Here is a 461,373-nt window from a genome sequence, read left to right on the forward strand (position 1 = left end):
CAGCGTAAGCGTGGTCGCAAATATCAGCCCGCCAAGGATCACCATACCAATTGCCGCTCGGCTCTCTGCCCCGGCACCCGTAGCAATAACCAAAGGCACCGCACCGAAAACGGTGGATATAGTCGTCATGAGCACAGGGCGGAAGCGCAAAGAAGCGCCTGCCAGTATGGCCTCTTTTACCGCATAGCCTTCGTCTCGCAGTTGGTTGGCAAACTCCACAATCAATATGCCATTTTTCGACATCAGCCCCAGCAGCATGACGATTCCAATCTGGCTGTAGATATTCAGGCTGATACCGCTCCACCACAATGCCATTAACGCTCCCGTTACTGCCAATGGCACCGGGAGCATGATGATCAGTGGATGAATCCAGCTCTCAAACTGGGCCGCCAGCACCAGAAACACAATAATGAAGGCCAGACCAAAAGTGACATAGATAGCGGAGGAGGATTCCTGAAACTCCCGGCTCAGCCCCTGGTAACTCAACCGCGCCTCAGGCGGCAAAGTGTCCACCGCCAGTGTATTCAGATAGGTCAGCGCCGAGCCAAGATCGTAACCATCCGCCAGCGAACCACTGATGACCACCGCCGGCAGCCGATCGATGCGGCGAAGATCGGGGTTTGCCCCCTTCTCGGCAATCGACACCAATGCCTGCAGTGGAATCAGATCACCACCCTCTCTGGGGCGTAAAAATATCTGACCAAGATCCGAGGGTGTGGCGCGGCTGGCGTCATCAGCCTGCATGATGACATCGTACTCGCGACCACGCTCCAGATAGGTGGTCACCTTTCGTGATGCCAGCATGGTTTGCAGCGTAAGGCCCACATCCTGAACGGTGATATCCAGATCTGCTGCACGCTCACGATCAATGGCTACACTGAGTTCGGGCCGAGTCAGTTCAAAGTCCGTTTGCAGGTTCAGTAGATTGGGGTTGTCTTTCGCTCGCTCTACCAGCTCATCACTCCAGGCCTGCACGGAGTCATAATCCGGCCCGGCAACCACAAACTCCACTGGCTGGCTGAAACCACGCTGCCCCAGCCCTGGAGGATTGATCGCCACCATGCGAATGCCGGAAATATCAGCAAATTTGTCTCGTATCTCGCTGGTTACCTGCTGCTGTTTGATGTCCCGCTCATCCCAAGGGGCCAGCCCCATAATAATGAAGGCGCTGTCTTCTCGGTCACGAAAACCGACAATGGACAGCATGCGACTGGCAGAGCCATCCTCAAGATACGGCATGAGCTTTTCTTCCGCCTGTTTTACGTAGTGATCGGTGTACTGCACCGTAGCTCCACGAGGGGCGTTGGCGGGCATAATAATAGTGCCTCTGTCCTCAATAGGAGCCAGCTCTTGCGGCAGTTTCGGGTATATCACCACCGCCACAACCAGCCCAACCAGGCCAATACCCAGAACCAGGCCAGCTTGATTGAGTGAAAACCGCAGTAACCGTTCATAACCATGGGTGAGTCCGTTCAGCACTTTTTCGATGACGGCCCAAAATCCATGCCCTTCCTCACTTTCCGGGCTGCGTTTTAGCCACTTCGAACAAAGCATGGGTGCGAGGGTAAGTGCCACCAGACTGGACACCACAACCGCCGCCGCAAGAGTAAAACCAAACTCCGCAAACAGCCGGCCTATGTTGCCACCCATAAACGAGATGGGCACAAACACCGCCACCAGGGTAAGGGTGGTAGCAATAACCGCAAAGGCTACCTGCCTGGCACCTCGATAGGCGGCCAGCAATGGCGGCTCGCCCTTGTCAATTCGGCGCTGGATGTTTTCCAGCATCACAATGGCGTCGTCTACCACCAACCCGATGGCGAGAATAACCGCCAGCAAGGTCAGTACGTTGATGGAAAAGCCCAGAAAGCCCAAGCCGATGAAGGCGCCAATGACCGCTACAGGAATGGTTACTGCGGGAATCAACGTAGCGCGCCAGGAACGCAGGAACAGGAAGATCACCAGAATAACCAGAGAGACCGCAATCGCCAGGGTGATCATTACCTCGCGAATAGAGGCACGAATAAATATGGATTCGTCATAGCTTTCAGTGATGCTTATTTCCGGCGGCAGGGTTTCCCGGATTTTATCCAGCTCCCCCCGGACAGCATCGGATACTGCTACGGTATTAGCCTTGGACTGCCGGATAACGCCCATACCAATGGCCGTTTGGCCGTTGGCCCGCAAGCGCCCGATATCCGATTCCACACCCATCACTACATTGGCGACTTCCCCAAGACGCAGCAGCTGATTACCATCCCGGCGAACCACCAGCTCGCGGAATTCTTCAACGGTTGCCAAGCGGCCTTCTGCTCGCACGGTAAAGTTACGGGTGGAGGAATCTACCGAGCCTGCAGGTAGCTCTACGTTGTTGGCGCGCAAGGCTCGCTCCACTTCGGCCACGGTAATATCCCGCGCTGCCAGGCGTTCCCGATCGAGCCAAACGCGAATGGCGTAGCGGCGTTCACCTCCAATGCGCACATCGGCAACGCCATCCACAACCGCCAGCCTGTCTGCAAGAACCCGGTCGGCGTAGTCACTCATTTGTGCGGAATCCCAGATATCGCTGCGCAGGGTCACCCACATCATTGGGCGGGCATCGGAATCCGCTTTGCGCACCACCGGCGGATCGGCTTCATCCGGCAACTGGTTGTTAACGCGCGAAATTGCATCGCGAATATCGTTAGCCGCAATGTCCACATCCCGGCTCGCAGAAAACTCGATACTGGTATAAGACCTGCCCTGACGAGTCGATGACTGGATAGAGCGGATGCCTTCTATGCCACTGATAGCTCCTTCCACTATCTGGGTGATCTGGGTATCAACCACCTCAGCGGCCGCACCCGTGTAACTGGTGGACACAGACACCACGGGTGGATCTATGTCGGGATACTCGCGCACCGGCAGTCCGAATAAAGCGGCCAGCCCAAACACCACAATCAGCAGGCTTAATACCGTGGCGAACACCGGGCGTTTTATGGAAACATCTGAAAGAATCACGGATCAGGACTCCACAGACTGGATAAACCGGTTGCTTGGAATCGCATTTTCATCATCTAGCACTCGAATGCGATCACCGCTGCTAAGCCGATCCTGGCCAGTCACCACCACCAGGTCTTCCACTGTTAACCCTTGGGCAATCTCGACGCGACCTGGCATGCGTGATCCCAAAGTAACTGACACCCGCCGGGCAACACCGTCTTCTGCCACAAATACATACTGCTCAGAGCCACGAACCATAACCGCCTGCTCGGGAATCACCAGAGCCTGCCGTTCACGTAATGTAAGGCTCACAGACATAAACTGACCCGGGCGCAGCCGCCCGTCGGCATTATCGATAAGAGCACGAACCGGTAATGAGCGGCTTAATTCATCAATGCGGCTGCCCAATTCAACCAGCTCTCCACTGAACACCTGCTCAGGGTAGGCAGGAGAGCGGCCCTGAACCTTCTGGCCTGGGTGTATCTGGCCAAGAAAACGCTCCGGAATGGAGAAGTTCAGTTCCATAGAGGAGGTGGAATCCAATGTGGTGATCGTGGTTCCTGCGGTGATGTAGGCACCGATGCTGATATTGCTCAATCCTGCCGCACCGGAAAACGGCGCTTCAATGCGGTGATTTTCCAGCCTGACTTTGGCAGCGGTGCGCTGGGCTTCAGACACCTCTACCGCCGTTCTCAGTTCGTCTACGAGGGATTGGGATATGCTATTCCTGTCGCGCAGGCTTCTGGCTCGCTCATATTGGCGTCGTGCATCCGCCAGTTGCGCTTCGATAACACCCAAATCTGCCCTGGCCTGCCGGTCATCAAGTCGCAATAACAGATCACCCTGCTTTACCTGACGGCCGGATTTCAGGTTGATCTCCACCACGCGACCGCTGGTTTCTGTGGTGAGCTTAACGGCACTCAGGGCTTTCAGGCTGCCAACGGCCCTCACCTCATCCCGCACTCTATCGGTTACCGGCAATACCGTATTTACCGCGCTGGCGGGCCGCTCAGAGGTATCTTTTGCCTGAGACGATTCATCCATACCCCGATAAACAAACGCCGCACCAATTGCCAATACAACCAGCAGCAAAGCTATCAGCCATTGTTTCAACATAAATTTTTCCAGCAGACAGACCGGCCTTCGCCGGGTGTTATTTTTTCTGTATCACAAGCACCAGTTCACCGACATCACCCCCCATTTGCTCATGGTGGTCAGGTTAATCAATGTATCGGGTGTTACCGGACCTGTCCTTGACCACGCCGCGGGCACTTAGTTCACTATAAAAATGTCTTCAGGAGCGAGCCTGGGCCCGCGTTCTGCATAGTCCGTTAGTGCAGGGCCAGAGCAGCCCCCTAACATCAACAATACCGCTATAAACACGAGTATAGAGTGCTGGCCAGCTTTGGGTAACACAGAACACAGGTTTTGCAATTTTTTTACACTATTCAGCAAAACACTCCAAATGCCTTGTTATTCAGGCTCTCTGATCAGAATTCACGCGTTACTTCTTGATACCTGAATACGCCCGAGGAGACTTCTTCGATCAGCAGGTTGCGTGTGTCAAATTCATGGACTGTCTTTACTGACACCGCCATAGGCGCTTTTCGTCAATGGATTCCTCCGCACTATGCCGTAAAACTGCAGGCAACCTGGCGGTGAACAACCCCCCCCCGCCTGAAGATTTCCAGACCCGTACAGAGGATTGATTATGCCGGTATACAAGGCACCCCTGCGTGACATGAAGTTTCTGCTAAACGAAGTGTTTGATTACCCGAAACACTATGCATCGTTGGCGAGCGGAGAAAACGCAACTCCCGATATCGTGGACGCTATCCTCACCGAATGCGGTCGCTTTTGCGAAGAACAGCTAAGCCCCCTTTACCAGCCCGGTGATGAAGAAGGTTGTACGCTGAAAGATGGCGAGGTAACCACTCCCAAAGGCTATAAAGAAGCCTATAACCAGTATGTGATAGGTGGCTGGCAAGGGCTTTCTGCGCCGGAAGAATTTGGCGGCCAGGGCCTGCCTGCCTCCATGGGCCTTTTGAAGCAGGAAATGATGGGCACCGCGAACTGGTCGTTTTCCATGTACCCGGGCCTGTCCATGGGTGCCATGAACACCATCTTTTTGCATGGCACTGACGAGCAGAAGGATACCTATTTGATGCCCATGACCGAGGGCCGCTGGGCCGGCACCATGTGCCTCACCGAGCCCCAGTGTGGCACTGATCTGGGCCAGGTAAAAACCAAGGCCGAGCCACAGGCAGACGGCAGCTACAGGATTACCGGTACCAAGATTTTTATCTCCTCAGGTGACCACGACCTCACTGAAAACATTATTCACATTGTACTGGCCCGCCTGCCAGGTGCGCCCAAAGGCACCCGGGGCATCAGTCTGTTTATTGTGCCGAAGTTTGTGCCTGCGGCAGACGGCGGTGTCGGTGAGCGCAACGCAGTAGTGTGCGGCAGCCTGGAAAAGAAAATGGGCATCAAGGCCTCTGCCACCTGTGTGATGAACTTTGATGAGGCAATCGGCTACCTGATCGGCCCAGAAAACGAAGGCCTGGAGTGCATGTTCACCTTTATGAACACAGCGCGTATCGGCACCGCCATTCAAGGTGTTGGCCCGGCTGAACTGTCCTACCAGTGGGCACTGGATTACGCCAAAGAGCGCCGCTCCATGCGTGCACTTTCCGGTAAAAAAGACCCGGACTATGTCGCCGACAGCCTGATTCACCACGCCGATGTGCGCCGTATGCTGCTCACCCAGAAAGCCATTGCCGAAGGTGGCCGCGCCATGCTGTATGACGCCGCGCGCCTGGCAGACCATATGGTTGAAGGCCATTCCGCAGGGGATGAAAAGAAAGCCGCCAGGTACGATGACAAACTGGGCTTCTTGACCCCGATTCTGAAAGGATTCCTTACGGAACTGGGTAACGAGGCGGCTAACCTTGGCATGCAAGTGTTTGGTGGCCACGGCTACATTCGCGAACACGGCATGGAACAGATTGCCCGGGATACCCGGATCGCCACGCTGTATGAAGGCACCACCGGCATTCAGGCGCTGGATCTGCTGGGCCGCAAGGTATTGCTGACCACCAAGGGCGGAGCAGTACGGGATTTCACCGCCCGCATCGCCAACTTTGCCCGTAAGCACCTGACCGATAGCCGTGTACGGCCCTATGCTGTGGAACTGCTGAAACTCACCGCCCAGTGGAACCTGCTCACCATGCGGATCATGTTTGCTGCCCGTAAGGATCGCGATGTGGTCAGTTCGGCTTCCTACGATTTTCTGATGTACAGCGGTTACGTCACCATGGCGTATATGTGGGCACGCCAGGCGGTCGCAGCAGCGGATCGCCTGGATAAAGGGGGTAACGATTCAGAGGCTTTCTACAATGCCAAGCTGGCCACCGCCGAGTTCTATTTTGAACGGTTGCTACCCAGGGCCCAAACCCATGCCACAAGCATGCTTAGCCCAAGCCGAAACCTGATGCAGATCGATCCGGAGAACATGGCGTTTATCGGCTAAGCCCGGATAAAGAGCCACAATTGGCTATCCCCGGGGCACCACAGTAACCTGTAGTCTTCTTGAATCCGGGATTAAAGGAGACTGTGGTGACAACCGATCGTTTTCAAAAGGGCATGGACAAACTCAAGGAGCTGACGGTACCCGATGCCAACAGCCCCACCGGCCACATGGAAGTTGGTGAGAGCTTCAAGGATATAGCGCCGGACTTGACCCGGCTGGTGGTGGAGTTCGCATTTGGGGATATCTACGCACGCCCGGGCCTGGACAACAAACAGAAGGTGCTGACCACCATCTCGGCGTTGGTGGCCCAAGGCACGCCCCAGATTGGCATGCATGTGGTAACCGGTCTGAACGTGGGTTTAACCCCTGATGAAATCGCCGGCTGCCTTGTGCACCTGATCCCCTACGTGGGTTTTCCAAGAGTACTCACCGCTATGAAGGTGGCTCAGGAAGTCTTTGCGGAGCAGGGAGTGGCAATTACAACCAGGCCAGAATCAGATTAATTGCAGTCATCAAAGAGCCATTCAGGCTGTTTACTGCAAGCTTTTGAAAGACTGGAAGACGGGGGAGACAGCTCCCCCAGCAACGGACAGCAATTGCGTATCAGGTTTAAAGACCGTACTTGGTCTCTATAGCCTCGTACATGCCATTACTCCTGATCTCCTTGAGGCCTTCCTGCAGTTTTTGCATGATCTCTTCAGAAGTATCCAGGTTCATAGCCAGATACAATTCAGTGTCATTAAATGAAAAGATCGGCTCAAGGCCTTCCACATCTTGCTGAGAAGCGAAGTATGGCCCTGCCAGCCGGTCAGCAATCCACAAGTCTACCTGGCCGAGTTCAAGGCGTTTGGGGTTGATGTCATCGCTCTCCATAGCAGACACCTTGTAACCGCGATCCAGCAAATACGTGGTCATGACATCATTGCGATATCCCGCATAAACCATGCCTTTGGTATCTTCCAGTTTATCAATTTTCAGATCAGTTCCACTGGCCGCGAAGATTGTCCAAAGGTTTTTGGTCAGCGGACCTACCCATTTAAACAGGTGTTCCCGCTCCTCAGTGAACGTTGTACAGAAAACTCCATGATTCGACTTATTCAGGGCTCGGTTGTAGCCATAATCCCAATTACGTAATTTGATAACGTAATCCAAGTCGGTATTTTGCAGTATGGCTTTCACCATTTCAGTGCAAATACCATCGATACTATTTGCATTGTGCTCAAAAGCGCGCCCGGAGGAACTCATGTTATAGGGCGGGAAGTTCTCCGTATAGAGATACAACTTATCCGATGCATAACCCAGCCCCGACGCCATGCTCCCTAAAAATGCCACTACTAGTGCTAAGTGACGAACACCCTTACGCTCAGATACTCTCATTTTATCTCCCATAATCTTGACCCATCCACCACCTTGCAAAGGGCTCAAACGAGCACTGGAAACCCGAGTCTGGGTAGCGTACCGCAATGATTATTACTATTTTAGAAGTAAAATGTGTGTTTTCGTAAACCCCATGGCAGTTAAAGGTAACCACAGACACCAGTCTTCTTTAGGAAAAGACTTCAGCGATCGGCGTTTCCGTTTATAAGTGCGCTTTTATATAAAGCAGAAATCGGCAGGAAGTCGTGTGCAAAAAAGGTCCCTGTGGCTCTGCCGCCCCGGATTATAAAGAACGGGGCAACAGAGCCAAGGTTTTTCAGATTACTGCGGCAGCACCATGGATTCTGGTTTCGGTGTATCGTCTGTGCTTGGCGGTAACAGTGGGTACCGGACTTCCGGAATTTTGCCAGTCAGGGTTTTCAGGAAGGCTGTGATGGACTTTACTTCGTCATCATTCAGTTCCGTTCCCAACTGGGCCGTACCCATAACAGCAACGGCCTCTTCCAGGCTCCAGACTGCACCGGAATGGAAATAGGGCGCGGTCAGCTCTATGTTCCGCAAAGGCGATGCGCGGAATACATATTCATCCGAGGCTGTCTCAGTCACCGCAAAACGGCCTTTATCGCCCTCAGGTAATATCTCGGCCCCGGGTTTGGTCACTAATCCGAACGGGTAGTATTCCTGGCCGCCCAGGTTAATGCCGGCATGGCAGGCCACACAGCCTTTATCCATAAACAGCGCCAAACCTTCCTGTTCCTGCTCGTTCAAGGCTGTTTTGTCACCCCGCAGGAACTTGTCAAAATCGGCATCTGGTGTGATCAGCGTTGCTTCATAGGCCTCGATCGCAATCGCCATGTTGTTGAAGGTTACCGGATTATCTTCACCGGGAAAGGCTTGAGTAAACTTTTCCACATACGCTGGCATGCTGGACAATGTCGCCTCAACGCGCGCCGGTGTACTGCTCATCTCAACACCAGCCTGAACCGGCCCCTTGGCCTGCTCCGCCAGGTCCGCTGCCCGGCCATCCCAGAACTGGGCTGCGTTAAAGACAGCATTAAAGACCGTAGGCGAGTTACGCGGCCCTTTTTGCCAACCGTGGCCAATAGAAACGGGAAGGTAATCGTGCCCACCCATGCCTACGTTGTGGCAAGTATTGCAACTGATCAGGTGACTTGCGGACAGGCGTGGTTCGAAAAACAGCATTTTACCAAGCTCGACTTTCGCTTCCGTCAGCTCGTTGCCGTCAATCACCGGTGGGTACTGGGGTATCGCCGAAAACATGTCCCGCGCACGTTCCTGCAAGTCTGCCGCCATGGCTGCTCCTGCGGTAAGGCCGAGGCTGACGGCGATAGCAAGCTTCAGTGTTTGCCGTTTCATTTTGTGCTCTCTCATCAACAGGATTTACTGCTATCAAGCTAGCACAAGGTTAATTTTTGTAAATAAAAGGAAAGCTACCGGCATAATTACCGGTAGCAAAATTGACGACCATCAAATTCTGAAATCAACAGGGGCAAGGGCTCAGAATGAGACCATAGCGGACAGCCACAAACGCCTACCCTCTTCGACGGTTCCACCCGCTGCCATGCCCCGGTTGATATAAACGTATTCAGATGCCCAGTCTGTTACCTGATTACCGTTTCCGTCGAGGTAGCTGTAACTACCGCCGGACAGAAAGTCTTTATCAAACAGGTTATAGATTGTGGCGGTAAGCTTCACGTTCTCGCTGGCCTGGTAGGCACCGCCGAAGTGAAATAGCGCATACTCGCTCAGATCGCCGAGTTGTTGGTCAACCGCCCGCTCTTCGGCAGTGAAGTTTTCCGATCTCTTCAGGTAACGGGTACGCTCGCCCCGGTATTCCCCAGACAACCACAGGTCCAGCTGAGGTGCCACCTGCCAGTTCAGGCGGGCATGCAGCACATGCTTCGGTGTGTTGGTCAGGGGTGCACCTTTGTTCACACCACTTTTTTGTTCCGTATCTGTGTAAGTATAGCTGTTGCGGAGGCTCCAGTTCGGCGCAAATTGCCAATTGGAGGCCAGTTCAACACCACGGGTCTCGGCCTTGCCAATATTATCCAGCTGATCGTAAACACCGTCTGGAATTAACGGATCGCCACTGATGGTGACCGGGTTGCCTGTGTCAATCTTGTCACTGAAACGAGTATAGAAAACGGTCGCATTGGCTTTAAAGCCGTCCAGGTTGTCAAAGTAGGCACCCACTTCATAGTTGGTGCTTTCTTCGGGTTCCAGATCCGGGGTTCCGATGGTTAAGGTTTCGCCCTGACGAGTCACGCCGTTAATGCCATTATACAAATCGTTGATATCCGGCGTTTTGTAGCCTTGGCTGGCACCGCCTTTCAGAGTCCAGTTAGCATTGGTATTCCAGACGAGATAGGCACGCGGAGTGAAGTGCCCCGAGAACGCATTGTGATCTTCGTAACGACCGCCAAGCGTCAATGTGAGGTTGTCCTGCAAGTACCATTCATCCTCGGCAAAAACAGCCCAGGAGTCTTGTTTGAACGTGGTATCAGACAAGCCATCCGTAAGGCGTGTATCCCGGTACTGGCCACCCACAGTGATGATGTGGCTGTCCAGTACGGCCGCAACCAGCTTGCTATCGAATACAGTATCTTTGGATTCCAACTCTCGGTCGGCACCACCAACCAGGTTCTGGAAGGGCGCATCATAAGGCGTGCCTATGGTTCCTGGCAGGGTACGCCCTTCGGTTTCCGTGACGTTATAAGTCAGGTCATTGCTCCAGGTACCAAAGCCCAACTCGCTGGACTGCCCTATTGCCACCTGATCCCGATTGAACCTCAGTTCATCGGAATAACCATTAGCGGCACCTGGGTCATCTGTACAACCAGCCCGGTTTTTCCCATCCAGAGTACCCAACTGGCAGGAATCGTTGTTATAAACCTGCCGGCCCTGCTCAGCGTCCAGATAAAATTCGTGTCCCTGTGCCGGCACCAGGGTCAATCGTGCACCAAGGTTATGATTGCGGCCATCCACCGGCGCCACGCCACGTTTCGGCGCTTCGGAACCGTCGGCAAAATCAAGATCGGATGCTTCCCTGTCAAACACGCTTCCGCGCACAGCCAGTCCAAGCAGGCTTTCGACTAATGGGCCGCTGGTGTAAAAACTGGCCTTGCCATTCCCGCCAAAATCACGATTTTCCTGAAAAGTACGCTCCAGGGTTACTGAGCCAACCCACTCGTCAGATACTTTTTTTGTAATGATGTTAACCACACCACCGATGGCGTCAGAGCCATAAAGCGTGGACATGGGCCCGCGGATCACTTCTATACGGTCAATGGCGGATAGCGGTGGGATAAAACTGGTCGACGTATCACCAAAACCATTAGGGGTAACATTGCCCGGCGGGTTCTGGCGCCTCCCATCAATCAGAATCAACGTGTATTCACTGGGTAAGCCACGGATACTGATGTTCAGACCGCCAGTCTTGCCGGTGCTTTGGCGAACGTCCAGACCTTCGACTGTACCCAGTGCTTCGCCCAGATTGGAAAACTGATTTTTCTGTAAATCTTGCTGGCTAAGTACGCTGATGCTGGCGGGCGCATCCGTCACTTTCTGTTCAAAACCAGAGGCAGTGACCACCAGTTCATCCAGCTCGGTGGGTTGCGCCTGTGCAGCCGCGTTGAAAACAAGCGCGCTGCAAGCCGCGCCCGTGGCTATCCGGTAAAACAACATATCATCCTTCCTTTTGAGCTATCTCAGAAAGGTTCGAATGATATTACTTCTTGTTTGTGAATGGTAATGATTCTTATTTAAAATTACACTCAATTGCGTCTTTTTCCATGGCGCCGCAAAACCGTTCCCCGATCGCCCACCGCATACACCACACCACTGCGGGTAGCACACACCACTCTCAAACCGGCATCACTGCCACTGGGTTCCGTTAGCCATTGGTCCCCGTCGAGGCGCAGAACACAGCCTCGGGTACCCACGGCAAAGGCACCTGCGGCCTCGGAGCCGGATATCGACAGAATATCTTCCCGCAGGCGGGTAGCCATTTGCTGCCAACGCTGGCCATTAAAGTGGGCCAAGGTGCCTGATAGCCCAACGGCGTAGATATTGCTCAAGCTGTCGCCCCAGATTCCATAAAGGAAGTTCTCGGTGCCCACATTGAACTCACTCCACTCTTTGCCGTTGTATCTCAGCACCAGTCCAAAATCGCCGGGGGCCAGCATATGTTCGTCATCCATGGCCCAGAGGCAGTATAGCGCTGACTGGGTGCCACTGGGCATGCGCTGCCAGCGCAAACCGTCAAAATGCAAAATCAGGCCTTCGTCCCCTACGGCATACAGGGATTCGGGGCTGCTGCCCCACATGTCCATGATGGTGAGATCAAGATTCAAGTCGTAATGCAGAGCCCATTGCTGGCCATCAAAGCGGAATATGCGGCCTTCCTGGCCAGCGGCAAAGAGCCCGGCACCGGTATCCCACAGGCAGTGCACCGTAAGGTCACTGGGTGGTGGCAGAAGCTCCCAGTTGTCACCCTGCAAGCGCATTACCGTGCCAGCCTCACCGCATGCGTAGCAGGTGCCATCCAAACCTTCGGTGAAGCCCCAAAGCTGGTTTTTGGTCGGTACATCCATGGCTTCCCAGGGGCTGGCGGCTGCAGCTGCAGGTGGCGGTGCCAGTGCCTGGGTGAAATCTTCTGCAGCGGTCATGATGGTTCCAAAATCGCCGACCGCCAGTGCTTCACCGGTAGACAACACGATAATATCCATCAAGTCGTGATGGCTATTGCTCTCCAGCTTGTCGAGGCGTAAGTCCTTGAGGTAGTACAAGTGGCCTTGGTCACCCACAATCAGCACGCCGCCTTTATAGGCTTTAAGCGATCTCAGGCGCGGCATGGGTTCGTCAAATGTCAGGGCCTGGAACCGGTTGTTCTGGTAGCGCACCAGTTCGCCGCGGAAACCACCTTGATCGACGAAATAACGACCGCCACCCAACAGTACGCTGCCATCATCCATTACCAATAAAGCATGAAACCCGGAACCCAATGGACAATCCAGTTTTTTCCACAGGCCGTCGCTGTCCCGGCGCAGCACAGTGCCTTCTGCACCGGCTGCGTATACGGTGTTGTCTGGTGCGCAGGCAACCGCTCTCAAATTCACCTGGGTAGGGCTTTGCTCCCGCTGCCACTTGGCCCCGTCAAAGTGCAGAACCATGCCGTCATCGCCTACCGCCCAGGCTTGCCCCTGTTCGTTACCATCAATGGCAAACAAGGGTGTGTTTTCCTCGCAGGCGGCAAAACGCCCGTTTGTTTCATCAATCACACCGCCCCGCAATAACTGCCATTGATCGCCATCGTAGTGCAGCAGAGCGCCCATCCAGCCAACGGCAAAGAGGTTGTTTGCAGATGCGCCCCAAATGCCATGTAAGGGCAGCCGTGTGGGCAGCGTCATCTGCTGCCATTGCGCTTCCCCTGCCTCGGCTTTGCCGGTATAGCGCAACACCATGCCTTCGTCACCCACAACAAACAGTTCGCCATTGCCTGTCCAGCCAGACCAAAGCACGTCGCCATCACCGGCACCCACTTCCGGCACCCGGCGCCAGGGTGCGCGACCGGGGGCTGTGGAGTTGTCCGTTCCTAGCATCTGGCGGAAAAATCGACGGCGTTCAGGCGCGCGAGTGTCTGTCATGGCAATACTCTCAAATTAAGGGTGTCTGCCCGGCGATGGGGCTGTCGCAACACTAACCTGGTATTCAACTCTGCGGTGAAGAATCGTTAGAGTTGCCCAGCAAGGATTCAAGCTGTTGGCGCAGTGCATTCCTCTGTTCCTCAGGCACAGATTCCAGCGCCTGTTCCAGCTCGTCACTTTCCAGACCAGCCTGTGCAAGTCCATGCAGGGAGTGTTTGGCTGCGTCCGCAAAACGAGCCTGAGCGTGAGCCACACAGGCAGTGACAACTGGAGCAAACGCCTGTGCTTCAGGGCCTTCTGGTTCCGAGACGACGATTGGGACGCCAGTATCAGAGCCGCTGGACAACGCCAGCGACAGGGGGATTTGCGCCAGGGAAGTCACATCCGCAGACGCCAAAGCTTCAGCCAGATGGCTTCGGGGGAAAACGTGAAAGTGGCCGCTACAGTGGGGGCAGCTGACACCCGCCATATTTTCCACTACACCAAGCATCGGAAGCCCCCGCTCCTGGCAAAACCGCACCGCCTTGAGGCTATCCATCAGCGCCACTTCCTGGGGCGTAGTGGCCAGCAACGCTGCAACATCATGACCTTCCAGCATATCCGAAAGGGTAATCAGTTCGTTGCCCGTTCCCGGTGGCATGTCGATCACCAGAAAATCCAGCGGGCCCCAATCGAATGATCCGATCAGGTGGTGCATGAAGTCGTGCTTGTAGGCATCCCGCCAGACAATGGGCGTGTCGTCGGTTTCCATCATGAAGGCCAGGGAGCCAACCTTCACCGGGTGTGCCAGTCCGGCATGCTCAAAGTCTTTTGGTGGCAAGCCTTTTTTGCTCAAGCGCACCCGCTCGCCCACAAATCCGAAAAAACGGCTCTGATTCGGGCCGTGAATGTCGGCATCCGCCACCCCTACCCGGTAGCCCTGAGCCGCCAGTCCGGCCGCTACGTTGGCCGACACCGTACTTTTGCCCACGCCGCCCTTGTTGGCCATCACCATGATGATCTGGCCAATCTGGGCCAGCCGGGACTCAATCAGCCGTTTTTCATGCTGGCCTTTATCCAGCCGGCACTGTTCTTCCTCAGGGCAAAACTGGCAGGCATGGCCGCGAGCGCAATCCTCCGGCACCAGAGCCAGAGGATCACGACCGGGAAAATGGGAAACCGACATCAAGGGCTCCTTAGTTCGGGGCGTTGCCGTCCAGACGGGTGTCCAGAAGTATCCAGGTATGAGTTACGCGCTTGTTGCCATCGCGTTCATTGTCACTACCTTGCCATATAGCGAATCCCATGGGCACAGTTTCACGATCAAAATTCACTTCGTGCTCACCATCAGACTCAAAGGGTCGTGACATCACCACCTGCCACTCCCTTTTCTCGGGAACGTCACTGGTAAAGTAGGCACTGCCACCATGAACACTCTGTTGCGGCAGGCTGGTGGTGCTGCCATAACCCCCTGCTACAAGATTCTCCACCTGGGGTTCACCGGCGCGCCAATACCAGATATTCACCGGGTTCTCATGGCCAGACCCCATCATGTAGGAGGTATCTGCATCGTTCAGTGCGAACTGTACCGCCACGCCATCACCGAATTTATCCACAGTAGTCGCACGGTCTTCAGTGGGATCTTTCCAGTGCATGCGTATGTAAAGCCGCTCATCGGAACGGGCTACCTGAAAATAAATATGCTTGCCCCGGGTTGAGCCTTCTTCAAACCGCAAACCAACAGACTGATGCACCGGGGGCGCTGGCAGCAAATTGGTTCGATATTTTGGCAAACGATCCCAGATCAGATCATCCGGATCGTTTTGGGTGCGCAAATAAATGCCATCAGGAATGCGCGATACTTTCACTGTATCCCAGGCTTTCACTTCGCTCACGTTAGGGTTTCTGTCGCTGTGATCGGCCAGTGCGTTGGTGCTTGCCGCCATACAAGCCGCCAAGGTGACCAAACCCGTAAACCGGCTAATACGGTTTACCAAAGGGCCATTTGCAATATGTTTCAATGTCATGGCGTGGTTCCTCATGCTATTCGGTTGGGTTCAGTCCCACATGGGTTGGCTGCTGGCTTCGGTGCCGGTCTTTCTTGCCCCCTCTTCGGGGCATGGCCCTACCTGATGTTCCAGAGCCCGCTGTTGGGCAAGCGTCCAATCCGGGAGTACCTTCACCAAATGTGCCAGATTGGCATCCAGACCGTGCTGATCTTCCTGAGCGTATTTGGCGCGAATGGCTTGTAATAGCGGCCTGAGATAGCGAACCAGGAAATCCCTTTGAGCCCGCCGGTAAGGCGATGCATCCCGCTGGTTTTCCAGGGCCTGAGCCTCTAGGTGGCAAAGCAGTGCACAGAACTCCAGCATCGCTAAAAGGTGATCAGGCTGGTCTTTATGACCTTCATCATCCACGGCGGCGGTCAGCCCGAAGTGTGTATAGAACGCTTGAACATTCAACAGATAGGCACCAGGGGTTAGCCCCCCAACCAGGCTGTTGTAGGCACTGGCCACCAATGGCACCCTCGGTTTGCCTCGCTTGCCATGAACAAACGTAGCCATGTAGCCCACTTGCAAAGCCTCTGCATCAGGGCTTGCATCAAACTGTGGCCAGGGCTCACCCCCCAGTGTTTGCCAAGCTTCGCTGAGCGCCCCTTGCAGGCGCCCATCGGCGAGGACTTCCCAGGTTTCTTCCATGGGGTAACCCAATGCCACAGCCGCAAGGCGATAAACTGCTCCACGAGCCTCGGCAGTTTCAAACTCATGCTGCCGGGTCGTTGGCGCTGCTAATTGCGTCATTACCTTTCTCCCGGCCTCAGCTCAGTTTGAACATTTCAGCGTGTTTGTAGCCGATCAGAATATCCATAAGTTCGCTGCCTTCGCCATCGGCCTTCGCCTGACGGGCTTCCTGAAGCGTATCCAGAACCTCGCCGGTACGGGGGCCAAACAGGCTTTCAAGATAGGAAAGCGGTATCCGGGATTCATCCAGCTGCTCGCCGTTTTCGCCAAACTTGGGTGGCGACAGGGGCGGCACATAGAATACGTTGGGTTCAGTGCCCCACTCTGCGTGCAATGGCAAGGCCACTTTGTATTTCTCCACCAGCTTGTGAATCGGGCCATCTTCATCGTCGCGATAGCCTATCCAGCGAATTCGACCCACACACTGCTGGGCGCAGGCGGTGGGCAAGCCCTTTTCAATCCGTGGGTAGCAGAAAATGCACTTCTCGGATTTGGAAATCTCCTCGTTGAAGTAGATCTTCTTGTACGGACAGGCGTTTACGCAGTAGCGATAGCCCCGGCAGCGTTCCTGATCCACCAGTACAATGCCGTCTTCCTGGCGCTTGTAGATGGCGTTGCGGGTACAAGCCGCCAGGCACGCCGGGTTGGCGCAGTGGTTACACAGGCGCGGCAGGTAGAAGTAGTAACTGTTGGGGTAGTCACCCTCACCCTCATCTTCGTCCCAGTTAGCACCCCAGGTGGGCTTCACATTGGGTCGCAACCAGGGGTCGGTGCCTGTCATCAGGGCGTCTTCGTAGTTGTATTCCCAGGGAATACCGTAATCTTCCTGGCTGGGCTGGCGCCCAAGACGCAAGGCACCGTCGGCATCAAAACCACCGCCCATGTTTTCGTAATCCCTTGGGTAACCTTTACCCGGCTGGGACTCCACGTTGTTCCAGTACATGAACTCACGGCCGTTGCGGTTGGTCCACATGAGTTTGCAGGCTGCGGAACAGGTGTGGCAGCCAATGCACTTGTTCAGATCCAGGACCATGCTGAGTTGGCGTTTAACAGTCATGATTATCTCCTCTTAAACGGCACGTGGGTCGGTGATATCTTCAGCCTTGGCCAGTTCTATGTCGTAACTGGTTTCATGGATATGCTGGTTAGCATTCCATTTGGCATAAATAAACTGCAGGTGACCCCAGCCGCCCGCCAACTCCAGCGGTTGTAAAAATACAGCGTGGGAAACGTTCATATTTCTGCGCTGAATATACTGGTGTGGCTCCCAGCCGTGCTCCATCATGATCGAGTCTACCGGGATGCTCGGATAGAACTTGGCTTGAGCGAAAAAGTCGCCGTTCGCGTTAAATAACCGCACTGTGTCGCCGTCCTTGATGCCTTTTTTCTCAGCCAGCTGCGGGTTGATGTAGATATTCGGTTCACCGCGCTGCAACCGCAGCAGGTACTTGTTGCTGCGCCAGTTGGAGTGGATCGCCCAGCGGGAGTGTGGTGAATAGAATTTCAGTGGGTAGTTGGATGCCTCCGGCCCTGCATACAAACGTGCAGTGGGTACAGTGGATTTCAGTTTCTTGAACCAAGGGTGATCACAGTAGAAAGTGATACGACCGGTCAGGGTTTCGTAGGGCTTTTTGCCATCGGTTTGCGCAGTGAACGGGTTATACCCCTCATCCGGCTTCAATGGCTGATTCAAGCCCGCGTGTTCGTTCATCACGATGAAACCTTTCTCGGCGGCTTCTTCAAGCGTGACACCACCGAATTCCGGGGAATCCTCAATGATGTGCTTGAGCACATCGTAATCCGTGTTCAGGGTGCCCTGGCGGGTAAAGTCGTCGTGAATAGTGTGCAAATCACGGGTTACGTCACCATCCTGAATCGGCCCTATGCCGCGGGCAATGGCTCTCTCCTGGATCTTCTTGGTAAGCAGCGCCATGATTTCCCAATCCGGCTTGGACTCACCCACTGGCTCAACCGAGCGGGTAAATACGTTGGCAAACCGGTGGTACCCCTGGGTACGGATATCCCAGGCTTCATAGTGGCTGGCCGCAGGCAACACGTAATCGGCCCATTCAGCAGTAGAATCCATGCGCACGTTAATGTTCACGTACAGCTCTTCTGCCTGGCGCAGATGCTCTTCGCGGTACTTTTTACTCATTTTGTTGCGACGGAAGGTGTTATCCGCGATGGAAATCATGCCCTTGATTTCGCCGTGGTACGGCATCCAGCCCTTTTCCATGGACTCGTTCATCATTTCTTCCATCTCATCAAGATCGAAGCCCACGCGTTTTTTCAGCTTTTTATTGTCAAAGTGATTGCGAGCGCCTTCCATCATGCCGCCACGCAAGAATTCACCTAGGCCACCCGGCTCCAGACGAGCTGATTTTTTACCTTCAAAACCGGCAAGCTCGCTCCACCTTGGGTGATTCCAGACAACCCAGGATGTGTCCAGACCACCGGTACGGCCACCATGCCCGGTCAAAGCCAGTGTCAACGCATACCCCCAACAGGTGTACAAACAGTTGGAGTAGCTTGAAGTGATGTAGCCCAGCATAACGATGGCTTTCTTTGCCTTGGCCAGATGACGGGCTTCCTGACGCACAATGTCCGGATGAATGCCGGTATGCTGTTGGGTTTTTTCCGGCGTGTACTTTGCTGCTTCCTGCTTTACCTGCTCAAAAACTGTGGTGACTTTGAGGCCTTGCTCTACCGTAAAAGTACCTTCAAGAGCCGGGTCCACATCACCAAGCTTCAGGGTTTTATCGCCATCCCCCATGGAGCCTTTGGCTTTTACAGCTTTGTTAGTGTTCAGATCCCAATGGTAGAACACCTCATCTGATCCACCTTCCACCATGTCGGATTCACGCAACAGATTTCCGTTGTCCCTGCGCACCAGCATGGGGAGGTCGGTCTGCTCTTTCATGAACGTTGGTTTGAACAGGTTTTCTTCAATAATCACATTCACAAATGACATGGCGAGAAACGGATCCGAACCCTGCTTTATAGGCATCCACAAATCGGTATGGATGGCACTTGGGTTGTAATCCGGTGCCGTACTGGTGATGCGTGCGCCATTGTATTTCGCTTCCCAGATGTAATGAGCATCAGGAATACGGGTGGCGTTGGGATTAATCATGCCCAGCATGATGTAATCGGCATCAAACCAGGCATCAGAGGTGAAGCTTTCCAGCGGGTTGCCATAGGCCAGGTGAGCACCGGTTAACAGATCCCCTACCACGGTAAAGCCGTCAAGCTGGATGCCACCTACCAAAGCCGCAAAGCGTGCGGGGCCAGACTGACGCACCATGGTCTGGTTGCCAGAACCCTGGTGCGTTTTCAGCTTGCCGGGGCCATGCTTGACAAAAATGTCGATGATTTTGTCGGCCACTTCTTCCGTAGCCTGATCCCAGGAGATTCGCTGCCATTTGCCTTCGCCACGTTCGCCTGTGCGCTTCAATGGATAGCGTAAGCGGTCTGCCTCGTACATGGAGGTGGAGTGAATGGCGCCTTTCTGACAGCCACGGGGATTGGCATCGGGAATGTTCTCATGAACCTGTGGGTATTTTGCGATCTGCTCTTCGCGGATCACTATGCCGTCTTTGACATACACGTTCCAGGCACAGTTACCCATGCAGTTAATGCAGTGGGCGGCGTGTCCAACACTGTCCCATGCCCACTCATTCCGGTAAAGATCTTCCCAGTCGCGATAGGGATACTCTGTGGCCAAGGTGTCTTCGATCGGTTGTAACCGGTTCAATGCCCAAACGTTTCCACTGAGCATAACGCCAGTACCCGTTGCGCCCAAACCTTTGAGGAAATCGCGGCGCTTCAGCTTCCACATTCCCATGACTCTCTCCTCATCGACAATTGCCACCTGTCGCCGATCCAGGTCGACCACAGTTTATTTATGACCTGTTGTACTCTCTTCATCGGCCAACTCTTTTAAAATTAGCATAGGCTAGTTTCACTTGAGTGCCGTAAAACACCTATAGACCCATGTCTCTAAACAAATCTTGATACACGTCAAAGGTGAGCATGCGTGTTTTCAGCACATCCTTGCAAAAAGGCGCGACCTGACGCTTACTTTTACAAATATGCAAGCCTGTGAAACGGTTCAGACACTGGAGGTAAGTATGAAAATTGTATTGAGAAGACCCGCGCTGATTGGCCTTATACTTGGCATCTTTGCTGTTCCTGCATTAGCAGCTGATGCTGAAGCGGGAGCAAAAAAAATTGCCACCTGTGTTGCCTGTCACGGTACTGATGGTAAATCCACTGCCCCAATCTATCCCCACCTTGCTGGCCAGGCACCAGAATATTTAGAGATGGCGCTGAAAGCCTATCGTGCTGGCGAACGCAATGGCGGAATGTCGGCAGTAATGACGCCTCAGGCAACAAACCTGACTGATGAAGATATTGCGGATATGTCTGCTTACTACAGCAAGCAATAAATACAGGGTTTAAAGAGTTTTAAAACCAGAAATGCCGAGTTATAAGCTTACGCTATAACCCGGCATTTTGTTTCGTCATGAACGAATAAATCATTCATTCAACGATTTTTTCAGTTGAAGGCGGTTCCTGACTCCTTCCCAAGCGCTTTCAATATTTTCGCCAGTGGGCAAAATCCTGTAAAGGCGGCCTGCAACATATTTACACCCACGAACGCAGTAAACCAAAGCCAGTAAACAGAATGCAATTGGGACAAAGCCACACTGAGGAGAACGAAAATCCCCGCAATGGCAAACACAAGACGCTCAATCGACATAGTCACTACCTCTAAATTGATTTTTCCCAGGGTACCATTCCTGAAACAGCCAAAATCAGCTACTGATCAGGCTGCTATACTGTTCCACTGAAGCAACCTTACAAAATGTTATAACCTTATGCCTAATGAACATACCATCGCACATTGTCCCTGTGAGAGCCAGAGTTCCTACGCAGATTGTTGTCTGCGATACCACCAGGGCGCAATTGCACCAACTCCTGAAGCATTGATGCGTTCCCGCTTTACTGCATTTTTTCTCAAACTTCCGGATTACCTTCGCGCCAGCTGGCATGTCAGCAGCAGACCCGCAACACTGGATCTGAATGACTCACCAGATTGGGCATCACTTCGAATTTTGGATAGCAAAGAAACAGGCGATACAGGCCAAGTGCACTTCCAAGCCATTTATCGTATGGAATCTGGTTGGGGTTACTTGCAGGAAAATTCAGAGTTTGTGCGAGAAGATGGGCGTTGGTACTACCTGAAAGGCCAACCGGAGGAAGGTATTCTGAAACCCGGTCGCAATGAACCCTGCCCCTGTGGAAGCGGCAGGAAGTTCAAAGCGTGCTGTCTATAAGGAGACTGTCATCAGCCTCCTGTTTAATCAGGCTATTTTCAAAACCGGCTTGATGGTAATGCCACTTGCCGAGTCTTCAAACGCCTGGTTAATCTGCTCAAAGTCATAAAATTTGACCAGCTTATCGAACGGAAACTCCCCCGCTTTGTAGTACGCGATAAGCTGCGGAATAAATACACGGGGGATAGAATCGCCTTCAATAACGCCGATCATACTCTTGCCTTCGGCCATAAGATCGTTGTGAATATCAAGACTCATCTCAGGTGTAATACCAACAATTGCAACTGTGCCCAACGGCCTCAAGGCGTTCAGTGACTGTTTGACAACCGGGGGTACCCCTGTGGTTTCAACGGCATAATGACTGCCGCTACCTGTGAGTTTTTTGACTTCCGCTACGACATCCACATCTTTGCCGTTGAAGGCGTGGGTCGCGCCAAGTTCTTTCGCCAGAGCAAGCCGACTGTCATGCACATCAACGGCGATGATGTGCTGACAACCAACAATTCTGGCAGCCATAACCGCACTAAGTCCTACAGCGCCAGCACCATAAACCACAATAGTGGAACCAAATTCAGGCTTGAGACGATTGAGTACCGTGCCTGCCCCGGTCTGGATACCACACCCCAGCGGCCCCAACAGAGCAAGATCAACATCTGGATCTACTTTCACCACATTCCTGGACTTGGCAATGGAGTAGGTGGCAAATGATGATTGCCCAAAAAATGTCGCCAGCGACTGTTCGCCCTGAGCCAGCCGACGACTACCATCGTCCATGGCACCGCCAAAGTTCAGATCGTTGAAAGTATCGCAAACGGTTGGGTGGCCGGTCAGGCAATGCCCGCAATTACCGCAGTGGGCAAACGACAGCACCACATGATCACCGGTTTTAAGATCAGACACTCCCGCACCAACAGCGTCTACAACGCCAGAGCCCTCATGGCCGAGTACGATCGGGAATGGCGCGATGCCAAGATCCCGCGCCACAACATCCGTATGGCAGACACCCGCTGCAACAATCCGAACCCGTATTTCGTCAAAATCCGGATCTGCAAGTTGCACAGACTCCAGTTTGAATGGCTTACCCTGGCTATGGGTTACCGCTGCTTTAATGTCCATCAATATACCCTCTTCAATTACCTAACCCGGAAGTTTCCTGTCGAATCCCCGACCTCTTCAATTTTTGAGCGTAATCAGAACGGATACTGCCTCGGAGACCTCTGCACACTCACCCACTGCGCTGTGGAAAACTCTTCAATGGCCCAGCCACCATTGAAACGGCCCAACCCAGAGTTTTTCTCACCGCCAAACGGCATGTGCGCTTCATCATTTACCGGCATATCGTTAACGTGAGTCATTCCAGCCCTGATTTTTTGGGCAAATCTCAGTCCTCTGTCCAAATCACCGGAGAATACGGCGCTGGAAAGGCCAAATTCCGTACCATTGGCCAGTTCCAGGGCGTGCTTTTCATCCCGGGCTTTCTGGATTCCTACAAGCGGGCCGAAGATTTCGTTACGGCTGATTTCCATATCAGGGGTAACCTCACCAAACACATGGGGCGGCACCATCTGTCCTTGAATCTCGCCGTCCAGGAGCACTTTGGCCCCCTGCTCTTTGGCTTTGGCAATTTTCTGCTGCAAACCTTCAAGCTGGGATTTATTGATTATGGGGCCGATGGCAGTTTCTATCGCCGAGGGATCGCCAACGTTCAGCTTGCGAACATGGGCGACAAAACTTTCCACAAAGCGGTCGTAAACCTTCGAATCGACAATGATCCGGTTGATGGCCATGCAAATCTGGCCCTGATGCAGAAACTTTCCAAATACCGCCGCCTTCACAGCCTGCTCTATATCCGCATCATCAAGTACGACAAACGGGCTATTGCCTCCCAACTCCAGGGCGACCTTTTTGAGGTAACGACCGCCAGTGGCGATCTTGCCGATATTCTTGCCGACCGGTGTTGAGCCAGTAAACGAAATCATGGAGGGGATGGAATGCGCTACGAAATCATCACCGATAGCTGATCCCGGGCCAATCACCACACTCAGAACACCTGCTGGCAGACCCGCTTCCTCAAAAATGCGAGCCAGCAGTAAACCACCAGTAATCGGCGTATCGCTCGCTGGCTTTATAACGACCGCATTCCCCAGTGCAATTGCGGGTGCGACAGAACGTTGAGACAGGTGCAGCGGGAAGTTCCAGGGGCTGATCACACCAACAACACCCAGCGGCTTACGATAAACAAAATTTTCTTTCCCCGGAACATCGCTGCTCATGGTGGCGCCCTGGGCGCGGGCGGGCATACTTGCCGCTTCCAGAGTTATCCCCCTGGCGCTGCCCCATTCGATGTTGGCTTTTAACCGTGTGCTGCCAGACTCCCGAATCAGCCAGTCAATAATTTCCTCTTTACGCTCGTCGAAAATCGACACTACACGCAGCAGCAGAGCTGCTCGCTCCGCCGGCGGTGTGTCCGCCCAGGCTATCTGCGCCTCTGCGGCTTTCTGGTAGGTCGTATCCAGATCTTCGGCGGTGGCCGAGCGGATGGAAAGCAGCGTCTCGCCGGAGTAGGGGTTTATAACAGAACGGGATTCTTCGCCGCGGCCTTCTTGCCACTCCCCTGCCAATAGCTGCAAATGAAGATTCTGATAGCACTCAGACATAAGCTCAACCTCGCTGTCTATTCCAAGCATGAGCTACCAGTGTAACTATTTATCGGAATCTTACGACTGAGCTAGTGGTATCTACTGTGGATATACGTTCACTTCCCGATGCAAAACGACCCGAAAATTTTCCCTAGCAGTTCATCTGGCGTAATCTGCCCGGTAATTTCCCCCAGCGCATCCTGAGCTGCGCGTAAATCTTCAGCCAGCAGTTCACCAGCGCCATAACCTTCCAACTGGGCCTGACCTTGCTCGAAAAAATCCTTTGCTCGCTGCAGCGCATCCAGATGCCTGCGACGAGCCAGAAAACCACCCTCGGTAGTGCTGGCAAAACCCATGCATTGTTTGAGGTGGTCCCTGAGTATGTCCAGGCCTTCTGTGGACTTGGCTGCCAAACAAATCACCGGTGTGTCTTCGTCAGATTGCTCTGAAAGCCCCACACTTTCTCCGCTCAGATCTACCTTGTTACGGATCACGGTTACCGGAGCCGAGGCGGGTAGCTGATCGATAAAATCCGGCCAGATTTCATGGGGTGTGGTTTTATCCGTGGTGGTGGCATCTACCATGAGCAGAATGCGGTCGGCCTGGCGGATTTCCTCCCAGGCTCGGGCAATGCCGATCTGTTCCACTTCATCCGGGCTGTCTCGCAGACCCGCAGTATCAATGATGTGCAGGGGCATACCATCAATATGAATATGTTCCCTCAGAACATCCCGGGTGGTGCCTTCAATGGCGGTTACTATAGCTGCTTCCCGGCCGGCCAGAGCATTCAGCAAGCTGGACTTACCCGCATTGGGGCGACCGGCAATCACCACTTTCATACCGTCCCTCAGAATCGTACCCTGCTGGGCTTCCGTCAGAATACCTTCAAGTTGATCCAGTAACGCCTGCAGATCGGTTGCAACCTTGCCATCGGCCAGGAAATCGATTTCCTCTTCCGGGAAATCGATGGCGGCTTCCACATAAATCCGTAAGTAAGTGACCGCCTCCACCAGAGTTTCAATACGCCGCGAAAATACACCCTGCATGGATCGCACGGCACAGCGCGCGGCCTGCTCAGAACTACTTTCAATCAGATCGGCAATGGCTTCGGCCTGAGCAAGGTCCAACTTGTCGTTAAGAAATGCGCGCTCGGAGAACTCACCGGGGCGCGCCAACCTGGCGCCTAGTCTGCAAACTTCCCGCAACAGCAGATCCAGAATGATGGTGCCGCCATGCCCCTGCAACTCAAAGACATCTTCGCCGGTAAAGGAATGGGGGTTGGGAAAAAACAGGCCAATGCCTTCATCAATCAGCTCATTGTTCTGATCCAGAAAGGCCCCGTAATGAGCGTATCTGGGCTTTGGCACATAGCCAAGCATTGCGCTGGCAATCTTCTTTGCCTGTGGGCCAGATACTCGAACGATTCCTACACCCGCCTGGCCTGGTGCTGTGGCTATAGCCGCGATAGTGTCGGGAGTGTGGGAGATGCTAGCGCTCTGATTCATGAATCATGCCTCTTACACAACAGTTTTGTGCATTCCTGAAACAACAAAGGCCCCGTTACGGAGCCTTTGTCGAACATTCAAACGGTCACAGTATCAATGCTTTTTAGTGGCCATTTCTGCTTCGATCTTGCGGGTAATGTACCACTGCTGGCTGATCGACAGAATGTTGTTCACCAACCAGTAGAGTACCAGACCCGCCGGGAACCAGAGGAAGAAGATGGTAAAGACTACCGGCATCAGCTTCATGATTTTCGCCTGCATGGGATCGGGAGGCGTCGGGTTCAGGCTCATTTGCAGCATCATGCTGGCGCCCATCAAGATCGGCAGAATGAAGTAAGGGTCCATTACCGAGAGGTCGTGAATCCACAACATAAACGGTGCATGGCGCAACTGTACGCTTTCAAACAGTACCCAGTACAAAGAGATGAACACGGGCATCTGAACCAGAATTGGCAGGCAGCCGCCCAACGGATTAATTTTTTCTTTCTTGTACAGCGCCATCATTTCCTGAGACATGCGCTGGCGATCATCACCGTACAGCTCTTTCAGACGGGTAAGCTGGGGTGCCACAGCACGCATGCGGCCCATGGAGCGGTAGCTGGTTGCAGACAATTTGAAAAATACGGCTTTAACCAGAACCGTCAGCAGAATTATGGAAACGCCCCAGTTGCCCACCAAGCCATGGAACCATTCCATGATGATGAACAATGGCAGAGAGATAAAGAACAGCCAGCCGAAATCCACGGTGCGGTCAAGGCTGGGTGCAACTGCTTCAAGGCGATCAATAATTTTCGGGCCAACATAGGCGCTGGCACCAACTTCCGTGGTTTCTCCCGACGCCACGGTTGTTGCCGGGTAAACAAAACCCATCACATGCAAGGTACCACGACGAGTGGTCTGGAACTGTGCGGGTTGATCCCGCTCGGGTACCCAGGCAGCCAGGAAGTAATGCTGCAGGAACGCCATCCAGCCATTAGTAACCGTTTCGTTGATCCGATTTTTTTCCAGATCCCCAAAATCAAACTTTTCATAAGGATCTTCAGGTGAGCTGGTTACCAAACCAAGAAACGCCTTTATACCCATGCTGGGTCCGGAGGTAGGGTCAGGCGACTGGTCGCGAACAATCTTGCCGGTAAAGTTACCCTGCCAGCTTTCATCGGATTGGTTATCAATCAGATAACGAACGCCAATTTCATAGTTATCACGTTTGAACTGGTAGCGTTTGGTGATGCGAACGCCATTATCCATGGTGTGCACGAGATCAACCGTCAGCTCATCTTCACCATCTGCCAGCTCAAAGCTTGTGGCGTTGGTAGTGAATACGGGAGCCTGTCCGTTTTTCGCACTATCAGGGCCATTTTGGCCAATCAATCCACTTTCGAGCACGTAAAAGCGGTTTTCTGTGTTATTCAGAAGCGTGAGTGGCTCGTCACCATCCAGTGTCTTTTTATATTCAAGAAGTGAGCTTTTGACGAGGTTACCGCTGACGCGATCAATAACCAGATCCAGTACGTCTGTGCGAACCTTTATGTATTGGTTATTTACATCGACACTCGTATTAGCGGCACTGGACACCGTCTGACCAGTTTCTGGCGTGGTGAATTCTTCATCTGCTGAATTTCTGCTAGTCGTGGACTGAGATGTTTCACCTGGCAGAACCATGGCATCCGAGTCAGAAGAGGGGATACCTGTCTGCGTGCGTCCAGACTCTGCTACCTGCTCAGTGGGAACTGGCTGGTGATAATCTTCATTCCAGGCAAGCACCATCAGATAACTGACAATAGCCAGGCCGGCAAATAATACGATGCGTTGAATATCCATAGAGTTACTGTCTGGTCTGGGTTGTTATTGGGGAATGGTTAGCCTGAGTGCAGCAAGAAGATGTGTCTTCAGGCGCAGAGCTCTCGGTGCCTGGTACCGGATCATATCCGCCTTCGGCCCAGGGATGGCATCTCAGCAGGCGTTTTACAGAAAGGTAGAGACCTTTCAGTGATCCATGGTGAGAAACGGCTTCCAAAGCGTATTGTGAACAGGTTGGATAATGGCGGCAGTGGCTGGCCATTAGCGGGCTGATCGCATATTGGTAAAAACGGATGGGCAAAAGAAGCAACTTGCGCATTAACCTGTTCCCTCACCTGCAGAAGGAGATTCTGCTGGCCGAGATGGCGATAGCTGGTGGTATTTCTTCGTTAGTCGTTGCCAGAGACCGTTCAAAGATGCACGCACTGTGTGGTTATCCAGATCTGCAAGCCCTTGACGCCCCAGAACGATAATATCCATTCCGGGAAGATCAGGCTGAAGACGGAAGGTTTCCCGCACCTGGCGTTTGATCCGGTTTCGTTGAACGGACAACTTCAGATTTTTTTTTGCGAACACAAGACCGATCCTGGCATATCCGAGGTTATTCGGAGTAGCCAGGATCAGAAAATTCCTGTGCGGAACCTTCAGCTGTACGTCGTCGAAGACTTTGCCGTAATCAGCAGGCCGTAACAGGCGATGTGATTTCGGGAAATTCAAAGCCTTCATAAGGCGAACGACAGATTACGCAGACAGACGTGCACGGCCTTTGGCACGACGACGGGAAATTACCTTGCGGCCGTTGGCAGTTGCCATACGGGCACGGAATCCGTGAACGCGCTTACGCTTCAGTACGCTTGGTTGAAACGTTCTTTTCATGGTGACGATCTCACAATTCGTGTATTGGACATTCAGAAATGGCTGAAAAATTAATAGCCAAAACAGGAGCGGCATTCTATGCAAATTACACGGCGGGTTCAATGTTTATTGATAGGGGGTTATGCAGATAGGTCTTTCTCCAGCTGGTAACTATGTCAGGTTGGCTGACAGTTCGAAGCTTCTGCGACGAATAATAGTAGTTATAGGTCTTTTTTATATTCTTTAAAGAATTCTATTATTACTGTTATTACGCAGACCGTTTTCTGTGGAAAAGCGAATTTTATCCTGACAAATCAGAGGTATGAGAGCTTTATAATGTTGCGTACAAGTGCGGTTAAGCCCTGTGGATGAGGGCATGATGGATTGTGGAGAACTCGTTGCGAGGCAAACGTGGAGAGTTATCCACCGGAAGACAGGTTGGTTGCACACAGAGCTGAGAGGTAGGTATACACACAGGGCTGTGTGTAACTTATTTATCCGGTATTTCTGTACACAAGGTTGTCCATAAGTCTGTAATTTCTTGATTAAGATAGCTTTAATTTTCCACAGGGTGTTTATGGTGAGGTGTTTGCCCTTTCACTAAAAGGGCTGGCGGGTTAGAATCGTTGGTCAGCTTTCGGGATCGGGCAGCCTTTGCCCGGTTCGAGAAAATATTGGGTAATCGGGAGTTGCCTGTCGTGCCGAACAGACTGTGGCATCAGTGTCTTGAAGTACTCCGGGACGAGTTTCCCGCACAACAGTTTAATACCTGGCTCAGGCCTCTTCAGTCTGATCACCGGGAGGGACAGCTGATGCTGTTTGCTCCTAACCGGTTTGTGATGGACTGGGTTCATGAGAAGTATCTTCGTCGAATAGAGGAGGTACTGAAGGATCTGAATGGTGGCCAGGCTCCTCGTGTCGGGATGAAAGTTGGATCTGCCCCGAGAGAGAGTGAGCCGGTGGTGCGCTCGGAAGTGGAGAAACAGGATTCAGTCAAGCCGGTTCAGGAAGAATCCGGTACAAAGGTGACTGACGAGGAGCGGGGAACAGCGGTTACCTCCGGGGGCAGCCGCCGCACACAGCTTAATGAGTACACCTCTAATGGCGGGCGAAGGCCAGTTCAGGTAGAAGGCGACATTAAGCACCAGAGCTTTCTGAATGAAGGTTTTACATTCGAGACCTTTGTAGAAGGTAAGTCTAACCAACTTGCGCGCGCAGCCTCCATGCAGGTTGCTGAAAACCCCGGTGGTGCCTACAACCCGCTGTTTTTATACGGGGGTGTAGGTCTGGGTAAAACCCACCTGATGCACGCAATCGGAAATGACATTGTGCGCCGTAACCCCAATGCAAAGGTGGCTTACCTGAGGTCTGAGCGTTTTGTTGCCGATATGGTGAAGGCGCTGCAACTTAATGCTATTAATGAGTTCAAACGGTATTACCGGTCAGTGGATGCGTTGTTGATAGACGATATCCAGTTTTTTGCCCGCAAGGAGCGCTCCCAGGAGGAGTTTTTCCATACGTTTAATGCGCTACTGGAAGGTGGGCAGCAGGTAATCGTAACCTGTGACCGGTTTCCCAAAGAAATTGTGGATATGGAAGAGCGTTTGAAGTCCCGTTTTGGCTGGGGGCTTACCGTGATGGTCGAGCCACCAGAGCTGGAAACGCGGGTCGCAATTTTGATGAAAAAGGCTGAACAGACCAATGTTAAGTTGAGCAGCGAAGCCGCATTTTTTATCGCTCAGAAAATCAGGTCTAACGTAAGGGAACTTGAAGGCGCGCTGCGATTGGTGATAGCGAACGCTCACTTCACAGGCTCTGAGATTACTCCACCGTTTATAAGGGAAAGCCTGAAAGATTTGCTTGCCCTGCATGAGAAGCAAGTAAGTATTGATAACATTCAGCGTACGGTGGCCGAGTATTATAAAATCAAGGTTGCGGATCTTCATTCCAAGCGGCGGACCCGAGTAGTGACACGGCCCAGACAAGTGGCTATGTCGCTCTCTAAAGAACTGACGAATCACAGCCTGCCGGAGATCGGGGAAGCCTTCGGCGGCCGTGATCACACAACTGTGCTACATGCGTGCAAGAAAATCCTGGAGCTTCAGGAAACTGACCCAGGTATTCGTGAGGATTATCAGAACTTTATGAGGTTGCTGACAACCTGATGATTTAATCTGCGCAGACTTTTAATTAACCCGTAAGCAAATAACATTCATCCTTCCAACAAAAGAAAGCTGAGTGACATGAAACTGACGATCAGCCGTGAATCCCTGCTCATACCCTTGCAAAGCATTGCCGGTGTTGTGGAAAAAAAACAGACGATGCCGGTGCTGTCCAACGTACTTCTGGTGGCCGAAGGTAATACCCTGGTTTTAACCGGGACAAATATGGAAGTCGAGCTGGTTGGGCGGGTAACGCCTGTCCATGTTGACCAGCCAGGACAAATTACCGTACCTGCGCGCAAGCTTTCAGATATTTGCCGGGCCCTGGGAGATGAAGCACCAATTGATCTGGTGCTGGAAGGCGATCGTTTGCATGTACGGTGTGGCGCAAGTCACTTTACGCTGTCTACCCTGCCCGCCGAGCACTTTCCAAATGTTGAAGATGAACCTGAGAGCTTTCGGCTCGAACTGCCACAGAAAGAATTGAGGCGAATGTTCGATGCTACAGCTTTTGCCATGGCTCAGCAGGATGTTCGTTATTACCTGAATGGTTTGCTGTTGGAAGTGGACAAAGACCACGTTCGCACGGTTGCAACCGATGGCCACAGATTGGCGATGGCTCACGTGGCCCTGGATACAGGTTGTGCAGAGCCCCGGCAGGTGATTGTGCCGCGCAAAGGTGTATTGGAGCTTTCCCGGTTGCTTGATGACGTAGAAACACCTGTCACCCTGGTAATTGGCGATAATCACCTGCGTGCCACGGTAGGATCTTATACGTTTACTTCCAAACTGATTGAAGGCAAGTTCCCGGACTATAACCGGGTGATTCCCCGTGGCGGTGACAAGGTCGTTCTGGCTGACCGCGGCACGCTTAAAAATACCCTTCAGCGTGCAGGTATTTTGTCCCACGAGAACATCCGGGGTGTACGCTTGAACCTGGCATCGAACGAGCTTCAGGTATTTGCCAACAACCCGGACCAGGAACAGGCCGAAGACGCGTTGCCTGTGGATTACCAGGGCGAATCACTGCAGATAGGTTTTAATGTAGGCTACCTGATTGACGTAATGAACGCGCTGGAAGAAGAGCAGGTGAAAATTACACTTTCAAACCCTAACAGCAGCGCACTGATTGAATCGCAGAACGATAACCGCTGTCTTTATGTGGTTATGCCGATGAGGCTATAGGAGAGAATTGATGGGCACCGTAAAGAATGGAATCAAAGGCGTTTTCAGAATTGGGCAAACACTTTCTGTGCTCGGCCGAACCGGTGTCAAATGGGTCGGGGGTGATCGCCCCCCTGCCCCACGTTTGCTGCGCCAGACATTTGAGTCACTTGGTGCGACTTACATCAAGCTTGGCCAGTTCATTGCCAGTTCACCAACCTTCTTCCCGAAGGAATATGTTGAAGAGTTTCAGTACTGCCTTGATCGAACGCCGAATCTGCCATTTAGTGTGATAAAGGGGATTATCGCCGAAGAACTTGACCGCCCTATTGATGAGGTGTTCGCTGAAATTGATCCGGTTGCTTTGGCTTCTGCATCCATTGCGCAGGTGCACGCTGCACGCCTGATCACCGGCGAGGATGTTGTAATCAAGGTTCAGAAGCCAGGTGTTGAAACCATTTTGCTGACGGATCTGAATTTTCTCTATCTCTCCGCACGAATTCTCGAAACTCTGGCACCAAAGCTTTCCTGGACATCCCTTTCAGGAATCGTTGAGGAAATTCAGCGCACCATGATGGAAGAATGTGACTTCATTAAAGAGGCCAATAACCTGAAGGTGTTCCGAAAATTTCTCCATGACACCCATAATGAAGATGCAACCGTTCCTGAAGTTTACGAACATGCAAGCACCCGCAGGATTCTGACCATGGAACGCTTCCACGGTGTTCCTTTAACCGATCTGGAAAGCATCCGGGGTTACGCAAAAGATCCGGAGCGAACGCTGATCACGGCAATGAATACCTGGTTTGCCAGTTTGACTCAATGCGAGTTTTTCCACGCCGACGTACATGCGGGCAACTTGATGGTGTTGAAAGACGGGCGTGTCGGCTTTATCGATTTTGGTATCGTCGGTCGCATCCGTCCGGACACCTGGGAAGCTGTCAGTGATTTTATATCTGCAGTGATGGTGGGGAATTTTGAAGGCATGGCAGACGCTATGATCCGTATCGGTATTACCGACCACACCGTTAAGGTAGACGATCTTGCCGCGGATTTGCGTAAGCTTTATCAACAAATGGACAAAATGGTGCCGGATCATGTGCCCTATCAGGCGGATCAAGCTGAAGATGATGTCAATAATATCCTGATGGATATGGTTAAGGTTGGTGAGAGCCACGGGCTTCATTTTCCAAGAGAGTTTGCGCTGTTGCTTAAGCAGTTCCTGTATTTCGACAGGTACGTGCACATACTCGCACCTGAAATGGATGTGTTTATGGATGACCGCCTGAACATGCTCCACTAGGGCGGGTCGGCTTCCTTATCCCGGTTTTGTACACCAAGGCAGTCACTCACCCCGATACGTGAGTAGTTGCCTTTTTCGTGGATATACTCCACTCCTCTTGCTGCCGCGACGAGCCTTGCTTCCTATGGCGCTGGTAAAACTTCATACCGAGTTTTTTCGCAACCTTTCCTCTGCCGAGCCTGTTTCATTCTCCCCGTCATTTAATTTGCTTTATGGAGCCAACGGCAGTGGGAAAACCAGTGTGCTTGAGGCAATCGCTTATCTTGGGCTTGGTAGATCCTTCCGCGTAAACAGACATCAAGCTGTAGTCAAGCACGGCCAACAACGGTTCACGGTGTTCGGTGGTTTGGACCGTGGCTTCGAAAGTCTGGATGCTGGTGGTGAAGCCGCGCTTGCTCATCGTGTTGGTATTTCAAGGGACATAGCCCAAAAGCAAACAACCCTGAGAGTGGATGGGGAGAGTGTACGTAGCTTGTCCGCTCTTGCCATGCATTTACCGGTATCCGTTATTGATCCCGGGGTATTTGATATTGTCGCGGGTGGGCCTGGAAAGCGTCGCCAGTTTCTGGATTGGGCAGTGTTCCACGTGGAACCTTCGTTTGCATCAAGCTGGCAACAGTGCCAGCGAGTCACATCGCAGCGGAATCAAACGTTAAGAAATGGTAGACTAGACGAATCCATGCTGCGCATTTGGGACGCACAGTACGCGGCACTGAGCGAACGTATAAGCAAAGCTAGAAAGTCTGCTTTTGAGCAATTCAAGAGCGCCTTTGACAGCCTGGTCCAGGAAGTGAATGTAAATTGGACAGAAGGGCTTAAACTTGAGTTTTATCCCGGGTGGGATGTCAGTCAGTCTCTGTCAGATGTACTTGTTCGACACAGGGAGCAGGAAATCCGCATGGGACACACCTTGTATGGGCCCAACCGAGCGGATATTCGCATTAGATTTCACGGGCGCCCAGTGGCGGAAACATTTTCCCGGGGGCAGCAAAAGACACTCGTGATTCTGATGAAAATTGCCCAGAGCATGGTTTTAAACGACCTTGGGAAGCAGGTCAGCTTTCTGCTCGATGATATCAACGCCGAGTTGGACGAGAATCATAGAAGCATGTTGGCTTGTAAATTACAGGAATTGCGTTGCCAGGTATTTATTACATCCATAGAGCACCCTGATCCGGAGTCTCTATGGCAGGGGAGCCAGATACCTGATTATCGAATGTTCCACGTGGAACATGGCACATTGAAGGAAGAATAAAACCGGCCTATCAGTTCTTTTTGCTGCACAAACAGGCGGCTTAAGAAACGCGCCGGCCCTTACGCTTCAGGAGTTAGCTAATGAGTGAATCGAACTACAGTTCCGCCAATATCAAAGTTCTGAAGGGACTGGATGCAGTGAGAAAACGGCCAGGGATGTACATTGGCGATACGGATGATGGCACTGGCCTGCATCATATGGTGTTTGAACTGGTGGATAACTCCATCGATGAAGCTTTGGCCGGGCATTGCTCTGAAATAGGCATCATCATTCATCCGGACGAGTCGGTGAGCGTTCAGGACAATGGCCGGGGTATTCCTGTGGATATCCATGAGGAAGAAGGCGTGTCGGCGGCTGAAGTTATCATGACGGTACTTCATGCGGGGGGTAAGTTTGATGATAACTCCTACAAGGTTTCCGGAGGCTTGCACGGTGTTGGTGTTTCAGTTGTAAACGCACTGTCCTCTACCCTCACCCTGACTATTCGTCGTGAAGGCAAGGTCTATGAGCAGGTTTATTCCCACGGTGTTCCTAATGCACCCTTGACGGCTGTGGGCGATACAGATGCGTCGGGTACCCGGGTACACTTTATTCCTTCTCCGGAAACCTTCTCTACTATCGAGTTCCACTACGACATACTGGCCAAGCGCATCAGAGAGTTGGCTTTTCTGAACAGCGGCGTTCGTATTCGGCTCACGGATGAGCGCAGTGGCAAAGAAGAAATCTTTGAGTATGAGGGTGGTCTGCGGGCATTTGTTGAGCATCTCAACACCAACAAAACGCCCATTAACCGGGTGTTCCATTTTACCCGTGAGCGTGAAGACGGCATTGTTGTTGAAGTTGCCATGCAATGGAATGATGCCTTCCAGGAAAATATTTATTGCTTCACAAACAATATTCCCCAGCGCGACGGCGGTACTCACCTGGCTGGTTTTCGTGCTGCCCTAACCCGCTCATTGAACAACTATATTGAGCTGGAGGGCTTGGGTAAGCGCGCAAAAGTAAACACCTCCGGGGACGATGCTCGTGAAGGCTTGACCGCGATTATCAGTGTGAAAGTGCCTGATCCGAAATTTTCTTCGCAGACCAAAGACAAATTGGTGTCTTCGGAAGTAAAAACCGCCGTTGAGCAGGAGCTTTACCAAAGCTTTGCGGAGTACCTGCAGGAGCAACCTAACGAAGCCAAGCTAATCGTTAACAAGATGATTGAAGCAGCCCGGGCACGGGAAGCGGCGCGGAAAGCTCGGGACATGACCCGACGCAAAGGCGCTCTGGATATCGCAGGCCTGCCAGGAAAGCTGGCAGACTGTCAGGAAAAAGACCCTGCCCTGTCTGAACTGTTCATAGTGGAGGGTGACTCGGCGGGCGGCAGTGCCAAACAGGGCCGGGATCGCAAAACCCAAGCTATTCTGCCTTTGAAGGGTAAAATCCTGAATGTGGAGAAAGCCCGCTTCGACAAGATGCTGTCTTCCGCTGAAGTTGGAACGCTGATCACGGCTTTGGGTTGTGGTATTGGTCGGGAAGAGTTCAACCCGGACAAGCTCCGTTACCATTCCATCATCATCATGACGGACGCCGACGTGGACGGTTCCCACATCCGCACGCTGCTGTTGACCTTCCTGTTCCGCCAGATGCGCGAGATCATAGAACGTGGTCATGTATTCATTGCTATGCCGCCACTTTACAAGGTCAAGCGTGGTAAGCAGGAGCAGTACCTTAAGGATGAGAAGGCGATGGAAGCCTACCTGACACAAACCTCCCTGGAAGGTGCGCAACTGTACGTGAACCCGGAAGCACCACCAATCAAGGACTCTGCTTTAGAGACCATGGTGAAGGATTACCAGGCCGTTATGGCGATGATTGAGCGTCTGTCCCGTGCCTACCCAGCAAAGGTGCTGGAACAGATGCTCCATAACGACACCCTGAAAGCAGAGCATCTGAAGGATGAGACTACAGTTGCCGCTTGGGCGAGTCGCTTGGGTGACGGGTTGGACATAGATACTCGTACCGGCACGAAGTATACCTTCTCTGTTAGTAAAGACGCAGAGCGCGGGCTTTACTTGCCTAAGGTCACCCTCCATGTTCACGGTATACCGACAGAATACGTGTTCAGCCACGACTTCTTCGATTCGCCGTCTTACGGTGCAATTGCGCGACTTGGTGAGACTCTGAATGGGCTTGTCGAGGAAGGTGCATACATCCAGCGTGGTGAGCGGAAGCAGGCCGTATTGTCGTTTGAGGGCGCTTTAAACTGGTTGATGAAGGAGGCCCAGCGTGGCCTTAACATCCAGCGCTACAAAGGCTTGGGCGAGATGAACCCGGAACAGCTTTGGGAAACCACTATGGACCCAGAAAGCCGTCGCATGATGAAAGTGAAAATTGAAGATGCCATTGCGGCAGACCAGATCTTTACAACTCTCATGGGTGATGATGTAGAGCCACGCCGTGACTTTATCCAGGCTCACGCTCTGGAAGTTCATAACCTCGACATCTAGCAGGCCTTAATCCGGCAACAAAAAAAGCGGCCAGAATTTTATCCTGGCCGCTTTTTTTGTTTGAAAGCAATATCTTGTTGTTTGCCGGTTATTTTCGGGGCGCTGTACCAGACGAACGGGCTTTTTCCTTTTCTGCGAGATGCGGCGCCATAACTTCTTCCAGCGTGTAGCCTGTCAAGCGACGAATGGTTCTCCACAGGTAATAGAAAATCAGCATCATCATAACCATAGAGGGAATCGCGATCATCGGATAACTTACCAGAGTCATCCTTCCCAGCTCTTCATTAAAAGCCTGGGTACCGGAGGGGCTTACAACAATCCACCGTGCCAGAACGTAGTTCATGATGGAAGAAAACAAAAAGGTGCCAGCAAAGAAGTAGCTAGCCTTCAGCAAACGCCCTTCAAATTCTTCTACCCGGTCTTTTTCTTCCAGTGTTTTCTGAATTTTTTCCACGTCAAGCACATTGGGGTTGTAAAGCAGTGTGCGTACCAAAGGGTATTTGGTTCGAGTAGATGCAAGCACCGCTAAGCCAATAATCGCTGGAATGGCTGCTTCCTTTACCGCCAGCCAGCCCGCATCCAGCTCCAGCAAGCCGATGCCGCCCGTCAGCCCAACGCTGATCAGGCCCAGCAACGCGATGAAGTTCTTCTTGTTGTAGCGAATCAGCTCAAACAGCCCCCACCCCAGCGGGAATGCCAAGCCGATAATCAGGGCGTTAACACTGCCGAGATGCTGATCACCACTGAATTTCATGAGAATGACGGATGGAATGATAATGCTGACCAGAAGGTCTACCCATGGTCTGGGTTTGTGGTCGGGCACGGCTGTGGTGTTTGGTGCGGTCATGGCTCTGCCTGGTTAGTGAAAGGGCTTGAGGCAGTATACGACGAACCCCATAAAAAAACCGAACCCGGAGGTTCGGTTTGATCTACAAAAGCCACTGGACGGGATGTATCAGGCGCCAGCTTCCTTCAGGCACTCTTCTACAATCGCCAGTCCTTCTTCGAGGATATTATCCTCAATGGTTACCGGCATCAGGAAGCGCAGCGTATTTCCAAACATACCGCAGCTGAGAAGGATGAGCCCCTTCTCTTTGGCTTTTTTGGTAATCTCCCCCGCCAGATCAGGACGTGGTTTGCGGCTTTCCTTGCTTTCTACCAATTCGAATGCCGCCATGGGGCCCAGGCCGCGAACGTTATCCACATGGGTAAACTGTTCCTGCCACTGGGTGAAGCGCTGATTCAGCTTTTCGCCCAAGCTGATGCTTTTACCAAGAATATCCTCTTCCTTGAATACCTCGAATACCGCAAGGGCAGCCGCACAAGCAGTCGGGCTACCTGTATAGGTGCCGCCCAGCGAGTTGGGCCCAGACGAGTCCATAACTTTGTCAGTACCAACAATTGCTGAGATTGGCATACCATCCGCCATACTCTTGGCCATGGTAATAATGTCGGCTTCGACACCGCTGTGCTCAAGGGCAAACATCTTACCGGTACGGCCAAAGCCACTCTGAACTTCGTCCACAATCAGCAGAATGCCGTTATCGTCGCAGATCTTACGCAGTGCTTTCAGAAAGCTGGTTGGCGCGGCGTAAAAACCGCCTTCGCCCAGTACCGGTTCGAGCACAATAGCTGCCGTCTGGTTTGCGGGTGAATCGGCTTTCATGGTCATTTCCAAGCCACGCAGAGCGTCTTCTTCGGTCACGCCGTGATAGGGCACAGGATAAGGTGCGCGGTATACGCTGCCCGGCATGGGGCCGAAGTCTGTCTGGTAAGGCGCTGCCTTGCCATTCATCGCCATGGTCATGAAGGTCCGGCCGTGATAACCGCCATTGAAACAGATGACGTTGGTGCGGCCAGTAGCTGCGCGGGCAATCTTGAGGGCGTTTTCGAGAGCTTCCGCGCCCGAGTTCGCCAGCATCACCTTGGCGTGGCCTTTTACCGGTGTTACTTCGCTCAGTTTCTGTGCCAGGCGCACATAGCCCTCATAGGGCATGACTGTCTGGCAGGTGTGCATCAACTTGTCCAGCTGGGCTTTGACTGCCTCAACCACTTTCGGGTGCCGGTGACCGATGTTAAGGACACCAATACCACCGGCAAAGTCGATCATGCGGTTGCCGTCGGCGTCCCATAGTTCAGCGTTGGTTGCGTGGTCGGCAAACTGCTCGTTAGGGCTCGCCGCACCCGCTGCAACATAGCGTTCTTTGAGGGCCTGCAATTCTTTATTGCTCACTTTGCCATTCTCCCTGTGTCTCTGATTTAAACAATCTCATTTACTAGTGTAGGGAGTAGTCGGGCATGACACAAACCGGGGGAGATGAATATCTGGCTTATGCTGGTTGCTCCCGGAACTGCAAGTCAGCCAAACGTCGATAAAGCTCATTGTGCTTGATGAGTTCTTCATGGCTACCGACAGCCAACAGGCGCCCCTGATCCAGCACGGCAATACGGTCAGCATTGCGCACGGTGGCTAGCCTATGGGCGATCACCAGTGTGGTTCTACCAGATGTGAGTGATGGCATGGCTTGTTGAATCAAGCTCTCACTCTCCGCATCCAGTGCACTGGTGGCTTCATCCAGTAACAATATGGGCGCATCAGCCAGCAACGCACGGGCAATCGCAAGCCGTTGCTTCTGGCCACCTGAGAGCCCTAGACCGCCATCACCAAGCTGTGTGTTGTAGCCGTCTGGCAGTGTCTCGATGAACTCATGGGCATGGGCAATGCGCGCAGCTTTTTCAACATCTCTCAGGCTGGCATTCGGGCGTGCGTAGCGGATGTTGTCGGCCACGGTGCCATGGAACAACGCGGGATTCTGGGGTACTAGTGAAAAGCATGCCCGGAGCGCTTCAAGTGAAACCGTTGTGCTGTCTGTGCCGTCAATATGAATTGTACCGCTGTCGGGCTGATAGAAATGCAGCAGCACATCAAAGAGTGTGGACTTTCCTGCCCCCGAGGGGCCAACCAGAGCCGGGTGTTCGCTCCGGCCAGGGTAACTGAAGTTAAGGCCATTGATAGTAATTTCGCCGGTCACAACTCCCGGGAATTCATCTGCCTGTTCTGTTGGCCGCTCAAATGCCGCTTTCGTCTGAAGCAGCTCAAAAAGCCGCGCGGCGGAACCAGCCGCCCGTTGCAGCTCACCGATAACCTCGCTGATAGCACCTGCGGCTACACCCACCAGCAAACTGTAAAACAGAAACGCTGCCAGCTCTCCCGGGGTAATGCGGCCATGAATAACATCCAGACCGCCAATCCAGATCACTATACCCACTGCCCCCATCACCAGGGAAATGGCGAGGGTGGTTAACCAGGCTCGCTGTTTTATTCGGGCCCGGGCTATCTCGAAGGCTCTTTCGGACACGTCTGAAAAAAAGCGTCGGTCGTAGGGTTGGTGATTGAAGGCCTGAACGGTTTTGATTTGGGTAAGGTTTTCACCCACATAACTGCCCACATCTGCCACCCTGTCCTGGCTGAGCCGAGACAACTGCCGAACCCGTCTGCCAAAAAACAGGATGGGTGCAATAACAAGCGGGAAACCCAGCAAAATGATCCCGGCGAGTTTGGCATTGGTGATGAATAGGAGAATCAGACCACCTACCAACATCAGCGCATTACGCAGGGCAATGGAGACGGTTGAGCCGATCACCGATTGCAGAACAGTTGTGTCGGCGGTAAAACGTGACTGTATTTCCAATGCGCGGTTTTGCTCGAAAAAACCCGGGTGCAGATCAATCAAATGATTGAACACTTGCTTGCGGATATCAGCCACCACGCGCTCGCCAATCCAGGACACTAAGTAAAAGCGCGAGAAGGAACCAAAGGCCAGCCCCAAGACCAGTATGAAGAACAGGCCTACGGCTCGAGCGAGATTCTCCGGAGATTGTGTTGCCAGACCCTGATCTACCAGAATCCTGAGCCCCTGCCCCAACCCGAGTGTGATGCCGGCGGTGATGACCAGCGCCATCAGCGCACCGGCGACGGCTTTGCGATAGGGAATAATAAAGCCGATGATCAGTTTCAGGGCTTGCCGGTGACGAGTGTTGATGGTGTGCCTCCTGAGTTTGGCTGCGGTAAACTTAGCCAGCTATACGGTTATGCTTAAAGTAAAGACTTATCATACAGTCAGACAAGAGCATGTGGGCAGGTACCTCCGGCCAGAACCGTCAAAAGCCAGGGATGGCTTTTGTCGAGCGTACAGGGAAGTATTTACAGCGTGTTCTGGCCGGAGGTACCTGCTCGCATGCTCGTAAACTCCGTCTTATCCGATAACTCCTTATTTGATAATCCCGTCCAAAAAAAGGATCCCGAGTGAGAGCCTACGCAGACAGTGATTACCCCGCCAACCATAAACCGAACTGGAAAGTGATTGCCGGGCTTTGGCCCTATCTCACCGAGTTCCGTGGACGAGTGGCCCTGTCGATCAGTTTTTTGGTATTGGCAAAGCTGGCCACAGTCGCAACCCCGGTGGCGCTGAAATACATCGTCGACTACCTCGACCAAGGCCGGGAAGGCGAGCTGCTGCTGTGGATTCCCGTTGTGCTGGTGGTGGCCTATGGCACCTTGCGGTTTGGCAGCACCTTGTTCGGCGAGCTGCGAGACGCCGTGTTTGCACGAGTGGCCGAGCGCGCCATGCGACGGGTATCGCTGCGGGTATTCCGTCATCTCCACGAACGGGAACTGGCATTCCATCTGGATCGCAAAACCGGTGGGCTGGCCCGGGATATCGAGCGCGGCACCACCGGTATCAGCTTTCTGCTGCGCTTTACCCTGTTCAATATAGTGCCCACCTTGCTGGAAATCCTGATGGTGGCAGGCATTTTGTTCGTAGCGTTTAACGCCAGCTATGTGCTGGCCATCCTCATATCAGTGGTGGTGTATGTGGTGTTCTCCATCAAAGTCACCGAATGGCGCACCAAGTTCGTGCGTGAGGCAAACGCCCGGGATAACCAATCCAACTCCCGCGCCATCGACAGCCTGCTCAACTACGAAACCGTTAAGTACTTCAATAACGAAACCTTTGAAGCCGACCTGTACGACGAGAATCTTGAAGGCTGGGAGAAAGCACGCCTGAAGAACCGCCTGTCCCTGGCGGCACTCAACTCCGGTCAGGCACTGATTATTGGTTTGGCCATGATTACCATGATGCTGATGGCCGTGAGGGAAGTTGCCAGTGGCGCTATAACCCTCGGTGATTTCACCATGATCAACGCCTACCTGCTGCAACTGTTTATCCCCCTGAATGCTCTGGGCTTTGTGTACCGGGAAATTCGTCAGTCTTTGGTGAATGTGGAGCGGTTGTTTGGTTTGCTTGGAGAGGCGCCGGCGATTAAAGATGCGCCTGAGGCTCCTGCGTTAACTGTGGATAAAGGCGAGATAGGCTTTCATAACGTACATTTCGCTTATCGAGCAGATCGCCCGATTCTGCAGGATGTGGATTTCACCATACCAGCTGGGCATACCTTGGCCGTTGTGGGTGCCAGCGGTGCCGGTAAATCCACCCTCGCCCGCCTGCTGTTCCGGTTTTTTGATGTGAATAAAGGCAGCATCACTATTGATGGCCAAGATATTCGTGAGGTCAGCCAGAACAGCCTACGCTCTGTGATCGGAGTGGTACCGCAAGACACAGTGCTGTTTAACGACACCCTGTATCGCAATCTCGCCTACGGCCGCCCCGAAGCCACAGAGGCGGAAGTGCATCATGCAGCACAACAAGCACACCTCGATGACTTCATCCGCAGCCTGCCAGAAGGTTACGACACCAAAGTTGGCGAACGCGGCCTGAAACTCTCCGGCGGTGAAAAACAGCGGGTAGCCATCGCCCGTGTGTTGCTCAAAAACCCGCCGTTGCTGATCCTGGATGAAGCGACTTCTTCCCTGGATTCCATATCCGAGCAGGCAATACTGGAAGCGTTGAATGAAGTCAGCCGCCAGCGTACTACTTTGGTTATCGCCCACCGCTTATCCACAGTGCGCGATGCCGACAAGATTCTGGTAATGGATCAGGGCAGGATTGTGGAAAGCGGCAGTCACAATGAGTTGCTGGCGCAGAATGGTTATTACGCCAGATTGTGGCTGCAGCAACAGCACAGCGATGAAGAAGAGGAACGCGTTTGAGGAAACGGCTCTGTATGTAGAGCGCAGCATTGTGGTCTATGGTTGGTTTAAGCTGTTCGATGGATTGTTTGCAGGGAATGACTATGCCACCACGTTTGCGATATCCCGGAGTTTACATCGAGGAAACAGGCTCGGGAGCGAAAGCCATAGTGGGTGTGCCCACTTCGATAACGCTCTTCATTGGCATGGCTCGCGAAGGCGATCTCAACCGCCCCACCCTTATTCGTGGAGTTGATGAGTTTGAGCAGGCCTTCGGCGGCGATGTTACTTATGGCGAGATGGCGCTGCAGGTTAAACAGTTTTTCCTCAATGGGGGTACCGAGGCGGTTGTCGTGCGCATTGAGGGCGACGATGGGGGCACGCCTGAACTTGCCGACTACGAAAACGCATTCAGCTCGGTTGAATCTGAAGTTGATACCTTCAACTTATTGGCTTTACCCCGGGGTTTTGAGCAGACGGATGACCAACGGCAACGCCTGTGGGGCTCAGCCAGCGTGTTTTGTCAGCGTCAACGGGCATTCCTGATTATAGATCCCCGGAGCGACCGGCAAACGGCGGCTGAGGTTGCTGCAGGAATGGCAGGGGTGCGAACAGGTGTGGTTATTGATCATGCGGGCATCTACTGGCCACGTATTCTGTCGGCCTACAGTGCTCTGCCGATTGATCCGTCCGGAACCCTGGCCGGTATTATGTCGCGTACCGATGCCAAGCGCGGCGTCTGGAAGCCTCCGGCAGGGCGGAATGCGTCCCTTCTGGGTGTTACTGGTCTGGAGCATCAGGTTACAAACACTGAGCATCGCACCCTGAATCCCCAAGGCGTTAATGCACTGCGGCAGTTTGCCGGCGGCGCGATGGTATGGGGTGCGCGTACCCTGGCCGGCTTTGAATACTCGGGTGAGCATGAATACAAATACATCGCTGTCCGCCGCACAGCGCTGTACATTGAGGAAAGCCTTTTCCGGGGACTGGAATTTGCAGCGGCTGAGCCAAATGACGAACGCTTGTGGGCACAAATTCGGTCAGTCGCCGGCAGCTTCATGCACAACCTTTTCCGACAGGGTACATTTCAGGGCGCAAAGGCCTCTGATGCCTGCTTTATACGCTGCGATTCCACCACGACCACTCAGAACGATATCGATATGGGGCGCGTTAATCTGGTGGTAGGCTTTTCCCCAATGCGCCCGGCAGAGTTTGTTGTTCTGAAGATTCGGCAGGACTGTCGCCTCCCTTCAATCAAGAAGTCGATCCAGACGCCAACACCGAACCTAACCCGGAAGCGCGTACGACCCTCTGGCCGACGCCGTCACTGAACACACTGGCATCACCAGTGATCAGGCTGAACCAGTTCTTTGCACGGGTAATGCCGGTGTACACCAACTCTCGGGTGAGCACAGGGCTAAGGCGATCCGGCAACACCAGGCTGGTGTGATTGAACTCTGAGCCCTGGGATTTATGCACCGTCATGGCGTACACGGTTTCCAGTTGTTGCAGCCGGCTGGGTGATATCCAGCGAATATCGCCGCTGCCGTCACTGGTGGGAAAGGCCACACGCAACAGGGGTTTTGGTTGTTCGCCGTTGGCTTGTGCGTCAGGACCTGGGGGCAAACTGAAGGTAATGCCCACATCGCCGTTCATCAGGCCCAGGTTGTAATCGTTGCCTGTAATCAGCACGGGCCGTCCCGCGTACCAGCCTTCGGTTCGCCGGATTAACTTCTGCTCGAGCAGGTGCTGGGCAATCAGTTCGTTCAGGCCTTCCACACCCCAAGGGCCGCGGCGCAGGGCGCAGAGCACCTGAAAATCACTGAAGGCCTCTAATACGGATCTGGCCAGCTCGTCCCACTGTTCTGTGGTGCTGGTGGCGTCCAGGTTGTGGCTCTGCATCAGCGACAAGTAGTGACGATAGCCTACCGGGGGCGGGAGTGGCTTACCTGCGCTATTCAATCGCCCCTCCCCGCTGTTCTGAAATGCCTCCGGGCTGCCACTGACCGCATGACGGCAGATCAACGCCTGAGTGTCTTCCAGCGAGGGCTTACTGGTACGGCCATTCAGCCACACTACATCCTCAAAACCGGCGCTGCGAGCCTGCTGAAGCATGCTGTCGTTCAGGGTGTTGGTGTTGACCGCTTCGGCCAGTTGGCGAATGCCGCTGCCTTCGGCAAAGCGGTAGCTTTTGCGCAACATGGCTACGGCCTGATCCAGTGGCTGGCCTTCGGGGTTCTGCAGGTGTTCGGGTATGTCTGTGTTGGTTATGGCTTTCAGCCACTGCACTGTTTCCGGCAGATAGTGCCCGTCTGGCGCACGTTGGCAAAGTTCACCCAGCACGGCACCGGCGTCTACCGAGGCCAGCTGGTCTTTGTCGCCCAGCAGAATCAGTTGGGCGTTGGCGGGCAGGGCGTCGAATACCGACGCCATCATGTCGAGATCCACCATAGAGGCTTCATCGATCACCAGAATATCCACCAGCAGCGGGTTGTCGCGGTTATGGCGGAACTTGCGGGTGTCCGGGCGGCTACCCAGCAATCTGTGCAGGGTGGTTACCCTGGTGGGGATGTCTGCCAGAGACACCTGCCCCGGGAGCTGTGCCAAAGGCAAGCGGCTGACCGCCCCGCCGATGGATTCGTTCAATCGGGCTGCGGCTTTGCCTGTGGGGGCTGCGAGGCGGATGCGGTATTTGCGTCCATCGCGCTCGGTGGATTTGCCCGCGACAGACTGAAGGGCGGCCAACAGATTCACCACGGTGGTGGTTTTGCCGGTGCCGGGGCCACCGGTAATCACCGCGAAACGGTTGCGGGCGGCCAGGGCGCAGGCGAGCTTTTGGTAATCCACAGCGGAACTTGCAGAACCCTGTGGTTTAAACAGTACGTTCAGAGCATTGCTAAGTGTTTTTGCAGAAGTCGATGTTGGGTCAGCCAGGGGAGACGATTGCTCCAGTCGCTGTAGAATGCCGGCGGCAATTTGTTGCTCGTACCGCCAGAACCGGCGCAGGTAAAGCCGGGTTCCGCTCAATACCAATGGAGTAGTATGTGAGCCATCACTTACCGCAAGAGCCTTATCCAGAGCCGCCAGGAATTGCTGAGTGGATACGCGAGCCAGAATATTTCCGGGGCTATTAAGGATGACACCAGCGTTTTCCTGCTCTGCCGATGAACTTGGCAGAACGCCTCCGGTTTGTGAGGAAGGGGCACCCTTGGGCTCCTCCGGTGGCAGCGAAAGCGTGTTATCCGCATCGGCCAGCAGGGTGGCCAGATCCACACACACATGGCCCCGACCGACCTGGTGAGACGTTAGTGCCGCGAGTAGAAGAACCAGCGGCTGCGGTGCTTCGCCCTGCTCTTCTGACAGATCCTGAATCAGCCGTGCAAAGCGCACATCCAGCGGGCGAATCCAGCCGGCCTGTTGCCAGCTATCCAGGAGCGACAAAACAGTTTCGGTCTGATCCAAGGTCAGGCCCGAGTCTTGGCTGGGAGACGCAGACGGTGTTTTATCCATATCAATGGCACTATCCATATCAGCAGCCTTGTCTAGCTCACCAGAGCCGTCCAGATCAAAGGCAAACTGGTTGTCGGTATTCCGTGTTTTACTCATGCCGCCACCTCCCCGGGGGCTGCCTTGCCATCGAACATGGCATCCAGTTGTTCAATCAATTCTCTGGGTGGTTTGTCGGTAAACGCCCCTGCTCCCGGCGCGTTCACGCCGCGCAAAAACAGGTACACCGCGCCGCCTATGTGCTGGTCGTAGTCGTAATCCGGCAGGCGGGCTTTCAATAGACGGTGTAGGGCCAGCAGATAGAGGATGTACTGCAGATCGTAGCGCTTCTCCAGAATCGCCTCGCCCATGGCCTGATCTGTGTAGGCGCTGTCGTTCTCGCCAAGGTAGTTGGATTTGTAGTCCAGCACGTAATACTGCCCGTTGTGTTCGAAGATCAGATCGATAAAACCCTTCAGCATGCCGTTGAAGCGTCCGCTGTCTACCCGTGGCCGGTCTGCCCCATTGAGGGTGTGTTGTGTCACCAGATTGTCCATGGCTCGGGTGCTCACGTTGCGGCTTTCAAACCAGAACTCCAGTTCCGGCCGCAGGGTGCTCAGGCTCGCCAGGCTGACGCTTTCACCGCCGTTACGGTTCAGCGGCAGCGGCTGGCGGATGAGCGCCAGTATCCAGTGTTCCAGCGTATCGACCCAGTCACTCCAGCCCCGGGTGCTGCAACGGCGGGTGAGCTGCTCACGCAAGTGTTCGGGGTTATCCACAACCTGTTGCAGGCCTTGCTGTACGCACCATTCCAATAGATCGTGCAGAAAGGTGCCTGGCCCCGCGCCTTTGGGGAAATTGTGCAGGCTGTGGCTGAGGGGAATCGGTGTGTCTTCGTCTTCCGGGTTGTGGGCGCCTTCTTCCAGCAGGTTCTGGGTTTCGGCGTCTTCCACTTCCCCGGTGAAGGCTATACCGGTACCGGAAAGCCCGGTGTATTCCAGAGAGGAGTAACTGGCAATCCACCAGTCTTCCCGGGCTTCCCGGCTGGAAGCCAGTGCTGGCCCAAGAGCCTCGGGTGCCTGTGGGTTATAGAGCATGTCCTCCGGTTCCGGCAGCGGCGTGACCGAGATCTCCGGCCTGCCCTGGCCAAGAGCATCCAGACACTGACTGATGTTGTCAGCCCCGTTCCCGGAAATCAGATAACCCAGGCCGCTTTGCTGCCAGTTATCAAGAGCCGCGGCGCCCACCCAGGTGACGAACCTTGCCCGGGTCAGGGCCACGTAGATTTTGCGGATGTCTTCGCCCAAGCGTTCCTGATCAGCCTTAGCGACGTCGTCGGCACTGGGGTCGAACACGGTAATCAGTTTGTTGTCACTATCGTGATAGCTGACGAACGATTGTTTTTCGTTCTGCGCCCGGAAGGCTGTGCCAAACGGCAGGAACACCAAGGGGTATTCCAGGCCTTTGGACTTATGCACAGTAATGACTTTCACCAGGGCCGCATCGCTTTCAAGGCGCAGGGTGCGGTGCTCGTCTTCTTCATCGGCGGCGCGCAAAATCTGGGTGAAGTGGTGCACAAGTGCATGTTCGCCATCCAGTTGCAGGCTGTCTTGTTGCAGCAATTCAGCGATGTGCAGAATGTCGGTCAACCGGCGCTCGCCATCAGGCCGTTGCAGCAAGCGTCCGGGCACTTTGAAGTCCATCAGGAAGCTGCGCAGCATGGGTAGTACACCTTGGCTGTGCCACTGATGTTGATAACCGATAAACCGCTCAATTTCCCGTTCCAACGCAAGTTCGTCGGTGAGCAACTGGTTCATCGCCTGCCAGGACTGGCCCAGTGTAGGAGTCGCCAGCGCAGCCCGGATGTAAGCCAGTTGCCTGGGTTCGGCGAAGGCACGTAGCCAGGATAAGACTTCTTTCGCTTCTGCCGACGTCAGTACCGAGCCCCGGTCAGACAGGTACACACTTTTGATGCGCCGGCGGCCTAAAGCATCGCGAACGGCCGCGGCTTCATCCCGGTTGTTGACCAGCACGGCAATGTCTTGTGGGCTAACCGGTTCCAGATCCTTCGGGTTGTCCTGCAACACAAAGCCGGCTTTCCCAGCCTGCCCCAGCGTTAGTAAACGGGCAATCTCACTGGCACAAGTTTCGGCGATGTCGGTAGTGGCGGTGCCTTTTGCGATGGCTTTTGGGCTGCCGTCTTTGTGTGTATCGCCGGATTCGTGGGTCCAGAATATCAGGCTTGGTTGTGGTTCTTGGTCTATAGACCACACTCGTTTGGTGCCGTTAGCAGCAACACTCTGAAACGGCAGGGGTGAGGTATCACCCTGCCCAAACAGGAAGGCTCCGTCCTGGCTGTGTTGGTCACTGTATTCGAATACCCGGTTGACGGCAGACACCATGGTTTGTGCAGAGCGGAAGTTTTTCCCCAGGGTATAGGTGCGGTCTTGTACCCCCAGGCGGGCTTGCAGATAGGTGTAGATATCCGCACCCCGGAAGCCGTAAATGGCTTGTTTTGGGTCACCGATCATCAGCAGGCAGGTGTCCGGATGGTTCTCTTCAACCCGGTAGATGCGGTCGAAAATCCGGTACTGAACCGGGTCGGTGTCCTGAAATTCATCAATCAATGCCACCGGAAACTGGCGGCGAATGGTGGCGGCCAGTTGCTCGCCCCGGGGGCCGTGCAGCGCATCGTCGAGCCGGGTTAGCAGGTCGTCAAAGCCCATTTCCGAGCGTTTCTGTTTTTCATCTTCCAGCCGCCGGGCAATCCAATGGCTGGCGTGGCGCAGGATGTCGGATTTTGCGCTGGGTTGGTTTTGGCCGAACTCGATCAGTTCTTCAATAGCGTCGAGCGCCGGATGATGCGGAGCCGGGTCGTCACCTTTCAGGATGTTATCCAGCCCTTCGGGGGTTTGGTTCTTGAAGCCCGCCGCGGAATCCAGTTTTTCCGGTAACAAGTCATCGGAGTTGGCCCAGGCCACCAGGGTATCCCAGACTTTTAGCATGGCATTCTTGCTGCCACCGTGCAGCCGCTTGCTCTTGTTGAGATCGTTTAGCAGGTCGGTGACCTCACCCTGCCACTCGGCCCAGTCGTAGCGTTTCAGCGCGTTGGATTGGTTCTCTCTTTCGGTGACCACCTGTTCAATGGCGTTGTGAACATCCGCAGGCGGGGTGCCCAGGCTGTCCGGGTCGCCTATCAGGTTGCGCACGGCAGAGCGAAGGTCTGTTGGGGTTTTCCAGTGACTCAGGGCTTCATCCATCAGCATCGGTGGCAGCGGATAAACGAAAGTGCGCCAGTAGTCCCGGGCGACGTCATCCAGCAATTCGCTCTGGTCGGTTTCCAGCGTGAGTTTGAACAGGCTGCCACTGTCGAAGGCGTGCTCGCTCAACATGCGGTTGCAGAAGCCGTGGATGGTGGACACTGCGGCTTCGTCCATCCACTCGGCGGCGAGCAGCAGTTTTTTACGGCAATCGGGCCAGCTGGCCGGGTCCGGATAGCTCTCGTCCCGCAGCTTGTGGATAAGTGCTGTTTCCGGCGAAGGCTCAAGCTCAGCGGCGTGCTCGGAAAACACCTCGGCGGCCTGGGTGAGCCGGGTGCGGATACGGTCTCGAAGTTCTTTAGTGGCAGCTTCGGTAAAGGTCACCACCAACAGGTTCGGTGGCAGCAGATCTTGCAGTGGGCTTTGGTCTGTCTGGCCGTGGCCCAGTACCAAGCGCACATACAAAATGGCAATGGTGAAGGTTTTGCCGGTGCCGGCACTGGCTTCAATCAGGGCGCTGCCGTTCAGGGGCAGCGCTAAGGGGTCGAGATTAGGGTTTCGGTTGCTTGGTTGCTCTGTCATGCCATCTTCTCAATCTGTTCCGCCGCGGACTTGTCCTGCTCTGCTTCCCACAGGGGGACATACAGATCGTGCAGGAGCGCCTCAAATTCACCACTGGCCATCAGGGCTTCCGGGGTTTCAAAGGCACCGCGCAGATAGCCGTTGTCTCTGCCCAAAGCGGTGTTGTACACATTTTCTGCTTCTTCTATGGCGCGTTCGTGATTGCCCAGGTATTTCTTGCCGCCATAGTAACTGGTGACCCAGGCAAAACCGGCGTCGCAGTGAATGGGCAAGGCCCGGGTGGTGGCTTCCATCCAGCGTTTCAAAACTGTGTCGAAATGCTGCTGGGCCGTTTCGGGGGTCATGGCGGCGAAAGTGAACTTGCGGTCTTCTTCCTTGCCCAGAATCAGGGTTGCAAAGGGTTGGCCGCTGAGCTGCCCGGCCAGATGAACCAACCAGTCCCGAATCAGGTTGGCGTAGCGCACTTTTCTGCTGGAACCGGAGCCAGTCAGTAAACCGGAGCTGGCCACCACCAGCCGGCACAGGTCGCCATTGGCATTGCGGCGCAAGCCATCAATCAGGTCGGCGACTTCCACTGCACCGGTGGTATGTTCAAGCGCGTAGTTGAAGGCTAAAGGCTCAGTCAGCGCTTCCGGCCATTCCGCCAAGGCGCTTTGGTAGCGCCCGAACAGGTTGGGCAAGCGCCCGGACAACTCGCTGCGCAGGCGGTGTTCGGTAACACCCATACCCAGATCGCCGCGCCGAGCCATGCGGTCCAACGCAGTTTCCAGACGCTCGTGCAGGTCCTCTTCCGTGCCGGCTTTGAGCAGGCTTTGCTGAATCAGTTCGTTATCGAGGCGCCAGCGGTCCAGCCCGTTCAGGTCAAAGTTCTCGTTGTCGGTGTCTTCGTCTTCCACCTCTTCGAAGCGCACTTGCAGGCGGCGCTGGTAGAAGGTGTCGATAGGCTTTTTCAGAAAGCCGGCCAGATCGTTCAGGCTGATGGGCTCTTCCGGTGCCTGGTACGGCAAGGGGGTGTGCGCCTGTTCTTCGGCTTCAATGCCATGGGCGCTGCGCCATTCCCGCTCATAGGTGAACAGGCTTCGGCTTTGCAGTACCTCAGCCAGTGGCTTGGCGGCTTCTTCCGGGCTGTTTTCTTCCCCATTGGATTTGGGGAAATAATCCCGGCTGAACGGCTGCAACGGGTGTTGGGTAGTGAGGGCTTTCGTCACCTTTTTATCCGGCTGCCCCGCCACTGTCCACAGGCTGTCGAGATGGTCCTGAAGCTGGGCCACCAATACCGAGGGTGGCCGTTCAGAGTCATCCTTGATGCTGCGCCCTACCCAACTGATATAAAGCTGTTCGCGAGCCGATAGCATGGCTTCAAGAAACAGGTAACGGTCGTCTTCCCGGCGGGATCGGTCGCCCGGGCGGTAATCCTGCGCCATCAAATCGAAATCCACCGGTGGCCGTGAGCGAGGATAATCGCCGTCGTTCATGCCCAGCAGGCATACCTTGCGGAAGGGAATTGCCCGCATGGGCATCAATGTGGCGAAGTTCACCTTGCCAGCCAGGAAGCGCTGGTTCAGGCCGCCCTCGTCCAGGCCTTGCAGCAATACGTCCTTCACGATATTCAATGGCAAGGATTGCTCGTCCAGTCCTGCGGCCAGTGTATCTTCCAGCCACTGCTCCAGTTGCCGGCGAAAGCGGTTCAGGAGCAACAGGTCATGCCCTTCCACTTTGTGGAAAAACTGCTCCAGCATGGCCGAGAAGAGTTCTTCCCATTGTTGCGGTGTGCGTTGTTCCTGCAGCTCCTGCCATAAGGTTTCCAGGCGGTACACAAACTCACCAAGGCGCCCGGCCAGGCTGGCTTGCAGCCCGCCGATTTCGCCGTAGGGTTGAACCCCGGCCCAGGGTTCGTCGTCGCCCATGCCGTATCCCAGCAGCATGGAACGCAGGCCAGCCTGCCAGGTGTTGCGCTCCAGGCCTGCAGGCAGTTCAAGACTTTCCCGGTGAGCACCGTGCAGGCCCCAGCGAATGTTGGCGCCTTCTACCCAGCGCCGGGCTAAGGGAATTTCCTCTTCGGCAATCTCGAAGCGATCACGAACCCCGGGCACTTCCAGCAGGCTGATGATCTCACTTACCCCGAAACGGCTGCGGGGCAGTGACATGAGCGTTTCCAGGGCAATCAGTACCGGCTCGTGGTGACGCTGGCCCTGATCGGAAATGGTGAAAGGAATGTGGCGCTTGAGGCCTGACGTGTAGCGGCCAAACACTGCCTGAATATGGGGTGCATACACATTAATATCCGGCACCATCACCATCACATCCCGGGGGCGCAGTGTGGCATCTGCGTTGAACGCCGCCAAAAGCTGGTCGTGTAGAATCTCCACTTCACGTTGCGGGCTGTGGGCATCGTGGAAGGCTATGGAATGGTCGTGGGCCAGATCGAGCTGCCGCTGTTCATCCCGGATTTCCTGAAGGGGCGTCAGGTTGTAGATGTCATTCTGAAGCTGATGCAGCAGGCACGGAACCTGACCCGATCCGTGATCGGAGAAGATGTCGATCTTCTGATCCGGCGTCTGGAAACTGGCGCGGTATTCGTCGGGATTGTCGAACTCATCCAGCAGGCGAATGTAATCCCGGCCCTGCTTACCCCAGGCGGCCAGTAGCGGATTCGCGTGTTGGTGCAGCTGGTCGGGATCTTCAATCTTAGACAGAGTCTGGTGGACTTTGCCCCGCTTGCGCTCGGCTTTCAGTAGCTCGCGGTCGCTGACAATATCTGCCCAGTAAAACTGCGACGGATTGTGTACGCAGAGCACCACCTGGCTGAAACGGCTCAGCACATAGAGAGCTTCCAAAGCCTGACGCGGCAGTGAGGATACTCCGAACACCACAATGCGTTTGGGCAAGCGGCTCGGGTGAGCGGGCGCAGTGATACGCTGGCCTTCGGCCATAAACCGGGTGTGAATCTGCGAACGGCTAGTGTGGGCTTCAGCGCCCGTGTCTTCCACCAGTTTGCGCCAGAGCATCGGCTGCCAAAGCGTTTCCTTCTCAACCGGCTTTTCCTCGCCGCGAGCGGTGATCACCACATCCCGGCCCTGCTCCCAGGCGGCCAGCCAATCGGCGCGGAATACCTGATACTGGTCGAACAGATCTGCTACTTTTTCGGCCAACTGAAACGCCCGCAAATCCGGGTCACTGCCTTCCAGAAAGCGCGCCAGCGGGTTGAACACCTCATCGGTATGCACCAGTTCCGGCAGCAGCCGATAAAGCCGCCACACCAACCGGCGCTTATCGAATGGTGACTGCTCCGGCACTTCGCCATCCGGCAGCACAGCCCGGTAGGCTTGCCAGATAAATCGCGCCGGAAACAGGAAATCCATACCCGCAGCTATGCCCAAACCACCTTCGCTACCATCTTCCGAACGCTTTTCTGCCAGTGCCAGCTTTAACCACTGGGCAATACCGTTGCTCTGCACCAGAAAGGTTTCACTTTGCAGCGGCGGCAGTGGGTTCTGTTGGCAGATAAACACAACTGCCCGGCGTAGGTCTTCCAGATGGTTGGCGTGAACGGCGTGGAAGCCGGGGGTTATGGCAGAATGTTCGGGCATGCTTTTCCTTATCGGATTATCGTATCAACCATGAACAGGGCATTGTGCTGGTGCTAACTAGTAAAGGGTACCGCAACTGGTATAAGAATCAGACCAGGTGCAGTGGACAATATAATAGAAGGTAGCGACAGGTGGTGTCGTTCTAATAGGCTTTGGTTTTATGAGTAAGCATCTTCGGCCTGCCTCGGCCGATCTTGAAAACCCCCTCTACTACCTGCAAAACATGGAAACGGTAGTTGCTTGGGTGGCGAATCATCACTCAGATCTGCTGCTGGAGCCCGAGCGAGCCTGTTTGCGCGAGTTTTTTGAGTTGTCTCGCGCTGCGCGAGCATTGCTCACTCGCATGGTGATGCGCACCGGGGATTTGTTTCGCACCGATAAGCTGAATTACCCGGAGTTGGGCTGCCCGGAAGCAGAGGCACTGGATGAGCTGATTGCCGGTGACTGGCTGGATGCGGATCCCTCGTTGGCGCTGGATGACATATTCCGCCTGTTCACCTTGGCCGAGCTGCGTACGGCTTTTGCGCCAATTTTGGAGCAAGTCAGGCTTGCTAAAAACCTCTCCAAAGCCCGATTGAAAGAAGCCCTGCAGGAAACCTTTACCGATGCCCGCCCACTGACAGACTGGTTTGATGAGGCTGCTTCCCCCGTAGTCCGGGTTCGCCACATGGCGTTATTTGATCGCATCCGCCTGATGTTCTTTGGCAATCTGCGCCAGAGCTGGTCGGATTTTGTGTTGGTGGAGCTGGGGCACCATCGCTATGAGCAGGTGGCGTTCACTCCTGAGGCGCGGGCGTTCTCTCAGCGCAGTGAGGTGGACACTTATCTGGCTATGCACCACTGCCGCGAAAGCCTGGATGCTGGCGTGCCTGCTGCTGAGGTTTGGGCTGATGTTCCCTCACCCACAGACAATCCATGGTTAATCAGCCGCCGTGATCGCTTGCTGCTTGAACTGGGGCGGCAAGCCGAGCGCCAGAGTGATCAGGAACTGGCACTGCAAGCGCTAGTGGCTAGCGGTCATCGTGAGGCCAGATTAAAACAGCTGCGGTTGTTGGAACGGATGAAATGCTTTGAGGAAGCTTGGGAGATTGCTGCGCACTGGCAAAATCAGGAGCTAAGCGATGCCGAAGCTCAGGGTTTGGCCCGTATAATCAAGCGGCTGGCGAAGAAGGTGGGTGAGCCGGTGCCACCTGCGCCGGTGAATCCTGAAATCAGGGAGTTCACGCTGACTTTGCCACAAACCGGTGCCTCAGTGGAGGCGGTGGTTCGGGATCACCTTTCCACAGCGGAAACGCCGGTGTTTTATGTGGAAAATACCCTGATCAACGGGCTGTTCGGTTTGCTGTGCTGGCACACTATCTTCAAAGCCATTCCCGGTGCTTTTTTTCATCCCTTCCATACCGGCCCAGCAGACTTGGTGCGGGAAGATTTTGTGAGTCGGCGGCAAGCATTGTTTGATGAGTGTTTTGCTGCACTGAAGAATCGCAGCTATCGCCAGAAAATTCTGGATACTTACGCAGCCAAGCAGGGCATCACCAATCCTTTTGTTGTTTGGCCGGCGCTGGATGAAGAATTGCTGAATTTGGCACTGGATAGAATTCCCGCCGCAGATTTGCTGGTAATGTTTGAACGGATCTTATTGAATATTCGCGAGCATCGCAGCGGTTTCCCGGATTTAATCAGGTTTTCGACGCAAATCGGCGAAGATAAGCAAAGTTACGAGATGATCGAAGTAAAAGGCCCAGGCGATAGGTTGCAGGATCATCAAATCCGCTGGCTGCACTTCTTCGCCAGTAAGGGTATTGCTGCCAGCGTGTGCTATCTGCGCTGGCAAGACAGCGAGGCAACAACATGAGGGTGGCAGTCCGAACCCTTTGCGAGTTTGCCGCCCGTGAGGGTGATCTGGACTTTCGTTACACTCCGGCCCCCAGCGCAGAAGAGGGCGTTCTTGGCCATCAAGCCATTCAGGGTAAGCGCGGGTACGGCTATAAAAGCGAGTATTCACTTACCGGTGAGTGCCTGGGGTTAGAGCTACATGGCCGAGCCGACGTGTATAACCCCCACTCCGGCCTGCTGGAAGAAATCAAAACCCACCGTGGCGATTTATCCAGAATACGGCCCCACCAGCGGGCGTTGCACCGGGCCCAGTTAAGAGCCTACGGCGCACTGCTCTGTAAACAGGAAAACCGCAAAACCCTGAAGTTGTCGCTGGTGTATTTCAACATTGGCAACAACCGGGAAACCCCGGTGACTGAAACAGCCACCGCCAAGGAGCTTTGGCAAGAGCTTGAAATACTGTGCGGCAAGTATCGGTTATGGGCAGAGCAGGAAACCCACCATCGAGAACAGCGGGATATTCGCCTTGCCGGCCTACGTTTCCCGTTTAAACAGTTTCGTCCCCGCCAGCGTCAGCTTGCCGAAACCGTCTACAAAAACACCGTAAAAGGCGAAACCCTGCTACTGGAAGCGCCCACAGGCCTGGGTAAAACTCTAGGCACCCTGTTCCCGGCACTGATGGCCATGCCTGCTGCAAAGCATGACCGGCTGGCATACCTCACCTGCCGAAATACCGCCCGGCAACTTGCGGTGGACGCAGTAGAGCGCTTGCGAGCCGCCCAGGATGAACCACACATCTGGCCACTCCGCACACTGGAGCTGGTGGCCAAAAATGATGCTTGCGAACATCCGGACAAAGCCTGCCATGGCGATTCCTGCCCGCTGGCAAAAGGCTTTTTTGATCGGTTGCCGGATGCCCGTGCCGAGGCAGCTCAGGCGGGAACCACGCTAACCCGGGAGGCGTTGGCAAAGATCGCAGCTGGCCATGACATTTGCCCCTACTTTCTGGCTCAGGAAATGGCTCGCTGGTGCGACGTAATAATCGGTGATGTAAACCGGATGTTCGATCAGTCTGCCCTGCTCCACGGCCTCACCCGGCAGAACAATTGGAAAACCTCTGTGCTGGTGGACGAGGCCCACAATCTGGTGGATCGCGGCCGCGGCATGTATTCGGTGCAGCTGGATCAACAGCGGCTTCTTAAGGTCCGGAAAACCGCGCCCAAAGCCCTCAAGCCCCATCTCGATCGCACCGCCCGCGCCTGGCAGGGAGTTATCCGTGATCATTCCGAAAAAGGCGACACGCCGGTATTTCTCGATGAACTTCCCGCCGCACTGACTGGCAGCCTGCAAGGACTAGTATCGGGGTTGTCAGATTATCTTGCCGACAACCCGCCAGACTTGGCGTTGCAGGAAGTGCTGTTTGAATCTGTCGCCTTCATGAAGCTGGCAGACTCCTTTGGTGATCATTCCCTGTGCGAATTTCGCCGAGAAGGCCGGGGCCGGGCAAGCATCACTATCCAGAATCTGATCCCGGCAGACTTCCTGCGGGATCGCTTTCAGGCTGCCGCTTCCGTCCTACTGTTCTCAGCCACTCTAAGCCCCGGTATCTATTATCGGGATCTGCTGGGATTGCCGGAGGACAGCCGGTTCACCTCCCTGCCCAGCCCCTTCAGTTCCGATCAGTTACAGGTGCATTTCACACCAAAGATCAGCACCCGACAGGCTCACCGCGAGGCATCGGTGGAGCCAATTTGCAAACTGATCGCCTCTCAATATCGGGAGCGACCCGGGCACTATCTGGCCTTCTTCAGCAGCTTCAAATATCTGAAAGAAGTAAGCGAGGCACTGAGCAACCATGCCCCGGATGTGCCTCAGCGTTCTCAGCATTCGGGAATGAGCCCGCAGCAGCGGAGTGAATTTCTGGCGGGCTTCCAGGAAGAGTCCGGCAGCGTGGCCTTTGCGGTTCTGGGCGGTGTGTTCAGTGAGGGGATTGATCTGCCAGGCGATCAGCTGATTGGGGCGTTTGTGGCTACCTTGGGCCTGCCGCCCTTTGACCCCTGGCACGAGATCCTTAAACATCGCCTGCAGCAGCGATTCGGCGCAGGTTACGACTATACCTACCTGATTCCGGGTTTACAGAAAGTGGCTCAGGCTGCTGGCCGGGTGATTCGTACACCGGAGGATCGTGGGGTGATCTGGCTGATTGACGACCGTTTTATGCAGCCGCAGATTCGAGGGTTGTTGCCGGAGTGGTGGTTTGGAACAGAGGCCGCTGATTAAAGCGGCCCCGTTTTCGGCAGAGGTGAATCAGCCGAAATGGTAAAACGCTACTTTGTTGCCGTCGTGGTCTTTCACGTAGGCACCGTAGAACTGGTCAGCAATACGCTGCCCAGGCTCACCGTCACAGGTCGCACCCAGCTCAATGGCCTTCTTGTAGTAAGTATCAACCGCCTCTTTCGAGCCCGGCCAGAACGCCAGCATATTGCCGTTGCCAGGGTGGTTAGGCTCACCGTCGAACGGTGTGCAAACTGCTAACGAGGGGCCCTTCATGCTTTCACCAATAAACGCAATGCGGCCCATGTCCACAAGAAGCTTTGCGCCCATGTCGCCCAGAAGCTCTACGTAGAACTTCTTGGCTTTTTCCATATCGCTGACACCAATGGTGACGTATCCAATCATGCTCTATTCTCCTGTATCGCGCCTTTTCTGCGCAGTTGGTGTTAAGCCGTTAGCCTGTCTTCCCACCGGAAATTTTCTGCCCAACGCAGGGCTTCTGAAAGTGGCAAGGGCTTGCTGTAGAAAAATCCTTGGCCCAGATCGCAGCCAAGTTTGATCAGTTTGAATTCAACGTCGGCACTTTCAATGCCTTCCGCAACCAATCTCCGCTTGAAACTTTTCGACAGGCTGACGATAGCACTCACAATCATACTGTCGTCGGGATCGTTTAACATGTCCATTACGAACGAACGGTCAATTTTGATCTCTTGCGCAGGTAGCCGCCGGAAATAATCCAGAGATGAATACCCGGTTCCGAAGTCATCCAGAGAAATATCCACACCCATCTCACGGCAGGCTTTCAGATTTTCCAGGGCGGTTTCAGTATCATCCATCGCTGTGGTTTCCAGGATTTCCAGAATCAGTCGATCCCGCAATTCCATTGGGCAGTCTTCCAGTGCGCTCGCGAGATCGATCGGGAATTCTTCACTCAGAAAGTGGCAAGGGCTCAGATTAATACTCAGAGTATAGGGAAGATCCTGTTCGGCGAATACCGCAAGCTGTTTAACGGCCTCCCGCATCACAAAAACCCCCAAAGTACGGGCATACTCAGTGTACTCAATGTGCTCCAGAAAGCAGGCAGGGCTGAGAACCCCTTCTTTCGGGTGGTTCCATCGGATAAGTGCCTCAAAGCCATTCACGCAATGGTGGTGGAAGCAGATCTTGGGCTGGTAATACAGCTCCAGCTGTTGTTCGCTCAAGGCTGTATCTATCTGCTCCAGCACACGAACCCGCTCTTTGCGTGATGAATGCGAGCGAAGATCGAATATTTTGAAGCAATTCTTGCCGGATTCCTTGGCAGCGTACATAGCCTGGTCAGCATGGCGAAGGAGCAAATCAGAATCGGCGTCGTCCTCCGGATACACTGTAATACCCATGCTGCCAGAAACCTGAAGCAGGTGATGCCGGAAACTGATGGGCTGCCGGATCGCCTCCAGAAGGCGTGCATAAACCCGCTCATCTTCTACATCCCGCAGAATGGCCACAAACTCGTCACCGCCCAGTCGCGCAATAATATCGTGGTTGCGCACAGTGGCCTGAAGTTTGGCGGCTACAGATTTCAGGATGGCATCGCCCACCGCATGGCCATGTTCGTCGTTGATGGCTTTGAATCCATCCAGATCGATAAAACACACCGATACCAAGCCGTTTCTCTGGTCTGCCTCGTGCAACTCCCTCTCAAATAACTCGGTAAGCCGATGACGGTTTGGAAGGCCGGTCAGCGCGTCGTAATTGGCTGCCAGTTCGAGGTTCTTTTTATGAGTTCTTTTCTCTTCGTACAGGCGTTTGCGTTCGATCAGGTGGCCCAGGGTTTGCGACAGGGGTGCTAGTTCATCTGCAAGCTTCTGTGTATAACCCTCAGCGCGGTTGGCCAAGCCAATTAACCCCAAATGCTCCTTTCCCGAGAACACTGGAATGCCAATATAGGTATGAATGGGAGGGTGCCCGTGAGGTAGGCCGCCACGCCGGGAATCTATGGCCAAGTCATTGGAGATTATGGTTTCGCCGGTTACCAAGGGCTGCCCCAGGAGATTGTCCAAACGGTCGAAAATCATTCCGCGTCGTTCAACTTCCTGATAGAGAGCCTGGGTTTCCGGGCTCCATGCAATATTCGTGATGGCGCCAACCTTCAAATAAGGAGTGCCATTCTTTTCGTGCAGAACCTCCCCGATAAGCCCGAACTGGCTTCCCGTCAGGGAAAGAAGGTCATTGAGCATTTGCTCGAATGCCGAGCGCTCATTATCGCTGGTGAGAAAAACATTCTGGGCATGATGAATGGCCCGATTGAGGTGGGAAACAGGAACGTATTCGCTGGTATCCGACTCAACGTACAAGCGCTCCAGCTCTTCTTCTACCATGGTTGACAAAGTTCGCAGTACATCCAGGTCTTTCTCGTTAAACTGCCGAGGTTTGTCGTCGATGATGCACAGGGTACCGACTTTGTAGCCCCCAGGCTCCCGCACCGGCATGCCGGCGTAAAAGCGGATATGTGGGCTGCCCAGTACAAGAGGATTGCTGCGAAAACGCGGATCCTGGGTGGCATTTTCTACCACAAAAAGCTGATCACGCCGAATAGCATGGTCGCAAAAAGCCACAGATCGTGGTGTTTCGGTTACATCATGCAGCCCCTGTCGGGATTTGAACCACTGCCGGTCGTGATCCAGTATGGTAAACAGCGCCGTTTTGACCCGATAATGCTGGCGGGCAATGCGAGTAACCCGATCAAAACGTTCCTCCGGCGGCGTGTCGAGAAGACCAAGCCGGTTAAGTGCCGCAAGTCGTCTTTTTTCGGTTTCTGTGTCACGCATTCGGAACCCTTAATGAAGCCAGTGAACGAAATGTTAACAGATCGGTATGAAATTCCGTGTGACATTTGGTGAACCGGCTGAGTATGGACGTGCGCCTGCTTAACAGGTCAGCCTGCAACGAATATCGTATTACAAGATAATAGCAGTGGCAGGTCGCAGCGCTAGGAGGGGGCAAAAATCACTCAAACAAAAGCCCATAGCCAGAAGGCAATGGGCTTTTGCTGAGAGGTTCAGCGACGTGCTGGTTTGGCCAGCCATTCGCGGCCTTTGAGCATAACGTGCCAATATAAAGCAGGTAACTGCTTAGCCTTCAGAAACCATGCGGCTTTCGTGGCTTTGGTGCCGTCGTTTATCCAGGATGGAAAGGTGGGTTGCAGCGCTCCGTTGTAGCCAAATTCCGCTAGTACAATGCGGCCGTTTTCCACAGTCAGGGGACAAGAGCCGTAACCCAGATATGCCGCTTTCATGGGCTGATTGCGCAGACTTGCGATCAGGTTTTCGGCAACAACCGGAGCCTGTTTTCTAATGGCAGCTGCTGTTTTTGCGTTCCCCGTACCACTCACATCCCCTAACCCGAAGATGTTTGGATGGCGCTTGTGGCAGAGAGAGTCGTCTGCCAGGTCCAGCCAACCGCCCTCATTGGCAAGCGTGGAGTTTCTGATAAATTCCGGAGCGCGCTGAGGTGGTACAGCGTGCAGCATGTCAAAGCCGATATCCCGGTCTTCCGTGCTGCCGTTAGCGTCCATATGGCGGAATGTCGCTTTGCGAGCAGGACCGTTCACTGCCACCAGAGTGCTTTGGTAATTGAGCGCAATATCGTACTTCCTGATGTAGTTCTCTAGCGCTGGCACGTAATCGGGAACGCCGAAGAGCACAGCGCCGGCATTGTGGAACTCAATATCGATATTATTCAGGGCTTTGTTCCGCAGCCAAAAATCTGCAGATAAATACATGGCTTTTTGAGGTGCGCCGGCGCATTTAATGGGCATGGGTGGCTGGCTGAACAGAGCGCGGCCACTTTTCAGGTTTTGCACAGTCGCCCAGGTGTAGCTGGCCATGCCTTCCTGATAATTGGATGTGACCCCATTTGAGCCCAAGGATTCTTTCAAACCTTCAATGGCGCCCCAGTTCAATTCCAGTCCAGGCGCCAGAACAAGTGCCTGATAGCTGATTCTTGAACCATCTGCCAACACAACCTGATTGTGCTCCTGGTCTATCGTAGACACAGACTGCTTGTACCAAGAGACGAAACCGGGCATTACGGCAGCCATAGATTTCGAGGTGATTTCCGGCTTGAAGATTCCTCCGCCGACCATGGTCCAGCCCGGCTGATAATGGTGTTTTTGTGCCGGTTCAACAATAGCGATGTCCAGACTGCGGTCTCTTTTTTGAAGGCTTGATGCTACGGAAATTCCTGCGGCTCCACCTCCGACAATAACTATGGTGTGCTGTTTTTCTGCCCCTGCGTCTACAGTAGCGCTGCTCATACCTCAAAACCTCTTGTCATTATTTGTAAGTGCGGCTCTTTCTTGAGATGTGTCAAATCTTACCAAACTATAGGTTCTATGGTTATACTGATTAGTAATATAAAGCGAGTGCTTATTTAGTAGCTTTGATGAAGAGTTCCTCGCTGCCGGTGATTACCCGCGAGGGTGACTTTGTCACTGACCGTTCCAGGGTGAGAGCTTATTCTGTAGTCATACCGATTAGAAAACCGATAAACAGGAGCACATAATAATGATCAAATCACTCAAAGCATTAGTTGCAGCGGCCGTGGTTGCTGTTGCCCCCATCAGCGCTCAGGCAGGAGATCAGAAAATGGTTGAGGAAGTACTGGTGATTCTTTCAAGCGAATCCCTGCAAACTCAGGGTATGGCGATGGTGCTTTCCAACACCATGGCGCAACAGGGTGCCAAGGTAAACGTACTGTTGTGTGACAAGGCGGGCGATCTGGCCCTGAAAAGCTACGAAGCCCCGGCCCTGAAGCCGAAAGATCTGACCCCTGGCCAGATGCTGCGTGGTCTGTTGAAGCAAGGTGGCGTTGCCAACGTTTGTGCGCTGTACCTGCCTAACAGTGACCACACCAAGAACGACCTGATCGACGGTGTGGGGGTTGCCATGCCGCCAGAAATGGCCGGCCAGATGCTGAACCCGGCGATGCGCACCTTTACCTTCTAAAACCTTCCCTCAGATTGGTAAGGTGTAAAAAAGCCGGCCCCTGTTCAGTACAGGGGCCGGCTTTTTTTGGCTGTCTGGCCAGCTCCTCAGGGCTTTTCTGCTGGTTCGTCCAGATCCTCGTAGCCTGTCACCATGGGTTTGATGTGGCTGGTGAGGGTGTGCCCCATGGTGGTCATGTACACATGGGCGATGATGAACACCAGCATGGCAAAGGCAGCAGCCGTATGAACCAGCGCGACAACTTCAAGGTTGAGCGACCCCGCAAGCACTGCCGGCCAATCGTTGTAAAACAGATATAACAGGCCGGTCGCCCAAATGATGGGTGAAATCACCAGTTTGAAGAACAGGTAGGCTAGCCGTTGCAGAGGGTTGTGCTTGGCCTTGCTGGTTTTGCGATAAGGGTGTTCGGCACCGGTAAAGGTGCCAATCAGATAGTAGTGCATCACTGCAAACAGCCCGTCGCGGGTAGGTACATACTGGCGCCACTCTCCGGTGGTGATGTGCCAGAAAATGGCAAACAGCCAGAGTACGATGAGTGACCAGGCTGCAATGGTGTGCAGCCGCGTGGCATCACCAAAGCCCAGCAGTGAATAGCTGCCATGGATTTCGAAGCCGGTGATCAGCAGGCTGAAAATCAGCAACGCCTGAAACCAGTGCCAGAAGCGCTCAAACCGTTTAAAAATCATTACCCGGCTCATGATTGCTTCCTCCTTCTGAATATCACCCGTGCAAAACCGTGAAGTACAACCCCGGCCAGGGTGAGTGATACCACCAGCCAGCCGATACGGTTGAGCCAGGGGTTGCTGCTATGCCCCGGCATATAGATACCACCAATGCCCGCCAAGCGGCTTTCTGCGGCATGGCATGAGCTACAGCGTAGAGCTTGGTCGGCGGTTGGCACCATGTGGGTGATGGGCCAGTACATTCGGGTTTCTATGAAATCGAAATTGCCACTAAAGGGCAGCCCCGACTTTTCGCTGGCGAACTGCAGGGCTTTGGGCCAGTCGTAATTGCTCCAGAGCGAGGCATCATCCGCGCCAAACACGTGAGTTGCCAACAGCGTTTTGTACTCGGTGTCGAAAGGCTGCTTGCCCTGCATCAGCTTGAACGGCCAGATACGAGAGCCGGGGTCATTTGGCTCGCCATCCAGCCGGTTGATCTCCAGCGGCGGGTTATCAATATCGAACTGCTCCTCAACCATGGTGTATTCAACGGTGCCATCAAACCAGGCGTAGTAAGGCACCACATTCTCCCCGTGGCGGAAGTCGCCCTTCTCGCTCAGGTAACTCGCATGGCCATCTTCATCGTAGGTGGCAATGGGTTTGCTGTTTTCGTCGAGTTTGCCGGCAGTGGACCAGTCCCACCACATTTTGGTGGGTACACCGCCCCGGGCAAAAGCGGGCACGTGACAGGTCTGGCAAGCCACTTTGTCCACGTGATGGTTCAGTTTTTCTTTCTCATGTGGCTCAGGGCCGTGGCAGGATTCGCAGCTCGCCCGGCTAAGGTCGGTGTGGCCGGGGATATCAATGCCAAGAGTGTCTTTGGCATTCACCTGATAGCGGCTGCCCGAAACGCTGTGGCCCCAGGTTGAGTGGCAGTCGGAACAACTGAAGTCGGCGCCATCGGGAGACATGTGGACATCGAGGGAGCGATCCGGTGACACCAGGGAGGAGTCGAGGTCACCGTGTTTTACACCGTCGCCACCACCACCGTAAAAGTGGCAGCTACCGCAGTTAGCGCGGCCGGTAGCGCCTACGTTCTGGGCGATATCAGGGAGATTGGGCGGCTGAACAATCTTGCCGCTGCCTTTGGGCCACTCTCTGGGTATATAGGTTGGATCGCCGGCAAGAGTCGGGAATTTCCAGTAATCGCCGGTTGTGTCGTGGCACACCAGGCAATCCACCGCAGAATCCGCCCCTGGGGGCGGTTCATTCATATCTTTCCAGCCGTAGCCTACGTGGCAGGAGGTACACCGGGGCTCGTTGGTGACGGCCATTCCGCAAAAACTGTTGATAACCTTGTTTTTACCCAAGGTTTGCCCGGTTTCTTTGTGCTGGTAAAGCCAGGTCCAGTGGGTGGTTTCCTTGATCTGTCCTGCTGCCTCGGTGTGGCACTCCAAACAGGCTTCGGTGACCTGGCTGGCGGATTCAAATGGGCCTTTGAGGGATTTGAATTTGCTGTGGTCAGCGGTGGCGGGGCTGCGCTCAATGGCAGCCATGCCGGGGGTGCCTGCAAACATAAGCAGGGCGGCCAAAGCGCTCACCACAAGATATCTACCCGGGTGAGCCATGTTGAATTTGGCCATGACGTCCTCCATGTTGTTATAAAATTAAGGAATCGCCTGTGCCCTGCCAGTATAGCCGGTGTCAGGGCTTGTATATTTTTTCCGCATTAAGCTTCATGGACCAGGGCAGACCATCGTTCTGCCAGCCGTTTACGATTCTCATGCCGGCTTTCTTGCCCTCTTTTGAGCTACTACCCTGAAAACCGTGGTCGATGTACTTCACATTGGTGAAACCGCGCTCAAGTAGAAAATCCGCGCTGGGCTTGCCACGGCTGGAGCCGGAGCGGCACATGGTTACAATCAGGGCATCCTTGTCGAGCCCCTTGTCCTTCAATGCCTGCTCAACGCTGGCGGCAAAGTCCGGGTTGGGCTTCATGGAAAACCGGTTTTTATCCGCAAGAAATTTGCTTCGATCCGCCAGCATAAAGGGAATATTTCTGTCCACTACATCGGTGAAGCCGATAAACATGATCTCAACCGGATCCCGTACATCAACAAACAGCATCTGGTCGCCCTGGTTCTGAACCAGGTCATAGGTTTCTTGCGGGGTCAGGGACAGAGCTTCTTCCGCTGTAGCGTGAAAACTCAGCCCCAAGGTTATGAGAAGTGCAGTCAGTAACAGCCTCATGGCGTTTCTCCTGATGTCGCGATCACTAGGGTATTGGGCAGCCTTCACCATACTCCTGTCAGGTGGGAAGGCTCAACTTTTGGAATATGCTTATAACCTCCATCTTGACCGAGATCAAAATACTTGTCGGAGAAATGCTACACTTACCTCTCTGATCAGAAGGAGAACGTCCATTGTTGAACCGGCCCAGGCGGCTTAATCCGGGTTTTTTGTCCCTTCTTACCGCATTGCTGGCCCTGAGTGGATGTGCTTTGCCACCCTTGGCCGATCGCACTGAAAGCTGGTCGTTACCCAGCGCACAAACGGCAGACACCCGTCTTGGGCGGGCGATAGCCCCTCTGACACAGGCGCACCCTGAGGACAGCGGAATTGTGCTGCTTAAAGACGCCCATGATGCGTTTGCTGCCCGGGCCCTGCTCGCCGAAGGCGCAGAAAAAACTCTGGATGTGCAGTACTATATCTGGCAATACGACATCACCGGCACCATGCTGCTTGATGTGATCCACCGGGCCGCCGAACGAGGTGTGCGTGTTCGTCTTCTATTGGACGATAATGGTATTTCCGGGTTGGATGCTGCCTTGGCCGCGTTGGATACCCACCCGAATATAGAGATCCGCCTGTTCAATCCGTTTGTGATCCGCAGCCCCAAGTGGATAGGCTTCCTTACCAGCTTCTCGCGCTTGAATCACCGCATGCACAACAAATCCTTCACGGCGGATAATCAGGCCACCATCATTGGTGGGCGCAATATTGCGGATGAGTATTTTGGTGCAGGCTCGGGAGCACTGTTTGCTGACCTGGATGTGCTCGCCATTGGGCCGATAGTGAGTGAGCTTTCTGATGATTTTGACCGCTATTGGTCCAGTGCCTCCGCTTACCCTGCAGCAACCATCTTGCCGGAAGCTGTTGAGGGCGACTTGGCCAAGGTTGTGGAAACCGCCAGGGAGTGCAGTGCCAGTTCCGAGGCAAGCCAGTACGTGTGTGCGGTGGCTGACTCGGAATTTTTGAAAAACCTGCTGGATGGCAACCTCAACTTTGTGTGGTCGCCTGTCTCTATGGTAAGCGACGACCCAGCCAAAGTACTGGGGAAAAAACCAAAGAATGGATTAATGAGCCGGCAACTGGCGGAAGCCATGGGTAGCCCGGAACGCTCTATCACACTGGTTTCGCCCTACTTCATACCTACCAAGGCCGGGGTAGAAATGTTCCGCAATCTTGAACGCCAGGGTGTTCATGTGCGCGTGCTTACCAACTCCCTGGAAGCCAACGACGTTGCCATGGTGCATGCCGGGTATGCGAAATACCGTAAACCACTCCTGGAAGCAGGCGTGCAACTGTTTGAGTTGCGCAAAGTACCTGGAGAGGAGCCTGTGGAGCGTAAGCTACAAGACAACCTGATGGGTAGCTCGTCTTCCAGCCTTCATGCCAAAACCTTTGCGGTGGACGGCAAAAGGCTGTTTGTAGGTTCGTTCAACTTTGACCCCCGCTCGGTTCATATCAACACCGAGCTGGGTTTTGTTATTGAGAGCCCGGAACTGACTCAGGTGATAGAAAGCCACTTTGAAGAACAAGCCCGGATAACCGCTTATGAAGTGGTGCTGGACGATGCGGGTGATTTGCAGTGGATTGAGCGCAATGGTGAAGAGGATATCCGGTACAGCCGTGACCCGGGAACCGGGTTGATAAAGCGTATGATGGTCTCGATGTTTTCATTTTTGCCGATTGAGCATTTGTTGTAGGGGGATGGCTTTTTAAAAGCTTGCCACCCCTGTACTGCAGCATGTGCCTGAATAAACAGACCTCCGGATTTATTCCTGATCAGATGGGACCACTTGCCTGGTATAAACGGTTAATGGACTACCCAATACTCGATTCGCTTTTGCCCTTGGAGCTGTTATAACAATCACGTACGCTATTGATGCGCATCAGTGCGGCATAAAAATCTGCCGCTATACTAGTAGCAACCTAATTTTGATTGTAATAACTCACGTCTGCACCAGGGAAGATCCATGGCCGGTTCAAACTCCAAAGTTGCCAAGAAACTTTTCATCACTCTTGCTGTTATCGCTGCGATTGCCACAGTCGCTTGGCAGTTCCTGCCGGATAACGACAGGCTTCCAGAACATATTGCCTCAGGCAATGGTCGTATAGAGGCTACTCAGGTAGACATTGCGACCCGTATACCAGGCCGCTTGCAGAGCTTTTTTGTGGCAGAGGGCGACCTGATTGATGCCGGTAGTGCAGTTGCTGAAATGGACACCGACGAACTGCAGGCAACCATGGCTGCGGCTCAGGCCACCCTGAATCAGGCAATAGAGGCCCGGAAGCTGGCCGAAGCCGTGGTGGTCCAGCGTGAAAGCGAACTCCGGCTGGCCCGGGCCGAACTGGGCCGGATAGAGTCTTTGGTCGATAAAGGCCATGTCTCCCGCGAGCAGCTTGACCGTGCCCGCACCACTGCAGAAACTGCTGAAGCTGCATTGCAGGCATCGAAGGTTCAGGTAGCCTCGGCCGGTGCCGGTATTGAAGCAGCGAGAGCCAGCATTCGTAAGGTTCAAACCACCATTGACGACAGCCATCTTGTCAGCCCGATTGGCGGGCGTGTGCTTTACCGTCTGGCTGAACCGGGCGAGGTGCTGGCGGCCGGAGGCAAGGTGGCAACGGTGATCGATGTTACGGATGTGTACCTCACCATTTTTCTGCCCACCGCCCAGGCCGGTAAGGTTCGGGTTGGCTCCGAAGCCCGTATTGTCCTGGATGCGTTGCCCGATTACGTGGTGCCGGCGGAGGTGAGTTTTGTGGCGGCCGAGGCCCAGTTCACACCCAAGGCGGTGGAAACCCGCAGCGAACGTGAGAAGCTGATGTTCCGGGTCCGCATTCGCATCAATCCGGAACTTCTGAAAGCCTACCGTGATCGGGTTAAAACCGGCGTGCCTGGCGATGCCTATGTACGTGTGGATGAAAGCCAGCCCTGGCCGGAGCATCTGCAAGTGAACCTGCCCAATGGTTGATAAGCGTAACGTCGACACTACGAATTCAAAACCGGTTGCCCGGCTAGAGTCGATAAGCCACTACTATGGTAGCCGTACAGCCCTGCAAAACGTCAGCCTGGATCTTCCTGCTGGTTGCATGGTGGGCCTGATTGGTCCCGACGGAGTGGGCAAGTCTACCTTGATGGGGCTGGTAGCCGGCGCCCGCCAGTTGCAGCAGGGCAGTTTGCAGGTGCTGGGTGGCGACATGGCCGATTCGCGCTTCCGCAGCGAAGCCGCACCGCGCATTGCCTATATGCCGCAGGGCCTTGGTGGCAACCTCTATCACACCCTGACAATCGACGAGAATATCGGCTTTTTTGCGGATCTGTTTGGCCTGCGCGGTAAAGCCCGGGCCGGCCAAATTGACCGTCTGCTGACGGCCACCGGGCTGCTCGAGTTCCGTGACCGGCCTGCCGGAAAGCTGTCCGGTGGTATGAAACAGAAGCTGGGTCTGTGCTGCGCACTGATCCACAATCCGGAATTGTTGATTCTGGACGAGCCCACCACCGGGGTAGATCCGCTTGCCCGTAAACAATTCTGGGACCTGATTGACTCTATCCGCGCTCAGCAACCCATTATGAGCGTGCTGGTGGCAACCGCCTATATGGAAGAAGCCGAGCGCTTTGACTGGCTGGTTGCCATGGACGGGGCTGCCATACTGGACACTGGCTCACCCCGGGAGCTGAAGCAGAAAACCGGAACAGACACTCTCGACGAAGCCTTTATTGCCCTGCTGCCAGACGACCGCCAGGAAACCACCGGTACAGATCCGAAAACCGCAGAGCCGGCCGCAGTTTCAGCCGATGATGTCCCGGCCATAGAAGCCCACAACCTTACCTTGCGCTTCGGCAATTTTACCGCGGTGAAAGACGTCAGCTTCACCATCCCCAAGGGCGAAATTTTCGGGTTTCTGGGCTCAAACGGTTGTGGCAAAACCACCACCATGAAAATGCTGACAGGCCTGTTGACGCCTTCTGAGGGCGAGGTTTTCCTGTTTGGTGCGCCTCTGGATTCCCGCGATCTGAGCACCCGTCAGCGTGTGGGTTATATGTCCCAGTTGTTCTCACTGTACAGCGAGCTGACCGTGCGCCAGAACCTGGTACTGCACGCCAAGCTGTTTCACCTTGCGCCGGAACGTATTCAGCCCAGACTGAATGAGCTGATCGAAGAGTTTGATTTGGCCGATGTTATAGACGAGCTTGCCGGCGATCTGCCGCTGGGTGTGCGACAGCGGTTGTCATTGGCGGTGGCGGTGGTGCACTCGCCGGAGCTGTTGATTCTGGATGAGCCTACCTCGGGGGTGGATCCGGGTGCCCGCAACAATTTCTGGCAGCTGCTACTGCGATTATCCCGCGAAGACGGTGTCACCATCTTTATTTCCACACATTTTATGAATGAGGGGGAACGCTGCGATCGTATTTCTCTGATGCACGCCGGCGAAGTGTTGGCCTGCGATACCCCTGCCGCCCTGATTCAGCAGGCCGGAACAGAGAACCTGGAAGGCGCCTTCATGCAAACGCTCGAGGCCGCCGTCGATCCGTCCACAAACCAGGGTGATGGTAGGGTTCTGGGCACCGAGACCGAGAGCACCTCTGAGCCTCGTCACCGACGCTTCAGCTGGCAAAGGTTGTTGGCATACGCCCGCCGTGAAACCCGCGAACTGCTGCGTGATCCTATCCGCATGTCGTTTGCGTTTATCGGCTCAGCCTTGTTGATGATGATTCTGGGTTACGGCATCACGCTGGATGTGGAAGATCTGCCCTTTGCGGTTCTGGATCAGGACCAGAGCCCCCAAAGCCGCGACTACATAGCTGCTGTGTCCGGCTCCCGGTATTTCATTGAGCAACCCGCGCTATCCAATGTGGAAGAACTGGAACGGCGAATGCAGTCCGGCGAGCTCAGTTTGGCGCTGGCCATACCGCCGGGTTTCGGTAAGGATCTAAAACGCGGCCGGCCCGCAGATATCGCGGTTTGGGTGGACGGTGCCATGCCGTTTCGTGGCGAGACCATTCAGGGTTATATACAGGGGTTGCACTTCAGCTATCTGAAAGACCAGGCCCTTCGCACTTATGGCGCGGTACCCGCTCTGAGCCTTGTATCTATTGAATCCCGCTACCGCTATAACCAGGACTTCCGGAGCCTCGACGCCATGGTGCCGGCGGTTATCCCGATTTTGCTGGTGTTCATTCCGGCTATCCTCATGGCCTTGGGTATTGTGCGCGAGAAAGAACTGGGTTCAATCACCAATTTGTATGTAACTCCGGTGAACCGGCTGGAGTTTCTGCTGGGTAAACAGCTGCCCTACATCGGGTTCAGTATGCTGAGCTACGTCAGCCTGGTGGTACTGGCGATATTCTTGTTTGATGTACCCGTGAAGGGGGGCTTGCTGACCCTGACTCTGGGCGCCCTGCTTTTCGTGGCGGCCACAACCGGTCTGGGTCAGGTCATCTCGGCCTTCGCCTCTACTCAGGTTGCTGCGCTGGCAGCCACAGCCATCGTCACCATACTGCCCACCATACAGTTCTCGGGCATGACAGAGCCGGTGTCTTCGCTGGAGGGGGTCAGTGCTGTTATCGGTCAGTTCTGGCCGGCCACCTGGTTTTTGCAGATTAGTCGTGGTGTCTTTACCAAGGGGCTGACGCTTGCTGATCTGCAGCACGCTTTTCTGGTCCTGGGCGCGTTTATTCCGGTACTTACGCTGATGTCTGTGTTCCTACTTCGTAAACAGGGGCGTTGATGATGGAATCAATCGTCAATATCTGGAATCTGGGGATGAAAGAGCTGCGCAGCATCTGGAGCGATAAGGTGCTGCTGGTGTTTGTCGTACTGGCGTTCACCCTGATGGTTTATACCGCTGGCTCCGCCGGTTCCATGGAGCTGAACAACACACCCGTTGCCGTAGTAGATGAAGACCAGACCGCGCTGTCTGGCCATATTATCGATTCCTTGCAGCAGCCTTGGTTCCTCGAGCCCGACCACATCAGCTATGACCAGATAGATACCGTGCTGGATAGCGGGAGCCACACCTTCGCACTGGTGATTCCAGAGGGCTTTGAACGCGACATGCGCACTGGCCGTGTAACCAGCCTTCAGCTGAATATCGATGCTACACGAATGACCCAGGCCTTTATTGGTTCGCGCTACGTTGAGCAAATGGTCACCCTGGAGGTGGCCGAATTCCTGCGCAGCGATAGCGGCAGCGCCGCCTTGCCGATCAACCTGGTGGTTCATGCGAGCTTTAACCCGAATCTGGAAGGTACCTGGTTTGGTGGGGTGATGGAACTGATCACCATGATCACCATGATCAGTATTATTCTGTCGGGTGCTGCGTTGATTCGCGAGCGCGAACACGGCACGGTGGAGCACCTCATGGTGATGCCCATCCGGCCTTTTGAAATCATGGCTGCAAAAGTGTGGGCCAACGGGCTTATTGTGATGTTGGCTGCCATTTTTTCGGTAATGGTGATTATCCAGCAAGTCCTTGCGGTGCCGATACAGGGTTCCTTGCTGCTGTTTTTCTTCGGTGCGTTAATCCACCTGTTCTCCACCACCGCCATCGGCATTCTGATCGGCACTGTGGCTCGCACCATGCCCCAGTTCGGCCTGTTGCTGATACTCACCATTATCCCCCTGCAATTGCTCTCAGGCGGTATAACTCCGCGGGAAAGCATGCCAGACCTGGTGCAGAACATCATGCTGGCTGCGCCCACTACCCACTTTGTCAGCATGGCGCAAGCCATCCTTTACCGTGGCGCAGGGTTGGATGTGATATGGCCGCAAATGCTGGCGCTGGGAGGCATAGGAATTGTCTTTTTCAGTGCTGCGTTAGCGCTGTTCAGGCGGCATCTGTCAGTATAGAGGTGGGTGACCGGCGGATTGATTCGGCTGGGATTCAGAACGAAGAAGTATGGCTGGGGAAAGGCGGGAAATGGTCGGCGTGGCAGGATTCGAACCTGCGACCCCTTCGTCCCGAACGAAGTGCGCTACCAAGCTGCGCCACACGCCGACTAACCGCGGGTATTATACGGATTTACTGGTTTTTTGCCAGTCCCGGGCCTGCTAAAAAGGCATCCGCAAAGGCACTGAGATTGTCGTATATCGTAACGCTTGCGCCTGGAATCGCCCGGTCTTTCAGGCAGCGTGCCGTGTCTTTTCCATTGCCGGTTCGTACCAGCACAGGCTGGCAGTGTTCGGCAACGCCAGCTTCCAGATCCTTGCGGCTGTCGCCTACCATGATGGCACCTTTCAGGCTGTCCAGCTGCAGATGGTCACGGATTTGTTCCAGCAGGCCGGTGCGTGGCTTGCGGCAAACACAATGTTCATCCGGGTGGTGTGGGCAATAGGCGATAAAACTGACGCTGCCACCCAGGGCTTCCAGCAGTTGCGACATCTTTTCGTGCATACCATCCAGTATATCTGTGCCGTAGAAACCTCGGGCAATACCCGACTGGTTTGTGGCTATTGCAATGCGGTGGCCGGCTTTGGAAAGCCGGGCCATCGCCTCAATACTGCCGGGAATCGGGCGCCAGTCATCGATTGTGCAAATATAGCTGCCATCGTATTCGTTGATGACCCCGTCCCGGTCGAGGATGATCAGCATGGGTCAGCCAGCAGCAGGAAGCAGTGAGATATCAGCAACCCGCAAAAACAGGTTGTGCAGACGGTTCAACAGCGCAAGGCGGTTGTTCCGCACGGCCTCGTCGTCTGCCATTACCATCACTTCGCTGAAGAAGCTGTCAACCGGATCATGCAGGCTTGCCAATGACTGCAGAGCATTGGCGTAGTCGCCTTGTTCAAACAGCGGTAGTACCTTCTCAGCCTGCTGGTTTAACTGCTCTGCCAGGGTTTTCTCAGCGGCATCTTGCAGCAATTCGCTGTTAACAGCTTCGCCCACGCTATCCCCACCCTGCTTGGACAAGATGTTGGAAACCCGCTTGTTGGCGCCGGCAAGTGCCAGAGCTTCTGGCAACTGGCGGAAAGCTTCCACAGCCTTCACCCGGCGGTCGAAGTCCAGCGGGCGAGTCGGGCGGCGAGCGTGAACGGCGAGGAATACTTCGGCGCTAATGCCGCGCTCTTCGTAGTAAGCACGGAACCGATCCAACATGTAGTCCACAACATTGGATGCGGTGTTTTGTTCGGTCAGCCCAGTGAAGTTCTCTTCTGCCCATTCACAGCATGTCTGCAGATCCAGCGGCAGTTCGCGCTCAATGATGATGCGCAGAACGCCCAACGAAGCACGACGCAGAGCGAAGGGGTCACGGGTACCGGAAGGTGGCTGGCCAATTCCAAACAGCCCCACCAGAGAGTCCAGGCGATCAGCGATGGCCAGCGCACAACTGGTAAGAGTGGTGGGCAGGCTATCTTTGGCGAAGCGTGGCATGTATTGCTCGTTCATAGCCTTGGCAACATCGGCGTGCTCGCCGTCGTCTGCTGCATAGTACTGGCCCATAACGCCTTGCAGGTCGCTGAATTCCAGAACCATCTCGGTTACGAGATCGGTCTTGGCCAGCATGGCGGCGCGTTCGGCCAGAGCCGGGTCGCTACCAATGGCTTTCGCGATTTTTTGAGCCAGCGCCGCTACCCGAACAGATTTGTCGTAAATGCTGCCAAGCTTTTCCTGGAAGACAATCGGCTTGAGCCGGTCTACACGGTCTTCCAGGCGAATCTTGCGGTCGTTTTCATAGAAGAAAGCGGCATCTGAAAGGCGTGGGCGAATTACCTTTTCGTTCCCGGAAACTACCTGGGAAGGGTCTTTGCTCTCAATGTTGGCAACGGTGATAAACAGCGGCAGCATGTCGCCATTACTGTCTACTACGTGGAAATATTTCTGGTGCTCATCCATGGAGGAAATCAGGGCTTCCGCCGGAACCTCCAGGAAGCGCTTGTCGAATCGGCCCATGAGCGGCACAGGCCACTCGTTCAGGCCGGTGACTTCATCCAGAAGGTCTTCACTGATTTCTGCTTTGCCGCCTGCTTCAGCTTCGGCGAGGGCAATAACGCCAGAGCGGATCATTTCCCGACGCTTGGCGAAATCGGCGATGACATAGCCTTCCTGTTCAAGGACAACTTCGTAATCTGCTGGCGTTGGGATAATCAGTGCTTTCGGGCAATGGAAGCGGTGGCCCAGGGTTTTGTTGCTGGGTGTCAGTTCCATGATGGGCGTATCAATCACTTTGTTGCCGTACAGCATCACCAGCCAGTGAACCGGCCGCACAAACTCTGTGCGGTGAGCGCCCCAGCGCATACGCTTGGGAATGGGCAGAGATGCCAGCGACTGATCAACCAGTCCAGGCAGCAAATCTACGGTGGGCTTACCCTTGTCTACGGTGCGATAAACCAACCAGGCTCCCTTGTCTGTTTCCAGAGTGTCTAACTGATCTGGTGTTACACCCAGCGACGTTGCGAAACCGGTGAGTGCCCGTGTTGGGTTGCCAGAATCATCAAAGGCGGCTTTAACTGCCGGGCCACGCTTTTCAACGGGCTTGTCTGGTTGTGCATCGGCCAGATCACGAATACGTACAGCCATTCGGCGAGGTGTGGCAAAGGCTTCTACTTTGCCAAATGCGATACCAGCAGCTTCCAGACCTTGGGTAATACCCTGAGTGAACGCATCAGACAGTGGCTTGAGTGATTTCGAGGGCAGTTCTTCAACGCCCAGTTCGACCAGAAAATCCTGCTTTGCCATGATTATGCCTTTCCCTCTGCCTGTGGTGCCTGCTTCGCTTTTTTACCTTTCTTGCCCTTGGCCTTGTTGTCTGCGGCCTCGGCTATGGCCAGCACTTCCTCGCGCAAGGCTTCCGGAGCTAGCGGGAAGCCGAGCTTGCGGCGGCTGTCGAAGTACGCTTGAGCCACGGCGCGGGCCAGTGTGCGTACCCGCAGGATGAATCGCTGGCGCTCGGTAACGGAGATAGCGTGGCGTGCGTCCAACAGGTTGAATGTGTGTGATGCTTTCAGAACTTGCTCGTACGCCGGTAGTGCCAGGCCAGCGTCGATCAGCCGTGCACTTTCACGCTCGTGAACATCAAAGCTTTGGAACAGAAACTCAACGTCTGCGTGTTCAAAGTTGTAAGTGGACATTTCCACTTCCTGCTGGTGGAACACGTCGCCGTAAGTGACCACACCATCCGGGCCTTCTGTCCAAATCAGGTCGTAAACACTGTCTACGCCCTGCAGGTACATCGCGATACGCTCAAGACCGTAAGTGAGCTCGCCGGTAACCGGGTAGCACTCAAGGCCGCCCACTTGCTGGAAGTAAGTAAACTGGGTGACTTCCATACCGTTCAGCCAGATTTCCCAGCCCAGGCCCCAGGCACCCAGTGTGGGCGATTCCCAGTTGTCCTCTACAAAGCGGATGTCGTGTACCAATGGGTCCAGACCCAGAGCGCGCAGCGAATCAAGGTACAGTTCCTGAATGTTGTCAGGAGAAGGCTTGAGCACAACCTGAAACTGGTAATAGTGCTGCAGACGGTTGGGGTTTTCCCCGTAGCGGCCGTCGGTTGGGCGGCGGCTTGGCTGCACATACGCCGCATTCCAGGTTTCCGGCCCGATTGCGCGCAGGAAGGTGGCCGGGTGGAAAGTACCAGCACCCACTTCCATATCCAGGGGCTGAAGTACCACGCAGCCGTGCTGCGCCCAGAAATTCTGCAGAGCCAGAATCAAACCCTGAAAGGTCTTGATGTCTGGTGTGGAGCTGATTGTTGCCTTCTCTTTCACAACGTATGCCTGCTGGTTCGGTCTGTGTGTGGCCCGCTCACAAGAGGGTCATTCGGGAAAAAGGCGCATTATACGCGCGCCAACGCGGTATTTCTAAGTGGTCTTCATGATCTTGATCTTCGAACTAGAAGAACGCCAATCCTACGGCAAAGAGTTTCTCAACCTCACGCACCCGGGATTTATCCACCAGGAACAGGATGACGTGGTCGTCCGGTTGTACCCGTAGATGGTCGTGGGCAATCAGAACCTCGTTGTGCCGCACAATGGCGCCAATGGTTGCGCCTTGGGGCAGTTTGATCTCATCGAGCCTCCGGCCAACAACCTTGGACGTTCTGTGATCCCCGTGGGCAATAGCTTCGATAGCCTCAGCTGCGCCCCGGCGAAGAGAGTGAACGTTTACAACGTCGCCCCTGCGTACATGGGTGAGCAAACTGCCGATGGTGGTTTGCTGAGGAGAAATTGCCACATCAATCTCGCCGCCCTGAATCAAGTCCACATAGTCGGGGTTGTTGATCAGGGTGAATACTTTGCGGGCGCCCAGGCGCTTTGCCAGCAAGGAAGCCATAATATTGGCTTCATCATCGTTGGTCACTGCAATAAATACATCGGTATTTTCGATGTTCTCTTCAAGCAGTATGTCTTTGTCTGCGGCATTACCTTCAAGTACAACTGTTTTACGCAAGCCTTCGGAAAGCAGCACACAGCGTTCATGGTTACGCTCCAGAAGCTTCACCTGATAACGGTCTTCCAGGGTATAAGCCAGGCGCTGGCCGATGTTACCGCCGCCACAAATAAAGATCCGCTTATAGCTCTTGACCAGAGGCTGCAGCTCGCTCATAACCGAGCGTATGTGGTCGGCACCGGCGATGAAAAACACCTCGTCGCCGTCTTCGAGTACGGTATCGCCCTTGGGCATAATGGCCCGGTCTTTGCGGAAAATGGCGGCAACCCGGGTCTCGATTTTCGGCATGTGCGTACGCAAGTATGACAGCTCCCGGCCTACCAGCGGTCCGCCTTCGGTGGCGCGAATGGCTGCCAGCCGCACAAGACCTTTGGAGAACTCAAGCACCTGCAGGGCTCCGGGGTATTCAACCAACCGTGTAATGTGCTTGGTAACAAGATGTTCCGGGCTGATCATCACATCGATGGGAAAGCCACCTTCCCTCCCGAACAGCTTTTTATTGGAAAGGTAGGCGCTTGCTCTTACGCGACTGATTATCTTGGGGGTGCTGTACAAAATGGAGGCTATTTGGCAGGCGACCATGTTGGTTTCGTCGCTGTTGGTCACCGCAATCAGCATATCTGCGTCGTCTGCGTCGGCCTTTTCCAGTACCGTTGGATAGGAGGCTTCGCCCTGTACAGTCCGTATATCAAGACGATCCTGCAATTCACGGAGCCGCACAGCGTCTGTATCTATGACGGTTATATCATTGGCTTCGCTGGCCAGGTTTTCCGCCAGTGTGCCGCCCACTTGGCCTGCACCGAGGATCAGAATTTTCATGATTCAGGTTTCTCCAGCACGGCATAGAAAAAGCCGTCATGGCTCACGGGATCGGGGAGAAGCTGTCGCCCCGCGCCCATATCGCGCCCCCATTGAACCTCAGGCTCAATAAGAGCGGCGCTGCTTTGTTGTTTCAGAAACCTCTGAATTATACGGTGGTTTTCCTGGGGGAACACGGAACAGGTTGCATAGACCAGCCGCCCACCCGGTTTGAGCACAGACCACATGGCATCGAGAAGCCCTAGCTGTATACCTGCCAGTGGGACAATATCGGTTTCCCGACGCAGCAGTTTGATGTCCGGGTGGCGACGAATAACGCCACTGGCGCTGCAGGGCACATCGAGAAGGATCCGGTCAAAGGCTTCGCCGTCCCACCACTGTTCTGTGTCTGCTGCATCCGCTTGGACCAAGCTGGCTTGCAGGTCCAGTCGATCCAGATTTTCCTGAACCCGAGGCAGGCGCGCAGCGGATTCGTCTATGGCGATCACTTCGGCCAGTTCCGACTGGCTTTCCAGAATAGCGCAGGTTTTTCCGCCCGGAGCCGCACAAGCATCGAGAACCCTTTGCCCCGGTGCAAGATCCAGAAGTGTGGTGCACAGCTGCGCGGCTTCGTCCTGAACACTAACGGCGCCATCGGCAAACCAGGGCAGCTGGTCAACCTGTACTGGCCGGCCAAGTTGGATGCCATGAGATGCAAAACGCGTGGCGCTGGCTTCAATGCCGGCTTCGTTCAGCAAGGCCAGGTATTCGTCCCGGCTGAATCGCAGGGCGTTAACCCTGAGGGTCATGGGGGCTTGGGCGTTATTGGCTTCCAGTATTGCCTGCCAGTCATCAGGCCAGTTATGGCGCAGCTTTTCCACCATCCATACAGGGTGGCTGAAGCGGCTTGAATCGCTTTCCGGCTCTGGCGCACCTTCACGTTCGGCTGCTCGCAAAATTGCGTTCACCAAGCCAGTTAAGTGGGGTTTTTCGAGAGCACGGCAGGCTTCTACGGATTCGTTGAGTATGGCGTAGGTGGCCTGTTGGCTGAAGCGCAACTGAAAAAGCGCAACCAGCATCAGGTGATGAACAATGCGGTCCGGGTTCTTGAGGGGCTTTTTCAGTCGGCTATTCAGTTCACTGTCGAGGCGGTGAAACCAGCGGCAGGTGCCATAGCAAAGCGCCTGCAGAACAGGTCGCTCGTTGGGGGGGAGTTGCTGCAAGGCCGGTGGCAGGCACTGGGAAAGTGACTCGCCGTATTCCACTGCTAACAAAACATCCGCAGCTATGGCACGCAGGGGCTGATTGTATCCGCCCATATCAGTGCAGCTCCTGTCCGGGCAACAGCAGCTGTTTGCCGCCATTAATCAGGTCATTCACGCTTTGGGCGCGAGACCCTGGCAGCTGTAGTCGGGCAATGCGCAGGGCGCCTGTGCCACAGGCAATGTCGATGCCTTCACGTTCACGGCGAATGACGGTGCCGGCTGGCTTCTGGCTTTGTTCTTCAATGGCAATGGCTTCGTGAATTCGCAGGCGCTGCTGCTCAAAGTCGGTATAGGTGCCTGGCCAGGGGTTGAAGGCGCGAATCAGACGCTCAATGGCTTGAGCACTCAGCGACCAGTCGATATGGCCTTCTTCTTTGGATAACTTGTGAGCGTAACAGGCATCGTCATCGTTCTGCACTTCGCCTTGGAGTTCGCCCTTTTCCAGAAGCGCCAGCGCATCGATGATGGCCTGGCCACCCAAATCGGCCAGGCGATCATGAAGGCTGCCGCCGGTATCGTCTGCTGCGATCGGCGTTGCGGATTTCAGCAGCATGTTGCCGGTATCCAGGCCTTTGTCCATCTGCATGATGGTGATGCCTGTTTCTGCATCGCCGGCAGCAATGGCGCGTTGTATAGGTGCTGCACCACGCCAACGGGGCAAGAGAGACGCGTGAATGTTGAGGCACCCGTGTGCGGGGATGTCCAGTACGGCTTGGGGCAGAATCAGCCCATAGGCTGCAACTATCATCACATCTGGCTTGAGATCCGCCAATTCCTGTCGCGCTTCCGGGGCTTTGAAGCTTTCAGGTTGAAACACCGGGATGTCATTATCCAGGGCGACCTGTTTAACCGGGCTGGGCTGCAGCTTTCGGCCACGGCCGGCTGGGCGGTCGGGCTGGGAATATACGCCCACAATGGTGTGGTGAGTTTTCAGCAGCGCTTTCAGGGCGGTTGCTGCGAAATCCGGAGTGCCGGCAAAAACGAGTCGCACGGTGTTGGGTCTCTGTTTCGTTGAATACGAAAAGACCGGGCAGGGCCCGGTCCAGTACTTTAAATAATCCTCATGCGCCCATCAGACACTGTTCACGCACTTTGCTTTTGAAGCTTTTCCAGCTTCTTGCGAATGCGGTTGCGCTTGAGGTTGCTCAGATAGTCTACAAACAGTTTGCCGTTGAGGTGGTCCATTTCATGCTGGATGCAAACCGCCAACAGGCCGCGGGCTTCCATCTCAAAAGGCTTTCCGTCACGGTCCAGGGCGCGAATCATACAATGTTCTATCCGCTCTACGTCTTCATAAAAGCCTGGAACCGACAGGCAGCCTTCCTGCATGGCTTCAAGCTCGCCATCCAGTACTTCAACCTCCGGGTTGATAAATACCAAGGGCTCACTCTTGTCCTCGGAGAGATCCATAACGATGATCTGCTTGTGGACATTGACCTGTGTCGCTGCAAGCCCAATGCCGGGCGCATCGTACATGGTCTCGAACATGTCGTCGATGAGCTGGCGGTCGGCGTCCGTAAGCTTGTCAACCGGCTTGGCAATGGTACGCAAACGGGGATCCGGGTATTCGAGAATGTCTAGTATCATAGTGCTCGTACTTTTGGCCTGTATGACGAATGTCAGTGTTATTGGCTGACATTCTGAATGACTGGCAGTCTTGGCTGACTTTTAACGTTGTCTTTATGTAACTGTGTGAAAGCGATCTCTGAATTGGGACAGCGTAGAGCGCAAATTGTTCCTCTCACACTACTATAAGCAGCACACTGCCTCTATGGGTACATTATCCAACAATTTGCTGATTGAGTACAAACTGATCAGGTAATCGCTGAAACCCTCCATAAATGCCATAGAATTTACTGGAGGAACAAAAGATAACATCACAATTTGCGAGACTTCTTCTATAGTAAGTTGCATAACAACGTAATAAGCTGCAGAAAACTGACTGCATCCTTACCAGAATGCATAGAATCAAGGCACGCGATCAAGGACTTAGACAATGAGGAAACTGCTGTACGCTCTGGCAGCCACTATGCTGCTAATAACCTCCTGGGCTCATGCCGCACCTGAACTGCGGTCTGATCATCCTGAGCGTTACACTGTTGTGAAAGGTGACACCCTGTGGGATATCTCGGGGCGTTTTTTGAATAATCCATGGTACTGGCCGGAAATCTGGCACGTTAACCCGCAGGTTACCAACCCGCACCTGATTTACCCGGGCGACCGGCTTGCACTTGTTTATATTGATGGCAAGCCCCGTATTACCAAGGTGGCTTCCAATAACGGTGTTGTAAAGCTGTCGCCGCAGGTGCGCTCTGAGCGCATTGATACACCCATCCCGGCTATTCCACTGGATGCTATCAGCAGCTTCCTGACGGATACCCGTGTTGTAAGCCCTGAGCAAATCAATGAGGCACCATACATTCTGGAAGGCCGGGATGCCCGTATTGTACTCGGTGCCGGCGACCGTGTTTATGCCCGTGGTAAAAAGCCCGCAGACAAGGTGGGCGTATTCCGCCGCGGCAAAGAGTTTGTTGATCCGGATACCGGAGAGTTTCTTGGCCTTGAAGCCCGTAGCATTGCCCGTGGGGATATCTCTGCCGAAAACGGCGAGGTTCTGACTCTGGAGCTTACCCGCTCCAGTGAGGAAGTGCGCATTGGCGACCGCTTGCTGGTTAATGAAGATCGGCGCCTGACCACCAACTTTGTGCCCAGCTCCCCGGCAGACGATATTGAAGGCAGAATGATGTCGGTAGATGGGGGTGTTACCCAGATTGGACAGTACAACGTGGTTTCAATCAACCGTGGTGCCCGCGAAGGACTGGAAGCGGGTAACGTGATGGCCGTTCTCAAGAGTGGCAACCTGGTCCGTGACCCGGTTACCAATGAGACCATCGAACTGCCCTCCGAGCGAGCCGGCTTGCTGATGGTGTTCCAGGTGTATGAAAAAATGAGTTACGGGTTAATTCTGCAGGCCAGCCGTCCGCTGTCTGTGGGCGATAAGGTAACCAACCCCTGATTCAGTAATCGGTTAATCAGAGGCCGGGCCAGGAAGGCCCGGCTTTGTTGTTTTCAAGGATGATGCTGTGTTTTCTTCACTTTCTGCCCAGTGGCTGTTTCTTACGTGCCTGCCCAAGTTCGGCCGCTCCCGCCGACGAGCCATGCTCGCAAACATTCCCGACCTCACTGAACTGCTCGCCAAAAATGCTGCGACACTCCGGGCGCTCGGCCTGCATGCTGAAGCGGTGGCGGCTATCCTGGCATGGCAGCAACAGGACGAGACCAACGCAAGTGTAAGCGCCGTCCGGCAGATTTTGTTGGCTTGTGAACGGCATACCATCGGAATTCTGGACTGGCAGAACCCGGATTATCCGGAAGCCCTTCGGCACATTCACGATGCTCCTCTGGTGATTTATACCCGGGGGGATGCGAGCCTGTTGAACCGTGAACAGATCGGTATTATTGGCAGTCGTAATGCTACGCCAGCAGGGTTGGATCACGCTCGTTGCTTTGCGGCAGAATTAAGCGAGCGTGGATTACTGGTAACCAGCGGTCTGGCCCTGGGTGTAGACGGTGCGGCCCATGCGGGGGCACTGGACGCCGGGCACCCCACCATTGCTGTTATTGGCTGCGGCCTTGATCGCATATACCCGAATCAGCATCGACGGCTTGGTGAGCGGATTATCACCAATGGCCTGATGGTTTCAGAATACCCGCCGGGTACGCCGGCAAGGGCTGCTCATTTTCCTCAGCGCAATCGTATAATCAGCGGCCTGAGTCGCGGCATTCTTGTGGTAGAAGCAGGGCTTAAAAGTGGCTCCCTGATCACTGCCCGCCTGGCCCTTGAGCAGGGGCGCGAGGTCTTTGCGATTCCAGGGTCGATCCATAGCCCGGTGGCGCGAGGCTGCCATTACCTGATCAAACAGGGCGCTTGCTTGGTGGATCAGGTAGGCGACATTCTGGACGAGCTGGGCGCCTCCTGGTCGCAGCCCTCTGCACAGCCGGGTAACAGGACTGATGCCAGCCCGTTAGTGACTCTGGAGAGCAGGGAAATCGCGGTGTTTGAGGCATTAGGGTATGATCCACAATCAACCGATGCACTGTGTATGGCAACCGGTCTTCCGGCCGACCAGCTTGTCCAGTCTCTTCTGCTTCTCGAACTTGAAGGACTGGTGAGTTCTGCCCCCGGAGGTTTCCAGAAAATCGCCTGAACCCGGTGTGATGATTTATCCCGTTTTGGTCTGACAACATCAGCATGGCTGCGCCCAACCCTCTATTCGATCAGCAAATACAGCGTGCCTGCAGCGCAATCCTGCAAGGAGGCGTTATCGCCTACCCTACCGAGGCCGTTTGGGGTCTCGGCTGCGATCCCTGGAACCTGCAGGCGGTCACCCGCATTCTGGAACTCAAGAATCGCCCGGTGGAAAAAGGCCTGATTCTGGTGGCGGCGTCTGTGGAGCAGATCCGGTTCCTGCTGGCCCCCTTGCCTGAGAAGCTTCAGCTGGCGGCGCTTAGCTACTGGCCCGGCCCGGTGACCTGTTTGCTACCAGATGTGAACAAACAGATTCCAGAGTGGGTTCGTGGCAGTCATAGTTCCATTGCCGTGAGAGTGAGCGAGCACCCGGTGGTTAAGGCTTTGTGTGAAAGTGCCGGCATGCCTCTGGTTTCCACATCCTGTAACCCCGCCGGGGAAGAACCGGCCCGCGATGCTGAGCAGGTAGGCCATTACTTCAAAGACAAGCTTGACCAGATTGTGCCCGGAGCCCTCGGGGGTAACCGGAAACCCAGCCGAATTATTGATATTGTCAGCGGTAAACAGCTTCGTTAGGAGAATTCATGCCACAGCAACCCGATAGCAACGCGGTTAAGCAGTATCTGCTTGGTTTGCAGGAGACCATCTGTCAGCGTCTGGAAGCGCTGGAAGGCGGTGCAGAGTTTGTTCGTGATGCCTGGGATCGCCCAGAGGGCGGCGGTGGCGTTAGCCGAGTCGTCAGCGACGGCCGCGTTTTCGAAAAAGGTGGGGTCAACTTTTCCCACGTAATGGGCGCCACCATGCCGCCGTCGGCCACCGCCCATCGCCCGCATCTTGCAGGTGCCCCCTGGGAAGCTATGGGTGTGTCTCTGGTGATTCACCCGAACAATCCCTACGTGCCCACCTCCCACGCCAACGTACGGTTTTTCATCGCCACACCTGAGAACAGTGAGCCGGTTTACTGGTTTGGCGGTGGTTACGACCTGACCCCCTATTACGGTTTTGATGAGGACTGCGTGCACTGGCACAAAACCGCCAAAGACGCCTGTATGCCGTTTGGAGAAGATACGTATCGGCGCTACAAGGACTGGTGCGACGATTATTTTTATCTGAAACACCGGGACGAACCCCGCGGCGTTGGTGGCCTGTTTTTTGACGACCACAATACCGGCGATTTTGAGCAGGATTTTGGCCTGATGAAATCCGTGGGTGACAGCTATATTGAAGCCTATGAGCCTATTGTCCAGCGCCGCATGGATCAGGCTTACGGTGAGCGCGAACGGGATTTCCAGCTCTACCGGCGCGGGCGCTATGTGGAGTTCAACCTGGTGTATGACCGTGGCACCCTGTTTGGCCTGCAATCTGGCGGGCGCACAGAATCTATCCTGATGTCGCTGCCACCGTTGGTGCGCTGGGATTACAGCCGGGTGCCGGAAACAGGCAGCGAAGAAGCACGCTTGACTGAGTATTTTCTGACCGGGCGCGATTGGCTGACGGATGACATAAAATAAACGAGGTTAGCAATGAGCAATGACTTTTATGCGGTGGTGGGCCATCCGATAAGCCACAGCAAGTCCCCGCGGATCCACAGCCTGTTTGCCGAGCAAACCGGCGAGCCGGTAGAGTACACCGCAATTCAGGCGCCTCTGGATGGCTTTGCGGCGACGGTTGGCCAGTTTTTCGAGAGTGGTGGCAAGGGCCTGAACGTAACGGTTCCTTTCAAAGAGCAAGCCTGGGAACTGGCGGATAACCGGTCCGCGCGGGCAGAAAAAGCGGGTGCGGCCAATACTCTGTATCAGAACAGTGAAGGCCAACTGGTGGCCGACAACACCGATGGCCAGGGGTTGGTGCGGGATCTTACAGTCAACCATGGTGTGCAGCTCAAAAACGCCCGTATACTGATCCTGGGCGCAGGGGGTGCCGTTCGTGGTGTACTGGGCCCCCTGCTTGAGCAACAACCGACCAGTCTGACCATTGCGAATCGCACAGTGGCCAAAGCTGGGGCACTGGCTAAACTGTTTCGAGATGAGGCGGGTGCCACCAGTTTGAACGCCTGTGGTTTTGAGGCGCCAGATCAGCCGTTTGATGTGATTATCAACGGTACAAGCGCCAGCCTTCAGGGCGACCTACCGCCTCTTCGGACAAATGTGATCGCTGCCGGCACAGTTGTATACGACATGATGTATTCTTTACAGACCACCACGTTCAACCAGTGGGCTCTGGACAATGGGGCCGTTCGGGTATTGGATGGTTTGGGCATGCTGGTCGAGCAGGCCGCCGAATCCTTCCGTGTGTGGCGAGGCGTGCAACCGGACACGGCGCCGGTTGTTGAAGCACTGCGAAACGACTAAGACAACAACCCGCAAGGGCTATCCACAAAAGCAATCTACCAAGGGCTGTGTATGGACATTCTTACCCTCGTAGGGCTTGTCGCCGGCATTCTGATTGTGATTCTGGCGATGCTGGCAAACGCCTCGCTTCTTACCTTTCTCAATCTGCCGGGGTTGGCGATTGTGATTGGCGGTACCTTTGCGGTCACACTTGTAAAATTCCGCATGTCTTCGGTGATGAGCGCTTTCCGTCTGGCCATGAGAGCAGCATTTACCGATACGGTTGAGCGCCCTGCAGAGTTAATTCGCGAGTCTGGTGAGCTGGCTATGGTGGTGCGTAAAGAAGGCATCCTGGGCCTGGAAAACCATCAAACTGGCAATGAGTTCCTGCAAAAAGCCATAAACCTGTGTGTGGATGGACACCCCCCTGAGCTGGTTGAAGAGGCGCTGGCGCAGGAGTCCCAGCAGATGGCGGAGCGCTATGAAGTGGCTGAGCGGGTTTTTAGGGGTATTGGTGAATCTGCACCGGCCATAGGCATGTTGGGTACTCTGGTAGGCCTGGTACAGATGCTGAACTCGCTGGATGACCCCTCTTCCATCGGCCCGGCTATGGCGATTGCCTTGCTGACCACCCTTTACGGTGCCTTTATCGCCCAGCTGATAGCCCTGCCCCTGGCGGATAAGCTTCAGCTCAAGGCGGAAGATGAAAGCCGCAACCAGATCCTGATCATCACCTCCATACGTAACATCATGCGAGGCGAAAACCCCAGAGTTATGACTGAACTGCTCTCCTCGTTTGTAACGCCGGAACACCGCACAGGGCTGGTGCCGGAGCGGGAGGCCTGAGGTTTTGCAATCTATCCGGAAGGCCAGAAAGCCAAGGCAGACCAATCAAACGCCAGCGTGGATCGTTACCTTTGCCGATCTTGCTACGCTGCTGTTGACGTTTTTTATTCTGCTACTGTCTTTTGCGGAAATGGATATTGAAAAATACAAGGCCATGGCCAATTCCATGTCTGTGGCCTTTGGGTCTGCCAATGTGCTGGGCGATGGCATAGGCGGCTCACCTATTACCTTGGTGGAATCAGACACGGTCTCCCTGCCCGACCCCATCGATTCCGAAACCAGGGAGCCTGAATTTATTGACGAGCGCGCTCCAGAAACCGCAGACACGGTTATTTCCGGCGGCGTTATAGACCTGGCCAGTCGCATGATACAGGAGCTCGAAAATGAGGTTGCTTCCGGAGCGTTAAGTGTCAATTATGACAAAAACAAAGTGGTTATCCGTTTCTCGGAAGAAGCCACATTCCGCTCTGGCCAAGCCGCCATCAAGCCGGAGATGATCCCCATTATCGAACGAGTAGTGGACGTGCTGGCAGGCTGCACCGGCGATGTACTGGTATCTGGCTACACCGACGACCGGCCTATCTCCAGCAGCCGTTATCGATCCAACTGGGATCTTTCTGCCGCCCGTGCGGTATCTGTGGTGCATGAGTTGGTAATGAGCAAGCAGGTACCCGCTGAGCGCGTTGTTGCTGCTGGCCGAGCGGAAACCAACCCCCTGGCCGCGAACGATACGGCGGAAAACCGGGCATTGAACCGTCGCGTGGAAATAGCCATTCGCGACCCGAAGTGTGACGAATCCATATCAACCGGCGACCTGCCGGTGGAAATCTTGCCCTGAACTTAAATATACGAACATAGGAGAATGAAGATGAGCGGCCCTGATAAACCCAAGGTGCTTGATGAAGTGTGGAGCGACGAACGCGTAAAAAGCCACCTGCCAGCCCAGCCCAAAGAAGAAGGGGCTGACTACTCGGCCTTACTGAAAGCCTACCGGGCCATGAGGGCAGAGGATTTTGAACGCTTTGTGGGCTTCTTTGTGGAAGCAGGTGGTGATCTCAACGCCACTGACGAAGCGGGTGAAACCTTTCTGGATCACGTATCCCGGCACCGAAAAGGCGTAGATTACGCCCGGGCGCTGGAACGGGCTGGCGCAAGAAGTAGCGCTATGGCCGAGAGCTGAGCTTCGACCATAGCATTGAGTCTCAGAAGAGCGGAGTAGATTATTCGATATCTACTTCAATGGCCTTGGGCTCTTTCGGCTCTGCTTTTTGCAGACTGAGCGTGAGCAAACCGTCTTTGAAACTGGCTTTCACGCTGTCCTCTGCCACGTTTTCGGGCAGCGTGAAGCGCCGCACAAAGCTACCGTAGAAGCGCTCAACCCGATGCAGCTTCTTGTCTTTGGATTCTTCTTCGTGCTTGCGTTCGCCCTCAATTGACAGCACGCCATCGTGCACACTTACCTTCACATCCTTCCTGTCCATTCCCGGCAATTCTGCCTCAATGGTGAAGGCATCGTCTGTTTCCTTGATATCAACAGCAGGAGCCCAATCACTGCGGTTGAACAAATCCCTGCTTTCGCCACCGGAGCGGGATAAACCAAACATCCGGTTATAGCGACTCATCAGGTCGTCAAACTCATTGATCGGATTCCAGCGAGTAAGATTGCTCATGGTGACTTCCTCCTTTTCACACAGATACATATGAAAAAAATCAGCCTCGTTCCCGGAACTGCTCAGCAACCCGGCTATCGCCGTGGGGATATCCGCGAACTTCTGCTATTACGGAATATATGAACCCCTGATCATTTTTCAAGCCGACATAAGGTTAAATACTGACCGGTATCAAGTTTTCAGTTCAGCCAGATACTCATCCTTGAGCTTCACATAGTTGGCCGCTGTGTACGCAAAAAACGTGCGTTCTTTGTCGGTCAAGGCCCGCGCCTTCTTGCACGGCGAGCCAACATACAGATGCCCGGATTCCAGCGTTTTGCCCGGCGGCACCAAACAGCCTGCTGCCACAATCACCTCATCCTCCACCACGGCGCCATCCATAATGATGCAGCCCATGCCCACCAGCACACGGCTGCCGATGGTGCAGCCATGCAGGAGGGCTTTGTGCCCCACAGTTACATCGTCGCCAAGGGTAAGCGGATAGCCGCCCGGATTGAAGTCGCTGGCATGGGTGATGTGTAGCACGGAGCCGTCCTGAATACTGCAACGGTCGCCGATGCGAATTTTGTGCATGTCACCCCGCACCACGGTCATTGGCCAGATGGAGCAATCGACTCCGGTTTTAACATCGCCGATTACCACCGCACTGGGGTCCACCAGAGTGCGCTCTCCTAAATCTGGCGTGGTACCCTTGTGAGAACGTACATTCGTCATTACATATACTCTTTAGATGAGATTATTCCCCGAGTCTGGGTCGTCCGGATGGTGGGCCTTTCCAAAACACGCCGTAAATACATCCATGTAGGCTCGGCTCCGCCCTTTGGCGCTAACGCTCCTGCGTCGCGCCAAAGGTCCTGGGCAAGCCGTCCATGGCTTGCCCGTGAAGTGCTTTGCACTTCACCCATGGCTCCGCACGGTTTTGGAAAGGCCCACCATCCGGACTCTACTCCCGGGGTCGAACAGTCAAGCGTTGCCTGTACCACGCTACTTTACCAACTCACTGCTGAGAAGGGGATCCATGAACAATCCGTTACTGACTGATGATTTGCTGCCGAGATTTGACCATGTGAGAACCGAACACATGGAAACGGCTATCGACCAGATTCTCAGCGAAAACCGCATGAAAATCGCCAGCCTGGCCCAGAACGAAGATCCCACTTGGGACACTCTGGTTCAGCCCATGCAGTCGCTCGAGAACAGGCTGAGCAACGCCTGGTCCGTCATTTCGCATCTTAACGGTGTAATGAATAACGACGACCTGCGTAAAGTCTACAAAAACTGCCTGGAAAAGCTCACCGAGTACAGCACCGAAGTCAGCCAGAACGCAGCCCTGTGCGATGCCTTTAAAAAACTGGCAGCACGGGATGACTTCAGCGAACTGAGCGAAGCCCAGCGCAAAGCAGTAGATAATACACTGCGTGACTTCCACCTTGGTGGCGTCGACCTGCCCGACGATCAAAAAAAGCAGTATGCGGACCTCTCCCGCGAGTTGTCGGAGCTTACCAACCGCTTTAGCGACAACGTACTGGACGCTACCCAGAACTGGTTCAAGCACATTACCGATGTGGAAGAACTGGCAGGTATTCCGGAATCCGCTCTTGAAGGTGCCAAACAGGCTGCGAGTCAAAAAGAGCTGGATGGCTATGTGATTACTCTGGATTTCCCCAGCTTTTTCCCGGTTATGACCTACTGTGACAACCGCGAACTGCGTTACGAAGTCTACGAAGCCTTCGTTACCCGCGCCTCGGATGTGGGGCCGGATGCCGGAAAGTGGGACAACACCCAGGTGATGGCCGAAATCCTCAAGCGCCGCCACGCGCTGGCCAAACTGCTGGGCTTCAACAACTACGCCGAGCGTTCACTGGCCAAGAAAATGGCCCGGGATACCGACGAAGTTTTGGGCTTTCTCACTGAGCTGGCAGCCAAGTCCAAGCCGGTGGCAGAGAAAGACTATGCCGAGCTGAAAACCTTTGCCAAAAACGAGCATGGTCTGGATGATCTGAAGGCCTGGGACGTTGGCTACTACAGCGAAAAGCTTCGCCAGCAACGCTACGACATCTCCCCCGAAACCCTGCGCCCCTGGTTCCCTGTGGATAAAGTGGTGCCTGGCTTGTTCCGGGTTGCGGAGAAGCTGTTCGACATACAGATTGAAGCCAAACCAGACGTAGAAACCTGGCACGAAGACGCTACGGCCTACTGTATCAGCCGCAACGGTGAACCGATCGCCTGGTTCTACTTTGACCTGTTCGCCCGTCAGGGCAAGCGTGGTGGCGCCTGGATGGCCGATTGCCGGGTACGCTGGCGCGATCAGCGCGGTGCGCTGCAATTGCCAGTGGCCTTCCTCACCTGCAACTTCACGCCGCCGGTGAATGGCAAACCATCGTTACTCACTCACGACGAAGTCACCACCCTGTTCCACGAGTTCGGTCATGGCCTGCACCACATGCTTACTCAGGTGGAAGTCATGGATGTGTCCGGCATCAACGGCGTGGCTTGGGACGCGGTAGAACTGCCCAGCCAGTTCCTGGAAAACTGGTGCTGGAACCCCGAGTCGTTGGCCTTGATTGCCAGCCACCATGAAACCGGTGAGCCATTACCGGAAGACCTGCTGCAGAAGCTGCTGGCGGCCAAGAACTTCCAGTCTGGAATGGCCATGGTGCGGCAGTTGGAGTTCTCCCTGTTCGACTTCCGCCTCCATGCGGAGTTCACCGAAGAGGCGCCTACCAATCCGCTGCACATGCACCGCAAAGTGCGTGACGAAATTGCCGTGGTGGAAGCCCCGGAATTCAATCGCTTCCCGAACGCCTTCTCCCACATTTTTGCTGGCGGATACGCTGCTGGTTATTACAGCTACAAGTGGGCAGAAGTGCTGGCTGCAGATGCTTTCTCGCTGTTTGAGGAAAATGGCATCTTCGACCCTGAAACCGGCCGGGCGTTCTTGCAGAACATTCTGGAAAAAGGCGGGTCACAAGAGCCAATGGAGCTGTTCAAAGCCTTCCGGGGCCGCGAGCCGCAGGTGGATGCCCTGCTGAAGCAGACTGGCATCACAGACGAAGCGGCCTGATCCAATCCTCTCCGGTGGTTCTATAGCCACCGGAGACTTTAATCTGGAGTTACGTTATGGCGACCCCAAAGCGTTTTATAGCCGGTGCTGTTTGTCCCCGCTGTGCGGAGATGGACAAGATCATGATGTTCACCGATGACAACGACGAGCAGATTCGCGAGTGTGTGGCGTGCGGCTTTACCGATGCCATGTCGGACGCGGAACAGCCTGCAAATCCTGAATTGGAGACTCGGGTTAATACTCGCGGTAACGAGGATGATCATACGGTTAAGCAGGTTGTTTTCTTTAAGGCTGGGAGTGAGGACTAGGGATTAAAGATTAAGACTTGTAGCCTGCTGGTGCGGAGGTGTTCGAGGCCGCGGCGATATGTTTTTCTTCTGGGAAAAACAACTCGCTGCGCTCAGACATCTTTTTCCCGGCAGAAAAACATCTCCCCACGGCCTCTTGTTCATACTGCGCGGGTAACTCGGGTTAAAAGATAAGGGCGTTCAAATCGTTCGGTGCGGTTTGGATTTCAGATTTCAAATTCCAGGCTATGGTTTGTCATGTCCAGTGCAGGCAGCACTAAAACTCTTGCCCGGAACGCTTCCCCGCTTTCAATTTTTTCCTAGCGATATCTGTTCTGTGTGCCTAGAGGGTGCGGTGGGTCTTTTCTGGCGGAAAAAAGATGTCTGAGCGCAGCGAGTTGTTTTTTCCAGAAGAAAAGACCCACCGTGACCTCGTAGCCCCCAAAACCAGCAGGCTACGAAAAAGAAGGCCAACTCCAAAGTCAAAGAACCATAGCCGCCAACCACCCAAACCCAAGCAACGGCAGGTTGTAGTGCAAGAACGTGGGCACTACAGAATCCCAGATGTGGTTGTGCTGGCCATCTACGTTCAAACCGGCGGTGGGCCCAAGGGTTGAATCGGAGGCAGGGGAACCAGCATCACCCAGGGCGCCGGCAGTGCCGACCAGGGCAACGATGGCCAGGGAGCTGAAGCCCATTTCCAGAGCCAGAGGCACGTAGAGGGCGGCGATGATGGGGATGGTGGAGAAGGATGAGCCAATGCCCATGGTGATCATCAGGCCAACCAGCAGCATCAGCAACGCGGCCATAGGCTTGTTGTTGCCGATCATATCGACGGAACTTTGTACCAGGGTGGCGATTTCGCCGGTTTCACGCATTACTTCCGCAAAACCAGATGCCGCAATCATGATGAAGCCGATCATGGCCAGCATTTTCATACCTTCGGTAAACAGATCATCGGCTTCTTTCCACTTTACAACACCAGAAAGATTGAACAGCAGGAAGCCCGCCAGGGCACCGAGGATCATGGAGCCCAGCCATAGCTGAACCACGAAGGCAGCTACTATGGCGACAACGGCCATAACCAGTGTGCCGGAGCTGTAAGAGACATTTACGCGCTCGGTGCGGGTAATGGCTTCCAGATCGTATTCGCGATCGCCGCGGTAGCTGAAAAACACCGCAACCAAAAGGCCGCAGAGCATACCCAGCGCGGGCAGAGCCATGGCGTGCATTACGCTCAGGCCTTCAGTTTCGCCGCCGTTGGTGCTTATTTTGGCCATCAGGATATCGTTCAGGTAAATGCCGCCGAAGCCGATGGGCAGGAACATGTAAGGAGTGATCAAACCGAAGGTAAGTGCACAGGCCACGAGCCGACGGTCCATTTTCAGTTTGGCCATCACGTACAGCATGGGCGGAACCACCAGCGGGATGAATGCGATGTGGATCGGCAGGATGTTCTGGGATGACAGGGCAATCAGCACCAGCACGCCAATGATCATGAAGCGCACGCTTTTCGCTGCGGTACTGTTTTCCTGCTGGCCAACCATGGCCAGGGTTTTGTCTGCCAGTGCGTGGGCCAGACCGGATTTTCCAATGGCAACCGCAAAGGCACCGAGGGTAGCGTAGGAAAGCGCTACGGTCGCGCCGCCACCGAGGCCGTTGTTAAAGGCTTCAATGGTGGCCTCCAGAGACAAACCAGAGATCAGGCCGCCACAGACGGCACCTACGATAAGGGCAACAACAACGTGGATGCGGGCCAGGCTCAATACGAGCATGATCAGCACCGCGGCAACGACGGCATTCATGGGGAAGCTCCGAGTACACCTAGTGGGTTATCCGACCTTCTCGCGAAGGCGGGCATCATGAAAACGCGGTAATGTGCAGTAATTGGTCAGCTGAGTCAAAGGACTTGTGTAACTCTTGTCGCTCTTGAAAGCCTCAGTTCTCGTCAATGCGAGCAAAGCGTGGAACTTGCTCTCCTGCAACCTCAACGGTTTCACGGAACATGCTGAGTGGGCGCACCCAGAGGCTGTAATCGCCATACAAACAGCGATACACCACCAGTTTTTCTTCGGTTTCACTGTGCCGGGCAACATCGATTACTTCGTAATCCATGCCCTTATAGTGCCGGTAGCGGCCCGGGCGGATATCAGTTTTGTGTTCAGGCATAGTCAGTCTCTGAAGTTATTCCGTTGCACTTGGCGTGTTTCTTGGCCGAGTCAGATCCGGCCGGAACCCAGTGAGAAGCGGATATGATTGCGGGTCAGCAGGCTTTCCCAATAACGCCGCATCCAGTTCCAGGCATCATTATTGACCTGTTCAATGAAAGGGTCGAGGTTAAGTTCATAATAATCCGGCGTGCCCGCAATTTGCAGAACGGTTACGGTGATTGAATCGTCCAGTTCATTGGCGAAGGGCTCGCCTATAAGTTCGTGTACCAAAAGATTAGCCCGAGTTGCCTCTATATCCACAAGCCCGCCGTTTCGGATGGAGTGATTGTTTTCATGCATCTCTTCCATTAACCGGTGGCAAAGGTAAGCGCGAATCAAAAGGCCGTCCAAGCCGTCATAGCGCAAAAGCAGAGCCGATGGCTCGGTGAAGTAACCAATGGCGGCTTTTACAAAGGGATCAAACAGCTGGGCAGTGCCGGCTTCCCGTGCGCAGGCATCCACACACTCTATAAGCCGGGGCGCCATTTCAATGTACTCAATGGCAAATTGAAACAGGCAGGATGCAGGTTGATAGCCCTCAATGGTGACGGCCGAAGGCAATGCCGCTGCTTTTTTATGCAACTGCTTCAGAAAAGTACCCGAGCGAGCTTCCTTGCGCCGCGCGTGGTCAATGATTTCCAGAACTGCCTGTGGAGTCATTTGAGGGCATGCCAATGTCTGAACAAGTTGAGGTCGCAAGACGCCTCCTGTTACGGGCAGTGAGTAACCGGGCAATGGTGCAGCAGCTGGTTACTTCGTGTGACTACAAGGTGCCCGTCTTTTCTGACAAGTGTAGACGAGTTTTTCTGAGCTGCGATTTATGGACTGTCAGATATTGTTAATAATCGCATAGGGCTAAGTGGCCCTGAACCACCGATCGTTGCGTGTGTGTGACCAGCAAAGCCAGCCCATACTGGTTGCGCGGGCAAGCATCAGACAGATAAGTGAAAACCACAGGCCGTGATTTCCCCAGCCGGTGGTTAGCCACCACACCGGGACAAAAACCACCAAAGCAGAGAACAGCATGGTGTTCTGCATATCACGGGTGCGTGTGGCACCGATGAATACACCGTCAAACAAAAAGCCCCACACAGAAGCAAAGGGTAGAAGCCAGAGCCAGGGCAGGTATTGCCATGCGGTGGTGCGAACCTCCTCAATGCCGGTGAGCAACGCAATCAGGCTGCGGCCACCGGCAACAAACAGAATCGTCAGTAACAAAGAGCCCCAGAGAGACCAGCGTAAGGCGCAGCGGAACACCACCATAAAGCGTCGCCGGCTGCCCCTGCCCACAGCTTCGCCGATCAGAGCCTCTGCGGCATTGGCAAAGCCGTCCAGAGCATTGGATATCAGGAGCAGAAAGGTAATAAGTACTGCATTGGCCGCCAGTATGGTGTCGCCTTGGCGAGCCCCTTGAGCCGTGAAGAAGGCCAGCACCAGTAACAGCGCTATGGTTCGCACCATGATGTAGCGATTTACCTGCAAGATGGCCAGGTAGTCTGCAAGCGTTCCGAACAGCTCCCGGGTCAGCCTTTGCCCATCGGGCATGCGCTGCAACACGATAACAAAACCAATGGTGGCAGCACCGTATTCGGCAATGACCGTGGCAATAGCTACGCCACGGCTGTTCCATCCCAGCACAGTAACGAAGAACACATCCAGCACGATATTCAGGCCGTTGGCCACGATCAGCATGATCATCGGGCCGCGAGCGAACTGGGTGCCGATCAGCCAGCCTACAAGGGTGTACTGGCACAGCACTGCCGGGGCACTCCAGATTCGGATCGCGGCATATTCAGCGGCAAGCTCGGTGACCTCCGGGCTGGCATTCATCAGAACCAGCCCAATTCGGATCAGCGGTTGATGGCACAAAATCAACAGCAGGCCGATACCCACCGCCAACATGACCGAACGCAACAGAAGGGCAACCTGGCTGAAGCTGTCGCGCTTGCCCCAGGCTTGGGCGGCCAGACCGGTGGTGCCCATGCGCATAAAACCGAAAGTCCAGTACAGAATGGTGAACAGGTTTGCGCCTACCGCCACGGCGCCAAGATATTCCGGGCTTTCCAGGTGTCCAAGCACGGCTGTGTCTACCAGGCCCAGCAAAGGAACGGTGAGGTTGGTCAGCATCAATGGCCATGCCAAAGCCCATAAACGCCGGTCTGTTACCGACAGCTTGAATGTCATATTCGATCTGCTTCTTAAAAATTTGTGTTTAGTCGTTTTGGGTTTAGCAGGTTTTTAGTCTTTTTTTGATCTGTGTCTATACTCGAATGTGATGTATCCATAAGCAGGCTTTCGCTCTGAGTTTTCCTGGTGTATGCGAGCACCGGTTAAGAGCAGAGGGATTACGCAAAATCCGACAAGAATAATACTCTGTGGAGACACAGTATGCGCGTGCACGCTCAGCGGGTAGGTGCCCTTACAGGCGGTTTATTGTTTCCCGCACTGTCCATGGCGGACTGGACGGTAAACATGACCCCCGGGGTAACCGGTACCAGTAACGATATATTCAACCTTCACATGACCATTTTCTGGATCTGCGTTGCCATCGGGGCCGTGGTATTCGGAATCATGTTCTGGTCTATCTTTGCCCATCGCAAGTCCCAGGGGGCAAAACCTGCCAACTTTCATGAGAATACACTGGTTGAGGTCCTTTGGACGCTTATACCGTTGGTTATTCTCATTATCATGGCAATTCCTGCCACCGCCACCCTCATTGATATGTACGACACCACCGAATCGGACATTGATATCAAGGTGACCGGCTACCAGTGGAAGTGGCAATACGAATATATCAATGAAGATTTCGGCTACTTTTCCAACCTCACAACGCCCTCAGATCAAATCAGAAAACGGCAAACCAAGGGCGAAAACTACCTTCTGGAGGTGGATAACCCCATGGTAATTCCAGTGGGGAAGAAGGTTCGCTTCCTGCTGACTGCAAACGACGTGATTCACTCCTGGTGGGTGCCGGATTTCGGCGTAAAGAAAGATGCGATTCCCGGTTTCATCAACGAAGCATGGACCCGCGTAGACAAACCAGGCACCTATCGGGGCCAGTGCACAGAACTGTGCGGTAAGGATCACGGCTTTATGCCGGTAGTGGTCAAGGCGGTGCCCGAGGAGGAATACAATACCTGGGTTGCCGATCAGAAAGCCGCAGCCGAGAAAGAGCGTGAGTTGACCCAGAAAGACTGGACCATGGATGAGCTGATGGAGCGTGGCGAAAAGGCCTACGCAACAGCTTGCGCCGCCTGTCACCAGGTTAATGGCAATGGCGTGCCACCGGCATTCCCGGCGCTTAGAGGCAGCGCGATTGCGACGGGAGACATGGCCGCGCACATCGATGTTGTCGTTAACGGTGTGTCTGGTACAGCCATGCAGGCCTTTGGTGGGCAGCTGAATGAAGCGGATCTTGCAGCCATCATTACCTACGAGCGAAACGCCTGGGGTAACAATATGGGTGACATGGTCACGCCAAAAGAAATCTTCGATTACAAGAACCAACAGTAATCAACGCCAGATAACAGATATCACCAGCCACAAACATTGGCGGTAACGGGGGTTTTCATGAGTGCGGTTGCAGGTACCCACGCACAAGATCATCATCACGGCCCGGCTCGCGGCATCAGCCGCTGGTTGTTGACCACGAACCACAAGGATATCGGGTCCATGTACCTGATATTCAGCTTCGCCATGTTCCTGCTGGGCGGAACCATGGCCATGGTTATCCGGGCAGAGCTGTTCCAGCCCGGGCTGCAGATTGTCCAGCCGGAATTCTTCAACCAGATGACCACCATGCACGGCCTGATTATGGTCTTTGGTGCGGTTATGCCGGCGTTTGTCGGTCTGGCAAACTGGATGATACCTCTAATGATTGGCGCGCCCGATATGGCCCTGCCACGGATGAACAACTGGAGTTTCTGGTTGCTGCCCTGCGCTTTCCTGATTCTGGTTTCAACCCTGTTCATGGAAGGTGGTGCGCCAAACTTTGGCTGGACCTTCTACGCCCCACTCTCCACCACCTACGGGCCACCAAGCACCACCTTCTTTATTTTTGCCATCCACATCATGGGTGTGTCGTCGATCATGGGTGCCATCAACGTTATCGCCACGGTACTGAACATGCGGGCGCCGGGCATGACGCTGATGAAAATGCCCATGTTTGTATGGACCTGGCTGATCACCGCATTTCTGTTGATTGCCGTTATGCCGGTGCTGGCCGGCGTGGTCACCATGATGCTGATGGACATCAACTTTGGCACCAGCTTCTTCAACGCGGCCGGCGGCGGCGACCCGGTGTTGTTCCAGCACGTGTTCTGGTTCTTCGGACACCCGGAGGTTTATATAATGATTCTGCCGGCATTTGGGGCAATCTCCCAGATTATCCCGGCGTTTTCCCGCAAGCGCTTGTTCGGCTACGCCTCCATGGTTTATGCCACCGGTGCCATTGCACTCTTGTCATTCCTGGTTTGGGCTCACCACATGTTTACCGTGGGTGTGCCCGTGGCCGGCCAGTTGTTCTTCATGTACGCCACCTTGCTGATTGCCGTACCCACAGGGGTTAAGGTGTTTAACTGGGTAGCCACCATGTTCCGGGGCGCGCTTACGTTTGAGGCGCCCATGTTGTTTGCCATCGCCTTCGTGATTCTGTTTTCCATCGGCGGCTTCTCCGGCTTGATGCTGGCCATTGCTCCGGCAGACTTCCAGTACCACGATACCTACTTTGTGGTTGCCCACTTCCATTATGTGCTGGTGCCGGGTGCCATCTTCGGTATCTTCGCGTCGGCCTACTTCTGGTTGCCCAAGTGGACCGGCCATATGTATGACGAAACCCTGGCCAAAACCCACTTCTGGCTGTCCTTCGTCGGCATGAACCTGGCCTTCTTCCCGATGCACTTCCTGGGTCTTGCCGGTATGCCGCGCAGGATTCCGGATTACGCGTTGCAGTTTGCCGACTTCAACATGGTTTCGAGTATTGGGGCCTTCATGTTCGGCGCCACCCAGCTGCTCTTCCTTCTGATTGTTGTGAAGTGCGCCAGAGGCGGCGAAAAAGCACCGGCCAAGCCGTGGGAAGGTGCAGAAGGTCTGGAGTGGGAGATTCCTTCACCAGCGCCTTACCACACTTTTGCCACACCACCGGATGTGAAGTAGGAGGTTGACATCAATGGCCAATCAACCGGCAAACAAACCTGCCCCTCAACGCAGCAATACGCGGGTAGTGGGCTGGTGTATTGCTAGCGTGGCCGGAATGTTCGCTTTCGGTTTTGCCATGGTGCCGCTGTATGACGTCTTCTGTGACATCACCGGCATTAATGGCAAGACCAGCGGCCGCTACGAGTCTACTGAGCGTTCAGCGGCAGACATGACTCGTACCGTAAAGGTGCAGTTTCTGGCACAGAACGGCCCGGACATGCCATGGATATTCCGCCCAGTGGCACGCAGCGTTGAAGTACACCCAGGGGAAGCTATTACCGTGAACTTCTATGCTGAAAACCCCACTGATCGGGATATGGTTGGCCAGGCGGTACCCAGCTTGTCGCCCTCGGAGGGCACGTTGTATTTCCACAAAACCGAATGTTTCTGCTTCAACCAGCAGCCGCTGGCTGCCGGTGAGAATACAGAGATGCCTTTGGTATTCATTGTCGACCAGGACTTGCCCAGCCACATTACCAAGCTGACGCTGTCCTACACACTTTATGATCAGGGCGAGCCGCAAGCGACTGTATTAAAGACAACAAGCACAACAATAAACGATAACGGATAAGCCATCGGAGATTGCTATGGCGGATTATCAGAGCTATTACGTTCCCGAACAGAGCAAGTGGCCTATTATCGCCACGGTCGGCCTTGGGGTCATGTTGTTTGGTGCGGCCTCTATTATGGTCGCCAGCAATCAGGGCGACAGCACCGGTAGTGCCTGGATGATTTTTTGGGTAGGCGTGCTGGTCATGGTTTACATGCTGTTTGGTTGGTTTGGCAGCGTCATCAAGGAAAGTCGTTCCGGCCTTTATAGCCCTCAGATGGACCGCTCGTTCCGCTGGGGAATGAGCTGGTTTATTTTCTCGGAAGTCATGTTCTTTGCGGCATTTTTTGGTGCCCTGTTCTACGCCCGTGTGTTTGCCGTGCCCTGGCTCGGGGGTGAGGGCGACCGTGGGAGCTCCAACATGCTCTGGGAAGGCTTTCAAGCCACTTGGCCGCTGATAAACAACCCGGATCCGGAGGCGTTTCCTGCGCCAAAGTCCGTTATTGGTGCCTGGGGATTGCCTCTGGTAAATACCATTCTTCTTGTTACTTCGTCATTTACCATAACGGTCGCTCACCATGCCATCAAAGCGGACAACCGGAAAAAGCTGAAAATCTGGTTGGGGGCGACCATAGTGCTGGCGCTGGTGTTCCTGTTCTTTCAGGCGGAAGAATACATGCACGCTTATCAGGACCTTAACCTGACGCTGCAATCCGGCATATACGGCAGTACCTTTTTCATGCTTACCGGCTTCCACGGCTTTCACGTGATGCTGGGAACGCTGATGCTCATCATCATGTTTATACGCATTCAAAAAGGACACTTCACTGCGGATAACCACTTCGGGTTTGAGGCGACGTCCTGGTATTGGCACTTTGTGGACGTGGTCTGGTTGGGCCTGTTTGTGTTTGTATATGTCATATGAGGCAACCAGGGTTTGTGTTCAGGGAGTCGGGTGCAGTGTCAGGCTCCCTTGCCACAGAGACAGAAGAATAACCGCCAGCAGAAGCACGCTCAGAGTTACCCGCACCGCGAGGGAGTTCACCACCCGGTTGGTTTTGCCGCCGTCTTTGATGAGAAAGAAAAGACCACTGAAAAGGCTGATAATAACGGCAAGCATGAGAAAAATGATAAGGGCTTTGAGCATAAAAGAGTCTCTGTTTTTTGTTCTGAGTAAAGCCAGAAACACTATAGCAGACCATGACTGAGGCAAAACAAAACACTCGAAAATGGCAGCTGAACTGGCGGTTAATGGTTTTTACGGGCGCTTTTTTACCCTTGCTGGTGGGTCTCGGAATCTGGCAGCTCAACCGGGCAGAGGAAAAGCAGGTTCTGCTTGAGCAATGGCAGCAGGAAGCTCAGAACCTTGATTGGCCGGAGCAAGTCGCCAGTGGGCTTGCTAGCGGCAGGCCGGTAACGGTTACCGGGCTTTTCGGCAAGCGCAGTTGGCTTCTGGATAACCGCACCCGTGATGGTATTGCCGGTTACGAGGTTCTGACGGCTTTTTATCCGCTGCAGGGCCCTGTGGTTTTGGTCAACAGAGGTTGGATAGCCGCACCGAGAACGCGAAACACATTGCCCGACGTAGCTCCCCCCGAAGGAGTCTTCAGCTTGAGCGGACGGCTAAATCATTATCCGGAACCGCCGGTACTGTCTGCTAAAACTGCTTTCGCTGAAGGATGGCCCCGGCGGGTACAGACGCTTCCCGGGTCAACTGCGAGGGTTGAAATTCCAGAGCTGCCTGATGCTATTATCCGATTGGAGGGTAGTGAGCAACCGGGCGCTTACCGTGCTGACTGGGAACCGGACCTCATGGGCCCGCAAACCCATTACGGATATGCGACTCAATGGTTTGCGCTTGCACTGGTGCTGACTATATTGAGTGTAGTCGCGAGTTATCGAAAGACAGGAAGCAATAATGACAATGACAATGGCTAACGGGTTACCACAGCAAGACGAAACTGAAGGCCCAACCCCGGAACAGGTTCGGAGGGGGCGGCGCACGGCCATGTTGCTGTTTGCACTTGGTTTCGGGCCGATGATCCTGGCCACCATCATGTTTTATACCGGCTGGCTGAACCCCGCCGGGCATACCAATCAGGGCGTACTGATCAGCCCCACTATGCCTGTATCTGAACTCAACCTGGAAACGCTCTCAGGTGAACCTCTGGCCAATCGTTTCACCACAGGTAAAACAGATCCTCAGTGGCTGTTGGTGGTTGCCGCGGGAGACTGTGATAGTCGATGTGAAGAGCTGCTCTACCTGGCCCGACAAGTGAACATTGCACTGGGAAAGAACGCTAACCGAGTTTCAAGAGCCGCAGTGCTGGGTGGTATTACCGGTGACCTGGCAGCGCGGTGGCCTACCGAGTACCGGTTAATGGAACGCTTGCAGCCTGCGGCTGGGACAACGACATCTTGGCCTGCCGGAATCAATCCGGAAAAAGAGCCCCGTATCATGCTGATCGACCCATTCGGCAACGTGATGATGCACTACGGCCCGGAAAACTCCGGAAAGGACATGCTGAAGGATTTGAAACACCTGCTCAAACTGTCTCAGGTGGGCTAAGGCATAGCCTGGAGGAGCCAGCGTGAATCATACGATCAGCAAACGTCAGCCAAAAGCCAGCGCCATGGCAAATTGGGCGACCTTTTCAGTCATTCTTGCTGTTGTGGTGATCATGCTGGGCGCCTGGACACGGCTGGTAGATGCAGGGCTGGGCTGCCCTGACTGGCCTGGATGCTACGGCTTCCTGGCGGTACCCCAAAGCGAATCGAATATCGCCATAGCCAATGCCCGCTTTCCGGATTCGCCCGTGGATGCAGCCAAAGGCTGGCCGGAAATGATTCATCGGTACGCTGCTGGCACTTTGGGGTTGGTGGTGTTTGGCCTCGCTGCAGCCGCAGTTCGTAAACGTCGCAGTGGTGTGCCTTTCAAGCTGCCCCTGTTCATTGCCGGGTTTATCCTGCTGCAGGGTGCTTTTGGTATGTGGACGGTGACCTTGAAGCTCTGGCCGCAAGTGGTTGCACTTCATCTTCTTGGCGGCTTTACCACGCTGAGTCTGCTGACCTTGCTGGTTCTGCGCCTAAGAAAATTCGCGGCAACTCAGGGCAAAGACTTTGAGCGAACACGTGAAAAACACGTTAAACCCACCTCGAACGCCACCCGCTTGGCAAGCCTCCGTCCCTGGCTTTATGGCGGATTGTTGCTGGTTACTCTACAAATTGCCCTGGGCGCCTGGACCGCGGCCAATTATGCCGCCGTTGCCTGTACCGATCTGCCCACCTGTCAGGGTGAGTGGTGGCCAAAGGATATGGATTTCCAACACGGTTTTGATATTACCCAGCATGTGGGCCCGAATTATCTGGGCGGGCAGCTCACAGCCCATGGGCGTGTAGCCATACATGTAACCCATAGAGTCGGTGCGCTGGTGGTTCTGGGATACTTTGCTGTTTTGCTGACGTTGATCTGGCGTAGAAGCGCCAGTGGCGAGCTGCGTCGCCCGGTGCTGCTTGTTGCCGCAGCGCTGGCGGCTCAGATCACCCTCGGACTCGCCAACATTATTTTTTATATTCCCCTGCCGATTGCAGTAGCCCACAACGCCATGGGCGCCGGGCTGCTGTTGTCGGTGATATACCTGATCTGGCAGCACCATCAGCTGCCCCAAGCCCAGCTTGCAAGAGCAATACCTACAACAATAATGCATCAGGAGATGACGGCATGAGTGAGCAAGTGGACGTACTGCCGACCCGGAACAGAACCAGCCAATCCGCACGGAGCATTTCCTGGCGGGATTATCTGGAGCTGACCAAGCCCAACGTTGTGGCTTTAATGATACTGACATCCGCCATTGGCATGCTGCTGGCAACCTCCGGTTTACCCAGCCTGAGTGTGCTGATCTGGGGTAACCTCGGCATAGCTTTTCTTGCCGGTGCTGCCGCTGTGGTCAACCACGTTGTCGACCAGAAAATAGATACCGTAATGGCACGCACCCGCAAGCGCCCCGTGGCTACCGGTAAAATATCCCCGGTAGAGGCGATTGGTTTCGCCACACTGCTAGCGAGTATCGGCATGGTGGTATTGATGTGGCAGGTAAACCACCTCACCGCATGGCTCACTTTGGCATCCCTTGTCGGCTACGCCGGCGTTTATACCCTGTTCTTGAAGCGCGCTACCCCTCAAAACATCACAATCGGTGGTCTGGCTGGTGCCATGCCGCCACTGCTGGGCTGGACAGCCGTTACCGGCCAGGTAGAAGGCCACGCTCTGTTGCTCGTTCTCATCATCTTCGCCTGGACGCCCCCGCATTTCTGGGCATTGGCTATTCACCGTAAAGAAGAATACGCCAAAGCCGGCATTCCCATGCTGCCGGTCACCCACGGCAATAAATTCACGGAATTGCACATTCTGCTTTATACCCTGATGCTGCTGGCAGTCAGTCTGCTACCGTTTGTCACAGGCATGTCTGGCTGGATTTACCTCGCTGGCGCGCTCGCTCTTGGTCTACGCTTTTTGCAGTACGCCATACGCTTGCTAAAAGGAGACGACCGTCGAGTGGCCTTGAACACCTTCAAATACTCCATCACTTACCTGATGGCGCTGTTTGTGGTACTCCTTGTAGATCACTACGTATTTTTCTGATGCCGGAAAAATTTTGTGGAGAGGAGGGGGGATGCCTTTTCCGGCGGGAAAAAGATGTCTGAGCGCAGCGAGTTGTTTTTCCCAGAGGAAAAGGCATCCCCCCTCCTCCCTGGCACAATGTAAAACCGGCCAAGGCAGTCAACTGGAGCAATAATGAATCGTTCGCTAAAGGTCACGTTATTTGTACTTCTGCTGCTGGTTGTACTCGTATTTGGCCTGGTCATAGGACGGCAGGTATTTTTGGTGGACAGCGGGGAGCCAACACCAGCTCCGGATCTTGCTGAAATGAATACCTATGTTTATGACCAGCCCAGGCCATTGGCAGAGTTCACCCTAGTAAATGAAAACGGTGAAACCGTTACCCGCGAGAGCCTCCGAGGAAAGTGGACTTTTGCCTTTGTGGGCTATACCAACTGCCCGGATATCTGCCCGGCAGCCATGGCTAATCTTCGCCGCACAGACAAGCTGCTATCCAAAGAACTGCCTCAGCCGAATTACCTGTTGGTCACTGCCGATCCAGAACACGATACGCCTGAGCAACTGAAAGCCTATACCGGATTTTTCGGTGAGAACTTCCACGGGCTGACTGGTGATCTGGACACACTGCGAGAAGTGGCGAAAAGCCTGAGTGCCGTGTTTGTGCATCGAATGGTTGATGGTGAGCTACTGGTAGACCACAGCGGCCACTTTGCACTGGTGAATCCCGATGGCCAGCTGGCGGCACTGATACAGCCTCCCCATAATCCCGAACATCTTGCTGAAGCGTTTGAACGCATATATCTGTGGGCGAAAGCCAATCGTGAAAACACTCGCACCTGAGGCGGATAGGCAGCCTGTTCTTCCAAGGTCAAACTGACATAGCAGCGCGACTCGCATAGACTGCCCGGCTGAAAATGCACTTGCCGGAATCGACAGTATGTACAAACAGAACATCACAACCCCGAAAGAGCTCTTTGGCGTTCTGGCCGCTGGTGCCATTGTGCTTATGGTTGTGCACACCCTGGGCCGTTTTGTTTATACCCCGCTGCTACCCTACCTGATCGACGACGGACAGCTCACTGCGCCAGAGGGTGCAGCAATCGCTACCTGGAATTACTTTGGCTACCTGGTGGGTGCCATGCTGGCGATTCGCTGGCACCGGGTGAGCCATATCCGCATTTTACTGCCCGCGTTTCTCGTGGTGCACGTGGTAACCACAATTTTTGTTACCCAAACGGACAACCTGACAGCCATCTCCAGTGCGCGCTGGCTGAACGGCGTCGCTAACGGTGTTGTTTTTGTGCAGGCACCGGCGCTGATTCTTGAGTGGCTGGTGCTACGTAACCGCTCGACCATGAGTGGGCTGGTTTACATTGGTGTAGGGCTGGGTTTGTTGCTCTCCAGCGGGCTGGTTAGCGGTACCGCTGATTGGCTTGAAGGCGCCGCGCGCTGGTGGCCTGTCGCCTTGACCTCCATTCCTTTGGCCATCTGGGGTGCCTACCGGCTGATAAAGCTTGAAGTGCCCGACCAGGAACCTGGCAAGGATGGCAAAATTCAAACCAACACACCGCTAATAGACCGCGCCAGCATTCCCCTGTTTTTGTCATACGCCGGTGCAGGCCTGGGCTACATCCTGCCCATGACCTTCCTGCCACTGCTGGCAAAGCTGCAACTTGAAGACGATCACTGGCTGCTTGATGGTGCCTGGCTTGTTGTGGCGCTGTGCACCATCCCGGCTGCCTGGGTGTGGAACAAACTCGGAAGCAAAATGGGCGACATCCCCGCCCTGAAACTGAATTTCCTGATCCAGTTGGCAGGTGTTCTGGCAGCCGTGGTTCTGCCGGGCGCAATAGGCATACTGCTATGCGCCGCATTGGTAGGCGGCACCTTCCTCGGCACAGTACTGCTCACCCAGCGCCTCGGCCGCGCACTGCACCCACACCAGGGCCCACGACTATCCGCTGCTATGGTGGCCCTCTACGGCTTCACCCAAATGGTCGGCCCATGGTTAACCAAACAATGGCTAGACGCCGGCGGCACATTGGTATCCGCCTTCGGAATTGGTGTGGGCGCATTGGTCTTCGGATTACTGTTCGTGTACTTCGTGCCCCGCCCCGAAGCCTGGCACGCAAGAACCATCCCGCACGATTAAAAACTCGACCACAGGTCAACCCAAGCCAGCCCATGTTAGGCTCAAGGGATATTACAGGGTTCCGAAAGGTGTGGTGGTGAATTTAATTTTCAGCCGGACAAAGGTGTTTGAGCGCAGCGAGTTCTTTTCCGGCTGAAAATTAAATTCGCCACCGCGCCACCCCCAAGCTACCAGGCTAAACCCAAGTTAAACCAACCAAACCAAGGCCAGAGCAAAACCGTGCTCCCAATAGACCACATCCTCCCAGAACTAAAACAAACTCTGGAGCAAACCACCACAGCTCTATTGCAAGCACCCCCAGGTGCCGGCAAAACCACAAGGGTTCCGTTAGCGCTATTGGATGCCCCCTGGCTGCAAGGCAAAAAAATCCTGATGCTCGAGCCAAGGCGACTGGCGGCTCGTTCCGCAGCTCGATTTATGGCCTCGCAACTGGGCGAAAAACCCGGCCAAACTGTCGGCTACCGTACAAGGCTGGACACCAAAATATCTGGCGCCACACGCATAGAAGTAGTCACCGAAGGCATCCTCACCCGGTTGATCCAGAGCGACCCCATGCTGGAAGACTACGCCGCCGTACTCTTCGATGAATTCCACGAACGCTCCCTCCAGGCAGATCTCGGGCTGGCACTGGTGCGGGAAACACAAGAAGCACTACGGGAAGATCTGCGAGTACTGGTGATGTCCGCCACACTGGACACCGCCCCCATTGCCCGCCTGCTCGGCGACGTACCCGTATTAAGCAGTGAAGGGCGCGCCTTTCCTGTTGAGGTGTTCTATCGCCCGGCAGCCACCACACAGCGCAACCCGCGATTGGTTGATCAGGTGGTTGCGGTGGTTACCGAAGCTTTGGCACAACAACCAGGCTCGGTGCTGGTGTTCCTGCCGGGCGCAGGCGAGATCCGCCGGGTAGCTCAGGCCTTGGCCGGGCAGGTGGCCTCTAACGTGGCTATCGCGCCCCTGTTTGGCAACCTCAAGGCTGCCGAGCAGGATCAGGCCATTGCACCGGCGGCAGAGGGCACACGAAAGGTGGTGTTGGCCACAGCCATCGCCGAAACCAGCCTGACCATTGAAGGCGTGCGCGTTGTGGTGGATAGCGGCCAACAACGCCGGGCCGTATTCGATCCCAACAGTGGTATGACACGTCTGATTACCGGCCGAGTTTCGAAAGCCTCCGCAGAACAGCGCAAAGGCCGCGCAGGCCGGGTGGAGCCGGGTGTGTGTTACCGGTTATGGAGTAAGTCGGAACAGTTCGGGCTGGCGGAGTTTACACCGCCAGAGATTCGCGAAGCCGATCTGGCGCCCCTGGTGCTGGAGCTGGCTCAGTGGGGCGCCCGAACACCGGACAATCTCGCATGGATCGACCCACCGTCTCCCGCCCATTGGCAGCAAGCCGTGGAACTGTTGCAGTGGCTGGATGTGCTGGATGATGAAGGCGCCATTACCGAACACGGCAAGTCGGCCCGGGCATTGGGCATCCACCCCAGGCTGGCCCACATGGTCATCCTTGGGCGCTCACTTGGGCTGGGCAGGCTGGCGGCTGAGCTCGCAGCATTACTGGAAGACAGGGACTTGTTGGGCCCGGGTGCCGGTGCCGACATGCATGAGCGCATCCGTGTTCTCCGTGGGGAGCGCGGTTCTCAACGTATAGACACGCACCGCCTTCAGGCACTGCGACAGCAGGCAAAGCGTTTATTGGCATCGGAAACGAATGGCAAAAGCGACCAGGAACCCATGCCAACGGCCACAGAAGTGGGCCGCTTGTTAGCACTCGCTTACCCCGATCGAATAGGCAAGCGCCGCTCCGGAGACACACCGCGCTACCAGCTCAGCAATGGCAAAGGCGCCCTGTTGCGGGAAGACGACGGGCTGGCACGGCATGATTGGCTGGTGGCAGCAGACCTGGATGGCAAGGCAAGGGAAGCGAGGATTTATCTGGCGGCGCCGGTTGACCTACCCACTCTTGAAACTGATCTGGCAGCCCATATAAGCGAACAGGACGAGGCAGAATGGGATGATAAACGCGGCACTGTGGTCGCCCGCAGAACCCGCCGCCTGGGGGCGCTGGTACTTGCCGAAAAATCGCTGACAAAGGTCTCACCGGAGCTGATTCAGCAGGGTTTGCTGGCTGCGGTAAAGCGCAAAGGGTTGGATAGCCTGCCATGGACACCCGCAGCCAGGCAGTGGCAGGCGCGGGTTGCGTTGCTGGCCAAACACTATCCCGGCCAATGGCCGGATGTCAGTGATCAAGCCCTGGCGGACTCGCTGGAAGATTGGCTGTTGCCCTTCCTCACCGGCATCAGCCGCTGGTCTGAGCTGGCGCGGCTGGATCTGCACAACGCCCTGAACAGCCTGCTGGACTATTCACAACAACAACAACAGCTGGCGGAGCTTGCCCCAACCAGCCTGACTATTCCTGCTGGCAGCTCCGTTACTCTGGATTACACCGCCGAGAACGGCCCGGTTCTGGCGGCCAAGTTGCAGGCGCTGTTTGGCTGGACACAAACACCGCAAGTGGCTGGCGGCCAAGTGCCGGTACTGATTCACCTTTTATCACCGGCCCAGCGCCCCCTGGCGGTTACCGCAGATCTGGCCAGTTTCTGGGTGAACGTTTATCCGCAGGTGCGCAAAGATACCCGTGGTCGGTACCCCAAACACCCCTGGCCAGAAGATCCTCTAACCGCTGTTGCCCAGCAGGGCGTCAAGAAACGGCCGGGCCGATAATTACTTGATGATTTTCCGGCTGTTACTGAGGTACTGTTCGCCGGCCGTGCGCACGGTGTCCGGGTCAGCGCGTTCTGAGGCCTTGTGGACTTTCTCAAGGGTATCCTCAAGCTCGTCAATTTCATCGTCCAGCTTCTGCAGAGCGTTTTCCAGGGTGTAGGTGAGCTGGTGCACCTCGTTCATGGCCTCTGGAGTCAAATCGCCGGCCAGCACTTTTTCGAGCTTGTTGTTGTACTCGGAGAAGTTTGCAACGGCTTGTTCAAGGGTGTTTGCAGGCACGCCCTTGAAGTGGTCATCGTCGCTGGCGAGGGCAGGTACGGAGATCAGCAGGGAGGCGGCTACAGCGGTAAACTGGCGAACAATTGTCATGGTATGGCTCCGAGGTAAGTTAACGCACAATGTAATGCGAATTATTATCAGTTGCGTTGCCAAAAACCATGACCACCGTCAATTTATCTCACAAAAAACACTTGCACCCAGGCTGAAACTGCTTAAAAATTACCCACTTTAAACTTCGCGACCCCGCTCATGAATCTCGTTTCGTTCAATATTTTCCGCACCCTTGGCTTTCCGGACACGACCGTACTGAAACCGGAGCAGTATCTGAAGCACAAGGAAGCGTTGCGTCAGGCCGACTGGGTGCTTTTCCCGGAGTACTGGCAGCTCAATGCGTTGGTGCATGGTTTGAAATGCCGCGTGTTCCCCAGTGTTGCCAGCTACCGTATTGGCCACGATAAAGTGGAAATGACCCGGGCGTTTGAAGCGGTCGCGCCGGAGCACATTCCCTGGACCATCATTGAAGCCAACGGCCCCGAGGAACGCGAGCACATCTGGAGTGTCATGGCGTTGCCCTTTGTGGCCAAGTTGCCAAAGGCCAGCATGGGCGAAGGTGTATGGCTGATTGAAACCCGTGACGACTGGCACAAGTACTGTCAGCGCACTGAGGTGCTGTACGCTCAGGAATACCTGCCGCTGGATCGAGACGCGCGCATTGTGGTGGTGGGCGGCAAGGTTGTTACAGCCTACTGGCGCACACAGGCGGATCAGGGCTTTTATAACAATGTGTCCAAAGGTGGCAAGATTGATAACAGCCCTGTTCCGACCATCATGACGGATCTTGCCCTGCGGCTTGCCCGGGAGCTGGATGTAGATCACGCTGGTTTCGATATTGCCTTGGTGGAAGGCTATCCGTTTGTCCTGGAGTTCAATCGTTTATTCGGTAATCAGGGGCTGGGCCAAGGTAGCGACCTGAAGGATGCCATCCTGGAATACCTGCAAGAGCACAGCGAACCCCGGGATCCCGGTGGCTCCAACAGCCCCGAGCCATTCCACCCTGTGGCGGTTTGAGCCCGGAGCTGAAGAATTACAGGTTCTTGTAGCGGTTAATGTCGAATATGCCTGCCTGCAGGGGCTGGTGCTCCCGTTGCCAGGCCGTAATGTCGTGAAGTATCTCCCAGAACTGACGGTGGGTGCGGCGCACGCCCCAAACACCGACCACCGCTTCAAAAGCCTTGGGCTCTTCTGCCTTCAAGGCTTTCAACCTGTCTTTAAACAGCCCCAGTTGCGATGCTGGAATATCGAAGATGAAGTTGGGATAGCTGCCAATGATGCCGGGGTAAATGGTCAGCTTGTCGTTCTCCGGCTGGTAGCGTGAGTCTTCTCCTAACAGGAAAGCGACATTGCTGTGGGCACGGTCGCGGATAACCGTGTAGACCGTGCGCTTGCCTTCCTCGCTGAGAACCCGCAAAAAGGTCACTTCGGGAAGGTAGTTGATGGCAGGCAAAAACTCGGCCCGGGTAGCGGCCAGCTCTGACAGCACCTGATCTGCCTTGCGAATCCATTCTGGCTCATCCATGCGACCGCAATCGCTGCCGCCACAACGGTTGATGGGGTCGTCCCGTTCGGCGTTCAGCTCACGGAAGTTCAGCAGCAGCCGGGCGCCCAGCTCTTCGTTGAACGCCGAGGTGGCATAGGCCACCTGTGACGGAGATGTATCATCCATGTCGGCGTAGCTGTAATCCAGCTTGAACTTACCTGCGCCCTGGTACCAGTCGCGCAAAACCCGGTTGCGTTCTCCCGGTGGTATCAGTCGCAGATAATCCTGCTCGCCGCCATTACGAATCAGATCAAAGTAGAGTCGCGTCTGGGCCTGATGGGCCACATTGCCGAACACATCAAAGTTCACCACCAGTTCATAGTAGGTGCGCTCAAACAGCGGGTAGTCCATCCACCAGCTGGTGAGCGGCACCTGACCTATGAGACCGCGCTGTACAGAGGCGTTGTCATGATGGCGAAAAACCGTCAGCAGGGCATTGGTGTTGGTGCCGTCACCATCCCAGATGTGCCCCAGCGAGGGGCCTTTCGGATAGGCCTCGCGGTAGGCCGCGTTGCGCAACTGGTGGTATTGGTTGCGCTTGCCTTTGTAGCGGCTCCAGTTTTTCCCCAGGTCCAGCAGGGCGCTGTCCTGCCCTGGTAGTGCGAGCAAAGGAGTCACCTTGTTGCGATACTCGGCATCGGTAATATACAGGTCGTTTTCCGGGTCGTGATAGCTCACCCAGAAGTGGTCGCGGATGACGTCTGTGGCAATCTGGCCGCGGCATACCGGCCCGCGAATGAAGGTGCGGGTAAAGTACTCAGCGTTATCCAGCATGAACTGGTAGCGGGCTTTTGCCGGAATAGCGGCAAAGGTGGCAAATGGGTTGGCCCGGTTTTCCCGGCTGTAATCCGGTATGGATTCTACTTGCCAGTCGCCGGTTTCAAACAATTCGCGGGTGCGTTTGAACTGTTGTTCACCAAAATCGAAGGTTATGTGGCGCTTGTGCACGATACTGCCTGCCACTGGGCGCATGCGATAGTAAACAGTGCCTTCCGGGTCGTCGTTGGGGCGGCGGGTAGCGATGATCTCAATCTCAGAACCTGCTGGCGTGCGGGAACGAACTATTTCGAAGAAGCGCGTGTTGGCACCCTTGTCTTCAAAATACAGGTGGGCAAGGTAGAGATGTTCGTAGACCCAGCGGCTGATGAGTTGTTGCCGCAGGCTGCCGTTATTGAGCCAGTCTTCCCAGCGTTGGATATGACCCTGCTCTGCCTCGTCCACCTCAGTAACTAGCGGGCTGACTGCGCCGCCCTGGTTAATCCATCCGGTCAGAGTTGCGTATTCGTCGTCAGTCAGGCCGGTAACCGCCAGAGGCATGCCTTCGTATGGGTGGTCGCTGGCGTAGTCGGAAAAGTCTTCGTTACTGACACACTGGTTGGCGCGGGAAAGACCAAGTTCTATGTGCTTGGGCAGTTTGCTGTTGGGAGCAAATTCGTATTGTTTGCCCAGACGAATCATGTTCTCGAACAGGCTGCGGGTTTGGTCGCCCCGGGCCAACACCGAGTAAAAACCCTTCTCTCGCCATTGTTGTTCGGTTTGGGCGTCGATTCCCAGCCGGGTGGTTTGTTGGGTGTCGAAGCGTGCACCGTTGTAAACCGGATCTTTGTGGGCACCGCGAATGAGGCCGTCGGAGTATTCCATTTTGAGCTGGCAGGGGGCGTCAAAGCAGCTGTGACAGGCCAGGCATTTGGCTTCCACGATGGGGCGCACGTCTTCGTTGAAGCTGACGGGTTGCTGGGTGGCGGTGGGCAGGGCCTGTTTGAAAGTGGGCGGTGTGGTGTTTTCGGCGCAGCCTGTAAGAAATAGCAGGGCCAGGAGTGCTGCTGCAATGAGTTTCGGCATTGGGGGCCTGTAGTCGTCTGAGTTTTGGGAATTATAGTCGGTTGAGGTTGGGTTCGCTAAGGCGCTTTGACATGGGGGGGTGGGCCGAGCAACCGGGTGCCTTTTCTTCTGGGAAAAACAAATCGCTTCGCTCAGACATCTTTTTCCCGCTAGAAAAGGCACCCGGTTGCTCGGCCTTCGGCCATTGCGAAGGTTTTCTATGAGCTTGTTTTTTTGGGGCGGCTTTGGTCAGCTGAAAGCGTTTGTTGCCCTTGGTGTGTGGGGCTTTTGGTGGAGTTTTCGGTGGCTTGGATTATGGGTAGATATGCTCATATCGGCGGGGTGGGAAAAGCCCGAATATCGCGCTTCCTGGCCAGGGCCATTCAGGTTCTGGCATCCGCGTTCGCGCACTGTTTTTTACCCCGAGGGGGAAACACCATCCATGACCGAGTCAGCCAACGCTAACATCGCCGATTACTACACTGCCGAGACCTTTGAGCGGATCAAGGCGTTTGCGGATACCAGGGAAACACCGTTTGTGGTGATTGATACTGCCACGATTGATCGTCAGTACGACGAGCTGGTGGAAGGCTTTCCTTATGCCAATGTGTATTACGCAGTAAAAGCCAACCCGGCTCCGCAGGTTTTGACCATGTTGCGGGACAAGGGTGCGAGTTTTGATATTGCGTCGGTGTATGAGTTGGAAAAGGTGATGGGGCTGGGTGTGACCGGCGACCGGATAAGCTACGGCAACACCATCAAGAAGGCGCGGGATATTCGTACCTTCTATGAGAAGGGTGTGCGCATGTTCGCCACGGATTCCGAGGCGGATTTGCGGGTTATTGCCAAGGCAGCTCCCGGTGCGAAGGTATATGTACGCATTCTGACCGACGGCACGCAAACCGCTGACTGGCCGCTTTCCCGCAAGTTTGGTTGCGAGAGCGACATGGCCATGGATCTGCTGATTCTGGCCCGTGATTTGGGCTTGGTGCCTTACGGTGTGTCGTTCCACGTGGGTTCCCAGCAGCGGGAAATCGGTGCTTGGGACTCGGCGCTGAACAAGGTAAAGGTCATCTTTGAGCGTTTGAAAGAAGAAGACGGCATCGAATTGAAAATGATCAATATGGGCGGTGGTTTTCCGGCTAACTACATCAACCGGACCAACGAGTTGGGTGTATACGCCTCTGAAATTACTCGCTTCCTGAAGGAGGACTTTGGTGACGATCTACCTGAAATCATTATCGAGCCAGGTCGTTCGTTGATTTCCAACGCTGGTGTTTTGGTGAGCGAAGTGGTTCTGATCGCCCGCAAATCCCGTACCGCTCTGCACCGTTGGGTGTTTACCGATGTGGGTAAGTTCAATGGTCTGATCGAGACTCTGGATGAAGCGATCAAATTCCCAATCTGGACGGATAAAAAAGGTGAAGGTGAAGACTGCGTAATTGCCGGGCCAACGTGCGACAGTGCTGACATCATGTACGAGCACCACAAATACCCGTTACCACTAAACCTGGCTATCGGTGATCGTATGTACTGGCTGTCTACGGGAGCCTATACCACAACCTACAGCGCAGTAGAATTCAACGGTTTCCCTCCGCTAAAGGATTATTACATCTAAAGACTGAGGGCCTGCTTCATTGGGGGTGGGCCGCGAAGTGGGGCGCTTTACTGACGTTGGAGGTTAAGTTTTATTGCTAGTGGGGAGACTAGAACTCCGTAGGCAATCATTACCGCAATGGCGTGCTTTATATCGCCAGTCCAGTCTGAGAGTAAGCCACCCAACATGGGCACGGCGAAGGCTACTGTGTAGCCCACCAGAAAGTTACCAGCCGAGAGCCTCCCGGTTTCGCTGGAAGGTACCAAAAGCGGCGGCAATGCCACCATCATGATCAGTAGAACGCCAGCGGTGAAGCTCATAAAGGTTGCGCTGGCGATTGCCCACCATCCGGTAAATACCAACAAGCCGGTAGTTCCCAACAGGCTGAGTATCAGCATGATGAGCAGTGGGGCTTTTCTTCCTACCCAGTAGCGCGCCATTTTCAGCATCAGCAGCGATGCAATTACCTGAGCGAAGTTGTACCAGAACAGGGCTTCGGTGAGGTTGTCGAACTCCCCTCTTTGCTCCAGAAGTGCCGCCAGGTAGGCGTTTACACCGAAAAACAGGGATCCGGATACGCCTAGTAGTAAACCCAGCTTAAGCGTGAGCGGGTTTTTCCAGTCTGGCAGCCAGGCGACTTTGCGTGTGGGCTTTGCCATATCGCGTTTGGGCAGGAACAGGGCTGCGGCGACCAGTAGCGCGGGCAGCGACCATACCAGCATGGTGGCGCGCCAGCTGTTGTCGAGCAGGGGCATGATGGCTGGCAGGGTGATGCCGGCGCCGATGAATTCGCCCATCAGCATGCCGTTCATGTAGATAGCCGAGCCGAGGGCAAGGTTTTTTGGTTCCAGCCAGCGTGGCAGTAATGCCGGTAGCGCGGGCTGCATCATGGCAATGCCTACACCCATAACGGCGCTGGTGAGCATCAAGGTGATGGTGTCGGGTGCAAGGCCCCGGCCAGCGGAGCCGATGACCATAATGAGCATGGCCAGTGCCAGTGTGTTGCGCGGGCCTATGCGGGAAATGGATAGAGAGCCAGGCATGGAGCCTATGGCTAGCATAAGAATGGGCAGTGTGGTCAGGGCACCGGTTAAGGTCTGAGACAGTGCCAGTTCGTCACCGATAAACGGTGCCAGCGGTGGCGCAACCAGTATCGGGATGCGCAAGTAGACCCCGGCCAGCCAAAGTAATATCGCCACCGGCAGCAGGCTTGCTGTCGATGACGGTTTGGATGGCACAGGGTGTTCAGCTACAGACAAGGAATGTCAGTCTTCGCTGGTGTCCGGCAGGTAGGCGCCGTCTTCGTCGTGTACTTCCTGGCCGGTAACCGGCGGGTTGAACGCACAGATCAGGCGCATGTCTTCAGTGCCGCCGCGCAGGGTGTGCTGGTCGTGCTTATCGAGGGCGTAAAGCGTGCCGTCGGAGATTTCGTGGGTTTCACCGGTGGCTTTGTCGGTGATGGTGCCGTTGCCGGCTACGCAGTAAACCGCTTCCAGGTGATGCTTGTACCACAGGTTAAGCTCGGCACCCGCAGGGATGATGGTTTCGTGGAAAGAGAAGCCCATACCGTCTTTTTTCAACAACATGCGACGGCTGGTCCAGCCGGGGCCATGCACTTCGCGTTCGGTACCGATAATGTCCTTAATTCGTACAATCTTCATGAGCATTCCTCGTTTTGTGATGGAATAGCCATACAGTATAAACACTCATTTCAGGTCCGGTTCAACCGCCAGTCGTCATAAACTGCCATACACTGCTCGATGGCATCGTGGAATTTGTGCCGTTGGTTTTCATCCAGAGGTTGCTGTTTGCGGCATTTGTCGAGGGTTTTCTGAATGGTTTGGCGGCTCGTTTTATCCAGGCGTTCCAGCCAGTGATGATCCGCAGGTTGCAGGTCGAGCAGCTCTCTTCCGGCGTGGTTTCTGTGGCTTATGTGCCACCAGTGGTCCACTGCCCGCCCTAGAACGACATAGCCAAACTGGCTGTCTTGCACAGGGCCGAAGGTGGCTGTCTTCAGGCCGTCTTTAAGCAAGCCGATATTCAGAACGGGCAGCGTGAACCGGCCTCCGTACATGTAACTGCCAGCGGCGCCGATAAGGCCGCCCACCAGAGCGCCGGCGCCCAGAGATGAGCCCAGTGTCAAAGCATCCAGCCCGGCACCACTGACAGCGCCGGCACCAAAACCGGCAGTAGCCAGATAGCGCCTGCTAACGGCCCAGTGTTTACGGCTGTCTTCCGAGAACAGGTCGTGATCGCTGTGCCATTCCAGTTCGGCTTCTTGCCGCTGCACCTGTTGATGCTGGTAAAGATGTTCGATGTCTATCCGCAAGGCTTGTTCCCGCTGGCGTTGATGTTGGTACCAGCGCTGGCTGAGTTGCTCTGCAAGCGTGCTGTCGCTGGTGCCTGCCGCCTGATCCAGCGTCAGGGTGCGCTTTTCCTGAAACGACATCATATCCTGCAAGGCTTTCGCAATGACGCCAGCCGACTGGTGACGTCGCTGCTCGCGCTGGGCCGATAAGTGATGGGTCGCCTGCTCCAGCGGTTTTTCCCAGTCTGGCTCAAGCTGGCCAAAGGCGCGCAAAAGGCTGAGATGTTGCTCGAACGGGGCGCGAACCGCATCGAACTTGCGCACAACCTGGAAGAACTGCCCTAGCGCTGCCTGCCAGGTGTCGCTGTAATCGTCTGGCCCGATGCTGTTGATCAACGCCAGGCTGGGCTGACCTGTCCAGCGCAGAATGGTCATTTCCGCTTCGTGTTCGCTGCTGTATGGAACAGAGCCATCCACCACGTAGATGATTCCCGCGCCTTCAATCAGCGGTGCCAGCAGTTCGCATTCATCGGTAAAGCGGCCGTCGCCCTGATGGTGTTGCACAAAGGCGCGCACTGTTTCGCCGTGGTCTGATGCAGACACACTATGGGCTTCAAGCCATTCCAGCACCCGCCGGGGGCGCTGAAAGCCGGGTGTATCCACCAGCGTATAGAGCACTTTGCCATCCACGCTCAGCGGGTAGGCCTGGCGTTTGCGGGTTGTGCCGGGTTCCAGTGCAATGGCAATGGCATCGTTCTGCGACAAGGTTGCCACTACGCTGGATTTCCCCTTGTTGGGGTGGCCTACAACGGCAAAGGTGGGTGCGCTATTCATTCCACAAATTCCCCGTTTACATCAGCAAGGGTTCCATGAACCGGTATCTGACTGACCGATAAAAACTCCGGCCCCATTCGTTGGGCAAATCTCAGCCACTGCTGTATCTGGTGGGCATCCGGTTCCTGTTCGATGCGGGCGGCCAGCGGTGCCAGAGTAACCTGTGTATTCCGGGGCCAGAGTTGCCTCGCACTGGCCAGAAAGTCTTCCAGCTCCCCGGTGGGGGGCTCCCAACTGCGGGTAACCAGAATAACCGAGTGCAAGGAACCTTGCTCCAGCTCCCCGGCTACCTGCGCCTGTGTTTGTCGGTCCTCTTCCAGGGTTAACCTGCCCCCCGCCTTGGCAATCAGGGTCTTGCCGCTACTGAGGGCATCCGGCAGCTCCGGGTCGCCAGCGCCGGCCCAGCACAGCACAATACTGGCGTCTGGCAAGGGTTGTAGCTGCAGGTGAGTATTGGTATCGGGCAAGTCCGAGGCGTCGTTGTGTTCGTTGCCAGTATCCAGGGCTGGCGTTTCCATACGGTACATCAAGGCCCGCATGGCCGGGTGGTTGCTGAGCAAATGCCGGGCCTTGCGCCGGATCAAAGCGCCTGCCAACAAGGCAAGGATGAGCCGGGGCAGCAATGCCCAGGTAGCCCAAAGCATGGCAATGAAAGGCCACCACTGGCCCCAGCGTGCCGGGTTCAAACTGCCCACTGCGGCGCTGGCACGAAAGAATCGTGTGGCTTCCACAAGTGCAAGGTCTGGCGCCGCGGCAGGCCAAAGCCAGGCCCAGGGCGTAGCAACCGCGGCAATCAGGCTGTGATAACGGCTGGCGTCGGTTTCAAGGGTGGTGCTCCAGCCAAACGCGAGGTCCTGCAGCACGACCATTACCAGCAGGGTAACCAGACCTGTTAAAGCAAAACAGACTCCGCCAAGGTGCGCAGCCCGAGCCATGAGCACCGGTTGAAGCTTTGTAGTAACCGCCGATTCAGGCTGGTTGCGAAAACGCCGGAGCAATGGCCGCCAGGGTTGCCAGCCAACCAGAGACTGAACCGTGGTCAGCAGTGCCAGCAGCAGCTGAAAGGCTACAAAAGCCAGAATAACGGTAATGTTGATGCGCTGGCCGCCATCGTAGAACAGCAGCCCAAGCATGGCCAGCAAACCAAACAGGGCGCCTGCCGCCATAAAACCGCTATTGATCCGTTGCCAGAAGCGCAAGGTGAGTGCCGATGGGGGCGAATCTGCGCCGGGGCCGCTCAGGTGGTTGATATGGGCCAGCCAGCGTTTCGGGGAGGGTTTTACCCCTTGTTGCTCGCAGGTCAGTGCAAACTTGCGATCCCGCCGGTGCAGAAATGCCGGGGCCTGGCCCTTGTCTCTCTGGGCGCGAGCATCAAAATCCAGCAGCAATCGGAGGGGATTATCAGTCATGAACGGTTCCGGTGATGAATTCGGTCTTTGAGTCTATGGTGTTAGGATATCGGCATTACCCAGTCTGATACCAGATAACGAGTCGTTATGCCCCACCATTTGATGAATCTGCGCCACGTACCCGATGACGAGGCCGAGGAAATCCGGGATTTGTTCGAGGCCCACGAAGTGCGCTACTACGAAACCCCGCCAAGCCGCTGGGGTATCAGTATGGGTGGTTTTTGGGTACACGACACAGAGGAAGCTCAAAGGGCCAGAACCCTGTTGCAGGATTACCAGCGCCAACGCATGGAAAGCCAGCGTGAGGCTTATGAGCAACGGCGCTCGCAGGGAGAAGGTGGCGGTATCTGGTACATGCTCCGACAAAAGCCCGTGCGCACAGTGGCCGCCGTTCTGTCGATACTGGTGATTGCCGGTCTCAGCCTGCTGCCGTTTATCCGAATAGGGTGATTTTGCCAGTGTCCGGAAACCCGGACGGCCAGCAAGGCTGTCTGCATATCTATAATAAAAAACCCTGAAAGATCAGTTGGATGTGAATTTGGCACAAGATGCGCATAGCCGTTACCCGGCGCGTTCCCCATTTGCTCGCCTTGCAGATGGGGCCATATACTTCCGACAGGTGACCCGGTTGTGCCGGGTGCCAGGGCTTTCAACATGAGTACTATTGAACCCGGTGGTGCGCAGTACATGACAAAGTTGTTTGGTGACAATAATAAAAGCGGGCTAACCCGGGAGCTGATTGAAGCGATCTTCCCCATGTTTGAGGAGGCCAGCGCGGGAGCAATTGCCGTTGATAAAGAATCCCGTATTACCTGGATAAACAGCAGCTATTCCCAGCTTCTTGGCCTTAAAGATCAAGCCAGCGCTATTGGCTGCCCTGTGCGTCAGGTTATCCCTCACACCCGTATGCCCGAGGTTGTAGAAACCGGCAAGCCTCTGCTGCTGGACATCATGGAATATCAGCAACAACAACTGGTTGTCACCCGCCTCCCATACTACGACAAGACGGGCGAGATTGAAGGTGCTATAGCCTTTGTTCTCTATGATGACCTGCAACCGCTTACGCCCTTGGTGAGCAAATACCGGCGCCTGCATCAGGACCTCGCCGCCGCTCGCAAAGCATTGGCGAAAAAAGCCCGAAGTACTCGTTACAGCCTTGGTGATTTTGTGGGTGCCAGCCCCGGCGCTCTTGAAGTAAAGCGCAGGGCGAGGCTTGCGGCAGGGCGTGAGATGGCGGTGCTTTTGCTGGGCGAAACAGGTACCGGTAAAGAAGTGCTGGCACAAGCCATCCATTCTGTCTCCAGCCGTGCGGAAAAGCCGTTTGTGGGGGTGAATGTGGCCGCTATCCCCGATAATTTACTGGAAGCTGAATTCTTCGGTGTTGCCCCGGGCGCTTATACCGGCGCGGACCGGAAGTTGCGGGAAGGTAAGTTCCAGTTGGCTGACGGCGGCACCCTGTTTCTGGACGAAGTGGGGGATATGCCCTTGCCACTGCAGGCAAAGCTTCTGCGGGCGCTTCAGGAGGGCGAGGTGGAACCCCTCGGCTCTAACAAGATAATTCAGGTAGATGTTCGGGTTATCGCAGCCACCAGTCGTAACCTGGAGGCCATGATTGCAGATGGCAGCTTTCGTTCGGATTTGTACTACCGGTTGAACGTGCTGGAAATTCCCATACCACCGCTGCGGGATCGCCTTGCCGATCTTGGGCTGCTGTGTGAAACCCTGTTGTGGGAAGTCAGTGAAGGCCTGGATATGCGGGCCGAGATTACCGACGCCGGCGTAGCGGCATTGGGTAGTTATAACTGGCCCGGAAATATTCGAGAGCTGCGCAATGTGCTTGAGCGCGCCCTGACCATGAGCGAAGAGGGTGGCGTTCTGGATGCAGATGCTATTTTCAAGGTTTTGCCTCGCAACAGTGAGAGCAGAGCGGTCCGCACAGCTCCCCGCCCTGTAAAACTGCTGGCAGACATACTTGCCAAAGCTGAGGCGCAAGCGATTGAAGATGCCTTGGTTGCTAGCAGGGGTAATCGCACCAAAGCGGCCAAGCTACTGGGCATCTCCCGCTCAGTACTCTATGAAAAACTCGCCCGAATGTCCTGATATTCGGACGGTCGTCCTGAAATCCGGACGGTCTTGTACGACCAGTGTTCAATACTGTCCAAGTTCCCGGACAAGTAGACTGTCCGAAGTTTATTGTAAGTTTTTACATTATTGATAATAAAGAGAAAAATCGAACTGGCACAGTCCCTGCTGAGTCTGACATTCAGGACGTCAGAACAACACGGAAAACAAAGGCTGGCGCCAGCTACAACAACAAGAAGGACGAATACTATGACCATCAAGCAAAAGCTTTCGGGTTTGACCCTGGGTGTTACGGCCGCAGCGCTCATGACAGGCGCTATGGTAAGCAGCAATGCCCTGGCGGCGGAAAAAGTTCGCTGGCAGGTGCCTCTTGCCTTCCCGTCCCACCTTATCGGGCTGACAACGCCCGTTAAGCACCTTTCAGAAAACCTCAAAGCCATATCCGGTGGCGATATCCAGCTACGTTACTACGAGCCGAATGAGCTGGTTCCGCCCTTTGAAATCATGGATGCCGTAGGTGGTGGTAAATACCCCGCAGGCTACACCTGGGTAGGATACGACCAGGGCACTATCCCCGCCTTGCCTCTGTATTCCGGTGCCCCTTTCAACATGGAGCCACCCGCTTATCTGGCCTGGTATTACGAAGGTGACGGCCGTGCGTTGCTGGAAGAAATCTATGCCAAGCGCAACATCCACCCCATGCTGTGCAGCATCATCGGCCCTGAAGGTGCGGGCTGGTTCGCCAATCCCATTGAAGGCGTGGATGATTTTGATGGCCTGAAAATCCGCTTTGCCGGCATTGGTGGCAAAGTTCTGGAGAAACTCGGCGCATCCGTAACCATGGTTCCGGGCGGCGAAATCTATCAGGCCCTGGAGCGTAAGACGATTGACGCGACTGAGTTCTCTCAGCCGGCTATCGACAAGATGCTGGGGCTGGATCAGATCATCAAGAACTACATCATGCCTGGCTGGCACCAAACTCTGACCACCTCCCATTTGTTGGTGAACAAAGATGTTTGGGAGGATTTGGAGCCACAGAGCCGTGCGCTTATCGAAATGGGCTGTGAATCCGCCACGCTTAAAGGCTTTGCTCAAAGTGAGTGGGCCCAGCCAACAGCGCTGCGTGATTACGAGAAGGAAGGCGTAAACGCCCAGACCCTGCCAGAGCCTGTGCTGCGTGAGCTGCAAAAGGTCACCAACGAAGTGCTGGATGAAATTGCTGCCAAGGATGAAATGTTCAATCGCGTACTGACCAGTCAGCGTGATTTCATGAAGCATCACTCTATTTGGCACTCCAATGGCTACCTGCCACGGGATTTCTACAAGTACGACTGATCAACGGATGATGTATACCGCGGGTAACGACTGAATCGTTACCCGCTTCCCGCCCTGCATCCGAAAAATCCGAGGTTTTTGTGACCGATACCAATATCTCCGGAGATAAGCGCGCCCAGGCATCTGGAAAGGACTCGTTGCCAATTAATGCGATGTCCTGGCACCTCGACCGACTGGTGGTGGCTGTTGGCCGCCTCGCCTCCTGGTTATGGGTTGCTGTGCTGATCGTTATTCTGATCAACGTTTTCTCCCGCTATGTTTTGTCTCAAGGCTCCATTGCTCTTGAAGAATTGTCCTGGCACCTGTTCGGAACGGCCACCATGCTGACGCTGGGCTATGCCGTTGTGCTGGATGACCACGTACGTGTTGACGTGCTGAAAGAGAAATTCAGCCCTAAAGCCCAGGCGATTATCGAGCTTATGGGCATTGTGCTGTTAGCGCTGCCCATCATTGCGCTGATGATCAGTGCTCTGGTGCCCTACGCCTGGACAGCATGGATATACACAGAACATTCACAGGCACCCAGCGGGCTGCCCTACCGCTTTATATTCAAAAGCATGCTGCCCCTGGGGTTGGCGTTTGTGATGATTGCCCTGGTGTCCCGTGCCACACGTTGCACTACCTATCTGTTCCGTTTTCCCAGGGCTATTGAGCCTCCCTACGATGACCGGCACTCCTCCGGCCATCCTGATTCCTGAACCGCGAGGCTAACGTCATGGGTGTAGAAGCGATTCTTGTTATCGCCATGTTCGCCAGCTTTATGGTGCTCTTGCTGCTGGGTTTCCCGGTTGCCTGGTCACTGGCGGGTATAGGCTTGGTATTCGGTATTGTCGGCCACGTAATGGTCGAATATCTCGACTCTCCCCTGTGGTTTACCTGGCAGGGCACAATTGGCGTTCTGGACGCCAGGATATACGGCATAGTTGCCAACGAGTTGATGGTGGCGCTGCCCATGTTCATCTTCATGGGCATCATGCTTGATCGCTCCGGCATCGCGGAAAAGCTGATGCACAGCCTGGTGAGGGTGCTTGGAGGCTTGCGCGGCGGCTATGCCATTACAGTGGTGCTGGTTGGCGTGTTGCTTGCGGCCTCCACCGGTATTGTTGGCGCTTCGGTCGTGCTGCTGGGCATGCTGTCCCTTGGCCCCATGATGCAGGCGAACTACAACAAGTCCCTGGCTGTGGGTACGGCGTGTTCTGTTGGCACTCTGGGTATTCTGGTGCCGCCCAGCATCATGTTGGTATTGATGGCTGACCGCCTTGGCACCTCGGAGGCATCAGTAGGCAAGCTGTTTATGGGTGCTCTGATTCCCGGTGTTATGCTGGCGATGCTTTACATTCTTTACATCATCATCGCCTCCTACATCAAAAAAGACCTGGCACCCGCGCCTCCGAACCGGCGGCGCCTTGACGCCCGAGCCTGGGCTGGCGTGCTCTGGGCCGTTCTGCCGCCTATGGCCCTGATCATTTCCGTGCTTGGTTCCATTTTCTTTGGCATAGCAACAACCACAGAAGCCTCTGCGGTGGGTGCTGGCGGCGCGCTGCTCATGGCGTTCCTGAGCAGGCGCCTGGATATGGAGACCCTGAAAGACTCCCTGTACCAGACCAGTCGCACCTCAGCATTCATCTTTGGCATTTTTATCGGTGCTACTGTGTTTGCCTCGGTACTGCGTGGTTTAGGGGGAGACGAGGTTATTGAAGGCGCGATCACCGGCCTGCCATATGGCACCACAGGTGTGCTGCTGACGGTTTTGCTTATCACCTTCCTGCTCGGGTTCTTTTTGGATTGGGTTGAGATCACTTTGATTGTATTGCCCCTGGTTGCGCCCGTGCTGTTCAAAATGGGCGTGGAGCCGGTGTGGTTTGCCATCATGTTTGCCATGTGTTTGCAGACTTCCTTCCTGACACCTCCGGTTGGTTTCTCACTGTTTTACATCAAAGGCGTATGCCCGCCAGGTATCACAACACGGGATATTTATCTGGGCGTATTGCCGTTCATTCTTTTGCAGCTTCTGGCTTTGGCGCTGGTGTTCTGGTTCCAGCCGCTGGCGACCTGGCTGCCGAACGAAGTGTATGGCGGCTCCTGACGGGCCCGCTTTAATGCAGGGTTTTACTAACAAAAATTGAATAATAACGAGGGGACAAACATCATGCGTCTCGAAAACAACGTCGCACTTATTACTGGTGCAGCTCGGGGTATTGGCCGGGCGATCGCCGAACATTATGGCCGTGAAGGTGCCCGAGTAGCCGTGGCAGATCTCACTGTGGAAAGCGCTCAGGACACCGTAAATGCCATAGAGAAGGCGGGCGGCACCGCAATGGCTCTGGCCATGGACGTAACCGATGAAACCGCCGTGGACGAGGGCGTAGCTGCCATTGTGAAAGCCTGGGGTGGCCTCGACATTGCTGTGGCGAATGCTGGCATTCAGCACATAGACCCGGTACACAAACTGGCGTATGCGGACTGGCGCAGGGTGATGAATGTGCACCTTGATGGCGCATTTCTGGTAACCCGGGCGGCTTTAAAACAAATGTACGCCAACGGCGGAGGTACTATGCTGTACATGGGCTCGGTGCATTCGCTGGAAGCCTCGCCCTTGAAGGCACCTTATGTGGCAGCAAAACACGGTATGCTTGGCCTTTGTCGTGCCGTTGCCAAAGAAGGCGCGGAACACGGAGTTCGCAGTAATATTATCTGCCCGGGCTTTGTAAGAACGCCGCTGGTGGATAAACAGATACCGGAACAAGCAAAAGAGCTGGGCATTTCCGAAGAGGAAGTTATCAGTAAGGTGATGCTAAAAAACACAGTTGATGGCAAATTCACCACCCAGGAAGATGTTTCCGAAATGGCGGTGCACTTGGCGGCCTTTCCTTCAGCCGCTCTTACAGGGCAATCTATTGTTGTCAGCCACGGCTGGCACATGCAGTAAGCAACAGGAGCAACGGATGAGCGTTAATGAACAGTCCCCGATAGTCTGGTCTCCGTCGGAAAGCGATCAGGCCAATACCCGAATGGGCCGCTTCAGAACCTGGCTGGAAGAACAGGGCCATGGCCCGTTTGCGGATTACCACGCATTGCACCAGTGGTCGGTTGATGACCTTGAAAGCTTCTGGTCAAGCGTTTGGGACTATTGCGGACTTGTTAGCGCAACACCGGCGCAAAAAGTGCTGGGTAAGCAGGATATGCCGGGTGCCGAGTGGTTCCCGGGCATGAAACTGAATTTTGCGGCCAACCTGCTGCGCCATGCAGACGGCGAGCATGCTAGTAAAGAAGCTGTGGTGGCCTACTGCGAAACACGCCCCGTTCTGCGCCGCAGCTATGGCGAACTGAAAGCCGATGTAGGTGCTTTGGAAGCCTTCCTGCGCAGCAAAGGCATTCAAAAAGGCGACCGGGTTGCCGGCGTTGTCACCAACGGCTACGAAGCCCTCGCCGGTATGCTGGCAGCAACCAGCCTGGGTGCTATCTGGAGCTCGGCGTCACCGGATTTCGGTGTGGGCGCTATTCTCGACCGTTTTGGCCAGATTGAGCCTTCCGCACTTATTGTTGTGAACGGATACGGCTACGGCGGCAAGGTGTTGGGCCGCCAGGAGGAGTTTGCACAGCTGATCGCCGGCCTGCCAACCCTGAAATGCGTAGTGAGCGTTCAGCAGCTGCCGGACGCCGCGCCGATTGCTGGTGAACGGGTAACCACCTGGGATGACGCCATTGCCTTTGGTGCAGGCGAAGTGCCCTCGTATACGCCGGTCGACCCGGACCACCCGGTTTACATCCTCTATTCCTCAGGCACCACTGGCAAACCCAAGTGCATCGTACATGGCACCGCCGGCCTGCTGGTCAATCACGCCAAAGAACTCATGCTGCACGGCGATGTAGGCCCGGAAGACCGTTTCCTCTACTTCACCACCTGTGGCTGGATGATGTGGAACTGGCAAGCCTCTGCCCTGCTTACAGGTGCTGCGGTAATCACCGTAGACGGCTCCCCTGGCTACCCCAGTCTCAGCTTCCTCTGGGACACCGTAGCCGAAGAGCGTGTAACCCACTTCGGTACCAGCGCAAGATTCATTGCTGGCTGTCGCAAAGCTGAAATGGCCCCGGCTGAAACCCTCGATCTGAGCAGATTGAGAGTCGTATTCTCAACTGGCTCGCCCCTGCTTCCCGAAGACTACGACTGGGTATACAGCCAGGGCGCACCCAAAGCCTTGCTGGGCTCCATTGCTGGCGGCACCGACATCTGCGGCTGCTTCGTCGGCTCCACCCCACTGTTGCCTGTGCGCCGAGGCGAAATACAATGCCGGTTTCTGGGCGTTGATGCTGTCGCATACGGCGACGATGGCAAACCCGTAGACCAGGGCCGTGGCGAACTCGTCTGCCGTCAACCATTACCCTCCATGCCAGTCGCCTTCTGGGACGACGCAGATGGCGAACGCTATCGCGACGCCTACTTCGACACCTTCCCCGGCGTATGGGCCCACGGCGACTTCATCGAATTCACCGAACACGGCGGCGCCATCATCTACGGCCGCTCCGACGCCACCCTCAACCCCGGCGGCGTAAGAATCGGCACCGCCGAAATCTACCGCCAGGTAGAAACCGAAGCGGCCATAAAAGACAGCATCGTCGTTGGCCGACAAATCGACGGTGATGTAGAAGTGGTTTTGCTTGTAGTGCCGGCAGATGGTCAGGAAATTACCGGCGACCTGCTGAAACAACTCAAAGCCCAAATCCGCAAAGGCGCCAGCCCACGCCACGTGCCCAAGCACATAGTGCAGGTGCCAGACATCCCCTACACCCGCAGTGGCAAAAAAGTAGAGCTGGCCGTAGCCCGCCTGATCAACGGCTCTACCAAAGCCGACAACCGCGATGCCCTGGGTAACCCCGAAGCACTGGACCAGATTCGCGAGCGGCTTGCGGAAGAGAACCTTTTGCCGATTGGTTGACTGAATAGGTGAAGGGGTAAAACATCCGGGTCTCTATTTTTTGCGGTGTGACTCCGGTGCAGAGTTTTCACCCTATGGGTTGTTGGAGTTAACTGAAAAGTTTGTCGAGCGGTGGGTGTGCTTTCTCCCAAAACTGTGCGGAGCCATGGATGGCGGAGCCCAAGCGCCACATGGGTTCGGCCGAGCGTTTATGAAGCGTAGCTTCATGCGAAAGCCGAACGACCACAATCTATGATTGTGGGCCGGACCCCGCAGGGGTGCCGCAAGGAGCGTGTTTTGGGAGAAAGCACACCCATCGCGATACTCCCAAGCCAGCAAAGCCAACACCCCAAAATGTTAGAAAGTTTCGTAAATTCCCACCAAATGATCCCCCAGATACCGAAGATCAGGGGTTTTTAGTCCGTTCTTATACTAAGATCGTAACCAGACAGAACAAAAAAATGCTATCTTAGTAGGTCTATCAAAAGTTAAAAAATCAGTCATCGCAAAGGTCAGACGTCCACAAGACGCCCGACTCAGCCATGGCCGTCCTGAACCCACCTATTAGCCTGAGGACGAAAATGAAATCATCCAAAGCCAAGATTATCTACACACTGACCGATGAGGCCCCGGCCCTTGCAACTCGGTCCCTGTTACCGATTCTGGAAACCTACGCCAAGCCGGCTGGTATCGAATTTGGAACCAGCGATATCTCCCTGGCGGCTCGTATTCTGGCAGTATTCCCGGACCACCTTGAAGAAGATCAGCGCGTACCGGACGCTCTTACAGAACTGGGCGAATATACCAAAGACCCCGACGCCAACATCATCAAGCTGCCAAATATCTCTGCATCAATACCGCAGTTGCGCGCAGCGATTCAAGAGCTGAACGACCAAGGTTACAACGTACCGGAATACAAAGAGAACCCGCAGACCGACGAAGAAAAAGAGATTACAGCGCGCTACGCCAAAGTACTCGGAAGCGCGGTGAACCCGGTACTGCGTGAGGGTAACTCTGACCGTCGTGCTCCGACAGCAGTTAAAGCCTTTGCACGCAAATACCCCCACAGCATGGGAGAATGGAGCCCGGCTTCACGTACCCACGTGGCGCACATGCGCGGAGGTGATTTTTACTCCAACGAGCAGTCCATAACCCTCGATAAAGCAACCAACGCCCGCATTGTTTTCGAAAACAAAAAAGGCGAACAGACCGTCCTCAAACCTGAGCTGCCATTGCAGGAAGGCGAAGTGCTCGACGGCATGTTCATGAGCAAAAAAGCACTCTGCCAATTCTTCGAAGATGCCATTGCAGATTGTGAAAAAACCGGCGTGATGTTCTCCCTGCACGTAAAAGCCACCATGATGAAAATCTCCCACCCGATCGTGTTTGGTCACGCGGTGAAGATTTACTACAAGGAGCTTTTCGACCAGTATGGCGACCTGTTTGACGAAATTGGCGTAAACCCGAACAACGGCCTGTCGTCTGTGATTGAGAAGATCAAGCAGTTGCCTGAGTCGAAGCAGGAAGAAATACAGGAAACCCTGCACAAGACCTACGAGCACCGCCCGGAAATCGCCATGGTTGACTCCGTTAAAGGCGTGACCAACCTGCACGTACCGAGTGATGTGATTGTGGATGCCTCCATGCCGGCAATGATCCGTAACTCAGGCAAGATGTGGGCGCGCGATGGCAAATTGAAAGACACCAAGGCAGTTATGCCTGAGTCCACCTACGCCACGATTTATCAGGAAATGATCAACTTCTGCAAAACCCACGGCGCCTTTGATCCCACCACCATGGGCACCGTGCCGAACGTGGGCCTGATGGCGCAGAAGGCAGAGGAGTATGGCTCTCACGACAAGACCTTTGAAATCGAAGAAGACGGTATTGTTCGCATCCTGGCTGAAGACGGTACGGTACTGACCGAGCACAATGTAGAAGAAGGCGATATCTGGCGTGCCTGCCAAACCAAAGACCTTCCGATTCGCGATTGGGTCAAGTTGGCCGTTACCCGTGCCCGCGCCACCGGCATGCCAGCCGTGTTCTGGCTCGACGACGAGCGCCCGCACGACGCCGAACTGATCAAAAAGGTAAATACTTACCTTAAAGATCACGACACTGAAGGCCTGCATATCCGTATCGAGTCGCCGGTTCGCGCCATTCGCTGGACCATGGAGCGTCTGATCCGCGGTCTGGATACCATCTCTGTAACCGGTAACGTGCTGCGTGACTACCTCACCGACCTGTTCCCGATTCTTGAGTTGGGCACCAGTGCCAAGATGCTGTCGATTGTGCCCCTGCTGAACGGTGGCGGCCTCTACGAAACCGGTGCTGGCGGCTCTGCTCCCAAGCATGTGCAGCAGTTGTTGCAGGAAGATCACCTGCGCTGGGACTCCCTGGGCGAGTTCCTTGCCATTGCCGTGTCGCTGGATGAGCTGGGTGAGAAGCACGACAACAACCGTGCACGCTTGCTGGGCCAGACTCTCGACAAGGCCACCGAGCGCCTGCTGGAAAACAACCAGTCGCCTTCCCGTGTAACGGGTGAGCTGGACAACCGCGGCAGCCACTTCCACCTGGCTCGTTACTGGGCAGAAGAGCTGTCATCCCAGGATAGCGACAAAGAACTGAAAGAGTTCTTCGCGAAAATGTCGGCACAGCTGGAAGAAAACAAAGACAAGATCCTGGAAGAAATGAGTGTTATCCAGGGTCAGCCTGCGGATATCGGTGGTTACTACCACCCACCTGCAGAAAAGGTGCAGGCCGTGATGCAGCCGAGCGAAACCTTCAATAGTATTCTGAAGGATGCCCGCGCATCGGTTAAGTAATCCCTGAAGGTATCCGGGCACTGTGCCCGGATACCTGAGGCAAAGCCCGGAAAGCCCGTATATTGGCTCTCCGGGTTTTTTTATGTCTGCTGCAGTGGCACCAGTTTTCCACCGGTCAGTTTGGCCAGATCTGCCGGAGACAGCTCAATCTCCAGCCCGCGGCGGCCAGCGCTTACGTATACCGTCTCGAACTCTTCAGCGGAACTATCAATAAAGGTTTTCAAACGGTTTTTCTGGCCCAGTGGGCTTACACCCCCAAGTACATAGCCGGTGCGGCGCTGCGCATCCTGTGGGTCGGCCATAACGGCCTTCTTGCCACCGGCGGCCTTGGCGATCAGTTTCATACTCAACATGCCAGTAACAGGCACCACGCCAACTACCAGGGTTTTGCCGTCGACATTGGCCACCAGGGTTTTGAATATCCGTGCCGGATCAACCCCCAGTTTATCTGCTGCCTCGTTGCCATACCCTGTGCTGGCAGGATCATGCTCGTACTCGTGGATAGTATGAAAAATGCCGGCTTTGCTGGCTGCATCGATACCGGGTGTCATAAACTGGCTCCAGAAACAGTTGGTTTGCCCTCTGATCAGCTGCTTATAATAACAGTCACCACAATCAAGGCGTACCTGATGAACCCAATAGCCCGTCGTGCACTGCACAGTTGCAAGGTTCCAAAGGATTTATCTACTGTTACCCAGCGTGATACCGCAGGCGAAAAGCCGGAAGCGGTCGGTATAGACACCAGCACTGTGAACGCCATCTGGAAAAGCGTTGAAGGCCTTTATCGCACCGGTGTCCACCCGGGTATCCAGATATCAGTGCGCCACCGTGGCGAGCAGATCCTGCATCGAGCCATAGGCCATGCTAACGGCAACGGCCCCCACGATACGGCCGGCACGCCCACAATCGCCATGACCACAGACACGCCCGTTTGCTACTTTTCTGCCTCCAAGGCAGTTACCGCATTGCTGATGCATATGCTGGTTGAGCAGGGCCTGGTTAACCTGATGGACCCTGTGTCCTATTATTGCCCGGAGTTTGCACAAAACGGCAAACGGACCATCACGGTGCATCAGATCCTGTCCCACAGGGGCGGCATTCCTTCCATACCGAAAGAAACACCCATAGAAGTGCTATGGAACCAGGAAGAAATCTGGCGTTTGTTGTGTGAGTCCCGAGCTATTGCTGTAGACGGCGGCAAGGTTGCCTACCACGCGATAACCGGCGGCTATGTGCTGCAGCGAGTGCTCGAAAAGGTAACCGGCGACACCATTGAAAACTACCTGGACAAGCACATCCGTCAGCCCATGGGCATGAAGTGGTTTACCTACGGGATTGAGGCGCCGAATCTGCATGAGTTGGCTACCAACTACGCTACTGGCCCGACACCGCGTTTTCCCGTGTCCTGGATCGTAAACCGCGCACTAGGTGGTGATATATCGACGGTAGAAGAGGTGACCAATAATCCCCTGTTCCAGGAGGCAGTGATCCCGGCGGGTAACCTATGTGGCACCGCCGAAGAGATGGGTCGGTTTTTCCAGATGATGCTCAATGGCGGTACCTGGAAGGGTAAACGCATTTGCAGCGAGATCACGGTTCGCCGAGCCATTCAGCAGTTTGGCTCCTTGCAAATTGACCGCACCATGATGATCCCCATGCGCTTCAGCGCCGGCATGATGCTGGGTGGTAACCCGGTTGGTATGTGGGGACAACGAAGCCGGTACGCATTTGGCCATGTTGGCTTGATCAACAAGCTTTGCTGGGCCGACGCAGCGCGGGATATCTCCGTGAGTTTGCTGAACACAGGGTTTCCGATTGTGGGTCACCACATTCCCGCGCTCGGCAAGTTCGTTTATACCATTGCGCGGGAATTTCCTCTCCGCCCGGAGGGTGAACGCCCGGCGGTAGCCGTTTAAAGCGGCCCCTCACAGGGTTCTGAGCTGATCCTCAAGAATACCGAGTACGGATGAAAGTATGTCCCGGAAGTCTGTCAGTGTTTGTGTGCGCTGGATGACTTCTTCACGGCTTTCATCCAACTTTTCCAGCTTTGGCACCACACGTCGAATGCCTTCAGTGATCACCTCATAGGGGTAGTGGTGATCCTGAATACTGAGCTTGTTTATCTCGGACACTTCCTGGCTGAAAATACTGATGATGTCGTACAGCATGTCCTTGTGGGCAATGTTGGAGGCTTCCCAGTAAGCGTCGTCCAGTAACTCAAGCAGAGACAGGTATTCCCTGAGGGTGTCGGCAACGGATGTCTGGCTCATAAGCAATCCTGGTTAGCTGTTAAATTGGTAATGGGAACTATAGCAGCGGATTCGCCGGGATTCTCTGAGTGTGTGAACTGTTGAATGTTTACTGTATAAAATGAAACTCTATTCATTTTTGTTGCGCTTTGTCTGACAGTTGTGCAAACTGCGGTTTGATATAAAGGTTGCAACTCAATGGATGAGATACGCATGGACAAGCAAGCAAGCCCCCACAACGAATTTCCCCCCTCAACCAGGCAGGTTCGGCTCGACCATCACGACAGTGTGCGCAGCCACGTGCACCAGCAAGTCCGCACTGAAGTGGAACGGCTGGAGCGTCGTGTTGAGATTTTACGCCTGGCCAAAGCGCCCCATGTAGCCGTTATGATTTCAGCCTACGAGCGCATGATCGACCGCAAAAAAGGTTTTTTGCAGAATTGGGAGTTGGACGAGCGGCGTTATTACTGACGGCTAGAAGCACCTTCTGCCACCCAGCTTATTGCAGCTTCGTTGTTTTCCTGGTTTCCACAGTTGGCGAGATTTTTAATGGTAGCATCAGGATTCTGACTGGTTGGGTCCTTAAGTTTTGCCGGTTGGCCGTTGGAATGGAAAACCCTCAAAGTTGACATCGCATAGTCCAACTCAACCCTCAAACAGTCAGGGCTTGTATCGGTAAGGGTGACGCCATGGAGGCTCATATCCAACACAGCCTTGTCCGGACTCTTGATAAACAGTGTGTCGATTTTGTCCCGGATGAACTCCTGCCTCAACTCAATGCCCCCATAGTTTCGGCTCTGATAGTCTGCGGTAGCGAACTCTGGTTTGTTGTAGCCGTTGGTTTTGAAACTATTGGCATCAAAGCGGCTCCCGGCGAGCAGGCTGATTAGCTCTGGCTGGGCCTTAGCCTTTTCAGGGACAACGCTTCGGCTTACATACTGAATTGTTCGGTAAACCTTATCGTCGAGGTCCGTGCCTTCAGGGCCAGCGGGCTGGTATGTCCAGTCCAGTGTTGGATAAATCCACAGTTTGTCGTTGAGCGATGCCTCATCCAACACCGCGTTTTGGTCGGTAAACCGGATAAGAGCCCCGTTTGTCCGGGTGTTGTAGGTGCCTGCTTGTCCTTCGATTATACGTTGGGTGATGTATCTACGGCCTTCTTTGAAATTGTCAGCCTCGTTGAATGCTATGACCTGGTTGATCAAATCGAGCGGGTTGCGTACTTTTTCATAGCTTTTGCCGTCAGAGGAAGGTGTTGCCTGTATGAACCTATCAATGTGAGTGCGAATTTCGTTCACTGTTGCGCGGGTAATCGCATTATCGCCGCTACCGGCAGGCTGAATTCCCTGATAAAAATCCCAAAACCGGGTGTGCTTGAGGTTGTCGGGCGCCTTGTCGGTATTTTCGAGATCAAACGTTGAGAACGTCAGATCCACGTTGGTAGCAGGATTGAATGCTGTTGGCCCGGTATCCTCCATCTTGCACCCGCTCACGCCAAGCAGTGCGATGGAAATAGCGGCGAAAAAGCAGGAGTGTCTCATTTCAGAAGGCCCTGAGGTGCGAAGTCAGCCATAAACGGCTAAAGTAAATACCCGCGGGGCGTTCGGCCCCGATTCGACTGCCAACAATAAACCATAAGACAGGCACATACCCGCGCGGAGATCACATTTTGCAGCAACGGTGTAAACCGGCTACAGGCAGAACAGTGCAATGGCTGCTTGTCGTGATGTTTTTAGCAATGGCCATGGTTTCGGGCCTGGCCAGTGCTCAGGAATCTTGTCGAAATGGCCAGCTTGTTCTGGGCAGTAACACAGAAAGCGTTCGCGATTTTGGTGGCTGTATCTCTTACCTGGAGGACGCCGGCCAGCTTTATCTCTTGCCAGACATTCTTGCCATGGAGCCCGAGCGGTTTACCCGTCATGAACACGGTGTACTGAACCTGGGCTACACCGAGTCGGCTTACTGGATACGGATTGATGTGCATTCAGACGCCAGAGCAGCCAGTACAGAGTGGATTCTGGAGTTGGCACTGCCGCTGGTAGATGAAGTTGTCCTGTATCTGGTGCGCGATGGGGAATTAATCGACGAGCGCAAGGCAGGCTACCACGGCAACTGGGCAGAGCGGGATCTTGCTGTGCCTAACCCTACGTTCCGGCTTAACCTTGAGCCAGGCAGCAGCTCGTCTGTGTATCTGCGCATTATCAACACTAATACCTTTCGCCTGCCCATCAGTTTGTGGAGCCCTGATAGTTATATTGAAAAAGTATCGGTAGACGAAATTATTCGTGGCGCCTTGCTGGGTGGTTTGCTTGCCATTCTCGCGTACAACTTGTTTGTTGCGGTTTCCGTTCGTGAGCGCAGCAACATCTACTATGTTCTCTATCTGGTGTCTGCCGGGGTGTTTATCGCCACCGAGCAGGTTCATGGCATTCAGCTGCTGGACAGTCGCCCCGCATTGTTTAATAAGGAGTACCTTCATCTTCAGATCATCATGACCTGGTTCTGGGGCCTGCTGATGGCCCGGGCACTGCTTGAAACCCGTACCCGATCTCTGGATCTCGACCGGGTTCTGATCATGTGTCTGTACTCGGTAATCGTTACCTTTGTGCTGTCCCTGTTCGTGCCCTATCACATTGCCATGGAATGGATTGTTATCGGGTCGATGTTGCTCTGTCTCATCTTGTTTGTGGTCAGTTATTTGTCCTGGCGCTATTACAACCCGGCGGCGCGCTCATACTTTTTTGCCTGGACACTGGCGCTGGTTGGCTTTGGCATATACGCCCTTACGGTTATGGGCTACCTGCCACTCAATACCTTCACGGGCTATGCACCCCAAATAGGGCTTACCGGCCAGATTATTCTGTTTTCCTTTGCCCTGGCAGATCGCATCAAGCAGGTTCAGGGTGAGGCGCTGGGCTGGAGCCGGCGAGCACTATCCAATCTGCAGCGATACCAGTCGCTGTTTGATAATGCCATTGAGGGTGTTTTCCAGATGTCGGCTGAACGCCGGTTCGTAACCGCCAATCCGGCGATGGCGAACTTGATGGGTTTTGCCAGCAGCCGGGAGTTGTTGGAAAGCGATGTGGATGTGCTGGAAGCTTGCATTGCCGATGACCGGTTGCGGGAACTGGTTGTTGAGCAGCTGCAGGCAAGAGGTACGGTAAAAGGTGTGGAGGCCCGCTACCTGACCCGGTCAGGTGATGAGCGTTGGGCGATTATCTCACTCCACACAGCCTACGATGCGGACGGTGAACCTACCCACCTGGAGGGTACCTGTGTGGATTCCACAGAAAGCCACCGGCGCCAGCGTATTGAGCGTGAGCGCGAGCAAGAACGGCTAGAGAAAGAGCTGGCCCGTAACTCTGCCGAGGCCAAGAGCCAGTTCCTTGCCAACATGAGTCATGAGATCCGCACGCCACTGGCGGCTATCATCGGCTATGGCGAAACGTTGATGGATCCGGATCTTGATGAGGAGGAAAAGCGCAGCAGCGCAGAAACGGTCGTCCGCAGCGGGCGGCATTTGCTGGAGTTGGTGAATGACATTCTTGATCACTCCAAAATCGATGCGAACAAACTGGATATAGATGTGGTCTCGGTATATCTGCCCGAGCTTCTGGACGAGATTCGCGCATTTTTTGCACCGCGAGCCAGGGAAAAAGGGTTGGATTTCACCATAACCTGTGACTATCCACTGCCGGAGCAGATCCGGACGGACCCGACTCGCCTGCGCCAGATTATTATCAACTTGTGCGGAAATGCGCTTAAATTTACGGAAAAAGGGTCGATCTCCCTGTCGATTCGCTGTAATCGCGAAGCTGAAGTTCTTGTCGCCCGGGTGGTGGACACAGGCATTGGCATGAAGCCGGAGCAGATTGGCCGGCTGTTTGATCCTTTTGCACAGGGCAGTGCTGCAATTTCCCGGCAGTATGGTGGCACAGGCCTCGGCCTCAGCATTTCGCGTCGGTTGGCGGAAATGCTTGGCGGCAGTATTCGAGTCAGCAGCAGATACGGGGAAGGCAGTGAGTTTGAGTTGTCGATTCACACCGGCGCCCTGGACCAGGTGGACTTCCTGCGGAATGCATCCGAGCTGAACCTGCGCCGGCGAAGCATCCCGGCAACAGTGGCGCCACGCCTTTCGGGGCGTATACTCTGTGCCGAAGATAATGATGTGAATCGTCGGTTGGTTTCGCTGTTAGTGGATCGTACCGGCGCTGAACTGGTGCACGTAAGCAACGGTGCAGAAGCTCTGGAAATGGCCATAAATGAATTATTTGATTTGATTCTTATGGATATTCAGATGCCGGTCATGAACGGCCGTGATGCTACGGTGGCCTTGCGGGAGGCAGGGGTGAATACCCCGGTGATTGCTTTGACCGCTAATGTCATGGCTGAAGATATTGCCGATTACCGGTTGGCGGGCTGCAATGAGCATCTGGCCAAGCCCATTGACAAACAGCGTTTTTATGAGGTTCTGGCGCACTATCTGCAGGTTGAGTCCAGCGCCGCCGAAGCACCCGTGCAGCAATATCATGGCAGGGTACTGGTGGCCGAGGACAGTGCAGAAAACCAGCAGTTGGTTGAACGTATGCTGACTCGCCTGGGCCTTGAAGTCGTGTCCGTTTCGACAGGCGACGAAGCTGTACGCAAAGCTCTTTCGGGGCCTGTGCAGCTGGTACTGATGGATCGATACATGCCGGAAATGGATGGTGTGGAAGCAACCCGGCTATTGCGGCAGGCGGGTTTCCGGCGCCCGATTATTGCCTTTACTGCAGGTAATCAGCAAGAAACCGATGCACTGCGAGAGGCAGGGTGTGACGGGGTGCTTGAAAAGCCGATAGACGAGCGCCGCTTGCGAGCCCTTCTCGGGCGTTTTCTGGACCCCGAGCCGCCCGAAGACGTTGAAGAGGACGATGCCATGCGTCGTTTGGTGGCCAGGTTCCTGGCAGGGCTGGTGGAGCGTCAGGAGCGAATGAAACAAGCATTGGCAGGCCGCGACCTGAACCTGCTCGCGACCGAAGCGCATCAGATAAAAGGCACTGCTGGCACTATGGGGTTCCCGGAGATGACCCTCCAGGCCGGTATTGTAGAAGCTCTGGCAAAGGCTGCAGACCCTCAATGGAGCCAGATAGGCAGCGAGTTTGCGATGCTGGATGAGATGATCGAGCGTGAACTAACCAAGAATGAAACAGGAATGGATCAATGAGTGATCGCCAGTTACACAGTGAACAGCAGTCCCTGAGCATGATGTATGGTACCTATGCCGACATACTGTTCGTACTTTTTCCGTTTCTTGTTATTGGCATGCAGCGCCTCTGGGATGGCCGCCTCTATGAGATGCTCATGCATGCAGACCTGAGTATAGCGGCGGCCATTCTTGCCGGGCTGGCCATTGGGAGGTTTGTTCTGGGGTTGGTGACCAACCGGGATCTTGGCCGCTACAAGGAACGTATTGTATTCTTTATCGCCCTGACGCTGTTTGTAGTGCTGGGGCCAGCTATCATCCTTATACTGAGTATCATGGGTGGCACAGAGGTGCCGGGGTTTGTGGCGTTCGTGCAGCCGATACTGCTGATTATTGCAATCTCGCTTTATTCTACAGCAGTCAGTATCAGCAATATTCTGACCCGTGATGATGCCGGGGAAGGGGCTGCTACCCAAGCGGGCGGGCCTTCGGCAACTGTAGCCAGCCCCAGCCGGTCTGGGCATGCACCGCTGGATTTGCCCCGGAATACGGGTGCCGATTCGTGGTAATCATTGCTACGCAAGAAATCCTGACAACCGCACCCGAACGAAAAGGAGATTAAGATGGATAAGCTGACGGTACTGGTTGTGGAAGACGAGCCCGTGATGCGTGAGCGCCTGGTTGATATGCTCTACAAAGCCGGAGCTACGGATGTATCGGGTTGTGAAAATGCGGCTTCAGCTCGCAAGGCGTTTGGCGATGGCAAGTTCGACATCATACTCCTGGATCTCGGCTTGCCGGATGGCGATGGCCATGAACTGATGAAAGACTTCAAGCAAGTACGCGAAGGCCAGCATATTGTTCTGGTTACGGCGGATGATTCCATTGACAGCATTCAGCGGGCAATCGGCGCTGGCGCCAATGGCTATGTGGTGAAACCTTACTCCCAGGAAAAAATTCTCGACGTGGTGAATAACTATGCAGTGGTGCGTGGCAATGATGGTGTTGTCAACCAGGGCCTGAACAGGCACCACTGATCCGTTCAGACCCTGTTTATTACTTTAAGCGACCTGGCGAGCGATCCAGGAATTGTGGCGGGTAGCCAGCGCGCGAACGTAGCGGGCTTCCGCAGTGCCCAGAGTGGCCAGCACGCCGTTGAAGATCCAACCCCGCTCGTAAACTCCAAGTACCCTTTGTTCGTCATCCAGGTTAACGCGCTGGTTCAGCTTTTTGCAGATGGCATCCAGCAGCGGCAATTTTTCCGGGCGACGAATGGCACCTTGCCTATTGTTCATGGGCTGGTTTGCGGCACGCATTGTGTGTTGTCTTCTCATGGTGATCTCCTTGTCGTTGTTCGACAGCAAAAACAAAACCCCGGAGCTGAGGGCAACCGGGGTTTGGCGGAGATGCTTACCCGGTCGCTTGAAAGGCTCCCGGGAACAGACCGAAAGCCGTTAGATAATTTTTACCAATGCACGCATGTAGCTGCCTTCATGGCAGGCTGCTACGGCATTCATCAAGAGTTGTGTAGTCATTCGAATCATAATCGGCGTTTCTGGTGTATTTGAACAGATAGTGTATCCGTTAAGCCGGTGTTTGCAATAGCTCGGGAGCTACGGCTAACCCTTACAACTGCAGGCATGAAATGGGCGTTGTGCTGGTAGTGGTAAGTCCGTAGCCACTAACTCGTACAGAATCTTCGGGGCGTTTGGGGGATAATTCGTACACTAACCAATCACCCATACTGATAGATACCCAGAGGTTGAAACCCAAGAAAATGTCCGACGAATCCGGATCTGCCCGTAAAAAGTTCCGTTTCCATTTTGTCGTAGAGATCGTTTTGATCGCCGCACTCGCCTTGTACCTGGTGCTGGCAAAAGAACAGGTCGTTGGTGATGATTTAGCCTTCACCGTTATTGGTGCTGGCCTGATGGCGCTGGTTACATACTGGACGCTGTCCACCCTCAGAGGTGTCCTTGAAATAATTGTTCTCAGAACGCGCGAACTCAAGCACTAACCTATTTCCGGTTCATAGAACCTACGCCCGTATTGTGCGGGCGTAAACCCATCCTGCCTTTGCACTGCTACAATACCGCCTCGCCTTTACCCGGCCTTTCAAGAACCTTTTACCCGCTTGCCAGGAGCCCGCATGACTGACACCGTGGTTGTTATCTATTCCGGAGGCATGGACTCCTTTACCCTGCTCCATCGCGCACGCGCCCAGGGGCTGAACGTTCATGCACTATCGTTCAACTATGGCCAGCGCCATGTCCGTGAACTGGATGTTGCGCGCTCGGTGTGTACTGCCCTTGATATACCCCACAAGGTGATAGATATTCGTGCCATGAGTGAGGTTATGTCTGGCTCTGCCCTGACCTCTGGCGGCGATATACCCGAAGGCGATTACGACGAAGAAAACATGAAGGCCACGGTGGTACCTAATCGGAATATGATCCTGCTTTCACTGGCCACAGGCTACGCGGTGACAGTGAACGCCGGTGCCGTGTGGTATGGCGCTCACGGGGGGGACCACGCCATTTACCCTGACTGCCGGCCGGAGTTTGTGGAGAAAATGGATGCTGTATGCCGGGTTGCCAATTACGAGCCCGTGGGCATTGAAGCACCCTTCATGCACATGACCAAGGGCGAGATTCTGGCCGAGGGCCTGAAGCTTGGGCTTGATTACGCCCACACCTGGACCTGTTACAACGGCCGGGAAAAGGCCTGCGGGCTTTGCGGTTCTTGCGTAGAGCGACTTGAAGCTTTTGCCGGGAATGGCCTTGCAGATCCACTAGCCTACGAGGCGGGTCGCTGATGTACAAAGTAAAAGAGGCCTTTTATACCTTGCAAGGCGAGGGCGCCCAGGCCGGCCGCGCAGCCGTGTTTTGCCGCTTCAGTAAGTGCAATCTGTGGACAGGCCGGGAAAAAGACCGGGCTGCGGCCGTGTGTAATTTCTGCGATACAGATTTTGTGGGAACAGATGGCCAGAATGGTGGGGTCTTTGAAACTGCAGAAGCTTTGGCAGACCACATTCGCAGTTTGTGGCCCGATGCACCGGGAACGCCTTATGTTGTTTGTACCGGCGGCGAGCCACTGTTGCAGCTGGACGAAACGTTGATCAAGGCCTTCCATCAGGCGGGCTTTGAGGTGGGCGTGGAAACCAATGGCACTTTGCCTGCACCAGCGGGTATTGATTGGTTGTGTGTGAGCCCCAAAGCAGATGCGCCTGTGGTGATCGAAGCCTGCGATGAGCTGAAGCTGGTGTATCCTCAGGCCAAAGCCATGCCGGAAAGGTTTGTTCACCTGAAGGCCCGGCACTTTTTCCTGTCGCCAATGGCTTCTCCAGCCGCGCCTGAAGGCAGCACAGATCCGGTTAAACAGAGTAACACTCGCAAGGCCACAGATTACTGCCTGGCTAACCCCCGCTGGCGCCTGACGTTGCAAATGCACAAAATTATCGGCATCGACTGATCAGGCGGGGGTCGGTGTTTTGGTACGTAGGAGTGTGCCGGCCGGCTGCTCCTCCCTCACCCTGTAGTGGCTTGGGCTGTTGCCCGTCCAGCGTTTGAATGCCCGTGTAAAATTTGCAGCATCTGCATAGCCCAAAGCCTCTGCAATCTGGATCAGGTTCATGCTGGTGCTGGTGAGGAGCTCCCGGGCGCGGTCCAATCGAACCCGATCCACCAGGTTCTGAAAGCTGGCTTGTTCTTCCTGAAGCCTGCGCTTTAACGTACGCTCGGATACAAACAAGGTTGCAGCCACCCGCGCCAGCTTTGGTGGAAACGGATAACTGGTTTCAATCACTCGCCGTACCCGGCAGCTGAACCCTGCATCTTCGGTAAGCTGCTTCAGGGCATCTTCACACTGGGCGCGGGATGACTCCGCAAGCTGGTCATCGCTGAAGCGAATAGGCGCCGACAGTATCCGGTTCGGGATGACCAAAGCATCTTCCCGGGCGCCATAGTTTACAGGCATCACAATTGACTGCCGGAAACGGCCAAAATACGCAGGCTCAGGCCCTTTTCTGAGAATTTCGGCGCCCCCAATATCAGAGCCGGTAAGCTGCTCACCCATGAACGCGCAGCCAAACAACATAGCGTCCATAATGAACCCTTGCAGTGGTCCCGGATCGCCATCGCTGAGAATGGCGTAATGCATGGCACCGTCGTGCTCGTGGCAGCTGACACTCAGGTGTGGTGCCCTGAGGGTGAGGTAACGGGTCATCAGGTCGAGAGCGTCCTGCAAGGTGCGGCTGCTCATTACCGCCACACCCAGAGCACCGTGCAAAGGCAGTTTAAGCTCGCGAGCCAGCATAATGCCAAGGCCGGGCTCGCCGCTTTCAATGGTGGCGCGGGTGACAAACTCGCTGGCCTGCGCAAGGCTTACCCGAACGTCTGTGGATTGCAGTCGAACCGGGTCCAGTCCAACCCTGAGCAGCAGATCGCGCTCGTCCAGACCAAGGGTCTTCAACAGTTCGGCCAGTATATGCAGGTAGATCGCCGGCATACCCAGGTCCTGAGTATTGGAGGCAGAGACACGCATGGGAATCCTCGCTATCCGCTGTTTTTGTTATCTGTCATTCTGAAATCTGATTTTGATTATGGCCTTTGCAGACCTCTGTCCCCATGACTTCAATGACGCGTCCCGCGGGCGTGAAAGGTCAATGCTGGGCTATATCACCGGAATCCTTCAGGAAATTGAAGAAACAATCAGAGCTGGATGTCGGTAATCACCGGGTTGTGGTCGGAGGAGCGCCAAGGTGAGGTGGTAGTGCCCGGGAGGTTGTTCTTATAGCCAAGAGCAGGGGGCTCGTCGGCATTAATAGCCCAGGTACTGGCATGGAGGACTCGTGGCATAAGCGAAGGCGAAGCCAACGCATAATCCAATGACCCCTTCTCGCCTTTATACCTGTAGGTGTAGTGGTCGCACTGCTGTGCGTTGCAGGGGTGAAAGTGATGCACCATGCTGGTGAAGCCGGCATGCCGAAGAACCTGCAGCGGCTCTTCCTGGAAATAGCTGTTAAGGTCGCCGGTAATCAGTGTGCCGGCGAAATCACGGATCTTCGGTGGCTGCTCAAGCCATTGTACAAGTGCCCGGGCTGCTTCGGAGCGACGGTGGGCATAGCAGCCCTGGCCATCATGCCTGGTCTTGTTTTTACCAGTGGCTCCTCGGCAGGATTTTGACTTCAGATGTGGAACCACCACCTGAACGGCAAGGCCTTTTCCGTCGGACCGGAATACTTGCGCCAGTGGCGGGCGGCCTTGTCTGATGAACGGGCCAGAAGCGAGCCGCAGGGGTTGTCCTTCGGCGAGGATGCGATCATGGCGGTACAGCAAGCTGGTGCGTATCTGGTCGTTACCGTCGGCTCCGGGAGTTGCAACAAAAGACCATTCCGGGCCTAGCGCACGAGTCAGCTGTGCTATTGCGCTGGTCTCGCTATAGCCGTCGTTTTCCAGTTCTGTGATTGCCAGAATGTCCGGGTCGGGCTGACGCAGTGCTTCTACCAGCCGTTGGTGTTGGGTTTCGAGTGCAAGCGCCGTTGGCGCACCTCGGGGTGTTGGAAAACCTGCGCCTTCTCCATCACCGTTAAAATAATTTTCCAGATTCATTGCCATCACCCGGACATGCGCTGTGTCAGGCCTTGCAGGGGCTGGAGCCCTGGTGTTTACAGGCTGGAAAACCGGTGGGCGTTCCGGTTGTATTCTCCAGGCACCAAAGCGGTAATCAAGAATGCCGGAGATGTCATGGATTTTATCGCCGCTGCGCACGGTGTTCTCAGACCTGAGGCCGCCCGGGGGCCAGGGAATCGGTTCGGGTTGGCGTACACCGCGGCCATCATCCAGCAGCAGCCTCTGCTGGCGATTGCGGGCAGCAGCCGTTACGGCCTTTGGTCCGGGCGTCAGATACTCTGTAGGCACAACCTGGTCATTGGCAGCGAGCGTGAGCTCGCCGAAACGTGCCAGATTCCATGAGTCAATCACCGTTAGGGGTTGGGCAAGGCGCACGCGCATGTTTTCAAGGGATTCCAGGTCATGCGGACTTGGCAGAGATAAAACCCGCGCCTTGGGAAGGGGCGCTGGGCCGCAAGACTTTATGTTTTTTACGCTAACCAGCTCGGTCAGGCCGTGGAACTCTTTGACGGTGCCGGTTACCCGCAGGCGCTCCCCGGAGGTGCCAGTTGGCTTTCGGGTATAAACAAACAGGGCTTCAGAAGTTTCGGGGTTTCCGTCGGTTTCCGTGTCAGCCTGCTGCAGGTAAAAGCCGGAAAAACCGCCTTTCATTCGAGCGTCGAGCGTGAGTATGCCTTCAACCGTAACGCGGTGGCCAACCAGAGGAGAGGTGTCACCCCGGCCTTGAATCATGGAAATCGGCGTGGCCGACCCGCCACAAGAGGCGGCTACCAGTGCCGGAAAGGCAGGCAGCAACGCCAGAAGAAACAACAAGGCACAAACGTATCGTTTGCTGGGGCTCACGCTGATTGCTTAATGGTTAACGCAGGCCCGCGACTGCTTTCAGTGCGCGCTCACGTTTGCTGCCAAACCCGAGGTGATCCGGGTTGGTCAACTCAAGCTGCTGAACCAATGGGTCCGGATGGTGGCTGTCGAGAGTTATTCCAAGCCGAGATAAAACGTAGGGTGCCAGGGCGGCCCGGGCCTCAACTTCCAGATGGCCATTTTCCATACCATAATCCAGAGCGATAATTTTTTGCTGGGCTTCGGTCAGCCGATGGTCCGGGGAGAGTGACATGGTCACGAAGCGGTTCCAGTCATCATCCTGCTGCATGGTGTGTTTGGCTTTTTGCCGCAGGGCTACGGGCGCTGCGTGGAAGCGGCTGAGGGCGAAGTCGCGGAATTCCCGGTTGGAGTCGCACCAGGCCCGAAGGTGCCAATTGTTGCCGGTGCACACCAAGGTGTGTGGTTCGAGAATAGCTTCAACGGCTTCCGGGCGGCTCAAGGAGGAGTAGCTGGCTTTGAGTTGTCTGCCGTGGCGGGTGGCAGCCACGACCGAACGCATGGTTTCGGGTGCAATGACGCGGCTCGGGCTGTATACAACAGTACTGTCTGGCAAACCGATGTCCAAGGCTTCAAATGTACCGCTGAGACTTTGCTGGCGCGCCAGCAAATCCTGATACTCGCTCACATGTCCGCGGGTCACAACGGGTTGGTACCGGGGTGAAGGTACATATCCCTTGAGGTGACGATCATAAACAAGGTTGCCCGGGGCAAGTTCGCGCAGGTACGTGTTTATATCCTTGGATGCCTGCTGACGACCAATTCCAAAGCTGTGGCAAATGTGGTTTGTGGTCAAACGACCTTCCCACAGTGCAATGGTTTCGATGAGTCGGTAGCGAAGCAGCAAATCCCACCGGATGGGCCAGTCCGTTTTTTTCATAACCAGACGCTCATGGGTTTATTGAGAAATATCCATCGATGTTACCCCCAATGGCCGTGCGGGTCTGTTACGGCGCATTAATGTGAAACATTGTGAAATCATAGCATAGCAGCGTCAGCCGTGCTTTTTCGGCCTTTTTATCCCTTCGGGAAGTGCTTAGTAGTCACGCTTGCAAACTGCTGCTGTAATAACTGGCCAGAACTCCGGGAGTTTCCGCCATGACCCGAATGGTCACCTCTCTTTCTGCTCTTCTTTTGAGCATTGTTTTACTGGTCAGCGGAAATGCCTTTCTGATGACGTTGCTGGGCATTCGCCTGAGCATCGAATCGGTTTCGCCCGACATAATCGGTTGGGTGCTGGTGTGCTATTCCATCGGCTTTGTTCTGGGCACGCTTTATGTGCACCGTATCATTGGGCGTGTTGGTCACATCCGGGCTTTTGCCGTATTCGCAGCAATTGCGGCCGTTACGTCACTGATGTATCCGATGGCCGTCTCCATGGTGTTCTGGGCATTTCTGCGGGTGCTTTCGGGCTTCACTGTTGCCGGTGTGCTGGTGGTTATCGAAAGCTGGTTCTCCAGCCGTGCCAGCAACAGCAATCGCGGTGCGCTGTTCGCAGTTTATCAGGTTGTATTTTATCTTTCTGCTGCGGGCGGCCAGCTAATTATCAATGTGGGCGATCCCGCCAATTTCATGCCGTTTTCCATAGCTGCGATTTTGCTGACACTGGCACTGGTCCCCCTGTCTCTTACCCGTATGGAGGCACCTGTGATTGAGCAGGTTCAGCGTATCTCATTCTTCACGTTGGCCCGCGAGTCATTCACCGGTGTTACAGGCGCCCTCACCTGTGGCGTGCTGATTGGTGGTTTTTATGCATTGGGTCCGGTATACGCAACCATGGTAGGTCTCGATGTCGCGGAAACCTCAACCTTTATGGCAGGCGCCATTGTTGCGGCCATGCTTTTGGCTTGGCCTTTGGGGCGGTTGTGCGACCGCTTTGATCGTCGCCGTGTGATGTTCTGGGTGGTGTTTTTCGCGTCACTGGCCGCCGTGGCTGTCAGCTTTTCCGGCGCCGGAAACCTGAGGCTGCTCATGGCTCTGGTGGGCGTGTTCACCGGTCTCTCTGCAATGATCTACCCGATTTCTGTCGCAATAACCAACGACCGTATGGAAAGCACCCGTATTGTTGGCGCAAGTGCCACGCTGCTGCTCAGTTATGGTGTTGGCAGTGTGATTGGCCCTATTGTCATGGCTGAACTGATCAATCTGCTGGGCCCGAAAGGTCTGTTTATAGGCAATGCGGGATTTTTGCTGGTTCTCGCGATTATTACGTCCCTGCGCATTACCTTTACAGACGATGTAGCGGTAGAGGACCAGGAGCAATATGTACCAGCAATGCCGGAAACTTCGCCTGTGCTTACTGAACTCGATCCGCGAAATACAGAGTTCCATGAATCTCCCGAAGTTGAGGAGATGAACGATGAGGCGTTGCGCGAGACAGGCTGAGTGGTGAATGCTCGGCCGTGTTGCGGTTTTTGTCGAATTTGTTTTGCTTTTGCACCTTCTATTATCTAAATTGTTAGCTTACTATTGGTAGCTTTCCTGTAATGTAAGCCTTTTGGCCGGTGTTGTGCGGCTCGCGTGCCGGCCCCGGAACGGAGATGTAACTATGAAAGATCAATTCCCATTTGCTGTCGCTCGGGTAACCCGACGCTGGCGCAAGCTGTTAGACGAACGCCTGAAAGACTTGGGCGTCACCCAGGCCCGCTGGACCACCATGGTCTACCTGCAGGAGGGAGGTGAAGGCCTGACCCAGCGCGAGCTGGCCGGTTTGATGGCCATTGAAAACCCGACACTGGTGCGCCTGCTCGACAGTCTGGAACAACAGGGATTGATTGAGCGCCGGGCCTGCCCCAACGACCGCAGAGCCCGTCGACTGCATCTCACAGACCCTGGCCGCGACTTCATGGAAGTGCTCACCGATCGTGCCAACATGCTGCGAGACGAAATGCTGGAGGGTGTGGATGAAGGCGATATCGCGATTGCCTTGAAAGTATTCCATAAAATCATGGAAAACGGCGAAAAGCAGAAGTAGTCACTTGAGTGATAATACAGTTGAAGGGCTGACGGCCCGATATGGTAATGGCTGGCGCTGGCTAGCAGTCTGTACGGTAATGGTGGGTACCATCGCGACCGTATTGAGTGCGACTGTGGTGAATGTGGCGCTCCACGAAATTATGGTGGAATTCAATATCCGCCAAGGCATGGTACATTGGCTGGCCACCGGTTTTATTGCGGCCATGACCACCACCATGCTGGCTTCTTCGTGGCTGTTGGATCATTTTGGCGTGCGCAAGACCCTGGCGGTTGCCATGGCCGCGTTCACGGTGATATCAGTGGTTGGTGGTTTTGCCAGCTCACCGGAGCAACTCATTGCTGCTCGCATTGGCCAGGGCGCCATGGCTGGCCTTATGCAGCCCATGGGCATGTACCTGGTGTTCCGGATTTTTCCCCGCAATCGACGCGGTCAGGCCATGGGTATTTATGGCATGGGCGTGGTGCTGGCACCAGCACTCGGGCCGGTATTGGGCGGCTTTCTGGTTGATCAGCTGGACTGGCGCTTTGTAATGTTTGCGCCTGCCCCGGTCACATTCATCGGCGTATTTATGGCGCTGAAGTTTTTGCCTGTGCCTGCCGCCCGGCCGGCGCCCTATCGCTTTGACCTGCCCGGCCTGGTGCTTCTTGGTGCCACTATCGGGCTAGCCCTTGATGCCCTGAACCGCATGCAAAACCTGGGCAATCAGGAAGCTCGGGTCGCCCTCGAAGGGCTGGTGGCGCTGGTGCTGCTGGTTGTCTTTATTCTGCGGGAAAAGCGCATAAATCACCCCCTGGTGAATGTCAGCCTGCTGCGCAAGCCCGGCTTTCTGTATGCCAACCTGGGCGCAATGGCTCTGGGGCTTGCCTTGTTTGGCTCCACCTATCTGATTCCGTTATACGTTCAAACCGCCCTCGGCTATACAGCAACCCAGGCAGGGCTGTTGATGCTGCCGGCCGGCATTGTGTTAGGCATGACATTCCCACTGGCAGGAAAGCTGGCTGACCGTGGCGGTGATGCCCGTAAGCTGGTTATTTTCGGCATGGCAATGTTTGCGGCATCCGCCATCCTGTTTGCGGTATCTGATCTTACTCTGGCGTTTGGCTGGCTTGCCTTATGGACGGTGTTCGGGCGGATTGGAATAGGCTTCATGTTGCCATCCCTGTCTATAGGCGCACTCAACCCGCTCAAACCCGAAGAGCTTGGCGCAGGCTCCAGTACCATCAACTTTACCCGCCAGTTGGGTGGCGCCTTTGGCGTGAATATTGTGGCACTGACCATTGAATTCGGAGAGCACAGCGGCGGTATACCCACAATCAATGCGTTTCATGCGGCCTGGTGGCTGGTTGCTGTATTTGTTGCTGTTGCGGTGCTACCTGTCTGGCGCATGCGGGCTTAGTGTCTCGCTTGGGATTCTTTGTGGCAGAACCCGAGCTATCATAGATACAACAGCGGAGATGTTGCCGGCCAGCATAGCAGCTATCATAGCGTGCACTGGTTGATGGAACTCCTTGGGGAGCAGGCTGTCACGGCAGGTTAAGAAGCAGGTTATTCTGGAATGGGGTTTATGGGATTTAAAACGTATTCAGCACCGGTGTTGCTAGCGGTAACTCTGGCGTTTCAGCCTGTATTGGCAGCAAAGTCGACAAACGCACCTGAACAGTCTGCTGCAGAGCAGGCAGCAGACCGCAGCCCCCGAGTGCCCACGTTCGAGATCAAAGGGGATCTGGCGGGCCGCTTGGACGTGTTTACCACCCAGTATGAGGATACCTTTGCCGAAGTGGGTAGCCAGCTTGCAATGGGCTATCTCGAGTTGGTGAAAGCCAACCCGGGTGTTGACCCCTGGCTGCCAGGTGAAGGCACCACAATTACCCTGCCGCGCCAGTACATAATTCCGGACGCACGCCGGGAAGGCATTGTGATTAACCTGGCGGAATACCGGCTGTACTATTTTGCCGAGGACGGCGTCCAGGTTTATCCGGTGGGCGTTGGTACGGAGGAAAACCCGTCACCCCTTGCCGATGCGAAGGTCACCATGCCATTGGAGTCGCCGGCATGGTATCCCCCTGCCAGTATTCGTGCAGAGTACGAAGCCTCGGGCGACTTCCTGCCCCGCATGATTCCCCCCGGGCCTGATAACCCTTTGGGCACCCATGCACTCATGCTGAGCGAGAAGGGTTACCTGATTCATGGCACCAACAAGTTGTTTGGCGTGGGCATGGCGGTCAGCCACGGTTGTTTCCGAATGTATAACGAAGATATCTCCCGTTTTGTCTATCAGGTGAGCAAGGGGACACCGGTACAGGTGGTGAATAAACCCGTAAAAATGGGCATATCCGGCGGTGAGGTCTGGCTTGAGGTTCACCGTCCCGATGAGGACTACAGCCAGAAAGACAGGGATCGCCTGTGGCGCGAAGTGGCCCGGGAAGTGGAGGCTTTCCGCCAGAAACATCCGGGGGTTGAGGTTCAGCGCAAGGCAATAGAATTGGCAGTAGACCAAGCTGATGGTATCCCGACTATGATTGGTGAGCAGGTTTCACAAGTGGCCTCTGATAAAACCGCCAAAGACAAGCAGCGTTCCGCATCAGAAGAGCCTGAGCAGAAGCTGTATTTCTGATGCCCGCGGCGTCCGGCAGCTCCCTGGACAATAAACCTGGAGAATCCATGAATCGAGCCATACTGATCACCGGGGCCAGCTCCGGGCTTTTTAGCAAGAGTTCGACAGCCGGGATCGAATTATTATTAATGCCGGCATAGGCCGGCCAAAGTTGACCTTGCGGCACTTTCTGAGGGTTTGCGGGTCGAACTGAAGAAGGCCAGATCACCCATTGGCTTTGTGTTACGGCGGTTGTCGGTGCCGGTACTCGCCAAAGTGTTCTGAGTCATCTTCTGCATTCGGGGAGGCGATATGCAATATTACCGACCCACAGTATCAGGTCGCCAGAATCGGCTGAAAGTGTGGGCCGCGGTTTTTATGGCCGGTGCCTTGCTCTGTCTTACGTCACTGGCCCATCAAGTGTTCGCCCAGCAAAAAAGCTCGGGAACGGCACTTGTTCTGACGGTTGAGGGCGCCATTGGCCCCGCTACCATGGACTATATTGTTCGCGGCATTCGCCGGGCAGAGTCCGAAGAGGCCCGGTTGGTGATTCTCGAGATAGACACGCCCGGCGGTCTCATGGATTCCATGCGGGGCATCATTAAAGCCATTCTCAGCTCTGATGTGCCTGTGGCCACTTATGTTTCCCCCCAAGGCGCTCGGGCGGCCAGTGCCGGTACTTATATACTTTATGGCAGTCATATTGCCGCAATGGCGCCGGCCACCAACCTGGGTTCGGCAACGCCGGTTCAAATGGGCGGCTTGCCCGGCAGCCCGGAGCCTGCAGAACCATCGGCGGACCCCCGGCCTGATGACGATAACGCCAAAAGCGAAAACCCTCCTGCCCACAGCAAGCGCCGTGGCGAAACGGCCATGGAACGCAAGGTTCTGGAAGATGCTGTCAGCTACATACGAGGGCTGGCAGAGCGCCACAGTCGCAATGCCGACTGGGCAGAAGAGGCCGTGCGTGAGGCGGTGAACCTGGGTGCCAGTGAGGCACTGGAGCGCAATGTAATTGATGTGATTGCAGCAGATTTGCCCGCGCTTCTACGCCAGATTGACGGGCGCTGGGTGACCTTGGCATCTGGTGAGACAAGGTTGCAAACAGCCGGGCTGGAGCTGGTTCGTATGCAGCCAGACTGGCGCACTCGCCTGCTTTCCGTCATTACTAATCCCAACGTGGCCTATTTCCTGATGATTATCGGGTTCTACGGCATTATTTTTGAACTGGCAAACCCAGGCGCAGTGGTGCCGGGCGTGATTGGCGCCATCTGCCTGATCCTTGCCATGTTTGCTTTTCAGGTACTGTCGGTTAACTACGCCGGATTGGCGCTGGTGTTGCTTGGGCTGGCATTTATTGTGGGTGAGTCTTTCGTGCCCAGCTTTGGCATTCTCGGTGTGGGCGGCATAGTTGCGTTTGTTGCCGGCTCAGTCATTCTTATGGATGGTAGTCACCGCGCTATTTCCTTGCCGGCCATTGGTGGCACCGCAGTGGTGGCGGCAGGTTTCATATTGTGGACCGTTGCGCGGTTTGCCGGGTTACGGAAAAAACGCCCGGTGAGTGGCACCGAGCAGATAATCGGACAAAAAGCCGCTGCCCTGAACGATTTCGAGGAAAAGCATGGCGACTATCGAGGGCATGTGCGGCTCAGCGGAGAGCGTTGGAGAGCCCTCAGTGAACACCCTGTGCGCCAGGGTACAATCTTGCAGGTTACTGCCATTGAGGGTTTGACGGTCAGCGTAGAGGTGTCTGACGAGTCGAAGGCGAGGCAGGCACAGAGTAGCCAGCAGCAAAATGAGGAGGCTGTATGATTGGTGAACTGATTCCCTGGTTGGCACCCGTTGTGGTGCTGATACTGATTCTGGGTTCTGCCATCAAGATTTTGCCGGAGTACCAGCGTGGTGTGGTGTTTTTTCTGGGACGCTTTCAGGGCGTGAAAGGCCCCGGGCTCATTATTGTGATCCCGGGCATTCAGCAGCTTGTACGAGTGGATTTGCGAGTAATCACTCTGGATGTGCCCAGCCAGGACGTGATTTCCCGGGATAACGTAACTGTAAGGGTTAACGCAGTGCTGTATTTCCGGGTGGTGGATCCGGAGCGTGCGATTATCCGGGTGGAGGACTTCAATACAGCGACCAGCCAGCTATCCCAGACTACGCTTCGTTCTGTGCTGGGTAAGCACGATCTCGATGAGATGCTGTCCGAGCGTGACAAACTTAATGCGGACATTCAGGAAATTATTGATACTCAGACTGAAGAATGGGGGATCAAGGTTGCCAATGTAGAGATCAAGCATGTAGATCTTGATGAATCCATGATTCGGGCCATAGCGCGGCAAGCTGAAGCCGAACGGGAGCGGCGGGCGAAAGTGATTCATGCAGAAGGTGAGTTGCAGGCGTCGAAAAAGCTCGTAGAGGCGGCAAAGGTAATGTCAGCAGATTCAGGGGCCATGCAGTTGCGCTACATGCAAACCCTCGCCGATATGGGTAATACCAATTCGTCCACCATCGTTTTTCCGTTACCAATGGACATGATAAGGACGTTTATGGAGAAAACGCCGGCCAACAACCCACCAAAGCAGCCGGAGTCATAGAACAAGAGTGCCGGAGGGCCAGTAAGGAAGGGCTCGGGGAGCAGGGTGAGGGAAATTAAAAAGGCCGGGAATCCCGGCCTTTTTCTATCGTGCTTTCAAGCTGAAGTCTTACTTCTTGCTTGCACGCTCAAGCATACGCTTTGCACGCTCGTTTGCTTCGTCAGCAGACTTCTGGGCTGCTTTTGCAGCGGCCAGAGCGCGGTCAGCGGTCTGCTGAGCAGAACGTGCAGCGCTGGCTGCGCTGTTAGCGGTGTTCAGTGCGTTGTCTGCAGACTGTTCAGCAGCACTTGCAGTTGCATTGGCTTCGTCAAGAGCGCCTTGGTCGCTAGTTGCACAACCTGCAGTCAGAGCAGTAGCTAGTGCGATTCCGGCGATAGTCAGTTTACGCATTGTAAATCCCCTTATTGGTCGAGTTATTTCCTGTAAATCCAGAAGTCAGTATAGACCACTTCCTCAAAGCTTCGGCCCGATAGATAGGTATTCACTACCGGGGTCGTTAAACAGTGTAAAACACTCTGAGAAGAAATGTTAACTCAGTATATGTATATTTTCTTAGGATATGACAGCAACTTAATACTTACCCCGCGAGAAAGTCATCAGGGAACGATGCGTATTGGCGTGCCGTCATTAACCAACTGCCAGATTTCGTCCATTTCCTGGTTGTTAACGGCAATGCACCCGTTAGTCCAGTCCAGGCCTGCATAAGCGAATGCCATATCTTCTGCGCCATTGGGCAGACCATGGATCATAATGCTGCCTCCAGGGCTCAGACCCCAGTTTTCGGCCATTTCACGATCTGTTTTGCTGGGGTAGGAAATGTGAATGGACTTGTAAAAATCGCTGCCTGGATTGCGCCAGTCGAGCATGTACTCGCCCTCAGGTGTGCGCTGATCGCCTTCATAGAGCTTATGTCCCTCAGGGTTATCCCCAAGAGAGATGCGGTAGCTGCGCACAATTTCGTCCCCGTTCATCAAGAAAAGCCGGCGCTTCCCTTTTTTTACCAATACCTTGTTTACTACCAGAGAGTCGCGCGGAGAAGCCTCGACCAGCGGTGGCATGCGGGTATCGGCTTTGGCCAGCAGTTCGGTGCCGTAGGCAGGAATGCCTGCAGTAACAAAAAGTGCCAGAAGGCACCGGGTCAGAAAACGAGAAATAGCCATATCCCTAACTTACCAATGATTAATCTTCACACAGAGCTGTTTATAACATAACCGGTTGGCTGGATGTTAAGGGGTTTTGTTAACTTTTATGGCTATCCGTCAGACATTTTGTGACTTATCCATTTTTAAGCCAACCTTGGTAACCTGATCGGCCTCGGTAGCCCTCGCTACCAACTTGACGGGCCCCACAACTACGATATCGCCAACAACCGGGTGGCCCTTGGTGCGCTTGGCAAAGCATTCGGCCAGTGACAACTCTGGCTGCAGATCATCAAATTCGATGCCGTAAACCTGCTCGACATCACCAAGCAAGGCGTCACCGTTCAGCACGAAGTCCCCGAAAAACGCTCTTTCAGCAAGATATTTTGGTGTCTGACGACCGCTCAGTGACTTGCCAAGTTCTTTCATTACGCTGGGCGTAGCAAACATGGCCACCATGTCGCCACTGGATACTTCCAGCTCAGCCTTTGGCTGCAGACAGACCCGGTTGCGGAATACCCCGGCAACGGCAGTGTTTTCCGGAAAATGCAGTTGGCTCAGCAACCTGGGTGTTTCCCAATTTTCACCCCGTAAGGGGAACAGCATCAGTTCGTGATCGCCGGCCGCCGGTGCGTCAAGCGGCAAACGGCGAAAGGGCTCGCCGTTTGCGGGAATTTCCAAACGCAGCAGGCGTGCCAGCGGTGTAATGGTGGTGCCTTGAACCAGCAGAGAAACCAGCACAATAAAAAAGGCCGCATGAAATACCAATTGCGCTTCCGGAAGCCCGGCAATGATCGGGAACAGCGCCAGTACGATCGGCACGGCACCCCGCAACCCCACCCAGCTGATGAAGCCCAGTTCCCGGCGGTTAAAACCAAAGGGCCAGATAGTCGCCATAACGGTAATCGGCCTGATTACAAAAATCAGCGCTAAGGCCAGGACCAGGCCCGCCCCTGCCAGTGGCAACAGATCGGATGGATTAACCAGCAAACCAAGAATCAGGAACAGGCAAAGCTGTGCCAGCCATGCCAGGCCATCGTGAACCTGCAGTATCATTGGCATCATACGTACCTTGCGGTTACCAATCACAACGCCGCAGAGGTAGATGGCCAGGAATCCGCTGCCGCCGAGCAGGTTAATAACGGAGAATAATAGAATGCCCGCGGCCACTACCAGCAGTGGATAGAGTGATGGCATAAGGCGAATGCGATTGGTCAACTCGGAAATCAGAAAACCGCCAATGACACCGCCAATACCACCAATACTGAACTGCTTGAACAGGAGGATCAGTGAGTCCTGAATAGCGTGATCGCCGTCGCTGGCAATCAAGGTGACCATCATCAGCGTGAGGAAGATCGCCATGGGGTCGTTACTGCCGGATTCGATTTCCAGTGTGGCGCTAACCCGCTCATTCAGGTGCAAACCACGGCCCTGCAGTAATGAAAACACGGCGGCTGCGTCGGTGGATGAAATAATGGAGCCTACAAGCAGTGCGGTCATCCAGCTCAGATCGAAAACCAACCAGGCGACCAGTGCAGACCCAAGGGCAGTCATGGCAACGCCAACCGTCGCCAGTAGCATCGCGGGCTTCAGGCCTACGCGAAAGGTTTCCGCCCGGGTGCGCATTCCGCCATCCAGAAGGATAACCCCCAGTGCCAGGCTGGCCACAAGGAACGAGAGTTGGAAATCGTCGAATTCAATGCCGCCCGGGCCGTCTTTGCCCATCATCATGCCCACACCCAGGAATACCAACAGCACCGGCATGCCTACCCGGCTGGAAAGCGGGCTCAAAAGGATGCTGATGACAAGCATCAGAGCACCGACCAGGGTAAGCATTGGATCCATCAGAACTCCGTATGTGGGTGCCTGGCGAAAACAATGGAGGCGCCAGTATTGTGCAGGTAATCAGGCGGTTAGACGGGGCACCCACAGATGCGATGCCGCCACCCGCTCGACACTGAATTTTCAATGCCTTTCAGTATCTCTGTAAAGCACATTTGTATCAAATGCTTGGCGGGTGGTAGTCACCTTCATTTTTAAAAATCAGAAAAAGGCCTGAAGCCCGGTTTGAGCACGGCCCAAAATCAGTGCATGTATGTCATGCGTGCCTTCATAGGTGTTTACCGACTCGAGATTCACCATGTGTCGAATCACGCCATACTCATCGGAAACGCCATTGCCGCCGTGCATGTCTCGGGACTGGCGGGCAATATCCAGAGCCTTGCCGCAGTTGTTGCGTTTGATCAGAGAAATCATTTCAGGTGCCCAACTGTTGTTATCCATCAAGCGACCAACCTGCAACGCGGCTTGCAGCCCTAGTGTGATCTCGGTTTGCATGTCAGCAAGTTTTTTCTGGATTAATTGGTTGCTGGCCAAGGGGCGGCCAAACTGCTTGCGGTCCAGGGTGTACTGGCGCGCTGCATGCCAACAGAACTCGGCTGCGCCCATTGCGCCCCAGGCGATCCCGAAGCGGGCTTTGTTCAGGCAGCCAAACGGGCCTTTCAGGCCGCTGACGTTAGGCAGCAGGTTGTCTTCAGGCACGAAGGCGTTATCAAGTACGATCTCACCTGTAATAGAGGCACGGAGCGAAACCTTGCCTTCAATTTTAGGCGTGCTGAAGCCCTCGGTGCCCCGCTCTACTATAAAGCCTTTGATCTGATTGTCGTGGGCATCGGACTTTGCCCACACCACAGCAAGATCGGCAATCGGGCTGTTGGTGATCCAGATTTTTGCACCTGTGAGGCGGTAGCCACCGTCCACTTTCTTGGCGCGGGTAATCATTGCGCCGGGGTCGGAGCCGTGGTCGGGTTCGGTAAGGCCGAAACACCCAACCCACTCGCCACTGGCCAGCTTGGGCAGATATTTCTTTTTCTGTTCTTCGGTGCCATAGGCTTCAATGGGATGCATCACCAGTGAAGACTGTACGCTCATGGCTGAGCGGTAACCCGAGTCTACTCGCTCCACTTCACGGGCTATCAGCCCGTAGGCCACGTGATTAATGCCAGCGCCGCCATACTCCGGTGAAACCGTTGCACCCAGGAGCCCCAGTTCGCCCATTTCGGTCATGATTTCGCGATCAAAACGCTCTTCGCGAAACGCGGACAGAACACGAGTCTGGAGTTTCTCCTGACAATAGTCGTGGGCAGCATCACGAATCTGGCGTTCTTCTTCAGTCAGTTGCTGGTCCAGTAAAATCGGGTCGTCCCAGTTGAAGTGCGTCATGGTATGGATCTCTTGAGTTGTTTTCAGGCAGCTAAAGTATAGACATTTAAAAAAGCGCCCGTGGGCGCCGTTTTTATTGCGGAGTAAGCCAATACACAGTACATGAATATCGTCAAAATCAGTATCTTGCCAGCGTTAGCTTTCAGTTGATCCCGCAGCCAGTGCCTCAAACGTAGTGATCTCGCCCGGACGGTCGGGCTCGTAACCAGGCACACCGGCAATGCGGTCAAGCAATGCTGGTGATTTCAGAAGTTTGGTCAATTGCTCCAGGGTTGCCGAAGCCAGGCGGTCCTGTCGGTAAATCAGCATGTAGTGCTCACTCGCCAACTCAATAAAGTTCAGATTGAACTGCTCCGCCGCCGCCTGCACACCAAAACCCAGCTCCGCCATACCCGATGCCACAAAGGCCGCGATCGCCGTGTGGGTGAATTCCTGCTGGGGCGTGCGATTGATGCTCCCCTCTGCAAGCCCCTGTTGCTTCAGTAACAAATTGAAGAGGATGCGGGTGCCGGAGTGGCGGTCCCGGCTGACAAAGCTGAGCCCGGATTCGCTCAGATCTCGCAGCGTGCGGATGTCTTCATGCTCGCCTTTACGCATCATCAGGCCTTCGCGACGGGTAACAAAGCGAATAAGGCGCAGGTTATTGCCGCTCAGATGTTTCTGGTAGTGGCTGATTATTTGCCGGGCAAGCGCCGGGCAGGTTGGCAGGTGAAAGCTCGCTACATCACACTCGCCACGGTTCAGCGCAGTAAGGGCTTCTTCCGGGTTCCGGTATTGCAGGTTGATGTTTATTTTCTGGGAGAACTCCGGTAGGAGCGCAACCGAATACCCATGGCTGGCATGCAGGCGCAGAGTGGGTTGTGCACCGGCCAGCAGTTGCTGAACCTGATCATTCAACTCCGCTGCCATGCTATCGATTTGAGGCCCCAGCCGGGCTTTTACCCGGTGTTCCGCCCATAGCAGGGTTTCCCCCAACGCAGAGAGCTCGCTGCCGTGGCCTTTGCGCATAATCACCAGCGGCAAGCCCAGAATATCCGCAGCCCGGTTTAAAAGATTCCACGAATGTCGGTAAGACACCCCGGCAGCCGCTGCTGCAACCGTTAGCTTGCCGGTATCGCGGATGTTTTCCAGCAAACGAAACAGAACCGGTTCAAAGAATTCGTCGGTGTCGGTGCGAAACACCCAGGCCGGGGCAATGTCCAGTTTCTTGTTATGCATTTGTGTTCATATTCCTTAGCTGTGCGCGGAGTGCTAATTTGGCTGCAGAGAGCTTGGTTACAGTATCAGAATAAAAACAGGTAGGAACAATTATGCATATGTCAGAGAGTGCTAACCACAGCGCGCCGGTGGCGACCTTGCCCGAGGACTGGAGCCCTGACATCATTCGCCAGGAAGTCGCAGCCCTGCAACACAAGCCAGGTGCGCTTCTACCTATTCTGCATGCCATACAGAATCGCATTGGCTATGTGCCAGACGGTGCCGTGCCCATTATTGCCGAAATGCTGCAACAAAGCCGCGCCGACATTCACGGGGTTATCAGCTTTTATCACCACTTCCGCACCCGCCCCGCTGGCAGCAACCTGCTGGAAGTGTGCCGTGCGGAAGCCTGTCAGGCTCGGGGTGGCCGAGCGTTTGAGCGTCACGTTCAGGAAAAGCTGGGTGTGGACTACCATCAAACCACATCGGATAACGAGTTCACCCTGGAGCCTGTGTATTGCCTGGGGAACTGCGCCTGCGGCCCTTCTGTCCGCGTAAACAATGAAACGATCGGCCGAATGACCCCGCAGAAATTCGACCAGCTGGCAGACAAACTCACAACGTCTGTTTTGCAGCTAAAATAAAAGCAGGAGCAAATCCCATGACAATAACAGTGTACGTGCCCTGCGATACCACCGCTCTTTCTCTGGGCGCCGACCGTGTAGCGCAAGAACTAAAGCGCGCAGCCGCAGCGCAAGACCGGGAAATAAACCTGGTGCGCAATGGTTCCCGGGGGTTGTTCTGGCTGGAGCCTCTGGTGGAGGTGCAAACGGCACAGGGCCGGGTGGCTTATGGCCCGGTAGAGCCGGAGCAGGTAGAAGAGTTAGCCGTTGCAGGCTTGTTTGAAGGCAAACCAGATCATCCACTGTATTTGGGCGACATCGAACAACACCCCTACCTTGCGCAGCAACAGCGCCTGACCTTTGCCCGCATAGGCATTACCGACCCAATCTGTATTGACGATTACATTGCTCACGGCGGCTTCGCCGGTTTGGAGAAAGCCGCTGTACTGACACCCCAGAACATTGTGGATGAAGTAAAAGCCTCTGGCCTCCGTGGCCGTGGCGGCGCCGCCTTCCCCGCAGGCATTAAATGGCAAACCGTGTTGGACGAGCCACATGGCCAGCAAAAGTACGTGGTGTGTAACGCCGACGAAGGCGATTCCGGCACCTTCGCCGATCGCCTGGTGATGGAGTGCGACCCGTACATGCTGATTGAAGGCATGGCCATTGCCGGCTTGGCAGTGGGCGCTACTGTTGGTTTTATTTATCTGCGCTCGGAATACCTGCTGTCGGAAACAATGCTGAACGAAGCTATTCGCAGGGCGGAGGCTCAAGGTTATCTTGGCGAAAACGTCTGCGGTAGTGGTCGCCCCTTTCTCCTTGAAGTGCGCCTCGGTGCAGGCGCGTATATCTGTGGTGAAGAAACCTCCCTGCTGGAAAGCCTGGAAGGCAAGCGGGGGTTGGTGCGCTCCAAGCCGCCACTACCCGCCATCAAAGGGCTGTTCGGGCAACCTACAGTGGTAAACAACGTGCTCTCGCTGGCGGCCGTGCCATACATCATGGCCAACGGCGGCAAAGCCTACGCGGATTACGGTATGGGTCGCTCGCTGGGCACCCTGCCCATTCAGTTGGCGGGCAACATCAAACAGGGCGGCCTGATTGAACTGGCCTTTGGCGTGAGCTTACGCACCGTGCTGGAAGACTTCGGTGCTGGCACCTTCACTGGCCGGCCCATAAAAGCCGTGCAAGTAGGCGGCCCTTTAATGGCCTATATGCCAGAAAGCCAATGGGACACCCCCATGGATTATGAAGCCTTCGCTGCCCTCGGTGCCGGAATTGGCCACGGCGGCGTGGTGGTGTTTGATGACACTGTGGATATGGGCGAGCAAGCCCGCTTTGCCATGGAGTTCTGCGCTGTTGAATCCTGCGGTAAATGCACCCCCTGCCGGATTGGTTCAGTGCGCGGCGTGGAAGTGATTGATCGCATCCGCGCAGGTGAAAACCGGGATAGCAATCTGGAATTGTTGGAAGACCTGTGTGAAACCATGGTGGACGGTTCCCTCTGCGCCATGGGGGGCATGACCCCCTTCCCGGTACAGAGCGTTATGAAATATTTCCCAGAAGACCTGATGGCCAGCCCGCGCCAGGTGGAGGCTTGATATGTTGCACTACTACGATCCCGCTACCCAAACCTATGAGCCTGGCAAAAACGGCCTGAACCCTGATTTCGACTCCTTTTCCAGGGATCTGGGCACACCGCCCAGCCTCTCGGAAGAGCCGGTATCCATATCGGTGGATGGCCGTGAGATCACGGTTCCTGAGGGCACCTCGGTATTACGCGCAGCCGCATTGGCGGGCATCAACATCCCCAAATTGTGCGCTTCCGACAATCTGGAAGCCTTTGGCTCCTGCCGCCTGTGTGCGGTAGAGATTGAAGGCCGCCGCGGCTACCCGGCCTCCTGCACCACGCCTGTGGCCGAAGGTATGGCCGTGACCACCCAGACCGGCAAGCTGGCAAAACTGCGCCGCAATATCATGGAGCTGTACATCTCCGACCACCCGCTGGACTGCCTCACCTGCCCGGCCAACGGCAATTGCGAGCTGCAAGATGTGGCCGGCGTAGTGGGCCTTCGGGAAGTGCGTTACGGGTTTGAGGGCGAAAATCACCTGGATGCGGAAACCGACAGCTCCAACCCCTATTTCAGCTTCGACCCCAGCAAATGCATTGTCTGCTCCCGCTGTGTGCGAGCCTGCGACGAGGTGCAGGGCACCTTTGCATTGACCATTGAAGGCCGCGGCTTTGATTCCAAAGTCGTTGCCAGCCAGAACGATCCGTTTATGGATTCCGAATGCGTATCTTGTGGAGCCTGTGTTCAGGCGTGCCCCACCTCTACGCTGATGGAAAAGAGCGTCATTGAAGAGGGCCAGCCCGAGCACAGCGTGGTCACCACCTGCGCCTATTGCGGTGTGGGCTGCTCCTTCAAGGCCGAAATGAAAGGTGATCAGGTAGTGCGCATGGTTCCCTACAAAGGCGGCGAAGCCAACCACGGCCATTCCTGCGTGAAGGGCCGCTTTGCCTTTGGCTACGCCACCCATGAGGACCGTATCCGCGAACCGATGATCCGCGATTCCATCAACGACCCCTGGCAAGTCGTATCCTGGGACGAAGCCCTCGCTTTTGCAGCGAAAAAGCTCAAAGCGACCCAGGCGAAATACGGCCGTGAAAGCATCGGTGGCATCACCTCCTCACGCTGCACCAACGAAGAAACCTATCTGGTGCAGAAGCTTGTTCGTGCTGCCTTTGGCAACAACAATACAGATACCTGTGCACGGGTATGCCATTCCCCTACGGGTTATGGCCTCAAAACAACCTTGGGCGAATCCGCGGGCACCCAAACCTTCGATTCAGTGATGAAGGCCGACACCATCATGGTGATTGGTGCCAACCCGACCGATGCCCACCCGGTATTCGGTTCGCTGATGCGCAAGCGCTTGCGCCAGGGCGCCAAGCTGATTGTGATTGATCCGCGCCGAATTGATTTGATCTCCACGCCCAATGCTGAAGAAGGCCTGCACCTGCCACTGCGCCCCGGCACCAACGTGGCCATTGTGAACGCGCTGGCTCATGTGATTGTGACCGAAGGCCTGGAAGATCAGGAATTCATCAACAGCCGCTGCGACACCGAGGCTTACAACACCTGGCGCAGCTTTATTGCCGAGGAACGCAATTCCCCGGAAGCCATGGAAGCGGTCACCGGTGTAGCGGCAGATAAAGTTCGTGAAGCCGCCCGCCTCTATGCACAGGCAGGCAATGGCGCCATCTACTACGGCCTGGGTGTAACCGAACACAGCCAGGGCTCCACCATGGTGATGGGCATTGCTAACCTGGCGTTGGCCACCGGCAACATCGGCAAAGAAGGCGGTGGTGTAAACCCGCTGCGCGGGCAGAATAACGTGCAGGGCTCCTGCGACATGGGCTCCTTTCCCCACGAGCTGCCCGGCTATCAGCATGTGAACGACCAGGCCGTGCGTGAGCGCTTCGAGGCTGTTTGGGGCGTGCCCATCGACAAAGAGCCGGGGCTACGCATTCCCAATATGTTTGATGCGGCCATTGCCGGCACCTTCAAAGCGCTCTATGTGCAAGGCGAGGACATAGCCCAGTCAGACCCCAACACCCAGCATGTGGAAGCCGCCCTGAGAGCCTTGGATTGCCTGGTGGTTCAAGACATTTTCCTGAACGAAACCGCCAAGTTTGCCCACGTGCTGCTACCGGGTTCCACCTTCCTGGAAAAGAACGGCACCTTCACCAACGCCGAGCGCCGCATCAACCGCGTGCGCAAAGTGATGGAGCCCATTGCCGGTATGGAAGACTGGCAAGTGACCATGGCGCTGTCCAACGCTTTGGGTTACCCCATGCACTACAATCACCCCTCTGAAATCATGGATGAAATTGCTTCACTCACACCCACGTTTACCGGTGTGAATTACGACAAGCTGGAGCAGTTGGGTAGCATCCAGTGGCCCTGTAACGAGGAGCACCCGGAGGGCATGCCCACCATGCACACCGTGGACTTCCCCATCGGCAAGGGCCGGTTTGCCGTCACCGAATACCTGGCCACCGAGGAGCGCGCCAGCCGCCGGTTCCCGCTGTTGCTGACTACAGGGCGCATCCTGTCCCAGTACAACGTTGGCGCCCAAACCCGTCGCACCAGCAACAGCGACTGGCACGAAGAAGACGTGCTTGAACTGCACCCCAGCGATGCAGAACTGCGTGGCGTAAAAGACGGCGACTGGCTGGGCATCAGCAGCCGCGTGGGCCATACCGTGCTGCGGGCAAAGCTGAGCACCCGAATGCTGCCAGGCGTGGTTTACACTACCTTCCACCACCCCAGCAGTGGTGCCAACGTGGTCACCACCGACAACTCCGACTGGGCCACCAACTGCCCGGAATACAAGGTAACCGCGGTCCAGGTGGAAAAAGTGTCCCAACCCTCGGATTGGCAGCGCAACTTTGTGGACTTTGACCAGCGCCAGCAGGCTTTGCTACAGCCAGCTATGGAAAGCGAGGAAGGCAGCCATGCAAACGCTCTCAAATAGAACGGAATTTGCTGCCATGGATGACACACCTGTAAACGCTTCACCCCCGGTGAGTGAAGCCCGGGTGAATGTGCGCGGCGGCATTGAAGGTGCCCGGTCGCAGGATCTGGTTGCGGAAGAAGTGCCGGTGGCCATGGTTTACAACGGCGTGTCCCACGCGGTGATGATGGCCTCGCCCTGTGATCTTGAGGACTTTGCCCTGGGTTTCAGTATCAGCGAAGGCATACTGCAACGCCCGGACCAGCTGTTCAGCATCGAAATAAAACCGGGTGAAGACGGCATAGAAGTGGACATGCACATAGCCGGCGACTGCTACGCCCGTTTGCGGGAGCAACGCCGCAACATGGCTGGCCGAACCGGTTGCGGGCTCTGCGGTACAGAATCCCTGGCCCATGTGGTGAGAACCCTTGAACAAGTCGCACCACAGCCACTCCCCAGCGACAAGGCTGTGCAGGATGCGCTGAGCAATTTGAAAAAGCATCAGCCGTTACAGCTACAAACAGGAGCCACCCACGGTGCGGCTTGGTGTGACCCACAGGGCAGAATTTTGCTGGCTCGGGAAGATGTAGGCCGGCATAACGCATTGGATAAACTGATCGGCGCCCGGCTACGGGTACATGGCGGCCAAGCTTTCACAGAAGGCTTCGCACTGATTTCCAGCCGGGCAAGCTTTGAAATGGTGCAAAAAAGCGCCAGCGTGGGTATCGGCACCTTGGTGGCGGTATCCGCCCCTACAGCTTTGGCCATTCGAGAGGCCGAAAAAAGCGGCATGAAGCTTATTGGCTTTGCCCGCCCCGGCCGCCACGTGATTTATGCCCGTGGCGGGGAAGCGGCTCAGGAGAAAAAGTTGTGAGTGATCAGCAGTTAAACAACCTGATTAAAATGCTCGACCAGATAATCGCCAACAACCTGCACCATGGTGACGACGATAAAGTAAGCGACGTAGCGGCCGACCATCTGCAAAAGTTCTGGGCCAGAAGCATGAAGCAGCAAATCATCGCCCACGCCAACCAAAGCCCGAGAGAGCTGTCTGTTTTGGCAAAACTGACGGTCGACAAGTTAGAGCCCACAGTGAAGTAGCGTGAAATCGTACAGGTTTTAACCGTTTTTTACAGACTAGGGTCTTGCTTTGCATTTAAACTGTCCAGCGATGATGTCTTAAACTCACTTTTGAGCAAAGCACATGCGCGGCACATACGTTGAACTAATAGAAACCCAGGTTGATGTCGCTGACCTGGAAATCGGAATGCATGTCATCCGATTGGATAGACCTTGGGAAGATACCGACTTTCTTGTTCAGGGATTTATCATCAATGACATGGCAGAGCTTCACGCATTGCGCCGTCAATGCGAGTTCGTGGTGATTCAGGGCGTGGCTGAAAAGCATAGAGAACCAGTGGAGAAAATTACTGGCTCGAACCGGCTCAGTGGATTTTTCAAACGAAACAAAAAAACGGCGCCCGCTAAAGCCGGGCATGTTCCCCGCAGGCGTGTTTCCTATATAAATCAGGTAAGTGTGGGCCGTGAACTGCAAACGGCCACCATGCGGTTTGAAGAAGCCCAGGGCACGGCAAAATCCATCATGTCAGGCTTACGGGTTAGCCGGGCGCTGGATATCAACAACGCACGAGCGGTTGTAAACGATTGTGTTGAGAGTGTGCTGCGCAACGAGAGCGCTTTGATGCTGCTCACCAGAATCAAGAACCAGGATGAATATACCGCGGAGCACTGCATCAACGTATCCATTCTGGCTGCTGCCTTTGGCAAACACCTGGGCATGATAAGGGGTGAAATTCAGAATCTGGCGCTGTGCGGCATGTTACACGACGTTGGAAAAACCAGAATTCCGAATGAGGTACTGAACAAACCAGGCCGCCTCACGAGCGAAGAATTTGATTTAATGAAAAATCACGCAGTTCATGGGCGCACCATTCTCATGAGCACGGGGGCTGCACTGAATACCGCGGTAGATGTTGCCTTCTCCCATCACGAACGTATTGATGGTAAAGGGTATCCACGGGGTCTGCCGGCTGAAAAAATCCCATACTTTGCGAAGATCATTGCGCTGGTTGATACCTACGACGCGATAACCAGTAAGCGGGTATACCAAAAAGCACTCGCATCCATGCATGCACTGGAAATTATTCATAAAAATCGCGGCACCCAGTTTGATGCGGAACTGGCTGATGAATTCATCCAGATGATTGGCGTTTATCCGCCAGGCTCCATTGTTGAAATGATGAACGGAGAGGTGGGCATCGTGGTTGAAAGTGACCCCGACCACAAACTCAAGCCAAAAGTGCTCATGGTGCAGGACGCAAGCAAAATATTCCTGCCCTCTCCATCGGTGCTGGATTTGAAAGCGATGCCGGAAGACGGAGCCGGGGTCGTTTATCATATATCCAGAGAGGTGCCAGATGGCACTTATGGTATTGTTCTGAAGGATTACGTGAAGGAAGGCCTGATTGTCACCGCACCAGCTCTACCGGCCTTTTAAATAAAGCATTATCTGGAAATACATGACAGCTCCGGGAAAACAGCCGCAAGGGTATATCAAGACCGCATTGATCGCCGGTTTGCTTTGCGCCGGAATGTTTACAGCCATAGTCTATGGTGCATTGAGGTATCAGGCGGATGAGCAGCTTGCAGATCTGAAAGTTGCTGAGCAGGCAAGGGTCAGGCTTGCCTCCGGTTTACTCACCCAAAAGTATAACTATGCCGCAAGTGATCTGCGGACGGTTTCAGAACTGCCGGCGACCGAGGCATTCATCAAAACCCGCAACGAGCTTCAGAAAGAGCGGCTAAAACAGGTTTTTCGCGTTCTGCTTGAGCAAAAAGAATTCTACAGCCAAATCCGTTTTCTCGACAGCTCAGGTGCGGAACTGATCAGGCTGGACTATAAATCAGGTCGCAGCCTGGTGACTCCTGAAGATCAGCTTCAGACTAAAAGCACCCGCTATTACTTTACCGGCACCATGGCAAGGCCTGAAGGTGACGTGTACGTTTCCCCTCTCGACCTGAATGTTGAAAACGGAAAGGTTGAGGCTCCCTACCTCCCCATGATTCGATTTGGCGTGCCGGTTTTTGATGAGCTTGGCCAAAAGCAAGGTGCCCTTATCCTCAACATGAAAGGGCAGTCGCTTCTGGACATCTTCAGGCAGAGCATGGGTGAATCCTACCCGGCATTTTTGCTGAACAGTGATGGAGGCGTGTTATCTGGCCCCGATGAGCATAACGAGTGGGGCTTCATGTTTGGCCTTCCGTCGGCATTTAAGCGTGACTACCCGCAGGCATGGCAGCAGATGGCGCAAAACGAAAGTGGCCATGTTGAAACGCCGGCCGGCCTGTTCGTGTTTGAAACGGTTCGCCCACTTCAAGGGTTGGATTCATCAGCTGGCAGCGACGATTACTATTGGAAAGCCGTTGCGTTTTTGCCTCACAGCAGACTGCCAGTTAACGCACTTTTTGTGCACCCATGGGTTGTTGGCTTTTATCTGATTGGCGTTGTGCTGATTTTCGTGGCGGTATTCTATTTCCAGTTTTCCCGGCACAAGCGCCGTGAGCTCAGGCGTGAAAACGCTCAGCAGGCACGGCGTTTCTGGAAAATCTCCAGCGTGCTGGGCGATGGCCTGATCGTAATGGATGGCGAGGGTGTTGTTACCTATATCAACCCGGAGGCTGAGCGTATTCTGGGCTGGAGCTCTGAGGAACTCGTTACCAAACAAGGCCATGACGTATTCCACGTGCATGAGGGGGATGAGTCCACCTGTGCCATCCTGAACGTAATGAACACCCGCGAGCTCTACCGCAGCAAAGATGAGGAGTTTCGCCGTAAAGATAATGCAACCATCCCGGTGATCCTCAATGCTGCGCCCCTGACCAGCGATACCGGCGATGAAGGTGTGGTGATCTCATTCCAGGATTTTTCCGAGATCAAAAAATACCAGGAAAAAATTCAAACCCTCGCTTATCAGGATATTTTGACAGGCCTCCCTAATCGTCGGGCGCTGGACGACAGGCTGAGCCTGGCCATTGCCCTCTCAAGACGCCACTCCCGCTATCTTGGGCTGATGTTCCTGGATCTTGACCACTTCAAAGAAGTGAACGACACCCTTGGTCACGATGCCGGTGATAGTCTCTTGAAAGAAATAGGGGCAAGGCTGAAGAACAGTGTTCGAGAGACAGATACAGTGGCGCGCATGGGCGGGGATGAATTTATCGTGCTGCTGCCGGAAATCTCCTCACCGGAAAGCGCTATAACCGTGGCTGAAAAAATAATAGAAACGGTTGCAGAGCCTGTTTACTTGCCGGAAGGGGTTGGGCGGGTGAGTGTGAGTATCGGAATCGTGGTGGCTCGCGGTGCCGGTATTACCAATGAGGGCCTCATGCAAAGTGCTGATGCAGCCATGTATGAGGCAAAGCGGGCGGGCAAGAACCGGTACTTTATCCGGGAGCACTCACTCCTTGTTGATGAAGGTAAAGGCGGAAGTTACTGATAGTATTGAATTGTTGTTCACTCTTTAAGGGGGGTGAGTTAGCTGCAAATGTTTTACACATCGGCGTTCCTGTACCAGATTGAAGTTATGACACAGGTACGAAGGGACGAATGAAGTGAGAAAAAACTTACCAGTCACGGACACGGAATTTACCTTCCAAGAGCATCAAAAACTCATATCATCGACAGACCTGAGCGGTGAAATACGCCACTGCAATCAAGCGTTTGTTGAGGTGAGCGGGTTTACCCGGGAAGAGCTTGTTGGCCAGCCCCATAATATTGTGCGCCACCCGGATATGCCTCCCGAAGCCTATAAAAATCTATGGTCGCACCTGAAGGCTGGCACACCCTGGATGGGAATGGTCAAAAATCGCCGTAAAAACGGTGATTATTATTGGGTGAGTGCCTACATAACACCCGTTACTGAAAACGGCGAGGTTGTGGGTTATGAATCCGTCAGATCCTGCCCTTCCAGAGACGATATCCAACGCGCTGAAAAGCATTACGCCAGAATTCGCCAAGGCAAAACTCAAGTATCGGCTTTTAAGAAAATCTTACCGGAATCCCTGTTTTTAGCGTTTGTTATAGCTTTGGCAGTACTCTCTTTCCTTGCCGGCAAAGCGATTGTTGCACAGGCTATCCTTCTATTTGGCCTGATCGTATACACGCTTTGGATGCGCCGCTCCCGTCGCCAACTAATAAGCTCAGTCATGCAGCTCCTTGAGAAGAGCTTCACCGACGACCTTGCCGCACGCAGTTACACCGATGACGATCTTGAATCCGGGCGTATGAAGGTCGCCATAATGGCCCAAAAAGCCCATCTGGACGCCGTACTAACCCGCTTGGAAGAAACCGCAGGAGAGGTGAAAGCCGGCGCTGAGCAAGGGCTTGAGGTGACTTACGAATCCCATGAAGCACTCAGAAAACAACAGGCAGAAATCAGTAGCGTTGCGACATCGGTGCACGAGGTATCCCAGACCATAACCGAAGTGTCTTCCAATGTTCAGAGCACCGCCCATCAAGCAGAAGAATCCCGCGGGCGGGCCGACCGCGGTGCCAGTGTGATCAAAACCACCAGAGAAGCGATCGAAGCGCTACAAGCCACCGTGCACAGCATCAGCGAATCCGTGAGCCAGCTGGCCTCAGAAACACAACGAATTGCCAGCGTTGCCAGGATTATTGAAGAAATTGCCGAACAGACCAACCTTCTGGCGCTGAATGCCGCCATTGAAGCGGCAAGGGCTGGTGAATACGGCCGCGGCTTCGCGGTGGTAGCCGATGAGGTGCGGAGCCTGGCCAGGCGCACCCAGGATTCAACCCGGGAAATTCACGAAATTATTGAGGCCCTGCTGTCGAGATCGTCCATCTCGGTTAAAGCTACAGATGAAGGAAAAAAATCAGCCGACAGCGGCCTTACCCATATGCTGGAAGCAGAAACCACACTTGGCCAGATAACCGAATCGGTTGGCACCATTGCTGAAATGTCGATACAGATGGCGGCAGCCATAGAAGAGCAGGCCCAGGTGTTCGATCAGATAAACGAGCAGGTTGAACACATCGCAAGCCTGGGCACTGACAGCCTGCACAAAGGGGATGTGGCCATAAACCGGGTTCAGCGGGTGGAAGGCATAGCGGGTGAACTGCACGAGCTTGTTGTTCGCTTTAAATAAGTAGCCGTTCTAATAGTTGTACTGGTGGTTTGTATTTGTAAAACAGTTGCTTATATTGTTCGTTATCGCCAATAAAAAGAGCCTTGCCCGGCATGAGCCAATCGGTTGCCTATTACAACGCCCATGCCCAGGCGTTTCTGGATGAAACGCTGCATGTAGACATGACGGCGCTGTACGAAGCATTTTTGCCACACCTCCCGGAAAATGCCCACATACTTGATGCTGGCTGCGGCTCTGGCCGGGATTCCCGGGAATTTCTGGCCCGGGGCTATCGCGTAACCGCGTTTGATGCCTCTGAGAAACTGGCCGGGCTTGCATCCAAAGCCATCAACCACCCCGTATCCGTTCGCAGCTTTGATGAGGTTAACGAGTTTCAGGTTTATGATGGCGTCTGGGCCTGCGCAAGCTTGCTCCATCTCCCACGCCAGCAAATACCCCACGCACTCACCCGCCTTTGGCAGGCTTTAAAACCCGGTGGCCTTTTGTACCTCAGTTTTAAACAGGGTGAAGAGGAACGCGAACGCAATGGAAGACACTTTACCGATGCAACCGAAATTGAGCTTGAACGCTGGGCAAATGCTCTGCCGGGGTTGGAGAAGATAACCACCTGGCAAACAGCAGATCGCAGGCCGGGGCGGGATGAGTATTGGGTGAATGGGGTTTTTCACAAGCGTGGTCTTATCGATCCCGTCACAGATATTGATGCCAAGTTTTCGATTTAAAGTTAATGCGTATGGGAAAGTGTAGTGCCGTTGTGTCCGGTAACTATTTGTTACTAAAGACTAAGGTTGAGATACACACATAGCTTGGAACGGGATCGTTTATCAAGCAGTATTGGTTTGCCGAGAGAGTTTTGATGCCCGTGTGTCTAGGGGATGGAGAACTTTAAATCAATGTATCACGCGTTGGTTAGATCTTAGAGAGGACGTACCGGCACTCCTCCCTCGACTAAGTACGAGTAGGATAAATGAGACTATGGAACGAGTTGCAGGCAAAAAAGCGTATCCGGTACGAGAAGTTGATGCTGCACCCTATGCTGCGGCCTTGATTGAAGGTCACAGGGACTTTGGGTACAGCCTCGAAACTGCGTTGGCAGATGTTATTGATAACTCAATATCTGCTGGAGCAAAAACTATTCAGTTAATCGCCAGCACTGCAGTTGAGAAGCCTGTAATAGCCTTAGCGGACAATGGTTCTGGTATGTCTGAAACAGAACTTATAGAGGCCATGCGGCTTGGCTCAAAGAATCCCAAGGATGTTAGGGCCATCGATGATCTGGGGCGTTTCGGGCTTGGACTTAAAAGCGCTAGCTTTTCCCAGTGCCGAAGTTTGACAGTTTTGACTCGCAAAAACGGAAAAGTATCATGCGCGCGCTGGGATCTTGACCGCATATCTCGACGCAACGATTGGTCTCTTGAGCTAATTGATCATCCTGAGAGCACTGTTGGCTATGAGCTATTGAGCGAGACAGGTACGGTAGTTATCTGGGAAAAGCTTGATCGCCTGATAGATGGTTTTGGTGAAGATCGCCCTAAACGTACCAGCTACATGAACGCTGAGCTAGGAAGAGCAGAACGTCACCTTCGACTGGTTTTCCATAGGTTTCTGGAAGGGCGGAATCCAAAGCTTACTTTGTTTCTCAACGACCGGGAGCTCAAGCCTATAGATCCAATGGCTGCATCTCATCCTGCTACTCAAAAAGACCCCGAAGAAGTCCTCCAGCTTAGCAAAGGTAATGTTCGTATTCGCTGTTACACGCTGCCTCACCACAAAAAAATAACACGTGATGAGTGGGAAGAAACGGGTGGGCCAGAGGGCTATCTCAAATCTCAGGGGCTCTATATATACCGGGAAAATCGATTAATTATTGCTGGTGGGTGGCTTGGGCTGGCTCGCCAAACGGAGCTCACAAAATTGTGTCGGATAGCAGTAGACATTCCAAACACGATGGATGCTGAGTGGAAAATTGATGTCAAGAAGGCCTCTGCTCAACTGCCTCCCCTTGTAAGGGAGCGGCTTAAAAAGGTGGTAGAGCGTTTTGTTGGAACTTCAAAACGCACCTATCGCAGGCGTGGCCAAAAGTTAGTGGACGAAACCAAGCACCCCATTTGGACTCGTGTCCAACAGGATGGTGAGATTTCCTTTCGGCCTAATTTGGATCATCCAGTATTCAAGGCATATTCAGATAAGCTTCCGGAGGGCTTGCGTGACGGCTTTAAACGATGTTTGCGTCTTGTTGGTTCAGGTTTACCGGTTGAAACTTTGCACGCGGAACTGGTAGGTAACGCGGAGATGGTTGTGGCTGATGAGGCAGGTGAAGAGGATCTGAGGCAGATGGTCTACGCGACAGCTGATGCTCTTATCCGCAATGGTGTGGAAGCTGATTCTCTTTCAGACACCTTACAAAGTCATCCTTTTCTCAGGTCAAACTGGTACGTAGCCAAACAGATAATTGAAGAGTATTTACGCGAGGGAAATGCATGAGCGGCAGTAATTATGACCAGCTAATGAGTGTGGTTGAATCAGCTTTATTCAATCAGCCACGAAAAACCGAAGAGGAACTGCGGAGTTTAATTGAGGCGTTGGCGAATGCGGTCGCGCCGGAAATTGATGCTGAGGAAAGAGAGCGCCTTGCAAGAGAAGTTGAGGCAAAACAGGGCATCAAAGCCGGATTGGGGGCAGTAGTAGATGGAGATGATTTTGAGCCTTGGCTAGACGACGCAAAAGCGTCCATAGAACCTTTCTATTGGCACCGGTATCAAAAGTTACTATTACAGAATGGGTTGCCTCGAGACGTCGTCACATCAACGGATAAGGTTACCGACAAAATACTCGGCCGATTGGGGAACCCTAGGAAACAGGTAGCTTGGGACAGGCGGGGAATGGTTGTTGGCCACGTCCAGAGCGGAAAAACTGCGAACTACACCGGCCTTATTTGTAAGGCTGCAGACGCTGGGTATCGTTTGATCATAGTAATTGCAGGTATTCATAACAATTTGAGAAACCAGACCCAGGCCAGAATCGATGAAGGGTTTATTGGCAGGGATACCGGCCGAGTCCAAGAAAAGGGAAAAGGGGGCGCTCGGTACACAGTAGGCGTTGGACAATTTGACCCTAACAGAACGCCGGTAAGTCTGACGAATACTTTGAGAGACTTTAATAAGGAAACTGCGTCAACTAATACTAGTGAAATAGATTCATATAAAGTTCCTGTTGTTCTTGTTATTAAAAAAAACCACCGAACACTTGCGAACCTTCTTGATTGGCTGCGAGATAATAGCACAAGAGGTGATCGGGAGATGATTGATCAGCCCATGATTCTAATTGATGATGAGGCTGATAATGCTTCGATAAATACCGGATACAATAAAAAGTTGGTGACCAAGATTAATAGCCAAATCCGTGACTTGTTGAGTATGTTCCACCGAAGCTGCTATGTCGGATACACTGCAACTCCTTTTGCTAATATCTTCATCGATCCAGATCAAGATGACGAAATGTTCAATGAAGACCTGTTTCCCAGAGATTTCATCATCGGTCTTGATGCACCGACAAATTATTTTGGACCACGTAAACTATTTATTGATGGCATACCGGAGGAAGGCGAACCAGTCTGGCTAAGATACATAACGGATAATGAGGACATTCTTCCGGTAAAGCACAAAATTGATCATCAATTAGATAGCCTGCCTGATTCTTTGATAAAGGCTGTACGAACCTTCTTGCTAGCGCGAGTAATCAGAAATCTTCGCGGCCATGCATCTTCCCATTGTTCAATGTTAGTGAACGCCAGTCGATTTACTGATGTTCAGGGAAAGCTAAGAAATCGCATTCACGAAACACTTGAGTATGTAAAAAATGCGGCAAGAGTTAATGCCGCACGCGGAACTGCTGCTCTGGAAGACCCCGAGATTGCTGCTTTATATCATGTTTGGTTGCAAGAATACTCAGAAACTGAGTTCAGCTGGGACGTCATTCAGAAGAGTCTGTTAGAAAGTATAGCTTCTGCGAAGGTTGTTGAAGTTAACAGTAGAGCTAATGATCTTGATTATTCTGCAGCAGGAGAAAGAGGTCAGACTGTTATTGCAGTCGGAGGTTTTTCGTTATCCCGGGGACTAACATTGGAGGGATTGACAGTCACCTGGTTTCTAAGAAATACAATGATGTATGACACCCTGATGCAAATGGGTCGCTGGTTTGGCTACAGAGGTGGGTACGAGGATTTGTGTCGTGTTTGGATGCCACCAGAGGCGATCGATTGGTATGCATTCATAGCGAACGCTTCCGAAGAGCTTCACGAAGAACTGAAAATAATGGAGAAAGCAAAAGCAACGCCCAAAATGTTCGGGTTGGCAGTCAGGAGTCACCCAGCCTCTCTTCTGGTCACGGCTAGAAACAAGATGGGATCAGGGAGAAAAGTTACTACGATGGTAGGGCTCTCCAACCGGTTTATAGAAACCGCTAAGGTGAGCGTCACATCAGAGGATCTAACCGCGAACATGGCAATATCAAAATCCTTCGTCGGATATTTGATTGATGGCGAACTTGAGCATGAAGTTACCGAGTGGGGGTACCTTTGGAGAGGAGTTCGTTGGGAGAGCATTGACCAGTTTTTGGCCGGCTGGCGAAATGCGGAACAAAGTGTCACTACAGAAACTGGACCCGTCCGTAAATATATTCAGGCTCGAAGCGACGGGGAGCTCCAAAAATGGGATGTTCTGATTACATCAAAAAAATCTGGAGAGCCAGATTACTCCTTGGGTCTCCAGATTATACCTGCGGAACGAAAAGTCAGTATTAGCGACCCTAAACATGCTTATATGTCATTTAGTGGTAAAGGCATGAGGTTAGCGTCAAGAGGAATTGAAAAAGCCGGGCTTGCTCCTAGTGAGGCGCTTCAAGCGGAGGAAAGCTTTCGTTTGGCAAATAATAAAAACAAGGGTGATGTTGTGAATTATCCGGATAAAGCGTATCGCCAAATGAGAACCAAAGGGCTATTTATTCTGCATTTGGTTCAACCGAAAAAGCCTGCAGAAGATTCACAGGCGAAGTATCGTGATTTGATACCGCAAGCACCTGTAGTCGGCTGGGGTATCAGTTTGCCAGTTTCATCCCGTCCGACTGAAAAAGTAGAGTATGTTGTGAATACAGTCAGATATACCGAGTTGTTTGGGGATGAAGATGAGGATCAGGAGTCAGAATATGACGAGCCCTGATCCTTGGAGCAAACTGCCCCCGGATGAAGCCCGGCGAGTGAGTGCCACGGGGCAATTCGATTTTTTTTGGGTGACACTTGAGCTTGGTATGCCAGGCTTGATGTTGCGACTTCCGCAGTTGCCGGATCCTCTTCCCGAGCTTCCCAAATTAAAGAATCTCTCAGTTTGTTTTCGCACATCTGCTTCAGCTCCTGCTTTTGTTCTCGCTCTAAAAGAACAAAGTCAGGTAGAAATATTCGAAACGCTCTGTCGGGACGTTGTTTCTGCGTGTGAATCTGCTGACAGCATTGACCACGCCCTGAATAGGGCGATACAGCGCACCCGTCGATGGCACCATCTTCTCAGAGGTGGCAGTAGAGCTGGTTTGTCTATTGAGGAGCAGAGAGGGCTTGTGGGTGAGCTGGCGGTTCTCAGGGAACTTATAGCCGGCCTGGGTCCGGAAGCTGCTATTGACGCATGGAAAGGGCCAAGTAGAGCTACGAAGGATTTCGAATTCATCGGAACTTGCATCGAGGTGAAGACTCGTCGCGTTGCTGCCAAACCTTTTGTTTCAATCTCTTCAGCGGAGCAGTTGGCGGACGTTGAAGGCTGCCGGCTGTTTATGCGTATTGTTAATGTGGCGTCTGCAGTTACTCCTGTAGGGCAAAGCTTGCATGACCATGTAGAAATGACTGCTCAACTTTTCGCCGAAACCGTAACCGCTATCGATGATTGGGAAGTAGCTTTATATGATTATGGATATGATCCCGAAAATGACTATGGCGGGCGCCGCTGGCAATTGGGGGAAGTAAAAACTTATGAGGTAATAGACGACTTTCCGCGTATTGGTGTTCCGTTGCCACCTGGTATTGAAATGGTTAAATATGCATTGTCTATCGAAGCTTGCGCCAGATTTGAAAAAGAAATTGACCTAGTTGAAGTAATCAGGGATGGATTGAAAAATGGATGAATTATATAACTTTCACCATGAATTAATTGCCGATATACAAGGTGATGCCGATGCTTTGGGTGTGGTTACTACAGAAGCATTTTTTGAGAAAGTGGCAGAGCTTTTATCAGAGGCTGGTGAAATTGATGAAGCAAACAGGGCCTATTATGACGGAAAATATTCATTCCATCATATATTAGTCGACGGTTATGGTGGTGACCCTGGTGAAAACTCTGACGTTCTTACCCTTATATTATGTGACTTTGCGTTAAGTGATGATGTGCGAGTGGTCAATAAGGCGCATGTGGAGCGACTACGAAATAAGCTCTATAATTTTCTCTTGGCCAGTTTGAATGCTGATTTCCGGGATCGCCTGGAAGAGACCAGTGCCGGTTTTGGGTTGGCAGACCTGATTGTCACAAGGTGGAAATCAGTACAAAAAGTAAAGTTAATCATTGTGACAAATGGGAATTTTAGTGCCCGGTCAGATGCCGACAATCTTGCTGCGGTTGATGGAAAGCAGCTCACCCTTAGCGTTTGGGATCTCAAACGCTTAAAGCAGTTCATGGAGCAAGGTCAAGCTAGGGCAGACCTTGTCATTGATTTTGAGAGTGACTTTGGTGGTGGTATTCCGGTGCTGAGAGCATCCGGAGGAGAGGGGGCGTTTGAAAGCTATCTAGCAGTGATTCCGGGGGCGCAGTTGGCTGGTATTTACGAAAAATGGGGGCCGCGCCTTCTTGAGGCAAACGTCCGAAGCTTCCTGCAAGCTAGAGGTAAGGTAAACCAAGGCATTAGAAATACGATACGAGATGAGCCTAATATGTTTTTCTCGTACAACAATGGATTAAGCGCCACTGCAGATGGTGTTGATATCAAGCAAACCTCTTCGGGACTCGAAATGGTGCGCGTGGATAACCTGCAAATTGTTAACGGTGGTCAGACCACGGCCTCCTTACATGCTGCGAGAAAAACGTTTGAGGATCAGCTCAGCGATGTTCATGTACAGATGAAGCTCACTATTGTTCCTCGCTCTCAGTCTGAAAATGTTGTACCCCGAATCTCAGAATACGCGAACAGTCAGAATAAAGTTAACGCTGCAGATTTTTTTGCGAATCACCCCTTTCATATACAGGTTGAGGACTTTTCCCGCCGCATACTCGCCCCAGCCGGGGAGGATGGATATCGAGAAACAAAGTGGTTTTATGAGCGCGCTAGAGGTCAGTATGCTGATGAAAGGGGCCGTCGCACTCCAGCAGAAAGAAAGAAATATGACGCTGAGTTTCCAAGGAGCCAATTCTTCACAAAAACTGATCTTGCCAAGTATGAGAACACCTTTGAATGTATGCCACATATTGTAAGCCGTGGCGCGCAGAAAAATTTTGCCGAGTTTGCAAAGAATATTGGAAAGAATTGGGGTAAAGAAGGTGCTGTTTTTGACGAGCTATGGTTTAAACGATTAATAGCAAAAACAATCCTCTTTCGCACTATGGAAAAGCTCGTCTCCAGTGCTGATTGGTATCAGGGTGGGTACCGGGCTAATATCGTTACGTACGGTATATCGAAAGTTGTTTTTGATGCCAAGCAACATGGGCAAGTAATAGACCTTGATTTGATTTGGAAGAGCCAGCAAGTTTCACTAACTCTGAAAGCCGCACTATTGGCAGCGGGGGTAGTTGCCCAAGATGTAATAAATCATCCGCCGGAGGGAGTTCGAAATGCTAGTGAATGGGCAAAGAAGGAGGTTTGTTGGACGTGGCTGACTGAAGCAGAGGTAAATTATCCGGTGAAATTTGAGCGCGTGCTAATTTCTGCGGGCGCAGCGAGGAGTCGCGTCAAGGAGGCAAAGGCAGAGGCAAAACTTGATAGCAATGTTAATGCAGAAATAGAGGTTCACCGTCTGGGAAGTCACCTTTGGACGAAAGCTCGAGATTGGGCTCGTGAAAGAGGCATGTTGACCCCGAAAGAGCTAGGTGTGGTGGAAACCTGTGCGGCCATTCCTAGGAAAATGCCATCTGAAAAGCAATGCATTGTTGCCCTATCGGCACTGAATAAACTAAAGGATGAGGGGTTTCAAAGCTAATTTCTTCGCTACTCCCCCATGTCGCAATGGGGAGCGGTTACATGTCCGGCGCATGCTTGGTCATGCAACACGTCATTGGTTTTTTCCTTTGCTTCTTCACCAATTAGCAAAGAAGCTCATGAACAACCAAGGCAATCTTTTTAGCCAATAAAGGGGGCACGGCATTCCCGACCTGAACGTACTGCTGAGTCCGGTTTCCCTCGAAGAAATAATTATCAGGAAACGTCTGAATCCTTGCGGCTTCACGAACAGTGAGGCTGCGACATTGTGCAGGATCATAGTGAATGAAGTAGTGCCCGTCTTTTGAAATATGACTGGTAACGGTGCTTGCTACTTTGTGGCGAGATTGAACCTTGAAGCGATCTGCAAAGTGGCCACTTTTCCAGTTTTTATGAGCGGGTGCCAGCTCGTCTGGGTAGTCTGAAGATCTTGGGGATGCGCCTCCGTTGATCTCTGCATAGCAGCTAGCATAGAAGTACCTGTGCAGATCCTCCGGCATATGATTTCTCGCCTGGTGATTTGGGACGCCTCCCAGCTCTTTGTCCAAGTACCAATTTCGTAAGTCTTCAGGCATTCGTTCAAGGTTCTTTTCGGCTTGCTCTACAAATGGCAGGCCTTGGCCTGGATCTACACTAGGCCGACTGCCGGCTTCCCGTGCAAATCTTTTTGCTGCATTACGAAGCGCGGGTGTTGAGCTCGCATGGCCTTCGGCCTTTTTCAAATTATCAAGCCACGCCTTAAAATCGTTCTCAAGAACCTTGGTTTGACCACTTCTTAGAGAGGGAAGGTCATATAGGACTTGGTCGGCAGTTATTAACTTGTCGGTCTGCCACTGACAGAGGAGTTGGGCGCTGGGTACTTTCTGCTGATGGTCTTTCCTCACACCCAGAATAATGACTCGGTGGCGAGCTTGGGGGATGCCAAACTCCTCTGCACGTATAACAAAGTCTTTACCTGAGTACTTAGCACGTCCTTTGCCTATTTCCACCGCCAAGGGATAGAGATCGTACTCCACGTCACTGCCATGATTGCCAACGGCTTTGCCGGGATGCCGTAAATCTTTCTGGATCTCTTCGAAGATAGGATTTCCATTTACCTTGGATGTCAGGATGCCTTTTACGTTCTCCATTACAAAAACGTCTGGATTCACAAGGTCCAGAACCTTGAGATATTCCTGATAAAGGAAATGCCGAGCGTCGTCCTCGGGCTGATAAGACTTGTTGCCCTTGTTTCGTGCCCTCCCGACTAACGAGTAGGCTTGACAAGGTGGGCCACCAATTACAACTGTTGGCCCTTCGTGTCCTTTTAGAGCATCCTCAATTGCCGTAAAAATCTCATCGTGGTCTTCGCTACCAAGCGCCTTTGGGCCCCCCAGCGTTTCTTGCTTCGCGGCTTGGAGCTTTTCGGCGTATTGGCTGAAAGCCTCGTCCAAGTCCCCCCGGCCACCTGAACGAATGTAATCGTAATATGCCTTTGGCACTTTTTCGCCTCGGAACTGGCGAAAGAACGCTCTGAGCGTTAGTGTTTTGTGTGCGCTTGGTTCCATTTCTACAGAAGCGGCGATCTGGAATGGGAAGGCTCCGCTGCTGGTTTTCAGAGCTGAAAAACCTTCCCCCAGACCGCCCGGCCCAGCGAAAAGATCAATTATTTTGATTTGGTTTTTCATGAGAAGATCACTGAAAGTTGATGGCGCATTAGCATACCAGGCCTCTAAATGAATTCCAGGCTTTAATACCAAATGGTTGATATTGTTGATCAGAAAACACGCTCACGAATGATGTCCGGTATCCGTGGCAAAAACACAAAACCGGAGCTTGTTATCCGGCAAGCGCTACATGCAAAGGGTTTCCGGTACCGCCTCCACCGCAAGGATCTTGCAGGCAGGCCAGACATTGTGCTTCCGCGATACAGGGCCGTTATATTTGTAAACGGGTGCTTTTGGCATGGGCACAGTTGTCACTTGTTCAAGTGGCCTGCAACGCGACCAGATTTCTGGCGTGCGAAAATCGAAGCTAACCAAGCGCGTGATCGTAAAAACATCGACACACTGCTGGGCCAAGGCTGGCGAGTGTTCGTTCTATGGGAATGTTCCATAAAAGGCGCAGCTGCCAAGTCTTTTGCCCCTGTCATTGATGACCTGTCAGCATGGATTGCTGGCTCGGACGTTTTCGGTGAAACAAGCCCGGACTGGCCTTGAACCCTCAGCTGAAAGAAGCTTCGATATCAATATAGTCGGCTGCGCTTCCTTTTCTTCCTGAACCCAGCCAAGCGCTGAGAGCATCTGCCACGACATTGAAGTGGTCACATACTTTCTGCACCTCCCAGCCCCACTCATAAAAGCTTCCAACTTTGGAGCCGTGGAGGGCTTCGTCCACCAAGTACATATTATGATCGCAATATTCCCCAATCGCCGCGAAATCGGAAATGTCTTCGGGTAAAAAACTTTGTTCAATATCCCGTTCTATCCAGGCTTGGGCGACGAGCACTCGATATCGAATAACGTCTTTGGGCGTAACCGTGTCCGGGTTGGGAATCGGGATAGTGAGGCGGAGAGTTCTGTCGATGCCTTCATCAAGAACGCTCTTTGAGGTTTGAAGTTCCTTCTTCATAGTGGTGCTCCCTGAAAACAATCACTGTATTTATATACAGTATACTAGGGAGGGCGATATTTGCAATTTTGACGTTACACTCAGGTCACAAAATCGTGCGATTTTTCCTTGTTTTTCTTGGTCGCAGTTCTGTGACGCCATCTGGCTACCCATTCTTGATCAGATCAATCATGTTTGCCGGTGCAACAAAAACATCCTTTTTGCCCATCTTGTACTTTCTTAACAGCTTGAAATCGTCCGAGAGGGCTAATAAGTCCGTTCTCGCGGTCTGGTAGGCAATTCCATGGGAGTTCTGGTGGGATTTGATCGTATATTCCATTCCCGGATTATCCAGTCCGTTTTTCAGCAGTCCCAACTGCCTGTAATTCAAAACCCCGCTCAGTTTCGATTTTTCAAGCAACCTTTCGGCTTCCCTGTATTCGCTTGCCTTGTCCGCAAGGTAGCTATGCAAGTCCTTTATGGCTTTTTTTATAACCTCAAGCTGATGGATGATGAAATAGGTTGCGTCATTGCTGTCGGTTTCTGTGTGAAGGTAGGCGTACATGTATTGCGCCGGAGCCTGCTTTATTATTCTTGATATGGAAATATATTCCATCAGCCAATAGCCTTCCTTGGCCATCATCCAGTAAAAAAGTGCCCTTGCCGTCCTGCCATTGCCGTCAACAAATGGGTGGTCGTAACCAATCATGAAGTGGATAACGATGGCTCGAATGACAGGCGGTATGAAGTAGGCATCGTTTTCATTATCCATGTTTGCAAAGTTGCAAATCATCTGCAGCCGGTTTTCGAGTTCCTCGCAGGGTGGCGGGGTATGCAGTAGCTTGTCATCGTGAGAGTAAACCCTGATGTCATCGTGTTTACCCCGGAGCACACCGGCTTTTCCTGCATCTTCGTCTGATAGGGTGTCGTCCGTAACAATTCGGTGCAGTTCGAATATCATGGATTTTGTAAGCAATTCACCCTTGTATTCATGGATGAAATTCATGGCGTTATAGTTGTTGAGGATCATTTTTTCGGAATGATCTTTGGGCCTTCTTCCCGAACGTAACATTTCCTTGGCAACACGACGGGTTGTGGAGGCACCTTCCAATTGGCTTGAATTGATTGCTTCTTCAATAAGGGAATTTATAAGGTAGGTTTGCTTGGTTCGCGGGTCTGATATTTTGCTGTCAGCTTCTATTGCACCAGTGGCGTTTTCACTGATCCACAGAATATCCCGTATCACTGTATCTGGCATGCAGAACTGGAATGGTGCTCCATTTTTGTCCCTGAAAGGCAGCTCCCTTGAAATCCGGTTTCGAGCATCCCGCATCACCAGCCAGTACAATTCTGCATCATACCCTTCTGGCACGGTCAGATGTCTGAGTTTGTCCCAGTGCAGGTATCGGCCCTGGCTGTCGCATGGCCCAACAGCCCGATTGAATAGAAGCGCGATTTTGTCTGCGTCACCACTTTTGAGGATTTCGAGCAGGTTTTTTTGTGGCGGCGGTGAGGCAGGAACTTTCATCATTTTCCCCCAAGTACTAAATTCCAAAAAATTAGTATAAGCGTGGGTGCTCGCCACATCTACTAGAATTGTGAAATTTAGTACGTTGATCGAGGGGCTGGGTTGAGTCGCGGGTTTTCAGCCCATCAATGCAACTTCATCCGAGGCTGCATCGCCCTGCTAATCTTATCCATAAACCAGATTACCCCTGTTCGCAGAAAGCCGTGCAGAGCTACCTGGTGCATGCGGTAGAGCGACACATAAAACAGCCGGGCTACCTTGCCTTCAATGTACATGCTGCGGCCCGAAAGGTTGCCCATCAGGTTGCCTACGGTGGTGTAGTGGCTGAAGTTGATGAGCGAGCCGTAGTCGTTGTACACAAAGGGCACGGCATCTTTGCCTTCCAGCCGGTTGCACAGGGTTTTGAACAGGGTGTCGGCTTGTTGGTGTGCGGCCTGGGCGCGGGGCGCTACGGGCCGGTCTGAATCCGGTTGCGGGCAGGCGGCGCAGTCGCCGAAGGCGAATATGTCTGCATCCTGGGTGGTTTGCAGGGTTTGGTGCACTATCAGCTGGTTGCTACGGTTGGATTCCAGCCCGTCGAGGTTGGCCAGAAAAGCCGGGGCTTTAATGCCGGCAGCCCAGATGGTCATTTCCGAGGGCAGTTCGGTGCCGTCTTTCAGTACTACAAGGCCGGGGCGAATCTCGCTTACGGGTTGGCCATTGAGAACTTTCACATGCTGGCGGCCGAGTTCTTTGGTGGCGGCTGAAGAAAGCCGGCCGGGGAGCGCGGGCAGGATTCTGTCTGCGGCTTCTATCACGGTAATGGTTACATCCGAGGCTTGCAGGTGGTTCATGCCATATACCGGCAATTCCCGGGAGGCCATTCGCAGTTCGGCCGCCAGCTCAACACCTGTGGCGCCTGCGCCTATAATGCTGATGTTGAGCTTGTGCTCCCGGCCCTGCATGGCGTCGTGGTTTTTGCGCAGAAAGGCGTTGAGCATCAGGTTGTGGAAGCGCCGTGCCTGCTGCAGGCTGTCGAGGAACAAGCAGTTCTCCTGTGCCCCCGGTGTGCCAAAGTCGTTGGCGGTGCTGCCCACAGCCAGCACCAGGGTGTCGTATTTCAGGCGGCGTTCAGGCACAACTTCATTGCCCTCGCCGTCCACAAACGGGGCAATAATCAGCTCTTTCGCCTCACGGTTGAGGCCGTTCATGCGCCCCAGCTGGAATTCGTAGTGATGCCTGCGGGCATGAGCCCGGTAGTTTACTTCGTTGGAGTTGGCATCCAGTGAGCCAGAGGCCACTTCGTGCAAAAGAGGCTTCCACACGTGGGTTAGCCCGGCGTCTACCAGGGTTACGCGGGCTTTGCCTTTTTTGCCGAGTTTTCTGCCCAGGCTGGTAACAAGTTCGAGGCCGCCGGCACCACCGCCGACCACTACAATGTGATGAAGGTTATCCATAGCGTTCAGACCTTTAAGTAATGAGAGCCAAACGCTCTTGCGGAAAAACGCTTGGCTGTCGTCACTGGGGCAGGCTTACAGGTAGGATACGGGGCTGCGAGAAGAATTCTAGCGCGCGCCGGGCAGCTCGTACAATTGGTCTGAAGACCCATTTATCATTAGAAACACAGCAAGAGACAGGAAAATATGAAAGTAGCAGTTTACTGTGGATCCCGTTCCGGTAATGAGCCGCTATACCTTGAAAAGGCCAGGGAGCTGGGCGAGTTCTTCGGTAATAACGGTATAGATATGGTTTTTGGTGGGGGGCACGTTGGCCTGATGGGCATTGTGGCTGATGCCGTGCTGGCCAATGGCGGTAAGGTTTATGGCGTGATTCCCCAGCACTTGGTTAACCGTGAGTTGGCGCACCCTGGCCTTACCGAGCTGCATGTTGTGGATAGCATGCATGAGCGCAAGGCAAAAATGGCCGAGTTGGCCGATGGTTTTGTGGCGCTTCCCGGCGGCATTGGCACACTGGAGGAGATCTTTGAGGTGTGGACCTGGGGGCAGCTTGGTATTCACCAGAAGCCTTGCGCCCTTTATAACGTGACGGGGTTTTATGACTCCCTGCTCGAGATGGTCAAAACCATGGTCGATTCTGGATTTGTCAGGCAGAAATACCTCGATATGATTGTGTTGGCAGACACCCCGGGCGCCTTGATTGAGGGGTTCAAGAGCTATAAAGCGCCCCGGGAGAAGTGGATTCAAGCCGGTTAACGGCGTTGGAAGAATTCAAAGGCGGCTGACCCTGCCCATTAACCGGGCCCAGCCGATGGGTAACTGCCGTTCGAGGCTGGCCAGTGCTGGGTCGTGCGGGTGTATTGCCTCGATGGGCTGTTTACTGGCATACACAACAATGTTGTTGGTTTTGCTTTTGAACATGAGCAACACAGGAAAGTGTTTTCGGAGCTGGCGGAAATAAGGCCCGTCCGGGTCTGGTGTGCGGTGGTAGTTCAAGACCAGCCAGCCATTGTGGCTCAACACCCGGTTGCAGCTTTCCACAAACTGGCGTTGGGCCTGCGCCGGGCTCATACGGTCTGCGTTGTACAGGTCTGCGAGGATTAAATCCGTGCTGCTATCCGGCGCATCACTCAGGGCCGCCCGGGCATCGGCAATGGTTACTTCAATGCGCTTGCTCTCGGGTAGATCAAAGTATTCCCGAGCCACGTAGAGCACGGCTTCGCGCAGTTCAACAGCGTGAATGTGGCACTCTGAAAAAAGATGATGAAAGGCGCTGGCCATTACACCGCCGCCGAGCCCCAGTATGGTGATGTGCTGGGGAGTATTGAAGGCGACAGGCAGAAACATGGCACGATTGTACTCGTGCACGGGAAGGTGCGGGTGGCGCCGGTCGATTTTGCTTTGTTCAAACACCGAGTTGAACGTAAGTACCCGGTGTTTACGGTAGTCGATTACCAGAATGCTGCCGAGCTTGTCCCGACTGTGGTGAATAATCTGGCCTTTATTGAACATGCAGTGCTCTTTCAAAATGGAAGGGGCTGAAAGCTGGGTTATACATGAACAGGATACTGTTGATACAAGGTATTATCACAGAATAGGCTGGACTCTGGCACAATCGAGGTAGCAATTTGCTTACTAACCTCAATAACTGACAGGAGAAAACACCATGAAACTGAACGTTGAGGGGATTGAAGACGGCAAACCGGTCCCGGATACATTCGCGTTCGGCGTGTACCATCCGGAAGATCGTATGAGCTTTGGGCCCAACCGCAACCCGGGGATGTCTTGGGAAGGTGCGCCGGAAGGCACCAAAAGCTTTGTGATCATGATGTTTGATCCGGATGTGCCCAGCGTGGCAGACGATGCAAACCAGGAAGGTAAAACCATTTCGAGGGATATACCCCGGGTGGATTTTTTCCACTGGCTGCTGGTGGACATTCCCGCTCGTATCAGCAGGATTCCAGAAGGCGAAGACAGTGACGGCGTTACTCCCAAGGGCAAGGATCAGAGTTCCGGCCCCTTTGGCCTGCGCGGGGTGAATAACTTTACCCAGTTTCTGGCTGGCAATCCGGATATGGCAGGCACCTACTACGGCTACGACGGCCCCTGCCCGCCCTGGAACGATGAGCTGCTGCACCACTATCACTACGAAGTGCATGCCCTGGATGTTGAAACGCTGGGGCTTTCCGGGGAGTTTGATGGCAATGCAGTGCGCGAGGCCATGAAAGGCCACGTGTTGGCCAGTGCCCGGGTAACCGGCACCTACACCCTGAACCCGGATTTGCGCTAACTTGCCTGAACAGTAACACCGCTGTTCAAGGCTCTTGCCGGAACCACAGTGATTTGGTTCCGGCTTGTTCCTCTTTGACGTGCCCTTGCCTCTGGGGCGATAGGTGATCCCTCACACAGGGTTGGTGGCCAGAATTTTCTTCAGAAAATCTTTTGTACGGGGGTCCTTCGGGTTAGAGAAGATTTCGCTGGGTGGCCCCTGTTCCACAATGCGGCCACCGTCGATAAAGATTACCCGGTCAGCCACGTCTCTGGCGAAAGACATTTCGTGAGTGACCACCATCATGGTCTGGCGTTCTGAGGCCAGTTGCTTCATCAGCCCCAGCACTTCCTCCACCCACTCAGGGTCCAGCGAGGATGTGGGTTCATCAAACAGGATAACCTCGGCCTCGGCGGCCATGGCGCGGCCAATGCCAACCCGTTGCTGCTGACCACCAGACATGGACGCCGGGTAGGCATCTGCCTTATTTGCCAAGCCGATCTGTTCGAGGATCTGCCGCGCTCTTTGGTAAGCCTTTTCTTTGGGCCATTTATCCACCACCAGCAGGCGCTCGGCGATGTTCTGGAGTGCGGTTTTGTTGGCAAATAATGCATAGTTCTGGAATACGAAAGCGGTGTGGCGGCGCATGGCAAGGATATCCGCCCGGCTGGCGCGGTTTACGTCCACCGTGAGATTTCCCACGGTCATGGTTCCGGCGGTTGGCTGCTCCAGGAAGTTGATGCAGCGCAACAGGGTGGATTTGCCGGTTCCCGAAGGACCGATGATGACCACAATTTCGCCCTTCTCAATGGTCAGGTTGATCTCGTCAAGAACGACCGTTTTGCCAAAATGTTTGCTCAGTGATGTCAGTTTGATCATCGGTTATAGGCCTTGTTCAGGCGGGTTTCCAGATAGTTCTGAAGCTTGGAAAGCAGTTCCACCACAATCCAGTACATGATGGCGGCAACAATGAACGCCTCGAAGTACAGAAAGCTGCCGGCGGCTTCTTTCTGGGTAGCGCCCATGAGCTCGGTAACCCCCAGGGTGAAAGCGAGAGAGGTTGCCTTGATCATGTCGATGAAATAATTCATCAGGGTAGGCAAGGCCACCCGTGTGGCCTGGGGCAGCACAATCCGCCGCATCAGCTGGCCATTGGTCATGCCGATGGACAGGGCAGCTTCCGTCTGGCTGCGATCAACGCCCACGATGGCGGCGCGGATGGATTCGGCCATATAGGCCGCAAAGTGCATGGTCAGGCCCATGATGGTGGCGGTGATGCCATCAATCACTGTTAGCGCACTGAACAGTTGCGGCAACCCGTAGTAGAACAGGAACAACTGCACCAGTAGCGGTGTACCCCTGAAGAAAGAAATGAACACGATGGTTAGCTGGTTAAGCACCGGAATGCGCAGCACCCGGATAACGGCAAACAGGCAGGCAAGGATCAGTGCCAGCACCATTCCTATGCCCGCCAGTTGCAGGGTAAGCGGCAGGTACCTGAGCAGTACAGGTACCAAGCCAAGCATGTATTCGACGTTCAACACGTCCATAGGGAATCAGGCCTCGGTGTGCCCCTCAGGGCTTGGTGATGTCGGTGCCGAACCATTTCTCGGAAATGGACGCCAGGGTGCCATTATCGCGCAGGGTCGCCATGGCCTTGTTAACTTCGTCCCGCAGGGCCCGCCCGGCTTCCGTGTCGTGGAAAGGGTAAGCATTGGTGATCTGGGAAAAAGTGGGGCCTGCCAGTTCAAGGGGTAATGGCTTCTCCTTGATGATCTGGCTGGCACTGACCCGATCCATCACAAACGCATCCACACGCCCCAGGGCGGTGTCCCGCTCCAGGTTGCTTTCATAGGTTTTAATGGTGATCTGGTCTGCATAGGGTAGCTCTACCAGTAGCGCCTCGAAGTTGGAGCCCAGGTTCACCGCAACGGTTTTCCCCTTCAGGTCTTCGACACGGCGGATGTCAGTATTGCCTTTTTTGGTGACAACCTGAGCCCCGTCGTACACGTAGGGGTCGCTGAACACATAGGCTTTTTTGCGCTCATCCGTGATGGTGATCTGGTTGGCCACCGTATCGATGCGCCCGGATTGCAGCATGCCGAACAGGCCGGAGAAATTCGCGGTTTCGTACTGGATGTCACGCCCCATTTCTTCGCCCAGAGCGTTCATGATATCGACTTCAAAACCTTTGAGTTCATCCTGCTCAACAAAGGTAAACGGGAAATACTGGCCGGACATGCCGACGCGTAAGGGTTTATCCTGCGCCAGCAAAGGTGTGCTGGTGAGCAGGGAAATGGCGAGCAAGGCATGGATCAGTCGTGTTTTCATAAAGCCTCCTTAAAACGCGCATGGTACCTGAAGCATAGTCGGGGGTGAAAATTGGGCAATACCGGTTAAAGATCGGCCCAGTTGATGGCCCGGAAATCGAAGTTGCTTTCCAGAGTGGGTTTGATAATCCGGAAATACGGAGATGCATCGAAATCCCGTGGCGTGAACAAGGATGTTTGCCGGATTCGGTAATGCTCACGTATGCAGTGCTGGCAGTTCGGGTCATCTGATGGAATGGTGTCGATGGTCGGAAGTATGGGGTAGCGCAGGCGCTGGAAACCTTCTGCAATAAACGTGGAGCAAATGGTTCGCGTAGGGTCGCCGCTGCCGAGGGAGAGCAACTTGTGCCTGTGCCGTGAAGGAACCGGTGGTGTCTGGATGAGGTAGCGCGCCAGATCAAACACGTTCTTCAGGTCGTACTGGTTACCCAGCCGGCTCAGGGCGTAATCGGTAAGCATGCGAATGTTGTCGTCATTCAGCCCTACAGGTCGGCAGATCCGGGTATGGCTGTTGCGGTAGAAGGATAGGGGCAGAGGGCGAATGCCAACCTCCAGGTCTGCCTCAATCAGTGTGTGGGGCTCGCCGTCTTCTGACGTTCCCAAACCGGCATCGGGCCCCAGATAAAGAACCGCGTGAGACCAGGTGGATTGGGTCAGGTACTTTATTGCTACGCTAATGCGTGTATCACCCTCCACAAGCAAAACGTCCCCGGGCCTGAGCGCCTTTTGCATGGCCTCATAGGTTGAGGTGGCTACAGAGTGCTGCGTTACCTGTTTGGTAAGGTAGGCGGCAAGATGCTTCGCAAGCCAGTTCAGAAACATTCTTCGCTCCGGTTGTGTATATTTGGTTTTTTATCTTCAGGGTAGTTTCTCAAATTCATTTCATGCGCGCTGTAACATTCGGGCCGTGATCCTGTCACAGCTGTAGACGTATTGTTGTATACATTTCTCACAGGCTTAAACATGAAGCGAAGTAAGCTGATACTGATTCTGGCCATTGCGGCTGTGGTTGGCACTTTTATTGGCCTGGATGGCCATAAACTGCTCACCCTGGCAAACCTGCAATCCCATCAGGCGAGCCTTGACCAATGGATTGAGGCGAACCTACTGCTGGCGATTGCAGGATATACCGCTATTTATGTGGTGGTGACAGCTCTTTCTCTGCCCGGCGCAGTGATTATGACCCTCGCTGGCGGTGCTTTTTTTGGCAACCTTTATGGCCTGCTCGCGGTATCCGTAGCGTCGACTTTGGGTGCTTGCCTCGCGTTTCTTGTTGCAAGATTCCTGGTGCGCGACACTCTGCGCTCCCGCTATCGGGAAGCTGTAGCCAAGATGGATCGTGGGGTGGAAAAAGACGGCGCCTTCTATCTCGCCACCTTGCGGCTGGTGCCAGTGTTTCCGTTTTTTCTGATCAATCTGGCCATGGGCCTGACCTCGATGAAGCTGCGCACCTATGCGCTGGTAAGTTGGGTGGCGATGCTGCCGGGCACGTTTATCTATGTGAATGCGGGAACCCAGCTGGGCCAGATACAGTCCACCTCTGACATCGTTTCGGCCGATCTGCTGCTCTCCTTTGCCCTGCTGGGTGTTTTTCCGTTGATCGCCAAATTTGTGGTGGGCTTTGTTCGCCGTCGCCGTGTTTATGCTGGCTGGCAAAAGCCGGAATCCTTTGATTACAACATGCTGGTGATTGGTGGAGGGTCTGCGGGGCTGGTTACTGCCTACATTGCTGCGGCCGTAAAAGCCAAGGTGGCGCTGATTGAAAAGCACAAGCTGGGTGGTGATTGCCTGAATACAGGCTGTGTGCCTTCCAAGGCATTGATTCGCAGTGCCAAAGCGGCAGACACCCTGCGCCATGCTAATCGTTACGGGTTGGAATCTGTGCCTGTGAAGGGCTCCTTCAAGAACATTATGGGTCGGGTTAAAGATGTGATTGCCAAAATTGAGCCACACGATTCCCCCGAGCGATATCAGAAGTTGGGCGTGGACTGTATTTTCGGCGAAGCCAGTTTTATTTCCCCTTGGGAGCTGGAAATAAAGCACAACGATGGCCGCACCGAGCGCCTCACGGCACGCAGTATTGTGGTTGCAACGGGTGGTAAACCGGCTATGCCTGCAATACCCGGGCTTGAGGATATGAGCCCGCTGACCTCAGACACGCTGTGGGATCTGGAGGAGCAGCCGGAGCGGTTACTGATACTGGGAGGTGGGCCTATTGGGTCTGAGCTTGCCCATGCTTTTGTGCGTCTGGGAACCAAGGTGATTCAGGTTCAGCGTGGTGACCGCATATTGGTAAAAGAGGACGGAGATGTTTCTGCTCTGATCAAGCAGCAGTTTGAAGCAGACGGTGTTGATCTGCGCCTGAACCATGCGGCCACGAAATTCTGTATGGAAGACGGCGAGAAAGTGGCCTACTGCGATCACAACGGCAAACAGATACGCATTCCATTCGATCAGGTGCTGGTGGCCGTGGGCCGCACTGCAAACACCGCTGGCCTGAATCTGGAGCGGATTGGCGTGGAGACTCTGCCCAATGGTGCGGTGGCTGTGGAAGACGATATGAGCCTGCGCTACTCCAATGTGTTTGCTTGCGGCGATGTGGCTGGGCCTTATCAGTTTACTCACGCGGCCTCTCATCAGGCGTGGTATGCGGCAGTAAACGGTCTGTTTGGACAGTTCAAGCGCTTCAAGGTGGATTACCGGGTTATGCCCTGGGTTACCTTCACTTCGCCGGAAGTGGCTCGTGTGGGGCTCAGTGAGGCGGAGGCGAAAGAGCAAGGTGTGCCCTATGAGCTAACCCGCTACGGCCTGGATGACCTCGACCGGGCGATCACAGACGGCGAAGACTACGGCTTCATCAAAGTGCTCACGCCCCCAGGCAAGGATAAGATTCTCGGTGCGGTGGTTGTAGGTTCCCGCGCTGGTGAAATCCTCGCGGAGTTTACGCTGGCCATGAAGCACGGCCTGGGGCTGAACAAAATTCTGGGCACGATTCACCCTTATCCCACATGGAACGAATCAGCCAAGTACGCCGCCGGTGAGTGGAAGCGTGCGAATGCGCCCGAGGGCGTTCTCAAACTGTTGGAAAAATTACACGGTTGGCGGCGTGGCAAAAATCAGCGCCGGCTGCCCGACACTTCAAACGTGACGCCATAGTGTCACAGCACCAAGGAGCATCCATGCCCCTGATTGAAACAAAGCCTGCCAGGCAACGCATTCCGGCGGTAGAAGTGCTGGCACCGAGAGCCCATGACAGCTGGACGCACACCCGCAATGGTGATCCTCGGGGTTACATTGATGCGGACAAGCTGAAAGAGCTGTGGATTCACACGGGTACGGCCTGCAACCTGGCTTGCCCGTTCTGCCTGGAAGGCAGTCATCCCGGTGATGGCCGTATTCCCGGCATGAAGCTGAGCGATGTGAAGCCGTTTATTCATGAAGCTATTGATATGGGTGTGGAGCAGTTTTCTTTCACGGGTGGTGAGCCGTTCGTGATTCGCGACTTCGTGAACATTCTTGATTACGCCAGCCAGCACCGGCCCTGCTTTGTGTTGACCAATGCCACTGAACCACTGTTGAAGCGCCGGCATCAAGTGTTGCCGTTGTTGGATAATCCCTGCCCGATTCATTTCCGTGTGAGCCTGGATTTTCCTGATCGTGCCCGTCACGACAAGGATCGTGGTGAGGGAAGTTTTGATCAGGCGCTGGAGGGGATTCACTGGCTGATTGAGCAGGGTTTCAAGGTGTCTGTTGCTCGCCAGACTGATGCAGGTGAGGTGCCGGCAGAAGTAGAGGCGGCTTTCCGTGGGATTTTCCGGGAATGGAAAATTCCAGAGAATCTGGCGTTCACGGCGTTTCCTGATTTGGGTACGCCGGGTTCCGAGGATGGTAGCCCTGAGATTACTGAGGGCTGCATGGAGAAGTATCCGACGGTGGATAGTCGGGCGCATTTTATGTGTACCTATACGCGGATGCTGGTGAAGAAGGGCGATGCGGTGCGGGTTTATGCGTGCACGCTGGTGGATGATGACCCGCAGTATGATTTGGGTGGGTCGCTTGCCGAGAGTATGGATGAGCGGATTATGTTGCGGCATCACCGGTGTTTTTCTTGTTATCGCTATGGGGCTAGTTGTTCGGCGCCTGTCTGATTTTCAGGATTGGTTGGTTGGAGTTGGCGGCATGGGGGGTGACGTTTTATTTTCTTGGAAAAATAACTCGCTGCGCTCAGACATCTTTTTCCGGCGAAAATAAAACGTCACCCCCCATACCGCGGGAACACCTTGCGAGCCTCATGATTTAAAAATGTAAGTGTTTCAGGCGCTTTTTTGTCGGGGAACGAAAGAACGTGGTTCAGCCAAGGTGCTGGTGGGGTTGGGGTCAAAAAATGTGGAGCGCCAGGGATGGCGCGACCAAGCCCCCCATGGATGGGTTCACGGGCGGTTTTTTGACCCCAACCCCACCAGCACCGATACCTTCGAAGCTGGAAAACGAAAAAAAATCCCGGAATACAACGAGGAAACAAACAACAGTGAACATCACAGAAGCAGCCTTGTTTTGGGGGTTTTTGCTGGTTTATGGCGTGGTTATGTATGTGCTGTCGCCGAAGAGCAGGAACTCGGAGTCTTTTTACAAAGGCGCTGATGATCAGGGTAATCCGGTTAGTCAGTGGTCGCTTACGGCCAGTGTTTTTATCAGTTGGATTTTTGCCAAGTCGGTGACCAATGCGGCGAATCTGGGGGCGGATTACGGGGTGGTCGGGGGGCTGGCTTATGCCAGTTACTGGCTTTCGATTCCGGTAGCCGGGTATGTGATTTATCTGATACGCACGCAGACCGGCGCACGGAGTCTGCAGGATTTTCTTACGTCTCGGTTTGGGCGTTTTGCGGGGTTGGCGTTTGCGGCGGCTATTCTGATTCGGTTGTATAACGAGGTTTGGAGCAATACGGCGGTTGTGGGTGGTTACTTCGGGCTTCCGGGGGAGTTGGAGTATTACCTTGCGGCGATGGTGTTCACGGCGTTTACGCTGGCTTACAGCCTGAAGGGCGGGCTGCGTTCTTCTATTTTTACGGATGTGATTCAAACGTTCGTGTTTGTGTCTTTCCTGGGTGCGGTGCTGTTCATGATTATCCCCGCCAATGATACCTCTGCGCTCTTGAGCGAGGGTGAATTTCGGTTGAACGCGGGTTTCGATTTGCTGTTGGTGGCTCTGTTGCAGATGTTTAGCTATCCCTTCCATGACCCAGTGCTGACGGACCGTGCCTTTGTGAATAAGGAAAAAACCATGCTCAAGAGCTTTGTGGTGGCGGGTTTGTTGGGCTTTGTGGCGGTGTTTTTGTTCAGTTTGGTGGGTGTTCACGCTCGCCTTAGCGGTATTGATGCCATGGGTAATGCGCCGGTGGCTGTGGGGCAGTCGTTGGGGCTGGCGGCCTTGTTTTTCATGAGTGTGGTGATGATGACGTCTGCGGGCTCTACTCTGGATTCCACCTTTACCTCGTTGGCCAAATCTCTGGCGGTGGATTTGCCGCGGCTGGTGCAAGGGGCGAAAGACCGGCTGCCGAGCATGCGTGTGGGTGCGGTGGTAATGGTCGTGTTCGCGGTCATTGGCAACCTGCCGATGTTCGCAGGCACGGATATTCTCAAGGCCACCACCGTTTCCGGCACTATGGTGATGGGGCTGGCGCCGGTGTTTCTGTTTTATGGATTCACTCGCTGGTCACCGTGGAGCTTTCATCTCAGTTTCTGGACAGGCCTGGTGCTTGGCGTTCTATTGGCGGCGGGGCTTATTCCGGCGAGCTGGGCGATTGGGGATGGCAAGTACGCCACGCTGTTGGGCGTTAACGCTTATGGATTCCTGATCTGCACCGCTGGTTTCTTCCTGCCGCTGGCTGTGCGCCTGCTTGCGGGGAAAACTTTGGCGGCCGGAGAAGCGCGATGACAGAAGGCCGCAGTTGTCCGCTGGCGTATCGCTATCAACCTGCTTCTTTGTGCGCCGACCCTGTGCCGGTGGCCGAAGACGTTATTTATGTAATTGGCGGGCTCTACGGCAATCCGTTTGCTCTGGATGAAATTGAGAAGATGGCGCTCGCCGAAGAACGGCATGGGCGCAGCGTAAAGCTGGTGTTCAACGGCGATTTTAACTGGTTTAACGCCAGTAACGAGCTCTTCCGCGATATCAACAATCGGGTGCTGAAGCACACGGCTATTCTGGGCAACGTAGATTTTGAGCTGGCTGCTCCCAGTGCGGGTGCCGGGTGTGGTTGTGCCTACCCTGAATTTGTAGATCAGGGTGTGGTTGAGCGCTCAAATCAGATTATGTCGAGGCTGCAAAATCTCGCCGCTACACACCCCGACATTCAGCAGCGCTTAGCCGTTCTCCCAAGATATCAGTGCTTGATGCTTGGAGGACTAAAGGTTTTGGTGTTGCACGGTGATCCGGAGTCTTTGGCGGGATGGGGGTTGGCCTATGAATCCTTTGCTGCTGGGAACCAGGGCTGTCTTGACAGCTGGTTCCGGGAATCGGGCGCAGATGTGATGGTCTCTACCCATACATGTCTGCCAGTGCTTTGGTCTGGCGTTGTTCAGGGGCGGCCTTGTGCAGTGGCCAATAACGGCTCGTCGGGTATGGGTAACCTGAGTGGGGATGTGAGAGGTCTGATCACACGCATAAGCCGCACGGCACCAGCAGTTGAGTCTATCGCTGGCCTGGCTGTGGGTGGTGGGTTGCATGTGGATCTGATGCCCGTGAATTATAATGTCAGTGCGTGGATGGAGCAGTTTGATCGGCTCTGGCCGCAGGGATCGCCAGCTGAAAAATCATATCGGAAACGCATCGTTGAAGGCGCATCGCTTAGCCCTGGCGACTTGGTTTTCCCCCTGCTGTCAGAGGCCTAGTGGTGCTTGCGAACTCAGTGCTTCAGACTATTCTTAAGATAAGTATCGGTGTTTTCCGGGGTGCAAATTCCCGGTCCGACTTGAAATATATTTTGTGGTCTATATAATTTACCGCTTAATTTTAAGAGCGAACCACTTAAGTTATGACTTCTGAAGGATCGAATACCACCGCCATCACCCTTCGTACCCCCACCAAGGATGATGGCTTCAGGCTCCACCAGTTGGTAGCAGAGTGCCCTCCACTGGACGCCAATTCCATTTACTGCAACCTCCTGCAGTGCAGCGATTTTGCCGACACCGGCGTAGCTGCGGAGAAAGATGGCGATCTGGTTGGTTTTATATCCGGATATATCCCTCCCCGAAAACCCGAAACCGTTTTTGTATGGCAGGTTGCCGTTCATGAAAAGGGTCGCGGTCAAGGCTTGGCCAAGCGGATGCTGAAAGAGATTGTGGCCCGGGAAGCGTGCAAAAACGTGACCTACATGGAGACCACGATTACCGCTGATAACGAAGCCTCATGGGCATTGTTCCGTTCCTTTGCGCGAGATATGGGCGCAGAGATTGAGCACCATGAGCACTTTGAGAAAGGCATCCATTTTGGCGGCAAGCACGATTCTGAATTTCTGCTGCGCATCGGGCCGTTTACCAAGAGTCCCTGAGTGCCCGCACGTCAAAGCATCAGAGCTATCGTTTAAAAATTCTGCATTAAAATGCCGGAAGGCAATGAGGTAATACAATGGAAATTTTCAAGTCCACTGAATCCGAAGTACGCGTATACAGCCGTGCATTTCCAGTGATTTTTAACCGCGCCAAGAATGCGCATCTTTACACTGAAGACGGCAAGCAGTACCTGGATTTTCTGGCCGGTGCCGGTTCATTGAACTACGGCCATAACAACGACACGCTGAAAAAAGCGCTGCTTGAGTACATTGAGTCTGACGGTGTGAGCCAGGGCCTGGATATGTTTACTACAGCCAAGCAGGGCTTCATGGAATCCTACAAGAAGCACATTCTCGAGCCCCGTGGTCTGGACTACAAAATGCAGTTTACCGGCCCCACAGGCACTAACTGTGTGGAAGCTGCTCTGAAGCTGGCCCGTAAGGTAAAAGGCCGTACCGGCATTATTTCGTTCACCAACGGTTTCCACGGTGTAACCATGGGTGCGGTTGCTGCAACCGGTAACAAGCACCACCGTGGTGGTGTTGGCGCGCCGCTGAGCAATGTGGACTTCATGTTCTACGACGGCTACCTGGGTGAAGACGTAGACAGCCTGGCCATTATGGACAAGCTGCTGACAGATGGCTCTTCCGGTGTTGAGGTGCCAGCTGCCGTTATTGTTGAGGCTGTTCAAGGTGAAGGTGGCTTGAATGCTGCCCGTGCCGAGTGGCTGAAGGGCCTGGAAGCCCTGTGTAAGAAGCATGACATGCTGCTGATTCTGGATGATATCCAGGCAGGTAATGGTCGTACAGGTGAGTTCTTCAGCTTTGAGTTTGCTGGCATCAAGCCGGATATCGTGACCGTATCCAAGTCCCTGAGCGGCTATGGCCTGCCCATGGCGCTGGTACTGTTCAAGCCAGAGCTGGACATTTGGAGTTCCGGTGAGCACAACGGTACCTTCCGTGGTAACAACATGGCGTTTGTGACGGCCCGCGCTGCCATTGAGACCTACTGGAAAGATGACAGCTTTGCCAACGAGGTGAAGGAAAAAACCCAGGTGCTTGGCGATGCGCTGCAGGCCATTTGCGATAAGTATCCCGGTGAGTTCAAAATGAAAGGGCGTGGTTTGATGCGCGGCATCGAAGCGAAGAACGCTGAGATTACTGGCCCGGTTACCAAGCGTGCGTTTGAGCACGGCCTGATCATTGAAACCAGTGGCCCGAATGATGAAGTTATCAAATGCCTGATGCCGCTGACCACCAGCAAGGAAGACCTGAAGCTGGGTGCTGATTTGCTGGCAAAGAGTGTGGATGAAATCATGCAGGAAAGCATGAGTGAGGCGTCGTAAGACGCCTTCCATTAATCAGGACATTTACACTGCACGGTAAGCCAGGGTAGGACTATGACAAGCCAATTACATACCGTCGAGAAAATCGGCGGTACTTCAATGAGCAATTACGAAGCGGTACGCGACAACATTATTGTTGGCAGCCGCAGTAAAGACGATCTCTATCAACGTATTTTTGTGGTGTCGGCCTACGGTGGCGTAACCAATGAGTTGCTGGAGCACAAAAAAACCGGTGAGCCGGGCGTTTATGCTCTGTTTGCCGATGCCGAATCGGATTGGGCCTGGGGCGATGACCTTACCCAGTTGATCAAGTTCATCACCGATATTAATGGCGAATTGTTTGAAGATCCCATGCTCAAACAGCAGGCAGATCAGTTCATTACCGACCGTATTGAAGGGGTTCGTGGCTGCCTGATTGACCTGCAGCGTTTGTGTTCCTATGGCCAGTTTCAGCTGGAAGAACACTTGCTGACGGTGCGGGAAATGCTTGCCGGTATTGGCGAAGCTCACAGTGCGTTCAACACAGCCCTGAAGCTCCAGCAAGAAGGTATCAATGCACGTTTTGTTGACCTTACCGGCTGGCGCGATACCGAGATGTTGCCGTTGGACGAGAAGCTCAAGCAAGCGTTTGATGCAGTAGATTTAAGCCGCGAGCTGCCCATCGTGACCGGATACGCCCAGTGCAAAGAGGGTCTGATGCGTACCTTCGATCGGGGTTACAGTGAGATGACCTTCAGCCGCGTGGCAGTCATTACTGACGCCCGTGAAGCGATTATTCACAAGGAATACCACCTGAGTTCTGCAGACCCCAATATTGTGGGTGCGGATAAAGTGGTTCCATTGGGGCGCACCAACTACGACGTAGGCGACCAGCTGGCAAACCTGGGTATGGAAGCCATTCATCCCCGTGCCGGTAAAGGTCTGCGCCAAGCCGAGATCCCGCTGCGGGTGATGAATACCTTTGAGCCAGAGCACACTGGAACTCTGATTACGGGTGATTACATCAGTGAAAAGCCACAGGTTGAGATTATTGCCGGTGCAAAGGGCGTTTTCGCTATTGAGGTGTTCGACCAGGATATGCAGGGAGAGCCTGGCTCCGACCGTCGTATCCTGGATATCCTGAGCCGCTTTAAAGTGCGCTTTATGGCCAAGGATACCAACGCCAACACCATTACCCATTACGTGGGTAGCACGCTCAAGCACGTCAAGCGTGTTGTGAGTGCGTTGAAAGACGATTTCCCCAACGGTGAAATCAGTACCCGTAAAGTGGCGGTGGTTTCTGCCATTGGCAGTGATATAAAAATACCAGACATCCTTGTGCGTTCCGTCAAAGCGCTGGCAGAAGAGAAGATCAACGTATTGGCCATGCATCAGTGCATGCGCCAGGTTGATCTCCAGTTTGTAGTCGATGAAAGCAACTATGAGAAAGCGATCATGGCTTTGCACGGTGCTTTGGTTGAGCCTCACAACCATGGGTACGCTATTGTGGCAGCCTCTGAGTAATGCCTCAGAGTTCGGAGAGCCCTAGACGTCTTGGCTCTCCGAACGGCATTCAGCGTGCTGCGGGCAGTGAATCATGTGGTCGTTGACCATGCCCGTGGCCTGCATGAACGCATAAACAATGGTTGGGCCCACAAAGTTAAAGCCCGCTTTCTTCAGCGCCCGGGACATGGCTTCGGATTCCGGCGTGGTAACCGGTACCTCTTCAAAGCTGCGCCAGTTATTCTGGATGGGTGCATGCCCGACAAACGACCAGAGAAAATCTGAAAAACCCCTGCCTTCCTCCTGCAAGCTCAAAAAACCTTTGGCGTTTTTGATGATCGACTGCACTTTCAGCCTGTTTCGTACAATGCCTGGATTGGCTAATAATTCCGCCACCTTGGCATCATCGTACTGAATGATCTTCTCTGGGTTGAAGTTGTCATAAGCCGCCCGGTAGCTTTCCTGTTTGCGCAGAATGGTTATCCAGCTCAGGCCGGCCTGCTGGCCATCCAGGCAGAGCTTTTCGAACAGCGCCAGGTCTTCATACTCTGGCCTTCCCCAAACGCTGTCGTGGTAGTGCACATAAAGCGGATCGGTACCGCACCATGAGCAGCGCTCCGGAAGTGCCTGATTTGCTTGGGATGCGGGCATGGGGTGGCCTTTCAAATAGGTGTCAGGGCTGTGGCTTTGCGTGGATTTTGCGATGAAATATGGGCTCCCAGTGCGTATCCAGTGCCTGCGCCGAGCTCAGGCTGTAATCGTCAAGGGGTGGTTCCAGCAGCGTGATCCTTGGCCATGAGGCGCTTTGGTCGTTTGGGGTTTGCCTGTACACCAGTGTGCACAGAAAACCTTCAGTGTAAAAAACACAGGCTTGCCAGTGACCGTCGGGCTGATCACCGTAGAGTTCAAAGTTTTTGCGTACCTCCAGCGTTTGCAAATTGCCTGCAATGCCACGGCCAGTGGCCTTCAGCCAGGCTTCTTTCAGCGTCCAGGCCTGGAGAAAAGCCTGGGCATCATCCTCTTGAAACAGCCACTCCTGCTCCACCGGGGAGAACCAGCGCTTAACCACCTTTTGCCAACGTGGGTGTCGTTTGCTGGGTTCTATGTCTATACCCAATGCGGACCCGTATTGAGTCGCGCAGGCAGAGAGCCCATGGCTGTGGCTCAGGGAGAGGTGCCAGCCTGCCGGGCAGGCTGCGGTGGTTGGGCGCCCTTCCACCGGACAGCACAGGTCGGGCTCTATAGAGCCTGCCTTGCTTAAAGCCTGGCGGATCAACCATCGGCTGGTAAGGAACTCAGTCACGCGGTCGCCACTGAGCTGGGCGAATCGCTCGTGCTCGTGGGCTGTCAGCCAGCTCGGTGCCACCCGGGGCGCTCGCCCGGTCTGATGGCACAGTTTGATGGTGGGCTTGTGCAGAGCAGCTCCGGAATCAAGGTTGGAGTCGTTTAATGAGCCAGCCATCGCCGTCCCTCACGTATTCAAATCGATCGTGAAGACGGCTAGGGCGGCCCTGCCAGAATTCGATGCGTTCAGGCACAACACGGTAACCACCCCAGAAGCCGGGCAGTGGCACCTCGCCTTCGCTGAACTTGCGCTTCATTTCGGAGACTTTCTGTTCAAGTAGCCCTCTTGAGGTGATGGCTTTGCTCTGCTCGGAAACCCAGGCACCAATCTGGCTGCCCCTTGGGCGCGAGGCAAAGTACTTGAGGGATTCGGTTTTACTGACCTTCTCAACCTTGCCTTGAATGCGTACCTGGCGGTTAAGGCCAATCCATGGAAACAAAAGCGCCGCCTTGGGGTTCTCGCCAATTTCATGAGCCTTTCGGCTTTCATAATTGGTATAGAACACAAAACCGCGGTTATCAAAGTACTTCAGCAGCACCGTACGTAAATCAGGCGTATTGTCAGCACCTGATGTGGCCAGGGACATAGCGTTGGGCTCGAGAATACCGGCATTGCGTGCGTCTTCGAACCAGCCTTCAAATTGCTGCACCGGATCGTTGTTCAGCGCCTCGCGATCGAGGCCCTCACTTTCAAAATCGCGACGCATATCGCTGATGTCCATAAAGGCCTGCCCTCATACACTGAAGTTAAAAAAGATGTATCTAAAAGAGAATATTAATCAAGCTGAATACGAGCTTTCAGGATATAGAGTTCAGTTTCATCTGTCAGCGGTTGCTGCACAGTGGCTGACAAACAGGTGTCCACCCGACTATCCTTGTGGAAAGGTTTTCCTCGAACTTCATAGTCGCTAAGGAGATATCCGTGGCTGAAAGCCGTCAGCGCAGTCGCCTTCCCAGAAACCTGGTCATCGGCGTGCTCATACTCATCGTGTTATATAGCCTGGCCGGATTTCTGGTGCTGCCCTGGTGGTTGAAGCGTGCCTTGCCCGACCAACTGGTGCAGCAAATGGGCTGGCAGACGGATATTGGCGAGATTAACAGCAACCCGTTTGCTTTGAGCATAGAAGCTCTGAATCTGTCGGCCCAAGATAATAATAGCGAAAAGGTCGTAGGGTTTGATCGCCTGTATATCAACCTGAGTTTCTTTGAGTTGATTCGCGGCATTGTCGGATTTGAAGCGATTGAGCTGGATGAGCCATACATCCGGTTGGATTTGCTTGACGATTACAGCGTGAACTTCGCCCGTGATTTCCAGTCTGCCAGCGCACGACAAGATGGCCAGCTTGCAGAGCCCGCTGAGCCAGAGGAAAGCCAGTCGCCACCCTCTCTGTATCTGCAGCAGTTCACCATAAACGGGGGCGAGTTGTTGTTTCGGGATTTCACTCAGCCGGATATGGCCGAGTTTCGCATTAGGCCTCTGGATCTTACCCTGAGCGATCTGGCTACCTGGCAGCGGGATGATCGCAACAGCGACTATCACCTGCAGGCAGCCATAGGTGACCAGACGATTGAGTGGCAGGGCAACCTGAGTGTTACACCGCTTTATTCGAATGGGAATCTCGCCATTTCAGGGGTCGACCACAAAACCCTTGGGCACTTTCTTGCCCCTTACCTGCCCTACGGTTTGCTCGGCGGCAAAGTTACCGTGGGTTCCGATTACGAGTTGCAGACCGGGGAAAGGCTGCAACTTGTCACGACCAATGGCCGGGTGCTGGTGGAAAACCTGGCGGTTGCGCCAAATAAACAGGCTGAACAGGCCCGGCTGAGCACCGCTTCAATCGCCATCGACGATATTGGTTTTGATCTATGGGCCCGGGAAGCCCAGGTTGGAAAAGTCTCCTTGGCGCAGCCTGATGTTGCACTGGCGCGAAACAACGGCGGAGAGATTGACTGGATTGCTTCGCTTGCCGAGTTTTCCAAAGAGAGTGAGGCGGACAGCGAGCAAAAGGGCCCCGAGCCCGGCGCGCCCGCACCTGCGGAAACCCAGCAACCGTTTCGGTGGTCCCTTGCGGGCATTGATGTGTCTGAAGGCCGAGTGCTTTGGCAGGATCAACAGCCTGGATCGCCGGCAGAGCTCGTACTTGAACCACTATCGTTATCTATCGGCAGCATTAACAGTGCCATGGAAGATCAGGTGTCCTATGAGCTACAGGCTGCTCTTGGCAGTGGTGGCAAGCTTTCTGTCAGGGGCCAGTTAACACCTCAGCCTTTCACATTGGAAGCCGCCATCTCAGGCTCAGGCATTCTGCTGGCGGCCTTTGAGCCCTATTTGCAGGAGTCAGCCAATCTTGCCATTGCAGGCGGTACGCTGGGGCTGGATGGAAATCTGGATCTGGATAGCCAGCAGGAACCTTTAACCGGCACTTTCAGTGGCAATGCTGAGGTTTCCGGGTTGAATCTGCAATTGCCGGGCAGCAATGAACGCCTTGTGTCATGGCAGACGCTGCGCCTGACCCCCATTGAGTATAATGTGCACCCGGCTCGGCTGGAAATTGGCACGGTGACGCTGGCTGAGCCGGCGATTAATCTGGTGCGCAACCCGGATAACATTCATAACGTGGAACAAATCAGCCTCGATTCCAAGACCGGTGATGCTGCTGAGCCAGCTCAGCAGGAATCCACTGATGAGGCAGGTTTTATCTTCCGCATCGGCCAGCTGATGATTGAACAAGGCGCGCTCGATTACACGGATCGTACTTTGGACCCGGCGTTTACAACCTCCATCGACCGGCTCAGCGGGACGGTTTCCGGCCTTAGTAACGTGGCGCCGCAGCAGGGTAAGGTCGCCCTGAAAGGGCGAGTAGGAAGCAGTGCCAGCATTGAGTTTGACGGCACAATCGGCACCCTGGGGGCTGAAGAAACCAACAATCTCACTTTGGTGATGAAAAACCTCTCCTTGCCTGCCCTTACGCCTTATTTGGGGCGGTATCTGGGCTATAGCATCGACAGTGGCAAGCTGGAACTGGATCTTGATTATGAGATTACCGGCAGCCAGATAAAAGCCTCGAACCGGGTGGTTATGGACCGTCTTGGGCTGGGACAGGCCATTGCCAGTGAGGAAGCCATTAATGCTCCGGTGAAACTGGGTCTGGCGCTGCTGCGGGACAGCAACGGTGTTATTGAAGTGGACCTGCCCATCAGTGGCGATATGGACAGCCCGGATTTCAGAGTGGGTCAGGTGGTGATGCGCGCCTTTGTGAATTTATTGGCAAAAGCAGCCACATCGCCGTTCAGTGTGCTTGGCTCCATTGCTGAGCTTGCCGGCTTGAGTGGCGAAGAACTGGGGCAAGTGGGTTTCGAACCGGGCACTACCAAGCTGGTACCGGGGGAGGCGGAGAAGCTGGCAACTCTTGGAGAAGCCCTGCTTGATCGCCCGAATTTGCTGCTGAACATTCGCGGTGGTGTTTCACCGGATGCCGACGGGCTGGCGCTTCTGCGTGATGAAATGGCGGCAAGCCAGAGCGAAGAGTTGACCGAGGAAGCCTGGAATGAGGCCCGCGAGGCGTATCTTGCAGGCGAGCGATCACTGGCACCTGAGGCGCTGAATAATCTCGCCAGTGCCCGTGGCAGTGCGCTGATGGATATACTGCGTGATACTCACAATGTGTCGGCCAAGCAGCTCTTTATGCTCGAACCCTCCCGCGATGCGACGGTGTCGGAAGATGGCAAGGTTATTGTAGGGTTTACGCTGGATGCCCGCTAAGGCGCGTATAAATTACACAATAGTATTCAAAAGGAACACGGCGCGTGCCCAAGGCTAGCAGTCATTTTTTTGCTTACGTTTCCCGCCTGCGCTGGATCAAGCGTTGGGGATTGATGCGCAATGCCATCGAAGAAAATGTCGCAACCCATTCATGGGAAGTGGCCACCCTGGCCCATGCCTTGGCGCTGATTCGCAATCGCCACTTCGGTGGGCGTGTGAATGCCGACAAGCTTGCCGCTGCGGCGCTGTACCACGATGCCACAGAGGTTATAACCGGGGATATGCCCACGCCCGTAAAGTACCACTCCCAGGTTATGCGGGAAGCCTTTGGTGACATTGAGCATAAAGCGGAAGCGGAGCTTTTGGCATTGTTGCCGCAGGACTTGCGCGAGGACTTTGCGCCTTACCTTCAGGAGTCTCAATTACCAGATGAGGATCGTGAGCTGATCAAGGCAGCAGACCGCTTGTCGGCTTGGCTGAAGTGTCAGGCAGAAGTGCGTGCGGGTAACCGTGAATTTGAGCCGGCGGAGAAGCAGATTCGGCAAAGACTTATGCAGGAAGGCTTGCCAGAGGTGATGTACTTTATGGAGGTGTTTGCACCCAGTTATGAAGAGCCGCTGGACAACCTGCTGGGCTGAACCCAGCAGGTTGTCCGTTCCTGTGCCAGAGAATCAGGCGTTGCTGGCGCCGCCTACCAAACCACCGCGCAGACCATCCTTTTGCAGCGACTGGCGAACCACGTCTTCCGGGCTTCCGGCCAGTTCCCGGAACATACCCATAGAGCCCAATAGAGCAGACGACTCGTAGGGCACAAATACCCGCTCGCCGTCTTTTGCCATGTTTGGCAGTACCTTGATGTAGCTTTGCCCCAGCAGATAGCCGATAACCGTCTGCTTGTTTTCTTCCGACTCGCCCATGGCACTCAGTACCAGGCGTATGGATTCCTGTTCGCCCTGAGCACGCAAAATGGCAGACTGTTTGTCACCTTCGGCATTGAGAATGGCGGATTCCCGTTCACCCTGGGCCATGGCGATGGCGGCTGTTTTCTCACCCTCAGCTTCGGTAACCGTAGCCCGGCGCTTACGCTCTGCGGCCATTTGCAGGCGCATGGCCTCTTCCACTTCTTCCGGCATGCTGATGTCCTGAACTTCCACCCGCGTCAGCTTTACACCCCATTTGGAGGCAGGTTCTTCCATTTCGGCCTGAATGGCGTTGTTCACTTCAGCGCGGGATTCAAACAGTTTATCCAGCTCCATCTTGCCCACCACCGAACGCAGGGTGGTTTTTGCCAGCACTTCAACGGCCTGGCTCATGTTAGCCACTTCGTACACAGCACGGCGGGGATCAATAATCTGGTAGTAGAGCGCACCGTTGATTTTTACAGTTACGTTGTCGGTGGTCACCACCGGCTGCCCCGGGAAGTCCATGACGGTTTCCCGGCGATCGATGCGGATTTCATCGGTGGTCATGGGGTGATATTCGTCGCCCATGCGCATGTAACGAATCATGGTGATGGGGCGGGGCCGTTCGATGAACGGAATAATGATGTTTACGCCGCTTTCCAGAACGCGGTTGAACGAACCCAGGCGCTCAATCACGATGACTTCGGATTGCCGCACAATCACCAAGCCTTTGGCGATGATAAAAATACCAATAGCGACAACAATCAGGCTGATGATCAGCCCCGGTGTGATAAACGATTCCATGCTTACTGTTCCTTGTGTGTAACTGTGTTGACGATGGCAGTGGTGCCATCAAACTGTCTGAAAATAACCTCGGTTCCCTCCGGGAAATCGGTGGCGCCGGTAGTGTCGTCTCTCAGGCGGTAAAAGTCGCCGTTGATTTTGATGCCGGTGGCGCTATCAAAATCCCGCTTAAGGGTGCGATAACGCTGGCCCTGCTCCACACCGGTTCCGGTGGTTCCGTAGGCTACGCCCCTGGGCGAAAACCGCGGGCGAATCCAGCGAATCGCAATCGGTACCAGTAGGCCCGAAAATATGCCCATGCCAGCCAGTTGCCATTCGAACGACATGCCAACGTAAGCCAGTAAGGCTGTCAGAGCAGCCGCTATAGCCAGCGCCAGCAGCAGAAAGATGCCGTAAGCCAACTCGGCCAGGCCCAGTGCGAGAGCCAGAATCAGCCAGAAATGTGTAAGGCTCCATTCCATACAGAAAATCCGCAGGTTCAGGGTTAAAGAAATCCGCGAGGTGGAACTCCCGGGAGGTGGATTGTACCCAAAAGCCATGCCTGAGTCCGAGTGGCCTTGGCGTCGTGTAATGCAGAAATTAAAGGCGATATGCTGATCAGAGGCAGTTGATAGAGTATCTTCTTTAATCAGCACACCACATAACAAGAGACAAGTGCCCATGAAAGTTCTGAAAAACAAGGTAGCGGTAGTGACGGGAGCAGGGTCCGGTATCGGTCGCGCACTCGCCAAAGCACTGGCATCGCGGGGCTGCAGGCTGGCGCTCTCTGATGTTAACGAGGAGGGGCTTGCAGAAACGGCTGCGGAAATTACAGGCACGCCGGTCAGAACCTACCGTCTGGATGTGAGCGACAGAAACGCTATCTACGCCCATGCAGAGGAAGTGGCAAAGGACTTTGGCCAGGTTAATCTGATTATCAACAATGCGGGCGTGGCACTTTCTGCAACCGTGAGAGAGATGACCGACGCGGATTTTGACTGGATCATGAGTATCAACTTCTGGGGCGTGACCCACGGCACCCGAGCCTTCCTGCCTCACCTGATCGCCTCTGGTGATGGCCATGTGGTGAATATCTCCAGTGTGTTTGGGCTGATCGGAGTGCCTACCCAAAGCGCCTATAATGCGGCCAAATTTGCGGTGCGCGGTTTTACTGAATCGCTGCGCCAGGAAATGAAGCTGGAAAAACAACCCGTTGCTGTTAGTTGTGTACATCCGGGCGGCATTCGTACCAACATTGCCAACTCGGCGCGCACCAGCAAGCCAAAAAGTGCGGAAGAACTACGCAAAGGTTTTGATAAACTGGCCATGACCACGCCGGAAAAGGCCGCTGAGATCATTGTGAAAGGCATTCTCAAAAACGAATCCCGCATTCTTGTAGGAACAGATGCTTGGGGGATTGATGCCATTAATCGCCTGTTGGGTTCAGCTTACCAGCCTTTGCTAGAGCGTTTAGCCGGCAAAACGTTGTATCGCTGACCAACTCTATAACGCAAGGAATCGCCTCGCTCTATGTGTGAATTACTGGCTATGAGTGCCAATACACCCACCGATCTCTGCTTCAGCTTTACCGGGCTGACCCGCAGAGGCGGCGACACCGGCCCCCATAAGGATGGCTGGGGTGTGGCTTTTTATGAAGGCAAAGGCGTGCGGGCCTTCCATGATGTGGATGCCAGCTCAAACTCACGGCTTGCTGAGGTGGTTCAGACCCACCCTATCAAAAGCGAAGTGGCTATTTGCCACATTCGTCAGGCCAATGTGGGGGAGGTCTGCCTGGCGAACACCCATCCGTTCAAGCGTGAACTTTGGGGGCGCTACTGGGTGTTTGCCCACAATGGGCAGCTATCTGACTTCCGGCCTACCCCGGGTTTTTATGAACCGGTAGGCAACACTGATAGTGAGGCGCTATTTTGTGAAATGCTCAACCACCTGCGAAAACACTGTGATCGAAATGACTCGGCAGAGGTTATTACAAAACAGTTGGTTGAGCTCTCGAAAACGTTTGCGGGGCAAGGCGTTTTCAACCTTTTGCTGAGCAACGGCGACTGGCTGTTCACCTACTGCACCACCAAAATGGCCAGCATTACTCGCCGCGCGCCATTCGGCCCGGCAAGGTTGAAAGATGCAGATGTTATAGTGGATTTCGAGTCTGAAACCACGCCAAACGATATCGTCAGCGTTATCGTAACCGAACCACTGACCAGCGATGAGGAATGGGATGTTTATCAGCCCGGTGAGTGGCGGTTGTGGCGCAAGGGTATTGTGGATGCGAAAGGCGTAGCACTATGATTGTTAATCAATGGTTAGCGGAGAAGTCATGATTACCCGGCCTGATACGCACAGCAAATTACTGGGATACCTGCTCTGGATTTTTGGATTTCTGGGCTCCCACCGCTTCTACTACGGCAAACCCATTACCGGAACCATCTGGTTCTTTACCTTTGGTCTGTTTCTCATCGGCTGGATTATCGACTTCTTCCTCATTCCCTCCATGGACGAACAGGCCGACAACCGGTTCCGTGAAGGCGAAGTGAACTACAACCTCGGCTGGTTGCTACTCACCTTCACCGGCGTATTTGGCTTGCACAGAATGTACATGGGCAAATGGATCAGCGGCATTATTTACCTGCTGACCGGCGGCCTGTTCCTGATTGGCGTGCTTTACGACTTCTGGACCTTGAACGAGCAGATCTCCGAGCGTAATCGCGAAGCGAAGTTTAACTAGCCATGTCCTGCTCCAACTCCACCAGCCCCTCCTCCAGATAGTCCAGCATGCGCTGGAGGCTAGGTAAGGTGCGGCGGCAGCCTATCAAACCAAACTCGACCTGGTCGTTGTAGCTGGTCACGGTCATATTCAGTGCCAGGCGATCCATGGCAATCGACACAGGGTACATGCCCTCCAGCCTGGCACCGTTCCAGTAACGGGTTTCTTTTGGCCCTGGCACATTGGATATAACCACGTTGAATGTTTGCCACTTCGGGGCCATGCCGGTCAGCAAATTAAATGCTGCGGGCGCCAGGGTCAGAGCCGTGTAGTTGAGAATTTCTTCAGGCGACATGTCGGCGTAGCGTTCTTTTGCTTCTTGCATGCCCCGATTAATCTTCCTGAGCCGGTTGCCTGCGTGGCTTTCATCTGTGTGCAGGTTGGCCAGAATAACGCCTACCTGGTTGCCTTCCGTTTTCTCCTCACCAGGGGGCTGATATTTGCGCAGTGATACCGGAACCATCGCAATCAACGGCTTGTCTGGCAGTGCGTCCAGATTCATAAGGTAGGTACGCAAAGCACTGGCACACATGGCGGTAACCACATCGTTCACAGTGGCGTTGTACCCATGGCAAACGGCTTTTATGCGCTTGAGACACCAGGATTGCGCCGCGAATCGGCGGGAACCAGTAATTTTTCGATTCAGAATGCTTCGCGGAGCATGAAACATGGAATTGTAGGCTGGGTCTTTGCGGGCCTTGTTTACAGAACGCAGTAACTCCCGAGCGACTGTCGGCAAAGTCCCAAGCTGCTTGCCCGACGCTCCCAGTAAATGGCTGATACTCTGCCAGAGAGACGGGCTGCTTCTGTCCCCGCCTCGCCCTTGCCGCACAGACATATCCCAAACGGGTGGCATGTTGCGTTTTGATGGGTCCGTAGACAACATTCTCTGAGTCATTCGCATGGCGGAAATACCATCCACAAGGGAATGGTGCACTTTCACGTAAACCGCAAACTGCCTGTCTCCAAGCCCCTCAATAAGGTGGAACTCCCATAAGGGTCGCTCTCGATCCATCAAGTGCGAATGCTCGGCAGAAACAAAGGCAAGCAACTCACGGATGCGGCCGGGTGTCGGCAAGGCTTCAAAGCGGAAATGGTGCTCCAGATCCAGATAATCATCGTGCACCCACACAGGTTGTGCTAAACGACTGTCCAGGCGCTGGTTGAAAGGTGGCGTTACTTGTGTGTCTTTTCGAAGTTGCTCAGCAAGCCGTGCTACGTAATCATCAGGCGCATCGTCAGGAAAGGAAAAAATCTGCAGACCGCCTACGTGCATGGGTTGTTGGCGCTTTTCCAGCCAGAGAAAGAGCTGATCTGTAGGGCTGAGCGGCTTCACGGGCGACGTCCTCTTTATGATTATTTTTATGATCCTGCTTTATTGATAGAGGATAGCAGCATCGTACTAGCTTGTACGCCGCAGCATCTGCATGGGTACCCGGTAACGCACACCCCGGGACTTGCCCGTACCGTCCACAGTGCAGGTTTTGCGGTTAACTCTCGTAATCTCGCCCTGAAATTCCTGTAAACCATGGTTAAAAGCTACGGCCTCGCCAACTTTCCAGGCCGCCTTCTGTTTATTGGTATCAGGCATATCGAAAGACTGCTGAGGCAGATCAATGCCCTGCTGTTCCGCGCGCATTGCTAATACTTCTCGCACGGCACCTGCTTCTCCATTCTCATGCAGACCATCCAGAATGTTATAGAAGTGCCGGTTGTGAACCGAGCCAGGAAACCTGTGGCCTGCACTGTGTTGCAGCAAATGTGCGAACTCGTGGCAGCAGGTGTGTGCCAGCAGGTTAAGCGTGTTCAGCTCGCCGTCGAAATATCCGCGCCTGTGGATCTCGCGGCTGGAGAGCCAACCACTCGCCGTGGCGGGATGGTGCTTGGCCTGAATCATGCGAAGGCCGTAAGTGATTTGGTGCTGTTTTCGCTGGGGGGCAAAGCGGTGATACGTGGCCTGACCTGAGCCCACGCGGCATACCAACTTACTACCGGGTACGCGGTCTGTGACCCAGGCGGCAGCCGGCTGCCAGAGAACCTGTTCGGTAATATTGCACATCAGCTCGCCTAGCTGACGGGCCGGGATTTTAGAGTTGCTCATGGCAATTGATGGGATTCACGCTTTAGGCTTTGGTTGTTCGAACCTGGTGAGAATAACCTTCGAATGGCATGTTTGCTATGGCTCGTACGTTCAATGTTGTTTAGAGTCTCTCCACATTTTGTGTAGTGGTAGTTTCAGGAGGCACCTTGCCCCATGAATGCCGAACAGCTAAAACAACTTGAAGACGACCTCTGGTCTGCCGGAACAGGAAGATCTTGCCCGAAAGATCAAGCAGGCCATGGAGGCCATTGAGGAGTATAAGCCCGAACTGGATGGTATTCTGTCAAAGGATGAATGTTTTACGCTCACCCCCACCTTGGTGGTCAAACTGATGGTGGAAATCGAACCGCGCCACGGCATGTTATACGACCCGGCCTCGGGTTTGAATCGACAACTTAGAGAAAACCAACTCTTCCCCCCGCTTGAACCCACAATACTAATCAGACAAGCTGTCGCCAGATATCAACAAGTGGTGACTGTTTGTCTGATTCCGGCTCTGCCCGACCCTCCCGGGTACAACTCCAAACCCTGTTCCGCCAGCACGGCGGCCAGGTACCGGTTCTCCGGGCGGGCATTCAGTGAAGGCATTGAGCAGGTAACGGTCGACGGCATCACACTGCAGGTCTACAACCCGGAGAAAACCCTGGCGGACTGCTTCAAGTTCCGCAATCGCATCGGTATGGATGTGGTGCTGGAAGCACTGGAGCTCTACCGCACCCGCAAAACCTTCCGGCCGGGCATACTGATGGAATACGCAAGAATCTGCAGGGTTGCTAATGTGATGGCACCCTATGTGGAAGCCAAGTTGTAAATAGAGTCAGGTTCTTAATGGAATAAACAAACGTGAAAGGAGATCACGATGGCCAAAGATATCGCCGCATCTGTTCGTCAGAAACTGCTGAATAAATCCCGGGAAGAGAAACGTCCTTTTCAGGAGCTGCTTCAGTATTACGCCATGGAGCGGTTTTTATATCGGCTGAGCCAGACCAGCAATGAGCCTGAGGCGATTCTGGCTCAGGTGGCTGAAATTATTGCTACTGAGGTGGCGAAGGATGCCCCTGGGGAAATCTGGAACCCACCCGGTCCATGGAGTCGGCAGGCCGATGGCTAGTTTTATTTCGGAAGACAACATTGAGCAGGCGCTGTTGCAGCGACTGCAGCATGTACACGGTTTCAATGTGCTGGATTGCTATACCGCAAAGCCAGAAGATTTCAGAGCTGTTGGATGAGAGCGTGGTGGTAGACAACGCCGAGGCGTTTAACATCAAGGAGAACCGTGCTGAATACGAAATCGTCCAGAAAGGCCAGGGCTGGGATCTGAGCAAGATTAACTACGACAAGCTCCGTGAGGATTTCAAAAAAGCGGAGTACAAGCACATTGAGATCGCTGAGTTGCGTGCTTTTATCGAAAACAAACTGCAGCAGCTTCTTGAGCAGAATCATACCCGCACGGATTTTGCCCAGCGGTTACAGGAGATCATCGACAAGTACAATTCCGGGAGTTCGTCCGCCGATGCCTTTTATGAAGACCTGGTGAAGTACGTAGGTAATCTGAAAGAAGAATCTGAGCGCCACATTCGTGAGGGGCTCAGCGAGAATGAGCTGGAGATCTACGATCTTTTGAAAAAAGACAGGCTCACCAAGGAGAAGTGTGACAATGTTTTTGAGTTGGTGGTGGAGTTTGCAGCCAATGGTAGGAAGTAGGTAGCGTAGCGGCGGACAACCTGTTCAAGTCACCACCCACAACAAAAAAATCACAAAAAAATCGTTAGATACCGGGTGATATCGATCCAGCAATTTTATCAAATTCCTCTTCTGGAAAGCTGAAAATAAGGATGGAATCGGGGTGCTCCTCATTGACCAAATAGCCGGTCAGATAATTACGGTACTTCGCAGAGAACCCTTTGAACCCTGAGGAAAAGCTGAGCGAGTTTGTTTCAACGGTCTCTGATTCCGAGTCGGATCTGAGTTTGCTCAGGAAATCAGAGGTTGAAGGAATTTCCCTGGGTACGGGCTCGACTCGGATGAATCCGATGAACTTCCCGTTACGAAAGAGGCTTGTTTCGTTGCTGTCGATGCGCAAAGTATCAAATAAGGATGATTGCACTGACACCGCGTACTCTTGGCTGGGTGACAATGATATTGATTTGGTAGATGCGCAGCCAGAAAGAGCAAAAATGAGTATCGCTATTCCAATGAACTTCATTGGCTTTATGTGTCCTTATCTTATCTCAGTGAAGTTTCCAGTGGGCCTCTGAATTGTAGCCCACGAGTCATCTTGCAGGTAAGGCTGAGTTTAACCGAGCCTCGAACAAAAGGTTCTCCTGCGGCACGGATCACTCTGATTGCCCATTTTCGGATACCATTTGCCGGCGCGAGCAGGTCTTTGGGGTTTGGCACAGCATCTATCCAACGACTGCATTCATCGCTCTCGGTAATCAGCTGCGCAATAAGCTCTAATGTCTCTGGCGTTATGCTGCCGGTGTGAAATCGGCTTGCGATGCGCTCATTGTAAAACGCAGTGATGATCGCCTGAACGGCCGCAACTTCTTCCTCAGTTAAATTAATGTTGCTCACTATCAAATTCCTTTTGATAGATTGAATGGCGAAAGAGGGGTCTTGACCCCTCTTTTTGACATCAAAGCGTAAATTACGCCTCGATCGGCGAACGCCAGTCGTCTGCACCGGAAGTGCCGGCAACAGTGTGCTCCCAGGTTACCTTGCGGTAGGACAGGGATACGGTTACCAATTGGGTGAAGTCAGCGCTGGCTGCGTCCTGGCAGTGGGGCATGGTGCAGTTGATGTCGATAATGGTGGCATCTTCCAGGATGGTAGAGAAGAAGTGCTCCTGCTTACCTTCAACCGACGTGCGGTACCACTTCAGCTCAACCTTTGGCAGCATTTCGCCGGAGGCCAGAGCGTTGTACATCAGCGGTGTGGACTTGTTCAGTGCAGATGTAAATTTGAACGGCTTGTGTACACGCTGACCAGAAGGCTGGCCAGACTGGGGATCGGTAGGAACGGTAACAACGTGGCTGAATTCCTGAACCAGCACTTCGTCTTCATGACCTTCAACGTAGATGTTGCCTACGGAATCAGAAGTGAATGCTCCAGCGGTGATGTTGCCCTGGGTTTTACCTTCGATACTGATATAACAAGGAGTTGGCATAGTCTGCTCCATGACGTTTTAATGAGTGAATGTCCTTGGGTGCTCCCTGGACGCCTGGATATAAACAAAGCTCGTGCCAAGTTGATAAATCTGATTTAAAACAGAAGGTAAGCGTTTTTTTGCAAAGCCGTTTTTTGCGCTGAGCAAGCTTATGCTCAGCATCTGAGCGAGAAATTGCTGCCTGAGCCAATAATTGCCCGGGCAGGGTGGCGTGTCTATTTCCGGTCTGTAATCCTCCGCCTCGCAAGGCTCTGGTAGAATTTGCGTCGTTATGAAGTTCGTTTTCCTGACTGATCTGATTCGCACCCGGAGGCTTGGCCATTAACATTCAATCACTGCAGAACCGAGTCAATCTGTTGTGTTGATGCGGCGCTGGCTAAGCAGCCTGGTTAACCGGGCGGTGCTTCTCGTTGTGATTGTTGTCGTTCTGACAGCGCTTCTGATTGCGCTTGCGGGCGCTCTGCTTAGCCGGCTGGAGCTTGAGCAGCAGGCGGTCACCCAGGTCGAAACCATTGCACAGCTGGTTGCGGGAGAGCTGGATGACAAGCTATCCCAGCGTTTGAACGCGCTGAGCCACGTTGCCGAGAGCCTCACCATGAGTGAGGCGGCTTTCGAGATGCGCGCAAAGATCCTGATGCGTCGCCAAACGGCATTGCAGCACCTGTTTGATGGTCTTTATCTGATTGATGCGAAAGGCAAAGTGATTGCGGAGAATCCTGAGGCTCTGAATATGATCGGGACGGATGTCAGCAATCGTTCGTACTTCCGCCTGTCTTCCGAACAGCTTACCCCTCTTACCAGTGAGCCTTACCGCTCGCACTATCAAGACAGAGCCGCTGTGATGGTGGCTGCCCCGGTATTCGATCATCGGAAGCGTTTTATTGGCATGTTGGGGGGGGCAATTGCGCTTGCGGGTGAACATCTAATTGAAGAATTTTCTGATATCCGCATTGGTAAAACCGGCTATCTGGCCATCGTAACCCGTGACGGAATGGTTCTGGCCAATGGCCGTACTGGCGAGGTTATGCAGTCGATAAGCGATCCCAATCCGCTGTTGAAAGATGCGATGGACGGATTTGAAGGCACCGCCAGGACCCGCAGCTCTGAGGATGAAAATATTATCCTGTCGGTTCAGCAAATGTCTGAGGTGCCCTGGTTTGTGGCCGCTGTTTGGCCTGCTAGCGAAGCCTACGCGCCTGCTACCCGAATCAAGGATGCATTTCTCTGGATTTTGTTGGTGGTGATGCTGCTGTTTGTTCCGGTGGCCATGTGGCGCTTTCGTCGCCTGATGGCACCTTTGGTTGAGCTTGGACAGCAGGTGCGTGAACGCCATCTGGGAGTGCGAAACACCCCGGTGGGGGTGACCGGTAGTTCGGAAATAAGCCAGGTAGCCGACATATTCAATATGGTTATGGATGAGCGAGATGATGTTCTTAGCTCTCTTGCCGAGCGGGAAGCGTTTTTCAGATCGCTCACCCGGGGTGCCCCTATCGGCATTGTGCAGGCCGATGTACTTGGCCGCATCGAATTCGTGAACCCCGTGTTTGAAAACATTATCGGGCTGAAACAGGCTGAGCTTTCAAACACTCATTTATTCGATTGGGTCTCTGATGATGACCGCGAGATGGTTATTCAAGATTGGAGGCAAGCACTTGATAAGCAAGAAATATTCCGCGGTCGCTACCAATTGCAGGGGCCGAATGCCGGCACGCCGGTTTGGTGCCAGGTAATGGCGGCGATCCTTGAAACCCCTGAAAAGGTTATGGGAACCGTCACGGTGGTAAGGGACATTACTCACGAACTGGAAGTAGAAGAAGCCCTGCGCGATGAACAGCTGAGAGCGGAGAGCATACTGGGAGTTATGCAGGACGGCGTCCTGATGGTGGATACCTGTGGTGTTATCCGATACGCGAACCAGGCCGCGGCGCACTTTTTAGGTGCCGATGGGGAGTATGTTGGCAAAAATGTATTTGAGCTGGTGGGTATCGACCATGAGAATCAGGCCCTCAGCCATGAGTGGTTTCTTGATCGGGATGACCTGGACAGCCTATACGTTACCCTGCGCAATATCAGTGGCGATCTGTTTGATGTAAACCTCAGCATGATCCACATCCGCCAAGGGCGGCAGAACGAGCGGCTGGTATTTGTGCTTCGGGATGATGCCGAGCGCAGGCGCAAGGAAGAGCGGCTGTCCTGGGAGGCAAGCCACGACAGCTTGACGCAACTGCTAAACCGTCGCGCTTTTACCGCATCGCTCACTAAGTGCCTCAGCGATATGCCTGCTCAGGATGCCCGCTCTGTACTGATGCTCATTGATCTTGATCACTTCAAGCCAGTGAACGACGAAGGTGGGCACCTGCTTGGCGATGATTTACTGCGCCGTCTTTCCGAGTTGTTCAAGGATTCGGTACGCCAGACAGATACGGTTGCCCGCTTGGGCGGCGATGAGTTTGGAATTATTCTGCCGGCATGTGGGGTGGACAGAGCCAATACTCTGGCTGAGTACATTCGCGCGGGTGTCGAAGCGCTCGAAATAGAACACGAGGGCCGGATGTTCGGGGTGACGGCCAGTATTGGCGTGACGGAATTGCACCCTACCGACCGCGAGCCTGAAGATGTGGTGGCTCGTGCCGATGAGGGCGCTTATGCTGCCAAATCACAAGGCCGTAACCGGGTTGTTGTGATACCTGCGCCGGAGCAGTAACAAGGCCTCGTTATGCCCACCAGTGTGCGGCCAGGCTGGCTTGCCAAATCAGACGCAAAGCCAGAGTGGTGAGAACCAGATTGAGCGCTTTGCTGAACCATTGATTGTTAAGTGAGTTCAGGAGGCGCAAACCTAGCCAGGTACCGGCAAAGCCACAGGCAATCATGGCCAGAATAAAGGGCAGCCAGTGTGCAAATACAAACCCCGTTATGCCAAAAACCAGAGCCTTGGGAGCGTGCTGCAGAACCATTGCAGTAGCAAATGTGGCGACGGTACGAAACCGGTCCGCATGAATCTGCTTGATAAATGCAGCGACCAGAGGGCCGGTAGCACCCACAAATAAGCTGATAAAACTGGTTACTGTGGCAGCAACAAACACGCCAATCGGGCCGAGTGCGCCTTTTGGCAAGGCCGGGCCCCAGCACAAGTAGAGTACAAAGAAGGCTATGGCCAGTTGCCATAAATAGGCTGGCAGGCTCACCAGAAACCAGGCTCCAACCACCGCACCTGCAATAACGCCAGGGACGAATGCAGCAATGGTTTTCCAGTCAATATGCTTCCAGGTCAGGGCCGCCCGACCACCGTTGGAGCCCAGCTGAATCATTCCATGAACAGGAATAATGGCCGCTGCAGGCATCCACGTGGCCATGAGAATCAGCAGAAGTACACCTCCACCAGCGCCCACGCTGGCGGTGATCATTGAGGTAACCACAGAGCTGGCCAGCAGGAAAAGCGCCACCGACAGGCTAAGGCTCTCGGGGAGCATTGTTATTTCCACGCGCAAAACTCCTCGGATTCAAGCGTTGGTGTTCGGCACAAGGCTTCAGTTGCCAGCTGCACATCGGCCACATAATACAGGGACGCCAATCCCAGCCTGTCACGACCGAGATTGTGAAACACCATGCCAAAGGCGATGTCGCCGGCGGTAAAGCGTTCGTGGTTGGCTGCAAAGTACTTGGCGGGCTTTGCCAGTATTTCATTATCAAGCAGTGCCTGCACTCGGCCAGCACCGCCGTGGTAGGCCTGAATCAGCAAGAGTACAAATAGCTCGTTACGTTTATCCTCGGGCAAGTGGCCGAAGCGTTCATCAAAGGCTGGCTCCAGATTACGGGCATTCTGTTGCATCAGGCGCAGGGCGCAATCAATTTGTGCGAGTCTGTGCCAATAGTTCTGTGGTTTTATTTCGCAGTCTTTCAGTGCAGCAGGTGAAAGCTGGAGAATGCCTTTGGCATTTGCCCGGGAGTGCGCTCTTGCCTGCCCGCCGCTTTCAATCAGGATTTGCCCAGCCAGGTATTTCGGCAAAACTGCAGGCAATGTATAGCGCTTTTGCTCGCTCCGGTGTTGCACTATGTACATGAGTGCATCGTGCAGGGAACCCGGCTGTTCTCGGGTTGCGAATGACAGGTCGTCCCATGCGCCCCAAACCCGGTCTTGTCCCCTGGCGCCGAGGTAACGGCCAACGGCGAGTTCCAGATTCACATGAGGCTGGTCGCAGGCCAAGGCAAACGGGTAGCCATTTGTGTTCGCATCACCCGCAATCCATTCATCGGCTTGACCCTTTGCGTGGAGCGCCTGGCGAGTTTCGTTCAGGCGCTTTTGAGTGGCGGCACTGGTCGTACCATTGCTGATCCAGCCCAAAAACTGCCCTCGCATATCAAACAGAATGTGACGTTCCGGGCTTGAGCAATAGCCGGACTCCTTCAGTACCCAGCGGCGGATGGTAAGAATGTTTGTGTACACGCCCTGGCTGACCCAATAAGGCGAATTTCTCACAATGGTTGTCCAGCCGGCAGGCTCAGCCATGTTGTTGTCCGCCTGTGTCTCTTCAGCCTTTGCTGGCGTATGCGCCAGTGTGGTCAGGGTGAAAAACAGAACAAGCTGACGTAAGCTTGCGAATCTTGAATTCATAAGCAATGTGTCCGTGGCACTTCGGGCACCACAATAACAAATGGGCGCCACTATGAAGCAATCTGAGTATCTGCGTTATGACGCCACCGCACTGGCTGACCTCATCCGCCGCGGTGAGGTGACCTCCCGTGAAGTATGCGAGGCCGCGGTGGAACGGGCAACCACTGTGAACGGTTCCCTGAACGCTATTTGCTTTCCTCAGTTTTCTGAAGCCCTGGCGCAGGAGTTCTCTAAGCAGGGTACCTTTGCCGGTGTGCCACTGTTGCTTAAGGACCTGGCACAGGAACAGGCTGGCCGGCCTTGTGCCTATGGCAGCCGTGGTTTCCAGAACTACATTGCGCCACAGGATTCGGAGTTTGTGCGCCGCGCTCGTGAAGGTGGACTGTTGTTTTTGGGGCGGACAGCAACGCCGGAGTTCGGCCTCAAGGCCGTCACCGAGTCCGAGCTGTGGGGGCCATCCCGCAACCCCTGGAACACCCAACTTACCCCCGGGGGCTCCAGTGGTGGTTCCGGTGCCGCTGCCGCATCGGGCATAGTGCCCATGGCTGGCGCCAACGATGGCGGTGGTTCTATTCGCATTCCTGCTGCTTATAACGGGCTGTTCGGGCTAAAACCTTCCCGCGGCCGAATCTCCAGCGGACCCATGATGGGTGAGGCATGGACCGGAGCTTCCTCAGACCATGTGGTTACCCGCACGGTGCGCGACAGTGCTGCCATGTTAGACGTGCTCAGCGGCCCGGCCTCCGGAGATCCATTTGTTGTTCCCTCTCCCAACGAGGCTTATGCGGGGTTGATGCAAAAGTCCCCCGGTCGCCTGAAAATTGGAGTGTTCACAGCATCACCCTACGGCACCGAGGTAGCTCCTGAGTGCGTTACAGCTGTTGAAGAAACGGCGCGAATCCTGGAAAACCTGGGGCACACCGTTGAGTACGCCCGGCCGGAGTTTGATGGCATGGCGCTGGCGCGCTGTTACCTCGGCCTCTATTTCGGTGAGGTGTCCGCCATGATGGCGAAAGCCAAGGGGCAGCTTGGCGCAGCGGACAGTGATTTTGAACTGGATACGCGGCTGATGGGTATGTTGGGGGACACCATGCCGTTGTCAGACTACGTGCTTCGCCGCCAGCAGTGGAATGAGTTTGCCCGGGCGCTGGGCGCGTTTTTCGCGGGTTACGATATGTACCTCTGCCCTACCACCGGCCAGTTACCGGCCCGCATTGGCGAGCTGGATACACCGGCGCACCTGAAGCTGGCAGCAAAGCTGATGCTGGCCCTAAAGGCCGGAAAACTGCTGCACCGTAGTGGCCAGGTTGATCAGATTGCGATGGAAAGCCTGGCCCGTACACCATTTACGCAACTTGCCAACCTGACGGGAACACCGGCCATGTCAGTGCCCATGCACTGGACGGCCGAGGGGCTGCCGGTTGGAGTGCACCTTGGGGCACCCCATGGCGGAGAGGGTGTACTGCTGCAGTTGGCGGCCCAGCTTGAAGAGGCTGCACCATGGTTTGGCCATTACGAGCGGCTTGAAAAAGCTTTTCCGGCAACAGGCTTGTGATCTGCTGATCGAAACCCCACGTTTATCTTTCCATACGTATCAGGCTATGCTGTGTATCAGGAAGACGATCTTCCTGATACACCCTGATGGCATCGAGGAGGCGAGCGTATTATGAACCAACCGATGGCAATCGAAGAACTGGTATCAGTAGCACAGGCAGAAGCCATGGGGGAGCTGGATGCTCCGATGATGGCGATTGTTCTGGCCAGCGAGCAAAGCTATGACTTGCCCATCAACTCACTTGAAACCGATGCCGACAAGGCACGCTGGGGATTGATTCTCCGCGCTGCCCGCGAGCATGTTGAAGCGGATGCCGTGGCGGTTCTGTACCCCGCCTGGACAACCATTCGTGAAAAAAAGAAAGATACAGAAGAAGATGATGGCCTTGAATCCTCATCAAATGACCGCCCCGAGGAGGAGCCAAACGAGCCCATAGACACTTTGTTTGTGCAACTACATACCCGGGATCATGTGTACTGGCGTGGATTTGAACAAATCCGGGACCCCAAGCACCAGCGCATCATCGGCTTTCGCCGGATCAAGGCGCTGTCTACGGACTACCGGCGTGATGAAGAGCCATCGATCGCCTCCTGGCTCAGCACGCTGTTCGACCCCCTGCCAGAACATGGTGAGGATATGGATGTTGATCTTGAGCTGTCTGGAGTTATGGATGAACCGGAAGTCAGTGCTGCGCTATACCCAAGACAGTTGCGGGCGCTGCACTAACTGACCATTCTGAAACCCTGAATTGAAAAGCCGGGCCAAACGCCCGGCTTTCAGGACCCGCGACCATGCAAAATCACGCCGAGTGGCTATCCGATGCCATCGCCCGTATTGATGCGGATTTCAACCGATCATCAGACACCCACCTGATCAAACTGGATCTGCCCGGGTTGCAGAACGTCGATGTCTACCTCAAGGACGAATCGACCCACCCCACGGGCAGTCTCAAACATCGGTTGGCGCGCTCGCTCTTTCTGTTCGGGCTCTGTAACGGCTGGATCACGCAGAACACCCCCATTATCGAAGCCTCCAGCGGTTCCACGGCGGTGTCTGAGGCGTATTTTGCCAAGCTCCTGGGGTTGCGCTTCATAGCTGTGATGCCCAGAACCACATCGGCTCAAAAAATCGCCAAAATCGAATTTTATGGTGGTGAGTGCCATCTGGTTGATAACGGCAGTGAGATTTACACCGAATCGCAGCGGCTGGCCCGTGAGCTGGGCGGACACTATATGGATCAGTTCACATACGCTGAGAGGGCGACGGACTGGCGGGGTAACAACAATATTGCTGAAAGCATTTTCCAGCAGTTACAGCGGGAGCCACACCCTGTTCCCCGCTGGATTGTGGTCAGCGCCGGCACGGGCGGCACCTCCTCAACCATCGGGCGTTATATCCGCTACGGCGGACACCTCGCTCAAGGTTGCGAATTGTGCGTGGCCGACCCTGAAAACTCGGTGTTCTATGAGGCTTTCGCCAGCGGCCGATTGGATATTACCGGCCAGTGCGGCTCACGCATTGAGGGCATAGGCCGCCCAAGGGTAGAGCCCTCTTTCAACCCTGCGGTCATCGACCGCATGGTGCGCGTGCCTGATGCCGCCAGTTTTGCTGCGCTGCGCTATCTCGAGCGTCATCTGGGGCGGCGTTGTGGCGGCTCTACGGGCACCAATCTGATTGCTACGCTAAGCCTGGTCAGCGAAATGCAAAAAGCCGGTGAGAAAGGTTCAGTCGTCACACTTCTGTGTGACGGCGGCCATCGTTATATCGACACTTATTTTAACCCCACCTGGGTGGCCAGCCAGGGTTTGGATTTAACGAAATGGGAGGCGGCTCTGGATAACTTTGATCGTAGCGGCCTGTTCGAACCGGGTCTTGCCAGCAAGTCCGTACGCTGATTCCGCACGCTGCCCAACTGTGCGGGCTCTCGTGGTGATTTGTGGGTTCGGGTTTGGCCGGTGAATAGGCTATAATCGCCCGCTTTAATCCTGCACCCACAAGGCGCTGACCGTGATTGTATTTAACCAGGTACAGAAGTCGTATCAGGTGGACGGCCGGGCGATCCCCGCGCTGCACCCAACTGATATGACCATTGAAAATGGCGAGGTATTCGGGATTGTCGGGCATTCCGGGGCGGGGAAATCTACGCTGGTGCGCCTGATCAACCTTCTGGAGCCGCCCACAGGTGGCGATATTCTGATTGATGAGGAGAATATCACCCACTACAGCGCTGCCGAATTGCGCGCTTTTCGCCGCAAAGTCGGAATGATTTTCCAGCACTTCAACCTGCTTTCCTCAAAAACCGTATCGGACAATATTGCCTTCCCCATGAAGCTGGCGGGTATCTATTCCAAAGCGGAAATCCGCGATCGAGTGCAGGAATTGCTGGATCGTGTTGGGCTGACTGACCACGCCACCAAATATCCATCGCAATTATCGGGCGGGCAGAAACAGCGGGTAGGAATTGCCCGGGCGTTGGCTTGCAGGCCGACTATTCTTCTGTGCGACGAAGCCACCAGCGCTCTGGACCCTCAAACGACGCAGTCGGTGCTTCGTTTGCTTTCCGAGATTAATAAAGAGCTTGGCCTCACGATAGTGCTTATTACCCACGAAATGGACGTTGTGCGCAGAGTGTGTGACCGGGTTGCGGTGATGGACGCTGGCCGTGTGGTGGAAATGGGGCCGGTAAGTGAGGTCTTCTTGCACCCGAAGCATCCCACCACCCGGGACTTTGTATTTGAAAGTGAAAGCATCGACAGTCAGGAACGGCAGGAAGACCTGCAAAAGGCCAGTGGTCGTATTTTGCGGTTGACCTTCAAGGGCGAATCCACCTACCAACCGCTGTTGGGAAGCGTGGCCCGAGCGTCAGGCGTGGATTTCAGCATACTCTCGGGCCGTATTGATCACATCAAAGACACCCCTTACGGCCAGCTTACGCTTTCGCTGGTAGGCGGTGATCTGGAGGTGGCAATGACTGCCCTCAAAGCGGCCGATGTACATGTGGAGGTGCTGCGCTGATGGAAGCCTTACTGAGTAATGTGGATTGGCCAGAGATCGGCATAGCGAGCTGGGACACGCTGGTAATGGTCGGCATGTCGCTGCTGTTCAGTGTGCTGGCGGGCCTGCCCATTGGTGTGTTGCTATTCCTGACAGGTAAGCGCCAGCTACTGGAACAGCCGCTGGCATACGGCGTATTGTCATTCGTGGTCAACGTACTGCGATCGGTTCCGTTCATTATCTTGTTGATTGTAATGATCCCGTTCACCGTGATGTTGATTGGCACTTCATTGGGCGTGGCGGGTGCCATTCCGCCGCTGGTTGCCGGCGGTGCACCCTTCTTCGCTAGACTGGTGGAAACCTCGCTGCGAGAAGTCGACCGTGGCATCATCGAAGCCACTCAGGCCATGGGCGCCAACGTGCGGCAGATCATTTTCGGCGCCTTGCTGCCGGAAGCCCTGCCGGGCATCATCGCAGGTATTACGGTTACCGCCATTACGCTGGTGTCCTATGCGGCTATGTCTGGCGTTATTGGCGGCGGCGGTCTGGGTGATCTGGCCATTCGTTTTGGCTATCAGCGGTTTCAGACGGATGTGATGGTGATTACTGTGGCGCTTCTGGTGATCTTCGTACAAGTGTTGCAGATGGCCGGTGACCGCCTGGTTTTGTATTTCAGCCGTAAGTAGTCTGGGTTCCGAGTAAGCCTGCGACTGCACCGATTTCACAGTAAATATCAGTAAACAGGAGAGTATTTAATGAATTTCAAAAAAGCCCTGGTAGCACTGGCTGCCGCATCTGTTTTTTCTGCAGCGGTCTCCGCTGAGAAATTGTCTGTAGCCGCAACCCCCGTACCCCATGCTGAACTGCTGGAGTTTGTGAAACCACAGCTGGCAGAACAGGGCGTGGAGCTGGATGTAAAAGTATTTACCGACTATATCCAGCCAAACGTACAGGTAGACCAGAAGCGCATGGACGCCAACTTCTTCCAGCACCAGCCGTACCTGGATGAATTCAATGACGGGCGTGGCACAAGCCTGGTGACTGTTACAGGTGTTCACGTTGAACCGTTTGGCGCTTATTCAAACAAGATCCAGTCTCTGGATGAGCTGAAAAATGGCGCCACCATTGCCATTCCGAACGACCCGACCAATGGTGGCCGCGCTCTGCTGCTGCTGCAAAAAGCCGGGCTGATCACTCTGAAAGAAGGCAGCAAGATCACCGCAACTCCGCGGGATATTGCCGACAATCCCAAGAAGATTGACTTCAAAGAGCTGGAAGCCGCAACACTACCAAGGATTCTTGGCCAGGTGGACGTTGCCCTCATCAACACCAACTACGCCCTGGAGGCTGGCCTGAACCCGTCTGAGGATGCCCTGATCATTGAAGGTTCCGAGTCTCCGTATGTGAACATTCTGGTAGCGCGTCCTGATAACAAAGACAGCGACGCCATGCAGAAGCTGGCAAAGGCTCTGAAGTCTGATGAAGTTCGCGATTTCATCAAGGAAAAGTATGAAGGAGCTGTTGTTCCGGCGTTCTGATCAAAGCCTGATCACGACCCGAAAAAATGGCATAAAAAAGCCGGGCAGTGAAAACTGCCCGGCTTTTTGCATTCAGTACCTTCTACAATCAGTCGTCGGAGTGGGTGATTAATCACCACTCCAGTTAGCTGAGGGGTCAGGCGTCATCCGCAGATAGGACTTCACCTTCTTGTAGCCCTTCGGGAAGCGCTTCGCGATCTCATCCTCATCCTGAAGTGACGGCACAATAACAACGTCTCCGCCGCGTTCCCAGTTGCCCGGAGTGGCGACTTTGTGGTCGTCAGTCAGTTGCAGTGAATCAATTACCCGCAGAACCTCATTGAAGTTGCGGCCGGTGCTGGCTGGGTAGGTGATGATCAGACGAACTTTTTTGTTCGGATCAATCACGAACAGCGAGCGCACGGTCAGTGTGCTGTCGGCATTGGGGTGAATCATGTCGTACAGCTCGGCAACTTTACCATCATGGTCTGCAATAATCGGGAAGTTCACCGCGCAGCCTTGGGTTTCGTTGATGTCCTTGATCCATTCGTGGTGGGAATCAACCGGGTCAACGCTCAGCGCAATGGCTTTAACGTTGCGTTGTTCGAACTCGTCTTTAAGCTTTGCAGTGAGACCCAGTTCTGTGGTGCACACAGGCGTAAAGTCTGCAGGGTGAGAAAACAGCACACCCCAGCTATCACCTAGCCAATTGTGGAAGGAAACTTTGCCTTCACTGGAATCCTGTTCAAAATCCGGCGCAGTATCGCCTAGACGTAAACTCATATTTGCTCTCCTTCGGTGTCACTTGTTAGTGGCTTTATTCGAGCTTCCGATGGCCATGCGACCACCGGAACTATCTTTTAAGTGTATACGAGTATCATTGGTTGGGGATGAGCTGATTGCAAGGGCCACTTGATTCACCTCATCCCACATCGGGTGTCTGCTGGTTTTTTCAGGTCAGAATCCTGCCGCAGTCTTTCGTTCAAAATGCTCTTTCGTCAGTTTGAATACAACGGGGCTGAGTAACAACAGGGCAATCAGGTTGGGCAGAGCCATCATGGCGTTCAGGGTGTCTGCCACCAGCCATACCAAGCCGAGATTCACGGTGGCACCAAGGGGAATAGCAAGGATCCAGGCTACACGGTAAGGCACGATGGCCTTGACCCCGAACAGGAACTCAACGCTACGCTCGCCGTAGAACGACCAGCCCAGCAAGGTGGTAAAGGCGAAAATCGCCAGAGCCAGCGCCACCACGTAATCACCCACACCGGGAAGCGCATGGGCGAACGCCATAGAAGTGAGCTCTGCGCCAGACTCGCCAGAGGTCCAGGTGCCTGAGGTGATGATAACCAACCCGGTGATGGTGCAAATGATGATAGTGTCGATAAAGGTGCCCAGCATGGCTACCATACCCTGATTGATAGGGTTTTTGGTTTGCGCTGCAGCGTGAGCAATGGGCGCGGAGCCCAGGCCAGCTTCGTTGGAAAAGATACCGCGAGCGACACCAAAGCGTATGGCAGCCCAAACAGCAGCGCCGGCAAAGCCCCCTTCTGCAGCAATGGGGCTAAAGGCGTGTTCGAAGATCAGCGCAAATGCAGCAGGAACTTCAGAAATATTGATAGCCAGGACAACCAGGCCAGCAGTCAGGTAAGACAATGCCATCAGGGGAACCAAAGCGCTGGCTACCTGACCAATACGGCGGATGCCGCCAATCAGTACCAAGCCCACCAGAACCATCAAAATAATGCCGGAGATCCAGTGGGGAAGGCCGAAGGTGGCTTCCATTACATCTGCAACCGAGTTGGCTTGTACGGTATTGCCAATGCCAAACCCGGCAATGGCGGCAAAAATGGCAAAGAGTACGCCCAGCCAGGCCCATTTTTTGCCAAGACCATTGCGAATGTAATACATGGGGCCACCAACGTGAACGCCCCGCTCATCCACTTCACGAAAGCGCACGGCAAGCACGGCTTCGGAATACTTGGTGGCCATGCCTACCAGTGCGGTTAACCACATCCAGAAAAGCGCGCCCGGCCCGCCCAGAAAAATAGCGGTGGCGACACCGGCAATGTTGCCTGTGCCGACGGTGGCTGCAAGGGCTGTCATCAGAGCCTGGAATGGCGGGATTTCACCATCAGATTCCGCATCCTTTGAGCTGCGCCCCGTCCACATCAGGCGTATGCCGGTGCCTAGCTTGAGTACGGGCATGAGTTTAAGGCCAAGACTCAAGAACAGGCCAACGCCAAGGATCATGATCAACATGGGCGGCCCCCAGACCAGCCCGTTGATTGCACCTACTATATTTTCAAAGGCTTCCATGGGGTTCCCCTTATGCATGCCAAGTTTTTAGTATTGTGTTTTTACTCGCATGGAGTATAAGTGGTTGAGTTTAGTCGGATATCGGCATGTGTAAACCGGCGGGCGCGGAAAATTGAGGAATGAACGTCTATTGCCTATGTTTACAGTGGAGTACAGGGTATACAGTAGAGTATCGGTTCAGGCACCACTTTTGCTGCAGGGTCATTCAATGATGCGAGGAGTTCGCCATGTGTGCGCTTAGAGTTTCCAATGTTATGTCTAACCATATTGAACCCATCCGATGCGGAACGCCGCTTACCGCAGTGGTCAAGGCGCTGCTGGAGAATCACATAACCGGGCTACCTGTAGTTGATGCAGAGCGACGAGTGCTGGGCTTTGTATCGGAACAGGACTGCATCCATGCGCTGCTGGTCAGCAATTATCATTGTGAAGGCGATCCAATAGTAGACGATGTCATGTTCCGTGAACCTCTGGCAATTCCCCCAAGCATGGCGATAGTTGATCTTGCCCAGAAGCTTGGCTCTGGCAAACCGAAAGTGTACCCCGTTGTGGAAAATGGAAAGCTTATAGGGATCGTAACGCGTACAGCGGTGCTCGCGGAGCTGGCCCGTATTGGCTGTGGACTCGAGCTTTCAAAGCACACAACCGCAGACGACTAACCGCAAGGTTAGTCGTAGACAGCTACAATATGTACGGTTTTGTTGCCCAGTACAGGTGAGTTGTAAAAAAAAGATAGCTTACGGCGAATCTCAAGTTGCGTTGGACTATGCTTTCGTTCTTAACATTGCGCTTTTATGGACAGGTGCACGCATGTTGAACCGCCTGAAAACGGACTTCCAATTATCAATCATCACGCTGCTTGGGACCGTCGCCTTTCTTGGTATCACCCCGTTTGTAGTACTCAGGATTGCCCAGGGTAATGTTGTCGCCGGGATAGTGGATGTTCTTATCCTGGCCTGTATTGGCGGCGGCATGCTCTATGCCTGGGTAACCGGGGACACTCGGCGCGTAGGCTTTGTGATGGCTTGGGTTGTGTGTTTTGGAGCCGTTGCCGCTGGAGCTGTTGGGCAAGCCGATTTTTTCTGGCTATACCCCTGCCTGATGGTTGCGTTTTTCCTGGTCAGTTCCCGTGTTGCCGTTTTGGTGAGCCTGTCAGCCATTGTGACTGCAATGGTAATCCGTAGTGACGGTTTGCAGTCGGCTGAGCACCTATGGTCGTTTTTTTCCACAACGATCATGACCTGTATCTGCGCGTTTGTGTTCGCCTTTCGAAATGAACAGCATCGTAAAAGTCTCGAATTGCTGGCCACGGTTGATCCTTTAACAGGAGTGAAAAATCGGCGCTCTATGGATGAAGGGCTGGCGATAGCGCTGGCTGATGCCAAGCGCACAAGCCGGTCCTACGGGTTGATCATGATCGATCTTGATCACTTTAAAAAAATAAATGATAAGCACGGGCACAGTGTTGGTGACGAGGTATTGCTGGACTTGGTTGCTTTGGTTCAGAAGCGTATACGCAGCACGGATCAGCTTTACCGTTATGGCGGGGAGGAGTTTGTTCTATTGCTCTCTGACGTGAATGCAAGGGGTGTAGAAATGATGGTGAATGACCTGCAACGAATTATTCGCCAACAACTGATGTGCCGTGAGACCAGGGTAACCGCGTCGTTTGGTGTTGCTCTACTCAGGCACAATGAAAGCGCGGCGGATTGGTTGCAGCGAGCGGATGCCGCGCTTTACCTGGCCAAGGAAGCCGGGAGGGACCAAGTGGTGTTTTCGGATAATGAGCCTGTGCCTCTTGCGGCGGCGCTTGTTGGCAGCCCTGAGTTGGCTACCTAGCATCTGCATTTGTGGGCCGGTAGCGAAACAGCCTCCACCCAAGCAATACACTGGCGCACGCCAGACCTAACGTGAGCCCTACCCAGAAACCTGCAGCCCCCATTGCCGGCGCCAGCAGGTCCGTAAAGGTGAGTGCATACCCCACCGGTAAACCCACACCCCAGAATGAGAACAGCATGATCAGAAAGGGAATGCTCGTATCTTTATAGCCCCTCAGGGCGCTGATGCAGGTAACCTGAATCACATCTGCCACCTGAAAAATAGCCGCAAACATCAACAGTCGCACGGTCACCGCCTGAACCTCTGCATCACTGGTGTATAGAGCAGAAACACCCCGTGAGAACACAAACAGCAAAGTGGCAAACACCAGGGCCGTCGTGGCGGCCAGAATCAGTGAGCTGCGGGAAATCAGCCGGGCTGTATCCGGTGCGCCGGCGCCAATCAGAAAACTGACTCGTAGCGTAAGAGCCATGCCAATGCTCAACGGCAGCATGAACAGCAAAGAGACAACGTTCAGAGCAACCTGATGCCCTGCTACGACTACCGGGCCCAACGGCGCAAGAAACAGTGCGATTACCGAGAACATACTGACTTCTACAAAAATGGTGAATCCGATAGGGATACCAATGCTCAAAATATAGCGAATCAGCGCGGCATTGGGCTTTGCCCAGTCTGCAATCAGATGAAACTTTTTGAATATCTTGCTGCGGCTCAGGAAGACCAACAACGCAATGGCTGCAATACCATTGGAGATAGAGGTGGCCCAGCCACAGCCAACGCCGCCCATGGCGGGCAGCCCGAGCTTGCCGTAAATGAGAACATAGTTGAGAGGCAGGTTGATCAGCGTGCTCAGCAGTGAGAACGCCATTATCACGCGGGTGTGTCCCAGACCATCGGTGAGCCCTCGAAGCGCAGCCATTAACAGAAGCGCTGGGACGCCCCAGACAAACGCATCCAGGTAGCCCTGGGTAATGCGCGCGGTATTGGCCTCAAGCTTCAGCCCTTGCAGAATCGGGTGCACATTGGTGAGCAGCAGAATCATGATGATGGCCCCCACCCCGGCAATGTAAATGCCCTGCCAGGTCGCCGGCATTATCTTTGCCGGAGTGCGCGCGCCGTTGTAACCGGAAATAATGGGCTGAAGCGCTCCGAGCATGCCCATAAACAACAGGAACAAAGGTGCCCAGAGGCTGCTGCCTATGCCCACGCCAGCAAGATCTTCCGCGCTGGCATGGCCCGCCATGACTGTGTCGATAACGCCGTTGGCCATCTGGGCTAACTGGGCAATCAAAATAGGCCCGCCGAGTATTGCCAGAGTTTTCCACTCTGCCAGAGTTCGCGAGATCAGGGATTTGCGAACTGCAACGGGCAATGGCTGGTCGGCTTCATCCATAGGGTGTCGATCCGAAAGGCTGGTGTTGTCAGGCCTGTGTGGCTGAATTGCGGGCGAAATATACTACCTGATCGGTGAGGCCCTGCGTTATAGGGAATTGTCACGCAAAGGCGCTGAAAGTCACTTTAAAACCCGTTAAAGTACACCTCCAATTTTTACGAGTGGCAGTCAATATGGGACTCCTGGTTTTTGTAACGGTCCTCTGGGCTTTTTCCTTCAGCTTGATTGGCGAGTTTCTGGCTGGCCAGGTCGACAGCGATTTTGCAGTGCTTAGCCGTGTGTTGCTGGCAACGCTCATCTTTTTGCCCTTTACACGGTGGCGCGGCGTGCCCGGTGGGCTCCGGTTGGGTATTCTGGCAACCGGCATGTTGCAGTTTGGTATCACCTACCTGTGCCTGTATCGCTCCTTCAGTTACCTGACAGTGCCGGAAGTTCTGCTCTTCACCATATTTACACCGCTCTATGTCACCCTGCTTGATGATGCACTGTTCCGGCGTTTCTCCCCGGTAGCGCTTGTGGCGGCAGCCATCGCAACCTTTGGTGCTGGCATTATTCGTTATGACGGGCTGAGCGAAGACTTCATCACCGGCTTTTTGCTGCTGCAGGTTGCGAACTTTACCTTTGCCGCAGGCCAGGTCGGCTACAAGCACGTGATGCGGCGCTTTCCGGTGGATATTCCGGCGTACCGCACCTTCGGCTACTTCTTCATGGGCGCACTGATTATTGCCTTGCCCTCTTTCATGATCTTCGGCAATGCCGAGCGCCTACCGACAACCGCGCTGCAATGGGGCATTTTGACGTGGTTGGGGCTTGCCGCGTCCGGCCTAGGCCTGTTCCTGTGGAACCGTGGCGCCTGCAAAGTGGATGCAGGCACGCTGGCTATCATGAACAACGTGCTTGTGCCCGCCGGGCTGGTGGTAAATCTTGTCATCTGGAACCGTGATGCCGACCTGCTGAAGCTCGCACTGGGCGGCGGGATTATCGCGTTTTCGCTCTGGGTAAACGCTCGCCTCCATCCCCGTGCGCGCCTTGTGGGGGCTGCATAATGCGCACAAATCTCCCCGTAACCCAGCATGAAGTGACAATGCGCAAGGGTGGCCGGCTCATTACCACCACCAATCTCAAAGGTGTTATCACCTACTGCAACGAAGAGTTTGCAGAGATCAGTGGCTTTTCCGAGGCCGAACTGATTGGCCAGGCACATAACATTATTCGCCACCCGGATATGCCGCCGGCTGTATTTGAAGGCATGTGGCGATACCTGAAAGCGGGCAAAGCCTGGATGGGGTTGGTTAAAAACCGAACAAAGAACGGTGACTTCTACTGGGTGAGCGCCTACGTGACCCCAATTCGGGAAAGTGGTCAAGTGACGGGCTATGAGTCGGTTCGGGTAGAGCCCGTCCGGGAGGACGTAGCAAGGGCTGAAAAGCTCTATTCACGAATTGCTGCCGGCAAACCCATTCGGCACAAGGTGAGCCGGGTTCTGTCTACACTGAAAACTGCCTGGCCCCTCATATTATCGCTGGGGTTAAGCGTTGTTGCTCTCGGATTTGAGAAAACCTGGATGGCCGTCGGGCTGATTGTTGCAGGGCATTTGTTGGCTGTAATCTTGTTCCAGAAAAGCCTGACTGGCCGGTTGAGGAAACTTCTGGAGCTTCGCCCGGATGCATTTAACGACTCGGTTGTTGCTCGTACCTACAGTGGTGAGGCAGGCACCTTCTCACAGCTGGCAATGTTGCTGATAAGCGAAGAAGCCCGGGTTCGCACTGCGCTTGCCAGAATAGAAGATCAAGCTGAGTTGCTTTATGAGCAGGCCCGAGCTTCCCATGGGTATATCAGTGATGGCGCCGTAGCCATTGGGCGCCAGCGCACCGAAACAGATCAAACAGCCTCAGCCATCACAGAAATGACAGCTTCCATTCAGGAAGTGACAAGCTCCATGCTGGGCAACGCCAGTGAGGCTGAAGAAGCGGATCGCCTTGCCGTTATTGGCAGTGAGCGAAGCTCGGAAGCTCTGGTGGCCATTCAGCAGCTGGTTACCAGTGTGAACGGGATTGGCCAGGCCATCAGCAGGTTGGGCGAATCCACGAAAAGCATCGGTGAAGCCACCAGCCTGATTTCAGACATTGCGGATCAGACTAACTTGTTGGCTCTGAATGCGGCCATTGAAGCGGCCCGTGCCGGTGAACAGGGCCGTGGTTTTGCGGTTGTTGCCGATGAGGTTCGATCACTGGCCCAGCGTACTCGTGAGTCCACAGTGCGTATCCAGGAGGTGATTGATGATTTTCGCCTGCAGGTGGATTCCGCAGTGCAGGCCACCCAGGATGGTGAAGCGGTTGCCGGCCAGGGGCTGGAAAAGGTACGGGAAGCCGAAAACTCGCTGCGGGATATTGTTACCTCCATAGGAAACATTTCTGACAGTTTTATCAGTATGTCGGCAGCGTTTGAAGAGCAGAATCAGGTGTCTGAGGAAATCAATCGTCAGATCATCAATATTGCCGAGCTGGCGGACCATAGTGAAGAAGAAGCCGCCTCGGCCAAAAAGAGCAGTGATAGCCTGAGCACTATGTCTCATGGGCTGAAAGATCTGGTTTCACGGTTTCTCCATAAAACCGATTAAGTTATCCTGCAAGGCATCCGGAGCCAATCTTTTTGCTGGCTCTGGTAACCATGTGCCACTGCTGGCAGAATCCTCCCGCTATCGCTTTGGGGGCTGCCTGAGGCGCTTCTAAAACTTCTAAAATTCCGCTTGCTCAGCCAAAAGCACAGGAACTAAACATGTCCCAGTCTAACCCGGCTTCCGTTAACGATTCCGGAGTCTCACGTGGCCTATGGTCTTCTCGTTTTGCCTTTATCCTTGCTGCAACCGGATCTGCAGTTGGCCTTGGAAACGTTTGGAAGTTTCCTTACATCGTAGGTGAGAACGGGGGCGGTGCCTTTGTACTGGTTTACCTGCTGTGTATTGCCATCATTGGTGTGCCGATCATGATGGCCGAAATCTACATAGGCCGCAGCGGCCGCCATAACCCGATAGGTAGTATGCGGTTGGTTGCCGAGCGCAACCTCAGCTCACCTGCCTGGCGTATCTCAGCCGTTATCGGCATGATCGCCGCATTTGCCATCCTTTCTTTTTATTCTGTTATTGGTGGCTGGGCTGCCTCTTATGTTGGCCATGCGGCATTGGGGGATTTTAACGGTGGCAATTCTGAGTCTATTGGCAAGCTGTTCAGTGATCTGTTGGCGAGCCCCAAGCAGCTGTTAGCCTGGCATACCCTTTTTATGGCGTTGGTCATTCTGGTGGTGTCTCAAGGCCTTAAGAACGGCCTGGAGCGCGCGGTCAGCATACTGATGCCGGCGCTGTTCGTACTGCTGTTGATAACCGTTGGCTACGCGACCACCACCGGGCACTTCGGTGAGGCTGTCAGCTTTCTGTTTACACCAGATTTTAAAGCCCTGACAGTTAACGGCGTGCTGATTGCTTTGGGCCATGCATTCTTCACACTCAGTCTGGGTATGGCTATTATGATGGCTTACGGCTCCTACCTTGGGCGCGACGTGGCTGTTGGGCGTACCGCTGTCACTATCGGTTTGATGGATACGGCAGTAGCACTGCTCGCCGGCCTCGCCATTTTCCCGATTGTATTTGCCAACGGCCTTGAGGCTGGTGCTGGCCCGGGCCTGATATTCCAGACCCTGCCGCTGGCATTTGGCAGCATGCCTATGGGCGATTTGTTTGGCACCCTGTTCTTCGTATTGCTGTTGTTTGCAGCGTGGACATCGGGAATTTCCCTGCTGGAGCCTGTTGTTGAGTGGGTAGAAGAGAACACCAACATGGAGCGCTCGGGCAGTGCTATTTTTGTTGGTGTGCTGTGCTGGCTGCTGGGTATCGCGTCTGTGTTGTCGTTGAACGTTTGGGCAGACTTTGCACCCCTTGATATGTTTGCTCGCTTTGAAGGCGCCACCATCTTCGACTTGCTCGACTTCTTTACCGCCAACATTCTGTTGCCGCTTTCGGGCCTGTTGACCGCCATCTTTGTAGGCTGGTTCGTGGCAAAAGAGTCGCTGCAGGCCGATCTGGAAATGAGCGATGGTACGTTCGCCCTGTGGCTGAACTTTCTGCGCTTCATCACTCCGGTGGCGGTTGTAATCGTGTTTGCTTACAACCTGGTGTAACCCACCGGGTATTGAAAAGCCCGGCAGGCCGTTTGCGGTCTCCGGGCTTTTTTGGTTGGCGTTCAGTCTTCGTCGTCCTCCATTGTGGCCTTCAGTGCGTTCAAGTGAGGCCTGACGGCTTCAATGTCTGCGGCCGGTACATTGTCAGCAGCTTTTGTCATGTTAAGGGCTGCGCCCATCATTGCACGCATTTGGGCTTTCATTTCAGGGCTCATGTTCGGGTCGTTTTCCATTTCTGCCATAGCTTCAGCCATCTCCGACCCTACGTTAGCGTTTTTCATTTCAATCGCCATCAGTGCACCGAAAACCCGGTCTCCGACAGTTGCCCAGGATTGAAGGTTTTTGAAGCCATGCTTTTTAACCAAGCTTTCGAACTTGTCAAAGGCAGGGGAGCCTTTCATCTCCTCGACACCCGCCGAAAAAAGCCGCGACATGTCAGGCATTGAGTCCATGTCTTCGCTAGCTGGATCCGGCCAACCCTCTGTGTCTCCATATTGATCCTGTAGCGCCTGAGCGTCCTGCATGGATGCAATAAACGCACGGATTTTTGCGTCGGACAGGTTCTCTGCCTGTGCAGTAAAAGCCAGTAGTAATACCAGCAGTGCCAGCATGTACTGGCTGATTGTTTGACCCTTGAACATAGAACGCTCCTTATTCATGAAGGTAAACTGTATCTCTCCACCTTTCGTATTGGATGGGTAAACAGCCCAAGTTAAAGCTTTCAAGTTAAGAGTAGACCATTCCTTTTATCGTGGCGATGCTCCGGTGGCGGGAGCGCGCTTGAGGTAAATAGCGGGATCAGCTGTGGTTAGAGAGTGAACTTTTAGCGCGATGGTCACTCCATAAAGAGAAGCGCTGAAACAGGGCAGGGCCGTCATTAGTTTTATAATCATATATCCCGGGAGATGAGTTATGAGCCAAAAAATGCTCGCAATGGTTGCAGCGCTGTTTATTGCGGCAATAAGTGGTGCCTTCTATACAGTTGCTGTAACGGCTGCGGAAACCAATGAATATGCGCCGTCAGACCCTGGTTTGGAGATCGCTACTTTTGCAGGGGGTTGTTTTTGGTGTGTGGAGGCGGGCTACGAGAAGATTCCCGGCGTAGTTGAGGCGGTGTCAGGCTATGCAGGCGGAGAAGAGCCTAACCCAACCTATCAGCAGGTTGCAGGTGGAAAGACCGGCCACACCGAAGCGGTGCAGGTTTATTACGACCCAAAAGAAATTACTTACGAAGGCTTGCTGCAAGGGCTATGGCGGATGATGGACCCAACAGATGCCAACGGCCAGTTTGTGGATCGTGGGCAACAGTACCGCCCGGCGATTTTTTACCACAACCCGGAGCAGAAGCAGGCCGCCGAAGCCGCAAAAAAGGAGCTGCAGGCCTCCGGCATTTATGAAAAGCCGGTGGTAATTGAAATTACACCGCTACAAACTTTCTATCCGGCGGAGGAGTATCATCAGGATTACTACAAGACGAATCCGGTGCGCTACAAATTCTATACCTACAATTCCGGCCGCTATCAGTTTATTGAGAGCGTTTATGGTGACGACTATGAGCTGGATTTCAGCCAGTTCAAGCCCAGTGATAATACACAGAGTGCGGCTGGCACCAGCGCCAGTAACAAAAAAGGCTTTGACCCGGATGCCTTCGTAAAACCGGATGCTGAAACCCTGAAACAGCGTCTGACCAGCACTCAGTATGACATTACCCAGAATGACGGCACCGAGCGCGCGTTCAGTAATCCCTATTGGGATAACAAAAAGCCAGGAATATACGTGGATGTGGTGTCAGGTGAACCGCTGTTTTCTTCCCGCGACAAGTACAAGTCCGGCACTGGTTGGCCAAGTTTTACCCGCCCGCTGAGTTCGGACATGATTGTAGAAAGGGAAGACAACGGGTTTTTCATGAAGCGCACGGAAATTCGCAGCCGCTTTGCCGATTCGCACCTGGGACATGTGTTCAACGATGGCCCAGCCCCCACCGGGTTGCGCTACTGCATGAATTCAGCGGCGCTGAAGTTTATACCGCTGGAGGAAATGGCAGCAGCCGGCTATGGCGACTGGATTTCTGAAGTGAAGGCGTCGCAATAAGGTCGGAGCTCGTCAGAGGCAGCTCACAGCCATAAATTGCCAATAGGTGTTTGCACGCCGAAGTGATGTTGTATCTGGGCCTGCAGAAGCTCCGCAGTAGCAATGGCATCAACCAGAGCGTTATGGGCAGCATAGTGAGGCAGCCCATAACGTTTTCTGCTGTCTGCCAGACGTATGGATATTGGCTTTTCTCCCACCAAACGTTTAAAGAAAGACGGCTGGCGGTCTGGGTGCAGGTGTGCCTCTATGGCCATGGTGTCAATCAGAGGAAAGCGAATGCCTTCATTCAGCCGGTATTGCAATGCCACATTCAGGAAAGGCCGTTCGATGTGCCTGAAGTGCACCACCGGAATACGGCCGTTCAGGCTGGCAAAGACCTCCTCGAGTATGTCTGACAGGTCTGGCGCATCGCTGATATCGGCGTGGGTGATGCCATGGAAGGTGACTGATGTTTGGTGCAGCGGCAGTCTCGGGCGCACGATCCAGTGTTTTGCCTGGTTGAGCAGAATGGCGTCGAGTGTAAACGGCACCAACCCGATGCTGACGATTGAATGAGCATCTGCCTCCAAGCCCGTGGTCTCAAAGTCCAGCGCCACCATGGCAACCTCGGAGATCGGCGTGTCTTCTGAAACGCAGCCGGCTTCGTAAAAAGCTTTCAGCACCGGTGCCTGGGCACTTTTCGACAGCGCCTGATATTGCTCTGGCCAGGGCAGGTTTTTGGTGGCATCCGGCAGAGAATCGTTCTCAGACATGGCGTGTCGCCTGCGAGTTGTACCGGAACCTCAGGAACTTCTGGGCATTGCTCACAACCTGGAACGCGTCCTTGAGGTGGCTGCGCTCAAATGGCGACAAGTCTTCCGGCCGCACGTTGTTGTCTGGCTCACCGCCAGCCTCAAGGGTCAGAGCCTGGTGGCGGATCCGTACAATAGAGATGAATTCCAGTGCGTCTCTCAGGTTGCTCAGATCATCCTCCATAATCAGCTTTGTTTTGCCGATGCCTTTCAAACGTTCGAAGGAGTTCTGTGCACGGGAACCGCAAGCCAAAGCGTGAATGCGGATCAGATCGGAGAGCGGTGCTGTACCCCGACGCTTCAGGTTAAAGGTTTTCTGGTGTTTACCGTCTTCTTCAAGCACAAAGGTGCGGAAGAAACCCAAAGGAGGTGTTCGGTTGAGGGCGTTGCGTGCCATCAGGGAAAGGAAAAGCTGGCTGTTACTGGCTTTTTCACTGATCAGGGCTTTGAGCTCTTCCGCAAACTCCGTGCGGCCGTAGATGCCGTCCAGATCAAAGAAGATATTACTGTTCAGCAGGGCTTCTGCCTTGGGGTTTTCAATCCAGTCGGTAAAGTAACTGCGCCAAACCTTTAGTGGCTGACGCCATTTCGGGTTGGTGGCCATGATGTCACCGGTGCAGTAGGTGTAGCCACACTCGGCAAGGCCGTCAGATACAAACTTCGCCAGCTCAAGAAAGTATGCATCGTGTTCTTCCGGCACAAAGCTGTCGCTCAGGATCATGGCGTTGTCCTGGTCTGTTACTACCAGTTGCTCGTCCCGGGCCATGGAGCCCAAAGCCATGAAACAGTAGGGAACAGGCGGTGGCCCCAGCTTTTCTTCACCCAGTTCCAGCAGGCGCTGGGTAAAGCTGCGGCCAATACCGGCCATAGCACTGCCAATCATGTGAGAGTTGGCGTCTTCATTCACCATGCGCACAAAACTGTCCCGTACATCCCGGCTGATCTTTTTCAGGGCCTTTACATCTTGCTGATGGAAAATATTGCTCACCAGATACAGGCTGCTCTGGCTTTCGTATCGCACAATGTCGGCAAGGGCGATCACGCCCCGAACTTCATCACCGTCTATGACGGGCAGATGATGCACGTTGTTGTGTAGCATGGTGAGCATGGCTTCAAACACATAGCTACTGGCTCGAATGGTAATCAGACCTGTGGTCATAATTTCGCTGATTGGTGTTTCGGAAGGAAGCGCTTCTGTGACCGCCCGGGTGCGCAGATCCCGGTCGGTGATAATACCCACCAAGCGCTCCCTGTCGCAGGTGGCGCCGCACTCTTCGTCCATCAGCAACAGCGCCGACACGCCCTGATCTGTCATGATTCGCGCGGCTTCCTGCAGCCTCACTGTGGTAGGGGCAGAGACGGTTTCCCGGGAAATCAGGCGGTTAACGCGGGAAGTCATCAGCGCATTGGACTTTTCCCGGCGTGAGACGGCCGAGCGCAAGCGGCTGCGGTCTTCTATCTCCACAAAGTCTGCAAAGTTCTCATCGTTTTCGAACAGGTGGTGAAAGATTTCCTTTGGTACGCAATAGAGCAGGCTGTCTTCCAGTGCCCGCGCCGGAAACCTTACTTGTCCCCGCATCAGCAAGCCAAACTGGCCAAAAATCTCGCCTTCACTTATGCGGTTATAAAGCTCGCCGGAGCGCCGGAAAATTTCTACGGCGCCACTGCGCACGTAATACATGCGGGTACTGATTTGCCCGGTTTCCGTAATCTGGGTGCCTGCCCGCACATAGCTGATTTCAATGTTGGTGGTGAGCTCGTTAACCAGTTCCTCTGGCATCTCATCAAACGGGGCGTGCTGAATAAGATGGTTGCGAATGTCGATCAGTTCAGCCTGCATGCTGTCTCCCGAGTGGAATTTGGTAGCTCGTGGACAAAACTATAGCAGAAGCCGCCGGTAGAGCGATGGCGCTTGGCCTCAAAACCTGAAGCGATGCCACCCCGCTTCGCTATGACAGTGGGGTTTTACTAAGTGTTTGTCCTTAGAGTGCCTCCCAAAGCCGTATCAATTTGACAAGGGTCAAACCAAAGCGGTTCAGATTGCCTACAGTTAGCTTACTATCTTCGAGGTAATTTTTTAAGCCATTGATATTATGGAGAGTTTTATGAAGCATCAGCGCAAACTATACTTGGCTATCGCTTTGATCAGCAGTGGCATGGCGGCTGCATCGGCTTCCGCTAAAACCGTGGAAGTGCCCGATCTGGACATCGACACCTACGGTTGGGTGAATATGGCAGTTATGTACGGAGATACGGGCAATGGTTCCGAAACCTACATAGTGGACAACAAGTACGCTTCCAGCCGGTTTGGTGCAAAGATTAGTAAGGAAGTTGAGAACCTGGGTGTAAGGGTCGGTACCCATCTTGAGTTTGAATACCAGCACAACGATTCAAGCAAAGTCACGCCGGACAACCGCTCAATAAGCGGTGAGCTTGAAGAGCGCCACATTAACCTGTTTGTTGCGGGTGATTTTGGACAGGTTTCTATTGGCCAGGGCTCTGGCGCTGCTGACGGGAATACCGAAATTGACTTGTCTGGCACCAAGGTGGCGGCTTTCTCTAACCTTGGGCTCATGGGTGGTTCATTGCCGTTTGTGGCAAAAGATGGCTCTGGCAATGACGTAAAACTCATTCAGGCCCTGCATAACCAGGACTTCGAACAGCGGTACGACCGTGTGCGTTATGACAGCCCCCGGATGGGTCCTGTAACGGTTTCGGTGAGTCAGGGCTATAAGAATAAAAAGGGTACGTCAGGAAGTGATGACGTCAGTGAACTGGCAGCGAAAGTAACCCTGCCATTGGCGGGTAAGCTGGTTGCCGGCATTGGTTACTCGCGTAAAGATGTCGGTGGCGCCGCAGACAAGGTCGAGGTTTATGGCGGGTCCGCTTCCTGGTTGCACACCAGTGGTTTCAACCTGACTGGCGTTTACTCCATGCAGGACGACAAAGCGCGCACCTCCTCAGACTTCTATATGGTGAAAACCGGCTACAAAACCGGCAATCATTCGGTTGCCATTCACCACGCTGTAGGTGAAGACCGCACTGAGTACACGCCTGCGCCTGTGACCGACAGCGAAGCCAAAGCTTATGGCATCAGCTATGTTTATACGCCGGCGAAGTGGCTGGATGTGTACGCGTCGTTCAACAACTACCAGTTGAGTGCAAAAGAGCGTAGCTACGATGACGTCAACATTGCCATGACCGGTGCACGCGTCAAGTTCTGACCCGTCATTACCGAATAAGCTCTCTCCAACCTTTGCCCCGCTCGCGGGGCTTTTTGCTTTTCGGCAGGCTAGCCAGTTAGCATGCATGCCTGATCCCCGGAGATAAAATTACATGCATACATTGGTTCTTGGCGGTATCCGTTCCGGTAAAACCGCGCTTGCAGAGAGGCTGGCTTTCGATACAGGCCGCTCAGTGGTGTATCTGGCCACGGCCACCGCCGGGGACGACGAAATGCGTGCGCGTATCCAACACCACCAGCAACAACGCCCGGCTGGGTGGGGGCTCGAGGAAGAGCCTCTGGCCCTTGCTCGGGTGCTTGCTCGCAGGGCAACAAGCGGGCAGCCGCCTTGTATGCTGATCGATTGCATGAGCCTGTGGCTGAGTAATCTTTTGCACGCAGGGGAAGAGACCTTTGCCCGGGAGCGAGAAGCGTTTTTAGATCAGGTAAGGCTTTATCCCGGCGAGTTGGTGATCGTGAGCAACGAGGTTGGGCTGGGCACGATAGGGATGGACCCGCTCACCCGCCGCTTTGCGGATGAGTTGGGCTGGCTGAACCAGGCTTTGGCGGCAGTGAGCGACAAGGTGGTAATGAGCGTTGCCGGGCTGCCTATGGTGTTGAAGCCTTGAGTGTTCCGTGGGCCACCAGGCACTGAAACCGCCCGTGGGATGAAGTGTTTACCTGTATTCTGCTTCGGCAGGCGTAGGGTGTGGCCAGCCCGGAGAAAGCATGCTCCAGTGGAATGTTCATAACTTCTGCAACGATCATCCTGATCACGCCGCCGTGGCAAACAATGAGTAGGTTCTGACCTGCAAGCTCTTGTTGCCAGTGGTGCCAGCTCTCAATAACCCGGTGGTTAAAATCCCCGGTTGGTTCGCCCCCCGGTGGTGTATTGGCAGCCGGGTTGGCCCAGAACTCATTGAGCCGTTCGCCATCGCTGGCCATCACTTCCTCAGCGGTGCGCCCCTCCCACTCGCCAAAGTTTATTTCCCGCAAGCGTTCATCCGTGTGCAGGGGGATTTCGAAACGATCTGCCAGTTCCCGGGCAAAATGCACGCAGCGCAGCATGGGCGAGGACACTATCGCGTGCCAGTGGTCGGTTTCGCTGATTGCATCCCGCATTTGTTGCCAGCCGGTTTCGCTCAGCGGGTCGTCTTTGCTGCCGCGATACATAGGCCCGCCTTCCGGCTCGCCGTGGCGTATAAGATCAAACACGGTTGTGCTATCAGACATGGTGCTGCCCTCAACTGATTACTGTTCTCTATTGCTAATGCCTGCATCTTCAAAACTGGCCATCTTATTGTGTAGTTCACAAGCAATTCTAAGCAACGGAATGGCCGCTGCTGCACCGCTACCCTCGCCGAGACGCATGCCCAGATCAAGCAAAGGCTCTGCTTCCAACTCGGCCAGAATGGCCTGATGTCCTGGTTCTGCCGAGCGGTGGGCGAACAGCAGCCAGGGGCGGATGTCGGGTTGTTGGCTTACCGCAATCAACGCAGCAACTGAGGCAATATAGCCGTCTACCAAAACCGGGATGGATCGTGCTGCACAGCCGGCAAAGGCGCCTGCCAAGGCCGCAATCTCAAAGCCTCCAAAGGCCTTGAGTACGGCAACTGCATCCTGGCCGTCATCGTCATTGTCATGGCGCTGAATCGCCAGGATGATGACTTCTGCTTTGTGGCGCACGCCCGCAGCATCCAGACCGGTGCCGGGGCCGGTCAGTTTCATGGGGTTCTTGCTCATGAGCGAACTGGCGATAGCGGTTGCAGACGTTGTGTTGCCGATACCCATTTCGCCGCCGATAAACAACTGGCTGCCTTTGTCGGCTGCCCGCTGAGCTGCCGCATCACCGTGACTCAGGGCGGCGCAAAGCTGCTCCGTTGTCATGGCGTCGGTTTCGGCAAAGTTACGGGTACAGGGGGCAATGCGAGCATCTACAATGCCGGGCAAGCCGATAGCAACATCTGCAACCGTGCCCAGGTTAACAACCTCCAGCTCCGCCTCCAGAGATTTGGCCAGCACGCTGATGGCTGCGCCGCCCGTGGCGAAGTTAGCTATCATTTGGGCAGTGACTGCCTGGGGGTAGGCTGAAATGCCTTCTTCGCAAATGCCATGATCACCTACAAATACGCTGATCTGGATACGATCAATTGCGGGAGACTCTGTGCCCTGAAGCCCAGCCAGCTGAACGGCAACGTTTTCAAGCCGACCCAAAGAGCCGGCGGGCTTGGTCAGCACACTTTGGCGCTGGGCGGCCCGCTCAAAAAAGTGCGCGTCGGGTTGCTGGGGAGGGTTGGTCCAACTGCTGGGGAACGACATTTCACTTACCTTCAGACATCGAAAAGCCGTAACGCAAGCTGCGGTTACGGTGATCAGGGCTTGAGTTCAATAGAGTATGGAGCGAGATCATACTCCGACTGAATGGAATGAGGTAGGCTTGACGGCTTCATGTTCACACTGCCCGGGAACACCAGTGTTTCTATTTGCCCCTTTTATCGTATGTGTATTTGCCCTCGCCCTTGACTGCCTGATTGGCGAGCCGCGTCGCTGGCATCCGGTTGTCGGATTTGGGAACTTGGCTACTGCTGTGGAAAAGAAGTTGAATATGGCACCCGACAATCCCACGCGAAGCCTGTTGGCGGGCCTGTTTTCAGTATGCTTGCTGGTGGCGCCCATTTTGGGCGTCACCTTATGGGTTTCTACGGCTCTTGGTGGTGCCTTGCTGGTGCTGGCCCAAGCGCTAGCCCTTTGGCTGGCCATTTCACTGCGCGGGTTGGCAGAGCACGGCAGGGCCGTCGCTGAGCCGTTGCGGACAGGTGACCTTGAAAAAGCGCGTAATCAGGTAAGCCGAGTTGTAAGTCGCAAGGCCAGCGCCCTGAGCGAGCAGGGTGTGGCGGCTGCTGCAACCGAGTCCATGCTGGAGAATGGAGCCGATGCTGTGTTTGCCAGTTTGTTCTGGTTTCTGGTTGCCGGTATTCCGGGTGTGATCATGCACCGAATGGTAAACACCCTCGACGCCATGTGGGGTTATCGTAACCCGCGGTTTCAGTATTTTGGCCGGGTTGCGGCACGTCTGGATGACATCATGGGCTGGGTGCCTGCCCGCCTGACGGCCTTTACCTACATGGTGCTAGGCAATCGCAAACTGGCCTGGTGGTGCTGGCACAATCAGGCGCCACAATGGGATAGCCCCAATGCCGGGCCGGTTATGGCTACGGGGGCAGGTGCACTGAATGTTCGGCTTGGCGGGCCCTCACCCTATCCTTCCGGTGTTAAACATCGTCCGGTTCTGGGTGGTGCTCAGGATGCGAGCTATGCCAGTGTGGAGGCGGCGATTACACTGGTGCAGCGGGGTGTCTGGCTCTGGCTTGGAGCGGTTCTGATGGCTACAGTACTTATATTTCTGGTGGCGTACTCATCATGATGCTGGAACACGGCGGGCGCTTGAACAAAGCGGCAGAACTCTGGGGTATTCCCCGCTCGGAATGGCTGGATTTGTCCACCGGTATAAACCCGATTGGCTGGCCGGTACCTGAGATACCGCCGGAGGTTTGGCAACGGTTGCCGGAAGCCGATGATGGGCTTGAAGAGGTTATTCGCAGGTGGTCAGGAGTGCCCCCGGAAGCCGACTGTGTACCCGTGCCGGGCAGCCAGGCGGCAATTATGGCGCTACCGCGATTACGCAAACCCTGCCGTGTGGGTGTACCTGTACCGGGTTATCTCGAGCATGGACATAGCTGGCGTGAGGCCGGCCATACGGTTATTCCTGTTGGGCCGGAGCAAACCGGCGGCGGGGCTTCAGGCTACGATGATCGTTGGCTGGACCAATTGGATGTGCTGGTCTGGATCAACCCCAATAACCCCACCGGAGAAATCATCCCGCCGTCCACCCTGTTGCGCTGGCATCGGCAGCTGCAAAAACGGGGCGGGTGGCTGGTTGTTGATGAGGCGTTTATGGATGCTACGCCGGCATTCAGTTTGGCGTTCCGTGTCGGTTTACCAGGTTTGATTATTCTGCGTTCGCTGGGGAAGTTTTTTGGTTTGGCGGGCGTGCGGGCTGGAGTGGTGCTTTCGGATTCGGCAGTCGCAGAATCTTTAAAGAGGGTGCTCGGCCCCTGGTCACTTAGTGGGCCGGCTCGCTTTGTGATGCAGCGGGCGCTCAACGATACTGCATGGCAATGGCAAGCCCGCACTCGTCTGCAGCTTAGTGCTGCCAGATTGCGTGACCTATTGCTGTCAGCTGGGCTAACACTTGTGGGTGGTAGTGCGTTGTTCCAAACGGTGCGTGTTGAGTGTTCACAATCACTTGCGGAACGACTGGCCGCCCAGGCTGTGTTGGTGAGAGCCTTTACACAACCGGGAATGTTGAGGTTTGGTTTGGCAAACAGTGAAAGCGAGTGGGGCAGGCTCGAAACAGCGTTGGCCTGGAAGGCTTGTGATTAGTCATTGACCAAACATTAACGCGTTGTTAGCCTTGCTGTGCGTTTGTAGGTGCTGTTGTTACGCAATCATCAACGAAACAACAGTGAAACGGGAAGCCGGTTAAAGTCCGGCACTGCCCCCGCAACGGTAAGTGAGTGATCGGCGAAGAAAGATGCCACTGTGCAATAGCATGGGAAGGTTTGCGCCGATCATCATAAGCTCACAAGTCCGGAGACCGGCCTGCCAAACACACCGAACGCTGCGGAGGGCAGTTGCGGTGGGTAAACACCGGCCTGTCTTACGGAATTTTCCCACCCTTTGTTATGCCCCAGTCTGTTATTACCGGGCTTTTGCTTCCCTTTGCAGCACCAAATAACTAGCCATGCGGGTGCGCGTGGTGTGTCTGCGAGTGTATGTGATGAAAGTCTCCCGATCGATTACCGGTGCTCTGGTACTCCCTTTTGCATTCAGCCCCCTCTCGATAGCCGTGGCCCAAGACGCCAACGCGCCGAAGCTGGACCCCATTGTTGTTACCGCGACGCTTGGGCCAAAAACTGTTGGTGAAAGCCTTGCTTCCGTTACTGTCATTGATGAGGAAGAAGTTCGCTCCAAGGCACCCGCTGATTTTTCCGACCTTTTGCGTGGGCAACCAGGCATTAACGTGACCGGGAATGGCTCTTTCGGTAAAACAACCAGTGTTTATACCCGTGGCATCCAGAACGCAGGAACGGTATTTCTTGTGGACGGTGTAAAGCTGCGCTCCGCAACCAGCGGTGGCGCTTCCTGGCAGTACTTTCCCACCGACCTTATTGAGCGTGTTGAGATTGTGAGGGGGCCTCGCAGTTCACTTTACGGTGCAGATGCCATGGGAGGCGTAGTGCAGGCCTTTACATTGGACCCAAAGCACGGCAACAGGGGTTGGGTAGAGGCCGGAGCGGGCAACTTCGATACCCAAAAAGTGAGCGCCGGAGCTTCAGGTTCAGTGGGTAATACACGGTTCAGCTTGAGTGGGCTGCACAAGGAAACCGATGGTACGGCCATCATCGAAGATGGCGATGACAAAGGTTTCCGTAATACCGCAGGGCTTGGGCGGATTGTGCATGCTCTGGACAACGGCGGCGAGGCGAGCGTTATGTTGTTGCAGTCCGAAGGAAACACGGAGTACGAGGGCGGCAATATTGACTATATGATCCGCACCTTGGGTTTTGGCCTGATGACACCCTTGAATGACAACTGGAAAACGGCGATCCAGTTTTCGGAATCGAGAGACGAATCGGATACCTTTACCAGCTTTAGTGACACCACATATAACTCGCGACTGCGACAGGCCCGATGGGAAAACACATTTACCTACAATGTCCACGAACTGGTTGTGGGTAGTGAGCTGCAGCAGGATGAAGTTAGCAGCACCCAGGACTATACCGAGACCAGCCGCACTAATACCGCTGTGTTCAGCCAGTTACGGCTGAATTTTGGGCCGGTTGATGCTCAGATGAGCCTGCGTGGTGATGATAACGAGGCCTACGGAACCAATGAAACGGGCGGTGTAGCATTGGGCTATCGATTCGACCAGTCGCACCGTGTTCGTGCCAGCTATGGCACGGCTTTCAGGGCTCCCACGTTTAATGATCTATACTGGCCACTGGCATTCAATTACCAGGGTAACCCGGATCTGGAACCCGAGAAGTCAAAAAACTATGAACTGGGCGCCAGCGGGTCATACGCGAGATGGTTCTGGGACCTGGCGGCCTATCAGATGGACGTTGATAACCTGATTGGTTCCGGTCAGATTGGCACCGTTGATACCCGCGTCAATATTGATAAAGCGCGAATTCAGGGTGCGGAAGCCTCCGCCGGTTATGAGTACAATGGCTGGCGTACTGCTGTTGCCCTGACTTACCTGATTCCCGAAGATCGGAAAACTGGCAATCAGCTAAGGCGCATCACTCGTCGCACTGCCCGAATGGATCTGGACAAGGCTATCAGTAACTTTACATTTGGTGGCTCCGTGGTTGCAGAAGGCGATCGTTACGACGATGCGGCGAATACCAATCGGTTGGCTGGTTTTGCAACGCTGGACTTGCGTGCAGGCTGGAATTTTGCGCCTGACTGGAATGCCCGCCTGACATTGGTAAATGCGCTGGATAAAGAGTACTCAACAGCCGAACGCTTTGACGGTGTCAAGTACATCGCTTCAGGTCGCACAGGCATGCTTACCGTGCGGTACGATCTCCGCTGAGCGAGAGTGAATCAATGAGCTATTGGCCGGTTAAAGCTCTGCTATGCGCGCTTCTGACTCTGCCTGTAATGGCATTGGCAGAGGTGTGTGCTGAAGATCGACAGGGCACACAAGTATGCTTGCCTGAACCGGCCAAGCGCATAGCCACCCTGTCGCCAGGTGCTACGGAGTTGATGTTTGCGGCAGGCGCTGGCGAAAAGGTCGTAGCCGTTGTAAATCACAGCGACTACCCGCCCGCCGCACTGAAGATTCCTCTGGTTGGCAACCATACCCGAATCGACCTTGAAGCCCTGCTGGCCCTTGAGCCGGATCTGGTCATTACCTGGGTAACCGGTAACCCGCCCGCACAGGTGGAGATGCTGCACGAACTAGGTTTGACCACATTTGCCATCGAGCCGCGTACCTTTGAGGAGGTTTCCAGCGTCATAGAACGGTTGTCCGCTCTGGCGGGAACGGAAGCAGAAGGCTATGCAGAAGCGGAACGGTTTCGCACAGGCATCGCGGAGATTGCACAGAAATACCGCAGTGCGGAACCAATTCCGGTGTTCTATCAGGTATGGGAAACGCCGCTGATGACAATCAGCAACGACCATCTGATTGGCAAGGTGCTGCAGCTTTGTGGGGGCGTTAATGTCTTTGGTGATTTTCCACGACTGGTACCCAGGATCAGCGCAGAGGTAGTGCTGCAGGCAGATCCCCATGTCATCTTGACTGGCAGCGTGGAAGGCACAAACGATGATGAGCTCGATCACTGGAAAAGCTATTCCGGTATGACGGCAGTTTCCCGGGGGAATCTGTTCTTTATTCCCGCCTCTCCTATCTCCCGGCCCACTCCAAGGCTCCTTCAAGCCAGCGAGGCAGTGTGTCAAAAGCTGGATATAGTCCGTGAGCAGTAGTGCTACGATCAGGCAAGCCTATACGGGCTCGGGTTCGGTGATTCGTTCGCTGCTTGTCCTGTGCATCGTCGCTTTGCTGGCGGTGTTGCTGGCCTTGGCCTTGGGCAGTGTGACCATCTCTCCTGCTGACCTTCTCGCGGTTATCCAGGGTGAAGGCAATGCGCTGCACCGCACGCTTTTGTGGGAACTGCGCTTGCCGCGAACGCTTGCGGCATTTGCCACCGGCGGTCTGCTGGCCGTTGCCGGCGCGCTCATGCAGGTATTACTCCGCAACCCGTTGGCGGATCCCTATGTACTTGGGCTGTCCGGCGGTGCCGCAGTGGGGGCGCTTCTGGCCATGTTGACAGGTATGGGAACCCTGCTGATATCCGGCTCAGCGTTCGCCGGGGCAATGCTGGCCACTGTGCTGGTATTCGGCCTGGCCCATGGCACTGGCAGCTGGACCCCCTCGCGCCTTTTGCTGACAGGCGTAGTGGTTGCGGCAGGCTGGGGCGCGGTGATCACGCTTATGCTGGCCATAACCCCCTCTTACAAGCTCCCCGGCATGCTGTACTGGTTGATGGGGGATGTTTCCTATGCCCGCACACCCTGGCCACCGTTGATCGTTCTGGCGTTATCCATTGTGGTGGTTCTGCCCCTTGCCCGTAATTTGAATGTGTTGGCACGAGGCCCAATGCAGGCGGCGGCACTTGGCGTATCCGTTCGGCCTCTGGAGTGGACCATTTACATCCTCGCCAGTCTGCTGACGGCAACGGCGGTCACAACCGCCGGCAGCATCGGTTTTGTTGGCTTGATTGTGCCCCACATGCTCCGCCTGGTGCTGGGCAATGACCAGCGGATTATCCTGCCAGCCTGTGCTCTGGCAGGCGGCACACTATTGGTGCTGGCGGACACCTTGGCGCGCACAGTTATAGCGCCCGAACAATTGCCCGTGGGCGTGATTACTGCCTTGCTGGGCGTACCTACCTTCCTGTACCTGCTGCACAGGAGTCGCTGATGAGTACGTTGCGTACCCGTGATTTAGTCATCAATGTACCAGGAAGGCCTGACGGTTATGCGCTAGATATGGATATTGAACCTGGCCAGACTTGGGGTGTCCTTGGCCCCAACGGTGCCGGCAAAACCACCTTGCTGCACACACTCGCGGGTTTACTTCCTGCACGCAGCGGTCGGGTACTGTTAAATGAGTCATCGCTAGCTGGCTTGAAGCGCCGTGAGATTGCCCGTCATATCGGGTTGGTGTTCCAAGAGCGGCAAGACAGTTTCCCGGCGACCGTTATGGAAACTGCCCTGATAGGACGGCACCCCTGGTTATCCCCTTGGGAAAGCGAGCAAGGTGACGACCAGGCAAGGGCGCAGCAAGCCTTGGCTTTGCTGGATGTTGATCACCTGTCCTGTCGCTTGCTGAACACCTTGTCGGGTGGAGAGCGCCAGCGCGTGGCTATCGCCACCTTGATGACCCAAAACCCCAATGTGTGGCTGCTCGATGAGCCCACCAATCATCTGGACCTGCACCATCAGGTCAGGGTGATGCACTTGCTTCGGAATCAGGCACGTGACGGGAAAACCATTTTTATGTGCCTGCACGATCTGAATCTCGCTGCACGCTGGTGTAGCCATGTCCTGTTGCTATATACCAACGGCGACGCATGTTGGGGGCCAGCTGACGCCATGCTTGAGTCATCGGCGCTTGAGCAACTGTATAACCAGAAGTTGATGACTGTAGAAGCTGACGGTGCCCCCATATTTGTACCAGTGTCCTCCTGATTCACGTTATGAGAAGGGTAAGCCAATGAGTAAAGCCGTACCGGCCGTGATGATTACCGCTCCCGCCTCTGGGCAGGGGAAATCCATGGTGACAGCTGCGCTGGCGCGTTTGCACCGGAACGCCGGGCGTGAGGTACGAGTGTTCAAGCACGGCCCAGATTACCTGGACCCCATGGTGCTGGAAGTCGCATCAGGAAATCCTGTTTACCAGCTTCACCCCTGGATGACCGGCGAAGACGAGTGCCGGTGGCGGTTGGCGGAAGCTGCGAAAACCGCAGACCTTATTCTGATCGAAGGCGCTATGGGGTTATTTGATGGCGATCCATCCAGTGCAGATCTGGCCAAACTCATGGGTATTCCGGCGCTGCCGGTGATTGATGCGGGTGGCATGGCGCAGACTTTTGGTGCGGTTGCCTCGGGGCTTGCCAGGTTTGATCCGGAGCTCGCCGTATACCAGGTGATTGCGAACAAAATCGGTAGTCCTCGCCATGGCGATATGCTGCGGGAAGGCTTGCCCAAGGGCATCAGCCTGCTGGGAGCCATCCCCAGAAACGACGCAATGAATATTCCCGACCGGCATATGGGCCTGGTACAGCCAGCAGAACTGAGCACCCTTGATCAGCAGTTGGACAGCGCTGCCGAAGTACTCAAAGCCGCGGGGCTCAATGAGTTGCCGAAAGCGGTCCCTGTTGCTGCTGTTGAGCCTGTCAGGCCTCAAGCGTTACTGACAGGTGTCCGCATTGCCATTGCCCGGGATATTGCCTTCAGCTTTATCTACCGCGCCAACACCGAACTGCTACTGGCTATGGGAGCCGAGTTGCACTATTTCTCGCCCCTGACGGACTCAGAGTTGCCCACGGCAGACGCCTTGTGGCTCCCCGGTGGTTATCCGGACCTACACGGCAACACTCTCGGTAATAATCTGCCGATGCGCGAAGCCATCAAAGCCTTCTACGATGCTGGAAAACCAATACTTGCGGAATGCGGTGGCTTGATTGGTTGTATGGAAGAATTTTCCGATAAAGCGGGCGCTGTACACGCTCTGTTCGGGCTCTTACCCGGCCAAGCTGCCATTGCCAAGCGCCTTCAAGGCATAGGCATGCACAGTTTGAATACAAAGGAGGGTGAACTGCGCGGACATACGTTTCACCGCTTCACGCTGAACACCTCTTGGCAGCCTGTCGCCTATACCCGAAAACAAGCTGGCACAGGGAGTGAAGCCGTGTTCAGCAGCAAAGGTTTGGTTGCCAGTCTGTTTTACAGCTATTTCCCGTCAGCGCCCGAAGTCGTTGCCGCCATCTTCAAAGGCCAGCCGCTGACTTATCTCGATGACAAGGAGACTACCCATGCGTGAACGCGCAAAAGACCCCGAACGCCACGCCAAACGCATGGCCGCCAAACAGAAAATCATGCAGGCACGCATTGCCAAGGCCCAGAAGGAGCAAGGCATATTGCTGGTGCTGACAGGCCCAGGCAAAGGCAAAAGCAGCTCCGGTTTTGGCATGGTGGCCCGCGCCCTTGGCCACGACATGAAGGTTGGCATCGTGCAGTTCATCAAAGGTGCCTTTAGTACCGGCGAAGAAGCCTTTTTTCGGAATTTGCCGAACGTGGATTACCACGTGATGGGTGAAGGCTATACCTGGGACACTCAAAACCGCGAACAGGATGTTGCATCGGCTAATGCCGCATGGGATATAGTTGCCGGCATGCTGAAAGACGACAGTTACGATCTGATTTTGCTGGATGAGCTCAATATCGCATTGAAGTACGACTACCTGGATCTGGATCGTGTTCTGGACGATCTCCAGGCGCGTCCGGAGATGCAGCATGTGGTTGTTACTGGTAGAAGTGCCCCGAAAGAGCTAATCGATATCGCTGATACGGTGACAGAAATGGGCGTTGTGAAGCATGCCTTTGAGGATCAGGGCATCAAGGCTCAGAAGGGTGTTGAGCTTTAAGCCATGACCACCCTCATGATCCAGGGCACCACCTCCGACGCGGGAAAAACCACCGTTGTCGCAGCTTTGTGCCGCTGGCTGGCTCGGCAGGGCGTGTCAGTGGCACCGTTCAAGCCGCAAAATATGGCGTTGAACAGCGCGGTCACTATAGATGGCGGTGAAATTGGCCGTTCAACAGCCCTGCAGGCACTGGCCTGTGGACTTGAGCCCCACAGCGATATGAACCCGGTGCTGCTGAAGCCGCAAAGCGACTGTGGCGCCCAGGTGATTTTGCGTGGGCAAGTGCACGGCAATATGGATGCGCTGGATTATCACACCTACAAAGCCGAGGCCAAGGAGGCGGTAATGGCCGCCTGGCGCTCACTCAGTGAGCGTTACGATGTGATCATTGCAGAAGGCGCCGGTAGCCCGGCGGAGATCAACTTGCGAGCCAACGACATCGCCAACATGGGCTTTGCAGAGGCGGCAGATTGCCCGGTGCTGCTAGTGGGTGATATCGACCGTGGCGGCGTGTTTGCCCAGATTGTAGGCACGCTGGAGCTGATTTCTGCCAGCGAACAGCAGCGTACCAAAGGCTTTATCATTAATCGTTTTCGCGGTGATATCGGTTTGCTGGAGCCGGGCCTGGACTGGTTGACCGAGCGCACTGGCAAACCGGTCATCGGCGTGTTGCCCTATCTCCACGGCCTGATTGTGGATTCTGAAGACAGCATAGGCACATCCGGCACCAACGAAGCCGGAGCGCTCAATGTGATTGTGCCAGTATTACCGCGCATCAGTAACCACAACGATTTCGATCCCCTGCGCTTGCACCCGGGGGTAAATCTGCAGTTCATCGGGCCGGATCAGCCCATCCCTCCGGCGGATTTGATCATCCTTCCCGGCAGCAAAAGTACCCGTACGGATCTGGACTTTCTGCACGGCCAGGGCTGGGCGCATGCCATCCGGAAACATCTGCGCTACGGCGGCAAGGTGTTCGGTATCTGTGGCGGTTTCCAGATGCTGGGTAATCAGGTGGCTGACCCAGATGGGCTCGAAGGCGACCCGGGCAAAACGGATGGCTTGAGCTTGCTGGAAATGACCACCCGCATGGTGGCCGGTAAACAACTGAGAAACGTGCAGGGCGTGCTAAACCTGACGGTAACGGATGGTACGCAAGCAGACGTCGGTTTCAGGGGATACGAAATGCACAACGGCGTGAGTGAGGGATCGGCTCTGGCGCGCCCACTAGGCCGTATAGATGGCAGTAACGAAGGTGCGATGAGCACCGACGGCCAGATCGCCGGAACCTATGTGCATGGAATATTTGACGAGCCCGCCGCCTGTGACGCACTGCTACAATGGGCCGGGCTGAATCAATCGGGCGCTGCGGTGGATTATCAGCAGCATCGCATGACACAGCTTGACCGACTGGCAGATCAGATAGACCAGCATCTCGATACCGCCTGGTTGGGCGAGCTGCTGAACCTGAACACGATAACGGTCAACCCGGAGGACGCCAGGCACAATGAGTAGTTCAGATAACAGCTTCAGCGATAGCGAGCGCGCCGGGCTCTACCGCGCCATTTACGAACGCCGCGATGTACGCTCACAATTTTTACCAGACCCGATTCCAACACCCGTGCTGGCAAGGCTCCTGAAGGCTGCACACCACGCGCCATCCGTGGGCTTTATGCAGCCCTGGGACTTTATACTCATCGACAGTCTGGAAGTTCGCGAGCAGGTATTGGCCAGCTTCAATGAAGAAAACGCTAAAGCCGCAGATAATTACACCGGTGACCGCCAGCAAACCTATCGCAGTCTGAAACTGCAGGGTATTACTGAAAGCCCGCTGAACCTGTGTATCACCTGTAATCGCAGCCGGGGTGGCGCCCACGTGCTTGGGCGTAACTCGATTGTTGAAATGGATCTGTTCAGCACCTGCCTTGCAGTACAAAATCTGTGGCTGGCGGCGCGGGCAGAAGGCATTGGTGTGGGTTGGGTCAGTATTATCGACCAAACCAAACTGGCCGGTATTCTGAACCTTCCGGAAGACGTGTACCCGCTGGCTTATTTGTGTCTGGGCTATGTCAGCGAGTTTTTGGATCAGCCCGAACTGGAAGCCAAAGGCTGGCGCTCGCGCTTGCCACTGGATGACCTGGTACACAGCAATAGCTGGGGTGTCGAATTGGCCGATGACGACTTGTTGGCGCAAATAAAGCGCTGAGCAAACGCTCCTGTTCACTATCCCTGACAGTCTACCTACACTCAAACGACGGCATATTATGGGTTTTTCAAAGATTCACGAACGTGCCATTGCGCGGAAAGGCGGCGTCGAAGAGCTGAACGCCCTGCTGCCAAAATCGCCGCCAGCCACGGCGCTGGAGGCGCGAACGGACGACCGCTACCTCTCGGAAATAACCCGGTGCGTGTTCAAGGCCGGCTTTGTGTGGCGAGTGATAGACAACAAATGGCCGGGTTTTGAAGAGGCGTTCCACGGGTTTGTGCCCGCCTACTGGCAACAGGTGCCGCCGGAGGTTTTGGAGGCGCTGGCCCAGGATGAGCGTATTGTGAGAAATATGCAGAAGATCCGTACCGTACCAGAAAACGCCCGTATGATTATGGATGCGGCACGAGAACACGGCAGCTTTGGAGCCTTTCTGCAGCAGTGGCCATCGGAAGAGCAGGTGGGATTGTTGCTGTGGCTAAAGCGCAATGGCTCCCGCTTGGGCGGCAACAGTGCACAGTACTTTTTGCGCATGGTTGGCTGGGATGGTTTTATCCTGTCCCGTGATGTTGTTAGCGGCCTGCGCCACGCGAACCTTCTGGACGCTTCGCCAACGAGCAAGAAAGGGTTGCAGCAAGCGCAGGCGGCGTTTACCCGGTGGCATCAGGAAACCGGTCTGCCCTACAGCCATTTGTCGCGCATACTGTCGTATTCCATGGATTAAGGGAGTGGCCAGACGGGGCACTAGAGTCCAAGCAAAAGTACCAACTCACAAAGCACCACACTGGCCCCCAGTGCATCACCGGTATAGCCGCCCAACTGCCGCTGCAGATACCAGCCCCAAAGCAGAGCCACGGTAATAACTGCGATGAGTGCTGCTAGCCACAGCCCCGGCAACCACAGGCTGAAAACCAGTGCGACCAGTGCAGTAAACACGCAGCTGACCAACAAACGGTTGCGTGAGAAGCCTTCAGCCACCGGTTTACTTTTACTTGTATCCCGGTCGCTTACATAGGGCAGAAATCCCATTATCAGCAAGGGCGTTAGTCTGCTGATTGCAGGCGTGAGCAGCAACGCCAGCCAGATACTTTGGGCGTCCATTAGCAGCGCAGCTTTCAGGCCCAGAGCCATCACCAAAGCCACGGTACCGTAAGTGCCGATTCGGCTGTCTTTCATGATCTCGAGGCGCTTCTCAACGGTATAGCCACCACCCAAAGCATCCACGCTGTCGGCCAGGCCGTCTTCATGGAAGGCGCCCGTAATAAACAGGTGGAAGCACAGCACCAGCAGCACAGACACCGGCGGGCCCCAAGCCAGGCTAAGAAGGCCGAACAGCCCAGCATAGAGTGTGCCTAGCAGCAGACCTGCCAGTGGAAAATACATGCTGCACTGGTTCATCAGTTTCTGGGAATAGTCGATGCGTACAAGCATGGGAATGCGGGTGAGAAAGCCGATGGCTAACCAGAAGGCCTGCCATTCATTGGAAAGCAGATTTTTTTTGATGGGCATGTGCGACTCGGTTCAGCAGAGGGTGTTCCCTCGAGCAGTGAAATGCCGGCTATCGGGAGTTTCGGGAAGGTACCATGGATCCGGATATTTTTCCTGATGTGAGGCCCTCCCCGGCCGGTAGGCCAAGGAGGTTTGTTTTATTGCTGCGATTGTTTAAGCGGCGCTTAAAGCTGCTTTGTGCAGTAGTAGAAATCTACACAGTCGTATTCGTCAGAGTTCATGCGCTCTTCAGCACCCTCTGCTGTGGCCGCAGGTGGCACAATAACGCGTTCACCTGGCTGCCAGCCTTCGGGTGTTGCTACGCCATGCTCATCACTGGTCTGCAGAGCATCCAGTAGACGCAGAAACTCCGGAATGGAGCGGCCGTTGCTCATGGGGTAGTACACCATCGCCCGCAGCACACCATTCGGGTCGATCATGAAGGTTGCACGTACCGCTGAGGTGTCTGCAGCACCCGGATGAATCATGCCGTAAGCGCGGGCAACATCCATTTTAAGGTCGGCGATGATCGGGAAGGGTATCTCGACGCCAAACTTCTCCTTGATGTTACGCATCCACGCAATGTGTGAGTGGTGGCTGTCGATAGACAGGCCCAGCAGTTCACAGTTGCGCTTGTTGAATTCCGGCGCCATCTTGGCGAAGGCCATGAATTCAGTGGTACAAACCGGTGTAAAGTCAGCCGGGTGCGAGAACAATACCAGCCACTTACCTTTGTAGCTGTCCAGAGTTCTCACGCCGTCTGTAGTGGGGGCATTGAAGTCGGGAGCGCGCTCGTTCAAGCGTGGCAGGCCGTATACAGGGTTATCAGATTGTTCCATGGTAAGACTCCTCGGTCGTTGGTGTTGTATCCACTATAGCCCAATGATGGATTTATGGAATAAGGATATTCCAATGGGTGCTATAGAAGGTTTTTATCAACCGCCCTTGAGCCGCTGATTGGAGATAGCCCTGCATGATCCTGTGAACTACACTTTTGAAATGATGCGAATTCGCGGTTAGTAAATGAGTGATTCATGACAGGACAGTCTGACCAGCACCTCTGGCGCACTAATACGGACCCGTCGCTTCGCAGACTGGTTTCGGCTATTCCCGATGTGCTCAGCACTTATTGGCTTAGTGCCGATGGTGAGTCTCACCGGTTTTTGTTTATCAGCGAACGTGTGCTGGATGTTTTTGGTATTGCTCCGGAGGTACTGCGGGAAAATGCGGATGCGTTGTTTTCTGCGCTACATCCAGAGGATATAACCGGTGTTAAGGCGAGCATCGCAGAGTCTGCTGCGGCCCTCACCCCATGGAACCATCAGGCCCGCGTGAAAGTGCAAGCCGGGCACTACGAATGGTTTGAGGTTCACTCAACGCCCGAGCGCCTGGCGGATGGCAGCACCATCTGGTTTGGCCAGTTCCATAATATTCAACACTACAAAGAGCTCGAGCATTCACTGAGGGCCCGCGAGGCGGAGTCGGCTTTTCAGGCTGATTTTCAGAAGCTGATATCCAGGTTGTCGAGCCGGTTCATTAATCATGGCTTTGGCACCATTGATCAGTGCATTAATGAGCTGCTGAGAGCCATCGGTAGTTTTTTCGAGGTAGACCGGGCCTACCTGTACGAGTTTTCGCAGGAGTACCGTGTTATGGAGAACACCCACGAATGGTGCTCTTCCGGTGTGCAGCCTCTCATCGATGGTCAGCGTAATGTGCCAACTGACGACTTTGAATGGTGGCAATGCAAGATCGACGGGATGGTCAGTGGCAACCAGGCTGTTTTTGTTGAGGAGATTGAGCAGATACCACCTGGGCCCGAGCGTACCATGCTGAAAGAACAGGGTGTCTGTTCAATGTTCTGTGTGCCGGTTCGGGTCGGGGGCGTGGTTGCCGGTTTTTTTGGCGTGGACTCCATGCGCAAACGTGTTTGGCGCGAGGATCAGGCAGATCTCCTGATTATTGTATCCGGTTTGCTCTCCGGGGCACTTGAGCGCAACCGGCTTGAGAATGAGCTGCTGAATCAATCTATCCGTGACCCCCTGACAGCTCTGCATAACCGTCGATATCTGATACCGAGGCTGAATGAAATGTTAAGCCGCTCCATTCGTTACGGAGAGCACTTCACGCTGGCCATGTTCGATCTGGACCGATTCAAGCGTATTAATGATTCTACGGGCCACCTGGGTGGGGATGTTTGTTTGCGTATGTTTGCCGAGATTCTTCTGGAGCAAACCCGGGAGGCGGATGTAGTAGCGCGATTTGGTGGCGAGGAATTTGTGGTTGCGTTCAGTGGCATAAGCCCTGCGGATGTGCGCCGCTCGGTGAGCCGTATTATCCTTGCAGTGCGCAACCACGACTTTGTTTTTGAGGGCGAAACGGTACCGCTGACGGTGAGCGCGGGTGTTGCTGGCATCGGTGATCTGGCAGCGGCGCCCTCTTCGCCTGACCCGATTATCGGGCTGGCAGACGACAGGCTGTACGCCGCCAAGCAGGCAGGTCGCGACTGCTTTGTTGATGCATCAGGGGTATCGCGTCTATAAGAAAAGAGAATTTCACCTTATATTCCGTTTTGGTATATCCTTAGAATCATAATCTGAGATTCCACCCTAGCGGAGGTGAATGCTGTGAGTAATCCGATCGTTCAACATTTTTTTGATGAGCCCACCAATACCTTCAGCTATGTGGTGCGTGACCCCGCTAGCCAAGCCTGCGCCATTGTTGATTCTGTGCTGGATTTTGACTACGCCTCAGGCACCACCGATGTGCGCTCTGCCGACGAGATTATTGAATACGTGCGCTCAAATGACTTGACGGTTGAGTGGATTCTGGAAACCCACGTTCATGCAGACCACCTGTCTGCTGCGCCTTATCTGCACGAAAAGCTCGGTGGGAAAACCGGTATTGGCGTCCATATACGGGATGTTCAGGAAATTTTTGGCAAGGCTTTCAATGCCGGTACAGAGTTTGCCCGTGATGGCAGCCAGTTTGACCGCCTTTTTCGGGAAGGTGACACCTTTACCATTGGCGGCCTCGAATGCCGCGTAATGCACACTCCGGGCCACACGCCCGCTTGCCTGACCTACGTAATCGGCGATGCAGCCTTTGTGGGTGATACTCTGTTCATGCCGGACTATGGAACCGCGCGCTGTGATTTCCCGGGCGGCGATGCCCGTGTACTTTACCAGTCCATCCGCAAGGTGCTGTCTCTGCCTGCACAAACCCGTATTTTCCTGTGCCACGACTACAAGGCCCCAGGCCGGGATGAGTATGTACACCAGACAACCGTGGCAGAGCAGCGTGAGGCTAATATTCATGTGCACGATGGGGTCAGCGAAGATGAGTTCGTAAAAATGCGCACCGAGCGCGACGCAACCCTCGATATGCCACGGCTGATTTTGCCCTCTGTGCAGGTGAATATGCGGGCTGGGGAAATGCCGCCGGCAGAAGATAATGGCCAGGTGTACCTCAAAATCCCGGTCAATTTATTCTGAGCGCCGGATGAACCTTAAACGCTATTTGCCCATTCTTCAGTGGGCGCCTGATTACGATCGCAGCCAAGCCACCAGCGATATGGTGGCTGCTGTTATCGTAACCGTAATGCTGATTCCCCAGTCCCTGGCTTATGCCCTGCTGGCCGGTTTGCCTGCGCACATAGGCTTGTATGCCAGTATTCTGCCCTTGGCGCTCTATGCTATCTTTGGCACAAGCCGCACGCTTTCAGTGGGCCCCGTGGCAGTGGTCTCCCTGATGACCGCTGCGGCACTGGCACCTCTGGCAGAAGCCGGAAGCCCGGAGTATGTTGCCGGCGCCGTCCTGCTGGCAGTTATCTCGGGGCTTATGCTGACCCTGATGGGCATGCTGAGATTAGGGTTTCTCGCCAATTTTCTCAGCCATCCGGTAATCTCCGGTTTTATTTCTGCCTCCGGCATTGTAATAGCGGCCAGTCAGCTCAAACACATTTTTGGCGTACAGGCATCTGGCCAGAACCTTCTTACAATTGGACAGTCACTGATTCAGTCGATAGGGGACGCCAATCTGCCGACTGTGTTGATTGGTACCGGCGCTCTGCTGTTTTTGATGTTCGCCCGGAGCCAGTTGAAACCCCTTCTGATTCGTGCAGGCGTGAACGCTCGTTCCGCCGATATCCTTACGAAAACAGCACCGATTCTTGCGGTGCTGGTCACTACGCTGGTTGCCTGGCAGCTCAGGCTCGATACTCAAGGCGTTCGGTTGGTCGGAGTGGTTCCTTCGGGGCTTCCGGATCTGACGATGCCGTCGATGGATTGGGGGCTCTGGCAGCAGTTGGCGCTTAGTGCATTGTTGATCAGCATAGTGGGTTTTGTGGAATCGGTTTCCGTGGGTCAGACATTGGCGGCCAAGCGACGCCAGCGGATCGACCCAGATCAGGAGCTGATTGGCCTGGGAGCCGCTAACCTTGGCGCAGGCTTTTCCGGAGGCATGCCTGTTACGGGTGGTTTCTCCCGCTCTGTTGTCAATTTTGATGCAGGCGCTGAAACGCCGGCGGCCGGCGCCTACGCCGCCGCCGGTATTGCCCTTGCAACCCTGTTCTTGACGCCCGCGATTGCATACTTGCCACAGGCCACGCTTGCCGCGACCATTATTGTGGCCGTTTTTACGCTGATCGATTTGCCGGCACTGAAGCGTACCTGGCGCTATTCCAAAGCCGATTTCGGAGCCATGCTAGCAACCATCCTGCTTACTCTTGCCCATAGTGTCGAGGCAGGGATCACTGCAGGAGTCGTGCTGTCTATGGGGCTATTTCTTTACCGAACCAGTCGCCCCCACAGCGCCGTTGTTGGCCGGGTTCCAGGTACGGAGCATTTTCGGAATGTACTCCGGCATGATGTGGAGCTGTGCCCGGCGGTTACATTTTTGCGGGTGGATGAGAGCCTGTATTTTGCCAACGCCCGTTTTCTGGAAGAAACGGTGATGGCCTTGGCTACTCGCAAGCCGGAACTGAAAGACCTGGTGCTGGTGTGCCCGGCGGTCAACCACATAGACGCTTCTGCATTGGAAAGCCTGGAGGCGATAAATGAGCGCCTTAAGGATGCAGGAGTGCGCTTCCACCTTTCTGAAGTGAAAGGGCCGGTAATGGATCGCCTGAAGGGCACAGAGCTGCTCTCCCATCTGGGTGGTCAGATATACCTCAGTACCTTCGAGGCTTGGCAGACCCTGACCAATAACTGCGTTAAATCTGCGGCCTGATCATCCGGATTGGTGGCTGCAGGGTTGTTATAGCCGTTACTATTAGGCATCTTCCGAGTTTTGCAGGCGTGTTTTATTATGGGGATGACTGACAACCTGTTACCAGCCTGGCAGTGGTTTGTGGCGCTGGCTTTGTTTCTGCTGATACTGGTACAGGCAGCTCGAACAGTGCGCTGGGGGAAACTGCGCACCGATAATGCGTTGCAGCACTCGTTTTTTGGCGCAGCTGTTGTGTTGGGTTTCATCTGGCAATTGCGTGCCGGCATTTACCCGGGCCTTGCCATTCACATATTTGGAATTACTGCTGTTACCTTGATGTTGGGCTGGGGATTAGCGGTATTTTCTGGGCTGATGGCCTTGGTGCTTACAGTAATGACCGGCCGTGAGCCGATCACTATGTTTGCTGTAAACGGGCTGGTAACTGTGATGGTTCCGGCTCTTGTTACTCACGGCATAATGCTTTGGGAAAGGCACCGGGATTTCAGCAACTTCTTCGCTTATATTTTCTTTTGCGGTTTTTTTGGGGCAGGTATTTCAGTCGCTGTGGCGGGGCTGTTGATGTGCTTGATGCTCTGGCTTAGTGGGGCTTATGAGTTCTCAGAACTGGTGCACGACTACTTGCGATACCTTCCGCTCTTTATGCTGCCGGAGGGCTTTGTGAACGGCGTCTGTGTGACAGGCATGATGGTGTTTCACCCAGAGCGGCTGACCACCTTGGATCAGCGACGATACCGGTAGAGGTTCTTGTTACCAGCCTGAATCGCTGGTGCGAGCAGGTCCGGAAGGGTCGGAATGGTTTTCACGCCACTGGCGAACCCATTCCGGCACACAGTTGGCCTGCATAGGTCGGCTAACACCGTAACCTTGCATGTATTCGCAGCCTAAATCCCTCAAGGCGCGGGCGTGTTCCATGCTTTCAACCCCTTCCGCCAGAATAGGGTGGTTAAACCTTTGCCCCATAAAAATGACACTTTCAACGATTGCCCGGTCGCTTGAGTCTTTTAGCATATTGATCACGAAACTCTTTTCAATTTTCACCAGATCAATGGGTAAGGTGCTGATATAAGAGAGCGAAGAAAAACCTGTGCCGAAATCATCCAGCGCAGCACGGAACCCCAATGCCTGGCAGCGGGCAAGCACATCGCTGGCTCGTTTTATGTCCTCAAGCGAAGTCGACTCCAGTACTTCCAGGGTTATTTGTCCCGGCTTGATCGCAGGGTGACTGTTCAAAAAGCTTTCGAGATAAAGTGCAAAACTCCGGTCCATCAGGTGTCGAGGGCTGATGTTTATGCTGACAGATAAATCCTCGCCTGCAGCGTGCCAAAGCCCCATTTGATAAACAGCTTCTTCAAGCACCCATTGCCCCAGGGGTACCTCCAGGTGGCTGCCTTCCAATGAGGGCAGGAATGTGTCTGGGTAGAGCAGCCCTTTGTGGGGATGGTTCCAGCGGATAAGTGCTTCAAATCCAATAACTTTGCAATCTTCTATGCGCACCTGAGGCTGGAAGTAGAGCTCAAACTCCCTGTTATCCAACGCACGGGAAAGCTCTATAAGTTGTGCGCGCTTCTGTCTTCGATGTTCGTTCAGTTCCGGATCAAAAACGTGCAGCAGATTTCGCCCTTTATCCTTGGCCATATACACAGCTTGGTCTGCATGGCGAATCAGTCCCTCAGCGTCTGCACTGTCGGAAGGGTAGCGGGTTATGCCGAGGCTGGCGGATACTGTCACAGAGCCTAGATCGTTACCAAGATCAATCGGCTCGGTGATGGTAGAGAGTATCCGGTCGTAGATAGCTTCGTGGTTTTCACTTTGCAGAATAAGGCCAAATTCATCGCCGCCAATTCGGGCCACTGTGTCGCCACTGCGGAGACGCTGGGCAAAGCGGCCGGCAAGAACGCGCAGGATTTTGTCTCCCGCATCCGTTCCAAAGTTAGCGTTAATAGCTTGGAAACCATCAAGATCAACGTAGCCCACCGAAAGGCTTGTTTCGTGTGTATCTGCGTGTATTTGTGCCTGGTGCAAGCGCTCTTTCAGCAGTTGCAGGTTGGGTAAACCCGTCAGATGATCGTAGTTGGCGGCTCGCTCTATATCTTTGGCGTGGTTTTTCAGTTCCGTAATATCTGTGAAATTTGCCACATGGTAATAGCTGCCAGGCTCCTCCAGGTGAATGCGACTTATTGTTTGCAACTCCACATACTCTTCACCATTTTTACGGCGGTTCCAGATTTCACCTCGCCAGAATCCTTTCTCCTCAATGGTTTTCCACATAGAGCGGTAATAGGCCGGGGAGTGGCGGCCAGAACTGAGGATGGATGGATTAAGACCCAAAACGTCGGACCGACTGTACCCGGTAATGCGAGAGAACGATGGGTTTACATCGATAATGCGGTTATTCTGATCGGTAATAATGATGGCTTCGTGACTGCGATCAAACACACTAGCCGCTATAAGCAGGCCGCGCTCACTGTGTTTGTGGTCTGAAATATTGTTCATTATGACAATGAAACCCGGCGCTACACCTTGCTCCTTGCCAATAGGGACTCCGTAGACATGAACCCAAAAAGGATGTCCGGTGCTGGTGTATAGCAGGATTTCTTCTTCGTATTGCTCAGCCCTGTGCAGTTGTCTTGCAATGCGCCTCAGGGTATTCGGATCAGTGCCAGAGCCCCCGAGCAATTTGCTTGGTCGAGTGCCAATGATGTCTGTTAGAAGGAAGCCTGTGAAGTTGCGAAAGCTCGGGTTGACCCATTGAATAGCTCCAGCGTCACCAAGAATCATGATCATATTGCGGCTGGTGCTTGCAACCAGTGACAGGCGCGTTAGATCAACCTTGGGCGGTGGCTCAGAGTGCTCGAGCCCCTTTTGACTTGGCATGGTTCAACCTTTGGGGTTCTTGGGTGTTCAAAGATGAGCATATCTGGAAACCAGTCGATTAGGTTACTGCTATGCGGTGCGATGTGTTTTGACGTGAATCAAGTTTAGATTGCTTGTTTCAATTGCGCCAGCGAGAGTGCTTTTGTAGCTTGCGCTGTAGCGTTCGCCGGTGCATGTGCAGCGCTCGGGCTGTAGCGGACACATTACCCTCGTGCTCATTCAGCACTCGTTGAATGTGCTCCCACTCCATTTCCTCCACTGACGGTGGTTCAGGTCGAAGCTCTGGCGCAGCTTCCACGCCGTCAAAGCCGCTGATGAGCTGGGTTACGGTAACCGGTTTGCATAAGTAATTGATTGCGCCACGGCGCATGGCTTCCACTGCTGTAGCAATACTGCCATATCCTGTGAGTACCAGAACCTCGAGTCCAGGCTGCCGGTCAAGCAGATCGGGCAGGAGCTGCAGGCCACTCTCTCCTGCAAGGTTCAGGTCGAGAACACATCTTTGAAAATGATCTGCATTGATAGCGTTGACAGCTTCGGCATGTGATTGTGTAGCTGTGGCTGTGATGCCTTGGCGCTTCAGTGCGCGCTGAAGTATTCCCAGAAAGGCTGTGTCATCGTCAATAAGCAGCCAGTTGTTTTTGGTTGTCATTGGTTGCTCCCAGTATCCAGGCCAGCAAATCTTGCTTCGGGTAAATCAATAATCATAGTGGTGCCGTGTTGGTCAACCCGCGCTTTGAGTGTGCCTCCCAGGCGCTGGATGGTTGCGTTGGTAAGAAATAGACCAACCCCCATGCCATTTTCCGAACCAACAATTTGCTCGCCCGGACTATTCTGAAAGGCATCCTCCAGCCCATCGCCATGGTCTTCAACCACCAACTCCACATGGCCCTGGACAGCGTTACGCACGCTAACGGCAACCCAGGATGGGCTCGCAGTCAGAGCGTTTGCCAGAAGATTGAGAATGGCTTGATCCAGTGTGGCGTCTACCGCAACCTTGCTTTCAGGGAATTTTTCTGACCACTCAATGGGGGCCGCCGGCCACAGGAGTGTTGCAGATTCGCGAAGTCGTTCAACCCACTCCTGCACAGGCAGCGCCTCTGTTTGTGCAGTTTTTGCCTGCACTGCTGCACGGGAAAGTTGCTGTAAGTGTTTACTGCAGATAGCCAGTTGCTGCTCCATCAGGCTTAGGTCCTCAGCAAGATCCGGGTCAGGGAAAGCAGAGCGGACTTCGCCGACCAGCAGTGTCATGGTGTTCAGCGGCGTACCTAGCCGGTGGGCGACGGCTGCGGCGGAAAGCCCCAGGGCAATAATCTGTTCATCGCGAAGGCGAGTTTCCCGGATGGATGACAACTGCTCCTGTTGCAGTCTCAAGCGCTGAGCAAGGGCACCCACAACCAGCAGCAGAATTGCCGCCGTCATGGCAAAAGTGACCCACATGCCTGCCAGATGTAACTGGGCCAGGTTGGCTTCGTGGTGCTCATGGGTAATGGGGGTTTGCCAGATAACCAGTGCGGTATAAACGCCGATCCCCACCAGGGCCAGGATAATACTTTGGCGCAGGGGAACCAGAATGATTGCAACTGCGATAGGCAGTAGCAGCAGGGAGACAAGTGGGTTGGTGTAGCCACCAGTCAGAAAAAGCCAGCCGCCAATCAAGGCCAGATCAGCTGCCAGACCAACACTTACACTGATCGGTGAGTGTGGTGGCTTGCGGGTAAACCAAAGCCAGCACAGGGTCGCAAAAATGCCGTAGAGCAAGCAAAGGATGAGTGCTTCAGCGCGATGGGCAAGAGAGATAACCGCTTCAGCTACTGCGACGGCAACCAGCAGGAGGCCAATAAGGGCCAAGCGCATGCCGAGCAGGTAGCGGGCAGCCTGTTGAAAACCGGTTTGAGAGTGGGTGAGCCATTCCATGGCCAGGATTCTAGCAGGGAGGAGCCGGCAGCGGGGGATTTTCATCGCTTCCGCCACCAGCCTTTCAGTGTACTGCCGTAATCAGATAACGCCCATGGCCTCCATGGCTCGGGCAACCTTGATAAACCCGGTAACGTTAGCGCCCAGCACGTAGTTCCCTTCAGCTCCAAACTCGGCTGATGTCTCATAGCAGCTCTTGTGGATGTCGATCATGATGTCCTCAAGGCGCTTTTGCGTATAGTTGAATGACCATGAATCACGGCTGGCATTCTGCTGCATTTCCAGTGCAGAGGTTGCTACACCGCCGGCGTTGGCGGCCTTGCCGGGGCCATACATCAGTTTGGCTTGCTGGAAAATGGCGATACCTTCCGGCGTTGTGGGCATGTTGGCGCCTTCGGCAACGGCTATGCAGCCGTTTTCAACCAGTGTTTTGGCATCGTTGGCGTTCAGTTCATTCTGAGTGGCGCAGGGCAGTGCGATGTCGCAAGGTACTGACCAGATGCTCCCGCCTTTAACGTATTTCGCGTCTTTATGGAATTCGGTGTAAGCGTTGATGCGACGGCGATCTACCTCTTTGATCTGCTTGATTGCAGCCAGATCAATCCCTTTTTCGTCTACGATAATACCGCTGGAGTCGGAGCAGGCGATAACCGTAGCGCCCAATTCATGGGCTTTGGCGATGGCGTAAATAGCAACGTTACCGGAACCGGAAACGACCACTTTTTTGCCATCCAGAGAGTCGCCACGAGCCTTCAGCATCTCTTGTGTGAAGAATACAGTACCGTAACCAGTGGCTTCAGTACGTGCGCGGCTACCGCCCCAGTCCAGGCCTTTGCCGGTGAGCACGCCGGATTCGTAGCGGTTGGTAATGCGCTTGTACTGGCCAAACAAGTAGCCAATTTCGCGCCCACCCACCCCAATGTCGCCGGCCGGAACGTCCGTGTACTCGCCAATGTGGCGATACAGCTCGGTCATCAGGCTCTGGCAAAAACGCATGATTTCGTCGTCGGAGCGGCCCTTCGGGTCAAAATCGCTGCCGCCTTTACCGCCGCCAATGGGCAGGCCAGTCAGTGCGTTCTTGAAGATCTGCTCAAAGCCCAGGAATTTGATGATGCCCAGGTACACAGAAGGGTGAAAGCGCATGCCGCCTTTGTAGGGCCCCAGGGCGCTGTTGAATTCCACGCGGAAGGCACGGTTAATGTGGATTTCGCCGCTATCATCCTGCCAGGGCACCCGGAAAATAATCTGGCGCTCGGGCTCACAGATGCGCTGAATAATCTTCTTCTCGGCAAACTCTGGATATTTCACCAGAACAGGTCCCAGTGTTTCCAGAACTTCGTGTACAGCCTGGTGGAACTCGTTTTCACCCGGATTGCGGTGCAGAACGTCTTGGTAAATCAGTTCCAGTTTCTCATCAAGTCGGGCGGTCATAGGTCTTCCTCATTTCGGTTCTTGCTTATTGCAGGAAAGTGGAAAGGGTGGTGGAAAAATGGGGCGGTGATTTGAGCATATTGCGGGCGCTTTGGCAAGCCAGGGGCCGCTTCAGGTACCCGAGCAGCTACCTCTGTAGGGATGCGGCATTGTGTCTCACGCGCATTGGTGCCGGTCTGTTTATCATGTTCCGAGCCCTTTGTTTTACATGATGGAACCGTGTCCGGAGACGCCGTTGTATGAAAGATCGAGTAGTTGCGAGTTGCGTAAGGATGGTTTTCATTGGCCTTGCAGGGGTGCCCGCACTCGCACCAGCTCAGGTGACCGGAGACAGCATGGTTATTCGGGTAACGGAAGGGCGCGCAAGCGATAACGCCACAACTGTGCTGGCCAGTGAGCCGGTAAGTCGATTGACCTCAGACCCTTCGGTTTCCCTCTCCCGGATGGGCGGTCGCGGTTTGGAACCTGTGGTGCGTGGGCAAAGCCAGGAGCGGGTAGATGTATTGCTGGACGGGATTCGGGTAGAGGGCGCCTGCCCCAACCGCATGGACCCGCCGACCAGTCGCCTGAGCAGTGCGCTGGCGCCGGCGTTGGAAGTAAGAACCAATAACCGCACCCTGCGTTGGGGCTCTATTGCTGGCGGGCAGGTAGTTGCAACCACCGCTGACCCTCAGTTCGATGGCAACTTGACCACCGGCCAGGTCACAGCTGGTGGCTCGGATAATGGTAATGGCAAGCTGTTGAATGCAGCGGCGGCTGTGGGTAGTGAGCAGGCCTGGTTAAGGTTGTCTGGCGGTTATGATGAGGCAAACGACTACGAAGACGGTGATGGCAACAAGGTGCGAAGTGCCTACGAAAATGCCGAAGGCCGCGCCGATGCTGCCTGGACGGCAGAGAATGGGTTTTTCATCAAGGGCATGGTCAGTCGGCAGGAAGAAAGCGATGTGAAGTACGCTGGATCTGGAATGGATGCACCGCAAACCGACACAGATATTTACCGTATGGAGATCGGCTCCCCGGTGGCAAAGGGTGAGTGGAGCTTGCTGGCTTGGCAGGCGGATGTGGATCACATCATGGACAACTTCAGCCTGCGTCCAGCAGGTATGATGAAAATGCAGACGAACTCTGAAACCGAAACCCGTGGCCTTCGCTTCACGCTTGATCAAAGCCCGAACAGCTCAACAGACTGGGCTATAGGTGCAGATGTGGAAGCCAACGACTGGGATGCCACCCTGTTCAACGTGACCAGTCCCACGCCAATGCCGGTTTCACTTATGTGGCCGGGTGTGGAGCGTGAACGTGCCGGGCTGTTTGCTGAAGGCTTTCGACGCATTGCCCGCAACATAAAGGTAGGGGCAGGCTTGCGTTTTGACCGTGTGGAGATGGATGCCACCAAGGCAGGTAATGCCGGGAGTATGGGCGTGACCCCGACCATGCTTTATCAAGACGCCTACGGCACAACCGATGTAAAAACCGAAGATAACAATATCAGTGCCTTCGCATCGAGTGAGTGGCGACTGCCGCAGAATCAGGCGTTGGCTCTCACGGTCAGCCGCAGCGTACGTAGCCCCAGTGTGACCGAGCGCTACCTGGCCCGTAACACCATGAGTGACAGCTGGATTGGAAACCCTGGCCTGAAAACCGAAAAGCACCACAAACTGGAACTGGCGCTGAACGGCAGCAAGAATCAGTGGAGCTGGAAGCCGGTTGTCTGGGTTGATCAGGTGGATGACTTTGTATTGCGCTACAAGGAAACACCGGCCCAGTGTGTCAAACCAAAAGGCTGCACCCGCTACAAGAACATAGATGCGCGCCTGCTGGGCGTCGAGGCAATGATTGGGTGGACGAATGGCACATGGAGCAGCACGAGTACCCTGGCTTCAGTGCGCGGCGAAAACCGGGATGATGACAAAGCCCTGCCGCAGATCCCCCCGATTCAGTTTGTGCAAACCCTGGGCTGGCAAAGCATGGGTCATAGTGTCAAGGCCCAATGGCAATTGGCTCGCCGGCAGGATCGTATTGACCCGCAATCCGGGCTGGATGCGGGAACGTCACCGGGATATGGCGTATTCAACCTTTCTGGCAGCCACCCTCTGATGGAGTTCCTCACCTTCAACTGGGCCCTGGATAACCTGTTTGATAACACCTGGGCGCCCCACGTGAGCCGTGCAAACTCAGATCCGTTCAACCCGGATGCCGTTCGTGTGAACGAGCCGGGGCGCACCTTGCGCGCAGCGTTGACGGCCAGGTGGTAAACCCTGTAATGGCGGTTGCCCGCTACTCATAGCCGGCGGGTAACACTTCGCCCCGTGCAGGACATACTCCTCCTGTACGGGGCTTTTTTAATGATGCAGGGTCGATCGGCTTCTTGTGTTTTGGACTATGCTCTGGCTGAGAAGCCACATAGGAGAATGGATCGTGAGACTTGACGCAAAAAGAATTCTGGTAACCGGTGGTGCCAGCGGCTTGGGCCAGATTTGCCTGTTCTGGCCCTGAATATATTGATAACCTATGGTTATTAGTTAATAACTGTTTTAGAGGTGGCTGGTGGTGAGACATGTTGCTTTTCTGAGTGCGATCGCGCTCGGGCTGGTTTGTTCGGTGCCAGTTCTGGCTGCGCCAGCGTCAGGCCAGGCGGAGTCTGTTCCTGCAGAACGCAGTGAGCTGCAGGAAACACTAATACTCGATGGTGTGATTGAAGCGGTTCAGCAAAGCACCGTATCTGCACAAACCAGCGGTAAGGTACAGCAGCTGCCTTTTGATGTGGATGATTCGGTTGCAGCCGGCGATCTGATTGTTCAGCTGGATAGCAGTGAGCAGCGCGCCCGGTTCAATCAGGCTCAAGGCAGTCGGGACGAAGCCGGAGCCGCTCTTGACGATGCCCAACAGCAATTCAACCGGATTGAGAGCATCCATGAGCGCGGCCTTGTTTCCCGGCAGGAGTTTGATCAGGCACGCAACAACCTTGCGGGTGCTAAAGCCAGGCTGGAAAGGGCCGAAGCTGCGCTGGCGGAAGCGCAAGAACAGTTAAGCTACACCCGTATTATTGCACCCTACGGCGGCATACTGACTGAGCGCCACGTTGAAATTGGTGAGTCAGTCAGCCCCGGCCAGCCGCTGCTCAGTGGGCTCTCCCTTGAGCAATTACGGGTGGTGGTTGATCTGCCCCAGCAATATGCTGACCTTGCCAGGCGCGATCGTCAGGCCAAGGTGACACTTGCTGATGGTCGCGTTCTTGAAACCGGCGAAATGACCTTTTATCCCTACGCTGATCCTGCGACCCACACCTTTCGTTTACGCATGCGCCTGAATGAGCCAAACGGGTCCCTTTTCCCGGGCATGCTGGTGAAGGTGGGAGTTCCGGTGGCTAGCCGGGAAGTGTTGTGGGTGCCAGCCAGCAGCCTGATTCGTCGCAGTGAGTTGCGAGCGGTTTTTGTGCTCGACGATCAGGGTCGCCCACGGTTACGGCAGGTGCGTACCGGTGCCGAACAGGACGGTCGTCTGGAAATCCTGGCTGGCCTGAGCGAAGGCGAACAAGTAGTTGTGTATCCCGGGGAGCTGGTGGGTTCAGATCTTTTGAATAAGGGGGGCGGAAATTGAGCCACAAACTGCCCCCGGTTGGCCCCTCCGGGGCCATTGCCCGGGTTTTTCAGAATAACCACCTGACGCCTTTAATAGCGCTGCTCTCCATCATTCTGGGCGTGCTGGCAGTTGTGGTAACGCCCAAAGAGGAAGAGCCGCAAATAGATGTCACCATGGCCGATATTATGGTGGCGTTTCCGGGCGCCAGCGCCCAGGAAGTGGAAAGCGCCATCGCCACCCCGGCTGAACAGGTGATGAGCGAGATTTCTGGCGTTGAACACGTGTATTCCGTGTCCCGTCAGGGCCAGGCTGTGATTACTGTGCAGTTTGAGGTGGGCATTGCCCGCAAGGAAGCGTTGGTTCGGCTTTATAATCAGGTGTATTCCAATCAGGATTGGCTGCCGCCGGATCTTGGCGCCACCCAGCCGGTCATCAAACCCAAAGGCATTGATGATGTGCCGGTAATGGCACTAACCCTTTATGACCCGGCAAATGGCCACACCGGCGAAGAACTCACTCGCCTGGCCCACATGCTGGAAGTGGCCCTCAAGCGGGTGCCCGGCACCCGGGATGTCTACACCGTGGGCGGTGTGCCCGACCGGGTGGATATTCGTTTTGACCCGGCTCTGCTCGCCGGGTTCAATCTCACCCTGGGTGACATCCGCGATGCCCTGAAAGCGGCCAACGCCAGTAGCCAGGAGGTCCGCATTACCCGGGATAATCTATCCATTCCGGTTCAGGCCGGCACACTGCTGGAGAGTGTAGACGATGTGCGCGGGCTTGTGGTCGGCATGCACAAGGGCGCCGCGGTGTATCTGGACGACGTGGCAGAGGCTCGTCGTGGTGGCACAGCCCCGGATCAGAGCGTAATGACCGGCTTCGGGCCGTCAGTTGATTCAGACAGCGTTGGCCAGCCGGGGGATGTATATCCGGCCGTCACATTAGCCATCGCCAAGAAGCCCGGGCAGAACGCCGTGGATATTACCACCGCCATTGAGCAGCGGTTGGAGCAGATCCGTAACCGTGCCCTGCCGGAGGGTGTGGAAGTGATTGTGACCCGGAATTACGGCGAAACCGCCTCTGCCAAGGCTCAAAAACTCATTTCTGACTTGATATCCGCCACACTGGGCGTGGTCTTGCTGGTTCTGCTAGCCATGGGCTGGCGCCAGGCGTTAATTGTCGGCATAGCGGTGCTGATCACGCTGCTGCTGACGCTGGTTTTCTCCTGGGCCTGGGGCTTTACCCTGAACCGGGTGTCCCTGTTCGCACTGATTTTCTCCATTGGTATTCTGGTAGATGACGGCATTGTGATCACCGAAAACATCAACCGCCGTATTCGCAACTCTAACCACCCATTGAAGGACATTATTCCCGTGGCAGTGGATGAGGTGGGCACGCCTACCATCATGGCCAGCCTCACCATTATGGCTGCGCTTCTGCCTATGGCCTTTGTAAGTGGCCTTATGGGGCCTTACATGAGCCCGATTCCCATTAATGCTTCCGCCGGTATGGTGCTGTCCCAGATCGTTGCCTTTGTGGTTGCGCCCTGGCTGGCGTTCCGGTTATTGAAACGAAAAGAAGGCGAGACGATTACAGAAGCGGAGGAAGCCGGCAGTTCTGCGGATGGGGTCAGCCCCATGGCCATGAAAATATTTGGCGGTGTTCTGACCCCGTTTCTTGGGGAGCACCACTGGCGCCGGCGTTTTCTGGCCTTTGGAGTGATTCTGCTGACGCTGGCGGCCGCCTCCTTGCCAGGGTTTCAGGCGGTGATCATGAAAATGCTGCCCTTTGACAACAAATCCGAGCTTCAGATTGTGGTGGATATGCCCGAAAGCGCGCCGGTGGAACAGACCCAGCGGGTGCTGATGGAAATGGGGCATTATCTGGAAACTGTTGAGGAAGTAACCAGTTGGCAGACTTATGCTGGCACGGCTGCGCCGATTAACTTTAACGGACTGGTACGCCAGTACTACCTGCGCAGCGATCCGTATCAGGGTGATATTCAGGTTAACTTCAGCGATGAGAGCGTGCGCGCCCGACAATCCCACGATATAGCCCAGTCGCTACGGGATCCGCTGACCGCCATCGGCGAGCGTTACGGCGCCAGCGTCAAGATTGTTGAAGTGCCGCCAGGACCGCCGGTGTTATCGCCTGTGGTGGCCGAAATCTACGGTGCGGATGCTAACCAGCGTGCTGAGCTGGCTCGTTCCGTAGCAGCCGGTATGGCAGAGGTGGACGGGTTGGTGGATATCGACACCACGCTGGAAACCCCCACCCGACAATGGGAAGTTGAAGTGGACCGGGCCCGGGCCGCCCGCTTGGGCGTATCCCAGGCCCAGGTTGTTGAAGCGTTGCAGATGGGGCTGGGCGGTATGAACGTCAGTTTCCTGCACGATGATCACGCCAAATACCCGGTTCCCATTCGGGTAACCCTTGAGGACGGCGACAAGGCCCAGCCTTCGGTGCTCATGTCCCTGCAGATCCGCAGCCGTGATGGCAATCTGGTGCCTCTGGCCAGCATCGCCCAGGTGCGGGAAGCCGACTGGATGGGTGCCATCTACCACAAGAATCTGCTGCCGGTGACTTATGTAACCGCCGATATGGCAGGTGATATAGATTCCCCTCTGTACGGCATGTTTTCCATGGTGTCGCGCCTGAATCAGCAGGAAGGCGCGCCGGAACAGTTCTTTATCGATCAGCCACCCCTGCCGGAGAAAGGCACTCTCAAGTGGGACGGCGAGTGGCAAATCACCTACGAAACCTTCCGGGATATGGGCGCCGCCTACAGCGTCGGTGTGTTCATGATCTTTGTGTTGCTGGTGGCGCAGTTCCGTTCGTATATTCTGCCGCTGGTGATTATGGCCCCAATTCCACTGACAATGATCGGCATTATGCCCGGGCATGCCCTGCTGGGGCGTGAATTTACCGCCACCAGTATGATCGGCATGATTGCCCTGGCGGGTATTATCGTGCGCAACTCGATTCTGCTGGTGGTGTTCATCCAGCAGCTTCTGGAAGAGGGGGTTGAGCTGGACAGGGCCGTGGTGCTGGCAGGCGCTGTTCGCATCAAGCCCATAGCCCTGACAGCGGTTTCAGCGATGGTGGGTGCTTACTTCATCCTCAACGACCCGATCTTCAATGGGCTGGCGATCTCACTGGTGTTCGGGCTGGCGCTCTCCACCTTGTTGACCGTGGTGGTGGTGCCCCTGCTGTATTACACGCTGGCGAGGTGCAAGTGGGTGTAGAGCCCTGAGTTGCCGGACGGGCCGCTAGCTGCCCGTCCAGTAGCGCTGCATTTTCATAAACAGGAAGGAAGCGCTCCAGGTGATCAGCACCAGCCCTGTGAGCCCTTCAATGCCGGTGAGAAAACGCAGCGCGCCCAGGGGTTCGATATCACCGTAACCCACGGTGGTGAAGGTGCTGAACGAAAAGTAAACGCAGTCCAGAAAACTGCCGTTGAAGTTGCCTTCCAGGGTGCCCCAGGTATCGGCATGGTGCATGAAATAATAAGCCGCTGCGAACACCCACACCTGTGCCGTGTGGGCCAGCATCACGCCAAGAACGGCGGTGACCAGGCGCAGGTGGTGCTGGGTGTGCATTACCTTCAAAAGGGCGCTCAGGCGAATAAGTGCCTCGCGGTGCATAAACACCACAATCACCACAATGAAGGCGTTGATAACTGTGGCGCTGAGCAGGTTGGCATAGTTTTCTGAGAACAAACGTATAGTACTCCTGACAGTACGTTTTATAGTAATCCGGAGATGCCTTTCAGATGCTTTGAAGAGGTATCCTGTTATTCGTTCCCGTCTTGTGGCGGAGCTTTATTTACCTTAGCTGGCCCACACGCTATGTCCAAACGATTTATACCTGTAATTATTCTGGCCGCCGGAGTACTGGGCTTTGTGTTTCTGAAAATGACCCGCCCGGAGCCGGCTCAGGTCTCCGCTACCGAGCGTAGCTGGCGAGTAGAGGTTCAGCAGGTGGAGCCGAACGCCCATACGCCGGTGCTGCCTCTGTATGGCGAGATCGTGGCGCCGGAACAGGTATCGGTGGTGTCCACCCTGACCGGCCGTATTGGTGAGCGGCCCGTGGCCGAAGGGCAACGGGTGAGTGCCGGTGATCTGCTGGTGGCGCTGGATGCACGGGATATTGAGCCGGTGCTGGCCCAGGCCAAAGCCCAGGTAGCCGACCTTGAAGCGCAGATACGCTCGGAGCAGGTGCGCTACCGGAATGATCAGGTGGCGCTCAAAAGCGAGCAAGCCATTCTGGCTAACGCTCGCCGGCAACTGGAACGCACCCGCTCCCTGGTGGATCGCAACCTTGCTTCCCGCGAGAACCTGGAAAGCGCGACCGACGTTGCTGCCAGAGCGGAGTTAACCACAAGCATTCGACAGCGTGCCATTGATGAACACCCGGCCCGTTTGCAAAGCCTGCAGGCGCGATTGGCCCAAGCGGAAGCAACCCTTGCCACCACCCAGAGGGATGCCGAGCGCGCGCGGGTTGTTGCTCCCTTTGATGGCGTAGTTACAGATGTTCAGGTGGCGGTGGGTGATCAGGTCTCTCGCAACCAGAAGCTGCTCTCGGTCTACGCGACAAAGGGTTTGGAACTGCGGGCCCGGGTGCCTGACATGTACCGGGCCGAGCTGTTGGATGCGCTGGCGGAGGGCAAGGATCTTTACGCCTACAGCAACAACCGCGAAGTCCGCTTCCGGCTTGAGCGCTTTGCGGGCACCAGCGACCCGGCCGGAACCGAGGCCATTCTCGCCGTGGCCAATGGCGCATCGGATCTGCGCCCGGGCGCTTTGCTGCCGGTCAGCCTTGAGCGTCCAGAGCGCAGCCAGACGGTGGCCATTCCATTCAGTGCCTTGTATGGCGCCAACAACGTCTACCTGATTGCCGACGACAGCCGCATGCAGCGGGTTTCTGTTGAGCGTGTTGGCGAAGCACTTACCGCTAATGGCGAGCGCCGCCTTTTGATTGCCGGTGAGGCGCTGAAGCCTGGCGCGCAGCTGATTGTGACCCATCTTCCGAATGCCCTCACTGGCCTGAAAGTCGACATTGCCAATTCCGGCGAAGATAAAGGGAGCGCTCCCGAATGAGGCGCGGAAAAGGCGTCATAGGCTTTTTTGTCCATCACAGGGTTGCTGGCAACCTGGTGATGCTGTTGATGCTGCTGGCCGGTACCTTGGGCCTTGCCCGCATGAACGTGCAGTTCTTCCCCACTTTTGCCCTGGATATAGTCAGCGTGCGGGTGGTGTGGAGTGGTGCTTCGGCCGAGGACATAGAACAAGGCATTACTAATCCCCTGGAGCAGCGTTTGCGCAGTGTGGATGGCCTGAAGAAAATGACCTCCACCTCGGCTCAGAGCATTGCCTCTATCACTCTGGAGTTTCAGGAAGGCACCAACCCCATCACCGCATTGGACGATGTGCGCCAGCAGGTGGACGAGTTCAATAATTTTCCTGCAGACGCCGAGGAGCCCAGGGTGGCCCGCATCGAGCGCTACGAGCCCGTTGCACGGATGTTGGTGTTCGGGGATGTGGATCGAAACGAATTACGGGCTCTGGCATACCGCTATGAAGACGAGCTCCTTCAGCAGGGCATAGACAGGGTGACGTTTCGTGGCCTGCCAGAGCAGCAGATCAGCATTGATGTACCGGTTGAAAGGTTGGAGACCCTGGGGCTGAGCCTCGGGCAGGTTGCCGACAGAGTAGCATCGGTTTCCCGGGACTTGCCCGCAGGCATCATGGCCCAGCAGGATGCGGCACGGGAGCTGCGCTCCATAGAACAACGGCGCAGCCCCCAGGCGTTTGAATCCTTGCCGATACTCAGTGGTGAACGTGTTCAGCTTCGGTTGGGGGACATTGCTGAGATTCGCCAGGAAGATCGCGAAAGCCAGGTGGCCCTCACCCGCAACGGTTTTCCGGCCATTGAATTACAGCTGCAACGTTCGGAAAACGGTAATTCCCTGGAAGCCGCCAAGGTGCTGGAGCAGTGGCTTGAGGACACTCAGGCCACGCTGCCGCCTTCCATACAGTTGGAGGTTTACGATGAAACCTGGCAACTGCTGAACGACCGCATTTCCCTTCTCACCAGCAACGGCCTTAGTGGTTTGATTCTCGTTGTGTGCCTGCTCTATCTCTTTCTCCCTGGCCGCGTCGCGCTTTGGGTGGCGGTGGGGATTCCGACAGCATTTCTGGCGGCTCTGGGCGTGTTCTGGCTGATTGGCGGCTCCATCAATATGATGTCGCTGTTTGCGCTGATCATGGCGCTGGGGGTGATTGTGGACGATGCCATTGTGGTGGGGGAGGACGCAGATGCCCATGCCCGCATGGGTGAAGCTTCCATTTACGCCTCGGAAGGCGCAGCAAAGCGCATGGTCTGGCCGGTGCTAGCGTCGTCCCTGACCACGGTCGCGGCCTTTATGCCGCTGCTGGTGGTGGGTGGCGTTATCGGCAATATCCTCGGTGATATTCCGGTCATCATGATTTGTGTACTTATTGCATCCCTGCTGGAATGCTTTATTGTACTGCCCTCGCATTTACGGCACGCCTTCAAACCCCGGAAAACGAGCAAAAACAGATCAGACCCTGCTCAGCCCAGCCGCAATCCCATTGCCCGCTTCCGTAATGGCTTCGAGCGCCGCTTTGACCGCTTCCGCGAAGGCCCGTTCCGCCGGTTCTCCCGGCGCAGCCTTGAACACAGGGGCATCACCATGGCCTGTGTTCTGGCCCTGGCTTTGGTAACCGTGGGGCTGCTGGCCGGTGGTCGCCTCGGGTTCAACTTTTTCCCGACGCCGGAGCCCTCGGTGCTCTACGCCAATGCCAGTTTTGTGGCAGGTACTGACAGCAAAACCGTTGACCGGTTTATGACCGGTATGCAGAAGGCACTGAACGATACCGAGAAGGCGCTGGACGGTAATCTGATTCTGCACGCGGTAACAACGGAGGGTGCCACTCTTGGTGCAGGCGGCAGTTCCCGATCCGGTGATGAACTGGGTTCCATGATGATTGAACTGGTGCCCTCGGATCAGCGTTCGGTGCGCAATCCGGAGTTCATCAACGAATGGCGCAGCCGGCTGGACTTGCCCGCCGGGCTGGACAACCTGGCGATTACTGCACGCCAGGCCGGGCCGCCGGGGCGGGATGTGAACGTTCGGCTTGTCGGCGACAACTCGGAGAACCTGAAGTTTGCCGCAGAAGAACTGGCCGAAGCCTTGTCCACGCTGCCCGGTGTGCTGGATGTGGAAGATGACTTGCCCTGGGGCCGGGAACAGCTGATCTATCAGGTGAGCGCCTATGGTGAGGCCCTGGGCCTGACCACCACCGATCTGGGCAGCCAGTTGCGAACCGCATTTGATGGCCGGGTTGCCCAGATCTATCAGGACGGGCGCGACGAGATGGAAGTGCGGGTGCAACTGCCCAAGGATCAGCGGGAGCGTTTGTCTACTCTGTCTCGTGTCACTGTGCGTATACCGGATGGCCGCTTCGTGCCCCTCGGGCAGGTGATGAACCTGGACTATCGCCAGGGTTTTGAGGCGCTGCGTCATGCCGATGGCAAGCTGGCGGTGGAGGTTACCTCTGCCCTGAATACCCGGGTAAGCACCACCGACCAGATCATCGAAAGCCTGGAAGCCGATGCCTTGCCGGATATTGCCAGCCGCTACAACCTGCGCTACAGCTTTGAAGGCCGGTCGGCGGATCAGCGGGAAACCATTGCTGATATGAAAACCGGTATGCTGGTGGGCATAGCCCTGATGTACGTAATACTGGTGTGGGTGTTTGCGTCCTGGAGCCTGCCGTTGATTGTAATGGCGATTATCCCCTTTGCTCTGGTGGGTGCCCTGCTGGGTCACTGGGTGATGGGGATACAGCTTACGGTATTATCACTTTTCGGGTTGTTTGGCTTGGCCGGTATCGTGGTGAACAACGCCATTATTCTGGTGTCCTTCTACAATCACCAGCGTGAGAAAGGGCTGGGCATTAATGAGGCGCTGAACGAAGCCGCCGTGCAGCGGGTGCGGGCCGTGTTGCTGACGTCGTTGACCACCATCGGTGGTTTGCTGCCGTTGCTGTTTGAAACCTCATTGCAGGCGCAATTCCTGATTCCCATGGCCACCTCGATTGCTTTTGGCCTGGGGCTGTCTACGGTACTGGTGTTGGTGGTGATTCCGGCTCTGTTGTCCTGGCTGGAACAGTTCCGGGAATGGCAGGCCAACCGCCGTGGTGAAGAGGCAGAACCCCTGGGGACAGTTGACTGACAGGAAGGCGGATAGAGGGCACTGATCAACGGCGGTAAGGAGAGCAATCTGTATGACTGAATCCCTGCTGGCGGTTCGTGGCTTGAGCAAGCAGTTTGTGAGCGGCAATGAAACCGTGCCGGTTATCGAAAAACTGTCGTTTACCCTCGATGAGGGGCAGTCGTTGGCGCTGACCGGGCGCTCCGGCTCCGGCAAAAGTACGCTGTTGAATTTGTTGTGTGGCCTGGCATCGCCTGATGCTGGCACCATTGTTCTGCAGGGCCTGGTGTTTGAGGCGGGAAGTTCAGGTGCACGGCAAAAGGCTGCGGCCTGGGCCAGCTTGCGCCGGCAGCAAATAGGGGTGGTGTTTCAGGAAGCTAATCTCATGCCTGCGCTGTCGCTACTGGAGAATGTGCAGTTTCGCGCTCAGCTTGCCGGTCGTGATCCGTCCAAAAGCGAAGACTGGTTGGCCCGTCTGGATATTGGCGAACTGGCCGGGCGCTATCCGGATCAGGTATCCGGTGGTCAGCGCCAGCGGGCGGCTCTGGCCATGGTGTTTGCCATGGAGCCGGCGTTGATTCTGGCGGATGAGCCCACGGGAAGTCTCGATCGCCATACCGCCTGCGAGGTTGCCGGGGTGTTGTTTGATCTTCAGGCCCGCCACGGCTGTGGCCTGATCCTGGCCACCCACGATGCCGAGCTTGCTGCTGCTTGCCAGCACCATCTGGATCTTGGCCATTTGAGTGGCTTATGAACGGCTCCCGGTCCCGCACCCCTTTGTTACCTCTGGCCAGGGCCCTGCTCAGCCATTATCGCCGTCACCCCCTGCAATTACTTGCTCTGGCAGTCATGATTGTTCTTGCCACCATGCTCTGGACCGGGGTGAACCACCTCACCAGCCAGGCACGGGCGAGCCTGAACCAGAGTGAGCAGGCGGTGGCAGAGCGCCAGCAAGTGTTGCGGGATGATGGTCGCGATTTGGTTGTGGATGACTTTGTGTCTCTTCGCCTTGCCGGTGTGTGCGTGATGCCCTGGCTGGAAGTTACCCCTGAAACCGGCAATCGCCTTGTGGGAGTTGATCCGCTGGCCGCCCATTGCTTCGGGGCGGGAACTGGTGCCTCGCAAGTGCTGGATCAGCCACTGGATGGCAAGCCGTTTGTGGATATGCACACCGCTGCCACCATCGACGCCCTTGAAAGCCGTTTGTATCTGCTGACACCTGAAATCACCCAGGCCGCTGATCTCCCGGATGGCTACCACCTGAAAACCTTTTCCGTAAGCCCGGATACTGGTGAGCTGGGTGACAGTTTCCTGCTCAATCTGGAAGCTCTGGGGGTGTTGGTGCTGCTGATCACTGCCCTGTTATTACGCAGTGTTTACCTGTTGGGGCTGGCCCAGCGCCGGGACAGTTTTGCTCTTCTGCACCGGTTTGGTGTGCCGCCCGGGCATGTACAGAGTTGGCTGCTGCTGGAAATCCTTTCTCTGGCGTTGGTGTGCGTTGTGCCCGGTGTCTGGCTGGGCCGGTGGCTTGCTGCGGGGCTTGGGGGCGGCTTTGGCCAGGCCCTTGATGGGCTTTTCGATATCCCTCTTTATGCCGGACAAGGGCAGGGCTGGATAACGCCGGTTCTGGTTATGCTGGCGGTAGTGTTGGTTGCCTGCCTGGGGGATCTGCTGTTGCTCAGGTTTCGGGAGCTCTTTTCCTTGCCAGTGCCCGCCCGCTCAGGGTTGGCGACAGTTTTGTTGGTAGCAGGCCTGGCTATGGCTTTTCTGGCTCCATCCTTGCTGTGGGTTTTCGTAGCCGTGGCTCTGGTTTTTGCCGGTGCGGGCTGGCTGACACCGGTTGCCGTTGCCTATGTGGCCCATTGGCGGGCTGATCGCATGGCAGAGCCCCTCACCCGATGGCGCTACCGGGAGCTTGCCGTTCTGGCGCGGCGACTGACGCTCCCGCTGGTGGCCCTGCAGTTCGCTCTGGCCATGGTGCTTGCCATTCAGGCACTGGTGACTACCTTCGAAGATACTTTTGATCGTTGGCTGGGGCAGCGGCTGGAAGCTGCTTATTACATTGAAGTACCCGCTGGGGCTGACGGCAACAAAGCGGCGCAATCGCTCACCGGCCAGCAGGAGAGTGTGCCGGGCTTGCAGTGGCACAGGGTAAAGCGGGGCCAGGCGCAACTGGCCGATGTGGGTAATGCCTCTGGCTTGCAAGTGGATGTGTTTGCGGTCGCTCCCGTGGGTTCCCTGATACGCCAATGGGCCTTGCTGGAAGCGGTGGATCAGCCCTGGAAAGCCTTGGCGTCTGGTCAGGGTGTTATGGTCAACGAACAGCTGGCGCGCCGGCAAAAAATTGAAGTGGGCGACAGTCTGTTATTAACGCTCGGCGAGCAATCAGGCATGCTGCCTGTGCTGGGCATTTATCCGGACTACGGCCGCCCGGTGGGGGAAGTGCTGCTGAACTCGGAAACCTTACCAGATGGTTTCGTTATCCGTTTCGAGAGCTTTTCGGTAACGCCCGGCGAGCTTGAAATCGGGTCGATTACCGGTGCCTTGAAGCAACTCTGGGGTGTGGAGGCGCTGGCCATCAGGGATAACGGCACCATCCGGGAACTGGCCACCGGCGTATTTGACCAGACTTTTGCCCTCACCCGAGCCATGACCCTGCTTACCCTGATTCTGGCGGCCTCTGCCCTGTTGATGATGGGCTGGGTGTTCTTCTCTACTCGGGCCTGGTATTTCCGGCTGCTGGAGGTCTGGGGCATGTCGCAACGGCAGGTGGCTGGCCAGTTGCTGCGCCTGGCTCTGCTACTGACTGGTGGCATTGCCATACTGGCTCTGCCTTTGGGTGTCTGGCTGACCTGGGTGCTGGTACACCGTATCAACCCTCTCGCCTTTGGCTGGTCGCTGCCTATGGCTGTTTACCCGGCATTCTGGTTGCAGCTTGCCGTGCTCAGCCTGGCCATTGGTTTGAGTATTTCTGTGTTGATGGGGCGACAGCTTGGCAAGCCCGCTGCTACGCCAGTTTCTGCCAATGCGGTGGTGGGAGGTGAACGATGACAGGGCTCTTCCGATACATGAGCTTGCTTCGCCATGTGGGGTTTTGGTTAGGGTTGCTGCTGTTCGCCGGATGCTCCGGTAATGCGGAAGACGAAGGCTTTGCTGGTCTGGCCGGACTGGAACAAACCGCCAAAGGCAATACACCCTACTTGCAGCCAGGCCCGGGTGACCGACTGGATTTCCCTGCGGATTTTGGGCCACACCCCCAGCACCGCATTGAGTGGTGGTACCTCACAGCAAACCTTGAAACCACTGCAGGTGAGCCGCTTGGGCTGCAGTGGACACAGTTCCGCCAGGCCATCCAGCCCAGGATGGCCAGTGAGCCTGTTCCGGATTCAAGCAATTGGCCAATGCAAGCCGCCTGGATGGCCCACGGCGCTGTGAGCTGGAAGGGCCAGCACTTTTTTGCGGAAAAACTTGCCCGGGGTGACATGGGCAATGCCGGTGCTACGGCTAAACCCTTCAAGGTGTGGCTGGATAACTGGCAACTGACAGGTAAGGCTGATTACAGCAAATGGCAGCTGCAAGCTTCAGGTGAGAACTGGAGTTACGATTTGTCGCTTACTATCAATGGCGAGCCGGTTGCCCATGGAAATCAGGGCTTCAGCGCCAAATCCGCCAGCGGCAAAGGCTCTATGTATTTCAGTTTGGTGGATGTTGCCATTAGCGGTGAAGCTGTTCTGGATGGTGAAGTGCTCACCGTTTCCGGCAAGGGGTGGTTTGATCGGGAGTGGAGCAGCCAACTGCTGAAAACCGGGCAAAAAGGCTGGGACTGGTTTGCCTTGCACCTGGACAGCGGAGATAAGCTGATGGCATTCCAGTTGCGAGACGACAGTGGCCATTTCTATGCCGGCACCTGGATTCCTGATAGTGGTGGCCCGATTCCTTTGGCCCCGGGCCAGTTGAGCCTCACGGAACTGGAAAGGCGTGAGGGCGTGCCTGTGCGCTGGCAGCTCGGCGTTCCAGCCTATCAGGTGAATGTGGAACTGAGCGCGCCCACCGGAAATTACCTGAATGCCGGGCTTTACCCCTATTGGGAAAGCCCGGTTGACGTGTCGGGAAGCCACACCGGAGTGGGGTATATGGAACTCACCGGCTATGCCGAATAAGCGTCATTACCAGGTAATGGTTCCGGAGTCCGAATCCGGGCTAACGGGGCGGATGTCTATAATGGCTTCACGTTCTGCTGAGTTGTTTTCGATCAGCTCACGAAGCCGCAAACGCTGTTCATCCATGGGTTCCGACATATCGATAATAATCTCGACGCGCCGGTTTTTCGCCCGATTGTCAGAGGACGTATTGGCAACTCTGGGCTCGGTGTCAGCCAGGCCTTTGACCGCCAGGCGCGTTGCATCAACATCGCCGGTGGCTAGCAGAGCATTGGCAACCGCCGCTGAGCGAGCTGCAGACAGGTCCCAGTTGCTGTAAAAGCGGGATGTTCGAATGGGAATGTCGTCAGTGTGGCCTTCTACTGTCAGCTCTCCAGGTATTTCTGTCAGTACCTTTGCCATATCCAGCAGCAAGCTTTCAAATTCCCAGGTCAGCTCTGCCGAGCCTGAAGGGAACGAGCCTTTTTCTTCAGCCCTGATCACAATTCTATGGGTGTCCTGATCGGCTTCAATCGTGATTCGCCCATCTTCGATAGCTTCCTCGAGCACCTCCTGAATGCTGGATACACTGGATTCGAAGGACTCTTCCACGGCAGCCTCCAAGGCTTCTTCCGTGGTGCTTTTCAGGGTTTGCAGCTCGGGCTGCTGATCTGTTGTGGTTTGCTTGACCTCGTTAACCAGCGTGGGCTCCGGCGGTGCCGGCGAGAACTTGTCGAAGATCGGGCTGGTGCCCATGGGGATTTCCAATGCCGGAACATCCCGTTGCACACCAAAGGCCTTGGACAGCTCCCCGGCAATCTGCTTGAATTTCATGGCGTCAATTTCGGAAAATGACAGCAGCAGCACAAAGAAGCACATCAACAGCGACATCAGGTCGGCAAAGGTGACAACCCAGGCCGGTATACCAGGTTTTTCCTCTTCTGGGAGTTCATCCATGATGTTTACCCGCTGGCGGCCTCCGCCTCAGGCGCCTTGTCGCGCTCTTTTGGGGTCAGATAGCTGGACAGCATTTGTTCTATAACCCGCGGGTTGATGCCTTGCTGAATAGCCACCAGAGCGTCGGTGTAAAGCATTTGCATGCGAGCTTCTTCAGTCATCCGCAGGGATAGCTTGTCGGCGATGGGCGATGCGATCATGGTGGCAATCATGGCGCCGTAAAGCGTGGTGAGCAGAGCGACGGCCATGGCCGGGCCAATGGATTTCGGGTCTTCCATATTGGAAAGCATCTGCACCAGACCAATCAATGTACCAATCATGCCCATTGCCGGTGCGACATCCGCCATAGCAGTAAACACTTTGGAGCCGGAGCGGTTGTAATCCAGAGTCATCAGGCGCTCTTTGTCCAGAAGCTGCTTGATGGTCTCGTCAGTTTGGCCATCTACCAGCATTTGGATGCCGCTACCGAGGAAGGGCGACCCGACTTCCCGTCCTTCAAGCCCCAGCGACCCCTCTTTTCGCGCGATGTTGGCAACTTCCACCAGCTCTTCAATGCTGGATCTGGTTTCCGGGAGTTTGAATTTGAATGCTCGTACAGCCGCTTTGAACGCCCCGAGAAACTGCGGAATGCTGAATTTGGCGAGAACAACCAGCAGCGTTCCGCCAACAACGATCAGTAGCGACGCGCCATTGAGAAAAACATCGGGGGCCGCACCAAGAACAACAGCCGTTACAATAAGTAATATGGCACCAAGAAGGCCAATCAGAGTGGCAAAATCCACGAGATCTCCAGGGGGATTAACGATTTAAAGTTGTGGGTGGTGAGGTTACCTTTAGTTCATTATTCAATCAATCAGCTTGTGCTGATTGTCTTCCTTCTTCTTCGATTTCTTTCCAGGCTGCGTACTTGTGCAGATCCGATTCGACAAGTTTCAAACATAGTGCAACCACACCCGCATCGTCCAGAAAGCCAATGCCAATGATTACGTCGGGGATGAAGTCCAGCGGGTTCATCACGTACAGCAATGCGCCCGCCATTGCAGCGATGCTTTTCCAGGGGACATCCCGGTAACTTCCGTTCCAGTAATCCCGGATCATGGAAAACATCAGTTTGATATCGGCGCTGAAACGTTTCAGCTTTCCGCTGCCTTTGACTTTTTTCTCAATGGCCTTCTGGCGCTCAAGCAGGGTTTCCAGATCGGCACGGTTTACCTTCTCTGTTTCGGCATCCAGCTGTTTGCGTGCGTTTTTCTGGCTGAATAAAGCCATGAACAAGAGTCCTCTGCTGATTAATGACGGGTTGCCGAGCGTTATAATGTCATGAAACTGGCTAGTCCGCTGTGGTCTTTGAGGCAAAAAACCGGTGAAAACTCTTCTGGAGCTGTTCTTTGCCCGCAGGGGGCCTTTGGAGTATCAAAAAAACCCGGCTTGCTCAGAGTGCCTGATCAGCGAATATTTTTGCTTCGATCAGGGAACAGCCAGAATGCAAACCAGCGGGTCATTCGTGGCATCAGCACGTAGCTCATCAACAGCATTACCACAACTGTTACCAGCATGGTTCTCAGTAGCAGTGGCAACTGGGCCAACAAGTCTCCAAACAGAACAAAGACCAAGGTTACTGCGGGGTAAAGTGCGAGCCAGCTGACAATGGTCATTTTCCATTTTGGGGGCGGCTTTACCGGGTTCTGTCCGGGTAGGGTAAACCAGGTGATAATGCCGGATGTTACATCTCGCTCGCTAGGCTGCAACAACAGGCTTTCAATTTTCGAAAGCAGCTCCGCCCGCTCTTCCGACTCTTCCCAGGCGCTCAGAGTTTCTCGGTCCTGGAACTTGAACATGATCCGGTACTCAGGATCCTCAGAGGAAGACGGCCGGAACATGGTGGCACCGAGGTGGCCTGGAAAATGGGAAGCCCTCTCCGTCATCTGGCTGCTGAGTTTTTCGAATTCTGCCTCCTTACCTGCTCTGACCCGGCGAGAGACCACGACGGTCAGGGGTTCAGCCGGGGGCTGTGTAAAATTCTTGGGCATCAATCTTTCCTTTCGGCTGTGCAAATGTTGGGCTGTTAGCGGGTACGACTGTTTTACAGAATGCCGGATTTCTTGAGCCTGTAAGCCAGTGCGGGCCGGGTTAAGCCAAGTATGCGTGCGGCTTCCGAGACATTCTGGTTGGCCATTTCCATTGCTCGTTGCATGAGAGTGGCTTCCACCTTGTCCAGACTTATGTTGTTGCAGATGATGCTTTCTGCCCAGTGCGATTCAGCGCTTGGGTAGTCTTCGGCCACAACCTGGCCGGAATCGTCGATAAACTCGAGAGATTGAGGTGAAGTTTGATGAAATTCGCTGTCTGGAAATACAGCAAATAGCGCATCCTGGCTTATGGTTTCGTTGTTATCCGTGAGTATTACGCCACGCTCAATCACGTTCTCCAGCTCGCGGATGTTTCCGGGCCAGCGATAGCGCAGACACATTTCCAGAGCCTTGTCTGAGAGACCGAGAGTGTGCTTGTTATACTCAGCCTCGAATTTCCGGAGAAAGTGCTCTGCCAGAATCGGAAGATCTTCGATGCGCTCGCGCAATGGCGGGATCTGCACCGGGAAAACATTGAGTCGATAATAAAGATCGGCCCTGAACTTACCCGCTTCGACAGCCTCGGCAAGGCTTTCGTTTGTTGCTGCGATGATGCGGACATTAACCGGGCGGGTCTGATGGTCGCCTACCCGTTCAAATTCCCCTTCCTGAAGTACTCTGAGCAAAGATGCTTGTGCCCTTGGGGTCAGCTCAACCACTTCATCGAGAAAAATGGTGCCTTTATGCGCTCTTTCAAAACGTCCGGGACGAGACTGGTTGGCACCGGTAAACGCGCCTTTCTCCACGCCAAAGAGTTCGGCTTCGATCAGATCAGGCGGAATGGCTGCACAGTTCACAGCAACAAAAGGGCCATCTGCCCTTTCGCTGCGCAGATGCACACTGCGAGCAATCACTTCTTTACCAACGCCGGTTTCCCCCAGCAGCAGCACTGATACCTTGCCCATGGCTGCTTTGTCGATCATTTTGCAAACCTTGTTGTATGAAGCAGACTGGCCAATGCCGTAGTACTGCCCCTGTTGTTTCTCAAGGCTGCTGCGCAGTGAACTGACCTGGGATTGCAGGTCGTAGAGCTCTTCTATAATAGGGTCTGCCTTGAAATAGCGGGCAAACTCTTTAGCGTCGTCCCACTGCTCTGCTGGTTTTCCCAAAATAAGACACTTTTCATCCCCGCAGCCCCGGCAGCTGGTTTCACGGAAGATGATCTCACGGCCCATGAAAGAAGATGTGTACGCGCAGGCATAGCCAAGCAGGGCCCAGCAAGCAGGCTGGTCCATCTTCCCTAATTCAGTCTGACAGATCTCTACCTCAAAGGAGTCAACCCACTCCATCTCTGCATAGAAACTCCCGGTTTCCTGATCCAGGTCGACCTGAATGGGAATAACATTGACCATACCTTTCAGAGCATGGAGTTGAGGGCCTGCGAGGAAAATATCAATCTCGTCGCAGTGAGGGCGGAGCTTGCGTGCCAATTCGGCGTCCTTCAGACCGGACTGGTAGCCAAGGCGCAGGAAAAACCCTTTTGCTCTTTCAACGCCCATACTGTTGACCATTTCACGACGGAATGCCCCCATCGCACTCACCGCCATCAACAGCATGCGCTGCTCTCCAAGCCAGATTTTTCCTTCTGCGCTCAGGAATCGGATTTGATCTGTAAGGTCTTGAAATTCTTTGTGTTTTAATTGTGGTTTATAGCTGATAGCCATGTTCCAGTCCCCTGTTATTTTTGTGCGGGGTGAATGCGAACGCTCAGAACCTGTTGCTCTTATGTATCCACTGATTGATGTCAAAAATCAACCAAATGGTAAAAAACAACCGGAAAGTCTTAGGCGGGTCCGTGTGTTTCAGCAATTGCTCACTTCTGGTTTTGCTTTTCATCAAATGATCAAGTTTTCCTGATCAATCTCAAAATTGAAGGGCTTGGCCTGGACCTTCTTTTTAACCGCTGAGTTGGCTAAAAAGCCTTTTGAAACAATGGTATGTCGTTTTGTTTTTGATGGCTTGTGTGGTTTTGGCACAGCCGTTGCTCACCTTCTGTTAGCAAAAAACAACAACGACAACGAGGTCACCCCATGGAACAACGAGTAAAGACCTTCAACGAATACACCCGTTATATCCGGGTTCGCAGTGAACCGGAAGACAAGTTTGTGGAGTTCGATTTCGCAATCGGCTATCCCGAGCTTTTCGTCGAGCTGGTGTTGCCCCGGGACGCGTTCAAGGTTTTCTGTGAGCACAACAACGTGGTGCACATGGATTCCGACATGATCCGCCAGATTGACGAAGACATGGTCAAGTGGCGTTTCGGAGAAAAGGGCCACCGCTAAAAGCAAATAATCAGCAACGCCAATATCCACCTCACAACAACAACGATGGTAGGGCAGTTATGACTATTGAGATCAAAACCACCTCTGTGGAACCCATTCGCAATACCTATTCGGCGATTGCGCGCCGTTTCGGTGACAAGCCGGCAACCCGTTATCAGGAAGCCAGCTTTGATATCGAGGCAAAAACCAACTTTCATTATCGGCCGCTGTGGGATCCAAAGCGTACGTTGAACGACCCCAGCCGAACCGCCATCCAAATGGAAGATTGGCATGCGGTAACGGATCCGCGTCAGTTTTTCTACGGTGCTTATGTAGGAAACCGCGCGAAAATGCAGGAGGCTGCAGAAAGCAACTTTTCGTTCTGCGACAAGCGCAACCTGCTTACCCGCCTGCCGGAAGAAACTCAGCATCAGCTTCTGCGCCTGTTAGTACCCCTGCGCCATGTTGAGCTGGGCGCCAACATGAATAACAGCAAAATTGCCGGCGATGCGATTGCGACGACCGTAGCCCAAATGCACATGTTTGCGGCCACTGATCGCCTTGGCATCGGCCAGTACTTGTCCCGCATTGCTCTGCTGCTGGATGGCAGCACCGGCAAAGCGCTCGACGAATCCAAAACCTTCTGGATGGACGACGAACTCTGGCAACCCATGCGCAAACTGGTGGAAGACATGCTGGTGATCGACGACTGGTTCGAGCTCACGCTTGTGCAGAACGTTCTTCTGGATGGCCTTATGTATCCGCTGATCTACGACCGTATGGATGCCTGGCTGGGCGAGCAGGGCGCTGAAGATGTGTCTCTGCTCACCGAGTTCCAGCGTGACTGGTACAAGGAATCCCTGCGCTGGACCAACGCCATGATCAAAACGGTTGTTGGCGAAAGTGACGGGAACCGTGAACAGCTCCAGAGCTGGATAACCCAGTGGGAGCCTCTTGCCTATGAAGCTCTGAAGCCCATCGCCGAAGCCACGACTGGCCTCGACGCTTTGGATGAAATCCGTGCTGAGCTTGCTGCCCGGCTGAAGAAGGTTGGTCTTGAGAGCACAGGAGTTCAGGCATGAGCCAGAAAGTATTCATTGCATTTCAGGATAACGACAACGCCCGCTATCTGGTTGAAGCGGTCATGCAGGACAACCCGGAGGCCGAAGTTCAGCACCAGCCGGCCATGATCAGAATCGAGGCAGAAAAGCGCCTGGTTATCAACCGGGAGACCATGGAGGAGACGCTCGGTCGCGAATGGGATGTCCAGGAAATGCTGATTGATGTAATCAGTATTGGCGGCAATGTCGACGAAGACGATGACCACTTCATTCTTCAGTGGAACTGATTGGGAGATCCAACATGGCTATCAAGAACAAGAAACTGAACCTTAAAGACAAATACCAGTACCTCACACGTGATATGGCGTGGGAGCCAACGTACCAGAAGAAAGAAGACATTTATCCGGATGAGCAGTTTGAGGGCATCAAGATTACCGACTGGTCCCAGTGGGAAGACCCGTTCCGCCTGACCATGGATGCCTACTGGAAGTACCAGGCTGAGAAAGAAAAGAAGCTGTACGCGATCTTTGACGCGTTTGCCCAGAACAACGGCCATCAGAATATCACTGACGCCCGTTATGTTAATGCCTTGAAATTGTTCCTTTCTGGAGTTTCACCGCTTGAGTATGCAGCGTTTCAGGGATATGCGCGGGTTGGTCGCCAATTCAGCGGGGCTGGTGCCCGGGTAGCCTGCCAGATGCAGGCCATTGACGAACTACGTCACTCCCAGACCCAGCAGCACGCAATGAGCCATTACAACAAGCACTTTAATGGTCTGCACGATGCCGCGCACCAGCATGACAGGATCTGGTTCCTCTCAGTTCCCAAGTCGTTCTTCGATGACGCGCGCTCTGCGGGGCCGTTCGAGTTCCTGACTGCAATCTCGTTCTCGTTCGAATACGTGCTCACTAACTTGTTGTTTGTGCCTTTTATGTCTGGTGCCGCCTATAACGGCGATATGGCAACCGTCACTTTCGGGTTTTCCGCGCAGTCGGATGAAGCCCGTCACATGACTCTTGGCCTGGAAGTGATCAAGTTCATTCTTGAGCAGCACGAAGACAACGTACCCATCATTCAGCGCTGGATTGACAAGTGGTTCTGGCGCGGTTTCCGCCTGCTGAGCCTGGTAGGAATGATGATGGACTACATGCTGCCCAACAAGGTGATGTCCTGGGCTGAAGCGTGGGAAGTGTACTACGAGCAGAATGGTGGGGCTCTGTTCAAGGACCTGGAGCGTTACGGCATTCGTCCGCCCAAGTACCAGGATGTTGCCAACGCGGCCAAAAACCACGTTAGCCACCAGGCCTGGAGCACCTTCTACCAGTATAGCCAGGCAACCAACTTCCATACCTGGATGCCGGAAGAAGAAGAGATGACCTGGTTGTCTGAGAAGTATCCGGAGACTTTCGACAAATACTACCGTGCCCGCTTTGAGCACTGGGATAAAGAGCATAAGGAAGGGCGTCGTTTCTATAACAACACACTTCCCCAGCTCTGCCAGGTGTGTCAGATACCGGTCATCTTTACAGAAAAAGACGACCCATCGGTATTCAGCCATCGCCAGATCAAGCACGACGGTGAGCGCTATCACTTCTGCTCTGACGGTTGCTGCGACATCTTCAAGAATGAGCCAGTGAAGTACATCCAGGCGTGGCTGCCCGTGCACCAGATTTACCAGGGTAATTGTGGTGGCGCGGACGTCGCAACAGTTGTTGAGAAGTATTACCACATCAATCCTGGCGTCGACAACATGGAATATCACGGCTCACCGGATCACCAGCGCTGGCTGGATATCAAAGGTCTGAAGCCATTGAAGTCGAATAACGAGAAAAAGACTGCTGCCTGACCAGGTTTGCCCGCCCTGCGTTGTGAGCCGGGCGGGCCTATATAACAAAAAGGAGAGCACCATGAGTGTTAACGCTATTTCCGAGTACCACGCAGAACCCAAAGACCGCGTTGAGAATTTCAATGGCATGCAATTGCTTTATGTCTATTGGCCCCATCACCTTATGTTCTGTGCACCTTTTGCTTTGCTGGTTGCGCCGGACATGACCTTTGGCGCATTTGTGGACGAAATACTCAAGCCCGCTGTTGCAGCGCACCCGGATGCTGAAAAAGCTGATTTCCTGAATGCCCAATGGCGTCTTAACGAAGAAGCCTTCACCCCGGACCCTGCTGCTACGTTGATTGGCAGTGGAATTGATCACAAAAGCATGCTGACTGTGACTACACCGGGCCTGGAAGGTATCCAGGGTTCAGCGTCCTGAGAGGTGAGCTATGAGCCATACCGTAACCATTGAGCCGATTGGTGAAGAGATTGACGTTGAAGACGGCCAGACGATACTCCAGGCGGCATTACGCCACGGTGTCTGGCTACCCTTCGCTTGTGGCCACGGGACCTGTGGAACCTGCAAGGTGCAGGTGCTCGACGGTGATGTGGATTTGGGTGAAGCGTCTTCATTTGCCTTGATGGACAGCGAGCGCGAAGAGGGAAAGGTTCTTGCTTGCTGCGCGACACTGGAAAGTGACGTCACCATCGAAGCTGATATTGATGTGGACGAGGACTTTGAGGGCCATCCGGTGGAGGATTACCAGGCTACCGTCACTCAAATTGTCGATCTGTCCCCTACCATTAAAGGTGTGCACCTCAAGCTGGATCGGGGTATGACTTTTCAATCCGGCCAGTACATTAACCTCTATTTGCCTGGAGTTAGTGGTCCCAGAGCCTTTTCACTGGCAAATCCTCCCAGCAGGCCAGATGAAGTTGAACTGCATATTCGCCTCGTCGAAGGCGGCGCAGTAACGTCTTTCATTCACCAAGAGTTGAAAGAAGGCGACACACTGAAACTGTCAGGACCTTACGGGCAGTTTTTTGTGCGCAATTCCCAGCCGGGAGACCTCATATTTATTGCTGGAGGCTCAGGGCTATCCAGCCCCCAGTGCATGATTCTGGACTTGCTAGAGCAGGGTGATGGTCGGCAGATGGTGCTATTTCAAGGCGCCCGTAATACTGCAGAACTGTATAACCGTGAGCTGTTTGAAGGGCTGGCCCGTGACCATGAGAACTTCACCTATGTGCCTGCGCTGAGCCAGGCGGAAGATGATGCAGATTGGCAAGGGTTCAAAGGATACGTTCACGATGCCGCAAAAATGCATTTTGATGGTCGGTTTTCCGGGCGGAAAGCCTATCTCTGTGGCCCTCCTCCAATGATTGATGCTGCGCTTACAACGCTCATGCAGGGACGTTTGTTTGAACGGGATATTTTCATGGAGAAGTTTCTCACAGCGGCTGACGGAGCAGAAGACGCCCAGCGTTCTGCCTTGTTCAAAAAGATTTGAGGGCTGTGCCATGGGTGAGTTCTTTCAGATCACCGAGCAGTGCAGCGGTCAGTCGTTTCACTGTAAAGCAGGCCAGAGTGTACTCAAGGCTATGGAGAGCCAAGGGCTGAAGTGTGTACCGGTTGGCTGCAGAGGCGGGGGTTGTGGCTTCTGTAAGGTAACCGTACTCAGTGGCGATTACGAATGTGGAAAGATGAGCCGGGTCCATGCGCCCGAAGAAGCCCAGGCAAAGGGTGAGGTGTTGGCCTGCCGCATCTACCCACTGACTGATCTGATTGTTGAATGCCGGCCGCAGCCTGCGGCCACGCTCACGCCTCACGCGTGAGCACACTACAACAACTACACAACAACAAGAGCAATGAGGTAATTATCATGAGAAAGGGTGTAATGCGTCCCGGCCACGTCCAGATCCGTGTTCTCGATATGGATGAAGCCGTCAAACACTACAAGGACCTTCTGGGTCTGATCGAAGTGGATCGCGATGACCAAGGCCGTGTGTATCTCAAGGGTTGGACGGAAGTGGATAAGTTCTCCGTCGTACTTAGACAAGCAGATGAGCCTGGCATGGATTTCATGGGGTTCAAGTGCTTGAGCGAGGAAGTGGTTGACCAATTACGTGGTGAGCTGGCCGAGTTTGGTTGTGAGGTTGAGGATGTTCCCGAAGGTGAGCTCAAGGATTGTGGCCGTCGGGTAAGGTTTATTGCACCCACTGGCCACGCCTTCGAGGTTTTTGCCACCAAAAAGCAGACTGGCAAGTGGGGCGTTGGCAATCACAACCCGGAAGCCTGGCCGATGGGCCTTGAAGGCATGAAAGCAACGCGTTTTGACCATTGCCTGCTCTATGGCCCGAATCTTGATGAAACTCTGGATTTGTTCCGCGACGTGCTTGGGTTTGAACTGGCCGAGCAAGTAATAGCTCCAGATGGCAAGCGGGTTGCGCAGTTCCTGACTGCCAGCATGAAGGCTCACGATGTGGCCTTTATTCATCACGAGGAGCCGGCCAAGTTCCACCACGCTTCGTTTTTCCTGGAAACCTGGCAGGATGTTCTCAAGGCAGCAGATTTGCTGTCAATGACTGACACCTCTATTGATATCGGCCCTACCCGCCATGGCCTGACCCACGGCCAGACTATCTACTTCTTCGATCCCTCCGGCAACCGGAACGAAGTATTCGCTGGTGGCGACTACCACTACCCGGACCACGAGCCAGTAACCTGGGACGCCGAGGAGTTGGGCAAAGCCATTTTCTATCACGACCGTGCGCTGAATGAGCGATTTCTGTCTGTATTGACCTGATCCGTCAACGATACACAGCGAGCATCCTTCCACGACGACCGGTGATGTAATCACCGGTCGCTGTAAAAAGCTGAGTAGGGTGCCGGTTCGTAGCGAAATAAGGAGAGGTTATGCCAATTGCACAGCTTTATATCATTGAAGGCCGCAGTGATGAGCAAAAAGAAACGCTGATCCGGGAAGTGAGCGAAGCCATGGCCCGCTCACTGGATGCGCCTATGGAACGCATACGGGTGATGATCACCGAAATGCCCAAGCAGCACTTTGGTATTGCAGGGCAGTCTGCGAAAAAACTCGGGCGCTGACTCGAAAACAAAATTTCCAACAATTACAAAAAAGGAAGCATCAATGAGATACAAAAAAGCACTGACCCTGGCTGGACTGTTAGCTGCAGCCCCACTTTCATCTCCAGCACTGGCTGCCAATGGCCACTATGTCCCCGGTGTGGAAGGCATAGGTGGCTCCGCGGTGCCACCGCCCGGCGTTTACTATCGTGGTTATCTGGTGCACTACGATATAGACAACCTGCGAGATGGCCAAGGTAACAAAGCGCCTGGAAAGAATACGGGTGAGGTGACGGCGCTGGCCAACCGGTTTATCTGGATCACGGATAAAACCTTTCTGGGGGCCAACTACGGAATGGAAGCCATAATCCCGTTGCAGGACACCTCTCTGAACTTCAGAGGGCTGGGTGTTAAGGATAGCGATAGTGGTCTTGGTGACATCTTCATTGGGCCGGTTGTTCTGGGCTGGCACGGACAGCAATGGGATGCAGTGTTTGCAGCGGGCCACTGGTTCGATACCGCAAGCTTCGATGCAACGGAGCCCGCATCAATCGGCAAGGGCTATGGCACCACCATGCTCACCCTGGGGGGATCCTGGCATTTTGATCCGGACAAGCGCTGGTCTTTTTCAGCACTTTCCCGCTACGAGATCAAAACTGAACAGGATGACACCGACGTTACACCCGGGGACAGCTATCTGATTGAGTGGGCCCTGAGTCACCGCTTGAGTAACGGGCTTGATGTCGGCTTGGTGGGCTATGAAGCCTGGCAGTTAGAGCGTAATAAAGGAGGCTCTGCGGATAAGGCCGAGAAGCATGCCCTTGGCGCGGAAGCTGGCTATTTTTGGCCCAATTATGGGCTTGGCTTGAATGCGGCTTTTTACCAGGAATACAACAACGAAGCAGGGCCAGAAGGCGCCTTGCTGCGAGTGCACCTTACCAAGGTGTTTTAAGGCCGGAGGCTTGAACTCTCAGGAAACAAGCGAGGGTTCAAGCCTTGTTGCTAACGTAGTGTAAAGGGCACTGGTTTTCGGGTGGTTTAGCTTAGAGCAGGGCGCTGGCTAGCCGCTCGTAACTGGACAGGCGATGCTGGTAGTCGTGAGTCACAGTGATAACACCGACTTCATTCGATTGGTACTGGTCTGCAATGCGTACGATTGTCTCGGCGCATTCGTCTTCGTTACCCAAGACCATTGAATTCAGTACTGCATCGAAGAAGTCCTGGTCGGCCGGACTCAACTGCTCTTTCAGGCGCAGGGCTTCATCGGGTGCTTTGACGACTTCGCGAATGCCATGCCGGAAGGCTTTTACTTTCCAGTACACAGAAGGGGCGGCCAGGTATTCAGCCTCTTCACGGCTGTCAGCACAAAGAGCCGCAACTGCGATGTTGGCTTCGGGCTTGCCTGAGTGACCTGCATCGCGCCATGCCTGCTGGTACTCGGCAATCACACTGGGAGGGGCAGGATCAGGACTGATAAACAACGCGAGGGTCATTTTCATGCCCAGTTGTCCTGCAAGGCTACTACTGCCGCTGCCGGAGGCAAGCATCCAGGTTTGTGGGGCAGCGGGTTGGCCAGGCATCACTTGCAGGGTTTTGTAGGGATGATCGTCTGGCAGTGTGTTGTGTAGCAAACCCTGTAAAAGCCAGGCTTGCTCTGGGTAGTTGCCCGAGTTGGGACGGGCCGGATAAGCCAGAGCGTATGAGGCCAGTTCGTCGCCGCCGGGCGCACGGCCAATCCCCAGGTCTATGCGCCCAGGGTACAGGGTTTCCAACATGCTGAATTGCTCGGCGATTTTGTAGGGGCTGTAATGGCTCAGCATAACGCCGCCACTACCAACGCGAATGTGTTCTGTCACGCTTGCGATGTGGCTGACCAGAATCTCAGGGCAGGGGCCGGCAAAATTAACACTGTTGTGATGCTCGGCCAGCCAGTAGCGATGGTAGCCGAGCCGGTCACAGGCGCGAGCCAAGTCGACCGTTATGGCTGTGGGAGTGGTATCGCTAGGCAGTCCTTGCACAGGGGATTGGTCGACGACGAATAGTTTCAAAATGATCTCCAGTAGCCATGAGAAGGCAAACACAGTGGCTGTCAAATATAAGCCGGCGCAGATATTTGTCTACGGGATATGCGGGATAGCATGATTTCATTATTGAGAAGAACAATATGAATTATCAGGACTTGTTCTATTTTATTAAGGTTGTTGAAAAGGGAAGCCTGATTTCCGCTGCCCGCTATCTGGATATTCCCACTTCAACCCTTTCCCGCCGCTTACAGGCTTTTGAACAACAGCTTGGCTATAAACTGGTTCACCGAAGCTCAAAGAAATTTGGCCTGACTGAGTCAGGGCAGCGCTTCTACAACAGTCTTTCTCCAATAATGAGTGAGCTTGAGTTGCGCTCGGAAGACGTGAACAGTGAGCTTTCGTCACTTTCGGGAGACATCAAGATTACAGCGCCGATTGCTTTGGGGCACCACAAGGTGAAGGCCTGGGTATTTGAGTTCATGGAATTAAATCCACGGGTGAGCGTGGAAATGTTTCTCAGCAACCAGAATGTGGATTTGGTAACGAACAGCATCGATATAGCTTTTCGTCTGGGGTCTGTGACTCTCAATGATTGGATATCCCGGCCGCTTATGAGCACGGAAATGCTGATAGTGGCTGCCCCGGAGATGATGAGCCATTACTCTCAACCCAAACAGCCTGCCGAGCTTTCTGAGCTTCCGCTGATAGTGCTGAAGCGATCGGCTTTCTGGCGGTTTCAATGTGGTGATGGTAATGCCGAAACCTTTACCCCTCATGCTCATATTCGTACAGATGAAATCAACTTTGCACTGGATGCAGTTAAACAAGGGCTTGGAGCATGCTGTGTGCCGCGTTACGTGGTAGAGCGTGAGCTGGGAAGTGGTGAGTTGGTGCAGCTACTTCCTGAGTGGTCAATGGAAAAACGCACCATGCATATGATGTATCCGCACAGGGATAATTTGCCTCTAAAAACGCGCGCCTTTATTGATTTTGTTATGGCGAAGGTGAGCGGCGGAGAGGGGAATGCCTAGCCCTGGAAAAGGCTTTGGCGCCTTCAGAGTTCCCGATTATGGGAACTTAAGACCCCGTTTCAGGTGGTTTTATCCCGTTTTTGCAAAGTTATACTAAGTTCAACCAGACGGCATGCGCAGCGCAACTTTTGCAGAGCTTCCGTGCCACTCGACAAAACCAGAACGCTGCGGCAGTGCGCAGATGTAGCTAACAAGAAAGGTGAGCCATGAAAGAATTCAAGCACTTTATCAATGGCGAGTATGTGCCCTCTGCCAGTGGAAAGTTATTCGAAAACCGCAGCCCTGTAGACAACAGTCTCATTGGTAACGTTCATGAGGCGGGCGAAGCAGAGGTTGATACCGCTGTTCGAGCTGCCAAGGCTGCCCTGAAGGGCCCTTGGGGCAAAATGACGCAGAAGCAGCGGTCGGAAATGCTTTACAAGATTGCAGATCGTATCAATGAACGTTTTGATGAGTTTCTCGAAGCTGAGTGCCTTGATACCGGTAAGCCACGTTCCATGGCCAGCCATATAGATATTCCCCGGGGGGCGGCTAACTTCAAAGAGTTTGCCGAATCCATGAGTCATCCGACAGAAGGTTTCCGGATGGACACCCCGGACGGGGCAGGCGCTTTGAACGTAGGCCACCGTACGCCAAAGGGTGTTGTCGCTGTTGTTTCCCCATGGAACCTGCCGCTGCTGCTGATGACTTTTAAAGTAGGGCCAGCTCTGGCCTGTGGTAACACTGTGGTGGTTAAACCGTCGGAAGAAACGCCCGCGACGGCCACTCTGCTTGGCGAAGTGATGAACGAGTGTGGTGTCCCGCCTGGCGTGTTTAACGTGGTGCACGGTTTTGGACCGGATTCGGCCGGAGCGTTTTTGACCACTCATCCACTGGTCGATGCGATTACTTTCACCGGTGAAACCCGCACCGGTGAAGTCATTATGAAAGCGGCTTCAGTAGGGCTGCGCAACGTTTCCATGGAGTGTGGCGGAAAGAACCCAGGCCTCGTATTTGCCGACTGCGATCTCGAAAAAGCCGTTGAAGGAACCATGCGCTCAGCGTTCGTGAATTGTGGCCAGGTCTGCCTGGGTACCGAGAGAGTGTATGTAGAGCGTTCGATTTTCGATAAGTTCCTCGCCCGGATGAAGGAAGAGGTCGCCAAACTGAAGCTGGGCCGCCCGGAAGACCCTGAGGCCAACTTCGGACCACTGGTCAGTCTCGAGCATCGGGAAAAAGTAAAGAGCTACTACGACCTGGCCCGAGAAGAAGGCGCAACCGTTGAGATCGGCGGTGGCATCCCGGATATGGGTGCTGAGCTGAATGAGGGTGCCTGGATTGAGCCAACCATTTGGACCGGCTTACCGGAAGATGCTCGCGTTATCCGCGAAGAAATTTTCGGCCCTTGCTGCCACATCCGTCCGTTTGATACCGAAGACGAAGCCATCGCGCTGGCCAATGACACCAATTACGGCCTGGCCTGTGCAATCTGGACAGAAAACTCAGCCCGCGCCATTCGTGTGGCGGAGCAGATGGAGGTTGGTCTGGCCTGGGTGAACTCCTGGTTCCTACGGGATTTGCGCACCTCGTTTGGTGGCGCCAAGCAGTCTGGGTTGGGCCGCGAGGGTGGTGTACACGGTCTTGAGTTCTACTCTGAAACCAAAAACATCTGCATCAAACTCTGAGGAACCGATATGGATAAGCAACAGATTCAGCTTTGTGGTGATGAACTCTATCAGGCCATGGTCGACCGCGTTGCCGTTCGACCGCTAACCGAGCGTTTTAGCGATATCACCCTTGGCGATGCATACAACATCTCACTTCGGGTTCTGGAGCGTCGTATCGAGTCGGGAGAAAAGGTGATCGGCAAAAAGATCGGCCTGACCTCCAAGGCTGTACAAAACATGCTCAAAGTTGGTCAGCCGGACTTTGGTTACCTCACTGACAAGATGGCCTATAGCCAGGGCGAGGAAGTCCAGATTTCTGATCGCCTGATGCAGCCAAAGGCAGAAGGGGAAATAGCCTTCATTCTGAAAAAAGATCTGTTGGGCCCCGGTCTGACGGCAGCGGATGTGCTGGCAGCAACGGATTGCGTTCTTCCCTGTTTTGAAGTGGTCGACTCCCGCATTGAAAACTGGGAAATCAAAATTCAGGACACAGTGGCCGACAACGCATCCTGCGGTGTGTTTGTGCTGGGTGATCGAGCAGTCAACCCACGCAAGGTGGATCTGGCTACCTGCGGCATGGTAGTGGAAAAGAACGGCTCCATTATCAGCACCGGTGCGGGCGCAGCAGCCCTGGGTAGCCCGGTTACTTGTGTTACCTGGTTGGCGAACACCTTGGGGCAGTTTGGAATTCCACTGAAAGCCGGTGAGGTGATTTTGTCAGGTTCACTGGTACCTCTGGAGCCAGTACAGGCTGGTGACTTCATGAGTGTGAGCGTTGGCGGAATCGGCAGCGCGTCTGTTCGCTTTATCTGACCGGCCCCATTGATAACAGGATTACGAATATGAACAAGAAACTCAAAGCGGTCATCATTGGCCCAGGCAACATCGGTACCGATCTGCTGATGAAAATGCAGCGTTCCGAATGGATTGAGCCCGTCTGGATGGTAGGTATTGATCCTGAATCCGAAGGCCTTAAACGTGCTGCCGAAATGGGTATTAAAACTTGCTCAACCGGAGTGGATGGTGTTCTGGAACATATCATTGAAGATGATATCCGCGTTGCTTTTGATGCGACATCAGCTTACGTCCACGCCGAGAACAGCCGCAAGCTGAATGAGTTGGGTGTGATCATGATTGACCTGACTCCGGCTGCTGTGGGGCCATTCTGCGTGCCACCGGTGAATCTGGCAGACCATGCCAAGAACCTGGAGATGAACGTCAACATGGTTACCTGTGGTGGCCAGGCCACCATACCAATGGTGGCAGCTGTAAGCCGTGTTCAGCCGGTAGCCTATGGCGAGATCATTGCAACTGTGTCTTCACGTTCTGTGGGTCCGGGCACACGCCAGAATATCGATGAGTTCACCCGCACCACTGCTGGCGGCGTGGAAAAAGTGGGCGGTGCCAAAGAAGGTAAGGCAATCATCATTATCAACCCGGCCGAGCCACCGCTGATGATGCGCGATACCATCCACTGCCTCACTGAAAGTGAGCCGGACCAAGCCGCCATTACGGACTCCATTCACGCCATGGTAAAGGAGGTACAAAAGTACGTTCCGGGTTACACCCTGGTCAATGGGCCAATCTTTGATGGCAAAAAGGTCAGCTGCTACATGCAAGTGGAAGGGCTGGGTGATTTCCTTCCCAAGTACGCAGGCAATCTGGACATCATGACGGCCGCCGGACTGCGCACCGCCGAGATGTTTGCTGAAGAAGCAGCCAACGGCACCATCAAACTACCGGCACGCGGCTAAGCGGGAGAAATGACAATGAATCTGAACGGTAAAAAAGTCACGTTGCACGACATGAGTTTGCGCGACGGCATGCACGCCAAGCGTCATCAAATTAGCCTTGACGAAATGGTAAGTATTTCCACGGCCATGGATGAAGCGGGCATGCCGCTGATTGAAGTCACACACGGTGACGGCCTTGGTGGGCGCTCACTGAACTATGGCTTTCCGGCTCACAGTGATGAGGAGTACCTCAGCGCGGTAGTGCCAAAGATGAAAAATGCCAAAATTTCGGCGTTGCTACTGCCGGGCATCGGTACCGTTGACCATCTGAAAATGGCCAGGGATCTGGGTGTCTCTACCATCCGGGTGGCTACCCATTGCACTGAGGCCGACGTGTCAGAACAGCACATCGGCATGGCAGCCAAGATGGAATTGGACACCGTTGGCTTCCTGATGATGGCGCACATGGTTAGCCCGGAGAAGATTCTGGAGCAGGCCAAGCTGATGGTTGGCTATGGCGCTAACTGCATTTACGCCACTGATTCTGCAGGATATATGTTGCCTGATGATGTTGCGGCACATATAGGTTTGTTGCGCTCCGAGCTGCCCTCCAATATCGAAATTGGCTTCCACGGCCATCACAACCTGGGCATGGGTATAGCCAACTCTCTGGCAGCAATAGAGGCGGGCGCATCCCGTATTGATGGGTCTGTTGCAGGGTTGGGTGCGGGCGCTGGTAACACGCCACTTGAAGTGTTCTGTGCCGTGCTTGATCGCATGGGCGTAGAGACGGGTGTTGATCTGTACAAGATTATGGATGTAGCCGAAGACCTTGTGGTGCCCATGATGGATCAGCCGATTCGTGTGGACCGCAACGCACTGACCCTGGGCTATGCGGGAGTTTACTCCTCGTTCTTGCTGTTCGCCGAGCGGGCAGAGAAAAAGTACGGCGTCTCAGCCCGTGACGTTCTGGTAGAGCTTGGTCGTCGGGGCACAGTGGGTGGGCAGGAAGACATGATTGAAGACCTGGCGTTGACCATGGCTAAAGAAAAAGGATTGATCTGATGACTGAAGCATATGAGAACAAACTGACCCAGGCGCAGATTGAAGAGTTGGCGGCCCACTGCGAGAAAGCTGAACTCGAAGCCTATGAGATCACCAAGATTACTGATGACTATCCGCAAATGACCTACAAGGATGCCTTCGACATCCAGTGGGAAATGCGTCGCCGTAAGGAAGAGCGCGGCCATAAAATCGTTGGCATGAAGATGGGGCTCACTTCCTGGGCTAAAATGGCGCAGATGGGCGTTGAGCAGCCCTGCTATGGTTTTCTGGCTGATTACTTCAGCGTTCCTGAGGGGGGCGAAATCAAGCATGATGAGCTGATTCACCCAAAGATTGAAGCGGAACTGGCCTTTGTGCTTAAGGACGAACTGAAAGGCCCGGGTGTACACATAGGCGATGTGCTGCGCGCCACCGATTTCGTGATGCCTGCAGTTGAGGTAATCGATTCGCGCTACAAAGATTTCAAGTTCGATCTCAAGAGCGTGATTGCAGACAACTCCTCCTCCAGCCGTTTTGTAACTGGCGGGCGTATGGCAGACATTGCAGATGTTGACCTGAAGAACATCGGCGTTGTAATGGAAGTCAACGGCGAAGTGGTTCAGACTGGTGCAGGAGCCGCAGTGCTGGGGCATCCTGCCGCTTCCGTAGCCATGCTGGCCAATATGATGGGGGAGCGTGGAGAGAGCTTGCCCGCTGGCAGCTTCATCATGATTGGAGCGATTACAGCAGCGGTTCAGGTTGATAAGGGTGATGCCTTCACAGTTCGCTATCAGGGCTTAGGCACTTTAAGCGGTAAATTTGTTTAAGGGATTAGGCTCGGCCTCTCTGACTGGATCAGAGAGGCCAAAACAGCATAGAAAGCTTTCGTTAGTTAAAGAACGTATAAAATCAGCGTCCTACCTGTTAAGTCAGGCGCCAGGGAAAATCTGGGATGGTCATGATGCAGCCTGAAGTGACGTCGATAACACAGACGCGAACAGTTGCTTTGAGCATTTTTTTGCCATTCGCTATCGGCTATTTCGCGTCCTACCTTTATCGTGCCATCAATGCTGTTATCGCTGATGAACTGATGGTCGATTTGGGCTTGTCCGCAAGTCAGCTTGGTCTGCTGACCAGCACCTACTTTCTCGCATTCGCTGTGGTTCAGTTGCCGGTTGGCATGCTGTTGGATCGCTTTGGGCCCAGGCGGGTTGAAGCCTCACTGTTGCTGGTCGCGGCTCTGGGCGCGGTTGTATTCTCTCTGGCCGACAGCCTTACGGCCTTGACGTTGGGCCGATTACTGATCGGTGTAGGGGTGGCCTGCTGCCTGATGGCGTCGTTCAAGGCGTTTGCGCTTTGGTTCCGGCCGGACCAACTGCCAATGCTGAATGGCAGCCTCATGGCTTTCGGGGCGTTGGGGGCTCTCGCAGCTACTGTACCTGTAGCGTGGATGCTGGAATTTACTGGCTGGCGGCAGTTGTTCATGGGGTTGGCGGCAATGACCCTGATACTGTCCGCGTTAATCTTTATAGTAGTGCCTGAGCACCGGGGGCCCCTTAAGGATGTCCATTTTGGTGCTCTGGTTGGTGGTCTGAAACAGGTATTGTGCGATCGTTTTTTCTGGCGCATTGCTCCGGTAGCTGCGGTGTTTACCGGCTCATCTATGGCTATTGCCACACTCTGGGCTGCCCCTTGGCTACGTGACATTATGCTGCAGGACCCCGGCCAGGTCGCAACAGCCTTGATGTTCATGGCATTGGGAATGGGAACCGGGTTTCTAAGCCTTGGCTTCATTCTGGCGTGGCTACTCAGGCACGGCGTTCGTCCGGTGCCCGTTATTGCGGTGCTCATGACACTGTTTATGAGCATGGTTGCAGCCATGGCCTCGGGCTGGCAGGTGCCGATGCTACCTCTGTTCATGGCCTCGATGGGTTTTTTAGGCTCTTCGTCTGCCACGATATTTTCCTTGTTGTCAGGTCACTTTGACAGCAATTTGACGGGCCGAGCCAGCACCGCTCTCAACTTGCTGGTTTTCATCGCAGCGTTTGTTTTTCAGTGGGGTGTCGGAGTCGTTATCGGCGCCTGGGGTACCACAGAGTCTGGTGCCTATCCGGTAGAGGGGTATCAGGTTGCATTCGGCACGTTGGTTGCTCTGCAAGCCATTATGATTGCCCTGCTGGTCTTCAGTGACCGCAAGCTGACAACTTGAAGAATAGGAACGAGGGTTTATTGATGCTCAGCATACTCATAATCGGCGCAGGTGGGGTTGGCGGATATTATGGCGCTCGACTGGTTGAAACCGGTCATCGGGTTGTTCTGACAGCACGCGGTGAGCATCTTTCAGCCATGCAGAAAAACGGGCTCGTGGTTCTCTATGAAGAGCGGCGGATACAGTGCAAGGTGCCGGCGGTTGATCACGCTGCACTAATGGACAATTACCGGCCTTCTGATTTTGATGTCATTTTAATTGCACTTAAATCCACCGCAACACAAACGGTGTTAGACGAGCTTGGGCAATGGTTGGCGCAGTGTGAGGTGCCGGTTTTGTCGTTGCAAAATGGTGTGGATAACGAGCCACTTTTCGCTCGTGTGCTGGGTGATACCCGCGTTCTGGGAGGCCTGGCTGTGCGGATCGGTGGCCACATTGTTGAGCCTGGTGTTGTTGAGGCCGAAGGCGTGGCGCAGATAGTCATGGGGGAATGGCCGTGTGTTCCGGGTCTCCAGGATGCTCGCCGCCCGCTCCTGGAGACCCTGAAAACTGCCTTTGAGAAGGCTGGTATTCCCACGGCGATTTCAGACGATATTCGTTACGAGCTCTGGCGCAAGCTGGTGATCAATAATGGCGTCAATCCGATTTCTGCCCTTACGGGCCTGGATACTCAAAGCCTGACCCGGCACCCGCGGTTCAGTAGGGTCGTGTACGGGATGATGGCAGAGACCGCTGCTGCCGCAAAGGCTGATGGCGTCGAGCTTGGCAAAACGGATGTAGACGAGATGTTCGATCTGATCAGCAGCTTTAATGCGATCAAAACGTCGATGCTGGTGGATAAGGAGAAAGGCCGCCCACTGGAGCTGGATAGTATTGCAGGAGCCGTGCTCCGCCGCTCTGAAGCTCTCGGTATCGAAGCCCCTTACACTGCCACCGTTTATGCCCTTCTGGAGCATACTCAGGATTAGCGATCCGTCAGCTTGATCTCGATACGCCGGTTTTTCTGAAGGGCCTCTGGTGTGGTGGCATCCGCGACCGGAAAGAACTCGCCAAACCCGGCTGCGACCATGCGGTTTTGCGGCACGTCCTGATTCGCCAGATAGCGAACCACTGCTACGGCGCGGGCGGTTGAGAGTTCCCAGTTGGAGGGGAATCTGGGTGTATTGATGGGAATCCTGTCGGTATGGCCGTCGATGCGGAGAATCCAGTCGAGGTCTTCCGGAATGGTTTCGACCACATCGAGCAGTACTCCGGCCAGTTTGTCGAGCTCGCGCATGCCTTCAGCACCCAGCTGGGCAGATCCGGATGCAAACAGCAGTTCCGAGGGCAGCAGGAAGCGGTCGCCCACAACCCGGATGTTCTCATTGGCCGCCAGAATATTCCGCAACCGTGAGAAGAATTCAGACTGATACTGCTCCAGCTGATTGACACGCTCGGCCAGCAGGGTATTCAGGCGTTGGCTGACGTTCTCCAGCTCGCCTTCTTTATCTGCAGTCATTTTCTTTTGCAGCTTCAAAGCAGCGGTTATCTGCCGCAGCTGGTTTTGCAACGAGGCGATCTGATTGGATAGCCGCAGGATCATGTTTTGCTGGCTGATGGACAGCTCAGCTTTGTCATCCAGTTCCTGATTCATGTTCGCCAGCCTTTCTGCTCTGGCTTCGGCATCAGCGGTCTGCTGCATCAGCTGGTTTCGGGTAGCTTCCAGGCGGTCCTGGAGGCCTTCATTCTCAGCCAGGCTGTCACTGAAGTTGCTCTGAACGGTGAGCATTTGCTGCTCCAGAGCTTCCGTTTTGCTTTGTTCCAGCCCCAGCAGTTGCGATATTTCGTTCAGGCGCTGGTTCAGCCGGGCCAATTCGGAGTTGCGGTCAGAGAGGGTCTGAGACAGAAAAAGCTGGCTGACCACGTAGATTAACAGCATGAAAATGACCAGCATCAGCAAGGCCGAGAGTGCATCGACATACCCCGGCCATACGTTAGTGCTGCTTCGGCTTCGACGTCTGGACCCGATCATGGCTGTTGTTCAGAGCTGGTGAACGGGTCCAGAAGATTGGTCACACCGGTTAGCCATTCTTCCAGGCCGTCGTAAAAACGGTTCTGCGCATGGCCGGCCTGAATATCGAGAAAGCCCAGTATCAGTGAGCCGCCAAGGCCAAGTAGTGATGAGCTGAATGCCGTGCCCATGCCTTGCAAGGGCGTTAATAGCCCTGTTTGAAGATCAGCAAACACCTTGCCGAAATCACCCTGGCCCATATCCAGGTTGGTAATGACCTCGCCAACCGCATTGATGGTGCCCAGCAAACCCCAGAAAGTACCGAGAAGACCGAGAAAAACCAGTAAGTTGATGAAGTAGCGTGTGATCTCACGCTGCTCATCCATTCTTGAATGAATGCCATCCAGAACCGTTCGAAGTGACATGGTCGAGAGGGTGAAGCGGTCTCGCTTGGCGTCTTCACCTAGTTGCCGTGCCAAAGGCTTGAGCAGGCGCGGCTCTTCCAGCACTGAAAGGCCGGAGTGGCCGGTGCGGAACTGGGCAATCCAGCGCAGTTCGGGGAACAGCACGAACACCTGTCGATAGGTGAGGCCGATGCCAACAAGCAGAACGCAAACAATTAACAGATTGAAGACCCAGTTCGCCATGAATGCGGTGGCCAGAGGTTTGTGAACCAACACGCCAACAACGGCAACAACCGCCAGAAAAAAGGTCATCCAGAAAAGCGTGTGTTTTGGATTACTCATAAAAAGAAGCCAGCCTTTTGATATGTTCCTCAAAAGTTAGCACAGACTGGCGGATCTTGAAGGTTAATTGCGGGACATGATGGTGGCGTTGGTCAGCGCAGCATCCGCTTCTTTGCGCAGTTAAGCCCTGCGCAGATAGATCTGAGAGCGTCTATACTCTGTATGGACTTTATTGACAGTTGTGATTTGTGAAGGTGTTCAGGAGACAAAATACAATGCGATTACTGATGGCCGCCATGCTGGCAGCGATAGCGTTTTCAGCGGCTGCACAGCAAGGTACCGAGACAGTTCGTGCATTGACAGTAACAGTAGGTGCCAACCATGCGCCGCCTTACCGGATTATTCAGGGCAGCAGTCCCTCGGGTCTTTACGTGGAGATCTTTAAGGAGATCACGGACCGGCTCGGCTGGAAAGCGCATTACAGGGAAGTGCCCTTTCGCAGAGTGCTGAAACTGGTCCAGCAGGGTGAGGTGGACCTTATGCTGGGTGCCCGGGAAACTCCCGAAAGAGAAAAATATATGGCCTTCGTTGCTCCGGCTTTCCCGGCGGATCGCCGATTGTTTCTGTACTTTGATGAGGCGAACCGCATTGAGCGCTATTCGGATCTTTATGGTAAAACCATTGGGGTTCTTGAGGGCTCTACTTACTTCAGGCGTTTTGATAGCGATGAACAGTTACGTAAAGAGCCCGCGCCTCGGTATGAGAATTTGATGTGGATGATGGAGAGAGGTCGGGTGGATGTTGTGGTGGTGCCTGAACTCATTGGCATCTACACGTTAGGTAAGCTTGGTATGCCGGTGAATGTGTCTCCGTTTTTCATGCCTGGAGAACGCTCATGGATAGCAGTTGCCAAAACCTCACCGGTTTTGGAATATGCAGATGACATAAGGGCTGCTCTAAAACTGGTAAAGACAGAGGGTATATATGAAGATCTGGTATTAAAGTACATGGATCAGTACGCACAGTGATGTTAGATAGCAAGCCGGGCCTTGTTAATGCCCCCGGCCGGTATAAATGGCTTGATACCAGGGAGCAGTATGGTCATTCACGTTTTTGCCCATAAAATAAAGATACGTACTGTCTTTGTCAGAATGTTCACTTTGCTGCTAACGCTTATGGTTATCGGTAAAGTCGGAGCGGCGGATGCGCCCAATTGCAAAAAACTGACCGCAAGCGGTAATCCGGAGTATCCACCATTGCTATGGGCAGATCCCGGAGTGCCAGAACATCTCACGGGAGCAGTCACTGCGTTGCTGGGAGAGATTCTTGAATCCCTTGGGGTTGAGCTTGAGGTCGAGAACCTCGGGTCTTGGGCGCGGGTTCAGCGCCTGGCCAAGATCGGCGAACTGGATATGGTTGCCGGCGCCTTCATAACCTCTGAGCGCATCCGGCACATGGACTACCTTCTGCCGCCGTTTACCAATCTGGCTGCGTCCATTTGGGTGCCTAAAGGTAAGGCATTCGAGTACCGCCACTGGCCCGATTTGCAGGGCAAGCGGGGAGGCACGCTGATCAACAATAGCTTTGGACAGGGTTTCGACCGCTATGCAGAAGAGAACTTGCAAATTGTTGGTGTGCGAACCATCGAGCAGTCTTTTGAAATGGCAAATGCCGGGCGTATAGATTACGTTCTGTATGAGCGATTACAGGGGCAGGTAAAGTTACAGCGCCTGGGGCTGGCAGATGAATTTGTAGCCTTGGATGTACCTGTCAGCAAAGAGGGGCTGTTCTTTACGTTTTCCAAGAGTTCAAGCTGCAATACGTTTGAGTTCCGAGAGCGCATTGCAGATCGTCTGTATACCGCGATTCATGCAGGTCGTCTGGATGAGCTTATAAGCGAATACACGGCCCGTTACCTGTCTCTTTAGCCTAAATGTTTTTGGGACAATTCACTCAACCAGTCAGAGAGTTTAATCAGTATGGCTATCTGGACCCGTACACCGGATCTTGAGCATTTGGCCAAGGCCAGTGCAAACACCGCAGTCACCCACATGGGCATCGAATACACTGAAATTGGAGATGATTATGTGACCGGCCGCATGCCGGTTGATGAGCGCACGGTTCAACCGTTTGGCATTTTACATGGAGGTGCTTCGGTGGTTCTGGCGGAAACGCTGGGAAGCATGGCTGCAAATTGCTGCCTGAAAGATCCCGACACCGTTGCGGTAGGGCTTGAAGTCAATGCCAACCACATACGCCCTGTTACCAAGGGCTGGGTGTATGGAACAGCCAGGCCCCTGCATATTGGAAGTACGACCCAGGTGTGGGAAATTCGCATGTCGAACGAAGAGGGTAAAACCACCTGCATTTCGCGCCTGACAATGGCCGTTACGCGACGGCCCTAGGCGCTCCAGGAGCGTTACCTCAGGTCTTGTCTGGAGTGGCGCTTCCGAACTCCCGGAAGAGGTGTAATCTGTTTCGGCCTTTGGCTTTGGAGAGGTACATGGCTTCATCGGCCCGCGACAGCAGTGCCTCCAGGCGGTCATCATCTGCCGACAGAATGGCGACACCGAAACTGGCGGTTGGTTTGAGCTCTGTTGCTTTATAGAGAACCTTGAGCTCCTGAAGCGTTGTACGCAGCCGCTCCGCCAGTTCCATGGCCTGGTCCTGAGGGGTGTCGGGCAGTAGCACGGCAAATTCTTCGCCTCCGATGCGTGCGGCTATGTCGGATTCCCGCACTCTTGCCCGGAGCATGCTACCCACCTCCCGGAGTACCGCATCTCCGGCCTCATGGCCGTGGTTGTCGTTGGTTTGTTTGAAATGATCCAGATCAAACATGATCGCAGAGACAGGCGTGTTGCGCCGTCGCGCCTGCTTCAGAAGCTGCCCCCCAAACTGGAAAAAAGCTCTGCGGTTATTCAGCAGTGTCAGCTCGTCCTGCAGGGAGGCCTTTTCTGCTTTTTGCTGAGCATCTTTCAGGGCAACTTCCATTTTTTTCCGGTCGGTAATATCGGTGGCGATTTCCAGGCGAACCAAACGCCCGTCAGTCCACCTGATCGCCTGATCCCTGCACTGGTACCAGTGCTTATCTACTGTGTTCTGAAATTCCCATACATGGATGCCGGTGGCATTGCCGGAACTGTCAATTAACAGGTGGTTTGTGCAGAAGTTGCAGGGGCCATCGGCATTTTGCAGAACTTGCCAGCACTTTTGGCCTTGTCGGATATTGTTGCCCATTGCATTTCGGCCATAAGCATTCATATACAGCAGTTCATGCGTTTCGAAGTCTGCCACGTATACCATGGCGTCAAGATTATCGAGAATCGTCTGGAGCCCTGCATCAGCGCCCGACACTGCAGTAGCCGCAGGCTCCGCAGAGTCGGGATCAATACCCCGCACAGGAATGGTGTAGTCGCTTTTACCAGTAGTCATTGGCGTCATATTATCGGGGTATTGGTCCAGTATAGCAACGTTTAGTCGAAGGCCGGCAGTTCCCGTTTGGTTATTGGTTTTCCAGCCTCCTGCCAAGCATCAAACCCACCCTCAATGGACTGCACGTGCAGGTAACCCATTTCCTTAAGGGCTTTCGCACACAGCGCTGAGCGGCCTGAGTTTTTGCAATAAAGCACGATTTTCATATCCCGGTTTGCCAGCGCCGGGTCGTTGCTGAATTTAAATTCCAACAAGCCCCGGGAAACGTTTGTGGAGTGAGGAATGTGGCTTTGCCGATATTCATCGCCATCGCGAACATCCAGCAGCAGGTCTGCGGCTTGAATAGCGCTGTCGGCTTCTTCCAGGGCAATTTCCTGAATTTCTTGCCTTGCTTCTGCAACAAAATCCTGCGCGCTTTTCATAACAGGTTCTCCTTACTATATGAGTATTTGGTCAGACTAAGACATATTACCAAGGTGCGTAACCCTTCAGGTATGTTAAATTCATTAGCAAAGCATGATAAGGAAGCTATTTAATGGCCCTGCCGGAAACCAGTAAAGGCGTTGCATACGGTTTGTCTGCCTACATTATGTGGGGTTGTTTTCCGCTCTATTTTGCGTTGTTTGAAGGCGTGCCAGCTTGGGAAGTGGTGATTCACCGTGTGTTGTGGTCCTGTGTGTTTCTGGCGGTGATTGTTACCTTCATGAAGCGTTGGCCGCCAGTAAAAGCGGCGTTGGCGCAGCCTTCCCGGCTAGGGTATGTGCTTGGTTGTGCCGTGCTTATCGCGGTGAACTGGGGTGTGTACATTTATGCCGTTGAGAGCCGGCAGGTACTGCAAGCCAGCCTTGGTTACTTTCTTACACCTCTGGTGAATGTCGGGTTGGGCATGCTGGTGCTGAAGGAGAGTATTTCCCGGCTTCAAATAGTGGCCGTGGTGCTGGCAACCATCGCAATTCTATATCAGCTGTTTCTACTCGGCGTAGTGCCCTGGATAACCCTGGTATTGGCGTTCAGTTTCGGAACCTATGGCTTGCTTCGCAAACAAGTAGCTTTGGACGGACTTTCCGGCTTGTTTGTGGAGACCCTTCTGCTGTTGCCCGTTGGTCTTCTTGCGCTCTCGGCGCTCAGCTACGCCGGGGTGTCCCACTTCGGGGAGGGCACCGCGACCACACTCCTGCTGATGTCCAGTGGCATAGTTACCGCAGTGCCTCTGCTTGCCTTTGCCGGCGCGGCCCGCAGATTGCGCCTTTCGACCGTCGGCTTTCTGATGTACATCAATCCATCGATCCAGTTTCTGATCGCGCTACTGGTGTTCAGCGAGCCACTGAGTTCGGAAAAGTTAACGAGCTTTGTGATGATCTGGATAGCGCTGGGGATTTATTCCTGGTCGGCTTGGTCGGGGCGCAGCAAGCCGGCAGCAGCATGATGCCTATTCCATTGTTTCCAGGTACTGTGCCAACTCTTCCGCCAGCCAGCCCACAACCGCCCCGCCCTGTGCCTGTTCCGATTCCAGTGCGCTGAACACTTTCCACCAACGTGCGCTACGGTGGCGAACAATCTTGAGTTTCTCCTGTTTCAGGGCATCCGCTATCAACGGTAGGGGTAAGTCTGCCCAGCCGGCGCCATCAATCACCGCATCCCGAATCAGCTCATACATGGTGAAGGCCAGGTAATTGGCGGTTTCCGGAGACTCGGCTTCCAGTCGGTCGTTTTGCATAAAAGCCAGCGTGACTTCGGTATAACTAATGAGATCGTCCTGAGTAACCCGTTTGAGCTGGCTCAGGGGATGATCCGGGGCGGCAACCGTCAGCATGCGCACATCGGCAAGTTCCCGGAACCATTGATAGCCTTCACTCACCAATGCAGGCATAAGGCCGTAGGCTACATCCACAGACTGGTTCTTAACCAGCGGTGGCAGTTCCCGGGGCGTGCTGAGATACACGGAAAGACTGGTCTGGGGAAAGCGGATCTTGAGCCGGCGCAGCAGGTCTCGCCATACGGGCTCTGGAATGGAGTCGTCCCGGGCTATACGCAAAACCGACTCGGCACCGCTGAGGTGGTGCTGGCAGCGTGCGACAATCTGGCTGGCGGCCTGATCAAATCGACGGCAGTCCGTAACGATAGCGTGGCCGATGGTCGTTAGCTGCAATTGGTTGCCACTGCGCTCGAACAACGCCACTCCCAGCTCGTCTTCCAGCGCCGCCAGGGCCGTGCTTACGGTGGTGCGGCTGCGGTTAAGCTCCCGGGCCGCTGCAGCTATGGAGCCATGGCGAACCACAGTCAGAAACACTTTGATTTGTGAGGTTTTCAAAAAAAGCTCCTGTTCCGACGGTTTTTCCGTCGCTGGCTGACTCACGCTGTCAGCTATACAGCGATAATATGCCGGTAACTTACGGGAGATCAAAATGTTTAAGTTTATAGCGCGGGAAAACATGGCGCTGAGTTTGTCTGCGGTAGCCGCGGGCCTGTTTGCTCTGGCCGGCATTACCTGGGGTTTGTGGATTGATTCGCTGGTTATTTTATTCGACGGCGCCTATTCATTAGTCAGCCTGCTGCTGTCGCTCCTGTCGTTGTACGCGGCGCGCATTGTACGCCGCCCGGCCAGCAAGGAGTATCCGTTCGGCCGGGGTGCGGTTGAGCCCCTGGTGATTGCCATCAAGGGGATGGTGATTACGCTGGTGTGTGTGCTGTCTTTGGCTTCTGCCATTGCCGCGGTGTTTGAGGGTGGCCGTGCTGTCAGTGCCGACAAGGCGTTGGTGTTTGCCGCTGTGAGTGTTCTTGGGTGTGCCGCCGTTTGGGTTTACCTGAAGTGGGCCGAGCGTCGGGAAGCTTCCGGATTGCTTGTGGCCGAGCAGAAGCAATGGTTTATGGATTCTGTTCTCAGTGCCGCGGTGTTGATGGGGTTTGGCATTGCCTGGTGGTTGGAGCAGGGCAGTTTGTCGGTATGGGCGGTGTACGCAGACCCGCTAATGATGATCGTAATATCAGCCTATTTCATACTGGTCCCCGTGAAAATGACGGTGGGTGCCGTGCGCGAGTTATTACTGGCAGCACCGCCGGCAGAGGTTGTGGAGGAGGTTCACGAAGCCCTCAGTTCTGTCGGGTTGGCACCGGAACAGGTGAAAATGGTCAAGGTTGGACCTAACCTGATGATGGAAATCAGCCTGCCGGCCAACTGGTCGGGGCGCTCGGATCGCCTTAAGTGGCGTCTTTTAAGGCGTCTTGTGGACCTTCCGGTTCGGCCGGCGATTTTCATTCGCAGCCTGGTCAGTTAACTTGGGCCACGCCTGGTTATTGAACCATGGGTAACAACGCTTGGCGTTGGGGGGAATCACGGGCTAGTATTGCAGATGTCTGAATGACCACAATGAGATCAATCAAAAACGATAAATGGTGCTAATAATGATGACTCGTCTTTTCAGAATGGCAGCGGTAACGCTGTTGTTTTCTGTTAGTTCGCTTGGCGTTGCAGCGGATAACTACACCCTTCGACTGGCGCAAACCTGGGGGCCTAACTCGCCGATTCTTGGTGAAACCACTGAAAATATGGCCCAAATGGCCGAAGAAATGTCGGGCGGCCGTCTTAAAATCCGTATCGACAGCTCCAACAAGCACAAGGCACCTTTCGGTATTTTCGACCTGGTTCGCAACGGCCAGTACGATATGGGTCATACGGCCTCTTATTATTATAAGGGCACAATCCCCAATGCCATGTACTTCACCACAATACCGTTTGGCCTGATTGCACCGGAAATGTATGCCTGGTTCTACCACGATGAAGGCATGGAGCTGATGCAGAGGGTTTATGAACCATTCGGCCTGCTGTCTTTCCCGGGCGGCAATACCGGTAACCAGATGGGTGGTTGGTTCAACAAGGAAATCAACTCCGTAGCGGATCTCAAGGGCTTGAAAATGCGCACCCCGGGTTTTGCAGGCGAAGTAATGGCGGAACTCGGCGTTGCGGTAACCAACCTGCCTCCCGGAGAGCTTTATACTGCACTTGAGCGCGGCACAGTTGATGCCGTTGAGTGGGTAGGGCCTGCGCTCGACTTTCCTATGGGTTTCCACCAGATCGCCAAGTATTACTACTCAGGCTGGCAGGAGCCGGGCGCGGAAGTACAGTTTCTGATTAACGAAAAAAGCTGGAACAAACTGCCAGAAGACCTGCAGGCAATCTTGCGTATCGCGATGCGTACCGCGGCTTATGATATGTATATTCAAACCACGCACGAAAGCGGCGTAGCTTGGGATCGCATGAAAGAAGACTATCCGGACGTAACGCACAAGACCTTCCCACCGGAAGTTATTGATGCGATGCGCGATGCGACCAACAAACTGTTAGCTGAGGCATCGGAAAAAGACGAGCTGGCAAAGGAAATTATTGACTCCCATTTCGGCTACCTGAAACAGGTTCGCCAGTGGACGAACATTTCAGATAAGGCGTATCTGAACAGTATTGCTACCGACTGACCCCCCGCCGTCTGCACCCTGGCTGCTGTGCAAGCCAGGGTGCGCTCATTGCCGAACAACCCTCTGAACTGTAGTGCGAAAATCCCGCACTTCCCTTTTTATGCGGCGTAGTTTCTGAAAAAATGCGCGGCTATCTTGATCTTTAGGCAGGGCTGATGACTAAGACACTCCTATCGCTGAGCGGCATCAGCAAGCAGTTTGATGGCAAGGCCGTACTGGATGAACTCAGCCTTACGATTGGTGATGGCGAGTTCATAACCCTTTTGGGCCCTTCCGGCTGTGGTAAAACCACCTTGTTGCGCATGATGGCGGGGTTTGAACATCCAGACGAAGGCACCGTTACCCTGTCGGGCGTTGATATCACCCTGACGCCACCTGAAAGCCGCCCGCTTAATACCGTATTCCAGAACTACGCGTTGTTCCCCCACATGACGGTGTTCGACAATGTGGCCTACGGTCTGAAAATGGAAAAACGGCCGAAAGCTGAAATAGCTGAGCGAGTTGAAGAAGCTCTGGCGATGGTGCAGTTGGAAGACTTTACCAAACGCAAACCGCATCAGCTTTCCGGCGGCCAGCAGCAGCGCGTTGCCATTGCCCGGGCAGTGGTCAAACGGCCGAAAATGCTGTTGCTGGATGAGCCTCTCTCTGCCCTGGACTACAAATTACGCCGCACAATGCAGGTGGAGCTAAAACGCTTGCAGCGGGAGCTGGGCATAACCTTCGTGTTCGTCACCCACGATCAGGAAGAAGCGCTGTCCATGTCTGATCGAATTGTGGTACTCAAAGACGGGCAGATCCAGCAGCTAGGCACACCTCGCGAAGTCTATGAGCGCCCGGCGAATGTGTTTACGGCACGCTTTGTGGGCCAGACCAACTTTTTCCCTGGCCGGGTGACGAAAATCGAGGGCGAGCGTATCAGTGTGAATGTGTTTGGCCTGAACCGTGACCTGCGCAAACCATCGTTCCGTGTTGCCATGAATCAATCACTGCACGTGTTACTGCGCCCGGAAGATATACGCGTGCTCGCGCCGGATGATACCGAAGGCGTGGCCGGCAAGATTGTTGAGCGCAACTACAAAGGCAGCACCCTGGATTCGGTGATTGAACTGGAAGACGGCAGCCAGGTAATGGCCAGCGAATTCTTTGATGAAGACGATCCTGCATTCGATTACAGCATTGGCGAGCGGGTGCGCGTCAGCTGGGTTGATGGCTGGGAATGGTTGCTGGCGGAAGAGGGCGATGAACCACTCACCGACGAAGAGGAGCTGGCAGCCGATGATGCAGAGCATTAAGCAGCAGCCGTTCAGAGCGGCTGTCCTGGTGCTGGTGTGGGGTTGGCTGCTGTTCCTGGTACTGGCGCCCAATATGCTTGTGGTAGGGGCCAGCGTGATGACGCGGAATCCTTCTACCTTTATTTCCCTGCCGCTGAACCTGGATGCCTACCGGCAACTGTTCAACCCCCTGTATCTGGACGTGTTTCTTCACTCCCTGTACATGGCAGCATTAACGACATTGATTTGCCTGCTCATCGGCTACCCCTTTGCCTGGGCCCTGTCGCGGGTGGAAAAACGCCGGCAAATGCTGTTGATCTTCCTGTTGATTGTGCCTTTCTGGACAAACTCTCTGGTGCGGACCTATGCCTTGAAGCTGATTCTGGCGACCAACGGCTTGTTGAACAGCGCGCTTATGTCTTTGGGTATAATCGACGAGCCAGCGCAGCTGTTGTACACCGAAGGTGCAGTGATCGTCGGCCTGGTGTATTTGCTGCTGCCCTTTATGATACTGCCCCTGTACTCGGTATTTGAAGATTTGCGGCAGGATGTACTCCTCGCTTCTCACGATTTGGGCGCGGGTCGCCTGGCTACCTTTAAAAATGTGGTTGTGCCTCTGACGTTGCCGGGAGTGCTCGCAGGCGTAATGTTGGTATTGCTGCCGGCCATGGGCTTGTTCTTTGTGCCGGACATTCTGGGCGGCTCGCGCAATCTGCTGGTAGGTAACGTGATCAAAAACCAGTTTCTGGATGCCCGCAACTGGCCCTTTGGTGCCGCTGCCAGCATCGTGCTTACTCTTACCATGGCGTTGTTGATGTTTGCTCACCGCCTGAGTAAACGCCGTCTGGGCGAGGAGGGCGCCTGATGCGCTGGCTATCCCGCAGTTACCTCACTCTGGTGTATTTGCTGCTGTATGTGCCCATTGTGGTGCTGGTGGTGTTTTCCTTTAATGACTCCCGCACGGGTTACAGCTGGGGCGGTTTTAGTCTGCGCTGGTACGAATCCCTGTTTAATAATCACGCCATGGTGCAGGCCATGTGGAATTCACTGTGGCTGGCACTAACTGCGGCGACGGTATCCACGATCATTGGCGCTCTTACAGCACTGGCTCTGCACCGCTATCGCTTCCGTGGCAAAAAAGTACTGAACGGCATGCTTTTTGTGGTGATGATGTCGCCGGAAATTGTGCTGGCTATTTCATTGCTTGGGCTGTTTCTGCTGCTGGGCCTGAAGCTTGGCTATGTATCCCTGCTGCTAGCTCATGTGACATTCTGCCTGCCCTTCGTGGTAATAACGGTGATGGCCCGGCTCAGTGGTTTTGATGAGCGCCTGCCTGAGGCCGCGCGGGATCTTGGTGCCAGCGACTTCACTATGACCCGCACCGTGCTGATTCCGGTTATCATGCCAGCATTAATGGCAGGCTGGCTGCTCGGTTTCACACTCTCCATGGATGATGTGGTAGTGAGTACCTTTGTGAGTGGCCCGAGTTATGAAATTCTTCCTTTGCGCATTTACTCGATGGTGCGCGTGGGGCTTAAACCTGAAGTAAACGCACTTGGCACTCTGTTACTGGTGTTCTCTCTGGTGATGCTGATGTTGTCGCAATGGATTCTTTCAAGGAGTAAACAATGAAGAAAATCGTACTGGCCGGCATGCTGGCTCTGGGGCTGACTGGCTGTAGTTCTGATGATCCGCAGGTGCTCAATCTGTATAACTGGTCGGAATACATGCCACAGGAGGTGCTGACCCGCTTTCAGGACGAAACCGGCATCAAAGTGGTTTACACCACCTACGACAGCAACGAGGCCATGTACGCCCGTTTGAAGTTGCTGGATGAAAGTGCCGCCTACGACCTGGCCGTGCCTTCAACCTACTACGTCAGCAAAATGCGTAATGAAGGACTGTTGATGCCGATTGATCAAAACAAGATCAGTGGTTTTGATCAGCTGGATCCGGAGCTCACGGGCCTGGATATCGACCCGGGCAACCAGTACAGCGTGCCTTATCTCTGGGGCACCACTGGCATTGGCGTGGACACCGCCGATATTGATGGCGAGCCAGTTACCGCATGGGCGGATCTTTGGGATGAGCGCTTCAAAGGCAAGGTGAACCTGACCAACGATATGCGTGAAGTCTTTCATATGAGCCTGCGGGTGCTGGGCTATCCCGGTAACAGCACCGACCCCCGGCAAATTGAAGAAGCCTATGAAAAGCTGACAGAACTGATGCCCTCCGTGCGCACGTTCAACTCGGATGCGCCCCGCATGCCGTTCCTCGAAGGTGAGGCGGATGTAGGCATGATCTGGAACGGCGAAGCCGTTATGGGTAAGGAGAGCATGGAAGCGCTGGAGTATGTGTATCCGGAAGAAGGCGTTATTGCCTGGCTGGACAGCTTCGTGATTCCGAAGAATGCCAAGAATCCGGATGCGGCCCACCAGTTCATCAGCTTTTTGCTGCAGCCGGAAATCGCAGCGTTGATCAGTGAAGATATTGGCTACGCCACGCCGGTGTTATCCGCAAGGGAACTGTTGGACGATGACGTCGCCGGAGATCGTGCCAGCTACCCAACGCCGGAAGACATGGTGAATGCCGAGTTTCAGACCGACATAGGGGATGAAGCTTTGCAGGTGTATGCCAGGTATTGGGAAAAACTGAAATCCGGCCTGTAAAGCCCGGGTCCCGGGGTTGAGGTTGCAGGGCCGCTTCTTGATCCTGTAATTCCGGCTTTAGTGTGGCTGAGTGTCTGTTTTCTGTACACGTTCGAGCAGAGTGCATTATACTTGCCCGTAAAGCCATTAACGCCGGGATTCCCGTGCCAATACCCGCACGCTGTCTTAAAATCCTGATTATCCTGCTCGGCTTGCTGGGCGGGCAGGTGCCTGTTGTTTCTGCAACCCCGCAGCCTTTATCTGAAGGCTGGGAATACCGCTGGGGAGACTTGCCCTTCAACAAAGATGGCAAGCCTGATTGGTCCGTTGCACAACAACCGGAGCAATGGCACGCCACTGATATACCCTCAAACCCTCCGGGCCGGAACGGTGCTGATCAGGTTTGGTTCCGGGTAACCCTGCCTGCTGGTGACTGGCAAAACCCCGCGCTTTACATTTTAAGCGTCGATCTGATTGTTCAGGTGTGGTTGGACGGCGAGAACATCTATCAGTACGGCACCTTCGACAAGGATGGGCGGGGTAAGTTTGAAGGCTGGCCATGGCACAGTATTACCCTGCCAGAGGGTTACGAGAACAAGACGCTGTATTTTCGCGTTTTTTCTGACTATACGGATATCGGACTCTGGGGCGAAGTGAGCCTCATGGAGCGTTCCGAGCTGATTTTGCATGTTCTCCAGAACTCCCTCGAAGCATTGCTGGTGGCCGGGTTTTCCTTGCTAGTGGCCTTGTTCGCACTGATCTTCTCTGTGCTGCAGAATGACAGAAAGACGTTTTCCAGCATCGGCCTGTTCGCATTGGCGTCCTCCGTTATGCTTTTGGCAGAAAGTCAGGCCGCGCTGCTGGTTGTGTCCGATGCTCTGTTATGGAATTACCTGGCTGCGGGAAGTTACTACCTGCTGCCGGTTGCCCTGTGGCTCATGCTGGAGCAGTGGCTGGAAGACCGCCAGCCCCGGGTTATAAAGTTGATCTGGACGCTGCATCTTGCCTATGCAGTTGCTGCACTCGGCCTTTCACTGGCAGGCTTTTTAGCCTTGTCGTCTACCTTCCCCGCGTTTGATGTTCTGCTCCTGCTCTCTCTCCTTATGATGGGTGCAATTACGGTGCCTCGCTTCGGCTCGATGACGGCGGAGCAAAAGGTTCTCGTATTGGCGTGTGGTGTATTCAGCGCCCTGTTGGTTATTGATATGGGGGTGGCACATGGATTTTTGCCATGGGTGAAGGTGCCGGTCAGCCTTGGCTTGCTCTTGTTCACGCTGGCTGTGGTAATTATTTCGTTAAGGCACTATGCGATGACTCAAAGAGCCTTGCAGGAGTTGACGGTAACATTGGAGCAGCAGGTGGCTGAACGAACTGAAAAGGCAGAGACGCTTTTGCAGCGTGAGCAGGCCAGGGCGAGCTTGTTGGCGTTTGAAAATGAGAAAAGCCAGATCTTTGCTGAGGTTATTGCTGAACTACAGGCCTGTGCGAGCCTTGATCTGGCGTTCCAGTTTCTCACTGAAGCAATGCCCAAGCTCTGCAACCCGCTAAAGGGCATGATGTACCGGCGAACCAGTAGCGGCGGATACGAACGGCTAGCGCACTGGGGTTATGGCGGTGAACTTCCTGAGCTGGAACCTGTGGTTGATGCTCTCGATAATATACCGGGCCCCGTTCGCCTGACGGCGGGCTCTCTGGGTGAGGGCGGGCCGGCATGCAGAGCCTATAAAGGATTGGTGTGTTTCTCCATCAATGTTGAGTTTATGAGCCATGGAGCGGCACCAGAAAGCTTGTTGCTTCTGGAGGCTGGCAGCATCAGCAACTCCGGGCGGACTGAGGATGGCGCCGCAAGACTGATGTCCTCCATTAACCTGGTGGCTGAACGTATCGGAGTGACCCTTTCAGGTATTTCTCTCAAGGAAGAACTGCATCGCTTCTCTTATGAAGACGCTCTGACCGGGTTGAAAAATCGACGTTATTTCGATCAGCTATTGGAGCACGAAGCCACAGTGGCTTTACGTAAAGGCGCTCCTTTATCACTGTTATTGTTGGATGTTGATCATTTCAAACGCTTTAACGATACCCACGGCCATGAAGCGGGGGACGCAGCTCTGAAGGCTTTTGCTTCGGTATTAGGAACCCGTTTTCGCGGCAGTGATGTTGTCTGCCGTTATGGTGGTGAAGAGTTTGTGGTGATTCTGCCAGATTCAGATATAGAGGGTGCAAGGGAGCGGGCCGAGCAACTGCGAGAGGCCGTGCGAAACAAGCCGGTCGTATTTGAAGGCAAGAATCTGGGCTCCCTGACCCTGTCCATTGGTGTCGCCTCATGGCCCGCCAGTACCGACGAGCCGCAAAAATTGTTGAAGCTTGCGGATGAAATGCTTTACAAGGCTAAAACTGGCGGGCGAGACAAAGTTGAGGTGTGTCCGGAGCGTTAGCCAGCCGGCTCAGGTTCAGGGCAGGTTGACTAAGTGGGGTTCAGACCACCAGGACCGGGCATTTGGCGTGTGCCGCTACCCGGTGCGAAACACTGCCCAGAAACATCCCATCCTTGTCGCTATGGGTTCCTCGGGTGCCCACTACGATCAAGTCTGCTTCCTTGTCCTTGGCAAACTTTATAATCACCTTAGAGGGTCGGCCCGCTTTCACAAAGCCCCGAACCATGGTTGCCCCATGATCCTTTGCCATATCCTTGGCGTGATTGACCACATCTTTGGCGTACTCGGAAAGCACCTTGTCCGGTATGTCCATGTCAGAGGGGCGTCCAATAGACAATGAGGCCTCAAACAGGCTGTGGTGCTTATACACGCAGAGTATGAATATTTCTGTCTCAGGCATCAGCTTTTGAAAGTCGATGGCCTTATCCAGGGCCTTGAGCGAGGTTTTGGAGCCGTCTACCGCCACCAGTATCCGTTTGAACATGCCTATCTCCTTCCGTATTCAGAGTCTGGTGCGCATTAGTCTGCAAAAGCAAGATCACGCAGGAACAAAGCAATCTGCGGGAAAGCGATTATCAAACCAGCCGCTGCGATGAGCATGAAAATGAACGGTGGCGTGCCCCGAATAACCTCCAGGTAAGGCCGCTTGAAGATCGCGATGGCTGTGAAAATGTCACAACCAAACGGAGGCGTAGCCGAACCAATCGCAACCTGCAGGGTAATAAGCACGCCCACCAGCACCGGGTCCAAGCCTGTTGCCTGAATGGCTGGTGCGAAAATGGGTGTCAGTACCAGAATAACAACAATGGGATCGACGAACATGCAGGCAACAAAGAAAGCCACACAGATCGCAATCAATACGCCGACAGGGCCTGCTTCGTTTACGCCAACAGACTCCAGTATTGTCTGGGGGATCTGAGCAAACGAAATGATCCATGAGAAGCCGTTACCCACGGCCACCAGAATGAATACCACCGCCGTGATCAGGCCAGTAGATTTGGCAATTTTGTATATTTCACCAATTTTCAGGGAGCGGAAAATGATGAATTCCAGCAGGAATGCATAGAGCACGCACACCGCCGCAGCTTCTGTCGGGCTGAAAATGCCGCCATAGATGCCGCCGACAATGATTACCGGGAAAAACAACGGCCAACTGGCATCCCGAACCGAGAGCGCTCGCTGGTGCCAGCTTGCCTTGGGTTCAGTAGGGACCTTGTTTTTGTATGCGTAAAACAGGCAGTAGAGCGAGAACATGAACAGGATCAATATGCCCGGGCCGACACCTGCAATGAACAGTTCTGCGATGGAGGTTTGGGAGATAACCCCGTAAATGATCATGCCGATACTGGGGGGTATCAGAAAAGCAATATCGCTGGCGTTAATGATCAATGCCAGGGTGAACGAGTCGGAATACCCGGCCTTGAGCATTTTTGGACGCAAAGGGGAGCCTACGGCCACAACGGTTGCCTGGGTTGAGCCGGAAACCGCACCGAAAAGGGTACAGGAGGTAGCCGTGCTGATCGCCAGCCCACCTTTTATATGGCCTATGAAGGCCATAACCATATTGATCAGCCTGTCTGCCGACTGGCCCCGGGTCATGATATCAGCGGCGAGAATGAACATGGGTACAGCAATCAGTGAGGCGGGCCGTATGCCCCCCATCATCTGCTGGATGAAGGTACCCATTTGGCCGAAGCCGTCGAACATCATGACAAAGCCAACGACAGCAGCTGTCGTTAGTGGAATCATCATCGGGAAACCAAGCAGTAGCAGCCCGATCATGATGATCATTAGAATTGTCGCCATAGGTGTACCCTTTATTATCGTGCCCGGTGTTAGCCCGGATCAGACTTCCGTTTCTGAGTCAGCGTAGCCGTCAATCACCCCGGTAGAGAGATAAACGTCTTCACTGGTCAAGTTCTTGATAGCCGTGAGGAAATACTGAATGCCGGTAACAGCGAAGCCCACGGGAGCCCAGATATAAATCCACCAGATTTCAAACCCCAATGCGGGCAAAATACGGCCACGGCTGTAGAGGGTCTCAATGTATCCGTAGGAGTGGTAGCACAGGAAAAACATTACAGCGGATGTGAACAGGGCAATGAATATCATCAGCACCTTTCGGCCTTTGGGGGGAAGCGCGTCGTAAACCGCAGACATTCGTATGTGTCGCCCGTATCGTGCCGCGTAGCCTATGCCGGCAAAGGTCACCAGAATAATCAGGATGCGGTTGATTTCGCCGGAAAAGAAAAAGCCTTCGCCAAATACGAATCGCGCAACAACATTAACGCAGGTGTTTATGGCCATGAGGATAATGCCTGCGGCCAGAATGACGGCTTCGGTGTTGGCGATCCATCCGTCTATGGTTCCCAGAAACCCGGGCAGACCGGACTCAAAAGTACCGGTGTCGTCTTCTAACTCCGGGATGTTCTCGGACATGGGGTCTGCTCCAGATCATGTCGCTCCCGACCGGTCATTTATATCTGGCGGGGCGGGTCAGTTCAATAAAGTGTCCGCCGGCGGGCGCCGGCGGACAGGTGCTCTGAAAAAAATCAGTCGTTCTGCACGTCTTTCAAGTCTTGCTTGAACTGGTTCAGCAGGTCTTTGCCGCCTTGGCCAGTCATCTCAACAAATTTCTCTTCAACCTGCGGTGCGCGTTTTTTGAAGGCTTTGATCTGCTCTTCGTTCAGGCGCGTTACAGTAACCTCATCGCTGGCCGCCTGGATTTTTGCGAGAGCATCATCCGCCAAGCCATCGATATGGGTGATAATTTTCTCAAAGGCGTAATCTGCTGCGTCCTGAATGAGTTTCTTGTCCTCATCTTTCAGGCCATCGTAGAAATCCTTGTTGGCCATTGCCGCAGTCGTGAACCAGCCGTGCCCGGTGTAGATCAGGTTGGGTGATACTTCATACAGCCCACCGGACTCAATCCAGAAGATCGGGTTTTCCTGACCATTGATCATGTTGGTCTGCAGAGCACCGTAAACTTCACCCCAAGGCAGCGGCGTAGGTGTTGCACCGAACGCAGAGTAGGTTTCTGACAGCAAGGGGTTGGTCATAACCCGGATTTTTTTGTTCTTCATGCCCTCGGGCGTAGTGACTGGCTCATCCAGCGTGATAACGAACTCACCCTCGGGGTACATCTTTAGAAGTTCGAGGCCGTTTTCCGCATACAGCTTGGGGAAATCCTCGTTGATAGCCTTACTTTCACGGAAGAATTCGATAACCGTGCTTATGTCTGTAGGCATCAGGTAGGGAATGAAGAAAATCTGCGCTTCCGGGATCAGCGCGCCAGTAAAACCGGGAGACTGGTTAACAAAGTTCAGGATACCAGCCTGGGTCTGCTCCATGATGTCGTCGGACTCGCCGAGCTCACCAAAACGGTACACCTGGAGTGTGTGATCTGAGTTGTCCTCAATGTACTCCTTGAATTTGTATGCGTATACATCCTGTACGTCGCCTTCATACTCTTCGTGAGCGTAGCGCCAGTTGGCCGCGTTCACAGAATTTGCTGCGGTCATTGCCGCGAATGCGAACGCTGAAATTCCGGCCAGTTTCTTGAATTTATTCATGCTGCTCATCGGGTTTTCTCCGTTCATTTGTACTCAGACATTTATTGTTACATTAGTAGAGACTGGCAAAACTTACTGACTTTCGCAAGAAATTGGGCTGTTTGGTTGGTTTTTGGTTAATAACTGCGCGATTACTTGATGCCTGCTCTTGCAAGAAACAATCGGAACTCTTTTGTGATCCGCTGAAGGCTATTTGCCAGGCGATGGTTGTCGGGCAGAATCAGTGCCGGCAGCGCCTGTTGCCGGGCGAGTTCAATAACGGGCATTGGCGGGACCACATCATCATCCCAGCCGTGGATGATCTGTACATGTTTGGCCTGGATGCGAGGGCTGGATTGCGGATACCCCTCCATTGCAAGCGCCGGTGCGAGCAGAAAACATCCCAGAACCGGAGTTTGTTCGCTGGCTTGCGCACATACCCAGCCTCCCATGCTGGAGCCTGCAAGGATTATATTGTGCGGATCTGCACCGCTGGCAGCTATAGCGTCTTGCATCTGGGTAAGGCGAACCGCGGGGTCTTTGGTACTTCGATGGTCAATGGCATGGGCCTGGACGCTTGCAAAGGACTCCGCTAACGCTTTCAGGGCCTGGATTTTGGTTCCCCCAGGCCCGCTTTCCAGGCCATGGGAGAGAAAAACATGTGTGATGGTTTTATTCATGGTGGTTTAGCCTTCCCTGGTCTCATTCAGTATGTCGAGCGCATACCGGCGCTTCTCCGGGTCGTGGATATCAACGGTAAACATAAGTTCGTCCACTTCTACGCTGGCCAGCAGTTCATTTATCTGGGATTTAATGGCGGCTGCATCTCCGAGTAGTTGCAGGCCCAAAAAGTCCTTGACGGTTGCTTTTTCAGCAGGATTCCAAAGGCCGTCCATAGATGCCACTGGTTCTTTCATCCACAGAGGCTGCCCCCTGAAGAGCGCCAGAATGCGCTGGTAGCTGGTGGTTGCCAGGTAGTTTGCTTCCTCGCTGCTTGCGGCAGGCACAGCGGGAACTGCCAGCATACTGTAAGGCTTCTGCAGCTGCTCGGAAGGCTGAAAGTTATCCTGGTACACCTTCAGGGCTTCACGATACAGGCGCGGCGCAAAATGCCCGGCAAAGGAATAGGGTAGGCCGCGCATAGCGGCTAGTTGGGCACTGTAGAGGCTGGAACCAAGCAGCCAGATCGGCACCTTGGTGCCTGCTCCCGGAATGGCTTTCACGGCTTGGCCTGGCCTTAGGGGGCCAAGCAGTGACTGCAGTTGCGCAACATCTTCCGGGAACTGTTCCGCACCCAAGCCATCCCGACGCAGGGCGCGCGCCGTTATTGGGTCTGTGCCCGGCGCCCGGCCAAGGCCCAGGTCAATGCGACCGGGGTAAATGCTTTCAAGTGTTCCGAACTGTTCAGCTATCACCAACGGCGGGTGGTTAGGCAACATCACGCCGCCGGAGCCAACCCGAATGGTTTGGGTTTTGCCAGCAATGAGCCCGATCAGCACCGAGGTCGCCGAGCTGCTGATCCCCTCCATATTATGGTGTTCGGCCAGCCAGAATCGTTTGAAGCCAAGTGATTCGGCGTGCTGCGCGTAGGCCACGCTGTTCGCCAGCGTGTTGCCTACGGAATCACCTTCGCGAACCGAAGCGAGTTCCAGTAGTGAGTAGTCAGGAAATTTGTTCATAATGCTAGGATAGCACTTGAAGGCCCTGCTACCCCAGGGCAGTTCAGAATACCGGGGCGCACATAGGCCCACCACCAAGAAGGAAACCACTGTGCAGCAAAGTGCCTACTATGAAGACGACACCACACTGGCCCAGTACCTGGAGTTTCACTTTGGTGAGCAGTGGCATGGCGAAGCCAATTTCCCCCGGGCGCTGGCCAAGGTGGCGATTGATGCGATGGATGGTCGAACGCCAGGGCGGGCCCTGGACATTGGTTGCGCCTGTGGCCGCACCAGCTTTGAGCTGGCGAGAGAATTTGCCCATGTGGATGGCATCGATTATTCCAATAAGTTTGTGAATCAGTGTCAGACAATGGCCCGGGATAAGCTGGTTCGGTACGCCCGGCCCGAGGAGGGCGCCCTGGTGACATTTCAGGAGCGCTCGCTGGCATCTTTGGATCTGGAGGAAGTGGCCGAACGCGTGGCGTTCCATCAGGGTGATGCTTGCGATCTCAAGCCCGATTTCACGGGGTATGATCTGGTGCTGGCAGGTAACCTGATAGACAGGCTGTACGACCCTTCACTGTTTCTGACTCGCATTCACGAACGCCTGAATAACGACGGGCTCTTGCTGATCGCCTCACCTTATACCTGGCTGGAAGAGTACACTCCGATGGATAAATGGGTGGGGGGGTTCCAGAAAGACGGCGAGGACTACAGCACATTCGATGGTTTGCGCGACATGCTGGCGCCACATTTTACCCTGTTGATGGAGCCTCGAAGCCTGCCCTTTGTAATCCGTGAAACGCGCAACAAGTTCCAGTACAGCTTTTCCGAGTTGACGATCTGGGAGAAGCGCAGGGGCTGAAGGCCGCCGTTGATCGCTGAGAGTGGTCGTATAACAATTGGAAAACCATAGAATAATTAGCCTTGGTTTTATCGTGAGAATGGTCTACTTTTATTCCGACGCAGGAAATTAACCTGACGTTTACGTAAACAACAATAACCATAAGCTACGGATATGCGGGGAATAATGTCCAGTATCCTCGAAATTAATAACCTCTCGCTGTCGTTCGGTGGAGTAAAGGCGCTACAGGGTGTCAGTTTTCGTGTACCGGAAAATACCGTTACGACTGTGATCGGCCCGAACGGCGCCGGAAAAACCTCACTTTTTAACTGTATCTCCGGTTTTTACAAACCCCAGCAGGGCACCATCACCTATCAGGGTAAGGCGCTAACCGGCACAAAACCGCCCGCCCGCGCAGCTCTTGGTCTTGCAAGAACTTTCCAGAATATTGCCCTGTTCCGGGGTATGACCGTGCTCGATAACATCAAACTGGGGGCCCATGTCCACATGAAAAGCGGACTGCTGGGCTCCCTGGCTTATTTTGGCGCTGCGCGTCGCGAGGAAATGGCCGTGCGGCAGGAGGTCGAACGCCACATTATCGATTTTCTGGAGATTGACCACATACGACGTCAGCCGGTAGCCAGCTTGTCTTACGGCCTGCAGAAGCGCGTAGAGTTGGCACGTGCCCTGGCAATGCGGCCAAAGGTACTCATGCTGGACGAGCCTGTTGCCGGAATGAATCGTGAAGAAAAAGAAGACATGGCCCGGTTTATCCTGGATATCCGGGAAGAGTGGGGCGTAACGGTTTTGATGGTCGAGCATGATATGGGCATGGTCATGGATATTTCCGACCACATCGCCGTGCTCAATTTTGGCCAGGTGATTGCAGAGGGTTTACCTTCAGAAGTGCAGAATAACCAGCAGGTTATCGAGGCATATCTCGGCACCAGTGATATGGACAGCCTGCGCAAGAAACTTAACCCCGATCGTGAGGTGGCCTGAATGGACTGGCTGTTTTTTGGGGAAATCAGTCTTGCGGGTCTGGCAATGGGCGGCCTCTATGCTCTGATCGGGCTGGGTTTTGTGATCATCTACAAAGCCACCCGGGTCATCAACTTTGCCATCGGCGAAATCATGATGTTCGCGGCCTATCTTTTTCTGGCCTTTGCCGGTGGCATGGAAATGTCGCCCTGGGTAGCTCTGCCACTCGCGGTACTTGGCGGAAGCCTTCTGGGTGGTGTGATTGAAAAAGTCATGATTCGCCCGATGCTGGGAGAATCCTCGATTTCGGTGGTTATGGTCACTATCGGCATCGCCAGTATTCTGGTGGGTGTGGTTGAAATGATATGGGGTGCCGACCCGCAGTTGCTACCGGGATTTTTACCTCGCAAACCGGTGTTCATAGGTGAGATGTATCTGGCGCCCAAGATTGCCTACGGTTTCCTTATCGGTGCTGCGGTGCTCACCATTTACCTGCTGTATTTCCGCTTTTCCCGTGGTGGTGTTGCATTGCGTGCGACCGCTTCGGACCAGGCGGCTGCCTACTCTATGGGCATTAACGTGCGGCGCGTATTTAATCTGGCGTGGGTGTTTGGCTCTCTTGCAGCATCGCTTGCGGGTGTTCTGGTGGCCGCGACCGGTGGCCTGAGCCCACAGTTCGGCGCTATCGGCCTCAGTGTTCTGGTGGTGGTGATCGTCGGGGGGCTCGACAGTATTGTTGGAGCATTGATTGCCGGAGTTTTTATCGGTTGGCTGGAAACAGTGGCAGGCGCCTATCTGGGTGGTGAGTACCGCATGCCGGCTACGTTCGCAGTGCTGGCCGTTATTCTGATTTTCCGCCCCTATGGCCTTTTTGGCACCCACGAAATAGAGCGAGTGTAAAATGCGCATTGGTGACGCCAAGCAGAGCTATGAGGCCGATGAGGCCATCCTGACCAGCTCCACACAGAAAATATGGTTTGCGCTTTTTTTGCTGGCGCTTCTGCTCTTTCCGTTTATGGCCGACGCTTACCTGTTGTACCTGGGGTGTCTGGTGGGTATTGCCGTTATCAGCACCACAGGGCTGAACATTCTCACCGGCTTTACCGGCCTGATTTCTCTGGGGCAGGCGGGCTTTATGGGGGTGGGTGGATACACCGTGGCCTGGCTGTCGGCGAATACGGGATTGCCTTTTCCCGTTACGCTGATACTGGCAGGGCTGCTTGCGGCGGCGGTGGGTATTCTTGTCGGGCTTCCATCCCTCAGAGTCAAGGGGTTGTACCTGGCCATTGCCACGCTCGCAGCCAGTGTTTTCCTGCACTTTATCTTCGCAGAGTGGGAGTCTGTAACCGGTGGCATGGGCGGGCTGAGCCTCGAGCCGGCGCACCTGTTCGGCTTGACGTTTCAAAGCGATTTCGGAATGTACTTCATCATTGTGCCGCTGGCGGTACTCATGGTACTTGCTGCCAGGAATGTATTCCGTACCCGTATAGGCCGGGCGTTTATCGCGATCCGGGACAGAGATATTTCGGCAGAGATTCTTGGCATCAACCTACTGCATTACAAGTTGATGTCTTTTGCGCTCAGCTCGTTTTATGCCGGGGTTGCCGGTGGTCTGTTTGCTTATTTTTTCCGGGTTGTGACACCGGAAAGCTTCCCGCTCTCCATGTCCATTTTTTATCTGGCGGCCGTTATTGTTGGCGGCATGGGGAACCTGCTGGGCGGCATACTCGGTGCGGCATTCATGACGCTGATCCCGGAAATCCTCAAACTGCTCACTACCGCACTGACACCGTTTTATCCAAATGCGCCGATATTCATGTCACCGATGCTCGAAATTATCTTCGGTGCCCTGATCGTCGGTTTTCTTATCTTTGAACCGCATGGGCTGGCGGAGATCTGGCACCGCATACGGCGCTTTTTCAGTTTATGGCCCTTCAAGAACTAGTGGATTTAACAACAAGAAGCCGCAAGGAGAAGAAACATGTTCAAAAGCATTCTCAATAAGGGCCGCAGGCTCGCAGGCATCGGCAGTGTTGCCGCAGCCCTGGTGGTAGCGGCGCCCGCGATGGCACAGGACAAAGAACCTATTGTATTCGGTGGCTCTATCCCGCTGTCTGGTGTATTCGCCTTTGCCGGTGTGCACCTCCACGCTGGCCTGACTGACTATACAACCTGGATCAACAGCGAGGGTGGTATCAACGGCCATCCGGTGAAGTATGTAATGGAAGACACCGGCTATGAAGTCGATCGCTCGGTAGCCGCCTTCAAGAAAATTACCGGCAGCAACACGGTTCCGGTCTACTACGGCGACAGCACCGGGTTCATGAAAACCATTGCCTCGGAACTGAACAGCAGAGGTACCACGCTGATGAGTGGTGCATCCTTCGCCACAGCGCTGACGAACAACGAGCAGTATCCGTATCAGTTCATTCCCGGCCCGAACTACAGCCAGATGTTCGGGATTATCCTTGAGTACATTGCGACCCAGGGCAAAGAGGGCGATATGCCTACTGTCGCCTTTGTCTACAGCGATACCGAGTTCGGCAAAGACCCTGTTGAAAACGGCAAGGCCAAAGCGGCCGAAATGGGTATCGAAGTGGTCGAAGAAATCGTCACCAAGCCCGGCAGTGTGGATGTGTCTGCAGAAATACTGAAGCTGCGCCGGGTGCGCCCGGACTTCGTTATATTCCACGGGTATGTGTTGTCACCCATAAACGAGTTCATGGTGCAGATGCGGCAGATGGGCCTGGATACCCAGTTTATGGGTACCTTTTGGTCCAGCGACAAGTTGATCATCAACAAGATGGGGGAAGACGCCGACGGCTATATGGGCGTTATGCCGTACAACTACTATGACAGCGCAGAAAGCGGGCCGGTGCTCGATGCACTGCGCGCTACGGCAGAGAAGAGTGATCCGGAGGCTGGTTATCGCCCGACCGGTTACATGCAGGGCTGGTTTAACGCCATGGTATGGACCGAAGTGGTCAAGCGCACCATGGATGCAGGCAAAGAGCTGACGGCCGAAAACATGGCCGAATCTCTGGCTTCAATTGAGAATTGGGACACCGGCGGCATTATCGGGGTTCCGGTTACGGTGCAGGACATGTCGTTCCCGGTTGGCCGTATCTGGCGCGTAAACGCTAAAGAAGCCCGATATGAGCCGGTATCTGACTGGATTCACCTCGACTGAGACGCTGTATGGAAGCCTTGCTGGAAATCGATAACATAGAAGTGGTTTACAACAAGGCGGTGCAGGTTCTCCGGGGCCTGTCACTGCGTGTTCCCCGTGGCGCCATTGTGGCGCTGCTGGGTTCCAACGGCGCGGGCAAATCCACGACACTGAAAAGTGTGTCCGGGTTGTTGGCTCTGGAGGACGGCGAAGTAACGGCCGGCGAGATCCGCTTCAAGGGCCACCCACTAAAAGGGATGGCACCGGAAAAACTGGTTCGCGATGGCCTTTTTCATGTTATGGAAGGGCGCCGCGTATTTGAAGACCTGACTGTTGAGGAAAATCTCGTTGCAGCAACCTACGCGCTCAGTGGGCGTAAAACCTCACTGAGCGAATCCTACGAGCTGGTTTACGACTACTTCCCCCGCCTTCGGGAACGGCGCAAGCAACTTGCGGGTTACCTTTCCGGCGGCGAGCAACAGATGCTGGCACTTGGTCGGGCGCTGATTGCTCAGCCAGAACTGATCATGCTGGACGAGCCGTCGCTTGGGCTGGCTCCGCAGCTTGTGGAAGAAATCTTCACCATTATTGCCCGCATAAACCGGGAGCAGGGTACGGCCATACTGTTGGTAGAACAGAATGCGGCTGTGTCACTCGCTATTGCTTCATACGGTTACATTATGGAGAACGGCAAAATCGTGATCGATGGCCCGGCAGACAAGCTCGCAAGCAACGAGGATGTGCAGGAATTCTATCTGGGCGTTGGTGGTAACGAGGGTGAAGCCCGCAGTTACCGCGACATCAAGCACTACAAGCGTCGCAAACGGTGGCTGTCATGACCACATCGCAAATTCGTGATCTGACACTGACGCAAATGCTTCGTGCGCATGCCAAAGAGCGCCCGGATATGCTGGCGCTTCGCCAGAAAGATTTCGGTATCTGGCAGGCCTGTTCCTGGCAGGACTATTACCAGCGGGCCCGGCACTTCGGTCTGGGCCTGCGAGCGCTCGGCCTTTCCGAAGGCGGCCACGTTGCCATTATTTCTGAAAATCGTGTGGAGTGGGTTATCGCCCAGATGGGTATTGGCCTGGTGAAAGGGATCTGTGTTGGTGTTTATCCAACCAGCCCGTGGAACGAAGTGGCCTACGTGCTGGAACACAGCGATGCAGAGATTGTGGTGTGTGAAGATCAGGAACAGACCGACAAGGTACTGGAAGCCTGGCCTCAGTTGCCGCAGCTCAAACACAATATTGTTATTGACCCTAAAGGGCTGCGGTCATATTCCGAGCCGCCATCGTCGTTCGAAGATATCGAAAACACAGGTCGGGAATTCGAGAAAAGCCATCCTGGGCTGATTGACGAGCTGCTCGACAGCCAGCAAATGGACGACATTGCCCTGATGATCTACACCTCCGGCTCTACCGGCCGGCCAAAAGGAGCAATGATCAGCTGGGGCAACCTGCATGCGGGTGCGCCCGGGCTTGTTGAACTGTTGGATGTGGATGAGCACAGCACCAGTTTGTCTTACCTGCCACTGTGCCATGTGGCCGAGCAGGCTCTGACCAATATTGCGCCGATATATGTGGGCAGTGCGGTGAGCTTTGGCGAAAGCTTGCGCACGATCCAGGAAGACCTACGGGAAATTGCCCCTACCTTTTTCCTGGGTGTTCCGCGGATCTGGGAAAAGCTGCATTCCTCCATCTACATCAAAATGCAGGAGACCGGGCGTTTTCGGCAGATGCTTTTTGATCGAGCCATGAAAGCCTGTGAGCCAATGGCGACCAAGCCCAAGGCCAAATGGAGCCTTGGTGAGCGGCTTACCTACAGCGTGTACTACTGGCTGGTGTTCCGTGCTTTGCAGAACTTTATCGGGCTGCGCCGTTGCACCATTGCGTTGACAGGTGCGGCACCGATCTCAACGGGTATTCTCAAGTTTTTCCGAACCCTGGGCGTGCCTCTCGTTGAGGTTTTTGGCCAGACCGAAAGCACGGGTGTGGCAACCGCTCAGCGCGTGGATAATGTTTGTCTTGGTACCGTCGGTACGGCTGTTTCCGGGCTTGAGGTGGCGTTGGGGGAAATGAATGAAATCATCATGCGAGGTGGCATGGTGTTCAAAGGCTACTACAAGAACGATGAGGCAACCGAGGCCACCCTCAGGGATGGTTGGTTGCACACTGGCGATGTCGGCGAGTGGCAGGACGGGCAACTGAGAATTGTCGACCGTCTCAAGGACATCATGATTACCGCAGGAGGCAAGAACTTGTCGCCCACGGAGATCGAAAATACGATCAAGGCGAGCCCCTATATCAAGGAATGCATTGTCATTGGTGAGGCCCGAAAGTATGTCTCGGCATTGATTCAGGTTGATTTTGAAACCGCCGCCAAATGGGCAGAGCAGGAGCGAATTGCCTACACTACGTTCCGCAGCCTTACCGAGCATGAAAAGGTGCAGGAGCTGATTCAGTCAGAGGTGAACCAGGGCAATAGCAAGCTGCCACAAGTGGCGCAGATCAAGCGTTTCCACCTGCTGAGCAAAGAACTGGATCACGACGATGATGAAGTAACAGCCACGATGAAAGTGCGCCGTAGCAAAATCTATGAGAAATACACAGAGGTGATCGAGTCTTTGTATAGCTGATCAAGTCGACTTGACGAAAGCTATGGTTTGCCGGGTGCACTTTGATTGATAATGTGCACCCCAATTTTTGAGCCAAATACCATGACTGAAATCAGCCGTTCCGATAAGTTACCCGTCCGGCGTTGCCAATGGCGAACCGACATCTCTCATAGTGCCCTGAAGAAATTGGCGCTTGCCATTTGCGCAATCACAGCCTTCGTGTTCAGTGCATTTGCCAGCGCAGCCACATCCGGAAGTCAGAGCCTTACCCATCACCCGGTGGGTTATATCGCCATCGTTATCTTTGTTATCGCTTATGCGTTTGTGATGCTTGAGGAAAAGCTGCACCTGCGCAAGTCCAAGCCGGTGCTGCTGGCTGCTGGCTTGATCTGGTTTCTGGTAGCCGGTGCCGCCGCCATGAGTGGCGATACCGAGAGTGCCAACGCGGCTTTGAAACACAACCTGCTGGAATATTCTGAACTCTTGTTGTTCCTGCTGGTGGCGATGACGTATATAAACGCCATGGAGGAGCGCCAGCTTTTTGATGCGCTGCGCGGTTGGCTGGTAAGTAAAGGTTTCAGCTACCTCAGCCTGTTCTGGATTACCGGGCTACTGGCATTCTTTATCTCACCGATTGCCGATAACCTGACCACAGCCCTGCTTATGTGTGCAGTACTGCTGAAAGTGGGTGAAGACAGCCCGCGTTTCATCGGCCTTGGCTGTATCAATATTGTGGTGGCGGCAAACGCTGGCGGAGCCTTCTCGCCGTTTGGTGATATCACAACGCTAATGGTCTGGCAGAAAGGTGTGGTTGAGTTTACCGAGTTCTTCCGGCTGTTTATTCCTGCCGCGGTTAATTTCCTGGTGCCCGCGGTGATCATGAGTTTTGCCATTCCCAATGAACCACCCAGGGATGCATCGGACCCGGTGATTATGAAGCGCGGCGCTCGTCGCACCGTGGTGCTGTTTTTGCTCACTATTACTACCGCTGTGCTGGGCCACAACTTCCTGCACCTGCCGGCCGTCGTTGGCATGATGATGGGGCTGGCATATCTGCAGTTCCTGAGCTATTACTTGCAGCTCAGCTTCAAGCGTGGTGTTGCCCGTGAGCGGGTCTGGGCGGAAAGCCATAAAAACACCCGCCTGCTTGCTCGCCTCGATAAGGCTGTGCCTTTCGACATATTCAATCCGATGGCGCGTACTGAGTGGGATACGCTGCTGTTTTTCTACGGTGTGGTGCTGTGCGTGGGCGGGCTTGGATATATTGGTTATCTGTCGGAGGTGTCACAGATCCTGTATAGCGACTGGAACGCAACAGGTGCGAACATTGCAGTGGGTGTTATGTCCGCCATTGTGGATAACATTCCGGTGATGTTCGCCGTGCTATCAATGGAACCGGACATGTCCCACGGCCAGTGGCTGCTGGTAACGCTTACCGCTGGCGTTGGCGGATCCATGCTATCCATCGGCTCTGCCGCGGGCGTTGCGTTGATGGGCCAGGCAAGGGGCTATTACACCCTCATGTCGCATTTGCGCTGGGCTCCGGTTATTGCACTCGGTTACGCTGCTTCCATCGCAACCCACATGTGGCTTAACGCCAACTTGTTCTGATTTTTCTGGCACGGAGCCCGTTCTGGGCTCCGTTGCATGGTTGCTTATCCCCGCCGCGCATCAGCGCATGGTCTTCAGAGCAGTTGCCCATTTTTCCATTTCGGTCAGCATCGCGGTGGCGGATGGGTCAATCAGTTCGTTGGAATGAAACACCTTGTCTTCGTCCAGGTGGTTCCAGGCCATGGGCACCATAACGCCTTCAACCATCGGCATCATCTTCAGCGTGGTTACCAACTCGCGGGCCAGGGTTGCAGCACGGACACCGCCTGCGGCACCGCCGTAGCTTACGAAGCCGCATGGCTTGTAGTTCCATTCGCTGTATACGTAGTTCAGAGCGTTCACAAAAGCGGGTGGTGGGCAGTAGTTGTATTCTGGCATCACGAACACATAAGCATCGGCAGAGTTAACGCTTTCAGACCAGCGCTTGGTGCGGTCGTGCGCGTAGATGCCTGAGCGCGGATGCTCTGCTTCGTTGTAGACTGGCAGATCAAAATCCGCCAAATCGATCAGTTCGCAGTCAAAGCCGGAGTTGTTTTCTGCAAACTCGTGAAACCAGGTTGCGATGGATGGGCCAATGCGGCCCGGGCGGGTACTGCAGATTACAATATTCAGTTTAAGAGCCATGAACAGAATCCTGAATGGGTATGAGTGCCGGCCCAAAACCGGCGAATGAATAACTGCCAGCAAATCTAAATGCTTGGGAGCCTTAGATCAAACGAAGCATTTTGAGAGAGATGAACAGGAAATCCGATCAAGTGCACAAATTGGGTCAGAGCGTTTTGCACACGAGTTTCTCCAGTTGGCTTGCTGACATGGGTTTGCCAAATGCCCAACCCTGAGCAAGCCCTACACCCATTCCTGCAATAACCATTGCCTGTGTGCTTGTTTCCACGCCCTCGGCAATAACATCCATGTCCAGCTCTTTTGCAATGCGCACCATTAATGGAACAAGCGCCGCACCCAGCCCGCCGCTATCGATATCAAATACAAAGCTGCGGTCAATTTTCAGTGTATTGCAGCCCAGATCCCGTACTTTTGAAAGGTTGGAATAACCGGTGCCAAAGTCGTCGACTGCCAGCTCAAAGCCGTTCTGTTTGATCCACTGTATGCAATCTTTTGCGGTGGCCGTATCCAGGTGTTCGTCTTCGGTGATTTCGAAAGCAATGTTAAACCGTGATGCTGCAAGCGCCAGTGGAATATCGGCATCTTTCATTCTGCTCTGGGCGATATCTGAAGGAAACAGGTTGATGTTTACCTTGAAACCGTCGGGTAGCCCGGTTGTGGAATTCAGGTCTGCCAGAGTCTTCTGCATGATCAATTGGGTAAATGGCCAGCTGTACTGGCTTTGCGCCAGCACGGGGATGAACTCGTCGGGGAGCATTGCGCCGTAGCGGTCTTCAAAACGGGCCAGTACCTCGCAACCGATAATTTCTCTGGTCTCCAGGTTCACGATGGGTTGGTAAAGTGGAAAATATGAGTCGTTCCTGATCCCCCGAACAGCCCTGTGGCCGATACCGCGCCTGTTTTTGAGTAATAGCCAGGTTGCGACGCCTGACCCTGCGCCCAGCACCAGACCAATCAATAAGAGAAAAGCTGAAAAAGCCTGGTTGCGCCTGAGAGCATCCGCATGCTTCGTTTCCATGCTGGCACAATAGGGAATGGTGGCGCTGCACGTTTCGGTGTAGGTGGACGCAAAACTGACCACCTGGCCGGATGTTTCGAACAGGTTGCGGAATACGTCCATATCTCCGAAGGTAAATTTTGCCGCAGACGGGCTGTTCCGATATACCAATTCCCACCGACCACCAGGACGGGGTTGCTGCTCAAGCCACTGGGTTTCGAGCACAACGTTAAAGGAACCCTTGCCAGCGATGGGAGCGGTGATATTGCCATCAAACAGAACAATGCGGGCAGCGGGCCAATATCGGAAGCCCTCTTTGTTGGTGTAATCCCAAGGGTCTTGCTCCAGCGGAGAGTCCAGAACACCCTGGCCTGTCGTACACACAAGTGTATTGCCCTGTACAAAGCCAATATCCCGGATGCGGTTTGCCATGAAAAGCTCCCGTCGCATGGTCGCCAACGCTTCGTCTGAGCACTGCTTGAACTCCATGGAATTCAAACGGTTTATTACTGTACGAGCCTCAGCCGCCATGGTTTCTGTCTCAGCCATGAGCACATCGAGTTTTGTAGATTGAGACGCCAAAAGCCCCTGAACAGCCAGAACAGCAATCACCAATACATAGAGCGAGAGCAGGCTCAGGCCAACTGACACTGACATCAAAACATGAGGCCAGCGGAATGGAGGGGTGGAGTTTGGCATTGAGTGGGGCTTCCTTGCGGGTTATTGCGACCAGAAGAATTGCCAGACAGGCCAGGCCAAAGCTGGTCAAAATCAGCATGTTTAAAATACTCGACGCTGTTTATTGTTGTTTGCGCTAAATGGTTGCAAACATGTCACTCAGGCGTGCCGGTGTCAATTGCGACCAGCAGTGTGTAAAGGATGGCACGGCTGAGAGACTTTGCATCGGAGAGAGGAGGAGAGGTTTTGGAGAGGGTACTTCAGTTTGTTATCTTCAGTACTACAGCATGTCCTTCTTCGTTGCCCGATCCCAGTTTGACCACACTTCCCGGCTTGGTGCCAAGCAGCGCAAGACCGAAGGGTGAGCCTATGCAAACGTCATCTTTTTCGGCTTCGGGGCAGGAGCCGGAGTCTGTTAAACGGAAGGTAAGCTCCGACGAGTCCAGGCAGTTGATCAGCGTTACGGTGCTGCCAATCATGGCCGTGTTTTCCGGGGGAATAACGGGGTTGCTGTAGAGTCTGCCCAGTTTTGCATTAAGCGTTGCGATATCACGTGAACCCAGGTTAAAACCTACATTCATCAACATGTCAGTATCTCTGCCTGCTAAAAATATTCGTGTTGCCGCTGGCGCCACAAATGGTCTGTCGATTGTGTTTTTTTAAAAAGTATCAGAAAGCTCGCGAGCACCGTATGGCGGGGCTCGCCGACTAATGGAAGGTAATCGAAAGGGGAAATAAAGAAACCATGAGAAGCTCCTTCACTGAGGTTGGCGGCACCATAGCACCTTTGTAATTAAAGGCAAGGGTGGGCCGGGTGCCTCCGAAACACGCCGATAGAAATAGCCTTGAAAACGCGCAGAGAACTGGGCAACAGAGTTGAACAGGCTAGCCCGTGAACTAGACTGTATCCGTGCCAAAGGCGCGCACAGGTAACGGGAGTGCTCAGGTAGATGAATGCAGGCGGCTGGCATATAACAAAGGATTTGAAGGACCTGTCACCGGCCTATTTTGGCATGGTGATGGCCACGGGGATTATCTCTTTGGCAGCGCACATGCTGGGATTTCAAGTGGTTGCCAAAGGTCTGTTCTATCTGAATCTTTGCTTTTATGGGGCGCTATGGGCAGCAACTCTTGCCCGTTTCGTGCTCTACCGCCGGGCATTTCTTCTCGATGTGATCGACCACCTTCGTGGCCCCGGCTTTTTTACCTTGCCTGCGGGCTCCAGTGTGCTTGGCAGCCAGTTCATCATGCTCACGGAGTTTACCCTGGCCGGGCGCGCGCTCTGGGTGTTTGCGATCGTACTTTGGCTGGCCCTGACCTACACCATATTTACCGCATTCACGGTAAAAGAAGAAAAGCCATCGTTGGATAAAGGCATTACCGGCGGCTGGCTGCTGGCGGTGGTAGCCACCCAGTCCATTGCGGTGCTCAGTGCGTTAATTGCGGTGGATATGCCGCAGCCCTATAAGCTGGGTATCAACTTTCTGGCGCTGTCCATGTGGCTTTGGGGCGGCATGCTGTACATCTGGATGATGTCGCTGATCTTCTACCGCTATACCTTTTTCAAGTTCTCTCCGGGGGATCTTGCGCCGCCTTACTGGATCAACATGGGTGCCATGGCGATCTCGACACTGGCGGGTTCTCTGCTGATCGTTAACGTAAAAGATGCGCCGTTTCTGGATTCACTGCTGCCCTTTCTGAAGGGGTTCTCTGTGTTCTATTGGGCCACCGGAACCTGGTGGATACCCATGCTGTTTATTCTTGGCATTTGGCGGCACGTATACAAGAAGTTCCCGCTGGAATACGACCCATTGTACTGGGGCGCGGTGTTCCCGTTGGGCATGTACGCCGCCAGCACCTATGAGATGGCGGAGGCTCTGGGCTTTCACTTTCTGGATTTTATCCCCATCAGCTTTTTCTATCTTGCCCTGGTTGCCTGGGCCATTACGTTTATTGGCCTGGTGCGATCGTTCAGGCCGGCGAAGCTGCCTGGCTGAGGGCGCGGGCTTTGTCTGGCGCATCATCGGCCAGCTGCTTTTGCATACGCAGGCTGTTGAGCAGAACGCATAGGCTACTGAGTGACATGGCAACGGCGGCAATCACCGGCTGAATCCAGCCCATAATCGCCAAAGGAATCACCAGAGCGTTGTAGCCCACAGCCCAGAACAGGTTCTGGTGCATGAGTTTGTGTGCCCGTTGTGCCAGTTGCAGGGTGGCGGGCACCTTGTCGATGCTTTCTGTGAGGTAAACAGCCGCTGCTGCACCCGTGGCGGAAGCCGCATTACCTACCGCTATACCCAACCTTGCACCGGCCAGCGCCAGACCATCGTTGAGGCCGTCGCCTACAAAGACGGTGGGCGTCTGTTTTTCCAGAGTGTCGATAAAGCTGTGCTTCTGCTCGGGAGAATACTCGGAGAGCACATGCTCTGGCGGAATACCCAGGCGCCTGGCCAGATCAAGGCAGGCCTTACGGGTATCACCGCTGAGCAAGTAGATGGCGTAACCCAGGCTGACCAACTGGCGTATTGTGGCTGCCGATTCCGGTCTCAAGGTTTCCTGAAATCCGATCTTGCCCGCATAAAGCCCGTTGCAGGCCAGATGGACACTCATTCCGGTGTCTTCGGTGGCTGGTACGTCGACTCCCTGTTCCCTAAGCCAACTGGCGCGCCCTGCCAGAGCAGTCTGGTCACCATTTATCCAGCGCGTACCGGCACCGGCAAAGCTTTCCCGGGTTTCTTCAGTTGCTGGCTCAGGCACCGAGGGCATAGTCGCCATTAAGCCCCGGGCAACCGGGTGGGCTGACCCTTGGAGCGTGCTCTGCGCCAATTGCAGCAGGCTGCTTTCCGTCCATTGGCCAGCCGGCGTGATGCTGTCTACGCTGGGTTCGCCCGTGGTTAATGTGCCGGTTTTGTCGAAGACAATCGCACCCACTTCGGCGGCGGCCTCAAGGGCGGCAGGGTCCTGCAATACAATGCCTCGATGGATCATATTGGCGTGGCCCATGGTGATCACCAGAGGAATGGCCAAGCTAAGGGCGCAGGGGCAGCTGATGATCATAACGGCGAGCCCGCGGGCCGCGGCCTCTGGAAGCGGAACGCCTTGAACAAGGGCAAGGCCCACCGCAAGTACGGCGGCGACCATGATAACGGGGAGTAAAATGCGGGCAATGCGATCCGTCAGGCGTTGCAGAGTGGTTTTGCGGCTGAGCAGGGCACTGATGGAGCGGGATAACCGGTCGATGCGGCGTTGGCCAGTGCTGGCGGTTATGACCAGTTCCAGTTCGCCCTCGAGCAACTGACAGCCAGCCAGCAATTCGGCGCCCGGGCCAAGTGATTGAGGCATGTGCTCGCCCGTCAGCATGGACAGGTCGGCCTGGCCATGCCCCCGCACAATCCGGCCATCCAGCGCCAACTGTTCACCGGCCTGGAGAATAATACGTTCGCCGGTTTTAATATCTTCGGCTGGGCGGGTTTCCAGTTTTCCTGCCGCGGTTTTGTGGGTGACCTGTTCAGGTACCTGCTGAAGATAGCGCCGAATGATTTCCGAGGCGCGCCGGCGCACGCTGGTATCCAGCAATCTTGCGATCAGTTGGAAGGTGATCAGCATAACAGCAGCGTCGAAGTACACATGATAACTGCCGGAGACAAGCTGCCAGACAGAGATGATGCTGGCCGCGAACACTGCCAGTAAGATCAGGCTATCGAGGCCCGGTGAACCGGCAAGGAGTGTGCGCCAGCCTACCCGGTAGAAGTGTGAGCCGGAATAGAGCACCACCGGCGCGGCGAACAAACCACTGGCAATGGCCAGTGGCCAGAGGACTTCCGGCTCTACTGCACCCAAGGGTGCCAAGTAAATCAGCAGGGCCGGCATCATGCTCCACATGCCAAAGACTAACGCGACCGCCAACCGCCGTTGTAAGTGTTTGCGTACCGACTCCGCCTGGAGTTTGCTGCGGTCAGGGTCGACCGAGCTGTGTAGCCGGTAACCCAGTCGGGCAACAGCTTGTTGAAGGCTGGCTAGAGGGGGCTTTTCCTTGTGCCAGCGAATCATCGCTACATCTGCTGCGAAGTTAACGGCGGCGTCACTCACCCCCGGCTGTTTTTTTAGCAGAGCCTCAACGGCGATCGCACAGCTGCCACAGCGCATCCCTTCAATCATCAGGATGTCCTGATTCTGTTGTTCCTGCACTGTGCTCTCGTTGTTGGTTACCATCTCAGGGTTCCCCGAAAACCTCCTTCAGTTCCTCGGCAGACCAGTCGCCGCGTTCGCCGAAACGATCCACGTGCTCAGTGACAACGGACGGATCGATTTCGCCGGCGCTATTGCCCCATTCGCTGCGGGCATAGCTCAGAACGGCGGCCAGTTCGGCATTGGAGAGAGTGCCTCCGAATTTGGGCATAACGCCCTGGAAGGTATTACCGGCCACCTCAATTTCGCCTTGCAGACCATCGTGAACAATCGCTATGGGGATGGCTGCGTCTGCGAGTAGCCATTCGCTGTTCGCTAGAGGAGGGAAGGCACCAGGGACACCCTGCCCATTTGCCTGATGGCAGGCGCTGCATTGGGCGCTATAAATGGCCTTTCCGTCAGGCTTTGCAGCCGCTGAGCTGCCACCAGAACTTGAACTCCCTGACGCCTCAGCGCCGCTGTTGGTTGCAGAATTATCGGCCGGTTTTGATTCCTGCTGCACCATTTCCACCGCGGAGCGGCTGTCACCGCCCAGCATGGGTTTGCCAATTTGCCAGGCGTAGTAGCCCACACCCCACACAATCAGTATGGCGATCCAGGCCAATACGATTTTTGGCGTGGCGCGTGTGCCTTCTTCCGGTTCGGGCGCTTCACGATATTGAGCGCGATGATCGTGCTGGTTCATGGCGCGCGGTTCTCCTTGGGCTCATCGGATTTTGGCGGAGCTTTTGGCAAAGTCGGTGCCGGGTAAGTGTGGTCCAGGGCAAGCATGTACTCGGCCAGCGCCAGTGCGTCTTCGGTGGCGACGATTTTCCCGGTTTCCGGGCCGTATGGCGGCGGTATGTTCACCACTTTGTCGCCCTCTACCGGTTCTTTCACATGGCGGAACAGGAAGGGGTAAGACGGCATGATGCTGCCTTTGATGATGGCCTTGGGGTTGTACAGGTGCATCAACTGCCAATCGATACTGGGCTGGCGAGCGCCAATGTTGAACAGATCCGGGCCGGTGCGCATGGTGCCCAGCAGGTGGGGCTCATCGTAGGCATAGTCCCCAGGCACCGACGGGCGGCCCCAGCCCCGGTCTTTGTCTCCGGGTGCGAAGCTCGGGTCTCGGGGCTGCTGGCTGTGGCAGTACACACAGCCGTTTGCGATATAAACCTGCCGGCCCCGCTGTTGCTGTTCCGTGTAGGGTTTGAGATCGGGTGGTACCTGTTCCGCAGACATTTGCAGGTAAGGCATAACCACCAAAGTAAGCGTGGCCAGCAATAGAATGAGCGCTGCGCCGACCATGATTGCGAGAGCACGTTTCATTGGGCAGTCTCCTTGGTGGCTGGGCGGAAGAGGGTCGGTTGCTCAGTAGCAGCACCACTGCGCATTAACATGGCGATGAAATGGAACGCGAACACCAAATGCCCTAGTGTCATCAGGGCACCACCAACGGTGCGGGCTTGAAGTGCGGGCAGTGTCATTTTCACAATGTCCATGAACGGCATGGCCGCATCCAGCAGTGCAACACCCTGCTTCCAACCTGCAACAGTGAGCGACACCACGTAAATCAGAATGCCGATACTCACCAGCCAGAAATGCAGGCTGATCAGTTTGCGCCAAGGCCATTCCCAGTTGGTGAGGCGGGGCATAATGAAATACACCGCGCCGAACAGAATGAAACTCAGGAAGGCGTACATGCCAAGGTGCGCATGGGCCACGGTGTAGTGGGTGAAGTGGGTGATCACGTTAATGCTGCGCAGGGCTTCCATGGACCCCTGCAGCGAAGCCACGGTGTACATGAGCGCGCCGATCCACACAAAACGCAGGGTGGGTGAGTCTTTCAATCGCCCGAAGTTGCCCACCATGGTGCCGTGATGGTTGATGGCCACAGTAATCACCGGAATCGACATCATCACACTGTGGACAATCGAGAGCGTAACCAGCCAGGTTGGAATGGGCCCGCCGATCAGGTGGTGAATGCCCACTTGGCTGTAGAACAGCGCCAGTGACCAGAAGCCAATCAACGAGAGCTGATAGGAAATGATCGGCTTGCCGAGAATTTTCGGAATCATGTAGTAGGCAATACCGATGCCGATGGGTGTTACCCAGAGCCCCAGCACGTTATGGGCGAACCACCAGTTAACCGTAGCGCCGGAGGCACCGGGGAAGGCAAAGGGCAGGTTGGCAATCAGGAACAGGAAGGGAAACCACACCAGCGCCGCCATCAGGTACCAACTGGTCACGTACAGGTGCTCCACTTTCCGGTTGGCGGCGGTCAGTAGTAAGGGAATGGCACACAGGGCACCACCTAAGACAAACAGAATGTCGATTTGCCAGGGAAACTCCAGCCACTCCTCGCCATCGGACAGGCCCAGCGTAATGGCACTCAAGCCCAGAACCAGGCCGATGTTCCAGATAAAACCGCCAATAACCGCGTACCTGCCACCTACCAGCGAGGTTTTGAACAGCCTTGGAATCAGGAAAAGTGCCACGCCGATGCCCGCCATAGACGCCCAGCCATAGGTGACGGCGTTCAGGTGTACGGGGCGAATTCGGCCAAAGGTCAGGAACTCACTCGCCGTCAAAAACTCCGGCAGGTGCATTTTGATGGAAGATGCCAGGCCGAAAAACGAGCCCAGTAGTAGCCAGAAAACCGATGAGCTCAGCCAGGTGAGTACGGCGGTTCTGGAGGATTGGTCGGCAATCCAGCGTGCTTCAATGGCCTCGGCCTGTTCGCTGTTATCGCCGGTGAACGTCTGATCGGAGGGGCGCGCAGGGTCCTCACTGTGGCCTTCCTCACCCGGAGAGAAGATAGTGCGTGCCGCATCCTGACCATGACTGAATTGATTGTTGGCGATAGACCAGATCAGTAGCAGCAAACCAACCGTGGAAAGCACGAAGGTAATGATCAGGAGAATGGCGATGGTGGGCGTCATAATCTGTCCTGTTGATTCATTGCGAATACATGTTAAGTGGAAGCCCCATTCCGTTTCATGGGAATGCAGGCTTTGAAAACAGTATTTGTATTCGTTTGAAGATAACGAAGAGTCCCAACACAGTAACGCGACAAGCTTGATTGAACGATGGTTGTCGTTGTTCTAAGTCAAGTCTGGGCTGTTCGTCATTTCATGTTGGCGTAACGCTGGCTGCGACGGTCATGGTGATAGGAGTTAACGAATATTCAGGGTCAGGCGGATTCTTCGATAACCGATGGGCGGCCGTCGGTTGGGTTTTCTTCCGTCAGGCCGCCAAAGCGGCGATAGAACCCCGGTGCTGGGCCTGGCAAGGGGCCAGAAGCATTTTCCAGGACGCTCCCCAGGTGCTCGTCAGAGCGACTGTATATCGCTCGGTAAAGGTTGCGGCATAATTGCTTGGCGCTGCGTCCCTCCCAATCTCCCGGTAACAGTTCATCGGGCAGTAATGGGTCACGCAGTAGTATTTTGCGGTATTCGTGAATGAGCAGGATGCGCGCGGTCACGCATTCCTCCGGGCTCAGGTTGTTGTTAGCGCTTAGCTCCCGCCATAGTGGGCGAAACTTTTCCAGAAAACGCTTATACCGAAAACCCAGCTCGTCCAGGTTCCAGCTTTCTTTTACTTGCCTGCGCAGAGCTCGGGGGCTTCGTTGTTCCAAGGGCTGAGTCTGCATTACGATGGTGTCTTCCAATGCGCCCCACTCTTGCAGCAGAGGCACCAATTCATGGCGCGTGAAGCGCGGGTGTTCCATTACGCCCGTTGCCATATTGCCGAAGCTGAGCCATTTTAGCTCTTCGCGCACCTTGGCTCGGATTTCCGGTTCCAGTTGGTTGAGAAAAACCAGGCACCAGCTGCCGTTCCAGTCTTCTGTGGCAAGTGTGTAAACATGTTCGAACGCTTGCTGGAAGCGCCTGAGACCAGCTCCGGTAACACTGTAGTAGCTGCAGCGACCCACTTTTTCGGTTTGTAGCCAGCCCTCTTGAACCAGCCTGTAAACCGAGGTGCGGACCAGGCGCTCACTCACGCCCATGGGCGTCAACAGCTTCATCAGGCTGCCCAGCCAAACGTTACCGCCCCGCGGATGAATAATATCACCATACGTGGTGATGATCAGAGATCCCGCACGTAATGGACGTTTTTTCTGGAAGTCCCCGATCAGGCTCTCGAGCTGATGTTTTGCAGACATGACTCTCTTATCTCCCCAATACTATCCGCAAGCCCGCTACTGCAGGTTTAACGGCGTTCGGGCGGCATTATCCCTGATACAGTGACTGGGTAAAGTCCCATGTGCTCCCGGACAGGGTCTTTGCAACAGCTGCCAGGCTGCGCTGCTGTTGGGATGTATCGGTTTCTCATGAGAAAAAGCCAAAAAACTCACTGGACCTAAGACATTGGTATAGGTTGCAATGAAAGTTGTGTGCTGTGGCGCACTCCTCAGTTGACAGCTTCGTAGTGATACAATATTTTCCATTGATATCCGTCAACGGTATCGTATTATTGAATTGGCGGATAGCCAGTAATCGCAGCGGCAGAGTAATTTCTGTCGTGCATTGCTGAATGCAGAGCGCTATAAAAGGGTTCGTGACACGAAAAAGTTCAGCCTGGGCAGGAGAAACAGTCCTGTTTTCAGGAAATTCTGGGGCATATAAAACTAAAACGCCCTGACTACATTTGGGAGAACAACAACAATGTTCAAAAAAATCACGCGTCGTGCGGGCAAGTTTGCTGCTATTGCAGCCGCCGGATTGCTGGCAATGAACGCTCAGGCAGCTGAACCTATACGTATTGGTTCGTTTCTAGCGGTTACCGGGCCGGCTTCATTTCTGGGCGATCCGGAGCTGAAAACCCTGGAAATGTATGTGGAGAAAATCAACAAAGAGGGTGGCGTGTTGGGGCGTCAACTCGAGCTGATTCATTACGACGACGCAGGCAATGCCTCTAAAGCCCGTAACTTCGCAAGCAGGCTGATCCGCTCAGATCGCGTTGATATTATCGTTGGCGGCAGCACCACGGGCGCTACCATGGCGGCTGTACCTATGATCGAGCAGGCGAAGGTGCCGTTTATTTCACTGGCGGGCGCCACTGTTATTACCATGCCGGTCAAGAAATGGGTATTCAAAACCCCGCAATCCGATCGTATGGCGGCAGAGCGTATCCTGCAGGATATGAAGTCCCGCGGCCTGACTAAAGTGGGACTGATCTCCGGCACCGGTGGCTTTGGCAGTTCCGGGCGTGAGCAAACTCTGGCGGTGATCAAAGAGATGGGTGGAGTCGAGATAGTTGCTGACGAAACCTACGGCGGTTCCGACACGGATATGACTGCTCAGCTCACCAATATCCGCGGCACCGATGGTGTGCAGACCATTCTTAACTTCGGTTTTGGTCAGGGTCCGGCCATCGTTACCCGTAACTACGCTCAGCTTGGTATCGAGCTTCCATTCTACCAGTCTCACGGTGTTGCTTCTGATGGTTTCCTGGAGTTGGCAGGTAACAGTGCTGAAGGCTTGAGACTGCCCGCATCACCCTTGCTGGTGCCGGAGTCGCTGCCAGACACCGACCCCCAAAAACCGGTGGTTGAGGCGTACAAGAGTGAGTACGAAGCCCGCTGGAACTCCAAAGTGTCTACCTTTGGTGCCTACGCTTATGACGGCCTGATGCTGGCGGTTGAAGCCATTGAGAAAGCTGGCAGCACAGACAAGGCGGCGGTTCGTGATGCTCTTGAAAGCATTCAGGGCCACGTAGGTGTTACCGGCACGTTCAATATGTCAGCCGATGACCACAACGGTCTGCAAGCTGATTCCTTCCGCATCCTGGAAGTTCAGGATGGTGGCTGGAAGCTGATCAACTAAGCACATTTCCATCCGTACCACAGGCTGGCGGCTGCCCTTCGGGGCAACTGTCAGCCGCTGCGCGAGCGGGCCAGATTATGTTCTCTGAATTCCTGCAGTACCTGTTTACCGGTATCACCATTGGTGCCACATACGCCCTGATTGCCTTGGGCTTTACACTGATTTACAACGCCAGCCATGTAATCAACTTTGCCCAGGGCGAGTTCCTGATGATTGGCGGTATGGCAACCGTATCCTTGACAGCCATGGGTGTGCCCATGCTACTTGCGATCGTTCTTGCCGTTGTACTTGCCGGTGTTTTGGGTGTTGCCCTCCAGCGCCTGGCTATTGCACCCGCTAAAAATGCGGATGTGGTTACCCTGATTATTATCACCATAGGCGCGTCTATTTTTATTCGTGGCCTGGCGCAGCTGGTGTGGGGCAAGGAATATCACGTAATGCCTAACTTCAGCAGCGAGGAGCCAATACAGATTTTTGGCGCCGTTCTGAACACGCAGAGCCTGTGGGTGCTGGGAGTCGGCGCGGTTCTGGTTGCCGTGCTGGTGTATTTCTTTACCCGCACACTCACCGGCAAGGCCATTCTGGCTACTTCAATGAATAAAGATGCTGCACGCCTGGTGGGCATTCGTACTCAGGTGGTACTGATGTTGGCGTTCATGGTCTCTGCATTGCTGGGCTCCATTGCCGGCATCGTCGTGGCGCCGATTACGTTTACCTCTTATGACATAGGTATCATCCTTGGGCTCAAAGGCTTTGTGGCGGCGGCCATAGGTGGCCTGGGTAGCGGCATGGGTGCGGTAGTGGGTGGCTTGGCTCTTGGTGTGGTTGAAGCCATGGCTGCTGGTTATCTATCGTCTGACTATAAGGATGCGGTGGCATTTTCAATGATTCTTGTGGTGCTTTTCTTCATGCCTCGCGGCCTGTTTGGCGCCAAAATTGTGGAGCGAGTGTGATGATAGCTCGACTCTCGCAATTTCGTCTCAAGGGCCTGGTGTTTCTGGCCATCGTGGTGTTTGCGCTGCCACTGTTTATTTCCAACCCGTTTCATTATGGCCTGGCTACGCAAATCGCGTTGATTGCCGGTGCCGTTGTCGGCCTTAACCTGTTGGTGGGTTTCGCCGGCCAGATCAGTCTCGGGCACGCAGGCTTTTTCGGGCTGGGCGCATACTTCAGTGCCATCATGACAAGTAACTACGGCTGGTCTGCCATCCCCGCATTATTCGTTGGCGCCGTTGGTGTCGCGATCATTGCGTGGGTTGTTGGCCGCCCGATTCTGCGATTGAAAGGCCATTACCTCTCCATGGCCACCCTCGCTGTGGGGTTTATTATCGCGATCATACTGAACAACGAGCGTGAGCTTACGGGCGGGCCAGATGGCATGCCAGTGCCGTCGTTTGACGTCTTTGGCTGGGAGCTGAGTGTCTTTGGCCAGTACTCCTTGTTCGGAATGGAAATTAGCGGCGACCTGGCCTGGTATCTGTTTGCGGGCATGGTGCTTCTGGTAGCAGTCTGGCTGGCCCAGAATCTTATCGACTCGCCTATTGGTCGGGCTTTACGTTCTGTTCACGGTTCTGAAGTTGCTGCCAGTGTCGTGGGCGTAAACACCGCAAAATACAAAAGCTTGGTATTTGTGATTTCAGCGGTCTACGCCAGTGTCATGGGCGCGCTTTATGGACACTTCCATGGTTTTATTACCCCCTCGGTGGCAAGCTTCGACTTTTCCATTTTGCTGATCACCATGGTGGTTCTGGGTGGTATGGGCTCAACCATCGGGGTGATCATAGGTGCTGTGGTGCTTGAGCTCTTGCCGCAACTGTTGGCCGATTTTCAGGAGATGGAAATGGTGCTGTTTGGTCTGATCCTGATGTTGACCATGATCTTTATGCCCAAAGGTCTGCTGCCGACTGCGGCAAATCTGCTTGCAAAACGCCGCTCGAAGTCTGCCGGAGGTGACGCATGAGCGCTCTGGTGGAAGTCAATAATTTGTCCAAGGCGTTCGGCGGCGTTCATGCCGTTGAAGATGTTAGCTTCTCGGTTGAGGCGGGTCAGGTGTATTCGGTTATCGGCCCTAACGGTGCTGGCAAAACCACCCTGTTTAACCTGATTACGGGCCTTTACACGCCCACCAGCGGTGAAGTGAAGCTGAATGGTGAAAGTATCGCGAAGCTGCAACCCAATCAGTTGGCAGAGCGGGGCATGTGCCGCACGTTCCAGCAGATGCAGATCTGTATGAACATGACGGCTATTGAGAACGTGATGCTGGGCCGGCACCTGACCCTGAAAAGCAACCTGCTGACCACGCTGTTCCGGTTGCCTGCGCTCACCCGTGATGAAAAAGCTGCACGTGAGAAATCCGCTGAGCTGATGGAGTTTGTGGGCTGTGGCGAGTATCTCGATACCGAAGCCTCCGCAATGTCCTATGGTGCGCTTAAACGGCTGGAGATCGCCCGCGCACTGGCTGCCGAACCAAAAGTCGTCCTGCTGGATGAGCCGGCGGCCGGCCTTAATGCTGTGGAGACTGCTGCTCTGGAGGAGTTGATCCGCAAAATTGCCGAGCAGGGCATAACCGTGATGCTGGTGGAGCATGATATGAAACTGGTGATGGGTATTTCTGACCGTTTGCTGGTGCTTAACTACGGGCGCGTACTGGCGGAAGGCACGCCGGAACAGATTCGAACAAACCCGGATGTGATCGCAGCCTATCTGGGCGGCTAAACGGAGCGAGGGATAACTATAATGACACCAACACCGACCAACGTTGCGCCTGAAGACAGTTACAGTCTGCAAGCCATTAGTACCATTGTTCAGGAGCACCAGTCTCTGTGGCGGATATTGGATCTGCTGGATCAGCTCCAGCACGATATGAATATCAATGAACAGAAGCCTGACGAAACCCTGTACAGCACCATTTTCGATTACATTCAGCACTTTGCCCGGCGCGTGCATAGTGCTCCCGAAGAGATAGTGCTGTACCGCGTGCTGGGGGAAAAATCGCCGGAAACCAAACCCTTGCTGGATAAACTCGCGCACGGTTATGTAATCGGCGACGAAAAGATCAACGAACTTCGGCATCTGCTGATGCTGTGCATGGAGCGCTGGCCTGATGGCAGGGAAGAGTTCAGCCATGCGCTGGCACGATTTACGGAAGCCTTGCGCAAGCACATCAAAAAAGAAGAAGGTGTGATCATCCCCCGGGCCCGTAAGCTGCTGAGCGAGGACGATTGGCAGTTGATTATCGAATCCCGGGACCAGGCTAACGATCCACTGTTTGGCGAACGGGTGCGGGACGAGTTTCGAGAGTTACGTCATCGCATTGTAAGTTACACGCCGGAGCGCCTGGGTGGTCTGGGGTTGCAACACGCGCCGCGCAGAACCGCACGACACGCCACTGAAGAAATGCTCTCTATAGAGGGCCTGAAGACGTCCTATGGCCAGATCGAAGCACTTCACGGTATTGATATCCGTATCAATAGCGGAGAAATCGTTTCCCTGGTTGGTGCTAACGGTGCGGGCAAGTCGACGTTGCTGATGACGATCTCCGGATTGCAGCCGACAGACAGTGGCAGCATCAACTTCGAAGGTAAAGACCTGCTGAAGATGAGCACGGATCAGCGTGTTGCCAATGGTATTGTGCAGGTGCCCGAAGGCCGGCAGGTTTTCAAGGACCTGAGCGTTGAAGACAACCTGCTGCTGGGCGCGTACACTCGTGGACGCGGTCCGGAAGTAGAGGACGACATGGAGCGCATGTATGTGAAGTTCCCCATACTGCGCCAGAAGCGTCACAATCTGGCGGGTGAACTGTCCGGAGGACAGCAACAGATGTTGGCTATGGGGCGTGCACTGATGGCCAGGCCCAGGTTGTTGCTGCTGGATGAGCCCAGCATGGGGTTGGCGCCGCTGATTATTGAAGAGATTTTCAATATTGTTAAAGAGCTGAAAAACGAAGGCATGACCATTTTCCTGGTGGAACAGAACGCTTCCCAGGCGCTGTCGCTTGCCGACCGTGGTTACGTGCTGGAGACGGGCCGTGTAGTCATTGAAGGCACTGGCCGCGAGCTGCTGAGTAATGAGAAAGTACGAGAAGCCTATTTGGGCATGTGATGGAGGCAGGTTCGGCCCGCTTTTAGAAGAGCTGGGCTGAGCGCAGGCACAAAAAAAACCGCCAGAGCTGTAAGCTGCTGGCGGTTTTTTTGTGGCCCGAACAATTACTCTTGCTCTTTGGCACCCTCTTTTTTGGCTACCAACGTCAGAATGTCATAGCTGGCTACCAGCTCGTCGTTCTGGTTAGTGACCTGAACATCCCAGGCAACAACGCCCTGGGGGTGGCCATCCGGTGAGCTACGACCCTGGTCGATCTTACGCTTACAGGTCAGGCGGGCACGAATGGTATCGCCCGGCGCTACCGGCTCAATGAAACGCAAGGTATCCAGTCCGTAGTTTGCCAAAACCGGGCCTTCGGCAGGATGGATGAACATGCCGGCGGCTGCAGACAGTACAAAGTAGCCGTGGGCAATACGCTTGCCGAACTGACTGTTACGGGCGGCAATTTCATCGAAGTGCATATAGAAATGGTCGCCAGACAGGCAGCCAAAGTTCACCAGATCTGCTTCCGTGATGGTACGACGGTGTGTCAGCAGTGACTGGTTGATCTGCAGGTCTTCGAAGTGATAACGGAACGGGTGCTTGTCGGTCTCGAAAACCTCGGCACCACGAACGTACTCGCCAGTGACTGCGGCAAGCATGGTAGGTGAACCCTGAATGGCGGTGCGCTGCAGATAGTGGAGTACCGCACGAATACCGCCAAGCTCCTCACCACCACCGGCGCGACCGGGCCCACCGTGCTTGAGCATCGGAAGGGGTGAACCGTGGCCTGTGGATTCTTTCGCAGCTTCCGCATCCAGCAGGTGCAGGCGACCATGGTAAGCAGCCAGTGCCGGTGCCAGTTTGGCGATAGTGGCCGGGTCGCGGGTGGTTACAGTGGTAACCAGTGAGCCGCGGCCTTTGGCAACCAGCTCAACCACTTGATCCAGAGTGTTGTAGGGAATAACCGTGGCAACCGGGCCGAAGGCCTCGATGTCGTGTGCGCCACAGCCATTCTCCGGATTACGGCACAGCAGCAGGTGCGGTTCGATAAATGCACCTTTGTCTGTACCTTCGCCAGTTGGCTTGAAGCTGCCATCGCCACCGATTACCAGCTCACTGGTTTTCAGCAGTTCCTGGACGTTGGCTTTCACGTCTTCCAGCTGGTCGAGAGAGGCCAGGGCGCCCATGCGCACGCCTTCGACAGAGGGATCACCTACGGTAATTTTCGACAGGCGCTCCTTGAGCTTGTCGCACACTGCCTGTACCTGATCCTGTGGCACCATGATCCGGCGGATTGCCGTGCATTTCTGGCCGGCCTTGGCAACCATTTCGCGGCCGATCTCACGAACGAACAGATCAAACTCTTCGTGCTCCGGCGTGACATCCGGCGCCAGAATGGCGCTGTTCAATGAGTCAGCTTCGGCATTGAACGGAATGGAGCGGTTGATGATGTTGGGGTGAACACGCAGCATGCGCGCGGTTTTGGCGGAGCCGGTAAAGGTAACTACGTCTTGCTCTTCCAGGTGCTCGAAGAGATCGCCAGTGCTGCCGATGATCAGCTGCAGGCTGCCTTCCGGTAAAGCGCCGGATTCCTGCATCAAACGCACGGCCAGTTCGGTCACATAGCAGGTGGACGTCGCCGGTTTTACGATGGAGGGCATGCCCGCCAGAAAAGTCGGGGCAAATTTTTCCAGCATGCCCCAAACCGGGAAGTTGTAAGCGTTTATGTGAACGGCTACACCTCCACGAGGCACCATAATGTGGGTGCCGGCGAAGTGGTTATTTTTACCCAGCGGTGTTACCGGGCCTTCGTGCATCACGTTGCCGGAGGGCAGTTCCCGGCGGCCCATGCTGGAGTAATAGAACAGGGTGCCGAATCCGCCATCAATATCGATACCGTTGTCCGTTTTGGTGGACCCGGTATGCATCGAAAGGGCGTAGAGTTGATCTCTGTGTTCTTGCAGGTAGATCGCCATGGCTTTGAGAGCCAGAGCGCGCTCCTGAAAGTCCATGGCCAGCAGGTTTTTACCGCCGACCTTGCGGCCGTATTCAACAGCCTTTTTGAAGTCCAGAGTCTCGTCGTGGGTATAGCCAACAGTCTGGCCGTTGATGGCGCTGTGCAGGACTTTGGCCTTCTGCTTGCCGACCCATTCGCCGGCAATAAAACTTTTGGTAACGGGCATTAAAAAACTCCAGAATTACTATTCGTCGTAGTCGAGGGTAACCTTGTCACTAACCGGGTAGCACTGGCACGACAACACATAGCCTGCTTCCACTTCGTAGTCTTCCAGGGCAAAGTTCTGATCCATCTCAACCTCGCCTTCTACCACCTTGGCCCGGCAGGTGGAACAGACCCCAGCCTGGCACGAGTAAGGCAGGTCAGCGCCTTCGTCGAGGCCTGCCTGGAGGATGCTTTTGGTGTCGTGCACCAGATCGAACACCACGGAGCGACCATCCGCTTTAACGGTGATAACGCTGACAGCTTCCGGGTCGATTTTTGTTTCCGCCCGGTCTTTCCGTGCCTGGGGCACACCGCCGGCAGGGGTAAAGAGCTCATAGTGAACTTTCGACTTGTCCAGGCCGTGGCGCTCAAGCGATTCCCGCACCGTTTCGGTCAACAATTGAGGACCGCAGAGGAAAGCGCCGGTCAGGTTTTTGGCGTCAATCCAGTGTTCAAACAGCTGGTCACACTTGTCAGCATCTATGCGACCGTTGTACAAATCGATGTCCTGCTCTTCCCGGGTGAAGATGTACACCAGGTTGAAACGGGTCATGTACTCGTTTTTCAGATCCTGCAGTTGGTCGCGGAACATGGTGCTGCTGGTGCCCTTGTTGCCGTAGAACAGGGTGAACTGGCTCTTTGGCTCGGTTTCCAGCGTCGTCTTGATGATGGACAGAATCGGGGTGATGCCACTGCCGGCAGCCACTGCCAGGTAGTTGCCTTCGCGCTCCGGGTCCAGGTCGATGCCAAAGGTACCTTGTGGGGGCATAACCTCGAGGGTGGAGCCGGGTTTCAACTGCTGGTTAGCAAAGCCTGAGAATACGCCGCCGGGGACACGCTTGACGGCAATGCGTAGCTCCTCGTCATTAACGCTGGAACAGATGGAATAGGTGCGGCGAACTTCTTCGCCATCCAGCTTGGTACGCACCACAATGTGCTGGCCCTGCTTGTACTTGAATTTTTCTGCCAGGTCTTCAGGCAGATCAAAGCTCAGGGATACGGCGTTTCTTGTTTCCGGTCTGACCTCTTTGAGGGCCAGTGAGTAGAATTTATTCATGATCGTATCGGCTCTATATGCATTTGAAGTAGTCGAAGGGTTCACGGCAATCAAGGCAGCGGTATAGTGCCTTGCAGGCAGTTGAGCCAAATTCACTGATGCGCTCGCTGTTTTCGCTGCCGCACAGCGGGCAAGCAATCACTTCATCAGCGCCCAACAGGCTCATTTTGCTGGCACTGCCCTGAGGCGGCGCTATGCCGAATGCCCGGAGTTTTTCCCGGCCTTCTTCAGTTATCCAGTCGGTGGTCCAGGCCGGCGTCAGCACGCGATTAATCTGCGGATCACGGATGCCCGCAGCGCGCATAGCTTCGACGATCAGCTCTTCGATCAGCTCGGTTGCAGGGCAGCCAGAGTAAGTGGGTGTTACATCCACGCTCAGGTGTTTGCCGTCCCACTCGACGCTGCGAATGATGCCCAGCTCTACCACACTGACAGCGGGCACTTCCGGATCTTTGACGTTGTCCAGCAGTTCCCAGATCGCTTCTTCTGTCAGCAGTTCCGGGCGGGCATTAGCCGGTACGCGGTCGCTGGCAATCAGTACGTCTACAGACGATGGTTCACGTTCATTCACCGGAAGTATCCTCTTTGGTCAGACTGGCTTACCAGGTGGTTGCATCCGGATAGGCGCGAGGCAGAAACTGCATCACGGCCAGGATGTGCCCCAGGTGTTCGGTGTGCTCGCCGCGCTTGCCGCCCATGTACATCCAGGCGTCTTCCGCACCGGTTGTCAGGGTGGCCTGGGCTGCAACTTCGCGCACCATGCCGAACCAGTCTTGCTTCAGTTGTTCGGGGTCCGGGCCGATGCCTGCCTTGAACATGGCATGGTCAACTTCATCCGGAGTCACCAGCTCACCCGTGAAACGCCACAGCAGATTGAAAGCGTCCTGAATGCGGCGGTGGCTTTCCTCAGTGCCGTCGCCCATACGCTTGACCCACTCCGAAGAACGGCGAAGGTGGTACGTGGCTTCCTTGACGGCTTTGGCTGCAATGCCGGCGATACGCTCGTCACTGGCATTCGTCAGGCTCTTCAGTGTGAAGTAGTGCCATACATCAAAGAAGAACTGGCGTGCAATGGTGACTGCATAGTCGCCATTGGGCTGCTCTACCATCAGCAGGTTGCGATAGTCGTGAGCGTCCCGAAGAAAGCACAGGTTATCGGCACTGCGACCGTCGTCAATCAGTTCGGCGGCGTACTCGTACCAGTTGCGCGCCTGGCCCACCAGGTCAAGCGCAACGTTCATCGACGCCATCTCTTCTTCCAGTGCCGGGGCTTTCCCCGTCAGTTCACTGAGACGCTGGCCCAGAATCATGTCGGAATCTGCCAGGCGAAGCAGGTATTCCTGTAAAGCTTGTTGCTGTGTCATGGGTCGCTCCTTACATTTGCCCGACTTCGTCAGGCAGCTTGTAGAACGAAGCGTGCCGGTAAACTTTGTCTTCGGACGGATCGAAAAGAACCTCTTTTTCGTCCGAAGCCGAGGCTGTGATGGTTTCAGATGGAACGACCCAGATGCTTACCCCTTCGCTACGACGGGTGTAAAGATCGCGAGCGTTTTGCATGGCCATTTCATTGTCGGCAGCATGAACACTACCGACGTGTTTGTGGTTAAGGCCGTGCTTGCTACGAACGAAGACTTCGTAAAGGCGCCATTCAGACATTGTTGCTTCTCCTGTTTAAGCGGCTTTGGCTGCGCGCTGTTTTTGTTTTTCGGCATAGGCAACGGCGGCTTCCCTTACCCAGGTGCCCTCATCAATTGCCTTTTTGCGAGTAGAAATACGCTCGTGGTTACAGGGGCCGTCGCCCTTGAGTACGTCGTAGAACTCTTTCCAGTTGATTTCACCGAAATCATAGTGGCCTCGTTCCTCGTTCCACTTCAGATCCGGATCGGGAACCGTGCAGCCAAGATACTCGAGCTGTGGAATGGTCTGGTCAATGAACATCTGGCGCAGTTCGTCGTTGCTCTTGCGCTTGATCTTCCAGGCCATAGATTGCTGAGAGTTCGGGGATTCGTCGTCGTGCGGGCCAAACATCATCAGTGCTGGCCACCACAGGCGGTTGATGGCGTCCTGCACCATATCCTTCTGCTCTTGAGTGCCTTCACGCATCATATCCAGCAAAATCTGGTAACCCTGACGCTGGTGGAAACTCTCTTCCTTACAGATGCGCACCATGGCACGGGCGTAGGGACCATAGGACGTACGCTGCAGCACCACCTGGTTTACAATGGCGGCACCGTCAACCAGCCAGCCAACTGCGCCCATGTCGGCCCAGTTCAGGGTTGGGTAGTTGAAGATGCTGGAGTACTTGGCTTTGCCGTCGTGCAGTTTCTGCACTTCTTCATCGCGGCTCGCCCCCAGGGTTTCCATGGCGCTGTACAGGTACAGGCCGTGGCCCGCTTCGTCCTGAATCTTGGCCATCAGCTGCAACTTGCGTTTGAGCGTTGGTGCGCGGGTAACCCAGTTGCCTTCCGGCAGCATGCCAACAATTTCTGAGTGGGCGTGCTGAGAGATCTGGCGGATCAGGGTTTTGCGGTAACCGTCGGGCATCCAGTTCTTGGCTTCAATCTTGGTCTCCGCGTCTACCTTTTCCTGGAAGTCCCTTTCTTCGGGAGACATCTCTTCCAGGGTCTTGAGGCGCTTTGTACCGGTATCAACCATTTGTGCGTACATAACTCTCTCCGAATCTGACTTGTTTTAATTTGCTGTTGTATTGCCAGCAGTGCCCTGAGACGCATCTCGGACTATGACTTCATACTATATGATACTGAATAAATATCAAGGAACTGTATTTTGTATCATGTTTGCTTTATAAGACTTTCGTCGAATACTTAACTGACTGAAAAACAACAACTAACAGTCTTTCATTAATGATTGCTTTTGGTTTCAGGAAACTCGAAGGAAAAATAAATGACCGGGGCGTTGCTTAGCGCCCCGGTCACCGGTTTCAGTCTTTGCGCCGGTCAAACACATGGTTCGCTTTGCCTTCTGAGCGACTCAAAGTGCCTGAGTCATACACTTGGACTGTGGTGCTTATGCCAATGTAAGACTTGATGTGGTGCCCTAACTCTTTGGCGGCAGTTTCCTTGAGGCCTTCGCCTTCTGCTCCCGCCTTCAACTCGACCCGAACATCCACACAATCCAGGTTACCTTTCTTGTACACCACGATTTCATAGTGGGGCGCCAGGGCGTTGCACTTAAGCACCTGTTCTTCAATCTGGGTGGGGAACACATTTACCCCACGGATTATCAGCATGTCGTCGCTGCGACCGGTGATTTTGTCGATGCGACGCATTGGCCGGGCTGTGCCTGGCAGCAGGCGGGTGAGATCGCGGGTGCGGTAACGTAATACCGGCATGGCTACTTTGGTGAGTGAGGTGAAAACCAGCTCGCCGTACTCGCCGTCGGGCAGTACTTCACCGGTTTCCGGGTTAATAATCTCCGGATAGAAATGATCTTCCCAAATAGTGGGGCCGTCTTTGGTTTCAAGACACTCCATGCCGACGCCGGGTCCCATCACCTCAGAGAGCCCGTAGATGTCCAGAGCCTGGATGCCGAGGCGATCTTCCAGTTCCGTACGCATTTCGTTGGTCCAGGGCTCAGCACCAAAAATACCCAGGCGCAGCGGCAGAGTCTTTGGATCAATGCCCTGACGGTCTATTTCGTCAGCAATATTCAGCATGTAGGAAGGCGTAACCATAATGATGTCGGGTTCAAAATCCTTGATCAGCTGAACCTGCTTCTCTGTCTGGCCTCCGGACATGGGGATAACGGTACAACCCAGGCGTTCGGCTCCGTAGTGGGCGCCCAGGCCCCCGGTGAACAGGCCGTAGCCGTAAGCAATATGAATCTTGTCTCCGGCGCTACCACCACCGGCGCGAATGGAGCGGGCAACTATGTCAGCCCAGGTTTCAATATCGCTTTGGGTGTAACCCACCACTGTAGGTTTACCGGTGGTGCCGCTGGACGCGTGTACCCGGACAACTTTTTTCATGGGCACTGCGAACATGTTAAACGGATAGTTTTCCCGGAGGTCAGCTTTGCCGGTAAACGGAATTTTGGCGATGTCTTCCAGGCTGTTGATGTCCATAGGTTTCAAACCAATGGCATCAAAAGCGTTGCGGTAGTGGGGTACATTGGTATAGGCATGCCAGACACTCCAACGCAGGCGTTGAAGCTGTTCATGGCGCAGCTCGTCCACACTGGCAGTCTCCATCCGGTCCAGTTTTCCGAGTTTGTGCATGGGTAGATTCATGGTTGATTCCTGTCTTGTTCTTGTTGCCCCGGTTTGCAGCCGGGCCAGCTTCAGTTCGTTTAACTGACCCGGGCTTGCCCGGGCCACTTCAGTCATTCAGCGTTGTCTACGCGTTCAATAATCAACGCAATGCCCTGGCCTACACCGATACACATGGTGCACAGCGCATAACGGGCGCTCTGGCCCTGCTGATGGCGACGTTCGAGTTCGTTCAACGCGGTGGTCACAAGGCGCGCACCGCTCATGCCCAGGGGGTGGCCCAAAGCAATGGCTCCACCATTTGGGTTTACGTGTTCGGCATCGTCGGGCAAGCCCAGGTCACGTAGCACGGCGAGTGCTTGGGCGGCGAAGGCTTCGTTCAGCTCGATCACGTCCATGTCGGCCAGCTCCAGGCCCGCAGTCTTGAGCACCTTGCGGGTGGCGGGCGCCGGACCCATACCCATAATGCGCGGCTCAACACCGGCAGTGGCCATGGCCACTACGCGGGCGCGGGGCTTGAGGTTGTGTTGCTTCAGGGCATCACCACTGGCCAGCAGCAAGGCGCAAGCACCGTCGTTTACACCGGAGGCGTTGCCGGCGGTTACACTGCCGTCTTCACGGAAAGGAGTACCCAAACTTGCCAGCTTTTCCAGAGTGGTTTCCCGGGGGTGCTCGTCAGTATCCACAATGAGCGGTTCCTGTTTGCGGCGGGGTACGCTTACCGGCACGATTTCATTGTCAAACCGGCCAGCCTTTTGGGCGGCAGCGGTGCGTTGCTGGCTACGCAAGGCAAAGGCATCCTGATCTGCCCGGTTAACGCTGAAATCAGCGGCAACGTTCTCGGCGGTCTCCGGCATGGAATCTATGCCGTACTGCTTCTTCAATAGCGGGTTAACGAAGCGCCAGCCGATGGTGGTGTCGAACATTTCGGCTTTGCGACTGAAGGCAGAATCGGCCTTGCCCATCACAAAAGGTGCCCGGGACATGGATTCCACGCCACCAGCGAGCATCAGGCCGGCTTCGCCGGTGCGCAATGCGCGGGCGGCACTGCCAATGGCGTCCATACCGGAGCCGCAGAGGCGGTTGAGGGTACAGCCAGGAACATCAATTGGCAGACCGGCCAAAAGGAGAGACATGCGCGCCACATCCCGGTTGTCTTCTCCGGCCTGGTTGGCGCAACCGTAGAGAACGTCGTCAATCGCTGACCAGTCCAGACTGCTGTGGCGCTCCTTCAGGGCTTTCATGGGGATGGCGCCCAGGTCGTCGGCACGCACCGTTGACAAAGCACCGCCATAGCGCCCGATGGGCGTGCGCACAGCGTCTACTATATAGGCATCTTGCAAGCGTTTTTCGTTACTCATTGATCATTCTCCGACTGGATAACTTCGCCGCGCACCTGATAGGACTTACCGCGAAACAGGGCGATTACATGGCCGTTCTGGTTGGTGACAGTAATGTCGTATACACCTGTGCGGTTGCCACGGGACTGCTCAACCGCGTTCGCGGTGAGCATGTCACCCTCGCGGGCTCCGAGCATATACTCGATGGAGCAACCGGATGCCACGGTGGCTTTGTTGTAGCTGTTGCAGGCAAAGGCAAACGCTGAATCCGCCAGAGTGAACAGGTAACCACCATGACAGGAACCATGGCCCTGAATCATGAGGCTGGTAACCGGCATGGTAACCGTGGCTTTGCCCGGGGCAACGTGGGTGATTTTCATGCCGAGATTACGGCTGGCCTGATCCCGCTCGTACATGGATTCGGCACAGTCCTGTGCCAGCTTCTGGGCATCGGGTGCGTGGTGTTCGTGGCTCATGAGTAGAACCCCTTTTCAGCGAACCGGTTTTTTCTCAACAACAGCGCGGGGCGATAACGGTCTTCGCCGTAGCTTTGTTGGAGGTGTGTCAGCACGGTGTGCAAGAAGCTGGAGCCAAGATTGTCGCACCAGCGCAGAGGGCCTTCCGGGTAGTTGAGGCCGGCTTTCATGGCGAGATCGATATCGCTGACAGACGCAACGCCATGCAGAGCGGCATCGGCGGCTTCGTTGGCCAGAGTTGCAACGGTGCGCATGACCACCAAAGCCGGGCGGTCCGCGATTTTGCTTACAGCAATGCCTGCCGTCTGGAGCAGGGCACAGGCATCATTCGTAGCTTGTGATGACGCCTGATCCGCAGCGGCAATCGCAAGGCGGCTGGCCTTGGCGTAGTCGAAAGCCAGATCTAGCAGAACCAGATTGTTGCAGCCTTCTGCTGCAGCACGCTCAGTCGCCATGCGACCATCGGTCAGCGCCAAAACAGCTTCGCCGAACCGCAGGCGGCCGGGGCCATCCCGCTCGATGGTCTTCAGGCCACTTTCGCGCAGGCGTGTGACCAGTGCGGCCAGTGGGCCGGGGTTGCCTTCAACAATGAGCGTGTCTGCATCACTGCTTGTGGCTTTGACCGTTGCAGGCTCCGGCTTTTGCACGCCTTCGGCGTAGCTGTAAAAGCCTTGCCCGCTCTTGCGGCCCAAACGACCGGCTTCCACCAGTTCTTTCTGCACCAGTGAAGGTAAAAAGCGGGTGTCCTGGTAGTAGGAATTGAACACCGACGAAGTCACTGCATAGTTCACATCGTGGCCGATGAGGTCGGTCAGCTCGAAAGGTCCCATGCGAAAGCCACCGGCTTCGCGCACGAGGGCGTCCAATGTAGCGCTGTCGGTTGTTTGCTCCTGCAGCAGGCGCAGGCTTTCGGCATAAAAAGGCCGTGCGACCCGGTTAACGATGAACCCGGGTGTAGAGGTGGCGGTTACCGGCTTTTTGCCCCATTGGGCCGCTGTTGCGTAAACGCATTGTGCAACTTCGTCGCTGGTGGCCAGGCCTTTGATAACCTCTACCAGGGCCATCAGTGGCGCCGGATTGAAGAAGTGCATGCCCACAAGGCGCTCCGGGTGCTTCATGTTTGCACCCAGGGCGGTCACCGAGATTGAGGAAGTGTTAGTGGCCAGAATGGTTTTTTCGCCACAGATGCCCTCGAGGGTGGCCAGCAAGTTACGCTTGATATCGAGGTCTTCAATGATGGCTTCGATCACCAGGCCGGCTTCTGCAAGCTCGCTGAGTTCTTTGATCGGCTTGATGCGATCCAGCAGCGCGTCGAGTGCTGGTTGTTCCATCTTCCCTTTATCAACCCGGCGTTGCAGCTGCTTTGCGATGCTTTGGCGGCCTGCCTCGGCAGCACCCTCGCGCTGGTCGTGCAGAAATACCCGGTGACCTGCCTGTGCGGCGACCTGAGCAATGCCAGAGCCCATGGCGCCGGCACCGATGACGGCAACAGGGATTTCGGTGGCAAGTGTTTGCATGCTTAGTTCCCCTTGAACTCAGGTGCACGCTTTTCCATGAAGGCCGCAACACCTTCACGGTAGTCGTCGGTACGGCCAGCCTGCCGCTGAAGATCTCGCTCCAGCAACACCTGCTCCTCAAAGCTGTTGTCTGCGCTCGCGTGCAGGGCGCGTTTGATCATCGCCAGGCCTTTTGTCGGCTGGGTGGCGAAATGGCGTGCAAGCTTCATGGCTTCGTCCTGCAGAGCGTCGTCTTCAACGCATTGCCAGATCATGCCCCATTGTTCTGCCTTTTCGGCGCTGAGCTTGTCACCCAGCATGGCCAGACCTTTTGCTCGGGCCATCCCAACTGCGCGGGGGAGCGTCCAGGTGCCGCCCGAGTCGGGAATAAGGCCAATCTTGCAAAAAGCCTGCACAAAATTTGCGGAGCGCGCGGCCAGTGTGATGTCGCAGGCAAGCGCAATGTTTGCGCCTGCACCAGCAGCAACGCCGTTTACCGCGCAGATGACCGGCATGGGCAGGTCCCGAATCGCTTGCAACATCGGGTTGTAGTAAGTCTCGATGGAGTAACCCAGATCCGGTGCTTCGGCACCTGGCTTTACATTGCGATCCGACAGATCCTGACCGGCACAAAAGCCGCGACCATTCCCGGTAAGCAGCATGACCCGTACGCTATGGTCGTTACGAATGGCTTTAAGCGCTGCCTGCATTTGCTCATGCATCTCAACGTTAAAGCTGTTGAGGCTCTTGGGGCGGTTCAGGGTGACTTTGGCAATTCCCTGGTCGATATCGAGAAGCACACTCTGCTCGGTCATGGAAGAATCCTTGTTATAGCAGTGAAACCCGTTTTTAGTCGCTTCGGGCGGGTGTTTTTATAAGACAGACAACCGCCTTGATCTGGCTCCTTCGGGAGCAGTATCTGTGGCATAGCGGTTCCGGCATTGCATTGTTCTAAGGGTTTGTCGGTGAGGCCTGACCGTTATCAAGGCGACATCCACTGGGCGGTGTTCCGCCTCATTGATTTCTGGAAAGAGTATAGGTTTGAATTGATACCGGTCAAGAATCTGAAATCGAATTTTTGTATCACATTGCAGGTGTCGCAATCGGGCGGCTTATAGGTCCATGATTCTAATAGTTATTTTTTTTGTTAGCCTTTAGTCTTAGAAAGGGTTGAAAAGGCTATGCGCTGCGCTCCCTCGCGGTAAGCTGTGCATTGTTCGTTCTGATACAGGAAAGGTAGTTTACAATGCGAAAAACAAACACTTTATAAGGAGCATTTTATGCCTTGTTACCAGATTGACGGCGTGACGCCTGTGGTGCATCCCTCCGCCTATGTGCACCCAACAGCGGTACTTATTGGTGATGTGCATGTAGGGCCTGACTGCTATATTGGTCCCTGTGCATCTTTACGCGGTGATTTTGGCCGTATTGTGATGGAGCAGGGGGCAAACCTGCAGGACACCTGCGTGGTGCATGCGTTTCCCGGGCGTGATGCGATTATCCGGCGCAATGGGCACATTGGGCATGGCGCTGTGTTGCACGGCTGCGTGATAGAAGAGGATGCGATGGTGGGAATGAATGCCGTGGTCATGGATGAAGCTGTTATAGCCACCAAATCCATCGTTGGTGCTGCCGCCTTTGTGAAAAGCGGCTTCACGTGCGAGCCGGCTTCGTTGATTGTAGGTTCTCCAGCCAAGGTTTTACGCCAGTTGAGCGACAAAGAGGTTAGCTGGAAGCTGCGCGGCACGGAGGAGTATCAGGCTTTGACACGCCGTTGCCTGGAGAGTATGCGGGAATGCGCGCCGCTGCCTGAAATTGATGCGGACAGGCCCAAGCTGCAGATTGGCGAGCATGATCTGAAGGGTCAGTAAGCATTGCGGCTATGCCGCCTTGCCGTAGGGGGTGTTCAGGAATGCAAAAACACCTCGATAGGTTGCGGAATGCCAAAGAAATAGCCCTGCAGGTGTACATGAGGGTGTCGGATAGCCAGAAAGTCTGCATGAGCTTGTGTTTCTACTCCCTCAGCGACTACGCGTGCTCCCATGGTATCGCCAATCCGTACGACCATCTCAACGATGTTGGCATTCATGGGGTCTTCCGGCGCGCCCAGCACAAAGCTCCGGTCGATTTTAACCTCGGAAATCGGCAGGCGCTGCAGTCGTGATAACGAAGAGTAACCGGTTCCAAAATCATCCAGTGAGAAAACGCAGCCGAGGCGACGGATGGCCTCCATTTTCTCCACAACGATGTCCAGATTGTCGGCTGAGACGCTTTCTGTCAGCTCGAGCGTCAGTAGTTCTGCCGGGAATCTGGCGTTAGTGACTGCGTGTTTAACCGTTGCCACAAAGTCGTCTTCTGCAAAGTGCTTTGCCGATATATTCACCGCACATCTGAGTGTGGGGTTTTTGCTGTGCAACTCACGCATCTTCGCCAGCGTTTTGCGCAGCACCCAGCGTTCAATTTTGACAATCTGCCGGGAGCGTTCTGCATGCGGTATGAACTCACCCGGGCCCAGAAGACCACGCTCGGGGTGATTCCAGCGGATCAGAATTTCCAGCCCGCAGAGAACTCTGCCTGGTGAAAGCTGCGGCTGTGCGTATAGCACCAGCTGATCCTGTTCTAGAGCCTTGTTGAGCTCCGATTCAATCTTTAGCTGCTGGCGAATTTTATCGCTCATCGAATCTTCAAAGATTGCGATTGGCCGGTTGGCCGCCTTGGCGCTTCGGTGAGCCGTTTCCGCGTGTTGAAGAGCAGAGGAGGGTGAGTCAGAACTATCAGTGGGGTATAACGCTGCGCCTACGGTTACCTGAAGGTGCAGGTCGGGGCTGCCCTTATACTGGATAGGCTTGGTCAAGCTGTTTTGTATACGGTCATATAACGCAAGAATAACCCGATAGGCATCATCAATCGTCCACCGTTTAGGTGCCAGAACAATGCCGAACTCGTCGCCGGAGAGTCTGGCTATAGAGTCGTCAGAGAAAACAGCCCTGCGCAAGCGTTTGGCGAACTCCTTGATAACTTGATCACCGCATTTGAAACCGTAGGTTTCATTGACGTAGCGAAAATTGTTGATATCAACAACAAGCACAGCAGTAGAGACATTTCCGTGACTGCAGAATTTCAGAACTGTGCTCAGCTCATTCAGGAACAGGGCGCGGTTTGATAAGCCAGTAACCGGGTCGCGCCATTTGAGTTCTTCTAAACGTTGCTCTGTCTCTTTTACACTGGATATATCGTTGAAAACGATAACGTAGTGTGTGATTTCATTGTTTTCTGAGCGAATAGTGCTGATTGTGCGGAGCTCAGGATAGAGTTCTCCGGTTTTTCGACGACTATGAAGTTCCCCTGACCAGTGGTCATGTTCAACAAGGTACGCGCGGATGGTGTCCAGGTTCAGCTGTGAGTCGATGTCTTTGCTCAGCTGCGCGTAACTGTCGTTGATCACCTCATTTTCAGAGTAACCCGTAATGCGGGAAAATGCGGTGTTGACCGCTATTATTTTTTCGCTGGCATCCAGAAGGATAATGCCTTCCGAGGTCGCCATGAAGACTCTCTCGAACAGATTGTTGTCGGGCTGATCGGAGGTGTCAAACTGCTCAAGTTGCTTTTTGAGCTCCTGATTGAGGGCCGTAATGTGATCAAGCATTCCACTCAGGGAGATGTGAGTGCGAACCCTGGCCCTGACTGCAGACAAGCGGATCGGCTTGTGGATATAGTCTACGGCACCGGCTTCAAACCCCTTCTCTTCTGATATCGAGTCGCTCAGAGCAGTGATGAATATAACCGGGATATGTTGCAGATCACGCCGGGCTTTCAGGTTTCGGCACATCTGAAGACCATCCATTCCCGGCATCATAATATCCAGCAGGATGAGGTGAGGCTTGCTGTCTTGCTCGAGAATGCCCATGGCCTCGGTGGCACTGGTTGCAACAATCAGGTCGTAATCCTGGCTGAGCGCGCCTGTCAGAACCCGGATATTGGTAGGCTCATCGTCAACCACCAGGATTTTCGGATTGTAACCTGGCCTGAAAACAACTGGCTCTCCTTGCCGGGGCAAGTCAAAGTATGGGTCTGACACAATCACGCCCCCCGCCTTCCTTGGCTTCATAAAGGTGTTTGTCCGCCGTATCAATCAGCTCAGCTGCACCGGATGACGATGAGGGCCAAGCTGCTGAACAGCCCACGGAAATGGTGAAAGCGGGGCAGTTCTTTTTATAACGCTCGCAGCCCTGACACTGGCTCTTCACCGCTTCGGCCAGATGATGGGCTGCGGCTACCGTGCTATACAGATCGGCTCCCGGGATAATCGCTGCAAACTCGTCTCCACCCAGGCGCGCTGCAACTTCTCCAGCTCTGGCAAAGCTGGAATTCATGGCTTTTGCGAGATTCTGGAGGCAGAGATCGCCCTGGGCATGACCATACTGGTCGTTAATCTGTTTGAAGTTATCAAGGTCAATAAGCACCAGGCCAACCGGGCTGTTCTGACGCCGGGCGCGTCTCCACTCCAGGTCAAGCTGTTGGTCAAAGGCGCGACGATTACCAATGCCGGTAAGCGGATCAGTCTTTGCGGCAGCTGCCAGCAGGTCGGTTTTGCGCTTCAAATCAATAAAGGTGGATACCTTGGCGCTCAGTATGGTTTTGTTGAATGGCTTGAGAACATAGTCTGTTGCGCCATGCTGAAAGGCTTTTTCAATATCCAGAGTATGATCTGACGCGGAAATACAGATGACAGGAACCGATGCGTAAGTTTCTGCAGCTTTCAATTCGCGCAGAAAATCCAGCCCGGAACCGTCGGGGAGATACAGATCAAGAAGGATGAGATCTACATCTGCACACAAAAGCCGCCGGGCTTCGGCAAGACTCTGACTGATGATCAGTTCACAGGCGTCCCCGAGAATACCGTTCAGGCTCGCGATGCCTACTGGGTCATCCTCCACAATCAGTACTGTCGGTTCGTTATTTACGTCCATCAGGCTGCCTTCCCGGGCTGTCAGGGTCGATCTTTATCAGCAGATCGACTGCCTGTTCAAATTTGTAAGTCTCAATTGCCTGGCGCAGTTGCGAAGCAAGGTTCGTTTCGTTGATCGCGTTCAAAAATTCCAGTACCTGTGTGATGTCGCTGTCGCGTGCGATACGGTTGGCACTCAGGCGCTGCATCATTCGGGCAATGATGCGTTTGATGGGCTCTCTTTCAATATTGTCGGCCAGTGCCGGGAGCTTAGTAGCGTCGGCTGTCGCCGAAAGCTTCTCGACGTGCTCCATCAGCATTGTCAGAAGCCTTTTCAGACCGCGCACAGCTGGCTCTGGGCCCGGGGCTAATTCAATCTCCTCCGCAAGTTGCATCAGTTCCTTGTCGGCAATGTTGGCGGCAGCGCCCCGGATTTTATGGGCGATGGCTTTTGTTGAATTCTCGTCATCAAGGTGCAGGCAGCTTTCAATATCAGTGATCATTTGTGTGGAGCTGGCCAGAAAACTGCGCACGCACCGTGCAAAAAGGTCGGGATCGGCTCCGAACATCTCCTGATACAGGGAGCGAGAAATGAATCCTGGTAATTCGGAGTTGCGGGTATATTCCGGCTCGTTGGCATCAACGCCAGAATCCGGTTCGGGATTTGCTACCGCATGTGATTTGAAAAAAGCTTGAAGCAACCTCTGGATGTCACCGGGAAGAACGGGCTTGGTGAGGTAATCATCCATACCTGCGGCGTATGAGCTACTGCGGTCATGTTCGGATATAGATGCTGAAAGTGCAGCTATAATCGGCTGCTGAATGTTCTTAAGAGCACGAATCTGCGTGGCAACATCTTGCCCGGTCTCTCCGTCCAGATGCAGATCCATAAGCACAAGATCAAACGACTGGGTTTCAAACTGCCGCATCGCCAAGGCTCCACTCTGGACGGACTTTGAATCCACTCCAAATGAGCTTAGATAGCTTGCGACGATTTCGCAATTCAGTTGCACGTCATCAACGATCAAAGCTTTCAGGTTTTGAAACACCGGGCGGGAAGCGGATACGACAGTGTGTTCCTCCAGTTGCTGTGGCGCCAGGTGCTCAAAAAGCTTGGAGGGTGTTAAAGGTTCGAACGCCAGGCGCCCACCAGAGCTCTGGAATTCGATCATCCAGTCGCGTTTGAAACCCGCAGGAACGATAATCAAAAGCCCCGCCAGACGATAGAGTTCTGGTGCAGCCATTAACTCCTGTACAAACCTTTCGATAACACTGGCTTCAATATTTTCCATATCGATGATCGCCAGCGAAGGTTCAGGGCTTCCTTTTGCCGGAATCCCTGCCAATGCAGACCTGATGTCCTGAAGAGTGGCGGCCGGCTTTATTTCCAGTGACCAATGCTCGCGATAGGCTTCCAGCAGAGCGAGGTTATGATTCAGGCCATGATGATAGACTTTGATGGGGTTGGAGACATAGGGAGGGCCAAAGTTTTGTGCGTTCTCCGCCAGATCCACTGGAACCGATAGCGTGAATTTTGAACCCTGTCCTTCCGCGCTTTCCAGTGTGAGCGTCCCGCCCATCAGTTTTGCAAGGCGACTGCTGATTGCGAGACCAAGGCCTGATCCGCCAAAAATACGGCTTGTGGATTCATCAGCCTGGCGGAAATTTTCAAACACCCGTTGTTGGTCCTCTTCCCTGATTCCGATCCCGGTATCCCATACCGTAATTATCAGGTTTCCCCGCGCGCTTTCATTTGCCTTGAAACTGAGGCTGACGGTTACGCTGCCGTCGTGGGTAAACTTGATTGCGTTGCCGACAAGGTTGCTGCATATCTGGGAAATGCGCAGAAGGTCGCCGGAAACGTGCCTGGGTGTTGATGGTGCAACGTTGACGCGCAGCTTCAGCCCTTTCTCTTCGGCAACAATGGCAAACAGCTCAACACTTCGCTCAATAAGTGCCTCGATTTCAAACGGCTGATGATCAAGCTCTATATGGTCTGCTTCGATTCTCGACAGATCCAGAATGTCGTTCAGCAGTTGCAGTAGTACTTCCGATGCTGAAAACGCCTTATTCACCAGACGCCGGGGATAGTCATTGAGTTGTGCTTCCTTTAACAGGACCAACATGCCGAGAATGGCGTTCATGGGCGTGCGGATTTCGTGGCTCATGTTTGCGAGAAAGGCCGTTTTTACCTTAACGGCTGATTCGGCGGCCTGTTTCTGCGTGTTGAGCTCAGCCGTTTTCTCTATGACCTCCTGTTCGACCCGTCGTTTTGCGTTGGATAGCAGCATGAACGCGGCCAGTATCAGCCCGTTGATAATCAGGCCGCTCACGAGAATAGCGGCCGGCTGCCTGCTCACATTGTACTGCTTGAAAAGCCGCGTTGACTGCACATCAAATGTCCATTCCCGGCCATATATACTCAACGAGTAGGAGGTCTCGAACATGGGCGAAGTGTCGTAGTTGTTTTCTGTAGTTTCGTTGAATTCGCTGTATAGCTGGTGTTCACCGTCACGGATACGGAAATGCAGCAGTCTGTTGGTGTTCGCGAGGGTGCCTTCCATTAGCCGGGAAACAATAAAGGGGGCGTAGACAAGGCCAAGGAAATCGGCTTCTCTGTTTTCTTGTTGCGTTACTTCCGAAGTGCGATAGAAAGGATGGTAAAACAGGAAGCCGGGCTTTTGCTCGTCGTCCTGCACCAGGGCTATGGGGCCCGTAATCTGGGTCTGGCCTGTGCGCATGGCTTTCAGGGCTGCTGTGTAACGGTTTGACTCGTGAGCCATGTCGAGGCCGATGGCGGCTTCGTTCCCGGCCAGCGGCTCAAGATAGGTGATAGGCCAGAAATCCGATCCTTCATGAGGTGGGTGAATACGAAAGTCTGGCCGGTCTTCCCGTTGCTCAGCAAGATATGACGCTAATTGACTCTCTGGAACCCGCTTGATGACACCGATGCCAAGAATGCCGGGTAATCTATCCTGTATTGCAAGAACGTCTGCAAAGCGTTTCCATTGGGAGAGTGAAGTGTCGCCATCGTTGACCCGAATGGTGCCGACCCCGGAAAGCAAAGCAAACTCGTACTTCTGCATCCGGTCCAGCAGCAGTGCATTCAGTTGCTCAATGCGTTGACCAAACTGATCTTCAGCTCTGGCGTCTGCAATCTGTGCAGAAATCTGCCAGGCAATGACAGTCAGCAAGACGGAAAGACCGACCACAACCCAATGAAGTTTTGTTATTTGAGCCATGGAGCCCCGGATTTTTGCCATATGCCGGCCCGGCCTCGATGAAGGGATGGCGAATGAAGGGTCAGATTAACTGAACTTGTGAAAAGGTTCTATTATTACAATGCGTTACAAAAGGAAAATTATGAGCCCCGAAGAATGGCAAAATGTTCTGGAAGTGATTCCGGATGTGCGCGATGGCCTGACCCGCACCGAGCGGCTTATTCTGTATCTGATACACGAGACACAAAAGGAGCGTAACGGGCGCAATGTTCCTACCGTTATGCTTTATGGCCGGGTACTGGAGTATGTTGATATGAGTGAGGCCGAGTTGCATGTTTACCTCGACCGCCTGGGCGTTCGGGGTGACGGCACGTAACACTGTCTTGTTTACTGATCGAGCACGTAAAGCCGGCGCCCGGCTCCGAGCCCTGCAATGATGGCTCCAATGGCGATCAGGACAAGGAAGGCGCCTGCAACATTCCAGCTGTCGAACTTCGCGTGCAGAATGCCGACAAACAAGGGCCCCAGTGCCGCCATGGTGTAGCCGATACTTTGAGCCATCCCGGACAAGCGCGCGGCAATGTGTGCATCCCTTGCTCTTACGGCCAGTAGCGTCAGCGCAATGCTGAACGAGCCACCCTGGCCTAGTCCCAGCAAAACCACCCACACCCAAACGCCTTCAACAGGCGCATAAATACTGCCACAAAGCCCTGCCAGAGTTGCCAGCATCACCAGTACCACCATGAATCTCTGGTCGCGCATACTGCTGGCTATCCAGGGTGCAGCAATAGCGCTTGGCACTTGCACCAGAATGGAGACCGACAGCGCCAGACCGGCATCAACCGGTGGCAGGCCCCGGTCTTGAAGAATCGTAGGCAACCAGCCAAACACCGTATAGGCCAGTGATGACTGCAACCCCATATAAAAAGCGATTTGCCATGCTAGTTTATCTTTCAAAAGAGATTTCCCGACTGCGGATGGCGGCTTGGGAACCTGCTTGCCATCAAGCTGCAGCCACCAGGCACCGGCGGCGATAACGGCGGGGATTGCCCAGAATGCCAGTGCAGGCTCCCAGTTGCCGGAGAAGGCGATGCGAAGCGGTTCGGTTGCACCGGCTGCAACAGAGGCTCCGGCGCAAAGCATGGCGGTGTAAATGCCCGTCATCAGGCTTGTGGAGTTGGGAAAATCCCGTTTCACGATGCCCGGAAGCAAAACACTCATAACGCCGATGCAGCCACCGGCCACCGCCGTGCCCAGGAATAAGCCACTTGCGCCAAGATACGGGCGTGCCACTAACGCCACACCCAGAATGAGAAGGGCCACCAACACCGCCCGCTCCATGCCGAGTTTGCGCGCTGCGCGGGGAGCGATCGGCGCGGCGAGACCCAGCAGCAACACCGGCAGGGTTGTGAGTACGCCCTGGCCGACGGACGACAGCGGCAGGCTATCGCCGATGGTTTTCAAAACCGGGCCGATGCTGGTCAGTGCCGGCCTCAGATTGAGGGCGACCAGCATCATGCCCACAAACATCATGATGGCGTTACGAGCTTGCTGGGGGGTGGTTTTTTCAATCATGAAGAGGGGCTTTTGCCTGTTTTCGGTAACTGATCCGGTGTTAGCTGAAACCAACGTTTGAAGGCTCGTCGGACATTGGAGTTGTCATGGTAGCTGAGGACGCTGCGGCCCTCCAGTTCCAGCCTTCGCAGGAAGGCTGAGATGGTGACGCTTTGGCGATTGGTGATGAGCCCTGTTTGCCGTATCACCGCGCCCCACCGCTGCCCAAGGGACTGTTCACAAACTGCATAGCTTGCTTGGTGACTTTGTCACTGTGCTTCGTGGTTTTCTGGCCTAGCCTTGTTGAAAGGGCTGGGAGACCTTGAGCGTAGATCAAGCCGGGGTCGCTCAGCAATGCGGAGGTCATCTGCATTTCGCTGACAAACTAGTGAGGCCGGCATGAAGCAACTGCACTTTCAGGAAAAGTACCCCATCACGGTTTTGGATATCAATAAGTCTGAAACTCAATACGAATCCGCCGAGCAGATTGCGGATTACTTTAAACGCTGCATAGAAGAGGCTCCCAGAGTCTCCTACATCACCATGTTTGATCACTTGGCCCACAGCCGCGAGATCGAAGGAGACGTCGCGCCTGATATTCAAGCCGCGATAAACGTGGTGTTCTGCTTTGGGCGCAAGCTTCCGAACCCCTTTGTGTTGGCGGTAAGACCTCGCTCCATTGGCATTGCCGATATGGGGGATCGTTTTGTGGTGAGTTTTATGGATGCCCCGCAGGCTCCAGCCAACGAAGCCATGCGTGCCTGGGCACTGGCGCTTCGTAACAGTTAACCTGTGTTCCGGGGAGGAAGACCTATGTGGCCATTACTATTCTGGATGCAGAAGCATCTGGTTTGGAGCATCCCTTTAGCCATGATTGCCGGCTTCCTTGCCGGGCAGATTGTGGAACCAAGCCCGTTGCGCTGGGCGATACTTCCGCTCACCTTCCTGATGGTTTACCCCATGATGGTAACCATGAACCTGCGCCAGTTGTTGCAGCCCGGGGGCGGCAAGTTGATGTGGGTAACTCAGCTGCTCAACTTTGTGCTGGTTCCTGCAATAGGGTATGGCGCAGGCTTGCTCTTCTTCCCGGATGAGCCCTTCGCCAGGCTGGCGCTTTTATTAACGTCGTTGCTTCCAACCTCAGGCATGACCATCTCCTGGACAGGCTTTGCCAAAGGCAACGTGCCCGCTGCGGTGCGGATGACGGTGGTGGGCCTGATTGCCGGCTCTCTGCTTGCGCCGCTTTATCTCAAAGGGCTGCTGGGTGCGGTGATTGAAATTCCGGTTTCTCAGGTGTTCATGCAGATCGCGCTGATTGTATTTCTGCCCTTGGCATTGGGTTACTTCACCCAACGGGCGCTCATATCAAAGCACGGTCAGGAAGAATTTCAGAAGAACATCAAGCCGAAGTTCCCGCCGTTTTCCACACTTGGGGTCCTGGGTGTGGTGTTTGTTTCAATGGCGCTGAAGTCACAAGACATTCTGAACAATCCCGGGTCGCTACTGGCGTATCTGATACCTCTGGTGCTTATTTACGCCCTGAACTTTGTAATCAGCACGCTTGTTGGCAAGGCGCTGTTCCCACGGGGTGATGCGATTGCGCTGGTGTATGGCACGGTCATGCGGAATCTTTCTATAGCACTGGCGATCGCCATGGGTGTATTTGGTGAGGAGGGCGCGGATGCTGCCTTGTTGATCGCACTGGCATACATTGTTCAGGTGCAGGCAGCTGCTTGGTACGTTAAGTTCACCGACCGCCTGTTTGGTGCGCCAAAGGGCTAGGGGCTAACTGAGGAAGTATGGCTTCTGTACGTCCATCGGCGAGTGGGATCGCAATATCAACTCGGCAGAAATTGATCCTGCGGCCAGAGAGTTGATCTGTCATTTTCTCAGGCGACTGTTTTGCCATAGCGTGATGGTGTTTTGAGGGAAGAGTAATGTCAGAAACAAATACGCCCCGGAAGACCGGGGCGTATTTGTTATTGCTTAACAGTACGTTTTAGAAGTTGTACTGGGCTGCGAACATTACGCGGTTAGCGTCTGTAGAGCTGCCACCAACGGACTCTTGATCAAGGTAACCATATTCTACGCCCATCATGACATTTTTAACTGGAGTCCACATGTAGTTGACTAGAACGTTCTGGTTGGTTTCTGCATCTGAGTTAGTTGCTGCGCCGGCAGCAACAGCGTCATCAAGGTCTAGTTTCGTCATGCCGTAGCCAAGGTTGATGCTGCGACCACCGCCAAGGTTCATGCTTACGCCAACAGAGCCGCCATAGCCTTTGATGGTCTCAACGCTGTTGCCGTCAAGATAGCCGCTGGCGCCATTATAGTTGCTGCCAGAGCGCCATAGGTAGCCTGTTGCACCATCGGTGTAGTTAATGGCGCCTTGCAAAGAAAACATATCGCTGAGTTTGAATTTTGCCGCACCGAAGACGCCATAGCCGACAGCACTGTCGTCATTCGTGCCATCATCTGCTGTGATCTGGCCGACTAAAGCCGCAGCAGAGAATGAAAGTGCATCCATCGAATCTTCAAATCTTGCTGTCAGTACTGGTGCAGATGTGCGGCCATCGGCAGTTGCAGGTGCAGTGTCAAGAATTTGCTGTGAGGCCGGATCTTCAAGCGAAAATGACATCGCACCAGAAGTGTACCGGATTTGCTCAGCGCGATCCTGGCTGCCTGCAGTTCCTGCCAAGCTGTCAAAGTCCAGTGTCGGAGTGTTGCCAACAAAGCTCAAGTAGTTAGACCAAGTTCGGCCAGCCAGAAAGCCCTGGTACTCACCGTAAGCGTGGCGCATGCGAAGGCTGCCTGGGCCTGAGCCAGTTCCCCGGAAGTCACCTTCAACAGTGACTGCAACACCAGAACTGTGTTTCACTTTAACACCCAAACGGCTCTGCTGGACATCGGCACCAAAGTGGCCTGTTACATCCTCGTCGCCACCACTGAATTTGCCTGACCGAGTAGATGCGGCCCTATCAGCGTCAAAATCATAGCTCATGTTCAACCGGGCATAGCCATAGAGGCTAGCTTCAACGTCGTCTCCAACGCTCAAGTTCACCGCATTCGCCTGGCCAGCTACACCCAGCACAGCTATAGCCGCTGTCGCACGAATGGCCATTCTCAATTTGTTGCTTTGCATTGTTGTTGTCTCCACACATTAGACAATTATTTTTGTAAGACCCGCAGTCAAGATAGTTACCATTTCATGACAATTCAAATAATTTTGTATATTAATTAGACGAAGGTCTACTGAAACATTTCTTTCCTATACAGCAGCCTGCGCGTGCCTTTCGATTTTAACCATTAACTCATGGCCTCCAAGGGCAGGCCTCTTGCACAAATCAGGTGCGCATTTCTCGATATTGAGGCAGTTGGATTGCCGGCCAACGTTCAAATCCATCTGAATGAAAAGCTGGCACAATGTGCGCAGCCCTTACTCGACCTGCGAGGTTGTCGATGGTGGTTGAAACCCGGAGAGCGCTTTTATTAAATCGTACACCCGTTTCCGTTTCTGAAGCTGAATTCCAAATAGAGCGAGGAGAAGATTATGTCTGAAGTCGTAACATACAGCCGTGAAGGCAAGGTAGGCGTGATTACAGTGGATTATCCGCCGGTCAATGCCCTCAGCCACGCGGTGCGCACTGGCCTTGTTGCCGCGCTGGAGCAGGGGCAGAAAGATTCGGAAGCCAAGGTGCTTTTGCTGGTGTGTGCGGGCCGCACCTTTATTGCGGGTGCCGATATCCGTGAGTTTGGTAAGCCCATGCAGGAGCCGGGGCTGCCGGCGGTGGTTGAACAGTTCGAGAACAGTGACAAGCCTCTTGTAGCCGCTATTCATGGCACAGCCTTGGGCGGTGGTCTGGAAACCGCTCTTGGGTGCCATTACCGGGTTGCGCTGAGCAGTGCCAAGGTGGGCTTGCCCGAAGTAAAACTCGGCTTGTTGCCAGGTGCCGGTGGTACGCAACGCTTGCCGCGCCTGGCGGGTGCGCAGAAAGCACTGGAGATGATTACCACAGGCGAGTTTGTAGCAGCCAAAGATGCGTTGGCCTTCGGCATTGTGGATGCCGTTGACGAGGGTAATGATGTGAAGGCGGCCGGAATGGCCTATGCCCAGAAGATTGCCGACGAGGGCAAGCCGGTGCGTCGGGTTCGTGATCTGACCGACAAGCTTGCAGCGGATAAAGGTAGTGAAGTGTTTGAACAATTCCGTGTGGCGCTGGAAAAGAAGGCTCGCGGGCTGTTTTCTCCGTTCAAGTGTGTGGACGCTGTTGAGGCGGCGTTCAACCTGCCGTTCCCGGAAGGTATGAAGCGTGAGCGTGAGCTGTTCATGGAGTGCATGGGTTCACCGCAGCGCGCGGGCCTGGTTCACTCTTTCTTCGCAGAGCGCCAGGCATCTAAAGTTAAGGGCTTGCCCAAGGATACGCCTGTGCGTGATGTGAACAGCGTAGGCATCATTGGCGCCGGCACCATGGGCGGCGGTATCGCCATGAACTTTGCCAACGTTGGAATCCCCGTCACTATTGTGGAGATGAAGCAGGAAGCTCTGGATAAGGGGCTGGGCATTATCCGCAAAAACTACGAAAACTCTGCCAGGAAGGGCCGGATTACCCAGAAGCAGGTGGAAGACCGGATGGCTCTGATCACCGGCAGCCTGAACTATGACGACTTCAAAGACGTGGATCTGGTGATTGAGGCTGTGTTTGAAAACATGGCGGTCAAAAAGGAGATCTTCGCGAAACTGGATAGCGTCTGTAAGCCTGGAGCCATTCTGGCCTCCAACACGTCTACGCTCGATATTGATGAAATTGCCTCTGCCACCAAGCGTCCGGAAGACGTTGTGGGTATGCACTTCTTTAGTCCGGCTAACGTAATGAGGCTGCTGGAGAACGTTCGCGGCAGCAAGACCTCAGATGAGGTGAAAGCGACCGTGATGGCTGTGGCCAAGAAGATCAAGAAGGTGGGTGTGCTGGTAGGCAACTGCCACGGCTTTGTGGGTAACCGCATGTTGCACAGGCGCGGTGCCGAAGCCCTGGCCTTGGTTAATGAAGGCGCAACACCGCAACAGGTCGACAAGGTGCTGACCGATCTGGGTTATCCCATGGGCCAGTTTGCCATGTCGGATTTGGCCGGTATTGATGTGGGTTATCGCATTCGAGAAGAGCTGCGCAATGCTGGTGAAAAGGTAGCGCCCAGCTGGTTGGATAAGCTTGCTGAACTGAATCGTTTTGGTCAGAAGAGCATGGCGGGCGTTTACAAGTATGAAGAGGGTAGCCGTAAGCCGATTCCAGATCCTGAGGTGGAGCGGATTATTGAGGATTTCCGCAAGGAGCAGGGCATCGCTTCCCGTGAGATTACCGATCAGGAGATTCTTGAGCGTTGCATGTATGTGATGGTTAATGAGGCGGCGAAGATTCTGGAGGAGGGTATTGCTGACCGGGCTCTGGATATTGATGTGATCTGGATTTATGGCTATGGCTTCCCGGCTTATCGTGGTGGGCCTATGTTCTGGGCAGATCAGATCGGCCTGGATGTGATTCTGGCTGCGGTGGAGAAGTACCGCAGTGAAGTTGGAACTGAGCACTGGGAGCCTGCGCCTCTGCTCAAGCAGCTGGTTGCTGAAGGGAAGAGGTTCGGCGATTTGTGAGGTTGATTTGACATTGCGCCGGCCTCAACAGCAGAGGGTCGAAGTGTAAAAGACCTAGTTTCCGACTGCTGTTGAAGCGCGAGATCGATTTCCCGGTGTTACCGGGAAATCGTTTTGCTTACAGTAACCGACCAATCGCTTTCAAGGCCATTGGTGTCTACGGTTTTCATTGCGAAATACCAGGTCCCCTCGGTAAGGTCAGCGACTCGGTATTCCATCGCTTGGCCATCTTCTACAACCACTTCATTCGTTCTCTCATCAATGCTGCGCTCGGTGCCGTACTTGACGATGTACTTGTCGATTTCACCCATGGCCAGTGACTTTCCATCGACTCGGGTCGCAGGTGCATTCCAGCTCATCGTCGCGAAACCAGTTACCGGCTTAGTGGGTGCCTCAGTTTCAGGCGTTGTCTCAGTATCAGGTTCAAGCTCCGGGGTTGTTCCAGTGTCAGGGTTGCCCCCAGGTGCTGTCCCAGTCTCTGGTTGGGGCTCAAGAGGTGTTTCAGTTTCGGGTTCAGTCTCAGGTGTTGGCTCAGTCCCTGGTGCAGGTGTCTCAGGAAGGTCGGGGTCAGTTTCAGCCGCTGGTGGAGCGCTGGGCATTGTGGAGTTCAGGGTTTCTTTAAGGCTTGCAATAGTATCTGCCAGAACGCCATCCTGAACGCCTGCTTCTTTCAGTACGTCCGTTAGTGCTTCTGCTTGCTTAATGCTAGCAAGTACCAGCATATCAACGCTCAAAATCGGGCTGTCATCAATGCTCAGCGGTAAATCACCATCAGGCTCTGAAGCCGCCACGGCTGCCAGCAGAACATCGCCCAGCGTCCTCCACTCCCGACCGTCTACCAGGCTCAGAAACGCGATGTTCAACAGGGCAGCTTTTAGGTCCTGCGTTTGAATGCGGCTCAAGTCGGGAGCTGCGAGATCAAACGGCTTGTTTGTCAGGGCGCCAGGAGCAAGGCCAAAGAGCTCTTCCTGGTCGCGAAGCAGCTCGTTGAACAGGGGAGCCCCCCCTTCCGGAGCCTTGAGGAATTTTTCAAAGGCCAAGGTTACCAGTGGCGTTAAAACAACGCCTTGTCTGGCCCTGGACGGAACTGCAAGGGACTTCAGCTGCAAGTTGTCGCCTGGCGAGAACCACTCACCAAAGTTGACGCTACGCCCAGCAGGTGTGTTACACGCGGGTTGTGCATCACAACGCATCAGGGTTTGAGCATCTGACTGCAGAATCACCTTCAGCGGCTGAGCTGAGTAGGCTTCAGGTACTGAAATCCGGAACCCGCCACTCCCGTTGGTTTTGACGGTTTCACCAATCTTCACCCAGTCGCTGCCCCTGGGGCCAAGTTCATGATGCCAGATAGAAATAAGCCCGCCGTTTATAGCACCCTTGACGGCATAGCCCTCCACCCAAAACTTCTGCTCCTGGGTTTCTCCTGAGGAGGTGTTATCACCGGGCGTGGTCACCGATGGGCTGGGTGCTTGCGTTGCCGGGGCTGAGGAATCGCCGCCGCCACAGGCTGTAAGCAGCGTACTTAGAGCTATGGTAAGGAGGCTCATTCGCGTGCTCTTAATGAAAGGCATTTTGCATCTCCGGGGAATTTGGATGATGCAATGCTATCGGTCAAGCGTGTTAAATGGTGTAAAAAATGGCGCTTTTTGGTTACTTTTTGAGCCAGTTTATCGTCACTGCTGCTTCCAGATGCGGTTTTTTGGGTGAACTGAGGGAGTGCGCTGTACCTTACGACCGCAACGGGTAGGGAATGCTCGCGAGGCGCCGGAGGCCAGCTGCCAATGTAATTTTTCATTCTTGAGTCCCGGGGTGCACCCATACACAAAAAAAGAGGGGTATCAGGGTACGCCTCAGCAGGGGCTTTCACAATTTCTGATTGCTAATTATATATGTCCATTTTTTTAGTATTTGAGTCAGTACAGTCAATGCCGTGCAGTAATCTGGCGCTATGCTGGGCCGCCTAAGGAATCCGGTATTAACAGAAACAAGGGAGACCATGCTGAGCGGGTCAGGCATGGTCTATGTTCATTTGAAAGGAGTCGGTCGTGATCCCTATTGTCATTTGGTCTTTCTGAACAGATCCAACTCAATGTCATAGCTGGGCTCTGGCTTTTTGAACAGGTATTCCCCGTTGCGAATCGATGCCAGCACATCCGCCCGCTGGCGAACCGCTTCAAATGGGCTGGTGGCATCCAGCACCAGAAAGTTGGCGGGTTTGCCCGCTTCCAGGCCGTATTGGTCTTCCACGTTCAGGGTTTTCGCGCCGTTGAAGGTGATAAGGTCAAGACAGGTATCGAGTTGGTCCATCGACATGGTTTGTGCCATGTGAATGCCGTTGTCCAGAATGTTCATCAGGTTTCCGTTTCCTACTGGATACCAGGGGTCGTTGATGGAGTCCTGGCCAAAGCAGACGTTGATGTTGCTCTCCCAGAATTCTTTAACGCGAGTCATGCCCCGGCGTTTTGGATAGGTGTCTTGCCGGCCTTGCAGGTAGGCATTCTCAGTGGGCAGGGCAATGAAGTTCAGGCCTGATTTCTGGAACAGCCTCATCATGCGAAATGCATAAGCGTTATCGGCGGAGCCGAAGGAGCAGGTGTGGCTGGCCGCAGTGCGGGTGCCTATGTCTTCGGTCATGGCAAGGGCGTTCAAGAGCTCAACAAACCGACTCATTACATCATCGGTTTCATCGCAGCGTACGTCGATGAGCTTGTCGTATTTGGTGGCCAGCTCAACGGTGCGATGGATGGATTTCTCGCCAATTTCCCGTGCCCATTCAAAGTGTGGAATGCTGCCTACACAGTCGGCGCCCATCTTCAGGGCTTCTTCCACCATTTCATCACCGCCTTTATAGGCGTACATCCCCTCTTGGGGGAAGGCGACGATCTGAATGGTCACGTTATCCTTCAGTTGCTCACGCACTTCCAGCATGGCTTTCAACCCGGTGAGGTTCGGGTCGCATACATCGATATGGGTGCGGATGAACTGCACACCTTTGGAGACTTCCTCCTTGATGCCTTTTAAAGCGCGCTCTTTGGCATCATCGAAAGACTGGTTCTTTTTTACATCGTGCCAGCGGGCTATACCCTCGAACAGAGTGCCAGTATTGTTCTTGGCGCCTTTGCTGCCGCCGGTGTAGACGTAGTCCAGATGCAGGTGGGCGTCCACATAAGGTGGCACAACGAGTCGGCCTTTCAGGTCGATGGTTTGCTCCGCAGAGGGGAGGTGGGTGCCAACGTCCCGAATGGCACCGTTTTCCACAAGGATTTCGGTGGCATCGCTGTTGCGGTAAATGTTCGCGTTGATAAATTTTTTCATTGGAATGTCCCCGTACGTCGGTGCATGGAGGGTTGGGAGCAGGTGTCGTCAAGAAAGATAGCAGTGCAACTCACGAGTGTCGTCAGGCACGGAAAACAAAAAAGGCCCTACGCTTTCGCGTAAGGCCTTAACAATATTGAGGGCTCGGTAGTATTTGAGCCTCTCCCGACCTGCAAATTACGCCGTTGACGACTTTGACTTGGTGGCTTCTTCGATAAGCTGCTGCACCCGCTCTTGTGTTTTGCCCAGTGCACTGGACAGTTCTTCACGCAAAAACTTGATGCCAAGGTTCAGGTGCCTGCGGTCCGTCATGCTCAGTGGGTTTTCCTCCTGCATAACGCTTAGGCCTTTAACCATCTCGGCGTAACCGTAGGGGTCGCCTTTGTCGATTGCAGCCTGGTTTGCGGTTGAGCGGGTTTTCCACTGTTCGCTCAACTTCCCCTGCCAAGTCTTTACGTGCTTGATGATCTTCTTCGCTTCCTGAGCACTCATAGGAAAGCGAATGTTGCTTGGAAGGTCGTTGGCGCGCACTAGCCAAGTGAGGTCGTCACGTTCGAAATAAAGTTTTACGAACTTGGTTTTGTCCTCGCCAGAAAAACTCTTTTTAAGAATGGATTCAACGATTCCGATACCATGACCGGGGTGAAAAATACGATCGCCCTGATTAATAGTGATAATATTCTCCTTGTTTTAGTAAGAAAATGTTCCCTTTAAAAAATAATTATAATCAGCATGTTACATGATTTCAGTACAAAAATCAAGCAGGTGCTATTTGTGGTGAGGTTGTGGTTTATTTTGATCAGTTATTTATATGGAAAAGTTTTGTATTACCTGATGTTTTTATGTGATTACTTTGGTTCAGAGGCAGGAATTAAATAAATACAGGCTCAGTTTCCATGAAATGTTATGTAGGAGTTGGCCCTGGAAAACCCAATTTAGCGGCAGAAAGATCTTGCGAAGTCAAATGATAACAATTAGCATTCACTGTAATTGATGCCATCAAATTGAGGGGGCGTAGTGGGCGCTGGTTCATCTGTACCGTTCGTTGCACAGCTACAAGGGCTGTTGATCACCGGTGGTCCGGTGGTGTGGATTCTGGCTGTGTTTTCTGCAATTGCCATGACCATCATTCTAGTCAAACTCTGGCAGCTCATTCACATGCGCGCCGAGAGTACAGCTGATGTGGATGCGGCATTAGGCCTGTGGCAAAAAGGGGATCACGCCAAGGCAGTAAGCTCCCTGAATGCACGGCGACCGATTTCCCGGGTTGTGTCAGTGGCCATGCAAGGCCAGCTGAATACCACCAGCGATGGCATCCTGCGCGAAGAGGTTGAGCGGGTGGCGACCGGGTACCTGAACGACCTTCGCAGCTTTTTTCGTCCACTTGAGGTGATTGGTTCCCTCAGCCCGCTATTGGGGTTGCTGGGTACCGTTATGGGAATGATTATTGCCTTCCAGCAAATGGAAGCTGCCGGCAACCAGGTGGACCCTTCCGTGCTTTCCGGTGGTATCTGGCAGGCGTTGCTGACAACCGCAGTGGGTCTTTCCGTTGCCATACCGGTAGTGGCGGTGCATTCCTGGTTTGAACGAAAAGTGGAGCGCGTGTCTGCGACCATGAGCGATGCCGTAACCCGGGTGTTTACTTGCTCACCGCCGCTACCGCCCAAGGAGGCCGCTGCCTCGCCAGAAGTGCTCAAGAATGCAGCTTGATTCGACACCGGTAAGGCGGGCCAAAGGCATCAGCCTGACACCCTTGATTGATGTGGTGTTCATCCTGCTGCTGTTCTTTATGTTGTCGTCCACGTTTATCACGTGGCGTGAGCTGAATGTGGCCTCGCCCGCCGACAATAGTGATCAGCCCCCCAAAGACTTGCAGGTGATCCGGCTAACCTCGAACCAGGGCCACTTCGAATTGGGTGGGCGTGTGTATGCGGATGCCAGCAAGGATGATCTGGCTGCGCTGGTGGCGGCAAACCCGGATACTGTGTTTGCCATTCAGGCCGATGCTGGTTTGCATACCCAGGCGCTTATCACCTTGCTTGATCGGTTGAAGAATGCCGGTGCGGCCCATGTGTCGCTTGCAGAGGGGCGGTAATGAAGCTCTCAGCAACAACGCCGAGCAAAGATCTGGCGTCGGATGACAATCTGGTTCCGCTGATTAACATTGTGTTTCTGATGCTGATCTTTTTTATGGTGGCGGGGCAAATCACCGCCTCCGATGCCGTGAAGGTGCAAGCCCCCGAATCTCTGACTGCCGCCCGGGGTGAAGAGCACTCCGTGACTATTCTGGTTGCCGCTAACAGTGCCATGTACCTGGATAATCTGGAGGTGTCTCCGGATCTTCTGGTTGAAAAGCTGGAAAGCTTATTGGGTGAGGCGGATACCCCTGATGAGGTTTCCGTATTGGTCAAAGCGGATGCGGCACTGCCGGTTGACGAGCTGCAGAAAGTGCTTCGCCATATCAAGAAGGCCGGGCTGTTAAAAGTGGCCCTGCTGACTCGCCAGGGTGATGCCGTATGATTGCGAAGCGTCATTGGCTCGCTGCGGGGATATTAACGCTAGCCCTCCACGCCCTGTTGTTTGCAGCCTTTGTGCGCAGCACCACAGTGCCCGAAGGAGCGAAAGCGCCAGGGGAGGGGGGTGTTGAAATTGATTTGGGAATGCTGGGCGACCTGGGCGCAGAAGCAGAAACCCGCCAGGATGAGCCCGCGCCTTTTGAACCGCCAAAACCCGTGGCCGAGCCTCCTGAGTCAGAGCCAAGTGAGCCAGTGCAACCCAAGCAGACTGCTGAGGTGGCTGTAGAAGAGCCACCAAAGCAGAAACCCGAACCTGAGCCAGAACCCGAACCTGAGCCAGAACCCGAACCTGAGCCTGAACCCGAGCCTGAACCCGAGCTCGCCCCTGAACCTGAACCGGTGCCCCATCCCGAACCAGAGGCGACCCCGGATCCGGTAACCCCTCCGCCGAGCCAGGCGCAGCCGGATACCACGCCGACCGAAAACCCCAACGCGACAGCGGCACGCAAAGCTCGTAGCGGCAAGGCAGAATCCAGTGCTTCCGGAGGTAACCCCGGCGCCCGCAGCTCTTATCTGGCGCTGGTCGCCGCCAAACTTGCCCGTGCCAAGCGCTATCCCAGGCTATCCCGCCTTCGCAGGCAGGAAGGGGTCGTGGGGCTCAGTTTTACCCTTGATCGCCAAGGGCGGGTCGTAGAGTCCAGCATTACGACACCGTCCGCCCATTCTGAATTGAATAAGGCGGTCATACGAATGCTTGAAAACGCGGCACCACTGCCGGCGTTCCCAGGCGACCTCAAGCAGAATACCTTGAGTGTATCCATCCCTGTCGCCTTCAAGCTCAGCGATAGCCGGTAGATATAACCACCTCTCCTCCCTATTTTCCGGGCTGGCAGTGGCACGGCCCTTCCCCACTCCGGTTTACTTCGCACGCGTAAGTGCCTTTACCCATGCTCCCGCCAATGCCAGCGAGATAAAATACTAATAATAATGCAGTAATGGTGACTGGAACCGACTCAACATCAACCGCAACGGTTCGACTGATCAGTCGTGCTATATCCACTACAGGGAGCGTAAGGCAATGCCATCACTCAGGGGCAGAGGACTACTCCTCTTATCAACTGGGTTCATACTGAGTTTGCTGGGATTTGTCGTTTTTCAGGGAGAATCCGCCGCGGCGTTTTTTTCCGGATTACAGCAAACTGTTGCCTATAGCACCGGCTGGCTGCTTATCTTCATTATGAACGCGGCTTTGCTATTCGCACTGTATCTGCTGTTCACCCCTCTGGCTAAAGTCCGCCTTGGTGGCCCGGATGCCCAGCCTGAATTCAGCCTTATTGACTGGGTAGGCATGTTGTTTGCCGCAGGCATGGGGATTGGGCTGCTTTTTTACAGTGTGTCTGAGCCTCTTCAGCACTACGCGTCATTTCGCCCACACAGCAGTAACGATGCTCAAGCCGCCCGAATCTCTATGGAAATGACTTTTCTGCACTGGGGCCTGCACCCCTGGAGCATTTACGCTTTGGTGGGTTTAACCCTGGGTTTTTTCCATTACAACACCGGGCATAAACTGAGTTTTGAAGCGCCGTTGCGGGAATTGATGTCGCCGGCACGGGCACGCAGATGGGGGTGGATTGCCAACTTTGCAGCAGTGGTAGGTACAGTGTTCGGCATTACTTCGTCACTAGGCCTGGGCGCAAGCCAGGCCAGTGCGGGCATCGCTCAGCTTAGCGGCATTGAGGCCAGTTCAAACCTCAACCTGGCGGTCATAGCCGTTGTGTGCGTTGTAGCGATGATCAGCGTGCTAAGTGGCCTGGGTAACGGCGTACGCATACTCAGTAAAGTGAACCTGCTGGTGGCAGCCAGTCTGATGCTGTTTGTACTGTTTGCCGGTGAAACACTGTTCATTGCCCGGGCGTTTGGCGAACACCTGGGTGCGTATATCAATGACCTGCCAAGACTATCTACTTGGAACGAAACCTACACAGGCACCAATTGGCAATCCAAATGGACCGTGTTTTACTGGAGCTGGTGGATTTCCTGGTCGCCTTTTGTCGGTATGTTTATTGCCAAAGTTTCCAGGGGCCGAACCGTTCGCGAGTACCTGCTCGGTGTCCTGTTGGTGCCGGCTACGTTCAACTTTCTGTGGATGACCGTGTTTGGCAGCAATGCGCTGTACCTGGAGCTTTTTGCAAACGCAAACTTTGCCGAGCTGGTCAACAATGCGCCCAGCGAAAGCCTTTACCGCCTGCTTGATTATCTGCCACTGGCCACGCTAACCACAGCAATTGCTGTAATCGTCGTGCTTGTATTCTTTGTCACATCGGCGGACTCAGGTGCCCTGGTTATCGCCACACTGACTTCTAACGGCAACGAGCCAAGTTGGCGACAGCGTTTTTTCTGGGTAGCCAGCGTCGGCCTGGTAACAGCTTTCCTGATGAACGCAGGGGGGCTGGGGGCTTTGCAATCTGCCGCTATTGCCAGCGGATTGCCCTTCAGTCTGTTACTACTGGCGTTTATACCGGCGCTGCTGATTGCGCTGAAGCGCCCCTTTGTACAGCCGTCCAAGCTACATAAATCATCGACTGAAACTGAAAAAAGTACGGGTTAAACGGCGACTTTATCAGTCGCCGCGGCCGGCTGTCTGCCAGAGATGCAAGATGCCGGCCTGCTACTGTATCTCGTACTCAGCTGATTACATCAGGGGTTTCTGGCAGTATCTGACCGCCATCTACTACCAGCGACTGGCCAGTGATGTACTTCGCTTCTTCTGAGGCAAAGAAACAAACGGCCGCGCCGATATCCTCAGGTTCACCCAGTCTTTTCATCGGCACGGCTTTGGCGCCCTGCTCACTTAAAACACCCAGCTCTTTTTTCAGGCTCTCTGTTGCAATCATGCCAGGCTGGACTGAGTTTACGGTAATGTTATGAGGGGCTCCCTCAAGTGCTGCGCTGCGCATAAATCCGAGAATGCCTGCTTTGGTTGCGCCATAAATCGAACCACCAGGATATCCGGTAATATCACCAGTAATGGATGAGGTCAGAATAATGCGGCCATAATTCTGGTTTTTCATGGCAGCCAAAACCGGTTTCACTGTGAAGAAGATTCCTTTGAGGTTAATGTTTTGAATCTTTTCCCAATCTGCTTCTGTCATATCTGCGATCGACACTTCCGGGTAAATACCGGTATTTGCCGCCAGCACATCAATTCTGTCGTGTTTCTGAATAATTTTCTGCACAACGTCATTAATGTTATCGCTATCGGTCACGTCCATTTTATAGAACTCACCGCCTGCATCCCGGGCCGCTGCTTCTCCTGCTTGCTCATCTATATCGCAGACCATAACTCTGGCTCCTGCCCTGGCCAGTGTTTTCACGATACCATTACCTATACCGTTTGCTCCGCCAGTAACTAACGCAATTTTATATTTTAATTCAAACATATACTTAAGCCTCCATTTAATCTGACTCATCTGGAGGATACTACAACTGCAGCTGATATATCTTCAAACCTGTGGCTTATGCTTATAACGCTCTCCCAGGCCATTTTGCTGTGATTACTTCACACCCAGTTCTGCTGGCTCGTCCATCATCACCGGATTAAAGTTACGTATACGGCTATTTCCGCCCGTATTCGCCTGAACAGGAATTACTGCTTCTCCCGAGCCTGAATGAGTGGCTGCCGACAATTTCCTAAAATATCGAACCTTGTGCGATTTTCGCAAACAGCACCTGAGTGCCTTCAGAGAGGTGTTTGTTCAGGTCATCCGGATTGCCAGCAAGCACAAGACGAGCATTTCGGTTCTGCCCAACGGGGCGATGAATAGCCAGAAGAACTGCAACACCGCCAGTCGCGGTTAAGCAAGATCCGGGCAGCGAAAGCCAGGCATCCGCTGAAAAAGTCTTTGTTTTTTATTGACAGAAATCAAAATCTAAACAAGAATGCTTCTCGTTACCGTCTGTGCCTGTCTATTTTCAGTCAGGTCCGCCTCAGAGGAGTTGAAGTCAGTGATTTCTGCATGTGGAAAGAATCGTTCGATGCTGTCGCTGTTTTCTGTGGCTTTGCTTGGCCTGAGCGCCGTCGAGCCGGCAGCAGCGGGCGCCACACAGCAGCTGTCCTACTACCTCGACGAAATTGTCGTTACCGGCACCCGCTCCAACCGCACGCTCAGCGACACTCCGGTGCGCACAGAGCTGGTGACAGAGCGTGAGCTGGAAAAGACCCACGCCCGAAACGTTGCTGAGGCCATCGAGAATGTTGCCGGCGTGCAGTTGCGGAACATTCATGGCAAATCCGGCAAGGAAGTCTGGTTGCAGGGTGTGGGAGCCGATCGGGTATTGGTGCTGGTGGATGGGCTGCCTCTTACCGCAACCACAGGCTCATCGGTTGATGTCAGCCAACTGGCATTGCTGGATGTGAAACGCATTGAAGTGGTGAAAGGCGCGGGCTCAGCACAATACGGCAGTGCGGCCATTGGCGGTGTTGTAAACGTGATTACCCGGGATCTTGAACCAGGTTACCGGGGCGAAGTCACGCTGGATGGCGGCAGTTATGGTGAGCAAAACCCCAGTGGCGATCGCGCAGATTTCGGCCGCTACGGTGCGCGGGCCAATATTGATATGGGCAGCGACCAGCTGCGGCTTCGCCTGAGCGGCTCCCACCAGAAATCCAACGGTATTGATCCCGAGCCTGCCACCTGGGCGAGGCCAGGCGATGAAACCGATCGCAGCCAGCTCAACACCCGGCTGCTGTGGCTACCCAATGACAGCCACCGGTTGTTTGCTGAACTCGGTTATTTTGATGAAGCCTCCAGTTCCCGGTTTTTGAACGAAAAGGCCGGCACGGTTCTCAAACAAGGCAAAGAAGAAACCGTCGAGCGTTGGCGCACCGTGCTTGGTGGCGAGCATGTTGTGAGTGATGCCCAAACCCTGTTCTGGAATCTGCTGCGGGAAGATCTCACCGACAACACCTACAAGTATTCAGCCTTTGGCGAGTTTGATCGCCGGAACGCCGACCAGGTGTTATCCCAGGCCTCGGTGCACAATGAAGTCGCCGTCGGTGAGGCCCACCTGCTGATGTTGGGGGCTGACTTCCGCCATGAGTCCCTGGAACAAACGATTGATGGCCAGGCTGAGCTGCTTGGTGGTGAGCGCACGCGCAACAGCAAAGAAATCTGGTTTCAGGATACCTGGGTACCCACCCAGCGTTGGGAATGGGTGGCCGGGCTGCGCGGCCAGCAGGATTCTGATTTCGGTGATCACTACGCCCCCAAGATCAACACCCGCTATGAGCTGACACCGGACAGCGATGCCCACCAGTACCTGCGCGCCAGCTGGAGTGGCGGCTACCGGGTACCCAACCTGAAAGAGCGCCATTACCGATTCGATCACAGCCAGCTTGGCTATGTGGTTGAGGGTAACCCGGACCTGTCCCCGGAAACCTCTCAAAACCTGCAGTTGGGCTGGGGCGTTAACTACCTGAACGCCGGCTGGCTCGAGATTAACGCCTTTCAGAACCTGATCGACGATCTCATCCAGACCCAGTTTGATGCAGATGCCACCGCCGCCCGTGGTGATGGTGTGGATGTGTATCGCTACGCCAACGTTGATAAGGCTCGTACCCGTGGCGTGGAAACCACCGCTGGCTGGCAATTTGCCCCGGGTTGGGAAGTGTCTGCGGGCTACACCTTTACGCAAGCGGAAGATCGCACAACCGGATTTGAACTGCCTGATCGGCCGAGGCACCAGGCTCGGCTAGGCCTGGATGGGCCCGCCGGAATTCCCGGGCTGAACTGGTCGGTACGGGTGCGTAACCAGAGCTCCGAATATGTCGACACAGACGAAACCAAAAAATCCCCGGGCTACACCACGGTGGATTTGAAACTGAATCAAACGTTGGGCGACAACCTGCGGCTATTTGCCGGCGTCGACAACCTCACTGATACACAACGTGATTTCAACGATGCCGATGATTTCGGCCCGGTAGCTGGGCGTTTTGTGTACATGGGCGTGACGCTTGGTTTTGGAAAATAACGATCAATTAATAAAGGAGATGATGAATGAACACTAGGCGCATTTTTCTCGGGCTAGCAGTTTCCGCTGTGCTAATGAGTGGTTGCGGGGGCAGTGATAACACCTTGGAGTCTACTGGTGGAGGCAGCCCGAATGATCAGTTCAGCCGGAAGGTGGTTGATGCCACCTCTAATAACGAGGCCACTTACTTGAATCTGGATACCGGCAAGGTTGTGGAGCTGACTGAAGAAGAAGCCAAAACCTCATCTGCCTGGCACCTTTCGTTCAAGCGAGACGCTATCGAAGTGAACAATGGTGTGATAGGTGGCGGCAAGGTAAAGGGCGCGGTTGTGGAGCCCCAAGACAAATTTTACACCAGCAGTGGCGAGCCCAAGTTCGATTTGCTGAAGCAAGCTGCCGAGAACGACTCGGAGAAGGCTGCATTAACAGCGGATTATTCAGCGCCGGATGAATGGTACGGCGGCGAAGTAACCAACCGGTTCGGTGACAAGTGGTTCACCTACGACCGCACGACTCACTCCGTTGTAGAAGACAGCAGCGTAGGTTGGCTGGTGCGCTCGGCTGAAGGAAACAGCTACGCCCGCATGCGTGTTGAAAAACTGAAATATGATCCTAAGCCAACCGCCACGGATAACCGTTTTAGCATCAGGTTTGATGTCCAACCTGAGGGAACCGAACAGTTCACGAACAGCAATATCATGTTTGAAGGCCCCTTATCCCAATTGGAAACCTGCTTTGATTTTGATGCAGGCATTACCGGGGGCTCTGGTGCAGGGGCCACAGTAGATTGCGCAACCTCTGATCTCTGGGACATCAAACTGGTGTTTGATGTTAACGCTCGCAGTCTTGAGCTGCGCACGAACAGCGGCGCCTCTGGAGACGGCAATGGTGGGGCTTTGGGAGAGTTTGCCTGGACAGACCTCAAGGAGTACGGCAAAGCCACAGAAGAGCCGGTTAGTGGCAAGTCCCTTGTCAATCTTTACGCACCTGACGCCAGCGGCGTGTTCAATGTGAAGAGCTGGTACGCCTATGATCAGGACGGCGGCCACCTGCTTCGCCCCAACTTCCGCGTCTACGCCATAGACACAGACTCCACCGATTCCTCTGCACCTGTGTACGCCGTTCAGATTGCCGGCTACTACGGTGACGATGCCCAGTCAGGTCAGCCCATTGTGCGCTGGACCGAAGCCTCATTGACCGAAGGAGAAAACTGAGATGACTGCAACCATGGAAGCCCCCACAAACCAGGGCGGCACATCTTTGAAAAACCGTTGGCAGCAACTGCTGGTCGAGCAGCCAAATTTACGCATTCGTAACGCCGCGAACCTGCTTGAAGTCAGTGAGATGGAACTGATGATGTGCCGTGACGCGGGCGACCTGACACCTCTGTCCAACGACTTTGGTGCGCTGGTCACCGAGTTGGAGTCTGTTGGCGAAGTGATGATGCTCGCCCGCAATGATGAAATGGTGCATGAGATTACCGGCCACCTGAAAGGTTTCAAGGTAACCGGCGGTGGCTCCATGGGGCTGTCCGTTGGCGAGATGGACCTGCGAGTATTTTTCCGAAGCTGGGCGTTTGGCTTTCAGGTAGTTGAAGAGGTGCGCTCCGGCACTCGCCACAGCCTGCAGTTCTTTGATGCCAGCGGTCGGGCCATCCAGAAGGTGTACAAAACCAAAGGCACCAACGCAGAAGCCTGGGATGCACTGGTTGCCAAATACAAAGCCGAACAGCCCGCAACGCCGGAACTGAAAGCCGCGCCCTCGCCAGAGCCGCGGGTGGACCCGGCCAGTGTTGATGTATCTGCGCTGCAGCAGGATTGGGCAACCCTGAAAGACGTGCATCATTTCCACGCCATGCTCAAGCGGAATAAGGTCGACAGGCTCACGGCGGTAGAGTTGGTTGGCCGGGCTTACACCCGCAAACTCAAGCGCAGCTCTGAGTCCATCGAGTCGCCACTGGACGAGCTTTTGCTGCAAGTAAAAACCAATCAGTGCCCGATTATGGTGTTCGTGGGTAACCCCGGCATCGTGCAAATCTGGACCGGCCAGGTGGACAATATTCGCCGGGTAGGTGAGTGGATGAATGTGCTGGACCCCGGTTTCAACCTGCATGCAAAAACAGGCGAAGTCACTGATTGGTGGACGGTAAAACGGCCTTCAGTTGATGGCACTATTACCTCGGTTGAAGGCTATAACGCCAATGGGGAAATCGTACTTACTGTGTTCGGAAAGCGTAAGCCTGGCCAGACAGAATCAGCGGACTGGCAGGCAGAAGTGCGAGCTCTGGAGGCAAAACTATGCGGTTGATAGGCATTCTGCTGACAACCCTGCTGGCACTTCCGGCTTTTGCCGGGGGTGCCAGTAATGAGGATGCCAAAAGCTCACGCATTGTCAGTGCCGATGGTGCTGTAACGGAGATCTTGTTTGCGCTTGGGGTAGAGGATCAGCTGGTGGGCGTCGATACCACCAGCAAATACCCGGCAGAGGTTAATCAGCTGCCCAAGGTGGGCTACCTGCGAGCCTTGCCTTTCGAAGGCGTGCTGTCGCTGGCGCCAGATCAATTGATAACCACCGAAGAGGCGGAGCCGGAGCAAACCCTGCAGCGGCTGGAACAGGTGGGTGTGAAGGTCACAAGGTTGCCCGTTGCGCAAAGCCCGGAGCAGACCCTGCAGCGAATAACGGCCATTGGTGAACTGGTCGATCGGGAAGCAGAAGCGGCACAACTCACCAATGAGTTGCAGGCGGTATTTGCGGAGATTGATAACAAGGTGGCTGCAAGGACCTCGGCGCCCAGTGTGTTGGTGCTGTTGGCTGCGGGTGGCCACGGCGTCTCATTCGGCGGAAGCCACACAGGTGCAGATGCCCTGCTGAAAGCCATTGGGGCGACCAATGCCGTCAGCAATATCCGCGGCTATAAACCTGCCAGCCGTGAAGCGATCATCAGCGCCAACCCTGATGCCATTGTGGTGGCCGAGTCTTCACCGGGGCAGTTCCGGATTGCCGATTGGCCTGAACTAGCCCAACTGCCCGCCTGGCAAAACGGCCACCGGTATGTGGGTGACAGCATGTTGCTGCTCAGCTTTGGCCCCAGACTGGCGGAAGCCTTGGTGATACTTGACGGTATTCTGCCAGACACAGCCATGGCTGGGAGCACATTAGCCAGCAGCCATGGCGATTGATACGGCAAAACGGGCGCCAGCCAGTCTCATTTTTATGGTTCTAGCAGCGCTGGCTATGCTGGCGGCTTTGTTCTCGCTGACCAATGGCGCTTATCCTCTGGGCGCCAAAGATGTTGTGAGCCTATTGGTGGAGCCCGCGGCCGCAAAACCCGCAGCGCACATGGTGTTTTTTGATGTGCGCATGCCCCGGCTTATTCTCGGGTTTCTCACCGGCGCCGTATTAGCGGTTTCGGGCACCTTGCTGCAAGGCCTGTTTCGCAACCCGCTGGCAGACCCCGGGTTAATCGGGGTGTCTGGTGGCGCAGCGCTGGCAGCGGTGTCGGTTATTGTGCTTGGCGGCAGTTGGTTGTCCGGATGGGCGGTACTCACCGGCCGCTGGGCGCTGCCTCTTGCGGCCTTTATAGGCTCGGTGCTCACCACGTTGCTGGCCTGGCGCATTGCCAGCCGCTCCGGCAGCATCGCCGTGGCTACTTTGCTGTTGGCGGGCATCGCTATAAATGCAGTAGCCGGCGCATTAACCGGGCTGCTGACATTCTATGCCGACGATGGCGAACTGCGTTCTTTAACCTTCTGGAGCATGGGCAGCCTGGGCCATGCCAGCTGGGAAGACCTGAAAATTGCCGGCCCCTGGATGTTATTGGCTCTGCTTCTGGCACCTCTATTGGCCAAACCCCTGGATGCCTTTGCCCTGGGTGAGTCGGTGGCGGGTCACCTCGGGTTTTCGGTGCAATGGGTAAAGGGGGCAACGGTTTTGTTGTCGGCATTGGGTACCGGCGCCGCGGTGGCGGTCACTGGCCTTATCGGATTTGTTGGTCTGGTTGTGCCGCACCTGTTGCGCCAAATTGTAGGCGCAGGCCACCGAATATTGATTCCCGCCAGTGCACTGGCCGGTGGCGTACTTTTAGTGGCGGCAGACAGCTTGGCCCGGGTTGTAGTGGCGCCGGCAGAGCTGCCCATTGGTTTGATGATGTCTTTATTAGGCGGCCCTTTCTTCCTGGTGCTGCTTATGAGGCTGCGCATTGGTGCATAGGGAGCAGACAGCATGGCCGTTTTGAGCGTAACTCAGTTGGGGCTTAGCCTGGGCCGGAGCCAAATACTGCAAGATGTATCACTCACCGTAGAGCCAGGAGAGCTGGTTGCGCTGCTCGGCCCCAATGGGGCTGGCAAGTCGTCATTGTTGAAGGCCTTAGCCGGAGAGCTGGCCTTCGGGCAGGGCAGTATTGAACTGTTTGGTCGCGACATCCGGCGCTGGAAAGGCGCTGAACTCGCACGCCAGCGTGCGGTAATGCCTCAGCGGGTGGATGTCAGTTTTCCATTCACTGCCCGTGAGATAGTGGCGCTGGGATGTTCCGGCTTAACCGTGTTTGAGCGCAATGAACTGATTGACTACCTGCTGCAGCGCCTTGGTATCGGTGATCTGGCCGAGCGCCTGATGCCAACTTTATCAGGTGGTGAGCAGCAACGGGTGCAGCTTGCCCGGGTGCTGGCACAACTGTGGAACACCAGGGGGCAAAGGTTGTTACTGCTGGATGAATGCACCTCGGCGCTGGACCCGGCCCAGCAGCAAACCGTGTTCAGCTTGCTGCGGGAGTTGGCGAAAGAGCAGGGCTACAGTGTGGTGGCTGTGGTTCACGATCTGAACGTGGCGTCTTGTTATGCGGATCGTCTGGTAATGATGGCGGCAGGGCGCATAGTGGAAGATGGCCCAGCAACGACCATTCTGGAACCGGGGCTACTGGATGCGGTATTCGGATTAAAGGCTCGGGTGCTGGCGTTGCCTGAGGGGTATCCGGTGGTGATTCCTCAGACATAGTGTGCTGTTGCATTCATTATCCCAATTGCCTGCGCCAGCGGTTTTCGATGATGTTTAGCTCTTCCGGGGCCGTAGCAGACCTGTTAATGGGCTCCATAGTACGCCCACAAATGATCCCCCAAATCATAGTGCCACCATTCGCTGGGCAAGTCGGCGAATGTTTGCTGCTATGGTGATGGGCTAATGCGGGCAATGATGCCCGAGGTGATGGAGGTAGCAGCGGCGGATGGCTACCCCATTGACGAGTTGCTGATCGATAAAAACATTGAGAGCACTAGCAGAATGCCTGCGCACAAAAACAGTATGGCTCAAGATTGATTGAGCATTCGCACGTTTGAGTGGGACGCTGTGCTTGAAGGGCGAGAATAGAACCCACTAGAGCTGACAGCTCGCCTTCATTCCGCCGTTTGTCGAATTGAAGTGACTGACGCTACCGCGGTTAGTGGCTTGGGGAGTGGTTCGGAGAGTGGCTTGAAAACACTTTACCCGTTGTAGATTGAAGTGTTGAACGAATGAATGTGCTCAGCTTTGTAGACAGCGCGCTGGTCTTTTCTGCAATGTATTTGCTGCGCTCTCTTTTGGCCAGTTCTACAGCCTGATTGATTTCGGTAATGCTGGGTACGTGTGATGTTTGAGTGTTCATTAAGAATAATCTCCTTGGTTTTCACCATATTAGTGCTATAGGGGATAGGCTACTTAAGTCGAGAAATTTCGGAAAGCGATTGTTTTTAATGAGAGTGCTGAGAAAAATTCATGGTAAGTAGTAGGGCCTATGCGACAACTTCCCCCTTTGAATGCGCTTAGAACGTTTGAGGCATCCGCCAGAAACGGCAGCTTTGCGGCTGCAGGCAAGGAATTATTTGTCACTGCATCGGCAGTGAGCCACCAGATCAAGACACTTGAGGATTATTTGGGGGTGCAGCTATTCAGCCGAAGTGGGCGCACAGTTGAGTTAACGCCTGCGGGCCAACAGTATCTGGTGTCTGTTAAGCACGCGCTGAACGAAATCGAAGTGGCAACCCACAGGCTGACAGCAAGCAAAGAAACCAATGTGGTTCAAATCAGTGTTGCGCCCAACTTTCTGACCCGTTGGTTAATGCCGCGGATGTCACGCTTTCGGGAGATGTTTCCGGATATAGAGCTGCAGATAAACGCCTCTGTAGGCTTGCTTGACTTTAATCAGTCGAGCACAGATATGGCGGTCTACTACGGCGGTGGCGAGTGGGATGATATTGAAGTCTTTTTCCTGCAGAAAGTCCTGCTTGTACCTGTGTGCAGTCCAAAACTATTAGAAAGCGGGCACCCTTTGCAGGTTCCTGGTGATCTGCGGCACCACACATTGATCTACGTAAGCACTCGCATGTGGGAGTGGGAGAGTTGGTTTCAAGTTGCTGGTTCAGAATACATTACGCCAAAAGACAGCCTCCAGTTGTCCAGCAGCCAGCTAACCACCGCCGCTGCACAAGAAAGCCTGGGCGTAGCTCTGGCGGACCTCACGTTAACCTCCAGAGAAATCAGTTCCGGTAATTTAGTCGTGCCATTTGATATTCCGCTAGACACCCGAAAGGCTTTTTATCTCGTGCACCAGAAAAATCGCCCGTTAACGGTGGCTATGAAGGCGTTTAAAGAATGGTTGATTACGGAGATTCAGGCTTCCGATGTGTATGGGGCTGAACATAGCGGAAGTTTGCCAGGTACCGGACGCTGATTGCACCTCGATGCGGTCATCGGGAAGTTGGCCCACGGAGTGGCGCCTCTTAAGCACCACAAGAGTACGCCCAACGCAGCGAACAACTGGATGGCGTTCAAAGCAACCTGCTGGACCAGGCCAGCTAGGGTCAGATAGCGGCACAGACCCTGGAATACATCGGCCAGTTGTACCAGGTCGAGCGGGCAGCCAAAGACCTGTCACCGGATAAACGACAATCCATCAACAATGAAAAAGCTCACCCCTCTGCCGACGGAGAAAAGCAGCGCTATTGATGAACTGCTACCGCACAACTGGAAGCTGGTGAGCATTAGCAGTGTGTGATGGCCGGGCGCTTACGAATAGGATTGGTCGAAGATATGCTTACTAAAGATCACACAGTTTCAGTTTAGGCTAAGCTGTTAACCTAAACGTCCTTATGCTTTTCAACGCCATTATGGCTTTTTAATATAGGTAGGTTTTCAGTCCATGAACGATTCCGCCAAACGCCGCAAGGGCTCCTCGATCCATCGGGTGCTAGAAATTATTGAGCTCGTGTCCACCAGTGAGCGCCCACTGTCACCGGCAGATCTGGCTTTCACCCTAAACATCCCTAAGCCTAGCATTCATCGCCTGCTGCAGCAGCTGGAGGTCGACGGCTTTGTGCAAACAGACTGGCGCGGTTTGGTGGTGCCCGGTGCTCGGATGGTAAAGTCCGCAATTGGCGTGCTTACCAGTAACACGCTGGAAAGTCAGAGATTGTCGGTGTTGCAGCGGCTGGCCGCCGAGATAGGTGAAACCTGCGGCATTGCTATTCCGGTCGGACTGGAAATGGTGTACACCGATCGCGTACAAAGTAATTTGCCGCTGCAACTGTATTTGCAGATTGGCAGCAATGTGCCGGTGTGGTGCACCTCCAGCGGCAAACTGTATTTGAGCTCTTTGCCCAAAGCACAACGCAAGCGTCTGATTCGCAATATGCCGCTGCAGGCGGTAACTCAAAATACTTTGGTAGACGAAAAAACACTGGAAGCGAGTCTGGAGCAAATTGCCGAAACCGGTGTGGGGGTAGACAACGAAGAGTTTGTAGCCGGTATGGTAGCCCTGTCGGTGCCAATACTGGCACCGACAGGGAATTACTTTGCCAGTTTGTTTACCCATGCACCTACGGTACGCAAATCGTTGGAAGATTTGCAGACGTTTGTCCCTCAGCTAAGAGCGGCCGCCAAGGAGCTGAGTTTTATGCTTAAAGAAACGGCTCAGTCAGGTACCGCTCAGCTGCGCGGCCCGGATTGACAGGCCGCAGAGCTTAGCCAGGATGCTAGTTCAAAGTAGGCATGGAGAACTGGGCTCCTTCGCGTAAGTTAGCGCTGGGCCAGCGCTGGGTAATAGTTTTCCGGCGAGTGTAAAACCGCACTCCGTCTGGGCCATAGGCGTTCAAGTCACCAAATAGCGAGCGTTTCCAGCCACCAAAGCTGTGATAGGCCACCGGTACTGGCAACGGCACGTTCACCCCTACCATACCTACCAGTATGTGATCGCTAAAATAGCGTGAGGCTTCGCCGTCACGGGTGTATATACAGGTGCCATTACCGTATTCATGATCATTGATCAGCTGCATGGCCTGCTCCATGCTTTGCACCCGAACCACCTGCAACACTGGGCCAAAAATTTCTTCCTTGTAACTTGTCATTTCTGGAGTTACCCGGTCAATCAGTGTGGCGCCAACAAAAAAGCCTTCTTCGTACCCTTTTGGCTGAAGCTGGCGGCCATCTACCACCACAGTGGCACCCTGCTCTTCTGCGCTATCGATATAGGCAACAACTTTTTGCTGGTGTTGGCGGGTAATTACTGGGCCAAAATCATTCTGAGTGTCTGAGTAAGCCCCCACCTTGAGCGTCTGGATTTCAGCCTGCATGCGCTCAACCAGCCGATCGGCAATATCGTCGCCCACAGCCACTGCAACCGACAGGGCCATGCAACGCTCCCCTGATGAGCCAAACGCAGCACCTAGTAGCGAGTTTACAACATTGTCCAAGTCTGCATCGGGCATCACGATAGCGTGGTTTTTGGCGCCGCCTAGAGCCTGGCAGCGTTTGCCGTTAGCGGCTGCAGTGGAGTATATGTATTCTGCAATGGGAGTGGAACCAACAAAACTGACGGCCTGAATGCGGGGGTCATGGAGTAGGGTGTCTACCGCTTCTTTGTCGCCATTCACCACATTCATTACACCGTCGGGTAAACCCGCTTCTTTTAGCAAGCTGGCAATGAACAGAGTGGCACTGGGGTCACGCTCAGAAGGCTTTAATACAAAACAATTGCCACATACTATGGCCATTGGATACATCCACAGGGGTACCATGGCCGGAAAGTTGAACGGGGTAATACCGGCGACTACGCCCAGCGGTTGAAACTCGCTCCAGGAGTCAATGCCAGGGCCGACATTTCTGCTGTGTTCTCCCTTGAGCAGTTCGGGGGCACCACAGGCGTATTCCACGTTTTCAAGGCCGCGTTGCAGTTCACCGGCGGCATCGTGCAGAATCTTGCCATGTTCTTCGCCAATCAGCCGGCAAATATTGTCAGCGTTTTTCTCCAGCAACTCCTTAAAACGAAACATCACCCGAGCACGCTTGATGACCGGAGTTTTGCGCCATTCCGGAAAGGCTTGCTCAGCGGCGGCAATCGCCTGCTCTACGGTTTGTTGACCAGCGAGGGCCACATCTTTGATAGCCTGGCCGGTTGCTGGATTATAAACCGACTGTGTGCGCACGTGATCGCTGACGCTTTGGCCGTTTATAAGATGTCCAATTAAATGCATGTTGTTATCCTCTTTTTGGGTGTTATGTTGACTGTTCAGTGCCAAAGTTGCTGGTAGAGCGTGATCATTTGCTCAGTGCTTGGTACCCGTGGGTTATTGTCCGGCGAACCGGAGGCGAAGGCCTGCTCGGCCATGGTGTTAAGCAGTTGGTCAAAGTTTTCCTTGCTAACACCAAACTCAGCTAGGGTGGGCACTTTCAGCTCGCGGTTAAAATCGTTGAGTTTGTCCAGCAAGGCTTGATTGGCCACCTCATCGCTATCCCCAGCATTGGCTACGCCGATTGCACGTGCACAGTCGGCGTAGCGTTCAGGGGCGGCCGGTATTGAAAACTTAGTCACGCTGGGCAGAAGCATGGCGTTCGATAGACCGTGAGGCACATGAAAGAACGCGCCAATAGGGCGGCTCATACCATGCACAAGTGCCACTGAGGCGCTGGAAAACGCCATGCCTGCCAAGGTAGAGCCGAGTATCATGGCTTCTCGTGCTTTCAAATCGTTGCCGTGAATATAAGCACGCTTCAGGTTGGGCCCAATTAGCTTCATGGCAGAAAGTGCCTGGCTGTCGCTGAATGGGTTGGCCTTCTGGCTAACATAGGCTTCAATGGCGTGAGTCAACGCGTCAATGCCAGTGTCGGCTGTGGTCCGGGGCGGTACGCTCAAGGTCAGGTTGACATCCACGATGGCAGCCATGGGCATAAGGCCGACGCCGGCGCATAGCATTTTCTCATCGTTGATTTCGTCAGTAATGATGGTAAATCGGGTTACTTCTGAGCCTGTGCCTGCGGTGGTTGGAATTGCCACCAAAGGAATGCCAGCTTCATTGACTTGGCGGGGGAATTTGTAATCGCGGATGTTACCCCGGTGCCGTCCCAGAATGGCAATGGCTTTGGCGCTGTCAATAGGACTACCACCGCCTAGAGCGATAATCAGGTCGTACTGGTGCGTCAGCACGCATTGCAAGCCAGCCTCAATGGATTTCGCCGTAGGCTCGGGCTCGGTGCCGTCAAACACATCTACATGCAGGTTGGCTGCCGAAAGCAAAGCCTGAACTTCCCCTGCGTAACCCAGGGAGACCATCATGCTATCGGTTATGATCAGCACTTTTCGCCCCCCTAACGACTGTACAATCTCCGGTAACTTGGTTAGAGCTCCCGGGCCGATTTCCATAATTCTTGGTAGAACGACTGTGGCAGACATATATTTTCTCCTAAAGTACTGTTACTTTTTGTTGTCGGTAAGAAGATGCGGCCCATATGGCTCTGCTTTGAATGCATCACTGGGTCAGCGCAGCAAGAGACCAGGCAGGCTTGTCACCAACCAGGGGAAAACGGCCAATAGCACGCAAGCGATTAAAATCAGGGCAACAAACGGGATAACTGCCTTGTACAAGTCGATAATTTCAATCCCGGGTGGAGCCACGCCTTTCAGATAAAACAGGGCGTAGCCGAAAGGTGGCGTCAAGAAAGAGGTTTGCAGTACCACGGCGACCATCACCACAAACCACAACATGTCGACTCCCATCGTATCGATAATTGGCAGCATGATCGGGAAGCTGAGCAGTACAATGCCGGTCCAATCAAGGAACATGCCCAGAAAGAACACTAGAAGCAGCATCAAAATTAAGGCACCGGTATTGCCGCCGGGCATCGCCAATACCAGGTCGCTGATAACGTTCATGCCACCCCCGCGAGAAAAAACACCGGTAAAGGCCGTAGCACCGACCATTACCAGCATCACCATGGTCGTGGTTTTACTGGCGTCGATCAGGGTGCTGTAGCAGGTGCTAAGTTTTCGGTCGCCAAATATCATAAACAGCAAAAAAGCGATAAATACCCCAATAGCTGAGGCCTCCGTGGCGGTGGCAAGGCCAGTGAACAGGGCGCCAAGAACCCCCAGGATCAATGCCATCGGCGGCAGCACGTACTTGAACAGCATCATGACAAGTTCACCATTACTGGTTCGTGAGCGCTCTTCAGCCGGCACTTTCGGGCCGTGGTCGGGCTTGATGTAGCAAATCACCAGCACGTAGAGGGCGTACATAACGCCCAGCATCAAGCCGGGCACCAGGGCACCGGCAAAAAGGGCTCCCACCGATACTGGCGAATAGCTAGCCATCAGAATCAACATGATGCTGGGCGGAATCAGAATGCCCAAACAGCCGCTGGCCATGATAACGCCGGTGCTCAACTCCTTGTTGTAGCCGTACTTCAGCATAGGCACCAAAGCAATCATGCCCATTACCGCAATTGATGCACCCACAATGCCAGTAGTGGCCGCCAGCAGCACAGAGACGATAACAACAGTTAGGGCCAAGCCGCCGCGCAGGTTAGCCAGTAGCAGGCGCATAGCATGGAACATCTTCTCGGTAACCCCCGAGTCGTTCAGAAAACGCGCCATCAAAACAAATAGTGGAATAGCCACTAGCACGTAGTTGTCCATGGCGTTGCCGTAAATATTATTCACCAGGGTGCCCATCACGTTCAGCCCCGGCCCAGCCAGTGCACCAATCACTGCCACGCCGCCCAGCACAAATGCCAGTGGGTGGCCCATAAACAAACCGATAATTAACCCCACAAACATCAGGAGGGTTAGTGCTTCAGGGCTCAAGTTCATGCTTGCTCCTCCCGCAGCTGCTGGATTGCGCGGATAACAATGGCAATGCCCTGTAACGAGATCAGCACGGCCGTGACGAAGATAACGCCTTTTATTGGATATACTGGAATTGACACCATGCCATAGGTTGTTTCACCTCGGCTGAACGAGCGCATGAAGAAGCTCCAGCCCAGATTTAGCAGCATCCACATAAAAGGCATGAAGAATATCAGGTAGCCAATCACGTCAAGGAGAGCCTGTGTTTTGAGCGACAGCAGCCGCTTGATTACGTCCACTTCGACATGAATGTGGTGTCGCAAACCATAAGCTGCCATCAGCATGAAGTGAGCCCCGAAGAGCATTTTAGTGATGTCGAATGCCCAGTCGCTGGGTCGGTCAGTGAAGAAGCGTAATCCGATATCGTAAAGGACAATAAGGGTAATCAGCGCAATCATTGGCGCAATGAGACGCCCAAAGAACTCATTAATAGTATCGATCGCCTTGGCAATAGCATTCATGATGAACCTCCGAAATCAAAACGGAAGCAGGCCCGACGAGGGTGCCAGGCCTGCTAGGGGCGTTTTACAAGCATTTTTCGATTGCGGCTAAGGAGGGCAGGTTGTCGATACTACGGCTCATGTTGAATGGAGCAGTTAGATCACGCCAATTGGCGTAATGTTCCATGTAGCTAACCATGGAATGGTAGATCTTGGCGTGCATGGGATCTTCGCATGCACCGCGCACAATTACCTCGTTGGTTATGTCTTGAATTTTTTCGAGGTCTTGGTCAGAGAACTGGTGAATTTTGACCCCTTGTTCCTGTAGCTTGATGGCACCTTCGGTTGAGGTGCGCTCTGTCCAAGAAAAGGACCAAGCCATGGTAGCCTCGGCGGCAACTTTCAATTTTTCCTGGGTGTCCGGGGACAGTTTGTTCCAGGCATCTCTATTGATCATTACACCAAACACACTGGCTGACTGATGCCAACCGGGGGTTGCCCAGTGCTTTGCCACTTCACCAAACCCAAGAGCTTGATCAACCCCCGGAGTATTGAACTCACCGGCGTCGATAACGCCTCGTTCGATGGCCTGATATACTTCGCCTCCGGCCAAAGTTACTTGGGAGCCGCCTAGTTCTTCCAATACCCGCCCCTGGTCTCGGCCAGAGAGCCGGATGCGCTTGCCCTTAAGGTCAGCTAAACCTTTTATGGGTTTACCCCCCATGAAACCCGATTCGTTATTGGTGACAGCGTATGGCAGATACACCATGTTTTACTTGCCATACACTTCCTGGTAAAGATCAAACCCACCCCACTGCTGGATCCAGTTCATATAGTCAACACCGTTGAACAGGCTAGTGGTCGTGGCCAGAGGCGAAAATGCTGAACTGCGACCGGCCCAGTAGCCTGGCCAGTCGGCCGCAGCCTCAATGCTCCCGGTTTCAGTGGCATCAAACACTTCAGTGCCGGGCATCAGAGTACCGCCAGCGCGGAAATTAATGGTCAGATCGTCACCGGTCAGTTTGTTAGCCAACTCTACCCAGTGGCGATCAATTTCAATCAAAGCAAGGTTGTCTGGCCAAGTAGTAGTCATGGTCCAGCGTTCCTTGGCCTGAGCCACTGTGGAGAGAGTGTTGAGAGCGATACCCGCCGCCAGGCTGGTCAGAACAAATTGCATTTTTTTATTCATGGCATGCTTCCTGATGTTTAGTTTGTAAGTTGTTTTTACCGAAGGAAACTTAGAGCTCACTGCAAGTCAAAATACCGATGAAGCTGTGCTTTACGAGCCTTCAATATTTCACGAGCCTTTCATATTTGGCCTATAACGATACGAAACGTATCTATATAAGAGCCGAAAAGCATTCTTTCTCAAGCTCAGAAAAATGTCAACTGATGGTTTTTAGGGGAGGGGGGAATTTACGATGCTACGATTTTAAGAATGGTGAGTTGGCTCGTGGCTCGGCATCTTGGCCATCCCTTCCACGCAAGCAGTCACTGATTCCACGGCAATACGGGAAACAGACGCACCAGGATTTTGGCACTCGGACACCAGCCGAGCTTTAAATTCTGGGGCGTGCCGGCGACGTCTTCGATAAGGGCGGGTTACGCTTACGTTGGTCAAGATAAGTGCCCACTAAGGAATAAGTGGACGCTATATTGAAGGCTTCGGTATCAGGCTCAAGGTGGGTTTGCCGGACGGTTGCCATTGAAGAGGGGCTGAGCAGAGCTAACCCGTGGTAACCACAATCGCACTGTCTTCGCGGACGACGGCGCCGGGAGTGGGGTTTTGTGTGGCTACTTTGGCATCCGCATTCGCTTCGTCGATTCCTTCAAGAACCAGATCGAAACTCTCTGCCAGAATTGTGGCCTGGGCGCTCGTCATACCGGTGAAGTCAGGAACAACGCGGGCGGCTTCCGCGCCGCTGGGGGCTGGAACGGCAACAATGCGGAACTTGATTTTGGCTCCCACCGTGCCGGTGAAACCGTAGCTGTTGCGATAGCCGGCATCGACCGGAGCCGCATAGATGCGAGGCTTGGCCGCCACTCGGCGGCTGAGCATTTTTGTGCCGAGCGGGGCGAGGGGAGCTGCACTGGGAGTTGGTTGTGGCGCCGAGTTTCCGGTAACCGTCAGGGACAGGGTTAACTCGCCTTCGGTTTCGGGAATTGCGTAGAACGTTGGCCTATAGCCCGTCTCGCGCATAATACGCGTAAGGTCGTCGCCGTTTTCATACAGCGCCAAACTCTGTTCCAGAGAGCCAGCATCCAGTGCGGCTTGGGCTTCCGCAACCCCCCGGCCCACTGACGCAATCAGATCGCCTAATGGAGCTGCGCCAATATCCTGTGCAAGTTTTCTCAAGTCTGACATGTCAGCTTTCCTTTTGAGGTCCGATAGCGACCATCAGGCGGATGATTGTCTCGGGTGGAAGATCGCCGCCTGCGGCGGGATTCTGCGTAATAATTGCACCCACGGGTTTACCCGGCACCTCGATCACTTCAACGCGGCGACCGAGCGGGCGGAGGATCCGGGCGGCTGAGGCCGGTGTCAGGCCAACAACGTCAGGCATGGCCCGACCGCCAGAATCTGAGGCAGACGACTTGGGCCGGACACCGAAGCTGATCTCGCTGGCGGCCTTGGAGTCAACGCGTGACAATTCGGCAGCATCGAACGGCTTGAACCGGTTGCCGCCATCGGCCAGGTAGCCTTTTAGCGTGATGCGTGCGTCAGCAAGCTCAACGCCCTCGGCTTCCATTCCACGTAAAGAGTTAGCGATTGTGGTGGCCAGGGTACCTATCTGAGGGGCAGCTGCTTCGGCGCCGCGCAACTCGTCCAGTTCGGCTTTTAAATTATCGCGTTCAGATGTCAGCCCGTTGAACCGAGAGTTCAGGGTGTCCTCACGTGCCTTGTGGTCTCGCAATGCAATTTCGGAGCTGAGCAGTTGAAGTTTCAAACGAGAAATTTCCTGAGTTGCAACATCGTCCATAGGGCCGGATTGTGGCATTTCGGTTTTTTCAAGCTGCGCCTTAAGGTCAATCAGGTTAACGTCCTTTTGCGCAATCTGGGCTGCAAGTTCATCGCGGTTTTTTTCCAAAGCCTTGGTAGTCTGTTTGGCGTCGAGAAACCGCTGCATCAGAACGTCTTTCTCTGCCTTGAGAGTCTGGGATTCGCGCTCGGATTTTGCCAGGCGGTCTCTGAGCGGATTGGCTTGGCCACCGCGCACTGTCTTGCCAAAATCCACAATGAGCGTGGTTCTGCCCACTTCTATTAACGGGTTCTCGGCCAACACTTCGCCCCGGCCGCCCGCAAGACGAAAATGAGGCATAACGTTCAGATTCTTCAGCTCGCTTCCGTCCATTCTCAGCTTGAAACTGCCGGCTTGGGTCGTTCGTGATTGCGCTATCGTTTTCCAACCGCCTTTCAGTGTTTGCAGTTGCAAATTTACAACCAGATTAGCGGCGGGTTTTCCGTTGGAGTTCAGAAGAGTACCTGTCCCGACGATGGCTCTGATCATAGATCACGCTTCCTTTTTCAAGCTGATGCGCGTTTCAGCGCCCGCCGCGCGCACCAAAACAATGGCGCTTTCACCGGTCTTTAATGCGCGGGACCCTATACCGATGATGGCTATTCCGGTCTGGTCAGTTTGGGTTTGCTGCTCAGCAAGAAGTGCCAGCCGTCGAGCTGATGTCAGCGTCGTTCCGTGCATAGCGCTGCTTGCCTCTGCGTCAAACTCCAGTTCCACCGGAGTCTGTGTGAGAATTTCGCCAGCGCTGTTAGATAAGCGCACTTCAATTGAGTTACCGCGCTGGATTGCGGCAATGAGGGTTTGCGGCAAACCACCGTTGGGTGGCACGGCGACGATTTTACCACTGATGGTCGAACTGATCGTATTTCGAGATGATGAAGTACCAGAGGGCTGTAACAGCCATCTTTTTCCGCTACTGCTGGTGTTGCTGGCCTCAACTGTTTCTATTTCAAAGGTGAAGTCCAGTTCGGGAATGCGGTAGCTCGGCAGTGGCCGGCCAAATGGGTCTGCAGGCGGCAATTCTGCCATCGTCTGTTGTGCATCGGTCAGGGCGCTGGCCAGCCCGCCCAGAAGGGCCGCTATCGCGTCGGCTGATATATTGGCTGGGTCAGACATGGTCTGTTCTCGCTCCTTGTGTGCTTCGTCGGTCTAGTCGGGCGGCGTCTCTGCTCGCGTCAGGATCCTGCGGTCTGCGTTGGCGCTCGAGTTCACGTGCTTCTTGAAAGCGTGCTGTGCGCCGCGAAAGCGCTAGCGCGCGTAATTTGTCAAGATCGCCGGAACCGCCGCGTAGAATATCCAGTCTTTCAGATGCTCGTTCCAGTGCTCCGGGCCTCTCGGGCAAGCGTGGCTCGGGCAGGGTGGTTTTCAGATCACGCATGTCTGGCGACTCGCGCAAGCGCATCATCCGCTCCAGAGGGTCCGATTCGGCCTGAGTTGCCGGGCTTTTCAAATTGCGTAACCCGGTTCTCTCCGCGAGATCTTGAATTGCACGCTGCCCGGTTCGCTGTGGTGGTTCTGAGGCACTTGCCTGGGTTGCTTGCAATACTCGTCTCAACCTGCCGTCACTCAGTTCATCGTGGGGCGAACCGGGAGCCTGCCGCCGATCTCTGGCTGCCGCCCAGGCATCGTCGGCTGCCCGGCGAACCGAAAGGGGGGTAATAGGGAAACGGCTGTCGCTATTATCCGCCGGACGCCCGGTCAGAGCCGCCATCCGCGCTTCCAGCGCCTCCCGTTGATGCAAAAGTGCCCGCAGATCCGCCGGCAGCATACCTGCGTTTATTTGCGGCGTTTCGGGCGCTGCATTTGCGCTTCTCGTGCCCAGGTTGCGAAGAGAGTTACGGGCCATAGTTTACGTGTCCGCTGCAGGAGAGGGCGGAGTAGAAAGAGCGCGCAGACGCTCTTCAAGAATGGCCGGTGCCGGCACGGTAACCAATTTCGTACGGAGCAGCGATGAACCCTCTGCGCTGTATTGATACTTGCTGGAATAGCTGGCTGAAACCGTGGACACATTGGCCTTGGCCGAGGCTGAGAAGAATCCCACTTTGCCCGATACGGAGGCGGCGACTTTTGTCGATGATGTCTTTTCCGCGTCTTCCTGGCTCATGGTGATTGAGATTTTTACCTCGATCAAGGTGTCGACGAATTGATAAAAGGTTGGGGTGAAACCCAACTCCAGCAGCGAATAGCTGTCATTCGCTTTGTTGGGGCCTATCTGAACGAGATTGTTGCGCCCCGCATCAAAGCCGGTCCCTCTTTCATCGTCTTCTTTTTCGGGGCTGAAGCCCGCCATAAGACGCGCGATTTTCATCGACACTATGTCCAGTTCATACTGCGCTTCGGCAATGGCGAGCCCCATCGACCGAATCATCGCAGGGAAGGGAACGTTGAGCAGGTCCTGTCCGATGGCCATCTGTTAATCCTCCGATCAGGTGTTGTCGTCAGTATCCAGAATTTCCGTGAGACGGGCGCGGCGGGTTTCTTCCTCGATGTCCACGAAACCGCGAATGCGTTCTTCAAGAATCGCGGGTGGCGGCACCGGAACCAGTTTGGTTCGCAGCAGGCTCGCCCCCTCGGCGGAGTAGGAATACTTTGACGAGTAGGTCGCATCGACCTGAGTTGTTTGCACCGACGATTTGCCCGCATAACTGCGCGAACGCTTACCCCCGAACAGCCCCATCAGTCCCCCGCCGCGTTTTGAGCGTTTTGATGATGAACTTCTGTCGCGCGACGCCTCGGTGCGGGTGCGTGTGGACTCGTAACTGCGGGTCATCTTGATTGCGATTTTTACTTCAATGATTGTGTCCACAAACTGATAGAACGTGGGGGTAAAGCCCAGTTCCATCATCGACAGGCGGGTAGGCACGCGAATGATTTCGTCCAGCAGTGGTTTGCCGTCAACCTGCGCACTGGCGATTGCAGATTCGCCGTTACTAGCCAGGTCTTTGCTTTGAGTGGCGCTAAGTTGACCCAGTTCGCTGACCAGGTTGAGTACCACCTCTGTTAGTTTGACGGAATCGGCGTCCAGCGCGCCGGTTAAACTATCGTCGAAGATTGCGTAGGCCAGTGCCGCGCGCACACTCATGTACTCGTAGCCAAAAAAGATGCGGCTGTCGTCGAAGGTCTGGTTGCCTTCATCGTCGAAAACCGATTGCAGGCCACCCATCATTTCGGCGGTTCGCATGCCCGACTGATCAAGTTGGAACTGGCTGTCGGCGATTGCGAAAGCCATGTCCCGGATCATCTCCCCCATGGGAACGTTCAGAAGGTCCTGTCCGATTGACATGTGTCTAATCCTCTTAAGCTGTTACGGATTTGCCGGTTTTGGCAATGTGGGTGTTGCCGCCCGAAGTACCTCTAAAAACTGTTCAGGTGGTGGCAGTGAGACCAGTTTGGCGGCTATGGATGACGCGCCCTCAGCCGAAACAGAAAACTTGCGTTCGTAACTGGCGGAAACAGTCGCCGCAGCCATAAAGAAAGGCGTGCCGCCCGAGGCGGAAACTTCCAGGCTACCGCCATAGCTTGTGCCTTCGCTCATGGTGTAGGACAGCTTCGCTTCGACCGTGGCCTCGGTGAAGGCGTAGAAGGTTGGGGTGAAACCGAGCGAGAGCAAGTTGTAGTTGTTGCCGCCGATCTCGACGTTGGTTTCAGCCATGGTTTTGGCAAGATTGGCCGAGTTTAAATCCAGCGCAAACTGCGCACCTGCGATGGCCAGACCCAGTTTTTCAACAATATCGGGCAGTGGCGCCTGGGTAAGCGCCTTTGTGGTTTTAACGACGCTGCTCATTTGTCTAGCTCATTTTGATAAGCGCGAATTTGCTCCAGAAACTCTGGTGGTGCGGGAATCGACACCAGACGCGCTGAAATCGCTGAATTGCCGGTGACTTCCTGGTTAAACTGTCGCGAAAAACGGGCATCGACGGAAACACCCACAGCCGTGGTTCGGTTGGCGCCCTGTTTTTGAGATTTTACGGTGCGTTGGCTGCGGGAGAATTGCGACGTGATCGTGAAATTGCTGCTTTCGGAAATACTGATTTCGCGGTTGTCTTTGGTGAACAATTGCACTTGAAATCCGTCCTGCGCCCGCGCTACCTGAACCACGTTGCCGGTTGCCCAGGCGCTGAGGTTGGCGGCGGCGTTGATGTCGCGGGCCAGATTGTTGGCGTAAGAAATCGCCGTTCCGGGGCTGCTCTGATTTGCCGAGCCGCTGAAGCTGAATGATGTGCCTTCTACGGTGACACCGTTGCCGGCTAATACTGTCGACAACTCGACTACATTATAAAGAGACACGTAGGCGTTGCCAGGCCCTGTCGGGTTTCCAATATTGTTTGGTGCAATTTCTGCCGGCACGAAATCTGATTTATGGCCAGCGAAAACTAGATAGTAATCAAGATCTAAAATTGTAATAGATGTTGTTCGGTAAGCCTGATTATCTTCTGGTCCAGTTGGATCATCCGCGCGGTGTTGTGCCTCGCCACGGCTGCGTGGGTTTGAGTAGGTAACCTGCGAGGCTGGAACGCCCCAGCGGTTAACTAAACACTCCCACACTTTTTCAGCTCGGGCAATGCCCAGCGTAATGTTACGTGCTTGCGAACCTTGGCGGTCTGTGAGCCCTTCTAGCTCAACGCGTAACCCTGTGTCTTTTAAAACCTGTGCGAGTTTTTCTAATAACGAGATACTTTCCGCACTGAGATTCGATATACCTTTGGCGTATTTCACTTGGGGTGTAACAAGAGCACGAGCGCCCGGGGTGAAATGCCCGGTTTCAAAACCAGCGGCCTGTAATTGGGATTCAAAATGAGCGATATAAGATGGTAGATCGGCTTGCGCAGTCGTCGACACCGTCAAAGTACTGTTAACGATGAAATCTGTGCCTTGGTTCTCGCGAATACGGAATACAGCGTTGTCAAAATCCGGGCTTAAAAAAGCAATCGTTGGCGAGTTCACCAGCACTTTGTCGGTTGGGGTATTCAGGCCCATTGCGGGACGTTCGATCGGGTCACGCTCAATCAGCGTGTCGATACCGCTGTCGCCTGCGGTCAGCAGACGCCGCAGGTCGGCGAGTCTGGTCATGGGATTGTCACCGGCCGGCGTAAAGCTCTGTCCAGTGTTCAAAACCAGAGCGCCCTGGCTGTCGGCGCGCATGGTCATTTTTGCGCTTTTGATCTCGGAGCGGTTGCTGCTTTCGTTGATGATTTCTTCACTATCGAGGTTTCCGCTCTGGCTGTCGTCGCTGGTGTCTTCGGCCTTGGCCGAAAACCCGAATTCGTCACTGCTGCCGACCTCCATACGCAGCTGCATGGAGCAGCTGATGTCTGCATATTGGTAGTGGTAAAAAGCGGGTGACAGGCCTAAATCAAGCAGTGATCGGCCACCAAGGTCGTCGCGCCGCGTGGTAAACGCTTCGATCTGTCGAATCGAGTTGTTGTCCAGGTCTACCTGCGCAGCGGCAATGCCCTTTCCGAGTTCTGAAATAAAAGTGGCGACGCTGCTGTCGGCGAGTATCTCGCCCGGGGTCATATCTTTAAGATCCGGCACAGGCGTTCTCCTTCATGAAATGAACTTCACCGGCTTCGGCATCTGCGTGGCGCAGTGCCTCAGGATTTATGATGCTTTTGCTGTGCTGCCGCAGTATTCCGGAAAGCCAGCTTGGGGTGATGGTTAACTGGCGCCGCCGGGCATCCTGCAGTGCATTGAGAATGGGGCCGCCCAACCCTGCGGCCTCAGCCAGCGCGGCGTCGGCCTCTTGCTTTTGCTCCAGGGTAAACAGTAAAACGATGCGCCTTTGCAACAAGCCGGCTCGCACCCGGCTGCCTAATTCGCCTCCTTTCTCCTGCTGCTCCTCCAGAGCACGCTCGGTCAGCGCCAAGGCTTGCCGGGCTTCGCCTGCGGCCTCTAGCGCGTCCAGAATGCATTCGGTGTAGTGATACAAAAACACCGGGTTTGCTCGCTGCTTTACCGCAAGTTGAAGCGCATGACGATAACGTTCCAGCGCGGCTGGGTGATTGCCCTTCAGGCTATGTTGTTTTCCGGCTTCGGCAATTTGTAAATGGATCATGGCGCGACTTCCTCGAAGCGGATTGGGGCGCCGGCTTTTTCGATACTGTAGGCCAACCATCGGGCATCCAGGTCTGGCAAATCGGTGCCTACCCGCGCGGGTAGATGCTCTGGCAGATTCTTGCCTGCTGCCGCCAAAACGTTGGCCAGAGCGTTGCGGTCGGGGGCGTCTTCGACGACCAGATCACAGCGTTCGAAACCTGATGCCTCAAGGGTTACCGGCAAACCTGCGGCAACGCACCGGCTGACGGCTGCGGATGCCTCGTCAAAAGGCAGGCGTTCGGCAAGAGCCAGGGGGGCATGAGTTTGTAACAGGGGTATTTGATCGGTCGTCACTCCGAACAGTTCTGCTAGAACGGGTGCAGCGAGACAGGAAAGGGGCGGCGTAGAGGCAAGCACCACGTCAAACCGCAGCAGGCCCCGCGGAATCAGGCGCGCGATGCCCTTGGGAATGCGTTGATACAGAGCTTTCGCCTGCTCCGGCGCTAATCCCAGTGGAATCAGTCCTTTTTTGCTGCCGGCCAGTTCACTAATGGCAGGCAGTGAGGCCATGCTCTGGGTTAGATAAAGATCGAATAGCCCCTTATCTTCGCTGGCTGTCATCAATTCGATGCCTGTACCAAGGCGCTCCCGCAGGGCTTCAACGGCGGCATGACTAACATTACCGAGAACCAGTCCGGGCGGCATCGCCAACATTCTGAAAACCTGATCGGGAGCAACCCCGGTCACCCGTGCAATGGTCTCGACGGCATGTGGGATACGTGCGGAATCTGCAATGTATACAGCCAGCTGAAAAGTTTTTACGGTCTGGGGAACCGTCGCATCGTTTGCAGCACTTGTGACATCAAGCCCGAGTCTGGCGCAATGGCTCAGCAGCTCTTGCAAGTTGTCGGCCGGGATGTTGCGAGCGAGTACACTTGGCGCACGGTATATGTCTTGAGAGAGTGATTGCACAGGAACACCAAGGGCAGACGCCATTACAGTTATGCCCGCCATATCAACCTGGCCAGGTGACTGGATAATTAACGCGTAGGTTTCCACATAAGAATCCTCTTGCCAGCGTTCGAAGCGACATAACTTCATGGCAGTCGTCAGACTTTTTTAAAACTGTATATGCGACACTTTCAAGTTAGTTTGTTTTTGTTAATTAGCGAGAAAATAATTGATTTTAATAGAGATTGTGTCGTTCTGCGCGACGCGTCTGAAAAGGCGACTGGATTTGATTTGCAGGCTGTTACGCTGGTTAGTAGCGGTAATATACCTGCAACTCGCCAAGCCTCTACGAAACCAAGTGTGATTCAGTTTGGGCTTTACTTTGCTGCAGTAGTTAATGTTGACTATAGTTCAGATAGCACATGAAATGGGTGAGTATCGCACTTATTGAGTAGTCGTGACTTCGATCAGCTTTAGCTGGTGCACTCAACAAAGAGTTGTAGTGAGTTGGCGGGAGAGATCACATGACAATGAATGCCCCATGCTACCCGATCATTTATGTTCGGGGCTTTGCAGCGACGATGGCGGAGATAGACGAGACTTCGGCTGACCCTTACATGGGATTCAACCGTGGATCAACCGTGCTAAGGCAAGACCACCAACGCAAGCCTGTATCCTTTATCTTTGAATCGCCACTTCTTCGCCTGATCAAAGACCACGAATATATAGATGCATTTCAAGGAGGTCGCTACCTCGATAAGCCTGGTGAAGTTCCAGCGAAGTCAATTTGGGTGTTTCGTTATTACGAAAGGGCTTCAAATTTACTTGGCAATGGCGAGCGGGTCAGTATGGAGCAGTTCGCGCTCGATCTGAGACGCTTTATTCTGGATGTGCGTGATGCTACGTGTGGAGACAGTCAGGTTCAAAAGGACGCCTTCAAGGTGCACTTGGTTGCGCACTCAATGGGTGGTTTGGTTTGCCGTTGTTACCTGCAGAATATCTGCCGTCATGGTGTGCCTGATGACTTGGATGGATCAGGTCTAGAACTCACTGAAGAGGGTGGCAACCCGCATTATGTAAGTAAATTGTTTACCTATGGTACACCGCATAATGGTATTGATGTGCTGGGGATTAACGTGCCTGATTTAGGGCCGATTGACCGGTTCCATATATCCAACTTTTCCAAGAAGCGCATGCGAGAATATTTGAAAATCAGCAAAAAATCTGTTGCTGTGAACTCGCTGGATGGTGCGCTCGATCCCGAATGCTGCTTTTGCTTTATCGGTTCTGATTTCAAGGATTACAATGCATTCTTCAAACTCTCTAAGCAGGTAACCGGGCCCGCCAGTGATGGGCTGGTCATGATGGCCAATGCGTACGTTGAACAGGCACCGAGATCGGTGACATATCGTAGTCACTCTGGGCATTTTGGGTTGGTGAACTCCGAGTCAGGATATCAAAACCTAAGGCGATTTCTGTTCGGGTCGATTCGGATAGCGGCTAGGCTACGTGTGAATCGTGTAGACCTGCCGCCAGGAGTGCAGAATAAGCGTGCCAATAACGCTGAGGTGAGGGGCTCCTACTACTTCGATACCGTGACACGCGTGCGGGCCGCGCCAAACTATGCTTTGCACGAAAGACGTTACGAGCATGCTTCTGCGCTGCTGCGTAGTTATGACGAGCTAATTAAAGAGCAAAAACCGGTATATCTGTTTACTGGCTATCTGACCGAAGATGCCCGGCAAGCATCTGACCAGGCTTTGATATTTACGATAGATATCGGGGTACGTGCTCCATTATTCGAAGTTAATCGCAAGTTTTGGTTTGATGAGCACTTTGAAGGTTTTATGTACCAAGAGCAAATTACATTGGCAATACGCGATAAAACTATTCGGTATGGGCTTTCTTTGAAGGATGGAATCGGCAATGCTCCCCATAAGACGGAGATAATTGAGGAGCAGGGCCAACGGAAAATCCATTTACCGCTGGGCACTGCTACAAATGCGCGTCCGGGTTTTCAGGGGAATCTGGAACTAATTGTAGATGAGTGGCATTAAAGGCTATTTTACCAGCCTCGAAGTTATCGCGGGCTGTCCAATACTTATTTATATTAGTTCAAAGTAAATGTTGCCACATGCATACTAGAATAGGGTTAGTGTTCTTAACTTCCGAAAACATTGCGGGAAAAATGAGGGGAAGGGGGCCGTGCAGCCCGAGTGATGTTGGAATAACTTATTTTGGAGTTGAAAGCGATGCTTCTGAAAATCGGGGCCCAATCGAGCCGCCCCTAAAATAAAGCGCTATAAAAGAGCTCCCTCTATGTTAAGTGGCCTGATAGAAAGAGTGGTTGACAAGCTGGGGTTGCAAAAACTCGTTAGCATTATTTTTTTTGTCTCTTGCGTTTTTTACGCTCCAATTTTTCTTGTTGCACCCATCATTATTATTTTTTGGATAATTCCATTTAATGATGTTGCTCATTTAATGATGGAAGGTTGGTTCTGCATAATTAAAAATACAGAAAAATATCTTCCTGAAGCTCTTGAGAATATTGGGATAACTGAAAAATTTTCAGAATTATTGATACTTATATTTTTTTTGATTTTGCCTTTTGTGTTCATCGCTATAAGCGTTTTAGTTATTGCTATCGTGGCCATGATGGTAGCGAAGTTTTTTGGGGAATCGATTAAAAACTACCGCGATAGCTATAATCATTCTTTGAGATATTTGTATGTGAAGGCTCTGTCTAATTGGTTTGAAGCGAATCGCGAAAAGAACTTACATAAGCTGGAGATATCCCACATATATGAACAAAACAAATATTTTATGGAGCAATGTGAAAAAGTAAAAAACGGAGAGCACTATTATTTGCCAGGTTCAGATTTTAACGAATTAATTAATATGTCTGATCATGAGCGTATGACGAAGATCCTGGAAAAATCTCAAAGTATATATCAGGAAGTTAAAAGCAATCAGAGTTTTATAGAAAAGCCATGTCCTAAAAGCTTTATAATGGAAGTCACTATTTTTTTTGCGGTGATACTTTTCGTTGGGTTAGTCTGGAAACTTGTCAGATTGGTTTTATAATGCACAGTAATCAACTAAGATTGACCACTCTTTAAGAGAAAGGGAGTTGTTTGACAGTGACTTTTAGTTCCGATGAGTTTGCTCAATTCGGTAGTGGTTGGCCCGAGTCCGAGGATCTTTTCGAAGTGCGAGCTTAAAGCTAAGCGACATAGGTTTAAGACATGAGAGGGCTATTTCTGTGGACACAATTTGGGCACAGCCAAATAAAAAGGCCCTACGCTCTCACGTAAGGCCTTGAAAAATATGGCGCGCCCGACAGGATTTGAACCTGTGACCCCTGCCTTCGGAGGGCAGTACTCTATCCAGCTGAGCTACGGGCGCATTCGAATACGACGGCTGTGCGTCAATTTCGAGAGCGCAATCTTACGTGCGCAGGCCTGCGCTGTCCAGCCTTGGTGTGTTCGTGAAGGCAGTCTGGGTTACGGAAAAAGCTGGGCTGGCGTAATATTTGCCAGCGCATCCTCATTGCTGAACGACACTTCGCCATCCTGAATGGTCACCTGATAATTCATGTTCCGCTCAGCGAGTTTGGCCAGGGCTTCGGTGGATTCGCTCTGTAGCTCAATTATCGTCAGGTTTTTGAAACGGCTCAGCTTGCTGTGATGTTTTTCCAGCCACAGCGGCACAGCACGGCCACCGTAAGCGTAGAGGATAACCTGGCGCGCGCGGTTGCAGGCTTTGCGCAGGCGGTTTTCGTCGGGCAAACCCAGCTCAATCCAAAGTTCAATCTCATCGCTCAGGCTTTTCTGCCACAGTTCCGGTTCGTCGTCTGTGCTCAAGCCTTTGGTGAATTCCAGGTCGTCGCTGGCATTCAGGGCAAAGGCCAGGAGGCGAATCATCATGCGCTCATCATTCTCTGAGGGATGCTGCGCTATGGTGAGCTGATGGTCCGCATAATAGTGCCTGTCCATGTCGGCAATATTGAGCGTGGCTTTTACTATAGTTGCTTTAAGCGCCATGGCTGTCCTGCATTGGTATCAAGATGTTGATTTGCGGTAGTGTAAAGCAATTCTGTGGGTGGTGAGTAAGACGACATGCCAATGTTGCGTGGTTTTCTGATTCTGGTTCTGTTTTTCCTGCTTGGTGAAGCCATGCGGGTACTTTTTCTGTTGCCGGTCAGTGGCGGCGTGCTGGGCATGATTTTTATGACGCTATCATTGATGCTGCGGGGCAGGGTGAGTGAGGACCTGGCAACGGCAAGTCAGGCGCTGATCTCAGTGCTGGTGTTATTGATCATGCCGGGCGTGGTGGGAGTATTCTTTATGGCTTCACAGTTCTCCGGCCAGTGGTTGGCGGTGGCTGTTGCCTTGTTGTTGGGGACCTTCCTGAGTGTTCTTACAACACTGTTGATCATGAAAGGCATGCTTCGTTTGTCGTCTCGAGGGCGTTCAAATGACTGAGTTGGCCAGCCGCTTTATCGCTATACCCGATGTGTTGTCAACCAGCCCTGTGCTCGCAATCGGGCTTACCCTGAGCGCCTTTTTTGTCGGGAACTGGCTGTTCGCTCGCCTTGGAAAACCGCTGTGGATGCCACCGGTTTTGCTCTCTGCCGTTATTTTGTCAGCGGTGATTGCGGTGTTATCCATTGATTATGTTCGCTATCAGGAAGGGGCGCTCTGGATTACAGTGCTGCTTGGGCCGGCTACCGTGGCTCTGGGGATTCCCCTATATCAGCAAATCCACCATATCCGCGCCATGTGGCTTCCAATAGTGGTTACTCTTCCTCTGGCAGCCACTATGGCGGCGGTGTATGCCGTGGTGATTGCCTGGGCCATGGGAGCTACGCCTGAAGTACTGGCATCGCTCGCGCCCAAATCTGTAACTGCGCCGATAGCCATAGGGATCACCGAACAATTAGGCGGGTCGGTAGCGCTGATGATGGGGGGGTTGCTCATAACCGGAGTGGTCGCCACTTTGTTTGTCGACCTTCTGGCAAGGTGGCTGCCGGTTGAGGATGAGCGCATTCTCGGTTTTGCGCTTGGCCTCAATGGCCATGCGATTGGCACGGCCAGGGCGTTTGAAATCAGTCATACCGCCGGAGCTTTCTCCTCTCTGGGTATGGGGCTTACAGGTGTCTTTACGGCACTTATCCTGCCTCTGGTGTTTCGCCTCTGACGGCACGAAACGCTTGCTGAATGCATCGTCATTCAGTTCGTGCATAGCCGTAAGTTGCAATTTCGATTGCCGTAAGTAGTTTCCGGGGCTAGTTTCTATAACAGGCGTCCGGTGCGCCTGAAGTTAGGTGTGCCGTAAAAACTCGTAAAACAACGACGGAAAACGCAATGAAAAAACTACTTGCAGCATTTATTGGTACCATGGCGCTTGCTACTGCGCCTGTAGCTCTGTCTGCTGAGGCAACGAAAGAGCTTAAAATGGCGTATGACGCCGATCCGGTCACTCTCGATATTCATGAGCAGCTCTCCGGCGGGATCCTGCAGTTGTCTCACATGTCTTTTGATCCGCTGGTGCGCTGGACCCAAGAGTTGGATTTCGAGCCCCGCCTGGCCGAAAGCTGGACCCGTGTGGATGACAAAACCATGCGTTTTAAACTCCGCGAAGGGGTCAAGTTCCACTCAGGAAACGAGCTCACCGCCAAAGATGTTAAGTTTACATACGATCGCCTGAAAGAAAGTCAGGACTTCAAAGCCATCTTCAAGCCCTTTAGCGGCATCAATATTATCGATGATTACACCTTTGAGCTGGTGACCAGCGAGCCATTCCCCCTGTTACTCAATACCGCAACATACATCTTCCCGCTGGACAGCGAGTTTTATTCCGGCGAAACAGAAGACGGCAAGATGAAGGGCGCTATCCTCAAACATGGCAACTCCTTCGCTTCCGATAACCTTTCTGGCACCGGCCCCTATAGAGTGACATCCCGCCAACAGGGCGTGCGCATGGAGTTCGAGCGCTTTGCGAACTACTGGGATGAAGAATCTCCCGGCAACGTGAAGAAGATCGTTCTGACTCCGATCAAAGAGAACAATACCCGGGTTTCGGCACTGCTGTCTGGCGGCGTGGATTTCATTGCGCCGGTGCCCCCTACCGATCTTGATCGCATCAAGCGTGACAAGAACTCGGATCTGGTCACCATGAGCGGTACCCGCATCATTATGTTTCACATGAACCAGGATCGGGTTGAAGCCTTCAAGAACCCCAAGGTCCGTCAGGCGGTAGCCTATGCCATCAACCAGGAAGGCATTGCGGCCAAGATCATGAAAGGCTTTGCCACACCTGCCGCCCAGCTCTCGCCGGCTGGCTACCAAGGCTACAACGAATCCCTGAAGCCCCGATATGATGTGAAAAAAGCCCAGGAGCTGATGAAAGAAGCGGGTTACGAGGACGGCTTCACCATCACCATGATGGCGCCGAACAACCGTTATGTGAACGATGACAAAATCGCTCAGGCAGCGGCCGCTATGCTGGCTCGCATCAACATCAAAGTGGACCTTAAAACCCTACCAAAAGCGCAGTACTGGCCAGAGTTTGATAACCGTTCTGGTGACATGATGCTGATTGGCTGGCACGCGGATACTGAAGATTCCGCCAACTTCTATGAGTTTCTGACCTTCTGCACCGAAGCGGGCAGTGGTGCAGGCCAGTATAACGCAGGCAATTACTGCAACCCGGAAATCGATGCGCTGGTTGCAAAAGCCAATGTTGAAACCGACATAGAAAAGCGTACCGCTATGCTGCAGGAAGTTGAGCAGCGCCTGTACGACGATGCTGCTTTCGTGCCGCTGCACTGGCAGGATCTGGCTTGGGCCAGCAAGAAGAACGTGAAGATTGAGCCGATTCTGAACGTGATGAACTTCCCGTACCTGGGTGATCTGATCGTCGAGTAAAGGGGGAAATTGCCCCTCTCTCCAACCTCTCTCCCGCTAGGGGAGAGAGGCTTTTTAAATACTCATCAGTGGTAATTCCTGCATGTTAGCGTTTTTGGTTCAACGCATTTCCCAGGCAGTGTTGGTCATGTTCGTGATCAGTGTGATCGCTTTTGCCATCCAGGACGGTCTTGGCGACCCGCTTCAGGAAATGGTCGGCATGTCCGTTTCCATGGAGGAGCGCGAAGCCCTGCGTGAAGAGCTGGGGCTGAATGATCCCATGGTGGTTCAGTATCTGCGCTTTGCAGGTAAAGCCATTCAGGGCGATTTGGGGAATTCGTATTTTTACGGCAAGCCAACGCTCACAGTGATTGCTGAGCACCTGCCGGCAACCCTGGAGTTAGTGATCGGGGCCAGCTTGATCATCATGCTGCTGTCTGTGCCCATCGGCGTTTACGCTGCCATCCGACCGCAGGCGTGGTTGGCCAAATTTTTCATGGGTGTGAGTACGGTTGGTATATCTATTCCGGTGTTCCTCACGGCCATTGTGCTTATTCAGATCTATTCCATTGGCATCACTGTTGAGTGGTTCCCTGCGGATACTGGCTGGGGCCAGTGGCTGAATGGTGCCCTGAGCACGGAGGGTGGCATGCCGTCCTACGGTCGTGGGGATGATCTCACACACTTGTTCGGCACCTGGTATTCCGGCTTTTTTACAGAGCTTGGGTTGATGCACCTGGTACTGCCTTGTGTATCTTTGGCGTCCATCATGCTGCCCTTGTTTATCCGGCTGATTCGCGCAGAAATGATGGAAGTGCTGCAAAGCGATTACATTCGCTATGCCCGGGCGAAAGGCCTGAGCTCGGCGCGCATCAACTTTCTTCACGCACTTAAAAACACCATGTTGCCCGTTATCACGGTAGGCGGTGTTCAGGTGGGCGTTATGGTGGCCTATACCATTCTTACAGAAACCGTATTCCAATGGCCCGGCGTCGGGCTGATGTTTCTGGAAGCGATCACCCGTAGTGATATCCCATTGATCGTGGCCTACCTGATGGTGGTTGGCCTGATTTTCGTGATCACAAATACATTGGTAGATCTGGTTTACGGGCTGGTGAATCCCACGGTGAAACTGACAGGTAAGAAAGCATGACTACGGCGACCCTTTCCCGCTGGAATCGCTTTCGCGAATCCTTCCTCTGGTACAGCTTCAAACGCGACAAGGTGGCAATTGCCAGTTTTATTGTATTGCTTCTGATGGTGTTTGCGGCTGTGTTTGCGCCTCTGTTCGCTCCCACGAACCCCTACGATCTGGCGCAGATCGATATCATGAACTCGGAACTTCCGCCGGTGGGTATGCCGGGGGCCGATGCAGCCTTCCCTCTGGGTACGGATGCCCAGGGCAGGGACATGCTCTCCACTATTCTGTACGGCACCCGTGTGTCACTGCTGATAGGCTTTGGCGCGGTAGTGCTGCAGGCGGCGCTGGGCATTTTATTCGGGCTGCTGGCAGGTTATCTGGGTGGCAGGGTGGATTCCATTCTGATGCGCATTGCCGACGTTCAGCTGTCCTTTTCTACCCTGATGGTTGCCATCATTGTAGGTGCAGTGTTCAAGGCCAGTTTTGGCAACCTGATGTTTGGTGAAATCGCCATCTATATGCTGATCTTCATTATCGGTGTGGCCGAGTGGCCGCAGATTGCCCGAACCGTTCGGGCATCTGTGCTGGCGGAGAAAAAGAAGGAATACGTGGATGCAGCCAAGGTGATGGGCTATCGCACCAACCGCATCATGTTCCGCCATATTCTGCCCAATACCCTGTCGCCAATTTTTGTTATCGCCACCGTGCAGATTGCGAATGCGATTATTTCTGAAGCAGCCCTGTCGTTTCTGGGCCTGGGTATGCCTGAAACCCAGCCGTCGCTCGGTTCGCTGATCAAATCCGGCTTTGATTACATTCAAAGCGGTTCCTGGTGGATAACGCTGATTCCCGGCCTGGTGCTGGTCGTGCTCGTTCTGGTCATTAACCTCTTGGGTGACTGGTTGCGGGATGTTATGAACCCACGGCTGTACAAGGGCTAGATATGAAAAATCACACACCATTGCTGGAAGTAAAGAATCTGGATGTACGATTTGCCGTTCGTGGCGGTGATCTCACAGCCCTGCGCGGTATCAGTTTCAGCCTCGATAAAGGTGAGCGGTTAGGGTTGGTGGGGGAGTCCGGCGCCGGTAAGTCCGTCGCAGCCTTCTCCATTCTCAACCTGATTGCGCGCCCCGGTTATATTGCCGGTGGGCAGATTTTGCTTGAAGGGAAAGACCTGGCCGCCATGAGCGAGCGCGAACTGCGTAAGATTCGCGGCAACCGCATAGCCATGATCTTCCAGGACCCCATGATGACCCTCAACCCGGTGCTGAGCATTGGTACCCAGATGGTCGAGGCTATCAAGGCGCATCGCCGGATCAGTACCAAAGCGGCGCGGGATATCGCCCTCGACAGGTTGCGCAAGGTGCAGATTCCCTCCCCGGAAAAGCGGCTTGACCAGTATCCCCACGAGTTATCCGGCGGTATGCGCCAGCGGGTAATTATTGCCATCGCCTTGCTGTTGGACCCTGAAATTATCGTGGCTGATGAGCCCACTACCGCGCTGGATGTGACCATTCAGGCCGAAATCATGGCGCTTTTGCTGGAGCTGTGCGAACAGGAAAATGTCGCACTTATGCTGATTACCCACGATCTGGGTGTTGTTTCCCAGGTTACCCAGCGCATGCTGGTAATGTACTCGGGCCGCATCATTGAGCAAGGCCCCACCCGGGAAATCATCAACGATGCCCAGCACCCCTACACCCAGGGGTTGATCAATGCCCTACCACAGATGGGTGAGCCGGGTGCGCGACTGTTCCAGATTCCCGGCTCCATGCCGTCTCTGAAAAACGTACCGACTGGTTGCCCCTTCCACCCGCGCTGTGACTTTGCCACCGACCAATGCCGGCAAACCATGCCGGAGTATGTTCGTTCGGGGAATGTGGATGTGGCGTGTTACGAAGTCAGCAACCTGATTGAGCAGGAGAAACGCATGCAGGAGGCCGGATCATGACCTCCCCGTTGGTAGAAATTCGCGGGCTGGAAAAACGGTTTGATTTGTCTGGCGGCCTGCTTGAGCAAATTACGTTCAAGGGCGGCCGGTTTCAGCGCAAACAGGAAGCGGTTCATGCCATTAACGGTGTGGATCTGCAGGTACGCAAAGGTGAGGCCTTGTGCGTGGTGGGTGAATCCGGCTGCGGTAAATCCACGGTTGCCCGTACCGTTATGGGTTTGTTATCGCCCAGTGCGGGTGAAGTGCATTACGACGGCCAGCGCATCGACAACCTGAAAGGCCGGGATGTACTGCCGTACCGTCGTAAAATGCAAATGATCTTCCAGAATCCCTATGCCTCTCTGAACCCGCGCATGACGATTCAGCAGACTCTGGAAGAGCCGATACGCTTCCACCAGCCGGATATAGCTCGCAGTGAGGTACAGGCCAAGGTTCAGGAAGTCATGGCATCTGTGGGCATAGACCCGGATTGGGGCAGCCGGTTTGGTCACGAGTTCTCCGGCGGCCAGCGCCAGCGCATAGCCATTGCCCGCGCTTTGGCTGTAGACCCTGAGTTTATTGTGGCGGATGAACCCATCTCGGCACTGGATGTCTCCATTCAGGCCCAGGTGTTGAACCTGCTGATGGAAGCCCAGGAAACCCGAAACCTGACCTATTTGTTCATCACCCACGATCTGGCGGTGGTAGAGCACTTTGGTACCCGGGTGGCGGTGATGTACCTCGGGCGGGTGTGTGAGCTGGCGGACACCAAAACCCTGTTTGCCGAGCCGCGACACCCCTATACCCAGGCGTTGCTTTCCGCTATCCCCAAGCTGGAAGACGACCGGCCAAATTACATTCGCTTGCAGGGAGAAGTGCCAACGCCCGTGAACCTGCCATCAGGCTGTGTATTCCATGGCCGTTGCCCCTATGCCAATGAGCGCTGTCGTAAGGAAATACCGAAGCTGATTGCGACAGACGGCGGCGCACAAGTGGCATGCCATGCGGTGGAAGAAGGGCGGTTATAGAGCAGGATTTAAGAGTGCTGGTGCAATGGGCTATGATGCGCGCAGAGAATGGCTTATGAAAAAACCATCACTCTTTACCTTCACTCGATACTGCAATCTGCTGGGGAGCCCATGGAAATACGTTGGCTGGAAGATTTCATGGCGCTGGCCCGCACCCGTCATTTTTCCCGTGCTGCTGAACTTCAGCACGTAAGCCAGCCCACGTTCAGCCGCCGAATCAAACTGCTTGAAGAAGCCATGGGTGCAACACTGGTTAACCGGCAGACACTGCCGTTGTCTCTGACACCTGCCGGAGACGTGTTTTTTGAGCTTTGTCAGCGAGTAACCCGGGATGTTCGGGACGTGCGCGGGCAAATTGCCAATATGGAGGCAGAGGTGTCTGCGCGCATCAGTGTGGGCTCAACCCAAGGGCTTTTTTCCCATTTTTATCAGAGTTGGGCCAGCGAAGCGGGTGTTGCAGACCGTCTTCAACTGAACTTGAAGACCACCAGCTGGGTGGGGGAACAGTTTCTCGATGCCCTCGACAGCGGCGAGTGTGATTTGGTGCTGTGTTACTGGCATCAGGATTTACCCTGGGGTGACAGATTGGGCCGGGGCGAGTACGAATCCATTGTCCTTGCTCGCGAGTGGCTGGTGCCAGTGAGTGTAGCCACGGAAAACGGTGAGCCCCGGTTTTCTCTGCCGGGGGCCGCAGGGCAAACAGTGCCGCTGATTGCCTATCACGGGCGGGGCTTTTTGCAGCCTGCCATTGAGGCGCACCTGTCGCGCAGTAACGCATCCGTACACCTTTTGCCGCTGAACGAAAATACCCAGTCGGCAAGCATCAAAGCACTGGTGAAACAGGGCTTTGGAATGGGTTGGCTACCCAGCCGAATGACAGAAAAAAGCGAACACTTTGGCAGCCTTACCCGGGCAGGCGACGAGCGCTGGGATGTGCCACTGGAGATTCGCCTGATCCGCTTGCGGGAACCCCGTTCAGGCGACCTTTTAACCCTCTGGAAAACACTGGAAAATCAACATGCCTGACACCGACCTGCTATCTCTTCAAATAGACCATGTGGGTATTTTGCAGAGCCGCTATGAGCAGGTTCTGGATGATCACGGCTATGACGGCCTGCTGATCAGTTCTGGCGCAGCTCCCTTGCGCTATGGCGATGATCAGTCCTGGCATTTTCAGGGTTATGGGCCGTTTTTGCACTGGACGGGGCTGGCGGGTTTCGAGCATGCATGGCTGCTGATTCGCAAAGGCAAAAAGCCACTGCTCTCGTTGCACCAACCGGTTGATTTCTGGCATGCGAGCCTTGAACTGCCGAAGGAGCCCTGGCTGGAAGAGTTCGAGCTACGCTTCAGTGAAAGCCCTTCGGCGCCTGCACTGGAAGAAATAAGCCAACTGGCGGTTATCGGAGATCCATCCTTGCTGACCGACTTGCCGGGTGATGAAAACCCGGGTGCCCTTTGCGCCAGCCTTGATGAAACCCGGGTGCACAAAACAGCCTATGAAATTGCCTGCCTGGCGCAAGCCAACAAACTGGCCATGGCAGGCCATCAGGCTGCCCGTGATGTCTTTCTGGCGGGCGCCAGTGAGTTTGAAATCAGTCTGGCTTACCAGCGCGCGACACAGCAGCGTGAGGTCGATGCGCCCTATAACAGCATTATTGGTGTGAATGAGCACGCTGGCATCTTGCACTACCAGTATTACGATACGGCAGCCCCTGTTAAATCCCGCAGCTTGTTGATAGATGCCGGTGTGCGATACCGGGGTTACTGTTCCGATGTTACCCGCACTACTGCGGGGGTTGGGGAAGGGCGCTTTGCGGCACTCGTGCATGGGCTTGAGCAATTGCAGTTCCGGCTCTGCCAAATGGTGGCCCCGGGTGTTGATTACCTGGAAATCCATCGTAAAACCCACTTGGGCATTGCCGCACTATTGAATGCAGCTGGGCTGGTGGACGACCTGAGCGACGAGAAGCTGGTTTCTGAAGGCATTACCCGGGCTTTTTTCCCCCATGGCATTGGCCACTTCCTCGGCGTGCAGGTGCACGACGTAGCCGGTAAACCGGTGGCGCCCCCCGCCGATGCGCCTTTCCTGCGCCTCACGCGAACACTGGAACCCGGCATGGTGGTGACCATTGAGCCGGGACTGTACTTTATCCCGTCCTTGCTGGAGCCGATATTGTCTGGCCCCCTCGGGCGCCACATTAACCGCCCTTTGCTTCAAGAGATGCAGGGGTGCGGCGGCATACGCATAGAAGACAACGTTGTGGTAACCGACACTGGATATCGTAACCTCACCCGTGAGGCCGAAGACTGACATCCGACGCTGCACAAAAATAATACAACAGGCTTGCAATCCTTGATGCTAATGATAATAATTATCACTCATTTTGGTGATAATGGTGAGATTGCATTATGTACGTATGCCTATGCCACGGAGTCACAGACAGGGACATCCGCGAAGCTGCTGAAAACGGAGTGTCATCCATGCGCCAGCTCGGTAAAGAGCTGGGTGTAGGTACTCAGTGTGGGCGCTGTGCCAGCATGGCTCGCGGTATTCTGCGCGAAAGTCGTTCACCGGATTACCTGGCTTTGGCGAATTTGTTAGCAAGCCCTGCCTGACCTGTCCGGCGTATATTTCCTTTCCGCAATTTTGTAATGCGCGCCAACGCGCTATCCTTGTTGGGTGACGAAAAAAAGTAATCAGGAACTGGCAAAACAGTTCTGATTGCTCACGAACCCGAATCTACCAGCCGGCACCTTTCCTGAGAGAGTCCTCCCGGTTGCGATCAAGGAGCGCTGCAATGAAAGGCGACAAGAAAGTAATCCAGTACCTGAACAAAATTCTTGCCAACGAACTGACGGCCATCAACCAGTATTTCCTGCATTCACGCATGTACAAAGACTGGGGCATCAGCAAGCTCGCAGCCAAGGAATACGAAGAATCCATCGACGAGATGAAACATGCCGATCAGTTGATCGAGCGCATTTTGTTTCTGGAAGGCCTGCCCAACCTGCAAGACCTGAACAAGCTTATGATCGGCGAGAATGTTGAGGAAATGATTGCCTGCGACCTCAAAATCGAACACATCGCCCACGTGGACCTTAAAGAGGCCATTGCCTATTGCGAAGAGGTTCAGGACTACACCACTCGCCAACTGCTCCGCAGTATTCTGGACAGTGAAGAAGAGCACATCGACTGGCTGGAAACTCAGCTGGAGATGATCAATCAGATGGGCTTGCAGAACTACATACAGCTACAGTCATCCGCAGCGGAGTAAATTCTTACAATGGATCTGTCTTGTTTCAAAGCATACGACCTGCGCGGCAGCGTGCCGGATCAGTTGAATCCGGATCTGGCCGAGAAAATCGGCCGTGCTTATGTCGAAATTACCGGTGCGAAAAAGGTCATTGTCGGGTACGACATCCGCCTCTCGAGCCACGAAATCACGGAAGCCTTGAGTTCCGGTCTCATGGCTGCGGGTGCCGACGTGTTCGATATCGGCTTGTGCGGTACGGAATATGTGTACTTTGCTACCAGCCACTATGGAATGGACGGCGGCATAATGGTCACCGCCAGCCATAACCCCAAACATCATAATGGCATGAAGATGGTCGGCCCTGAATCCCGGCCGATCAGCTCGGACAACGGTTTGAACGACATACGCGACCGGGTCAAAGAGCCGTTTGCTGATGCGCCGGTGCAAGGCAGATACGAAACGTTGGAAGTGACCAGCGCATACATCGACCATCTACTGGGTTACGTAGATGCTGCCACGTTGAAACCGATGAAAATCGTCGTCAACGCAGGCAACGGTGGCGCCGGCCTGGTGATTGATGAACTGGAAAAACACCTGCCATTTGACTTCATCAAAGTACATCATGAACCAGACGGTAATTTCCCCCACGGCGTGCCAAACCCTATCCTCGAAGAAAACCGTGCGGCCACCGCCGACGCAGTGATCGAGCACGGTGCAGCAATGGGCATCGCCTGGGACGGTGACTACGACCGCTGCTTCTTCTTCGACGAAAACGGCCGCTTCATCGAAGGCTACTACATCGTCGGCCTGCTGGCGGATCAGTTCCTGCGCAAAACCGGCCCAGGTAAAGTTATCCACGACCCAAGGCTGATCTGGAACACTCAGGACCTGGTAGAAGCCGCAGGTGGGCAAGCCATCGAAAGTAAAACCGGTCACGCCTTCATCAAACAGCGCATGCGCGATGAAGACGCCGTATACGGTGGCGAAATGAGCGCCCACCACTATTTTCGAGACTTCGCCTACTGCGACAGTGGCATGATCCCCTGGCTACTGCTCGCCGAACGCCTTTGCCAGTCCGGCAAACCCTTCTCATCCCTCATCGACGCCCGAATCGAAGCTTACCCGGCCAGCGGCGAAATCAACCGCACCATCGATAACCCACCCGCGGTAATCGCAGCCATAGAGGAAAAATACGGTGCCGACGCAAAAAGCGTCAGCTACGTAGACGGCCTCAGCGTGGAATTCGACAACTGGCGTTTCAACCTGCGTATGTCCAACACAGAGCCCGTCGTTCGCCTGAACGTGGAATCCCGTGCTGACATACCCTTGATGAAAGCGAAAACTGAAGAATTGCTCGCAGAAATGGAGCGATTGAATAAGTAATTGATACAGAGACGGTGGCTATAGCCAAAGATGGCGTTGGCCACACAGCTTGGGGCCGGGGTGCCGGAAGGGTGTTCGGAAACTGTGCGGAGCCATGGATGGCGGAGCCAAGCGTACACGGACGTATTCACAGCGTGTTTCCGAACACCCTTCCGGCATCACGGTCTTGCACTGAAACTGCGGCTAAGCACCAAACTCAAAGCCAGTCGTTCAGCATAATCCCAAGCCCAAACCGCTCAATCCGATGATTGTAATCAATCAGACTCTCGCCATACCCGTTGTAATACTGAAAGAACCCCTTGATCGTATCGCCAATAGGGAAACTATAACCAAATTCCACAGACGTACGGTTATCCGAACGAAGATTGTTCATAAGCTGCAGGGAAAAAGTCCGATCCTCTGCAAGCTTGTAAACAACGTTGTAGTTGGCGTACCCCAGATACTTCTCAATGTCCGCATTGTCGTCCTCGCTGGCGCTCTCCGGAATTCGGTACCAGGGCCGTATAGCAAACAGCCAGCGATCATAAGTAACGGCGCCGCCCACTACAATCCGGTTCCAGCTCCGTGAACGGGGTTCCGATTGGCCGTTGGACTGGTGATTAAGGCCAATCGTTAAACCGCTAAGCGTCAAGGGGCCCAGGTTCAAATTCGTCTGATGGCGGAGAAAAACTTCTGGTTCGTAATTGGTCTCTCGGAACGGCGCAGACTCGTCCTGGTTATAAACCTGCCAGAATGAACGCTGGGTATAACCGAACCATAGCGTTGTGCGCTCATCCAGCCAGCCTGTCAGCATGGGAACCTTGAAGCTGATCTGATATTTGGCTTCCTCGTTTTCAAGCCCGTAATCGTAACCCGTCGCGCCCAGCCTGGGGCTACTTGGCGTTTTGTTGGGGGCATCCACCCAGGTGATTGGCATGATGTAAGTAGGGCGATGGCTAATGAAACTGCCCGAGAACGAAAACAACGCTTTCTCAGCGGAGAAAGATTGATCCACTATGTTGGTCATTACGCCACTGTCGGGATCATCCTCGTCGTTGATCTCAGCCAACCGTTTCCGGTTCTCCCGGTTGGGCGCCAAAGTGTCGGCTGCTTGCTCAGCATTTTCAACGGCCTGTTCGCCCGCCTGTTCGCGAGCGGTTTGTGGATCGTTGAAGAGGTCGTAGCAGGCCAGGCGCTGCACACCCTCCTGAATCAGGGCGCAGTCCTCAAGGGAGGTTGCCAGACGATCGTCTGCGGGTATTGATTCTTGCGCAATGGTGAGCGCCGGCCAGAGCATTACAAATGCTGCAGCCATTGAGACCCGTGTGTTAGGACGATTGTTCATACTTCGGACCTCTCTATGTTGACTATGATGCATTGAGGCTAAGCCAGGTGCTGGCAATGCCGTAAACCCAAACACTGATCAGGGTCAGGGCCAGTAACGAAAAAACAACTTTGTGGCGGAGGCTATTGGTCGCACTCGCGGCCACTACCCAGCGCAGGTACATAAGGCCAATAAAACTGATGAAAACTACCAGACTGGCAAGCGCGGGTATCAGCAGCCACGCCGGATTGATACTATGGCCGGTGTCGGTCTGGCTCGAGAACCAGCCCATAGAGGCCAGCAGCAAAGCCAGTGCACTGAATTCTGCAATCAGCAGTGCCTTGCGCAGCGGGTGCGAGGCAGGTTTCTCCGGGTTATTCATGGGGCGGATCCTGGAAATTCTTGAGTAAGCTGCAATATGGTAACCGGATGGCCTGAAAGAGTCTCCACGCTTACGAAATGGCAATAAAATGGTGGAAATCAAATTATGATTTTGCTATTCGGTTTTTTTGCCGGGGTTCAGTCGCTATAATGCGGCGTCTAAAGATTATAACGCTCAAATGCGAGGTGCATTGTGAAGATGAAGAGAGTCCTGGCTGTTGTATTGCTTGGTTTCGGTATTACTGCCGGCGCCGTTATGGCAAGTGTTGATGATGAAATCCGCGCGCGCATTCAGCCGATTGGCGAAGTGTGCCTGCAGGGTGAAGAATGTGGTGAAGCCGCTGCTGTTACCGAAACCGCCAGCGCCGGGGCCCGGTCCGGCAGCGAGGTATACGACGCGGTATGCATGGCGTGTCATACCACAGGCGCGGCAGGTGCGCCGGTAATTGGTGATACCGCCGCCTGGGCACCTCGCATTGACCAGGGCATGGAAACTCTGTTCAACCACTCTCTCAATGGTTTTAACGCGATGCCGGCCAAAGGCGGATGTGCCAGCTGCCCTGATGAGGAAATTACGGCTGCAGTGGAACATATGGTGGCAGAGAGTCAGTAACTCTCAGGCTCCCACCATTAAAACCCCGCATAGGCATTCTACAATGCAACATATGTGGGGTTTTTGCGTTTTATAGCCCCAAATCGCCTAGCAGGGCACTTAGGGTTGCCTTGCCTTTCTTCTGGTTGGCTTCAACGTCCAGATCTCCGGTGCCCTCCCAGCGCACATCGTCTTCGGGCAATTCGTCCAGAAAACGGCTGGGAATGGTCTCTATTTTTTCGCCATATTGCCTGCGCTGGGCGGCATAGGTAAGAGTCAGGGTTTCTTTTGCACGGGTAATGCCCACGTACATCAGGCGCCGCTCTTCTTCTACATTGCCTTCTTCAATGCTGGATCGGTGCGGCAGAATTTCTTCCTCCAGCCCCAGAATAAACACATGGGGGAACTCCAGGCCCTTTGATGCATGGAGTGTCAGCAGTTGTACCTTGTCGCTGTCATCCTCTTCCTCCTGTTGCTCCATCATGTCCCGCAAAATCAGCTTGGTGATGGCGTCTTCTATGCCCAGCTCATCTGCGGTGCCCTTGCCATCCTCCAGCATGTGCTGGATCGATTCCACCAGATACCAGATGTTCTCCATGCGGCGCTCGGCTTGTTTTGGCGTTCCGGAGTGCTGATGCAGCCATTCTTCGTACTCAATATCCGTGAACAGTTGCTTGATGACGGGCACCGGGTTCTCGCTGTGCAGGCGTTCGCAGGTGACATCCACCCAGTGGGCAAAACGGCGCAGACGATCCAGCCCCTTCTCGGTTACGTGAGACTCGGCTCCCATGTCACTCAGGGATTTAAATAAGCTTACGTTGCGCGCCCGGGCGTAATGGCTGAGCTGTTCAAGGGTGCGCGGGCCGATTTCACGCCGCGGTACGTTCACTACCCGCAGGAATGCGGCGTCGTCATCCGGGTTAATCAGCAGGCGCAGGTACGACATGGCGTCCTTGATTTCGTTTTTCGAGAAAAACGATTGCCCTCCCGAGATGTGATAGGGAATCTGGTAAGCCTGCAGCTTCATTTCCAAAAGACGGGCCTGGTGGTTGCCCCGGTACAGTACGGCAAAGTCTCTGAATGCCAGTCCCTTTTTAAGCTTTTGGTCGAGGATTTCTGTCGCCACTCGCTCGGTTTCTGCATCTTCGTTGCGACACCGCACAATGCGGATTTCATCGCCGATGGTGTGGTCGCTCCACAGGGCCTTTTCAAACACATGGGGGTTGTTGGCAATAACCGTGTTAGCGGCCCGCAGAATGCGTGAGGTGGAACGATAGTTCTGCTCAAGCTTTACAATCTTCAGGCTCGGGAAATCTTCCTTCAGTTGGGCCAGGTTTTCCGGCCGTGCGCCACGCCAGGCATATATCGATTGGTCATCATCGCCAACAACGGTGAACGCCGCGCGCTCGGCAACCAGCATCCTCACCAGTTCGTACTGGCAGATGTTGGTGTCCTGGTACTCGTCCACCAGCATGTAGCGTATTTTTCTGCGCCACTTGGCCAGCACCTCAGGGTTGTTTCGGAACAATTGCACAGGTAGCAGGATCAGGTCGTCAAAGTCGACCGCGTTGTATGCCTTCAGGTACTCGTTATAATGCTTGTACACGATGGCGATGCGCTGTTCCCGCTCATCCGCCGCTTTGCTGTATGCTTCTGCGGGTCCGCGCAAGGCGTTTTTCCAGGATGAGATGGTCATCTGTACATCATTGAGCTCGTCACCTGCGTCGGCGCTGGCCTCTCGAAGCATCAGATCCCGTATCAGAGCCTTGGCATCCTCTGCATCGAAGATCGAAAATCCCGGGTGGTAACCCAGGTGGACATGCTCCTCCCGGATCATGTTCAGGCCAAGATTGTGGAAGGTGGAGACAGTTAACCCGCGGGCGAGTTTGCGGTCGACAATCCGGCTCACCCGCTCTTTCATCTCGCGGGCTGCCTTGTTGGTGAAGGTAACGGCGGCAATGTGGCGTCCCGGAATGCCAAGGTGTTCAATCAGGTAGGCTATTTTGCGGGTGATTACGCTGGTCTTGCCGCTGCCAGCACCGGCCAGTACAAGCAGGGGGCCGTCTGTGTAGCGCACTGCTTCATTTTGTCGCGGGTTTAGTTTATTCACGAATACACTGCCAGAATGGTTTGAGACGGGGGATTCCTCATCAGGACATTAGTCTACACCAGCCAGACTTGCTGTACCTTGCCGATCCATCAGCTATCCTTTTAATAGAGCAGTTTTGTTGCACACGCACCCACGGACTTTGGATCAATGATATTACCCTTGGAAACCGTCGAGCACGACCAACTCCGCCTTCTCGTTTTGACACCGGATTATACCGATTTTCTATGGCTCAATGCGCTGCTCGCGGATGACCCGGAATTTACAGCAGATTCAACCTGGTGCCCGGAGCTTGTGGAGTGTGACGATCTTATCCGCAACGCGAAGTTCGATATTGTGGTGTGGGACTGTGCGTTTCATGGTGGTTCGGAGACCGCGTTTTTGCAGTACCTTGCTGTGGCCAGTGGCGACCGCCCTGTCTTGGCATTGGGCGCTGAAGCGCCCCGTGAACGCGCGGAAGGCTTGCTTTCCGGTGGTGCGTCCGATTATTTGAGTCGACAGGAACTTGATTCCTGGAGCTTGCGCCGGGCAGTAAAGTGCCTTTGGTATCGGGAGCAGTTGGCAAATTCGGCCCATAGCCTTTTGGGCCGAGGGATCGCAAGTGGGTTCATTAACCGGGATTTGTTCTTTGACAGGTTGCAGCAAGCGTTGCACAGAGCTCAGCGGGGGAGGCATCGGCTGGCGCTCTTGCATCTCAATATCGACGATTTCCGCAGTATTAATGAGTCCTTTGGTTACCAGCAAGGCGATCAGTTGATGATCAAAATCGCGGCCAAGGTTCGGCAGGCGCTGCGTCGCGTGGACTCCCTGATGCGCATAGGCGGGGACGAACTTGCCATTATTGTTGAAAAAATGGAAGACACGCTGGATGTGACCCAGATTATTCGCAAAATTGTTCAGGTCCTCGATGAGCCCCTAACGATTAATAGCCAGAGTGTGGTTGTCAGCGCCAGCTTGGGTGTCGCCACCTATCCGGAATCCGGAGACAGCCCCGAGAACCTTATGCGCCGGGCAAATCGGGCGATGTTTGAGGCCAAGCGGGATCCGGGCAGCAGTTACCGCTTCTACGACCGCCAACTGCACATTTCAGCCGGGTATCAGCTCCGACTGGAAGCGGATCTTCGCAATGCGCTCAGAGGTAATGAGCTGGAGCTTTATTATCAGCCAAGAATCGATCTGGCCAGTAATGAGGTGCGAGGTGTTGAATGCCTGTTGCGCTGGAATCACCCGGAGCGTGGGCTGGTGGGGCCGGATGAATTCATTCCCGTGGCTGAGCGCAGTGGATTGATCGTTCCTATTGGCTATTGGGTGATAGAACAGGCCTGTAAGCGCCTGCAGGAGTCTGCGGAGATCGGGTACCCCGGGCTGGTGTTTGCGGTCAACCTTTCATTCCGCCAGTTTCACGATCGCAAGATGACGGAAACCATATTCCGCATCATCTTCAACGCAAATGTTGATACCAGCCTGCTGGAACTGGAGCTGACTGAAAGTGCCATGATGCACGATCCGGAATACGCGCAACGCTGCTTACGGGAACTCAACCAGCTGGGTATCAGTTTTGCGCTGGATGATTTTGGTACGGGCTTTTCCTCCCTCAGTAACCTCCAGCACCTGCCAATTTCACTGGTTAAAATCGACAAGTCGTTTGTACAGGCACTTGGAAAGTCTGCCGATGCGGAGCACATTATCCGCGCGATCATCAGCTTGGCCCACAGCCTCCAAATCAGTGTGGTAGCCGAAGGTGTGGAGACTGAAAGTCAGCTTGAATTTCTGCGTCAGCAGCACTGTGATGAGATCCAGGGTTATTTCTATGCACGCCCCATGCCCTGGGCCGACCTTGTACAATTCATGAACAAGCGGGGCGAGTCCGCTTGCCTGCAACTGTAAGCCGCTGTACCTTTGCTGCTTTATCAGAAACGCATCACAGAGGTTGCATGAACAGTATCTCCAGTCGCATTGCCGACGAACTTGGCGTACGCGAGCAACAGGTTAATGCCACCATCGCCCTGCTGGACGAAGGTTCCACCGTTCCGTTTATAGCCCGTTACCGTAAAGAGGTGACCGGCTCTCTGGATGACAGTCAACTGCGGTCGCTTGAAGAGCGACTGCGCTATCTCCGGGAACTGGAAGACCGACGCAGCACCATCCTCAAGACCATTGAAGAACAAGGCAAGCTGACCGACGAGTTGCGTGCCAGCATAGAAAGTGCGGATGCCAAGAACCGGCTGGAAGATCTGTACCTTCCTTATAAGCCAAAGCGCCGCACCAAGGCCCAGATTGCCCGGGAGGCGGGGCTGGAGCCTCTGGCTGACGCACTATATGGCGACCCGACACTGGAGCCGGAAGCCACAGCGGAAGGCTATATCAACGCCGATGCTGGCGTTGCAGACACCAAAGCTGCCCTCGACGGCGCCCGCTTTATCCTGATGGAGCGCTTCGCGGAAGATGCGGAGCTCCTGGGTGCACTGCGGGACTTCATCTGGCAGCAGGGGCAGTTGAAAGTCACCGTGATTGAAGGCAAGGAAAACGAAGGTGCCAAGTTCCGGGATTACTTCGATCACGTAGAGCCCTTGAAGAAAGTGCCTTCGCACCGGGCTCTGGCGATTTTGCGGGGTCGTAACGAAGGTATTCTTGCTTATACCCTGATTGTGGCTGATGAGAGCGACGATCGTCGCCAGCCGCATCCTGCAGAGCAACGCATTGCCGCGCACTGGAACATTCGGGATAGCGGCCGTGCCGCCGATAAATGGTTGTCAGAAGTGGTGCGCTGGACGTGGCGGGTAAAGCTGTCGACGCAGATCGAGACAGATCTCATGGCCCAGGTACGTGAAGCTGCTGAAACCGAAGCCATCAACGTATTTGCAGCCAACCTGAAAGACCTGCTGCTGCTGGCGCCCGCCGGGCCGCGCCCGACTCTGGGGCTGGATCCCGGACTGCGCACTGGCGTGAAGGTGGCCATCATTGACGGCACGGGCCAGGTAGCAGGGCATGGCGCCATCTTTCCCCACGCGCCTAAAAACCAGTGGGACAGCTCCATCGAAAAACTCGCAGCCTGGTGCCGTGAATACAAAATTGAGCTGGTGGCCATCGGTAATGGCACAGCCTCCCGCGAGACCGAAAAGTTGGTGGGCGATCTCTGCAAGCGCTATCCGGAGCTCAAGCTGGCACGGATAGTTGTGAGTGAGTCCGGGGCGTCGATTTATTCCGCTTCCGAGTTTGCGTCCAAGGAATTGCCAGATCTGGATGTGACCGTTCGCGGTGCGGTTTCCATTGCCCGCCGTTTGCAGGACCCACTGGCCGAACTGGTGAAAATTGAACCCAAGTCCATTGGCGTTGGCCAGTATCAGCACGATGTTTCCCAGGTTCAGCTCTCCCGTAGCCTGGATGCCGTTGTTGAGGACTGCGTGAATGGTGTCGGTGTTGATTTGAACACGGCCTCTGCGCCTTTGTTGGCGAGGGTGTCGGGCCTCAATCAGACCATCGCCCAGAACATCATCGAATACCGCAACCAGAACGGCATGTTCCGCAACCGCAAGCAATTGTTGAAAGTGCCCCGGTTGGGCGCACGTACATTTGAGCAGGCCGCCGGCTTTTTGCGCATTGCCAGTGGGGAGAACCCGCTGGATCGCTCATCGGTGCACCCGGAAGCCTACGGGGTGGTTGAGAGCATCGCAGCAAAGAGCAGCCGTAAAGTTGAAAATATTGTGGGCGACTCAGCGTTTCTGCGTGGTCTGAATCCCCAGGACTACGTAACAGATCAGTTCGGTGTGCCGACCATTCGGGATATTCTCTCCGAGCTCGAAAAGCCAGGCCGCGATCCGCGCCCGGAATTCCGTTCCGCAAGCTTTGAAGAAGGCGTGGAAACCCTGAGCGATCTGAAGCCTGGGATGGTCCTGGAAGGCTCGGTTACCAACGTGACCAATTTTGGCGCCTTTGTAGACATCGGCGTTCACCAGGACGGGCTGGTGCATATCTCTGCGCTTTCCCATACCTTTATCAAAGACCCTCGGGAAGTCGTCAAGGCCGGGGATATTGTGAAGGTCAAGGTAATGGACGTGGATATTCCCCGCAAACGGATTGCGTTATCCATGCGAATGGACGACCAGCCAGGCGAAAAAACGGATTCAAAACGGACGGCTTCCGGCAGAGCGGCCGATAACCGTGGTGGGCAGCCAACAGGCAAACCGAAGCCCCAGGGTCAGAACAAGGGCGCTGACCGGGGTGCTATGGCGGGGGCTCTGGCACAGGCATTTGCATCCGCCCGCAAAGACAAACGCTAAGCGATTTCAACTAATTCCAACAGCCGGCACTGCCCATAAGGCATAACCGGCTGAAGCAGGAGTCAATCATGGCCGAGTCCCGGCATTCTCTTTTTCGCCAGCTTGCAGCAAGCGACTGGAACGGGTTTCTGAAGGGTGTAGAGAAAGAAGGTTTGCGCGTTGACCGCAATGGTTTTATTGCTCAGACCCCGCATCCGGAAGCCTTGGGCTCTGCGCTGACGCATTCATCTATCACGACAGACTATTCCGAAGCACTTCTGGAGCTGATAACGCCAGTGTGCAGCAGCACGGCCGAAATGATGGAGTCTTTACGCAACACCCATCGATTCGTGCAACAAAACCTGGGGGATGAGGTTTTCTGGCCGGCCAGTATGCCCTGCGAGTTGAATGGTGATGCGAGTATCCCTATTGCGGGATATGGGTCGTCCAACGTAGGTCGGCTCAGGCATGTATACCGTCAGGGGCTGGCGGTCCGGTATGGGCGTATGATGCAAAGCATAGCCGGTACGCATTACAACCTTTCTTTGCCCGACAGCTTCTGGGAGACCTGGCAGCGCGCCTTGGGTGACCAACAAAGCATGAAGGACTTCAAGTCCGATCAGTATTTTTGGCTCATTCGTAATTTCCGTCGCCGCAGCTGGATGTTGATGCTGCTGTTCGGCGCCTCGCCGGCACTTGATGCGAGCTTTGTGGATGGTGTTCAGCACGATCTCAGTCGTCTTGATGATCGCAGCTGGTTTGGTGATCATGCAACGTCGTTGCGCATGGGTGACCTTGGCTATCACAACAATGCCCAGTCGTCGCTGAATATCTGCTTCAACAAACTCAGCACTTATACCCAGACTTTGGATAGAGCCATTCATACGAATTGGCCAGCCTATGATGCGATCGGCACAAAGCGTGATGGTGAATTTATCCAGATCAATACCAACGTGCTGCAAATTGAAAATGAGTACTACAGTGCGATTCGACCCAAGCGCACAGCCAAAAGCGGAGAGAAGCCGATTCATGCGCTTGAGTCCCGTGGTGTTGAATACATTGAGGTGCGCTGTCTGGACCTGGATCCTTTCTCCCCTGTAGGGGTCAGCGAGGCTCAGGTCGACTTCCTTGATCTCTTCCTTTTCGACTGCCTGCTGTCAGAGTCTCCGAGAATCGGTGATGCTGAGTGCAGCCTGCTTGATGACTACTTCAAAGATGTGGTTGCCGAAGGCCGAAATCGCGAACTGACGTTTGCCCGTAACGGTAAACGCACCCCCATCGGTGAGGCGGCCACCGCTATACTGGACGGACTTGAGCCCTTGGCAGAGGTTCTGGACGGATTGAGTGGAGGGGAGGTATACCGCAAAGCGCTGTCAACCCAGCGAGGGGTTCTGACAGGGGATAGCCAGGTGCCTTCTGATCGGGTTATTGATTCCATGCAGGCCTCTGGGCTTGGACATAGAGACTGGGCTATGGATATGGCCCTGAAGCATCAGGATGCCCTGCGGTCAGAAACTATGGATGCCAGTGTGAAAGAATCCTACGTTGCTGCTGCTACGGATTCATTGGCAGAGCAGAAGCGGATTGAAGCGGCCGATACTTTGGCATTTGAGGATTTTCTTGAGCAGTATTTGCGCTCCTGAGGAAGTGTGAGCAAGTATCATGGCAGCAGGCGTTTTTGACTGTTTTTATGATCAGTGGGCCTGCTTCACAGATTGCTGAACAAAAAATTGTCACTTTGTGACGCTGGTGCTAAGTTCGTTAGCATCAGCTAAAGGGAGATGTGGCATGGCAAGGGATATAAAACTGGGCTGGGATGTAGAGGCGTTGAATAAGGCCTATCGTCAAGGAAACATGGCAGCGGCCATGAATATGGATAAAACTCGCTGTCCTTATCGTGGTGAAGTCGTGGTAGCCGCCTGGGAGGCTGGCTGGGACGATGCTGTCGAGGCAATCCGGGAAGAAAAGGCCATCAAGGACATGGATTTTTACTCACGGATTGCCTGAAAGAGGTCATTTGCGACGCTGTTGTGTTTATCTTGTAATATTTCTGCGCTATTTCTGCACGACGAATTCCGTAAACAGAACTCCGGTGATTGATTCGCCGGTTTTCTGCTCTTCAAGTACGCCGTTAATTCTTGATTTCGCTTCTTCACGCAACGCCTGCTGACCTTCCATTGTGGTCAATTTGGCTGTATCCGTTTGTTCACCAAATAACATCACAAGTTCGTGGCGTAATCTGGGCATGTGGCCTTCTACTGCCGAGCGTGTGGTTTTCTGTGAAGCTCTCAGGCTGACTGCAGCTTTCAGATAGGTCAGTTTGCCACCAGGTGTGCCAACGTGAGTTACGAAGGCCGGTTCCATGGCAATATAATCGGTGATACCTTGTTTTTCTGCTGTTTCCCCGTCTGTGCTCTCGGCATCTTCTGCCCAGGCAGCAGGAAGTGATGAAAGCAGCAGGAAAAGACTGATCAAAACGAATTTAGGTTGGTGTGTCATAAGCTTGCGGTTCGTGATGGTTTAAGGTTTAGTTGCAAAAATTAGCAGTAACCCTGCCGGATAAACTGAGAGTAGCAGGCCGGGCAACGCATTTGTGGAAAACCGAGGAAACTTTGTGAAGGTAAGAGCAATATTTGCATTGGTTTTTGTTGTCTGCGCCGGATTGCTGGGTGTGGCCTTTTACATGGAGTATGTAATGGGGCTTGAACCTTGTCCATTGTGTTGGCTGCAGCGCTTTGGCTTTATGGGTGTTGGCCTGGTGAGTCTTCTGGCCGCTTTGCATGGCCCCAGAGAATTGGGGGCGCGAGTGTATGGGTTGCTGCTGGCCATCACCGCCGGTGCCGGGCTGGGAGTGGCTGGGCGCCAGTTATGGTTGCAGAGCCTGCCAGCCGATCAGGCGCCTGCCTGCGGCCCCTCTGTAGACTATATGCTTGAAGTTTTGCCACTTGGCGAAGTGTTAATGACCGCGCTCAAAGGGACGGGAGATTGTGCTGCTGTAGTTTGGCGCTTTCTTGGTTTGAGTATCCCGGGCTGGAGCGCTGTGTTTTTTGTACTTCTGGTTATTCTGGGACTGGCGATGCTCTTCCACCGGGGAAACACTAAAAGTTGGTTTTCAGATTGAAACGGTTGCGACCGGCAGCCAGCATAGGGTAACTTGATTCGGGCTTAATCGGTATTAGGGTCACGGCTGAATAGCAGGATTTTCAAGCGGAGAGCAGGCGTTATGTTGGAGAATTGCCGAAATGCCAGGGAGCGCTGGGGCGGTGTCAGTGAACTGATCGATCGCTGGCTAAAGGATCGACAGGAACTGTTGGTTCATTACTGCGATTTATCGGGAGAAAGCGACTTTTCGCAAACAGAAGCCTTGAAGCAAAAGCTCGACCGGCTATGTGAGGCCCTGTTGGACTATGTTTCTACCGGTCATTTTGAAATCTACGAGCAACTGGTAAGAGAAGCGCGGGAGTTTAACGACGGCGGGCTGGAGCTGGCTGCCAAGGTATACCCTCGTATTGAGAAAACCACAGAGGTGGCGCTCAATTTTAACGATCAGCTGGGGCAGGGCGAGTTGTCCGAGGAAGACGTTGCAGCATTGTTCGACCAGCTTTCTCATCTTGGTGAAACGCTGGAAAGCCGCTTTGAGATGGAGGATTTTCTGATAAAGCACCTCCACAGCGCACATGCAGATAAAGTGGAGTCAGCCTGAGCTGGATAGCCTGCCAAACGTGAGCACAAAAAAACCTCAGTAGCGAAAGCGCTCTGAGGTTTTTTATTGCTTCAGGCAAGCTGATGCGGTTTTTCCGGATTACTCGGTCGCAGAGTCTTCTTCGTTTGCAGTCGGGTTGATGGCAAGTAACTCCACATCGAATACCAGGGTCTCGTTGGGGCCAATTGAGCGATTGCCGCCAGGGCCATAGGCCAGGTCAGAAGGGATATACAATTTGTAGCGGGCACCCTCGCTCATGAGTTGAAGGCCTTCAGTCCAGCCCGGAATAACTTGATTCAGGCCAAAAGTTACCGGTGCGCCGCGTTCGCGGGAACTGTCAAAAACTTCTCCGGAGAGCAGCTCGCCCGTGTAGTGCACCTGGACCATATCGGTGGCACCTGGCTGTGCGCCAGTGCCTTCTTCCAGAACCTCATACTGCAGGCCGGAATCGGTCATTACGACACCGGCACGCTCGGCGTTCTCTTCAAGGAAGGCTTCGCCAGCGTCGAGGTTTTTCTGGGCCAGCTCTTCAATCTGCTTGCTTTGCTCTTCCTGCAGCGACTGTTGGTATTCCATCAGAGCTTGCTGTATTTCTTCGCGGCTCATACGTTTGGCTTCTTCATCGCCAGCATGGCCATGCTGAATGCCCTGAAGGAACTGATCCATTTGCAGGTTTGGCAGGTCGTTACCCATGCGCTCACCTAACACCAGACCCATACCATAGCTGACCTTCTGATCGGTCGAGTCCAGATTGGGGTCCATCGGAGTTTCAGGTGGAGTAGAGCAGCCGGCAACCATGCCGGTTATCGCCAGTGCAAGTAGCGTTTTTTTCATTGCTGAATCCTTTTCGATTATCAGGGGTGGGCTGAGAGGCCCAGGCTTTGCGTTTGTCAGAGGAGGAAAGGTAACGGGTTCAGAGCTCAGATTCCACTGAACATCTGTTAAGGCGCTACAGATGACTTCTGGCTGGCGAGCAGGTCGTCAACTTTCATTGCTTCGGGCGCCAGGGCTAAGCGAGAAGGGGGCGCTGTAGGGAGACTGCCAGTCGGTCTCAGGATTTGAAAGCTTTGCAGGTGGTCTTGGCTTGTCGGTTCTCTCTATGGCAAGTGTATTCCATGGCCCCTGTTCCGGTGGTTGGTCCGCATAGTGCCAGTTACCGTCGGTATCCTGCCATTTGAAGACAATGTCCGGGCCTTCAATCGGAATTGGGGGTGGAACCAGCCCTTCAAATGCAGGCATTTCAGGCTGTGCTTCTGTAGCGACAGGCTCGGAGACTTGTTCTGCGTCATTCAGACCGAAGAAGATAAGGAGCATTAACAGGCCAAGGGCCGGGAAAGCGAGCCGGACAAGCCATTTGATCAGCATGGCTGTGAGTCTCCCGATTGAAAGGCAGAAATAGTATCACCCAGGGTAAGTAGAAGCAGTTTCACGCCCGGAATTGCATCAGGCGCCGGCGCTGCAGCAGCAAGATTGGACTGGATGAGCTCTTCACATACGTGCATATTACGTGATTCCGGTTTTGGGGCTGTAAAACTACGCCAGGCCAGAGCAAGCTCAATGCGCTCCGCCTCCAGCTCAAGGCTGGCCAGGTGTGTGCGCAGACCATTGTATGCAGTCTGCGCCTTGGGTACCGACGTGCGAATGGCACGCAAGCTGCCGGTTACACGATCGCGCCACTCTGTTACGGTAGGGTGTTCGATTCCGGTGTATGCTCTGCCGTTGAGTGCAAGCCATCCCGCACATAAAATTCGTGTTACGCTCCAGCCCTCATTTTGTAGGGTCAGGCAAGTTTTTTGCGCCGCTGTGTGCTGCCAAAACTCAAGAGCGAAATGCCAAAGGGGGTTGTCTGGCTCCAAGTCAGCCGGCAACACCATGGTTTTCAAAGGTAAACCCGAGGTGGTTTGCAAGCTGGCTGGCATGAGCGTTGAACCGTCCCTGACCATTTCACGTTGATTATATGACAACATGTTAACGATAACCGATCTCAGTTTACAACGGGGCGGCGTCTGGTTGCTAGATTCAGTCGCCCTAACGGTGCAATATGGCCAGCGAGTGGCAATTGTCGGCGCCAATGGTGCCGGAAAATCCAGTCTTTTTCAGCTGTTGCTGGGCCAACTGGCGCCCGAGCAGGGGAGCGTGTCACTCCCTGGCGGCTGCCGTATCGCGCACATGGCGCAGGAAGTTAAGGCAACCGGGCGTAGCGCGAGGGACTTTGTTCTTGATGGAGACATTGATCTGCGCCGGCTTGAGCGAGAGCTTGAGCAAGCTGAAGCCAAAGGCGACGATAACGCTGTTGCCCACATACACGGTGAACTGGACATGCATGAGGCTTGGTCTGCGGCCCGGCGAGCAGAGTCCTTGTTACGTGGTCTCGGGTTTCAGGATGGGGATGCGGACCGGCCCGTATCCGCATTTTCCGGCGGGTGGCGCATTCGACTCAATCTCGCTCAGGCGCTGATGCGACCTTCAGATCTTCTGCTGCTGGATGAGCCTACTAACCACCTGGATCTGGATGCCTGCCTCTGGTTGGAAAACTGGTTGCGTCGCTATGAGGGTACTCTGCTGTTTATCTCTCACGATAGAGACTTCATGGATCGGGTGGCCACCCACGTGGTGCATTTTGATCAGCGTAAGCTGGAGCTTTATACCGGAAATTATTCTGCCTTTGAGGTTCAGCGTAGCGAAAGACTCGCTCAGCAGCAGGCAGGTTTCGAACGACAGCAGGCGAGAATAGCGGAAATCCAGCGCTTTATTGATCGCTTCAAAGCCAAGGCTACGAAAGCCAGGCAAGCACAAAGCCGGGTGAAATCCCTTGAGCGAATGGAGAAGATAGCGCCAGCTCATATAGATTCGCCATTCAGCTTCGAATTCCCTATGGCAGACAAAGTCTCCAACCCGCTACTCTCCATAAGGCATGGGCAGGCAGGTCATGGTGACACTACCGTACTCAGTAACATTAATCTGACCCTGCTTCCGGGCAGTCGCATCGGCCTTCTGGGGCCAAATGGCGCCGGTAAGTCCACCTTGATGGATGCATTGTTGGGGCAGGGTGAGCAGGGAGTGGCAAGTACCTTGCTATCTGGTGAACGCACCTGTGGCGAACACCTGGCTATAGGCTACTTTGCCCAGCATCAGTTGGAATCCCTGGATCTGGACGCCAGCCCTTTCTTGCATTTGCAGCGCTTGTCGCCGCGAGCGTCCGAACAGAGTATTCGCAACTTTCTGGGTGGTTTCGACTTTCACGGAGATGAAGCACTGAGTCCCATCCGCTCCTTCTCTGGTGGAGAGAAGGCCCGGGTTGCCTTGGCAGTTATTGCATGGCAAAAACCTAACCTGCTTTTGCTGGATGAGCCCACGAACCACCTTGATCTGGAAATGCGCCAAGCTCTGACCATGGCGCTGCAGAACTTTGAAGGTGCCATTGTGGTGGTGTCCCACGACAGACACCTGTTGCGCAACACCGTTGACGAGTTCTGGCTGGTGAATGATGGCTGCGTTGTGGAATACCAAGGCGACCTCGAAGACTATGAGGCCTGGCTGGCGGACCGTCGAAAGGACGATGCCGAAGCACCAAAACGCCAACCCGCTGGCGCTGCACTCACCGGAGACGCCGCGGAAGCGGGTGCTGCTGTGGGCGAAAGCGCTGAAGACCGGAAAGCTCGCAAGCGTGCTGAGGCAGCGCTACGACAAAAGCTTAGCCCCTTTCGCAAGCGCCAGGCAGCACTGGAAAAGCAGATGGAGTCACTCAACGAAGTTTTGAGTGCCTTGGAGGCAGAATTATCCGACCCCGCGGTGTATAGCGATGAATCTAAAACCCGCCTGAAAGAGTTGCTGGCCAAACAGGCTGAGGCCAAGGGGAAGCTTGAGGATATTGAAACAGAATGGCTGGATGTCAGCGAGACTGTAGAGGCCATGGAAGAAGAGCTGGCGGGGTGACGGGAGTGATGGTCCTGTCAGCCTCCTGCCAGTTCAAGCACGAAGTTTTGTTTGGCGAGATAGTCCTGCTCGTTTTTCAGGTCGGCGTAGGTAAGTGGGCGCTTGTCAAACCAGCCATTGGGAAACGACAGTAAAAGGCCGTTTTCTCGTGGCTCTAGTGTGAAGTCGGGTGGCGGCTCAAGATTTCGGGAGTGCTGAATCAGCACAGCCAGTCGCACCAGGATGCACAGGTGACGGAGGCGCTGCAGATCGCCTGGCTCGACCCCGTCAAATATGGATGAGCTGAGTTTTCGGCGATGACCGCGAACGAGAATGGCCAGTTCCTGTTGGGCTTGTTGAGTAAAACCTGCCAGATCTGAATATCGAAGTAGATAGGCCCCGTGTTTGTGGTACTGGCTGTGTGATATGGCAAGGCCAATTTCGTGGAGACGGCAAGCCCAGCGCAGTGTTTCTTCGTCTGAAGACGAGGTTAGCCCCCAATGTTCTGCAATCTGCTCCCATGCGGCAATTGCCGTTGCCTCCACAGCTGCTCCGTGTTTTTGATCTGCCTGGTACCGTTTCTGTAACGCCGAGATGCTGCGCTCTCGGACATCCTCGTGTTGGATCCTGCCGGCGATACCGTAAAGAAGACCTTCACGGAGAGCTCCATCAGTGTAAGACATTTCCTGGATGTTCAGGGATTGGAATGCTCCCATCAAAATAGCAAAACCGGCAGGGAAAATACTTTGGCGATCCTGGCGAAGCCCCAGGTCACCAAGCTTTTCGACGCTGCCCATATCTATCAGCCGGCGGCGCAGTTCCTCCATAGCACTCCAGGTAACTGTGCCATCACTGATCTTTAGCGTTGCCAGCACGCTACAAATGGATTTTATTGAGCCAGAGGAGCCCACCGTGCTTTCCCAGCCGATTGAACGAAAACGTCGACGAATGCCCAGCAATTCCTGTTCGGCATGAATAATGGCTTTGTCCATTTGCTTGCGGGTAATCCGACCGTCGGCAAAGTAGCGATTTCGAAAAGACACGCAGCCCATGTGAAGGCTTTCCAGCTCCAGGGGCTCAAAGCGCTCACCAATAATCAGCTCCGTGCTGCCACCACCAATATCGATCACCAGGCGCTGCCCGGCATCATCAGAGAGGGTGTGTGAGACCCCCAGATAGATCAATCGGGCTTCCTCACGCCCTGCAATTATCTCTGCAGGGTAGCCCAGAGCCTCCTCTGCCCGGGCAATGAACTGGTTGGCGTTGCGCGCCACCCGAAGTGCATTGGTGCCTACAATCTGCACACCTTCCGGAGGTGTACCGTTTAGCCGTTGGGCAAACCGCCGCAGACAGTCCAGGCCGCGCTGCTGGGCCTCTTCCGTTAAATTGTTATCAGAATCAAGGCCGTCGCCTAGCTGAACTTTTTCGCCCATGCGCTCCATGGTGCGGATTTCACCCTGTACGAGGCGGGCAATCACCATGTGAAAACTGTTTGAGCCCATATCAATGGACGCAAGCATGTCTGGTGGCGTAGCAGAGTTTTCGGCGGAAGAGGTGTCCGTCACGTTGATCAGGATCCTGTAGTAAATGCTTGCGGCTACTATAAGCGATTACCCCGGGGTATGTCAGTCAATGCGCGACCGACTTACCGCGGGAAAGGCGGTCAAATTGATTGGGGTCACAAGATTATTGAATCAACCCTGTGGATCTACTGCTTCACAGACGCGGGATCAATCGCGTAAAGTAGTCACTAAAGTGATGGGCGTGAAAGGGTGTTTTCGAGCAACGACACCCCTAATAACAGTCAACAGCACGTATATGCAGACGGCGGCGTTACTGCCGAAAGCCTGCTGTAGTGCATGAATCAGGAAATCGAAATGAGCGGAAATATTGTAAACGTAACGGATGCATCCTTCGAACAGGACGTGCTTCAGTCTGACGTACCTGTGCTGGTAGATTACTGGGCGGAGTGGTGTGGCCCATGTAAAATGATTGCACCTGTACTCGAAGAAATTGCCGACGAATACGCTGGCAAACTGAAAGTCTGCAAACTCAACATCGATGAAAACGAGCAGACCCCGCCCAAGTTCAACATCCGTGGCATCCCGACTCTGATGCTGTTTAAAAACGGCAACGTTGATGCGACTAAAGTTGGTGCGCTGTCGAAGTCACAGCTCGCAGCATTCCTGGATAGCAATCTCTGATTGCATCCTGATTGTCTGAACGAAAAAACCGCCCCGAAACACAGTTCCGGGGCGGTTTTTTCGTTCAGGCAATCTCTCGTTTGCGCAGCAGGGTCGTACGAACTTTCTCAGAAGCAGCGCCGGCCAGTAGCCCAAAAAACGGATCAATCCACACAGTTACCAAAGCCGTAATAGCAATAACCGGCCAGCAGGAAGGTTTTGCTGTCCACAGGCGTTTGGAAATGGCAAGCTCCGCTGCAGCCACGAACAACAAGGCTCCGAGCCCTGCCATTGGAATTGCCGCAATCATTGAAAGGCCGCCAGGCATTAACGCAATGAAGAGCAATCCTGTCCCGAGCAGAACGGGTGCGGTACCGGTTCTGGCGCCAAAGCGGTGATGGGCGGCCACTCCGCCTGCTCCGTGGCACATGGGCAGGGCGCCAAGGGGTACCAGAATAAGATTGGCCAGGCCGGTGGACACCGATAACCGGGCGGGTGTGACATGGCGGGATTGCTCGCCGAAGTAATCCCCAGCCACCAGAGCTGTCAGAACGATTGCGTTGGTTAGCGTCAGGGCTAACTGGGGTAGCACCAGCGTCGAGAGCCCCTGCTGCCAATCCCCAAGCTCAGGCAATTCAGGTAAAAAGAATACTGCGAAACTGGCCTCGGGAAGTGTGAGCCCCTCGGCGCCCATAAAAGCGCCGAGGGCAACAGCGGCAATAAGCCCGATCAAAGCAGCCGGCCAATGTGGAAAGAACTTCAGGGTGATGCCCAGTAACGCCAGGGTGACAACACCCAGTGGTAAAGAAGTGGCCATCAGGCCAAAGCTCATATAGGCCAGCATCAGCCCCAGGCCTAGCTGAAGGCCGCTTAACACTGAACGGGGTATCAGGCGGGCAGCTCCATTGATCCATCCGGTCAGGCCCAGAATCAATAATATTGCCCCAATAAGAACACCACCGGCTACCAGGCTTTGGGAGCTCACCTGAGTGGTTAGCAGCAGCGCAGCAACCGCTTTCATGGGCTGTACGGGTATTGGCAGGCGGTAATACAGCCCGGTTGCGATGTAGAATATGGCAAACCCCAGTAGTACCGGTACGGGCGCCAGGCCTGCCAACCCTATAACCCCGAGGCCAAGCGGAATCAGGGTGCCAAGATCTCCCAGCGCCCCGCTGGCATCCCTCGCCAGTTTTTTTTGCACTGAACGCATCGTAAAATGCCTGTTTGTTGTTATTGCCGCTGTTCAAGCGTTGTAAACGACTTTCCCCAGCTCACTGGTGTCGTAGCCACCGAGTGCTTCTGCACGCTTTCTGAAACGTTCGCTGCCTGCAAACGCCAGCAAGCGTTGCATCGCCGGCTCAAAATAATGACGCCGACGCATCGCCAGGTCAAAGTGCTCTTGTTGCAAGGGGATAAAAGCCAGCCCCTGACGCCGTGCGGCCGCTTCAATTCCCACTCCAATATCCGCTTCACCCTGGCGGATAGCCAGAGCCAGATCGTCCTCGCTGAGTGAGGGGTGAGGGGTCCATGACACTTGCCGTGCATCGATCTGGTGGCGAGTCAGTAAGCTCTGCAGCAGGTGGCTCACTCCGGCGTCTGGCTGGCGGTGTGCAACACGAATGCCGGGGCTCATGAAATCTCCAAGCCGCGTAATGCCAAGGGGATTATTGGCTGCCAGAAGAAGCCCTTGCTGGCGTTTTGCCCAGCGTATCAGTATCAGATCACGCATTCCGCTCAAACCCAGGGTGTTGGGGTCGTTGTAACTCTGACTCTCAGCGTGCCAGATATGCATGCCTGCAAGCATCGCCCGCCCGTCGACCAGCCTTTGTACGCCGTCCCCACTGCCTTTACACAACAGCGCCAGCTCGGCACCGCTTTCCTTTAAGGCCCATTCCAGAAGAGGGTCCTGGCTGCCGGCCAGAACCGGGGGGATGGACGAACTGACGGTGTCGTCGCCCTCCAGGTGGTTCATCAGCCACAAATCAAGACGCTGACGAGGAAACAGGAGTTTACCTGTCACGCGCACACAAGGAATAACACCCTGACTGACCAGATCGTAGACCTTACGCTCTTTCAGACGAAGATATTCGGCAGCTTCAGCCGTAGTGAGGTAAGCGGGGAGGGGCATTTGTCTCTCCAGTGGGGCGAGTAAAGCGTAAGCCTGTTTTGCACTGCATATTTTCCAGTAGACTGTGCAAAGCGTAGACATAAACGCGAGGATGCTCAATATCAAGGAGACGAAGTCGTGGAAAATAATGCGTTTTATGTGGCACTAACGCTGCTGTTAAATCTCGACGCTTCGCTTTTTCAGATCGTGGCGCTTTCACTTCAGGTTTCGCTTCTGGCGGTACTCATAGCAGCCTTGTTGGGCTTTCCATTGGGCGCGGCGGTGGCGATATGGCGCTTTCCGGGGCGCGGCGGAATGATTGTTGTGCTCAATGCCCTAATGGGCCTGCCTCCAGTGGTGGCTGGGCTTATGGTGTATTTGCTGCTTTCCCGTGCGGGCCCGCTGGGGGAATGGGGTCTGCTATTCACTCCGGGTGCCATGATACTGGCGCAGGTGGTGCTGGTATTGCCCATACTGGCAGCACTGTCGAGGCAGAAGGTGGAAGAGCTTTTGGGGGAATACCGGGAGCAGTTTGTCTCGTTGGGCATGTCGAAATCACGCATGATGCCGACCCTTTTGTGGGATGCACGTTTTGCGCTTTTAACGGTTCTGCTTGCAGGCTTTGGTCGCGCCAGCGCCGAAGTGGGAGCGGTGATGATGGTAGGTGGTAATATTGATGGTGTTACCCGGGTAATGACCACCTCCATCGTGTTGGAAACCGGCAAGGGAAATCTGCCACTGGCATTGGGGTTGGGCATGGTACTGCTCACGCTGGTGATGGTGATCAATGCCGGTGCCTATATGGTGAGTGAACTGTCCAGGAGGCGGGTAGGGTGACCTCCTTCCATGTACCAAGTCTCGCGTCGTTTATCATATCGCCGCCACCAGAGCTGTGCTTTGAGGATGTTATTTTCAAGCACGAAGACAAGGTGTTGCTGGGGCCTTGCTCATTCACGCTCAAGGGCTCAGGCCCCACATTTGTAATGGGTCCTAACGGAGCTGGGAAAAGCCTTTTGCTGCGCTTGTCCCACAGTTTGCTTCAACCGACTCAGGGTCGGATAACATGGTCGGGTGGGCCTGGCCCCCGTCAGGCAATGGTCTTCCAACACCCGGTGCTCTTGCGCCGCTCTGCCGTTGCCAACCTCGTTCATGCACTGGCGGTTAACAAGGTGCCGCGAAAAAATCGCGTCAAATTGGCTCATGATGCACTTGAGCGTTTCGGCCTGACTGCCTGTTCCAGCACCCCTGCCCGGGTACTTTCTGGTGGTGAACAACAGCGCCTGGCATTGGCGCGGGCCTGGGTACTTTCACCCCAGGTACTGTTTCTGGATGAGCCCACTTCCGCGCTCGACCCAGCGGCTATCAAGGCGGTAGAAGCGGCGGTACAGGAGTTTCATCAGCGGGGAACCCGCGTCGTCATGACCACTCATGATTTGCATCAGGCAAAACGGCTCGCAGGGGACATTCTTTTCCTTTCAGGGGGCAAGGTGCGGGAGCACACGCCTGCAGAGGCATTCTTTGATAAACCTGTCTCGCGAGAGGCGCAAGCGTTTATTGCAGGAGAACTGGTCGAGTAACTCGACTCCACTATAACAAGGAGAAAACAATATGAAGAAATCACTAAAACTGCTACTCGCAGGTGTCGCCAGTATTGGGTTATCGCTCGGCGCTTATGCCGAGGACTACATTACCCTTGCATCAACTACATCGACTGAAAACTCAGGGTTATTCGCATCCATTTTACCGAAGTTTGAAGACACTACGGGTATTCAGGTACGGGTAGTGGCCGTGGGTACCGGGCAGGCGTTTGAAATTGCCCGCCGCGGTGACGCCGATAGCCTTTTAGTACACGATACTGCAGGTGAGAAGCGTTTTGTTGAGAACGGCTTTGCCACCGAGCGTGCGGATGTCATGTACAACGACTTCGTGTTGATTGGCCCCGCTGATGATCCTGCCAATATCAGCCAGGCGCAGACTGCCAAGGAAGCCTTTGCGGCGATTGCGGCGGCTGAGGCACCGTTTGCATCGCGGGGCGATGACAGCGGCACTAACCGAGCTGAACTGCGGCACTGGAAGAGCGCGGGCGTTGACCCCGATGGCGACTGGTACCGCGAACTGGGCAGTGGCATGGGCCCAACGCTCAACACCGCAGCCGCCATGGATGCCTATGTGATGTCGGATCGTGCCACTTGGGTGGCCTTTGGAAACCGCCAGAACCTGAAGTTGCTTTTTGAGGGTGACAAGGTACTGTTTAACCAGTATGGCAGTTTGCTGCTCTCCCAGGAAAAACACCCGCACCTCAAGGGCGAGATGGCTTTGAAGTGGCACAACTGGTTACTGTCGGAAGATGGCCAGCAAGCCATTACCGACTTCAGAGTGGGAGGGCAGCAACTGTTTTTCCCCAATGCCAAATAGGCTAATCTCTGGCATTATCCGAACACACTCCATTCGGTGCCGCCCTTGAGGCGGCAATATCAAACATGACGATTGACCTCATACTTCCCGACCCTGAAGACCCTCGGCTGTCCCGCGCAGTTGAGGGCGTTGATGAAAATGGCCAAAGTAAATCAATCAGTGTGATAGAAGAGCGCCCTCTCACTATTTACCTGAACAGCCAGGAAATCGTCACCGCCATGACCATTGGCGATCACCCGGAGTACCTGGCGCTTGGCTTTTTGCTGAATCAGGGCATGCTGAAAGAGAGCGATCAGGTTACCGGGATTGATTTCGACGAAGAGCTTGAAGTTGTGGTGGTCCGCACAGCGGGCATTACCGATGTTGAGGACAAACTTGAAAAGAAAACCCGCACGTCAGGTTGCGCCGTGGGTACTGTTTTTGGCGACATGATGGCCGGGCTCGAAGGGTTGTCGCTGCCGGACACTCCGGTACACACCAGCACCTTCTACGATCTCTCCTATCAAATCAACCATACGCCCAGCCTGTATATGGAAACCGGCGCTATTCATGGTACGGCTTTGTGTCAGGGTCGAAAAATCCTGGCCTATATGGAAGATGTAGGGCGACACAACGCAGTCGACAAGATCGCAGGCTGGATGCACTTGAATGGCATTGCCGCCGCCGATAAGGTTCTTTATACCACTGGGCGTCTGACCTCCGAAATGGTTATAAAAACCTCGCTGATGGGGATTCCAACGCTGATCAGTCGGTCAGGCTTTACCGCTTGGGGGGTGGATATTGCCCGCCAGGTGGGTTTGACCCTCATCGGGCGGATGCGAGGCAAAAAGTTCACCTGTCTGAGCGGCGAGCATCGGTTGGTGTTCGATCAGGACTTGTCGCAGGTGCCGGATGAAGACAAGAAAATGCGGCGAAAAGGGGCGAAGCATGACTGATTGTGCCGTAATTCTAGCCGGGGGGCAGGCCAACCGGATGGGCGGAGGCGACAAGGGGCGCCTGGTGCTCGGAAACCAGTCACTGATCGAAAGAGTCATTGATCGGATTTCACCGCAGGTTGGCCCTGTGGTTTTGAATGCCAACGGAGACCTGAGCCGCTTTGATGATCTGGGGCTTCCTGTAGTTGCCGACTCGATCGGTGATTTTCCAGGTCCGTTGGCGGGTGTTCTGGCGGGCATGGATTGGGCAGCTGAGCAGGGTTATGAATGGCTGATCAGCGTCGCAGCCGATACCCCGTTTTTCCCTCTGGATCTGGCGGAGCGGCTGGCCGAACACGATACCCCTGTGGTGCTGGCAGCGACACCAGACCCCAAGCGTGGCCGCTTGCCTCAACCTACCTTTGGGCGTTGGCGTGTTGCGCTGCGGCATGATCTTCGGGCCGCGTTAAATGATGGCGTACGAAAAATACGACAGTGGACGCAGTCCCAGGGCGAAACACTGGTGATTTTCGACGAAGGCGATTTTTTTAACATCAACACGCCAGAAGATCTGGCCTGGGCGGAGCGGCATCTAAAGTGAACGTTATAGGCATTGTGGGCTGGAAGAATTCGGGCAAAACAACGTTGGCCAGTGCACTGATTCGGGAGCTGACCAGTAGAGGGTTAACGGTTAACTCTGTCAAGCATGCCCACCACATGGTGGACGTGGATCAGCCTGGTACTGACAGCTATAAACATCGCGATGCCGGCGCCCAAGAAGTCATTCTGGCCGGTGGTCAGCGCTTCGCCATCATGCATGAGCTCCGGGGATCCAAAGAGCCAACCCTCGATGCGCTGCTTGAGCGGCTGGGCCCTTGTGACTGGGTGGTGGTGGAGGGGTTTAAAACAAACGCGCACCCCAAAATCGAAGTACATCGCCGGGGAAGCACGGGTACGCCTCTTTATAAAGACGACCCCAATATCGTAGCGGTAGCTGCCGATTACGCTGCGGATTTTCAGGGGCCTGTTCTCGATCTGAACGACGTACCCGCCATCACAGACTTTATTCTGAATCGTGAATAATCATCGGCGGTAGGGTGCGTATATCAAGCTACCGGATACCAATCTATCGGAAGACAAAAAGCCATGACCAAGCTTCGTAACGACTGTTTTGCACTCCCCCCCGGCGTAAACTGGACGCCGGTTGAAGAGGCGCTGGAGCGTTTGCGCTCGCGTTTGCACCCTGTCGTTGATGTTCAGCGCTCTGTTCCTCTGGCTCAGGTGAATGGCCGTATTCTCGCAAGCGACGTCTATGCGCCCCGAGCCCATCCCCCAAGTGATAACTCCGCGGTTGACGGCTATGCCTTTATTGGCCCTATAACCGATGTGCCAAGTGTGCTGCCTTTGGTTGATGGCCGAAGTGCAGCAGGGGAGCCCTACCGGGAGCGGGTACCCGCAGGCTACGCCATCCGGATTCTGACAGGTGCGGTCGTTCCGGCAGGCACAGACACCGTCGTTCTGGAAGAAGATTGCGACATCAAGGGTGGCCAACTGCATTTGAACGGCACCCTTAAAGCCGGCGCCAATGTGCGCAAAGCCGGTGAAGACATCAAGGTGCAGGACAAGATCCTCACTGCAGGTACGCGGCTGAGCCCGACCCAGCTTTCTGTGCTCGCCAGTGTGGGGGTTGAATCGGTGGATGTGTATGAGCGGCTGCGGGTGGGGGTTCTTTCTACTGGAGATGAGGTAAAGCCTGTAGGAGCAGAGGTGACCGATTGGCAGATCTACGATGCCAACCGCCCGATGTTGAGTGCCCTGGTTACGCAGCTTGGCTATGAGTTGGTGGACCTTGGCCATGTGCTTGACCGCCCGGATGAGGTGAAAGCAGCGCTGGAGCGAGGAGCGGAACAGTGTGATTTGATCCTGACCAGCGGTGGGGTGTCAGCCGGTGACGAAGACCGTGTTTCCGAAACGCTGAAGGAGCATGGGGAAATCAGTAATTGGCGCATTGCCATCAAACCCGGGAGACCTCTCGCACTGGCCATGTTCCATGGGACACCGGTGGTGGGTTTGCCGGGCAACCCGGTGGCGGCCTGGGTGTGCACGCTACGTTTTGGCGCGCCGGCAATGGCGTTGCTGGCAGGCGGGGCGTGGTTCGAGCCTCAGGGTTATCTCCTGCCCGCCAACTTTTCAAAAAATAAAAAGCCTGGCCGCAGCGAGATGCTGCGGGCCCGGATTCGAAACGGCAAGGTTGAAGCATTCGGCTCTGAAGGCTCTGGTCGGGTAACTGGCCTGGCTTGGTCCGATGGTTTGGTGGAGCTGGATGAAAGTGCTCTGCAAATCGAGCCCGGAACGCCCGTCCGGTTTATTCCCTACGGCAGTTTCGGGTTGTAATCAGTCGACGCTGCCATGAACCGCAAATGCCTCGAGAGAGGCATCTTGCGGCGCTCGCGAGCGGTAGGTTTCCTCAACACCCAGTTCGGTCAGGGTACGGCTGACCATCAGCAGAGTGTTCTCCTCGAAGTCTTCACACATAGCACGCATCTGATCAATCTCGTCACAGGCCACAGGGTAGGCCGCATCGAAGTCCGGCGCGCCATAATGATCAACAAATGTCTGAGCCAGGGTGGTACGGATTTGCTCCAGCTCCGTGTCGGTAATATTGCACACGCCCACAAAGCTGGCGCGACCGCCAGACTCAATGCTGTACCAGCCGTTACTGAATGCCTGGCGGGCTTTCCCCTTCAGGTTCGCTTCGCTCCAGTTGGAAAACTCGAAGCCACCGGAGATTGCCCATTCACCGCTGGGCGCAGGCTTTTCGAATACGTTTTCGTCAGATATATCCAGTTGCAGGGTTCGGGCCAGCTTCATACATGCTCCGCGAATTCAATCAAACTCAAGGTCTCGGTCATGACATCCTGACGCAAAAGCATTCGGCCTTTTTCATCCAGGCCAACAAAGATACCCTGCCGAGGCTTTTCGATCACCTTGCCCAAGGTATCGCAGCGCGGTCGCCAGTCGTTGTGTACCCGTTCAAAACCACTGTCCATAAAATAGGTCAGCCACAAGAGGGTGTGCTTGGACCAGCTTTCCAGCAACGTCATGGGTGTAATATCAACACAGCCTTCTTCGTAGAGACAGGTTTCATTCGGATTCTCGCCAGGCTCGCCGGCCTTCTGGGTGAAAGGCATAGTGACGCCGATGACCAGCCAGTTTGGATAAGCCTTGGGATCTGAAACATCTGCTGCGAACCTGACGTTGCCGCAGAGTGCGCCATTGACCTTGATTCGATCCGGCCATTGAAAGTGCACCGGTACTTCGGGGGGAGCCAGAGCGCCCAGGCTCTCCGCAAGGCCTATTTGTGCCACATAAACTGCTTGAATGGCATCTTCCAGGGGTGTTTCCGGTGCCAATACCAGAGCCGCATTCAAGGTGTCGTCAGCTTCAGAATAGAAGATGGTGCCTGAATCAACACCCGCGATGGCTCTGCTGACCGCTTTGTCAAAGGGGTCAGTGTGCTTGGGTACCACTTCGCCGGTCAGTAATGGTGGGAACAGGGGGGATTCGTTCATAGGATGGCCCGGGCGTATGCATCTGAGGTGATAATTTCATCTGCAATGCGCTGGAAAGCCTGAGCCTGGGGGCTGTCCGGCTTGGAAACCACAATTGGGACGCCACCGTCTGAACCAATTCGGATATCCAGATCCAGCGGAATCTCCCCAAGAAAAGGCGCGCCCAGTTTCTCGGCTTCGGCTCGGGCGCCCCCGTGCCCAAAGGGGTGGTGCTCTTTATTGCAGCCATCGCAAATGAACGAGGCCATATTTTCGATTAGCCCGAACAGCGGCACGTCCATTCGCTGGAACATATCAATGCCTTTGCGAGCGTCCATCAGAGCGATATCCTGAGGTGTGGAGACTACCACCGCACCGGCAACGAAGAACTTCTGGCTCAGGGTCATCTGAACATCGCCGGTACCTGGTGGCAGATCCACCAGCAACACATCGAGGCGCCCCCACTCCACCTGGTTCATCATCTGTTGCAAGGCTCCCATCAGCATGGGGCCGCGCCAGACAATAGCCTCATCATCCTGTGTCATCAGGCCCAGAGACATTAATGTAACCCCGTGGTTTCTCAGTGGCAGAATAGTGCTTCCATCCGGGCTTGAAGGTCGGCCCGAAACACCCAGCATGCGGGGTTGGCTGGGGCCGTAGATGTCAGCATCCAGCAGGCCTACCTTGAGACCTTTCGAGGCCAGTGCCACGGCCAGGTTTGACGATACAGTAGATTTCCCGACGCCGCCCTTGCCTGATGCAATGGCGATGATCCGGTCAACGCCTCTGGGGTTTTTGTCCTGGGGTCGGGGGGCATCAGTGCCGATCAGGTTCGGTTTTTTACCAACTTCGGTGTACTCGACCATGGTGTGTCCCGTTATTTTTAACTGTCCAGATAGTCATCACTGGTGCGGATCCGGGGCCGCTCACCGCCCGCCATGGGGGCGCTGTCCCCATGGAACTGAGCCTTGACCCTGCAGTCGTCGCACATTTTGATGAGCTGAACATTGTCAGAATTCTTGTACATCCAGTGCTGGTTTTCCAGCTTCTCGATGATGCGGTTGATAGTGCTCGCAACGCCAAACGGCGTACCACAGCTAATGCACTCAAAAGGCTCCTCACTGTGCAGTGTCCGGGGGCTCAATGCCGCCTTGGATACATCCAGTTGGGGTTTCAGGGTGATGGCTGTTTCCGGGCAAGTGCTGTCGCAGATGCCGCACTGTACGCAGGCGTTTTCTGTAAATTGAACCTCAGGCCTTTCCCCATGATCACCGAGAGCTCCGGTGGGGCATAGTGATACGCAGGCCAGGCAGAGCGTACACTTGTCGGAATCAATTTCGATCGCACCGTATGGGGCACCCTTTGGGAGTGGGATCGGTTCTTCGAGTTTGTCTGACATGGCGGCAACGGTGACTCGTGTGATGTCACGACGACCACCAACCAGCAGGATCGGATCGCTCACTCGCGCGGCATTTTCACCTGCATTACAGAGCTCTATAGCAGAGATAACCCGCACTCGGCTTGGCGAGTTTTGGGTGCCTTGGAGCAAGGCCTGAGCCAGCTCAACTTCCGCCGCCACCATCCGCTCATCCAGCTGGTTGTCTGCCAGGATGAGTACCTCGGCATAGCCGGCGCCAAATGCCGCCATTATTTCGGCATGGCCAACCCGGTCTATATGTTCGAGCCCGATTGGCAGCAGGTCATCTGCCAGCCCGTCATCGTATCGCGCCAGGTTGGCAATGGCCTCAGCACCTGTATCCAGAGTATGGAATACCAGGCGCGGAGATTCGTTGGTGTGTTCCCGGTAGACCTTTGCCATTACCTCCGCGGTTTTGGTGATTCCTTCGAACGAGGTTTCGTTCATGGTAATCGCGGAAGTAGGGCAGACCGCGGCACAGGCTCCGCAGCCTGCACAAATGTCTGAATCGATCTGGATGTGATCCCCTGCGGAAAAAATGGCTTCTGTACAACAGACATCCAGGCAGCGTGTGCAGCCGGGCTTGCTGGCTCGCGAGTGTGCACACAGGGATTCTTCCAGTCTGAAATATACGGTTTTCTCGAATTCACCTACCCGTTCCCGGGCAGTCAGAGCAATGCGTTCCAGTTCGCCTGTTTTCTTCGGGTCAGCCCAGAAATAGCCGTTGCGCTTCTCATGGCTCGGGAATGCAGGGGCCATACCCCTCAGATCAATAAATACATCGCATTCGCTGCGGGCGGTGGATTTGACTTCGCCATAGCCCAGCTCACCTCGCCCGGCCGGATTCAGGGTCTGCAGCTGGGAGAACTCCAGTTTGAAGTTGCCAAGCGCACCGTAGGCGCTTGTCAGCTTGCCCTTTGCAACATCGTAAGCAGCTGAGGGCAGTTGAATTGGCCCTGCGTCATTAACTATACAAGTGACGCCCAGATCGTCCTGGACCAGCTCGGCCATTCTGATGGCTTGCTCGGTGGGGCCGACAATGCAGCAGACACCGTTGGATTGAGTGGTTTTTGCCGGTGCCATGGGGGCGGGCAGTTGCGCGGCAGCAATCAGTGCAGCCTGCTTGGCATGCTGGCGCTCCGGTTTTGCATCGGGAGCGCTCCAGCCAGCTCTGTCCCGGATATCAATCGTATGAAGAGGCGCTGCATGGCTAATTTCGGCGTACACGTCCTCGGACAGGCGCTCGAACAAAGCTGATTGTTGGCCGCACGCAATGAGCACTTCATTGTTTGTGCCCAGATGTTCAGCGGCGACGTTCAATTCTGTTCCGCACAGCTGATCCACGGTGATCACCTGCTCAGCGCCAGCTGCTTTCTGCAGGGCTTCCGGATTGAAAGTCTGAGTTTTGTCACAACTGCATAAAAGCAGTGTCTTGTTTGCCGTCATCAGGAGTTTGACTCTTACGTTGTTTTTGTAAATGCACATGTCAGATTTACTCGCTGAGCATGCCACAGCCATTTACTTTTGGACAGTTGGATAATATTTGTGGCCCTGCTATTTTGGGGCTGAAAGATAACAACGAGAATTGCCATGAGTAGTCGGACAGATCATTGGAGACGCGAATTGCAGGTAGGCGCGGTTGTGCGCCGTACTCCTGGGGTGACGCGCTGGGCACGTGATATCTGGACGCCGGTGGCTGTAATACCGGGTGCGCCGGACGCATTTTGGAAAGAGTTGGTTCGTGAGGGGGAGGTAGTCGATTACCATGCCGGCACGGTTACTATGGAGCTGTTCCGTGCCGATGTAGAGGGTTATCTGGTATCCCTGAATATGGCGGCGCCTTCGGTGTGGATCGTAATGGATAAAGATGTCACGGGCCAATCGCCCTCCGGGTGGATTGTCAGCACCATAACCGCCAGCGCCCACGAAGCCTTGGACGCGCTTGATAGCGGCGAAAGTATTGTCGAGGCGGTTACGATTCCGGAGTCCCTTGCGGCATGGATCAAGGAGTTTATTGACATGCATTATATCGAAGAGCCCTTCAAGAAGCGCCGCCGGAATGAAGTACGAATTGATGGCGCTGAAGACGCCAAAGGGGACCCCCGTATCCGCCAGGCGAGCGATGTTTACCGCGCGCCCGCTAACATCAAGAAGACGAGGCTTCAGTAATGACCGAGTCACGCCTGCAGCGCTGGTCGCGCCAAAAAGCCGAAGCTGCCAGGAAGCAGGAAACTCCGACACCTCCGGTTGTTGAGGCGGAGCCGTCTCCTGAAGCGCAGGAGCTTGCAGTTAATGAGGCTTTGCCGGAGCAGGAGGTTCTGGTGAAGTATGGGCTGCCTGATCCGGACAGCATTGTGCTGGGCACCGACATTACCGGTTTCATGCAGAAAGAGATTCCAGAATTATTGCGCCGCAAGGCTCTTCGGGCGTTATGGAGGTCGAACCCTGTGCTGGCGGTGCTGGATGGCCTTAATGACTACGACGAAGATTTCACGGACGCCGGCCTGACGATTAAAGGCGCAAAGACCCTTTACAAGGTCGGGCAAGGCTTCATTGACAGAGCCAAAAAGCTCGATGGGCAGGTTGAAGGTGAGACCGAAGAAGTTGCCGGCACGACGGATAATGTCAGGCCTCCAGCGGTCGCTGAAACCCCGGTATCAGACGCTCCCCTTGAAGCAGGTGCTGGTGGCGAGCCGGAGCGCCCTGAAGTGAGCCATGAGAAAAGCGAACCAGCTCAACCGGAAGAAGGCCAGGCGCCTCGCTTCCGTCCCCGTATGCGCTTTCACTGTTAAACGGAGACCGATTCTGCTAAAAGCGAACGAGAGCAAAGTATCCACACGATGCCTGTGCATGTACTAGAATGATAGCTCAGGCTGTACAAAATAATTAAAGGAACACGGTTTGAACAACACGGCGGAAACTCAGTGCCCGCGTTCGGTCACCGAAGAAGATCGCGCACGGGCCCAGATCTATCAGCTCTTGGGGGTCTTGCTTACCGGACCACCTTCGAGCGAGTTGTTGCAAGGTTTGGGCGCTTTGCAGGGTGACGACACTACTCTGGGCGCGGCGTCAAAAAACCTGTCAGTGCTTGCGGAGCGCACCAATCCCTATGATGCAGAGCGTGAGTACAACAACCTGTTTGTGGGGCTCGGTCGTGGCGAGCTGCTTCCGTACGCCAGTTATTACCTCACCGGTTTTTTGAACGAAAAGCCTCTTGCGGATCTGCGCACCGATCTTATGGCCAGGGGCATAAAAGCCCGTAGTGATGTAAAAGAACCCGAAGATCATATTGGCACCTTGTGTGAGGTCATGGCGGGTATCATTGCCGGCGAATTCCCCTGTGACAGTGATCTGCCGTCTCAGAAAGCCTTTTTTGATGCACACTTGGCAAAGTGGGCAGCCTTGTTTTTCGCTGATTTGGAGCAAGCGCAAAGTGCTATCTTCTATGGTCCTGTGGGCTCGCTGGGGCGAGCGTTCATGGCTGTAGAATCAGATGCCTTTGCAATTGAGTAACCGGGATCTGAACGATCCCTTAACCCATGGGGAGGTGTCCTATGGACAACCCGAAGCGTGAAAACAGCCGTCGCCGTTTCCTGAAAATGGCAGCGACTGCAGCTCCGGCTGCTGTTGCAATGGCGGTTGCACCGAACGCTGCGGCCGAGGTCGTTAAACAAAACGTACCGAAAAGTCGTGGCCTGCGTGACACTGAACACACACGTAAGTATTTCGAATCGGCTCGCTTTTGAGGAAGCGTGAGTTATTCAAGGTTGCGTGATGCTCTTGGATAACCACACCTCCAGCAAAAACGAGAATAATAACGAGAGAGGTAAGTGACATGTTAAGGAAGAAGACCAACGGGGTAGCGAAAGGCCCCCGTGCAGGCTCTTTGCTTTCATCGCTCACTGCAAAAACGTTGGACCGCCGTCAATTTTTAACGGCTTCCGGTGTCGCAGTGGGTGGCATGGCGGCTTTATCACTGACGTCGGGGAGGGTTGAAGCTGCACCCCCAACGACCGGAGGTGGTGAAGTCGTTCGCAAAAAATCAGTGTGTACGCACTGTTCTGTAGGGTGCACCGTTGAGGCCGAAGTACAGAATGGCGTATGGACGGGGCAGGAGCCAGGCTGGGATAGCCCCTTCAACCTTGGTGCTCACTGTGCCAAGGGCGCGTCAGTCCGTGAGCATGCTCACGGTGAGCGGCGCCTGAAATCCCCCATGAAAATGGTCAATGGCCAGTGGCAAAAGATTCCCTGGGATCAGGCGATCAATGAAATTGGCGACAAGATGCTGCAGATCCGCGAAGAGAGCGGGCCTGATTCCGTCTACTGGCTGGGCAGTGCCAAGTTCAACAACGAGCAGGCGTATCTTTACCGAAAGTTCGCGGCCTATTGGGGGACCAACAACGTTGATCACCAGGCCCGGATCTGTCACTCCACAACGGTCGCAGGCGTAGCTAATACCTGGGGCTATGGTGCGATGACCAACTCTTACAACGACATCCATAATTCCAAGGCGATCTTCGTTATCGGGGGTAACCCCGCCGAAGCGCATCCGGTGTCGCTGCTGCATATATTGAAAGCCAAGGAAGAGAACAACGCACCCCTGATCGTGTGTGACCCGCGCTTTACGCGCACCGCAGCTCATGCGGATGAGTTTGTCCGATTCCGGCCGGGCACAGACGTTGCGTTGGTGTGGGGCCTGCTCTGGCACATCTTTGAGAACAAATGGGAAGACAAGGAGTTTATCCGCACCCGGGTTTGGGGGATGGATGAGATCCGTAAAGAAGTAAAACGCTGGAATCCGGAAGAAGTCGAGCGCGTAACCGGTGCGCCGGGTGCCCAGCTTGAACGTGTCGCCCGTACCCTGGCCAACAACCGCCCTGGTACGGTGATCTGGTGCATGGGTGGTACCCAGCATACCAACGGTAACAACAACACCCGCGCTTACTGCATTCTGCAGCTGGCACTGGGCAATATGGGTACGTCTGGTGGCGGTACCAACATTTTCCGAGGGCACGATAACGTGCAGGGCGCCACCGACGTGGGTGTTCTGGCCGACACCCTGCCTGGCTATTATGGCCTGAGCGCGGGAGCCTGGGCCCACTGGATGCGTGTCTGGGAAGAAGATACAGACTGGCTGAAAGGCCGGTTTGCCGTGTGGGACAAAAACGGCAAATCCAAAGCCATGATGAACGAGAAGGGTATCCCGGTATCTCGCTGGATTGACGGTGTTCTGGAGGCCAAGGAAAACCTTGACCAGCCGGACAATACCCGTGCCATGGTCCTCTGGGGCCACGCACCCAACTCCCAGACCCGTATGCTTGAAATGAAAGAAGCTATGGAAAAGCTGGACCTGTTGGTTGTAGTGGATCCTTTTCCCACCGTTTCGGCCGTGTTGCACGACCGAAAAGATGGCGCGTATCTGCTGCCAACGACCACTCAGTTCGAGACCATCGGATCGGTAACCGCATCGAACCGGTCACTTCAGTGGCGCGAGAAGGTGGTTGAGCCTCTGTTTGATTCGAAGGTTGACCACGAGATCATGAAGCTGTTTGCGGACAAGTTCGGTTTCACCGATCGCATGTTCCGCAACATTGCCATTGAAGGCGATGAGCCGGTGATCGAGGATATCACCCGTGAATTCAACCGGGGTATGTGGACCATTGGTTATACGGGACAATCACCTGAGCGTCTCAAGAAGCACATGAAGTACCAGCACCACTTCGACAGGACCACCCTGCGTGCAAATGGCGGGCCTTGCGATGGCGATATCTACGGTTTGCCATGGCCTTGCTGGGGCACTGC

Annotated in this window: 405 protein-coding genes, 2 tRNA genes, 3 pseudogenes and 1 riboswitch (2 of these 411 running past the window's edge); of the genes and pseudogenes, 231 read left to right on the top strand and 179 right to left on the bottom strand. The window is 54.4% G+C overall.

What is annotated here, in order from left to right; translation table 11 throughout:
* Both CDH47_RS05300 and CDH47_RS05305 read right to left on the bottom strand, forming a co-directional pair.
* Positions 1-3,000, bottom strand: the 5' portion of a protein-coding gene (locus CDH47_RS05300) for an efflux RND transporter permease subunit (RefSeq protein ID WP_100638830.1). The gene continues 114 nt to the left of window position 1, outside the view; 3,000 of the gene's 3,114 nt are visible here — the first part of the coding sequence; the start codon lies at positions 2,998-3,000; its stop codon lies off the left edge, out of view.
* 3 nt (positions 3,001-3,003) lie between these two features.
* A complete protein-coding gene (locus CDH47_RS05305; RefSeq protein ID WP_100638831.1) occupies positions 3,004-4,098 on the bottom strand; it encodes an efflux RND transporter periplasmic adaptor subunit in 1,095 nt (364 codons plus the stop codon).
* Positions 4,099-4,693: 595 nt separating this feature from the next.
* On the opposite strand from CDH47_RS05305, the gene CDH47_RS05315 reads away from it, so the two are divergent.
* Both CDH47_RS05315 and CDH47_RS05320 read left to right on the top strand, forming a co-directional pair.
* Entirely contained in the window at positions 4,694-6,514 is a 1,821-nt protein-coding gene (locus CDH47_RS05315) for an acyl-CoA dehydrogenase C-terminal domain-containing protein (RefSeq protein ID WP_100638832.1), read from the top strand.
* Positions 6,515-6,600: 86 nt separating this feature from the next.
* A complete protein-coding gene (locus tag CDH47_RS05320; protein ID WP_100638833.1) occupies positions 6,601-7,017 on the top strand; it encodes a carboxymuconolactone decarboxylase family protein in 417 nt (138 codons plus the stop codon).
* A gap of 106 nt (positions 7,018-7,123) precedes the next feature.
* On the opposite strand, the gene CDH47_RS05325 is transcribed toward CDH47_RS05320, so the two are convergent.
* The 9 genes from CDH47_RS05325 to clrA form a co-directional block, all read right to left on the bottom strand.
* On the bottom strand, positions 7,124-7,891 hold the full coding sequence (locus CDH47_RS05325; protein ID WP_239985586.1) for a substrate-binding periplasmic protein: 768 nt from the start codon (positions 7,889-7,891) through the stop codon (positions 7,124-7,126).
* Positions 7,892-8,212: 321 nt separating this feature from the next.
* Positions 8,213-9,172, bottom strand: coding sequence for a cytochrome-c peroxidase (locus CDH47_RS05330; RefSeq protein ID WP_420843667.1), 960 nt, complete (start codon positions 9,170-9,172; stop codon positions 8,213-8,215).
* 237 nt (positions 9,173-9,409) lie between these two features.
* Positions 9,410-11,599: a TonB-dependent receptor domain-containing protein gene (locus CDH47_RS05335; RefSeq protein ID WP_100638836.1), complete on the bottom strand. Its 2,190-nt coding sequence runs from the start codon at positions 11,597-11,599 to the stop codon at positions 9,410-9,412.
* A gap of 89 nt (positions 11,600-11,688) precedes the next feature.
* On the bottom strand, positions 11,689-13,560 hold the full coding sequence (locus CDH47_RS05340; protein ID WP_100638837.1) for a WD40/YVTN/BNR-like repeat-containing protein: 1,872 nt from the start codon (positions 13,558-13,560) through the stop codon (positions 11,689-11,691).
* A 64-nt stretch (positions 13,561-13,624) separates the two neighbouring features.
* On the bottom strand, positions 13,625-14,725 hold the full coding sequence (locus CDH47_RS05345) for a P-loop NTPase (RefSeq protein WP_100638838.1): 1,101 nt from the start codon (positions 14,723-14,725) through the stop codon (positions 13,625-13,627).
* A gap of 10 nt (positions 14,726-14,735) precedes the next feature.
* Positions 14,736-15,566, bottom strand: a complete 831-nt coding sequence (locus CDH47_RS05350; protein WP_205077524.1) for an ethylbenzene dehydrogenase-related protein — start codon at positions 15,564-15,566, stop codon at positions 14,736-14,738.
* A 30-nt stretch (positions 15,567-15,596) separates the two neighbouring features.
* Positions 15,597-16,340: a molecular chaperone TorD family protein gene (locus CDH47_RS05355; protein ID WP_100638840.1), complete on the bottom strand. Its 744-nt coding sequence runs from the start codon at positions 16,338-16,340 to the stop codon at positions 15,597-15,599.
* A 16-nt stretch (positions 16,341-16,356) separates the two neighbouring features.
* Positions 16,357-17,337: a chlorate reductase subunit beta gene (gene clrB / locus CDH47_RS05360; RefSeq protein ID WP_100638841.1), complete on the bottom strand. Its 981-nt coding sequence runs from the start codon at positions 17,335-17,337 to the stop codon at positions 16,357-16,359.
* A 12-nt stretch (positions 17,338-17,349) separates the two neighbouring features.
* Positions 17,350-20,124 carry a chlorate reductase subunit alpha gene (clrA, locus tag CDH47_RS05365; protein WP_205077526.1) on the bottom strand — a complete coding sequence of 925 codons (2,775 nt, stop codon included), beginning with the start codon at positions 20,122-20,124 and terminating at the stop codon, positions 17,350-17,352.
* A 286-nt stretch (positions 20,125-20,410) separates the two neighbouring features.
* Here clrA and CDH47_RS05370 point away from each other — a divergent pair, with 286 nt between their 5' ends.
* The gene (locus CDH47_RS05370) at positions 20,411-20,728 is read left to right on the top strand and encodes a c-type cytochrome (RefSeq protein WP_100639312.1); all 318 of its coding nucleotides are present in this window, start codon (positions 20,411-20,413) and stop codon (positions 20,726-20,728) included.
* Positions 20,729-20,838: 110 nt separating this feature from the next.
* Here CDH47_RS05370 and CDH47_RS05375 read toward each other — a convergent pair whose 3' ends face one another.
* Positions 20,839-21,042 carry a YgaP family membrane protein gene (locus CDH47_RS05375; protein ID WP_100638842.1) on the bottom strand — a complete coding sequence of 68 codons (204 nt, stop codon included), beginning with the start codon at positions 21,040-21,042 and terminating at the stop codon, positions 20,839-20,841.
* Positions 21,043-21,160: 118 nt separating this feature from the next.
* Between CDH47_RS05375 and CDH47_RS05380 the strand changes: the two genes are divergently transcribed.
* Entirely contained in the window at positions 21,161-21,619 is a 459-nt protein-coding gene (locus CDH47_RS05380) for a YchJ family protein (RefSeq protein ID WP_275667844.1), read from the top strand.
* A gap of 27 nt (positions 21,620-21,646) precedes the next feature.
* On the opposite strand, the gene CDH47_RS05385 is transcribed toward CDH47_RS05380, so the two are convergent.
* From CDH47_RS05385 to rpmH, 7 genes are all read right to left on the bottom strand, one after another.
* The gene (locus CDH47_RS05385) at positions 21,647-22,735 is read right to left on the bottom strand and encodes an NAD(P)-dependent alcohol dehydrogenase (RefSeq protein ID WP_100638844.1); all 1,089 of its coding nucleotides are present in this window, start codon (positions 22,733-22,735) and stop codon (positions 21,647-21,649) included.
* Positions 22,736-22,809: 74 nt separating this feature from the next.
* Positions 22,810-24,306 carry an aldehyde dehydrogenase family protein gene (locus tag CDH47_RS05390; RefSeq protein ID WP_420843660.1) on the bottom strand — a complete coding sequence of 499 codons (1,497 nt, stop codon included), beginning with the start codon at positions 24,304-24,306 and terminating at the stop codon, positions 22,810-22,812.
* Positions 24,307-24,374: 68 nt separating this feature from the next.
* The gene (mnmE, locus tag CDH47_RS05395) at positions 24,375-25,763 is read right to left on the bottom strand and encodes a tRNA uridine-5-carboxymethylaminomethyl(34) synthesis GTPase MnmE (protein WP_420843661.1); all 1,389 of its coding nucleotides are present in this window, start codon (positions 25,761-25,763) and stop codon (positions 24,375-24,377) included.
* A 93-nt stretch (positions 25,764-25,856) separates the two neighbouring features.
* A complete protein-coding gene (yidC, locus tag CDH47_RS05400; RefSeq protein ID WP_100638845.1) occupies positions 25,857-27,584 on the bottom strand; it encodes a membrane protein insertase YidC in 1,728 nt (575 codons plus the stop codon).
* 4 nt (positions 27,585-27,588) lie between these two features.
* Positions 27,589-27,882 carry a membrane protein insertion efficiency factor YidD gene (yidD, locus tag CDH47_RS05405; RefSeq protein WP_100638846.1) on the bottom strand — a complete coding sequence of 98 codons (294 nt, stop codon included), beginning with the start codon at positions 27,880-27,882 and terminating at the stop codon, positions 27,589-27,591.
* Entirely contained in the window at positions 27,882-28,289 is a 408-nt protein-coding gene (gene rnpA, locus CDH47_RS05410; RefSeq protein WP_100638847.1) for a ribonuclease P protein component, read from the bottom strand. The genes yidD and rnpA overlap by 1 nt, the downstream gene beginning before the upstream one ends.
* Positions 28,290-28,304: 15 nt before the next feature.
* Positions 28,305-28,439, bottom strand: a complete 135-nt coding sequence (rpmH, locus tag CDH47_RS05415) for a 50S ribosomal protein L34 (protein WP_008172542.1) — start codon at positions 28,437-28,439, stop codon at positions 28,305-28,307.
* A 677-nt stretch (positions 28,440-29,116) separates the two neighbouring features.
* Between rpmH and dnaA the strand changes: the two genes are divergently transcribed.
* From dnaA to gyrB, 5 genes are all read left to right on the top strand, one after another.
* A complete protein-coding gene (gene dnaA / locus CDH47_RS05420; RefSeq protein ID WP_100639315.1) occupies positions 29,117-30,583 on the top strand; it encodes a chromosomal replication initiator protein DnaA in 1,467 nt (488 codons plus the stop codon).
* Between the two features lie 78 nt (positions 30,584-30,661).
* Complete coding sequence (dnaN, locus tag CDH47_RS05425) at positions 30,662-31,765, top strand: DNA polymerase III subunit beta (RefSeq protein WP_100638848.1); 1,104 nt, start codon at positions 30,662-30,664, stop codon at positions 31,763-31,765.
* 10 nt (positions 31,766-31,775) lie between these two features.
* Positions 31,776-33,047: an ABC1 kinase family protein gene (locus CDH47_RS05430; RefSeq protein WP_100638849.1), complete on the top strand. Its 1,272-nt coding sequence runs from the start codon at positions 31,776-31,778 to the stop codon at positions 33,045-33,047.
* Between the two features lie 124 nt (positions 33,048-33,171).
* Complete coding sequence (gene recF / locus CDH47_RS05435) at positions 33,172-34,302, top strand: DNA replication/repair protein RecF (protein WP_100638850.1); 1,131 nt, start codon at positions 33,172-33,174, stop codon at positions 34,300-34,302.
* Positions 34,303-34,382: 80 nt separating this feature from the next.
* Entirely contained in the window at positions 34,383-36,797 is a 2,415-nt protein-coding gene (gene gyrB, locus CDH47_RS05440; RefSeq protein ID WP_100638851.1) for a DNA topoisomerase (ATP-hydrolyzing) subunit B, read from the top strand.
* A gap of 88 nt (positions 36,798-36,885) precedes the next feature.
* On the opposite strand, the gene CDH47_RS05445 is transcribed toward gyrB, so the two are convergent.
* From CDH47_RS05445 to CDH47_RS05455, 3 genes are all read right to left on the bottom strand, one after another.
* Positions 36,886-37,644: a VC0807 family protein gene (locus tag CDH47_RS05445; RefSeq protein WP_100638852.1), complete on the bottom strand. Its 759-nt coding sequence runs from the start codon at positions 37,642-37,644 to the stop codon at positions 36,886-36,888.
* Positions 37,645-37,752: 108 nt separating this feature from the next.
* Positions 37,753-39,030, bottom strand: a complete 1,278-nt coding sequence (gene gabT, locus CDH47_RS05450; protein WP_100638853.1) for a 4-aminobutyrate--2-oxoglutarate transaminase — start codon at positions 39,028-39,030, stop codon at positions 37,753-37,755.
* A 97-nt stretch (positions 39,031-39,127) separates the two neighbouring features.
* Positions 39,128-40,759, bottom strand: a complete 1,632-nt coding sequence (locus CDH47_RS05455) for an ABC transporter transmembrane domain-containing protein (RefSeq protein ID WP_239985587.1) — start codon at positions 40,757-40,759, stop codon at positions 39,128-39,130.
* A gap of 344 nt (positions 40,760-41,103) precedes the next feature.
* Here CDH47_RS05455 and CDH47_RS05460 point away from each other — a divergent pair, with 344 nt between their 5' ends.
* Both CDH47_RS05460 and CDH47_RS05465 read left to right on the top strand, forming a co-directional pair.
* Complete coding sequence (locus CDH47_RS05460; RefSeq protein ID WP_100638855.1) at positions 41,104-42,909, top strand: ABCB family ABC transporter ATP-binding protein/permease; 1,806 nt, start codon at positions 41,104-41,106, stop codon at positions 42,907-42,909.
* Between the two features lie 83 nt (positions 42,910-42,992).
* Positions 42,993-44,219, top strand: a complete 1,227-nt coding sequence (locus CDH47_RS05465) for a phage tail sheath family protein (RefSeq protein ID WP_161494478.1) — start codon at positions 42,993-42,995, stop codon at positions 44,217-44,219.
* Here the strand turns inward: CDH47_RS05465 and recD are convergent.
* From recD to recC, 3 genes are read right to left on the bottom strand one after another with little or no spacing between them, the layout of a single operon-like run.
* On the bottom strand, positions 44,143-46,494 hold the full coding sequence (recD, locus tag CDH47_RS05470; protein ID WP_100638857.1) for an exodeoxyribonuclease V subunit alpha: 2,352 nt from the start codon (positions 46,492-46,494) through the stop codon (positions 44,143-44,145). The genes CDH47_RS05465 and recD overlap by 77 nt on opposite strands.
* Positions 46,491-50,216, bottom strand: coding sequence for an exodeoxyribonuclease V subunit beta (recB, locus tag CDH47_RS05475; protein ID WP_100638858.1), 3,726 nt, complete (start codon positions 50,214-50,216; stop codon positions 46,491-46,493). Before recB ends, recD begins: the two co-directional genes overlap by 4 nt.
* Complete coding sequence (recC, locus tag CDH47_RS05480) at positions 50,213-53,806, bottom strand: exodeoxyribonuclease V subunit gamma (protein WP_100638859.1); 3,594 nt, start codon at positions 53,804-53,806, stop codon at positions 50,213-50,215. Before recC ends, recB begins: the two co-directional genes overlap by 4 nt.
* Before the next feature lie 160 nt (positions 53,807-53,966).
* On the opposite strand from recC, the gene CDH47_RS05485 reads away from it, so the two are divergent.
* The gene (locus CDH47_RS05485) at positions 53,967-55,661 is read left to right on the top strand and encodes a VRR-NUC domain-containing protein (protein ID WP_100638860.1); all 1,695 of its coding nucleotides are present in this window, start codon (positions 53,967-53,969) and stop codon (positions 55,659-55,661) included.
* Positions 55,658-57,922, top strand: a complete 2,265-nt coding sequence (locus tag CDH47_RS05490) for a helicase C-terminal domain-containing protein (protein ID WP_100638861.1) — start codon at positions 55,658-55,660, stop codon at positions 57,920-57,922. Before CDH47_RS05485 ends, CDH47_RS05490 begins: the two co-directional genes overlap by 4 nt.
* Positions 57,923-57,949: 27 nt before the next feature.
* Here the strand turns inward: CDH47_RS05490 and CDH47_RS05495 are convergent, their stop codons facing one another.
* From CDH47_RS05495 to CDH47_RS05505, 3 genes are all read right to left on the bottom strand, one after another.
* The gene (locus tag CDH47_RS05495; RefSeq protein WP_100638862.1) at positions 57,950-58,321 is read right to left on the bottom strand and encodes a VOC family protein; all 372 of its coding nucleotides are present in this window, start codon (positions 58,319-58,321) and stop codon (positions 57,950-57,952) included.
* 41 nt (positions 58,322-58,362) lie between these two features.
* Positions 58,363-60,726 (bottom strand): sensor domain-containing phosphodiesterase, encoded by a 2,364-nt coding sequence (locus CDH47_RS05500; protein WP_100638863.1) that lies wholly within the window; start codon positions 60,724-60,726, stop codon positions 58,363-58,365.
* A gap of 230 nt (positions 60,727-60,956) precedes the next feature.
* Positions 60,957-62,213 (bottom strand): NAD(P)/FAD-dependent oxidoreductase, encoded by a 1,257-nt coding sequence (locus tag CDH47_RS05505; RefSeq protein ID WP_100638864.1) that lies wholly within the window; start codon positions 62,211-62,213, stop codon positions 60,957-60,959.
* Positions 62,214-62,463: 250 nt separating this feature from the next.
* Here CDH47_RS05505 and CDH47_RS05510 point away from each other — a divergent pair, with 250 nt between their 5' ends.
* Entirely contained in the window at positions 62,464-62,904 is a 441-nt protein-coding gene (locus tag CDH47_RS05510; RefSeq protein ID WP_100638865.1) for a DsrE family protein, read from the top strand.
* An 86-nt stretch (positions 62,905-62,990) separates the two neighbouring features.
* Here CDH47_RS05510 and CDH47_RS05515 read toward each other — a convergent pair whose 3' ends face one another.
* The 3 genes from CDH47_RS05515 to CDH47_RS05525 form a co-directional block, all read right to left on the bottom strand.
* A complete protein-coding gene (locus CDH47_RS05515) occupies positions 62,991-63,602 on the bottom strand; it encodes a cytochrome b/b6 domain-containing protein (RefSeq protein ID WP_100638866.1) in 612 nt (203 codons plus the stop codon).
* Positions 63,599-65,209: a tetrathionate reductase family octaheme c-type cytochrome gene (locus CDH47_RS05520; protein WP_205077528.1), complete on the bottom strand. Its 1,611-nt coding sequence runs from the start codon at positions 65,207-65,209 to the stop codon at positions 63,599-63,601. The genes CDH47_RS05515 and CDH47_RS05520 overlap by 4 nt, the downstream gene beginning before the upstream one ends.
* 61 nt (positions 65,210-65,270) lie before the next feature.
* Positions 65,271-65,816, bottom strand: a complete 546-nt coding sequence (locus tag CDH47_RS05525) for a rhodanese-like domain-containing protein (RefSeq protein WP_100638867.1) — start codon at positions 65,814-65,816, stop codon at positions 65,271-65,273.
* Positions 65,817-65,992: 176 nt separating this feature from the next.
* On the opposite strand from CDH47_RS05525, the gene CDH47_RS05530 reads away from it, so the two are divergent.
* The 4 genes from CDH47_RS05530 (at position 65,993) to CDH47_RS05545 (ending at position 72,703) form a co-directional block, all read left to right on the top strand.
* A complete protein-coding gene (locus CDH47_RS05530; RefSeq protein ID WP_100639317.1) occupies positions 65,993-67,555 on the top strand; it encodes a phospholipase D family protein in 1,563 nt (520 codons plus the stop codon).
* A gap of 270 nt (positions 67,556-67,825) precedes the next feature.
* Positions 67,826-68,824, top strand: a complete 999-nt coding sequence (locus CDH47_RS05535; protein ID WP_100638868.1) for an HlyD family secretion protein — start codon at positions 67,826-67,828, stop codon at positions 68,822-68,824.
* Positions 68,817-71,582 carry a ribosome-associated ATPase/putative transporter RbbA gene (gene rbbA / locus CDH47_RS05540; RefSeq protein ID WP_100638869.1) on the top strand — a complete coding sequence of 922 codons (2,766 nt, stop codon included), beginning with the start codon at positions 68,817-68,819 and terminating at the stop codon, positions 71,580-71,582. Before CDH47_RS05535 ends, rbbA begins: the two co-directional genes overlap by 8 nt.
* Positions 71,583-71,584: 2 nt before the next feature.
* Complete coding sequence (locus tag CDH47_RS05545; protein WP_193601599.1) at positions 71,585-72,703, top strand: ABC transporter permease; 1,119 nt, start codon at positions 71,585-71,587, stop codon at positions 72,701-72,703.
* Between the two features lie 71 nt (positions 72,704-72,774).
* Here CDH47_RS05545 and CDH47_RS05550 read toward each other — a convergent pair.
* The 8 genes from CDH47_RS05550 to def all read right to left on the bottom strand — a co-directional run bounded on the left by CDH47_RS05550 (position 72,775) and on the right by def (position 80,890).
* Positions 72,775-72,851, bottom strand: a tRNA-Pro gene (locus tag CDH47_RS05550).
* A 24-nt stretch (positions 72,852-72,875) separates the two neighbouring features.
* Entirely contained in the window at positions 72,876-73,445 is a 570-nt protein-coding gene (gmhB, locus tag CDH47_RS05555) for a D-glycero-beta-D-manno-heptose 1,7-bisphosphate 7-phosphatase (RefSeq protein ID WP_100638871.1), read from the bottom strand.
* A 3-nt stretch (positions 73,446-73,448) separates the two neighbouring features.
* Positions 73,449-75,530, bottom strand: coding sequence for a glycine--tRNA ligase subunit beta (gene glyS / locus CDH47_RS05560; RefSeq protein WP_100638872.1), 2,082 nt, complete (start codon positions 75,528-75,530; stop codon positions 73,449-73,451).
* Between the two features lie 2 nt (positions 75,531-75,532).
* Entirely contained in the window at positions 75,533-76,540 is a 1,008-nt protein-coding gene (gene glyQ / locus CDH47_RS05565; protein WP_239985637.1) for a glycine--tRNA ligase subunit alpha, read from the bottom strand.
* Between the two features lie 142 nt (positions 76,541-76,682).
* Entirely contained in the window at positions 76,683-78,059 is a 1,377-nt protein-coding gene (trkA, locus tag CDH47_RS05570) for a Trk system potassium transporter TrkA (protein ID WP_100638874.1), read from the bottom strand.
* Positions 78,056-79,357, bottom strand: coding sequence for a 16S rRNA (cytosine(967)-C(5))-methyltransferase RsmB (gene rsmB, locus CDH47_RS05575; RefSeq protein ID WP_100638875.1), 1,302 nt, complete (start codon positions 79,355-79,357; stop codon positions 78,056-78,058). The genes trkA and rsmB overlap by 4 nt, the downstream gene beginning before the upstream one ends.
* 1 nt (position 79,358) lies before the next feature.
* A complete protein-coding gene (fmt, locus tag CDH47_RS05580) occupies positions 79,359-80,294 on the bottom strand; it encodes a methionyl-tRNA formyltransferase (protein ID WP_100638876.1) in 936 nt (311 codons plus the stop codon).
* Positions 80,295-80,386: 92 nt separating this feature from the next.
* Positions 80,387-80,890: a peptide deformylase gene (gene def / locus CDH47_RS05585; protein WP_100638877.1), complete on the bottom strand. Its 504-nt coding sequence runs from the start codon at positions 80,888-80,890 to the stop codon at positions 80,387-80,389.
* A gap of 409 nt (positions 80,891-81,299) precedes the next feature.
* Here def and CDH47_RS05590 point away from each other — a divergent pair, with 409 nt between their 5' ends.
* The 8 genes from CDH47_RS05590 (at position 81,300) to CDH47_RS05625 (ending at position 87,908) form a co-directional block, all read left to right on the top strand.
* Positions 81,300-82,319 carry a LysM peptidoglycan-binding domain-containing protein gene (locus CDH47_RS05590; protein WP_100638878.1) on the top strand — a complete coding sequence of 340 codons (1,020 nt, stop codon included), beginning with the start codon at positions 81,300-81,302 and terminating at the stop codon, positions 82,317-82,319.
* A 67-nt stretch (positions 82,320-82,386) separates the two neighbouring features.
* A complete protein-coding gene (gene dprA / locus CDH47_RS05595) occupies positions 82,387-83,511 on the top strand; it encodes a DNA-processing protein DprA (protein ID WP_100638879.1) in 1,125 nt (374 codons plus the stop codon).
* A gap of 44 nt (positions 83,512-83,555) precedes the next feature.
* Positions 83,556-84,128, top strand: a complete 573-nt coding sequence (gene tsaC, locus CDH47_RS05600) for an L-threonylcarbamoyladenylate synthase type 1 TsaC (protein ID WP_100638880.1) — start codon at positions 83,556-83,558, stop codon at positions 84,126-84,128.
* 8 nt (positions 84,129-84,136) lie between these two features.
* Positions 84,137-85,063 (top strand): oxygen-dependent coproporphyrinogen oxidase, encoded by a 927-nt coding sequence (gene hemF, locus CDH47_RS05605; RefSeq protein ID WP_100638881.1) that lies wholly within the window; start codon positions 84,137-84,139, stop codon positions 85,061-85,063.
* Between the two features lie 12 nt (positions 85,064-85,075).
* Positions 85,076-85,903: a shikimate dehydrogenase gene (gene aroE / locus CDH47_RS05610; protein WP_100638882.1), complete on the top strand. Its 828-nt coding sequence runs from the start codon at positions 85,076-85,078 to the stop codon at positions 85,901-85,903.
* A 51-nt stretch (positions 85,904-85,954) separates the two neighbouring features.
* The gene (locus CDH47_RS05615; protein ID WP_100638883.1) at positions 85,955-86,728 is read left to right on the top strand and encodes a motility protein A; all 774 of its coding nucleotides are present in this window, start codon (positions 85,955-85,957) and stop codon (positions 86,726-86,728) included.
* A gap of 4 nt (positions 86,729-86,732) precedes the next feature.
* On the top strand, positions 86,733-87,566 hold the full coding sequence (locus tag CDH47_RS05620; RefSeq protein ID WP_100638884.1) for a flagellar motor protein MotB: 834 nt from the start codon (positions 86,733-86,735) through the stop codon (positions 87,564-87,566).
* A 30-nt stretch (positions 87,567-87,596) separates the two neighbouring features.
* On the top strand, positions 87,597-87,908 hold the full coding sequence (locus CDH47_RS05625; RefSeq protein ID WP_100638885.1) for a PA4642 family protein: 312 nt from the start codon (positions 87,597-87,599) through the stop codon (positions 87,906-87,908).
* A gap of 40 nt (positions 87,909-87,948) precedes the next feature.
* Here CDH47_RS05625 and CDH47_RS05630 read toward each other — a convergent pair whose 3' ends face one another.
* Positions 87,949-88,398 carry an Hsp20/alpha crystallin family protein gene (locus CDH47_RS05630; protein ID WP_100638886.1) on the bottom strand — a complete coding sequence of 150 codons (450 nt, stop codon included), beginning with the start codon at positions 88,396-88,398 and terminating at the stop codon, positions 87,949-87,951.
* A gap of 171 nt (positions 88,399-88,569) precedes the next feature.
* Positions 88,570-89,112 carry a gamma carbonic anhydrase family protein gene (locus CDH47_RS05635; RefSeq protein ID WP_100638887.1) on the bottom strand — a complete coding sequence of 181 codons (543 nt, stop codon included), beginning with the start codon at positions 89,110-89,112 and terminating at the stop codon, positions 88,570-88,572.
* A gap of 304 nt (positions 89,113-89,416) precedes the next feature.
* Between CDH47_RS05635 and prlC the strand changes: the two genes are divergently transcribed.
* Together prlC and CDH47_RS05645 are read left to right on the top strand one after the other, a co-directional pair.
* On the top strand, positions 89,417-91,462 hold the full coding sequence (gene prlC / locus CDH47_RS05640) for an oligopeptidase A (RefSeq protein WP_100638888.1): 2,046 nt from the start codon (positions 89,417-89,419) through the stop codon (positions 91,460-91,462).
* A 56-nt stretch (positions 91,463-91,518) separates the two neighbouring features.
* Positions 91,519-91,770, top strand: a complete 252-nt coding sequence (locus CDH47_RS05645) for a YheV family putative zinc ribbon protein (RefSeq protein WP_100638889.1) — start codon at positions 91,519-91,521, stop codon at positions 91,768-91,770.
* Between the two features lie 461 nt (positions 91,771-92,231).
* Here CDH47_RS05645 and CDH47_RS05650 read toward each other — a convergent pair whose 3' ends face one another.
* The 4 genes from CDH47_RS05650 to CDH47_RS05665 all read right to left on the bottom strand — a co-directional run bounded on the left by CDH47_RS05650 (position 92,232) and on the right by CDH47_RS05665 (position 96,143).
* Entirely contained in the window at positions 92,232-93,554 is a 1,323-nt protein-coding gene (locus CDH47_RS05650) for a Na+/H+ antiporter family protein (protein WP_100638890.1), read from the bottom strand.
* Positions 93,555-93,687: 133 nt separating this feature from the next.
* Positions 93,688-93,918 carry a DUF1653 domain-containing protein gene (locus CDH47_RS05655; protein WP_100638891.1) on the bottom strand — a complete coding sequence of 77 codons (231 nt, stop codon included), beginning with the start codon at positions 93,916-93,918 and terminating at the stop codon, positions 93,688-93,690.
* A 50-nt stretch (positions 93,919-93,968) separates the two neighbouring features.
* On the bottom strand, positions 93,969-94,619 hold the full coding sequence (locus tag CDH47_RS05660; RefSeq protein WP_100638892.1) for a hypothetical protein: 651 nt from the start codon (positions 94,617-94,619) through the stop codon (positions 93,969-93,971).
* A 195-nt stretch (positions 94,620-94,814) separates the two neighbouring features.
* Positions 94,815-96,143 (bottom strand): MATE family efflux transporter, encoded by a 1,329-nt coding sequence (locus CDH47_RS05665; protein WP_100638893.1) that lies wholly within the window; start codon positions 96,141-96,143, stop codon positions 94,815-94,817.
* Between the two features lie 204 nt (positions 96,144-96,347).
* On the opposite strand from CDH47_RS05665, the gene coxB reads away from it, so the two are divergent.
* From coxB to CDH47_RS05685, 4 genes are read left to right on the top strand one after another with little or no spacing between them, the layout of a single operon-like run.
* Positions 96,348-97,472 (top strand): cytochrome c oxidase subunit II, encoded by a 1,125-nt coding sequence (gene coxB / locus CDH47_RS05670; RefSeq protein ID WP_100638894.1) that lies wholly within the window; start codon positions 96,348-96,350, stop codon positions 97,470-97,472.
* A gap of 57 nt (positions 97,473-97,529) precedes the next feature.
* Entirely contained in the window at positions 97,530-99,113 is a 1,584-nt protein-coding gene (ctaD, locus tag CDH47_RS05675; protein ID WP_100638895.1) for a cytochrome c oxidase subunit I, read from the top strand.
* 13 nt (positions 99,114-99,126) lie between these two features.
* The gene (locus tag CDH47_RS05680) at positions 99,127-99,726 is read left to right on the top strand and encodes a cytochrome c oxidase assembly protein (RefSeq protein ID WP_100638896.1); all 600 of its coding nucleotides are present in this window, start codon (positions 99,127-99,129) and stop codon (positions 99,724-99,726) included.
* 16 nt (positions 99,727-99,742) lie between these two features.
* Positions 99,743-100,630, top strand: coding sequence for a cytochrome c oxidase subunit 3 (locus CDH47_RS05685; RefSeq protein WP_100638897.1), 888 nt, complete (start codon positions 99,743-99,745; stop codon positions 100,628-100,630).
* Between the two features lie 18 nt (positions 100,631-100,648).
* Here CDH47_RS05685 and CDH47_RS05690 read toward each other — a convergent pair whose 3' ends face one another.
* Positions 100,649-100,852, bottom strand: a complete 204-nt coding sequence (locus CDH47_RS05690) for a twin transmembrane helix small protein (protein WP_100638898.1) — start codon at positions 100,850-100,852, stop codon at positions 100,649-100,651.
* 53 nt (positions 100,853-100,905) lie between these two features.
* Between CDH47_RS05690 and CDH47_RS05695 the strand changes: the two genes are divergently transcribed.
* From CDH47_RS05695 to hrpB, 7 genes are all read left to right on the top strand, one after another.
* Complete coding sequence (locus CDH47_RS05695; RefSeq protein ID WP_100638899.1) at positions 100,906-101,643, top strand: SURF1 family protein; 738 nt, start codon at positions 100,906-100,908, stop codon at positions 101,641-101,643.
* Positions 101,624-102,274, top strand: coding sequence for a hypothetical protein (locus CDH47_RS05700; protein ID WP_420843662.1), 651 nt, complete (start codon positions 101,624-101,626; stop codon positions 102,272-102,274). The genes CDH47_RS05695 and CDH47_RS05700 overlap by 20 nt, the downstream gene beginning before the upstream one ends.
* A 64-nt stretch (positions 102,275-102,338) precedes the next feature.
* A complete protein-coding gene (locus CDH47_RS05705) occupies positions 102,339-103,430 on the top strand; it encodes a COX15/CtaA family protein (protein ID WP_100639319.1) in 1,092 nt (363 codons plus the stop codon).
* Complete coding sequence (gene cyoE, locus CDH47_RS05710; protein ID WP_100638900.1) at positions 103,427-104,347, top strand: heme o synthase; 921 nt, start codon at positions 103,427-103,429, stop codon at positions 104,345-104,347. Before CDH47_RS05705 ends, cyoE begins: the two co-directional genes overlap by 4 nt.
* A gap of 153 nt (positions 104,348-104,500) precedes the next feature.
* The gene (locus tag CDH47_RS05715) at positions 104,501-105,166 is read left to right on the top strand and encodes an SCO family protein (RefSeq protein WP_100638901.1); all 666 of its coding nucleotides are present in this window, start codon (positions 104,501-104,503) and stop codon (positions 105,164-105,166) included.
* A gap of 97 nt (positions 105,167-105,263) precedes the next feature.
* Positions 105,264-106,478, top strand: coding sequence for a YbfB/YjiJ family MFS transporter (locus tag CDH47_RS05720; RefSeq protein ID WP_239985589.1), 1,215 nt, complete (start codon positions 105,264-105,266; stop codon positions 106,476-106,478).
* Between the two features lie 219 nt (positions 106,479-106,697).
* Positions 106,698-109,199 (top strand): ATP-dependent helicase HrpB, encoded by a 2,502-nt coding sequence (hrpB, locus tag CDH47_RS05725; RefSeq protein WP_100638902.1) that lies wholly within the window; start codon positions 106,698-106,700, stop codon positions 109,197-109,199.
* Here the strand turns inward: hrpB and CDH47_RS05730 are convergent, their stop codons facing one another.
* Entirely contained in the window at positions 109,200-109,568 is a 369-nt protein-coding gene (locus CDH47_RS05730; protein ID WP_100638903.1) for a DUF6746 family protein, read from the bottom strand. It abuts the gene before it with no gap.
* Positions 109,569-109,727: 159 nt separating this feature from the next.
* Between CDH47_RS05730 and CDH47_RS05735 the strand changes: the two genes are divergently transcribed.
* Complete coding sequence (locus CDH47_RS05735; RefSeq protein WP_100638904.1) at positions 109,728-110,546, top strand: ATP-grasp domain-containing protein; 819 nt, start codon at positions 109,728-109,730, stop codon at positions 110,544-110,546.
* Positions 110,547-110,562: 16 nt separating this feature from the next.
* Here the strand turns inward: CDH47_RS05735 and CDH47_RS05740 are convergent, their stop codons facing one another.
* Positions 110,563-112,917 carry a fatty acid cis/trans isomerase gene (locus tag CDH47_RS05740; protein WP_100638905.1) on the bottom strand — a complete coding sequence of 785 codons (2,355 nt, stop codon included), beginning with the start codon at positions 112,915-112,917 and terminating at the stop codon, positions 110,563-110,565.
* A 421-nt stretch (positions 112,918-113,338) separates the two neighbouring features.
* Between CDH47_RS05740 and CDH47_RS05745 the strand changes: the two genes are divergently transcribed.
* Positions 113,339-114,514, top strand: coding sequence for a type III PLP-dependent enzyme (locus CDH47_RS05745; protein ID WP_100639321.1), 1,176 nt, complete (start codon positions 113,339-113,341; stop codon positions 114,512-114,514).
* A 47-nt stretch (positions 114,515-114,561) separates the two neighbouring features.
* Here the strand turns inward: CDH47_RS05745 and CDH47_RS05750 are convergent, their stop codons facing one another.
* Genes CDH47_RS05750 through CDH47_RS05765 form a run of 4 tightly spaced genes read right to left on the bottom strand, consistent with a single transcriptional unit; the run spans position 114,562 to position 119,044 of the window.
* Entirely contained in the window at positions 114,562-115,731 is a 1,170-nt protein-coding gene (locus CDH47_RS05750) for an MFS transporter (RefSeq protein ID WP_239985591.1), read from the bottom strand.
* Between the two features lie 27 nt (positions 115,732-115,758).
* Positions 115,759-116,154: an ectoine synthase gene (locus tag CDH47_RS05755; RefSeq protein ID WP_100638906.1), complete on the bottom strand. Its 396-nt coding sequence runs from the start codon at positions 116,152-116,154 to the stop codon at positions 115,759-115,761.
* Positions 116,155-116,204: 50 nt separating this feature from the next.
* Entirely contained in the window at positions 116,205-117,635 is a 1,431-nt protein-coding gene (locus tag CDH47_RS05760) for a GTPase/DUF3482 domain-containing protein (RefSeq protein WP_100638907.1), read from the bottom strand.
* On the bottom strand, positions 117,632-119,044 hold the full coding sequence (locus CDH47_RS05765; RefSeq protein WP_100638908.1) for a DUF2868 domain-containing protein: 1,413 nt from the start codon (positions 119,042-119,044) through the stop codon (positions 117,632-117,634). The genes CDH47_RS05760 and CDH47_RS05765 overlap by 4 nt, the downstream gene beginning before the upstream one ends.
* An 87-nt stretch (positions 119,045-119,131) precedes the next feature.
* Between CDH47_RS05765 and CDH47_RS05770 the strand changes: the two genes are divergently transcribed.
* The 8 genes from CDH47_RS05770 (at position 119,132) to CDH47_RS05805 (ending at position 130,202) form a co-directional block, all read left to right on the top strand.
* Positions 119,132-119,494, top strand: a complete 363-nt coding sequence (locus tag CDH47_RS05770) for a DUF6164 family protein (RefSeq protein WP_100638909.1) — start codon at positions 119,132-119,134, stop codon at positions 119,492-119,494.
* Positions 119,495-119,698: 204 nt separating this feature from the next.
* Positions 119,699-121,144, top strand: a complete 1,446-nt coding sequence (locus CDH47_RS05775; RefSeq protein WP_420843663.1) for a sigma-54 interaction domain-containing protein — start codon at positions 119,699-119,701, stop codon at positions 121,142-121,144.
* Positions 121,145-121,375: 231 nt separating this feature from the next.
* Positions 121,376-122,461 carry a TRAP transporter substrate-binding protein gene (locus tag CDH47_RS05780; protein ID WP_100638910.1) on the top strand — a complete coding sequence of 362 codons (1,086 nt, stop codon included), beginning with the start codon at positions 121,376-121,378 and terminating at the stop codon, positions 122,459-122,461.
* Between the two features lie 152 nt (positions 122,462-122,613).
* Positions 122,614-123,159, top strand: coding sequence for a TRAP transporter small permease subunit (locus CDH47_RS05785; RefSeq protein ID WP_100638911.1), 546 nt, complete (start codon positions 122,614-122,616; stop codon positions 123,157-123,159).
* 17 nt (positions 123,160-123,176) lie between these two features.
* Positions 123,177-124,547, top strand: a complete 1,371-nt coding sequence (locus CDH47_RS05790) for a TRAP transporter large permease (protein WP_100638912.1) — start codon at positions 123,177-123,179, stop codon at positions 124,545-124,547.
* A 63-nt stretch (positions 124,548-124,610) separates the two neighbouring features.
* On the top strand, positions 124,611-125,390 hold the full coding sequence (locus CDH47_RS05795; RefSeq protein WP_100638913.1) for a 3-hydroxybutyrate dehydrogenase: 780 nt from the start codon (positions 124,611-124,613) through the stop codon (positions 125,388-125,390).
* Between the two features lie 16 nt (positions 125,391-125,406).
* Positions 125,407-127,398, top strand: coding sequence for an acetoacetate--CoA ligase (locus CDH47_RS05800; protein WP_100638914.1), 1,992 nt, complete (start codon positions 125,407-125,409; stop codon positions 127,396-127,398).
* Between the two features lie 560 nt (positions 127,399-127,958).
* Positions 127,959-130,202, top strand: coding sequence for an NADP-dependent isocitrate dehydrogenase (locus CDH47_RS05805; RefSeq protein WP_100638915.1), 2,244 nt, complete (start codon positions 127,959-127,961; stop codon positions 130,200-130,202).
* Between the two features lie 80 nt (positions 130,203-130,282).
* Here CDH47_RS05805 and ybaK read toward each other — a convergent pair whose 3' ends face one another.
* Positions 130,283-130,753, bottom strand: a complete 471-nt coding sequence (ybaK, locus tag CDH47_RS05810; RefSeq protein WP_100638916.1) for a Cys-tRNA(Pro) deacylase — start codon at positions 130,751-130,753, stop codon at positions 130,283-130,285.
* 78 nt (positions 130,754-130,831) lie between these two features.
* On the opposite strand from ybaK, the gene CDH47_RS05815 reads away from it, so the two are divergent.
* Complete coding sequence (locus CDH47_RS05815) at positions 130,832-132,118, top strand: serine hydrolase domain-containing protein (protein ID WP_100638917.1); 1,287 nt, start codon at positions 130,832-130,834, stop codon at positions 132,116-132,118.
* A gap of 9 nt (positions 132,119-132,127) precedes the next feature.
* On the opposite strand, the gene CDH47_RS05820 is transcribed toward CDH47_RS05815, so the two are convergent.
* Positions 132,128-132,472 carry a hypothetical protein gene (locus CDH47_RS05820; RefSeq protein WP_100638918.1) on the bottom strand — a complete coding sequence of 115 codons (345 nt, stop codon included), beginning with the start codon at positions 132,470-132,472 and terminating at the stop codon, positions 132,128-132,130.
* Between the two features lie 177 nt (positions 132,473-132,649).
* On the opposite strand from CDH47_RS05820, the gene CDH47_RS05825 reads away from it, so the two are divergent.
* Complete coding sequence (locus CDH47_RS05825) at positions 132,650-132,922, top strand: hypothetical protein (protein WP_239985593.1); 273 nt, start codon at positions 132,650-132,652, stop codon at positions 132,920-132,922.
* Here the strand turns inward: CDH47_RS05825 and CDH47_RS05830 are convergent.
* Positions 132,916-133,992 (bottom strand): hypothetical protein, encoded by a 1,077-nt coding sequence (locus CDH47_RS05830; protein ID WP_100638919.1) that lies wholly within the window; start codon positions 133,990-133,992, stop codon positions 132,916-132,918. The genes CDH47_RS05825 and CDH47_RS05830 overlap by 7 nt on opposite strands.
* 185 nt (positions 133,993-134,177) lie before the next feature.
* On the opposite strand from CDH47_RS05830, the gene CDH47_RS05835 reads away from it, so the two are divergent.
* The 3 genes from CDH47_RS05835 to CDH47_RS05845 are packed head-to-tail and all read left to right on the top strand — an operon-like array spanning position 134,178 to position 138,670.
* On the top strand, positions 134,178-137,654 hold the full coding sequence (locus CDH47_RS05835) for a response regulator (RefSeq protein WP_100639325.1): 3,477 nt from the start codon (positions 134,178-134,180) through the stop codon (positions 137,652-137,654).
* Entirely contained in the window at positions 137,651-138,202 is a 552-nt protein-coding gene (locus CDH47_RS05840) for a hypothetical protein (RefSeq protein ID WP_100638920.1), read from the top strand. Before CDH47_RS05835 ends, CDH47_RS05840 begins: the two co-directional genes overlap by 4 nt.
* A 54-nt stretch (positions 138,203-138,256) precedes the next feature.
* Entirely contained in the window at positions 138,257-138,670 is a 414-nt protein-coding gene (locus tag CDH47_RS05845) for a response regulator (protein ID WP_100638921.1), read from the top strand.
* Positions 138,671-138,694: 24 nt separating this feature from the next.
* Here the strand turns inward: CDH47_RS05845 and CDH47_RS05850 are convergent, their stop codons facing one another.
* On the bottom strand, positions 138,695-138,967 hold the full coding sequence (locus CDH47_RS05850; RefSeq protein ID WP_100638922.1) for a hypothetical protein: 273 nt from the start codon (positions 138,965-138,967) through the stop codon (positions 138,695-138,697).
* 443 nt (positions 138,968-139,410) lie between these two features.
* Between CDH47_RS05850 and CDH47_RS05855 the strand changes: the two genes are divergently transcribed.
* The 3 genes from CDH47_RS05855 to queE all read left to right on the top strand — a co-directional run bounded on the left by CDH47_RS05855 (position 139,411) and on the right by queE (position 141,104).
* Complete coding sequence (locus tag CDH47_RS05855; RefSeq protein ID WP_100638923.1) at positions 139,411-139,650, top strand: hypothetical protein; 240 nt, start codon at positions 139,411-139,413, stop codon at positions 139,648-139,650.
* 132 nt (positions 139,651-139,782) lie between these two features.
* Positions 139,783-140,448, top strand: a complete 666-nt coding sequence (gene queC, locus CDH47_RS05860; RefSeq protein WP_100638924.1) for a 7-cyano-7-deazaguanine synthase QueC — start codon at positions 139,783-139,785, stop codon at positions 140,446-140,448.
* Positions 140,448-141,104, top strand: a complete 657-nt coding sequence (queE, locus tag CDH47_RS05865; RefSeq protein ID WP_100638925.1) for a 7-carboxy-7-deazaguanine synthase — start codon at positions 140,448-140,450, stop codon at positions 141,102-141,104. Before queC ends, queE begins: the two co-directional genes overlap by 1 nt.
* On the opposite strand, the gene CDH47_RS05870 is transcribed toward queE, so the two are convergent.
* The 3 genes from CDH47_RS05870 to CDH47_RS05880 all read right to left on the bottom strand — a co-directional run bounded on the left by CDH47_RS05870 (position 141,105) and on the right by CDH47_RS05880 (position 145,025).
* Entirely contained in the window at positions 141,105-142,175 is a 1,071-nt protein-coding gene (locus tag CDH47_RS05870) for an AraC family transcriptional regulator (protein ID WP_100638926.1), read from the bottom strand.
* 167 nt (positions 142,176-142,342) lie between these two features.
* A complete protein-coding gene (locus CDH47_RS05875; protein ID WP_239985595.1) occupies positions 142,343-144,106 on the bottom strand; it encodes an ExeM/NucH family extracellular endonuclease in 1,764 nt (587 codons plus the stop codon).
* Positions 144,107-144,122: 16 nt separating this feature from the next.
* Positions 144,123-145,025 carry a helix-turn-helix transcriptional regulator gene (locus CDH47_RS05880; protein ID WP_100638927.1) on the bottom strand — a complete coding sequence of 301 codons (903 nt, stop codon included), beginning with the start codon at positions 145,023-145,025 and terminating at the stop codon, positions 144,123-144,125.
* A 218-nt stretch (positions 145,026-145,243) separates the two neighbouring features.
* Between CDH47_RS05880 and CDH47_RS05885 the strand changes: the two genes are divergently transcribed.
* From CDH47_RS05885 to CDH47_RS05910, 6 genes are all read left to right on the top strand, one after another.
* Complete coding sequence (locus tag CDH47_RS05885; protein ID WP_100638928.1) at positions 145,244-146,530, top strand: MFS transporter; 1,287 nt, start codon at positions 145,244-145,246, stop codon at positions 146,528-146,530.
* 163 nt (positions 146,531-146,693) lie between these two features.
* Complete coding sequence (locus CDH47_RS05890; protein ID WP_100638929.1) at positions 146,694-147,119, top strand: MarR family transcriptional regulator; 426 nt, start codon at positions 146,694-146,696, stop codon at positions 147,117-147,119.
* Positions 147,120-147,123: 4 nt separating this feature from the next.
* Entirely contained in the window at positions 147,124-148,518 is a 1,395-nt protein-coding gene (locus tag CDH47_RS05895; RefSeq protein WP_100638930.1) for a DHA2 family efflux MFS transporter permease subunit, read from the top strand.
* 168 nt (positions 148,519-148,686) lie between these two features.
* The gene (locus CDH47_RS05900; RefSeq protein ID WP_100638931.1) at positions 148,687-149,736 is read left to right on the top strand and encodes a L,D-transpeptidase family protein; all 1,050 of its coding nucleotides are present in this window, start codon (positions 148,687-148,689) and stop codon (positions 149,734-149,736) included.
* Positions 149,737-150,027: 291 nt separating this feature from the next.
* Positions 150,028-151,527 (top strand): NfeD family protein, encoded by a 1,500-nt coding sequence (locus CDH47_RS05905; protein ID WP_100638932.1) that lies wholly within the window; start codon positions 150,028-150,030, stop codon positions 151,525-151,527.
* Positions 151,524-152,309 (top strand): slipin family protein, encoded by a 786-nt coding sequence (locus CDH47_RS05910; protein ID WP_100638933.1) that lies wholly within the window; start codon positions 151,524-151,526, stop codon positions 152,307-152,309. Before CDH47_RS05905 ends, CDH47_RS05910 begins: the two co-directional genes overlap by 4 nt.
* Before the next feature lie 108 nt (positions 152,310-152,417).
* Here CDH47_RS05910 and CDH47_RS05915 read toward each other — a convergent pair whose 3' ends face one another.
* From CDH47_RS05915 to CDH47_RS05935, 5 genes are all read right to left on the bottom strand, one after another.
* Positions 152,418-152,699, bottom strand: a complete 282-nt coding sequence (locus CDH47_RS05915; protein ID WP_100638934.1) for an Lpp/OprI family alanine-zipper lipoprotein — start codon at positions 152,697-152,699, stop codon at positions 152,418-152,420.
* A gap of 206 nt (positions 152,700-152,905) precedes the next feature.
* Positions 152,906-153,469 (bottom strand): L,D-transpeptidase family protein, encoded by a 564-nt coding sequence (locus tag CDH47_RS05920; RefSeq protein ID WP_100638935.1) that lies wholly within the window; start codon positions 153,467-153,469, stop codon positions 152,906-152,908.
* A 99-nt stretch (positions 153,470-153,568) separates the two neighbouring features.
* Complete coding sequence (locus tag CDH47_RS05925; protein WP_100638936.1) at positions 153,569-155,293, bottom strand: potassium/proton antiporter; 1,725 nt, start codon at positions 155,291-155,293, stop codon at positions 153,569-153,571.
* A 198-nt stretch (positions 155,294-155,491) separates the two neighbouring features.
* On the bottom strand, positions 155,492-156,670 hold the full coding sequence (locus CDH47_RS05930) for an acyl-CoA dehydrogenase (RefSeq protein ID WP_100638937.1): 1,179 nt from the start codon (positions 156,668-156,670) through the stop codon (positions 155,492-155,494).
* A 135-nt stretch (positions 156,671-156,805) separates the two neighbouring features.
* Positions 156,806-157,888, bottom strand: a complete 1,083-nt coding sequence (locus CDH47_RS05935) for a substrate-binding domain-containing protein (RefSeq protein WP_100638938.1) — start codon at positions 157,886-157,888, stop codon at positions 156,806-156,808.
* Positions 157,889-157,980: 92 nt separating this feature from the next.
* Here CDH47_RS05935 and CDH47_RS05940 point away from each other — a divergent pair, with 92 nt between their 5' ends.
* From CDH47_RS05940 to CDH47_RS06000, 13 genes are all read left to right on the top strand, one after another.
* Positions 157,981-158,511, top strand: coding sequence for a formate dehydrogenase subunit gamma (locus CDH47_RS05940; protein WP_100638939.1), 531 nt, complete (start codon positions 157,981-157,983; stop codon positions 158,509-158,511).
* 17 nt (positions 158,512-158,528) lie between these two features.
* Positions 158,529-160,088 carry a formate dehydrogenase beta subunit gene (locus tag CDH47_RS05945; RefSeq protein ID WP_100638940.1) on the top strand — a complete coding sequence of 520 codons (1,560 nt, stop codon included), beginning with the start codon at positions 158,529-158,531 and terminating at the stop codon, positions 160,086-160,088.
* A gap of 1 nt (position 160,089) precedes the next feature.
* Entirely contained in the window at positions 160,090-163,026 is a 2,937-nt protein-coding gene (gene fdhF, locus CDH47_RS05950; protein WP_100638941.1) for a formate dehydrogenase subunit alpha, read from the top strand.
* A complete protein-coding gene (fdhD, locus tag CDH47_RS05955) occupies positions 163,007-163,879 on the top strand; it encodes a formate dehydrogenase accessory sulfurtransferase FdhD (RefSeq protein WP_100638942.1) in 873 nt (290 codons plus the stop codon). The genes fdhF and fdhD overlap by 20 nt, the downstream gene beginning before the upstream one ends.
* Entirely contained in the window at positions 163,876-164,106 is a 231-nt protein-coding gene (locus CDH47_RS05960) for a formate dehydrogenase subunit delta (RefSeq protein WP_100638943.1), read from the top strand. Before fdhD ends, CDH47_RS05960 begins: the two co-directional genes overlap by 4 nt.
* A 103-nt stretch (positions 164,107-164,209) precedes the next feature.
* Positions 164,210-165,523 carry a cyclic di-GMP phosphodiesterase gene (locus tag CDH47_RS05965; protein ID WP_100638944.1) on the top strand — a complete coding sequence of 438 codons (1,314 nt, stop codon included), beginning with the start codon at positions 164,210-164,212 and terminating at the stop codon, positions 165,521-165,523.
* Between the two features lie 22 nt (positions 165,524-165,545).
* Positions 165,546-167,522 carry a diguanylate cyclase domain-containing protein gene (locus tag CDH47_RS05970; protein WP_100638945.1) on the top strand — a complete coding sequence of 659 codons (1,977 nt, stop codon included), beginning with the start codon at positions 165,546-165,548 and terminating at the stop codon, positions 167,520-167,522.
* 115 nt (positions 167,523-167,637) lie between these two features.
* On the top strand, positions 167,638-169,191 hold the full coding sequence (locus tag CDH47_RS05975; protein ID WP_100638946.1) for a methyl-accepting chemotaxis protein: 1,554 nt from the start codon (positions 167,638-167,640) through the stop codon (positions 169,189-169,191).
* A gap of 92 nt (positions 169,192-169,283) precedes the next feature.
* A complete protein-coding gene (locus tag CDH47_RS05980) occupies positions 169,284-169,913 on the top strand; it encodes a class I SAM-dependent methyltransferase (RefSeq protein ID WP_100638947.1) in 630 nt (209 codons plus the stop codon).
* A 253-nt stretch (positions 169,914-170,166) separates the two neighbouring features.
* Complete coding sequence (locus CDH47_RS05985; RefSeq protein ID WP_100638948.1) at positions 170,167-171,675, top strand: ATP-binding protein; 1,509 nt, start codon at positions 170,167-170,169, stop codon at positions 171,673-171,675.
* A complete protein-coding gene (locus CDH47_RS05990; protein ID WP_100638949.1) occupies positions 171,672-174,407 on the top strand; it encodes a Z1 domain-containing protein in 2,736 nt (911 codons plus the stop codon). Before CDH47_RS05985 ends, CDH47_RS05990 begins: the two co-directional genes overlap by 4 nt.
* Positions 174,394-175,356 carry a PD-(D/E)XK motif protein gene (locus CDH47_RS05995; RefSeq protein WP_100638950.1) on the top strand — a complete coding sequence of 321 codons (963 nt, stop codon included), beginning with the start codon at positions 174,394-174,396 and terminating at the stop codon, positions 175,354-175,356. Before CDH47_RS05990 ends, CDH47_RS05995 begins: the two co-directional genes overlap by 14 nt.
* Complete coding sequence (locus CDH47_RS06000; RefSeq protein WP_100638951.1) at positions 175,349-177,415, top strand: AIPR family protein; 2,067 nt, start codon at positions 175,349-175,351, stop codon at positions 177,413-177,415. Before CDH47_RS05995 ends, CDH47_RS06000 begins: the two co-directional genes overlap by 8 nt.
* A 103-nt stretch (positions 177,416-177,518) precedes the next feature.
* Here the strand turns inward: CDH47_RS06000 and CDH47_RS06005 are convergent, their stop codons facing one another.
* Positions 177,519-179,081, bottom strand: a complete 1,563-nt coding sequence (locus tag CDH47_RS06005) for a DNA cytosine methyltransferase (protein ID WP_100638952.1) — start codon at positions 179,079-179,081, stop codon at positions 177,519-177,521.
* A gap of 72 nt (positions 179,082-179,153) precedes the next feature.
* Here CDH47_RS06005 and CDH47_RS06010 point away from each other — a divergent pair, with 72 nt between their 5' ends.
* On the top strand, positions 179,154-179,612 hold the full coding sequence (locus CDH47_RS06010; protein WP_100638953.1) for a very short patch repair endonuclease: 459 nt from the start codon (positions 179,154-179,156) through the stop codon (positions 179,610-179,612).
* 4 nt (positions 179,613-179,616) lie between these two features.
* Here the strand turns inward: CDH47_RS06010 and CDH47_RS06015 are convergent, their stop codons facing one another.
* From CDH47_RS06015 to CDH47_RS06025, 3 genes are all read right to left on the bottom strand, one after another.
* Positions 179,617-180,024: a hypothetical protein gene (locus CDH47_RS06015; RefSeq protein WP_100638954.1), complete on the bottom strand. Its 408-nt coding sequence runs from the start codon at positions 180,022-180,024 to the stop codon at positions 179,617-179,619.
* Between the two features lie 145 nt (positions 180,025-180,169).
* Positions 180,170-181,351 (bottom strand): Fic family protein, encoded by a 1,182-nt coding sequence (locus tag CDH47_RS06020; RefSeq protein ID WP_205077532.1) that lies wholly within the window; start codon positions 181,349-181,351, stop codon positions 180,170-180,172.
* A 305-nt stretch (positions 181,352-181,656) separates the two neighbouring features.
* Complete coding sequence (locus CDH47_RS06025) at positions 181,657-182,967, bottom strand: NAD(P)/FAD-dependent oxidoreductase (RefSeq protein WP_100638956.1); 1,311 nt, start codon at positions 182,965-182,967, stop codon at positions 181,657-181,659.
* 186 nt (positions 182,968-183,153) lie between these two features.
* Here CDH47_RS06025 and CDH47_RS06030 point away from each other — a divergent pair, with 186 nt between their 5' ends.
* Positions 183,154-183,723 carry a TIGR00730 family Rossman fold protein gene (locus CDH47_RS06030; protein WP_100638957.1) on the top strand — a complete coding sequence of 190 codons (570 nt, stop codon included), beginning with the start codon at positions 183,154-183,156 and terminating at the stop codon, positions 183,721-183,723.
* Between the two features lie 15 nt (positions 183,724-183,738).
* Here CDH47_RS06030 and CDH47_RS06035 read toward each other — a convergent pair whose 3' ends face one another.
* A complete protein-coding gene (locus tag CDH47_RS06035) occupies positions 183,739-184,479 on the bottom strand; it encodes a spermidine synthase (RefSeq protein ID WP_100638958.1) in 741 nt (246 codons plus the stop codon).
* Positions 184,480-184,633: 154 nt separating this feature from the next.
* Here CDH47_RS06035 and CDH47_RS06040 point away from each other — a divergent pair, with 154 nt between their 5' ends.
* Positions 184,634-185,257 carry a YbhB/YbcL family Raf kinase inhibitor-like protein gene (locus CDH47_RS06040; RefSeq protein WP_100638959.1) on the top strand — a complete coding sequence of 208 codons (624 nt, stop codon included), beginning with the start codon at positions 184,634-184,636 and terminating at the stop codon, positions 185,255-185,257.
* Between the two features lie 111 nt (positions 185,258-185,368).
* Here CDH47_RS06040 and CDH47_RS06045 read toward each other — a convergent pair whose 3' ends face one another.
* The 4 genes from CDH47_RS06045 to CDH47_RS06060 form a co-directional block, all read right to left on the bottom strand.
* On the bottom strand, positions 185,369-186,115 hold the full coding sequence (locus CDH47_RS06045) for an amino acid ABC transporter ATP-binding protein (RefSeq protein ID WP_100638960.1): 747 nt from the start codon (positions 186,113-186,115) through the stop codon (positions 185,369-185,371).
* On the bottom strand, positions 186,112-186,786 hold the full coding sequence (locus CDH47_RS06050) for an amino acid ABC transporter permease (protein ID WP_100638961.1): 675 nt from the start codon (positions 186,784-186,786) through the stop codon (positions 186,112-186,114). The genes CDH47_RS06045 and CDH47_RS06050 overlap by 4 nt, the downstream gene beginning before the upstream one ends.
* Before the next feature lie 25 nt (positions 186,787-186,811).
* A complete protein-coding gene (locus CDH47_RS06055) occupies positions 186,812-187,567 on the bottom strand; it encodes an amino acid ABC transporter substrate-binding protein (RefSeq protein WP_100638962.1) in 756 nt (251 codons plus the stop codon).
* A gap of 65 nt (positions 187,568-187,632) precedes the next feature.
* Positions 187,633-188,388 carry a C40 family peptidase gene (locus CDH47_RS06060; RefSeq protein WP_100638963.1) on the bottom strand — a complete coding sequence of 252 codons (756 nt, stop codon included), beginning with the start codon at positions 188,386-188,388 and terminating at the stop codon, positions 187,633-187,635.
* A gap of 141 nt (positions 188,389-188,529) precedes the next feature.
* Between CDH47_RS06060 and CDH47_RS06065 the strand changes: the two genes are divergently transcribed.
* From CDH47_RS06065 to CDH47_RS06095, 7 genes are all read left to right on the top strand, one after another.
* Positions 188,530-190,722, top strand: a complete 2,193-nt coding sequence (locus CDH47_RS06065; protein ID WP_100638964.1) for an FAD-dependent oxidoreductase — start codon at positions 188,530-188,532, stop codon at positions 190,720-190,722.
* A gap of 23 nt (positions 190,723-190,745) precedes the next feature.
* The gene (locus CDH47_RS06070) at positions 190,746-191,714 is read left to right on the top strand and encodes a radical SAM protein (RefSeq protein ID WP_100638965.1); all 969 of its coding nucleotides are present in this window, start codon (positions 190,746-190,748) and stop codon (positions 191,712-191,714) included.
* Between the two features lie 380 nt (positions 191,715-192,094).
* Positions 192,095-193,501 carry a sodium:solute symporter family transporter gene (locus tag CDH47_RS06075; protein WP_100638966.1) on the top strand — a complete coding sequence of 469 codons (1,407 nt, stop codon included), beginning with the start codon at positions 192,095-192,097 and terminating at the stop codon, positions 193,499-193,501.
* Positions 193,498-194,457, top strand: coding sequence for a hypothetical protein (locus CDH47_RS06080; RefSeq protein ID WP_100638967.1), 960 nt, complete (start codon positions 193,498-193,500; stop codon positions 194,455-194,457). Before CDH47_RS06075 ends, CDH47_RS06080 begins: the two co-directional genes overlap by 4 nt.
* Positions 194,458-194,600: 143 nt before the next feature.
* Positions 194,601-195,116, top strand: a complete 516-nt coding sequence (gene ectA, locus CDH47_RS06085) for a diaminobutyrate acetyltransferase (protein ID WP_100638968.1) — start codon at positions 194,601-194,603, stop codon at positions 195,114-195,116.
* 77 nt (positions 195,117-195,193) lie between these two features.
* Positions 195,194-196,462: a diaminobutyrate--2-oxoglutarate transaminase gene (gene ectB, locus CDH47_RS06090; RefSeq protein WP_100638969.1), complete on the top strand. Its 1,269-nt coding sequence runs from the start codon at positions 195,194-195,196 to the stop codon at positions 196,460-196,462.
* A 54-nt stretch (positions 196,463-196,516) separates the two neighbouring features.
* Positions 196,517-197,965, top strand: a complete 1,449-nt coding sequence (locus CDH47_RS06095) for an aspartate kinase (protein WP_100638970.1) — start codon at positions 196,517-196,519, stop codon at positions 197,963-197,965.
* A gap of 21 nt (positions 197,966-197,986) precedes the next feature.
* Here CDH47_RS06095 and CDH47_RS06100 read toward each other — a convergent pair whose 3' ends face one another.
* The 3 genes from CDH47_RS06100 to pdxH are packed head-to-tail and all read right to left on the bottom strand — an operon-like array spanning position 197,987 to position 200,010.
* Positions 197,987-198,595, bottom strand: coding sequence for a DNA-3-methyladenine glycosylase I (locus tag CDH47_RS06100; RefSeq protein ID WP_100638971.1), 609 nt, complete (start codon positions 198,593-198,595; stop codon positions 197,987-197,989).
* Between the two features lie 22 nt (positions 198,596-198,617).
* A complete protein-coding gene (locus CDH47_RS06105) occupies positions 198,618-199,406 on the bottom strand; it encodes a 4'-phosphopantetheinyl transferase family protein (protein ID WP_100638972.1) in 789 nt (262 codons plus the stop codon).
* A complete protein-coding gene (gene pdxH / locus CDH47_RS06110) occupies positions 199,375-200,010 on the bottom strand; it encodes a pyridoxamine 5'-phosphate oxidase (protein WP_100638973.1) in 636 nt (211 codons plus the stop codon). Before pdxH ends, CDH47_RS06105 begins: the two co-directional genes overlap by 32 nt.
* 200 nt (positions 200,011-200,210) lie before the next feature.
* Between pdxH and CDH47_RS06115 the strand changes: the two genes are divergently transcribed.
* Together CDH47_RS06115 and yfbR are read left to right on the top strand one after the other, a co-directional pair.
* Positions 200,211-203,051, top strand: coding sequence for a DUF748 domain-containing protein (locus CDH47_RS06115; protein WP_100638974.1), 2,841 nt, complete (start codon positions 200,211-200,213; stop codon positions 203,049-203,051).
* A gap of 44 nt (positions 203,052-203,095) precedes the next feature.
* On the top strand, positions 203,096-203,689 hold the full coding sequence (yfbR, locus tag CDH47_RS06120) for a 5'-deoxynucleotidase (protein WP_100638975.1): 594 nt from the start codon (positions 203,096-203,098) through the stop codon (positions 203,687-203,689).
* 33 nt (positions 203,690-203,722) lie between these two features.
* Here the strand turns inward: yfbR and CDH47_RS06125 are convergent, their stop codons facing one another.
* On the bottom strand, positions 203,723-204,757 hold the full coding sequence (locus tag CDH47_RS06125; RefSeq protein ID WP_100638976.1) for an SPFH domain-containing protein: 1,035 nt from the start codon (positions 204,755-204,757) through the stop codon (positions 203,723-203,725).
* A gap of 2 nt (positions 204,758-204,759) precedes the next feature.
* Positions 204,760-205,218, bottom strand: a complete 459-nt coding sequence (locus CDH47_RS06130) for an NfeD family protein (protein ID WP_100638977.1) — start codon at positions 205,216-205,218, stop codon at positions 204,760-204,762.
* 199 nt (positions 205,219-205,417) lie between these two features.
* On the opposite strand from CDH47_RS06130, the gene CDH47_RS06135 reads away from it, so the two are divergent.
* The 3 genes from CDH47_RS06135 to CDH47_RS06145 are packed head-to-tail and all read left to right on the top strand — an operon-like array spanning position 205,418 to position 207,479.
* Positions 205,418-206,233, top strand: coding sequence for an SDR family NAD(P)-dependent oxidoreductase (locus CDH47_RS06135; protein ID WP_100638978.1), 816 nt, complete (start codon positions 205,418-205,420; stop codon positions 206,231-206,233).
* Between the two features lie 33 nt (positions 206,234-206,266).
* The gene (locus CDH47_RS06140) at positions 206,267-207,043 is read left to right on the top strand and encodes a class II glutamine amidotransferase (RefSeq protein WP_100638979.1); all 777 of its coding nucleotides are present in this window, start codon (positions 206,267-206,269) and stop codon (positions 207,041-207,043) included.
* Positions 207,044-207,071: 28 nt separating this feature from the next.
* Positions 207,072-207,479 (top strand): NINE protein, encoded by a 408-nt coding sequence (locus CDH47_RS06145; protein ID WP_100638980.1) that lies wholly within the window; start codon positions 207,072-207,074, stop codon positions 207,477-207,479.
* Here CDH47_RS06145 and CDH47_RS06150 read toward each other — a convergent pair.
* Positions 207,472-208,854, bottom strand: a complete 1,383-nt coding sequence (locus CDH47_RS06150; protein WP_100638981.1) for a WS/DGAT/MGAT family O-acyltransferase — start codon at positions 208,852-208,854, stop codon at positions 207,472-207,474. The two genes, CDH47_RS06145 and CDH47_RS06150, sit on opposite strands and share 8 nt — an antisense overlap.
* Before the next feature lie 66 nt (positions 208,855-208,920).
* Positions 208,921-209,619, bottom strand: a complete 699-nt coding sequence (locus CDH47_RS06155) for a hypothetical protein (RefSeq protein WP_100638982.1) — start codon at positions 209,617-209,619, stop codon at positions 208,921-208,923.
* Positions 209,620-209,797: 178 nt separating this feature from the next.
* Here CDH47_RS06155 and CDH47_RS17575 point away from each other — a divergent pair, with 178 nt between their 5' ends.
* Genes CDH47_RS17575 through CDH47_RS06170 form a run of 3 tightly spaced genes read left to right on the top strand, consistent with a single transcriptional unit; the run spans position 209,798 to position 211,323 of the window.
* Entirely contained in the window at positions 209,798-210,430 is a 633-nt protein-coding gene (locus CDH47_RS17575) for a type IV toxin-antitoxin system AbiEi family antitoxin domain-containing protein (RefSeq protein ID WP_193601583.1), read from the top strand.
* A 48-nt stretch (positions 210,431-210,478) separates the two neighbouring features.
* Entirely contained in the window at positions 210,479-210,730 is a 252-nt protein-coding gene (locus tag CDH47_RS06165; protein ID WP_205077534.1) for a hypothetical protein, read from the top strand.
* Positions 210,731-210,780: 50 nt separating this feature from the next.
* Positions 210,781-211,323: a type I restriction enzyme endonuclease domain-containing protein gene (locus CDH47_RS06170; RefSeq protein ID WP_239985597.1), complete on the top strand. Its 543-nt coding sequence runs from the start codon at positions 210,781-210,783 to the stop codon at positions 211,321-211,323.
* A 64-nt stretch (positions 211,324-211,387) separates the two neighbouring features.
* On the opposite strand, the gene CDH47_RS06175 is transcribed toward CDH47_RS06170, so the two are convergent.
* From CDH47_RS06175 to CDH47_RS06185, 3 genes are all read right to left on the bottom strand, one after another.
* On the bottom strand, positions 211,388-211,825 hold the full coding sequence (locus CDH47_RS06175; RefSeq protein WP_100638984.1) for a hypothetical protein: 438 nt from the start codon (positions 211,823-211,825) through the stop codon (positions 211,388-211,390).
* 20 nt (positions 211,826-211,845) lie between these two features.
* Complete coding sequence (locus tag CDH47_RS06180) at positions 211,846-212,196, bottom strand: hypothetical protein (protein ID WP_100638985.1); 351 nt, start codon at positions 212,194-212,196, stop codon at positions 211,846-211,848.
* A gap of 73 nt (positions 212,197-212,269) precedes the next feature.
* Entirely contained in the window at positions 212,270-212,788 is a 519-nt protein-coding gene (locus CDH47_RS06185; RefSeq protein WP_100638986.1) for an Hcp family type VI secretion system effector, read from the bottom strand.
* A 364-nt stretch (positions 212,789-213,152) separates the two neighbouring features.
* Here CDH47_RS06185 and CDH47_RS06190 point away from each other — a divergent pair, with 364 nt between their 5' ends.
* Entirely contained in the window at positions 213,153-215,492 is a 2,340-nt protein-coding gene (locus CDH47_RS06190) for a sensor domain-containing diguanylate cyclase (RefSeq protein WP_100638987.1), read from the top strand.
* A gap of 10 nt (positions 215,493-215,502) precedes the next feature.
* On the opposite strand, the gene CDH47_RS06195 is transcribed toward CDH47_RS06190, so the two are convergent.
* Both CDH47_RS06195 and CDH47_RS06200 read right to left on the bottom strand, forming a co-directional pair.
* Entirely contained in the window at positions 215,503-216,270 is a 768-nt protein-coding gene (locus CDH47_RS06195; RefSeq protein ID WP_239985599.1) for a sulfite exporter TauE/SafE family protein, read from the bottom strand.
* Positions 216,261-217,400: a transglycosylase SLT domain-containing protein gene (locus CDH47_RS06200; protein WP_153045469.1), complete on the bottom strand. Its 1,140-nt coding sequence runs from the start codon at positions 217,398-217,400 to the stop codon at positions 216,261-216,263. The genes CDH47_RS06195 and CDH47_RS06200 overlap by 10 nt, the downstream gene beginning before the upstream one ends.
* 52 nt (positions 217,401-217,452) lie before the next feature.
* Here CDH47_RS06200 and CDH47_RS06205 point away from each other — a divergent pair, with 52 nt between their 5' ends.
* The 6 genes from CDH47_RS06205 to CDH47_RS06230 all read left to right on the top strand — a co-directional run bounded on the left by CDH47_RS06205 (position 217,453) and on the right by CDH47_RS06230 (position 223,487).
* Positions 217,453-218,955 carry an amidase gene (locus tag CDH47_RS06205; protein ID WP_193601585.1) on the top strand — a complete coding sequence of 501 codons (1,503 nt, stop codon included), beginning with the start codon at positions 217,453-217,455 and terminating at the stop codon, positions 218,953-218,955.
* A 111-nt stretch (positions 218,956-219,066) separates the two neighbouring features.
* A complete protein-coding gene (locus CDH47_RS06210) occupies positions 219,067-219,681 on the top strand; it encodes a hypothetical protein (protein ID WP_100638990.1) in 615 nt (204 codons plus the stop codon).
* Positions 219,682-219,746: 65 nt separating this feature from the next.
* Positions 219,747-220,850 carry a PLP-dependent cysteine synthase family protein gene (locus CDH47_RS06215; RefSeq protein ID WP_100638991.1) on the top strand — a complete coding sequence of 368 codons (1,104 nt, stop codon included), beginning with the start codon at positions 219,747-219,749 and terminating at the stop codon, positions 220,848-220,850.
* A 112-nt stretch (positions 220,851-220,962) separates the two neighbouring features.
* Entirely contained in the window at positions 220,963-221,970 is a 1,008-nt protein-coding gene (locus CDH47_RS06220) for a methionine ABC transporter ATP-binding protein (RefSeq protein WP_100638992.1), read from the top strand.
* Positions 221,970-222,635, top strand: coding sequence for a methionine ABC transporter permease (locus CDH47_RS06225; RefSeq protein ID WP_100638993.1), 666 nt, complete (start codon positions 221,970-221,972; stop codon positions 222,633-222,635). Before CDH47_RS06220 ends, CDH47_RS06225 begins: the two co-directional genes overlap by 1 nt.
* A 69-nt stretch (positions 222,636-222,704) precedes the next feature.
* Positions 222,705-223,487, top strand: coding sequence for a MetQ/NlpA family ABC transporter substrate-binding protein (locus CDH47_RS06230; RefSeq protein WP_100638994.1), 783 nt, complete (start codon positions 222,705-222,707; stop codon positions 223,485-223,487).
* A gap of 108 nt (positions 223,488-223,595) precedes the next feature.
* Here the strand turns inward: CDH47_RS06230 and CDH47_RS06235 are convergent, their stop codons facing one another.
* Both CDH47_RS06235 and CDH47_RS06240 read right to left on the bottom strand, forming a co-directional pair.
* A complete protein-coding gene (locus tag CDH47_RS06235) occupies positions 223,596-224,249 on the bottom strand; it encodes a peroxiredoxin (protein ID WP_100638995.1) in 654 nt (217 codons plus the stop codon).
* Between the two features lie 174 nt (positions 224,250-224,423).
* Complete coding sequence (locus CDH47_RS06240) at positions 224,424-225,785, bottom strand: alanine/glycine:cation symporter family protein (RefSeq protein WP_100638996.1); 1,362 nt, start codon at positions 225,783-225,785, stop codon at positions 224,424-224,426.
* A 227-nt stretch (positions 225,786-226,012) separates the two neighbouring features.
* Between CDH47_RS06240 and CDH47_RS06245 the strand changes: the two genes are divergently transcribed.
* A complete protein-coding gene (locus CDH47_RS06245) occupies positions 226,013-226,444 on the top strand; it encodes a CBS domain-containing protein (protein ID WP_100638997.1) in 432 nt (143 codons plus the stop codon).
* Between the two features lie 151 nt (positions 226,445-226,595).
* Complete coding sequence (locus CDH47_RS06250; protein WP_100638998.1) at positions 226,596-227,624, top strand: GGDEF domain-containing protein; 1,029 nt, start codon at positions 226,596-226,598, stop codon at positions 227,622-227,624.
* Here CDH47_RS06250 and CDH47_RS06255 read toward each other — a convergent pair.
* The gene (locus CDH47_RS06255; protein ID WP_100638999.1) at positions 227,617-229,017 is read right to left on the bottom strand and encodes an MATE family efflux transporter; all 1,401 of its coding nucleotides are present in this window, start codon (positions 229,015-229,017) and stop codon (positions 227,617-227,619) included. The genes CDH47_RS06250 and CDH47_RS06255 overlap by 8 nt on opposite strands.
* A 173-nt stretch (positions 229,018-229,190) precedes the next feature.
* Here CDH47_RS06255 and CDH47_RS06260 point away from each other — a divergent pair, with 173 nt between their 5' ends.
* The 3 genes from CDH47_RS06260 to CDH47_RS06270 all read left to right on the top strand — a co-directional run bounded on the left by CDH47_RS06260 (position 229,191) and on the right by CDH47_RS06270 (position 233,190).
* On the top strand, positions 229,191-230,063 hold the full coding sequence (locus CDH47_RS06260; RefSeq protein ID WP_100639000.1) for a DMT family transporter: 873 nt from the start codon (positions 229,191-229,193) through the stop codon (positions 230,061-230,063).
* On the top strand, positions 230,063-231,637 hold the full coding sequence (locus CDH47_RS06265) for a methyl-accepting chemotaxis protein (RefSeq protein ID WP_100639001.1): 1,575 nt from the start codon (positions 230,063-230,065) through the stop codon (positions 231,635-231,637). The genes CDH47_RS06260 and CDH47_RS06265 overlap by 1 nt, the downstream gene beginning before the upstream one ends.
* 158 nt (positions 231,638-231,795) lie before the next feature.
* Positions 231,796-233,190, top strand: coding sequence for a sodium-dependent transporter (locus CDH47_RS06270; protein ID WP_100639002.1), 1,395 nt, complete (start codon positions 231,796-231,798; stop codon positions 233,188-233,190).
* A 62-nt stretch (positions 233,191-233,252) separates the two neighbouring features.
* Here CDH47_RS06270 and CDH47_RS06275 read toward each other — a convergent pair whose 3' ends face one another.
* Positions 233,253-233,831: a hypothetical protein gene (locus CDH47_RS06275; RefSeq protein WP_100639003.1), complete on the bottom strand. Its 579-nt coding sequence runs from the start codon at positions 233,829-233,831 to the stop codon at positions 233,253-233,255.
* A 271-nt stretch (positions 233,832-234,102) separates the two neighbouring features.
* Here CDH47_RS06275 and msrA point away from each other — a divergent pair, with 271 nt between their 5' ends.
* The gene (msrA, locus tag CDH47_RS06280) at positions 234,103-235,281 is read left to right on the top strand and encodes a peptide-methionine (S)-S-oxide reductase MsrA (protein WP_100639004.1); all 1,179 of its coding nucleotides are present in this window, start codon (positions 234,103-234,105) and stop codon (positions 235,279-235,281) included.
* Positions 235,282-235,304: 23 nt separating this feature from the next.
* Here the strand turns inward: msrA and CDH47_RS06285 are convergent, their stop codons facing one another.
* Both CDH47_RS06285 and CDH47_RS06290 read right to left on the bottom strand, forming a co-directional pair.
* A complete protein-coding gene (locus CDH47_RS06285) occupies positions 235,305-236,033 on the bottom strand; it encodes a 3'-5' exonuclease (RefSeq protein WP_100639005.1) in 729 nt (242 codons plus the stop codon).
* On the bottom strand, positions 236,026-237,912 hold the full coding sequence (locus tag CDH47_RS06290; RefSeq protein WP_100639006.1) for a DUF294 nucleotidyltransferase-like domain-containing protein: 1,887 nt from the start codon (positions 237,910-237,912) through the stop codon (positions 236,026-236,028). Before CDH47_RS06290 ends, CDH47_RS06285 begins: the two co-directional genes overlap by 8 nt.
* A 265-nt stretch (positions 237,913-238,177) precedes the next feature.
* Between CDH47_RS06290 and CDH47_RS06295 the strand changes: the two genes are divergently transcribed.
* Positions 238,178-239,296: a porin gene (locus tag CDH47_RS06295; protein ID WP_161494479.1), complete on the top strand. Its 1,119-nt coding sequence runs from the start codon at positions 238,178-238,180 to the stop codon at positions 239,294-239,296.
* 112 nt (positions 239,297-239,408) lie between these two features.
* Positions 239,409-239,924: a bifunctional adenosylcobinamide kinase/adenosylcobinamide-phosphate guanylyltransferase gene (cobU, locus tag CDH47_RS06300; protein WP_100639008.1), complete on the top strand. Its 516-nt coding sequence runs from the start codon at positions 239,409-239,411 to the stop codon at positions 239,922-239,924.
* On the opposite strand, the gene CDH47_RS06305 is transcribed toward cobU, so the two are convergent.
* Both CDH47_RS06305 and cobT read right to left on the bottom strand, forming a co-directional pair.
* Positions 239,905-240,528: a histidine phosphatase family protein gene (locus CDH47_RS06305; protein WP_100639009.1), complete on the bottom strand. Its 624-nt coding sequence runs from the start codon at positions 240,526-240,528 to the stop codon at positions 239,905-239,907. The genes cobU and CDH47_RS06305 overlap by 20 nt on opposite strands.
* Before the next feature lie 18 nt (positions 240,529-240,546).
* On the bottom strand, positions 240,547-241,614 hold the full coding sequence (gene cobT, locus CDH47_RS06310) for a nicotinate-nucleotide--dimethylbenzimidazole phosphoribosyltransferase (RefSeq protein WP_100639010.1): 1,068 nt from the start codon (positions 241,612-241,614) through the stop codon (positions 240,547-240,549).
* A gap of 154 nt (positions 241,615-241,768) precedes the next feature.
* Here cobT and cbiB point away from each other — a divergent pair, with 154 nt between their 5' ends.
* From cbiB to CDH47_RS06365, 11 genes are all read left to right on the top strand, one after another.
* Entirely contained in the window at positions 241,769-242,719 is a 951-nt protein-coding gene (cbiB, locus tag CDH47_RS06315; RefSeq protein WP_239985601.1) for an adenosylcobinamide-phosphate synthase CbiB, read from the top strand.
* Entirely contained in the window at positions 242,719-243,738 is a 1,020-nt protein-coding gene (cobD, locus tag CDH47_RS06320; protein ID WP_100639328.1) for a threonine-phosphate decarboxylase CobD, read from the top strand. The genes cbiB and cobD overlap by 1 nt, the downstream gene beginning before the upstream one ends.
* Positions 243,739-243,767: 29 nt before the next feature.
* Positions 243,768-243,975, top strand: a riboswitch (cobalamin riboswitch).
* Positions 243,976-244,135: 160 nt separating this feature from the next.
* Entirely contained in the window at positions 244,136-245,956 is a 1,821-nt protein-coding gene (locus CDH47_RS06325) for a TonB-dependent receptor domain-containing protein (RefSeq protein ID WP_100639012.1), read from the top strand.
* A 14-nt stretch (positions 245,957-245,970) separates the two neighbouring features.
* Positions 245,971-246,852, top strand: a complete 882-nt coding sequence (locus tag CDH47_RS06330; RefSeq protein ID WP_100639013.1) for a cobalamin-binding protein — start codon at positions 245,971-245,973, stop codon at positions 246,850-246,852.
* A gap of 37 nt (positions 246,853-246,889) precedes the next feature.
* Positions 246,890-247,849, top strand: a complete 960-nt coding sequence (locus CDH47_RS06335; protein ID WP_100639329.1) for an iron chelate uptake ABC transporter family permease subunit — start codon at positions 246,890-246,892, stop codon at positions 247,847-247,849.
* Entirely contained in the window at positions 247,849-248,619 is a 771-nt protein-coding gene (locus CDH47_RS06340; protein ID WP_100639014.1) for an ABC transporter ATP-binding protein, read from the top strand. The genes CDH47_RS06335 and CDH47_RS06340 overlap by 1 nt, the downstream gene beginning before the upstream one ends.
* 25 nt (positions 248,620-248,644) lie before the next feature.
* On the top strand, positions 248,645-249,973 hold the full coding sequence (locus CDH47_RS06345; protein WP_100639015.1) for a cobyrinic acid a,c-diamide synthase CobB: 1,329 nt from the start codon (positions 248,645-248,647) through the stop codon (positions 249,971-249,973).
* A complete protein-coding gene (cobO, locus tag CDH47_RS06350; RefSeq protein ID WP_100639016.1) occupies positions 249,966-250,577 on the top strand; it encodes a cob(I)yrinic acid a,c-diamide adenosyltransferase in 612 nt (203 codons plus the stop codon). Before CDH47_RS06345 ends, cobO begins: the two co-directional genes overlap by 8 nt.
* A 3-nt stretch (positions 250,578-250,580) precedes the next feature.
* Positions 250,581-252,092: a cobyric acid synthase gene (locus CDH47_RS06355; RefSeq protein ID WP_100639017.1), complete on the top strand. Its 1,512-nt coding sequence runs from the start codon at positions 250,581-250,583 to the stop codon at positions 252,090-252,092.
* Positions 252,085-252,783 carry a 5,6-dimethylbenzimidazole synthase gene (gene bluB, locus CDH47_RS06360; RefSeq protein WP_100639018.1) on the top strand — a complete coding sequence of 233 codons (699 nt, stop codon included), beginning with the start codon at positions 252,085-252,087 and terminating at the stop codon, positions 252,781-252,783. Before CDH47_RS06355 ends, bluB begins: the two co-directional genes overlap by 8 nt.
* A 58-nt stretch (positions 252,784-252,841) precedes the next feature.
* The gene (locus CDH47_RS06365; protein WP_100639019.1) at positions 252,842-253,507 is read left to right on the top strand and encodes a DNA-3-methyladenine glycosylase I; all 666 of its coding nucleotides are present in this window, start codon (positions 252,842-252,844) and stop codon (positions 253,505-253,507) included.
* Between the two features lie 20 nt (positions 253,508-253,527).
* On the opposite strand, the gene cobS is transcribed toward CDH47_RS06365, so the two are convergent.
* Both cobS and CDH47_RS06375 read right to left on the bottom strand, forming a co-directional pair.
* Positions 253,528-254,292, bottom strand: a complete 765-nt coding sequence (gene cobS / locus CDH47_RS06370; RefSeq protein ID WP_100639020.1) for an adenosylcobinamide-GDP ribazoletransferase — start codon at positions 254,290-254,292, stop codon at positions 253,528-253,530.
* Between the two features lie 164 nt (positions 254,293-254,456).
* Positions 254,457-255,110 carry a peroxiredoxin gene (locus CDH47_RS06375; protein ID WP_100639021.1) on the bottom strand — a complete coding sequence of 218 codons (654 nt, stop codon included), beginning with the start codon at positions 255,108-255,110 and terminating at the stop codon, positions 254,457-254,459.
* Between the two features lie 195 nt (positions 255,111-255,305).
* Here CDH47_RS06375 and CDH47_RS06380 point away from each other — a divergent pair, with 195 nt between their 5' ends.
* The 4 genes from CDH47_RS06380 (at position 255,306) to CDH47_RS06395 (ending at position 260,238) form a co-directional block, all read left to right on the top strand.
* The gene (locus tag CDH47_RS06380; protein ID WP_100639022.1) at positions 255,306-256,814 is read left to right on the top strand and encodes a sensor domain-containing diguanylate cyclase; all 1,509 of its coding nucleotides are present in this window, start codon (positions 255,306-255,308) and stop codon (positions 256,812-256,814) included.
* A gap of 84 nt (positions 256,815-256,898) precedes the next feature.
* Positions 256,899-257,765, top strand: coding sequence for an MBL fold metallo-hydrolase (locus CDH47_RS06385; RefSeq protein ID WP_100639023.1), 867 nt, complete (start codon positions 256,899-256,901; stop codon positions 257,763-257,765).
* A 7-nt stretch (positions 257,766-257,772) separates the two neighbouring features.
* Positions 257,773-259,500, top strand: a complete 1,728-nt coding sequence (locus CDH47_RS06390; RefSeq protein WP_100639024.1) for a SulP family inorganic anion transporter — start codon at positions 257,773-257,775, stop codon at positions 259,498-259,500.
* A gap of 78 nt (positions 259,501-259,578) precedes the next feature.
* Positions 259,579-260,238, top strand: a complete 660-nt coding sequence (locus CDH47_RS06395; protein ID WP_100639025.1) for an energy-coupling factor ABC transporter permease — start codon at positions 259,579-259,581, stop codon at positions 260,236-260,238.
* Between the two features lie 9 nt (positions 260,239-260,247).
* On the opposite strand, the gene CDH47_RS06400 is transcribed toward CDH47_RS06395, so the two are convergent.
* The 4 genes from CDH47_RS06400 to gdhA all read right to left on the bottom strand — a co-directional run bounded on the left by CDH47_RS06400 (position 260,248) and on the right by gdhA (position 265,722).
* The gene (locus CDH47_RS06400) at positions 260,248-262,374 is read right to left on the bottom strand and encodes a putative bifunctional diguanylate cyclase/phosphodiesterase (protein ID WP_100639026.1); all 2,127 of its coding nucleotides are present in this window, start codon (positions 262,372-262,374) and stop codon (positions 260,248-260,250) included.
* Between the two features lie 118 nt (positions 262,375-262,492).
* On the bottom strand, positions 262,493-263,026 hold the full coding sequence (locus CDH47_RS06405) for a response regulator transcription factor (protein ID WP_100639027.1): 534 nt from the start codon (positions 263,024-263,026) through the stop codon (positions 262,493-262,495).
* Positions 263,023-264,291 carry a sensor histidine kinase gene (locus tag CDH47_RS06410; RefSeq protein WP_100639028.1) on the bottom strand — a complete coding sequence of 423 codons (1,269 nt, stop codon included), beginning with the start codon at positions 264,289-264,291 and terminating at the stop codon, positions 263,023-263,025. The genes CDH47_RS06405 and CDH47_RS06410 overlap by 4 nt, the downstream gene beginning before the upstream one ends.
* Positions 264,292-264,372: 81 nt before the next feature.
* On the bottom strand, positions 264,373-265,722 hold the full coding sequence (gene gdhA, locus CDH47_RS06415) for an NADP-specific glutamate dehydrogenase (RefSeq protein WP_100639029.1): 1,350 nt from the start codon (positions 265,720-265,722) through the stop codon (positions 264,373-264,375).
* 239 nt (positions 265,723-265,961) lie between these two features.
* Here gdhA and CDH47_RS06420 point away from each other — a divergent pair, with 239 nt between their 5' ends.
* The 3 genes from CDH47_RS06420 (at position 265,962) to CDH47_RS06430 (ending at position 272,549) form a co-directional block, all read left to right on the top strand.
* Positions 265,962-267,977 (top strand): TonB-dependent receptor domain-containing protein, encoded by a 2,016-nt coding sequence (locus tag CDH47_RS06420; protein WP_239985609.1) that lies wholly within the window; start codon positions 265,962-265,964, stop codon positions 267,975-267,977.
* 295 nt (positions 267,978-268,272) lie between these two features.
* A complete protein-coding gene (locus CDH47_RS06425) occupies positions 268,273-269,322 on the top strand; it encodes an efflux RND transporter periplasmic adaptor subunit (protein WP_239985611.1) in 1,050 nt (349 codons plus the stop codon).
* Positions 269,319-272,549: an efflux RND transporter permease subunit gene (locus CDH47_RS06430; RefSeq protein WP_100639031.1), complete on the top strand. Its 3,231-nt coding sequence runs from the start codon at positions 269,319-269,321 to the stop codon at positions 272,547-272,549. Before CDH47_RS06425 ends, CDH47_RS06430 begins: the two co-directional genes overlap by 4 nt.
* Positions 272,550-272,573: 24 nt before the next feature.
* On the opposite strand, the gene CDH47_RS06435 is transcribed toward CDH47_RS06430, so the two are convergent.
* Positions 272,574-272,999 carry a potassium channel family protein gene (locus tag CDH47_RS06435; RefSeq protein WP_193601607.1) on the bottom strand — a complete coding sequence of 142 codons (426 nt, stop codon included), beginning with the start codon at positions 272,997-272,999 and terminating at the stop codon, positions 272,574-272,576.
* A 153-nt stretch (positions 273,000-273,152) separates the two neighbouring features.
* On the opposite strand from CDH47_RS06435, the gene CDH47_RS06440 reads away from it, so the two are divergent.
* The 5 genes from CDH47_RS06440 to CDH47_RS06460 are packed head-to-tail and all read left to right on the top strand — an operon-like array spanning position 273,153 to position 281,703.
* Positions 273,153-274,403 (top strand): efflux RND transporter periplasmic adaptor subunit, encoded by a 1,251-nt coding sequence (locus CDH47_RS06440; protein ID WP_100639032.1) that lies wholly within the window; start codon positions 273,153-273,155, stop codon positions 274,401-274,403.
* Positions 274,400-277,564 carry an efflux RND transporter permease subunit gene (locus CDH47_RS06445; RefSeq protein WP_100639033.1) on the top strand — a complete coding sequence of 1,055 codons (3,165 nt, stop codon included), beginning with the start codon at positions 274,400-274,402 and terminating at the stop codon, positions 277,562-277,564. The genes CDH47_RS06440 and CDH47_RS06445 overlap by 4 nt, the downstream gene beginning before the upstream one ends.
* A 52-nt stretch (positions 277,565-277,616) precedes the next feature.
* Positions 277,617-278,297 (top strand): ABC transporter ATP-binding protein, encoded by a 681-nt coding sequence (locus CDH47_RS06450; RefSeq protein WP_100639034.1) that lies wholly within the window; start codon positions 277,617-277,619, stop codon positions 278,295-278,297.
* The gene (locus CDH47_RS06455) at positions 278,294-280,594 is read left to right on the top strand and encodes an FtsX-like permease family protein (protein WP_100639035.1); all 2,301 of its coding nucleotides are present in this window, start codon (positions 278,294-278,296) and stop codon (positions 280,592-280,594) included. The genes CDH47_RS06450 and CDH47_RS06455 overlap by 4 nt, the downstream gene beginning before the upstream one ends.
* Positions 280,591-281,703 (top strand): lipocalin-like domain-containing protein, encoded by a 1,113-nt coding sequence (locus CDH47_RS06460; protein WP_239985613.1) that lies wholly within the window; start codon positions 280,591-280,593, stop codon positions 281,701-281,703. The genes CDH47_RS06455 and CDH47_RS06460 overlap by 4 nt, the downstream gene beginning before the upstream one ends.
* Positions 281,704-281,709: 6 nt before the next feature.
* Here CDH47_RS06460 and CDH47_RS06465 read toward each other — a convergent pair whose 3' ends face one another.
* From CDH47_RS06465 to CDH47_RS06485, 5 genes are all read right to left on the bottom strand, one after another.
* Entirely contained in the window at positions 281,710-282,639 is a 930-nt protein-coding gene (locus CDH47_RS06465; protein WP_100639036.1) for a MotB family protein, read from the bottom strand.
* Positions 282,640-282,644: 5 nt separating this feature from the next.
* A complete protein-coding gene (locus CDH47_RS06470) occupies positions 282,645-283,421 on the bottom strand; it encodes a MotA/TolQ/ExbB proton channel family protein (RefSeq protein WP_100639037.1) in 777 nt (258 codons plus the stop codon).
* 67 nt (positions 283,422-283,488) lie between these two features.
* Entirely contained in the window at positions 283,489-283,908 is a 420-nt protein-coding gene (locus tag CDH47_RS06475; RefSeq protein ID WP_100639038.1) for a YkvA family protein, read from the bottom strand.
* A gap of 176 nt (positions 283,909-284,084) precedes the next feature.
* On the bottom strand, positions 284,085-284,669 hold the full coding sequence (locus tag CDH47_RS06480; RefSeq protein WP_100639039.1) for an antibiotic biosynthesis monooxygenase: 585 nt from the start codon (positions 284,667-284,669) through the stop codon (positions 284,085-284,087).
* A 53-nt stretch (positions 284,670-284,722) separates the two neighbouring features.
* Entirely contained in the window at positions 284,723-286,432 is a 1,710-nt protein-coding gene (locus tag CDH47_RS06485; RefSeq protein WP_100639040.1) for a sigma 54-interacting transcriptional regulator, read from the bottom strand.
* A 366-nt stretch (positions 286,433-286,798) separates the two neighbouring features.
* Here CDH47_RS06485 and CDH47_RS06490 point away from each other — a divergent pair, with 366 nt between their 5' ends.
* The 10 genes from CDH47_RS06490 to CDH47_RS06535 all read left to right on the top strand — a co-directional run bounded on the left by CDH47_RS06490 (position 286,799) and on the right by CDH47_RS06535 (position 293,958).
* Positions 286,799-287,050: a phenol hydroxylase subunit gene (locus CDH47_RS06490; protein ID WP_100639041.1), complete on the top strand. Its 252-nt coding sequence runs from the start codon at positions 286,799-286,801 to the stop codon at positions 287,048-287,050.
* Between the two features lie 59 nt (positions 287,051-287,109).
* Positions 287,110-288,111, top strand: a complete 1,002-nt coding sequence (locus tag CDH47_RS06495; RefSeq protein ID WP_100639042.1) for an aromatic/alkene monooxygenase hydroxylase subunit beta — start codon at positions 287,110-287,112, stop codon at positions 288,109-288,111.
* Positions 288,108-288,377, top strand: a complete 270-nt coding sequence (locus CDH47_RS06500; protein ID WP_100639043.1) for an MmoB/DmpM family protein — start codon at positions 288,108-288,110, stop codon at positions 288,375-288,377. Before CDH47_RS06495 ends, CDH47_RS06500 begins: the two co-directional genes overlap by 4 nt.
* Positions 288,378-288,391: 14 nt before the next feature.
* Positions 288,392-289,936 carry an aromatic/alkene/methane monooxygenase hydroxylase/oxygenase subunit alpha gene (locus CDH47_RS06505; RefSeq protein ID WP_100639044.1) on the top strand — a complete coding sequence of 515 codons (1,545 nt, stop codon included), beginning with the start codon at positions 288,392-288,394 and terminating at the stop codon, positions 289,934-289,936.
* Between the two features lie 61 nt (positions 289,937-289,997).
* On the top strand, positions 289,998-290,357 hold the full coding sequence (locus CDH47_RS06510) for a phenol hydroxylase subunit P4 (protein ID WP_100639045.1): 360 nt from the start codon (positions 289,998-290,000) through the stop codon (positions 290,355-290,357).
* A 10-nt stretch (positions 290,358-290,367) separates the two neighbouring features.
* Positions 290,368-291,429, top strand: a complete 1,062-nt coding sequence (locus CDH47_RS06515; RefSeq protein ID WP_100639046.1) for an NADH:ubiquinone reductase (Na(+)-transporting) subunit F — start codon at positions 290,368-290,370, stop codon at positions 291,427-291,429.
* A 91-nt stretch (positions 291,430-291,520) separates the two neighbouring features.
* Positions 291,521-291,754 carry a 2Fe-2S iron-sulfur cluster-binding protein gene (locus tag CDH47_RS06520; protein WP_338038006.1) on the top strand — a complete coding sequence of 78 codons (234 nt, stop codon included), beginning with the start codon at positions 291,521-291,523 and terminating at the stop codon, positions 291,752-291,754.
* A gap of 47 nt (positions 291,755-291,801) precedes the next feature.
* Positions 291,802-292,725, top strand: coding sequence for a catechol 2,3-dioxygenase (locus CDH47_RS06525; RefSeq protein ID WP_100639048.1), 924 nt, complete (start codon positions 291,802-291,804; stop codon positions 292,723-292,725).
* Positions 292,726-292,835: 110 nt separating this feature from the next.
* On the top strand, positions 292,836-293,027 hold the full coding sequence (locus CDH47_RS06530) for a 2-hydroxymuconate tautomerase (RefSeq protein WP_100639049.1): 192 nt from the start codon (positions 292,836-292,838) through the stop codon (positions 293,025-293,027).
* A 43-nt stretch (positions 293,028-293,070) separates the two neighbouring features.
* The gene (locus CDH47_RS06535; protein WP_100639050.1) at positions 293,071-293,958 is read left to right on the top strand and encodes a SphA family protein; all 888 of its coding nucleotides are present in this window, start codon (positions 293,071-293,073) and stop codon (positions 293,956-293,958) included.
* A gap of 91 nt (positions 293,959-294,049) precedes the next feature.
* Here CDH47_RS06535 and CDH47_RS06540 read toward each other — a convergent pair whose 3' ends face one another.
* Positions 294,050-295,054 carry an MsnO8 family LLM class oxidoreductase gene (locus tag CDH47_RS06540; protein WP_205077536.1) on the bottom strand — a complete coding sequence of 335 codons (1,005 nt, stop codon included), beginning with the start codon at positions 295,052-295,054 and terminating at the stop codon, positions 294,050-294,052.
* 116 nt (positions 295,055-295,170) lie between these two features.
* Here CDH47_RS06540 and CDH47_RS06545 point away from each other — a divergent pair, with 116 nt between their 5' ends.
* The 8 genes from CDH47_RS06545 to CDH47_RS06580 all read left to right on the top strand — a co-directional run bounded on the left by CDH47_RS06545 (position 295,171) and on the right by CDH47_RS06580 (position 303,661).
* On the top strand, positions 295,171-296,061 hold the full coding sequence (locus CDH47_RS06545) for a LysR family transcriptional regulator (RefSeq protein WP_100639051.1): 891 nt from the start codon (positions 295,171-295,173) through the stop codon (positions 296,059-296,061).
* Positions 296,062-296,267: 206 nt separating this feature from the next.
* A complete protein-coding gene (locus CDH47_RS06550) occupies positions 296,268-297,725 on the top strand; it encodes a 2-hydroxymuconic semialdehyde dehydrogenase (RefSeq protein ID WP_100639052.1) in 1,458 nt (485 codons plus the stop codon).
* Positions 297,726-297,734: 9 nt separating this feature from the next.
* A complete protein-coding gene (gene dmpE, locus CDH47_RS06555; RefSeq protein WP_100639053.1) occupies positions 297,735-298,520 on the top strand; it encodes a 2-oxopent-4-enoate hydratase in 786 nt (261 codons plus the stop codon).
* A gap of 29 nt (positions 298,521-298,549) precedes the next feature.
* Positions 298,550-299,461 carry an acetaldehyde dehydrogenase (acetylating) gene (locus CDH47_RS06560; RefSeq protein ID WP_100639054.1) on the top strand — a complete coding sequence of 304 codons (912 nt, stop codon included), beginning with the start codon at positions 298,550-298,552 and terminating at the stop codon, positions 299,459-299,461.
* Between the two features lie 15 nt (positions 299,462-299,476).
* Complete coding sequence (gene dmpG, locus CDH47_RS06565; protein ID WP_100639055.1) at positions 299,477-300,505, top strand: 4-hydroxy-2-oxovalerate aldolase; 1,029 nt, start codon at positions 299,477-299,479, stop codon at positions 300,503-300,505.
* The gene (gene dmpH, locus CDH47_RS06570; RefSeq protein ID WP_100639056.1) at positions 300,505-301,311 is read left to right on the top strand and encodes a 2-oxo-3-hexenedioate decarboxylase; all 807 of its coding nucleotides are present in this window, start codon (positions 300,505-300,507) and stop codon (positions 301,309-301,311) included. The genes dmpG and dmpH overlap by 1 nt, the downstream gene beginning before the upstream one ends.
* 125 nt (positions 301,312-301,436) lie before the next feature.
* Positions 301,437-302,693 (top strand): MFS transporter, encoded by a 1,257-nt coding sequence (locus tag CDH47_RS06575; protein WP_100639057.1) that lies wholly within the window; start codon positions 301,437-301,439, stop codon positions 302,691-302,693.
* 23 nt (positions 302,694-302,716) lie between these two features.
* Positions 302,717-303,661 carry a ketopantoate reductase family protein gene (locus CDH47_RS06580; protein ID WP_100639058.1) on the top strand — a complete coding sequence of 315 codons (945 nt, stop codon included), beginning with the start codon at positions 302,717-302,719 and terminating at the stop codon, positions 303,659-303,661.
* On the opposite strand, the gene CDH47_RS06585 is transcribed toward CDH47_RS06580, so the two are convergent.
* Positions 303,658-304,704 carry a peptidoglycan -binding protein gene (locus CDH47_RS06585; protein WP_100639059.1) on the bottom strand — a complete coding sequence of 349 codons (1,047 nt, stop codon included), beginning with the start codon at positions 304,702-304,704 and terminating at the stop codon, positions 303,658-303,660. The genes CDH47_RS06580 and CDH47_RS06585 overlap by 4 nt on opposite strands.
* Positions 304,701-305,429 (bottom strand): flagellar motor protein MotA, encoded by a 729-nt coding sequence (locus tag CDH47_RS06590; RefSeq protein ID WP_100639060.1) that lies wholly within the window; start codon positions 305,427-305,429, stop codon positions 304,701-304,703. The genes CDH47_RS06585 and CDH47_RS06590 overlap by 4 nt, the downstream gene beginning before the upstream one ends.
* Before the next feature lie 215 nt (positions 305,430-305,644).
* Here CDH47_RS06590 and CDH47_RS06595 point away from each other — a divergent pair, with 215 nt between their 5' ends.
* The 3 genes from CDH47_RS06595 to CDH47_RS06605 all read left to right on the top strand — a co-directional run bounded on the left by CDH47_RS06595 (position 305,645) and on the right by CDH47_RS06605 (position 307,774).
* Complete coding sequence (locus tag CDH47_RS06595) at positions 305,645-306,397, top strand: substrate-binding periplasmic protein (RefSeq protein ID WP_100639061.1); 753 nt, start codon at positions 305,645-305,647, stop codon at positions 306,395-306,397.
* A gap of 69 nt (positions 306,398-306,466) precedes the next feature.
* The gene (locus tag CDH47_RS06600) at positions 306,467-307,297 is read left to right on the top strand and encodes a substrate-binding periplasmic protein (RefSeq protein WP_239985615.1); all 831 of its coding nucleotides are present in this window, start codon (positions 306,467-306,469) and stop codon (positions 307,295-307,297) included.
* Between the two features lie 51 nt (positions 307,298-307,348).
* Positions 307,349-307,774, top strand: a complete 426-nt coding sequence (locus tag CDH47_RS06605) for a hotdog fold thioesterase (protein ID WP_100639062.1) — start codon at positions 307,349-307,351, stop codon at positions 307,772-307,774.
* Between the two features lie 19 nt (positions 307,775-307,793).
* On the opposite strand, the gene CDH47_RS06610 is transcribed toward CDH47_RS06605, so the two are convergent.
* Together CDH47_RS06610 and CDH47_RS06615 are read right to left on the bottom strand one after the other, a co-directional pair.
* Complete coding sequence (locus CDH47_RS06610; protein WP_100639063.1) at positions 307,794-308,801, bottom strand: sensor domain-containing diguanylate cyclase; 1,008 nt, start codon at positions 308,799-308,801, stop codon at positions 307,794-307,796.
* 41 nt (positions 308,802-308,842) lie between these two features.
* Positions 308,843-309,223: a rhodanese-like domain-containing protein gene (locus tag CDH47_RS06615; protein ID WP_100639064.1), complete on the bottom strand. Its 381-nt coding sequence runs from the start codon at positions 309,221-309,223 to the stop codon at positions 308,843-308,845.
* Between the two features lie 113 nt (positions 309,224-309,336).
* Between CDH47_RS06615 and rarD the strand changes: the two genes are divergently transcribed.
* A complete protein-coding gene (gene rarD, locus CDH47_RS06620) occupies positions 309,337-310,227 on the top strand; it encodes an EamA family transporter RarD (RefSeq protein WP_100639065.1) in 891 nt (296 codons plus the stop codon).
* A 3-nt stretch (positions 310,228-310,230) separates the two neighbouring features.
* On the opposite strand, the gene CDH47_RS06625 is transcribed toward rarD, so the two are convergent.
* Complete coding sequence (locus tag CDH47_RS06625) at positions 310,231-311,112, bottom strand: LysR family transcriptional regulator (protein WP_100639066.1); 882 nt, start codon at positions 311,110-311,112, stop codon at positions 310,231-310,233.
* Between the two features lie 94 nt (positions 311,113-311,206).
* Here CDH47_RS06625 and CDH47_RS06630 point away from each other — a divergent pair, with 94 nt between their 5' ends.
* The 7 genes from CDH47_RS06630 to CDH47_RS06660 all read left to right on the top strand — a co-directional run bounded on the left by CDH47_RS06630 (position 311,207) and on the right by CDH47_RS06660 (position 319,625).
* A complete protein-coding gene (locus CDH47_RS06630) occupies positions 311,207-312,076 on the top strand; it encodes a cation diffusion facilitator family transporter (protein WP_100639067.1) in 870 nt (289 codons plus the stop codon).
* 148 nt (positions 312,077-312,224) lie between these two features.
* Positions 312,225-313,271 (top strand): TRAP transporter substrate-binding protein, encoded by a 1,047-nt coding sequence (locus CDH47_RS06635; protein WP_420843668.1) that lies wholly within the window; start codon positions 312,225-312,227, stop codon positions 313,269-313,271.
* Between the two features lie 155 nt (positions 313,272-313,426).
* Positions 313,427-314,563 carry a spermidine/putrescine ABC transporter ATP-binding protein PotA gene (gene potA, locus CDH47_RS06640; RefSeq protein ID WP_100639068.1) on the top strand — a complete coding sequence of 379 codons (1,137 nt, stop codon included), beginning with the start codon at positions 313,427-313,429 and terminating at the stop codon, positions 314,561-314,563.
* A complete protein-coding gene (gene potB, locus CDH47_RS06645; RefSeq protein WP_100639069.1) occupies positions 314,547-315,407 on the top strand; it encodes a spermidine/putrescine ABC transporter permease PotB in 861 nt (286 codons plus the stop codon). The genes potA and potB overlap by 17 nt, the downstream gene beginning before the upstream one ends.
* Positions 315,407-316,174, top strand: a complete 768-nt coding sequence (gene potC / locus CDH47_RS06650; protein ID WP_193601590.1) for a spermidine/putrescine ABC transporter permease PotC — start codon at positions 315,407-315,409, stop codon at positions 316,172-316,174. Before potB ends, potC begins: the two co-directional genes overlap by 1 nt.
* Positions 316,171-317,211, top strand: coding sequence for an extracellular solute-binding protein (locus CDH47_RS06655; RefSeq protein WP_100639071.1), 1,041 nt, complete (start codon positions 316,171-316,173; stop codon positions 317,209-317,211). Before potC ends, CDH47_RS06655 begins: the two co-directional genes overlap by 4 nt.
* A gap of 62 nt (positions 317,212-317,273) precedes the next feature.
* Positions 317,274-319,625, top strand: a complete 2,352-nt coding sequence (locus CDH47_RS06660; RefSeq protein ID WP_239985617.1) for a GGDEF domain-containing protein — start codon at positions 317,274-317,276, stop codon at positions 319,623-319,625.
* A gap of 40 nt (positions 319,626-319,665) precedes the next feature.
* Here CDH47_RS06660 and CDH47_RS06665 read toward each other — a convergent pair whose 3' ends face one another.
* The 6 genes from CDH47_RS06665 to CDH47_RS06690 all read right to left on the bottom strand — a co-directional run bounded on the left by CDH47_RS06665 (position 319,666) and on the right by CDH47_RS06690 (position 324,855).
* Positions 319,666-320,109, bottom strand: a complete 444-nt coding sequence (locus CDH47_RS06665; protein ID WP_100639072.1) for a universal stress protein — start codon at positions 320,107-320,109, stop codon at positions 319,666-319,668.
* A gap of 35 nt (positions 320,110-320,144) precedes the next feature.
* Positions 320,145-321,431 carry a TRAP transporter large permease gene (locus CDH47_RS06670; RefSeq protein WP_100639073.1) on the bottom strand — a complete coding sequence of 429 codons (1,287 nt, stop codon included), beginning with the start codon at positions 321,429-321,431 and terminating at the stop codon, positions 320,145-320,147.
* A gap of 39 nt (positions 321,432-321,470) precedes the next feature.
* Complete coding sequence (locus tag CDH47_RS06675; protein WP_100639074.1) at positions 321,471-322,064, bottom strand: TRAP transporter small permease; 594 nt, start codon at positions 322,062-322,064, stop codon at positions 321,471-321,473.
* Positions 322,065-322,177: 113 nt separating this feature from the next.
* Positions 322,178-323,206 carry a TRAP transporter substrate-binding protein gene (locus tag CDH47_RS06680; RefSeq protein WP_100639075.1) on the bottom strand — a complete coding sequence of 343 codons (1,029 nt, stop codon included), beginning with the start codon at positions 323,204-323,206 and terminating at the stop codon, positions 322,178-322,180.
* A 122-nt stretch (positions 323,207-323,328) separates the two neighbouring features.
* Positions 323,329-323,856, bottom strand: coding sequence for a YqiA/YcfP family alpha/beta fold hydrolase (locus CDH47_RS06685; protein ID WP_100639076.1), 528 nt, complete (start codon positions 323,854-323,856; stop codon positions 323,329-323,331).
* 6 nt (positions 323,857-323,862) lie between these two features.
* Positions 323,863-324,855: an LLM class flavin-dependent oxidoreductase gene (locus tag CDH47_RS06690; RefSeq protein ID WP_100639077.1), complete on the bottom strand. Its 993-nt coding sequence runs from the start codon at positions 324,853-324,855 to the stop codon at positions 323,863-323,865.
* 16 nt (positions 324,856-324,871) lie between these two features.
* Between CDH47_RS06690 and CDH47_RS06695 the strand changes: the two genes are divergently transcribed.
* The 8 genes from CDH47_RS06695 to nhaD all read left to right on the top strand — a co-directional run bounded on the left by CDH47_RS06695 (position 324,872) and on the right by nhaD (position 334,059).
* Complete coding sequence (locus CDH47_RS06695) at positions 324,872-325,702, top strand: putative 4-mercaptohistidine N1-methyltransferase (protein ID WP_239985618.1); 831 nt, start codon at positions 324,872-324,874, stop codon at positions 325,700-325,702.
* Between the two features lie 165 nt (positions 325,703-325,867).
* A complete protein-coding gene (locus CDH47_RS06700; RefSeq protein WP_100639078.1) occupies positions 325,868-326,683 on the top strand; it encodes an ABC transporter ATP-binding protein in 816 nt (271 codons plus the stop codon).
* On the top strand, positions 326,684-327,562 hold the full coding sequence (locus CDH47_RS06705) for a branched-chain amino acid ABC transporter permease (RefSeq protein WP_100639079.1): 879 nt from the start codon (positions 326,684-326,686) through the stop codon (positions 327,560-327,562).
* Position 327,563: 1 nt separating this feature from the next.
* Positions 327,564-328,607 carry a branched-chain amino acid ABC transporter permease gene (locus tag CDH47_RS06710; RefSeq protein WP_100639080.1) on the top strand — a complete coding sequence of 348 codons (1,044 nt, stop codon included), beginning with the start codon at positions 327,564-327,566 and terminating at the stop codon, positions 328,605-328,607.
* Between the two features lie 36 nt (positions 328,608-328,643).
* On the top strand, positions 328,644-329,852 hold the full coding sequence (locus tag CDH47_RS06715; protein WP_100639081.1) for an ABC transporter substrate-binding protein: 1,209 nt from the start codon (positions 328,644-328,646) through the stop codon (positions 329,850-329,852).
* An 8-nt stretch (positions 329,853-329,860) separates the two neighbouring features.
* A complete protein-coding gene (locus CDH47_RS06720; protein WP_100639082.1) occupies positions 329,861-330,670 on the top strand; it encodes an ABC transporter ATP-binding protein in 810 nt (269 codons plus the stop codon).
* Positions 330,667-332,469, top strand: a complete 1,803-nt coding sequence (locus CDH47_RS06725; protein ID WP_100639083.1) for an AMP-dependent synthetase/ligase — start codon at positions 330,667-330,669, stop codon at positions 332,467-332,469. Before CDH47_RS06720 ends, CDH47_RS06725 begins: the two co-directional genes overlap by 4 nt.
* An 81-nt stretch (positions 332,470-332,550) precedes the next feature.
* Positions 332,551-334,059 (top strand): sodium:proton antiporter NhaD, encoded by a 1,509-nt coding sequence (gene nhaD / locus CDH47_RS06730; protein ID WP_100639338.1) that lies wholly within the window; start codon positions 332,551-332,553, stop codon positions 334,057-334,059.
* A gap of 60 nt (positions 334,060-334,119) precedes the next feature.
* On the opposite strand, the gene CDH47_RS06735 is transcribed toward nhaD, so the two are convergent.
* The 3 genes from CDH47_RS06735 to CDH47_RS06745 all read right to left on the bottom strand — a co-directional run bounded on the left by CDH47_RS06735 (position 334,120) and on the right by CDH47_RS06745 (position 336,945).
* Positions 334,120-334,683 (bottom strand): NADPH-dependent FMN reductase, encoded by a 564-nt coding sequence (locus CDH47_RS06735; RefSeq protein ID WP_100639084.1) that lies wholly within the window; start codon positions 334,681-334,683, stop codon positions 334,120-334,122.
* A gap of 145 nt (positions 334,684-334,828) precedes the next feature.
* The gene (locus tag CDH47_RS06740; RefSeq protein ID WP_100639085.1) at positions 334,829-336,379 is read right to left on the bottom strand and encodes an EAL domain-containing protein; all 1,551 of its coding nucleotides are present in this window, start codon (positions 336,377-336,379) and stop codon (positions 334,829-334,831) included.
* A gap of 239 nt (positions 336,380-336,618) precedes the next feature.
* Positions 336,619-336,945, bottom strand: coding sequence for a GreA/GreB family elongation factor (locus CDH47_RS06745; RefSeq protein WP_100639086.1), 327 nt, complete (start codon positions 336,943-336,945; stop codon positions 336,619-336,621).
* Between the two features lie 363 nt (positions 336,946-337,308).
* On the opposite strand from CDH47_RS06745, the gene CDH47_RS06750 reads away from it, so the two are divergent.
* Positions 337,309-338,355 (top strand): tellurite resistance/C4-dicarboxylate transporter family protein, encoded by a 1,047-nt coding sequence (locus tag CDH47_RS06750; RefSeq protein ID WP_100639087.1) that lies wholly within the window; start codon positions 337,309-337,311, stop codon positions 338,353-338,355.
* Here the strand turns inward: CDH47_RS06750 and CDH47_RS06755 are convergent.
* The 5 genes from CDH47_RS06755 to paaX all read right to left on the bottom strand — a co-directional run bounded on the left by CDH47_RS06755 (position 338,330) and on the right by paaX (position 344,693).
* Entirely contained in the window at positions 338,330-340,570 is a 2,241-nt protein-coding gene (locus CDH47_RS06755; RefSeq protein WP_100639088.1) for a heavy metal translocating P-type ATPase, read from the bottom strand. The genes CDH47_RS06750 and CDH47_RS06755 overlap by 26 nt on opposite strands.
* Before the next feature lies 1 nt (position 340,571).
* Entirely contained in the window at positions 340,572-341,231 is a 660-nt protein-coding gene (locus CDH47_RS06760; RefSeq protein WP_100639089.1) for a c-type cytochrome, read from the bottom strand.
* Positions 341,228-341,857: a cbb3-type cytochrome c oxidase subunit II gene (locus CDH47_RS06765; protein WP_100639090.1), complete on the bottom strand. Its 630-nt coding sequence runs from the start codon at positions 341,855-341,857 to the stop codon at positions 341,228-341,230. Before CDH47_RS06765 ends, CDH47_RS06760 begins: the two co-directional genes overlap by 4 nt.
* Entirely contained in the window at positions 341,854-343,470 is a 1,617-nt protein-coding gene (locus tag CDH47_RS06770; protein ID WP_100639091.1) for a cbb3-type cytochrome c oxidase subunit I, read from the bottom strand. The genes CDH47_RS06765 and CDH47_RS06770 overlap by 4 nt, the downstream gene beginning before the upstream one ends.
* A gap of 251 nt (positions 343,471-343,721) precedes the next feature.
* Positions 343,722-344,693, bottom strand: coding sequence for a phenylacetic acid degradation operon negative regulatory protein PaaX (paaX, locus tag CDH47_RS06775; protein ID WP_100639092.1), 972 nt, complete (start codon positions 344,691-344,693; stop codon positions 343,722-343,724).
* A 502-nt stretch (positions 344,694-345,195) separates the two neighbouring features.
* Between paaX and CDH47_RS06780 the strand changes: the two genes are divergently transcribed.
* The 6 genes and pseudogenes from CDH47_RS06780 (at position 345,196) to CDH47_RS17680 (ending at position 350,457) form a co-directional block, all read left to right on the top strand.
* Positions 345,196-346,356, top strand: a complete 1,161-nt coding sequence (locus CDH47_RS06780) for an ABC transporter substrate-binding protein (protein ID WP_100639093.1) — start codon at positions 345,196-345,198, stop codon at positions 346,354-346,356.
* Positions 346,357-346,433: 77 nt separating this feature from the next.
* The gene (locus CDH47_RS06785) at positions 346,434-347,309 is read left to right on the top strand and encodes a branched-chain amino acid ABC transporter permease (protein WP_100639094.1); all 876 of its coding nucleotides are present in this window, start codon (positions 346,434-346,436) and stop codon (positions 347,307-347,309) included.
* Entirely contained in the window at positions 347,309-348,316 is a 1,008-nt protein-coding gene (locus CDH47_RS06790) for a branched-chain amino acid ABC transporter permease (RefSeq protein WP_100639095.1), read from the top strand. Before CDH47_RS06785 ends, CDH47_RS06790 begins: the two co-directional genes overlap by 1 nt.
* Positions 348,313-349,071 carry an ABC transporter ATP-binding protein gene (locus tag CDH47_RS06795; RefSeq protein WP_100639096.1) on the top strand — a complete coding sequence of 253 codons (759 nt, stop codon included), beginning with the start codon at positions 348,313-348,315 and terminating at the stop codon, positions 349,069-349,071. The genes CDH47_RS06790 and CDH47_RS06795 overlap by 4 nt, the downstream gene beginning before the upstream one ends.
* A gap of 21 nt (positions 349,072-349,092) precedes the next feature.
* A pseudogene (locus CDH47_RS17675) lies at positions 349,093-349,542 on the top strand (hemerythrin domain-containing protein); the annotation flags it as partial.
* A gap of 210 nt (positions 349,543-349,752) precedes the next feature.
* Positions 349,753-350,457, top strand: a complete 705-nt coding sequence (locus tag CDH47_RS17680) for an ABC transporter ATP-binding protein (protein WP_239985641.1) — start codon at positions 349,753-349,755, stop codon at positions 350,455-350,457.
* Positions 350,458-350,561: 104 nt separating this feature from the next.
* On the opposite strand, the gene paaZ is transcribed toward CDH47_RS17680, so the two are convergent.
* From paaZ to paaG, 11 genes are all read right to left on the bottom strand, one after another.
* Positions 350,562-352,622 (bottom strand): phenylacetic acid degradation bifunctional protein PaaZ, encoded by a 2,061-nt coding sequence (paaZ, locus tag CDH47_RS06805; protein ID WP_100639098.1) that lies wholly within the window; start codon positions 352,620-352,622, stop codon positions 350,562-350,564.
* 18 nt (positions 352,623-352,640) lie between these two features.
* Positions 352,641-353,717 carry a 1,2-phenylacetyl-CoA epoxidase subunit PaaE gene (gene paaE, locus CDH47_RS06810; protein ID WP_100639099.1) on the bottom strand — a complete coding sequence of 359 codons (1,077 nt, stop codon included), beginning with the start codon at positions 353,715-353,717 and terminating at the stop codon, positions 352,641-352,643.
* Between the two features lie 13 nt (positions 353,718-353,730).
* Positions 353,731-354,288, bottom strand: a complete 558-nt coding sequence (paaD, locus tag CDH47_RS06815) for a 1,2-phenylacetyl-CoA epoxidase subunit PaaD (protein ID WP_100639100.1) — start codon at positions 354,286-354,288, stop codon at positions 353,731-353,733.
* Between the two features lie 28 nt (positions 354,289-354,316).
* Positions 354,317-355,081 carry a 1,2-phenylacetyl-CoA epoxidase subunit PaaC gene (gene paaC / locus CDH47_RS06820; RefSeq protein WP_100639101.1) on the bottom strand — a complete coding sequence of 255 codons (765 nt, stop codon included), beginning with the start codon at positions 355,079-355,081 and terminating at the stop codon, positions 354,317-354,319.
* A gap of 10 nt (positions 355,082-355,091) precedes the next feature.
* The gene (gene paaB / locus CDH47_RS06825) at positions 355,092-355,373 is read right to left on the bottom strand and encodes a 1,2-phenylacetyl-CoA epoxidase subunit PaaB (protein WP_100639102.1); all 282 of its coding nucleotides are present in this window, start codon (positions 355,371-355,373) and stop codon (positions 355,092-355,094) included.
* A gap of 15 nt (positions 355,374-355,388) precedes the next feature.
* Positions 355,389-356,384, bottom strand: coding sequence for a 1,2-phenylacetyl-CoA epoxidase subunit PaaA (gene paaA, locus CDH47_RS06830; protein WP_100639103.1), 996 nt, complete (start codon positions 356,382-356,384; stop codon positions 355,389-355,391).
* 274 nt (positions 356,385-356,658) lie between these two features.
* The gene (gene paaK / locus CDH47_RS06835) at positions 356,659-357,966 is read right to left on the bottom strand and encodes a phenylacetate--CoA ligase PaaK (protein ID WP_100639339.1); all 1,308 of its coding nucleotides are present in this window, start codon (positions 357,964-357,966) and stop codon (positions 356,659-356,661) included.
* Between the two features lie 92 nt (positions 357,967-358,058).
* The gene (pcaF, locus tag CDH47_RS06840) at positions 358,059-359,306 is read right to left on the bottom strand and encodes a 3-oxoadipyl-CoA thiolase (RefSeq protein ID WP_100639104.1); all 1,248 of its coding nucleotides are present in this window, start codon (positions 359,304-359,306) and stop codon (positions 358,059-358,061) included.
* Positions 359,303-359,761, bottom strand: coding sequence for a hydroxyphenylacetyl-CoA thioesterase PaaI (gene paaI / locus CDH47_RS06845; RefSeq protein ID WP_100639105.1), 459 nt, complete (start codon positions 359,759-359,761; stop codon positions 359,303-359,305). Before paaI ends, pcaF begins: the two co-directional genes overlap by 4 nt.
* Positions 359,758-361,278, bottom strand: coding sequence for a 3-hydroxyacyl-CoA dehydrogenase PaaH (paaH, locus tag CDH47_RS06850; protein ID WP_100639106.1), 1,521 nt, complete (start codon positions 361,276-361,278; stop codon positions 359,758-359,760). The genes paaI and paaH overlap by 4 nt, the downstream gene beginning before the upstream one ends.
* A gap of 2 nt (positions 361,279-361,280) precedes the next feature.
* Positions 361,281-362,072 (bottom strand): 2-(1,2-epoxy-1,2-dihydrophenyl)acetyl-CoA isomerase PaaG, encoded by a 792-nt coding sequence (gene paaG, locus CDH47_RS06855; protein ID WP_100639107.1) that lies wholly within the window; start codon positions 362,070-362,072, stop codon positions 361,281-361,283.
* A gap of 465 nt (positions 362,073-362,537) precedes the next feature.
* Between paaG and CDH47_RS06860 the strand changes: the two genes are divergently transcribed.
* Complete coding sequence (locus tag CDH47_RS06860) at positions 362,538-363,128, top strand: phenylacetic acid degradation protein PaaY (protein WP_100639108.1); 591 nt, start codon at positions 362,538-362,540, stop codon at positions 363,126-363,128.
* Between the two features lie 35 nt (positions 363,129-363,163).
* On the opposite strand, the gene CDH47_RS06865 is transcribed toward CDH47_RS06860, so the two are convergent.
* The 3 genes from CDH47_RS06865 to CDH47_RS06875 are packed head-to-tail and all read right to left on the bottom strand — an operon-like array spanning position 363,164 to position 369,447.
* Positions 363,164-365,365, bottom strand: a complete 2,202-nt coding sequence (locus CDH47_RS06865) for a GGDEF/EAL domain-containing response regulator (protein WP_100639109.1) — start codon at positions 365,363-365,365, stop codon at positions 363,164-363,166.
* A complete protein-coding gene (locus CDH47_RS06870; protein ID WP_100639110.1) occupies positions 365,316-366,227 on the bottom strand; it encodes a GGDEF domain-containing response regulator in 912 nt (303 codons plus the stop codon). Before CDH47_RS06870 ends, CDH47_RS06865 begins: the two co-directional genes overlap by 50 nt.
* On the bottom strand, positions 366,214-369,447 hold the full coding sequence (locus CDH47_RS06875) for a CHASE domain-containing protein (protein ID WP_161494480.1): 3,234 nt from the start codon (positions 369,445-369,447) through the stop codon (positions 366,214-366,216). The genes CDH47_RS06870 and CDH47_RS06875 overlap by 14 nt, the downstream gene beginning before the upstream one ends.
* Before the next feature lie 121 nt (positions 369,448-369,568).
* Between CDH47_RS06875 and CDH47_RS06880 the strand changes: the two genes are divergently transcribed.
* On the top strand, positions 369,569-369,802 hold the full coding sequence (locus CDH47_RS06880) for a hypothetical protein (protein ID WP_100639112.1): 234 nt from the start codon (positions 369,569-369,571) through the stop codon (positions 369,800-369,802).
* A gap of 11 nt (positions 369,803-369,813) precedes the next feature.
* On the opposite strand, the gene CDH47_RS06885 is transcribed toward CDH47_RS06880, so the two are convergent.
* Positions 369,814-371,001: a CynX/NimT family MFS transporter gene (locus CDH47_RS06885; RefSeq protein WP_100639113.1), complete on the bottom strand. Its 1,188-nt coding sequence runs from the start codon at positions 370,999-371,001 to the stop codon at positions 369,814-369,816.
* Positions 371,002-371,379: 378 nt separating this feature from the next.
* Between CDH47_RS06885 and CDH47_RS06890 the strand changes: the two genes are divergently transcribed.
* Both CDH47_RS06890 and CDH47_RS06895 read left to right on the top strand, forming a co-directional pair.
* The gene (locus tag CDH47_RS06890) at positions 371,380-371,769 is read left to right on the top strand and encodes a DUF6858 family protein (RefSeq protein WP_100639114.1); all 390 of its coding nucleotides are present in this window, start codon (positions 371,380-371,382) and stop codon (positions 371,767-371,769) included.
* 24 nt (positions 371,770-371,793) lie between these two features.
* Entirely contained in the window at positions 371,794-372,762 is a 969-nt protein-coding gene (locus tag CDH47_RS06895) for an arsenic resistance protein (protein WP_100639115.1), read from the top strand.
* 217 nt (positions 372,763-372,979) lie between these two features.
* Here CDH47_RS06895 and CDH47_RS06900 read toward each other — a convergent pair whose 3' ends face one another.
* Positions 372,980-374,122: a DcaP family trimeric outer membrane transporter gene (locus CDH47_RS06900; RefSeq protein ID WP_100639116.1), complete on the bottom strand. Its 1,143-nt coding sequence runs from the start codon at positions 374,120-374,122 to the stop codon at positions 372,980-372,982.
* A 408-nt stretch (positions 374,123-374,530) separates the two neighbouring features.
* Between CDH47_RS06900 and CDH47_RS06905 the strand changes: the two genes are divergently transcribed.
* A complete protein-coding gene (locus tag CDH47_RS06905) occupies positions 374,531-376,624 on the top strand; it encodes a 3-hydroxyacyl-CoA dehydrogenase NAD-binding domain-containing protein (protein ID WP_100639117.1) in 2,094 nt (697 codons plus the stop codon).
* Between the two features lie 98 nt (positions 376,625-376,722).
* Here CDH47_RS06905 and CDH47_RS17685 read toward each other — a convergent pair whose 3' ends face one another.
* The 4 genes and pseudogenes from CDH47_RS17685 to CDH47_RS17835 all read right to left on the bottom strand — a co-directional run.
* A complete protein-coding gene (locus CDH47_RS17685) occupies positions 376,723-378,195 on the bottom strand; it encodes a fibronectin type III domain-containing protein (RefSeq protein WP_239985620.1) in 1,473 nt (490 codons plus the stop codon).
* A 487-nt stretch (positions 378,196-378,682) separates the two neighbouring features.
* Positions 378,683-379,939 carry a cytosine deaminase gene (gene codA / locus CDH47_RS06915; protein ID WP_100639118.1) on the bottom strand — a complete coding sequence of 419 codons (1,257 nt, stop codon included), beginning with the start codon at positions 379,937-379,939 and terminating at the stop codon, positions 378,683-378,685.
* A gap of 177 nt (positions 379,940-380,116) precedes the next feature.
* Positions 380,117-380,431, bottom strand: coding sequence for a hypothetical protein (locus tag CDH47_RS17805; protein WP_338038000.1), 315 nt, complete (start codon positions 380,429-380,431; stop codon positions 380,117-380,119).
* Positions 380,432-380,494: 63 nt separating this feature from the next.
* Positions 380,495-380,617, bottom strand: a pseudogene (locus tag CDH47_RS17835) (CarD family transcriptional regulator); the annotation flags it as partial.
* Between the two features lie 339 nt (positions 380,618-380,956).
* On the opposite strand from CDH47_RS17835, the gene CDH47_RS06925 reads away from it, so the two are divergent.
* The 5 genes from CDH47_RS06925 (at position 380,957) to CDH47_RS06945 (ending at position 385,063) form a co-directional block, all read left to right on the top strand.
* Complete coding sequence (locus CDH47_RS06925; protein ID WP_205077537.1) at positions 380,957-381,649, top strand: MotA/TolQ/ExbB proton channel family protein; 693 nt, start codon at positions 380,957-380,959, stop codon at positions 381,647-381,649.
* Positions 381,639-382,034: an ExbD/TolR family protein gene (locus CDH47_RS06930; RefSeq protein ID WP_100639120.1), complete on the top strand. Its 396-nt coding sequence runs from the start codon at positions 381,639-381,641 to the stop codon at positions 382,032-382,034. Before CDH47_RS06925 ends, CDH47_RS06930 begins: the two co-directional genes overlap by 11 nt.
* Positions 382,034-382,459 carry an ExbD/TolR family protein gene (locus CDH47_RS06935; RefSeq protein WP_100639121.1) on the top strand — a complete coding sequence of 142 codons (426 nt, stop codon included), beginning with the start codon at positions 382,034-382,036 and terminating at the stop codon, positions 382,457-382,459. The genes CDH47_RS06930 and CDH47_RS06935 overlap by 1 nt, the downstream gene beginning before the upstream one ends.
* Positions 382,456-383,310: an energy transducer TonB gene (locus CDH47_RS17525; protein WP_100639122.1), complete on the top strand. Its 855-nt coding sequence runs from the start codon at positions 382,456-382,458 to the stop codon at positions 383,308-383,310. The genes CDH47_RS06935 and CDH47_RS17525 overlap by 4 nt, the downstream gene beginning before the upstream one ends.
* 223 nt (positions 383,311-383,533) lie before the next feature.
* Entirely contained in the window at positions 383,534-385,063 is a 1,530-nt protein-coding gene (locus tag CDH47_RS06945; RefSeq protein ID WP_100639123.1) for a BCCT family transporter, read from the top strand.
* 76 nt (positions 385,064-385,139) lie between these two features.
* Here CDH47_RS06945 and CDH47_RS06950 read toward each other — a convergent pair whose 3' ends face one another.
* On the bottom strand, positions 385,140-385,895 hold the full coding sequence (locus CDH47_RS06950; RefSeq protein WP_100639124.1) for an SDR family oxidoreductase: 756 nt from the start codon (positions 385,893-385,895) through the stop codon (positions 385,140-385,142).
* A gap of 209 nt (positions 385,896-386,104) precedes the next feature.
* Here CDH47_RS06950 and CDH47_RS17840 point away from each other — a divergent pair.
* From CDH47_RS17840 to CDH47_RS06995, 8 genes and pseudogenes are all read left to right on the top strand, one after another.
* Positions 386,105-386,339 (top strand): annotated as a pseudogene (locus tag CDH47_RS17840) (hypothetical protein); the annotation flags it as partial.
* Between the two features lie 151 nt (positions 386,340-386,490).
* Positions 386,491-388,485, top strand: a complete 1,995-nt coding sequence (locus CDH47_RS06960) for a TonB-dependent receptor plug domain-containing protein (RefSeq protein WP_100639126.1) — start codon at positions 386,491-386,493, stop codon at positions 388,483-388,485.
* A gap of 26 nt (positions 388,486-388,511) precedes the next feature.
* Positions 388,512-389,699 carry an HmuY family protein gene (locus CDH47_RS06965; protein ID WP_100639127.1) on the top strand — a complete coding sequence of 396 codons (1,188 nt, stop codon included), beginning with the start codon at positions 388,512-388,514 and terminating at the stop codon, positions 389,697-389,699.
* 1 nt (position 389,700) lies between these two features.
* Complete coding sequence (locus CDH47_RS06970) at positions 389,701-390,792, top strand: hemin-degrading factor (RefSeq protein WP_239985622.1); 1,092 nt, start codon at positions 389,701-389,703, stop codon at positions 390,790-390,792.
* The gene (locus CDH47_RS06975) at positions 390,783-391,664 is read left to right on the top strand and encodes a heme/hemin ABC transporter substrate-binding protein (protein WP_100639128.1); all 882 of its coding nucleotides are present in this window, start codon (positions 390,783-390,785) and stop codon (positions 391,662-391,664) included. The genes CDH47_RS06970 and CDH47_RS06975 overlap by 10 nt, the downstream gene beginning before the upstream one ends.
* Positions 391,654-392,694: a FecCD family ABC transporter permease gene (locus CDH47_RS06980; RefSeq protein WP_100639129.1), complete on the top strand. Its 1,041-nt coding sequence runs from the start codon at positions 391,654-391,656 to the stop codon at positions 392,692-392,694. The genes CDH47_RS06975 and CDH47_RS06980 overlap by 11 nt, the downstream gene beginning before the upstream one ends.
* Before the next feature lie 12 nt (positions 392,695-392,706).
* Complete coding sequence (locus CDH47_RS06985) at positions 392,707-393,477, top strand: heme ABC transporter ATP-binding protein (protein ID WP_100639130.1); 771 nt, start codon at positions 392,707-392,709, stop codon at positions 393,475-393,477.
* A gap of 183 nt (positions 393,478-393,660) precedes the next feature.
* Complete coding sequence (locus CDH47_RS06995; RefSeq protein ID WP_100639131.1) at positions 393,661-393,795, top strand: ketopantoate reductase C-terminal domain-containing protein; 135 nt, start codon at positions 393,661-393,663, stop codon at positions 393,793-393,795.
* A gap of 121 nt (positions 393,796-393,916) precedes the next feature.
* Here the strand turns inward: CDH47_RS06995 and CDH47_RS07000 are convergent, their stop codons facing one another.
* The gene (locus tag CDH47_RS07000) at positions 393,917-394,120 is read right to left on the bottom strand and encodes a hypothetical protein (protein ID WP_100639132.1); all 204 of its coding nucleotides are present in this window, start codon (positions 394,118-394,120) and stop codon (positions 393,917-393,919) included.
* 129 nt (positions 394,121-394,249) lie between these two features.
* Between CDH47_RS07000 and gcvA the strand changes: the two genes are divergently transcribed.
* Both gcvA and CDH47_RS07010 read left to right on the top strand, forming a co-directional pair.
* Positions 394,250-395,185, top strand: a complete 936-nt coding sequence (gcvA, locus tag CDH47_RS07005; RefSeq protein WP_100639133.1) for a transcriptional regulator GcvA — start codon at positions 394,250-394,252, stop codon at positions 395,183-395,185.
* 468 nt (positions 395,186-395,653) lie between these two features.
* Positions 395,654-396,460, top strand: a complete 807-nt coding sequence (locus CDH47_RS07010) for an IclR family transcriptional regulator (RefSeq protein ID WP_100639134.1) — start codon at positions 395,654-395,656, stop codon at positions 396,458-396,460.
* Positions 396,461-396,485: 25 nt separating this feature from the next.
* On the opposite strand, the gene CDH47_RS07015 is transcribed toward CDH47_RS07010, so the two are convergent.
* The 16 genes from CDH47_RS07015 to CDH47_RS07085 all read right to left on the bottom strand — a co-directional run bounded on the left by CDH47_RS07015 (position 396,486) and on the right by CDH47_RS07085 (position 411,227).
* Positions 396,486-397,982 carry a CoA-acylating methylmalonate-semialdehyde dehydrogenase gene (locus CDH47_RS07015; protein WP_100639135.1) on the bottom strand — a complete coding sequence of 499 codons (1,497 nt, stop codon included), beginning with the start codon at positions 397,980-397,982 and terminating at the stop codon, positions 396,486-396,488.
* 35 nt (positions 397,983-398,017) lie between these two features.
* A complete protein-coding gene (locus tag CDH47_RS07020) occupies positions 398,018-399,178 on the bottom strand; it encodes an iron-containing alcohol dehydrogenase (RefSeq protein WP_100639136.1) in 1,161 nt (386 codons plus the stop codon).
* A gap of 84 nt (positions 399,179-399,262) precedes the next feature.
* Entirely contained in the window at positions 399,263-400,594 is a 1,332-nt protein-coding gene (locus tag CDH47_RS07025; RefSeq protein WP_100639137.1) for a TRAP transporter large permease, read from the bottom strand.
* Positions 400,591-401,091 carry a TRAP transporter small permease subunit gene (locus CDH47_RS07030; protein WP_100639138.1) on the bottom strand — a complete coding sequence of 167 codons (501 nt, stop codon included), beginning with the start codon at positions 401,089-401,091 and terminating at the stop codon, positions 400,591-400,593. The genes CDH47_RS07025 and CDH47_RS07030 overlap by 4 nt, the downstream gene beginning before the upstream one ends.
* A gap of 64 nt (positions 401,092-401,155) precedes the next feature.
* On the bottom strand, positions 401,156-401,839 hold the full coding sequence (gene dctP, locus CDH47_RS17595; protein WP_205077539.1) for a TRAP transporter substrate-binding protein DctP: 684 nt from the start codon (positions 401,837-401,839) through the stop codon (positions 401,156-401,158).
* A 3-nt stretch (positions 401,840-401,842) separates the two neighbouring features.
* A complete protein-coding gene (locus tag CDH47_RS17600) occupies positions 401,843-402,259 on the bottom strand; it encodes a type 2 periplasmic-binding domain-containing protein (RefSeq protein WP_205077541.1) in 417 nt (138 codons plus the stop codon).
* 537 nt (positions 402,260-402,796) lie between these two features.
* Positions 402,797-403,435 (bottom strand): PASTA domain-containing protein, encoded by a 639-nt coding sequence (locus CDH47_RS07040; RefSeq protein ID WP_100639139.1) that lies wholly within the window; start codon positions 403,433-403,435, stop codon positions 402,797-402,799.
* Between the two features lies 1 nt (position 403,436).
* Positions 403,437-404,579 carry a PASTA domain-containing protein gene (locus tag CDH47_RS07045; RefSeq protein ID WP_100639140.1) on the bottom strand — a complete coding sequence of 381 codons (1,143 nt, stop codon included), beginning with the start codon at positions 404,577-404,579 and terminating at the stop codon, positions 403,437-403,439.
* 3 nt (positions 404,580-404,582) lie between these two features.
* Entirely contained in the window at positions 404,583-405,206 is a 624-nt protein-coding gene (locus CDH47_RS07050) for a hypothetical protein (protein ID WP_100639141.1), read from the bottom strand.
* Entirely contained in the window at positions 405,199-405,936 is a 738-nt protein-coding gene (locus tag CDH47_RS07055) for a hypothetical protein (RefSeq protein ID WP_100639142.1), read from the bottom strand. The genes CDH47_RS07050 and CDH47_RS07055 overlap by 8 nt, the downstream gene beginning before the upstream one ends.
* A gap of 3 nt (positions 405,937-405,939) precedes the next feature.
* Positions 405,940-406,500, bottom strand: coding sequence for a hypothetical protein (locus CDH47_RS07060; RefSeq protein WP_100639143.1), 561 nt, complete (start codon positions 406,498-406,500; stop codon positions 405,940-405,942).
* A 15-nt stretch (positions 406,501-406,515) separates the two neighbouring features.
* A complete protein-coding gene (locus tag CDH47_RS07065; protein ID WP_205077543.1) occupies positions 406,516-407,373 on the bottom strand; it encodes a hypothetical protein in 858 nt (285 codons plus the stop codon).
* A gap of 21 nt (positions 407,374-407,394) precedes the next feature.
* Positions 407,395-407,874: a hypothetical protein gene (locus CDH47_RS07070; RefSeq protein ID WP_100639144.1), complete on the bottom strand. Its 480-nt coding sequence runs from the start codon at positions 407,872-407,874 to the stop codon at positions 407,395-407,397.
* Positions 407,871-409,625: an OmpA family protein gene (locus CDH47_RS07075; RefSeq protein ID WP_100639145.1), complete on the bottom strand. Its 1,755-nt coding sequence runs from the start codon at positions 409,623-409,625 to the stop codon at positions 407,871-407,873. Before CDH47_RS07075 ends, CDH47_RS07070 begins: the two co-directional genes overlap by 4 nt.
* On the bottom strand, positions 409,612-410,145 hold the full coding sequence (locus tag CDH47_RS07080) for a hypothetical protein (protein WP_100639146.1): 534 nt from the start codon (positions 410,143-410,145) through the stop codon (positions 409,612-409,614). Before CDH47_RS07080 ends, CDH47_RS07075 begins: the two co-directional genes overlap by 14 nt.
* A complete protein-coding gene (locus CDH47_RS07085; protein ID WP_153045471.1) occupies positions 410,142-411,227 on the bottom strand; it encodes a hypothetical protein in 1,086 nt (361 codons plus the stop codon). Before CDH47_RS07085 ends, CDH47_RS07080 begins: the two co-directional genes overlap by 4 nt.
* A 374-nt stretch (positions 411,228-411,601) precedes the next feature.
* Between CDH47_RS07085 and CDH47_RS07090 the strand changes: the two genes are divergently transcribed.
* Both CDH47_RS07090 and CDH47_RS07095 read left to right on the top strand, forming a co-directional pair.
* Positions 411,602-413,134 (top strand): esterase/lipase family protein, encoded by a 1,533-nt coding sequence (locus tag CDH47_RS07090; protein WP_100639148.1) that lies wholly within the window; start codon positions 411,602-411,604, stop codon positions 413,132-413,134.
* Positions 413,135-413,396: 262 nt separating this feature from the next.
* Entirely contained in the window at positions 413,397-414,161 is a 765-nt protein-coding gene (locus CDH47_RS07095) for a hypothetical protein (protein ID WP_100639149.1), read from the top strand.
* Positions 414,162-414,405: 244 nt separating this feature from the next.
* Here the strand turns inward: CDH47_RS07095 and CDH47_RS07100 are convergent.
* Positions 414,406-414,482 (bottom strand) — tRNA-Arg (locus CDH47_RS07100).
* 98 nt (positions 414,483-414,580) lie between these two features.
* Positions 414,581-415,120, bottom strand: coding sequence for a YaeQ family protein (locus tag CDH47_RS07105; protein WP_100639150.1), 540 nt, complete (start codon positions 415,118-415,120; stop codon positions 414,581-414,583).
* 75 nt (positions 415,121-415,195) lie between these two features.
* Between CDH47_RS07105 and CDH47_RS07110 the strand changes: the two genes are divergently transcribed.
* The 12 genes from CDH47_RS07110 to CDH47_RS07165 all read left to right on the top strand — a co-directional run bounded on the left by CDH47_RS07110 (position 415,196) and on the right by CDH47_RS07165 (position 426,724).
* A complete protein-coding gene (locus tag CDH47_RS07110; RefSeq protein WP_100639151.1) occupies positions 415,196-415,561 on the top strand; it encodes a CidA/LrgA family protein in 366 nt (121 codons plus the stop codon).
* A complete protein-coding gene (locus tag CDH47_RS07115; RefSeq protein ID WP_100639152.1) occupies positions 415,554-416,276 on the top strand; it encodes an LrgB family protein in 723 nt (240 codons plus the stop codon). The genes CDH47_RS07110 and CDH47_RS07115 overlap by 8 nt, the downstream gene beginning before the upstream one ends.
* 167 nt (positions 416,277-416,443) lie before the next feature.
* Complete coding sequence (locus CDH47_RS07120; RefSeq protein WP_100639153.1) at positions 416,444-418,006, top strand: ABC transporter substrate-binding protein; 1,563 nt, start codon at positions 416,444-416,446, stop codon at positions 418,004-418,006.
* Between the two features lie 82 nt (positions 418,007-418,088).
* The gene (locus CDH47_RS07125) at positions 418,089-419,138 is read left to right on the top strand and encodes an ABC transporter permease (protein ID WP_100639154.1); all 1,050 of its coding nucleotides are present in this window, start codon (positions 418,089-418,091) and stop codon (positions 419,136-419,138) included.
* On the top strand, positions 419,135-420,067 hold the full coding sequence (locus tag CDH47_RS07130; RefSeq protein ID WP_100639155.1) for an ABC transporter permease: 933 nt from the start codon (positions 419,135-419,137) through the stop codon (positions 420,065-420,067). The genes CDH47_RS07125 and CDH47_RS07130 overlap by 4 nt, the downstream gene beginning before the upstream one ends.
* A 2-nt stretch (positions 420,068-420,069) precedes the next feature.
* Positions 420,070-421,080, top strand: a complete 1,011-nt coding sequence (locus CDH47_RS07135; protein WP_100639156.1) for an ABC transporter ATP-binding protein — start codon at positions 420,070-420,072, stop codon at positions 421,078-421,080.
* Positions 421,077-422,087, top strand: coding sequence for an ABC transporter ATP-binding protein (locus tag CDH47_RS07140; protein WP_100639157.1), 1,011 nt, complete (start codon positions 421,077-421,079; stop codon positions 422,085-422,087). The genes CDH47_RS07135 and CDH47_RS07140 overlap by 4 nt, the downstream gene beginning before the upstream one ends.
* 111 nt (positions 422,088-422,198) lie before the next feature.
* On the top strand, positions 422,199-423,113 hold the full coding sequence (locus CDH47_RS07145) for a LysR family transcriptional regulator (protein ID WP_100639344.1): 915 nt from the start codon (positions 422,199-422,201) through the stop codon (positions 423,111-423,113).
* Positions 423,106-424,398 carry a Xaa-Pro dipeptidase gene (gene pepQ / locus CDH47_RS07150; RefSeq protein ID WP_100639158.1) on the top strand — a complete coding sequence of 431 codons (1,293 nt, stop codon included), beginning with the start codon at positions 423,106-423,108 and terminating at the stop codon, positions 424,396-424,398. The genes CDH47_RS07145 and pepQ overlap by 8 nt, the downstream gene beginning before the upstream one ends.
* A 98-nt stretch (positions 424,399-424,496) precedes the next feature.
* On the top strand, positions 424,497-424,703 hold the full coding sequence (locus CDH47_RS07155; RefSeq protein ID WP_100639159.1) for a bacterioferritin-associated ferredoxin: 207 nt from the start codon (positions 424,497-424,499) through the stop codon (positions 424,701-424,703).
* A gap of 182 nt (positions 424,704-424,885) precedes the next feature.
* Positions 424,886-425,362, top strand: coding sequence for a bacterioferritin (gene bfr, locus CDH47_RS07160; RefSeq protein WP_100639160.1), 477 nt, complete (start codon positions 424,886-424,888; stop codon positions 425,360-425,362).
* A gap of 9 nt (positions 425,363-425,371) precedes the next feature.
* Complete coding sequence (locus CDH47_RS07165) at positions 425,372-426,724, top strand: phosphohexomutase domain-containing protein (protein WP_100639161.1); 1,353 nt, start codon at positions 425,372-425,374, stop codon at positions 426,722-426,724.
* Between the two features lie 196 nt (positions 426,725-426,920).
* Here CDH47_RS07165 and CDH47_RS07170 read toward each other — a convergent pair whose 3' ends face one another.
* Both CDH47_RS07170 and CDH47_RS07175 read right to left on the bottom strand, forming a co-directional pair.
* Positions 426,921-428,048 carry a phospholipase A gene (locus CDH47_RS07170; RefSeq protein ID WP_239985624.1) on the bottom strand — a complete coding sequence of 376 codons (1,128 nt, stop codon included), beginning with the start codon at positions 428,046-428,048 and terminating at the stop codon, positions 426,921-426,923.
* Between the two features lie 22 nt (positions 428,049-428,070).
* Positions 428,071-428,409 (bottom strand): hypothetical protein, encoded by a 339-nt coding sequence (locus CDH47_RS07175; RefSeq protein WP_100639163.1) that lies wholly within the window; start codon positions 428,407-428,409, stop codon positions 428,071-428,073.
* A 198-nt stretch (positions 428,410-428,607) separates the two neighbouring features.
* Between CDH47_RS07175 and CDH47_RS07180 the strand changes: the two genes are divergently transcribed.
* A complete protein-coding gene (locus tag CDH47_RS07180; RefSeq protein ID WP_100639164.1) occupies positions 428,608-429,021 on the top strand; it encodes a c-type cytochrome in 414 nt (137 codons plus the stop codon).
* 70 nt (positions 429,022-429,091) lie between these two features.
* On the opposite strand, the gene rep is transcribed toward CDH47_RS07180, so the two are convergent.
* A complete protein-coding gene (gene rep, locus CDH47_RS07185) occupies positions 429,092-431,110 on the bottom strand; it encodes a DNA helicase Rep (RefSeq protein WP_100639165.1) in 2,019 nt (672 codons plus the stop codon).
* A gap of 147 nt (positions 431,111-431,257) precedes the next feature.
* On the opposite strand from rep, the gene CDH47_RS07190 reads away from it, so the two are divergent.
* The 4 genes from CDH47_RS07190 to rmf all read left to right on the top strand — a co-directional run bounded on the left by CDH47_RS07190 (position 431,258) and on the right by rmf (position 437,373).
* Positions 431,258-432,994, top strand: a complete 1,737-nt coding sequence (locus tag CDH47_RS07190; protein WP_100639166.1) for a putative bifunctional diguanylate cyclase/phosphodiesterase — start codon at positions 431,258-431,260, stop codon at positions 432,992-432,994.
* Positions 432,995-433,041: 47 nt separating this feature from the next.
* Positions 433,042-435,387, top strand: a complete 2,346-nt coding sequence (locus CDH47_RS07195; RefSeq protein WP_100639167.1) for a Tex family protein — start codon at positions 433,042-433,044, stop codon at positions 435,385-435,387.
* A 68-nt stretch (positions 435,388-435,455) separates the two neighbouring features.
* The gene (gene gshA, locus CDH47_RS07200; protein ID WP_100639168.1) at positions 435,456-437,009 is read left to right on the top strand and encodes a glutamate--cysteine ligase; all 1,554 of its coding nucleotides are present in this window, start codon (positions 435,456-435,458) and stop codon (positions 437,007-437,009) included.
* A gap of 145 nt (positions 437,010-437,154) precedes the next feature.
* Positions 437,155-437,373, top strand: a complete 219-nt coding sequence (gene rmf / locus CDH47_RS07205) for a ribosome modulation factor (RefSeq protein ID WP_100639169.1) — start codon at positions 437,155-437,157, stop codon at positions 437,371-437,373.
* 48 nt (positions 437,374-437,421) lie between these two features.
* Here the strand turns inward: rmf and CDH47_RS07210 are convergent, their stop codons facing one another.
* Positions 437,422-437,865 carry a flagellar basal body-associated FliL family protein gene (locus CDH47_RS07210; protein ID WP_100639170.1) on the bottom strand — a complete coding sequence of 148 codons (444 nt, stop codon included), beginning with the start codon at positions 437,863-437,865 and terminating at the stop codon, positions 437,422-437,424.
* 115 nt (positions 437,866-437,980) lie between these two features.
* Between CDH47_RS07210 and CDH47_RS07215 the strand changes: the two genes are divergently transcribed.
* Positions 437,981-438,487 (top strand): disulfide bond formation protein B, encoded by a 507-nt coding sequence (locus CDH47_RS07215; protein WP_100639345.1) that lies wholly within the window; start codon positions 437,981-437,983, stop codon positions 438,485-438,487.
* Positions 438,488-438,589: 102 nt separating this feature from the next.
* Positions 438,590-439,069, top strand: a complete 480-nt coding sequence (gene rsd, locus CDH47_RS07220; RefSeq protein WP_100639171.1) for a sigma D regulator — start codon at positions 438,590-438,592, stop codon at positions 439,067-439,069.
* 99 nt (positions 439,070-439,168) lie between these two features.
* On the opposite strand, the gene CDH47_RS07225 is transcribed toward rsd, so the two are convergent.
* From CDH47_RS07225 to CDH47_RS07235, 3 genes are all read right to left on the bottom strand, one after another.
* Positions 439,169-439,903, bottom strand: a complete 735-nt coding sequence (locus tag CDH47_RS07225) for a BamJ family beta-barrel-assembly machinery protein (protein ID WP_100639172.1) — start codon at positions 439,901-439,903, stop codon at positions 439,169-439,171.
* Positions 439,904-440,050: 147 nt separating this feature from the next.
* The gene (locus CDH47_RS07230) at positions 440,051-440,434 is read right to left on the bottom strand and encodes a DUF4124 domain-containing protein (protein WP_100639173.1); all 384 of its coding nucleotides are present in this window, start codon (positions 440,432-440,434) and stop codon (positions 440,051-440,053) included.
* The gene (locus tag CDH47_RS07235) at positions 440,428-440,988 is read right to left on the bottom strand and encodes a DUF2390 domain-containing protein (protein WP_100639174.1); all 561 of its coding nucleotides are present in this window, start codon (positions 440,986-440,988) and stop codon (positions 440,428-440,430) included. The genes CDH47_RS07230 and CDH47_RS07235 overlap by 7 nt, the downstream gene beginning before the upstream one ends.
* 46 nt (positions 440,989-441,034) lie before the next feature.
* Between CDH47_RS07235 and CDH47_RS07240 the strand changes: the two genes are divergently transcribed.
* A complete protein-coding gene (locus CDH47_RS07240; RefSeq protein WP_193601592.1) occupies positions 441,035-443,005 on the top strand; it encodes an ATP-binding cassette domain-containing protein in 1,971 nt (656 codons plus the stop codon).
* A gap of 17 nt (positions 443,006-443,022) precedes the next feature.
* Here CDH47_RS07240 and ppx read toward each other — a convergent pair whose 3' ends face one another.
* Positions 443,023-444,504, bottom strand: coding sequence for an exopolyphosphatase (gene ppx, locus CDH47_RS07245; RefSeq protein WP_420843669.1), 1,482 nt, complete (start codon positions 444,502-444,504; stop codon positions 443,023-443,025).
* A 357-nt stretch (positions 444,505-444,861) separates the two neighbouring features.
* Here ppx and trxA point away from each other — a divergent pair, with 357 nt between their 5' ends.
* The gene (gene trxA, locus CDH47_RS07250; RefSeq protein WP_100639177.1) at positions 444,862-445,188 is read left to right on the top strand and encodes a thioredoxin TrxA; all 327 of its coding nucleotides are present in this window, start codon (positions 444,862-444,864) and stop codon (positions 445,186-445,188) included.
* A gap of 64 nt (positions 445,189-445,252) precedes the next feature.
* Here the strand turns inward: trxA and CDH47_RS07255 are convergent, their stop codons facing one another.
* Both CDH47_RS07255 and CDH47_RS07260 read right to left on the bottom strand, forming a co-directional pair.
* On the bottom strand, positions 445,253-446,377 hold the full coding sequence (locus CDH47_RS07255; RefSeq protein WP_100639178.1) for a putative sulfate/molybdate transporter: 1,125 nt from the start codon (positions 446,375-446,377) through the stop codon (positions 445,253-445,255).
* Between the two features lie 33 nt (positions 446,378-446,410).
* On the bottom strand, positions 446,411-447,295 hold the full coding sequence (locus CDH47_RS07260) for a substrate-binding domain-containing protein (protein ID WP_100639179.1): 885 nt from the start codon (positions 447,293-447,295) through the stop codon (positions 446,411-446,413).
* Positions 447,296-447,412: 117 nt separating this feature from the next.
* Here CDH47_RS07260 and CDH47_RS07265 point away from each other — a divergent pair, with 117 nt between their 5' ends.
* From CDH47_RS07265 to CDH47_RS07295, 7 genes are all read left to right on the top strand, one after another.
* The gene (locus tag CDH47_RS07265) at positions 447,413-448,111 is read left to right on the top strand and encodes an ABC transporter permease (protein WP_100639180.1); all 699 of its coding nucleotides are present in this window, start codon (positions 447,413-447,415) and stop codon (positions 448,109-448,111) included.
* A complete protein-coding gene (locus CDH47_RS07270; protein WP_100639181.1) occupies positions 448,108-448,851 on the top strand; it encodes an ATP-binding cassette domain-containing protein in 744 nt (247 codons plus the stop codon). The genes CDH47_RS07265 and CDH47_RS07270 overlap by 4 nt, the downstream gene beginning before the upstream one ends.
* Positions 448,852-448,882: 31 nt before the next feature.
* Positions 448,883-449,689 (top strand): ABC transporter substrate-binding protein, encoded by an 807-nt coding sequence (locus tag CDH47_RS07275; RefSeq protein ID WP_100639182.1) that lies wholly within the window; start codon positions 448,883-448,885, stop codon positions 449,687-449,689.
* 65 nt (positions 449,690-449,754) lie between these two features.
* Complete coding sequence (locus tag CDH47_RS07280) at positions 449,755-450,624, top strand: formate dehydrogenase accessory sulfurtransferase FdhD (protein WP_100639183.1); 870 nt, start codon at positions 449,755-449,757, stop codon at positions 450,622-450,624.
* Positions 450,617-451,204, top strand: coding sequence for a molybdenum cofactor guanylyltransferase MobA (mobA, locus tag CDH47_RS07285; RefSeq protein WP_100639184.1), 588 nt, complete (start codon positions 450,617-450,619; stop codon positions 451,202-451,204). Before CDH47_RS07280 ends, mobA begins: the two co-directional genes overlap by 8 nt.
* Positions 451,201-451,686: a molybdopterin-guanine dinucleotide biosynthesis protein B gene (mobB, locus tag CDH47_RS07290; RefSeq protein ID WP_100639185.1), complete on the top strand. Its 486-nt coding sequence runs from the start codon at positions 451,201-451,203 to the stop codon at positions 451,684-451,686. The genes mobA and mobB overlap by 4 nt, the downstream gene beginning before the upstream one ends.
* A 63-nt stretch (positions 451,687-451,749) precedes the next feature.
* On the top strand, positions 451,750-452,997 hold the full coding sequence (locus CDH47_RS07295) for a molybdopterin-binding protein (RefSeq protein WP_100639186.1): 1,248 nt from the start codon (positions 451,750-451,752) through the stop codon (positions 452,995-452,997).
* Here the strand turns inward: CDH47_RS07295 and CDH47_RS07300 are convergent, their stop codons facing one another.
* The 4 genes from CDH47_RS07300 to CDH47_RS07315 are packed head-to-tail and all read right to left on the bottom strand — an operon-like array spanning position 452,998 to position 457,017.
* Positions 452,998-453,474: a DUF6505 family protein gene (locus tag CDH47_RS07300; protein ID WP_100639187.1), complete on the bottom strand. Its 477-nt coding sequence runs from the start codon at positions 453,472-453,474 to the stop codon at positions 452,998-453,000.
* The gene (locus CDH47_RS07305) at positions 453,471-454,175 is read right to left on the bottom strand and encodes a biotin/lipoate--protein ligase family protein (protein ID WP_100639188.1); all 705 of its coding nucleotides are present in this window, start codon (positions 454,173-454,175) and stop codon (positions 453,471-453,473) included. Before CDH47_RS07305 ends, CDH47_RS07300 begins: the two co-directional genes overlap by 4 nt.
* Positions 454,172-455,020, bottom strand: a complete 849-nt coding sequence (locus tag CDH47_RS07310) for an Mrp/NBP35 family ATP-binding protein (RefSeq protein WP_100639189.1) — start codon at positions 455,018-455,020, stop codon at positions 454,172-454,174. Before CDH47_RS07310 ends, CDH47_RS07305 begins: the two co-directional genes overlap by 4 nt.
* A 17-nt stretch (positions 455,021-455,037) precedes the next feature.
* Positions 455,038-457,017 (bottom strand): 4Fe-4S binding protein, encoded by a 1,980-nt coding sequence (locus CDH47_RS07315; protein WP_100639190.1) that lies wholly within the window; start codon positions 457,015-457,017, stop codon positions 455,038-455,040.
* 144 nt (positions 457,018-457,161) lie between these two features.
* Here CDH47_RS07315 and CDH47_RS07320 point away from each other — a divergent pair, with 144 nt between their 5' ends.
* The 5 genes from CDH47_RS07320 to CDH47_RS07340 all read left to right on the top strand — a co-directional run.
* Positions 457,162-457,740 carry a DUF3305 domain-containing protein gene (locus CDH47_RS07320; RefSeq protein WP_100639191.1) on the top strand — a complete coding sequence of 193 codons (579 nt, stop codon included), beginning with the start codon at positions 457,162-457,164 and terminating at the stop codon, positions 457,738-457,740.
* Positions 457,740-458,363 (top strand): DUF3306 domain-containing protein, encoded by a 624-nt coding sequence (locus CDH47_RS07325; protein WP_100639192.1) that lies wholly within the window; start codon positions 457,740-457,742, stop codon positions 458,361-458,363. Before CDH47_RS07320 ends, CDH47_RS07325 begins: the two co-directional genes overlap by 1 nt.
* A 109-nt stretch (positions 458,364-458,472) precedes the next feature.
* Entirely contained in the window at positions 458,473-459,084 is a 612-nt protein-coding gene (locus CDH47_RS07330) for a TorD/DmsD family molecular chaperone (RefSeq protein WP_100639193.1), read from the top strand.
* A gap of 41 nt (positions 459,085-459,125) precedes the next feature.
* Positions 459,126-459,317: a twin-arginine translocation signal domain-containing protein gene (locus tag CDH47_RS07335; protein ID WP_100639194.1), complete on the top strand. Its 192-nt coding sequence runs from the start codon at positions 459,126-459,128 to the stop codon at positions 459,315-459,317.
* Positions 459,318-459,406: 89 nt separating this feature from the next.
* Positions 459,407-461,373: the 5' portion of a molybdopterin-dependent oxidoreductase gene (locus CDH47_RS07340; protein WP_100639195.1), read on the top strand. The gene runs 919 nt beyond the window's last position; only the first 1,967 of its 2,886 coding nucleotides appear in the window; it begins with the start codon at positions 459,407-459,409; its stop codon lies beyond the right edge, outside the window.

The organism is Marinobacter salexigens, assembly GCF_002806945.1.
In the GTDB taxonomy this organism is placed as follows: Bacteria; Pseudomonadota; Gammaproteobacteria; order Pseudomonadales; family Oleiphilaceae; genus Marinobacter; species Marinobacter salexigens.

Bases quoted from the DNA above. Each gene is read 5' to 3' on its own strand.
- CDH47_RS05305 (WP_100638831.1), bottom strand. From the start codon at position 4,098: ATGTTGAAACAATGGCTGATAGCTTTGCTGCTGGTTGTATTGGCAATT.
- CDH47_RS05315 (WP_100638832.1), top strand. From the start codon at position 4,694: ATGCCGGTATACAAGGCACCCCTGCGTGACATGAAGTTTCTGCTAAAC.
- CDH47_RS05325 (WP_239985586.1), bottom strand. From the start codon at position 7,891: ATGAGAGTATCTGAGCGTAAGGGTGTTCGTCACTTAGCACTAGTAGTG.
- CDH47_RS05330 (WP_420843667.1), bottom strand. From the start codon at position 9,172: ATGTTTTCGGCGATACCCCAGTACCCACCGGTGATTGACGGCAACGAG.
- CDH47_RS05335 (WP_100638836.1), bottom strand. From the start codon at position 11,599: ATGTTGTTTTACCGGATAGCCACGGGCGCGGCTTGCAGCGCGCTTGTT.
- CDH47_RS05340 (WP_100638837.1), bottom strand. From the start codon at position 13,560: ATGACAGACACTCGCGCGCCTGAACGCCGTCGATTTTTCCGCCAGATG.
- CDH47_RS05345 (WP_100638838.1), bottom strand. From the start codon at position 14,725: ATGTCGGTTTCCCATTTTCCCGGTCGTGATCCTCTGGCTCTGGTGCCG.
- CDH47_RS05350 (WP_205077524.1), bottom strand. From the start codon at position 15,566: ATGACATTGAAACATATTGCAAATGGCCCTTTGGTAAACCGTATTAGC.
- CDH47_RS05355 (WP_100638840.1), bottom strand. From the start codon at position 16,340: ATGACGCAATTAGCAGCGCCAACGACCCGGCAGCATGAGTTTGAAACT.
- clrB (WP_100638841.1), bottom strand. From the start codon at position 17,337: ATGACTGTTAAACGCCAACTCAGCATGGTCCTGGATCTGAACAAGTGC.
- clrA (WP_205077526.1), bottom strand. From the start codon at position 20,124: ATGGGAATGTGGAAGCTGAAGCGCCGCGATTTCCTCAAAGGTTTGGGC.
- CDH47_RS05370 (WP_100639312.1), top strand. From the start codon at position 20,411: ATGAAAATTGTATTGAGAAGACCCGCGCTGATTGGCCTTATACTTGGC.
- CDH47_RS05375 (WP_100638842.1), bottom strand. From the start codon at position 21,042: ATGTCGATTGAGCGTCTTGTGTTTGCCATTGCGGGGATTTTCGTTCTC.
- CDH47_RS05380 (WP_275667844.1), top strand. From the start codon at position 21,161: ATGCCTAATGAACATACCATCGCACATTGTCCCTGTGAGAGCCAGAGT.
- CDH47_RS05385 (WP_100638844.1), bottom strand. From the start codon at position 22,735: ATGGACATTAAAGCAGCGGTAACCCATAGCCAGGGTAAGCCATTCAAA.
- CDH47_RS05390 (WP_420843660.1), bottom strand. From the start codon at position 24,306: ATGCTTGGAATAGACAGCGAGGTTGAGCTTATGTCTGAGTGCTATCAG.
- mnmE (WP_420843661.1), bottom strand. From the start codon at position 25,763: ATGAATCAGAGCGCTAGCATCTCCCACACTCCCGACACTATCGCGGCT.
- yidC (WP_100638845.1), bottom strand. From the start codon at position 27,584: ATGGATATTCAACGCATCGTATTATTTGCCGGCCTGGCTATTGTCAGT.
- yidD (WP_100638846.1), bottom strand. From the start codon at position 27,882: ATGCGCAAGTTGCTTCTTTTGCCCATCCGTTTTTACCAATATGCGATC.
- rnpA (WP_100638847.1), bottom strand. From the start codon at position 28,289: ATGAAGGCTTTGAATTTCCCGAAATCACATCGCCTGTTACGGCCTGCT.
- rpmH (WP_008172542.1), bottom strand. From the start codon at position 28,439: ATGAAAAGAACGTTTCAACCAAGCGTACTGAAGCGTAAGCGCGTTCAC.
- dnaN (WP_100638848.1), top strand. From the start codon at position 30,662: ATGAAACTGACGATCAGCCGTGAATCCCTGCTCATACCCTTGCAAAGC.
- CDH47_RS05430 (WP_100638849.1), top strand. From the start codon at position 31,776: ATGGGCACCGTAAAGAATGGAATCAAAGGCGTTTTCAGAATTGGGCAA.
- recF (WP_100638850.1), top strand. From the start codon at position 33,172: ATGGCGCTGGTAAAACTTCATACCGAGTTTTTTCGCAACCTTTCCTCT.
- gyrB (WP_100638851.1), top strand. From the start codon at position 34,383: ATGAGTGAATCGAACTACAGTTCCGCCAATATCAAAGTTCTGAAGGGA.
- CDH47_RS05445 (WP_100638852.1), bottom strand. From the start codon at position 37,644: ATGACCGCACCAAACACCACAGCCGTGCCCGACCACAAACCCAGACCA.
- CDH47_RS05455 (WP_239985587.1), bottom strand. From the start codon at position 40,759: ATGGCGCTGGTCATCACCGCCGGCATCACACTCGGGTTGGGGCAGGGG.
- CDH47_RS05465 (WP_161494478.1), top strand. From the start codon at position 42,993: ATGCCACCACGTTTGCGATATCCCGGAGTTTACATCGAGGAAACAGGC.
- recD (WP_100638857.1), bottom strand. From the start codon at position 46,494: ATGAGTAAAACACGGAATACCGACAACCAGTTTGCCTTTGATCTGGAC.
- recB (WP_100638858.1), bottom strand. From the start codon at position 50,216: ATGACAGAGCAACCAAGCAACCGAAACCCTAATCTCGACCCCTTAGCG.
- recC (WP_100638859.1), bottom strand. From the start codon at position 53,806: ATGCCCGAACATTCTGCCATAACCCCCGGCTTCCACGCCGTTCACGCC.
- CDH47_RS05485 (WP_100638860.1), top strand. From the start codon at position 53,967: ATGAGTAAGCATCTTCGGCCTGCCTCGGCCGATCTTGAAAACCCCCTC.
- CDH47_RS05490 (WP_100638861.1), top strand. From the start codon at position 55,658: ATGAGGGTGGCAGTCCGAACCCTTTGCGAGTTTGCCGCCCGTGAGGGT.
- CDH47_RS05495 (WP_100638862.1), bottom strand. From the start codon at position 58,321: ATGATTGGATACGTCACCATTGGTGTCAGCGATATGGAAAAAGCCAAG.
- CDH47_RS05500 (WP_100638863.1), bottom strand. From the start codon at position 60,726: ATGCGTGACACAGAAACCGAAAAAAGACGACTTGCGGCACTTAACCGG.
- CDH47_RS05505 (WP_100638864.1), bottom strand. From the start codon at position 62,213: ATGAGCAGCGCTACTGTAGACGCAGGGGCAGAAAAACAGCACACCATA.
- CDH47_RS05510 (WP_100638865.1), top strand. From the start codon at position 62,464: ATGATCAAATCACTCAAAGCATTAGTTGCAGCGGCCGTGGTTGCTGTT.
- CDH47_RS05515 (WP_100638866.1), bottom strand. From the start codon at position 63,602: ATGAGCCGGGTAATGATTTTTAAACGGTTTGAGCGCTTCTGGCACTGG.
- CDH47_RS05520 (WP_205077528.1), bottom strand. From the start codon at position 65,209: ATGGCCAAATTCAACATGGCTCACCCGGGTAGATATCTTGTGGTGAGC.
- CDH47_RS05525 (WP_100638867.1), bottom strand. From the start codon at position 65,816: ATGAGGCTGTTACTGACTGCACTTCTCATAACCTTGGGGCTGAGTTTT.
- CDH47_RS05535 (WP_100638868.1), top strand. From the start codon at position 67,826: ATGGCCGGTTCAAACTCCAAAGTTGCCAAGAAACTTTTCATCACTCTT.
- rbbA (WP_100638869.1), top strand. From the start codon at position 68,817: ATGGTTGATAAGCGTAACGTCGACACTACGAATTCAAAACCGGTTGCC.
- CDH47_RS05545 (WP_193601599.1), top strand. From the start codon at position 71,585: ATGGAATCAATCGTCAATATCTGGAATCTGGGGATGAAAGAGCTGCGC.
- gmhB (WP_100638871.1), bottom strand. From the start codon at position 73,445: ATGCTGATCATCCTCGACCGGGACGGGGTCATCAACGAATACGATGGC.
- glyS (WP_100638872.1), bottom strand. From the start codon at position 75,530: ATGGCAAAGCAGGATTTTCTGGTCGAACTGGGCGTTGAAGAACTGCCC.
- trkA (WP_100638874.1), bottom strand. From the start codon at position 78,059: ATGAAAATTCTGATCCTCGGTGCAGGCCAAGTGGGCGGCACACTGGCG.
- rsmB (WP_100638875.1), bottom strand. From the start codon at position 79,357: ATGGGCGGATACAATCAGCCCCTGCGTGCCATAGCTGCGGATGTTTTG.
- def (WP_100638877.1), bottom strand. From the start codon at position 80,890: ATGATACTAGACATTCTCGAATACCCGGATCCCCGTTTGCGTACCATT.
- CDH47_RS05590 (WP_100638878.1), top strand. From the start codon at position 81,300: ATGAGGAAACTGCTGTACGCTCTGGCAGCCACTATGCTGCTAATAACC.
- tsaC (WP_100638880.1), top strand. From the start codon at position 83,556: ATGGCTGCGCCCAACCCTCTATTCGATCAGCAAATACAGCGTGCCTGC.
- hemF (WP_100638881.1), top strand. From the start codon at position 84,137: ATGCCACAGCAACCCGATAGCAACGCGGTTAAGCAGTATCTGCTTGGT.
- aroE (WP_100638882.1), top strand. From the start codon at position 85,076: ATGAGCAATGACTTTTATGCGGTGGTGGGCCATCCGATAAGCCACAGC.
- CDH47_RS05615 (WP_100638883.1), top strand. From the start codon at position 85,955: ATGGACATTCTTACCCTCGTAGGGCTTGTCGCCGGCATTCTGATTGTG.
- CDH47_RS05625 (WP_100638885.1), top strand. From the start codon at position 87,597: ATGAGCGGCCCTGATAAACCCAAGGTGCTTGATGAAGTGTGGAGCGAC.
- CDH47_RS05630 (WP_100638886.1), bottom strand. From the start codon at position 88,398: ATGAGCAATCTTACTCGCTGGAATCCGATCAATGAGTTTGACGACCTG.
- CDH47_RS05635 (WP_100638887.1), bottom strand. From the start codon at position 89,112: ATGACGAATGTACGTTCTCACAAGGGTACCACGCCAGATTTAGGAGAG.
- prlC (WP_100638888.1), top strand. From the start codon at position 89,417: ATGAACAATCCGTTACTGACTGATGATTTGCTGCCGAGATTTGACCAT.
- CDH47_RS05645 (WP_100638889.1), top strand. From the start codon at position 91,519: ATGGCGACCCCAAAGCGTTTTATAGCCGGTGCTGTTTGTCCCCGCTGT.
- CDH47_RS05650 (WP_100638890.1), bottom strand. From the start codon at position 93,554: ATGAATGCCGTCGTTGCCGCGGTGCTGATCATGCTCGTATTGAGCCTG.
- CDH47_RS05655 (WP_100638891.1), bottom strand. From the start codon at position 93,918: ATGCCTGAACACAAAACTGATATCCGCCCGGGCCGCTACCGGCACTAT.
- CDH47_RS05660 (WP_100638892.1), bottom strand. From the start codon at position 94,619: ATGACTCCACAGGCAGTTCTGGAAATCATTGACCACGCGCGGCGCAAG.
- CDH47_RS05665 (WP_100638893.1), bottom strand. From the start codon at position 96,143: ATGACATTCAAGCTGTCGGTAACAGACCGGCGTTTATGGGCTTTGGCA.
- coxB (WP_100638894.1), top strand. From the start codon at position 96,348: ATGCGCGTGCACGCTCAGCGGGTAGGTGCCCTTACAGGCGGTTTATTG.
- ctaD (WP_100638895.1), top strand. From the start codon at position 97,530: ATGAGTGCGGTTGCAGGTACCCACGCACAAGATCATCATCACGGCCCG.
- CDH47_RS05680 (WP_100638896.1), top strand. From the start codon at position 99,127: ATGGCCAATCAACCGGCAAACAAACCTGCCCCTCAACGCAGCAATACG.
- CDH47_RS05685 (WP_100638897.1), top strand. From the start codon at position 99,743: ATGGCGGATTATCAGAGCTATTACGTTCCCGAACAGAGCAAGTGGCCT.
- CDH47_RS05690 (WP_100638898.1), bottom strand. From the start codon at position 100,852: ATGCTCAAAGCCCTTATCATTTTTCTCATGCTTGCCGTTATTATCAGC.
- CDH47_RS05695 (WP_100638899.1), top strand. From the start codon at position 100,906: ATGACTGAGGCAAAACAAAACACTCGAAAATGGCAGCTGAACTGGCGG.
- CDH47_RS05700 (WP_420843662.1), top strand. From the start codon at position 101,624: ATGACAATGACAATGGCTAACGGGTTACCACAGCAAGACGAAACTGAA.
- CDH47_RS05705 (WP_100639319.1), top strand. From the start codon at position 102,339: ATGGCAAATTGGGCGACCTTTTCAGTCATTCTTGCTGTTGTGGTGATC.
- cyoE (WP_100638900.1), top strand. From the start codon at position 103,427: ATGAGTGAGCAAGTGGACGTACTGCCGACCCGGAACAGAACCAGCCAA.
- CDH47_RS05715 (WP_100638901.1), top strand. From the start codon at position 104,501: ATGAATCGTTCGCTAAAGGTCACGTTATTTGTACTTCTGCTGCTGGTT.
- CDH47_RS05720 (WP_239985589.1), top strand. From the start codon at position 105,264: ATGTACAAACAGAACATCACAACCCCGAAAGAGCTCTTTGGCGTTCTG.
- CDH47_RS05730 (WP_100638903.1), bottom strand. From the start codon at position 109,568: ATGACAATTGTTCGCCAGTTTACCGCTGTAGCCGCCTCCCTGCTGATC.
- CDH47_RS05735 (WP_100638904.1), top strand. From the start codon at position 109,728: ATGAATCTCGTTTCGTTCAATATTTTCCGCACCCTTGGCTTTCCGGAC.
- CDH47_RS05740 (WP_100638905.1), bottom strand. From the start codon at position 112,917: ATGCCGAAACTCATTGCAGCAGCACTCCTGGCCCTGCTATTTCTTACA.
- CDH47_RS05745 (WP_100639321.1), top strand. From the start codon at position 113,339: ATGACCGAGTCAGCCAACGCTAACATCGCCGATTACTACACTGCCGAG.
- CDH47_RS05755 (WP_100638906.1), bottom strand. From the start codon at position 116,154: ATGAAGATTGTACGAATTAAGGACATTATCGGTACCGAACGCGAAGTG.
- CDH47_RS05760 (WP_100638907.1), bottom strand. From the start codon at position 117,635: ATGAATAGCGCACCCACCTTTGCCGTTGTAGGCCACCCCAACAAGGGG.
- CDH47_RS05765 (WP_100638908.1), bottom strand. From the start codon at position 119,044: ATGACTGATAATCCCCTCCGATTGCTGCTGGATTTTGATGCTCGCGCC.
- CDH47_RS05770 (WP_100638909.1), top strand. From the start codon at position 119,132: ATGCCCCACCATTTGATGAATCTGCGCCACGTACCCGATGACGAGGCC.
- CDH47_RS05775 (WP_420843663.1), top strand. From the start codon at position 119,699: ATGAGTACTATTGAACCCGGTGGTGCGCAGTACATGACAAAGTTGTTT.
- CDH47_RS05780 (WP_100638910.1), top strand. From the start codon at position 121,376: ATGACCATCAAGCAAAAGCTTTCGGGTTTGACCCTGGGTGTTACGGCC.
- CDH47_RS05785 (WP_100638911.1), top strand. From the start codon at position 122,614: ATGTCCTGGCACCTCGACCGACTGGTGGTGGCTGTTGGCCGCCTCGCC.
- CDH47_RS05790 (WP_100638912.1), top strand. From the start codon at position 123,177: ATGGGTGTAGAAGCGATTCTTGTTATCGCCATGTTCGCCAGCTTTATG.
- CDH47_RS05795 (WP_100638913.1), top strand. From the start codon at position 124,611: ATGCGTCTCGAAAACAACGTCGCACTTATTACTGGTGCAGCTCGGGGT.
- CDH47_RS05800 (WP_100638914.1), top strand. From the start codon at position 125,407: ATGAGCGTTAATGAACAGTCCCCGATAGTCTGGTCTCCGTCGGAAAGC.
- CDH47_RS05805 (WP_100638915.1), top strand. From the start codon at position 127,959: ATGAAATCATCCAAAGCCAAGATTATCTACACACTGACCGATGAGGCC.
- ybaK (WP_100638916.1), bottom strand. From the start codon at position 130,753: ATGACACCCGGTATCGATGCAGCCAGCAAAGCCGGCATTTTTCATACT.
- CDH47_RS05815 (WP_100638917.1), top strand. From the start codon at position 130,832: ATGAACCCAATAGCCCGTCGTGCACTGCACAGTTGCAAGGTTCCAAAG.
- CDH47_RS05820 (WP_100638918.1), bottom strand. From the start codon at position 132,472: ATGAGCCAGACATCCGTTGCCGACACCCTCAGGGAATACCTGTCTCTG.
- CDH47_RS05825 (WP_239985593.1), top strand. From the start codon at position 132,650: ATGGATGAGATACGCATGGACAAGCAAGCAAGCCCCCACAACGAATTT.
- CDH47_RS05830 (WP_100638919.1), bottom strand. From the start codon at position 133,992: ATGAGACACTCCTGCTTTTTCGCCGCTATTTCCATCGCACTGCTTGGC.
- CDH47_RS05835 (WP_100639325.1), top strand. From the start codon at position 134,178: ATGTTTTTAGCAATGGCCATGGTTTCGGGCCTGGCCAGTGCTCAGGAA.
- CDH47_RS05840 (WP_100638920.1), top strand. From the start codon at position 137,651: ATGAGTGATCGCCAGTTACACAGTGAACAGCAGTCCCTGAGCATGATG.
- CDH47_RS05845 (WP_100638921.1), top strand. From the start codon at position 138,257: ATGGATAAGCTGACGGTACTGGTTGTGGAAGACGAGCCCGTGATGCGT.
- CDH47_RS05850 (WP_100638922.1), bottom strand. From the start codon at position 138,967: ATGAGAAGACAACACACAATGCGTGCCGCAAACCAGCCCATGAACAAT.
- CDH47_RS05855 (WP_100638923.1), top strand. From the start codon at position 139,411: ATGTCCGACGAATCCGGATCTGCCCGTAAAAAGTTCCGTTTCCATTTT.
- queC (WP_100638924.1), top strand. From the start codon at position 139,783: ATGACTGACACCGTGGTTGTTATCTATTCCGGAGGCATGGACTCCTTT.
- queE (WP_100638925.1), top strand. From the start codon at position 140,448: ATGTACAAAGTAAAAGAGGCCTTTTATACCTTGCAAGGCGAGGGCGCC.
- CDH47_RS05870 (WP_100638926.1), bottom strand. From the start codon at position 142,175: ATGCGTGTCTCTGCCTCCAATACTCAGGACCTGGGTATGCCGGCGATC.
- CDH47_RS05880 (WP_100638927.1), bottom strand. From the start codon at position 145,025: ATGAAAAAAACGGACTGGCCCATCCGGTGGGATTTGCTGCTTCGCTAC.
- CDH47_RS05885 (WP_100638928.1), top strand. From the start codon at position 145,244: ATGACCCGAATGGTCACCTCTCTTTCTGCTCTTCTTTTGAGCATTGTT.
- CDH47_RS05890 (WP_100638929.1), top strand. From the start codon at position 146,694: ATGAAAGATCAATTCCCATTTGCTGTCGCTCGGGTAACCCGACGCTGG.
- CDH47_RS05900 (WP_100638931.1), top strand. From the start codon at position 148,687: ATGGGATTTAAAACGTATTCAGCACCGGTGTTGCTAGCGGTAACTCTG.
- CDH47_RS05905 (WP_100638932.1), top strand. From the start codon at position 150,028: ATGCAATATTACCGACCCACAGTATCAGGTCGCCAGAATCGGCTGAAA.
- CDH47_RS05910 (WP_100638933.1), top strand. From the start codon at position 151,524: ATGATTGGTGAACTGATTCCCTGGTTGGCACCCGTTGTGGTGCTGATA.
- CDH47_RS05915 (WP_100638934.1), bottom strand. From the start codon at position 152,699: ATGCGTAAACTGACTATCGCCGGAATCGCACTAGCTACTGCTCTGACT.
- CDH47_RS05920 (WP_100638935.1), bottom strand. From the start codon at position 153,469: ATGGCTATTTCTCGTTTTCTGACCCGGTGCCTTCTGGCACTTTTTGTT.
- CDH47_RS05925 (WP_100638936.1), bottom strand. From the start codon at position 155,293: ATGGATCCAATGCTTACCCTGGTCGGTGCTCTGATGCTTGTCATCAGC.
- CDH47_RS05930 (WP_100638937.1), bottom strand. From the start codon at position 156,670: ATGACGCACTTCAACTGGGACGACCCGATTTTACTGGACCAGCAACTG.
- CDH47_RS05935 (WP_100638938.1), bottom strand. From the start codon at position 157,888: ATGCATAACAAGAAACTGGACATTGCCCCGGCCTGGGTGTTTCGCACC.
- CDH47_RS05940 (WP_100638939.1), top strand. From the start codon at position 157,981: ATGCATATGTCAGAGAGTGCTAACCACAGCGCGCCGGTGGCGACCTTG.
- CDH47_RS05945 (WP_100638940.1), top strand. From the start codon at position 158,529: ATGACAATAACAGTGTACGTGCCCTGCGATACCACCGCTCTTTCTCTG.
- fdhF (WP_100638941.1), top strand. From the start codon at position 160,090: ATGTTGCACTACTACGATCCCGCTACCCAAACCTATGAGCCTGGCAAA.
- fdhD (WP_100638942.1), top strand. From the start codon at position 163,007: ATGCAAACGCTCTCAAATAGAACGGAATTTGCTGCCATGGATGACACA.
- CDH47_RS05965 (WP_100638944.1), top strand. From the start codon at position 164,210: ATGCGCGGCACATACGTTGAACTAATAGAAACCCAGGTTGATGTCGCT.
- CDH47_RS05970 (WP_100638945.1), top strand. From the start codon at position 165,546: ATGACAGCTCCGGGAAAACAGCCGCAAGGGTATATCAAGACCGCATTG.
- CDH47_RS05980 (WP_100638947.1), top strand. From the start codon at position 169,284: ATGAGCCAATCGGTTGCCTATTACAACGCCCATGCCCAGGCGTTTCTG.
- CDH47_RS05985 (WP_100638948.1), top strand. From the start codon at position 170,167: ATGGAACGAGTTGCAGGCAAAAAAGCGTATCCGGTACGAGAAGTTGAT.
- CDH47_RS05990 (WP_100638949.1), top strand. From the start codon at position 171,672: ATGAGCGGCAGTAATTATGACCAGCTAATGAGTGTGGTTGAATCAGCT.
- CDH47_RS05995 (WP_100638950.1), top strand. From the start codon at position 174,394: ATGACGAGCCCTGATCCTTGGAGCAAACTGCCCCCGGATGAAGCCCGG.
- CDH47_RS06000 (WP_100638951.1), top strand. From the start codon at position 175,349: ATGGATGAATTATATAACTTTCACCATGAATTAATTGCCGATATACAA.
- CDH47_RS06005 (WP_100638952.1), bottom strand. From the start codon at position 179,081: ATGAAAAACCAAATCAAAATAATTGATCTTTTCGCTGGGCCGGGCGGT.
- CDH47_RS06010 (WP_100638953.1), top strand. From the start codon at position 179,154: ATGGTTGATATTGTTGATCAGAAAACACGCTCACGAATGATGTCCGGT.
- CDH47_RS06015 (WP_100638954.1), bottom strand. From the start codon at position 180,024: ATGAAGAAGGAACTTCAAACCTCAAAGAGCGTTCTTGATGAAGGCATC.
- CDH47_RS06025 (WP_100638956.1), bottom strand. From the start codon at position 182,967: ATGGATAACCTTCATCACATTGTAGTGGTCGGCGGTGGTGCCGGCGGC.
- CDH47_RS06030 (WP_100638957.1), top strand. From the start codon at position 183,154: ATGAAAGTAGCAGTTTACTGTGGATCCCGTTCCGGTAATGAGCCGCTA.
- CDH47_RS06035 (WP_100638958.1), bottom strand. From the start codon at position 184,479: ATGTTCAATAAAGGCCAGATTATTCACCACAGTCGGGACAAGCTCGGC.
- CDH47_RS06040 (WP_100638959.1), top strand. From the start codon at position 184,634: ATGAAACTGAACGTTGAGGGGATTGAAGACGGCAAACCGGTCCCGGAT.
- CDH47_RS06045 (WP_100638960.1), bottom strand. From the start codon at position 186,115: ATGATCAAACTGACATCACTGAGCAAACATTTTGGCAAAACGGTCGTT.
- CDH47_RS06050 (WP_100638961.1), bottom strand. From the start codon at position 186,786: ATGGACGTGTTGAACGTCGAATACATGCTTGGCTTGGTACCTGTACTG.
- CDH47_RS06055 (WP_100638962.1), bottom strand. From the start codon at position 187,567: ATGAAAACACGACTGATCCATGCCTTGCTCGCCATTTCCCTGCTCACC.
- CDH47_RS06060 (WP_100638963.1), bottom strand. From the start codon at position 188,388: ATGTTTCTGAACTGGCTTGCGAAGCATCTTGCCGCCTACCTTACCAAA.
- CDH47_RS06065 (WP_100638964.1), top strand. From the start codon at position 188,530: ATGAAGCGAAGTAAGCTGATACTGATTCTGGCCATTGCGGCTGTGGTT.
- CDH47_RS06070 (WP_100638965.1), top strand. From the start codon at position 190,746: ATGCCCCTGATTGAAACAAAGCCTGCCAGGCAACGCATTCCGGCGGTA.
- CDH47_RS06080 (WP_100638967.1), top strand. From the start codon at position 193,498: ATGACAGAAGGCCGCAGTTGTCCGCTGGCGTATCGCTATCAACCTGCT.
- ectA (WP_100638968.1), top strand. From the start codon at position 194,601: ATGACTTCTGAAGGATCGAATACCACCGCCATCACCCTTCGTACCCCC.
- ectB (WP_100638969.1), top strand. From the start codon at position 195,194: ATGGAAATTTTCAAGTCCACTGAATCCGAAGTACGCGTATACAGCCGT.
- CDH47_RS06095 (WP_100638970.1), top strand. From the start codon at position 196,517: ATGACAAGCCAATTACATACCGTCGAGAAAATCGGCGGTACTTCAATG.
- CDH47_RS06100 (WP_100638971.1), bottom strand. From the start codon at position 198,595: ATGCCCGCATCCCAAGCAAATCAGGCACTTCCGGAGCGCTGCTCATGG.
- CDH47_RS06105 (WP_100638972.1), bottom strand. From the start codon at position 199,406: ATGGCTGGCTCATTAAACGACTCCAACCTTGATTCCGGAGCTGCTCTG.
- pdxH (WP_100638973.1), bottom strand. From the start codon at position 200,010: ATGGACATCAGCGATATGCGTCGCGATTTTGAAAGTGAGGGCCTCGAT.
- CDH47_RS06125 (WP_100638976.1), bottom strand. From the start codon at position 204,757: ATGGAATCGTTTATCACACCGGGGCTGATCATCAGCCTGATTGTTGTC.
- CDH47_RS06130 (WP_100638977.1), bottom strand. From the start codon at position 205,218: ATGGAATGGAGCCTTACACATTTCTGGCTGATTCTGGCTCTCGCACTG.
- CDH47_RS06135 (WP_100638978.1), top strand. From the start codon at position 205,418: ATGAAAGTTCTGAAAAACAAGGTAGCGGTAGTGACGGGAGCAGGGTCC.
- CDH47_RS06140 (WP_100638979.1), top strand. From the start codon at position 206,267: ATGTGTGAATTACTGGCTATGAGTGCCAATACACCCACCGATCTCTGC.
- CDH47_RS06145 (WP_100638980.1), top strand. From the start codon at position 207,072: ATGATTACCCGGCCTGATACGCACAGCAAATTACTGGGATACCTGCTC.
- CDH47_RS06155 (WP_100638982.1), bottom strand. From the start codon at position 209,619: ATGAGCAACTCTAAAATCCCGGCCCGTCAGCTAGGCGAGCTGATGTGC.
- CDH47_RS06165 (WP_205077534.1), top strand. From the start codon at position 210,479: ATGGCCAAAGATATCGCCGCATCTGTTCGTCAGAAACTGCTGAATAAA.
- CDH47_RS06170 (WP_239985597.1), top strand. From the start codon at position 210,781: ATGTACACGGTTTCAATGTGCTGGATTGCTATACCGCAAAGCCAGAAG.
- CDH47_RS06175 (WP_100638984.1), bottom strand. From the start codon at position 211,825: ATGAAGTTCATTGGAATAGCGATACTCATTTTTGCTCTTTCTGGCTGC.
- CDH47_RS06185 (WP_100638986.1), bottom strand. From the start codon at position 212,788: ATGCCAACTCCTTGTTATATCAGTATCGAAGGTAAAACCCAGGGCAAC.
- CDH47_RS06190 (WP_100638987.1), top strand. From the start codon at position 213,153: ATGCGGCGCTGGCTAAGCAGCCTGGTTAACCGGGCGGTGCTTCTCGTT.
- CDH47_RS06200 (WP_153045469.1), bottom strand. From the start codon at position 217,400: ATGAATTCAAGATTCGCAAGCTTACGTCAGCTTGTTCTGTTTTTCACC.
- CDH47_RS06205 (WP_193601585.1), top strand. From the start codon at position 217,453: ATGAAGCAATCTGAGTATCTGCGTTATGACGCCACCGCACTGGCTGAC.
- CDH47_RS06210 (WP_100638990.1), top strand. From the start codon at position 219,067: ATGAACCAACCGATGGCAATCGAAGAACTGGTATCAGTAGCACAGGCA.
- CDH47_RS06215 (WP_100638991.1), top strand. From the start codon at position 219,747: ATGCAAAATCACGCCGAGTGGCTATCCGATGCCATCGCCCGTATTGAT.
- CDH47_RS06225 (WP_100638993.1), top strand. From the start codon at position 221,970: ATGGAAGCCTTACTGAGTAATGTGGATTGGCCAGAGATCGGCATAGCG.
- CDH47_RS06230 (WP_100638994.1), top strand. From the start codon at position 222,705: ATGAATTTCAAAAAAGCCCTGGTAGCACTGGCTGCCGCATCTGTTTTT.
- CDH47_RS06235 (WP_100638995.1), bottom strand. From the start codon at position 224,249: ATGAGTTTACGTCTAGGCGATACTGCGCCGGATTTTGAACAGGATTCC.
- CDH47_RS06240 (WP_100638996.1), bottom strand. From the start codon at position 225,785: ATGGAAGCCTTTGAAAATATAGTAGGTGCAATCAACGGGCTGGTCTGG.
- CDH47_RS06245 (WP_100638997.1), top strand. From the start codon at position 226,013: ATGTGTGCGCTTAGAGTTTCCAATGTTATGTCTAACCATATTGAACCC.
- CDH47_RS06250 (WP_100638998.1), top strand. From the start codon at position 226,596: ATGTTGAACCGCCTGAAAACGGACTTCCAATTATCAATCATCACGCTG.
- CDH47_RS06255 (WP_100638999.1), bottom strand. From the start codon at position 229,017: ATGGATGAAGCCGACCAGCCATTGCCCGTTGCAGTTCGCAAATCCCTG.
- CDH47_RS06260 (WP_100639000.1), top strand. From the start codon at position 229,191: ATGGGACTCCTGGTTTTTGTAACGGTCCTCTGGGCTTTTTCCTTCAGC.
- CDH47_RS06265 (WP_100639001.1), top strand. From the start codon at position 230,063: ATGCGCACAAATCTCCCCGTAACCCAGCATGAAGTGACAATGCGCAAG.
- CDH47_RS06270 (WP_100639002.1), top strand. From the start codon at position 231,796: ATGTCCCAGTCTAACCCGGCTTCCGTTAACGATTCCGGAGTCTCACGT.
- CDH47_RS06275 (WP_100639003.1), bottom strand. From the start codon at position 233,831: ATGTTCAAGGGTCAAACAATCAGCCAGTACATGCTGGCACTGCTGGTA.
- msrA (WP_100639004.1), top strand. From the start codon at position 234,103: ATGAGCCAAAAAATGCTCGCAATGGTTGCAGCGCTGTTTATTGCGGCA.
- CDH47_RS06285 (WP_100639005.1), bottom strand. From the start codon at position 236,033: ATGTCTGAGAACGATTCTCTGCCGGATGCCACCAAAAACCTGCCCTGG.
- CDH47_RS06290 (WP_100639006.1), bottom strand. From the start codon at position 237,912: ATGCAGGCTGAACTGATCGACATTCGCAACCATCTTATTCAGCACGCC.
- CDH47_RS06295 (WP_161494479.1), top strand. From the start codon at position 238,178: ATGAAGCATCAGCGCAAACTATACTTGGCTATCGCTTTGATCAGCAGT.
- cobU (WP_100639008.1), top strand. From the start codon at position 239,409: ATGCATACATTGGTTCTTGGCGGTATCCGTTCCGGTAAAACCGCGCTT.
- CDH47_RS06305 (WP_100639009.1), bottom strand. From the start codon at position 240,528: ATGTCTGATAGCACAACCGTGTTTGATCTTATACGCCACGGCGAGCCG.
- cobT (WP_100639010.1), bottom strand. From the start codon at position 241,614: ATGTCGTTCCCCAGCAGTTGGACCAACCCTCCCCAGCAACCCGACGCG.
- cobD (WP_100639328.1), top strand. From the start codon at position 242,719: ATGCTGGAACACGGCGGGCGCTTGAACAAAGCGGCAGAACTCTGGGGT.
- CDH47_RS06325 (WP_100639012.1), top strand. From the start codon at position 244,136: ATGAAAGTCTCCCGATCGATTACCGGTGCTCTGGTACTCCCTTTTGCA.
- CDH47_RS06330 (WP_100639013.1), top strand. From the start codon at position 245,971: ATGAGCTATTGGCCGGTTAAAGCTCTGCTATGCGCGCTTCTGACTCTG.
- CDH47_RS06340 (WP_100639014.1), top strand. From the start codon at position 247,849: ATGAGTACGTTGCGTACCCGTGATTTAGTCATCAATGTACCAGGAAGG.
- CDH47_RS06345 (WP_100639015.1), top strand. From the start codon at position 248,645: ATGAGTAAAGCCGTACCGGCCGTGATGATTACCGCTCCCGCCTCTGGG.
- cobO (WP_100639016.1), top strand. From the start codon at position 249,966: ATGCGTGAACGCGCAAAAGACCCCGAACGCCACGCCAAACGCATGGCC.
- CDH47_RS06355 (WP_100639017.1), top strand. From the start codon at position 250,581: ATGACCACCCTCATGATCCAGGGCACCACCTCCGACGCGGGAAAAACC.
- bluB (WP_100639018.1), top strand. From the start codon at position 252,085: ATGAGTAGTTCAGATAACAGCTTCAGCGATAGCGAGCGCGCCGGGCTC.
- CDH47_RS06365 (WP_100639019.1), top strand. From the start codon at position 252,842: ATGGGTTTTTCAAAGATTCACGAACGTGCCATTGCGCGGAAAGGCGGC.
- cobS (WP_100639020.1), bottom strand. From the start codon at position 254,292: ATGCCCATCAAAAAAAATCTGCTTTCCAATGAATGGCAGGCCTTCTGG.
- CDH47_RS06375 (WP_100639021.1), bottom strand. From the start codon at position 255,110: ATGGAACAATCTGATAACCCTGTATACGGCCTGCCACGCTTGAACGAG.
- CDH47_RS06380 (WP_100639022.1), top strand. From the start codon at position 255,306: ATGACAGGACAGTCTGACCAGCACCTCTGGCGCACTAATACGGACCCG.
- CDH47_RS06390 (WP_100639024.1), top strand. From the start codon at position 257,773: ATGAACCTTAAACGCTATTTGCCCATTCTTCAGTGGGCGCCTGATTAC.
- CDH47_RS06395 (WP_100639025.1), top strand. From the start codon at position 259,579: ATGGGGATGACTGACAACCTGTTACCAGCCTGGCAGTGGTTTGTGGCG.
- CDH47_RS06400 (WP_100639026.1), bottom strand. From the start codon at position 262,374: ATGCCAAGTCAAAAGGGGCTCGAGCACTCTGAGCCACCGCCCAAGGTT.
- CDH47_RS06405 (WP_100639027.1), bottom strand. From the start codon at position 263,026: ATGACAACCAAAAACAACTGGCTGCTTATTGACGATGACACAGCCTTT.
- CDH47_RS06410 (WP_100639028.1), bottom strand. From the start codon at position 264,291: ATGGAATGGCTCACCCACTCTCAAACCGGTTTTCAACAGGCTGCCCGC.
- gdhA (WP_100639029.1), bottom strand. From the start codon at position 265,722: ATGACCGCCCGACTTGATGAGAAACTGGAACTGATTTACCAAGACGTT.
- CDH47_RS06420 (WP_239985609.1), top strand. From the start codon at position 265,962: ATGAAAGATCGAGTAGTTGCGAGTTGCGTAAGGATGGTTTTCATTGGC.
- CDH47_RS06440 (WP_100639032.1), top strand. From the start codon at position 273,153: ATGTCCAAACGATTTATACCTGTAATTATTCTGGCCGCCGGAGTACTG.
- CDH47_RS06445 (WP_100639033.1), top strand. From the start codon at position 274,400: ATGAGGCGCGGAAAAGGCGTCATAGGCTTTTTTGTCCATCACAGGGTT.
- CDH47_RS06450 (WP_100639034.1), top strand. From the start codon at position 277,617: ATGACTGAATCCCTGCTGGCGGTTCGTGGCTTGAGCAAGCAGTTTGTG.
- CDH47_RS06455 (WP_100639035.1), top strand. From the start codon at position 278,294: ATGAACGGCTCCCGGTCCCGCACCCCTTTGTTACCTCTGGCCAGGGCC.
- CDH47_RS06460 (WP_239985613.1), top strand. From the start codon at position 280,591: ATGACAGGGCTCTTCCGATACATGAGCTTGCTTCGCCATGTGGGGTTT.
- CDH47_RS06465 (WP_100639036.1), bottom strand. From the start codon at position 282,639: ATGGATGAACTCCCAGAAGAGGAAAAACCTGGTATACCGGCCTGGGTT.
- CDH47_RS06475 (WP_100639038.1), bottom strand. From the start codon at position 283,908: ATGGCTTTATTCAGCCAGAAAAACGCACGCAAACAGCTGGATGCCGAA.
- CDH47_RS06480 (WP_100639039.1), bottom strand. From the start codon at position 284,669: ATGCCCAAGAATTTTACACAGCCCCCGGCTGAACCCCTGACCGTCGTG.
- CDH47_RS06485 (WP_100639040.1), bottom strand. From the start codon at position 286,432: ATGGCTATCAGCTATAAACCACAATTAAAACACAAAGAATTTCAAGAC.
- CDH47_RS06490 (WP_100639041.1), top strand. From the start codon at position 286,799: ATGGAACAACGAGTAAAGACCTTCAACGAATACACCCGTTATATCCGG.
- CDH47_RS06495 (WP_100639042.1), top strand. From the start codon at position 287,110: ATGACTATTGAGATCAAAACCACCTCTGTGGAACCCATTCGCAATACC.
- CDH47_RS06500 (WP_100639043.1), top strand. From the start codon at position 288,108: ATGAGCCAGAAAGTATTCATTGCATTTCAGGATAACGACAACGCCCGC.
- CDH47_RS06505 (WP_100639044.1), top strand. From the start codon at position 288,392: ATGGCTATCAAGAACAAGAAACTGAACCTTAAAGACAAATACCAGTAC.
- CDH47_RS06510 (WP_100639045.1), top strand. From the start codon at position 289,998: ATGAGTGTTAACGCTATTTCCGAGTACCACGCAGAACCCAAAGACCGC.
- CDH47_RS06515 (WP_100639046.1), top strand. From the start codon at position 290,368: ATGAGCCATACCGTAACCATTGAGCCGATTGGTGAAGAGATTGACGTT.
- CDH47_RS06520 (WP_338038006.1), top strand. From the start codon at position 291,521: ATGGAGAGCCAAGGGCTGAAGTGTGTACCGGTTGGCTGCAGAGGCGGG.
- CDH47_RS06525 (WP_100639048.1), top strand. From the start codon at position 291,802: ATGAGAAAGGGTGTAATGCGTCCCGGCCACGTCCAGATCCGTGTTCTC.
- CDH47_RS06530 (WP_100639049.1), top strand. From the start codon at position 292,836: ATGCCAATTGCACAGCTTTATATCATTGAAGGCCGCAGTGATGAGCAA.
- CDH47_RS06535 (WP_100639050.1), top strand. From the start codon at position 293,071: ATGAGATACAAAAAAGCACTGACCCTGGCTGGACTGTTAGCTGCAGCC.
- CDH47_RS06545 (WP_100639051.1), top strand. From the start codon at position 295,171: ATGAATTATCAGGACTTGTTCTATTTTATTAAGGTTGTTGAAAAGGGA.
- CDH47_RS06550 (WP_100639052.1), top strand. From the start codon at position 296,268: ATGAAAGAATTCAAGCACTTTATCAATGGCGAGTATGTGCCCTCTGCC.
- dmpE (WP_100639053.1), top strand. From the start codon at position 297,735: ATGGATAAGCAACAGATTCAGCTTTGTGGTGATGAACTCTATCAGGCC.
- CDH47_RS06560 (WP_100639054.1), top strand. From the start codon at position 298,550: ATGAACAAGAAACTCAAAGCGGTCATCATTGGCCCAGGCAACATCGGT.
- dmpG (WP_100639055.1), top strand. From the start codon at position 299,477: ATGAATCTGAACGGTAAAAAAGTCACGTTGCACGACATGAGTTTGCGC.
- dmpH (WP_100639056.1), top strand. From the start codon at position 300,505: ATGACTGAAGCATATGAGAACAAACTGACCCAGGCGCAGATTGAAGAG.
- CDH47_RS06575 (WP_100639057.1), top strand. From the start codon at position 301,437: ATGGTCATGATGCAGCCTGAAGTGACGTCGATAACACAGACGCGAACA.
- CDH47_RS06580 (WP_100639058.1), top strand. From the start codon at position 302,717: ATGCTCAGCATACTCATAATCGGCGCAGGTGGGGTTGGCGGATATTAT.
- CDH47_RS06585 (WP_100639059.1), bottom strand. From the start codon at position 304,704: ATGATCGGGTCCAGACGTCGAAGCCGAAGCAGCACTAACGTATGGCCG.
- CDH47_RS06590 (WP_100639060.1), bottom strand. From the start codon at position 305,429: ATGAGTAATCCAAAACACACGCTTTTCTGGATGACCTTTTTTCTGGCG.
- CDH47_RS06595 (WP_100639061.1), top strand. From the start codon at position 305,645: ATGCGATTACTGATGGCCGCCATGCTGGCAGCGATAGCGTTTTCAGCG.
- CDH47_RS06600 (WP_239985615.1), top strand. From the start codon at position 306,467: ATGGTCATTCACGTTTTTGCCCATAAAATAAAGATACGTACTGTCTTT.
- CDH47_RS06605 (WP_100639062.1), top strand. From the start codon at position 307,349: ATGGCTATCTGGACCCGTACACCGGATCTTGAGCATTTGGCCAAGGCC.
- CDH47_RS06610 (WP_100639063.1), bottom strand. From the start codon at position 308,801: ATGACTACTGGTAAAAGCGACTACACCATTCCTGTGCGGGGTATTGAT.
- CDH47_RS06615 (WP_100639064.1), bottom strand. From the start codon at position 309,223: ATGAAAAGCGCGCAGGATTTTGTTGCAGAAGCAAGGCAAGAAATTCAG.
- rarD (WP_100639065.1), top strand. From the start codon at position 309,337: ATGGCCCTGCCGGAAACCAGTAAAGGCGTTGCATACGGTTTGTCTGCC.
- CDH47_RS06630 (WP_100639067.1), top strand. From the start codon at position 311,207: ATGTTTAAGTTTATAGCGCGGGAAAACATGGCGCTGAGTTTGTCTGCG.
- CDH47_RS06635 (WP_420843668.1), top strand. From the start codon at position 312,225: ATGGCAGCGGTAACGCTGTTGTTTTCTGTTAGTTCGCTTGGCGTTGCA.
- potA (WP_100639068.1), top strand. From the start codon at position 313,427: ATGACTAAGACACTCCTATCGCTGAGCGGCATCAGCAAGCAGTTTGAT.
- potB (WP_100639069.1), top strand. From the start codon at position 314,547: ATGATGCAGAGCATTAAGCAGCAGCCGTTCAGAGCGGCTGTCCTGGTG.
- potC (WP_193601590.1), top strand. From the start codon at position 315,407: ATGCGCTGGCTATCCCGCAGTTACCTCACTCTGGTGTATTTGCTGCTG.
- CDH47_RS06655 (WP_100639071.1), top strand. From the start codon at position 316,171: ATGAAGAAAATCGTACTGGCCGGCATGCTGGCTCTGGGGCTGACTGGC.
- CDH47_RS06665 (WP_100639072.1), bottom strand. From the start codon at position 320,109: ATGTTCAAACGGATACTGGTGGCGGTAGACGGCTCCAAAACCTCGCTC.
- CDH47_RS06670 (WP_100639073.1), bottom strand. From the start codon at position 321,431: ATGGCGACAATTCTAATGATCATCATGATCGGGCTGCTACTGCTTGGT.
- CDH47_RS06675 (WP_100639074.1), bottom strand. From the start codon at position 322,064: ATGTCCGAGAACATCCCGGAGTTAGAAGACGACACCGGTACTTTTGAG.
- CDH47_RS06680 (WP_100639075.1), bottom strand. From the start codon at position 323,206: ATGAGCAGCATGAATAAATTCAAGAAACTGGCCGGAATTTCAGCGTTC.
- CDH47_RS06685 (WP_100639076.1), bottom strand. From the start codon at position 323,856: ATGAATAAAACCATCACACATGTTTTTCTCTCCCATGGCCTGGAAAGC.
- CDH47_RS06690 (WP_100639077.1), bottom strand. From the start codon at position 324,855: ATGAACAAATTTCCTGACTACTCACTACTGGAACTCGCTTCGGTTCGC.
- CDH47_RS06700 (WP_100639078.1), top strand. From the start codon at position 325,868: ATGTCCAGTATCCTCGAAATTAATAACCTCTCGCTGTCGTTCGGTGGA.
- CDH47_RS06705 (WP_100639079.1), top strand. From the start codon at position 326,684: ATGGACTGGCTGTTTTTTGGGGAAATCAGTCTTGCGGGTCTGGCAATG.
- CDH47_RS06710 (WP_100639080.1), top strand. From the start codon at position 327,564: ATGCGCATTGGTGACGCCAAGCAGAGCTATGAGGCCGATGAGGCCATC.
- CDH47_RS06715 (WP_100639081.1), top strand. From the start codon at position 328,644: ATGTTCAAAAGCATTCTCAATAAGGGCCGCAGGCTCGCAGGCATCGGC.
- CDH47_RS06720 (WP_100639082.1), top strand. From the start codon at position 329,861: ATGGAAGCCTTGCTGGAAATCGATAACATAGAAGTGGTTTACAACAAG.
- CDH47_RS06725 (WP_100639083.1), top strand. From the start codon at position 330,667: ATGACCACATCGCAAATTCGTGATCTGACACTGACGCAAATGCTTCGT.
- nhaD (WP_100639338.1), top strand. From the start codon at position 332,551: ATGACTGAAATCAGCCGTTCCGATAAGTTACCCGTCCGGCGTTGCCAA.
- CDH47_RS06735 (WP_100639084.1), bottom strand. From the start codon at position 334,683: ATGGCTCTTAAACTGAATATTGTAATCTGCAGTACCCGCCCGGGCCGC.
- CDH47_RS06740 (WP_100639085.1), bottom strand. From the start codon at position 336,379: ATGCCAAACTCCACCCCTCCATTCCGCTGGCCTCATGTTTTGATGTCA.
- CDH47_RS06745 (WP_100639086.1), bottom strand. From the start codon at position 336,945: ATGTTGATGAATGTAGGTTTTAACCTGGGTTCACGTGATATCGCAACG.
- CDH47_RS06750 (WP_100639087.1), top strand. From the start codon at position 337,309: ATGAATGCAGGCGGCTGGCATATAACAAAGGATTTGAAGGACCTGTCA.
- CDH47_RS06755 (WP_100639088.1), bottom strand. From the start codon at position 340,570: ATGGTAACCAACAACGAGAGCACAGTGCAGGAACAACAGAATCAGGAC.
- CDH47_RS06760 (WP_100639089.1), bottom strand. From the start codon at position 341,231: ATGAACCAGCACGATCATCGCGCTCAATATCGTGAAGCGCCCGAACCG.
- CDH47_RS06765 (WP_100639090.1), bottom strand. From the start codon at position 341,857: ATGAAACGTGCTCTCGCAATCATGGTCGGCGCAGCGCTCATTCTATTG.
- CDH47_RS06770 (WP_100639091.1), bottom strand. From the start codon at position 343,470: ATGACGCCCACCATCGCCATTCTCCTGATCATTACCTTCGTGCTTTCC.
- paaX (WP_100639092.1), bottom strand. From the start codon at position 344,693: ATGTCTGCAAAACATCAGCTCGAGAGCCTGATCGGGGACTTCCAGAAA.
- CDH47_RS06780 (WP_100639093.1), top strand. From the start codon at position 345,196: ATGTTCAAAAAAATCACGCGTCGTGCGGGCAAGTTTGCTGCTATTGCA.
- CDH47_RS06785 (WP_100639094.1), top strand. From the start codon at position 346,434: ATGTTCTCTGAATTCCTGCAGTACCTGTTTACCGGTATCACCATTGGT.
- CDH47_RS06790 (WP_100639095.1), top strand. From the start codon at position 347,309: ATGATAGCTCGACTCTCGCAATTTCGTCTCAAGGGCCTGGTGTTTCTG.
- CDH47_RS06795 (WP_100639096.1), top strand. From the start codon at position 348,313: ATGAGCGCTCTGGTGGAAGTCAATAATTTGTCCAAGGCGTTCGGCGGC.
- CDH47_RS17680 (WP_239985641.1), top strand. From the start codon at position 349,753: ATGCTCTCTATAGAGGGCCTGAAGACGTCCTATGGCCAGATCGAAGCA.
- paaZ (WP_100639098.1), bottom strand. From the start codon at position 352,622: ATGCCCGTTACCAAAAGTTTTATTGCCGGCGAATGGGTCGGCAAGCAG.
- paaE (WP_100639099.1), bottom strand. From the start codon at position 353,717: ATGAATAAATTCTACTCACTGGCCCTCAAAGAGGTCAGACCGGAAACA.
- paaC (WP_100639101.1), bottom strand. From the start codon at position 355,081: ATGACACAGCAACAAGCTTTACAGGAATACCTGCTTCGCCTGGCAGAT.
- paaB (WP_100639102.1), bottom strand. From the start codon at position 355,373: ATGTCTGAATGGCGCCTTTACGAAGTCTTCGTTCGTAGCAAGCACGGC.
- paaA (WP_100639103.1), bottom strand. From the start codon at position 356,384: ATGTACGCACAAATGGTTGATACCGGTACAAAGCGCCTCAAGACCCTG.
- paaK (WP_100639339.1), bottom strand. From the start codon at position 357,966: ATGAATCTACCCATGCACAAACTCGGAAAACTGGACCGGATGGAGACT.
- pcaF (WP_100639104.1), bottom strand. From the start codon at position 359,306: ATGAGTAACGAAAAACGCTTGCAAGATGCCTATATAGTAGACGCTGTG.
- paaI (WP_100639105.1), bottom strand. From the start codon at position 359,761: ATGAGCCACGAACACCACGCACCCGATGCCCAGAAGCTGGCACAGGAC.
- paaH (WP_100639106.1), bottom strand. From the start codon at position 361,278: ATGCAAACACTTGCCACCGAAATCCCTGTTGCCGTCATCGGTGCCGGC.
- paaG (WP_100639107.1), bottom strand. From the start codon at position 362,072: ATGACCGAGCAGAGTGTGCTTCTCGATATCGACCAGGGAATTGCCAAA.
- CDH47_RS06860 (WP_100639108.1), top strand. From the start codon at position 362,538: ATGCCTTGTTACCAGATTGACGGCGTGACGCCTGTGGTGCATCCCTCC.
- CDH47_RS06865 (WP_100639109.1), bottom strand. From the start codon at position 365,365: ATGAAGCCAAGGAAGGCGGGGGGCGTGATTGTGTCAGACCCATACTTT.
- CDH47_RS06870 (WP_100639110.1), bottom strand. From the start codon at position 366,227: ATGGACGTAAATAACGAACCGACAGTACTGATTGTGGAGGATGACCCA.
- CDH47_RS06875 (WP_161494480.1), bottom strand. From the start codon at position 369,447: ATGGCTCAAATAACAAAACTTCATTGGGTTGTGGTCGGTCTTTCCGTC.
- CDH47_RS06880 (WP_100639112.1), top strand. From the start codon at position 369,569: ATGAGCCCCGAAGAATGGCAAAATGTTCTGGAAGTGATTCCGGATGTG.
- CDH47_RS06885 (WP_100639113.1), bottom strand. From the start codon at position 371,001: ATGATTGAAAAAACCACCCCCCAGCAAGCTCGTAACGCCATCATGATG.
- CDH47_RS06890 (WP_100639114.1), top strand. From the start codon at position 371,380: ATGAAGCAACTGCACTTTCAGGAAAAGTACCCCATCACGGTTTTGGAT.
- CDH47_RS06895 (WP_100639115.1), top strand. From the start codon at position 371,794: ATGTGGCCATTACTATTCTGGATGCAGAAGCATCTGGTTTGGAGCATC.
- CDH47_RS06900 (WP_100639116.1), bottom strand. From the start codon at position 374,122: ATGCAAAGCAACAAATTGAGAATGGCCATTCGTGCGACAGCGGCTATA.
- CDH47_RS06905 (WP_100639117.1), top strand. From the start codon at position 374,531: ATGTCTGAAGTCGTAACATACAGCCGTGAAGGCAAGGTAGGCGTGATT.
- CDH47_RS17685 (WP_239985620.1), bottom strand. From the start codon at position 378,195: ATGCCTTTCATTAAGAGCACGCGAATGAGCCTCCTTACCATAGCTCTA.
- codA (WP_100639118.1), bottom strand. From the start codon at position 379,939: ATGAAAAAATTTATCAACGCGAACATTTACCGCAACAGCGATGCCACC.
- CDH47_RS17805 (WP_338038000.1), bottom strand. From the start codon at position 380,431: ATGAGTGCTCAGGAAGCGAAGAAGATCATCAAGCACGTAAAGACTTGG.
- CDH47_RS06930 (WP_100639120.1), top strand. From the start codon at position 381,639: ATGCAGCTTGATTCGACACCGGTAAGGCGGGCCAAAGGCATCAGCCTG.
- CDH47_RS06935 (WP_100639121.1), top strand. From the start codon at position 382,034: ATGAAGCTCTCAGCAACAACGCCGAGCAAAGATCTGGCGTCGGATGAC.
- CDH47_RS17525 (WP_100639122.1), top strand. From the start codon at position 382,456: ATGATTGCGAAGCGTCATTGGCTCGCTGCGGGGATATTAACGCTAGCC.
- CDH47_RS06945 (WP_100639123.1), top strand. From the start codon at position 383,534: ATGCCATCACTCAGGGGCAGAGGACTACTCCTCTTATCAACTGGGTTC.
- CDH47_RS06950 (WP_100639124.1), bottom strand. From the start codon at position 385,895: ATGTTTGAATTAAAATATAAAATTGCGTTAGTTACTGGCGGAGCAAAC.
- CDH47_RS06960 (WP_100639126.1), top strand. From the start codon at position 386,491: ATGCTGTCGCTGTTTTCTGTGGCTTTGCTTGGCCTGAGCGCCGTCGAG.
- CDH47_RS06965 (WP_100639127.1), top strand. From the start codon at position 388,512: ATGAACACTAGGCGCATTTTTCTCGGGCTAGCAGTTTCCGCTGTGCTA.
- CDH47_RS06970 (WP_239985622.1), top strand. From the start codon at position 389,701: ATGACTGCAACCATGGAAGCCCCCACAAACCAGGGCGGCACATCTTTG.
- CDH47_RS06975 (WP_100639128.1), top strand. From the start codon at position 390,783: ATGCGGTTGATAGGCATTCTGCTGACAACCCTGCTGGCACTTCCGGCT.
- CDH47_RS06980 (WP_100639129.1), top strand. From the start codon at position 391,654: ATGGCGATTGATACGGCAAAACGGGCGCCAGCCAGTCTCATTTTTATG.
- CDH47_RS06985 (WP_100639130.1), top strand. From the start codon at position 392,707: ATGGCCGTTTTGAGCGTAACTCAGTTGGGGCTTAGCCTGGGCCGGAGC.
- CDH47_RS06995 (WP_100639131.1), top strand. From the start codon at position 393,661: ATGCGGGCAATGATGCCCGAGGTGATGGAGGTAGCAGCGGCGGATGGC.
- CDH47_RS07000 (WP_100639132.1), bottom strand. From the start codon at position 394,120: ATGAACACTCAAACATCACACGTACCCAGCATTACCGAAATCAATCAG.
- gcvA (WP_100639133.1), top strand. From the start codon at position 394,250: ATGCGACAACTTCCCCCTTTGAATGCGCTTAGAACGTTTGAGGCATCC.
- CDH47_RS07010 (WP_100639134.1), top strand. From the start codon at position 395,654: ATGAACGATTCCGCCAAACGCCGCAAGGGCTCCTCGATCCATCGGGTG.
- CDH47_RS07015 (WP_100639135.1), bottom strand. From the start codon at position 397,982: ATGCATTTAATTGGACATCTTATAAACGGCCAAAGCGTCAGCGATCAC.
- CDH47_RS07020 (WP_100639136.1), bottom strand. From the start codon at position 399,178: ATGTCTGCCACAGTCGTTCTACCAAGAATTATGGAAATCGGCCCGGGA.
- CDH47_RS07025 (WP_100639137.1), bottom strand. From the start codon at position 400,594: ATGAACTTGAGCCCTGAAGCACTAACCCTCCTGATGTTTGTGGGGTTA.
- CDH47_RS07030 (WP_100639138.1), bottom strand. From the start codon at position 401,091: ATGAATGCTATTGCCAAGGCGATCGATACTATTAATGAGTTCTTTGGG.
- dctP (WP_205077539.1), bottom strand. From the start codon at position 401,839: ATGGTGTATCTGCCATACGCTGTCACCAATAACGAATCGGGTTTCATG.
- CDH47_RS17600 (WP_205077541.1), bottom strand. From the start codon at position 402,259: ATGAATAAAAAAATGCAATTTGTTCTGACCAGCCTGGCGGCGGGTATC.
- CDH47_RS07040 (WP_100639139.1), bottom strand. From the start codon at position 403,435: ATGTCAGACTTGAGAAAACTTGCACAGGATATTGGCGCAGCTCCATTA.
- CDH47_RS07045 (WP_100639140.1), bottom strand. From the start codon at position 404,579: ATGATCAGAGCCATCGTCGGGACAGGTACTCTTCTGAACTCCAACGGA.
- CDH47_RS07050 (WP_100639141.1), bottom strand. From the start codon at position 405,206: ATGTCTGACCCAGCCAATATATCAGCCGACGCGATAGCGGCCCTTCTG.
- CDH47_RS07055 (WP_100639142.1), bottom strand. From the start codon at position 405,936: ATGGCCCGTAACTCTCTTCGCAACCTGGGCACGAGAAGCGCAAATGCA.
- CDH47_RS07060 (WP_100639143.1), bottom strand. From the start codon at position 406,500: ATGGCCATCGGACAGGACCTGCTCAACGTTCCCTTCCCTGCGATGATT.
- CDH47_RS07065 (WP_205077543.1), bottom strand. From the start codon at position 407,373: ATGTCAATCGGACAGGACCTTCTGAACGTTCCCATGGGGGAGATGATC.
- CDH47_RS07070 (WP_100639144.1), bottom strand. From the start codon at position 407,874: ATGAGCAGCGTCGTTAAAACCACAAAGGCGCTTACCCAGGCGCCACTG.
- CDH47_RS07080 (WP_100639146.1), bottom strand. From the start codon at position 410,145: ATGATCCATTTACAAATTGCCGAAGCCGGAAAACAACATAGCCTGAAG.
- CDH47_RS07085 (WP_153045471.1), bottom strand. From the start codon at position 411,227: ATGAAGTTATGTCGCTTCGAACGCTGGCAAGAGGATTCTTATGTGGAA.
- CDH47_RS07090 (WP_100639148.1), top strand. From the start codon at position 411,602: ATGACAATGAATGCCCCATGCTACCCGATCATTTATGTTCGGGGCTTT.
- CDH47_RS07095 (WP_100639149.1), top strand. From the start codon at position 413,397: ATGTTAAGTGGCCTGATAGAAAGAGTGGTTGACAAGCTGGGGTTGCAA.
- CDH47_RS07105 (WP_100639150.1), bottom strand. From the start codon at position 415,120: ATGGCGCTTAAAGCAACTATAGTAAAAGCCACGCTCAATATTGCCGAC.
- CDH47_RS07110 (WP_100639151.1), top strand. From the start codon at position 415,196: ATGCCAATGTTGCGTGGTTTTCTGATTCTGGTTCTGTTTTTCCTGCTT.
- CDH47_RS07115 (WP_100639152.1), top strand. From the start codon at position 415,554: ATGACTGAGTTGGCCAGCCGCTTTATCGCTATACCCGATGTGTTGTCA.
- CDH47_RS07120 (WP_100639153.1), top strand. From the start codon at position 416,444: ATGAAAAAACTACTTGCAGCATTTATTGGTACCATGGCGCTTGCTACT.
- CDH47_RS07125 (WP_100639154.1), top strand. From the start codon at position 418,089: ATGTTAGCGTTTTTGGTTCAACGCATTTCCCAGGCAGTGTTGGTCATG.
- CDH47_RS07130 (WP_100639155.1), top strand. From the start codon at position 419,135: ATGACTACGGCGACCCTTTCCCGCTGGAATCGCTTTCGCGAATCCTTC.
- CDH47_RS07135 (WP_100639156.1), top strand. From the start codon at position 420,070: ATGAAAAATCACACACCATTGCTGGAAGTAAAGAATCTGGATGTACGA.
- CDH47_RS07140 (WP_100639157.1), top strand. From the start codon at position 421,077: ATGACCTCCCCGTTGGTAGAAATTCGCGGGCTGGAAAAACGGTTTGAT.
- CDH47_RS07145 (WP_100639344.1), top strand. From the start codon at position 422,199: ATGGAAATACGTTGGCTGGAAGATTTCATGGCGCTGGCCCGCACCCGT.
- pepQ (WP_100639158.1), top strand. From the start codon at position 423,106: ATGCCTGACACCGACCTGCTATCTCTTCAAATAGACCATGTGGGTATT.
- CDH47_RS07155 (WP_100639159.1), top strand. From the start codon at position 424,497: ATGTACGTATGCCTATGCCACGGAGTCACAGACAGGGACATCCGCGAA.
- bfr (WP_100639160.1), top strand. From the start codon at position 424,886: ATGAAAGGCGACAAGAAAGTAATCCAGTACCTGAACAAAATTCTTGCC.
- CDH47_RS07165 (WP_100639161.1), top strand. From the start codon at position 425,372: ATGGATCTGTCTTGTTTCAAAGCATACGACCTGCGCGGCAGCGTGCCG.
- CDH47_RS07170 (WP_239985624.1), bottom strand. From the start codon at position 428,048: ATGAACAATCGTCCTAACACACGGGTCTCAATGGCTGCAGCATTTGTA.
- CDH47_RS07175 (WP_100639163.1), bottom strand. From the start codon at position 428,409: ATGAATAACCCGGAGAAACCTGCCTCGCACCCGCTGCGCAAGGCACTG.
- CDH47_RS07180 (WP_100639164.1), top strand. From the start codon at position 428,608: ATGAAGAGAGTCCTGGCTGTTGTATTGCTTGGTTTCGGTATTACTGCC.
- CDH47_RS07190 (WP_100639166.1), top strand. From the start codon at position 431,258: ATGATATTACCCTTGGAAACCGTCGAGCACGACCAACTCCGCCTTCTC.
- CDH47_RS07195 (WP_100639167.1), top strand. From the start codon at position 433,042: ATGAACAGTATCTCCAGTCGCATTGCCGACGAACTTGGCGTACGCGAG.
- gshA (WP_100639168.1), top strand. From the start codon at position 435,456: ATGGCCGAGTCCCGGCATTCTCTTTTTCGCCAGCTTGCAGCAAGCGAC.
- rmf (WP_100639169.1), top strand. From the start codon at position 437,155: ATGGCAAGGGATATAAAACTGGGCTGGGATGTAGAGGCGTTGAATAAG.
- CDH47_RS07210 (WP_100639170.1), bottom strand. From the start codon at position 437,865: ATGACACACCAACCTAAATTCGTTTTGATCAGTCTTTTCCTGCTGCTT.
- rsd (WP_100639171.1), top strand. From the start codon at position 438,590: ATGTTGGAGAATTGCCGAAATGCCAGGGAGCGCTGGGGCGGTGTCAGT.
- CDH47_RS07225 (WP_100639172.1), bottom strand. From the start codon at position 439,903: ATGAAAAAAACGCTACTTGCACTGGCGATAACCGGCATGGTTGCCGGC.
- CDH47_RS07230 (WP_100639173.1), bottom strand. From the start codon at position 440,434: ATGCTGATCAAATGGCTTGTCCGGCTCGCTTTCCCGGCCCTTGGCCTG.
- CDH47_RS07235 (WP_100639174.1), bottom strand. From the start codon at position 440,988: ATGCCAGCCAGCTTGCAAACCACCTCGGGTTTACCTTTGAAAACCATG.
- CDH47_RS07240 (WP_193601592.1), top strand. From the start codon at position 441,035: ATGTTAACGATAACCGATCTCAGTTTACAACGGGGCGGCGTCTGGTTG.
- ppx (WP_420843669.1), bottom strand. From the start codon at position 444,504: ATGCTTGCGTCCATTGATATGGGCTCAAACAGTTTTCACATGGTGATT.
- trxA (WP_100639177.1), top strand. From the start codon at position 444,862: ATGAGCGGAAATATTGTAAACGTAACGGATGCATCCTTCGAACAGGAC.
- CDH47_RS07255 (WP_100639178.1), bottom strand. From the start codon at position 446,377: ATGCGTTCAGTGCAAAAAAAACTGGCGAGGGATGCCAGCGGGGCGCTG.
- CDH47_RS07260 (WP_100639179.1), bottom strand. From the start codon at position 447,295: ATGCCCCTCCCCGCTTACCTCACTACGGCTGAAGCTGCCGAATATCTT.
- CDH47_RS07275 (WP_100639182.1), top strand. From the start codon at position 448,883: ATGAAGAAATCACTAAAACTGCTACTCGCAGGTGTCGCCAGTATTGGG.
- CDH47_RS07280 (WP_100639183.1), top strand. From the start codon at position 449,755: ATGACGATTGACCTCATACTTCCCGACCCTGAAGACCCTCGGCTGTCC.
- mobA (WP_100639184.1), top strand. From the start codon at position 450,617: ATGACTGATTGTGCCGTAATTCTAGCCGGGGGGCAGGCCAACCGGATG.
- CDH47_RS07295 (WP_100639186.1), top strand. From the start codon at position 451,750: ATGACCAAGCTTCGTAACGACTGTTTTGCACTCCCCCCCGGCGTAAAC.
- CDH47_RS07300 (WP_100639187.1), bottom strand. From the start codon at position 453,474: ATGAAGCTGGCCCGAACCCTGCAACTGGATATATCTGACGAAAACGTA.
- CDH47_RS07305 (WP_100639188.1), bottom strand. From the start codon at position 454,175: ATGAACGAATCCCCCCTGTTCCCACCATTACTGACCGGCGAAGTGGTA.
- CDH47_RS07310 (WP_100639189.1), bottom strand. From the start codon at position 455,020: ATGGTCGAGTACACCGAAGTTGGTAAAAAACCGAACCTGATCGGCACT.
- CDH47_RS07315 (WP_100639190.1), bottom strand. From the start codon at position 457,017: ATGACGGCAAACAAGACACTGCTTTTATGCAGTTGTGACAAAACTCAG.
- CDH47_RS07320 (WP_100639191.1), top strand. From the start codon at position 457,162: ATGAGTAGTCGGACAGATCATTGGAGACGCGAATTGCAGGTAGGCGCG.
- CDH47_RS07325 (WP_100639192.1), top strand. From the start codon at position 457,740: ATGACCGAGTCACGCCTGCAGCGCTGGTCGCGCCAAAAAGCCGAAGCT.
- CDH47_RS07335 (WP_100639194.1), top strand. From the start codon at position 459,126: ATGGACAACCCGAAGCGTGAAAACAGCCGTCGCCGTTTCCTGAAAATG.